Annotated in this window: 407 protein-coding genes, 2 tRNA genes, 5 other RNA genes, 5 pseudogenes and 1 other annotated feature (2 of these 420 cut by a window edge); of the genes and pseudogenes, 193 read left to right on the top strand and 226 right to left on the bottom strand. The window is 53.0% G+C overall.

Annotation, left to right across the window (positions count from 1 at the left end; all coding sequences use genetic code 11):
- The 3 genes from nifB to nifL form a co-directional block, all read right to left on the bottom strand.
- A protein-coding gene (gene nifB, locus IP582_RS13165) for a nitrogenase cofactor biosynthesis protein NifB (protein ID WP_193793432.1) crosses the window boundary here: on the bottom strand, positions 1 to 225 show its 5' portion. The gene continues 1176 nt to the left of window position 1, outside the view; the window shows 225 of its 1401 coding nt (coding positions 1-225); it begins with the start codon at positions 223 to 225; its stop codon lies off the left edge, out of view.
- A 167-nt stretch (positions 226 to 392) separates the two neighbouring features.
- The gene (nifA, locus tag IP582_RS13160; protein WP_039078955.1) at positions 393 to 1964 is read right to left on the bottom strand and encodes a nif-specific transcriptional activator NifA; all 1572 of its coding nucleotides are present in this window, start codon (positions 1962 to 1964) and stop codon (positions 393 to 395) included.
- Entirely contained in the window at positions 1961 to 3448 is a 1488-nt protein-coding gene (nifL, locus tag IP582_RS13155) for a nitrogen fixation negative regulator NifL (protein WP_193793430.1), read from the bottom strand. Before nifL ends, nifA begins: the two co-directional genes overlap by 4 nt.
- 358 nt (positions 3449 to 3806) lie before the next feature.
- Between nifL and IP582_RS13150 the strand changes: the two genes are divergently transcribed.
- Entirely contained in the window at positions 3807 to 4337 is a 531-nt protein-coding gene (locus IP582_RS13150) for a flavodoxin (RefSeq protein WP_193793428.1), read from the top strand.
- Positions 4338 to 4594: 257 nt separating this feature from the next.
- On the opposite strand, the gene nifM is transcribed toward IP582_RS13150, so the two are convergent.
- The 14 genes from nifM to nifH form a co-directional block, all read right to left on the bottom strand.
- On the bottom strand, positions 4595 to 5389 hold the full coding sequence (gene nifM / locus IP582_RS13145) for a nitrogen fixation protein NifM (protein WP_193793427.1): 795 nt from the start codon (positions 5387 to 5389) through the stop codon (positions 4595 to 4597).
- Entirely contained in the window at positions 5386 to 5829 is a 444-nt protein-coding gene (locus IP582_RS13140; RefSeq protein ID WP_193793426.1) for a nitrogen fixation protein NifZ, read from the bottom strand. Before IP582_RS13140 ends, nifM begins: the two co-directional genes overlap by 4 nt.
- On the bottom strand, positions 5826 to 6083 hold the full coding sequence (locus IP582_RS13135) for a nitrogenase-stabilizing/protective protein NifW (protein WP_071194320.1): 258 nt from the start codon (positions 6081 to 6083) through the stop codon (positions 5826 to 5828). The genes IP582_RS13140 and IP582_RS13135 overlap by 4 nt, the downstream gene beginning before the upstream one ends.
- A 2-nt stretch (positions 6084 to 6085) precedes the next feature.
- Entirely contained in the window at positions 6086 to 7228 is a 1143-nt protein-coding gene (nifV, locus tag IP582_RS13130; RefSeq protein WP_125124633.1) for a homocitrate synthase, read from the bottom strand.
- Positions 7229 to 7240: 12 nt separating this feature from the next.
- Complete coding sequence (gene nifS, locus IP582_RS13125; protein ID WP_193793425.1) at positions 7241 to 8443, bottom strand: cysteine desulfurase NifS; 1203 nt, start codon at positions 8441 to 8443, stop codon at positions 7241 to 7243.
- Between the two features lie 34 nt (positions 8444 to 8477).
- Positions 8478 to 9305, bottom strand: a complete 828-nt coding sequence (nifU, locus tag IP582_RS13120; RefSeq protein ID WP_039078962.1) for a Fe-S cluster assembly protein NifU — start codon at positions 9303 to 9305, stop codon at positions 8478 to 8480.
- 198 nt (positions 9306 to 9503) lie between these two features.
- Entirely contained in the window at positions 9504 to 9968 is a 465-nt protein-coding gene (locus IP582_RS13115; RefSeq protein WP_193793424.1) for a NifB/NifX family molybdenum-iron cluster-binding protein, read from the bottom strand.
- Positions 9955 to 11337, bottom strand: coding sequence for a nitrogenase iron-molybdenum cofactor biosynthesis protein NifN (gene nifN / locus IP582_RS13110; protein ID WP_193793423.1), 1383 nt, complete (start codon positions 11335 to 11337; stop codon positions 9955 to 9957). Before nifN ends, IP582_RS13115 begins: the two co-directional genes overlap by 14 nt.
- Positions 11338 to 11347: 10 nt before the next feature.
- On the bottom strand, positions 11348 to 12721 hold the full coding sequence (gene nifE / locus IP582_RS13105; RefSeq protein ID WP_125124636.1) for a nitrogenase iron-molybdenum cofactor biosynthesis protein NifE: 1374 nt from the start codon (positions 12719 to 12721) through the stop codon (positions 11348 to 11350).
- A 177-nt stretch (positions 12722 to 12898) separates the two neighbouring features.
- The gene (locus IP582_RS13100; protein WP_193793422.1) at positions 12899 to 13558 is read right to left on the bottom strand and encodes a NifB/NifX family molybdenum-iron cluster-binding protein; all 660 of its coding nucleotides are present in this window, start codon (positions 13556 to 13558) and stop codon (positions 12899 to 12901) included.
- A 10-nt stretch (positions 13559 to 13568) separates the two neighbouring features.
- Positions 13569 to 13787, bottom strand: a complete 219-nt coding sequence (nifT, locus tag IP582_RS13095) for a putative nitrogen fixation protein NifT (RefSeq protein WP_039078967.1) — start codon at positions 13785 to 13787, stop codon at positions 13569 to 13571.
- 43 nt (positions 13788 to 13830) lie between these two features.
- On the bottom strand, positions 13831 to 15393 hold the full coding sequence (nifK, locus tag IP582_RS13090) for a nitrogenase molybdenum-iron protein subunit beta (RefSeq protein WP_039078968.1): 1563 nt from the start codon (positions 15391 to 15393) through the stop codon (positions 13831 to 13833).
- 55 nt (positions 15394 to 15448) lie between these two features.
- Positions 15449 to 16897, bottom strand: a complete 1449-nt coding sequence (gene nifD, locus IP582_RS13085) for a nitrogenase molybdenum-iron protein alpha chain (RefSeq protein WP_193793421.1) — start codon at positions 16895 to 16897, stop codon at positions 15449 to 15451.
- 25 nt (positions 16898 to 16922) lie between these two features.
- Positions 16923 to 17804, bottom strand: coding sequence for a nitrogenase iron protein (gene nifH, locus IP582_RS13080; RefSeq protein ID WP_039078970.1), 882 nt, complete (start codon positions 17802 to 17804; stop codon positions 16923 to 16925).
- Between the two features lie 414 nt (positions 17805 to 18218).
- Here nifH and nifJ (IP582_RS13075) point away from each other — a divergent pair, with 414 nt between their 5' ends.
- Positions 18219 to 21731, top strand: a complete 3513-nt coding sequence (gene nifJ / locus IP582_RS13075) for a pyruvate:ferredoxin (flavodoxin) oxidoreductase (protein ID WP_193793420.1) — start codon at positions 18219 to 18221, stop codon at positions 21729 to 21731.
- An 87-nt stretch (positions 21732 to 21818) separates the two neighbouring features.
- Here the strand turns inward: nifJ (IP582_RS13075) and IP582_RS13070 are convergent, their stop codons facing one another.
- Together IP582_RS13070 and IP582_RS13065 are read right to left on the bottom strand one after the other, a co-directional pair.
- Positions 21819 to 23291: an amidase gene (locus IP582_RS13070; RefSeq protein WP_193793419.1), complete on the bottom strand. Its 1473-nt coding sequence runs from the start codon at positions 23289 to 23291 to the stop codon at positions 21819 to 21821.
- A complete protein-coding gene (locus IP582_RS13065; RefSeq protein ID WP_370551769.1) occupies positions 23288 to 24634 on the bottom strand; it encodes an MFS transporter in 1347 nt (448 codons plus the stop codon). The genes IP582_RS13070 and IP582_RS13065 overlap by 4 nt, the downstream gene beginning before the upstream one ends.
- A gap of 486 nt (positions 24635 to 25120) precedes the next feature.
- Between IP582_RS13065 and IP582_RS13060 the strand changes: the two genes are divergently transcribed.
- From IP582_RS13060 to IP582_RS12970, 19 genes are all read left to right on the top strand, one after another.
- The gene (locus tag IP582_RS13060; protein WP_039078973.1) at positions 25121 to 26038 is read left to right on the top strand and encodes a LysR family transcriptional regulator; all 918 of its coding nucleotides are present in this window, start codon (positions 25121 to 25123) and stop codon (positions 26036 to 26038) included.
- Between the two features lie 40 nt (positions 26039 to 26078).
- Positions 26079 to 27461 carry a Xaa-Pro peptidase family protein gene (locus IP582_RS13055; RefSeq protein WP_193793418.1) on the top strand — a complete coding sequence of 461 codons (1383 nt, stop codon included), beginning with the start codon at positions 26079 to 26081 and terminating at the stop codon, positions 27459 to 27461.
- 1031 nt (positions 27462 to 28492) lie between these two features.
- Positions 28493 to 29074, top strand: coding sequence for a DUF4255 domain-containing protein (locus IP582_RS13050; protein ID WP_193793417.1), 582 nt, complete (start codon positions 28493 to 28495; stop codon positions 29072 to 29074).
- Positions 29074 to 29880 carry a hypothetical protein gene (locus tag IP582_RS13045; RefSeq protein WP_193793416.1) on the top strand — a complete coding sequence of 269 codons (807 nt, stop codon included), beginning with the start codon at positions 29074 to 29076 and terminating at the stop codon, positions 29878 to 29880. Before IP582_RS13050 ends, IP582_RS13045 begins: the two co-directional genes overlap by 1 nt.
- A 131-nt stretch (positions 29881 to 30011) precedes the next feature.
- A complete protein-coding gene (locus IP582_RS13040; RefSeq protein WP_193793415.1) occupies positions 30012 to 31595 on the top strand; it encodes a phage tail sheath C-terminal domain-containing protein in 1584 nt (527 codons plus the stop codon).
- Positions 31596 to 31666: 71 nt separating this feature from the next.
- Positions 31667 to 32131: a phage tail protein gene (locus IP582_RS13035; protein ID WP_079497380.1), complete on the top strand. Its 465-nt coding sequence runs from the start codon at positions 31667 to 31669 to the stop codon at positions 32129 to 32131.
- Positions 32121 to 32579 carry a phage tail protein gene (locus tag IP582_RS13030; protein WP_079497381.1) on the top strand — a complete coding sequence of 153 codons (459 nt, stop codon included), beginning with the start codon at positions 32121 to 32123 and terminating at the stop codon, positions 32577 to 32579. The genes IP582_RS13035 and IP582_RS13030 overlap by 11 nt, the downstream gene beginning before the upstream one ends.
- A 17-nt stretch (positions 32580 to 32596) precedes the next feature.
- Positions 32597 to 32767, top strand: coding sequence for a DUF5908 family protein (locus IP582_RS13025; RefSeq protein ID WP_169039394.1), 171 nt, complete (start codon positions 32597 to 32599; stop codon positions 32765 to 32767).
- Between the two features lie 55 nt (positions 32768 to 32822).
- Positions 32823 to 33503, top strand: a complete 681-nt coding sequence (locus IP582_RS13020; RefSeq protein ID WP_193793414.1) for a hypothetical protein — start codon at positions 32823 to 32825, stop codon at positions 33501 to 33503.
- Positions 33500 to 35287 carry a type VI secretion system tip protein VgrG gene (gene vgrG, locus IP582_RS13015; protein ID WP_193793413.1) on the top strand — a complete coding sequence of 596 codons (1788 nt, stop codon included), beginning with the start codon at positions 33500 to 33502 and terminating at the stop codon, positions 35285 to 35287. The genes IP582_RS13020 and vgrG overlap by 4 nt, the downstream gene beginning before the upstream one ends.
- A 14-nt stretch (positions 35288 to 35301) precedes the next feature.
- Positions 35302 to 35601, top strand: a complete 300-nt coding sequence (locus IP582_RS13010; RefSeq protein WP_079497383.1) for a PAAR domain-containing protein — start codon at positions 35302 to 35304, stop codon at positions 35599 to 35601.
- Positions 35602 to 35604: 3 nt separating this feature from the next.
- Positions 35605 to 36039, top strand: coding sequence for a GPW/gp25 family protein (locus IP582_RS13005; RefSeq protein ID WP_079497384.1), 435 nt, complete (start codon positions 35605 to 35607; stop codon positions 36037 to 36039).
- Positions 36023 to 39706: a hypothetical protein gene (locus IP582_RS13000; protein ID WP_193793412.1), complete on the top strand. Its 3684-nt coding sequence runs from the start codon at positions 36023 to 36025 to the stop codon at positions 39704 to 39706. The genes IP582_RS13005 and IP582_RS13000 overlap by 17 nt, the downstream gene beginning before the upstream one ends.
- A complete protein-coding gene (locus tag IP582_RS12995; protein ID WP_193793411.1) occupies positions 39706 to 42558 on the top strand; it encodes a hypothetical protein in 2853 nt (950 codons plus the stop codon). The genes IP582_RS13000 and IP582_RS12995 overlap by 1 nt, the downstream gene beginning before the upstream one ends.
- The gene (locus IP582_RS12990; RefSeq protein WP_193793410.1) at positions 42545 to 45856 is read left to right on the top strand and encodes a contractile injection system tape measure protein; all 3312 of its coding nucleotides are present in this window, start codon (positions 42545 to 42547) and stop codon (positions 45854 to 45856) included. Before IP582_RS12995 ends, IP582_RS12990 begins: the two co-directional genes overlap by 14 nt.
- 62 nt (positions 45857 to 45918) lie before the next feature.
- Positions 45919 to 47661 carry a hypothetical protein gene (locus IP582_RS12985; protein WP_193793409.1) on the top strand — a complete coding sequence of 581 codons (1743 nt, stop codon included), beginning with the start codon at positions 45919 to 45921 and terminating at the stop codon, positions 47659 to 47661.
- A gap of 19 nt (positions 47662 to 47680) precedes the next feature.
- Positions 47681 to 48904: a hypothetical protein gene (locus IP582_RS12980; protein ID WP_193793408.1), complete on the top strand. Its 1224-nt coding sequence runs from the start codon at positions 47681 to 47683 to the stop codon at positions 48902 to 48904.
- A gap of 107 nt (positions 48905 to 49011) precedes the next feature.
- On the top strand, positions 49012 to 50427 hold the full coding sequence (locus tag IP582_RS12975; protein ID WP_193793407.1) for an ATP-binding protein: 1416 nt from the start codon (positions 49012 to 49014) through the stop codon (positions 50425 to 50427).
- Between the two features lie 3 nt (positions 50428 to 50430).
- Positions 50431 to 54453 (top strand): DUF4157 domain-containing protein, encoded by a 4023-nt coding sequence (locus IP582_RS12970; protein WP_193793406.1) that lies wholly within the window; start codon positions 50431 to 50433, stop codon positions 54451 to 54453.
- A gap of 46 nt (positions 54454 to 54499) precedes the next feature.
- Here the strand turns inward: IP582_RS12970 and IP582_RS12965 are convergent, their stop codons facing one another.
- Together IP582_RS12965 and IP582_RS12960 are read right to left on the bottom strand one after the other, a co-directional pair.
- Positions 54500 to 55390, bottom strand: coding sequence for a dihydrodipicolinate synthase family protein (locus tag IP582_RS12965; protein ID WP_193793405.1), 891 nt, complete (start codon positions 55388 to 55390; stop codon positions 54500 to 54502).
- A gap of 61 nt (positions 55391 to 55451) precedes the next feature.
- Positions 55452 to 56273 carry a DMT family transporter gene (locus tag IP582_RS12960; protein ID WP_255520050.1) on the bottom strand — a complete coding sequence of 274 codons (822 nt, stop codon included), beginning with the start codon at positions 56271 to 56273 and terminating at the stop codon, positions 55452 to 55454.
- Positions 56274 to 56432: 159 nt separating this feature from the next.
- Between IP582_RS12960 and IP582_RS12955 the strand changes: the two genes are divergently transcribed.
- Positions 56433 to 57767 carry a PLP-dependent aminotransferase family protein gene (locus IP582_RS12955; RefSeq protein ID WP_193793403.1) on the top strand — a complete coding sequence of 445 codons (1335 nt, stop codon included), beginning with the start codon at positions 56433 to 56435 and terminating at the stop codon, positions 57765 to 57767.
- A gap of 14 nt (positions 57768 to 57781) precedes the next feature.
- Here the strand turns inward: IP582_RS12955 and IP582_RS12950 are convergent, their stop codons facing one another.
- The 7 genes from IP582_RS12950 to IP582_RS12920 all read right to left on the bottom strand — a co-directional run bounded on the left by IP582_RS12950 (position 57782) and on the right by IP582_RS12920 (position 67451).
- Positions 57782 to 58738 carry a zinc-dependent alcohol dehydrogenase family protein gene (locus IP582_RS12950; protein WP_193793402.1) on the bottom strand — a complete coding sequence of 319 codons (957 nt, stop codon included), beginning with the start codon at positions 58736 to 58738 and terminating at the stop codon, positions 57782 to 57784.
- A complete protein-coding gene (tehA, locus tag IP582_RS12945; protein WP_193793401.1) occupies positions 58735 to 59697 on the bottom strand; it encodes a dicarboxylate transporter/tellurite-resistance protein TehA in 963 nt (320 codons plus the stop codon). The genes IP582_RS12950 and tehA overlap by 4 nt, the downstream gene beginning before the upstream one ends.
- Positions 59698 to 59872: 175 nt before the next feature.
- On the bottom strand, positions 59873 to 61948 hold the full coding sequence (gene glgX, locus IP582_RS12940; protein ID WP_193793400.1) for a glycogen debranching protein GlgX: 2076 nt from the start codon (positions 61946 to 61948) through the stop codon (positions 59873 to 59875).
- Between the two features lie 46 nt (positions 61949 to 61994).
- Entirely contained in the window at positions 61995 to 64532 is a 2538-nt protein-coding gene (treY, locus tag IP582_RS12935; RefSeq protein WP_193793399.1) for a malto-oligosyltrehalose synthase, read from the bottom strand.
- Positions 64529 to 66316, bottom strand: a complete 1788-nt coding sequence (gene treZ, locus IP582_RS12930; RefSeq protein ID WP_193793398.1) for a malto-oligosyltrehalose trehalohydrolase — start codon at positions 66314 to 66316, stop codon at positions 64529 to 64531. Before treZ ends, treY begins: the two co-directional genes overlap by 4 nt.
- Positions 66317 to 66496: 180 nt before the next feature.
- The gene (locus IP582_RS12925) at positions 66497 to 66859 is read right to left on the bottom strand and encodes an NUDIX hydrolase (protein WP_193793397.1); all 363 of its coding nucleotides are present in this window, start codon (positions 66857 to 66859) and stop codon (positions 66497 to 66499) included.
- 7 nt (positions 66860 to 66866) lie between these two features.
- Entirely contained in the window at positions 66867 to 67451 is a 585-nt protein-coding gene (locus tag IP582_RS12920) for an NUDIX domain-containing protein (RefSeq protein ID WP_178107404.1), read from the bottom strand.
- Positions 67452 to 67538: 87 nt separating this feature from the next.
- Here IP582_RS12920 and IP582_RS12915 point away from each other — a divergent pair, with 87 nt between their 5' ends.
- Positions 67539 to 68297: a DeoR/GlpR family DNA-binding transcription regulator gene (locus IP582_RS12915; protein ID WP_193793396.1), complete on the top strand. Its 759-nt coding sequence runs from the start codon at positions 67539 to 67541 to the stop codon at positions 68295 to 68297.
- Between the two features lie 54 nt (positions 68298 to 68351).
- Here the strand turns inward: IP582_RS12915 and IP582_RS12910 are convergent, their stop codons facing one another.
- Complete coding sequence (locus IP582_RS12910) at positions 68352 to 68903, bottom strand: cytochrome b (protein WP_228007886.1); 552 nt, start codon at positions 68901 to 68903, stop codon at positions 68352 to 68354.
- Between the two features lie 332 nt (positions 68904 to 69235).
- Here IP582_RS12910 and IP582_RS12905 point away from each other — a divergent pair, with 332 nt between their 5' ends.
- From IP582_RS12905 to IP582_RS12895, 3 genes are read left to right on the top strand one after another with little or no spacing between them, the layout of a single operon-like run.
- Entirely contained in the window at positions 69236 to 69538 is a 303-nt protein-coding gene (locus IP582_RS12905; protein ID WP_039078988.1) for a metalloregulator ArsR/SmtB family transcription factor, read from the top strand.
- On the top strand, positions 69535 to 69966 hold the full coding sequence (locus tag IP582_RS12900) for a YeeE/YedE family protein (protein WP_193793394.1): 432 nt from the start codon (positions 69535 to 69537) through the stop codon (positions 69964 to 69966). The genes IP582_RS12905 and IP582_RS12900 overlap by 4 nt, the downstream gene beginning before the upstream one ends.
- Positions 69967 to 69985: 19 nt before the next feature.
- On the top strand, positions 69986 to 70405 hold the full coding sequence (locus IP582_RS12895) for a YeeE/YedE family protein (RefSeq protein ID WP_193793393.1): 420 nt from the start codon (positions 69986 to 69988) through the stop codon (positions 70403 to 70405).
- 40 nt (positions 70406 to 70445) lie between these two features.
- On the opposite strand, the gene IP582_RS12890 is transcribed toward IP582_RS12895, so the two are convergent.
- The 6 genes from IP582_RS12890 to IP582_RS12865 are packed head-to-tail and all read right to left on the bottom strand — an operon-like array spanning position 70446 to position 76148.
- On the bottom strand, positions 70446 to 71216 hold the full coding sequence (locus IP582_RS12890) for a 3-hydroxybutyrate dehydrogenase (RefSeq protein WP_193793392.1): 771 nt from the start codon (positions 71214 to 71216) through the stop codon (positions 70446 to 70448).
- 10 nt (positions 71217 to 71226) lie between these two features.
- Positions 71227 to 72621 (bottom strand): GntP family permease, encoded by a 1395-nt coding sequence (locus IP582_RS12885; RefSeq protein WP_228007885.1) that lies wholly within the window; start codon positions 72619 to 72621, stop codon positions 71227 to 71229.
- A 40-nt stretch (positions 72622 to 72661) separates the two neighbouring features.
- A complete protein-coding gene (locus IP582_RS12880) occupies positions 72662 to 73579 on the bottom strand; it encodes a 3-hydroxyacyl-CoA dehydrogenase family protein (protein WP_193793391.1) in 918 nt (305 codons plus the stop codon).
- A gap of 11 nt (positions 73580 to 73590) precedes the next feature.
- Positions 73591 to 74772, bottom strand: coding sequence for an acetyl-CoA C-acetyltransferase (locus tag IP582_RS12875; RefSeq protein WP_193793390.1), 1182 nt, complete (start codon positions 74770 to 74772; stop codon positions 73591 to 73593).
- An 11-nt stretch (positions 74773 to 74783) separates the two neighbouring features.
- On the bottom strand, positions 74784 to 75440 hold the full coding sequence (locus IP582_RS12870) for a CoA transferase subunit B (protein WP_193793389.1): 657 nt from the start codon (positions 75438 to 75440) through the stop codon (positions 74784 to 74786).
- Between the two features lie 9 nt (positions 75441 to 75449).
- Positions 75450 to 76148, bottom strand: a complete 699-nt coding sequence (locus IP582_RS12865) for a CoA transferase subunit A (RefSeq protein WP_039078996.1) — start codon at positions 76146 to 76148, stop codon at positions 75450 to 75452.
- A 142-nt stretch (positions 76149 to 76290) separates the two neighbouring features.
- Between IP582_RS12865 and IP582_RS12860 the strand changes: the two genes are divergently transcribed.
- The gene (locus tag IP582_RS12860) at positions 76291 to 77184 is read left to right on the top strand and encodes a LysR family transcriptional regulator (RefSeq protein ID WP_039078997.1); all 894 of its coding nucleotides are present in this window, start codon (positions 76291 to 76293) and stop codon (positions 77182 to 77184) included.
- On the opposite strand, the gene IP582_RS12855 is transcribed toward IP582_RS12860, so the two are convergent.
- Positions 77177 to 77788, bottom strand: a complete 612-nt coding sequence (locus tag IP582_RS12855; RefSeq protein WP_193793388.1) for a GNAT family N-acetyltransferase — start codon at positions 77786 to 77788, stop codon at positions 77177 to 77179. The genes IP582_RS12860 and IP582_RS12855 overlap by 8 nt on opposite strands.
- 118 nt (positions 77789 to 77906) lie before the next feature.
- Between IP582_RS12855 and IP582_RS12850 the strand changes: the two genes are divergently transcribed.
- From IP582_RS12850 to IP582_RS12830, 5 genes are all read left to right on the top strand, one after another.
- Complete coding sequence (locus IP582_RS12850) at positions 77907 to 78272, top strand: hypothetical protein (RefSeq protein WP_193793387.1); 366 nt, start codon at positions 77907 to 77909, stop codon at positions 78270 to 78272.
- Positions 78273 to 78616: 344 nt separating this feature from the next.
- Complete coding sequence (locus IP582_RS12845) at positions 78617 to 79777, top strand: hypothetical protein (protein WP_193793386.1); 1161 nt, start codon at positions 78617 to 78619, stop codon at positions 79775 to 79777.
- Positions 79774 to 80328, top strand: coding sequence for a hypothetical protein (locus IP582_RS12840; protein WP_193793385.1), 555 nt, complete (start codon positions 79774 to 79776; stop codon positions 80326 to 80328). The genes IP582_RS12845 and IP582_RS12840 overlap by 4 nt, the downstream gene beginning before the upstream one ends.
- Positions 80329 to 80408: 80 nt before the next feature.
- On the top strand, positions 80409 to 80801 hold the full coding sequence (locus IP582_RS12835) for a hypothetical protein (protein WP_193793384.1): 393 nt from the start codon (positions 80409 to 80411) through the stop codon (positions 80799 to 80801).
- Entirely contained in the window at positions 80798 to 84247 is a 3450-nt protein-coding gene (locus IP582_RS12830) for a DEAD/DEAH box helicase (protein WP_193793383.1), read from the top strand. Before IP582_RS12835 ends, IP582_RS12830 begins: the two co-directional genes overlap by 4 nt.
- A 76-nt stretch (positions 84248 to 84323) precedes the next feature.
- Here the strand turns inward: IP582_RS12830 and IP582_RS12825 are convergent, their stop codons facing one another.
- Positions 84324 to 85601, bottom strand: coding sequence for a glycoside hydrolase family 10 protein (locus tag IP582_RS12825; protein ID WP_228007884.1), 1278 nt, complete (start codon positions 85599 to 85601; stop codon positions 84324 to 84326).
- Between the two features lie 346 nt (positions 85602 to 85947).
- Here IP582_RS12825 and IP582_RS12820 point away from each other — a divergent pair, with 346 nt between their 5' ends.
- Positions 85948 to 88875, top strand: coding sequence for an HD domain-containing phosphohydrolase (locus IP582_RS12820; protein ID WP_193793381.1), 2928 nt, complete (start codon positions 85948 to 85950; stop codon positions 88873 to 88875).
- A 60-nt stretch (positions 88876 to 88935) separates the two neighbouring features.
- Here the strand turns inward: IP582_RS12820 and lysC are convergent, their stop codons facing one another.
- Positions 88936 to 90297 carry a lysine-sensitive aspartokinase 3 gene (lysC, locus tag IP582_RS12815; RefSeq protein ID WP_193793380.1) on the bottom strand — a complete coding sequence of 454 codons (1362 nt, stop codon included), beginning with the start codon at positions 90295 to 90297 and terminating at the stop codon, positions 88936 to 88938.
- Between the two features lie 779 nt (positions 90298 to 91076).
- On the opposite strand from lysC, the gene IP582_RS12810 reads away from it, so the two are divergent.
- Entirely contained in the window at positions 91077 to 92462 is a 1386-nt protein-coding gene (locus tag IP582_RS12810; protein WP_193793379.1) for a diaminobutyrate--2-oxoglutarate transaminase, read from the top strand.
- 17 nt (positions 92463 to 92479) lie between these two features.
- Positions 92480 to 93943, top strand: coding sequence for an aspartate aminotransferase family protein (locus IP582_RS12805; protein ID WP_108701291.1), 1464 nt, complete (start codon positions 92480 to 92482; stop codon positions 93941 to 93943).
- A gap of 59 nt (positions 93944 to 94002) precedes the next feature.
- Here IP582_RS12805 and IP582_RS12800 read toward each other — a convergent pair whose 3' ends face one another.
- A complete protein-coding gene (locus tag IP582_RS12800; RefSeq protein ID WP_228007883.1) occupies positions 94003 to 95193 on the bottom strand; it encodes a citrate synthase family protein in 1191 nt (396 codons plus the stop codon).
- Positions 95194 to 95686: 493 nt separating this feature from the next.
- On the opposite strand from IP582_RS12800, the gene IP582_RS12795 reads away from it, so the two are divergent.
- From IP582_RS12795 to IP582_RS12780, 4 genes are all read left to right on the top strand, one after another.
- Positions 95687 to 97015 (top strand): MFS transporter, encoded by a 1329-nt coding sequence (locus IP582_RS12795; RefSeq protein WP_169039366.1) that lies wholly within the window; start codon positions 95687 to 95689, stop codon positions 97013 to 97015.
- A 120-nt stretch (positions 97016 to 97135) separates the two neighbouring features.
- Positions 97136 to 97513 (top strand): VOC family protein, encoded by a 378-nt coding sequence (locus IP582_RS12790; RefSeq protein WP_193793378.1) that lies wholly within the window; start codon positions 97136 to 97138, stop codon positions 97511 to 97513.
- Between the two features lie 70 nt (positions 97514 to 97583).
- Positions 97584 to 98537 carry a 2-hydroxyacid dehydrogenase gene (locus IP582_RS12785; protein ID WP_193793377.1) on the top strand — a complete coding sequence of 318 codons (954 nt, stop codon included), beginning with the start codon at positions 97584 to 97586 and terminating at the stop codon, positions 98535 to 98537.
- Positions 98538 to 98588: 51 nt separating this feature from the next.
- Positions 98589 to 99353, top strand: coding sequence for an SDR family oxidoreductase (locus IP582_RS12780; RefSeq protein ID WP_039079009.1), 765 nt, complete (start codon positions 98589 to 98591; stop codon positions 99351 to 99353).
- Positions 99354 to 99429: 76 nt separating this feature from the next.
- Here the strand turns inward: IP582_RS12780 and IP582_RS12775 are convergent, their stop codons facing one another.
- A complete protein-coding gene (locus tag IP582_RS12775) occupies positions 99430 to 100716 on the bottom strand; it encodes an MFS transporter (RefSeq protein WP_193793376.1) in 1287 nt (428 codons plus the stop codon).
- A gap of 192 nt (positions 100717 to 100908) precedes the next feature.
- Positions 100909 to 101823 carry an AraC family transcriptional regulator gene (locus tag IP582_RS12770; RefSeq protein ID WP_193793375.1) on the bottom strand — a complete coding sequence of 305 codons (915 nt, stop codon included), beginning with the start codon at positions 101821 to 101823 and terminating at the stop codon, positions 100909 to 100911.
- A 314-nt stretch (positions 101824 to 102137) separates the two neighbouring features.
- Here IP582_RS12770 and IP582_RS12765 point away from each other — a divergent pair, with 314 nt between their 5' ends.
- The 3 genes from IP582_RS12765 to IP582_RS12755 all read left to right on the top strand — a co-directional run bounded on the left by IP582_RS12765 (position 102138) and on the right by IP582_RS12755 (position 104949).
- Complete coding sequence (locus IP582_RS12765; RefSeq protein WP_193793374.1) at positions 102138 to 103235, top strand: alpha/beta hydrolase; 1098 nt, start codon at positions 102138 to 102140, stop codon at positions 103233 to 103235.
- Positions 103236 to 103351: 116 nt separating this feature from the next.
- Positions 103352 to 104509: an iron-containing alcohol dehydrogenase gene (locus IP582_RS12760; protein ID WP_193793373.1), complete on the top strand. Its 1158-nt coding sequence runs from the start codon at positions 103352 to 103354 to the stop codon at positions 104507 to 104509.
- A 68-nt stretch (positions 104510 to 104577) separates the two neighbouring features.
- A complete protein-coding gene (locus IP582_RS12755; RefSeq protein WP_193793372.1) occupies positions 104578 to 104949 on the top strand; it encodes a DUF2255 family protein in 372 nt (123 codons plus the stop codon).
- 352 nt (positions 104950 to 105301) lie between these two features.
- Here the strand turns inward: IP582_RS12755 and IP582_RS12750 are convergent, their stop codons facing one another.
- Positions 105302 to 105709 carry a DUF4440 domain-containing protein gene (locus IP582_RS12750; RefSeq protein WP_193796265.1) on the bottom strand — a complete coding sequence of 136 codons (408 nt, stop codon included), beginning with the start codon at positions 105707 to 105709 and terminating at the stop codon, positions 105302 to 105304.
- 284 nt (positions 105710 to 105993) lie between these two features.
- Between IP582_RS12750 and IP582_RS12745 the strand changes: the two genes are divergently transcribed.
- The 4 genes from IP582_RS12745 to IP582_RS12730 are packed head-to-tail and all read left to right on the top strand — an operon-like array spanning position 105994 to position 110040.
- Complete coding sequence (locus tag IP582_RS12745; RefSeq protein WP_193793371.1) at positions 105994 to 106992, top strand: ABC transporter substrate-binding protein; 999 nt, start codon at positions 105994 to 105996, stop codon at positions 106990 to 106992.
- Positions 106992 to 108029, top strand: a complete 1038-nt coding sequence (locus IP582_RS12740) for an iron ABC transporter permease (RefSeq protein ID WP_071194205.1) — start codon at positions 106992 to 106994, stop codon at positions 108027 to 108029. Before IP582_RS12745 ends, IP582_RS12740 begins: the two co-directional genes overlap by 1 nt.
- Complete coding sequence (locus tag IP582_RS12735; protein ID WP_071194204.1) at positions 108029 to 108790, top strand: ABC transporter ATP-binding protein; 762 nt, start codon at positions 108029 to 108031, stop codon at positions 108788 to 108790. Before IP582_RS12740 ends, IP582_RS12735 begins: the two co-directional genes overlap by 1 nt.
- Positions 108791 to 108804: 14 nt before the next feature.
- Entirely contained in the window at positions 108805 to 110040 is a 1236-nt protein-coding gene (locus tag IP582_RS12730) for an MDR family MFS transporter (protein ID WP_370551768.1), read from the top strand.
- Here the strand turns inward: IP582_RS12730 and IP582_RS12725 are convergent.
- Positions 110037 to 111059: a GlxA family transcriptional regulator gene (locus IP582_RS12725; protein WP_370551767.1), complete on the bottom strand. Its 1023-nt coding sequence runs from the start codon at positions 111057 to 111059 to the stop codon at positions 110037 to 110039. The genes IP582_RS12730 and IP582_RS12725 overlap by 4 nt on opposite strands.
- A 147-nt stretch (positions 111060 to 111206) precedes the next feature.
- Here IP582_RS12725 and IP582_RS12720 point away from each other — a divergent pair, with 147 nt between their 5' ends.
- The 5 genes from IP582_RS12720 to gap (IP582_RS12700) all read left to right on the top strand — a co-directional run bounded on the left by IP582_RS12720 (position 111207) and on the right by gap (IP582_RS12700) (position 115106).
- The gene (locus IP582_RS12720; protein ID WP_228007992.1) at positions 111207 to 111953 is read left to right on the top strand and encodes an alpha/beta hydrolase; all 747 of its coding nucleotides are present in this window, start codon (positions 111207 to 111209) and stop codon (positions 111951 to 111953) included.
- Positions 111954 to 111974: 21 nt separating this feature from the next.
- On the top strand, positions 111975 to 112598 hold the full coding sequence (locus IP582_RS12715; RefSeq protein WP_193793369.1) for an FMN-dependent NADH-azoreductase: 624 nt from the start codon (positions 111975 to 111977) through the stop codon (positions 112596 to 112598).
- Positions 112599 to 112610: 12 nt separating this feature from the next.
- Entirely contained in the window at positions 112611 to 112919 is a 309-nt protein-coding gene (locus IP582_RS12710; RefSeq protein WP_193793368.1) for a YciI family protein, read from the top strand.
- A gap of 116 nt (positions 112920 to 113035) precedes the next feature.
- The gene (locus tag IP582_RS12705) at positions 113036 to 114016 is read left to right on the top strand and encodes a GlxA family transcriptional regulator (protein WP_193793367.1); all 981 of its coding nucleotides are present in this window, start codon (positions 113036 to 113038) and stop codon (positions 114014 to 114016) included.
- Positions 114017 to 114095: 79 nt separating this feature from the next.
- Positions 114096 to 115106 carry a type I glyceraldehyde-3-phosphate dehydrogenase gene (gene gap / locus IP582_RS12700; protein WP_110295332.1) on the top strand — a complete coding sequence of 337 codons (1011 nt, stop codon included), beginning with the start codon at positions 114096 to 114098 and terminating at the stop codon, positions 115104 to 115106.
- Between the two features lie 55 nt (positions 115107 to 115161).
- Here the strand turns inward: gap (IP582_RS12700) and IP582_RS12695 are convergent, their stop codons facing one another.
- The 9 genes from IP582_RS12695 to gcvA form a co-directional block, all read right to left on the bottom strand.
- Positions 115162 to 115749, bottom strand: coding sequence for a cupin domain-containing protein (locus tag IP582_RS12695; protein WP_039079025.1), 588 nt, complete (start codon positions 115747 to 115749; stop codon positions 115162 to 115164).
- Positions 115750 to 115807: 58 nt separating this feature from the next.
- Positions 115808 to 116509 carry a DUF1989 domain-containing protein gene (locus IP582_RS12690; RefSeq protein ID WP_079497428.1) on the bottom strand — a complete coding sequence of 234 codons (702 nt, stop codon included), beginning with the start codon at positions 116507 to 116509 and terminating at the stop codon, positions 115808 to 115810.
- Positions 116506 to 117759 carry a M20 family metallo-hydrolase gene (locus IP582_RS12685; RefSeq protein ID WP_193793366.1) on the bottom strand — a complete coding sequence of 418 codons (1254 nt, stop codon included), beginning with the start codon at positions 117757 to 117759 and terminating at the stop codon, positions 116506 to 116508. Before IP582_RS12685 ends, IP582_RS12690 begins: the two co-directional genes overlap by 4 nt.
- Positions 117756 to 118541 (bottom strand): amino acid ABC transporter ATP-binding protein, encoded by a 786-nt coding sequence (locus IP582_RS12680; protein WP_304490033.1) that lies wholly within the window; start codon positions 118539 to 118541, stop codon positions 117756 to 117758. The genes IP582_RS12685 and IP582_RS12680 overlap by 4 nt, the downstream gene beginning before the upstream one ends.
- Positions 118542 to 118572: 31 nt before the next feature.
- Positions 118573 to 119214: an amino acid ABC transporter permease gene (locus tag IP582_RS12675; protein ID WP_039079028.1), complete on the bottom strand. Its 642-nt coding sequence runs from the start codon at positions 119212 to 119214 to the stop codon at positions 118573 to 118575.
- Entirely contained in the window at positions 119211 to 119870 is a 660-nt protein-coding gene (locus IP582_RS12670) for an amino acid ABC transporter permease (protein WP_193793365.1), read from the bottom strand. The genes IP582_RS12675 and IP582_RS12670 overlap by 4 nt, the downstream gene beginning before the upstream one ends.
- A gap of 10 nt (positions 119871 to 119880) precedes the next feature.
- Positions 119881 to 120735, bottom strand: coding sequence for a transporter substrate-binding domain-containing protein (locus tag IP582_RS12665; protein ID WP_125124679.1), 855 nt, complete (start codon positions 120733 to 120735; stop codon positions 119881 to 119883).
- Positions 120736 to 120992: 257 nt separating this feature from the next.
- Positions 120993 to 121523, bottom strand: a complete 531-nt coding sequence (locus tag IP582_RS12660) for a GrpB family protein (protein WP_193793364.1) — start codon at positions 121521 to 121523, stop codon at positions 120993 to 120995.
- 62 nt (positions 121524 to 121585) lie between these two features.
- The gene (gene gcvA / locus IP582_RS12655; RefSeq protein WP_193793363.1) at positions 121586 to 122485 is read right to left on the bottom strand and encodes a transcriptional regulator GcvA; all 900 of its coding nucleotides are present in this window, start codon (positions 122483 to 122485) and stop codon (positions 121586 to 121588) included.
- A gap of 118 nt (positions 122486 to 122603) precedes the next feature.
- On the opposite strand from gcvA, the gene IP582_RS12650 reads away from it, so the two are divergent.
- Entirely contained in the window at positions 122604 to 123482 is an 879-nt protein-coding gene (locus IP582_RS12650) for a DMT family transporter (protein ID WP_193793362.1), read from the top strand.
- 7 nt (positions 123483 to 123489) lie between these two features.
- Here IP582_RS12650 and IP582_RS12645 read toward each other — a convergent pair whose 3' ends face one another.
- Positions 123490 to 124197 (bottom strand): alpha/beta fold hydrolase, encoded by a 708-nt coding sequence (locus tag IP582_RS12645; protein ID WP_193793361.1) that lies wholly within the window; start codon positions 124195 to 124197, stop codon positions 123490 to 123492.
- A 27-nt stretch (positions 124198 to 124224) separates the two neighbouring features.
- Positions 124225 to 125061, bottom strand: a complete 837-nt coding sequence (locus tag IP582_RS12640; protein WP_039079034.1) for an AraC family transcriptional regulator — start codon at positions 125059 to 125061, stop codon at positions 124225 to 124227.
- A 117-nt stretch (positions 125062 to 125178) separates the two neighbouring features.
- Between IP582_RS12640 and IP582_RS12635 the strand changes: the two genes are divergently transcribed.
- Both IP582_RS12635 and IP582_RS12630 read left to right on the top strand, forming a co-directional pair.
- The gene (locus tag IP582_RS12635; protein WP_193793360.1) at positions 125179 to 125919 is read left to right on the top strand and encodes an AzlC family ABC transporter permease; all 741 of its coding nucleotides are present in this window, start codon (positions 125179 to 125181) and stop codon (positions 125917 to 125919) included.
- A gap of 1 nt (position 125920) precedes the next feature.
- Positions 125921 to 126244, top strand: a complete 324-nt coding sequence (locus IP582_RS12630; RefSeq protein ID WP_193793359.1) for an AzlD domain-containing protein — start codon at positions 125921 to 125923, stop codon at positions 126242 to 126244.
- Here IP582_RS12630 and IP582_RS12625 read toward each other — a convergent pair whose 3' ends face one another.
- Positions 126245 to 126685 (bottom strand): GNAT family N-acetyltransferase, encoded by a 441-nt coding sequence (locus tag IP582_RS12625; RefSeq protein ID WP_193793358.1) that lies wholly within the window; start codon positions 126683 to 126685, stop codon positions 126245 to 126247.
- A 64-nt stretch (positions 126686 to 126749) separates the two neighbouring features.
- Positions 126750 to 127664, bottom strand: a complete 915-nt coding sequence (locus tag IP582_RS12620) for a LysR family transcriptional regulator (protein WP_193796261.1) — start codon at positions 127662 to 127664, stop codon at positions 126750 to 126752.
- A gap of 120 nt (positions 127665 to 127784) precedes the next feature.
- Here IP582_RS12620 and IP582_RS12615 point away from each other — a divergent pair, with 120 nt between their 5' ends.
- Complete coding sequence (locus IP582_RS12615) at positions 127785 to 129200, top strand: MFS transporter (RefSeq protein WP_193793357.1); 1416 nt, start codon at positions 127785 to 127787, stop codon at positions 129198 to 129200.
- 49 nt (positions 129201 to 129249) lie between these two features.
- Here IP582_RS12615 and IP582_RS12610 read toward each other — a convergent pair whose 3' ends face one another.
- Positions 129250 to 129642, bottom strand: coding sequence for a cell envelope integrity TolA C-terminal domain-containing protein (locus tag IP582_RS12610; RefSeq protein WP_193793356.1), 393 nt, complete (start codon positions 129640 to 129642; stop codon positions 129250 to 129252).
- Between the two features lie 106 nt (positions 129643 to 129748).
- Positions 129749 to 130453 carry a GNAT family N-acetyltransferase gene (locus tag IP582_RS12605; protein ID WP_193793355.1) on the bottom strand — a complete coding sequence of 235 codons (705 nt, stop codon included), beginning with the start codon at positions 130451 to 130453 and terminating at the stop codon, positions 129749 to 129751.
- Between the two features lie 152 nt (positions 130454 to 130605).
- Here IP582_RS12605 and IP582_RS12600 point away from each other — a divergent pair, with 152 nt between their 5' ends.
- Both IP582_RS12600 and IP582_RS12595 read left to right on the top strand, forming a co-directional pair.
- On the top strand, positions 130606 to 131865 hold the full coding sequence (locus IP582_RS12600; RefSeq protein ID WP_228007882.1) for a lipase family protein: 1260 nt from the start codon (positions 130606 to 130608) through the stop codon (positions 131863 to 131865).
- Positions 131866 to 131948: 83 nt separating this feature from the next.
- Entirely contained in the window at positions 131949 to 132374 is a 426-nt protein-coding gene (locus tag IP582_RS12595) for a GNAT family N-acetyltransferase (RefSeq protein ID WP_193793354.1), read from the top strand.
- A gap of 3 nt (positions 132375 to 132377) precedes the next feature.
- Here the strand turns inward: IP582_RS12595 and IP582_RS12590 are convergent, their stop codons facing one another.
- Both IP582_RS12590 and IP582_RS12585 read right to left on the bottom strand, forming a co-directional pair.
- Positions 132378 to 133937, bottom strand: coding sequence for a sensor domain-containing diguanylate cyclase (locus IP582_RS12590; RefSeq protein WP_193793353.1), 1560 nt, complete (start codon positions 133935 to 133937; stop codon positions 132378 to 132380).
- A gap of 280 nt (positions 133938 to 134217) precedes the next feature.
- Entirely contained in the window at positions 134218 to 135435 is a 1218-nt protein-coding gene (locus tag IP582_RS12585) for a diguanylate phosphodiesterase (RefSeq protein ID WP_193793352.1), read from the bottom strand.
- 604 nt (positions 135436 to 136039) lie between these two features.
- On the opposite strand from IP582_RS12585, the gene IP582_RS12580 reads away from it, so the two are divergent.
- The 4 genes from IP582_RS12580 (at position 136040) to IP582_RS12565 (ending at position 140894) form a co-directional block, all read left to right on the top strand.
- Positions 136040 to 137584, top strand: a complete 1545-nt coding sequence (locus IP582_RS12580) for a PAS domain-containing methyl-accepting chemotaxis protein (RefSeq protein ID WP_193793351.1) — start codon at positions 136040 to 136042, stop codon at positions 137582 to 137584.
- 84 nt (positions 137585 to 137668) lie between these two features.
- Positions 137669 to 138718, top strand: coding sequence for a mannuronate-specific alginate lyase (locus IP582_RS12575; RefSeq protein ID WP_228007881.1), 1050 nt, complete (start codon positions 137669 to 137671; stop codon positions 138716 to 138718).
- A gap of 167 nt (positions 138719 to 138885) precedes the next feature.
- Entirely contained in the window at positions 138886 to 139020 is a 135-nt protein-coding gene (gene sra / locus IP582_RS12570; protein WP_193793349.1) for a stationary-phase-induced ribosome-associated protein, read from the top strand.
- Between the two features lie 176 nt (positions 139021 to 139196).
- Positions 139197 to 140894, top strand: a complete 1698-nt coding sequence (locus IP582_RS12565) for an NAD-dependent malic enzyme (protein ID WP_193793348.1) — start codon at positions 139197 to 139199, stop codon at positions 140892 to 140894.
- Positions 140895 to 141006: 112 nt separating this feature from the next.
- Here the strand turns inward: IP582_RS12565 and IP582_RS12560 are convergent, their stop codons facing one another.
- Positions 141007 to 142329, bottom strand: coding sequence for a glutamine synthetase family protein (locus IP582_RS12560; RefSeq protein WP_228007880.1), 1323 nt, complete (start codon positions 142327 to 142329; stop codon positions 141007 to 141009).
- Positions 142330 to 142792: 463 nt separating this feature from the next.
- On the opposite strand from IP582_RS12560, the gene IP582_RS12555 reads away from it, so the two are divergent.
- Both IP582_RS12555 and IP582_RS12550 read left to right on the top strand, forming a co-directional pair.
- On the top strand, positions 142793 to 144508 hold the full coding sequence (locus tag IP582_RS12555; protein ID WP_193793346.1) for an ABC-F family ATP-binding cassette domain-containing protein: 1716 nt from the start codon (positions 142793 to 142795) through the stop codon (positions 144506 to 144508).
- 184 nt (positions 144509 to 144692) lie between these two features.
- Entirely contained in the window at positions 144693 to 145130 is a 438-nt protein-coding gene (locus tag IP582_RS12550) for a VOC family protein (RefSeq protein ID WP_193793345.1), read from the top strand.
- 39 nt (positions 145131 to 145169) lie between these two features.
- On the opposite strand, the gene araJ is transcribed toward IP582_RS12550, so the two are convergent.
- Complete coding sequence (gene araJ / locus IP582_RS12545; protein ID WP_193796156.1) at positions 145170 to 146345, bottom strand: MFS transporter AraJ; 1176 nt, start codon at positions 146343 to 146345, stop codon at positions 145170 to 145172.
- A gap of 246 nt (positions 146346 to 146591) precedes the next feature.
- Between araJ and ppk2 the strand changes: the two genes are divergently transcribed.
- Positions 146592 to 147410, top strand: a complete 819-nt coding sequence (ppk2, locus tag IP582_RS12540; RefSeq protein WP_193796155.1) for a polyphosphate kinase 2 — start codon at positions 146592 to 146594, stop codon at positions 147408 to 147410.
- Positions 147411 to 147544: 134 nt separating this feature from the next.
- Here ppk2 and fdnI read toward each other — a convergent pair whose 3' ends face one another.
- Genes fdnI through fdnG form a run of 3 tightly spaced genes read right to left on the bottom strand, consistent with a single transcriptional unit; the run spans position 147545 to position 152134 of the window.
- Positions 147545 to 148201: a formate dehydrogenase-N subunit gamma gene (gene fdnI / locus IP582_RS12535; RefSeq protein ID WP_107223105.1), complete on the bottom strand. Its 657-nt coding sequence runs from the start codon at positions 148199 to 148201 to the stop codon at positions 147545 to 147547.
- Positions 148194 to 149075 carry a formate dehydrogenase subunit beta gene (gene fdxH / locus IP582_RS12530; protein WP_193796154.1) on the bottom strand — a complete coding sequence of 294 codons (882 nt, stop codon included), beginning with the start codon at positions 149073 to 149075 and terminating at the stop codon, positions 148194 to 148196. Before fdxH ends, fdnI begins: the two co-directional genes overlap by 8 nt.
- A gap of 11 nt (positions 149076 to 149086) precedes the next feature.
- Positions 149087 to 152134, bottom strand: a complete 3048-nt coding sequence (fdnG, locus tag IP582_RS12525) for a formate dehydrogenase-N subunit alpha (protein WP_193796153.1) — start codon at positions 152132 to 152134, stop codon at positions 149087 to 149089.
- Between the two features lie 332 nt (positions 152135 to 152466).
- Here fdnG and yddG point away from each other — a divergent pair, with 332 nt between their 5' ends.
- The 3 genes from yddG (at position 152467) to IP582_RS12510 (ending at position 154336) form a co-directional block, all read left to right on the top strand.
- Complete coding sequence (yddG, locus tag IP582_RS12520) at positions 152467 to 153348, top strand: aromatic amino acid DMT transporter YddG (protein WP_193796152.1); 882 nt, start codon at positions 152467 to 152469, stop codon at positions 153346 to 153348.
- Positions 153349 to 153413: 65 nt separating this feature from the next.
- Positions 153414 to 153860, top strand: coding sequence for an antitoxin Xre/MbcA/ParS toxin-binding domain-containing protein (locus IP582_RS12515; RefSeq protein ID WP_193796151.1), 447 nt, complete (start codon positions 153414 to 153416; stop codon positions 153858 to 153860).
- Positions 153860 to 154336, top strand: a complete 477-nt coding sequence (locus IP582_RS12510) for an RES family NAD+ phosphorylase (protein WP_193796150.1) — start codon at positions 153860 to 153862, stop codon at positions 154334 to 154336. Before IP582_RS12515 ends, IP582_RS12510 begins: the two co-directional genes overlap by 1 nt.
- Here IP582_RS12510 and IP582_RS12505 read toward each other — a convergent pair.
- The gene (locus IP582_RS12505; protein ID WP_193796149.1) at positions 154320 to 155822 is read right to left on the bottom strand and encodes an MFS transporter; all 1503 of its coding nucleotides are present in this window, start codon (positions 155820 to 155822) and stop codon (positions 154320 to 154322) included. The two genes, IP582_RS12510 and IP582_RS12505, sit on opposite strands and share 17 nt — an antisense overlap.
- A gap of 112 nt (positions 155823 to 155934) precedes the next feature.
- On the opposite strand from IP582_RS12505, the gene IP582_RS12500 reads away from it, so the two are divergent.
- Positions 155935 to 156525 (top strand): TetR family transcriptional regulator, encoded by a 591-nt coding sequence (locus IP582_RS12500; protein WP_193796148.1) that lies wholly within the window; start codon positions 155935 to 155937, stop codon positions 156523 to 156525.
- Here the strand turns inward: IP582_RS12500 and nhoA are convergent.
- The 4 genes from nhoA to IP582_RS12480 form a co-directional block, all read right to left on the bottom strand.
- On the bottom strand, positions 156507 to 157349 hold the full coding sequence (gene nhoA / locus IP582_RS12495) for an N-hydroxyarylamine O-acetyltransferase (RefSeq protein ID WP_132439285.1): 843 nt from the start codon (positions 157347 to 157349) through the stop codon (positions 156507 to 156509). The two genes, IP582_RS12500 and nhoA, sit on opposite strands and share 19 nt — an antisense overlap.
- 75 nt (positions 157350 to 157424) lie before the next feature.
- A complete protein-coding gene (locus IP582_RS12490; protein ID WP_193796147.1) occupies positions 157425 to 159080 on the bottom strand; it encodes an iron ABC transporter permease in 1656 nt (551 codons plus the stop codon).
- 42 nt (positions 159081 to 159122) lie between these two features.
- Complete coding sequence (locus IP582_RS12485; RefSeq protein WP_079497456.1) at positions 159123 to 160085, bottom strand: ABC transporter substrate-binding protein; 963 nt, start codon at positions 160083 to 160085, stop codon at positions 159123 to 159125.
- Positions 160082 to 160783, bottom strand: a complete 702-nt coding sequence (locus IP582_RS12480; RefSeq protein WP_193796146.1) for an ABC transporter ATP-binding protein — start codon at positions 160781 to 160783, stop codon at positions 160082 to 160084. Before IP582_RS12480 ends, IP582_RS12485 begins: the two co-directional genes overlap by 4 nt.
- Positions 160784 to 161026: 243 nt before the next feature.
- Between IP582_RS12480 and IP582_RS12475 the strand changes: the two genes are divergently transcribed.
- Positions 161027 to 162826: a sensor domain-containing diguanylate cyclase gene (locus tag IP582_RS12475; protein WP_193796145.1), complete on the top strand. Its 1800-nt coding sequence runs from the start codon at positions 161027 to 161029 to the stop codon at positions 162824 to 162826.
- Between the two features lie 36 nt (positions 162827 to 162862).
- On the opposite strand, the gene IP582_RS12470 is transcribed toward IP582_RS12475, so the two are convergent.
- Positions 162863 to 163957 (bottom strand): malate/lactate/ureidoglycolate dehydrogenase, encoded by a 1095-nt coding sequence (locus IP582_RS12470; protein WP_193796144.1) that lies wholly within the window; start codon positions 163955 to 163957, stop codon positions 162863 to 162865.
- 194 nt (positions 163958 to 164151) lie between these two features.
- On the opposite strand from IP582_RS12470, the gene IP582_RS12465 reads away from it, so the two are divergent.
- Positions 164152 to 164724 (top strand): flavin reductase family protein, encoded by a 573-nt coding sequence (locus IP582_RS12465; protein WP_039079068.1) that lies wholly within the window; start codon positions 164152 to 164154, stop codon positions 164722 to 164724.
- Between the two features lie 85 nt (positions 164725 to 164809).
- Here the strand turns inward: IP582_RS12465 and IP582_RS12460 are convergent, their stop codons facing one another.
- A complete protein-coding gene (locus tag IP582_RS12460) occupies positions 164810 to 165637 on the bottom strand; it encodes a helix-turn-helix domain-containing protein (RefSeq protein ID WP_193796143.1) in 828 nt (275 codons plus the stop codon).
- A gap of 204 nt (positions 165638 to 165841) precedes the next feature.
- Here IP582_RS12460 and IP582_RS12455 point away from each other — a divergent pair, with 204 nt between their 5' ends.
- Genes IP582_RS12455 through IP582_RS12445 form a run of 3 tightly spaced genes read left to right on the top strand, consistent with a single transcriptional unit; the run spans position 165842 to position 170481 of the window.
- Positions 165842 to 167413, top strand: a complete 1572-nt coding sequence (locus IP582_RS12455; RefSeq protein ID WP_193796142.1) for a sugar hydrolase — start codon at positions 165842 to 165844, stop codon at positions 167411 to 167413.
- A gap of 23 nt (positions 167414 to 167436) precedes the next feature.
- On the top strand, positions 167437 to 168819 hold the full coding sequence (locus tag IP582_RS12450) for a glycoside-pentoside-hexuronide (GPH):cation symporter (RefSeq protein WP_193796141.1): 1383 nt from the start codon (positions 167437 to 167439) through the stop codon (positions 168817 to 168819).
- A 42-nt stretch (positions 168820 to 168861) separates the two neighbouring features.
- Positions 168862 to 170481 (top strand): carbohydrate porin, encoded by a 1620-nt coding sequence (locus IP582_RS12445; RefSeq protein ID WP_071194159.1) that lies wholly within the window; start codon positions 168862 to 168864, stop codon positions 170479 to 170481.
- A gap of 100 nt (positions 170482 to 170581) precedes the next feature.
- Here IP582_RS12445 and pptA read toward each other — a convergent pair whose 3' ends face one another.
- From pptA to IP582_RS12425, 4 genes are read right to left on the bottom strand one after another with little or no spacing between them, the layout of a single operon-like run.
- A complete protein-coding gene (pptA, locus tag IP582_RS12440) occupies positions 170582 to 170812 on the bottom strand; it encodes a tautomerase PptA (RefSeq protein WP_039079069.1) in 231 nt (76 codons plus the stop codon).
- Positions 170813 to 170867: 55 nt separating this feature from the next.
- On the bottom strand, positions 170868 to 171485 hold the full coding sequence (locus tag IP582_RS12435; protein WP_193796140.1) for a glutathione S-transferase family protein: 618 nt from the start codon (positions 171483 to 171485) through the stop codon (positions 170868 to 170870).
- A gap of 32 nt (positions 171486 to 171517) precedes the next feature.
- A complete protein-coding gene (locus IP582_RS12430) occupies positions 171518 to 172048 on the bottom strand; it encodes an AAA family ATPase (protein WP_193796139.1) in 531 nt (176 codons plus the stop codon).
- A 4-nt stretch (positions 172049 to 172052) separates the two neighbouring features.
- Positions 172053 to 173066: a LacI family DNA-binding transcriptional regulator gene (locus IP582_RS12425; RefSeq protein WP_193796138.1), complete on the bottom strand. Its 1014-nt coding sequence runs from the start codon at positions 173064 to 173066 to the stop codon at positions 172053 to 172055.
- Between the two features lie 316 nt (positions 173067 to 173382).
- On the opposite strand from IP582_RS12425, the gene IP582_RS12420 reads away from it, so the two are divergent.
- The 3 genes from IP582_RS12420 to IP582_RS12415 all read left to right on the top strand — a co-directional run bounded on the left by IP582_RS12420 (position 173383) and on the right by IP582_RS12415 (position 176469).
- Complete coding sequence (locus IP582_RS12420; protein WP_039079073.1) at positions 173383 to 174579, top strand: L-talarate/galactarate dehydratase; 1197 nt, start codon at positions 173383 to 173385, stop codon at positions 174577 to 174579.
- 392 nt (positions 174580 to 174971) lie between these two features.
- Entirely contained in the window at positions 174972 to 175094 is a 123-nt protein-coding gene (locus IP582_RS25465) for a hypothetical protein (protein ID WP_255520043.1), read from the top strand.
- Between the two features lie 64 nt (positions 175095 to 175158).
- A complete protein-coding gene (locus IP582_RS12415; protein ID WP_071194157.1) occupies positions 175159 to 176469 on the top strand; it encodes an MFS transporter in 1311 nt (436 codons plus the stop codon).
- 48 nt (positions 176470 to 176517) lie between these two features.
- Here IP582_RS12415 and IP582_RS12410 read toward each other — a convergent pair whose 3' ends face one another.
- The 6 genes and pseudogenes from IP582_RS12410 to IP582_RS12380 all read right to left on the bottom strand — a co-directional run bounded on the left by IP582_RS12410 (position 176518) and on the right by IP582_RS12380 (position 183187).
- Positions 176518 to 177291: an amino acid ABC transporter ATP-binding protein gene (locus IP582_RS12410; protein WP_039079075.1), complete on the bottom strand. Its 774-nt coding sequence runs from the start codon at positions 177289 to 177291 to the stop codon at positions 176518 to 176520.
- On the bottom strand, positions 177275 to 178198 hold the full coding sequence (locus IP582_RS12405; RefSeq protein WP_193796137.1) for an amino acid ABC transporter permease: 924 nt from the start codon (positions 178196 to 178198) through the stop codon (positions 177275 to 177277). The genes IP582_RS12410 and IP582_RS12405 overlap by 17 nt, the downstream gene beginning before the upstream one ends.
- A 9-nt stretch (positions 178199 to 178207) precedes the next feature.
- Positions 178208 to 178717, bottom strand: a complete 510-nt coding sequence (locus IP582_RS12400) for a GNAT family N-acetyltransferase (protein ID WP_193796136.1) — start codon at positions 178715 to 178717, stop codon at positions 178208 to 178210.
- A 10-nt stretch (positions 178718 to 178727) separates the two neighbouring features.
- A pseudogene (locus IP582_RS25355) lies at positions 178728 to 180989 on the bottom strand (NtaA/DmoA family FMN-dependent monooxygenase).
- Between the two features lie 63 nt (positions 180990 to 181052).
- Positions 181053 to 182174, bottom strand: a complete 1122-nt coding sequence (locus IP582_RS12385; RefSeq protein WP_193796134.1) for an amidohydrolase — start codon at positions 182172 to 182174, stop codon at positions 181053 to 181055.
- A complete protein-coding gene (locus IP582_RS12380; protein WP_193796133.1) occupies positions 182171 to 183187 on the bottom strand; it encodes an LLM class flavin-dependent oxidoreductase in 1017 nt (338 codons plus the stop codon). Before IP582_RS12380 ends, IP582_RS12385 begins: the two co-directional genes overlap by 4 nt.
- A gap of 477 nt (positions 183188 to 183664) precedes the next feature.
- On the opposite strand from IP582_RS12380, the gene ansP reads away from it, so the two are divergent.
- On the top strand, positions 183665 to 185161 hold the full coding sequence (gene ansP / locus IP582_RS12375; protein WP_039079082.1) for an L-asparagine permease: 1497 nt from the start codon (positions 183665 to 183667) through the stop codon (positions 185159 to 185161).
- A 61-nt stretch (positions 185162 to 185222) separates the two neighbouring features.
- On the opposite strand, the gene IP582_RS12370 is transcribed toward ansP, so the two are convergent.
- Positions 185223 to 186284, bottom strand: coding sequence for a YncE family protein (locus tag IP582_RS12370; protein ID WP_193796132.1), 1062 nt, complete (start codon positions 186282 to 186284; stop codon positions 185223 to 185225).
- Positions 186285 to 186542: 258 nt separating this feature from the next.
- Here IP582_RS12370 and pqqU point away from each other — a divergent pair, with 258 nt between their 5' ends.
- Complete coding sequence (gene pqqU, locus IP582_RS12365) at positions 186543 to 188657, top strand: TonB-dependent receptor PqqU (protein ID WP_193796131.1); 2115 nt, start codon at positions 186543 to 186545, stop codon at positions 188655 to 188657.
- A 52-nt stretch (positions 188658 to 188709) separates the two neighbouring features.
- Here the strand turns inward: pqqU and IP582_RS12360 are convergent, their stop codons facing one another.
- From IP582_RS12360 to IP582_RS12345, 4 genes are all read right to left on the bottom strand, one after another.
- Positions 188710 to 190641 (bottom strand): methyl-accepting chemotaxis protein, encoded by a 1932-nt coding sequence (locus IP582_RS12360; RefSeq protein ID WP_193796130.1) that lies wholly within the window; start codon positions 190639 to 190641, stop codon positions 188710 to 188712.
- A gap of 198 nt (positions 190642 to 190839) precedes the next feature.
- The gene (locus IP582_RS12355) at positions 190840 to 191496 is read right to left on the bottom strand and encodes a GntR family transcriptional regulator (protein ID WP_193796129.1); all 657 of its coding nucleotides are present in this window, start codon (positions 191494 to 191496) and stop codon (positions 190840 to 190842) included.
- A gap of 259 nt (positions 191497 to 191755) precedes the next feature.
- A complete protein-coding gene (locus IP582_RS12350; RefSeq protein WP_193796128.1) occupies positions 191756 to 192793 on the bottom strand; it encodes an NADP-dependent oxidoreductase in 1038 nt (345 codons plus the stop codon).
- A gap of 70 nt (positions 192794 to 192863) precedes the next feature.
- Positions 192864 to 193436 (bottom strand): XRE family transcriptional regulator, encoded by a 573-nt coding sequence (locus IP582_RS12345; protein WP_193796127.1) that lies wholly within the window; start codon positions 193434 to 193436, stop codon positions 192864 to 192866.
- Between the two features lie 38 nt (positions 193437 to 193474).
- On the opposite strand from IP582_RS12345, the gene mddA reads away from it, so the two are divergent.
- Together mddA and IP582_RS12335 are read left to right on the top strand one after the other, a co-directional pair.
- On the top strand, positions 193475 to 193990 hold the full coding sequence (mddA, locus tag IP582_RS12340) for an L-methionine sulfoximine/L-methionine sulfone acetyltransferase (protein WP_039079089.1): 516 nt from the start codon (positions 193475 to 193477) through the stop codon (positions 193988 to 193990).
- Positions 193990 to 194439, top strand: coding sequence for a DMT family transporter (locus IP582_RS12335; protein ID WP_193796126.1), 450 nt, complete (start codon positions 193990 to 193992; stop codon positions 194437 to 194439). Before mddA ends, IP582_RS12335 begins: the two co-directional genes overlap by 1 nt.
- A 1-nt stretch (position 194440) precedes the next feature.
- Here IP582_RS12335 and IP582_RS12330 read toward each other — a convergent pair whose 3' ends face one another.
- Both IP582_RS12330 and IP582_RS12325 read right to left on the bottom strand, forming a co-directional pair.
- Positions 194441 to 194674, bottom strand: a complete 234-nt coding sequence (locus tag IP582_RS12330; protein ID WP_039079091.1) for a DUF2526 family protein — start codon at positions 194672 to 194674, stop codon at positions 194441 to 194443.
- Positions 194675 to 194685: 11 nt separating this feature from the next.
- A complete protein-coding gene (locus IP582_RS12325) occupies positions 194686 to 196284 on the bottom strand; it encodes an ABC transporter substrate-binding protein (RefSeq protein WP_079497473.1) in 1599 nt (532 codons plus the stop codon).
- A 280-nt stretch (positions 196285 to 196564) separates the two neighbouring features.
- On the opposite strand from IP582_RS12325, the gene IP582_RS12320 reads away from it, so the two are divergent.
- Genes IP582_RS12320 through IP582_RS12310 form a run of 3 tightly spaced genes read left to right on the top strand, consistent with a single transcriptional unit; the run spans position 196565 to position 203095 of the window.
- Complete coding sequence (locus tag IP582_RS12320) at positions 196565 to 197941, top strand: SrfA family protein (protein ID WP_193796125.1); 1377 nt, start codon at positions 196565 to 196567, stop codon at positions 197939 to 197941.
- Positions 197942 to 197945: 4 nt separating this feature from the next.
- Positions 197946 to 200927 (top strand): virulence factor SrfB, encoded by a 2982-nt coding sequence (locus IP582_RS12315; protein WP_193796124.1) that lies wholly within the window; start codon positions 197946 to 197948, stop codon positions 200925 to 200927.
- Positions 200924 to 203095, top strand: a complete 2172-nt coding sequence (locus IP582_RS12310) for a virulence factor SrfC family protein (protein ID WP_193796123.1) — start codon at positions 200924 to 200926, stop codon at positions 203093 to 203095. The genes IP582_RS12315 and IP582_RS12310 overlap by 4 nt, the downstream gene beginning before the upstream one ends.
- 61 nt (positions 203096 to 203156) lie before the next feature.
- Here IP582_RS12310 and IP582_RS12305 read toward each other — a convergent pair whose 3' ends face one another.
- From IP582_RS12305 to IP582_RS12285, 5 genes are all read right to left on the bottom strand, one after another.
- Complete coding sequence (locus tag IP582_RS12305; protein ID WP_064572402.1) at positions 203157 to 203330, bottom strand: GhoT/OrtT family toxin; 174 nt, start codon at positions 203328 to 203330, stop codon at positions 203157 to 203159.
- A gap of 104 nt (positions 203331 to 203434) precedes the next feature.
- Complete coding sequence (locus IP582_RS12300; protein WP_064572403.1) at positions 203435 to 203608, bottom strand: GhoT/OrtT family toxin; 174 nt, start codon at positions 203606 to 203608, stop codon at positions 203435 to 203437.
- A gap of 250 nt (positions 203609 to 203858) precedes the next feature.
- Positions 203859 to 204092 (bottom strand): hypothetical protein, encoded by a 234-nt coding sequence (locus IP582_RS12295; RefSeq protein ID WP_193796122.1) that lies wholly within the window; start codon positions 204090 to 204092, stop codon positions 203859 to 203861.
- A 115-nt stretch (positions 204093 to 204207) separates the two neighbouring features.
- Positions 204208 to 204465 carry a hypothetical protein gene (locus tag IP582_RS12290; RefSeq protein WP_193796121.1) on the bottom strand — a complete coding sequence of 86 codons (258 nt, stop codon included), beginning with the start codon at positions 204463 to 204465 and terminating at the stop codon, positions 204208 to 204210.
- A gap of 130 nt (positions 204466 to 204595) precedes the next feature.
- Positions 204596 to 204892 carry a hypothetical protein gene (locus IP582_RS12285; protein WP_193796120.1) on the bottom strand — a complete coding sequence of 99 codons (297 nt, stop codon included), beginning with the start codon at positions 204890 to 204892 and terminating at the stop codon, positions 204596 to 204598.
- 307 nt (positions 204893 to 205199) lie between these two features.
- On the opposite strand from IP582_RS12285, the gene IP582_RS12280 reads away from it, so the two are divergent.
- Positions 205200 to 205640 (top strand): hypothetical protein, encoded by a 441-nt coding sequence (locus tag IP582_RS12280; RefSeq protein ID WP_039079099.1) that lies wholly within the window; start codon positions 205200 to 205202, stop codon positions 205638 to 205640.
- A 196-nt stretch (positions 205641 to 205836) separates the two neighbouring features.
- On the opposite strand, the gene IP582_RS12275 is transcribed toward IP582_RS12280, so the two are convergent.
- The 7 genes from IP582_RS12275 to IP582_RS12245 form a co-directional block, all read right to left on the bottom strand.
- On the bottom strand, positions 205837 to 206064 hold the full coding sequence (locus IP582_RS12275; RefSeq protein ID WP_193796119.1) for a hypothetical protein: 228 nt from the start codon (positions 206062 to 206064) through the stop codon (positions 205837 to 205839).
- Between the two features lie 309 nt (positions 206065 to 206373).
- Complete coding sequence (gene patD, locus IP582_RS12270; RefSeq protein ID WP_071194138.1) at positions 206374 to 207798, bottom strand: aminobutyraldehyde dehydrogenase; 1425 nt, start codon at positions 207796 to 207798, stop codon at positions 206374 to 206376.
- 25 nt (positions 207799 to 207823) lie between these two features.
- Complete coding sequence (locus IP582_RS12265) at positions 207824 to 208630, bottom strand: ABC transporter permease (protein ID WP_039079101.1); 807 nt, start codon at positions 208628 to 208630, stop codon at positions 207824 to 207826.
- Positions 208620 to 209561, bottom strand: a complete 942-nt coding sequence (locus tag IP582_RS12260) for an ABC transporter permease (protein ID WP_039079102.1) — start codon at positions 209559 to 209561, stop codon at positions 208620 to 208622. Before IP582_RS12260 ends, IP582_RS12265 begins: the two co-directional genes overlap by 11 nt.
- Entirely contained in the window at positions 209561 to 210574 is a 1014-nt protein-coding gene (locus tag IP582_RS12255; RefSeq protein WP_193796118.1) for an ABC transporter ATP-binding protein, read from the bottom strand. Before IP582_RS12255 ends, IP582_RS12260 begins: the two co-directional genes overlap by 1 nt.
- Positions 210575 to 210591: 17 nt before the next feature.
- On the bottom strand, positions 210592 to 211734 hold the full coding sequence (gene ydcS, locus IP582_RS12250; protein ID WP_110296429.1) for a putative ABC transporter substrate-binding protein YdcS: 1143 nt from the start codon (positions 211732 to 211734) through the stop codon (positions 210592 to 210594).
- Positions 211735 to 212081: 347 nt separating this feature from the next.
- Positions 212082 to 213491 (bottom strand): PLP-dependent aminotransferase family protein, encoded by a 1410-nt coding sequence (locus IP582_RS12245; protein ID WP_193796117.1) that lies wholly within the window; start codon positions 213489 to 213491, stop codon positions 212082 to 212084.
- 152 nt (positions 213492 to 213643) lie between these two features.
- Here IP582_RS12245 and IP582_RS12240 point away from each other — a divergent pair, with 152 nt between their 5' ends.
- The 3 genes from IP582_RS12240 to IP582_RS12230 are packed head-to-tail and all read left to right on the top strand — an operon-like array spanning position 213644 to position 216188.
- The gene (locus tag IP582_RS12240; protein ID WP_039079106.1) at positions 213644 to 215050 is read left to right on the top strand and encodes a cytochrome ubiquinol oxidase subunit I; all 1407 of its coding nucleotides are present in this window, start codon (positions 213644 to 213646) and stop codon (positions 215048 to 215050) included.
- Positions 215050 to 216060, top strand: a complete 1011-nt coding sequence (gene cydB, locus IP582_RS12235; protein ID WP_193796116.1) for a cytochrome d ubiquinol oxidase subunit II — start codon at positions 215050 to 215052, stop codon at positions 216058 to 216060. The genes IP582_RS12240 and cydB overlap by 1 nt, the downstream gene beginning before the upstream one ends.
- A complete protein-coding gene (locus tag IP582_RS12230; RefSeq protein ID WP_193796115.1) occupies positions 216060 to 216188 on the top strand; it encodes a DUF2474 domain-containing protein in 129 nt (42 codons plus the stop codon). Before cydB ends, IP582_RS12230 begins: the two co-directional genes overlap by 1 nt.
- Positions 216189 to 216258: 70 nt before the next feature.
- Here IP582_RS12230 and IP582_RS12225 read toward each other — a convergent pair whose 3' ends face one another.
- A complete protein-coding gene (locus IP582_RS12225; protein WP_193796114.1) occupies positions 216259 to 218226 on the bottom strand; it encodes a methyl-accepting chemotaxis protein in 1968 nt (655 codons plus the stop codon).
- A 457-nt stretch (positions 218227 to 218683) separates the two neighbouring features.
- Between IP582_RS12225 and IP582_RS12220 the strand changes: the two genes are divergently transcribed.
- Positions 218684 to 218977 carry a hypothetical protein gene (locus IP582_RS12220; protein ID WP_193796113.1) on the top strand — a complete coding sequence of 98 codons (294 nt, stop codon included), beginning with the start codon at positions 218684 to 218686 and terminating at the stop codon, positions 218975 to 218977.
- Between the two features lie 55 nt (positions 218978 to 219032).
- Here IP582_RS12220 and IP582_RS12215 read toward each other — a convergent pair whose 3' ends face one another.
- Both IP582_RS12215 and IP582_RS12210 read right to left on the bottom strand, forming a co-directional pair.
- Positions 219033 to 220997 (bottom strand): U32 family peptidase, encoded by a 1965-nt coding sequence (locus IP582_RS12215; protein ID WP_193796112.1) that lies wholly within the window; start codon positions 220995 to 220997, stop codon positions 219033 to 219035.
- Between the two features lie 309 nt (positions 220998 to 221306).
- Positions 221307 to 221879 carry a helix-turn-helix domain-containing protein gene (locus tag IP582_RS12210; protein ID WP_193796111.1) on the bottom strand — a complete coding sequence of 191 codons (573 nt, stop codon included), beginning with the start codon at positions 221877 to 221879 and terminating at the stop codon, positions 221307 to 221309.
- Positions 221880 to 221969: 90 nt separating this feature from the next.
- Here IP582_RS12210 and IP582_RS12205 point away from each other — a divergent pair, with 90 nt between their 5' ends.
- Positions 221970 to 223136, top strand: coding sequence for a benzoate/H(+) symporter BenE family transporter (locus IP582_RS12205; protein ID WP_193796110.1), 1167 nt, complete (start codon positions 221970 to 221972; stop codon positions 223134 to 223136).
- On the opposite strand, the gene IP582_RS12200 is transcribed toward IP582_RS12205, so the two are convergent.
- Entirely contained in the window at positions 223116 to 223985 is an 870-nt protein-coding gene (locus IP582_RS12200) for a helix-turn-helix domain-containing protein (protein ID WP_193796109.1), read from the bottom strand. The two genes, IP582_RS12205 and IP582_RS12200, sit on opposite strands and share 21 nt — an antisense overlap.
- Between IP582_RS12200 and IP582_RS12195 the strand changes: the two genes are divergently transcribed.
- Both IP582_RS12195 and IP582_RS12190 read left to right on the top strand, forming a co-directional pair.
- Positions 223984 to 224145: a hypothetical protein gene (locus IP582_RS12195; RefSeq protein ID WP_172600658.1), complete on the top strand. Its 162-nt coding sequence runs from the start codon at positions 223984 to 223986 to the stop codon at positions 224143 to 224145. The two genes, IP582_RS12200 and IP582_RS12195, sit on opposite strands and share 2 nt — an antisense overlap.
- 11 nt (positions 224146 to 224156) lie before the next feature.
- The gene (locus IP582_RS12190) at positions 224157 to 225053 is read left to right on the top strand and encodes a DMT family transporter (protein ID WP_193796108.1); all 897 of its coding nucleotides are present in this window, start codon (positions 224157 to 224159) and stop codon (positions 225051 to 225053) included.
- Between the two features lie 36 nt (positions 225054 to 225089).
- On the opposite strand, the gene IP582_RS12185 is transcribed toward IP582_RS12190, so the two are convergent.
- Positions 225090 to 225752 carry a DUF3313 domain-containing protein gene (locus IP582_RS12185; RefSeq protein ID WP_110296420.1) on the bottom strand — a complete coding sequence of 221 codons (663 nt, stop codon included), beginning with the start codon at positions 225750 to 225752 and terminating at the stop codon, positions 225090 to 225092.
- A 160-nt stretch (positions 225753 to 225912) separates the two neighbouring features.
- Positions 225913 to 227508, bottom strand: a complete 1596-nt coding sequence (locus tag IP582_RS12180) for an ABC transporter substrate-binding protein (RefSeq protein ID WP_107223071.1) — start codon at positions 227506 to 227508, stop codon at positions 225913 to 225915.
- 117 nt (positions 227509 to 227625) lie between these two features.
- Between IP582_RS12180 and pepT the strand changes: the two genes are divergently transcribed.
- The gene (pepT, locus tag IP582_RS12175) at positions 227626 to 228855 is read left to right on the top strand and encodes a peptidase T (protein ID WP_193796107.1); all 1230 of its coding nucleotides are present in this window, start codon (positions 227626 to 227628) and stop codon (positions 228853 to 228855) included.
- On the opposite strand, the gene tehB is transcribed toward pepT, so the two are convergent.
- Complete coding sequence (gene tehB, locus IP582_RS12170; protein WP_193796106.1) at positions 228852 to 229445, bottom strand: tellurite resistance methyltransferase TehB; 594 nt, start codon at positions 229443 to 229445, stop codon at positions 228852 to 228854. The genes pepT and tehB overlap by 4 nt on opposite strands.
- Before the next feature lie 136 nt (positions 229446 to 229581).
- Here tehB and ydcK point away from each other — a divergent pair, with 136 nt between their 5' ends.
- Positions 229582 to 230562: a YdcK family protein gene (ydcK, locus tag IP582_RS12165; RefSeq protein ID WP_193796105.1), complete on the top strand. Its 981-nt coding sequence runs from the start codon at positions 229582 to 229584 to the stop codon at positions 230560 to 230562.
- Here ydcK and rimL read toward each other — a convergent pair.
- The 4 genes from rimL to IP582_RS12145 all read right to left on the bottom strand — a co-directional run bounded on the left by rimL (position 230557) and on the right by IP582_RS12145 (position 235174).
- A complete protein-coding gene (gene rimL / locus IP582_RS12160) occupies positions 230557 to 231108 on the bottom strand; it encodes a 50S ribosomal protein L7/L12-serine acetyltransferase (protein ID WP_193796104.1) in 552 nt (183 codons plus the stop codon). The genes ydcK and rimL overlap by 6 nt on opposite strands.
- Positions 231109 to 231155: 47 nt before the next feature.
- On the bottom strand, positions 231156 to 232811 hold the full coding sequence (locus IP582_RS12155) for a glucan biosynthesis protein D (RefSeq protein WP_193796103.1): 1656 nt from the start codon (positions 232809 to 232811) through the stop codon (positions 231156 to 231158).
- 401 nt (positions 232812 to 233212) lie between these two features.
- Complete coding sequence (locus IP582_RS12150) at positions 233213 to 233992, bottom strand: transporter substrate-binding domain-containing protein (RefSeq protein WP_193796102.1); 780 nt, start codon at positions 233990 to 233992, stop codon at positions 233213 to 233215.
- A gap of 12 nt (positions 233993 to 234004) precedes the next feature.
- Entirely contained in the window at positions 234005 to 235174 is a 1170-nt protein-coding gene (locus tag IP582_RS12145; protein ID WP_193796101.1) for a pyridoxal phosphate-dependent aminotransferase, read from the bottom strand.
- 111 nt (positions 235175 to 235285) lie between these two features.
- Here IP582_RS12145 and IP582_RS12140 point away from each other — a divergent pair, with 111 nt between their 5' ends.
- On the top strand, positions 235286 to 236128 hold the full coding sequence (locus IP582_RS12140; RefSeq protein ID WP_193796100.1) for a LysR family transcriptional regulator: 843 nt from the start codon (positions 235286 to 235288) through the stop codon (positions 236126 to 236128).
- Here IP582_RS12140 and IP582_RS12135 read toward each other — a convergent pair.
- Entirely contained in the window at positions 236125 to 237633 is a 1509-nt protein-coding gene (locus IP582_RS12135) for a carboxylesterase/lipase family protein (RefSeq protein ID WP_193796099.1), read from the bottom strand. The genes IP582_RS12140 and IP582_RS12135 overlap by 4 nt on opposite strands.
- A gap of 42 nt (positions 237634 to 237675) precedes the next feature.
- Entirely contained in the window at positions 237676 to 239019 is a 1344-nt protein-coding gene (locus IP582_RS12130) for a VOC family protein (RefSeq protein WP_071194124.1), read from the bottom strand.
- A gap of 292 nt (positions 239020 to 239311) precedes the next feature.
- Here IP582_RS12130 and IP582_RS12125 point away from each other — a divergent pair, with 292 nt between their 5' ends.
- The 3 genes from IP582_RS12125 to IP582_RS12115 all read left to right on the top strand — a co-directional run bounded on the left by IP582_RS12125 (position 239312) and on the right by IP582_RS12115 (position 245313).
- Entirely contained in the window at positions 239312 to 240235 is a 924-nt protein-coding gene (locus IP582_RS12125) for a LysR substrate-binding domain-containing protein (protein ID WP_039079126.1), read from the top strand.
- Positions 240236 to 240376: 141 nt separating this feature from the next.
- Complete coding sequence (locus tag IP582_RS12120; RefSeq protein WP_193796098.1) at positions 240377 to 242674, top strand: FdhF/YdeP family oxidoreductase; 2298 nt, start codon at positions 240377 to 240379, stop codon at positions 242672 to 242674.
- Between the two features lie 257 nt (positions 242675 to 242931).
- Complete coding sequence (locus tag IP582_RS12115; protein WP_193796097.1) at positions 242932 to 245313, top strand: glucose/quinate/shikimate family membrane-bound PQQ-dependent dehydrogenase; 2382 nt, start codon at positions 242932 to 242934, stop codon at positions 245311 to 245313.
- A 41-nt stretch (positions 245314 to 245354) separates the two neighbouring features.
- Here the strand turns inward: IP582_RS12115 and IP582_RS12110 are convergent, their stop codons facing one another.
- The 5 genes from IP582_RS12110 to IP582_RS12090 all read right to left on the bottom strand — a co-directional run bounded on the left by IP582_RS12110 (position 245355) and on the right by IP582_RS12090 (position 249410).
- Positions 245355 to 245783, bottom strand: coding sequence for a hypothetical protein (locus IP582_RS12110; RefSeq protein ID WP_039079129.1), 429 nt, complete (start codon positions 245781 to 245783; stop codon positions 245355 to 245357).
- Between the two features lie 11 nt (positions 245784 to 245794).
- Positions 245795 to 245977 carry a type II toxin-antitoxin system HicA family toxin gene (locus IP582_RS12105; RefSeq protein WP_039079130.1) on the bottom strand — a complete coding sequence of 61 codons (183 nt, stop codon included), beginning with the start codon at positions 245975 to 245977 and terminating at the stop codon, positions 245795 to 245797.
- Positions 245978 to 246131: 154 nt separating this feature from the next.
- Complete coding sequence (locus IP582_RS12100; RefSeq protein WP_193796096.1) at positions 246132 to 247829, bottom strand: methyl-accepting chemotaxis protein; 1698 nt, start codon at positions 247827 to 247829, stop codon at positions 246132 to 246134.
- Between the two features lie 154 nt (positions 247830 to 247983).
- Complete coding sequence (locus IP582_RS12095; protein ID WP_193796095.1) at positions 247984 to 249102, bottom strand: S-(hydroxymethyl)glutathione dehydrogenase/class III alcohol dehydrogenase; 1119 nt, start codon at positions 249100 to 249102, stop codon at positions 247984 to 247986.
- A gap of 32 nt (positions 249103 to 249134) precedes the next feature.
- Positions 249135 to 249410, bottom strand: a complete 276-nt coding sequence (locus tag IP582_RS12090) for a metal/formaldehyde-sensitive transcriptional repressor (protein ID WP_039079133.1) — start codon at positions 249408 to 249410, stop codon at positions 249135 to 249137.
- A 530-nt stretch (positions 249411 to 249940) separates the two neighbouring features.
- Between IP582_RS12090 and IP582_RS25505 the strand changes: the two genes are divergently transcribed.
- The gene (locus IP582_RS25505) at positions 249941 to 251587 is read left to right on the top strand and encodes a methyl-accepting chemotaxis protein (RefSeq protein ID WP_304489930.1); all 1647 of its coding nucleotides are present in this window, start codon (positions 249941 to 249943) and stop codon (positions 251585 to 251587) included.
- A gap of 61 nt (positions 251588 to 251648) precedes the next feature.
- Here IP582_RS25505 and IP582_RS12080 read toward each other — a convergent pair whose 3' ends face one another.
- Complete coding sequence (locus IP582_RS12080) at positions 251649 to 252305, bottom strand: MgtC/SapB family protein (protein ID WP_193796094.1); 657 nt, start codon at positions 252303 to 252305, stop codon at positions 251649 to 251651.
- A gap of 180 nt (positions 252306 to 252485) precedes the next feature.
- Here IP582_RS12080 and IP582_RS12075 point away from each other — a divergent pair, with 180 nt between their 5' ends.
- The gene (locus IP582_RS12075; protein ID WP_193796093.1) at positions 252486 to 252965 is read left to right on the top strand and encodes a tetratricopeptide repeat protein; all 480 of its coding nucleotides are present in this window, start codon (positions 252486 to 252488) and stop codon (positions 252963 to 252965) included.
- A 4-nt stretch (positions 252966 to 252969) separates the two neighbouring features.
- On the opposite strand, the gene IP582_RS12070 is transcribed toward IP582_RS12075, so the two are convergent.
- The 3 genes from IP582_RS12070 to cybB form a co-directional block, all read right to left on the bottom strand.
- Positions 252970 to 253206 carry a DUF1272 domain-containing protein gene (locus IP582_RS12070; RefSeq protein WP_193796092.1) on the bottom strand — a complete coding sequence of 79 codons (237 nt, stop codon included), beginning with the start codon at positions 253204 to 253206 and terminating at the stop codon, positions 252970 to 252972.
- A gap of 365 nt (positions 253207 to 253571) precedes the next feature.
- Positions 253572 to 254897: an MFS transporter gene (locus IP582_RS12065; protein ID WP_039079138.1), complete on the bottom strand. Its 1326-nt coding sequence runs from the start codon at positions 254895 to 254897 to the stop codon at positions 253572 to 253574.
- 216 nt (positions 254898 to 255113) lie between these two features.
- Positions 255114 to 255644, bottom strand: coding sequence for a cytochrome b561 (gene cybB, locus IP582_RS12060; protein ID WP_193796091.1), 531 nt, complete (start codon positions 255642 to 255644; stop codon positions 255114 to 255116).
- A 182-nt stretch (positions 255645 to 255826) separates the two neighbouring features.
- Here cybB and gap (IP582_RS12055) point away from each other — a divergent pair, with 182 nt between their 5' ends.
- Positions 255827 to 256828, top strand: coding sequence for a type I glyceraldehyde-3-phosphate dehydrogenase (gene gap / locus IP582_RS12055; protein WP_039079140.1), 1002 nt, complete (start codon positions 255827 to 255829; stop codon positions 256826 to 256828).
- Positions 256829 to 256967: 139 nt separating this feature from the next.
- The gene (locus tag IP582_RS12050; protein ID WP_370551811.1) at positions 256968 to 257858 is read left to right on the top strand and encodes an alpha/beta hydrolase; all 891 of its coding nucleotides are present in this window, start codon (positions 256968 to 256970) and stop codon (positions 257856 to 257858) included.
- A 343-nt stretch (positions 257859 to 258201) separates the two neighbouring features.
- Here the strand turns inward: IP582_RS12050 and aldA are convergent, their stop codons facing one another.
- Positions 258202 to 259641 (bottom strand): aldehyde dehydrogenase, encoded by a 1440-nt coding sequence (gene aldA, locus IP582_RS12045; RefSeq protein WP_039076983.1) that lies wholly within the window; start codon positions 259639 to 259641, stop codon positions 258202 to 258204.
- 198 nt (positions 259642 to 259839) lie between these two features.
- Positions 259840 to 260637, bottom strand: coding sequence for a YdcF family protein (locus IP582_RS12040; protein WP_193796089.1), 798 nt, complete (start codon positions 260635 to 260637; stop codon positions 259840 to 259842).
- Between the two features lie 215 nt (positions 260638 to 260852).
- Here IP582_RS12040 and IP582_RS12035 point away from each other — a divergent pair, with 215 nt between their 5' ends.
- From IP582_RS12035 to IP582_RS12015, 5 genes are read left to right on the top strand one after another with little or no spacing between them, the layout of a single operon-like run.
- Positions 260853 to 261284 carry a MarR family winged helix-turn-helix transcriptional regulator gene (locus IP582_RS12035; RefSeq protein WP_071194114.1) on the top strand — a complete coding sequence of 144 codons (432 nt, stop codon included), beginning with the start codon at positions 260853 to 260855 and terminating at the stop codon, positions 261282 to 261284.
- Positions 261284 to 262939 (top strand): MFS transporter, encoded by a 1656-nt coding sequence (locus tag IP582_RS12030; protein ID WP_039076980.1) that lies wholly within the window; start codon positions 261284 to 261286, stop codon positions 262937 to 262939. The genes IP582_RS12035 and IP582_RS12030 overlap by 1 nt, the downstream gene beginning before the upstream one ends.
- A 25-nt stretch (positions 262940 to 262964) precedes the next feature.
- Positions 262965 to 264047 carry an HlyD family secretion protein gene (locus tag IP582_RS12025; RefSeq protein ID WP_039076979.1) on the top strand — a complete coding sequence of 361 codons (1083 nt, stop codon included), beginning with the start codon at positions 262965 to 262967 and terminating at the stop codon, positions 264045 to 264047.
- Positions 264044 to 265432 (top strand): efflux transporter outer membrane subunit, encoded by a 1389-nt coding sequence (locus tag IP582_RS12020; RefSeq protein ID WP_193796088.1) that lies wholly within the window; start codon positions 264044 to 264046, stop codon positions 265430 to 265432. Before IP582_RS12025 ends, IP582_RS12020 begins: the two co-directional genes overlap by 4 nt.
- A gap of 15 nt (positions 265433 to 265447) precedes the next feature.
- On the top strand, positions 265448 to 266107 hold the full coding sequence (locus tag IP582_RS12015) for an O-methyltransferase (protein ID WP_193796087.1): 660 nt from the start codon (positions 265448 to 265450) through the stop codon (positions 266105 to 266107).
- Between the two features lie 155 nt (positions 266108 to 266262).
- Here the strand turns inward: IP582_RS12015 and hrpA are convergent, their stop codons facing one another.
- On the bottom strand, positions 266263 to 270165 hold the full coding sequence (gene hrpA / locus IP582_RS12010; RefSeq protein WP_193796086.1) for an ATP-dependent RNA helicase HrpA: 3903 nt from the start codon (positions 270163 to 270165) through the stop codon (positions 266263 to 266265).
- Between the two features lie 202 nt (positions 270166 to 270367).
- On the opposite strand from hrpA, the gene azoR reads away from it, so the two are divergent.
- Positions 270368 to 270973, top strand: coding sequence for an FMN-dependent NADH-azoreductase (gene azoR / locus IP582_RS12005; protein WP_039076975.1), 606 nt, complete (start codon positions 270368 to 270370; stop codon positions 270971 to 270973).
- Positions 270974 to 270979: 6 nt separating this feature from the next.
- Here azoR and IP582_RS12000 read toward each other — a convergent pair whose 3' ends face one another.
- Together IP582_RS12000 and IP582_RS11995 are read right to left on the bottom strand one after the other, a co-directional pair.
- On the bottom strand, positions 270980 to 271174 hold the full coding sequence (locus IP582_RS12000) for a YnbE family lipoprotein (RefSeq protein WP_039076974.1): 195 nt from the start codon (positions 271172 to 271174) through the stop codon (positions 270980 to 270982).
- A complete protein-coding gene (locus IP582_RS11995; RefSeq protein ID WP_193796085.1) occupies positions 271171 to 273813 on the bottom strand; it encodes a YdbH family protein in 2643 nt (880 codons plus the stop codon). Before IP582_RS11995 ends, IP582_RS12000 begins: the two co-directional genes overlap by 4 nt.
- Positions 273814 to 274021: 208 nt before the next feature.
- On the opposite strand from IP582_RS11995, the gene IP582_RS11990 reads away from it, so the two are divergent.
- Positions 274022 to 275011 carry a 2-hydroxyacid dehydrogenase gene (locus IP582_RS11990; protein ID WP_193796084.1) on the top strand — a complete coding sequence of 330 codons (990 nt, stop codon included), beginning with the start codon at positions 274022 to 274024 and terminating at the stop codon, positions 275009 to 275011.
- Between the two features lie 112 nt (positions 275012 to 275123).
- A complete protein-coding gene (hslJ, locus tag IP582_RS11985; RefSeq protein ID WP_193796083.1) occupies positions 275124 to 275552 on the top strand; it encodes a heat shock protein HslJ in 429 nt (142 codons plus the stop codon).
- On the opposite strand, the gene IP582_RS11980 is transcribed toward hslJ, so the two are convergent.
- From IP582_RS11980 to IP582_RS11970, 3 genes are all read right to left on the bottom strand, one after another.
- Positions 275546 to 275812: a DUF333 domain-containing protein gene (locus IP582_RS11980; protein ID WP_072039689.1), complete on the bottom strand. Its 267-nt coding sequence runs from the start codon at positions 275810 to 275812 to the stop codon at positions 275546 to 275548. The two genes, hslJ and IP582_RS11980, sit on opposite strands and share 7 nt — an antisense overlap.
- Before the next feature lie 293 nt (positions 275813 to 276105).
- Entirely contained in the window at positions 276106 to 276312 is a 207-nt protein-coding gene (locus IP582_RS11975) for a hypothetical protein (protein WP_193796082.1), read from the bottom strand.
- A 224-nt stretch (positions 276313 to 276536) separates the two neighbouring features.
- Entirely contained in the window at positions 276537 to 277007 is a 471-nt protein-coding gene (locus IP582_RS11970; protein ID WP_039076969.1) for an Hsp20 family protein, read from the bottom strand.
- Between the two features lie 558 nt (positions 277008 to 277565).
- Between IP582_RS11970 and nifJ (IP582_RS11965) the strand changes: the two genes are divergently transcribed.
- The 4 genes from nifJ (IP582_RS11965) to ttcA all read left to right on the top strand — a co-directional run bounded on the left by nifJ (IP582_RS11965) (position 277566) and on the right by ttcA (position 283085).
- Complete coding sequence (gene nifJ / locus IP582_RS11965; RefSeq protein WP_193796081.1) at positions 277566 to 281090, top strand: pyruvate:ferredoxin (flavodoxin) oxidoreductase; 3525 nt, start codon at positions 277566 to 277568, stop codon at positions 281088 to 281090.
- Positions 281091 to 281213: 123 nt separating this feature from the next.
- A complete protein-coding gene (locus tag IP582_RS11960; protein ID WP_193796080.1) occupies positions 281214 to 281426 on the top strand; it encodes a KTSC domain-containing protein in 213 nt (70 codons plus the stop codon).
- Between the two features lie 483 nt (positions 281427 to 281909).
- Positions 281910 to 282005 (top strand): YoaK family small membrane protein, encoded by a 96-nt coding sequence (locus IP582_RS11955; protein WP_139153700.1) that lies wholly within the window; start codon positions 281910 to 281912, stop codon positions 282003 to 282005.
- Positions 282006 to 282149: 144 nt separating this feature from the next.
- Positions 282150 to 283085 carry a tRNA 2-thiocytidine(32) synthetase TtcA gene (gene ttcA, locus IP582_RS11950; protein WP_193796079.1) on the top strand — a complete coding sequence of 312 codons (936 nt, stop codon included), beginning with the start codon at positions 282150 to 282152 and terminating at the stop codon, positions 283083 to 283085.
- Positions 283086 to 283542: 457 nt separating this feature from the next.
- Here the strand turns inward: ttcA and zntB are convergent, their stop codons facing one another.
- Positions 283543 to 284526, bottom strand: a complete 984-nt coding sequence (gene zntB / locus IP582_RS11945; RefSeq protein WP_039076965.1) for a zinc transporter ZntB — start codon at positions 284524 to 284526, stop codon at positions 283543 to 283545.
- A 159-nt stretch (positions 284527 to 284685) separates the two neighbouring features.
- Positions 284686 to 285858, bottom strand: coding sequence for a methyl-accepting chemotaxis protein (locus tag IP582_RS11940; RefSeq protein ID WP_193796258.1), 1173 nt, complete (start codon positions 285856 to 285858; stop codon positions 284686 to 284688).
- Between the two features lie 456 nt (positions 285859 to 286314).
- Between IP582_RS11940 and IP582_RS11935 the strand changes: the two genes are divergently transcribed.
- Positions 286315 to 287682, top strand: a complete 1368-nt coding sequence (locus IP582_RS11935) for a diguanylate cyclase domain-containing protein (protein ID WP_228007979.1) — start codon at positions 286315 to 286317, stop codon at positions 287680 to 287682.
- Positions 287683 to 287825: 143 nt separating this feature from the next.
- Entirely contained in the window at positions 287826 to 289046 is a 1221-nt protein-coding gene (locus IP582_RS11930) for a sensor domain-containing diguanylate cyclase (RefSeq protein ID WP_193796078.1), read from the top strand.
- Between the two features lie 55 nt (positions 289047 to 289101).
- On the opposite strand, the gene IP582_RS11925 is transcribed toward IP582_RS11930, so the two are convergent.
- Complete coding sequence (locus IP582_RS11925; protein WP_039076991.1) at positions 289102 to 289290, bottom strand: YdiH family protein; 189 nt, start codon at positions 289288 to 289290, stop codon at positions 289102 to 289104.
- 204 nt (positions 289291 to 289494) lie between these two features.
- Positions 289495 to 291111, bottom strand: a complete 1617-nt coding sequence (locus IP582_RS11920) for an ABC transporter substrate-binding protein (protein WP_193796077.1) — start codon at positions 291109 to 291111, stop codon at positions 289495 to 289497.
- A gap of 187 nt (positions 291112 to 291298) precedes the next feature.
- Here IP582_RS11920 and mpaA point away from each other — a divergent pair, with 187 nt between their 5' ends.
- Positions 291299 to 292012: a murein tripeptide amidase MpaA gene (mpaA, locus tag IP582_RS11915; protein ID WP_193796076.1), complete on the top strand. Its 714-nt coding sequence runs from the start codon at positions 291299 to 291301 to the stop codon at positions 292010 to 292012.
- On the opposite strand, the gene ycjG is transcribed toward mpaA, so the two are convergent.
- On the bottom strand, positions 291994 to 292968 hold the full coding sequence (gene ycjG / locus IP582_RS11910; protein WP_193796075.1) for an L-Ala-D/L-Glu epimerase: 975 nt from the start codon (positions 292966 to 292968) through the stop codon (positions 291994 to 291996). The genes mpaA and ycjG overlap by 19 nt on opposite strands.
- A 117-nt stretch (positions 292969 to 293085) precedes the next feature.
- Between ycjG and tpx the strand changes: the two genes are divergently transcribed.
- Positions 293086 to 293592 (top strand): thiol peroxidase, encoded by a 507-nt coding sequence (gene tpx / locus IP582_RS11905; RefSeq protein ID WP_039076959.1) that lies wholly within the window; start codon positions 293086 to 293088, stop codon positions 293590 to 293592.
- 42 nt (positions 293593 to 293634) lie between these two features.
- Here tpx and tyrR read toward each other — a convergent pair whose 3' ends face one another.
- The 8 genes from tyrR to pspA form a co-directional block, all read right to left on the bottom strand.
- A complete protein-coding gene (gene tyrR, locus IP582_RS11900; RefSeq protein WP_039076990.1) occupies positions 293635 to 295176 on the bottom strand; it encodes a transcriptional regulator TyrR in 1542 nt (513 codons plus the stop codon).
- Positions 295177 to 295326: 150 nt separating this feature from the next.
- Positions 295327 to 296373, bottom strand: a complete 1047-nt coding sequence (locus tag IP582_RS11895; protein ID WP_193796074.1) for a YcjF family protein — start codon at positions 296371 to 296373, stop codon at positions 295327 to 295329.
- Positions 296370 to 297767, bottom strand: a complete 1398-nt coding sequence (locus IP582_RS11890; protein WP_079497544.1) for a YcjX family protein — start codon at positions 297765 to 297767, stop codon at positions 296370 to 296372. The genes IP582_RS11895 and IP582_RS11890 overlap by 4 nt, the downstream gene beginning before the upstream one ends.
- A gap of 112 nt (positions 297768 to 297879) precedes the next feature.
- Positions 297880 to 298194 carry a thiosulfate sulfurtransferase PspE gene (gene pspE / locus IP582_RS11885; protein ID WP_193796073.1) on the bottom strand — a complete coding sequence of 105 codons (315 nt, stop codon included), beginning with the start codon at positions 298192 to 298194 and terminating at the stop codon, positions 297880 to 297882.
- Positions 298195 to 298285: 91 nt separating this feature from the next.
- Positions 298286 to 298504, bottom strand: coding sequence for a phage shock protein PspD (pspD, locus tag IP582_RS11880; RefSeq protein ID WP_039076956.1), 219 nt, complete (start codon positions 298502 to 298504; stop codon positions 298286 to 298288).
- 17 nt (positions 298505 to 298521) lie between these two features.
- Positions 298522 to 298881 carry an envelope stress response membrane protein PspC gene (gene pspC, locus IP582_RS11875; protein WP_071194094.1) on the bottom strand — a complete coding sequence of 120 codons (360 nt, stop codon included), beginning with the start codon at positions 298879 to 298881 and terminating at the stop codon, positions 298522 to 298524.
- Entirely contained in the window at positions 298881 to 299105 is a 225-nt protein-coding gene (pspB, locus tag IP582_RS11870; protein ID WP_039076954.1) for an envelope stress response membrane protein PspB, read from the bottom strand. Before pspB ends, pspC begins: the two co-directional genes overlap by 1 nt.
- Positions 299106 to 299172: 67 nt before the next feature.
- On the bottom strand, positions 299173 to 299841 hold the full coding sequence (gene pspA / locus IP582_RS11865) for a phage shock protein PspA (protein ID WP_039076953.1): 669 nt from the start codon (positions 299839 to 299841) through the stop codon (positions 299173 to 299175).
- 166 nt (positions 299842 to 300007) lie between these two features.
- Between pspA and pspF the strand changes: the two genes are divergently transcribed.
- The 10 genes from pspF to pdeR all read left to right on the top strand — a co-directional run bounded on the left by pspF (position 300008) and on the right by pdeR (position 313770).
- Positions 300008 to 300988 carry a phage shock protein operon transcriptional activator gene (pspF, locus tag IP582_RS11860; RefSeq protein ID WP_193796072.1) on the top strand — a complete coding sequence of 327 codons (981 nt, stop codon included), beginning with the start codon at positions 300008 to 300010 and terminating at the stop codon, positions 300986 to 300988.
- A 98-nt stretch (positions 300989 to 301086) separates the two neighbouring features.
- Positions 301087 to 302730, top strand: coding sequence for an ABC transporter substrate-binding protein SapA (gene sapA / locus IP582_RS11855; RefSeq protein WP_193796071.1), 1644 nt, complete (start codon positions 301087 to 301089; stop codon positions 302728 to 302730).
- Complete coding sequence (gene sapB / locus IP582_RS11850; protein WP_193796070.1) at positions 302727 to 303692, top strand: putrescine export ABC transporter permease SapB; 966 nt, start codon at positions 302727 to 302729, stop codon at positions 303690 to 303692. The genes sapA and sapB overlap by 4 nt, the downstream gene beginning before the upstream one ends.
- Positions 303679 to 304569 (top strand): putrescine export ABC transporter permease SapC, encoded by an 891-nt coding sequence (gene sapC / locus IP582_RS11845; RefSeq protein WP_193796069.1) that lies wholly within the window; start codon positions 303679 to 303681, stop codon positions 304567 to 304569. Before sapB ends, sapC begins: the two co-directional genes overlap by 14 nt.
- The gene (gene sapD / locus IP582_RS11840; RefSeq protein WP_039076948.1) at positions 304569 to 305561 is read left to right on the top strand and encodes a putrescine export ABC transporter ATP-binding protein SapD; all 993 of its coding nucleotides are present in this window, start codon (positions 304569 to 304571) and stop codon (positions 305559 to 305561) included. The genes sapC and sapD overlap by 1 nt, the downstream gene beginning before the upstream one ends.
- Before the next feature lies 1 nt (position 305562).
- Positions 305563 to 306369: a putrescine export ABC transporter ATP-binding protein SapF gene (gene sapF / locus IP582_RS11835; RefSeq protein ID WP_193796068.1), complete on the top strand. Its 807-nt coding sequence runs from the start codon at positions 305563 to 305565 to the stop codon at positions 306367 to 306369.
- Between the two features lie 838 nt (positions 306370 to 307207).
- Complete coding sequence (fabI, locus tag IP582_RS11830; RefSeq protein WP_039076945.1) at positions 307208 to 307996, top strand: enoyl-ACP reductase FabI; 789 nt, start codon at positions 307208 to 307210, stop codon at positions 307994 to 307996.
- 241 nt (positions 307997 to 308237) lie between these two features.
- Positions 308238 to 309395 (top strand): CMD domain-containing protein, encoded by a 1158-nt coding sequence (locus IP582_RS11825; protein WP_193796067.1) that lies wholly within the window; start codon positions 308238 to 308240, stop codon positions 309393 to 309395.
- 138 nt (positions 309396 to 309533) lie between these two features.
- Positions 309534 to 311468 carry an exoribonuclease II gene (locus tag IP582_RS11820; protein ID WP_193796066.1) on the top strand — a complete coding sequence of 645 codons (1935 nt, stop codon included), beginning with the start codon at positions 309534 to 309536 and terminating at the stop codon, positions 311466 to 311468.
- A gap of 310 nt (positions 311469 to 311778) precedes the next feature.
- Positions 311779 to 313770 (top strand): cyclic di-GMP phosphodiesterase, encoded by a 1992-nt coding sequence (gene pdeR / locus IP582_RS11815; RefSeq protein ID WP_039076942.1) that lies wholly within the window; start codon positions 311779 to 311781, stop codon positions 313768 to 313770.
- Here the strand turns inward: pdeR and IP582_RS11810 are convergent.
- Entirely contained in the window at positions 313767 to 314636 is an 870-nt protein-coding gene (locus tag IP582_RS11810) for a crotonase/enoyl-CoA hydratase family protein (RefSeq protein ID WP_039076941.1), read from the bottom strand. The genes pdeR and IP582_RS11810 overlap by 4 nt on opposite strands.
- A 194-nt stretch (positions 314637 to 314830) precedes the next feature.
- On the opposite strand from IP582_RS11810, the gene IP582_RS11805 reads away from it, so the two are divergent.
- From IP582_RS11805 to osmB, 3 genes are all read left to right on the top strand, one after another.
- Positions 314831 to 315013, top strand: coding sequence for a hypothetical protein (locus tag IP582_RS11805; protein ID WP_193796065.1), 183 nt, complete (start codon positions 314831 to 314833; stop codon positions 315011 to 315013).
- An 89-nt stretch (positions 315014 to 315102) separates the two neighbouring features.
- Positions 315103 to 315861, top strand: a complete 759-nt coding sequence (locus tag IP582_RS11800) for a DNA-binding transcriptional regulator YciT (protein ID WP_193796064.1) — start codon at positions 315103 to 315105, stop codon at positions 315859 to 315861.
- Between the two features lie 258 nt (positions 315862 to 316119).
- On the top strand, positions 316120 to 316338 hold the full coding sequence (gene osmB, locus IP582_RS11795; protein ID WP_039076988.1) for an osmotically-inducible lipoprotein OsmB: 219 nt from the start codon (positions 316120 to 316122) through the stop codon (positions 316336 to 316338).
- Between the two features lie 112 nt (positions 316339 to 316450).
- Here osmB and yciH read toward each other — a convergent pair whose 3' ends face one another.
- The 5 genes from yciH to pgpB form a co-directional block, all read right to left on the bottom strand.
- Complete coding sequence (gene yciH / locus IP582_RS11790) at positions 316451 to 316777, bottom strand: stress response translation initiation inhibitor YciH (protein WP_193796063.1); 327 nt, start codon at positions 316775 to 316777, stop codon at positions 316451 to 316453.
- On the bottom strand, positions 316777 to 317514 hold the full coding sequence (gene pyrF, locus IP582_RS11785; RefSeq protein ID WP_193796062.1) for an orotidine-5'-phosphate decarboxylase: 738 nt from the start codon (positions 317512 to 317514) through the stop codon (positions 316777 to 316779). Before pyrF ends, yciH begins: the two co-directional genes overlap by 1 nt.
- 187 nt (positions 317515 to 317701) lie before the next feature.
- Entirely contained in the window at positions 317702 to 318871 is a 1170-nt protein-coding gene (lapB, locus tag IP582_RS11780; RefSeq protein WP_193796061.1) for a lipopolysaccharide assembly protein LapB, read from the bottom strand.
- A gap of 6 nt (positions 318872 to 318877) precedes the next feature.
- Positions 318878 to 319186, bottom strand: coding sequence for a LapA family protein (locus IP582_RS11775; RefSeq protein WP_039076935.1), 309 nt, complete (start codon positions 319184 to 319186; stop codon positions 318878 to 318880).
- A 141-nt stretch (positions 319187 to 319327) separates the two neighbouring features.
- Positions 319328 to 320092 (bottom strand): phosphatidylglycerophosphatase B, encoded by a 765-nt coding sequence (gene pgpB, locus IP582_RS11770; protein WP_193796060.1) that lies wholly within the window; start codon positions 320090 to 320092, stop codon positions 319328 to 319330.
- Positions 320093 to 320279: 187 nt separating this feature from the next.
- Here pgpB and ribA point away from each other — a divergent pair, with 187 nt between their 5' ends.
- Positions 320280 to 320870 carry a GTP cyclohydrolase II gene (gene ribA / locus IP582_RS11765; RefSeq protein ID WP_039076933.1) on the top strand — a complete coding sequence of 197 codons (591 nt, stop codon included), beginning with the start codon at positions 320280 to 320282 and terminating at the stop codon, positions 320868 to 320870.
- A gap of 50 nt (positions 320871 to 320920) precedes the next feature.
- On the opposite strand, the gene acnA is transcribed toward ribA, so the two are convergent.
- From acnA to topA, 6 genes are all read right to left on the bottom strand, one after another.
- Positions 320921 to 323596: an aconitate hydratase AcnA gene (gene acnA / locus IP582_RS11760; protein ID WP_193796059.1), complete on the bottom strand. Its 2676-nt coding sequence runs from the start codon at positions 323594 to 323596 to the stop codon at positions 320921 to 320923.
- Positions 323597 to 323776: 180 nt separating this feature from the next.
- A complete protein-coding gene (gene ymiC, locus IP582_RS25340; RefSeq protein ID WP_334312449.1) occupies positions 323777 to 323875 on the bottom strand; it encodes a small membrane protein YmiC in 99 nt (32 codons plus the stop codon).
- Positions 323876 to 324013: 138 nt separating this feature from the next.
- Positions 324014 to 324184, bottom strand: coding sequence for a hypothetical protein (locus IP582_RS11755; RefSeq protein WP_193796058.1), 171 nt, complete (start codon positions 324182 to 324184; stop codon positions 324014 to 324016).
- A gap of 1 nt (position 324185) precedes the next feature.
- Complete coding sequence (locus tag IP582_RS11750; RefSeq protein WP_193796057.1) at positions 324186 to 324347, bottom strand: YmiA family putative membrane protein; 162 nt, start codon at positions 324345 to 324347, stop codon at positions 324186 to 324188.
- Between the two features lie 316 nt (positions 324348 to 324663).
- Positions 324664 to 325638, bottom strand: a complete 975-nt coding sequence (gene cysB, locus IP582_RS11745) for an HTH-type transcriptional regulator CysB (protein WP_039076931.1) — start codon at positions 325636 to 325638, stop codon at positions 324664 to 324666.
- 187 nt (positions 325639 to 325825) lie between these two features.
- Entirely contained in the window at positions 325826 to 328423 is a 2598-nt protein-coding gene (gene topA / locus IP582_RS11740; RefSeq protein WP_193796056.1) for a type I DNA topoisomerase, read from the bottom strand.
- A 398-nt stretch (positions 328424 to 328821) separates the two neighbouring features.
- Here topA and IP582_RS11735 point away from each other — a divergent pair, with 398 nt between their 5' ends.
- Positions 328822 to 329073, top strand: a complete 252-nt coding sequence (locus tag IP582_RS11735; protein ID WP_039076929.1) for a YciN family protein — start codon at positions 328822 to 328824, stop codon at positions 329071 to 329073.
- Between the two features lie 45 nt (positions 329074 to 329118).
- Here the strand turns inward: IP582_RS11735 and sohB are convergent, their stop codons facing one another.
- Positions 329119 to 330165: a protease SohB gene (sohB, locus tag IP582_RS11730; RefSeq protein WP_193796055.1), complete on the bottom strand. Its 1047-nt coding sequence runs from the start codon at positions 330163 to 330165 to the stop codon at positions 329119 to 329121.
- A 229-nt stretch (positions 330166 to 330394) separates the two neighbouring features.
- Between sohB and IP582_RS11725 the strand changes: the two genes are divergently transcribed.
- Positions 330395 to 331153, top strand: a complete 759-nt coding sequence (locus IP582_RS11725; protein WP_193796054.1) for a YciK family oxidoreductase — start codon at positions 330395 to 330397, stop codon at positions 331151 to 331153.
- Positions 331150 to 331740 (top strand): cob(I)yrinic acid a,c-diamide adenosyltransferase, encoded by a 591-nt coding sequence (gene cobO, locus IP582_RS11720; RefSeq protein WP_193796053.1) that lies wholly within the window; start codon positions 331150 to 331152, stop codon positions 331738 to 331740. Before IP582_RS11725 ends, cobO begins: the two co-directional genes overlap by 4 nt.
- 177 nt (positions 331741 to 331917) lie before the next feature.
- On the opposite strand, the gene rluB is transcribed toward cobO, so the two are convergent.
- The 3 genes from rluB to rnm all read right to left on the bottom strand — a co-directional run bounded on the left by rluB (position 331918) and on the right by rnm (position 334407).
- Positions 331918 to 332811, bottom strand: a complete 894-nt coding sequence (gene rluB, locus IP582_RS11715; protein WP_193796052.1) for a 23S rRNA pseudouridine(2605) synthase RluB — start codon at positions 332809 to 332811, stop codon at positions 331918 to 331920.
- A 97-nt stretch (positions 332812 to 332908) separates the two neighbouring features.
- Entirely contained in the window at positions 332909 to 333529 is a 621-nt protein-coding gene (locus tag IP582_RS11710; protein WP_039076924.1) for an L-threonylcarbamoyladenylate synthase, read from the bottom strand.
- Positions 333526 to 334407: an RNase AM gene (rnm, locus tag IP582_RS11705; protein WP_039076923.1), complete on the bottom strand. Its 882-nt coding sequence runs from the start codon at positions 334405 to 334407 to the stop codon at positions 333526 to 333528. The genes IP582_RS11710 and rnm overlap by 4 nt, the downstream gene beginning before the upstream one ends.
- 158 nt (positions 334408 to 334565) lie before the next feature.
- Positions 334566 to 334660: a sequence feature (Trp leader region), on the top strand.
- Between the two features lie 22 nt (positions 334661 to 334682).
- Here rnm and IP582_RS11700 point away from each other — a divergent pair.
- The 6 genes from IP582_RS11700 to IP582_RS11675 all read left to right on the top strand — a co-directional run bounded on the left by IP582_RS11700 (position 334683) and on the right by IP582_RS11675 (position 341761).
- Positions 334683 to 336245, top strand: coding sequence for an anthranilate synthase component 1 (locus IP582_RS11700; RefSeq protein ID WP_193796051.1), 1563 nt, complete (start codon positions 334683 to 334685; stop codon positions 336243 to 336245).
- Complete coding sequence (trpD, locus tag IP582_RS11695; protein ID WP_039076921.1) at positions 336245 to 337840, top strand: bifunctional anthranilate synthase glutamate amidotransferase component TrpG/anthranilate phosphoribosyltransferase TrpD; 1596 nt, start codon at positions 336245 to 336247, stop codon at positions 337838 to 337840. Before IP582_RS11700 ends, trpD begins: the two co-directional genes overlap by 1 nt.
- 3 nt (positions 337841 to 337843) lie before the next feature.
- On the top strand, positions 337844 to 339202 hold the full coding sequence (gene trpCF, locus IP582_RS11690) for a bifunctional indole-3-glycerol-phosphate synthase TrpC/phosphoribosylanthranilate isomerase TrpF (RefSeq protein ID WP_071194078.1): 1359 nt from the start codon (positions 337844 to 337846) through the stop codon (positions 339200 to 339202).
- An 11-nt stretch (positions 339203 to 339213) separates the two neighbouring features.
- A complete protein-coding gene (gene trpB / locus IP582_RS11685; RefSeq protein WP_193796050.1) occupies positions 339214 to 340407 on the top strand; it encodes a tryptophan synthase subunit beta in 1194 nt (397 codons plus the stop codon).
- On the top strand, positions 340407 to 341213 hold the full coding sequence (trpA, locus tag IP582_RS11680) for a tryptophan synthase subunit alpha (protein WP_039076918.1): 807 nt from the start codon (positions 340407 to 340409) through the stop codon (positions 341211 to 341213). Before trpB ends, trpA begins: the two co-directional genes overlap by 1 nt.
- A 362-nt stretch (positions 341214 to 341575) precedes the next feature.
- A complete protein-coding gene (locus IP582_RS11675; protein ID WP_071194076.1) occupies positions 341576 to 341761 on the top strand; it encodes a hypothetical protein in 186 nt (61 codons plus the stop codon).
- A gap of 56 nt (positions 341762 to 341817) precedes the next feature.
- On the opposite strand, the gene ompW is transcribed toward IP582_RS11675, so the two are convergent.
- A complete protein-coding gene (gene ompW / locus IP582_RS11670) occupies positions 341818 to 342453 on the bottom strand; it encodes an outer membrane protein OmpW (RefSeq protein WP_039076916.1) in 636 nt (211 codons plus the stop codon).
- A gap of 281 nt (positions 342454 to 342734) precedes the next feature.
- On the opposite strand from ompW, the gene IP582_RS11665 reads away from it, so the two are divergent.
- The 4 genes from IP582_RS11665 (at position 342735) to yciA (ending at position 345013) form a co-directional block, all read left to right on the top strand.
- On the top strand, positions 342735 to 343130 hold the full coding sequence (locus IP582_RS11665) for a YkgJ family cysteine cluster protein (RefSeq protein ID WP_039076915.1): 396 nt from the start codon (positions 342735 to 342737) through the stop codon (positions 343128 to 343130).
- Between the two features lie 33 nt (positions 343131 to 343163).
- On the top strand, positions 343164 to 343907 hold the full coding sequence (locus IP582_RS11660) for a YciC family protein (RefSeq protein WP_193796049.1): 744 nt from the start codon (positions 343164 to 343166) through the stop codon (positions 343905 to 343907).
- A gap of 41 nt (positions 343908 to 343948) precedes the next feature.
- Positions 343949 to 344488, top strand: a complete 540-nt coding sequence (locus IP582_RS11655) for a septation protein A (protein WP_193796048.1) — start codon at positions 343949 to 343951, stop codon at positions 344486 to 344488.
- Between the two features lie 123 nt (positions 344489 to 344611).
- Positions 344612 to 345013 carry an acyl-CoA thioester hydrolase YciA gene (gene yciA / locus IP582_RS11650; RefSeq protein WP_193796047.1) on the top strand — a complete coding sequence of 134 codons (402 nt, stop codon included), beginning with the start codon at positions 344612 to 344614 and terminating at the stop codon, positions 345011 to 345013.
- Between the two features lie 29 nt (positions 345014 to 345042).
- On the opposite strand, the gene tonB is transcribed toward yciA, so the two are convergent.
- Positions 345043 to 345765 (bottom strand): TonB system transport protein TonB, encoded by a 723-nt coding sequence (gene tonB, locus IP582_RS11645; RefSeq protein WP_193796256.1) that lies wholly within the window; start codon positions 345763 to 345765, stop codon positions 345043 to 345045.
- A 219-nt stretch (positions 345766 to 345984) separates the two neighbouring features.
- On the opposite strand from tonB, the gene IP582_RS11640 reads away from it, so the two are divergent.
- Entirely contained in the window at positions 345985 to 346281 is a 297-nt protein-coding gene (locus IP582_RS11640; protein WP_193796046.1) for a YciI family protein, read from the top strand.
- A gap of 55 nt (positions 346282 to 346336) precedes the next feature.
- On the opposite strand, the gene IP582_RS11635 is transcribed toward IP582_RS11640, so the two are convergent.
- The 3 genes from IP582_RS11635 to IP582_RS11625 all read right to left on the bottom strand — a co-directional run bounded on the left by IP582_RS11635 (position 346337) and on the right by IP582_RS11625 (position 347550).
- On the bottom strand, positions 346337 to 346675 hold the full coding sequence (locus IP582_RS11635) for an SMR family transporter (protein ID WP_193796045.1): 339 nt from the start codon (positions 346673 to 346675) through the stop codon (positions 346337 to 346339).
- A gap of 17 nt (positions 346676 to 346692) precedes the next feature.
- Positions 346693 to 347310, bottom strand: a complete 618-nt coding sequence (locus tag IP582_RS11630; RefSeq protein ID WP_193796044.1) for a LysE family translocator — start codon at positions 347308 to 347310, stop codon at positions 346693 to 346695.
- A gap of 66 nt (positions 347311 to 347376) precedes the next feature.
- The gene (locus tag IP582_RS11625) at positions 347377 to 347550 is read right to left on the bottom strand and encodes a YciY family protein (protein WP_125124753.1); all 174 of its coding nucleotides are present in this window, start codon (positions 347548 to 347550) and stop codon (positions 347377 to 347379) included.
- 144 nt (positions 347551 to 347694) lie between these two features.
- Here IP582_RS11625 and cls point away from each other — a divergent pair, with 144 nt between their 5' ends.
- Both cls and IP582_RS11615 read left to right on the top strand, forming a co-directional pair.
- Positions 347695 to 349155: a cardiolipin synthase gene (cls, locus tag IP582_RS11620; protein WP_039076985.1), complete on the top strand. Its 1461-nt coding sequence runs from the start codon at positions 347695 to 347697 to the stop codon at positions 349153 to 349155.
- A gap of 34 nt (positions 349156 to 349189) precedes the next feature.
- A complete protein-coding gene (locus IP582_RS11615) occupies positions 349190 to 349519 on the top strand; it encodes an HI1450 family dsDNA-mimic protein (protein ID WP_039076909.1) in 330 nt (109 codons plus the stop codon).
- Positions 349520 to 349556: 37 nt separating this feature from the next.
- Here IP582_RS11615 and oppF read toward each other — a convergent pair whose 3' ends face one another.
- The 6 genes from oppF to IP582_RS11585 all read right to left on the bottom strand — a co-directional run bounded on the left by oppF (position 349557) and on the right by IP582_RS11585 (position 356572).
- A complete protein-coding gene (gene oppF / locus IP582_RS11610; RefSeq protein ID WP_039079158.1) occupies positions 349557 to 350561 on the bottom strand; it encodes a murein tripeptide/oligopeptide ABC transporter ATP-binding protein OppF in 1005 nt (334 codons plus the stop codon).
- The gene (locus tag IP582_RS11605) at positions 350558 to 351571 is read right to left on the bottom strand and encodes an ABC transporter ATP-binding protein (protein ID WP_193796043.1); all 1014 of its coding nucleotides are present in this window, start codon (positions 351569 to 351571) and stop codon (positions 350558 to 350560) included. Before IP582_RS11605 ends, oppF begins: the two co-directional genes overlap by 4 nt.
- 11 nt (positions 351572 to 351582) lie before the next feature.
- On the bottom strand, positions 351583 to 352491 hold the full coding sequence (gene oppC / locus IP582_RS11600; protein ID WP_193796042.1) for an oligopeptide ABC transporter permease OppC: 909 nt from the start codon (positions 352489 to 352491) through the stop codon (positions 351583 to 351585).
- A 14-nt stretch (positions 352492 to 352505) separates the two neighbouring features.
- A complete protein-coding gene (gene oppB, locus IP582_RS11595) occupies positions 352506 to 353426 on the bottom strand; it encodes an oligopeptide ABC transporter permease OppB (protein ID WP_193796041.1) in 921 nt (306 codons plus the stop codon).
- 84 nt (positions 353427 to 353510) lie between these two features.
- Positions 353511 to 355142, bottom strand: coding sequence for an oligopeptide ABC transporter substrate-binding protein OppA (oppA, locus tag IP582_RS11590; RefSeq protein WP_193796040.1), 1632 nt, complete (start codon positions 355140 to 355142; stop codon positions 353511 to 353513).
- A 782-nt stretch (positions 355143 to 355924) separates the two neighbouring features.
- Entirely contained in the window at positions 355925 to 356572 is a 648-nt protein-coding gene (locus IP582_RS11585; RefSeq protein ID WP_039079163.1) for a YchE family NAAT transporter, read from the bottom strand.
- Between the two features lie 473 nt (positions 356573 to 357045).
- Here IP582_RS11585 and adhE point away from each other — a divergent pair, with 473 nt between their 5' ends.
- On the top strand, positions 357046 to 359727 hold the full coding sequence (gene adhE / locus IP582_RS11580; protein ID WP_039079164.1) for a bifunctional acetaldehyde-CoA/alcohol dehydrogenase: 2682 nt from the start codon (positions 357046 to 357048) through the stop codon (positions 359725 to 359727).
- A 524-nt stretch (positions 359728 to 360251) separates the two neighbouring features.
- On the opposite strand, the gene tdk is transcribed toward adhE, so the two are convergent.
- Entirely contained in the window at positions 360252 to 360866 is a 615-nt protein-coding gene (tdk, locus tag IP582_RS11575) for a thymidine kinase (RefSeq protein WP_193796039.1), read from the bottom strand.
- Between the two features lie 551 nt (positions 360867 to 361417).
- On the opposite strand from tdk, the gene hns reads away from it, so the two are divergent.
- Positions 361418 to 361831: a histone-like nucleoid-structuring protein H-NS gene (gene hns / locus IP582_RS11570; protein WP_039079166.1), complete on the top strand. Its 414-nt coding sequence runs from the start codon at positions 361418 to 361420 to the stop codon at positions 361829 to 361831.
- Between the two features lie 267 nt (positions 361832 to 362098).
- Here the strand turns inward: hns and galU are convergent, their stop codons facing one another.
- The 3 genes from galU to rssA form a co-directional block, all read right to left on the bottom strand.
- On the bottom strand, positions 362099 to 363010 hold the full coding sequence (gene galU, locus IP582_RS11565) for a UTP--glucose-1-phosphate uridylyltransferase GalU (protein ID WP_039079167.1): 912 nt from the start codon (positions 363008 to 363010) through the stop codon (positions 362099 to 362101).
- A gap of 197 nt (positions 363011 to 363207) precedes the next feature.
- A complete protein-coding gene (gene rssB / locus IP582_RS11560) occupies positions 363208 to 364221 on the bottom strand; it encodes a two-component system response regulator RssB (RefSeq protein ID WP_193796038.1) in 1014 nt (337 codons plus the stop codon).
- A 93-nt stretch (positions 364222 to 364314) separates the two neighbouring features.
- Positions 364315 to 365226: a patatin-like phospholipase RssA gene (gene rssA, locus IP582_RS11555; RefSeq protein ID WP_193796037.1), complete on the bottom strand. Its 912-nt coding sequence runs from the start codon at positions 365224 to 365226 to the stop codon at positions 364315 to 364317.
- A 111-nt stretch (positions 365227 to 365337) separates the two neighbouring features.
- On the opposite strand from rssA, the gene IP582_RS11550 reads away from it, so the two are divergent.
- The 9 genes from IP582_RS11550 (at position 365338) to IP582_RS11510 (ending at position 367929) form a co-directional block, all read left to right on the top strand.
- Positions 365338 to 365808, top strand: a complete 471-nt coding sequence (locus IP582_RS11550) for a YchJ family protein (RefSeq protein WP_072039740.1) — start codon at positions 365338 to 365340, stop codon at positions 365806 to 365808.
- A 36-nt stretch (positions 365809 to 365844) separates the two neighbouring features.
- Positions 365845 to 366687, top strand: a complete 843-nt coding sequence (purU, locus tag IP582_RS11545) for a formyltetrahydrofolate deformylase (protein ID WP_193796036.1) — start codon at positions 365845 to 365847, stop codon at positions 366685 to 366687.
- Between the two features lie 158 nt (positions 366688 to 366845).
- Positions 366846 to 366930, top strand: a tRNA-Tyr gene (locus tag IP582_RS11540).
- 43 nt (positions 366931 to 366973) lie between these two features.
- Positions 366974 to 367105, top strand: a non-coding RNA gene (locus IP582_RS11535) — RtT sRNA.
- A 43-nt stretch (positions 367106 to 367148) separates the two neighbouring features.
- Positions 367149 to 367280: non-coding RNA, RtT sRNA (locus IP582_RS11530), on the top strand.
- A 36-nt stretch (positions 367281 to 367316) separates the two neighbouring features.
- Positions 367317 to 367401 (top strand) — tRNA-Tyr (locus IP582_RS11525).
- A gap of 45 nt (positions 367402 to 367446) precedes the next feature.
- A non-coding RNA gene (locus IP582_RS11520) (RtT sRNA) lies at positions 367447 to 367578 on the top strand.
- 45 nt (positions 367579 to 367623) lie between these two features.
- A non-coding RNA gene (locus IP582_RS11515) (RtT sRNA) lies at positions 367624 to 367755 on the top strand.
- A 45-nt stretch (positions 367756 to 367800) separates the two neighbouring features.
- A non-coding RNA gene (locus tag IP582_RS11510) (RtT sRNA) lies at positions 367801 to 367929 on the top strand.
- A 64-nt stretch (positions 367930 to 367993) separates the two neighbouring features.
- Here IP582_RS11510 and IP582_RS11505 read toward each other — a convergent pair.
- The gene (locus tag IP582_RS11505) at positions 367994 to 368437 is read right to left on the bottom strand and encodes an Lrp/AsnC family transcriptional regulator (protein ID WP_193796035.1); all 444 of its coding nucleotides are present in this window, start codon (positions 368435 to 368437) and stop codon (positions 367994 to 367996) included.
- A 108-nt stretch (positions 368438 to 368545) separates the two neighbouring features.
- Here IP582_RS11505 and IP582_RS11500 point away from each other — a divergent pair, with 108 nt between their 5' ends.
- A complete protein-coding gene (locus tag IP582_RS11500; protein ID WP_193796034.1) occupies positions 368546 to 369445 on the top strand; it encodes a DMT family transporter in 900 nt (299 codons plus the stop codon).
- On the opposite strand, the gene narI is transcribed toward IP582_RS11500, so the two are convergent.
- From narI to IP582_RS11475, 5 genes are all read right to left on the bottom strand, one after another.
- Positions 369442 to 370119, bottom strand: coding sequence for a respiratory nitrate reductase subunit gamma (gene narI, locus IP582_RS11495; protein ID WP_039079174.1), 678 nt, complete (start codon positions 370117 to 370119; stop codon positions 369442 to 369444). The genes IP582_RS11500 and narI overlap by 4 nt on opposite strands.
- A complete protein-coding gene (gene narJ / locus IP582_RS11490; RefSeq protein WP_193796033.1) occupies positions 370119 to 370829 on the bottom strand; it encodes a nitrate reductase molybdenum cofactor assembly chaperone in 711 nt (236 codons plus the stop codon). The genes narI and narJ overlap by 1 nt, the downstream gene beginning before the upstream one ends.
- Positions 370826 to 372364, bottom strand: a complete 1539-nt coding sequence (gene narH, locus IP582_RS11485; protein WP_193796032.1) for a nitrate reductase subunit beta — start codon at positions 372362 to 372364, stop codon at positions 370826 to 370828. Before narH ends, narJ begins: the two co-directional genes overlap by 4 nt.
- Positions 372361 to 376104, bottom strand: coding sequence for a nitrate reductase subunit alpha (locus IP582_RS11480; protein WP_193796031.1), 3744 nt, complete (start codon positions 376102 to 376104; stop codon positions 372361 to 372363). The genes narH and IP582_RS11480 overlap by 4 nt, the downstream gene beginning before the upstream one ends.
- Positions 376105 to 376496: 392 nt before the next feature.
- Positions 376497 to 377891, bottom strand: a complete 1395-nt coding sequence (locus IP582_RS11475; protein WP_193796030.1) for a NarK family nitrate/nitrite MFS transporter — start codon at positions 377889 to 377891, stop codon at positions 376497 to 376499.
- 306 nt (positions 377892 to 378197) lie between these two features.
- Between IP582_RS11475 and narX the strand changes: the two genes are divergently transcribed.
- On the top strand, positions 378198 to 379997 hold the full coding sequence (narX, locus tag IP582_RS11470; RefSeq protein ID WP_193796029.1) for a nitrate/nitrite two-component system sensor histidine kinase NarX: 1800 nt from the start codon (positions 378198 to 378200) through the stop codon (positions 379995 to 379997).
- Complete coding sequence (narL, locus tag IP582_RS11465; protein WP_039079179.1) at positions 379990 to 380640, top strand: two-component system response regulator NarL; 651 nt, start codon at positions 379990 to 379992, stop codon at positions 380638 to 380640. Before narX ends, narL begins: the two co-directional genes overlap by 8 nt.
- On the opposite strand, the gene IP582_RS11460 is transcribed toward narL, so the two are convergent.
- Positions 380637 to 382058, bottom strand: a complete 1422-nt coding sequence (locus IP582_RS11460; RefSeq protein ID WP_193796255.1) for a YchO/YchP family invasin — start codon at positions 382056 to 382058, stop codon at positions 380637 to 380639. The two genes, narL and IP582_RS11460, sit on opposite strands and share 4 nt — an antisense overlap.
- A gap of 164 nt (positions 382059 to 382222) precedes the next feature.
- Here IP582_RS11460 and IP582_RS11455 point away from each other — a divergent pair.
- Positions 382223 to 382773: pseudogene (locus tag IP582_RS11455) on the top strand (YbhB/YbcL family Raf kinase inhibitor-like protein).
- Here IP582_RS11455 and IP582_RS11450 read toward each other — a convergent pair.
- The 6 genes from IP582_RS11450 to nasR form a co-directional block, all read right to left on the bottom strand.
- Positions 382750 to 385326 carry a molybdopterin-dependent oxidoreductase gene (locus IP582_RS11450; protein ID WP_370551807.1) on the bottom strand — a complete coding sequence of 859 codons (2577 nt, stop codon included), beginning with the start codon at positions 385324 to 385326 and terminating at the stop codon, positions 382750 to 382752. The pseudogene IP582_RS11455 and the gene IP582_RS11450 overlap by 24 nt on opposite strands.
- Positions 385323 to 389390 (bottom strand): nitrite reductase large subunit NirB, encoded by a 4068-nt coding sequence (gene nirB, locus IP582_RS11445; RefSeq protein ID WP_193796028.1) that lies wholly within the window; start codon positions 389388 to 389390, stop codon positions 385323 to 385325. Before nirB ends, IP582_RS11450 begins: the two co-directional genes overlap by 4 nt.
- Positions 389391 to 389400: 10 nt before the next feature.
- Entirely contained in the window at positions 389401 to 390195 is a 795-nt protein-coding gene (locus IP582_RS11440) for an ABC transporter ATP-binding protein (RefSeq protein WP_193796027.1), read from the bottom strand.
- A 1-nt stretch (position 390196) separates the two neighbouring features.
- A complete protein-coding gene (gene ntrB, locus IP582_RS11435) occupies positions 390197 to 391078 on the bottom strand; it encodes a nitrate ABC transporter permease (protein ID WP_193796026.1) in 882 nt (293 codons plus the stop codon).
- Position 391079: 1 nt separating this feature from the next.
- Positions 391080 to 392339 (bottom strand): CmpA/NrtA family ABC transporter substrate-binding protein, encoded by a 1260-nt coding sequence (locus tag IP582_RS11430; RefSeq protein WP_193796025.1) that lies wholly within the window; start codon positions 392337 to 392339, stop codon positions 391080 to 391082.
- 234 nt (positions 392340 to 392573) lie between these two features.
- Positions 392574 to 393767 (bottom strand): nitrate regulatory protein NasR, encoded by a 1194-nt coding sequence (gene nasR, locus IP582_RS11425; RefSeq protein WP_193796024.1) that lies wholly within the window; start codon positions 393765 to 393767, stop codon positions 392574 to 392576.
- Between the two features lie 67 nt (positions 393768 to 393834).
- Here nasR and IP582_RS11420 point away from each other — a divergent pair, with 67 nt between their 5' ends.
- From IP582_RS11420 to IP582_RS11410, 3 genes are all read left to right on the top strand, one after another.
- A complete protein-coding gene (locus IP582_RS11420) occupies positions 393835 to 394188 on the top strand; it encodes a DsrE/DsrF/TusD sulfur relay family protein (protein WP_039079186.1) in 354 nt (117 codons plus the stop codon).
- Positions 394189 to 394295: 107 nt separating this feature from the next.
- Entirely contained in the window at positions 394296 to 396080 is a 1785-nt protein-coding gene (locus tag IP582_RS11415) for a methyl-accepting chemotaxis protein (RefSeq protein WP_193796023.1), read from the top strand.
- 215 nt (positions 396081 to 396295) lie between these two features.
- Positions 396296 to 396538, top strand: coding sequence for a DUF1883 domain-containing protein (locus IP582_RS11410; protein WP_039079188.1), 243 nt, complete (start codon positions 396296 to 396298; stop codon positions 396536 to 396538).
- Positions 396539 to 396551: 13 nt separating this feature from the next.
- On the opposite strand, the gene IP582_RS11405 is transcribed toward IP582_RS11410, so the two are convergent.
- Positions 396552 to 397247 carry a gamma-glutamylcyclotransferase gene (locus IP582_RS11405; protein WP_193796022.1) on the bottom strand — a complete coding sequence of 232 codons (696 nt, stop codon included), beginning with the start codon at positions 397245 to 397247 and terminating at the stop codon, positions 396552 to 396554.
- Between the two features lie 178 nt (positions 397248 to 397425).
- Positions 397426 to 397656, bottom strand: a complete 231-nt coding sequence (gene chaB / locus IP582_RS11400; RefSeq protein WP_193796021.1) for a putative cation transport regulator ChaB — start codon at positions 397654 to 397656, stop codon at positions 397426 to 397428.
- A gap of 269 nt (positions 397657 to 397925) precedes the next feature.
- Between chaB and chaA the strand changes: the two genes are divergently transcribed.
- Positions 397926 to 399026 carry a sodium-potassium/proton antiporter ChaA gene (chaA, locus tag IP582_RS11395; RefSeq protein ID WP_193796020.1) on the top strand — a complete coding sequence of 367 codons (1101 nt, stop codon included), beginning with the start codon at positions 397926 to 397928 and terminating at the stop codon, positions 399024 to 399026.
- Between the two features lie 100 nt (positions 399027 to 399126).
- Here the strand turns inward: chaA and IP582_RS25555 are convergent, their stop codons facing one another.
- The 10 genes from IP582_RS25555 to hemA form a co-directional block, all read right to left on the bottom strand.
- Positions 399127 to 399495, bottom strand: a complete 369-nt coding sequence (locus IP582_RS25555) for a hypothetical protein (RefSeq protein ID WP_193796019.1) — start codon at positions 399493 to 399495, stop codon at positions 399127 to 399129.
- 816 nt (positions 399496 to 400311) lie between these two features.
- On the bottom strand, positions 400312 to 400929 hold the full coding sequence (locus IP582_RS11385; protein WP_193796018.1) for a hypothetical protein: 618 nt from the start codon (positions 400927 to 400929) through the stop codon (positions 400312 to 400314).
- The gene (locus IP582_RS11380) at positions 400926 to 401882 is read right to left on the bottom strand and encodes a CHAP domain-containing protein (RefSeq protein ID WP_193796017.1); all 957 of its coding nucleotides are present in this window, start codon (positions 401880 to 401882) and stop codon (positions 400926 to 400928) included. The genes IP582_RS11385 and IP582_RS11380 overlap by 4 nt, the downstream gene beginning before the upstream one ends.
- Positions 401879 to 404428, bottom strand: coding sequence for a type VI secretion system Vgr family protein (locus tag IP582_RS11375; RefSeq protein ID WP_193796016.1), 2550 nt, complete (start codon positions 404426 to 404428; stop codon positions 401879 to 401881). The genes IP582_RS11380 and IP582_RS11375 overlap by 4 nt, the downstream gene beginning before the upstream one ends.
- A 471-nt stretch (positions 404429 to 404899) precedes the next feature.
- Entirely contained in the window at positions 404900 to 405754 is an 855-nt protein-coding gene (gene kdsA, locus IP582_RS11370) for a 3-deoxy-8-phosphooctulonate synthase (RefSeq protein ID WP_193796015.1), read from the bottom strand.
- Positions 405755 to 405791: 37 nt separating this feature from the next.
- The gene (sirB1, locus tag IP582_RS11365; protein WP_039079196.1) at positions 405792 to 406601 is read right to left on the bottom strand and encodes an invasion regulator SirB1; all 810 of its coding nucleotides are present in this window, start codon (positions 406599 to 406601) and stop codon (positions 405792 to 405794) included.
- Between the two features lie 3 nt (positions 406602 to 406604).
- Positions 406605 to 406997: an invasion regulator SirB2 gene (sirB2, locus tag IP582_RS11360; protein WP_193796014.1), complete on the bottom strand. Its 393-nt coding sequence runs from the start codon at positions 406995 to 406997 to the stop codon at positions 406605 to 406607.
- Positions 406998 to 407003: 6 nt separating this feature from the next.
- On the bottom strand, positions 407004 to 407843 hold the full coding sequence (gene prmC / locus IP582_RS11355; RefSeq protein WP_193796013.1) for a peptide chain release factor N(5)-glutamine methyltransferase: 840 nt from the start codon (positions 407841 to 407843) through the stop codon (positions 407004 to 407006).
- Positions 407843 to 408925, bottom strand: coding sequence for a peptide chain release factor 1 (prfA, locus tag IP582_RS11350; RefSeq protein ID WP_193796012.1), 1083 nt, complete (start codon positions 408923 to 408925; stop codon positions 407843 to 407845). Before prfA ends, prmC begins: the two co-directional genes overlap by 1 nt.
- Positions 408926 to 408961: 36 nt before the next feature.
- Entirely contained in the window at positions 408962 to 410218 is a 1257-nt protein-coding gene (gene hemA / locus IP582_RS11345; RefSeq protein WP_039079200.1) for a glutamyl-tRNA reductase, read from the bottom strand.
- Positions 410219 to 410419: 201 nt separating this feature from the next.
- Between hemA and lolB the strand changes: the two genes are divergently transcribed.
- The 4 genes from lolB to dauA all read left to right on the top strand — a co-directional run bounded on the left by lolB (position 410420) and on the right by dauA (position 414783).
- Positions 410420 to 411043 (top strand): lipoprotein insertase outer membrane protein LolB, encoded by a 624-nt coding sequence (gene lolB, locus IP582_RS11340; RefSeq protein WP_193796011.1) that lies wholly within the window; start codon positions 410420 to 410422, stop codon positions 411041 to 411043.
- On the top strand, positions 411043 to 411909 hold the full coding sequence (ispE, locus tag IP582_RS11335) for a 4-(cytidine 5'-diphospho)-2-C-methyl-D-erythritol kinase (protein ID WP_193796253.1): 867 nt from the start codon (positions 411043 to 411045) through the stop codon (positions 411907 to 411909). Before lolB ends, ispE begins: the two co-directional genes overlap by 1 nt.
- Positions 411910 to 412033: 124 nt before the next feature.
- Positions 412034 to 412981, top strand: coding sequence for a ribose-phosphate diphosphokinase (gene prs, locus IP582_RS11330; RefSeq protein WP_090085106.1), 948 nt, complete (start codon positions 412034 to 412036; stop codon positions 412979 to 412981).
- 122 nt (positions 412982 to 413103) lie between these two features.
- Complete coding sequence (dauA, locus tag IP582_RS11325; RefSeq protein WP_193796010.1) at positions 413104 to 414783, top strand: C4-dicarboxylic acid transporter DauA; 1680 nt, start codon at positions 413104 to 413106, stop codon at positions 414781 to 414783.
- On the opposite strand, the gene IP582_RS11320 is transcribed toward dauA, so the two are convergent.
- Positions 414778 to 415827 (bottom strand): MerR family transcriptional regulator, encoded by a 1050-nt coding sequence (locus tag IP582_RS11320; RefSeq protein WP_193796009.1) that lies wholly within the window; start codon positions 415825 to 415827, stop codon positions 414778 to 414780. The genes dauA and IP582_RS11320 overlap by 6 nt on opposite strands.
- Before the next feature lie 117 nt (positions 415828 to 415944).
- Positions 415945 to 416220, bottom strand: coding sequence for a stress-induced protein YchH (ychH, locus tag IP582_RS11315; protein WP_039079205.1), 276 nt, complete (start codon positions 416218 to 416220; stop codon positions 415945 to 415947).
- Positions 416221 to 416493: 273 nt separating this feature from the next.
- Between ychH and pth the strand changes: the two genes are divergently transcribed.
- From pth to IP582_RS11300, 3 genes are all read left to right on the top strand, one after another.
- Positions 416494 to 417078, top strand: coding sequence for an aminoacyl-tRNA hydrolase (gene pth / locus IP582_RS11310; protein WP_193796008.1), 585 nt, complete (start codon positions 416494 to 416496; stop codon positions 417076 to 417078).
- Positions 417079 to 417204: 126 nt separating this feature from the next.
- Positions 417205 to 418299 carry a redox-regulated ATPase YchF gene (gene ychF, locus IP582_RS11305; protein WP_039079207.1) on the top strand — a complete coding sequence of 365 codons (1095 nt, stop codon included), beginning with the start codon at positions 417205 to 417207 and terminating at the stop codon, positions 418297 to 418299.
- Positions 418300 to 418513: 214 nt separating this feature from the next.
- Entirely contained in the window at positions 418514 to 419707 is a 1194-nt protein-coding gene (locus IP582_RS11300; RefSeq protein WP_193796007.1) for an integrase arm-type DNA-binding domain-containing protein, read from the top strand.
- A 552-nt stretch (positions 419708 to 420259) separates the two neighbouring features.
- Here IP582_RS11300 and IP582_RS11295 read toward each other — a convergent pair.
- Together IP582_RS11295 and IP582_RS11290 are read right to left on the bottom strand one after the other, a co-directional pair.
- Positions 420260 to 420967, bottom strand: coding sequence for an isochorismatase family protein (locus tag IP582_RS11295; protein ID WP_228007978.1), 708 nt, complete (start codon positions 420965 to 420967; stop codon positions 420260 to 420262).
- A 186-nt stretch (positions 420968 to 421153) separates the two neighbouring features.
- Positions 421154 to 422005 (bottom strand): aldo/keto reductase, encoded by an 852-nt coding sequence (locus tag IP582_RS11290; RefSeq protein WP_193796006.1) that lies wholly within the window; start codon positions 422003 to 422005, stop codon positions 421154 to 421156.
- A gap of 144 nt (positions 422006 to 422149) precedes the next feature.
- On the opposite strand from IP582_RS11290, the gene IP582_RS11285 reads away from it, so the two are divergent.
- Positions 422150 to 423076: an AraC family transcriptional regulator gene (locus IP582_RS11285; protein WP_193796005.1), complete on the top strand. Its 927-nt coding sequence runs from the start codon at positions 422150 to 422152 to the stop codon at positions 423074 to 423076.
- 344 nt (positions 423077 to 423420) lie between these two features.
- Positions 423421 to 423831: pseudogene (locus IP582_RS11280) on the top strand (transposase); the annotation flags it as partial.
- A gap of 39 nt (positions 423832 to 423870) precedes the next feature.
- Here IP582_RS11280 and IP582_RS11275 read toward each other — a convergent pair.
- Complete coding sequence (locus tag IP582_RS11275; RefSeq protein WP_193796004.1) at positions 423871 to 424770, bottom strand: LysR family transcriptional regulator; 900 nt, start codon at positions 424768 to 424770, stop codon at positions 423871 to 423873.
- Positions 424771 to 424909: 139 nt separating this feature from the next.
- Between IP582_RS11275 and IP582_RS11270 the strand changes: the two genes are divergently transcribed.
- From IP582_RS11270 to IP582_RS11235, 8 genes are all read left to right on the top strand, one after another.
- The gene (locus tag IP582_RS11270; RefSeq protein ID WP_193796251.1) at positions 424910 to 425212 is read left to right on the top strand and encodes a superoxide dismutase; all 303 of its coding nucleotides are present in this window, start codon (positions 424910 to 424912) and stop codon (positions 425210 to 425212) included.
- A gap of 14 nt (positions 425213 to 425226) precedes the next feature.
- The gene (locus tag IP582_RS11265; protein ID WP_193796003.1) at positions 425227 to 425916 is read left to right on the top strand and encodes a type 1 glutamine amidotransferase domain-containing protein; all 690 of its coding nucleotides are present in this window, start codon (positions 425227 to 425229) and stop codon (positions 425914 to 425916) included.
- 84 nt (positions 425917 to 426000) lie between these two features.
- On the top strand, positions 426001 to 426948 hold the full coding sequence (locus IP582_RS11260; RefSeq protein ID WP_193796002.1) for an aldo/keto reductase: 948 nt from the start codon (positions 426001 to 426003) through the stop codon (positions 426946 to 426948).
- Between the two features lie 102 nt (positions 426949 to 427050).
- A complete protein-coding gene (locus tag IP582_RS11255; RefSeq protein ID WP_193796001.1) occupies positions 427051 to 428085 on the top strand; it encodes an amidohydrolase family protein in 1035 nt (344 codons plus the stop codon).
- A 152-nt stretch (positions 428086 to 428237) separates the two neighbouring features.
- Positions 428238 to 428810 (top strand): NAD(P)H-dependent oxidoreductase, encoded by a 573-nt coding sequence (locus tag IP582_RS11250; RefSeq protein ID WP_193796000.1) that lies wholly within the window; start codon positions 428238 to 428240, stop codon positions 428808 to 428810.
- Between the two features lie 2 nt (positions 428811 to 428812).
- On the top strand, positions 428813 to 429832 hold the full coding sequence (locus IP582_RS11245) for an aldo/keto reductase (protein WP_193795999.1): 1020 nt from the start codon (positions 428813 to 428815) through the stop codon (positions 429830 to 429832).
- A 59-nt stretch (positions 429833 to 429891) separates the two neighbouring features.
- Positions 429892 to 430587 carry a putative quinol monooxygenase gene (locus IP582_RS11240; protein ID WP_193796250.1) on the top strand — a complete coding sequence of 232 codons (696 nt, stop codon included), beginning with the start codon at positions 429892 to 429894 and terminating at the stop codon, positions 430585 to 430587.
- A 15-nt stretch (positions 430588 to 430602) separates the two neighbouring features.
- Positions 430603 to 431403: a carboxymuconolactone decarboxylase family protein gene (locus IP582_RS11235; protein ID WP_193795998.1), complete on the top strand. Its 801-nt coding sequence runs from the start codon at positions 430603 to 430605 to the stop codon at positions 431401 to 431403.
- A 132-nt stretch (positions 431404 to 431535) separates the two neighbouring features.
- On the opposite strand, the pseudogene IP582_RS11230 reads toward IP582_RS11235, so the two are convergent.
- Positions 431536 to 431856 (bottom strand): annotated as a pseudogene (locus IP582_RS11230) (DUF4158 domain-containing protein); the annotation flags it as partial.
- Between IP582_RS11230 and IP582_RS11225 the strand changes: the two are divergent.
- Positions 431831 to 432302, top strand: a pseudogene (locus IP582_RS11225) (recombinase family protein); the annotation flags it as partial. The pseudogenes IP582_RS11230 and IP582_RS11225 overlap by 26 nt on opposite strands.
- Positions 432303 to 432446: 144 nt before the next feature.
- On the opposite strand, the gene IP582_RS11220 reads toward IP582_RS11225, so the two are convergent.
- The 3 genes from IP582_RS11220 to IP582_RS11210 all read right to left on the bottom strand — a co-directional run bounded on the left by IP582_RS11220 (position 432447) and on the right by IP582_RS11210 (position 435295).
- On the bottom strand, positions 432447 to 433457 hold the full coding sequence (locus IP582_RS11220; RefSeq protein ID WP_193795997.1) for a zinc-binding dehydrogenase: 1011 nt from the start codon (positions 433455 to 433457) through the stop codon (positions 432447 to 432449).
- Between the two features lie 140 nt (positions 433458 to 433597).
- The gene (locus IP582_RS11215; protein ID WP_228007977.1) at positions 433598 to 434341 is read right to left on the bottom strand and encodes an MBL fold metallo-hydrolase; all 744 of its coding nucleotides are present in this window, start codon (positions 434339 to 434341) and stop codon (positions 433598 to 433600) included.
- A gap of 66 nt (positions 434342 to 434407) precedes the next feature.
- The gene (locus tag IP582_RS11210) at positions 434408 to 435295 is read right to left on the bottom strand and encodes an oxidoreductase (protein WP_193795996.1); all 888 of its coding nucleotides are present in this window, start codon (positions 435293 to 435295) and stop codon (positions 434408 to 434410) included.
- 117 nt (positions 435296 to 435412) lie between these two features.
- Between IP582_RS11210 and IP582_RS11205 the strand changes: the two genes are divergently transcribed.
- Entirely contained in the window at positions 435413 to 436315 is a 903-nt protein-coding gene (locus IP582_RS11205; protein WP_193795995.1) for a LysR family transcriptional regulator, read from the top strand.
- A 354-nt stretch (positions 436316 to 436669) separates the two neighbouring features.
- On the opposite strand, the gene IP582_RS25330 is transcribed toward IP582_RS11205, so the two are convergent.
- The 3 genes from IP582_RS25330 to IP582_RS11190 all read right to left on the bottom strand — a co-directional run bounded on the left by IP582_RS25330 (position 436670) and on the right by IP582_RS11190 (position 440244).
- The gene (locus tag IP582_RS25330; RefSeq protein ID WP_228007976.1) at positions 436670 to 438100 is read right to left on the bottom strand and encodes a hypothetical protein; all 1431 of its coding nucleotides are present in this window, start codon (positions 438098 to 438100) and stop codon (positions 436670 to 436672) included.
- 546 nt (positions 438101 to 438646) lie between these two features.
- Positions 438647 to 439879: a hypothetical protein gene (locus IP582_RS11195; protein ID WP_193795994.1), complete on the bottom strand. Its 1233-nt coding sequence runs from the start codon at positions 439877 to 439879 to the stop codon at positions 438647 to 438649.
- A 179-nt stretch (positions 439880 to 440058) separates the two neighbouring features.
- Entirely contained in the window at positions 440059 to 440244 is a 186-nt protein-coding gene (locus tag IP582_RS11190; RefSeq protein WP_193795993.1) for an AlpA family transcriptional regulator, read from the bottom strand.
- Positions 440245 to 440506: 262 nt separating this feature from the next.
- On the opposite strand from IP582_RS11190, the gene IP582_RS11185 reads away from it, so the two are divergent.
- Positions 440507 to 441007, top strand: a complete 501-nt coding sequence (locus IP582_RS11185; RefSeq protein WP_193795992.1) for a hypothetical protein — start codon at positions 440507 to 440509, stop codon at positions 441005 to 441007.
- Position 441008: 1 nt separating this feature from the next.
- On the opposite strand, the gene IP582_RS11180 is transcribed toward IP582_RS11185, so the two are convergent.
- The 5 genes from IP582_RS11180 to IP582_RS11160 all read right to left on the bottom strand — a co-directional run bounded on the left by IP582_RS11180 (position 441009) and on the right by IP582_RS11160 (position 444060).
- Positions 441009 to 441941 (bottom strand): site-specific integrase, encoded by a 933-nt coding sequence (locus IP582_RS11180; RefSeq protein WP_193795991.1) that lies wholly within the window; start codon positions 441939 to 441941, stop codon positions 441009 to 441011.
- Positions 441942 to 441987: 46 nt separating this feature from the next.
- On the bottom strand, positions 441988 to 442440 hold the full coding sequence (gene radC, locus IP582_RS11175; protein ID WP_193795990.1) for a DNA repair protein RadC: 453 nt from the start codon (positions 442438 to 442440) through the stop codon (positions 441988 to 441990).
- Positions 442441 to 442442: 2 nt separating this feature from the next.
- On the bottom strand, positions 442443 to 442859 hold the full coding sequence (locus IP582_RS11170; RefSeq protein ID WP_228007975.1) for a hypothetical protein: 417 nt from the start codon (positions 442857 to 442859) through the stop codon (positions 442443 to 442445).
- Positions 442860 to 443024: 165 nt separating this feature from the next.
- Positions 443025 to 443444, bottom strand: coding sequence for a DUF2787 family protein (locus IP582_RS11165; protein ID WP_228007974.1), 420 nt, complete (start codon positions 443442 to 443444; stop codon positions 443025 to 443027).
- A gap of 238 nt (positions 443445 to 443682) precedes the next feature.
- Positions 443683 to 444060 carry a helix-turn-helix domain-containing protein gene (locus tag IP582_RS11160; protein WP_370551806.1) on the bottom strand — a complete coding sequence of 126 codons (378 nt, stop codon included), beginning with the start codon at positions 444058 to 444060 and terminating at the stop codon, positions 443683 to 443685.
- Between the two features lie 177 nt (positions 444061 to 444237).
- Here IP582_RS11160 and IP582_RS11155 point away from each other — a divergent pair, with 177 nt between their 5' ends.
- The 4 genes from IP582_RS11155 (at position 444238) to IP582_RS11140 (ending at position 446912) form a co-directional block, all read left to right on the top strand.
- Positions 444238 to 444765, top strand: coding sequence for a hypothetical protein (locus IP582_RS11155; RefSeq protein WP_079497751.1), 528 nt, complete (start codon positions 444238 to 444240; stop codon positions 444763 to 444765).
- Between the two features lie 14 nt (positions 444766 to 444779).
- Complete coding sequence (locus tag IP582_RS11150) at positions 444780 to 445139, top strand: acyl-CoA dehydrogenase (protein WP_193796244.1); 360 nt, start codon at positions 444780 to 444782, stop codon at positions 445137 to 445139.
- Between the two features lie 35 nt (positions 445140 to 445174).
- A complete protein-coding gene (locus IP582_RS11145) occupies positions 445175 to 445510 on the top strand; it encodes a hypothetical protein (protein ID WP_193795989.1) in 336 nt (111 codons plus the stop codon).
- 196 nt (positions 445511 to 445706) lie between these two features.
- Entirely contained in the window at positions 445707 to 446912 is a 1206-nt protein-coding gene (locus tag IP582_RS11140; protein WP_193795988.1) for a DUF3800 domain-containing protein, read from the top strand.
- Positions 446913 to 446973: 61 nt separating this feature from the next.
- Here IP582_RS11140 and IP582_RS11135 read toward each other — a convergent pair whose 3' ends face one another.
- Both IP582_RS11135 and IP582_RS11130 read right to left on the bottom strand, forming a co-directional pair.
- A complete protein-coding gene (locus tag IP582_RS11135) occupies positions 446974 to 447612 on the bottom strand; it encodes a hypothetical protein (RefSeq protein WP_193795987.1) in 639 nt (212 codons plus the stop codon).
- A gap of 11 nt (positions 447613 to 447623) precedes the next feature.
- Positions 447624 to 448661 carry an ImmA/IrrE family metallo-endopeptidase gene (locus IP582_RS11130; RefSeq protein WP_193795986.1) on the bottom strand — a complete coding sequence of 346 codons (1038 nt, stop codon included), beginning with the start codon at positions 448659 to 448661 and terminating at the stop codon, positions 447624 to 447626.
- Between the two features lie 122 nt (positions 448662 to 448783).
- Between IP582_RS11130 and IP582_RS11125 the strand changes: the two genes are divergently transcribed.
- On the top strand, positions 448784 to 449344 hold the full coding sequence (locus tag IP582_RS11125) for a sce7726 family protein (RefSeq protein ID WP_193795985.1): 561 nt from the start codon (positions 448784 to 448786) through the stop codon (positions 449342 to 449344).
- A 2-nt stretch (positions 449345 to 449346) separates the two neighbouring features.
- On the opposite strand, the gene IP582_RS11120 is transcribed toward IP582_RS11125, so the two are convergent.
- The 4 genes from IP582_RS11120 to IP582_RS11105 all read right to left on the bottom strand — a co-directional run bounded on the left by IP582_RS11120 (position 449347) and on the right by IP582_RS11105 (position 454168).
- A complete protein-coding gene (locus IP582_RS11120; RefSeq protein ID WP_193795984.1) occupies positions 449347 to 450372 on the bottom strand; it encodes a hypothetical protein in 1026 nt (341 codons plus the stop codon).
- 231 nt (positions 450373 to 450603) lie between these two features.
- Positions 450604 to 451920, bottom strand: coding sequence for a site-specific integrase (locus IP582_RS11115; protein ID WP_193795983.1), 1317 nt, complete (start codon positions 451918 to 451920; stop codon positions 450604 to 450606).
- A gap of 447 nt (positions 451921 to 452367) precedes the next feature.
- On the bottom strand, positions 452368 to 453285 hold the full coding sequence (locus IP582_RS11110) for a M14 family metallocarboxypeptidase (RefSeq protein ID WP_193795982.1): 918 nt from the start codon (positions 453283 to 453285) through the stop codon (positions 452368 to 452370).
- A 25-nt stretch (positions 453286 to 453310) separates the two neighbouring features.
- The gene (locus IP582_RS11105; protein WP_193795981.1) at positions 453311 to 454168 is read right to left on the bottom strand and encodes a DMT family transporter; all 858 of its coding nucleotides are present in this window, start codon (positions 454166 to 454168) and stop codon (positions 453311 to 453313) included.
- A gap of 100 nt (positions 454169 to 454268) precedes the next feature.
- Between IP582_RS11105 and IP582_RS11100 the strand changes: the two genes are divergently transcribed.
- Positions 454269 to 455123: a LysR family transcriptional regulator gene (locus IP582_RS11100; RefSeq protein ID WP_193795980.1), complete on the top strand. Its 855-nt coding sequence runs from the start codon at positions 454269 to 454271 to the stop codon at positions 455121 to 455123.
- 146 nt (positions 455124 to 455269) lie between these two features.
- Here the strand turns inward: IP582_RS11100 and IP582_RS11095 are convergent, their stop codons facing one another.
- Both IP582_RS11095 and IP582_RS11090 read right to left on the bottom strand, forming a co-directional pair.
- The gene (locus IP582_RS11095; RefSeq protein ID WP_193795979.1) at positions 455270 to 455743 is read right to left on the bottom strand and encodes a DMT family transporter; all 474 of its coding nucleotides are present in this window, start codon (positions 455741 to 455743) and stop codon (positions 455270 to 455272) included.
- A 14-nt stretch (positions 455744 to 455757) separates the two neighbouring features.
- Complete coding sequence (locus IP582_RS11090) at positions 455758 to 457155, bottom strand: amidohydrolase family protein (protein WP_193795978.1); 1398 nt, start codon at positions 457153 to 457155, stop codon at positions 455758 to 455760.
- Between the two features lie 130 nt (positions 457156 to 457285).
- On the opposite strand from IP582_RS11090, the gene IP582_RS11085 reads away from it, so the two are divergent.
- Positions 457286 to 458170: a LysR family transcriptional regulator gene (locus IP582_RS11085; RefSeq protein ID WP_193795977.1), complete on the top strand. Its 885-nt coding sequence runs from the start codon at positions 457286 to 457288 to the stop codon at positions 458168 to 458170.
- 300 nt (positions 458171 to 458470) lie between these two features.
- Here IP582_RS11085 and IP582_RS11080 read toward each other — a convergent pair whose 3' ends face one another.
- On the bottom strand, positions 458471 to 461373 hold the 3' portion of the coding sequence (locus tag IP582_RS11080; RefSeq protein ID WP_193795976.1) for a hypothetical protein. It continues 919 nt past the right edge of the window; the window shows 2903 of its 3822 coding nt (coding positions 920-3822); its start codon lies off the right edge, out of view; it ends in the stop codon at positions 458471 to 458473.

The following is a 461373-nucleotide window of genomic DNA, read 5'->3' as shown; positions in this document are numbered from 1 at the left end:
CGAGGAGACGCCGGGGCGGGATTCATTACTGCAATCGAATTTTCGGTTGCAGTAGTTACACTGCAAATTGCAGGCAGGGGCGACCGGCAGGTGCATGCGGGCGAAACGGTGGTGACCGCTACGGGAGTAGCAGGGGTGTGATGCCACTTTGTTGGCGATAAAATCAGTTAAGGGTTCACCAGGCGCCTGGCAACCCATGCCAGTAGCGGAAGAGCAGGAAGTCATGATCGCTCCTTAATTTGCGTAGTCATGTCTTCCTGCTGCAAAACCCGTACCGCCCACATAAAATGTAATTAATTGAAAAATATGACGTTATAAAAACGCTGTTCGTCGTTGTTTGTCGTAAATGTGGCGTTTGGCTGACAATGTGCTGAATGTCACAAAGTGAGCCGTCACATCCTGGGCATGCTGATATCCATAATTTGTATCCGATAGGCGACCTGACGGGGCGTCATACCCAGCAGACGCGCCGCTTTGGCCTGCACCCACCCGGCTTTTTCCAGCGCGGCAATCAGCCGTTGACGTTCATCCAGCGTTTGATCAAGCCAGCTATCCTCTTTTGGCGCGGCGGCGATAGCGAGTTTTGGCGTGTTCTCACGGTGGTTAAAGAGCACCACATCGCGGTCGATCAGGCCGTTTTCTGACATCACTGCCGAACGTTCCAGGCAATTTTCCAGCTCACGCACGTTACCGGGCCAGTTGTAGCCCATCAGCAGACGGATGGCGCCATCACTGATGCGCAGCGTACGCCCCTGGTTATGGGCGATTTTGCGCACCAGAAAGTGCGCCAGCTCGGCAATGTCCTCCTGACGTTCACGCAGCGGGGGCAGGGAGATGGGCATTACGTTGAGGCGATAATAGAGATCCTCGCGGAAATTGCCCATCCGCACCTCTTCTTCCAGATTCCGGTTGGTGGCGGCGATGATACGCACATTGACGCGCAGGGTTTCGTCGCCGCCAACGCGCTCCATTTCACCCTCCTGCAAAATACGCAGCAGTTTGGCCTGGAACGAGGCGCTGCTTTCGCCAATTTCATCAAGAAACAGTGTGCCGCCATCGGCCAGTTCAAAACGTCCTTTACGCTGGCGAACCGCGCCGGTGAACGCCCCTTTTTCATGGCCGAACAATTCGCTCTCCAGTAGCGTATCCGGTAGCGCCGCGCAGTTAAATTTCACAAAGGGCGCGGCGGCGCGAGGGGAGTTGTGATGAATAGCATTGGCGATAAGTTCTTTACCGGTGCCACTTTCGCCGCGCACCAGTACCGTGGTATCCCAGCGCGAAACCTGGCGGATAATGTCCATTGTCTGCTGCATGGCCGGGCTTTTGCCCACCATATTCTCAAAGCCGAAGGGACGAGGAGTGCCACAGTTGCGCTGGCGTTCGGTCTGGGCAATCGCGGCGCGCGGTGTGGGGGCGGCAGGCGGGGTCATCAGCCGGACTGTCTGTGCGACCAGATTGGCGACGGTTTCCAGAAAGCGCGTACAGGAAGGAAGCCGCTCCTCCAGACGCGCCATCGGCTGCGCGGCCAGCACGCCAATCGTCTGAGCGCCCGGTCCCATTAAGGGGACGGCGATAAACGGCAGGTTGTAATCATAGATGCCAAGCCTGTCGAGAAAGCGTTGATCGTCGGCGACACGCGGCAGCACAAGAGATTGCCCCTGGGATAGCACAGCTCCTACCAGCCCTTCGCCAGGGCGATAGCGAATTTGCGAGCTGCCGGGGATCAGATGTTGGTCTGCCTCCTGCAAGGCTTCAATACTCAGAATTTCCTGCTGGTTGTCATACAGACACAGCATGCCGTGTTGCATAAATGCGTCATTATGCAGAACACACAGCACCTCCTGCAGCGTCTGGCTTATCTCGGTTGCGCGACTCAACACCACGCTGATGCGTTGCATGGCGGTAAATTGCTGTGAGAGATCAAAACGCCAGACGGTGGTGCCCGACTCGGGTCGCTGGGTCATCGTGGGCCTCCGGTCAGTGAATGAAATAACGGGAATCGCAGGGTCAGGCAGGTACCGCCTTCAGGACGGGTAGTCAGTTCTATTGCGCCTCGATGATGGGCAACCAGGGTTTGAATCAACCGCAGCTCCATGCCTTTGCCGGGGGCGTTCAGAGCATCGGGGGAGTGGGCGTATCGCACATGGATGAGCGGCACATTATCTGTCAGCCAAATGGACAGCCAGCCATCCTCTTCACGGGCGTAAAGCTGGGTATGCAGCGTTCTGTCCGGTAGCGCGGCGGCGAGGGCCAGCGTACGGTCCAGCCACAAACTGAGACAGGCAAGGATCTGCGTGCGCTGACCAAATCCCGCCAGATTCGGAGAGGCCATTTCAACGTGCAGATTTTCGCCATTGTTATAGCGGGTATGGTAAAGGGCGCGCAGGTCGTCAAACAGCGGTTGCAGAGGCCACAGCGCGCTCTCTTCCAGATCGAGAGAAGGGCGGCAGCGTTGCAGGCGGGCCAGCGCCTCTTCCCCCTCGCGCCACGCGGCATCCAGCGCCACGTTATGGTTATCTTCACCGTTGAGACGTCGCGCCGCCGCCAGCATATTGATGGGGCAGTTTAGCTGAACCAGCGCGGCATCCAGCGATTCACGGATCGCGGCCAGCAGCTTCCCGGTGGTCATCTCCTGTTTGAGACGATCGAGACGGCCCTGTTCGGCCTGTTGCTGTTGCTGGGTGCAGTCGGTGATCACCACCAGGGTGCGGGGCAGCGCGGTATCAATAAAGTAGCGGCTGGCTTCTTCGCTCACCCCCGGCAAGGTCCAGCAGGTGACAGAGAGCCAGCGCACGGCGCCGCGCAGCACCACAGGCAGTATTTGCCCGGCATAGAGATCGCTTTTGCGCCGGGAGAAATCCAGTTCGGTGAGCAGCTCCTTGCCACCGCAGTCGGCACAGAAGGTTTTGTAGGCGAGGTTGTCCATGACCACCTGGTCCTGCTCGTTGACCACCACCACGGCGGCAGGAATGTTGTTCAGCACCGCCTCGCTCATGGTGGTGTGATTGCGCAATCGCTGTTCGAGCGCATAGCTGGCGCTGATATCACGTTGCATGGCCAGGTAGTGTTCCAGTTCGCCCTGTTTGTTGACGACCGGGGTGATATCGACCTCAGCCAGATAAAGGCTGCCATCCCGACGGCGATTGATGAGCTGACCGCGCCAGGGCATCTGTTGCAGCAGCGTTTGCCACAGTTCCTGATAAATGCTGCGCGGCGTCTGTTGGCTTGCCAGTATGCGATGGTTCTGGTTGAGCAACGCTTCCAGGCTATAACCGGTCTGGCGACAAAAGGCCGGATTAGCGTACAGAATCCTCGCGTCCGGGTCGGTCAGCGAAATCGCGATCGGAGCCTGTTCAACCATCGTGGAAAACAGTCCGGGATGTTGAAGTGAGAGGTTGCCCGCAATGTGCTGCGGTGCGCTGGTCTCCAGCATCATATTAAAGGTCATCACACGCTCCTGGTTTCAGGCCCGGCTGTGTCGCATTTACAACATTTTGTGTTGTGAAACGCCCGACATCCGCAGCCCTGATTGGGTGTGATTAACCATGCAAAGAGTGCACCTTTCGAACAGGTAACGCGCCGAAACATTGATCCTGATTCGTGTTTTGGCCCTGATTTGGCCCTCAGAGGCCTTCAAAGCAGGTCTGGATAGCGGAGAGAGGACGGCGTTTGCACAAAAAAGAGTCATTTTTTCATCCATTTCAGTGCACAGAAGGCCTTAAAAAAACCTGGCACAGCCTTCGCAACAGGAGAAGGGATATCCGCCGTTTGCAGGCGGCCTTATTCTTTCTCAACAGGAGCGCGACATGGCTAACATTGGTATTTTTTTTGGCAGTGACACGGGAAAAACCCGCAAAATCGCCAAACTGATCCAGCAAAAACTGGGGGATGTGGCGGATGCGCCGGTCAATATTAACCGCACGTCGCTGGAGACGTTTTTGTCGTACCCGGTGCTGGTTCTCGGTACGCCAACGCTGGGGGACGGGCAGTTGCCGGGGCTTGCCGCCGGGTGTGAAAATGAATCCTGGGGGGAGTTTATCGATCAACTGGCTGATGCCAATCTGAGCGGTAAAATTGTTGCCTTATTTGGGCTTGGCGATCAGCAGGGATATCCGGATAACTTTGCCAGCGCGTTGCGCCCCCTCTATGACGCGGTGGTGGGCAGTGGCGCGCAGGTTGTCGGTGAGTGGCCAGGCGAAGGGTATGATTTTTCCTTTTCCGCCGCACTTGAGGCCGGGAAGTTTGTCGGGCTGGTGTTGGATCAGGATAATCAGTTTGATTTAACAGAAGAGCGGGTAGCGTCGTGGCTGGAGCAGATTAAGCCGCAGATCCTGTAGGGAGGGGCCCCGGATGCGGCGCGTGGCGCGCCTTATCCGGGCTACGTGGGCTGAGGAATCCCCACAAAAATGCGAGCACGAACGGTCCCCTCTCCTCTTTGGGGAGAGGGCCAGGGTGAGGGGGAAAATGCAGCTCAGGTGGCCATCTCGTTCACCTTATGTTCCTTGCTACGGGTTCGGTGCCAGGTAGCCCGGCTAAGCGCAGCGCCAGCCGGGTCAGGGTTCTTAAAAACGCGCAAACTCAGAAACCAGCGCACTCAATCCGTCATCCCGGCCATCAACTGCTTTAACCAGGTCTGTTGCCGCTGCTGCTGATGCTGGCGCCATAAAAACGCCCGTGCTTTTTCCAGCGCCTCTGTTTGTGGCAACGCCTGAGGCGCGCGAATACGTTCACACCAGACAAGATGCCAGCCCAGCTCCGTTTCCACCGGCGCGGCGATACCGTTTTCCGGCAAGGCAAACAGGGCGGATTCAAGCGCGGGATACAGCAAACCGCGACTGATCCAGCCTAACCGCCCACCTTCTAAGGCACTCGGACAGTGGGAATAGCGTTTTGCCAGGCGGGGGAAAACCTCACGTGCGGGCTCAATTTCCCGGTAAAACTGCATAGCCTGGCGGCGCACACTCTCGCTATCGTCATCAACGGTGAGCAGCAGATGGTGGGTTAACCGCTGCTCCGGGCGCCTGAATTTTTCCTGATTACGCTGATACCAGGCGAGCACCGTCAGGTCATCAGGTATAGGTGCCTGCCCGGTGATCCGCGCAAATTGCAGCTCCATCAGCGCATGATGACGCACCACCGCCAGGCGCTCTTCACCGCTAAGCGCACTCTCAGCGAGTAACTCGGCCAGCGACGATCCAATGCGCTGTAACAGGTCATCGGTGACCGGTAAATCACGGGCCTGCTGAACGACAGTTTGTTCCAGAAAACGCTGCCGACGCCACGCCTGTTCAAAGGCCGCCTTTTCACCGGCGGGAATTTCCTGCGGCTCGCACTTCCAGCGGCTCTTCGCCAGACGCCGCCGACCGAATTGCTCCCAGGCTGTACTCATGCGATCTCCTCCGCTAAGCGCAGGGCGCTGGCGGGTACCTGAAACCAGCGTCCGAAAAAGGTGACGGTGTAACTATTGCCGTCATGCCCCTGATCGGTAGCTTCGATTTGACCTATTGCGCCGGCGCTGACCACCACCGCGCCATTGATCGAAAGGGGCTGTAAGGCGGTGACAGGATCGCCGAATTGCAGCATCCCGGCATCCCAGGGCTGGCTTGCCGGGATCAGCTCCTGCGCGCGGCAGCCAACCATGATGTCGCCGTCGAGAAAGTGGATCCGGTAGATAATCTGATCCTGCAAAAACACGCCCCATTCCCGAACAAACCCGGTACTGCCACGCCGAACCAGCAACTGGCCGCGTGTATAGCCGGGCATGGTGCCGTCATTACGAATGGCCCGCGTCACACGCACCTCATCGCCAAAGGTAAAGATCGGAGTCATTGCCCACCTCCGCTAATCTGTTGCTGGTAGCTCTCTGCCAGCAGCCGCCGGGCCAGCAGCCACGGCGCGCGCGTGTCCTCCTCCAGCAGATTACGCAGCGGGACGTTGTCGCGCAGTTTATGGTGAAAGGCTTTCAGCACGAGCAGGCAGCGGCTTCGCAACACGGCGGGCTCATACGGGACGGAAAAAAAATCAAAGAAGGATTCAGCGCTCTCCAGCTCATCGACACCGGGAATCTGATAAAACCACTGCATATTCATCCTCCCACCTGGCGTATCGGCTCACCGCACAACTCATCGTAAATGGCGATCAGTTCATAATCTTTCGGGGTACGCTTCCAGCTCTCCGCAAAGCGGCGAATGGCCGGAAGCAGTACGTCGATTTGCAGCGCATTAAGGGGGTACCCCATGCGCGCAAAGACGCCATCCACCGCCTGGCGGCCAGAGTGTTTTCCCAGTACCAGACGATATTCCCGGCCCATCAGTGCCGGATCAATCGCCTGATAACTCTCTCTGTCCTGCAACAATGCGGCGACATGCACCCCGGATTCATGGGTAAAGACCTGTTCGCCAACCAGCGGTTGTTGCGCGTCGATAGGGCGCTGGGCGGCCTCGGCGACCTTCTGGCAGAGGGTGGGCAACTGGCTAAAATCGACGCCGCTCTCAAGCGCCAGGCAACGGTGCACACCGAGGGCGACCGTCTCCAGTGCGGCATTCCCCGCGCGCTCGCCCAGCCCCAGTACGGTGGTATTCACGCTGGTTGCCCCGGCGCGGATGGCCGCCAGCGTATTGGCGGTGGCCAGCCCCAGGTCGTTATGGGCGTGCATCTCAATGTCACCGTTCCAGTAACTCCGTAGCGAACGGATAGACGCGTCCGTCGCGAATGGGTCCAGCAGCCCCAGCGTATCGGCAAAACGTAAACGCAGCGCGCCTGCCCGCTGTGCGACACTTGCTATCTGGCGAAGCGTGTCGTCATCCGCGCGCGACGCATCTTCACAGCCGACGCAGACCGCCAGCCCCAGCGTGCGCGCCATACCGATAAAACTCTCCAGCCGGTCAAGCAGCACCGCCAGCGGTTCACGCAATTTGTACTGACGCAGTTTGTCGGATGCCGGAATCGAAATATCCACCCAGTCCATGCCCAGATCGGCGCTCTGGCGGATATCCCCGGCGTTCATGCGACACCAGGACATCAGTGTCGCATCCGGTAAATGGCGACGGACAAGCTGGATACGGGTGCGCTCTTCGTCACCCATTGCCGGTGTTCCCACCTCAAGCGCCGTAACGCCTGCGGCAAACAGCGCCTCGGCGATGGCGACTTTCTCACTGGCGCGAAACGCCACCCCAGGACTTTGTTCGCCGTCGCGCAGCGTTGTGTCGTTAATCAGCACACTGGCCATAGCCGCCTCCGTTTAGCCGTAAACCGGCGCAAATGAGGACGTCACCGGGAGCGGTTTACCGTCCTGCCAGTAAGGGGAGAGCATCCGCAGCCGGGCGATAATCGGCGGCAACGTGGCGATGACGTAATCAATCTCTTTTTCCCGCGTGTAGCGTGACAGGGAGAAGCGAATGCTGCCATGAGCGGCGGTATAGGGAATGTTCATCGCACGCATCACATGCGACGGTTCAAGAGAGCCTGACGTGCAGGCACTGCCGCTGGACGCGGCGATCCCCGCCTGGTTGAGCAGTAACAAAATGGCTTCGCCTTCAATAAACTCGAACGCCAGATTTGCGGTCCCCGGCACCCGAGGTTGTTCGCCGCCCATGACCATCACCGACGGCACGCTATTGACCAGCTCGTCCTGCAAATAGTCGCGGAGCCGGGCAATTTCGCCCATACCGGGCAGATGAACCTGTGCCAGTTCACACGCGCTGCCCATGCCGACAATCCCGGCAATATTTTCCGTACCGGCGCGCCGTCCACGCTCCTGATGGCCGCCACGCAGCAGCGGACGAAAGCGCGTGCCGCGGCGCAAATAGAGGCAGCCGACACCTTTCGGGCCGTGCAGTTTATGCGCGGAACAGGAGAGCATGTCGATAGCGGTTTTACCGACCGCCAGCGGAATTTTCCCTACCGCCTGAACCGCGTCACAGTGGAACAGCGCGCCGTATTCATGGGCCAGCTCCGCCATCTCGGCCACCGGGAAAATCACCCCGGTTTCGTTGTTGGCCCACATCACGCTGACCACCGCCACCCGATGGCTGAGCGCCTGGCGGTACTGCGCCATATCGAGCGCACCCTCGGCATTGACCGCAATACGGTGGATCAGATAACCCTGGCGCTCCAGGTGTTCGCAGACCGCCAGTGTCGCCGGGTGTTCCACCGTGGTGGTGATGATTTCACGGCGTTCCGGCAGCAGTTCAATGCAGGCATGCAGCGCCGTCGAGGTCGCTTCCGTGGCGCAGGAGGTAAAAATGATTTCACTGGCGTGATCGGCGCCAAGCAGGGCGGCGACCTGTTGATGCGCACGCTCCAGCGCCCCGCGCGAGGGCAGACCAAAGTCATGAATCGAAGAAGGGTTGCCGTAGTGTTCGGTCAAAAACGGCATCATCGCCTCCAGCACCATCGGGTCGATACGGGTGGTGGCGTTATTATCCAGATAAACCTGTTTCATCTTTATTCCCCCATAACGGATAGTGAGGTGTGGCTTACGCCGCCACGACTTCCATAAAACAGCCGGTACGTTCCATTAATTTCTGCTGCAGCCAGGCCAGCGTCATATCGGTCATCATGCAGCCGCTACAGCTACCGGAAAGGCTGACGGTCACTTTGTGATTCGCGACATTAATCAGCGACATATCCCCGCCGTCGGCCTGGATATGCGGGCGCAGTTCGGTAATGGCGTCGATCACCTCTTGCCAGTGCGGATCTTTTGTCGCCTCCACCGCGACAGCCGGAGCCGCCTGCTGCTCGGCCAGAATATCTGCCAGCGCCAGTTCGATACTTTCATGGCAGGATGTGCAGCCGCCGCCCGCTTTGGTGTAGTTGATCACCTCTTCAAGGGTGGTCAGCCCGTTGGTCAATACCGCGCGGCGAATCTGGCCTTCGTCTACGCCAAAGCATTTGCAGATAAGTTTGCCTTCTTCATGATCGTCATCGAGGGTTTCGCCCCGGTAGTTGGCGATCGCCGCTCGCAGCGCTTCCTGGCCCATCACCGAGCAGTGCATTTTTTGCGGCGGCAGCCCGTCGAGATAGTCGGCGATTTGCTGGTTGGTGACCTGTTCCGCTTCTTGCAGCGTGCGGCCAATGATCAGTTCCGTTAATGCCGACGAAGAGGCGATGGCGCTACCGCAGCCAAAGGTCTGAAAACCGGCCTCCAGAATGGTTTCGCTTTGCGGATCGACCCGCAGCATCAGGCGCAGGGCGTCGCCACAGCTTATCGAACCTACATCGCCAATCGCATTGGCCTCTGCCACCACCCTGGCATTACGGGGATTAAAAAAATGATCTTTCACTTTCTCGGAATAGTTCCACATGCTCTCAGCTCCCAGGATTATGACGGACAGCGCAGGGCGCAATTCACCGCGTTAATCAACAGCGGGTATGAAGATTAAGCAAAAGCAGTACCAGAGCGTAAAAATGATATTTTTCAGAGGGTTAATGATTCCCCCTCACATAAGCCCACGCGCAATGTCGTGGTTTATGTGAGGTTTGTCGCAGAAACGACACAATCTTTAGCGTTCATCGTCGTCCTGCCACTGACTTTCCAGCAGCAGTTGCGAAAAGCGATTGGGATCGCGAAGCCGCGTGCTTTTGCGCTGTTCTTTGTCATACCAGTAGTGCTGGATTTCCTGTAGCAGGCCGACAATCGGCGTGTCTTCGGGCACGCGAACGGCGCGCACGCCTATTTGCAGCAGTTGCCGAAATACCGTTTCGCCAATCGCCACACAATAAAGGGTGACGCAATCTTCCAGCGCGCTGATGCGGCTGGTTATCTTCTCTGCTTGATGGCCAGCCAGTACGGTAAAGTCCACGACCCGCAGCAAGGTGACGTCATCTTCTTTGACGCCATACACCACCAGGCGTGGCGTAGCACCAAAGTGCTGATCCACGTGATGGTAATCGGAACTGGCGAAGGCGACTTTCATCGACCATTCACCGGAACAGATAGTGCTGAACTGGCGATTAACATGTTGCATAGCGACCTCCGTCGGCGTCCTGGGCAAATTGCTGGCGCAGGGGGGAGCGGTAGACGGGCAGGTGGTGATGACGTTCGCGCATCAGGTTCGCCAGCTCGAACAGTGTGTCGCGAATGCCGGGGTATCCCTGACGCACGCGACGAAATTCGCCAAGCCTGTCGAAGACAGGAAACCCGGCGCGGATAAGCGGGATGGAGAATTGTTCGGCCAGGTCTGCGGCATGAGAGTTGGCGACCAGCAGGTCAGCAGGCATATCGCAGAGTAAATCCTGCATGTCTTCCAGATCGCCAATGACCACTTTCTCCACGGGAAGCTGTTGCAGGCCCGGCTGGCTGACCGGCGCCACAACGGGGCCGGGGAGCATGCCCTGGCTACGGGCGAAATCACACCAGCCCGCCAGCAGATCGCCCTCGGCGGCCAGCGCGAGCCGGGCATCCTGCAACCACATATGACAATCGATCATCGCATCCTGCAATTGTCCGCGCTGGCGCTCAATCCAGGCGGGAACCTCGCGCCCGGAAATGATCTTCAGTTGATGAACAAAACGGTCGCAATGTTCCATGGTCATCAGATGGGGAAGCACGATCACCTCGCCACGGCTACGCTGTGCCAGCAGTGATGCCGCACGGGACAGCGACACGCCAATAGCAAACGTGCACAGGCTCTGTCCCATCTGTTCGATAATGCGCAGGGGCGTCCCCCCCTGAGTGACCGGCGAAAAATCGCCGCTTGCCAGGTGACCATCCAGCGACTGCGAAAGATCCGGCACGATCACCGGTTGCAGGCCAAAAGCCTCCACGTAGCTGCGCAGCAACTCAACATCACCGGGCGTCAGCAGGTGACTTAACAACAAGTTGACCCGCCGGTTACGCAGGCCGTGCTGAGGCTTTTCCGGCACCCACTGTTCGATGACGCTTTCCACCACCGCACTAAAGCCGTTCTCCAGCGTGCCGTAAAAATCCGGGGTGTTGACCGTCAGGAGAGCGATATTTTTGTGGCGGGGAAAATCCTCACGGAACTGACGTACCACGCGGCTGATATCGCTGCCCTGCGCCTCAGACAGACCAGTACTCAACAGGACGATGGCTTTCGGGGTGTTGCGCTGGCACAGCGTATTGAGCGCTCTAAGGATATTGCCGTCCGCCCCCATGACCGTTGAGGTGGGGTCCATCGCCGTGGATTGCAGCGGAATAGGGTCATGAAAATGTTGGATAAAAAACACTTTGGCGAACGCGCTGCATCCCTGCGCACCGTGCACCAGCGGAATACTGTGCTCAAAGCCGAGGCTCGCCAGAATGGCGCCTAACGGCTGGCCGCTTTTTACCGGGCTCACCGCCAGCGGTTTCTGATTACGGATGATATCTGCCATCTTTCACTCCTTATTGCCACGGCGCGCGGGCGTGTGTTTGCGGCCAGACGGGGCTTTCAATAGTCTGACAAAGCTGTTGGGCGAGGGTGACGATGCCGCGATAACCCGCAAAAGCGTGTTCGCGCTCCTGGTTGATATCCAGAAACGGCAGCCGCGCTTTGTACGCGGTATACATGTTACGCCCCCCGGCGATCATCAAATCCGCCTGGTAGCGGTACACCACATCCAGCAGGGTGCGGGCGTTGCCTTCTTCCAGCATCAGCGCGTCATCGCCCATTAATTCGCGAATACGCTGCTTATCTTCTTCGGTAGATTTGCGGGTGCCGGTCGCCACGACAGTCATCCCTAAATCCTGCAATGCGGAGACCACCGACCAGGATTTCACCCCGCCGGTATAGAGCAGCACTTTGCGCCCCTGTAGCCGTTCGCGCCACGGGGCCAGCGCCTGATTTGCCGTGGCTTCTTCGCGGGCAATAACGGCTTCGGTGCGGGCAATCAGATCGCTGTCGCCAAGCAGGGATGCCAGTTGACGCAGGGCATCGGAGGTGGCGCGCACGCCGTAAAAACTGCCCTCAAACCAGGGGGTGCCATAGCGCTGTTCCAGGGTGCGGGCAACATTGATCAGCGCTCTTGAGCAGACCAGCATATTGACCTGCGCGTGGTGCAGGGTCTGGATTTCGCTAAAACGGCCATCCCCGGAAAGGCTGCCCAGCACGCGAATACCCAGCTCATCAAGCAGCGGCTGAACGTGCCAGAATTCTCCGGCGATATTAAATTCGCCAATCAGGCCGATATCGTGGCGGTGTTCCGGCGCGAAGGGGGTGTCATCCGGCCAGGGAGCAGGCGCGCGCCGTCCAATGACCTTGTTAACCATCACTTCACCCGCGAGACGGTTGCCAAGGTTTTTGCTGCCATAGAACCCGGCGGCATCAACGGCAATCACGGGCACGCCGGTGGCGGTTTCCGCCGCCTGACAGACGGCGTCAATATCATCACCCTCCATCGCCGGAACGCAGGTGTTATAGATAAACACGGCGGCAGGATGATAACGGTTGACGATGTGGCGCACCGCGTGGAAAAGCCGTCGTTCGCCGCGCCCCATGATCACATCCTGTTCGTTCAGGTCGGTGGTAAAGCCGAGCCGGTTGAGACTGGGGCCGGAACTCATACTGCCCCGGTTATCCCAGGAGCTTCCCGTGCAGCCAATCGGTCCGTGGACCAGGTGCGCCACATCCGACAGCGGCAGCAGGGTGATTTGCGCGCCGTCGAACGCGCAACCGCCCGCCGTTGCACCGGGTTTAGGGGCGCTACAGCCGGATTTCTGTTTGTGATTGTGTTCGCAGGCGGGTTCATCCAGCAGCGCGAGAATGTCATTTCCCTTCATAGTGACCTCATTGACTTGGTGGGCTGTGCCCAATGTTGCAATTCGCAAGCCAGGAATGAGTTATTGATTTTTAAAGGGATTAATCTGTCAGGTTTACGACAAAGCAGACAATTGGCGTATTGAGGACAACGGGGAAAGGCCCCCTGCATCCGCAGGTCAGACGCAGGGGATCGCCGATTAAAATACCCGCTCTTCCAGCGGGTTGGCTTTCTCAAGACGTTTTGCCAGCCACGGTGGCAGACGTCCGCTCAGCAGTGCGGTAATGGCATCACACTGGGCGGCAATGGACATCCCAGGCGACACTTTCATCGGGTGGATATTGTGACGAATCAGCCGGGCCGCCGCAGGGCCGCCAATGGCTTCACAAAACAGCAGGTGGCAATCACTCAGGAGCTGAGCGCGAACTTCATTCGGCTCCCGGGTTTGCGGGGCTGAGGGAAGACGGCGTAACGCGTGCAGCCATCCACCCTGTTCATCGAAGGCGTAGATAAAAAACAGCCGCCCCTGACCAAAATGACCATTGATCAGCAATCCATCCTGTGAACAAAAGGCTACCCGTAATTGCCCCTGACGAGCGGTGCTTTTTACCTGCAGGTGCGCGGGCAGCGTACCGTGAAGGCACGCGTTGACGCGGCCCCAGCGTGCGGGCGACATCATCGCCGTTTCAGACGGGAAGGTCGCTTCCAGTTCGCGGACGTTAAGCTTATCAAGGTACGCCGGGGTTAAGGCGTCGTCGCGTTCTCCTGTCAGCCAGGCCAGGATCTGCGCGGGTTGCAGTTCCGGCAGACACTGAAATAGCGCCAGCATGCGCCAGAAAAGGACATCGTTATCGTTCATCTGACCTCCTTCACAAAAGTGCGCCGCGCGTGGCGCGCAGGCTGATGGGGAAGGTGGGGCGTCCAGGTTGCAGGCTGACGATATACTGGCGTCCCCCCTCCAGAGAAATAGCGCCACCCCAGTTATCCGGGGTGTCATGTTCAATCGCGATGACTTTTGCCTCAAGATCCTGTTTGGCGATGTAACACCACAGATCCGGCCCGCGCTCACGAAATATCACTATTGGCATCGTTTCCCCCTTGCTGCCCCGCACAAGGCGGGGCGCATTATGGTTAGCGGACAAGGTCGAAGCTGTAGTCCGTTTTGCCCAGTTTGATGGTGTCGCGGTCGACTTTTTCCAGCACGGCGTTGACCAGGGTGGTGACGATATTCATCGCCCCTTCATAACCCCAGGTGGTCTGGCGATGCAGGTGGTGGCGGTCGAACAACGGGAAGCCAAGACGGATCAGCGGAACTTCAAACTGTTCGCCTTTCGCCAGGGTGTCACGCTGGATGAATTTGGCGTACGAGTTGCCGATCATAAAGTCCGGTTTGCGGGTAAACATCAGCGAGCGGAAATGCCACAGATCGCAGTTGATGAACACTTCGCTCTCCTGACCGTAGGGCGATGCCTCAAGCATTTTCTTCATCGCTTTCTGCCAGCGCTTGCTGCCGTTATGACAGAGGATAACCGTCGGTTCGCAGCCCAGTTCCAGCAGGAAACGTGTCAGTCCCATCACAAAATCCGGGTCGCCGTAGAGACCGAATTTCTTACCGTGCAGCCAGGTGTGTGAATCGAGAATCATATCCACCAGGCGCCCACGCTCCAGCGTCAGTTCATCGGCCACCGGTTTGCCGGTTAACTGACTGACTGCCATCAGCAGTTCGTCGGTCCCGGTCAGTCCCATTGGGATGGACACTTCTGTGGCGGGCTGGCCCCAGGACTCCTGCACCACTTTTTTGCTCTTCACCAGATGCCAGGGTTGCAGCAGCAGGGTGTCGATAGCATCGGGGGCGTCGCGCATCTCTTGTTGCGTTGTGCCGCCCGCATACATGCGATAGTGGCCGTCGGCTGGCGTATCTAACACCTCAGACGGGTCAGACAGCAGGCTACAGGGCACCTCCATCTGGGCCATCATGCGTTTGAGCACGCGGTAATTGCCAAGATAGGTTTCGAAACCGGTCACCAGGTTTAGCTTCGCCAGTTTGCCCGGTTGCGCCACGTGATCGGCGGTAAATGCCCGGGCGAAACCTTCAAACATGTTGTCCCAGCCGGTGATGTGGCTACCGATAAAACTTGGCGTATGGGCGTAGGGCACCGGAATGGCGGCATCGATAAACCCGTCCTTTTTGGCGTTGGCGATAAAGGCCTGCAGGTCATCGCCGATGACCTCCGCCATACAGGTAGTGGAGACGGCCACAATTTCCGGTTTGTACAGGGCGCTGGCATTTTGCAACCCGGTGTTAAGGTTGTTGTTGCCGCCGAAGACCGCCGCATCCTCTGTCATCGAGTCGGAAACGCAAGCGATCGGCTCTTTGAAATGACGGTTAAAATAGGTGCGGAAATAGGCGACGCAGCCCTGGGAACCATGTACATAAGGCAGCGTATTGGCAAAACCCAGCGAGCAGAGTACCGATCCTAAAGGCTGGCAGGCCTTTGCCGGATCGACAGTTAACGCTTCACGCTTAAAGTTCAGCGCTTCGTACTCCGCCGTGGTGGTCCATTCAAAAACCTCTTGCACGCGCTGCGGGTCGTGCGCCTCTTCCAGACCGCGCTTATTGCGAAACAGCGTCTGGTATTCGTCCTGTTCAAACAGCGGATGACAGGTGACAATTTTCTCAGCAGTTTGGCTCATGATGTTCTCCTCCCGCGCCACAAATCGGTGAACAAACGGGATGTCAGGATAGTATTCAGGCTGATTTCAGCCAGGGTGCGGTCAACTCGCCCCAGGCGGGATTGTTGAGCGTCATGTCCATATCGCGGGCAAAGATGGCAAAGCCGTCATAGCCGTGATACGGGCCGGAGTAATCCCAGGAGTGCATCTGGCGAAACGGTACCCCCATTTTCTGGAAAATGTATTTTTCCTTGATGCCTGAGCCAATGAGGTCCGGCTTAATCGCCTTCACGAAGGCTTCCAGTTCATAACTGCTGGCATCGTCGAACAACAGCGTGCCCTCTTTGAGGTCCGGCAGGGTGCGGTCGTAATCGTCGTTATGGGCAAATTCATACCCGGCGGCGACAATCTCCATGCCCAAATCCTCATACGCGCCAATCACATGGCGAGGACGCAGGCCACCCATATAGAGCAGCACCTTGCGGCCTTCGAGACGCGGGCGGTATTTGGCGATAATCGCGTCGTTTTGCGCCTGATATTTTGCGATCACCGCTTCCGCATTGGCGCGGATGGTGTCGTCAAATTGATCGGCGATCTTACGCAGCGATTCGGCGATTTTGGTCGGGCCAAAGAAGTTGTACTCCATCCACGGGATACCGTGTTTCTCTTCCATATGGCGAGAGATGTAGTTCATAGAGCGGTAGCAGTGCACCAGGTTCAGCTTGACGAACGGGGTGTTTTCCATCTCTACCAGCGTGCCGTCACCGGACCACTGCGCCACCACGCGTAACCCCATCTCTTCAAGCAGAATGCGCGACGCCCAGGCATCCCCCCCAATGTTGTAATCGCCGATGATGGCCACGTCATAGGGGGTAGATTCGAAGGGCTTCCCTTCGCGGTTATCCAGCACCCAGTCGCGGATCACGTCGTTGGCGATATGGTGACCGAGCGACTGCGACACGCCGCGAAAGCCTTCGCAACGCACCGGGATTACCGGCTTGTTGAGCGTTTTTTTACTGGCATTCGCCACCGCTTCGATATCGTCACCGATTAAGCCAACCGGACATTCCGACTGAATGGAGATGCCTTTGGTCAGCGGGAACAGTTCCTCCATCTCCTCAATCAGTTTGGTGAGCTTTTTATCGCCGCCGAAGACGATATCGCGCTCCTGAAAATCAGAGGTAAAGTTCAGCGTCCCGAAGGAATCAACGCCGCTGACCCCGGTGTAGTAGTTGCGCCGCCCGGCACGGGAGTACTGCCCACAGCCGATCGGGCCGTGGGAGATGTGGGCCATATCTTTAATCGGCCCAAAAACCACGCCTTTCGACCCGGCGTAGGAGCAGCCGCGGACGGTCATCACACCCGGCTGCGATTTGCGGTTAGAGATGATGCATTTCCCGACGCTTTCCATCTCCGGGTCGGTCACCATCATGTGCTTTCTGCGTTCTTTGCGCGTTTTTTCGGGAAAGATCTCCAGCACTTCCTGGATAATTTCCAGATTACGTTCGCCTGTTGCATTGCTCATAACTGTGTTCCTGTTACAAGGCGGCTCAGGCCGCGTTTTCTTCGGCGGCGGTTTTACCGATGATGCTGGCGTCTTCCACATCCATAATGCCGAATTCCATCAGCAGCTCTTCCAGTTCATCCATGGTGCAAGGGGTCGGGACGACCATCAGGGTGTTGTTGACGATCTTGTTCGCCAGCGCGCGGTATTCGTCGGCCTGGTTGCATTTCGGGTCATATTCGATAACCGTCATACGGCGAATTTCCGCGCGCTGGACGATGTTGTCGCGTGGCACAAAGTGAATCATCTGGGTGCCCAGTTTTTCTGCCAGCGCGATGATCAGTTCATCTTCGCGGTCGGTCTGACGGGAGTTACAAATCAGCCCGCCCAGGCGTACTTTGCCGGATTTAGCGTATTTCACGATGCCTTTGGAGATGTTATTAGCGGCATACATCGCCATCATTTCTCCGGAGCAGACGATATAGATCTCTTGCGCTTTGTTTTCACGAATCGGCATGGCGAACCCGCCGCAAACCACGTCACCGAGGACGTCATAGAAGACAAAGTCGAGGTCGCTGACATAGGCGCCTTCTTCTTCAAGGAAGTTAATGGCGGTAATAACGCCGCGGCCTGCACAACCCACGCCTGGCTCCGGGCCGCCGGATTCTGCGCAACGCACGCCGCCGTAACCGATTTGCAGCACATCTTCCAGTTCAAGGTCTTCCACTGAACCCACTTCGGCGGCCATCTCCATAATGGTGTTCTGCGCTTTCGCATGCAGGATCAGACGGGTGGAGTCCGCTTTCGGGTCGCAGCCGACGATCATCACTTTTTTACCCATTTCCGCGAGAGCGGCGACGAGGTTTTGCGTGGTGGTGGATTTGCCGATCCCACCTTTGCCATAAATGGCGCATTGACGCATGGTCATGGTGTGTTCTCCTGTTTGTGTGTTTGCCCATTAACCAGTGCAGGGAACATACCAGCCGTGCCATAACCTATAATTGATTGTATTTATTGATTTTTATATTTATCGCCTCTGTGGGTGGCAAAACAAACACTGAACAATATGCAGACCAATTGTTGGAAACAGGACAATTCGCCGCCGCACCTGCCGCTGCTGTGGCGGCGCTGACACTTTGTTAGCTGTTCAACAGGATGTCGGACTGCCTGTCTTATTCCGCGCAATGTCGGAAGACTCACAAGTCAGGACTTTTAGTTAATACCTTGAATTTGAACGCAGATATTGCGTTTTCCCGATATGGCACAGGCTGTGCAATGCAGGGGTACTACGGTTTGCCGTCAGCGGGCGGCGACTTTGCCTCTCACATTCGAGGAACGAGAAATGTCCGGAAAGATGAAAACGATGGATGGCAACGCTGCGGCGGCCTGGATCTCCTATGCCTTTACTGATGTTGCGGCGATTTATCCCATCACCCCCTCAACACCGATGGCGGAAAACGTCGACGAATGGACGGCACAGGGTAAGAAAAACCTGTTTGGTCAACCGGTGCGTCTGATGGAGATGCAGTCAGAAGCCGGTGCGGCAGGGGCCGTACACGGCGCATTGCAGGCGGGAGCGCTGACCACAACCTATACCGCGTCACAGGGGTTGCTGTTGATGATCCCCAATCTGTACAAGATTGCGGGCGAGCTGTTGCCGGGGGTGTTTCATGTCAGCGCCAGGGCGCTGGCGACCAACTCGCTGAATATCTTTGGCGATCATCAGGATGTCATGGCCGTGCGCCAGACGGGGTGCGCGATGCTGGCGGAAAACAATGTCCAGCAGGTGATGGATCTCTCGGCGGTGGCGCACCTCGCCGCGATTAAAGGCCGCGTGCCCTTTATCAACTTCTTTGACGGCTTTCGTACCTCCCATGAAATCCAGAAAATTGAGGTGCTGGAACATGAAGAGCTGGCGCCGTTATTGGATCAGGAGGCGCTCAATCAGTTTCGCCGTAATGCCTTAAACCCGGATCACCCGGTCATTCGCGGCACGGCGCAGAACCCGGATATCTACTTTCAGGAACGCGAGGCCTCCAACCGCTTTTATCAGGCGCTGCCGGAGATTGTCGAAGGGTATATGGCGGAGATTTACCGTATCACCGGGCGCGAATACCACCTGTTCGATTACTACGGTTCGCCGGATGCTGAGCAAATCATTATTGCGATGGGGTCAGTGTGTGACACCATCCAGGAGGTGGTGGATGCGATGATCGACAGCGGTGAAAAAGTCGGCCTGGTTTCCGTGCATCTGTTCCGGCCTTTCTCGCTGGCCCATTTTATGGCGAAGATCCCCGCCAGCGTGAAGCGCATTGCCGTGCTCGACCGCACCAAAGAGCCGGGCGCCCAGGCGGAACCGCTGTGTCTGGACGTCAAAAATGCCTTTTATCATCACGAAAACCCACCGCTGATTGTTGGTGGCCGCTATGCGCTGGGCGGTAAAGATGTTCTGCCAGGCCACATTGTTTCTGTGTTCGAAAACCTGAAAAAACCGCTGCCGATGGATGGCTTTACGGTGGGGATTTTTGACGATGTTACCCACACCTCGCTGCCGGTACCGGTTTATGACATTCACGTCTCCCGTGAAGGTATCACCGCCTGTAAATTCTGGGGGCTGGGTTCCGATGGCACGGTCAGCGCCAATAAGAACGCCATCAAAATTATCGGTGATAACACGCCGATGTTCGCGCAGGCCTATTTTGCCTACGATTCGAAAAAATCCGGTGGGATAACCCTGTCGCATCTGCGCTTTGGTAAGCGCCCGATCACTTCGCCGTATCTGATTCATAACGCCGATTTTATTGCCTGTTCACAGCAATCTTATGTCGATAAATATGATCTTCTCGATGGCATCAATCCGGGCGGGATTTTCCTGCTCAACTGCACCTGGTTTGGCGAAGAGGTGGAGCGCCATCTGCCCAATAAAATGAAGCGCATTATTGCCCGCCAGGGGGTGCGGTTTTACACCCTGAACGCGGTCGATATCGCACGTAAACTCGGCCTCGGCGGGCGTTTTAATATGCTGATGCAGGCGGCCTTTTTTAAACTGACCGACATTATTGATGCCAAAACCGCCTCGGCGCACCTTAAGAAAGCGGTGGCAAAATCCTATGGCAGCAAAGGGCAGAACGTGGTGGATATGAACAATGCCGCTATCGATCTGGGGATGGATGCGCTGCAGGAGATTATCGTTCCCGACCACTGGGCGTATGCAGAAGAGGAGGAGAAAGAGGACGGCAAACTGATGCCGGACTTTATTCGCAATATCCTTGAGCCGATGAACCGCCAGAACGGCGACAGACTGCCCGTCAGCGCTTTTCTGGGTATGGAAGACGGGACATTCCCGCCCGGCACCGCCGCCTGGGAGAAGCGCGGTATCGCCATGCAGGTGCCGGTCTGGCAGCCAGAAGGCTGTACCCAGTGTAACCAGTGCGCCTTTATCTGCCCGCACGCGGCCATTCGCCCGGCGCTGTTGAGCAGCGAAGAGCGAGAAGTGGCCCCTGCTGCGTTACTGAGCAAGCCCGCGCAGGGGGCCAAACACTATGAGTATCATCTGGCTATCTCCCCGCTCGACTGCTCTGGTTGCGGCAACTGCGTGGATATTTGCCCGTCGAAAGGCAAAGCCCTGGCGATGCAACCCCTCGAAAGCCAGCGCCCGATGATCCCGGTGTGGGATCACGCGCTGGCTTTGACGCCCAAAGAGAACCCGTTCAGCAAAGCCACGGTCAAAGGCTGTCAGTTTGAAACCCCGTTACTGGAGTTCTCCGGCGCCTGCGCAGGGTGCGGCGAAACCCCGTACGCGCGCCTGATTACTCAGCTTTTCGGCGACCGGATGATGATTGCCAACGCCACGGGCTGTTCGTCTATCTGGGGGGCCAGCGCACCGTCCATCCCATGGACCACAAACCACAAAGGCCAGGGGCCGGCCTGGGCAAATTCACTGTTTGAAGATAACGCCGAGTTTGGTCTGGGGATGATGTTGGGGGGGCGCGCTATTCGTGAACAACTGGCCAGTGATGCGGCCAGCGTGCTGGAAAAACCGCTGCATCCTGATTTACAGCAGGCGCTGCGCGACTGGCTGGAGAACAAAGATCTCGGTGAAGGTACCCGTGCGCGGGCGGAAAAACTGAGCGCGCTGCTGGCGGCTGAAAAGGGCGACGATGACCTGCTTAATCGCCTGTATCAAAATCAGGACTACTTCACCAAGCGCTCGCAGTGGATTTTTGGTGGGGACGGCTGGGCCTATGACATTGGCTTTGGCGGCCTCGACCATGTGCTGGCCTCCGGTGAGGATGTGAATATTCTGGTGTTTGATACCGAGGTCTATTCCAATACCGGCGGCCAGTCATCCAAATCCACACCGGTGGCTGCCATTGCCAAGTTCGCCGCCGAGGGCAAACGGACGCGCAAAAAAGATCTGGGGATGATGGCCGTCAGCTATGGCAATGTGTATGTCGCCCAGGTGGCGATGGGGGCCGATAAAGCCCAGACGCTCCGCGCCATTGCCGAAGCCGAAGCCTGGCCGGGACCGTCGCTGGTGATTGCCTACGCGGCCTGTATTAACCACGGTCTGAAAGCGGGGATGGGGCGCAGTATCAGCGAGGCGAAGCGCGCAGTAGAGGCCGGATACTGGCACCTCTGGCGCTATAACCCGCAACTGCTGGCGAAAGGGAAAAACCCGTTTATTCTCGATTCGGAAGAGCCGGAAGAGAGTTTCCGTGACTTCCTGATGGGTGAAGTGCGTTATGCCTCGCTGGGCCGTACCTCGCCGGAGATCGCCGACAGTCTGTTTGCCCAGACCGAGCAGGATGCCAAAGACCGCTACGCCCAGTACAAGCGGCTGGCCGGAGAGTAAGAGAAGAGGCCCGGCATTTGCCGGGCAGAAACAAAAAAGGCCGGAGTGGCAGTGATGCGCTCCGGCCTTTTCATTACCTGTCTGGCGTTAATGCGTAACATGCACCTGCGGCGTGGTGTTGCTGATAAATCGCCCGCCGGAGGCGCGCTCAAGCTGGGCCGCCAGTTGCAGCAGCAGCCCGTCGTTACCCTGGCGCGTCTGGAAATGCATGCCGAGCGGCAAGCCGGATTGTTGCCAGGCCAGCGGCAACGAAATACCGGGCGTGCCGGTTAAACTGGCAAGCGGGGTATAGGAGAAGATATCCCACAGGGAATAGAACCAGTCCATCACGTCCGGGTTATCGCTGAGCGTCAGGTACTTTTTCTCACCGAGCAGCGGCGTCGGTTTGGAAAATGTCGGCGTCAGGATCAGATCCCATGTCTGGAAAAATGCCCCCAGCTTGCGGGAGATCTGGTTAAACGCATCCTGCATTTTCCAGCGCTCGCTGTAGGACATACCAATCCCTTTTTGCCAGATGCGGATATTCATCGGCTCGATTTTATCCTCCGGCGGGACGCTAAGATCGTTTTTCTCCAGCAGTCGCTGAATAAACTGCGCAAAATTGCTGATATAGCAGGTGGTCTGTGCGGCAAAGGCCTCTTCGAAGGGGATATCTGGCGTCACCCATTCCACCTGATGGCCCAGCTCCTCAAGCAGGCGCGTCGTTTTCTCCAGCTCTTCGACAAAGTGCGGCGTTGCGCGGTAATTACCCCATTCGTGGGACACGGCAATACGCAGCGGCGCAGGATCGCGGGTGATCATCTCGCTATAGGGCTGCGGGGGCTGCCAGTAAGGCATAAACTCGCCCGGTGCGCCGCCCCGGCAGCTATCGACAAAGCGGGCCGTGTCACGCACGCTGCGACTCACGCAGCCTTGCGTTGAGACATACCCGGTGATATCCGACAGTGCCGGGCCAATTGAAAAGACGCCCCGACTACTTTTCAGGCCAACAAGCCCATTGGCCCCCGCCGGTATGCGAATGGAGCCACCGCCATCGGTGGCATGGGCGAGGGGAATAATCCCGGCGGCCACCGACGCGCATGCTCCGGCAGAGGAGCCAAAGGTGGTGTATTGCGGGTTCCACGGGCTGCGCGTTACGTAAATCGCCGGGTTTTCCGCCGATCCGCAGACGCCAAACTCCGGCGTGGCGCTGCGGCCAATAATATTAAGCCCGGCATGGCGAATTTGCGTGGTCAAAAAGGCGTCTTCATCCGGACGATTGCCACGCATAAACGCGGAGCCTTGCTCCTGCAAACGCCCCTTTATCCCCGGCCCTAAGTCTTTCATCAGGAAGGGAACTCCTTTAAACGCGCCCTCCAGACAAGTGCCGTCGGTTTCCGGTTGGTGGATGGCATCATCAAACAGTTCCACGACAGCACTGATTTGCGGGTTAACCCGCAGCGTCGCGGCCTGCGCCTGTAGCGCCAGCTCACGGGCGCTGACGTCGCCGCGCTCGACCAGTTCAGCCAGCGCGGTGGCATCGCAGGCGGCCCACTCATCCCAGCTCAGTACGGTGTTCATTGTGATTTCTCCTTCGCAAACTGGATCTTGCCCTGCGGCGCTTTCAGGCGGCGGGTGGCCTTATGAGGGGCTCGTTCTTTGAGCATCAGTGTCGCCACCAGGCAGAGGATATTGGCGGCGATGAGGTAGTAGCCTGGGGAAACCGGGTCGCCGGTCCATTTAATCAGCCACGAGAAGACAATTTGCGCCGTCCCGCCAAACAGGGTGATGCCAAAGGCAAAGGCGATGGAAAAACCGGTTGAGCGGATATAGCGCGGGAAGTTTTCGCACAGCACCACCAGCACGCCGGCGCCGCTGATACATTGCAGTGCGGCAAAGAGGGTGATGATGGCAAAGAAAACGCCTTCACTGCGCCAGGCATTGATCATCTCAAGGCCCGGTAGCAGCAAGAGCAGCAGAATCAGGCGCGGCGCGATAATGGTCATCTTGCGCCCGAAGCGATCCGCCATCCAGCCACCCACCAGGGAAAACACCACCACGCACACGCCGATAAGAATGGTCGACGCCATGGCCGTGCCTGGCGCAAAAGCCAACTCTTTCAGGGCATAGGTGGTCATGTAATTGAGGAAATATTGCGTGATGGTACTGCCTGAAAGAATAAAAATACCCACCAGAATCAGGCCACGGTAGTTACGCATCACGTCACCGAGCAGACTGCCGGTGGACTTGCTGGCGGCGCTGTTCTCAGTAGTGAAGGTCTCGTTAAGGTTACGGCGCAGGTAGATGGCAATGGGCAGGATGATCAGTCCAAAAGCAAAAGGCACGCGCCAGCCCCAGGCCGACAGTTGCTCCGGCGTCAGGATGACCGTCAGCGTATAACCAATCACCCCGGCGCTGATACCTGCAAGCCCCTGGGCGACAATTTGCCAACTGGTGTAGAAGGCCCGTTTGCCTTCTGGCGCCGCCTCCATAATAAAGGTCGTCGCGGGGCCAGCTTCGCCACCCCAGGCCAGTCCTTGTAGCATGCGGACAATCACCAGCAGGATAGGGGCCGCCATGCCAATCGTTTCATAACCGGGCAGAAAGACCAGCCCGCCAGTGCCGATGGTCATAAAAACCATGGTGAGCAGCATCGCCGGTTTACGTCCTACACGGTCGGCATAGCTGCCAATAAATATGGCGCCAAGCGGGCGGACAATAAAGCCGATACCAAACACAGAGACCGACAATAAAAGACTGGTGAAGGGGTTATCAGAGGGGAAGAAAATATTGCCGATCATCACGGCAAAGGTGGCATAAGCACTGAAATCGAAAAATTCAACCGCAGCGCCAAGCACAACAGCCACCACTTCTTTGCGTGATGCTTTGGGTTTTATCGCGCTATGACTTATTTCGTTTGTCATCGTATGGTCTTCCTCAATGTGTTCAGGCGAAGTGAAACGTGAAAAGACATAGCAGACATATAACAGGGCGCAGATCCGCTCACTATCACAATTAGGCGAAGACAGTGTGTAAAAAATGTATGCACTCACGGCAGGCTAAGTGAATAAGAAAATAATATGATTAAATTTAATTGTCTGTTTTTATTATGAAATTTATTTTTCGCTTGAGATGGGATTTTCCTGGGGTAAATATTCGCTTCGTCGAGTGCACTTAAAATGTGCCTGGTTCGTAAACCCGATTACCGAATGGGGCAGCGATAAATAAGCGGTCATGCCGCATATTCAGGCCATTGTGGCGTGATGACGATTTGAATAGCTCAGTGAATGCACAAAAATGGCGCTCCGTGCTTACTAAAAGTGCAATGTGGCGCTAATTATGTCGATGTTTGCCAATATTTCGCCAGCGTAATAAGGTCGCTTCAATGGATTCATCCAACGGGAGAGACAATGCAATTACGGGCGCTGAAATATTTTAGTCAGGTCGCAAAGTCTGCTTCTTTTCGGGAGGCTGCAGATAAATTGTTTGTTGCGCCAGGGGCAGTGACGCGACAAATCGATATTCTGGAACACTATTATGGCGCGGCATTGATTGAACGAGGCCCGAGGGGGATTAAACTGACCCGTGAAGGGGAGCTTCTGGCGCAGGCGGTGGACGCCACATTGCGTGAGCTGGAGTCGGTGAAGGCGCGCATTACCTCAAGGCGCAGCGTGGTGTCCGGTACGGTAAAAATCTGCGCCGCCGAGAGCCTGGTCGCGCTGTTTATTGCGCCCGTCATTGAGGCATTTGGTCAGCACAACCCGGAGGTGTCGTTCGAGATTGACACCGGCAGCGCCCCGTACATTGCCGAACAGCTTATTCGCGGACATGCGGATGTGGCGCTGGCCTTTTATACCCCGGTCAGCGCGGAGATTCAGGTGACGCATTGCTGTCATCTGGAACACAAGGTTCTGATGGCCGCCCACCATCCGCTGGCGACGAAGCCGCGTCTGACCCTCAAAGAGATTGCCGCCCATCCGATTGCCATTCCTCCCGCCAACTATGCGGTGCGCCAGCTACTGGAATCCGCCGCCCGGCGCGAAGCTGTCCACTTCGATATGCGCTTTATTACCAGTTCGATGGAGGTGCAAAAGACCCTGGCGCTGCAGGGCAGGACGCTACTTATCTTGCCCCAGCTACATCATCAGGAGCCGGACGCGCAGGCAATGTTTGTGGCGGTACCGCTGGCCGATCCCCTGATGGGAAAAGTGAAGGTCGATCTCTGTTTACCCCGTCAACGGACGTTATCCATGGCGACCCGTCTGTTCCATGATATGTTGTCGCAACGTATTGATGGTCAGAATGCTCTGGTCAACACAACGGCGTAGAGCAATCAGGATTTTTTCCCGCCGCATAAGGAATGACGCCATGACAACGGTTCCGCGCTATCACATACAGACGATACCCGCGCCGCAAACCTACCCGGATATTGCTTACCCCGTCCTTTCTGACGACACCATGAAACAGCGCTTGCGTAATGTCCTGCTGGCGATGCAGGCCAGTGGTTTTACCCATCTGGTTATCTATGCCGACAAAGAGCACGGCGCCAATTTTGAGTATCTTGCCGGGTTTATTCCCCGTTTCGAGGAAGCATTGCTGGTCGTTAATGCCGATGGCGAGCTCAGCTACATCATGGGCAATGAAAACCTCAAACTGGTGCCCTTTGCGCGTAACGGCGGCAAATGCCTGCACACGCCGCTGTTCTCATTACCCAACCAGCCGATGGACGGGGATGTGCCGTTGGCCGGGTTGCTCTCCTCGTGCGGCATCATGGCTGCGGCCAGGGTGGGTGTCGTGGGCTGGAAATTATTCACCGGTGACTCAGCGCTGTTTGATGTTCCGGCGTTTATTCTCGATGCGGTGTTCAGCGCGGCAGGCGGGCGGGACAATGTGCGCAATGCCACCGGGCTGTTTATCTCCCCGGAGCGGGGCGTACGGCGGCTGAACAGCGCGTGCGAAATTGCGTTTTATGAGTTCGGCGCAAACCTCGCCTCCACGCAGGTGCTGACGGCGCTCAATGCCGTTGAGCCAGGGCGGCGTGAAAAAGAGATAGGGCACCTTCTGGCCGGTTGGGGACAGCCCAACAATGTGGTGATGATTGCCGCCACCGGCGACCGTTTTACCCATGCCTGTCTCTACCCAACGGACAAGATTATCGCTCGCGGCGATAAATTTTCTCTGACCGTCGGTTACAAAGGCGGGTTAACCAGCCGTGCAGCCTGGGTAGTCGCCAGTGAAAATGAGCTGGCGGAGCCGGTTGCAGATTACCTGACCCGAGTAGCCATTCCCTATTATCACACCGTGGTCCAGTGGCTTGAGTTTATCCGGCCCGGCGTGACGGGCGCAGAAGTCTACCGCCTGGTGGAATCGGTGTTACCTAAAGATCGCTGGCACTGGCATCTCAATCCTGGTCACCTGGTTGGCGATGAAGAGTGGTTAAGTTCGCCGATTTACCCCGGTTCAACGGCCCGCCTGGAAAGCGGCATGCTGCTGCAAATTGATATTATTCCCTCGGTGCCGGGTTATGGCGGCTGTAGCATTGAAGATACCGTTGGCCTGGCCGATGAGGCGCTGCGCGATGAACTGGCGCAGGATTACCCGCAGGTCTGGGCGCGTATGCAGGCGCGTCGCAACTATGTCACTGATGTACTGAAAATAGACCTGCCTGAAGAGGTTATTTTGTTATCCAACACGGTAGGGTATTTGCGTCCTTTTTTACTGGATAAAAATAAAGCGGTGGTGAAGATATAATATCGGCAACGTCATGCCTGCGTTCTGGCTGTAATGCATGACGTTGTAAAGAATAACACTGCAAATAATCTCCAGGTGACAAGTTGCGGGCAATTAGCCTGGGTTTTTATGTAAAGATACGGCACTATATTACAAAGAAAACGACAACGGAAGCATATTATTTTGCGTGATAGAATATCCTTTACACTCAGAATGACACCTGTCGCTTTCTCTCTGCGTTTGATTAGCGCGCATATCCTTCGCTATTTCCAGCCTCGCTGCCGCTTGTAAAGCTGAATATATTCTTAACAGTTATTCTGAGCATTTGTACCGTATCAGAGTAATATCTGGTCTGACATGCAATGAAAAGATAATGCCTGGCAAGGTTATTAATCTTATAGTTTCAGAATGGTTTTACTACGACTAAACTCTTCGTAAGCAAAAAAGAAATGGCGAGTTAAAATCACTTATCTGAAATTCTTAATGCCCGTTTTTTGTAAATTTTACTGATGCTTTTCATAACATCATTTTTGACATATTTTCTGCCCTGTATGGCGCGCTGCGCCTGTATTTCCGTTGCTGACGTGGTGCCCGGCGCGTGAAGTGGGAGAGGATATCTGAAAACACTATCTGTTTGAAAATTATCAAATTTAAAAATGATGGTGTTTTTTTAATAATTTTATAGAATTTTCTGATTTCCCGCTTATACTGAAAAAACATCGTTGCATGTGAACCATGCCGATATGCCACTTGCTTTAGCTTTTCACTATAAATAAAAAACGATAAGAGCGTATTTCTTATTGTATGGGAGGTATTGCTCATTGAATATGCATACAGCACATCACGGTTAGCGATAAAATAATTTTCTCTGTCTCTTTTTTGACAGGGCACCACTCTTGTCTTTAAAAATTAAAGGCGCTGGATCCTGTTGTCTCTATTTTTTTTATGAGCTTTGTGTTGCCTGAGTTTAATGTTTGCTCGCAAACATTGAATAGTGTCAGATTAGCGCTTTGGTGTGTGGTGACTTGCAATTCTCTCATTAAGGACGTTATATGATTGATGAAGCATTGAGTTATCTTAAAGACATTCTTGATCAGCAATTACGCAACCAATTCGATATTGCAGGGAATATGGTTGTCTTAAATAATCTGGTCGATTCGAGCGGCGGCTTGCCTTTAAAAAATCAAAATAAATTAGTGCTGACGCTTATCAATCTGGAGCATGAAACCAGCAAGCCCTTTTATGGTACTCGTACCACACCCGATACGAAAAATAATATCGTCAGGCAGATGATGCCGACGGTGAGATTTAATCTGGATGTCTTGCTTACCGCCAGCTTTGATGACTATAGCGAATCGTTGCGCTTTCTCTCTGCGGTTATCGCGTTTTTTCAGGCGAATCCCATCATCAAGCGGCAGAATTTTCCTGATATCCCGGCCGGTATTGAGCAGTTACAGTTTGAAATTGAAAATTCACCTTACGAAAACACCCACAACCTCTGGAGTGCGCTGGGGGCGCGGTATCAGCCTTCGATTATCTACAAAATTCGTCATATCGCGATTCAGGCGAATCAGGTAAGCGGGGAATCGCCCATTCTCGAACAGGTCGGCAGCCAGGCTCAGGCCAGACGCTGATGTTTGTGGTAGCGGAAATTACCTTACAGCATCAGTTTTTTCCAGACAGCGTCTGGCGTGACGCCACACTCGTGCCGGATCAAAACACCCATGCGCTCATGCGTCGCCTGGGGTTGAGCCTGGTGGCAGCAGGTAATATATGGCGCATTTATGGCTATGCCCCGACGGGCAGAACGGCATTTTTGAACTATTGCGTGTCCCAGGATGCGCGCAACCCATTTCGTTTCTGGCTGGTGCAGCCGAATGCCTGGCTGCTGGCGGTCACTGCGCTCCCCGGAGAGTGGAAAGGGGTACTGGGATTCAGTAGTGAGCGTATTGCTGCTGATGGGCAGAGGCCGGGCGCCATGATCATGGACGCTGCGCAAGCGCAAAGCGCGCCCGCTATTGCGACAGGTGAAATCTGTCTCTATCCGGCGGATTTGCTCCCCCGGCAGGCTTTTACGGTGACGCTACAGGCGCGCGCCACCGTCTGGGAATATCGCTTGATCCCGCGCGGACAGCGGCGCTTGCAAAACCCAGAGATAGTGGACGCATCAGGGCAGGTTACGTTCAACCCTGCCAGCGTTCGCAGTGGGAATGTCGATGGACAAAATGGCTGGGTAACCCGCAGCACCTCAACCATTGCCCTGCAACAGGCGCCACCACAGCGCTTTGCGTTGATGGATATTCCGCGTACCCAGACGCAGAGCGGGCGTACCCGACAGCAGACGGTGATGTCTGTGCTGCCAACGCCTGCGGCAGATCGTTTATTTACCGCGTATTCCGCGGATCAGCAGCCCGTGTCGGTTATGTATGTGTATGTCTGATGAAAGGGGCGCAACACGCATCACCCGCAGGCGAACAGGGGTCGGATTCTGATGTTTTGGGCTAATGCCTTTTCAGGCTAACGACTCGCAGTACAGGAATTTCACTCAGTGAACCAAAGGAAAACCACGACATGCTAGCATCCAATATCAAAACTCCGGGTGTGTATATCAACGAGTTGAATGCCTTTCCGAACTCGGTGGTCCCTGTCGCCACCGCGGTTCCGGCCTTTATCGGCTATACACCCAACGCGCAGTATCAGGGCAAGTCCTACTACAACAAGGCACAGAAGATCACCTCTTTTGCCGAATTTCAGGCCATCTACATGAATGCGAATCCGCAGCCACCGGCGGATCCCGCGTTTCAGTACAACCCTGAGTACTATCTGGTGGCGCAAAAAACGCAGCCGGAAAAGGGGGAGTATCTGTTATTGAACGGCACCTATTATTCGATAGTGCCTGACCCGAATACCATCTATTACCTCTATAACAGCATTCGCCTGTTCTATCTCAACGGCGGCGGCGATGCTTACATTGTTTCGGTCGGCAGCTATGGGGAGTCCAGCGGTAAACCCGGCGATGTAGGGGCGCAAATCGTTAACCCGAACGTGAAACTCGCCGATCTGCAAGGTGGTCTGGCGCTGCTGGAAAACGAACAGGAACCCACCATGTACATCTGCCCGGAAGCCACGCTACTTTCCCCGGCGGATAACGGCACCCTGATGCAGAGTATGTTGCTGCAGGCGGCGGAATTGCAGACCGCAGTCTGCCTGTTCGATATTATCGGCGGCGATACGCCTGACCCGATCATGTACACCAATGATATTGAGGCGTTTCGCAATAGTACCGGCTCAAACGGGCTAAATTACGGCGTCGCTTATTATCCCTTTATCGGTACGACCATCATGCAGGGCAGTGATATCAATTTCACGAACCTGTTTGGTGGCGACATTAAACAGTTGGGGGCGGTGATTAACCCGCCGTCGGCGCAGGACCCGGTGGTCGCGAAGATCCTCGCAATGATTGAAACACCGCCGCAAACTAACCCGATGAGCAATTCGCAACTCAATGCCGCGCTGCTCAACGCCTCAAAAACCTATTCGCAAATCATCAATAACGTTCTGACCTGCTCCAACCTGCTTCCGCCAAGCGGCGCGATGGCCGGGGTGTATACCGTGAATGACAACCTGAACGGCGTCTGGAATGCCCCCGCCAATACCAGCATTGTCGGCGCGGCGCGGTTACCTATCCGCTTAACCGATGCCCAACAGGCGGATCTCAATGTTGACGCGGTATCGGGTAAGTCCATCAATGCTATCCGTTTTTTCAATGGTCAGGGCATCCTGATTTGGGGGGCGAGAACCCTGGATGGCAACAGCCAGGACTGGCGCTATATCTCGGTTCGCCGCACCATGACCTTCCTCGAACAGTCCGTGAAACTGGCGGCGCGCGCGTATGTGTTCGAACCGAACACGGCGAATACCTGGGCGGCGGTGCGCAGTGAAATCTCCAGCTTCCTGACCGATATCTGGAAAGAAGGTGGGTTACAGGGGGCCACGGCAAATGATGCGTTTCAGGTCTTTTGCGGCCTGGGTTCCACCATGACGGGCGACGATATCCTGAACGGTTTTCTTAATGTCACCGTGAAGGTCGCCATCGTGCGTCCGGCTGAATTCCTCGTCATCACCTTTGAGCAGGAAATGGCGAAATCAGGCTGAGTGATGCGGTAAGGCCTGTTCACACATCAATGAGTCAATTTACTGATTAGCGACTGTTAAGGAGCATGCTCATGGCAGATGACGGCAGCAAAGAAGGCACTACATGGCCTATGCCCAAGTTCCGGTTTGAGGTTGATCTGGGCTCGGAACTCAAAGGGGTAGCGTTTCAGGAAGTTTCGGGGATGGACAAAGAGGTGCAGGTGATTGAGTACCGGCACAGTAATAGCACGCTGTTCTCGACCATCAAAATGCCCGGAATTGCGAAGTACGGCAACATCACAATGAAGCGTGGCGTGTTCGTCAACGACAACAACTTCTGGGCGTGGATGGATGAAATCAAGATGAACACCGTTAAACGCAGAACGGTACTCATTAAGCTGCTTGATGAAAATGGCGCGGTCACCATGCAGTGGCAACTGAACAATGCGTGGCCGACCAAAATCACCGGCACAGATTTGAAATCCGATGCCAATGAAGTGGCCGTGGATACGCTGGAAATCGCTCACGAACAGCTTGTTGTGACCAATGGATCATAACCTGCAAACCAGCTTTTATTTCAGCGTCTCAATCACCGGGATGGGCGGCAGTGATGCCGCCTTCCAGGAGGTAAGCGGCCTGAGCAAGGAGTTGGGTATCGAAGAGGTGGTGTGCGGCGGGGAAAATCGGTTCAAGTACCGCCTTCCAGCCCAGACATCGTTTCAGAACCTGGTGCTGCGACGCGGGGTAGTCAATGCGGAGTCCGCGCTGATCGGCTGGGTGAAAGATACGCTGGATAATGGGCTGTCCGCCCCTATCAAAACCCGCGATATCAAGGTCTGGCTCCTTGATGAAAATGGTCACATCAGCATGGACTGGAATTTTATTGCCGCCTGGCCGGTGAAGTGGTCAGCCAGCAACTTACGTTCGCAGGAGAGTGAAATTTTCATCGAAACACTGGAGTTTGCTTATCAGTACTTCGACATGCCCAACTTTGATACTTACTAACGTCGCAAGAGGTCGCTATGCCCGTTGAGATACGTGAACTGGTCATCAAAACCGCGATTCAGAGTCAACCCGAACCAACGCAGACGCAGTTAGACCCACAACAGCTACAGACGCTCAGGCAGCAGGTGATTCAGGCTTGTCTGCGCCAACTCAAAAAGAGCGACAGAAAAAATCCGCTGGAGCGTTAAGTCATACGGTCTTCCGGCACATCCCATCGAAACGTTACTGATTCAGGAAGGGCCAATGGGTGGAATAAAGAAAATGCGGATGGTGGCCTACAGTGATGAAAAATTCACCAGCAAGGTCAGAGGCGGCGAATATGTCGTGATCCTCAATCCCGAGCAAATGCGCATTAATCGCAGCGTCAGTTACAACGAAGAACAGGCTCCCGGCAGCGGCAAACTGTCGTCCAAATATCGGGCGACGCCGGGGGAACAACTGAGTTTTGACCTGGTGATTGACTGTACCGGCGTGGTTGACAGCACCCGTACCGATCTGACGCAGGAGATAAACCAGCTCAAAAAGACCGTCTACGACTATAACGGCAATATTCACCGCCCAAACTATGTGATCCTCTACTGGGGACAAGGCCTCTCGTTTAAGGGAGTGTTGCAGACCTTTGATACCACCTATACCTTTTTTCGCCCCGATGGCACCGCACTACGCGCCAAAGTCGCGTTGCAATTTACCTCGTACCTTGACCCGTCAACGGCGGCCAAAGAAGAGGATCGTAAATCACCGGATTTGACCCATCGCATCACCATCGTGGATGGCGACAGCCTGCCGCAGATAAGCCAGGCGATTTATCGCGACCCGACGTTCTATGTTCAACTGGCGGCCTTTAACCGGCTCGATAAATTTCGCCATTTGACGTCGGGTACCACGCTACAGGTTCCCCCGTTAACCCAGGGAGGTGACGCATGAGCGGCAACCCTCCGTCTGGCGGCCTGGCAAGCTATACCATTACGGCTAATGGCCGTGCTATCCCCGGTGATTATCAGATTTTGCGTATTCAGGTTGATCAGCGGATTAACCGTATTGGCCGCGCCACGCTTGAGATTCTCGATGGCTCCGCCGATGCGGAAAACTTTACAGTTAGCGCCTCGTCAACCTTTGTTCCCGGTGCGGAAATCGTTATCTCGCTGGGCTATAACACAGAGAATAAAAGCGTTTTTTCCGGCATCGTTACGCGCCAGTCGGTACAGGTGGAGGGCAATATTGGCCCCATTTTGTCGATAGAGTGCCGCGATAAAGCCATCAAAATGAGCGTTGGCCGCCGCAGCACGGTTTATCAGAACCAAACCGACAGCGGTGTGATAAGCGCGCTGATCAGTCAGTCCGGGCTTAGTAGCGACGTCGCCAGCACGTCGCTGACCCTGGCGGAACTGGTGCAGTATTACTGCAGCGACTGGGATTTTATGCTCAGCCGCGCCGATATCAATGGCCTGGTGGTCAGCACGCTGAACGGCAAAGTGTCCGTGTTTTCGCCCACGCAAAACACCACGTCGGTACTGACGGTGACCTACGGCGAGAATCTTTATCAATTCAGCGCGGATATGGACGCCGTCACCCAACTCAGCGAGGTAAAAGCCAGCGCCTGGGACTACGCTACCCAGAAGTGTATCTCCGCCACGGCCAAAAATACGCTCAGTGGACCGGGTAACATCAGCAGCAAAAAACTTTCGGCAGTAGTGGGGCTACCCACCTTTACTCTCCAGTCTACCGCCACGCTCAACAATGGCGCGCTGACCCAATGGTCACAGGCGCAAATGCAGAAAAGCGAACTGGCAAAAATCACCGGTGAGGTGCGTGTGGCGGGTAACGCGGCGGTGTTGCCGGGCGTCTGGCTGACGCTGGCAGGCGTTGGCGATCGTTTTGATGGCGACTATTTTGTCTCTGGCGTTGAGCATGAATTCGCCGATGGTAACTGGTTTACCAGAGCCTCGCTGGGTCTCTCTTCCCTGTGGTTTGTTCAGCAACATGAGGTGATGGCGCCTGCGGCAGCCGGAGTGCTGCCCGGCGTGGAGGGATTATTTAACGCCACGGTGCAGAAAATCGATCAGGACCCGGACAATGCGTACCGGATTCTGGTCACGCTGCCGCTCTTTGATACCGAAGGGCACGGCGTCTGGGCGAGGATGGCCAACTTTTATTCCAGCAGCGGCGTGGGCGCTTTTTTCCTGCCGGAAGTGGGAGATGAAGTGATCGTCGGCTTCCTCAATCTTGACCCCTGTTTTCCGGTGATCCTCGGTAGCGTTTACAGCGGTAAGCGAGCCCCTTTCAGCGATCTGAAACCCGATGCGGATAACAGCAAGAAGGCCATCGTCACGCACAGTGAAATGCGTATCGTCTTTGACGATAAGGACAGCATTATGACCATCACCACCAAAGCAAAAAATGTCATCGTGCTGGACGATAAAAAGCAGCAAATCACTATCACCGATCAACACAACAATGCCATCACGATGTCGTCGTCCGGCATTGAACTCAAAAGTCCCGCATCTATCACCATTCAGGCCGATCAGAAGGTCAATATCACCGGAAAAATGGGAGTCAGTCTCCAGGCGTCATCCGGCGACGTCGCCATTTCCGGCATGAATGTGAATGCCAAAGCCGACATTGCCCTGAGTGCGAAGGGCAATGCCAGCGCGCAGGTGCAGGGCGGTGCGGAACTGACCCTCAAGGGTGCAATTGTGATGATCAATTAAGAGGAGGGGCAACGATGCCGCCAGCCGCAAGACTGACCGATTTTCATCAGTGTCCGATGGTGACGCCAGGGCTTCCGCCGATCCCCCATGTGGGCGGCCCCATTATTCAGGTGGGGTGTCCGACAGTGCTGATTGGCAAACTTCCGGCTGCCCGACTCGGCGACATGCTGGTCTGCGTCGGGCCGCCGGACACCATTATCAAAGGGTCTGCAACGGTTTTTATTGGCGGTTTACCGGCGGCCAGAGTCGGGGATCAGACCGCGCACGGGGGCTCAATTGTGATGGGTGAATTTACGGTCATTATCGGAGGCTAGGGGATGAGTGAGAGTGATTTTCTTGGTCGCGGCTGGCAATTTCCCCCTGCATTTTCCGGGGCTATCCGGCAAGTGTCGATGAACAGCGCGCAGGATAATATCAATCAGTCGATCGATTTGGTGCTGCGCACCGCGCGCGGCGAACGCTGCCTGCTGCCCTATTTCGGCAGTGAATTGCGTAGCTTTCTGTTCCGTCAGCCGGATGCGACCCTTAAAGACGAAATCATCCAGTCCGTGCGCCTCACGCTGCTTAATGACGAGCCGCGCATCACCGTTGAATCCATTGATGTCTCTTTTACGCCAGAGCCTGCCATGGTGGTGATCCATATCGGTTATCTGATAAGGCAAACCAACTCGCGGCATAACCATGTCTTCCCGTTCTCTCTGCTGGAAGGGACTAATCTGACCGTGGAGCAGCAGGGTGCGCATCAACGTTGACATCGACGCCCTGGCGGGCGACATCAACCGGCGACTGGATCCCGAGAGCATTGCCATTGATGGCCGTGATATGCGCGATCGTCTGGCATTTGTCGCCGCTATCGCGGATCTGATTGTCTTTTACGATGAGCACAACCAGGCGGCGGGAAACTGGCGCGCGCTGGTGTTAAAAGAGCCCGCGATTCTGCTGGCAGTGATCGGTAAAACGCCGTATCAACCCCTGCATTTTCGTTTTAACCAATTGCAGGAACGGCTAAAACAGTTTCAGGCGCTGCCTGCCGCCGCCACCCCGAATACCGAAGATAAACAGGCGGTTGCGCACCTGTTTTCTCTTCTGGACAGCATGTTCGGGCAGATCAATACCTGGCATCACTATTTGCCGCAGAGCGCCGTGACCTTTCCATTGCAGAAATTCGTTAGCGAGGAGGTCAACGCGACCCTCTCGCCGTGCCTGTGGCGGCGGGTGGATATGCAGATTTGGCTGGCGCAAGCCTGGCCTGATTGCACCTTGCCGGGCCTGGATCTCAGTGCGTTTGGCGATGCGTGGCAATTTCGCGGCGCGCAGTTTTCCTACCCACGTTCGCCGCAAGAGGTCATGAGTACGCTTGAAAGACTCTATCAGCAGGTCTTTTCGTTCTTCGTTCAGGTGATAACCCATGCCAACAAGGCTTTCGATGCATTAAGCGAAGAGCAGAACGGTTTCCCCGATACGGCGTTGATCATTGCCTTTAACCGGCTGCTGGAATTTTCCCGGACGGGCCTGAACACCTTTAGCGGCCGTCATCTCGACTTTTACTATCAGCAGCTTTTGCACCAGCAACAACGCACGGCGCAGCCGGATCATACGGTGATCTGTCTGACGCCGGTTGAGGGGATATCCCCGGTGATACTGCCTGCCGGTACGCCATTTCTGGCAGGCCAGGACCCGCAAAAACAGCCGATTATCTTTGCAAGTCAACAGCCGATAGAGATCAACACCGCCCGCCCCGGACCGGTAATCAGTTGCCGCTACGCAGAGGATGACAATGGCGACTGGCAGCAGTATGTGAACACGCTGGCTCCGTCGAATCAGGTCCGTCGGGACGCTGATAATACGGTCCTTGCCAGCGACTGGTTTGGGAACCGCGCGCCACAGACACAAACCCAGGGGTTCGCTTTTGCCAGCCCGATGTTATGGCTGGCGGGCGGGGCACGCGAAGTGACGCTGACCTTTACCTTTGCGCAGACGGTCGATCCCAAAGCCTGGCAGGGTGCGGCAATCGCCTTAAGCGGCGCACAACAGTGGCTGGATGCCACAGCCTGTGGCGTGTGGCAGCGGGGCGATAAACCGCAACAACTGGTGCTGACACTGAACCTGAACAGCGCCTTTCCACCGGTTTCGGCCTTCACTGCCGTGCCCCCCGTGGCGTTTGATATGACCGCCCCCTGGTGCCGGATTACCATGCCTGCGAAGGTCGATTTGCGCCAGCCGCCAAGGCTGCTCAGTCTGACCATAGCGGTCAACGTGACACAGAGCGAGGCGTTAAGCCTCAGTAACGACAACGGGCCGCTGGTGGCTGACAAAGTCATGCCTGTGTTTGGCCCTATCCCGGAGGTAGGGCATCACTGCTACCTCAACGCGCCGGAGTTGTTCGGCAAGCCCCTCACCACGCTGAGTCTGCAACTGTTCTGGGATAACCCGCCGCCCGACTTTGCCCGCTATTACGCCACCTGGAACCACTGGGCGGATGAAGACGACGAAGAGGCGAAAACCTGGAGTAACAGCGCGTTTCGCGTGACCTGGCAGGCGAACAGCGCCATGGGCTGGCAGATATTACCGGCGATGCTAACGATTGTGCCGCCTTCTGATGACGCGCCGCCACCGCCAGAATCGGCTGCTCGCCGTTCGTGGTGGCAGCGGATCTGGCAGCGGCTACACAGCACGCCACACACTTTTTCCCCGACAGAACCGCAGCTTCCGGGCGGACTGTTTGCCCAACAGGAGACGGGTAAAACCTGCCTCAATGCGCCTTCCAGTACCTGGACATTCCGCTTCCCGACGGCCCTGGCCTGGAGTATGGAGAGCGCATCAACCGGGCCGGGTATGCGGATGACCCTGATTGCGCCAGGGCCGGGGTTTGGTTTTAACCTCTACCCGCAACTGGTGGCGGATATCAGCCTTGAGAATGCCAAAGCGCTGATGTCGCTGTTTGGCAAAAGCGACACCACGCCGATGCCAAACCTGCCCTGGGTGCCAAAAGCCAATCGGGCGCTGGTCAGTTATCAGGCGAGCCAATATCTCGATTTCACCCGGCCGCTGGCTGCAAACAACGCATTCACGCTTATTCATCAGGGGACGCTAACGGACTACTGCTATTTTCGTAAGGCTGCCGGGGAAGAGGCTGAACAGATCTCGCTGGCGACGATGGCATTACAGCCTGGTGCGACTAACGCTGCCGGGCTGGCGCTTTTCCAGGGCGTTAATCAGGCAGCAGGTTCACTCTTTTTCTCTCTCGCACAGGTGGTGGTGCCGTGCCGTCTGAGTCTGTTTATTGAACTGACGCAAGAGGCCGACCCGGAGGGTGCGACGGCTGAGATCCAACTCTTTTACTGGAGTATTCACGGCTGGCAACCTCTCAGCGTAGTGAGTGATGAGACGGGTGGGCTACGCCGTTCCGGCATTATGGTGCTTGACCTGCCACAGGATATGGAGCTGGACTCTGCGGTGTTAAGCGCGACCGTGACGCCAGGGCAGCCGTGTGGCTGGCTGTTAATGACGCAAAATGTCGCGCAGCGGGTGCAGGTGGTGTACTGCAATACGCTGGCGGTGCGGGTACAACGCCAGCTTGACGTGACGTTGTCACCGGGAGAGCAACCAAAATTACCGGCAGGCAGTATTGTCGCGCCGCTTATCACTCAGCCCGCCATTGCCGGGGTCATTCAGCCGTTTGATGCTATCGGCGGCAGCCCGGCGGAAGACCCTGTTATGTTTCGCCAACGGGTTAGCCAGCGGCTCAGGACAAAAGATCGGCTGAGCAGTCAGTGGGATAGCCTGACCCTGACGCGTGAGGTGTATCCCAACGCGTTTTATACCCGGATGTTGCCGACGACCCGGCCTGGCGATCTGTGCGTCGGTGTGATCCCACGGTATGACAACGCTGGCGCTATCGGTGCGCTCCGCCCGGCGGTATCGCCGGATGGTTTGCAACTGATCCAGCAATACCTCTCCCGACGCTTATCGGCGATGGCGCAGGCGTCGGTCTGTAATTTGCAGTACGAACCCGTACAGGTGATAGCCACCCTGGTGATTGGTGCATGGGTCAATGCCAACGATTTGCTGCATGCCCTGAACCAGGGGATCACGCTGTTTCTTTCGCCGTGGATAGATGCGGCGCAGGTGCAATACTCCCTGTCGCTTGGGGTCAGCTATGCCACGGTGTTGAGCTTTTTAGCCAGCTTCGACGGGGTGGCCGCCGTACAGCGCCTGCAACTGTGCAAGCCAGATGCCGACAACGGCGAGGAAAACCCTGCCACAGACGGCCTGCTGGTCCCGTCCGACGCGCGGCGGGTTCTGGTGTCGGCCTTGACGCATCAACTGACGTTTATCCGCGCGAATAACGACGGGCCTGCGCGCGCCGCCAGCGCAACGTTGTCGATGCCGCAAAATACCTTATCGGAGGCCTGGTGATGAGCGAGATGATACCGGCTATCCCGCTGGCGCAGCAGGTGACGCAAAACAGCATTCAATCCGGCCCGCTGCCTGCGGATCAAAACATCACCTTTCTCAAACAGGAAGGCATTCGCTACCTCAAAGCGATGGCGGGTCAGACGTGGAGTAATTACAACGACAGCGATCCGGGTGTGACGATCCTTGAGCAGCTTTGCTATGCCCTGACCGAACTGGGCTATGTGAACAGCTTCCCCATTGAAGATGTGCTTACCGGCCCCGATCAACGTATTGCCTGGGCGCAGCAATTCTTTGCTGCCGAAGAGATTCTGACCACTGGCCCCATAACCGTTGAGGATTATCAGAGGCTGGTGCTGGATAACGTGTCGGAGGTCGATAACGTCTACCTGACGCCGCTGCTGCGCGGGCAGGCGCCGACCGGCTGGTATCAGGTGGCGGTAGATGTCGCGGACAAAGCGCTCCCGGCGCAAGACGACGCCGTAAACCGCCTGCTGGCGCGTATCGACAGGTTGCTTAACGGCCAGCGTAATCTCGGTGAAGGGTTCCTGGCGCCGACGCTACTGAAAGCGCAGGTCATTAATGTTACCGCCACGTTGTTTATGGCGCCGGATGCCGATGCGCAGCAGGTATATGCGCAAATCAACCAGGCGCTGGCGGGCTATGTGGCGCCATTGGCCCCGCGCTGCGGCTATGGGGAGCTGCGGGCGCAGGGGCTGGATGCCTCCGCTATTTTCAACGGGCCGGCAATGCATAACGGCTGGATCCAGGATGGCACTGTTGCGGCACAAAAACGCAGCGTTATCCGCCTGATGGATATTGTGGTCTGTATCAGCGGCGTTGAGGGTGTGCAGGGAGTGGCGGGGTGCCGGTTTAGCGATACGGAAAACGACGATCCCGACAGCATTCCGCTACAGGAAGGCTGTGTCGCGCGACTGCGTTTTACGCCGTCATCCACGCAAACAGAGGGGGCCACTGCGGGGGCGTCGGCGCAGCATGCGGCACTGAACGCGCTGGCACAACTGCAGGCCCGGCACCAGAACAGCAGCATTGATGCGAAAATTGATGTCGCGCCCCCGTTGCCGGGTGGGCGTTATCGCAACATCGCGGCCTATTACTCGGTTCAGAACACCTTTCCTAATATTTATGCCATTGGGCCGAACTCATTGCAGGCCGATACGCCGGACTACCGGGTAGCGCAGGCGCGGCAGCTCAAAGGGTACCTGATGCTTTTCGACCAGGTGATGGCCAACCAGTTCGCACAACTGGCCAATCTGGGCAATCTGTTTTCGTTTGGCTTCACCCGAACGCCCGTCACCGGGCCAGAGGATGTCGGGAGTTTACTGACCCGGCCAGATCCGCTACGCGGTATTCCCGACCAGCCTGCTATTCAAACCCTGTTTTGCCAGCCGTTGTATAACGTGCCCGATGTCCAGGCGCTGCTGCTGGGCGGCGAGCGTTTTCAGTATATCGCGCCGGATGACCCCTCCGATGCCCGCCTGCAAACACAACTGGCATGGCAACGTTTTCAGCGCGATCCCTTTAATGCGTATCACTATGGCCTGGTACAGGCGATGGAGAGTACAGAAAACGCGGAGCAGCGCCGTGATGAGATGCTCAGCCATCTTCTGGCGCGCCACGGTGAACCGGCTGATGTGTACAACGCCATTATCGATGCTCTGCAGTGGTCTGGCGGTAAGCTGAAAACCCGGATCGTGGTGAAAAGCACCTGGCTGCTGAATTTACAGGCGCTCTCTTCCCGCCGGGCGCAGGCGGGCGATAGCTGGCGCGCCACGCCCGTAACACCGCCTGGGCGCTATCACCTTTCACAGGAGGCGTATCGCCAGTGGAAGATGGCCTGTCCGCCGCCGATGGTGCCGTTAATTGATGCCTTATATCTGAAAAGTTTCGACAGCCCGCAAGCCATCACCGCCGCGTGCGCCAGAACCACCCTCCCGGCCAGAGGCAACGATGAAGTCCCTCTTACCCTGCAGGCGATACTCCAGTGGCGGCTACGGCTGAAAGAGGCGATTGTGCGCGAAGACGGCAATGTTCGCATTATCGAACGGGTGCTCAATGAAGACGGGGTGTGTCAACGTGACGGACAATGGGATCTGGCCAGGCTGGAGCGTCAGAGCCATTTACCGGAGCAGGCCTTTGCCGATTTCAGCACATTCGAACTGAAATGCGCCATTTTGTTGGGCCTGCCTGCACATTTGCGTCTGCTGGCCGCCACTCTGGTGCGCTTATTACAACAGCCGCTGTTTGTTGAGTGGCTGTCGGCAGGCCGCGCGTCACCGTTCCGGCAACCCGAACGAGATGACCCGATCACCGGTGATGTGTCGCTGGAAAAAAACGCCGCGGGTTTAGCGGTATCCATCGGCAGCCGGTGCGTATTGCAACTGCCGGATACACCGTCACTGACGGTCAGTGACCTGCAGCAGTATGTTGATCAACTGGCCTGGCTGGGGGGCGTACGCCAGGGCATGGTGCTGGTTGAACAGGGTTTACTGCAAACACACCCGTCTGCAATTCCGCCGGATGACAAGGCGCCGATGAGTGGACTATCCGCCACGTTGGTGCTGCCGGATTATGTGACGCTAACCCGTGATCCTGCCTTTTTGCAGAGTCTGGATATGCTGCGGCAGTTGCACTGGCCGGGGCATATCGCTCTGGACATTCGGCAGTGCAATCTTGGGCAAATGACGATGCTTATCAACGCCTGGTGTCAGTGGTACAACCTGCGTCTACCGGACGTGACACAATCCCCTCCAGCTTTTGCGCCACAGGCGACGACGGCGCTTCTCAATGCCCTGCATACCGGGGACAACGGGGGGGCAGATGACGGTGCCTGAGCATATGATCGCCCGCTGTGAATGGCAGACGCGCTTCGATCACCCCGCAAGCGGCGTCGCGTTGCAAAACGCAATCAGCCAGTGGAGCCAGCAGGTGATGCCCGCGATCCTGACGCGCTTTTTCGACCGCCACTGCCCGACCACCGAGCGCTGGCGCATTGCGTCGCTTGAGCTGGATTTGGGGACCATCGATCTTGATACCCTGGACGAGACGTTAGCGCAGCGGTTTGAAGCCGCGCTGGAGGAGGCGCTAAGTCGGGCGTTTCACCGCCAGGAGGTGCGTTTTCTTCCGTCATCGGTATTGCCGGGTCACATGGTGGCGGGCGAGATGACCGATTTGGACGCGTTGCGCTGGTTTTTACTGCACGGCACGTCGCCCTGGTGGCGCAGTGAGCGTCTCTCGTTGCTGCCACTGGTGGCGCAACTGTTACAAGGGGATGCGCAGCCTTTCACCCGGCTTATCCGCGACGTGGGACAGAGGGAGGTTGCGCGGCGGCGCATGGCCTGGCAATGGAGCGACAAACAGATCCGTCAGACCATCAGGCGGCTTGAGCCGTGGCATGCGGGGTTTATCTGCCACTATGCCGACAGGGTCATTGCCTGCCAGCAACAACAACGCATCGTACTACGCCAGGACAGCGGGTTTAGCGGACAGCTATGGTACTGGATCCTGACCCATCTGCTGGTTGAGCGTGGAAGCTTATTCAATACCCGCCAGTTTGTCCGCGCCACACTCTGGCAAATGGCGCAGCACTATCAACTGGATTTCCGCCAGCTTGTGGCAGGCCTGGCCCAGGCGGTTGAACGCTTGCAGATAAGCGGGCGTGTCGCACCGCTCTTTTTGCAGGTGCTGGCCGATTTACAACATGAAGAGACCCGCGAGCCCGCGCCTGCGATGACGCAGCCGAATGACGATGACCTGTGGTCTCAGTTCCAGCGGCTGTTGCACCATCGCGCGGATAACTGGCGGCATAATGGTGATGTGGTCCATCTGGCGGAACTGCTGGCGCAACTTGCTGCGAAAGACCGGGCGCGTACGGCGGGCATCCTGCGTGAGGAAGGGCGAGCGTCGCAGGTGCGTGATTACCTGTTACAGCGGTTAAGTACGCCGCAACTGGCGCAACTGGTCGCCGTGCTGGAGCCGCGCGATCACCGCTTTATTATGACGCACATTACGCGCACCCAGGCGCTGTTGCGCCAGCGCCATCAGCCGCGACGGCTTATCTGGGAGGTGTTGCTGGCGTGGTTACTGGTCAATTCCGGTAGCCATTTCAGTCGCCGTCAGTTCGTGCAGGAAACCCTGATGGCTATCAGCGCCCGTACTGGCATGGACTATGTTCTGTTGCTGACGATGCTAATGCAGGCCGCCGTGCCTCAACCGCATCCTGGCCATTTTGAACTGCTGGTCATTTTGCACGAGCTGGTCCAGCAGCAGCGTAAGCGACACCATGCGGGCAGTCATCGCTGGCAACCGCTACGTGATTATCTGCGTTACGGGCGTTTTACCTTGAGTGGACACCCCAGCCAGGATGCGACTTCCCGGACAGCGTTGATTGCGCTACGCGCATTGCTGCTGATGCCTTCACCGCCCGGTGCGCTGCTGGCGGTGATACGCCAGTCGCGTACCGGCAGCGTTGATGAACAGGTTCTGGCCCGTCGTCTGCTGGCCATTTTGACCGTGCAGGGTGAAGCCACGCTCTCTACGCTGCATCGGCTGATGCGGCTGCTGTCACCAGACTTAAGCGCTCCGGCGCTGGCACTGCTGGATACGCTGCGCCGCTGGAACCGACAGGGACGGTTGACGCAGTCCGGGGTAACGGTGGCGGATAACATCCTCGTCATCACGCTATTCCAGGCGCTGTTCGGGCATGCGGGTGGCACCCTGACGCCCGGACAGTGGCTGTCGCGAGTGTGGACGCTCCTCGCTCGCCAGACGGCGACCACGAGCACTGAGATGGTCCGCCGCTGGCAGCAAAACGCCCGGACCGATCGGAGCGAGGGGAAATTAGACGCTGCACTCTATCCGCTGGCGCCGTCAGAGGTTCAACCTCCGGCAATGGACGAGCGCCGGCGTGGCGCAACACAAGTTCACCTGCCGCGCCGCCAGGTGGCGGATATGCTGGCGGTGCCGGATGTCGCGCCTTCTCCTGAACGGGAACGGGCAGATCAACCCGACGAGCCAGACGAATACCAGGATGCGCTAACGCGCTGGTTGCTTTCCGGCGTGCTGCCCGCACAGGTGATGACGGCGTCAATGCCTGTCGACGCATGGTTGCATGGCTTAATACGGCATGACCTCAAAGGGTTTCGGCGGGTGGTTGCACCATGCTTTGACCAGCCAGCGGTACGCTACCGGTTGCTAAACCACCTCTCGCTGGCGCAGTTGTGTGAGATTTTTACTTCTGCGGGTCAACATGCGCCTGTCAGTGCCAGTGTGCTGCGCGAACTTTGTCTGCTTCTTCCGGCGCTGCCGTTGCCCTTTATCAGCCAGGCTGTCCGTCAGGCGTTGTTGCTGGCCGGTTTACTGGAAGGGTGGTTGACCCGCGCCGGGGAGGTAGATGCCTCCTGGCTTATTAACCAATTCTGCTGGCGGCTATTACGCCACGGGGATTGTACAGTGGCGCAGTTGCGCGGTGCGCTCAGCGCGCCCGGTCTGCCTGCCAGCCGCAGTCTGCGATATCACCTTGAATGTGCAAGCCGGACGCTACCTTTTGCGGCAGAAGAACAGACCGCGATCGCCAGCGAAACATTGGATGTGCCGGGCGTTTCATCACCGCAACCCAGGCCAGGTCCTGGGCCGATGATTATCAATAACGCGGGCATCGTGCTGCTGCAAAGCTATATCAAGCCGCTTTTTGAGCGCCTGAAACTCATTCATCACGATCAGTTTGTCAACGCCAGCTCACAACGGGCGGCTACGCACTACCTGCAATACCTCATTTGCGGGCAATCCGACAGCGAAGAGCATCACCTGATGCTGAACAAAGTGTTGTGTGGACTGCCACTCGCCCAGCCGCTGGAAAGCGGTATCGAGATCAACAGCAACGAGACAGAGATCGTCCACAGCCTGATTCAGGCGGTGGCGCAGTACTGGCCCGCTATTGGCACAACATCCGTGGCGGGATTTCAGGGTAACTGGCTGGTCAGGGGCGGCACCCTGACAGAAAAAAGTGAGCACTGGGATCTGGTGGTAGAGCGACGCGCTTACGACATTCTCATCCGTCGTTCGTCGTTGTCATACACCATTGTGCGATTGCCGTGGATGGGCAAACCGATTTATGTCACCTGGCCGATTTGAGCGGCGCTGTGACGGGGTAAGCCGTGGAACGTTAATCAACGAACGAAGGGGAAGGTGAAACGATGAACTCGTACCGGGAAAACGTGCAGAGCGCCGCTGGAAATACCCTTGCGGGCCTGTACGCGCAGCAGCAGCAACTGCAATCGCAGAACTGCAGCGCGCAATACAGTTTGTACTATGCACAGGGCGCACAGCTCAACGCCTATGAGGGTCTGACGGAGGTAAAACAACAACTGCTGGCCAGCCGTTTGATAAGCGAGCAGGGGGTGGCGTGCGATAACCTGGCGACCAATCTGGACGCGTCGGCAAAGCTGGTGCAACAGGCCACCGCGACCACCGTCACCAATAGCGCCTCCACGGCGGCGGGCATTCAGGCAGCGGCGAAGGCGATTTCGACGCTGGCGGCGGAACTGGGCAGTGCGTTAAACATTGCCGCAGCCGCCTGTTACGGCACGGATATCTACCGAAAGACGCTCGAAGCCAATAGCTTTATCCGCACGACCGCCAATCATGCGGAGTACATCACCCGGCTGGCGATGGACGCCGCCGCGGCAAGCTCCGAAGTGATTGCCACCGATCTGGTGAATCAATCCGCGCTGGCCCGTGCGGCACTGAAAACGGTGCAGGGGGCGGCCAACGCTCAGTTTAGCGCACTTTCCCAGCAGGTCGTTGCCGGGCAAACCACGCTTGCATCGGCCAGCAATGCTGAGAAGCTGGCTGAAGGGGTACTGGAGGATACCGGGCGCGAAATGCGCGCTATTAACAGCGCGGTAGAGGACTGCAATCGGGCGCTTAACTTCAATCTCATCGCCAGCGTCACCGGCACATTTGACGGCATTGCCGTGAGTCTGGATCCGTATCAGCAACCTTTTACCACCTGGCCGGAAGGCGCGGGGATCCATCTGGCAAGCGACATCACTATTCCTGCCGCGAATCCTGAACATTATGTCTTTATCGCGAAAGCGGAAAATGCCGGGAGCGTGAAACTCGAACAGATAGAGGCGCTGTTTAATACCGAGCAGACGAAATATTTCCATGCGGTGACCGCAGATGACGGCTGGCAGGTAGTGCTGCCGGTGAGCGCATCAGGGTCAGCGGTCGCGGATATTGACGGTGATTTATTGGCCGCAGGCGTCAGTTACGTGGCTGGCGTATATGTCGTGCTGAGCCTGCCTTATCAGAAATATATCAATTCATTCAATAATATCCTCTCCTGTGTTTCGCTCCCCGTCACCCTGCAGGCCCCGCTTGGCCAGGCAAAAGGCATTGCCTTTAGCCCGGACAAAAAATCGGTGCTGTTTACGCTACCGCCGCTGAGTGAAGACATCACCCAACAGGAGTTTCGCGTCATGTTATTGCACTCAGGACAGCCGTTGACCGGAGGTTTTATGACGAGTGAGGACACCGATGCACAAAGTGGCGATGCGGCGATCGGTTTTTACTTCAATAAAGCGATTGCCGAACAGGTGCCGGGCGCCAATTACCGTGTGGCGCATTGCAGCAGTACGCAACTGGTTGCGGGAGGACTCGAGCGCAGTATGAAAGCGGTTATCCCGGACGACATGACCGACAACTTTGGCGCGCTGTTGGCACCCGGTATCGAATACCTGCCGGTGGTGCTGGCGGTGCCGTCAGCCATCAACATCAACGCGAATGCATGGAGTAGCACATTGGCGTTCGGCGCGAAGGCGGAAACGCTGATTCCGCTGGCGGGCAGTCGTGAGGATGCGCCCGTTGTCGCGAAAGCGGCCGCCGCGGCCCCCAGCGCCAGTGGCGATAACAACGAACACCCCACCGAAAGTTAACCCGTAAGGAGCGCAGAGGATGAAAAGCATGAAAAATGGCATTGCCGAACAGAAGAATGCCGAGATTGACGCGCTGACAAGTCAGGTGAATAAAGCGCAATTTCGGGTTAATCAACTGACGACTGTGGTGACGTCTCTGACGGCGAAACAGGCCAATTTCGCTGCACTGTTGACCGATGCCGACAGTAAAAAAGACGCGGCGCTGGCGAACCTGAATCAGGCTAAAACCCTGGTGGCTAACGTCGAGACGCTGCAGCGTTACTCCATTCTGGTCAGCCAGCAGACGGACAAGAGTCTGAGAAACGTCAGGGAGACGAGCAACCACATGGCGGAACTGATCGAACAGTTGATCTTTTCCGCAGACGTGGTGGAGAAACTCTCGGGATTTGTTAATCGCCAGAAAGCGGCGAACAACGTGATTCCCGATGCGCTGGTCGCCGTATTAAACCAGGCCACAAGCGATGCCAATAACGCCGTCGCATTAACCCTGACGGCGCTACAAAGCAGCTATGCCAGCGCAGCCTCGGTGGATCAGGCAGGCAGCGTGTCGGCACTGGAAGCCAGACAGGCGCAGCAGTGGCTGACCCTGTTGACGGGAACCTCTTCGGATGTTCAGGAGAGCCTCGCGCACAAACGGGTGAATGCGGTCATAAAAAGTGTTGAGAAGGTGCTCAAAGCGCTGGGTAAAGCACAGCGGGAGAACCAAAACCTGATGTCCCTGCAAAATGAGAAGACCCAGAAATATGAAGCGCAACTGGGGCAGCTCAACAGGCCTGTCACCTTTGAAGCGTCCGCCAGCGCTGTGTCTGCGGATAATGCGTCAGGTGACAGTGTCACCTCAAATGACACGGAGAGTGTTTCAGCGCAGAGCAGGAACGAAGAACTGTCCGAGCGTGTACTGAGTCTGCAACAGGAGGCTATCCAGGCCCGGCTGGCGATGGATACCGCACGTCAGGAGTATCGCGACTCCAGCGAAACGCTGAACAATCTGACCCGCCAGGCGGATTTCTATATCGCCCAACTCAATATTGTCATTCGCAGCCAGCAGGACAACGCGCTCTATACCCTGATTCAACGCGGTTATCAGCGCGCCGTTGAACGTTATCAGTCGGCCCTGGCGGCCAGCAATATGGCAAATACCCAACTGGAGTCTGCAAAATCCGAGCTGGCCCGTGCCACGGCGTCACTCAATTCGTTAAATGCCGGGCTGGGGGCGGCAAAAGCGGCAGCCTTTGCCGCGTAACGATTCGGCAGGGGTCGCGTTTATCTGCCGGGCCGGTCTTAGGATCGCGCCCCGGCCGTGACGCGGCGTCAACGGGCCAGACGACAGATTAACGAGGTACAGAGAACATGACGTCAACCAGGCATCGCGTGATTGCCCCGGAGCACAATATTGCCGCGCTTTATCGTGAAACGGGCTGGCTAGCACAAGTCATTGAACAGGTCATTCGCTGTTATCTGCGCCAGCCGGGGCATGAAAACCACTGGCTGGAAATAGCCCCTCCGGCGCTTGAACGGCACAGCAGCGTCTACGCTGATTTAGTGCTGCACTGGGAGCTTAATGTTTTCGAGCGGCTGGCGCTGGCGCTGACACTGGCACCCGCTATTCGCCCCGACGCGCTGGACCGGCTGTTTGGGCTTAATCAGCATACCGATCGCGGGTTCAGTGAATTTGGCGGGGTGACGGATAAAGCGTTCAGCGGGTTTGTGCCTACCGGGCAGACGCTCAACTTTTTGTTAGCGGGAAACGACCCGGCCTGGCGGCTTGAGACCATGCATATTCTCTCGCCCCGACACCGTTTTATGGCTGAGCAGGTCACGACACTGATGCCTGCCGACCCGGCGTTACCCGCGTGGGCCGGGGTCTATCGCCTGAATGAACCGTGGCTGACATTTCTTATCACCGGCCAGCATCCGCGCCCGGAGATGAGTATGGACTTTCCCGCTCACCCTCTGGAGACGCCGCTACAGTGGAATGAGCTGGTGTTAGATGATCGTGTGATGGCGAAAGTCGACGAGATCCGCGCCTGGCTTACCTACGGCGATACCCTGATGCAAGACTGGCAACTGGATCGGAAAGTGAAACCGGGCTATCGCGCGCTCTTTTATGGCCCACCAGGGACCGGGAAAACGCTCACTGCCGCATTGCTGGCAAAGGTGAGTGAACGCGAGGTCTACCGGGTGGATTTGGCGATGGTGGTCTCAAAGTACATTGGCGAAACGGAGAAAAACCTCTCCCGTGTCTTTGACGCCGCGAGCCATAAAAACTGGATCCTCTTTTTTGATGAGGCAGACGCTCTGTTCGGCAAGCGTACCGCCACGCAATCCTCAAACGACCGCCATGCCAACCAGCTAACAGGTTATCTGTTGCAGCGCATCGAAGATTTCCCCGGCACGGTGATTCTGGCCACCAACCTTAAAGCCAATATGGATGAGGCCTTTACCCGTCGCTTCCAGAACATGGTCGAGTTTACCTTACCCGGCCCTGATGAACGTTTACTGCTCTGGCAGCAGGCGTTTGAGGATGTGTGTGAATTAGGCGACGACATTGATTTGGTGCAAATTGCCGATGATTTTGAACTCTCCGGGGGGCAAATCATCAACGTTTTACGCCAGTGCGCGCTACAGGCCATCAGCCATGACCAGCGTGTGGTGTACCGCGATGAATTGATCGGCGGTATTCGTCAGGAGTTTCACAAAGAGAACAAAACGATGCGTTTTTCGTCTTCTGGCGCATCGCCGTTTTCGCCGCCGCAAGAGCCCTAAACCATGGCAAAGTACACGCAACGTCGCGCAGAAGCCTCGGGAAAGCCGCACCAGCAGGCGGCGCAACATCCGGTGCGCCCCGCGTTACAGGATAATCGTTCATCGGCAAAAACGGGCATCCCCGGCAAATTGAAAACCGGCATGGAGGGGGTATCCGGCATGTCGCTGGACCATGTAAGGGTGCATTACAACTCGGACAAACCCGAGCAGTATGGCGCCCACGCCTATGCGCAGGGGAGCGATGTTCACCTGGCGCCTGGTCAGGAACACCATCTACCCCATGAACTGGGGCATGTTGTGCAGCAGGCGCAAGGAAGGGTGAGTGCGACACGCCAGATGAAGGGCGCGGCGCTAAATGACGATCCAGGGCTGGAGGCCGAGGCAACACAACTGGGTAAACAGGCACAGGCCTCCGGCAGCGTCCGTCATCTCGCTGACAACCGGACGCCTGCGGGCTCCGGCACGATACAGCGTTATGCGTGGCAGGGCGAGAACGCAGTGATGCAGCGCAGTGTGGTGTCCGATTTTACGTGGTCGCTTCTGAATTCACAGTTCAAAACGCTTGGGCTGAATGGTCTGTTGACGCTTGCCGATACGGGAACACTCTATCTATTGACCCGTCTTGAAACCTTTACCCAAATTGTGGGTAAAGTGACGACGTTCGCCAATGCGTTGACTATCGCTATTAATATCTGGGATGCCATTCCCGCGCCCGTCAAAACCGGGATTTTGTTTCTCACCGGGAAAGTGGCGACCTATTTACCGAACGAGACAATAGTGAATTACAGCCACACGCTACTGGTCGCCGCCGATGGCGACGGAGCCGTGGGGCGGTTGCGTACGGTACTGGACTATCTGCAAATGATTATTCAGGCAGTTAAAAACCCGGTCACCAGCGTTTTTAACTTAGGGAAACATATTTATTCCACGTGGTGGGGAGGCGAAAAGACAGAATCCACCCACGAAGACAAAAAAGCCACCACCCCAGAGGAGCGCAAGAAAGATCTCGCCAGTATCGATTTGCATATCATCTGGCTGAAAGTAGGCTCGATTGGCCTGAAAAACACCCAGAAAAAAGATGAGGATAAAGACGAACAAAAAGGCGGTTTGCATGCCACCTTCGCGCTGGGATATCGCCTGTTTGATTACCAGGGCAGCTATGGTGAGGACGGTAAGCTGACATTAATTCTGCCCTGGGAAGGCGGCGCGATTTTACAAGCCAGAGAACCGATTTCACTGGTTAATAAAATTGTATTTGGCGGTGATTTTTTTGTTGTACGTCAATTGCATATGACGTCGCTGAGCGTCAGTAATGAGGGTCTGGATGAACTGGCCTTTTCGTTGCAGGAATTTTCTCTTGGTAACGGTACCGTTTCCGCAACGAACGTTACGGCGGAATATAAAAAAGCACAGGGGGCGATTTTCGAGGCGCAAAAAGCCGGGCTTAAGATTTATGACTGGGAAGCGGATGCGCATCTTACACTGAATCTGGCCGCCGATGGGACGTTTGAACAGGGGAGTATGACAAATTTTAAAGAGAGCGCAGGCCTGGTCACAATAGAAAAGGCGCAGTTGAGTAACAACGATGGTTTTATGCTGGAGAAAGCCCAGCTCAATCTCGAAAAACTGACCCAACTGGATATTAAAGCAACAATCGCGCAGTTGCAGATCAAGGAAGGATTGGTAAAAGGCAGCGGAGATATTACGGGGCAAAATATTCGTCTGCTGGGTGAAAAGATCATACTTGAACACATAAAAGGCGAAGCCACAGCAGAGCCCGGTCATTGGTCTGCTAGTGTTGATGCGACGTTAAAAATGCTCTTCTCTGAGGTTAATGCACAGGGAAGCGCGAAAATAAGTTATGACAGCAAAGAGAAAATAACGCATATCGAAATTTATGATGGGCAGATTACGGCCAATTATGACGCGTTTAGCTTTGCCGCGACTGATTTAGGTTATAACCATGATCAGAAACGTTTTTCAATGAAATCAGCAAAACTGCTTATTAAATCCATTGGTGTTGAAGGCAGCGTCAGCAATGTCACCATTGACGAAAATGGAATTAGCTTTGCCACCGCTATTGTGAAAGGACCGGATAAGATCACTTTATTCGACGGGTTTACGCTGGATCAATTGCAACTGTTGATTAAGCAAAACGGTGAATCCATGACGCTTTCCAGTAATGCAACGCTCGAGCGGGCAAAAGTCAAAGGGAAGGCGAAACAGTTAGAAATTGGTTTTGATGCTGACGGATTTAAAGGATCGCTCGCATCGGCTGATGTCACAACGTCGCTATTTGGTCTGGATATTCAGAATGGGCAGGTCGATAAAGACGGGTTTTCCGTGGAGAGCGCAACACTTAAGCTACTACCCGCCAGCGAGAACAGTAATGGCAAGGAAATGACCGATTTTGTTCCCGATTTTAATAGTGGATTGATGGATTTTCTTCCCTTCGGCTCCGTGGCTTTCAAAGTGGAAGGGGTTAACCTGAATAAAACAGGCTTAACCATCAGATCATTCAAACCGAAGCTGGATGAGATAAGGTTTTCCGCATTTGGGGCTAGCGCCCGGCTAAATCTTGAACAGATGTTTGGTGAGATTGGCTATAAAAAATCACTTTCGCTACAGGAGCTCGCGGTCGGTTTGCCGCTGCATGTTTCCATGATATTCCCCGTATTCCCTGGCCTTGAGGTTTATGGCTCCCTGGGCGCAGATGCGAATCTGGACATTGATATTCTGCTTAATGCCAAAGGTCAAGAGGGGGTCTGGTCGGTAGGCGATCATGCGAAATTTAGCGGCGCTATTTTGCTGCGCGCCGAGCTGGGGGCGAATATCGGCTCACAGGTTATCGCCGCGCTGAGTGCCGGTTTCTTTGCACAAGGGAAGGCCATGTTACACAGTAATGCGGGTCTGCAGGGAGCCGCGAAATTTAATCGCAAAAAACGGACATTCGATGCCATTAAACCGTTAATTATTGACTACAGTTTTAAGCCGGAAGCCGTTGCCTCTATCGGCGTGGTTATTAAAGCCAAAGCACTTTATTTCATTAACAAAACCCTGTTTGAATATACGGCTGCCGAGTGGCGGATGGGGAATTACGAGTTGACAGGTAAAATTGGCGACAATAACGATAAGATGGTCCCCGAGACGCCGGAACATCTGGGTATAGAAGGCAATAAACTCAATTCGCCAGACTATCGTGAAATCAAAGGCGAAGAGGAGCAATCCTTATTAAAAAGCAACCGCACAATAGGCGGTAGCGGCGATATCCGCAAAGCAATGCTCAATCGTGAAAGAGAAGAGGTGGAGCTGCTATTAAAAGCATTAAAGCAGGAGAGTGTTGTTGCCGCCAAAAAGCGCGAAGCCATCAAAGAAAAATATATCAAGTTAATGAGCCGGAAAGTTATCTATTTCAATACCATTCACGAAGGTATGAACAGTACAGATGTCAATCAGCGGCTGTTGGAATTTAATGAAAAATTTGGTCTTGAATTATTAAAAGAGCAATATGAAGCCCTGGTATATAAAGAAGAACAATTAACAAAAGATATTCAAATTAATATCGGTAAAATGGAAAAACTGGCAAAGATAAATCCCGCTATCCTGGAAGAGAATGGACTGGCATTGCCACTGGCCAAAGTGGATGAAAGTAAAAATCAGGCCCAAAGACTGCATTTTCCTGATACACAGGCTCTTGAACAATCACTTGAGATGGCCAGTGAGACGCTGGAGAAGGCAATTGCGCAAGACAATATCGTGATGGCGGGTCTTGCAGGGGTAATGAGCCCTGCTGACTTTATATCCTATTCAACCACCAGTGGATTATTTGGTAAGACCGTCCGTAAAAATATCCAAAGTGTCGATAACGCGCTTGCAGCCTTCCATAACGATAAATCCGAAGCGAACCTGAAATTACTGGCGCAGGCTATCAAAATCTATCTGACAATCAGCCCGGAAAGTGGCAGGGGGCCGGTGGTGAAAGTATTACAAGAACAGGTACGAGCGGCGCTTAAGACGTTCCATTGACATCATAAACGGGCAGACCGACGCGCAGGCCTGCCCGTAGAAAACGCTACACCAGGCCGGTGGACTTGAGGACCGCGTGCAGGTGCTCTTTGTCTTCGCCTGCCAGTGGGCGCAGAGGAAAAGGCAGACAGGAAGGGCCGACCACGCCCATGATTTCCGCCGCCGCCGCCATCACTCGCAGGCTGCGGTGAATACGAAACAGTTGCCACAGCGGTTCTAGCTGGTCGGACAGTTCGCCTGCAAGCCGATGATTCCCCGCCCGCGCGGCGCGGGTGAGGGCCAGGCTTACCTGTGGGAAAAGCCCGCCAATCACCGAATACCAGACATCGCACCCAGCCGCAAAGCCGGTTGCTGCCTGCCAGTCGCCGCTGATCCCAATGGTGACGGACGCAGGAATGCGTGCGCGTAAATCGTCAAGGCGCTCTTTGCCTTTCGTGGGATCGGTTGAGACCGCAGAAAGCTTGATTGAAGAGACGGCGGAAAGCGAGGCAATCTCAACGAGTAAGTCATCCGTAAAGGCAAAACCGGTGGTCGCCGGGTTATCGTAGAGACACAGCGGCACGGAAAGGTGGCGGGTGACGGTTTCGTAGAGTGTATAAACCTCTTCCGCATTAAGCTGTTGATAGGAGACCGGGGCCATCATAACGGCTTTCACCCCGGCGCGCTGTGCGTCTTCGGCAATGGCCAGCACATCGTCCAGGCGGATCGCGCCGATGCTCACCAGCACCGGAATCCCTTCGGCGTGCTGGACGGCCAGCTCTGCTACGCGGCGACGCTCATCGCGCGTGAGGTAGGCATAGCTGCCTGTCGAGCCCACTGCGCCGATGGAGTCCACGCCCGCTGCGACAAGGTTAGTAATCAGATGAACAAACGCGGCTTCATCCACGTTGTTGTTGGTAATAGGGGTGAGTGGAAAGGCACTCAGACCTCTTAGCATACTGCTCCTCCTGCCGTGAAAAAGGCACTTATATCGGGGCATAAGTGCTCAGATAAACCGGTTAACGTGCAAACCTGCGTGATCCTGCCACGCAAACAATGACCCCCATAGTGACCAGGATCATCATGACGCTGACGGACTCTTGTAAAAACGTCGCTGCCAGCGCCAGTGCAAAAAAGGGTTGCAGGAGCTGTAGCTGCCCGACAGCGGCGATGCCCCCTTGCGCCAGCCCTTTATACCAGAACACGAAACCAATCAGCATGCTGAACAATGAGACATAACCCAATGAAAACCATGCGGGTTCGCTGATCCCTGAAAAGCTGGCCGGGCGGGTTAACACGGCAACGGTTAACATTAACGGTAGCGCAATGATGAGCGCCCAACTGATCACCTGCCAGCCGCCGAGTACTCGCGTTAAGCGGGCACCTTCAGCATAGCCCAGGCCGCAGACAACGACCGCCGCCAGCATCAGTAAATCGCCCACCGCCGAAACGGTAATGTCCTGACTTAAGGCAAACCCGGTCACCAGTAAACTGCCCAGACCTGAAAAAATCCAGAAGGCCGGACGTGGCCTTTCACCGCCGCGCAGGACGCCGAAAATGGCGGTAGCGAGCGGCAGCAGTCCGAGAAATACGATGGAGTGCGCCGAGGTTACATGTTGCAGGGCAAAGGCGGTAAGCAGAGGAAAGCCAACCACCACACCAAGTGCGACCACCATCAGCGAGAGAACCTGGGCGCCGTTCGGGCGTTTTCCCCGCAGGGTGATGACCAGAAATAAGGCCAGCAGACCGGCGATAGAGGCGCGGGCGACGGTGAGAAACAGGGGATCGAAATCCAGCACCGCGGCGCGGGTGGCCGGAAGCGAACCGCTAAAAATGATCATACCGATAAAGCCATTTATCCAGCCGCTCAGGGGCGGGTTGTCTTGCTTCTCTTGCACAGTGCACCTCAATGTAGCGTTATTGTTATCTGAACTTGTTTGACAGCACTGAGCATACGGCCGAGAATTCATGACAATCAAATTATTGTCATGGATACAATCGTGAAAGCACGCTACAAAAGCCTCGTTGACGAGTTTGCCAGGGCCATCAAATCCGGTGAACTGATAGCCGGAACACGGTTACCGACCCACCGCGTTTTGTCGGCGCAGCACCATATTTCGCTGGTCACGGCGACCCGTGTCTATGCGGAACTGGAGGCCATGGGGCTGGTCAGCGGTGAGACGGGGCGCGGGACGTTTGTCAGAGAGATTATGTTGCCGCGCGGGCAGGGTATCGATCGTCATGCGATCGCCTCCGATGTGATTGATCTGAGCTTTAACTACCCGGCGCTGCCCGAACAGGCGGAGTTACTGAGAACCGCGCTGCGCCAGCTTTCGGTCAGCGGTGATATTGAATCGCTGCTGCGCTATCAGCCGCACGGGGGGAAAACCAGCGAACGTAGCGTGTTTGCTGATTACCTGGCGCAGTTCGGGGTAAAGACGGCCCCTGAGAATCTGATGATTGTCAACGGGACGCAGCACGGGCTGGCGGTCGCGGTGATGGGGTTGCTCAAACCCGGTGATGTGGTCGCGGTTGACGCGCTGACCTACCCCGGCTTTAAGGTGCTGGCCGAACAGTTTCATCTGGAACTGGTGGCGGTACCGGCCTGCGGGGAGGCGATGGATCCGGAGGCATTGCGTAAGCTGTGCAAAAAGCGTCGGGTGAAAGCCATTTACACTATGCCCACGCTGCATAATCCTCTGGGGTGGGTAGCAAATGATGCGTTTCGCCGCGAAATGGCCGCTATCGCCTGCGAACACGACCTGCTGATTATCGAAGATGCTACCTATGTCTGGCTGGTGGATAACCCGCCGCTGCCCATCCACCACTACGCGCCTGAAAGAACCCTCTATCTGGCCGGTTTTTCGAAAAATGTGGCCTCCGGGCTGCGCGTGGGGATGGTGGTCGCGCCCGCGGATAAAAAGCAGGGTATTGAACGTGCCATAAGGGCAACCACATGGAATACGCCCGCCCTGATGACGGCGATTGTCTGCGGTTGGGTGCTCGATGGCACAGTGGCGCGGCTGGAGCAGTTAAAAAGGGAGGATGCCCGCTACCGGCAGGCCGTGGCGCGCGAGTATCTGGCGCCGCTGCACTGCGTAAGCCATCCATCTTCTTATTTTGTCTGGCTGCCGTTACAGGAAGAGGTGCGCGCGGATCGTGTGGTCAGCGCGTTACTTAAAGAGAACATTTCACTGACCACCGCCGAACCGTTCAGTACTTCCATTCACACACCGCACGCGCTGCGCATGGCTATTGGCTCGGTGGATATCGATACCCTGAAAAGTGCTGCCCGCAAAGTCAGTGAAACCATTGAGTATTTCAACGCCCAATAGCCTCTTACGTCACGCTACGCCTTAGCGGAAAAAGCGAGCAGGGGTTTTCGCGTCCTGCCCGGCGTTTTATACAACGCGATGGCCTCTTGCCAGTGAGCCAGCGGAAAGAGGCTGGCGTCATTGAGCTGGCTTTGGCGCAGTAACGTCCAGAGTTCAGCAAACAGCGCCTGCCACTGCGCTGCTGAGACAGCATCCAGAACGTTGCGAATATGGAACCACTGGGTCGGTGGATGGTGGGGAAGAACGCGATAAGGCTGGCCGGAAAGCAGGCCATAGCTGACAAATAGCGCTGTTTTGCGCATGGATGAGAGCAATAAGTCGGCAAGTTTGCCGCCGGTGGCGTCATACACAATATCTGTCGTTTGCGCCAGGGTCTCGATTTCCGCGGCGCGCGTCTCCTCAAGCGGGCGAATGCCGCATTCAGCCAGCTTTTGCCGATGAACGGGCGAGCGATGAACGCCCGTGACGCTCAGCGCACCACGCCTGAGCGCCCACTGGCCGAGCAGAGCGGCGCAATCCGACCCGGCGGCGGTAATCAGCACATGTTTTCCAACTGGCGGGTAGAGATTAAGCATTAACAGCGAGGCAAGCGGGTTGATGTACGCCCTGGCCGCCAGCGTATCGCTGATATCGTCCGGTACCGGCACGGTAAAGGCCGCCGGGCAGTCAACCAGGCGTTGCCAGGTGCCCTGTCCGCGCAGCGGCAACACCCGTTTTCCCAGCAGATGGGCGGACTGCGGTGGTGCCTGAATAACGGTGCCCACACCTTCATAACCGGCAATGGCGGGCAGGGCGATCCGGTGGCGATACGCGCCGGTGATGGGGATAAGATCAGAGGCATTGACCGGGGAAAGCGCCATTGCGACCCGCACCCTGTCAGCCGTCAGTTCCTCTGCCTCTACCCTTTGCAGTGACAGCACTGATTCTGGCGCCCCAAAGGTGCGATAGATAAGGGCGGTGTTATCACTCATGGGTGTGGTTCGCGGATGATCAATTTGCCGCGTACCAGCAGCATAAAGGTTTTCACCATCAGTAGCCCAATCACCAGATTACAGGCGAAAAACAGCGGGAAGGCGATCCAGTGCAGTGCGCCGTCGGGAGAGCCGTGCCCCAGTTTCAGGGCCGTAGTCGCCAGCGATACCACGCCGAACGAGAAGCTCCAGAAAGAGGGATTAAACGGCTGCGCGCTGTACCAGGGGATGAGGCGAATCATATACAGCGTTTGCAGCAGACCATAACCAAAGAGCAGTTTGGCAAAGACATCCGCCTGACCGCCGTTCAGCATCAGCCAGGCACTACAGGCAACGAACGCCGGGGCCATCTGAATGCCAAGCGAGGTGCGAACCGCAGGCGACATCTCTTCCAGATTACGCATGCGACTCAGAATGGCCGGTTCGAGACTCAGCCAGGAGAAAACACCGGCGCCTAAAAAGAGCAGGCCGACATCGGTAAAGCCCAGCGCGCCACAGGCCATGGCGCTGATAAAATTGTTCGCCACGCCAGGCAGGTACAGCCCCGGCGTGGTGGCCTCTTTCGGGTGCGTGCCGCGCCATAATCCGGCGGTTTGCCAGGCGGAATAGTTTAGCTGGGCGGTAACGGCAACCAGAAACAGGATCAGGGCAAGCGTATAACACCAGGGTGTCAGGCCAATGGCAACCAGCATACTGGTGGCAGGCGCAAGGCTGACAAAACTGCTTTTCAGCGGATGGTCGATCTCCTCACGCAGGGTGCCTGTATGGCGTATCAGACGGGTGATGAACGCAAACATCAACAGCGCCCAGATAAGAATAGCGAGAATGACCAGCACATCGGCAGGCAGGGTGGTGACAGGCCAGATGGTGGCGGCAAATCGCCAGGAGAAACCCAGGCCGATAATGCCCAGTACCATGCCAAAATAACCGGCGGGAAGGTTAATATGCGTTTTGTTCATCTGTTTTTTGCTTGTATGGTCGTGCGAAGCTGGAAGTGTATAGAGTTGCAGGCAGGGCGTAAACGGCAGCAGGAAGCAGGCGGGCTAAAAGTGAGCAGGCGCGTGGCCTGCTCAGGGGAACGGCTTTTAACGTGACGGTGTCACGTGTTTTTACCCTAAACGACGGTGCGTATCGCTATGGACGCCTGAACAGGACGATAGAGCGGCCCTCCAGTTCAAAATCCATCTCTTTGGTGATAACCAGCCCACGTTTGGCGTTTTCTGCGGTGGAAATCTCCAGCACCCAGCCACCTTCGCCAAACTGCGGAATACGAAACGGCACATTGCCTTCAAACGGGTTAATGAGCATCAGAACATCATGCCAGATACCTTTTTCCGTTTGCAGGTCCGGACGACTGATATAGACACCGAGCGTCGAACCCTCATCCCACTGTTCCGGTTGCTGGAAACCGCCCCCGGCGTTAAACCACTCGATCACCATGCCATCGCGCCAGTTTTCACGGCGCAGCAGCGGCTGGTCGGCGCGAAGTTTAATGACGTGGCGGGTAAACTCATGCAGTGTTCTGGCCGTTTCCGGCAGGTTATCCCAGTGCACCCATGAGATTTCACTGTCCTGACAGTAGCCGTTATTGTTCCCCAACTGGCTGCGACCAAACTCGTCGCCCGCAAGCAGCATGGGCGTGCCGTGAGAGAAGAACAGTGTGGCAAGGAAGTTACGTTTCTGCCGCTCGCGCACGGCGTTAATGCCTTCATCCTCTGTTGGACCTTCCGCGCCATAGTTGCAGGAGCGGTTATCGTTATGGCCGTCTTTGTTGTCTTCGCCGTTGGCTTCGTTGTGCTTGTCGTTGTATGACACCAGATCGTTAAGCGTGAAGCCGTCATGGGCGGTAATAAAGTTAACGCTGGCCCACGGGCGACGTCCGCGCAGATCGTACAGGTCGCCGGAGCCCAGCAGGCGGGCGGCGAAATCGCTGGAGACATTATCGCCATGCCAGTATTCACGCACCGTGTCGCGATATTTATCATTCCACTCGGCCCAGCCTGGCGGGAACCCACCTACCTGATAGCCGCCCGGACCGATATCCCAGGGTTCGCCAATCAATTTCAGTCGTGACAGCAAAGGGTCCTGCATCATGGCGTCAAAAAAGCCGCCGCGCTGGTCGAAGCCTTCCGGTTCACGTCCCAGAATGGTCCCCAGGTCAAAGCGAAAGCCGTCGATATGCATCGACTCTGCCCAGTAACGCAGCGAATCCATCACCATTTGTAGCACCCGTGGATGCGAGGTGTTCACCGTATTACCCGTACCGGTATCGTTAATGTAATAGCGATGTTGCTCAGGCAAGGTACGATAGTAGGAGAAATTATCGATCCCCTTAAACGAGAGCGTTGGGCCCAGTTCGTTGCCTTCCGCCGTGTGGTTATAGACCACATCGAGGATCACTTCGATCCCGGCATCATGAAAGGCGCGGACCATATCGCGCACGCCCTGAATGCCTTTCGGACCGTAATAACGCGAAGCTGGGGCAAAGAAGCCCAGGGTGTTATAGCCCCAGAAATTTTTCAGCCCCTTGTCCAGAAGGTGCTGATCATCCGGAAACCAGTGGATAGGCAGCAGTTCAACCGAGGTGATGCCGAGATTTTTGATGTAATCCACCGTCGCCTTGTGGCCCATGCCTTCAAAGGTGCCGCGCAGTTCCTGCGGCAAGGCGGAGTTGAGCTGGGTAAAGCCCTTCACATGCGTTTCATAGATAACCGCACTGGACCAGGGAATGGCCGGGCGGTGTTGGTCCTGCCAGTCAAATTCATTCGGATCGATCACCCGGCATTTGGGCATATAGGGGCCGCTGTCGCGGGTATCAAACGTCAGATCTTTATCTTCATGTAACAGGTCGTAGGCAAAGTGCGATTCATTCCACTCCACATTGCCAACCAGTTCGCGGGCGTACGGGTCAACCAGCAGTTTATGCGGGTTAAAACGGTGACCATTTTCCGGGTCGTAAGGCCCGTGGACGCGAAACCCATACAGTGCGCCGGGTTTCAGTCCGGGAACGTAGCCGTGCCAGATTTCATGGGTGTACTCCGGCAGATCGAGCCTTGCAATCTCCTGTTTGCCGTCGGGAGCATAGAGACACAGCTCAACGCGCTGCGCGTGGGCGGAAAAGAGCGCGAAGTTGACGCCCTCACCATCGTAATTAGCGCCGAGCTGGTGATAATTTCCTGCCGTAATGGTAAATGACTTTCCGTCTGACATTTTTTCCTTCTCCCGCGAATTAAGATTTTGCCATAAATACAAAAGGTTAAAATGAACTATACAAAACGCGTACGGGCAGACTGCCATCACCTGACGCCAGGTTAACGCCGTCGTTCAGGTCTTCTTCTTTTCCGGTAAACAGATCCCGATAGCGCCGCCCGGCAAGCGCATCCGGCAGCGTGACCGTTGTCTCCAACCCTGGCGGGTAGAGCCGGTCGGGGTGAGCCGCCAGCGAATCGAAGACCAGACGCGGGACAATAACAACCAGCGCCTCCTTGCCAGTGGTACGGGCAAAGGCGATAACATTCTTCGCCTGCGACCCTGACGCTGAAAGCGGCAGATAGTCACCCGTGCGAAACAGCAACGGTTTTTGCTGGCGGAAACGGGCAAGGAGTGCGATGGCCTGCTGTTTCGTCCTGCCGCTAAACCAGGTGTCTTTGTCGGTAGTGAGTGGCTTTTCCTCATCGTCAAGCGCGCTGGCCAGCGCAAAGAAATCCGGTTCGCGGCGATTATCGGGATCCACAAGGCTAAAGTTAAACGCCTCGCTCCCCTGATAAATATCCGGCACACCGGGCGCAGTAAGCTTAATTATTGCCTGGGTCAGGCTGTTCACCAGTCCGGCGCGAATAAAAGGTTGCAGGGAGCGGTGGAAATCGACCAGAAACGACTGGTTTTCCGCCGAGAGCAGATGAGTGACATAGCCGAGCACCGCCTGTTCGTAGGCATCGTTGGTGTCCCCCCAGCTTGTACGTAGTTTCTCCTCGCGCAGCGCTTTTTCCACATAGGGCAAAAAACGGGCTTCCAGGGCTTTCAGGCCTTTACGATCGTCCGGGCGTAATGTAACGGGCCAGGCGCCGGCCAGCGCCTGATAGATCATCCATTTGCTGCCAGAGCGCGGGGCGGCGCCGTCATCAATGAGCACCACTTTGGACTTGTTCATTTCGCGCCAGCGAACAACGCACTGCGCCCAGCGTTCGGGCGCTTCGGTGAGGGTATAGAGCCGGGCGCGGCTATCCTCACCCCGTTTGGTGTCATGGGTGGAGGTGGTCGACAGGGCATCCGGCTGTCGCTCGCGGCGGGTTTGCATTGCCTCATGGAACGCGGCCAGCGCGTACGGTCGCGGTAGCGGTTCAGAGCCCACTTCATTGAGCGCCAGCGCCATGTGCTGACGGAAAAAGAGGGTATCTTCCACCGATTTCGCCATCAGCGGCCCGGTCAGTTGCTGAAAGCGGGTGCGGAAGGTGAGCACATTATGAGCGGTGCTCTCCTTCACCTCGCCAACAAGAATCCGTTGCAGGAAATCCAACGCTTCAGGATCCGGCAGGGTACCGGGCGCTCTCACCGAATCGGCCACCTTTTGCAGCAGAGCACGGTCCGCCGGGGGCAGCCCACTGTCGGTGCCGTAGGTACGGTAGACGGGGAAGGCGACCAGCAATTCGCGCAGCGCCGTACTGAGGGCGGTTTCATCGAGCGCGACACCTTCCGCTGTGGCAATCTCCAGGCTGAGCCTGAGCAGGGTGTTGAATTCCCCTTCAAAATTGCGCCCTGACATCAGCAGCTTCGCGGCCCGCAGCTCGTTTGCCATATCAACCGTTCTACCCAGCACCTCTTCGTAGGTCTGGCTCACGGTCTCCATATTGTCGCCATCGACCAGTGCGTCGGATAACGCGGCGATAAATTCATAACCGGTGGTCCCGGAGATGGGCCAGTCTTGGGGTAGCTGTTCGCCTTCACCCAGGATCTTCTCCACGGTGATATAGCAGTCCGGCCCGGCCTGTTGGCGCAAATGGTCAAGGTAGCCTTTCGGGTCTGCCAGCCCGTCAATATGGTCGACCCGCAGCCCGTCAACAACGCCGCTATGCACCAGTTCGAGGATTAGCCGGTGGGTGTCATCAAAGACGGTTTTATCTTCAACGCGTACCCCCACCAGACCGGTTATCTCGAAAAAGCGGCGGTAGGAGAGCGAATGGGGCGCGTCACGCCAGCAGGTGAGTCGCCAGGGTTGCCGCTCATGCAACGCGCTGATGGCTGATTTATCCGTCAGGTTCAATATCGCGTCGGGGTCGTCCTGCCAGCTTTCCGGCGTCAATGGGTAAAAACTATCGTAATAGGCAAAGGCGGGATGTCCGGTTTCCGGGTCCGGCTGCACGCGGATCTCATCACGCGCCAGCACATTTTCAAAGGTATCGCCCAGGAAAGGCAGTGTCAGCGGGCGCGTCCAGTCGATATCAAAATGGTGGGCGTAACGGCTTTGCGGACCGTGTTCGATAACATCGCGCCACCAGCGGTTTTCCAGCGATGCCGCCATATGGTTTGGCACAATGTCGAGGATCAGACCCAGCCCGGCCTCTTTAAGCGCATTGACCATGCGATCAAACCCCTTGCGACCGCCAATGGCCGGGTCGATTTCATTGGCGTCTGTTACGTCATAACCGTGGGTGGACCCTGTGGTGGCGGTAAAAACCGGCGAGGCATACAGGTGGCTCATGCCGAGGCGTTTAAGATAGGGCACCAGCGCCGCGGCGCGATCAAAGGTCATGCCGTTACGAAACTGAATACGGTAAGTTGCCGTTGGAATGGTCATTGCGCATCTCCTGACGCGAGGTGAACCACAATCGAGTGTGGCGGCAGTTCGGTTGTCATAGCGGGGCGGGCAAACAGCGTTTTGCCAGGAAGCTCGGGAGCGGGCCGGGCCTGTTCGCCGAGATTGAGCGCCATCGATAACGTGCCGCCAGGGAACGTCCAGCGTACGGCGAGATAGCCGGGCGCGGTATCCACGACCGTACCGTTATGGCCCGTCGCGTGGGCGAGTAACGGCACAATGTACTGCTGACGCAGCAACAGCAGTTCACGGGTTAAAGATAGCCATGCTTTACCTTCCGCGCTTTGCTGCGCCTGCCAGTTGAGTTTCGACATCGTGAAGGTGCGTTCGTCATTGGGATCGGGGACATCGACACCGTCATAGCCGGAGTGGCCGGCAAATTCGTTTGCGCGGCCTTCGCGTACAGCGCGGGCGAGATCGCCATGGAAATCGGTAAAGAACAGGAAAGGCCGCGTCTCGCCATACTCTTCACCCATAAAGATCAGCGGAATGTGCGGGGAGAGCAGCAGGGCAGCAAGCAGACACTGGCTGCGTTCCGGCCCGGCGAGGCTAATCAGTCGTTCACCTAAGGCGCGGTTACCCACCTGATCGTGGTTCTGGATAAAATCGACAAAGGCGGTGGGGGGCTGGCTTCGACTGTCCACACCGCGCGGTTCGCCGCTGTGCGGGGAGACTTCACCCTGATAGGCAAACCCTTCGGCGAGCGCTCTGGCAACCCATTGTTCAGGGGCGTTTGCGAAATCCTGGTAATACGCGTGGGTTTCGCCCGTCGCCAGCACATGCACCGCATTGTGGAGGTCGTCGTTCCATTCACCGGTAAAAAGCGGGACGGAACCGTCTTCATCGCGCGGGTGCAGGTCGGTGATGTTACGGCTGTCTTCTGTTGTGAGGTGAACGGGACGGTCGGTTACCTGTTGACGAATGCGCTGCGCGATCTCAATGAGAATGTGTTTTTCGGATTTATCCTTAATCTGATCGATGGCATCGAAGCGCAATCCATCAAGGCGAAACTCGGTCAACCAGTAGAGCGGCGCTTCCGCGATATAGCGACGGGCCGCATCCATATCATAAGCAATCCCCGCCCCCCAGGGGGTGGAACGGGAGGTATCGAAGAAGTCGGGTGACAGCAAGGCGAGATAATTGCCTTCCGGGCCAAAGTGGTTGAGCACAATATCAAGCACCACAGAAAGCCCAAGACCGTGGGCGGCGTCGACAAAAGCGCGGAAATCATCCGGCGTGCCGTAAGCGGAATGCGGTGCGTAGAGCAGTACGCCATCGTAGCCCCATCCCCGGTTGCCGCCAAATTGCGACAGGGGCATTACTTCAATCTGGGTAATTCCCAGTTCGGCAAGATAAGGCAGTTTCCTGATGGCTGCCTGGAGGGTGCCTTCCGGGGTAAATGTGCCGATATGTAGTTCGTATACAACGGTTTCTTCCCACGGACGCCCCTGCCACTGCGGGTGCTGCCAGCGGTACTGCGTGGGGTCAATGACCAGCGACGGACCATTGACATCCGCTTTCTGTGCGCGAGAGGCCGGGTCGGGAATCGTCATACCATCGTTAAGAACATACTGATATTCCGTGCCGGGCGTGACGTTTTCAACGGTAAGTTCAAACCAGCCCTCGTCGCACGGACGCATGTCCAGGTCTTTACCTGCAAGCCGTAGGGTGATGCCGGGTTGACCGGATGCCCAGAGACGAAACTGGACGGTACCGTTCCCAAGCCATTCGGCACCCCAGCTTTTATGAAATGATGTTGACTCCATTCAGTTACCTCGTTTAATGCAAAAGCGATCAATGGCCAAAAAGTGCCTTAAGAACGCGACACCTCAATGCATACGAAGGTGATCATAGACGATAATGGGAAAAATGATGTGACAGTGTCACGCCCAGGCGGGGCGGCAAAACAGCAGATATCGGCATACGGACCGATACCTGCGATCATCTTAAATGGCAGGAATGCTCTCCAGCGACGGGTAAATTGTCAGGCCGTGTTGTCTGGCGACCTCGATATCCATATCCGCCCCGCGCGATTCTCCGGCAATGCGATAGAGTGCGTCACAGCGGGTTATCAACCGATGCGCGACCGGGTAGAGCATCGCCTCACAGATTTCATCACCGTGCGATGTGGAACCCGCGGCTTTTGCCAGTGGCAAGGCCAACCATTCACCAATCACCGGAATATGGCCGCGTTGCCAGACCGCCAGCGCGGCCTCTTCAAGCCTGGCAAGGTTCTGCGCGATTAAGTCAGCCTTGCCCTGTGTCCCACTGCGATAAGGGCCAGCGATAAGAATGATTTGTCGGTTCATGATGCCCTCACAGTATTTTTTTTAGCGCGACATGGTAGAGCAGCATGATGGTCTTACCGTCGCAGATAAGGCCGCTGTCAATGGCCGCAAGGGCGTCATCCAGTGTCAGTTCCATGACTTCAATGTCTTCGCCTTCGGCTTCAATACCCCCGCCCTGGCTTATTTTGTCGCCCGATTGGTATTCCGCGGTGTAAAAGAACAGTTTTTCAGTGACAGAACCGGGGCTCATAAAGGCTTCGAAGACCTTTTGTACATTCGCCACGCGATAGCCGGTCTCTTCTTCGGCCTCTGCTTTAATGCGGTTTTCCGGATCCATGTTATCGAGCAGGCCAGCGGCGGCTTCAATCAGATAACCGTCATGTCCGTTGATAAAGACCGGAAAACGAAACTGACGTGTCAGGATAACCGTCCGTTTCTGGCGGTTATACAGCAGGATCGTTGCGCCGTTGCCGCGGTCATACACTTCACGATTTTGTCGTTGCCACTCTCCGTCGCGGCGGCGCAGGTCAAAGGTATATTTGGTGAGCGTATACCAGTCGTCGGACAGGATTTTGCTGTCCTCAATGCGTACTTCTGCACGTTTTGATTGCACAATACCACCTCCATACGTAGAGTAGGCATCATAAACAGCAATTTCGTGCATTATCAAGATCAATCGTGCAAAAACAGGAATAGCCTCATGCTTACCAGCCAACGCAAGCGTCTTATCCTCGAACAACTCGCCCGTGAAGGACAGGTGCTGTCGAAAGCACTCAGCACGCAATTTGCGGTATCGGAAGACACCATTCGCCGTGACCTGCGTGAACTGGCGGCAGAGGGGGAATTACAGCGCGTCCACGGCGGGGCACTTCCCGCGTCGGGAGCGACAGCCACCTTCGCCGAGCGCAAATCTCTGCGCCTGGATTCGAAAAAGCGGGTGGCGCAGAAGGGGGCTGAACTTATCCTGCCAGGCCAGGTAGTGATTATTGATGGCGGGACGACGACGGCGGAGCTGATCACCTTCTTGCCGCCGGATTTGCACATTACCGTCGTAACCCATAGCCCGAGCATTGCCCTCGCGCTGGTGGAACATCCGTGCATCGATGTCATTCTGATTGGTGGAAAGCTCTTTAAACACTCGGTTGTCACTACCGGAACTGCCGCTATCGAAGGGATTTCCGCTGTCCATGCGGATCTGTTTTTTATGGGGGTAACGGGAATACATGCCGAGGCGGGGCTGACCACCGGCGATTACGAAGAAGCCAGCGTCAAACGGGCATTCTCCCGCCGTGCGGCAGAGACCATCGTGCTGGCATCCGCAGAAAAAATAAATGCGGCCTCTTCTTATGTCATCGGTGAGTTAGCGATGGTGAATACGATGGTGGTGGAAGAAGAGGCCGATGCCGGGCTAATCGCCGCGCTTGAAAAGGCCGGTGTTGTGGTGGTGAAGGCAGACTGAAACAGGGCTCATCACCCTTCTGCGACAGAAAGTGATGAGCCCTGTTAGCCGATACTATTTCCGGTTAGCGCGTGGGTGCATAAAAGGCAGCATCCTCTCAAGGGTATTATCGCGAACAATGTAGTGATGGAACAGCGCGGCGGCGGCATGCAGGCCCACCAGGAAATAACCGGCGTTGGCGATCAATTCATGGACCGATTTCAGGCTGTGCTGAAGCTCCGGGTTTTTCGCCGCGGCGATGGGCATTTGCAGGCCCAAAAATGACCACTCCACCTGCCCGACATAGAGTGAAAGCACACCGAGCAGCGGCAAACTTAAAAACATCAGATAAAGCAAACCGTGTACCGCTTTGGCGGAGATGGTCTGCCAGCGCGGCGGCTGCGGAATAATCTCCGGATCATGATGGGTGAGTTTCAGACCAACACGCACCACCATTAATACCAGCACGCTTACCCCCGCTGTGTAATGGGTGAGAACCAGCAACGCGCGCGGCGCACTGCCCTTAGTGGTAAAGCCTTTTAATTCCATTGCCGCGTAGGCGATAACAATCATCAATAACACCAGCCAGTGCATGATGCGCTGACTGCGAGCAAATGTATTTTTCACCGGAATGTCCCTCATAGATAACGGTGAACCAGATATAAATAAACAACCTTAAGCCGACATTAATGGCACCGTCTCATAACAGTCTGAATGCTTATTATCCTGCTGTTTTTAATCTATTTTAGTAAATCCTCGACCTGCTTTTTTTATCTGTAACAAAGCCCGACAATGGGGAGAATTGTGTATTTCATGGGTTGTTGAGGCAGCAGTGAGGGTGTTTCTGCTGGCCCAAAATGCCATTGAACAATATATAATTTAATAATATATTAAAAAGTATATTGTGTGCGGTTGTAGATAAAGGTAAGTCACCCGTGAAGACACCCGATAAACAACATATGTACGCTGCTGCCGCCAAAGCGGCAGGGGTGCTGAAATCGATGGCCAATGAAGACCGCCTGCTGTTGCTGTGCCATCTGAGCCAGGGCGAAGCGTCCGTGGGTGAGATAGAACAGGCGCTGGGCATTACGCAGCCGACACTCTCACAACAACTGGGGGTGCTGCGTCGCCAGCAACTGGTGGAAACCCGGCGCGAAGGAAAGCAGATCTTCTACCGGGTCGCGGCACCGGATGTGCTGACATTGCTCAACACCCTTTACACACTCTATTGCCCGACACCGGAAAATGAGGAGGGAGAATGATGATTGACTGGACACACTTCACGCCGCTGGAATGCGCCATTGGTGGGGCGGTGATTGGGGCGGCAGCATCAATGCTGATTCTGTTTTGCGGACGGGTCGCCGGGATCAGCGGCATTCTCGGCGGCGTGCTATCGCGGGCAAATAACGATAAGGGCTGGCGAATAGCGTTTCTGCTCGGCATGGTGCTTTCCCCGGTGCTCTGGCGTCTGGCGGCGCCGCTGCCAGCGGTGAGCATCACGGCGTCCTGGCCGATGCTGGTCGTGGCCGGTCTTCTTGTCGGGGTAGGAACACGTTACGGTTCCGGCTGTACCAGCGGCCACGGTGTGTGCGGCCTGTCGCGTCTGTCGGTGCGTTCACTGATCGCCACGCTGATCTTTATGGCGGCCGCGTTTATTACCGTGTGGCTGGTCGGTTTCTGGCGTGGCTGAGCGTAAAAGGAGTGCTCTGATGAATAAAGTTTTTGCCTTATTGTCGGGTCTGCTGTTTGGTATCGGGCTGATTGTCGGCGGTATGGCCAATCCGGCAAAAGTCATTGGTTTTCTGGATATCACCCGCGTGTGGGATCCCTCGCTGGCCTTTGTGATGGGTGGGGCCATTAGCGTTGGCTTCTTTGCCTTTCGCGCGGCGGCCAGACGCAAACGGCCATTGTGTGGCGATAAGATGCATCTGCCCACCTCCAGTCACATTGATAAACGTCTGGTGGGTGGGTCGCTGTTATTTGGCACTGGCTGGGGGCTGGCGGGTATCTGCCCCGGCCCCGGGCTGGTGCTGCTGGGGGCCGGTTTCACTCAGGGGCTAATCTTCGTGCTGGCCATGCTTGCCGGGATGCTGCTTTTTCAGGGGATTGAAGTGTACAGGCATCGTTAGTCACAGGCTCGTCCCGCGCATGGGGACGAGCCTTTTGCGATCACTGAGCGACCCAACCGCCGTCCATATTCCATGCCGCGCCGCGAACCTGGGACGCGGCGTCACTGCATAAAAAGAGAGCCAGCGCGCCCAGTTGTTCCGGGGTGACAAACTCACCGGAGGGCTGCTTCTCGCCAAGCAGTGAGTCGCGAGCCACGTCGGGGGCGATCCCGGAGGCAATGCGCTGATCAATCTGCTGTTGTACGAGCGGTGTCAGCACCCAGCCGGGGCACAGGGCATTACAGGTGATGTTGGTCTGGGCGTTTTCCAGGGCGATCACTTTCGTCAGGCCGACCACCGCGTGCTTGGCGGCGACATAGGCGGATTTCTCTTTCGAGGCCACCAGACCGTGCACCGAGGCAATATTGATAATGCGCCCCCAGTTGCGCTCTTTCATTCCAGGTAGCGCCAGGCGGCTGGTGTGAAAGACCGACGACAGATTGATCGCCAGGATAGCGTTCCACTTTTCGACCGGGAACTGTTCGACAGGAGCGACATGCTGGATCCCGGCGTTATTGACCAGAATATCCACGCCGCCATACTCCCTTTCCGCATACTGCATCATAGTTTCAATTTGCGCCGGGTCGCTAAGATCCGCGTCGTGATAACCGGGCCTGGCCCCATAGCGAGCGACTTTCTCTTTGGCGCGATCTACCTCGCCAAAACCGTTGAGAATAAGCTCTGCGCCCGCTTCTGCCAGCGCGCAGGCAATCCCCAGACCAATGCCGCTGGTGGAGCCCGTTACCAGCGCGACTTTACCGTTCAGATGCATCTTGTTCTCCTTAAACAATACCGGTCATGTAGAACACGCCGATCACAAACAGGACCGCCAGACTTTTAATCAGGGTGATGGCGAAAATGCCGCCATACGCCTGTCGGTGCGATAAACCCGTAATGGCGAGCAGGGTGATAACCGCGCCATTATGCGGAAGGGTATCCATACCGCCGCTGGCCATTGATGCCACGCGGTGCAACACCTCCAGTGGAATGTGGGCCGCATGAGCGGCGGCAACGAACGTATCGGCCATGGCCGCCAGCGCAATACTCATCCCCCCGGACGCGGAGCCGGTGATCCCGGCCAGCACCGTGACGCTGATGGCTTCGTTCAACAGCGGATTGGGGATCGCCGCCAGTCCTTTGGATAACACCAGAAAGCCTGGCAGAGCGGCGATGACTGCGCCAAATCCATATTCAGATGCAGTGTTCATTGCCGCCAGAATGGCGCCACCCACGGCCGTTTTGCTGCCTTCTGCCAGCCGTCCGCGAATATTGCGAAAGCCGCAGATCACCACCATCAAAATACCTGCGCACAGGGCCGCTTCCACCGCCCAGATGGCGTTAATTTTACCCACCTCGGTGACAATAGGTTTCGCCAGTCCGGGGAGCGTCAGTTCATGCGTGGCGCCATACCAGACCGGGATCCAGCGGGTAAACAGCAAATTGAAAACGCCCACCAGAATCAACGGCGCAATCGCGATAATCGGGTTAGGCAGGTTGATGTTATCCGGCGTTTCCGGCTCATTTTGTAAGTCGGTGCCGTAACCTTCATTATTAGCCTGCGCTTTGCGCCGCTGACGTTCGAGATAAAAAAGGCCGACCACAATAATAAATAGCGAGCCGATCATACCAAGCCAGGGAGCGGCCCATGCGTTGGTGCCGAAGAAACTGGTTGGGATGATGTTCTGAATCTGCGGCGTACCGGGCAGGGCATCCATTGTGAAGCTGAATGCGCCGAGTGCGATGGTGGCGGGGATAAGCCGTTTCGGAATACCACTCTGACGGAACAGTTCTGCCGCAAATGGATAAACCGCAAACGCCACCACAAACAGGGAGACCCCGCCATAGGTCAGGAGCGCACATACCAGCACAATCACCGGGATGGCATGGCGACGGCCTAATAACTGGATTGCTGCGGCGACAATCGAACGGGAAAAACCCGAAAGCTCGATCAGCTTGCCAAATACCGCGCCGAGTAAAAAGACCGGGAAGTAGAGTTTAACGAACCCGACCATCTTCTCCATAAACAGGCCGGTAAAGGCCGGGCCAACCGCGCCGGGATCGGTCAGAAGCACGGCGCCTAACGCGGCAATCGGGGCGAACAAAATCACGCTGTAGCCGCGATAAGCCGCGACCATCAGCAAGGCCAGTGCAGCCAGGGCAATTATTACGCTCATCATGACTCCTGAATCTTGTTTTTGTAGGGGACAGAACCGGTCATTAAGGCTTTAGGGCATGACGCAGTTGCCAGGCGCGTCGTTGTTGGATGCGTACGCGTCGCGCCTCATCCCAGTGATAAAATCCGTCTCCGCTACGCTCGCCGGTATCGCCGCGTTGCGTTTTTTCCTTGATCAGATCGAGCATCGCATCGCCCTGGGCAAGCTCTGGTAGCAGGTGGCGATAGATGTCCAGTACGGTGTTAAGGCCGGTCATATCCGCCGCTTCCAGTGGGCCCACCATGGCATAGCGCCGACCAAGCGACGCACGCATCACCTGATCCACCACCCCGGCGCTGGCAATGCCGCTGTGGACGATGTGTAAGGCTTCCCGTAGCAGGGCAAACTGCAGGCGGTTGCCGATAAAACCGGGAGCGGCGCGGTCAAGCTTTACCGCCTCCAGTTCAAGGCGGCGTAAAAGCTGATACACCGTCTCAACGTACTGCGGATCGGTCTGGCTGCCGGGAACCACTTCGACCAGAGGAATAAAGTGGGGCGGGTTCCAGAAATGGGCGATCAGCAGACGCGAGGGATGCGCCAGTTTTGCCGCCAGCGCATCCGGTGGCAGGCCGCTGGTATTACTGGCAATGATCGCCTCTGGGGCAATGCGTTTTTCCAGCTCGGCATAAAGCGCGTGTTTAAGCTCCAGACGTTCAGGAATTGCCTCGATAAGCAGGCGGGCATCCGCAAGATCGTCAAGTGACGTTGTCACGTGAAGCCGCGCCAGCGTCGCCGGTTTGTCTGTGTCGCTGAATTGCCCGGCGTCCCGCAGTTCGCTGAGGATGGCGCTCGCGGCACCTGCCACTTCTGCCAGACGAGCCGGGTCGGTATCGTAGATCAGAACGTCCTGATGAAAGCGGGCGAAGTGGGTGGCAATGCCGATCCCCATCAGGCCTGCGCCGATGACCACGGTCTGCTGCATGCTGTTCTCCTTCATCGGGCCACCGCCAGCGCGACGCCCTGACCGCCGCCGACGCAAAGCGTCGCCAGCCCTTTATGTGCATCACGGCGCTGCATTTCATGCAGGAGCGTGACCAGAATGCGACAGCCCGACGCGCCAATCGGATGACCGAGGGCGATCGCGCCGCCATTCACATTGACGCGCTCGCTGTTCCAGCCCAGTTCGTCGCCGACGGCCAGCGCCTGGACGGCAAAAGCTTCGTTAGCTTCAATCAGATCAAGGTCGTTGATATCCCAGCCTGCGCGTTTCAGGGCCGCACGCGTTGCCGGAACCGGGCCAAGCCCCATTACCGCCGGATCAACACCCGCCACCGCATAGCCGGCAATGTGGGCCATTGGGGTAAGGTTAAGCTCGCGGGCTTTCTCCGCACTCATCACCAGCACAGCCGCGGCACCGTCGTTGAGTGATGACGCGTTGCCCGCCGTCACCGTTCCGCCATCCGGACGAAACGCCGGGCGCAGACGGTTTAATAATTCCAGCGAGGTTTCCGGGCGCGGCGGCTCATCCTGGCTGACCACAAGCGGCTCTTTTTTGCCGCGCGGAACGCTAACAGGGGTGATTTCTGCGCTGAATCGTCCGGCTTCACGGGCAGCGACCGCTTTTTGCTGTGAGGTAAGAGCAAAGGCATCCTGACGCGCACGGTCAATCGCGTATTTTTCTGCGAGGTTTTCCGCTGTAATGCCCATGTGGTAGTCGTTGAACGCATCCCACAAACCGTCGTGAATCACGCTATCAAGCATATTGCTGTGACCAAGGCGTAACCCGGCGCGCGCGCCGTCCAGCAGATAGGGCGCGTTACTCATACTTTCCTGACCGCCGGCGACCACAATGTGCGCATCGCCGCTGCGGATCGCCTGCACCGCCTGCAACACCGCTTTGAGCCCGGAGCCACAAACCTGGTTGATGGTCACCGCGGGTGTGGTCACCGGGATCCCCGCCTGCAACGCCGTCTGCCGCGCCGGGTTTTGCCCGCAGCCCGCACTTAACACCTGGCCAAAAATGACCTCGTCGACCTGGTCGGGACGAATTCCGCTCTTTTCCAGCAACGCTTTCACCACGACGACGCCAAGCTCAACCGCCGGGAGTGGGGCCAGCGCGCCATGAAAATTACCGGTGGGCGTGCGGGTTGCTGCGACAATTACCACGTCCTGCATCTGTTCGCTCCTCATTGAAAACGCATCTCGGGGACCACATCAGGCACGATGAGGCGCCCGGCAGTTTTGCTGACGATCTCGTCCACGCTGACGCCCGGCGCGCGCTCTTTAAGCACGAACGCCCCATTTTCAATTTCCAGATAGGCCAGGTCAGTGAGAACTCGGCGAATGCAGTTCGCCCCGGTCAGCGGAAGGGTGCAGTGATCCAATAGTTTGGACTCACCGCTTTTTGAGGCATGGGTCATCACCACGATAATGTTTTCCGCGCCCGCCACCAGATCCATCGCGCCGCCCATGCCTTTCACCATTTTTCCGGGGATCATCCACGAGGCGATATTACCGTCGACATCCACTTCAAAAGCGCCAAGAACGGTTAAATCCACGTGGCCGCCACGGATCATGGCGAAGGACTGCGCCGAGTCGAAAATGGCCGCGCCGGGTCTGGCGGTCACCGTCTGTTTTCCGGCATTGATCATGTCGGCATCTAACTCAGCTTCGGCGGGAAACGCCCCCATACCGAGCAAGCCGTTTTCGGATTGCAGCATCACATCAACGCCAGGCGGGACGAAGTTCGCTACCAGTGTTGGGATACCAATACCCAGATTGACGTAGTAGCCATCACGCAGTTCGCGCGCTACGCGCTGCGCCATCTGTTCACGTGTCAACATATCGGCTCCTTATGCGCGCAGCGTGCGCTGTTCAATACGTTTTTCGAATCGGCCCTGAATCAGTCGATCCACATAGATTCCGGGGGTGTGAATGGCGGCGGGGTCGAGTTCTCCTGGCGGCACAATCTCTTCCACCTCCACCACGGTTATTTTTCCGGCGGTGGCCATCAGCGGGTTGAAATTTTGCGCCGTGTGGCGATAGATGACATTGCCATACCAGTCGGCCTTCCAGCCTTTAACGATGGCGAAATCGCCGGTAATCGCGCCTTCCAGAATGTACGGGCGACCGGCGAATTCACGCACCTCTTTGCCCTCGGCGACAGGGGTGCCATAACCGGTGGCGGTGAAAAAGGCCGGAATACCGGCACCGCCAGCGCGGATCTTCTCGGCCAGGCTGCCCTGCGGCGTCAGCTCCACTTCAAGCTCCCCTTTGATCACCAGCTCTTCAAAAAGGGCATTTTCGCCAACGTAAGAGGCGATGACTTTACGGACCTGGCGGCTTTCCAGCAGGACGCCAAGGCCGAAGCCATCGACACCGCAGTTATTGGAAACCACCGTCAGGCCGTGTACATCGCGGCGGCGGATTTCAGCGATCAGATTTTCCGGAATACCGCACAGGCCAAAGCCGCCTGCCAGTACCGTCATGTTGTTGCTAAGCCCCTCGAGCGCCTCTTGATAACTTGCGACGCGTTTATCCAGTCCAGCCATTCGCTTGCCCCTGTGTTGTCCTTTTGCGGCATCATCCGGGGCGAAAAATGATTTGTTAATTTTGATTTTGTGACGGATTGATTTGCTTTTCTTATTAATATTTTGTTAATTAATCTTTTTCAATAAGTTAATGAAATGATAAATGAGAATGACCATCAAACAGTTACGCGCGTTTTTAGCGGTAGCTCACACTCTTAACTTCGCCCATGCGAGCGAAAAGCTGAATATGTCGCAACCGGCCCTGAGTCTGGCGATTCGCGGGCTGGAAGAGGTTCTGGGGGGCGCATTGCTGACGCGGACCACGCGGCGGGTCACCCTTACGCCGGAAGGCGAGGCGCTTTTCCCGATGGCGCGCCAGCTTATTGCCGATTGCGATAACGCCGAAGAGGCGCTGCGTCAGCGTTTTACGTTACAGAGAGGCAAGGTGTCGGTTGCCGCGATGCCATCTTTCGCTGCCAATGCGCTCCCCCCTGTGCTTAAGGCGTTTCGCGATCGCTATGCGGGCATTAACGTGACGGTGCACGATGTCATTAACGAACAGGTTATCGAAATGATAAGCGACGGGCGGGTGGAGATGGGGATCGCCTTTGAACCGGAGCCCGCGTCCAGCCTCCACTTTACGCCGCTGGCCATGGATCGCTTTCTGGCCGTGGTGCCGCGCGACTGTCCGCTGGCACAAAAGGAGCAGGTAAGCTGGCGTGAACTGCTCAAGCTCGATTTTATTACGCTGCAACGGCCTTCAGCGGTACGCATCATGCTCGAAGAGAGACTGGCCCGCAGTGGGCATAAGCTGGAAGTGGCCTTTGAAAGTCATCAACTGGTGACGGTCGGTCGTATGGTGGCAAGTGGTCTTGGCGCAAGCGCGGTGCCTGCGTTGTGCGAAAAACAGATGATCGAACTGGGGGCGGTGTGCGTACCCTTGATAAACCCGGTGATCGAACGGCGCGTGGGAATTCTTCGCCTCGACCATGCGCAGCTTTCCACGGCGGCGCAGGCGCTGCTCAATACGCTTCGCGCCGCTTACAACGTCATCTGATCAGCGGAATGTGCGGTGCGGCGTCGGCAGGTAGATGGCCTGTCAGGCGCGGGTCGGCCTGTACTTCAACCTGAAAAGCGTAGGGGACAAAGCCTGAGCGGATATAAAAACTGAGCGCCGACGGGTGGTCAAAGGTACAGGTGTGTACCCAGAAACGTTCGATGGGTTTCGCAAAGGCGCGTTCTGTCGCTCTGCTCATAATGGCGCGGCCCAGCCCTTTGCCGGTTGTGCCCTCTACCAGCCCCAAAAACACCAGTTCACACTGGCCGGGTTCACTAAAATCCAGCTCAAGCATACCGATATCCTCTGCGCCATCGCGAATAACCCAGGCTTCAACGTTCGGGTCGTTCAGGATAGCGGTCAGTTTGTCATCGGCCATATAGAGACGGGAAAACCACAGCCATTTAGCGCCAATCTTGCGAAACAGCGCGCGGTAGGCGACCAAATCCACGTTAACCAGCGGCGCCAGGGTGATGCCCTCGGGCAGGGGTAAGGTTTCCTGCTGCGGTTTGGAACGCATTTCGAGACAGGTGACGACCGATGCCACATGTCCCGGTGGGACATCAGAATAGCCTAACGCGATAGAGGTGGTTGCAGTGCTCATTTATTTTCCTTAATTGCAGGTGCGTGCTCTCAGTTATTTCAAGACAGACTACATCTTTCAAACGGATTTTAATATAATTGCATGAAATCGCGGCTTTTTATTTTAGTTAAGGTCAGGAATGAAACTCACAAGAGCAGTAATAATTGCTTTTAGTCTTCTCCTTTTGCAAGGTTGTGACACCCAGGAAACGAAAGTTAAAAAATTATTAAAGTGTGGTTTAGCCGTTGATGAATTAGGGAATGAGCATGCGCAGGATAACTATAAAAAGAACAGCATGCTGTTTTTCGGCACAACCCCGCCTGCACTAAGCCACAACGAGATGGTTAAAATTGGCGATAAGGCGCGAGAAGAGCTGTGGATGGACAGCAGAAACAGTCGCGGCACAGTACAAAAATTACTCGAAGTGTATGGCGAAAAATATTGTGTCGAATTACATCAGGAACCGAATGATAAAAACATAAAAATGCTGAGACAGTTGATGTGATCCAGGTTGAGCTAGCGTATCGGACGTAATGACTAAAAACATTCACAGCATGTTATGCATTAACTGGATAAATTTGCGTTAAGTGTAATAAAAATTGCCTTATAAGCTATTTCAGGGAGTTGCTTATAAGGCAGAAACTATTTCTGCTGGTAAATGTTTTTAAAATTTGCAGACAACCATAACATATTGTCTCTCTCACATTTTGAACACATACTACCAATATTCAATAGGTTGCGTGTCCTGCCTGTTTCTGGTTATTCTTTTATTAAGAGCGAACAGGGCACATATTGACTAGAGCGTCATAGTGGATTATCACGGCAACCGTGAAGGGCATGTGAGGAAATATGTTTGGCAATCTCTTTAGCAGTCTGTCTTTTGGCGAAATACGCGCTGGGAACCCCGGACAAAAAACAGCCACACCTGATGATGCGCTCTCTGACTCTGAAACTGTCACAACCGAAGCCGCGCCAATCGTATGCCCTGGCAACAACACACTACCCGCGGATCTAACCGTCTATCTTCCCCTTCGAAAATACACTTTCACCTTAAAGCATCAGTTGCTTTCGGGGCTGGGTAAAGTGTCGCAATTCGTTCTTAAGGCACTCTCAACAGAGGGGTACGGACTGGAGGATATTGAACGTATCACGGGTCTGACGGAAGAACATCTGTCACCCATACTGACCCGGCTGGCCGGTTTGGGTTGGTACGAACCGGCGAGCAGGGCGTTAACCACGCAGGGGCATCAAATGGCGAAGGCGGCAGGGTTAACGGGCCGTCGTTTTTCCCTGTGGATAGATGGGCTGGATAACAGAAATTCCCCGTTAATTCTCCTTTCCGCTGACCAGATCGTACAGCACGGGGATGATATCAACGGGATTCGATTACCTGAATTTGAACGTGACTGGAATATCCTGGAAGTTTTGCAGCAGCAGAGGTTGTCGCGAAGGCTCAGTGACTATAAGGACGACAAAGGGGATCTCATGCCACTGTTGTTGTTACTCTGCGATGAAGCAGAACATGACGCGCTGCTTGAGCAGAAGCTTGCCTGGGATTTCGAGCTGGAGCTTGATCGCGAATTATCTCAGCCGGGCTATATTGAACTTATGCTTGCTCAGGGTCTTGATACCGGTAATGACAGCGGTAAGCAGCTGATCCTTTACGCGCCGGTTTTGCATTACAGTGCGACCTATCGTGTGCCGCCAATACTGAGCGACGAGATCCCAGAGCCTGCCCCCCATCGTTTTGATGTTTGCCTGCTATCAGGCGCCCCTCTGCAGACAGAACCTCTTTATGAGCAGGTAAGTTCATGGCAGGAAAGCGTCAACCTTCCCCTTTCTGCGGTGATGGAAAAATTGACGATAGATATGCCCGCTGATAGCGCATTTCTGAGTAAAGAAGTTGTTGTTACAACGGCAACCAGAAAAATAGCATTGAGTTATTCGGTTCTTTCACAGTTAATTGCTAAAAATATAAAGACGCCGCTGCCACAGGGAATGCCGCAATGAAAACCGTTCCGTTATTTGATTCGGTGTTTGAGTCATTACCTTTTTCCGATCGGCAGGCGCGAACGTTTCGTTCAGGACGGGTGCTCTATCAACTGGTTCGGGCTGCCGGCAAGGGTGTGAATCCCGCTGCTGTGTGGCTGGACGCAGGTGTTGCGGTGATTGATTGTATTAACGCATTCCTTCGATACCGGCAGACAAGGGAGATTACCGAACAATTGTTAGCGCAAAAGCAGGCGCTGGAAGTACAAATTCAAAACCTTGATAAGAGGCTTGATATTGAGCAGGAGTTGATGAAAGTCGATCAACAGCACCGTATACAGTTGCTCGATAATCTTCTTAAAAATGATCAGCAGGCATCGCAACGCTTAGTCAAAGCGATACGCGCCAATCGGCGAAATCTGGATGCGCTGCTGGCGCAACTCAACACGCTACGCAAACAACAAACATACCGGACACCAGAGTTTAGCGCGCTGGTAAAGGCTACGGATACGTTCATGCAAGCCCAGCTTGCCTGTCTGGTCGCCGCCTTTGATGGGCCGAATGACCGATAATCGTGAGAGTAGATAAAATGAAAACACCCTCTAAAGTTTCGAAAAGCCCGTCAACCAGCAAAGGTCCCAGGAATGCGGGATTGACCGGCGCACAATATGTTGCGGTTGTGAACTCTGCCGCACAGGTAGGTTTATCTATCGCAGATTATGCGGCTGAGGCTGAGCGCACCAGGCAGATTAAAGCACAGAGCTTGCGTGATATGCATGTGTCAAATAATGACGTGCAAATCGCCCACTATAAATTGACGGAACGTAAAGACGAGCTGAACGTGGAGCGGATAAAACTGGAAAATGCGCGCCAGGCTGCGGATGACAGCCATAAAAGATGGGTGATGAACCATGAATCGCGAGAGGAGACGGCAAAGATTCTGCGAGAAAAACTCAGGCAAGGCACCATTACGGAACAAGAACTGTTGATATTGCAGAGTCTTTGTATACCAGCCAGTGAAAGTAACGGTGGACAGACTGAGTGAATCCATTATTTATCGTTGCTGGCATTGCCATTGCCGCAGGCACGGCGGCATGGCTATTCGATAGTGCCACGGAAGACGAAGAGCGTAGACATGAGCAGCTTCGGGAGCAAATTAACGAACTTAATGCGCAGTTAGGTGAGTTCGATATAAAGCTTGAGACTCTGCAACAAGAGCACCTGAAAAAAGCGCTTAGCGAACTGTTGGCGAAACTTTCCCGGCATCATCGTACGCTTTACAAAAAAATTGATCCGATCGAAAAAGAGCTCAAAACATTACCGGAAAATATTCGTACGGAATTAGAAAACGAAACGCTTAGCCCTTACAGAAGACGCGCGTTGCAACAAAATTTCTGCAAAGTAGAAGATGCGCAAGCGCGGCTTGAAGCCTACAAAGCGTATTTGTCATGGTACGAACAACGATTATCTGATTATGGACAGAAAGTAACTGGTCACCTTTCTGCCGAACAACTCAGTGCCATTATCGGTGAATTACAGCCGCCTTCACCAACTCTTCCCGCTGAATGGCTTTACCCAGGAAAGGTTGTTTTGGTTGAGCGCCATGAAATCGACAGGGATCTGACGTTTAATAGCCGCCTTCATTTGACCAGTAATTTTGGTTTACAAGGCCGCAGTAATGATTTCCAAAAAAGTCTATTTTTCAATTACCACAATCAAGAAGCGATACCACTGCAGATTGTTCATGAGAGAGTGGGCAAACACGGTCATCGCATATATTACGGCTGCGTGGCTCGTGGCATCGCATATGTCGACGGTATTCTGTCCTCGGCACCGCTTGAGTTTGAAATTGAGCGGGGTAATCGGTTGGGATATTTTGCCCATTCGATGGGGAAAACAATAAAGGCATTTCTGCCTCGTCAGTTGACGACAAATCCACTTATTGACCTGGTGCCGGGGCAAAAGATCGAGGCCTGGGCGGATTTATATAACCTGACACTGGATGCGACTCCGGGCACTCAGACGCAAAAGAAAGCGATTCAAATTAGCATGCTCGGCAATACAGCGCCGGGAACAGTTGAAGAACGTCAGCTTTATTTGTATCTCCAGCCGAACCAACTTGAAGCGGAGTGGGGAGAATCACTTTACGCCAATGATCCCACTCCATGGCATCTGGTGGAGACGGGCGATTTAAACCTGTCCGTTGCGCGTCATAATATTTGCTGCACCTGTGATATCGATATTGAAAATGCGTGCCTGCGCGTCACACAAATCCGCGAGTACACCGATCTTGCAGAAGGTTATGTCCTTCCTTTTACATTGATACCCGCTGATGCGCGCCTTGAGGCGCAATCATTACGTAGCCCCGATGCCCTGGACGCACTGATTAACTTTGTCAATCATATTGCCAACAGCGCCGCAAACCGATCTGCACGGCTCGCGCAAAGCCAACTGCTTCACCAGTGGGGAGATGTCCTGCGCTACCAGCAACAGCAAAATGAATTCCATATTCAGGGTACGCCTGGCGAATTCGCGACTGAAGGCTATGAAGTGGTTATGACTTACAACGTGGCGGCGAAAGAGTCAGGGTTTGCAGACTTTGTAAAGCAGTTCAAAGAGATACAACGTTCAGGGTTTATTCCTCATTGTCGGCTGACTTACTGGGGGGATAAAGGTGAGGGGGAATTTGGCTGGCTTGAACCTGTCCCGTTTAATCAGCGAAAACGTCTCAATGTTCAGGAGGAGAACCAGCAGCTAACCCTTCGCTTACCGACATTGAATGCGAAGGCGATGCTTGCTGCCTGTGAGGAAGCGCCTGAGCATACGCCGCTACGTTTGAGTCTCTATGTCTACGATGATGCGCTCAAGCGGCAAAGCGATGCACTTGAGGCTTTTCGTTACGACGCGCTGGTTGAACCCCGTATTAAAGATATTTTACTGGCCCCGTCTTTATATCGGGCGGAACAGGATCCCTGGTGGGTCGCCCGTTTCAGCTCAGGAATTGAGTGGCAAAACCCGCTTCTCACATCAGCGCAGCAAGATGTGATTAAAAAAGTGCTTTGTGAGAAGTATCTCTCGTTGGTTCAGGGGCCTCCCGGCACGGCCAAAACCACCTGTATTGTTGAGTTGCTCCATCAAATCTTCTCTTACCGTGCGGATACGCGCGTGCTTTTAGTTTCGCAACAGCATGTCGCGGTGGACAATGCGCTTGAGCGATTTGTTGCTTCACATGCAAGGGAGCTGGCAGATCGCGATGTGCGCTTGTTGCGTATTGGCCCGGAAAACAAAGTTGACGGCAAACTGCGTGAATTTACGCTGCAACAGCAGCAACTTGAGTTTGTACAAAAAAGCCGTGTTGTCGCGACGCAGGCCGCCTGTAGTGGTGATGAGGACGAGGCGGCGCTGGCCAGCCAGTGGCTTTATGACGTGCTCGGCCCTGAGCAGAGCGAAGGGAATACAAAATACGATCAAGAGCTGGTCTGGATGCTACTTTCCAGTAACAACCTGGTTGGCGCAACGTGCGTAGGCCTGGCCTCGCGCAAACAGAGTATTGACCAATTACGTTTTGATGTGGTGATCATTGATGAAGCGGGGCGGTCAACTGTACCCGAGCTGCTTATCCCTATATTAAGGGCTAAAAAAGTGGTGCTCATTGGCGATCATTTTCAGTTGCCGCCAGGCATTGCGCCTTTACTCCAGACCGATGAGGCGAATGAAGAATTACCTTTCCTGGAAGCCTGTTTTCTGGAAACGAGCTTTTTTGAAACCCTTTACAATGAACTTCCGCCGGAATCAAAATGCTTTTTAAGCGAGCAGTTCCGGATGCCAGCGCCAATAGGCGATCTTGTCGCGACGCTGTTCTACAGTCCTGACGGCAAAAGAATGCTATATAACGGGCGCGATATTGAACCGACCCATTTTATCCATCCGGTTTCTTTGATGTGGAAAGATATACTGGGGCATGAAGCACAAGAAGGCACGAGTAAAAAAAACCTCCAGGAAGCAAAAGCCATCGTCACTTTTCTGGTCAATCTTGCCGGGAAGATGCGCGAGGGCAGGAAAGACGTTGCGGTCATCACGCCTTACGGCGCACAAAAGCGTTTGTTAAGGAGTTTAATTGCAGAACATTGCCCGCAGTCGAATGGAGATTATCAACTCGGCAATCTCAGTATCCGAATTAATACGGTAGACAGCTTCCAGGGTAGCGAAGCGGACATTGTTCTTTATTCAGTGGTGCGAACTCGCGGTAATTTACGTTTCATTCTTGACTGGAAACGTTTGAATGTCGCCTGTTCAAGGGCAAGGGAGAATCTGATCTTTTTCGGTGATTTCAATTTCTTAAAGTCGAAAAAAAGAAACACCAACGAGCGAAACCTTTTTGCCGAAGTGATAGAGCAGATTCCACCTGGGGGAATCATGTTGACTCCACGTGGTGCTAAGCCAGTCAGAAAAGAGAACGCTGTCAGGTCTAGTCCGCGTAAGCCTGCATGAAGAAGGTTTTGCCTGAAAGGCATGAACGCTAAACTAAACAGCCCGGGGGAGTGTATTCCCTGGGCTGCATTGATGATTAATTACCCCAGCGGCTTTTCAGGTAATTGACCGCCTGCTGTGTTTGCGGCTGATTCAGGTAATCCTCACGAAACAGAATTGTGCCTTTTATTTGCGGCGTCGACTCATTCAAATCGAGCTGTTTTTTCAGTTCCGGCACACCGCCATTGACCGTCCAGTCCGGCTCATTCTTTGAGGGTTCGCCCACTTTATACAGCGCAACGCCAATATACAGACGGGTTTTCGTCGGTTTTACAACGTCCGCCCACCATTTCGCCAGCACATCATAACGCGCCGCGTCACGGGCAAACGGCCAGTACAACTGCGGGGCGATGTAGTCCAGCAATCCTTGCTGTACCCAGCGGCGGGTATCAGCAAAAGACTCATCATAGGCAGCGGCGCCTCGCGTATCGGAACCTGCCGGGTCGAAAGAGCGGTTACGCCATACCCCAGCAGGGCTGACGCCGAACTCAACATCCGGGTTAATCTGTTTGATGGTACGCGAAACCTGCTCGATCAACTGCTGCGTATTATAACGCCGCCAGTCAGCCTTCGACGCAAATCCCTGGCCATATTTTCTGAACGTCTCGCTGTCATTAAGCGCAGAACCCGGCGTCTCGGTATAAAAATAGTCATCGAACTGCACACCATCGACCGGATAACGGCTGACAACCTCTGCCACAATGCTGGTTATCCAGTCCCGCGCATCCGGAATACCGGGATCAAGGACATACCGATCGCCCGCCGTACGCACCCAGTCGCGATGCAGGACAAAGACGCTGGAGGGATGCAGCGGCAGGGTTGAATTCAGCGCGGCCACCGTAGAGGGTTTAATATTGGTGGATACACGGTAAGGGTTAAACCAGGCGTGTACCCGCATGCCGCGCTTATGTGCTTCATCGAGCATAAATTGCAGCGGATCGTAGCCCGGATCCTGACCAATTTTCCCCGTAAGGGTATCGGACCAGGGCAGAATTTTTGACGGCCACAGCGCCGTGCCATCCGGTTTTACCTGGAAAAAGACGGTATTGATGCCAAGGCTTTTGAGCTTATCCAGCTTTACCCGCATGGCGTGCTGCTGCTGATCAATCCGGCTTTGCGCACTGCCTGCGCCATTCACCGAGGCAAGCGGCGGCCAGTCAAGACGGGAAACCGTTGCCAGCCAGATCCCACGCACCGGCTCGTTGTTTTGCGACGCTTTATCCGCGATGGGATGTTTAGCGACCGGCGGAAGCGGGGTAACGAGCGAGACGGGTGGCTTAGAGTTACAACTGGCGAGTAACAGCACCGTTGCCATAAACACACTGGTTTTTTTGATTTTCGTTAATGTAAACAAACGACGTGAGCGGTTAATGGGATACTCCAGTATTTCAGGTTGTCGCCTGGAGGCACATTTTCGGCTTATTACGGGGTAAGTCAATGCGTTAAAGCGTATTGCGCGTACGCGCAGAACGGCCGACCGATGTTGCTCTGCCAGTGGTAACGACAACATGCAGGACTTAATGCATGACAGGATCGGGCAAATTCTGACTTAATACGCAGAAAAATAGTCTTTTTTTGGAGCGCCTGTCGCTTTTAACGGCTTCGGTTATGCTTAGAAATGTATTCGTATCTTTCCTGGAAAAGCCCAAGGAAAAGCGCCAATGAAAACGCGAATAAGAAAACTAAAAAACCGATATCCGTTGCACATCCAGATAACCGTTCTTTTTACACTACTCATTGTTTCAATTGGCAGCATTATCATTCTTTTCAACCATAGTCGGCTGACAAAGCTTGCGGAAGTCAGCACACATCAACGCTACCAACAAACGGGTAAAGCGATGGCGGCGGAACTGAATTCGCTGACACGCACAATGGCGAGTTCGGTCAATATGCTGGCGAAGATGCCTGTCGCTGATGCCGTGACAGAACCACAGCGCATGGCGCAGTTGAGTAGCTTCATCACGATCCTGCAACAGAATGATTACGCCAGCTCCGTCTACTGCGCCTGGGACAACGGAGACTTTTTTATTCTTCGTCGCTTGACGAACCAAAATCGGGCGTTATTTAAAAGCCCGGTTAATGCCCAATGGCTGGTACAAAATTACCGATTTGAGGCAAATCCTCCCGAGAAAAAAGCGTTTTATTTAGACAGTGCGCAAAACATTATTTCATCGGCCACTGTGCCCTATGATAATTACGATCCCCGCACCCGGAAATGGTATACGCTCGCCCTCGATGAAAAAGGACTGATTACCTCACCCAACTATATCTTTAAAGCCACAGGCGAAACCGGTTTTACCTACAGTCAGCGGGCTGATAATCAGCATGCGGTGATTGGGCTCGATGTATCTCTCGCTTTACTATCCGCCTTTTTGCAACAACAAGGGTTACCGCCTGGCAGCCAGGCCGCCATCTTGTCAGAGTCCGGTGAGATTATTGCCAGCCTGCCAACAGGTGAGGTTGGTAATAACGGCGGTTTGAAAATGGATAACTTGCCGGTATTACAATCATTACTGGCACATGAAGATGCCAGGCACAGTCGTATTTTCACTGTTGGAAACGAAGACTGGTATGGCTCAGTGGTTAACATTCACAGTTCGGGAAATGACTACCGACTGGTGATTGCCACCCCGGCGGCTTTTTTGACGGCCGATGCCAGTGCAATCAGCGATCGTTCTACGTTGATCGCTTTCCTGTTACTCCTCCTCAGCCTGCCGGTTATCTGGTATTTCTCGCGCAAAATCTCTCATCCGTTACTCAGACTGCGTGAAGATGCGGAGGAGATAAGCCAGTTAAATTTTGAGGCCGAAGAGCGTCCTGGTGGCCGTTCGATCATCGAAGAGATAGATGACTTGCATACTGCGATGGCAAAAATGAAACAGACGCTAATCAAATTTATTTCGATGGGCAGTATGTTGACCGTTAAGGATAATTTTACCCAGCAGATGCAGGGACTCCTGACCGAAACGACGGAAATCGCTGACATGACCGGCGGAATGGTTTTTCTTTCCAATCAGGATGCGAATGAGTTCACGCCCGCCGCATTTCGTTGGCGTGAGGAAAACATCGATTTCTCGGACATTCAACCGCTCGCCGTTGACCATGAACACTACGCCAGGTTCTGGCAACTCTTACAGGGGCAGACGGTAAGCGGCATGTTGACCCGTGAAAATATCCCCCCGTCACTGCTGGCGTTTCTTTTACCGCATCTCCCGGTGCGTTATGTCGCCGTACCGATGCAAACCCACGATAATCACCCCATGGGTTTCCTGCTGCTTTTTAATACCGATGTGCTGAGCGATAAACAGGAAAATGCAAAAATTCAGTTGATTAATTCGCTGGTCGGCATGCTTTCGGTGGCGATCGAAGCGCAACATCTTTTGGCAGAACAGAAGAAACTGCTCAATGCCTTTATTAAACTGATCGCCGGGGCGATTGATGAGAAAAGCCCCTATACCGGAGGTCATTGCCAGCGCGTGCCGGTTATCACAAAAATGCTGGCAAAAGCCGCCGTAGAAGCACAAGACGGGCCTTTCGCCAGCTTTACGCTTTCCGCAAATGAGTGGGACGAATTACATACCGCCTGCTGGCTGCATGATTGCGGGAAGATCACCACCCCGGAAGTTGTCGTGGATAAAGCCACCAAGCTTGAGCAGATCTACAACCGGATCCATGAAATCCGCATGCGCTTTGAACTGCTTAAACGGGAAAAAGAAATTGAGTTCTTGCGCCATCATCGGGAGAACGCGGATGCGCAGGCGCTGGACGCGACACTGCGCCAGCTTGATGACGATTTCTACTTTATTGCCCGCTGTAATATTGGCAGCGAGTTTCTCTCTGATGATGCACTGGCACGTATTAATAAGATTGCCAACTACCGCTGGACGCGCACACTCGACGATACTGTGGGCATTTCACAAGAGGAGTTGATGCGTAAACAACGTCAGCCCGCCGCGCCGTTACCCGCACAGGAGCCGATGCTCGCAGATAAAGAAGAGCACATCGTCTACCGCACCGATGTCAGTAAAGAGGCTGACAGATATCACTTCAAACTAAAAAAACCGCTGTACCAGTATAACTATGGTGAAATTTATAATTTGCGTATCCGGCGCGGCACGTTGAATGAGGAAGAGCGCTACAAAATCAATGAACACATTATGCAGACCATTATCATGCTGGATAATCTGCCATTCCCACGCACAATGGCCAATGTGCCGATGATTGCTGGTGGACATCATGAACGGGTAGACGGCAAAGGCTATCCATATCAGCTTAATGATTCGCAGATGAGTATGCAGGTCAAAATGCTGGCGATAGCCGATGTTTTCGAAGCATTAACGGCCATCGACCGACCGTATAAACCGGGGAAATTGCTCTCTGAAGCGCTGGGTATCATGGTCAGTATGGTCAATGAGCATCACCTGGACCGGGAGCTGTTTATCCTCTTCCTGCAATCGGGCGTCTGGCTTGATTATGCACAAACCTATCTGGATCCCGAGAAAACGGACAACGTGAATGTTTCGGCGCTGGTGGCAAAAATTAAGCCGCAGCACGTTGAGGGGGTAACGCCAGAAACCAGCCCGGCTTAAATACCGTAGGTCGCTGACCCGAAGCGAACAGGACATCCGCTCGCTTCGGGTTGCGCAGTCTTATTCAAATAAACTGCGATGAAGCGCTTTTACCGCGCTGTCTGAGGAGGCGGCTGGCAGCAGGAAACAGAGCGTATGGTCGGACGCACCGTGGCAAATCATCCGCACGTGATGTTTTTCCAGCTCAGTGAACACATCTTTGCAGACACCTGACGCCTGAGTCAGGTCGTTACCGATGAGCGTCACCAGGTCCAGACCGGTTTCCAGCTCAACGCGACAGCGGGAAGAGAGTTCGGTCAACAGCGAGGTGGTCAATGAGTCCGCATCACCGGAGGTCGCGCCCGATGCGTTGAGGATCAGCGCAATGCTGGTTTCTGAGGTGGTGACCAAATCAATCACCGTATTATGTCGCGACAGCACCGCGAACATCTCAGCCAGAAAAACGCAGGCCGGTTGGGTATTCAGACTGTGCAATTTCAGCAGCGTCTGTTTACGACGCACAGCCAGCGCACGGTAGCGGGGGGGGTTATCCGCATGACAACACACCAACGTGCCGCCCGCCGAAGGGTTTTTACTGGAGCCCACAAAGACCGGTATATTTTTGCGCATCGCAGGCAGCATAGTGGCCGGATGCAGCACTTTGGCGCCATAGGCCGCCATTTCGCTGGCCTCAGAAAATGAGACGTTATCCATGCGCTGCGCCTGGGGAACAATGCGGGGATCGGTGGTGTAAATCCCGGCAACATCGGTCCAGATATCCACACGTGCGGCGTGTAATGCCTCGCCAAACAGTGACGCGCTGTAATCGCTACCGCCGCGACCCAGCGTTGTCGTATGCCCCTTCGCATCACTGCCAATAAAGCCCTGAGTGATCACCAGCGCCTGCTCAAGACGCGGGCGAAGCTGTTTTTCCGCCAGTTCTGCGATTGCCTCTGGCGCCGGTTCTGCACAGCCGAAACAGTCATTTGTGCGAATCACTTTGCGAGCATCGAACCACTGTGTTTCAACGCCACGTTCGCGCAACACTTCAACAAACAGCAGGCTGGACATCAGCTCACCGTGGCTGACTAACGCGTCGTTCAACGCCGTTGAACTGACGCTGGCCGCTTCTTCGGCAAGACGGCTGATGTTTTCGAGCAGATGGTCGATTTCCTGACTGATAGCGGTTGGCTGGCTCAGGCGGGAAATAATGTTGTACTGAATGGCGCGTAGCGTTTCGATTTTGTCCGTGCGTTCACCACTCTCCAGGCCAGCGGAAAGCTCCACTAACAGATTGGTGACGCCAGCAGAGGCGGACAATACAACCAGACGAACATCTTGATCGGCAAGGACGATGGAGGCACTACGGTTCATCGCGTCAAAATCAGCAACACTGGTGCCGCCAAATTTCGCAACAACGATTTGTGGATAAATGCGAGTCATAACAATCTCATATCAGGGCGCCATATAAGGAATGGCATGAAAATTTTCATTCTCGGCATAAGGGAAGCGGGCTGCGTGAAGGGGAGATACCCGTTACGTCAGCGGCTTACGCCTTACGAAATGTCCGCCCGCGAACATTTCTGGTTACAACCCAGGATGTTGCTCCCGTTGTCGATAACATGTTTGCCTGTAACGCGTTACCGGGGTGTTACTTATTTATGACTTAAATTATTAATTCCTTTTGCAATATGCGTTTCTTCTTTGTCGCGCAGGGTAAGCTTGCGAGAAAACGTCACGTTTTCCCGTTAGTTTTAACAAACGAAATCGTCGCTTTTACCCGCTATCGCGACCTGCGGGATTTTTATCGCGGGCATAGTAAGTGATTTAACCCGCCGGATCGATAATTTCCTTACGCTTTATGGCAAAGAAGTAAAAAAAATAATAATGCACTCAACTGCTTCCATCATCATTAACTTTAAATGACAGCAAATCCAGAATAAATAACCATAATATAGGTTAGGGCGACGTTGTTATCATGATGTTGTACATAAAACAGGCATTACCCACTAAGTAACAGAATTAGTTACAAAATATGATGCCTGCATTAAAGCCAGTTGCGTTGTTTCTCATTGATTTCAAATAAAAAAGCCTTAAACGGGTGTGGAAAATAAAATATTGAGTCCGTTGCTAAAAAAACATATATTAGCCGCGTTTTTTACACCCCCCCTTAAACATTAATTCAACCCGGCGTTAAACATACCCGCGGTTGTAGGAGTGATATGATGACGGATAAAGTCCGTATTGATACTTTGAGTGCTAATTCATTACCGCAAAGCAATGAAACCTTTTTAGCAAGACAAGCTGAGTTTGAATCCAATGTCCGCAGCTATCCGCGCAAATTGCCTTTAGCGATTGCCAAAGCACAGGGCGTTTGGATCACTGATGTGGAGGGCAATCAATACCTTGACTGCCTCGCAGGTGCCGGGACGATGGCGCTTGGTCATAACCATCCTGAAGTGCTTCAGAGCATCCAAAGTGTCATTACCAGTGGCTTACCGTTACATACGCTCGACCTGACCACGCCGTTGAAAGATGAGTTTTCATCTTATCTTCTGTCGCTGTTGCCGGGTCAGGGTAAAGAGTACTGCCTGCAATTTACCGGTCCTTCCGGCGCTGACGCCGTTGAAGCCGCACTGAAACTGGCGAAAAAGGTCACTGGCCGTTCTGGCGTGCTCAGCTTCTCCGGTGGTTACCATGGCATGACCCATGGCGCGCTCTCCGTGACGGGTAACCTGTCACCGAAAGAGGCTGTCAACGGTATGATGCCAGAAGTCCAGTTTATGCCGTATCCGAACCAGTACCGCTGCCCGCTGGGTATCGGCGGTGAAGCCGGTGTCAAAGCGCTGACCTACTACTTCGATAACCTGATTAACGACGTCGAAAGCGGTGTGCGTAAGCCTGCTGCTGTGATCCTGGAAGCCGTACAAGGCGAGGGCGGTGTTAACCCGGCCCCGGCTGAGTGGCTGCAGCGGATCCGTAAAGTGACCCAGGAACACGGCATTATGCTGATTATCGACGAAGTGCAGGCTGGTTTTGCCCGTACCGGTAAGTTGTTCGCCTTTGAACACGCGGGCATTGAGCCTGACATCATTGTCATGTCCAAAGCCGTGGGTGGCGGTCTGCCGCTGGCTGTACTGGGTATCAAAAAACAGTTTGACGCCTGGGCTCCGGGTCACCACACCGGGACGTTCCGTGGCAACCAGTTGGCAATGGCTACCGGCCTGACCACGCTGAAAATCCTCAAAGACGATCGCATTGCCGATAAAGTCGCTGTGCAGGGCGAGTGGCTGAAAGGCAAACTGGCCGAGCTGCAGCAACGTTACCCGGTTATCGGTCACATTCGCGGTCTGGGTCTGATGATCGGTATCGAGATCGTGAAACCGAACGAAGCGCAGGATCACATGGGTTGCTACCCGGCTGATGGCGAACTGTCTGCACTGCTGCAGAAAGAGTGCTTCAAAGCGGGTCTGATTCTGGAGCGCGGTGGCCGTAACGGTTGTGTACTGCGTCTGCTGCCTTCGCTGCTGATCAGCAATGCAGAACTGGAAATCTTCCTGGATAAATTTGAAACCGCGTTGCTGAACGCTGGCGTTAAGCCTGTTTAATCGGAGTTGTCGATCGCATGTCTGATATTAATCCGATTCTGTCAGGTTCTGAGCAGAGCATTGCTGCCTATCAGGACGCCATTGAGCAAAGCACGAAAGCCGTTGTGCAATGGTTACAGCAACCTGAGATGTATCAGGGCAAGACCGTCGAGCAGCTCCGCGAGCGCATCAAGTTAGAGTTCAACTCTCAGGGCCTGGGTAACCAGGCCGCTATTGAGCGCGCCGTGGAGTACTTCCTCAAAGACAGTCTGTCCGTGCACCACCCGCAGTGCGTGGCGCATCTGCACTGCCCGAGTCTGGTGATTAGCCAGGCGGCGGAAGTGCTGATTAACGCCACCAACCAGAGTATGGACTCCTGGGATCAAAGCCCGTCTGCCACCATCATGGAAGTGAAGCTGATTGAATGGCTGCGTGAGCAGGTCGGTTTCGGGGCGGGTGACGCGGGTGTGTTCACCAGCGGCGGGACGCAGAGTAACCTGATGGGCCTGATGCTGGCGCGTGATGCATTCTTCGCGCGTCAGGGCCACTCTGTTCAGCAGAACGGCTTAACGGGCGATCTCAGCAAGCTCAAAGTGTTCTGTTCTGAAAATGCGCACTTCTCTGTGCAGAAGAATATGGCGCTGATGGGGCTGGGCTACCGTTCTGTCACGCTGGTGAAAACGGACGAATTCTCACGCATGGACGTGAGCGATCTGTCTGAGAAACTGGCGCAGGCGAAAGCCAACGGTGAGCAGGTGATGGCGATTGTCGCAACCGCTGGCACCACCGATGCGGGCGCTATCGATCCGCTGGCCGATATCGCAGCACTGGCGGCAAAAGAAGGGATCTGGGTTCACGTCGATGCAGCCTGGGGCGGCGCACTGCTGCTGTCCGAGAAGTATCGTCATTACCTGAACGGTCTTGAGTTAGTGGATTCCGTGACACTGGATTTCCATAAACAGTTCTTCCAGACCATCAGTTGCGGCGCATTCTTGCTCAAAGATGCCCGTCACTATCAACTGATGCGTTACCAGGCGGCTTACCTGAACTCCGACTTTGACGAAGAGCACGGTGTTCCGAACCTGGTATCGAAGTCTTTACAGACCACCCGTCGTTTTGACGCCCTGAAATTGTGGATGGGCCTTGAAGCACTGGGTCAGAAGAAATATGCCGAAATCATCGATAACGGTGTAACGCTGGCGCAGGATGTGGCCGCCTGGGTTCTTGAACAGCCGCAACTGGAACTGGTCATGAAACCGCAACTGGCGAGCGTGCTGTTCCGCTTCCGTCCGGCACAGGGTGATATGGCATTTGTTGCCCTGTTGAACCAGCGTATCGGCGATGCGCTGCTGGCTTCTGGCGCGGCGAACGTGGGGGTAACCGAAGCAGATGGCATCACCTGCCTGAAACTGACGTTGCTGAACCCGACCGTCAACCTGCAGGACGTTAAAGTGCTGCTGGAAAGCGTGAAAGCGTGCGGTCAGCAACTGCTGAACGCCTGATTTAGCCCTGAGCCTGTAAAAACCGACAGCAGAAATGCTGTCGGTTTTTTTATGCCTGCTCAGTTGCGCCCGTTCACCGGTACATTCAGATCTGGCCCGATGTAGCGACCGCGCGGACGAATCACCTTACAGGTATTGATTTGCTCCATCGCATGCGCCAGCAACCCGACGCTGCGGGCGATGGAGAAAAGCGCAAAGGCCGCATCGCCCTGTAGCCGGTAACGTGTTACCAGAGCGGCCAGCACCGCATCAATGTTGGGATAAAGCCCGGTCAGGGTCGTGACCTTTTCGATAAATTTGGCGATCTCTTCCGGCGGTTCGAACTCTTCCAGCAGGGCAACCGCACGCGGGTCGCCATCGGGATACAGATGGTGGCCGAAGCCCGGAATCGGCAGCGCCGAGGAGAGATAACGGTTAACCACCTGTTCGGCACTGGAACGCTCGACCTCATCTAACAGCGCTTTCACACGCGGGGTGGCATCGCCATGCAGCGGGCCGGTAAAGGTCGCCAGCCCGGTCAGCAGACAGGCGGATAACGATGCGCCGTTAGAGGCGGCAATACGCGTGGCGAACGCGGAACTGGTCAGCTCATGATCGGCAAGCAGCACCATCGCTTTGCGCAGGAGATCCGCCACATCCTTTTCTTTTCCCCAGCCCTTTGCGAGACGCTGATGAATCAGCAAAGAGGGGGTATTTTCGGCACCAAATGTCGAGGCCAGATGGCCCACCAGGTTTGCCGCTTCTGCATGCAGTACGCGTGGCGTACGCGCATGGGTGGAATGGCCCGTGGCGGTTGCCGTTGCCAGCGCGACAAACGCATGCGTACGATCCGGGGGATAGGGCGGGTAATCACGCGCCTGAACGGAAAACGCGTCCAGGCTTTCTGCGTCCCATAGCAGGCGGGCGGTCTCTTCCAGCGTCGCCTCTTTAGCAAAGTTGATCACATCTTTTCCCCGGTAAAACAGACGACCACGGGCAAACGTCGAGATAGCTGTCGGAATACTGGGTTCGGTGCCAAAAAGGGTATTTGCGGCGAGCGTTTCCCGCTTCCGGCCTTGCTGCTTCTTCTGTTTCAGCTTCTGAATATTCTCGGCGCTGTACAGGCTGCGGCGTATGTTGTGTGGATCCGGGTGGGAGGCAATCAATCCACGGCTAACGTATGCATAGATGGTTTGCGCACGCACGCCGAGAAAGTCCTGAACCTCCTCCAGCGTAAGCCATGGTGCTATTTTAATCTTGGGTTCCATCATTGAGCCTGATCACCACTGAACCGAATCAATAAACTTTATATCCCAGTCGTTGTTCAATCAATGTTGATTAATATAATCAACTGATAGATAGATCGCAGAATGGTGAGATATTGGTGATAACGTGACATAAAGCGAGGAAATAAATACCCTGCCGTTTCGTTTTCTCATTGTATGGCATTTTGAGATACCTGAATAAGGATGTTGTCAACGAAGAGATGCAATCTATCGCTCACTCGTCACACTCCTGAGTTCTGATGACAGATATTTATATTGATTAATTTAATCAAGATTGATCCTGACAAGACCTTATTCTACCGTCAAATAAGTACTCAATGATAAAAACAACAAAATGAATGACGGTAAATATAAAGCATTAATTATAACGACTACCGCACCTTTTCGTCGGCAAGAACACTTACCCATAATTATTACCTCTCTGAAATTGCAGGGCGGTAAATAAAAGAACACCTACAAATCCATGAAGGACAAAAATATGAACCATGTACAACAACAAGAGCTTGCCGAGGCAGCAAGAGAGGCCGGCATAGCAACACCGCGAAAGGCAACACGCATTCGATATTACATGCTGGGCCTTATTTTGTTTGCGACAATCCTTAATTTTGTCGACAGATCGTGTATTGGTATTCTGGCCCCGTTTATCAGTAAAGATCTGACTCTCGATAAAGTTCAGATGGGACAGATATTCGCGGCATTTGGCCTGACATATGCGTTTGCGCTTATCCCCGGTGGTATTATTGCCGACGTGCTAGGCTCCCGTATTGCTTACGCTTTTTCGTTGATTACCTGGTCGCTGGCGACCATGACGCAAGGGCTGGCAAGCGGATTTAATATGCTGTTCGGTTCACGACTGGCGATTGGTGCCCTTGAAGCACCGGCTTTTCCCTCTAACGCACGCGCGGTCACCATGTGGTTTCCGACCAGCGAAAGGGGATTTGCGACCAGCGTATATGTTATGGGGCAATACATTGGCACCCCCTTATTCACCGGTCTGATTTTATGGATGGCGAATGGTTTTGGCTGGCGTTCAGCCTTTTATCTGACCGGTGGCGCTGGCGTGCTTTTCGGTATTCTGTGGTACTTCTGGTACCGCGATCCGCTCAATCATCGTTCGGCAAATGCGGCGGAACTGAAACATATTCGTGAGGGTGGCGGCCTTGTCGGTAAAAAAGAGCGTGACCGTTTTGACTGGAAAAATGCGCTGCGCTTGTTGAAACACCGTCAAATTCTGGCGATTTGCCTGGGTAAATTCTGCAATAATGCCATCCTGGTATTTTTCACCACCTGGTTTATGACTTATCTTGTCGAAGAGCGTCAGATGACGATGATTAAGGTGGGGATTTTCCAGGCGTTGCCATTTCTCGGCGCAACCGCAGGGATTCTGTTAGCGGGTTTCTTCTCTGATTATTTTATTCGCCGTGGTTATTCTATGTCAGCAGCGCGCAAGGCGCCGTTGATCATCGGTACGCTGCTGGGGTCTTCTATATTACTGGTTAATTTTGTCACCTCGAATGAGTTGATTATCGCTATTTTAACCGTCTCTTTCTTTGCGCAGGGGGTAGGATCGTCGTCCTGGGCTGCCGTGTCGGAAATTGCACCACGGCAATATATTGGGTTAACCAGCAGCATCACCAGCCTTGCCGCTAATATTGCCGGCGTCACCACGCCGATCATGATTGGTTATATTCTGCATGCGACGGGCCAGTTCTTTTGGGCGCTCAATATGATGGGGATTATGTGTTTGATTGGCGCATTCGCCTATTCATTCCTTCTCGGACCATTATCCCGAATTGAAATGGATTAATGCGATTAACGAAATAGCACGTTAAATGCCACAGTGATTGTGTACTGATTTATCCAGCCTGTGCCGTTAAAGATTCACAATGTCATGTGGTCAGGCTGGAATTATTACGAGGGAGAGGAAGTGATTAAGTTTAAATGGGACCATTTACAACTGCGCAGCCCGGACCCGGAATTGACCGCGTCATGGTTTGAGCGTTGCCTGGATGCCGAAATTATTCGTAAGCCAGGCAAAGTGGATATTCGCCTTGCCGGAATCGATATCTTTATCGCGCCAGTGACTGAAGGCGATGGCGTTGCACCAGCGCCACTGCCGCCATACCAGGGGCTGGACCATTTTGGCCTGACGGTCGACAACCTCAATGATGTCGCCGCCGAATTAAAAAAACGCGGTGTGGTATTTACTCAGGAGCCAAAAACGCTTCGTCCCGGTGTGCGCGGGTGCTTTATTCGCGGACCGCAAAATATCTCCATTGAAATACTTGAAAGAGACCTGCCATAAATTCGGCAGTGCGCAGGCAATAACGACTAACACGCCAGCCATTGATTGGCGCAACTATGGATCTGATGTTATGAAACCCAGTATTTTGCAGTTAAACCCTATTTTAATTCCCGCGATTAGCGAGAAACTGAACGCCCTCTATACCGTTTATCGTTACTTTGAGATCGACGATAAAGAGGCCTTTATTAAAGAACACGGTAATAGCATTCGCGGCGTTGTCTCCGGTGGTCATACGGGTATTAGCAATGCGCTTATGGAAAAACTGCCCGCGCTTGAAGTGGTCGCTATTAATGGCGTTGGTGTGGATGCGGTCGATCTGGACTACGCCCGCAAACGTGGAATTCATGTTACCGCCACGCTTGGCGCGCTGACAGAAGATGTGGCTGACCTTGCCATTGGCCTGCTGATCGCGACCTGTCGCGGTATCTGTTCCGGCGACCGTGTGGTGCGTAACGGACTGTGGGCAAAAAATCCGCATCCGGGTTCCATACCGCTTTCCCGCCGTTTCAGCGGCATGCGGGTCGGTATCGTCGGAATGGGCCGGGTAGGGCGCGCCATTGCCGCCCGCGCATCGGCATTCGGATGCCCGATCAGCTATACCGACCTGCATGCCATGCAAGACCTTGATTACCCGTTTATAGCTGACCTTCAGGAACTGGCCCGCCAGAGCGACGCGCTAATCCTTTCCGCTTCTGCGGACAAAGCGGAAGGCATTATTAATGCCGCCGTCCTTGATGCGCTGGGGCAGGATGGTTTCCTCGTGAACATCGCTCGCGGAAAACTGGTCAATGAACCTGATCTGGTCGCGGCGTTAACCGAAGGACGCATCAGCGGTGCGGGGCTGGATGTTTTCGTTGATGAACCGAATGTTCCTGAGGTGCTTTTTGGCCTGGACAGCGTTGTGTTGCAGGCGCATCGCGCCAGTGCCACGGTGGAGACGCGTACCGCGATGGGGGAAATGGTGCTGGCGAGTCTTGCCCAGGCGCTTTCCGGACAGCGTCCCGAGAACAGTCTGACCCGTTGAGCAGGACTGCTATTATTCTGTTTATCAAACTATTAAATGAAGGAAGCAGTGATGATCACCTCAAGAAAGATTGCCCTGGTCACCGGCGCGGGCACCGGGATTGGCAGGGCAACGGCGCTGGCGCTGTTCCGTGCCGGCTATTTTGTTGTTCTTGCTGGCCGTCGTCTGGATCCTCTACTGGAGACAGTTGCCGCGATGGAAGATAGTAGTGAGGGCGGCCAGACCATGGTCGTACCGACTGATGTAACCGACCCCGAATCGGTCAATGCGTTGTTTGCGCGGATCAAGGATAAGCTCGGGCGCCTTGATGTGTTGTTTAATAATGCCGGAACCAATTTTCCCGGTATCCCCTTTGAAGAGCTGAGCTACGAGAAGTGGTCCGCCGTGGTGAATGTCAATCTGACCGGAATGTTCCTTTGTGCTCAGGGCGCATTCCGCCTGATGAAGGAACAAACCCCGCAGGGGGGCCGTATCATTAACAATGGATCTGTTTCGGCGCACGCGCCACGTCCTGATTCGGCCGCCTATACGGCAACCAAGCATGGCGTGACCGGGCTGACGAAGAGCATTTCGCTCGATGGCAGAAAGTACGATATCGCCTGTGGGCAGATTGATATTGGTAATGCGTATACGGAATTATCGCAGCGGATGTCTAAAGGTGTGAAGCAGGCCAATGGCGAACTGGCGGTGGAAGCGATGATGGATGTGTCGCAGGTCGCTAACAGCGTGGTCTACATGGCCAGTGTTCCGCTTGATACCAATGTGCAGTTTATCACCGTGATGGCGACCAAAATGCCGTTTGTCGGGCGCGGTTAAACGCTCAGAAAGTCCATTTACATCCAGACTCAGTCCGGTTGCGCCTGACGCGTAAACGGATTGAGGACTGTGTTTCTTATCCCTCTTTGGTGAAGGCCTTCGGGTAGGTTTTTTCGTAGTAGCCTTTCATCTCACTCTCTTCAAGGGACAGCGCCCTCTTCAGATGCCATGAACAGAGAAGCAGTGGGGCTATCATTAACACGGCAAGCCCTGAAAAGAGCGTGAACACACTCACACCCAGCCAGTGAATAAACCCGCCTGCTATCAGGACGCCGAAAGGGTTGACCAGACTCGAGAGAAACGCCGACATGGCCGCCATCCGAGTCCGATAATGTCCGGGGGTGGCGGTTGCTCTCAGGGTGCTGAGATTCACATTGATTAAGTTGAACGCCAGGCCACAGAAGAAGGCTAGCGCAATCGAGATGTTGATATTCGGGACCAGCACAATAGCCGGAACGCTCCCACCCAACAAAATAAACCCGATAACGACATTCCAGAAACGTCCAATGTTTCGGGTTATTGCCGCATTAAGGTAGAGACTGCCGGCCAGTAATCCGATGGCGAAGGAAAATTCAAATGCGCCAAGGTACGAGGCGGGCAGGTGCAACTCCGTGCTCATCCAAAACGGAATCGTCACAGAAAAGAAGGGGAACATCGTAAAATTGATGAGCGCGGAAATTAAGGCGATGTGAAACTCTGATTTGACACGGTAAATGGCGACAAATCCGCCTTTCGTTTTGCTGAACCAGCTTTCACCTGCGCCTGGCGGATGCACGCACACAGACCGTTTCGCAAGCAGAACGCAGGCCAGGCCCGATAATCCTTGCAGTAATGCGGCGACATAAAGCGCCAGGCCAATAGAAAACAAAGCGATTAGCGAGGCGGCCAGCACCGGCCCGGTGAGCATAATCACGGAATTGATGGCCGAGCGACTTGATATGGCGCGTGAAACATGACCGTCATCGACCAGATCGGGGATCAGACCCATGATGGTGGGCTCTCTGACTGATGCCACCGCGCTCATCGCGATGAGGCCTGCGGTCAGTAAAACGAGGTTGAATTGTCCCGCCGAACAGGCAAGAGAAAACAGCATCATGATGACGAAAACCGCGAGCTGACAGCCGTTAATAAACTTTACGCGGTGAAACCGATCGCCGAATGAGGCGAGAAAAGGCTTCAGGTAAATCTCGGCGGCAACGGAAAACGCGATCAATGATGAGAAGGCGACCGCTGAATGGGTTTCCTTTAAGCACCACCATGCCAGAGCCAGACGGAATACATGCCCAGCCAACAGGCTGAGGGTCGTTGCGGTTTGTAAAAGGAAGAATGCGGGACCGAGGCGCATGAAGGCGTTAAATTTCATCGTGCGTATCAAACATTATGAGGACGGATGAAGGAAACATTCCGTCAACATAACGTAAATTTGTTGCGGATGAAAAAAAGAGAAGAGGATCCAGTAAATAAACGACTTAGCCGTCACAGTCTGTGTCCGTGGTGAAGCTGGCGGAAAGGGCGCTCCAAACACAGAAATCAATGGCTGTAGTTCGGTGGAATATTAAAGTTTACTGGCAGACTGCCTCAGAACAGTGATATCTCTTTTTGGCGATACCCCAAACATCCTCGCATATTCACGGCTGAAATGAGAAAGGCTCTCATAGCCGACAGCAAACGCCGCCGTGGTGACATCAAAATGCTCATTCAGCATAAGCCGTCTTGCTTCATTCAGGCGCAGCCATTTCTGGTAGCGAAGCGGACTCATCCCGGCAAGTTGCCTGAAATGGTGGTGAAAAGAGGGCGTGCTCATCTGCACCCGACTCGCAAGCTCTTCAATACGTAAAGGCGATGCAATGTTGGTTTTCAACCAGTCAATGGCTTTGCCGATACGGTAGCCATGCCCGTCTACGGCGGCAATCTGTCTGAGATGATCGGACTGGTCGCTCATCAAAAGCCGGTAATGTATTTCACGCTGAATAAGGGGGCCAAGAACCGGGATTGCTTCTGGCTCGTCAAGCAATGAAAGCAGACGGCAGAAAGGCTTCAGCAGAACATCAGTAAGCGTACCGATTCCGACACCGGCCCCGGCGTCTCTTTTTTTGACCGGAGCCAGGCCGCCCTGGGCAATTAATTCCATCAAAACGCGCTGGTCGAGTTTATAAGCTATACCAACGCATGGGCGGGATGCCGACGCTTTCAGCACTTCTGAGCTGGCGGGTAAATCGAGAGACGTAATCAGAAATTTTTCCGCATCATATTGATAAGGTTCACCCCCAATCCACATGATCTTGGCACCCTCGGTTACCAGTACGACACTGGGAGGGACCAGGCAGCTTACCGGCGAAGCTGGCTCATTTCGCCGGAATAATTCCAGTCCGTCGACGGCTGTCGGGAAATCACCGGTACCAGGTGTGCGCGCCGTGATATCCCGGGTAAGCGTCCCGAGTAAGTCCTTAATCGAATTGCCTGTGATCATTTTGAATGCCTCAAATGCGTTACTTCTCTACGGCGTTAACTTACCAGCTCAAAAAAATGAAATATATGCTTTCACTGCAAGTTCATAGGATCAGGCAAAAAATACAGAGTTATTTAATAACACATTTCCCCAGGGATAACCAAAATAGCAATACTCAAACAGGACCCTGACACGGTAAATCTGCTCATGACGATGAATATATTAAAACCGTTTATGCAAAAAGTACTCTTTAAATTTCCCGACAAGTCATCTGGAGAGAGTTATGACTGAAATGCGCATACATGCTGTTTAAAAACTGAACTTCATATAAATCAATGAAAGGTTTTAATACCATGACCATAAAATTCTCAAAGCATTTTTTCAACGGCGCACTCCTTGCCGGTGCGCTGTCCATGATTTCAACAGAATCTGCGCTCGCCCAGCCGACGTCAGGTGTATCGGATTCTGCTGTACGTCTGGTTCAGACGTGGGATAAAACCTTCCGAAGGAGTGATAAAGTGGATCATCAAAAAGTTACTTTTAAAAACCGTTATGGCATTACGCTGGCCGCAGATGTGTATCTTCCAAAAGATCGCGGAAATAAAAAACTTGCTGCTATTGTTGTATCGGGTCCTTTCGGCGCCGTAAAAGAGCAGGCGTCAGGTCTTTATGCACAAACGTTAGCAGAGCGTGGATTTGTAACGCTGGCTTTTGATCCTTCCTATACCGGGGAAAGCAGTGGAGAACCGCGCAATATTGCCTCTCCTGATATCAATACCGAAGACTTTATGGCTGCGGTCGATTTCATTGGATTGCAGCCTTATGTGGATCGTCAACGTATCGGTGTCATTGGGATCTGCGGCATGGGTGGTATTGCATTGAATGCCGTTGCCGTTGATAAACGTGTAAAAGCTGTCGTTGCGAGCACCATGTATGATATGAGCCGTGTTATGTCGAAAGGGTACAATGACAGTGTAACCCCTGAACAACGCGAGCAGACGCTTGAAAAACTGAGCCTTCAGCGCTGGGAAGATGCAGCAAACGGTAAACCTGCATATCAGCCCCCTTACAACAAACTGAAAGGTGGCGAAGCGCAGTTCCTCGTAGACTATGCGGACTACTATATGACAAAACGTGGATACCATCCGCGTGCGGTCAACTCCGGGAACTCATGGTCAGTAACAACACCGATGTCCTTCATGAATTTTCCGCTGATGACCTATATTAAAGAAATATCTCCGCGTCCTGTCCTGTTTGTACATGGTGAAAAAGCGCACTCGCTTTATTTCTCCCAAACGGCATACGAGGCGGCAAATCAACCCAAAGAACTTTTGATTGTTAAAGATGCCACGCATGTTGATTTGTATGATCGCATGGATAAAATTCCGTTCGACAACATCACGGCATTTTTCAATAAATACCTTAACAACTAATAAATATTGCTCCGTGGCGTTCTCAGGTGCAGTGGCTAAAACGCCATTGCACTGTTGTTTTGCGTATTAAGAGTTACAAGCATTAAAAAACATAAATATCAAAGCAAGGTATAATCATGAAAAACTTTACGTTTCATAACACGACGAAAATACTTTTCGGGCGTGATCAAATTCCAGAAATTGTCAATGAAATCCCAAAAGATAATAAAGTCATGATTATCTACGGAGGCGGGAGTGTTAAACGTAATGGCTCGCTGGAAAAGGTTCGGGGTTCGCTGAAAGATCATACGATTTATGAGTTCGGGGGCGTCGAAGCTAATCCTCATTACGAAACGCTGATGCAAGCTGTTGCACTCGTTAAGGATAATGGCGTCGATTTTCTGCTGGCATTAGGTGGGGGATCGGTTATTGACGGCACTAAATTTGTCGCAGCGGCTGCGTGCTACGACGGTGATGCCTGGGATATTGTCAAAAGTTACGGGAGCGTTGTTAAAAAGGCTCTACCGGTCGGCTGTGTTCTGACCATTGCCGCGACAGGTTCAGAAATGAATAATGTCGCAGTTGTTACAAGAGCAGAAACAAAAGATAAGCTGTTTTTTGCATCCCCATATGTTATGCCGCAGTTCTCAGTTCTGGAACCTGAACTGACATTTACGTTGCCCCAACATCAGACGGCGAATGGAGTGGTCGATGCGTTTGTGCATGTCCTTGAGCAATATGTGACTTTTCCAGTAAATGCCAAAGTACAAGATCGTCTGGCAGAAGGGCTACTGAACACATTGAAAGAAGAGGGGCCTGAGGTGTTGGTAAATCCGACGGATTTCGATGCCAGGGCGAACATTATGTGGGCTGCAACAATGGCATTGAACGGCGTGCTCAGTACGGGGACGCCTGCGGACTGGGCATCGCATCTGATCGGGCAAGAAATTACAGGCCTGTATGGTCTGGATCATGCCTGCACGCTGGCGGTAATGATCCCAGCCATCTGGAAATTCAACCTGGCCGACAAAAAACAGAAACTCGCACAGTATGGCGAACGCGTCTGGAATATCCCCGCATCTGATACCCAAACGATGGCCATTCAGGCTATCGATGCAACGGTGGCGTTTTTCGAAACAATGGGCATTAAAACCCGCTTATCTGATTATGGTCTGGGAGAGGATAGTATTCCGGCAGTAATCGATAAACTTAAAGAACACGGGCATGTTGCCCTGGGCGAGCATGGGAATATTACGCCGGAGAAAGTCGAGGCTGTTCTAAAAATAGCGTTGTAACCTTCGAAATAACAACGATTTTTTTCATAGAGAGAGAAATGATTTTTATCTTAAAGGAGGAAAGGCTCATGTCCTGGAACCTTGACCTGTTAGCAAAAATCGATAAGGCTGACGACCTTAAAATTGCGCCATTCCATCCTGATATGACGACCACCGGTACGCCAACCTGGATTTGGGAAGTGACGGTAGATAACCGACTTTTCGTGCGCGCCTATAATGGCAAGGAGTCAACGTGGTATCAGGCGGCTCTGGCTCAACAGGCCGGTAAGATATTGGCTGTTGGACAGGAGTTTTATGTTGTGTTCGCAATGACAACAGATCCTGAACTGGAAAGAAAAATAGACCAGGCCTACCTGAAAAAATACGCCAGAAGTAACTATGTTGCCGCAATGACAGGGGCACGCGCCAGAGCGGCTACGGTCGAGATATTACCTGGCTGATTTGGCTTATAAAAGTATTACGTTTTCGCCAGGGCAGGTTTCTTCCTGGAAGACGTAATGCTGTCCCGAAACGTTTCTTTGTGGACGATGATCTGGACATGCCAGACACAGAGTCTGGCATGCACTCATTACCTGATGCCTGACAGGGCAGAGCCAGAAATGACCGAGACACTGATTCTACGGCAGGCGGTAGCGACTTATGCGGTTGCTTATGTGCATATCTAATTTAACATAATATACATTATGCGCACTAAAGTAAGATGCCGAAGAATTCGGCTTTGTTTGGTCATCCTTGTTCTGGTCATTTGTCGCCTTGAATGCGTGTTCGACGGCGCCATCGTGCAGACCTTTATCATTCTTCACTGCCGACTCCGCCACTGTTTTCATCTGTTGGCGTTCCCTGATGAAATCGCATCTGCCAGTCCGTTTTTTCGCTTGTGCGCTTCACCCACAGCGATGTTCGCAATGTCTGTCGACCAATGCGGCCTTGCTCATCAACCGTAAAACTTCGGTACGTCAATAACACGCACGCGTCATCCACCACCGATAACGCAAAATCATCGGACTGGATTTGTTGATCACCGGTTTCCATGACTAACGCACGGATGACATGTTCTCTGTCGTACCGCTGACCTGAACGACCAATTTCAAAAAAATCTCGGTGCAGTAATTTCTCCAGCAACGTTTTCTGACTTCGCGTTTTCGCATGATGAAGTTTCTGCTCATTCTGTATGAGTAATGCCAGCACATCTTGTGTCATCACAATGTTCCTGTTTGTGCGCTAACGTTTCGCCGACCCTGTTTCACGCCAGGCCAACACTCACGACCACTATTTCTGCTCTTGCGGTCTTACCGTTACGTTTCAATTCATTTGCGCTTTAATTCAAATTCTTAACGCATAAAAATGCCTTAATAACAAATGATTACCATTACCGTTGACACCCTTTCCCTGGCATTGTATAAAACCGCGCCTTGTTATTAATTCTCATTTACGATTTTACCCGTTTCCTGCCCTGGAAACTCGCTAACGAAGGATAGCGTTACATGAAAAAGGTCATCAGTGCTTTAGGATTGGTTTTCGCTTCGGTCAGTTCCGCGTTTGCTACTACCTACCCTGTTACCATCGAAAATTGCGGATATAAAGAAACATTCACCAAAGCCCCTGAGCGCGTCGTCGCGCTGGGCCAAAACACTGTTGAGATCCTTCTGTTACTTGGCCTCGAGGACAACGTGGTTGCCAGCGCATTCTGGCCGACAAAAGTGTTGCCATCACTTGCAGAAAAAAACAGTAAAATCAAAAACCTGACCGTTGAAATCCCGACACTCGAATCTATTCTTGCCCAAAACCCGGACTTCGTTCCTGCCCAGATCCCTCTGTTACTGGGGCCGGAAAGCAAAGTCGCTAAACGTGAAGATCTCAGTACCGTTGGCGTCAACAGCTATATGTCGCCGGGGATGTGCGCCACGAAGAAAGGCGTTGGCGATATGTACGGTAGCCGCCAGAAGCTATGGGATATGAGCTTCCTTTACCAGGAAATTATGGATTTCGCGACCATTTTCAACGTAGAAGATCGCGGTAAGGCGCTGATTGCCGATTTCAAAAAACGTGAAAATGATCTGCGTGCCGAGTTCAGCAAGAACAAAAAAGACCTCTCGTTTGTCTTCTGGTTCTCCAGCTCATCGCCGTCTGCTGACGCCTATGTTGGCGGCAAGAATAGCGCGTCAGGGTTTATCGCGAATGTCCTGGGCGGCCACAACGCCATTACCTCTGAAACTGAATGGCCAACGGTTGGCTGGGAAAGCATTATCGCCGCTAACCCGGATGTCATCGTCGTCTCCAGTCTTGACCGCAACCGCTGGGCACTGGATAACGCCGAAGAAAAAATTAAATTCCTGAAAAGCGATCCGGCCGTCAGCCAGCTCGATGCTGTTAAAAAAGGTCACATCGTCGTGATGGACGGCCAGGCGATGAACCCGACAATTCGTACTATCTATGGTGCTGAACAGGTTGCCGAACAGCTCAGAAAAATGGGACTGAATTGATGAGTTCCGCAGTACAACAGGCCCGCCAGGGCCTGATACTCACCACATCAACAGTGCTGGCGCTTATTCTTCTTTTTGTGGTGATTGCCACAGGCGTCAGCGTCGGCGAATTGTCCATTCCGCTCAGCAGCGTCTTTTATGCGCTGACCAACAAAGCCGGATTCACCGACATGCCACTCAGCCGCATCCATGAAAGTGTGATCTGGGATTTCCGTCTTAGCCGTGCGTTGGTCGCAGCCTGTTGTGGTGCGGGGCTGGCGATGTGTGGCGCCGTTTTGCAAAGTCTGCTGAAAAATGCCCTGGCGGAACCCTATGTACTCGGCGTATCCGCTGGCGCGTCAACGGGTGCCGTCTCGGTTGTGGTGCTCGGTATCGGTACTGGCGCAGTTTCCCTGTCCGCAGGTGCATTTGCCGGGGCCTTTGCCGCTTTTGCGTTTGTCGCCTTTCTCACCAACGGTGCACGTGGCGGTAATGAGCGTACGATTCTGGCGGGCGTCGCGGCATCCCAACTCTTCAACGCCATCACGGCGTATACCATCAGTACTTCCGCCAGCGCACAACAGGCGCGTGACGTGATGTTCTGGCTCCTTGGCAGCTTTAGCGGCGTTCGCTGGCCGGAGTTTCAACTGATACTGGTCGTTCTGCTGGCTGGTCTTGCGGTATGCCTTTTTTACTCTCGCGCACTGGATGCCTTTACCTTTGGCGATGATGCCGCAGCGTCACTTGGTATCAATGTTCCCGTGGTTCGCCTGATCCTCTTTACTGCCACAGCGCTGATGACCGCCACCATTGTCAGTATGGCGGGATCGATCGGCTTTGTCGGTCTGGTCGTGCCGCATATGATGCGCTTTTTCTTCGGCCCGCTTCACCGTACGCTACTGATTGCCAGTGCGCTGGCAGGCGCAATCCTGATGGTGCTGGCTGATATCGCCTCCAGAATGCTGATCGCACCGCAGAGCCTGCCAGTCGGCGTAGTCACCGCGCTGGTTGGCGTGCCTTTCTTTGCTGTCATTATCTATCGTTCAAGGAACAAGTGATGAGCATCACTGCTGAAAACATTACCTGGAAGATAGCTAAGAAAACCATCGTCAATAATGTCTCACTGGCTGTCTCCCAGGGACAAACGGTGGGATTACTTGGCCCCAACGGTTCCGGAAAATCCTCGTTGCTGCGTATACTTGCCGGATTACGTCGCCCGCATGCAGGCACGGTTTCGCTCGATGGTCACGACATCGCCCGGATGCCTAAAAAGCAGCTTGCCCGTCGCATTGCCTTCGTTGAACAGCACGGGATGACCGAATCCAATATGCGGGTTCGCGACGTGGTAAAACTGGGGCGCATTCCGCACCATTCCGCTTTTTCTGGCTGGACATCTCACGATGATGAGACGGTAAATGCGGCGCTTGAACGGGTAGATATGCTCGGAAAAAGCGATCAGGGATGGCTGAGTTTATCGGGCGGTGAACGCCAGCGCGTGCACATCGCCAGGGCACTGGCACAGGTACCGAGCGAAATCTTGTTGGATGAGCCAACCAATCACCTGGATATTCATCACCAGATGCAACTGATGCAACTCATCAGTGAGCTGCCGGTGACCAGTATTGTCGCTATTCACGATCTTAACCATGCCTCGATGTTTTGTGACGCATTGATTGTCATGCAACAAGGCCAGGTGATTGCCACGGGCACCCCGCAGGAGATTCTGACCGAAGAGTTACTCTGGGAGGTCTTTCGGGTGAAAACGCATATTGAAATATCGGCGTTTCATGGCAAGAAGCATATTCACTACCTTATCTGAATAAGACTATCTGGATGCATTTACTTCGCCCCGCCACACACCTCTGGCCGCCCGTTTTACTGGGCAGCCAGTTTGTATTCAATATCGGTTTTTACGCTGTCGTTCCCTTTCTGGCGATCTTTCTTCGCGATGACATGCTGCTTTCCGGTGGAATGATCGGCCTGATTCTCGGGTTAAGAACCTTTTCACAACAGGGCATGTTTATTGTTGGCGGTGCCCTGTCCGACCGCTTCGGCGCCCGCAGCATCATACTTTGCGGCTGTGTTATCCGCGTGGTGGGGTATCTTCTGCTGGCACTGGGTGACAGTATCTCGCCGATTATTCTCGGCGCTTGTCTGACAGGCATTGGCGGCGCCCTTTTCTCTCCGTCCATAGAAGCCTTGCTGGCAAAGGCGGGTACGGACAGTGAAGCGAGCGGCAAGCGCAACCGCGCGGAATGGTTCGCGCTCTTTGCCGTCTGCGGCGAACTTGGCGCGGTGCTCGGCCCTGTTCTGGGTTCCATGCTGGCCGGTCTGGGATTTCGCCAGGTCGCTCTGGCGGGGGCTGCGGTATTTATCGTTGCGCTTGGCGTGCTGCATTTTTGCCTGCCGCGCAATCCGTCACGCAAGACGACGCTGCATATTACGCCGTGGTGGACCACCTTTCGCCAGCCGCGGTTTGTGGCCTTTATTATCGCCTACAGTTCATGGCTATTGAGCTACAACCAATTATACCTGGCATTGCCGGTGGAGATTGCCCGCGCCGGCGGCAGCGAGAAGGATTTAGGGCCGTTGTTTATGTTGGCTTCGGGGCTGATCATTCTGTTTCAGCTTCCCCTCGCCCGCTTTGCCCGGCGCGTTGGCGCGGTGCGGATATTGCCCTGCGGCTTTCTGCTATTGTCCGCGTCATTTCTGAGTGTCGCCCTGTTCGCCTCATCAACGCCTCCGGACTCCTGGCTTCGCCTGCTGCCCGCCGCCTGTTTTGTTACGCTGCTGACGATGGGACAGATGTTACTGGTGCCCTCAGCAAAAGATTTGATCCCGCAATTTGCCGCGCCGTCCATGTTAGGTGCACACTACGGTGCACTGGCAACCGCCGGCGGTATTGCGGTGCTGGCGGGTAATTTCCTGCTGGGCAGCCAGCTCGACCGGGCGTTAACACCCTCAACCGATGCCATCTATCCCTGGTTGCAACTGGCGGTATTTCCGTTTTTAAGCGCTATTGCCCTGTTTTTTATTTGCCGGACCGGGCGGAAAAAAGAGAGCCGTTAACGCGTCATTTCTCCGCGCATGTCTCTGGAGCGGTTTTTCACCCACTCTTTGTACATCCCCGGAGACATGCCCATCACGGCATTAAATGCGCGTCGGAATGCCGTTTCATCGTTGTATCCACACTCTGTTGCGACTTGTGAAACCGTCTTGCCGCGATTTTCCAGCAACATAGCCGCCGTCTCCATGCGCACACGAGTAATAAAGCTTTTGGGACTTTCCTGCGTGAGTTCTGTCATTTTGCGATTGAGCGTTCTGGTGGTCATATTAAGCGATGCGGCAAGCTGCTCGACCGTTATCGATGGATCCTGAAAACGCACCAGGTGTTCGGCTTTAATGAGTAACGGATGGCGCGAATTCAAAAATCCCGCCGGAGCATAGAGATGTTGTGAGAGTGGCTGACTATCAGCAACGGCCATATCAGCAGTCAGTTTTGCCATCTCATCGCCCGCGTACAACCTGACAACGTGTATCGCCAGATCCACCCATGAAAGCGGCCCGCCGGTGGTGATGATATTCCGGTCTTCCACCAGCGCTTTCCCCCAGACGGGTTTTGTCAGCGGATAGCGTTCCCGGAACGTGTGATATAACCACCATGTTGTCGCGCACATCCGTCCGTTTAACAGCCCGGCTTCTGCCAGAATAAAGCCCCCCGCGCAGGCACCGGCAACGGCACATCCTTGCTGATATTGTGCTTTTACCCACCGCGCTGCATCGGTGATTGCCGCTTTGGAAAGCGGATATTTTTCTTCATCAAGACGCATACCGCTGGCAATAATCAGCGAATATTTATCGCTCTCAAAGGATCCTTCACTTTCAATCTGCCTGCCCTGCGCATCGATGACGGGATGACCATCCGCCGTGACGATCTGCGCGCTAAAGCCCGGTTCATTACCGGTATCGCGATGACACAGCGCCGGGTTTTGCTCAGCCACCTGATTTGCCAGCCAGAACATATCAGACAACCCCGAGAGGGCCGATTTCATACTTCCCGGCACCGCGAGTAAGGCAATTTTCATCATCAAGTCCTGAAAAACACAATGTCCGATTTTGCATGATACCTGTCATTAATGACACTTAATATCGCTTTCGGCATGGCGTTACACTCTGGAAACGTTATTTATGCGTATCGGGAATACCCTGCTATGTCCTTTTTCATCAATAAAATCATGCGACGCGCGTCGTTTCTGCTCTGCCTCATTGTCGCAACAAGCGCTGGCGCACAGGAGTCAATCATCAAAAACATCGTTCTTGTTCATGGCGCGTTTACCGATGGATCGAGTTGGTCCGCTGTCACTGCGCTCCTGCAGGCCAAAGGGTATAACGTTACCGCCGTACAAAATCCGCTGACCTCTCTTAACGATGATGTGGCGGCAACGGAGCGCGTCCTGCAACGGCAACACGGCGACGTACTGCTTGTCGGCCACTCCTGGGGTGGCGCGGTGATTACCCAGGCCGGAAATGCTGAAAACGTGAAAGGGCTTGTCTATCTGTCGGCACTGGTGCCCGACAGCGGTGAATCCGTTACCGATACCCTTACGCGGCTGAATGCCCCCATGAGTGGCATGCAGCCAGATAATAACGGCTTGATTTGGCTGGATAACCCGGAGATGTTCCGCAACGTCATGGCAAATGATCTGCCTGAGCCTCAGGCGCGTTTACTTACCGCAGCACAACAACCGATAGCCGCGAAAGCCTTCAATGAAAAAGTGAACCATGCCGCCTGGCGCAATAAGCCGTCGTGGTATTTAGTCACTGAAAATGACAACGCGCTTAACCCTGCCGTACAAAACTTATTGGCGCGAGAAGCTGGCGCTAATATCACCCACCTCCCGTCAAGTCATATGTCAATGGTATCGCACCCGAAGGACGTTGCGGCGCTTATTGATAAAGCAGCACACAACATTAAACAGTGACATTACACAGGTGTATTTATCATGCAAATCCTACATATCGATTCCAGTATTACATTGGAAAATTCTGTTTCCCGTCAGTTATCTTATGAAGTTGTAAAAACGCTAACGGCAAACGGACAGTGTGAAAATATTATTTATCGTGATCTGGTTAAAGACGAAATACCTCACTTAACGGGCGACATTGCTGCCGGGTTCAGAGCAGTATCTGGCGCAGTGACCACACCTGAACTGGCCACTGAATATGCCCTTTCAGAAAAGATCGTCAACGAGTTTCTGACCAGCGATATGATTGTCATTGGTGCTCCGATGTACAATTTTATGGTCGCCAGCCAGTTGAAAGCGTGGTTAGACAGGCTCGCGCAACCTGGTAAGACGTTTCACTACACGGCAAATGGCCCGGTGGGGCTTGCGACCGGTAAGACAGTGGTTGTGGCTTCTGCGAGAGGCGGTTTCTATCACAACACGCCCCTGTCAGAAATGGATTTTCAGGAACATTATTTGCGCCATTTCTTTGCTTTTCTGGGCATCACCCAGGTGAAATTTATTCGGGTCGAGGGGGCATCAAAAGGCGAAAATATTAAGCAGCAGGAAATATTGCGGGCGCTGAACGCTATTCCCCAACTTATTGACAGCATTACACACTAATAGGAACTCGCTATGTTATACGCCGTAACGCTGTATTATTTATGCTCTGAATCAGAGCTGGGTGCCCATATTGATGCGCATAAAAAGTGGCTGGTTGAGGGTATCAGTAAAGCTGGTGTCATCCTGGCCGGACCTCTCACAAGCGGTACCGGAGGTTATATTCTGTTTCACGGTGATAATGAAAAAGATATTTACACGTATCTGGAAAAAGACCCGTTTGTCATACACAACAAGGTCAGCGTGAATGTACTTAATATCGCGCCCATGTTGTGCTCAAATGCATTTCCTGCGCAATGGGCAGCAAATGCAAAGCTAATATAATGGAACAATAAGGGGGGATTCCCCCTTTTATTGATGTCAGTCGCTGTTTGCGCCGTTACCCCCTTGCCCACCCGCTTCCTGTTGACTTAAATTGTAATAAGCGTACATTTCAGGACATGAAGACATTCCTGATAATCGTTCCTGATGGCGGCATGTTGTTTGAAGCCGCCGGTATCGCCGACATCCTGATGCAGGCTAATCGTCTGCATGCACAAGACGGCCCGCAGCCGCGCTACCGCTTCTCTCTCGCTACGACCCAACCTCACCAGGTCATCCATGGTCAATCCGGGTTAAATCTGCTCGCCGATAGCCGTTTGCATGAAATCGACCCGCGTGAGCCCTGGGATACCATCATGATTACCGGACGCGGCGAGGATGAAGACGAAGGCACCGCGGTAGTCGACTGGCTACGCCTTGCTGCCCCCCATGCGCGGCGGGTGGTCTCTATTTGCGGTGGCGCGATGTTGCTGGCCGAAGCCGGATTACTCAGTGGACGAAGAGCAACCACCCACTGGCGACTGCTGGAAACCATGCAAACACGCTTTCCTGACATCACCCTCGAAGCCGGCCCCTTGTATGTTCAGGATGGCCCTGTCTGGACCTCCGGCGGCGTCAGTTCGGGCTTTGACCTGACGCTCGCGCTGGTTGAAGACGACTACGGGTTTAGCCTCGCGTTGGAAGTGGCCCAGAATATGGTGATGTATCTGCGTCGTCCTGGCGGTCAGCTCCAGTTCAGCCGTTACAATTTGCAGCAGGCCAGTAGCGTAGGTCCCATCAGTGACCTGCAAAGCTGGATCCTTACCCATCTGAACGAAGACTTGTCGGTGGACAAGCTGGCGGAACGTGCGGCGATGAGCCCGCGTAATTTTACCCGTGTGTTCACGCGCGAAACGGGTGCGCCACCGGCGCGTTACGTTGCCGAAGCACGCCTGGCCGCGGCGCGTAACCGGCTGGAACAAACCAACGAAACGCTGGACAGGATTGCCGCTGAGACCGGCTTTGGCAGCAGTATCAATTTACGGCGAATTTTCGAACGCCAGTTACACCTTACCCCTGGCGAGTATCGTCAGCGCTTCCATTGTCGCAAAATGGCGTAAAGTGATCCTTATTTGTCGTTTACGCCAAACCACCGCCGACCTACAGTGATGACAGACATCGGATAAGAAGGAGTTCATCATGGTTAAGGTCGGCATTAACGGTTTTGGCAGGATTGGTCGTAACGTACTGCGCGCTGCGCTGGGCGATAAAGAAATTCAGATTGTGGCGATTAACGATCTGACGGACAGCAAAACGCTGGCGCATCTGTTAAAACACGATTCACTACTGGGCACCCTTCCCGTTCCCGTCGAAGCAGGCGAAGGCCAGTTAATTGTCGATGGTCAGGCCGTACGGGTGTTTAGCGAACGCGACCCGGCAAATATTCCCTGGCGTGACGTTGGCGTCGATATTGTGATTGAAGCCACCGGCTTCTTTACCGATCGCGAAAAAGCGGCGGTACACATCAGCAGCGGCGGCGCGAAACGCGTGATTATCTCCGCTCCGGGTAAAAACGATGACCTGACCATTGTGCTGGGGGTTAATGACCAGCAATACGATCCCGCACGCCATTTTGTTGTGAGCAACGGCAGTTGTACGACGAATGGTCTGGCCCCGGCCGCGCAGGTGCTGCATCAGAATTTTGGTATCGAACACGGTTTGATGAATACCACTCACGCCTACACCAACAGCCAGGCCTTGCACGACCAGCCAGAAAAAGATCTGCGTGGCGCGCGGGCGGCGGCACTCTCTATCGTGCCATATTCCAGCGGCGCGGCGAAGGCGCTGGGGAAAGTTATCCCGGAACTGGACGGCCGCCTCACCGGTTATTCCTTACGTGTGCCGGTACCTGTGGTGTCGATTGTCGACCTGACCGTGACCTTAAAACGCGATGTGACGGTAGACGAAGTGAACGCGGCTTTCCGCAACGCTGCCGAAGCCGGTCCACTGAAAGGCATTCTGGGGTACAGTGACGAACCGCTGGTCTCCAGCGATTACCAGGGCGATCCGCGCTCGTCCATTATCGATGGGCTTTCGACACTGGTGATTGGCGGTAATCTGGTGAAAATCCTCGCCTGGTATGACAACGAGTGGGGCTTCTCTAACCGCCTGGTTGACCTTGCGAAAAAGATGGCACAGCGCGGGTTGTAATAACATCCGCATAAACGAAACCACGCTGCGGCGTGGTTTTTTCGTCTTATTACTATCAGAACGTCACGGGCGTGTTCACCCATAGCACTCTGGCGACCACGGTACCGATATTGCGGTAACCATGCGGGATCTGGCTCGGGAAATAGAACGAATCCCCCTGCTCCAGGGTCCAGACATCGTCTCCCAGACGCAGTTCCAGTTCACCTTCCAGCACATAGCCCATCTCTTCGCCGTGGTGCTCAATCAGACCGTCACTGGCAACACCCGGCTCGATAATATGAATATTGCCCTGCAGCAAACCGCCCTTGTGATGCCAGGTCAGGTTCTCAAGCTCAATCCCCCCTTTTTTGCTGCGTTGCAAAAACCGTTTACGGTTACGCTGGGCAGGTTTCAGAACGGGTTGATCGGCGGTCCAGTCATCGGCCATCAGGTCGGCAATACTGGTCTCCAGCGCCTTTGCCAGACGGTGCAGCATCGCCAGTGACGGCGAAGCTGCGTCATTTTCCAGTTTGGATAACAGACTTTCCGAGCATTCCACCTTTTGCGCAAGCTGCTTGAGGGTCATTTCCTGCACCAGGCGTGCGTGGCGCAGCCGCATTCCCAGCGGGGTTCCGGTAGATTTGATGTCAGCGTTTTTTTTCATCTGTCTGCTTCATTAAAGTCTGCCTGTGGCCTGCGTCGCGCAGGCCTGGCAAGAAAAATCATCCCACAACGACGAACTGAATTTCTTTCGGTGAGCAGCCGTTAATCGGCACGATGTCCTGTGGACAGGCGGACATCACGACCACGCAATCCAGCTCGGCACGAATCTCTACATAATCACCTGCTTTACTGACGGTGGGCAACCAGGAAATAGAATAATCAGGATTTACCGGCGTGTTCATCCATAAATTGAGCGGTTGTGGCACTTCGCGGGCGCGCAGACCAATCGCATTGAGCGCCATACGCATATTATCGGCGCAGCTATCATGGTACTCCGTAATGCCCATGTTGGTGTAACGGTAGAGATCGCAGGCGGCAATCAGCGTGTCATGCACACCCGGCGAGGTATCGGTCAGCAGCGTCGCGATGGCGCGACGTTGGTTAGTCACCAGCACATCACCCGGCTGCGGGATGATTTTGTCAATAAAAGCACGGGTGTGCTCCATAGAGGCAAATTCGCTGAGATCGCTGCTGTTAAAAAACCATGTATCGCACACCTGGCTGCCAGGGGTGTTGATGATCTTAATCACCTGCCCTTTTTTCAGTAAAACGGCGCGTCCGCAGCGGGGTGGAATGGTATAAAGCTCATTGAATACCGGCGCGCCATCGGCTGAAATCGGCGAGGTTGCCGTCGGGTTGATCCCCAGCGCGTCGCCATTGTCTTTCTCGCAGCAGGTTGGGTAATGTGCAGTTGCAGTCATGATTTAACTCCTTCAAATGATTGGGATAGCTCAGTCAGCGCGCAAGCCAGCGTGCGGGCGCCTGCCGCCAGTGAGCGAGGATCGGTATATTCAGCCGGGTTATGGCTAATGCCTTGATGGCTGGGGACAAAAAGCATACTGGTCGGACAGTGTTCGGCCAGATACATGGCGTCATGAAACGCACCAGACAGCAGCTCCATATGAGCGATATCCAGCGCATTTCCGGCCGCTTGCAGAGTGTGATTGATACCGGCGTCAAAGGTGACCGGCGCTTTGTTCAATAAAGGCTCGACGGTGACGTGTTCACTCGAAAGCGAGTTCATCAACGCATCGAGCTGTGCCAGTTTTTCCGTCGATGGATGACGAAAATCGAGGGTAAAACGCACGCATGACGGGATGGTGTTGATGGCATTCGGCGTGACCTGCCAGCGGCCAAACGTCAGACGCAACGCGTCATCTGTTGCATCGCCCATCGCCTGCTCAATGTAAACAAGCTGCTCGCGGGCCAGAGTCATCGCATCCTGGCGCAGTGTCATCGGCGTGGTACCGGCATGGGCCGATACCCCATGGCAGGTAACCTGATACCAGCGCACGCCCTGAATGCCTTTAACAATAGCCAGCGGCAAATTCCGGTTTTCCAGCACCGGGCCTTGCTCGATATGTAACTCGACGAAGCAGGCCATTTCGCGGTCAGGACGCAAAGGGATCGACGCAAAGCGCGTTTGATGCTGTGCCAGCGCGTCGCGAAACGACACGCCATCCACGCCCATCACGCCAAGATGATCGGACAATCTCGCCGGGTCGACGAAGGCGCTGGATCCCATAGCTCCCGGCGCGAAGCGGCTGCCCTCTTCGTTGGTCCAGATAACCACTTCGATCGGACGCCCGGTGGTAACCTGCGCGTCATTGAGCGCTTTCAGGCACACCAGCCCGGCTATCACACCGTAACAACCGTCGTAGTTGCCACCGGATGGTTGCGTATCGATATGGCTGCCGGTGACAACGGGCGAAACGGCTAATCGCCCCGGACGGCGGAAGAATAAATTGGCGGCGGCGTCGCGGTAGACTTCGCAACCGAGTTCGCAGGCGAGATCAATAATCCACGCCCGAGCATCCAGTTCCACCTCGCTCAGCGCCTGGCGATCCACGCCGCCATTGGCTAACTTGCCAAATTCCGCCAGTTGCGCCAGCAACTGATTCAGCCACGCCTCGTCAACCTGGCGGGCGACCCGTAAGCTCGTTTCCATCATGGTAATTTCTCCAGCTCTTCGGGTTGTAGCGGCCTGCGAAACAGCGGTGCGAGGAAGCTTTTCAGATGCTCGCTTTTCGGCTGTGTGAACATCCGGCGCGGCGTACCGCTTTCAATAATGTGACCATCGGCCATGAACACAAGCCTCGACGAGATATGGGCCGCAAACGCCATCTCATGGGTGACCATCACCATGGTCATGCCCTGTCCGGCAAGGCTTCGGATAACGTCCAGCACCTCTTCTACACGTTCCGGGTCGAGCGCCGAGGTGGGCTCATCAAGCAGCAAGAGTTCCGGGTTCAGGGCCAGTGCGCGGGCAATGCCTACCCGCTGTTGCTGACCACCGGACAGCCTCACCGGCCAGTCATCGGCTTTTTGCGCCATCCCGACGCGCCCCAGCGCGGCCATTGCCGCCGCTTTTGCCGCCTGGCGTGACATCTTTTTGCCCAGCACCAGCGGTGCGGCGACATTCTCCAGCACCGTCATATGCGGCCAGAGATTGAACTGCTGGAACACCATCGACAGTGGCCTGCGCACGTCGGCAATCAGGCTGGCGCTGTCGACATGGGCGGGGCCACGCTGTGTGCCGGAATAACCGAGCAACTGCCCTTTAATCAGCACGTCGCCTTTGTCATAGGCTTCGAGAAAATTCATGCAACGCAGCGCGGTCGTTTTCCCGGAACCGGACGGGCCAATCAGGGTGACTATCTCACCGTGATCGACGCGTAAATTGATGTCATTCAGCACTACATGGTTTGCGAATGATTTACCTACATGGCGCATTTCGAGCACCGGCGCAGAGGTATTGCTCACGTTATTCTCCGGTTCGTAGTACATGACTCAGTGTTCTTACGCTCAGGCTGACACCCTGGGCCAGCAGCCAGTAGCTGATGATCAGCAGGGTGTAAGGCAGGATATAGCTGTAGGTATTGGCCACAATCTGACTCGTCGTCATGGTCAATTCCGGGACGGTAATAATTGACGCGATGGCGCTCTCTTTAATGGTCAGAATGAACTGATTACCCAACAGCGGTAGCGCAAAACGAACGGCCTGCGGCATCTGGATATGCCAGAAGCAGCGACGCGTAGAGATAGTGTTGGCGAGTGCCGCCTCGCGCTGTCCCGGCGGGATGCTGTTCCACGCGGTGCGAAAAATTTCACTGAAATAGGCGGCGCTATACAGCGTCAGCGACAGCAGAGTGGCCTCAGTCGCGCTCAGCATGATGCCGACAGACGGCAGGCCAAAGTAAATGACGGCAAGCTGCGCCAGAAACGGTGTGCCACGGATAGCCCAGACGTAAACGCGCCACAGGCGAAACATCAGGCCGCGTCGGCCACAGAGCCCGTTGATGGCAAACCCCAACAACATGCCGCCGAACGCGGCACACAGGCTTAGCCACAGCGTTACCCCCAGCGCCTGAACGTAGGCAGGCAGGTATTGTGCGAGTTCCGTCATCGTTGTTCCCTCTGCCAGTAGCGTTCCGCCTGGCGGCCCAACAGCGCCAGCAGGCTGGTCAGCAGTAAGTAGACCAGGGCGACGGCCAGATAGACCTGCAACGGCTGGTAGGTGGACGACGCCAGTTGCTGCCCCACACGCATCAGGTCGGTCAGCGCAATTACCGACACCACCGCCGAGGCTTTGATCACATCAATCAGTTCGGAAATTAGCGACGGTAGCGTTGTCCGGATAACCTGCGGCACCTGAATACGCCATAAAATCTGTCGGGGACTCACCCCGCAAATGGCTGCAGCTTCCAGTTGGCCGGGGTGAATACTGGCGAAACCACTTTTAAGAATTTGCGATTGCCAGGCGGCTGTGTTCAGCGTTAAGGCCAGCGCGGCGGCCACAAAGCCGGGAATGTTGAGACCCAACTGTGACGGCAAATAAAAGCAGAGCAGCAACTGCACCAGCACCGGCGTTCCCCGGAACAGACTGACCCATCCATGGGCCGTCATACGGTAAATCCGTAACGGGCTTGTCGACATCTGCCATACCCCAATACCCACCAGAAAACCGGCGACCATCGCCGTCAGGCACAGCGCCGCTGTAGTGAGCGCCCCTTGCGCCAGCATGGGAAGCCAGTGGATAAAGCGCGTTATGAAATCCGTCATCGTTGACTGCTCACAGCGCCGGTTCAGGCATTTCTGTCGCCGGAACGGTCATCGTGAAGCCGAACCATTTCTGTTGCAGTTCCTTCATGGTGCCATCGCGGTTGGCTTCGATAATCCCGTCGCTGATAAGCTTGACCAGGGAGGCGCTGTCGGCATCTTTACGCCCTACCCAACCAAAGAAGGTTTGTGGCCCGATCATCTCCGGGAGCGTGGCAAACACGCCGGGACGGGTTTTGATTAACGGCCCCAGGTTTGAGAGCGACTGGGCAACGCCATCAAGTCGTCGAGACGCCAGGTCAGCATAAGCTTCATCAAACGCCACATACTGTTTGATCTCTTTAATGCCTGGTTTGCCGCTCGCGCGCAGCGCCTGGTCGAAGGATTGCAGCACCTGCAACTGACCGGAACCGGCCTGTGAACCCACGACTTTGCCGCTCAGGTCATCCGGGGTTTTGATGGCGTCGTCTCCCGCCCTTTTGAGCAGTGCAACGGTGGATTCCGCTACCGGTGCGGTAAAGCCGAAGTGTTCAATACGCTGTTTATTGACGGTAACGGCAGTGACCACAAAATCGAATTTCTTCGCATCCAGCCCTGGCAAGATGCCCTGGAAAGGCAGGTCCAGTTGTTTCACTTTCACGCCTGGCAATGCTTTCGCAAGAATATGGTTCATCAGGTCAACGTCGTAGCCGACGATCTTTCCGTTATCGACATACTCAAAGGGGGCGTATCGCGCTTCCGTGGCAACGGAGATCTCTTTGGCCTCTTTAATTCTTTCAAGCAGATCGGCGCTAAACGCCTGGGCGCAAAAAAGGCTGGCGGATACCAGTGTCAGACAGGCAGGTAAAGTCAAACGGGTCAGTGTCATGGCGTGCTCTCTGAAAGTAATTTGAACATCAGTAAAGTTACTTGAACGATATTAGAGAGGCATGAAACATGCCAACTGAGTCAGTGGCAACGATAAATTTCATAGGCTTTTGAAAAATAAGCGATATCTTACAGAGGTGTTACGCAGGCGCGATCCCTGTCGGCTGTCAGGGATCGGCATGTGCACATTTGGTGTGCACGGACATGGTGCTTTTACTGCTTAAAAAGAGTGCAATGCGCGTTATCGAAAACGTGAAATCAGCCCGGCTGACGGTGTGATTTTTCCCGTAACGCCAGCGCTTCATGGCGCTTTATGAAATCATTTTTGAGCTGGCTGTAGCGCTCAGACAGATTTCCACTGTGTTCTGCCGCCTCGCGTTTTACCCTCTCGTATTCCTGAGCGATATCGCTGTGCTGGCGCAAATAATCACGAAATGCCAGATGTCGTACCGTGTGCTGGCTGCCCAGCTCAAAGGCATGAAGATGATGAGTTCGTTGATTCTCGCCTTTTACAAAATAGCGCCTGCCCGCAATACCATACTCACCTCGCGGCGTATAACCCGCCTGGCGCAGGGTGTCGTTATGTTTATCCAGCAGATGTAGCGAGGTCACCTCCAGCAGGATGTCGATGATGGGTTTTGCCGCAAGGCCGGGAACGGACGTACTGCCAATATGGTGGATAGCGACAGGTATGTCTGATAACACGCGTTGTAATAATAACGCTTCTTTCTGATAGCGCTCGGGCCATGTGGCATCACTTGGCTCGATAGAAATACGGCGTCCGGCCATCTTGTTCCCCTTAAGAGATTCGACGTTTACTGCCTGATGGTGAAGACCGGGTTGCTGGTCTTTCAGACTGAATATTCATTGCTCTCCGCGCTGGCGGTAGAGACAATCCAGTCGCGGAATTTACGACTCATTTTTTGGAGCAGCGCCGATTCGTCATAGACCAGATAATAGGCCAGCAGCGAATCAATGGCGACGCGCAACGGATTGATCAACAGCCCTTTTTTCAATTCATCACGAATAAGGGTGCTTCGAATAAGCGCAATGCCTTTCCCGGCAATCGCCGCTTCCAGTACGCCATTGGAATCAACAAATACCGGCCCTTTTTCCTCAATGGCATGCGCGATACCGGCCGCCTTAAACCAGACGGCCCAGTCCATGCGATGCTCATCATGCAGCAATGTGAATTGGGTCAGGTCCAGCAGCGAGGTAAGTGTTTGTCCATCGGGAATAAGCCCTGGACTGCATACCGGAAGAAGACGATCGTTAATCAGGCACTCCGCCTCCAGGCCCGGATAGTGCCCGGAGCCGTGTCTGATAGCAAAATTAATCCCTTCGGTTAACAAATCCACCTGACGATTCGTGGTACTGATTTGCACCTCAACACCTGGATTCTGCTTCTCAAACGCTGGCAGGCGCGGCAGCAGCCACTGAATAGCAAAGCCACTGGTACAACTGACGGTAATGCTGTTTTGCTTCTCGTCATCCATAAGACGTTGCGTCGCTTCGGATATCTGATCAAAGGCCGGACGGATAGCGCGTAAATAAATGCGCCCTTCTGTTGTCAATTCCAGCGCCCGCGCGCCACGGATGAACAAGCGTGAATGTAGCATCTCTTCGAGTTTGGACACTTGTTGGCTCACGGCGCTGGGGGTAACACATAATTCTTCGGCGGCCCGCTTAACACTCATGTGTCTTGCCGCAGATTCAAAGCACATAAGCGCATGTAAAGGTGGCAATTTCATCGTCGCGTCAATTCCATGATTTAGGAAAACTTAATTATAGAAGAAATCCTTGCTTGTCATGGCTCTGGCTAACGTTTTAGTTTTTCTGCCACCTTCTGATGAAACAAACAGGTATCACATGCGCCCTTCTGATTACGCAAGACTCTTCCTGCTGGCTGCCATTTGGGGGGCCAGTTTCCTGTTTATGCGCATTGCCGCACCCGAATTCGGCGCCGTCACGACCGCCTTTCTTCGCGTATTGTTGGGCGTTATCGGTCTTGCCGCCATCCTGGTCATGATGAAATCCCCCTTTCATTTTGAGCAAAAATTTGGCGTGGCACTGCTGCTCGGGGTGATGAATTCTGGCCTGCCTTTTCTGATGTATTGCCTGGCGGCAACGCGCTTACCGGCGGGCTATTCTGCGATCCTCAATGCCACCACCCCCTTGATGGGTGCGTTGATCGGCTGCTTCTTTTTTGGCGAGACGCTGACGCTACGTAAATGGGGAGGCGTGGTTTCAGGCATTGTCGGCATTATGATCATCACGACAACAGGTAAAACAGACGTGACCGCCAGCGTTGTCACAGGCGTTATCGCCACAGCCTGTTACGGACTGGCCGGTTTTCTGACGCGCCGCTGGATAAGCCAGGGCGGCGGGCTGGATCCGAAAATGGTCGCCTTCGGCAGCCAGCTCGGCGCCACGCTGTTTCTCTTGCCTTTCTTTGCCTGGTCAGTCGGTCGCGGCCCTGCCATTGGCTGGCTACAGGGCAATGTCTGGGCAAGCGTTATCGCGCTTGGACTCATTTGCACCGCGGTGGCCTACATTCTCTATTTCCGGCTGATTGCCGATATTGGCCCGCTGCGCTCATTAACTGTCACTTTTTTAATCCCCCCTTTTGCCGTGTTGTGGGGCTACCTCGTACTGGGGGAAACCCTGAGTGAAGGTTTTGGCATCGGGGCACTGATCGTCTGTCTTGCGGTCTGGATGATTGTCAGCCCTGGCAAAAGCGCCACGTAGTAACGTTTCAGGCTTTATCGACAGGCGCTAAGCAGGTACGGAAAAATGCATGTGCTTTTTCCGTCAATGCCGCCGATTGGGTAATATTTTTCCATACGCTGTTATGCCCGGCATTCGGGACAATAAAGAGCGTTTTCCAGAGCGCCTCCCTTGCGGCATTATGCAATTTCGCAGGGATTTCTTGTGGTATGACTTCATCGCGCTCTGCGGCGACAATCAGTATCTTCCCTCTGAAACCGGCAAGCAGCGGCCAGGCATCCGAGTCCTGCCAGCTCCTCTCCTGGCGGATTATCTGTGAAAAGGCCGGGCCGAAGTTTACCGTTGCGGCCACGGGGGTATAGACACCGGGCACGAGAAGAATAAGCGAGCGTAAATCCACCCGCGCACTGAGCTGTATAGCGTTATACGCACCCATACTGGCGCCAAGACAGCCGGTGAGCGGCACATTGAGATGCGCGATGACCGCCAGCGCCTGCCGGGTGCGGCTTTCCAGCGAGGACTGACTCATCGAACCTGTCGATGCGCCATGTCCGAGGCAGTCAAAGGCGGTGGTCCCGTAGCCCATTTCATCGAGTAGCTGGCGGTAATGGGCGAAGACCTCCCGGTCTTTCGAACCGCCGTGGATCATTAATATGTGACCATTGCTGCCATAAGAGGAGTCGCCACGCAGGGTGTGCCCGGCAAAGGGAACGTCAAAATACTCTCTGTTTATCATCTGCTTGTGCCTGGATAGATGAGCACGTCAGGCCGAGGCCGCAGCGAATAAGCCCGGCGTGGTGCCAAAGTGTGCGCGGAAGTGTTTTATCAGATGGCTTTGATCGAAGAAACCGACATCGCTGGCGACCTGCGATGCGCTTATCCCACGGGAAAGCAGCCCTTTTGCTCTGACCAGGCGAATCTGCGTCAGATACTGGTGCACTGACAGACCGGTCATGGCCTGGAAGGTACGCATAAAATAGAACTCGCTTAAGCCCGCGACGGTCGCAATCTCTTTCACGGTCAGCGTCTGCGCGTAACTGCTATGCAGAAATTCAATGGCTTTGCGGATGTCGGCGCGCATCACATCCTGACGTGCACCTTTGACTGTCCGTTCACCATAATTGCCAATGAGAATATTGAGTATCTGGTACATCACGCACGCTTTTTCCAGCGGGTCATCACTGGCATTGAGCACCTGGGCGGCATGTAGCATTCGTCGGGCAATCCGCGGGTCGTGTCGCATGCCCTCGGTACCAAAATTGACGTCTCCTCGCCCTTTCAGCACGGTTTCTGCGACGTCATTGATCAGGCTTTGCGACGGATAGAACGCGCAATAATCCCAGCCTTCATCGCGCTGCACCGCCTCGCCGGTGTGCACTTCGCCTGGCATAATCACCATTACCGTTCCCGCCGCCGCGATCCCTTTTTGTCGGCATATTCGGGTGCGCTGGGCGCCACGGGCAAACGCCGCAATCACAAACTCGTCATGGAAATGCGGCGGATAACTGTGCTCATAACATGAGGCCCGCAGGATCTCCATTCCCCCGTGCAGTTCATTATCACGCCACAGCTTGATGTCATCCCGTCTGTTTTGCGTCACGTTTTCGTTCTCCAGCCCGCTCTACCGCCATTTTTTATAAATGCGCAGGATTTTACTATCGCGATTTTTCAGGATCCTTAAGATTGCACATTCGGACAAGAAAGAAAGGGAAAAGTGATGTTGATGAAGAGTGACGCCATGCGCAAGGATGACCCTACAGCCCTGTTTCGTGGCGGTGTTGCCGCTTGCCTGCCAACCATCCCCGGCTACTGGAGTATCGGTTTCGCCGCCGGTGCTATCGGCACGTTGTCCGGGTTTACCGTCTGGCAAACGGCGTTTCTGGCGACCGCGCTCTATACCGGCTCGGCCCAGTTTTTGTTTTACTCGCTCTGGGCTGCGGGGGCAGAAATGGCTTCGGTGGTGCTGAGCGTGTTCCTGGTGAATTTACGCTACCTGCTGATGAGTTCGGCAATGAGCGTGTTCTTTCGCGAGCAGACAACGCTGCAGAAAATCGTGAGTGGCTTACTGTTGACCGATGAAACCTTCGGCGTGGCGGTTCAGCGCGGCGGCCATCAGGGAACGGTACCCTTTGCCTGGATGTTTGGGCTTAACCTGGCCGCGTGGCTGAACTGGATCCTCGCCTGTATGGTGGGTGGATGCCTGGCCTCTGCGCTGCCACCTGCATTAATGGAAGGATTAAGTTTCAGTCTGGTATCGATGTTTATCGGTCTGGTGCTGATGATTTGGTTTGCCAGTCGGCAGAAAAAACTCGAAACGTTCAGCGTGGCAATAGCGGTACTCATTACGCTCTTTGCCGCCGGTCATATGGAGTTAAGTGTCATAGTGATTGTCGCCGCTTCTCTGTCGGCAACACTGGCTACGGTATTGTTACGCGCGACGCAGAAAGGAGCGAAATAAGATGGAGCGGAATATTTTACTGACAATTGCGATCGCGGCCCTGGTGACGGCGCTGATGCGCACGGTGCCGATTTTACTACTTTCCCGCTTTCGTCTGGCTCCGGTCGTTCAGCAGTGGCTGGGGTTTATTCCCGCCGCCATTATGGCTGCCATTATCACGGCGGAACTTATCGAAAAACCGGCCCTGACCAGCAACGGAATAAGCATATCGTTACTGGCGGCTGCCATCGCCGCCCTTACCGGGATTATCACGCGTGGGCTTTTTGCCACCGTTATTGCCGGGATGGTAGCTTATTCAGGCCTGCGCTATTTTTTCGGCCTGTAGTCACAGACTGATGCTGTAACGGACGACATCGCCCAGTTCCGCAAGCTGATCATACAGTTTTCGGGCTGGGTTGTTCGTCCGGGTCACCCAGTAGAGTTTTGCCCAGCCGCTTTTTTCACCCTCCTGACGAATTGCCTCAATCAGCGCTCGCCCCGCACCGCGACCGCGCAGTTGTGCATCCACATAAAGGTCTTCCAGATAACAGATGGGCTTCGTGACCCAGGTACCTTCATGCATGACGCACAGGGCAAAACCCACCAGTTGACCATCCATAACGGCGACACGGCATAATAGTGTGGATTCGGGGGAATGAATGCGCGCCCAGGTGGCGCGCGTAACGGCATCACTTAGCGTGCTGCCCGCAAAATCAAGATAGCCCTGCCACAGCACTGACCACACAGCATAATCGTCAGGTCTGGCCTCGCGTACTTCCACGTCCATTTTTTATCCTTTTGAAATATCACGCGAGGAGCGATAGTACGCCTGTTTTTCCCTGCAAGACAGTTCAGTTTTCCGGTAGCAGGCGTTGGCATACGTCACGTACAAACGTCCGTAACCAACGGTGCGCCGGGTCGCCTTCTGTTCGGGGGTGCCACAGTAGCGATACGGTGATCCCGCGTGTTTTCACCGGCAGCTCGAATATCGACAGATCGGCGACCGCCGACCGATGAATGAGAAACGAAGCCGGAACCAGCGCCACCAAATCCGTCGCCCGGGCAACAGCCAGCGCAGCGGGAAAACCGGGAACGAGGGCTGCCACTTTGCGCGTAAGGCCGACCTCTGCCAGTGCATCATCCACCGGGCCGGAAAGTGTTCCCCGGCGCGAGGCCACGACATGCTTCCATTCACTGTAATGTGACGTTGTCACTTCTTTAAGCTGGGCCAACGGATGCCCTTTTCGCACCACGCCGACGAACCTGTCGCGAAACAGCGCCTGGACGCGGATCTCCGGCCCCATCTCACCGAGCACGCCAATCTCAAGATCCACCAGCCCTTCACGTAAAGGGTGCGGCGTTTTCTCCGGCTTTGCGGCAAAACGCAGAGTGATACCCGGTGCAATAGCCGCGGCTTCGGCAACCAGTGCCGGACCGAACACCTCCACAAAGCCGTCGTTGGCACGCAGGGTAAAAAGCTGTTCATGGGTGCTGATGTTGAGCTCGGTCTGTGCCGGGCGCAGTAACGCGCGGGTTTCGAAAACCGCGTTTTGCGTACGCGCGCGGATCCCTTCGGCATAGGGCGTTAACACCATGTTGCGCCCCGCCCGCACCAGTAAGGGATCGCCGGTGGTCTCCCGCAGGCGACCAAGCGTGCGGCTCATCGCCGAGGCACTTAGCCCCAAATGGCGTGCCGCACCCGCAACACTTTTTTCAGCAAGCAGAACGTCCAGTGCAAACAGAAGGTTCAGATCGGGTTCGGTCATCATATGTCCTGTATTGAGATAAGGCGTTTGGTGCAGGTTATAAGTGCAAATGCTGCGTCTTCCGCCCTGTATATCCAGTCATTATAGTGACCTCTCGCATCTATTTCGCAGAGGTTTTTTATGCATTTGTTCTCTGACCAGCCGGGTGATGAAGGACTGCCGGGACACGAACGCCGTCTGGCGATGGTGGCGGTAATGACCAGCACCACGATGGCTGTTTTTGACGGCTCGATGGTCAATATCGCCCTGCCACAAATTGCCCGTGTGCTTGAAGTTTCCTCCGGCGATGCGGTGTGGGTTGCCAATGGCTATCTGTTATCCGCCGCCATGACGCTGGCCATTTTCGCCGCACTGGCTCCCCGGACGGGCTTTCGTGCCCTCTTTGCCGCCGGGATAAGCCTCTTTACGCTGGCGTCTCTGGGCTGTGCGCTGTCGACCTCACTGGAGATGCTGGTGCCGATGCGACTGTTGCAGGGAATTGGCGGTGCCGCGACATTAAGTATTGCGCCTGCCATTTTGCGCTCCATTTTCCCTGGCCGTTTACTGGGGCGGATCCTGGGGATCCACGCCCTGCTCATCGCCGCCAATACGGCCATCGCCCCGGTGATCGGCGGTGCCTTACTCTCCTCCCTCGGCTGGCAATGGTTGTTCGCGATAAATCTCCCTTTTGGTGTCATCGCCCTGCTACTGACGCTGCGCGTGGTGCCTGTCCATCGCGGTATCATTCGCGGGCGCTTTGATGTTGCCGGCGCCTTCTTTTCAGCCATCATGCTGGGTGCTGTGATCATGGCCTCAAACGCCTTCTCGCGGCCCGGTGAAGCCGGGGGCTCGCTATTAACCCCGGCGATCTACGGGCTTGTTGCCGTTGTCTCGGGTATCGCTTTTGTTTACCGTCAGCGCCGGGCGGCACAACCTTTACTGCCACTTACGCTTTTTGCCTCTGCCCGCTTCTCTCTGGCCGCCTTAACCTCGCTCGCGTCGTTCGTCAGCCAGGGGATGACCTTCGTTGCGCTGCCGTTTCTGTTTCAGAGCGTTTATGGCTACAGTGCGTTTACCTCAGCACTGCTTTTTACCGCCTGGCCCGTCGGGATTGTGCTGGTTGCTCCCCACGCCGGACGGCTGGCCGATCGCTATGCCCCGGCCGTTATTTCCACTGTCGGATTATGCCTCTTTGGCGTCGGGCTCCTGTTGTTAGCGCTGTTGCCGGAAAACGCGCCGGTGTGGGATATCAGCCTGCGTGGTCTGGTGTGTGGGATAGGGTTTGGTTGTTTTCAAAGCCCCAATAACCGGGAGATGCTGGCCAGCGCCTCACGGGAACACAGCAGCTATGCGTCGGGTATTCTCGCTATCATGCGCACGTTTGGTCAGTGTCTGGGGGCGGCTTTTATTGGCGTGATTTTGTCAGTTTACGCGCCGTCAGGCACGCTGGCCCAGGAGGCGTTCGCAGTACGTCTGGGGTTGTGGCTGGCGGCGGGCGCGACGCTACTGGCGATCATGGTGAGCATCAGTCGTTTAAAAACCCGGCCCGCAATGTAAGTCAGACCTGAAATGCCGTTCGCAGAAGAGGTTGAACGGCATTTTTACCCTACTCACCCAGAATAACAAACCGCGAGCTGGCAAAAGCCTCATAGACATGCTGATTAGGGAATGGCGGGAAAGTGGTTTTTTTTGCCGCACTGACCAGCGCCTCACAGTAGGCTTTATTCCCATCACGCGACTCGACATTCTGAAGCTTGCCATCGTAAGCAAAATCCATGTGCAGTCGGCATTTTTTATTCTTCCAGGCGTGGCGGTCGGCTAACTGGGATTCAATAGCCTCTTTTATGGCAAGTGCCTGTCTTCCGTATTCATCCGGGTCGGTATAACGTCCGGAATCGCAGTCGCTCAGCGCGATCGTTTTATGGCAGTTATCCGGATGAAACGGTGTACACCCGGCAACCGCACCCGCCAGGACGACGAGCATCAAAATGTTTTTCATTTCCTTCCCGCTAAAATCATTAATTAAATTTAATTATCAGTAAGTTATTTTAGTTGACTGGCGAAAACATAGCATGATTTATGGCAGCCCTGCACGGGGCTTCCGTCTATTTAAAACTCTCAAGCGCACGCTTTTGCTTCCCTTTGCTATCGAAATTCTCCCGGTTAAGCCAGGCTTCGAGCGCTGCACGCAGCGGAGGCCATTCACTGTCGATAATGGATAGCCAGTCGGTATCGCGATTGCGCTGCTTGCGGGTCATCACCTGGCGAAAACGGCCTTCAAACGTGAACCCGATGCGCTCAGCGGCGCGCCGTGAGGCGATATTCGTTGAGTCGCAGCGCCATGCCACCCGGCGATAACCCAGCGCGAAGGCCTGGCTCAGCAATAAATAGAGCGCTTCTGTACCCATCACGTTGCGTTGCATCAGCGGGGACCAGGTCACATGACCGATTTCAATGGCCCCGTTAACGGTATCAATTGCACTCCAGCACACCACGCCGCAGGCACGATTATTGGTACAGTTGATGACGGCATACGGCACCAGGCTGTCATCCGCGATTTTGTGAACGATCCAGGCAGCCATCTCTTCGCGCGTCTGTGGTTTATTTGCTCCCAGCCATGTCCAGTCACGGTCATCATCTGCCAGCGAAAAAGCCTGGAGAAGCGCGTCGCAATGGTTTGAGTCGAGGGGCGCTAACTGGCAGTACTGGCCGGGAAGCGCGACGCGTGCAGGTTTGGCAACGGGTTGCCAGTCTGGCAGCGCAAAACCGACCTGCTGACCGTACTGGTTGATTTGAGTGGTGTTCGTCATCAGTGACATCCTTAATTAAGCGACAGATGTTTACCTTATCTTTCATCTTTTTATCGCGGCGTGCATTAACGATTACGGCATACTGTTAATAATGGCGCAATATTGTTTGATGATTATGTCGCCCTTCTGATGCCGGGTCTGGAGAACATCACGTGAGATATCACCCCCTTTTGCGACTTGCGCTTGTGCTAAGCATGCTGGTGCCAGTGGTTAGCCTTGCCGCTTTACCCGTCGGGCCGCAGGTCGGCGACCAGGATTTATCCCCGTTTTACCGCTGGAATAGTGCGCTACCCGATAAACCCGGCGTTATGCTGCGTGAAGAGCCCATGAAACACCAGCCGGAGATCGCTGCGGCACAATCGCGGCGCATCCTCTACACCTCCCGCGACGTGCGCTGGAATGCCGGTATTGTCCCCGTGAGCGGGACGCTCTATTTTCCGCAAGGCAAACCGCCGTCAGGCGGCTGGCCGCTGATTGCCTGGGCACACGGCACGTTGGGTGTCGCTGACTCCTGCGCCCCCTCATGGACAGGACATGCGCCGCGCGACGCGAGTTACATCAATAAATGGTTGCAACAAGGGTTTGCCGTCGTCGCAACGGATTATCAGGGGCTTGGCGGGCCGGGGCCGCACCCTTATCTGATTTGGCAAGCCGAAGGACGCTCCGTGCTTGATAGCGTCCGCGCGGCGTTGCAGGCCCACCCGCAGCAGCTCGCTAATCGCCTTGTGATAACCGGGCAATCACAAGGCTCGGGGGCCTCACTGGGTGCAAGCTATATTGCCCCGGGCTACGCGCCGGAACTCAAACTACTGGCGACCATTGCCACCGGTCTGGTGGCGACATTCCCTGACGGCCCCGTTGCGGCGGGTGACGGACGAATTCATGGCACACCACCCCGCCTGGAAATGTTACGCCTGATCGGAGGTTCGCTGGCGGATGATGCGCCAGCACCTGAATCGCTGGTGACAGACAACGGGACAAAGCTGCTGGCACGGGCCAGGGTTTCCTGCATGCCTGAACTCGGGCATGTTCAACGCCGCCTGCATCTGAATGCCAACAATGCGTTTATTGGCGGCAGCGAGCGTATCACCTCTGTGTTAAAACCCGTCACGGATATGCCATCAGCGCGCTTTACCGCGCCGCTGTTTCTGGCGACCGGTCTGGCGGATCGCACGCTGTCCCCCTATCACCAGTATGCCGCCGTGGCGGCACTGTGTGCGGCAGGTAACCCGCTTGAATGGAAAACCTATCAGGGCATCACCCATAACGGTATTGTGAATACCGCGTTTGCAGATGAGCTCACCTTTGTTCAGGCGGTGCTGGCGGGTAAACCGCGACCAGACAGTTGTGGGACGTTGGTTGTACCGGGCAAGGCCCAGCCCGCACTAAAGGATATCTTGTATAACAACTGATTTTTTAAGCGCAGCCGTTTCTGAGAGAATGGCGGCGCTCTACAATACGGCCCCAACTGGTAACACCCTAAAAAGGATGCCTTATGTTTTTACGCGTAACGACGGAAGTCACTGAGCAAGAACAAAACGAGTTACTGGACGGTTTACGGGAGTTTAATCGTCCCTTTCTCCGCAATCGTGAATGGGGACCTGTTGGCGTCTTTTGTCGTGATGTAAACGGTAAAATGACCGGCGGATTGATTGGCACGTGTAAAAGCGAATGGCTGTGTATCAGCTACTTATGGGTTAGCGAAGCCCTGCGTGGTAGCGGGCTGGGTACAGAACTGATAAAGGCCGCAGAGAAAGAAGCGGTAAAACAGGGTTGCCAGCAATCACTGGTGGATACCTTCAGCTTTCAGGCATTAGCGTTTTACCAAAAACTGGGTTATGTACTGCAGATGACGCTGGATGACTTTCCGGAAAAAGGCATCCAGCGCCATTATCTTACTAAGACGCTGGTCAGCCTGTAACGCTTAGAGGGCCTCCGGGTTGGCAAGCGCCCGGTCCCTGCCCTGAATTTTTGCCATATACAGCGCCTTATCTGCCCCCTCTTTCAGGCGATTCGCGTCATCTTCATTCCCGCTACCGATCAGGGAAAAACAGCCCGCACTGATGGTGACGACTTTGTTTGTCGCCCCCGATTCGACGTGGGGAATTCTTGCGCTGCGCACCGCCGTCACCGCCTGACGAGCAACAAACAGCGCGGCTTCCGGCCCGGTATCCGGCAGAATGATCGCAAACTCTTCGCCCCCGTATCGGGCAATCAAATCGGAATTACGCAGTTTGAGCTTCTGGATGACTTCGCCCACCGCGCGCAGGCAGTTATCGCCCGCCACATGGCCATAGAAGTCGTTATAGCGTTTAAAAAAGTCGATATCGAGCATCACCAGTGAAACCGGCTTTTTACTCAATGAAGAGGCTTTCAGGCTTTGGCTCAAAAACAGATCGAACTGACGGCGGTTGGCAAGTCCGGTTAAACCGTCGGCCAGCGCCATCAGTTGCAACGTGTGGTTGATGCTGGTCAGCTCATCACGCAGTTCCGCCAGTTCGGTCTGATTACGCACATTCATTCGCACCTGGCGAAAAACGATAATTCCCATGAGTAAGGTGCCGAGCAGTAACATGGCGTTGAGCACCAGGTCCGGCAAACTGTCCTTCAGCCAGCGTGACCAGAGTGCCGGTTTGTCATAACCGGCGGCCACGACCAGCGGATAACGTTCAAGGCGCGCGAAGCCATAGATGCGCTCGACGTGATCCAGCGCCGAAACCCAGGTTGCATTACCGCGATCTTTTTTCGCCAGTTCACGGGTAAAGAGCGGGCTCGCTGAAAGGTTGCGGTTAATGACATCATCCGGGAAAGGACGGACATACAACGCCGTACCGTCAGTGATCATTAAGGCCAGCAGATCCCGATTTTCCAGTTCGAAATAGCTGTAAAAGTGACGGAAGTAATCTACCCGGATGGTGGCGAGCACTACGCCAGCAAAACCGCCTGCGGAATCGCTGATGCGCATGGATACGGGAATCACCAGATCGCCTGTTGAACGGCTCGTAATTACCCGTCCGATATGAATGTTGTTATGCCCGTTACGCTGATGATAGGTAAAGTATTCGCGGTCGCTGCTGTTGCTGACCATCGGGAACCGGCCAAGCGCCGTGGCTTTCATGTTTCCCTGCGCATCATAGATGAACAATCCGTGCAGTTGCGGCAGGCGCTCTTTCAGGTCTGCTAACAGCACATCGAAGCGACCCGCATTCAATGTCGAGATACTGTCTGACGGTATGGTTCGGCGAATATCGCGCAGCGCCAGTTCTGTCTGTAAAATAGTATCTTCCGCCTGACGCGCCTGAGAAACGGATAAGTTGATGGCATTACGCTCCATATCCTCGACGGCACGATCCCAGGAACGGGTCAGCGTCCAGCTACTGGTCATCACCCCCGCCAGCAATAATGCGGTCATGAAAAAAGTGATGCTACGTCCCAGGGAGGAATCCAGAGCAAGCGCGCCTGAAATATGTTTGTTGATGTTCATTTTTTCCCCGTGCTTCACATCCCGTTCTTTAAGTTAAGCATGAAAATACGATGATTTATAAGCAAAATCATGTTCTGCTAAGGATGAACTGAGATGTCTCGCGCTATCATCAGCGAGTGAAGTGTCTTCTTATAATGGAATAAAACCTGTTAGATGACGTTATTAAAAGGATATATCCGGCGCTGCTTCGCGTTGGCTATTCAGCCATTAAGATGACACTGGCGACATAAAAACGAGAATGACCTGATCGTATTCTCCCGTCTCTTTATGTCGCCCCCGCTTAACGTTTTATGCGCTGCGGCCAGTTAATAGATGAGACACCATTGAGTATCGGGCGGGCAAACAGGAAACCCTGAAAACGCTCAATCCCGGCGGCTTCCAGCCAGCACCACTCTTCCACTTTCTCCACGCCTTCGGCCACTACGGTAATTTGCATCTCAGCACAGCAATCGATAATCGCTTTGACGATAGCCTGCTTCGGGCCGTGCATATGGATATCGGTGACGATGCTGCGGTCAATCTTGAGTTTGTCCGGCTGAAACTTGGCAAGCAGAGACAACCCCGCAAACCCGGAACCAAAATCGTCGATCGCCAGACCAATTCCCGCCGCACGTAACTGACGAATAGCTGAGGTAAATTCGTCATAGCTGGAAATCATTTCATCTTCTGTCACTTCAACGATGACCTGCTCAGGATCGAGTTGATTGCGTTTAATGTGATCCAACAAAATGTTCACGGCGCCGGGTATCTTTACCAGTGACATCGGCAACAAGTTGATGGCTACCTTGTGATTTCCAATCCCCAGACGGCGCGCCATCGCCAGTGCCCAGCCTTTTGACGCCAGGTCCGCCTCGTGCAATTTATGTTCGGGAATGGTTGAAAAATAGTCCTGCGGGCTCCCACCATCCGGCCCACGGATTAACGCTTCGAGTGAGGATATATTGCCGCGCGCGGGGTCAACAATGGGCTGAAACGCAAACTGACAGGGTTGATTATGTAATATGGGAACGTTCGCCAGCTCAAACGGCGGAAGTTTGGTATTCAATCGCCAGCGTTCAGCGGGGTAATTTAAAACGTGTTTTGACGGAAGCGGTGACGAGACAAAATTGCGAATAAATTTATAGACGCGGTCATTGCGGGCAAGATGGTACTTTAATCTGCCAAATTTAATCACCATGCGCAGTACTGCGCTCGGTCTGGTATTTCTCAGGTCAAACAGTACCAGCCCCTGGTCAAGGAAGCGGCGATGTGGCGAAAAATCACGCATCAGCTCTACGACGTGTGCATGACGAACATCTTTGTTAATACGTTCAAAAACCGCGTTGACTGCAGAGATGGGGCCTTCCAGTACCTGTAAAAACTGTCTGCCATCAAACAGCAACACACCCGTCACCTGCAGTGCCGTATTCCGTAGGCTTGCCTGCTGTACAAGCCCAGCCAGTTGCGAAGGATCCAACGCATAATTAAGCCGGCTACGATAGATCAAAGTCGCTAACACTGAGTACTTCCCTCAAAAAAATATCCACACAAAAATTGCATGAATAGACGCAATGGTAATAGTGTAACAAGGAAGCTCAAATTCCGTTCACTGATTAAAGCCTTTTCTGTGCCTGTTATCGTGGACTAGCCCACCCACCTTGAGAAACTGCCTAACCTACAGATAAACATTTTAACCGCTCACCAGCAGACTTTTAGCTACACTTTAGTATGTACTATATATCCACCAGAAGATTTTGATCTGATAATGACAAAAATATTACAGTTTTGCGAATATATTAGTCTGCTATGTTAATGTTTCTATTTTTGATCGCTTATTTTCTATGCTTTCTTGTATTTTCCGCCTTTAATTTGCATTAAGTCTTGTTTTTCATCCCGGTGAAAAACATCATGACATTTTTCTTTTGCAAAATCATAACAATATTTAAATAAATTACCGTAAGCATGGCTTAAAAAATATTTACCGCAGCTACTTTCAGTTGTATGGCTGTTCGTGGAAAATGTGCAGGTAATAACAAAAAACTCTCTGTCGGGTTAATAAAAAAAACACCTTCACCGACAGAAAAAATCCTGTTTATTGTACGCAGTTTATTGTGGGGTTATTTATGAAGCGTAACACTCCTGTTACACAGAGAGAGTATTTGCTTAACGAAGGTACGACACTGCTTTCGACAACGAATACGCATAGCCATATAACTTATGCAAACACAGCATTTATAGACGCCAGCGGATTTACTGAGGACCAGCTTGTCGGTGAACCTCACAATCTTATTCGTCACCCGGATATGCCCTCCGCCGCGTTTGGCGATCTGTGGTTTACCATTCAGCAGGGCGATAGCTGGACCGGCATGGTGAAAAACCGCCGTCAGAATGGCGACCATTATTGGGTTCGTGCAAACGTCACTCCTGTTTATCAACAAGGGCAACTTACTGGTTATATTTCAGTGCGTAATATTCCAGCGCGCGAGGAAATTACCGCCAGTGAAAAACTTTACCAGTTAGTCAATGATAATAAATTAGGCGGGCATCGTTTTTATAAAGGCCTGGTGGTACGACGTGGCCTGCTCTCTTTTTTATCCATTTTCCAGCGCATGAGTGTAACGCGGCGAGCTAACTTTGGCCTTTTTATCGCCGCCGCATTATTCGTGGCGATGCAATTTGCCCCCTTTAATCTGGTAGAAAAAATCGGTGCGACAATCGGAATAATGGCCCTGCTGTCTGTTTATTTACAGGCGCAAATTTGTCGTCCGTTGAAAGTTATCCTCTCCCAGATGCAAAAAGTAGTCTCCGGGCGTAAAGCCGATTATCGCCATTTTAATCGCGTGGATGAAATTGGTTTACTGATGCGCCTGGTCAATCAGTCAGGTCTTAACCTCAATTCACTGGTCGGTGATGTCTCCGCGCAGATCAATGGCATTCGTGACATTAGTCTGCGCATTACCGAAGAAGGCGAGTCCCTGCAAAAACGCACAGAAGAAACCTCTGCGGACCTGCACCAGACTGCCGCCGCCGTTGAGGAGATTGCCAGCGCGGTAAGGCAGACCGCTGAAACCGCCGCTGAGGCGATGACCCGCGCAGATGAAACCAGCGTCAGTGCGACAAACAGCGGTGCCATCATGAAGAAAACAATCTCGATGATGCAGGCCGTATCCCAGGATAACAGCAAAATCGTCGATATCATCGGCGTGATTGACAGCATCGCCTTCCAGACGAATATTCTGGCGCTGAACGCCGCGGTAGAAGCGGCGCGCGCAGGCGAATCAGGGCGTGGTTTTGCGGTTGTTGCGGCGGAAGTTCGCAACCTGGCACAGCACTCAGCCTCGGCAGCGCGCGAGATTCAGGCACTTATCGAACAGAACGTGGCGAATGTCAAAAACGGCGTTGAGATGGTGGAAAACACCGAAACCCACCTGACGGCGATGATTGATAACGTTATGACGATGTCGACGATGATCAAAGAGATTGGCACCGCAACGCATGAACAGACGCAGGCCCTGGAGCTGATCAATAAATCCGTTTCCCGCGTCGGGGTGATGACGCACAACAACACCAGCATGGTGGAAAATGTGACCAGTGCGGCAGAAAATCTCTCTGAGCGCGCAGCGCGTCTGCATCGCGCCGTGCATGTGTTCGGGAGTAGCGAAGGCTAATTATTTCATGACCATGCTATAGTCAGTCTCTCACTATGCTGACGCGCAAGGTTACCCATGTTCGCTTTGGTCAGAAGGTTGTGTTTGGTTATTGCCGCCGTCACGGCGACATCTGCCGGGGCCAGTTTGCAACCCCCGGCAGGTTACCAGCAACCACCGCAACACCATGCTGCTTCCCGTTTTACCTGCCCTTCCTTTCCGGCCCCCTTTACCGGGGCATTAGATTTCACCAGTAAATATGAGGGGTCGGACAGCGCTCGCGCCACGCTGAATCCACAAGCCGACCAGGCATTCCATGAGCAGACAAAGGCGATCACTGAACTTGAAAAAGTGGTCAGCCAGGTCGTGACGGGATTCGCCCGCGATGGCAACCCGGCGCGGGCAGATTGCGTGGTCAATGGCCTGGATGCCTGGGCACGTGCCGGCGCATTAACCGCTGTTGCCAAAAACCACACCGGGAAATCGATGCGAAAGTGGGCACTGGCAACGCTCTCTTCGTTCTGGCTGCAGTTGAAATTCTCCCCTGCGCATCCGCTAGACCGACAGCAGCAAAAAGCAGCCGACGTTGAACACTGGCTCAGTCATCTGGCCGATTTGACAGTGGCGGACTGGCGTGACCTGCCATTAAAACGGGTTAACAACCACAGCTACTGGGCGGCCTGGGCGATTATGGCGACGGCGGTTGTCACCGACCGACGCGATCTCTTTGATCAGTCACTGGCGATGTACCGCACCGCCGCAAACCAGGTGGATAGCGAGGGTTTCTTACTCAATGAACTGCGCCGCAAGCAGCGCGCTTTTTCCTATCACAACTATGCCATTCAGCCGCTGGTGATGATTGCCCTGTTCGCGCGCAGTAATGGTGTTGAGGTGACGGCGGAAAATGATAACGCGTTGCAGCGACTGGCCCGGCGCATTTTGTCCGGGTTCGACAATCCGGATGTGTTCACCCGTAAGACCGGTATCACCCAGGACAGTGCTTTTACTCAGCAGGCCTCCAGCATTGCCTGGCTTGAGGGCTGGTGTGCGCTGCAAACCTGCGATGCCCGGACAAATCAGCGAATTGCCGCCCTGCGACCGCTGCACAGCACCCGGCTGGGCGGGGATCTGAGCTGGTTTTTTGCCGCCCATTAACCGCAGCCGGACTGTTCCGAAAGCGGGCATCGATCATTGCACTCGCTGGCGGATTAGTGGACCATCACTTTTGCGGCTACCGTGTAGTCGCACTGGATCAGGTTATATTTCGCCCGGTCATCGCGCCGGGCTTGTCCTTGAAACATCAACTGGATTAAGGAGTAAGCATGAAATCGAACCGTCAGGCACGTCATATTATGGGGCTGGATTACAAAGTCTCTAATATCAGGAAAGTGGTGAATAAGGACGATCACGAAGTGACCGTGACGCACCGTTCTGGTCGTCATCGTCGCGTTGAATAACGTACATTTCCCCTTTCATGCCGCCCCGCCAGGGGTGGCATTACACCTCGTAAAATTCATCTCCCAAATCGCGTGAACAAGAAGTATTTACCATATGTATGCTTTATACTGGCGCGCGCCGCTGTACCCGCGCGAACAGGCATTCGCGACGGAATCGTCGACTTAGGAGCTGTAAAATGCATACGAAGCATAATAAAAACCGATCGCTGTATATTCCCTATGCCGGGCCTGTATTACTTGAGTTCCCGCTACTCAATAAAGGCAGCGCATTTAGTGTAGAAGAGAGAAGCCACTTCAACCTGCTGGGGCTGTTGCCAGCCGTGGTGGAAACCATTGAAGAACAGGCTGAACGCGCCTGGTTACAGTACCAGGGCTTTAAGACGGATATCGACAAGCACATTTACCTGCGAAATATCCAGGACACCAACGAAACCCTCTTTTATCGTCTGGTCGAGAACCATCTCGATGAGATGATGCCGGTCATTTATACTCCGACCGTAGGCTGGGCCTGTGAACGTTTCTCAGAAATCTACCGTCGCGCGCGCGGTGTGTTTATCTCCTTGCAAGACCGCGGCAGTATGGATGACATACTGCAAAATGTGCCGAACCATAACATCAAAGTGATTGTGGTCACTGACGGTGAACGTATTCTCGGTCTGGGTGACCAGGGTATCGGCGGTATGGGCATTCCTATTGGTAAACTCTCCCTCTATACCTCTTGTGGTGGTATCAGTCCGGCCTACACCCTGCCCGTGGTCCTCGATGTCGGTACCAACAATCAACAGTTGCTTAACGACCCGCTGTATATGGGCTCGCGCCATCCGCGTATTACCGGCGATGAGTACACCGCGTTTGTTGATGAATTTATCCAGGCGGTGAAACATCGCTGGCCGAATGTGCTGCTGCAATTCGAAGATTTTGCCCAGAAAAACGCAATGCCATTGCTTAATCGCTACCGCAATGAAATCTGCTGCTTCAATGATGATATTCAGGGAACCGCCGCCGTGACGGTCGGTACGCTGATCGCTGCCAGCCGCGCGGCGGGTAGCCAGCTCAGCAACCAGAAGATTGTCTTCCTCGGCGCGGGCTCTGCCGGGTGCGGTATTGCCGAGCAGATTATTGCCCAGACCCAGCGTGAAGGGCTAAGCGAAGCCGATGCCCGTCAGAAAGTCTACATGGTGGACCGCTTTGGCCTGCTCACTGACCAGATGCCGAATCTGCTGCCGTTCCAGAACAAGCTGGTACAAAAGCGCGAAAATCTGCAGAACTGGGATGCCCAGACCGATGTGCTGTCGCTGCTCGACGTAGTGCGTAACGTTAAGCCGGATATTCTGATTGGCGTTTCCGGCCAGCCGGGGCTGTTTACGGAAGAGATCATCCGTGAAATGCACAAGCATTGTCCGCGTCCAATCGTCATGCCGTTGTCAAACCCGACCTCGCGCGTTGAGGCGACACCGCAGGACATTATCAGTTGGACGAACGGTATGGCGCTGGTCGCCACAGGTAGCCCATTCACGCCGGTAACCTGGAACGAGAAAACCTGGCCTATTGCACAGTGCAACAACTCCTATATCTTCCCGGGCATTGGTCTGGGTGTGATTGCCTCCGGCGCATCGCGCATTACCGACGATATGCTGATGTCCGCCAGTGAGACACTGGCGAAATACTCTCCGCTGGTCATTAACGGAGAAGGATTGGTCTTACCGGAGTTGAAAGATATCCATATCGTTTCCCGCGCAATCGCCTTCGCGGTGGCAAAAGTCGCCCAACAAGAAGGGGTTGCTGTAAAAACGTCCGAAGAGGCGCTGTTGCAGGCGATTGACGATAACTTCTGGTTGCCGGAATATCGCAACTATCGTCGAACCTCTATCTGATGACTCACCCGGCAGCGCGATGTTGCCGGGTTTCTTTTCTCTTCTCCGCCGCTATTTTTGTTTTTCCCGGTCAGGCCTCTTCACTACGACCTGTTAACAAGAATGCACTGAGTCATGACGGGAAATGCGTTTCTTCGGCCGTCACAATGCCTTCGAAAGCGCTTAATTCCAGCAATCGGCTATGGATCCAGTAACGGGAAAATTCAGCGCCCAGCGCCGCCTTGAGGTAGTCGCATTGGGCGAAGATAGTAAGGGCGTCCTGTTGAAAAAGCGGTAGCACTGGCGCGTTATTAAGAATATCCGGCAGCTCGGTATCGTTAACCTGTTCCAGACCATACAGCATACCGGTCAGCACTGTCGCCATAACCAGATAGGGATTAGCATCGGCGCCGGCCAGTCGATATTCAATACGCCTGGCCGCATAATCTGAACACGGTATCCGCAGTGCGGCGGAGCGCTTGTTAAAGCCCCAGGCATTGAAGATCGGTGTATCAATACCCTTACGTAAGCGCCTGAATCCATTCACACCCGGCGCCATGATGGCCATTGATGCTGGCATAAGCCGGAGCAATCCGGCCAGACACAGACGGGTCATCTCATTGAGTTCCCCCTCATCGGATGCAAAGATATTCTCGCCATGGACATTGTTAAGGCTGATATGAAAATGCAAGCCATTACCCGCGAGCGCAGAGAAGGGTTTTGCCATGAAATTTGCCTGCAAACCCAACTTTTCCGCTACGGCAGAGGTTAATTTGCGTAATGCGAGAACGTTTTCGCACAGCGCGACCACATCGCGGGAGTGGTGCAAATTCAGTTCAAACTGCCCGGGCTCTGCCTCACAAACCACACCCGATAACGGCAAGTTTTGTGCGGCGGCCATCGCTTCCAGTTCTTCAACAAAAGCCGTCTTTACGGCCGACAGTGACAAATGAAAACAGCCGGCTTCCTGCTGATGATGTTGTTGGTGCGGATCGATGAGATAAAATTCAATTTCCGGCGCGATAATGGGAAATAAACCGTGGTAATGAAATTTCGCGAGGACGTTTTCGAGAATAGCTCGCGGGTCGTACTCAAAGCCGCCGCCTTCATGATTGCGCATCATCAGTAATAATTGTGCATGATGACTGGGATCCTGAGCGCAGGGACGCAATGTTCCGGGGACGGGCATACAGAGATTATCGGGTTCATCTTCTGCATTATCATTTTCTCCCCGACTGATGACATGGCCTTTTTTGTCCATGGTATAAACAGACTGCGGGAAATAACATCCTTGTGCCAGTGCGTCTAATGCAGCGATGGCAATGCGTTTTCCACGGAATATACCGTGCGTGTCGGTCAGATAAATATCAACGTGGCGGGTATCCGGGTAACGCGCCAGATAGTGGTGAACTTCTTTCGCAAAATCACTTTCGATCCTCTTCTTTGATACATCCATGAGGGCAACAACTGGAGATGGTGTTGCCGTAAACGGGAAAAGAGAGCGCATATTTTTGAGTGAGGTAAAGTTCATCAGTGAGTTCATGGGTTTCTTTCATTAAGGCCTTGCGGCGATGAAAGCAGCATAAAATAAGCGGCATAAAGAGCCTGTAAAAAGGGAATTTACCGGCGTAAAAAAACTGTAAATGCCCATGACGCCGATGCTGGCATCCTCGGTAAAACCTCGCTACACTGCTGCTACCCATTAACCGGATAAATAAAAGGAGGATAATTATGTCGTACTGTGAACGTTTTCTCGTTTCACATGCCTTTGGTGATCGCACCAGCTCAAGCGTTATCGGTATCGTGCTGCGATAACTTCGGCTTGAGCGAAGCTAACTAAACCCCTTCCTCGGGCTTACCGGGTTATCGTCAGCGATGTTTGACGAGGCATGCCTATGCCTGTAACTCTTGAGTAAGCAATGAGCACATTACTGTCTGCACAATCATTACGTGTTGAAACGGCATTTGGTCCGTTATTTTCTGATATCTCCTTTACCCTGAAACAAGGCGACCGGCTTGGTCTCATTGGCGACAACGGCTGCGGCAAAAGTACGCTATTGAAAGTCCTGGATGGCACCCTTTTGCCCTCTGCGGGCAGCGTTTCAGTGGCGAATCACTGCCTGATGGCGCGCGTTGAGCAACATCTGCCCGACACGCTGCTGGATCTCACCCTGCTTGACGCCGTGCTGGCCCGACTTGCGCCGGGCGAACGTGACATTCAGCGCTGGCGTGCGCAAGCGCTGTTAGCCGGAATGGGACTCAGTGAACATGAAATAGCCCTACCTGCGGCAACCCTCAGTGGCGGGCAACATACCCGGCTATTGTTGGCCCGCGCGTTAATCACCGATCCTGATTTATTGCTATTGGATGAGCCCAGTAACCACCTCGATCTGCCAACCATGCTCTGGCTGGAGCGATTCCTGCAGCGCTGGTCTGGTAGCTTTGTGCTGGTTTCTCACGACCGGGCGCTACTGGATGCCGTGACCAATGGCACCTGGATCCTTCGCGATAACCGGTTGCATTACTTCGCACTTCCCTGCTCTGCCGCGCGTCAGGCGCTGCAGGAGCGGGATGCCAGCGATGCATTGCGCCACAAAGCAGAGCAAAAAGAGATCGACCGGGTTACCAGCAGCGCCAAACGGCTGGCGACCTGGGGGCGTGTTTACGACAATGAAGATCTGTCGCGCAAAGCAAAGCAAATGGAAAAGCAGGTAGAACGCCTGAAAGAGAGCCAGACGCAACTGACGGCAGGAAGTCTGTGGCGTTTAACACTCCAGGGCGAACCGCTGATTGCCGACCGTTTGCTGGAGATGGAACATCTCCCCGTCAGCGCCGCGCCGGGATTACCACCGCTCTTTTCCGTGCCGCTGGCGCGGGTGAAAACCGGCGACCGGATTGCCATTATCGGGCAAAACGGCTGTGGGAAGTCCTCTCTGCTTCGGCTTATCTGGCGTCAACTGACCGGTGATATCGCGGCTCCTGGGATAACGGTTCATCCACGTCTGCATGCCGGGTACTATGATCAGACGCTGGAGCAACTGCCCGATGACGCGACGCTTCTGGATGCGCTGGAGCCGTTCGCGCCGTCGGCGGAATTGCGCAAAATGACGTTAATCAGCGCCGGGTTTGCCTGGGCTCGTCACGGACAAAAAGTGGCAACGCTCAGCGGCGGCGAGCGCTCCCGGCTGCTGTTTGTTGGCCTGTCGCTGGCACGCTACAACCTGCTGATGCTCGATGAACCGACTAACCATCTGGATATGAGCGGTAAAGAGGCACTGATGCAAACGCTGCAACAGTTCTCGGGCGGTGTACTGCTGGTCAGCCACGATCGTGAGTTGATTGGCCAGAGTTGTAACCGCTTCTGGCTGGTTGAACAGGGGCAGTTTAGCGAATGGCACGACGTCGAGGTGGTCTACGACCGTCTGCGCCAGCAACAACAGGGAGATGAGAGGCCGGTGACAGCAAAAGCGACATCAACGGAACTGGTTGATGAAAGCGATGCGTTACTGGAGCAGTTAATTGCGCTGGAAACCCGCCTTGAGCAGGATCTGGCGCGTAAACCGGCGCATCAAAAACCGTTGCTACAGGCGCAGTGGCGAGAGGAGATAGCCAGAATCAACCGGTTACTGATGTAAGACCCCGACCTGAACAGGCGCTTTTGCGCCTGTTTTTTCTCATGGCGAGAGAGGCGTTATCTGTTGTAAAAAACAACGTAAGCGCTAAAAATGGCCCCGCATAACCGCAGATTTCTTTTGCATGATGTTATATATGCGCTGTCTTATTAATATTTTTGTGCATACCGACTGAGGTGAAACAGATATGGATATTTCGACCCGTGGCCTGGATGTGTTGTTTATTGCAGGTTTTGGCCCAGTCCCACGCAACGTGGGCGACAGTAAAGCACTTTACCAGGAGCTGTTAGGTCTTCCCATTAAGCCCATGGAGGGCAATGAAGATTACCTGTTAGCCGAACATGGCGCGCTGGACGGCGCAAAACATTTTGCACTCTGGCCGTTGCATCAGGCGGCACAGTCCTGCTTTGGCACAGAAGTATGGCCTGCCGATATTCCCGCGCCGCAAAGCTGGATTGAGTTCGAAGTCGCCGATCTTGACAGCGCAACCCGTGTGCTGCGCGAAAAAGGCTACGCCCTGCTCGTGGAGAACCGCCTTGAGCCCTGGGGACAAAGCATCACCCGCTTTCTCAGTCCGGAGGGCATTCTGGTGGGCTTAAGCATTACGCCGTGGTTGCGCGATTAATTGTGATGTGACGAAAAACGCTCCCTTGAGAGCGTTTTTTCAGGCCAGTGCGCTAACGTCAGCACGAACCCGCTTCGCCTTTACGCGCCCGTACATTAGCAGCGCTGACATGGCCGAGAACGAAAGAATGGCGGCGGGCAAGGTGACGTAATCCCAACTCAGACCGAGCGTGATCATCAGACCGCCAAAATAAGCGCCGATGGCACTGCCGAGGTTAAAGGCAATTTGCCCTCCTGCCGCCCCCAGTAATTCACCGCCTTTGGCATTCTGTAACAGCAGAATTTGTAGCGGTGCCGCCAGAGCGAACAGACCCGCGCAGCAGATAAAACCCATCGTTAAAGAGGCGACTTTGTTTTCGCCGAAGGCAAACAGCAGCAGCAAAGACAGGACTATCACCAGATCGGTGGTGGCTGCGATACGCAGCGGGCTATATCGTCCGGATAATCTGCCGCTTAACAGATTACCCAACACCATTCCCAGCCCCATCAGCATCATGATGACTGTCATGAACATTTCCGAAAAGCCGGAAACGTTCAGCATAAATGGCTTCACAAAGCTGAACCAGGCGAAGACGCCCGCGTTGCCAAACATGGTGGCGGCGAAGATAAACCACGGCTCTGATTTTTTCAGAAAGCGAAACTGTTCGGTAAAACGGGTTTCGGATTTATCAAAAAGTTGAGGAACCCAGAGGAGAATGGAAACGAGCACCAACAAATTAAACAGCGCAATCAGCATGAAGGTGTAGCGCCAGCTAAAGGCATGACCAAGCCAGGTTCCCAGCGGTACACCCGCAAGGTTAGCCACCGTCATCCCGGCGACCATACCTGCAACGGCCAGTGTCACTTTTCCCGGCGGGGCGATTTTAGACAAAATAATTGCCCCAACGCCGAAGAACGCGCCGTGAGGGAACCCCGACACCAGCCTGCCGATGGCCAGCATGGTATATGACGATGAAAAGGTAAAAATTGTATTCCCCACCGCGCACATGGCGACCAGGAACAACAGAATGGTTTTCAAGGAAAAACGGCTGGAGAACACGGCGATAATCGGCGCGCCGATCACCACGCCAAAAGCATAAAAGGAGATCATATTACCCGCCGACGGAATGGAGATCCCCACATCTTTCGCCAGTTCGGTCAGCACACCCATAATGCCAAATTCCGCCATGCCAAGGCCAAAAGTGCCCAGTGCTAACGAAAAAATCGTCTTTTTCATACCACAACCACATGTTAATAGAATGCAACAAGCATTATCGACCATTCGTTAAGTGTGAACCAGTTCAAACTCTCCTGCTGGCAAATTCATCCATACATTCAGCTCAGGCTGTGAATGTTTTCATACCCTATGCGATATATCGGAAGCCCCTGAAATACAATGACACGAGTAATTTTCGCGCGCACCTGAACCGACCATTACACTTCTTAGGCGTCTCGTTATTTTATTTGAAAGAGGAAGAGAGTCATGGGAAAGAAGAAAAACATCAGCACCATCGCTGACGCACCTCCTGCGGCGCCGCTTAAGAACAAGGAATATGAGAAAGAGTTACGTCGGCTTCACGTTGAACTGGTAAAACTTCAGCGCTGGGTTGTCAGTAAAGGGCTCAAAGTCTGCATCGTCTTCGAGGGGCGTGATGGCGCGGGCAAAGGCGGCACCATCAAAGCCATTACTGAACGCGTCAGTCCACGTATCTTCCGCGTTGTCGCCCTGCCCGCCCCCACTGAGCGCGAAAAAAGCCAGCTTTATCTGCAGCGTTACGTTCCCTATCTGCCGGCGGCAGGTGAAATTGTTATCTTTGACCGTAGCTGGTACAACCGCGCCGGGGTCGAACGCGTGATGGGTTTTTGCACAATGGAACAAGTAGATAAATTTCTGGAAAGCGTCCCGATGATGGAGCGTGCTATGGTTGAGTCCGGCATTATCTTGTTGAAATACTGGCTTGAGGTGACGCCGGAAGAGCAAGAACGCCGTCTGCGCGACCGCGTGAATGATGGCCGCAAGACCTGGAAGCTATCCCCCATGGATATCAAATCCTTCGATCGCTGGGATGATTATACCGTTGCGCGAGACGCGATGTTCGAAGCCTCCGATACCTCATGGGCACCGTGGTTTGTCGCCCGCTCCGAAGACAAAAAACGTGTACGGCTGAATATCATTACCCACCTGCTAACGCAGATCCCTTATGAGGATATTCCGGACGATCCGGTGGAGTTCCCGAAACGCAAAATAGGTAAAGTTAAACCCACCCATTATCCTTTCCGTATTATTCCCGAACCGTTCTGAATAATTGCCTTACTGCATCGGTTACCGCTGCCGATGCAGTTGCCTTTATTTCACGTGTTTGTTTTTTTCTGGAATTGTTGAACGCGCCAGGCCGGGTAAGCGGGTAAATACGCAGTTGGCATACCCGGCGAACGCTATCTGAGCCCGTGCATATTCTCTTCTTTGGCTTCCTGCCTTTCGACCTCACGGTACCAACGCGGATGATGTTTGCGTGCCCAGCGGCGGCTCACTTTCCCTTCGATCATCCCTTTAATTGAGCCTTTCACCCAGAACGCCATATACATATGAATCAGGATGGCGTGAAGAAGGATAATGGCAGAGGTTGCGTGAATCAGCAGGCTATAGCGGATCACCTGAATCGGAAAATATGGGGCAAACCAGGGGCGCCAGATGATGATGCCGGATACAAGTAAGATAAAAATCATACTCATGATGGTCCAGAACATCATCTTTTGCCCGGCGTTATATTTGCCGACTTTCGCAACCTTGTGCTCGTTGCCTTTCAGTACCTCCACAATCCCTTTCAGCCAGGGAATATCCTGCCTGTCCGGGATGTTGTGATGCACAAAGCGCACAAACATCACCATCAGCAGCAGAAAGACCGCAACGCCAAAGAACGGGTGCAGGATGCGCCCCATCTGCGGTGTACCAAAGGTCTCCGTCAGCCATTGTAGCGTCGGAAAGAAAAACGAGATCCCCGACAGCGACACCAGGAAGAAGAGGATAACCATCGTCCAGTGACAGGCGCGATCAATAAACCGGGTGCGCACAATCATTTTCGAATCACTCATGATGCTCCTCGTCGTCATCGACTTCTTTATTCGGCCCAATGCCGATGTAGTGGTAAATCAACCCGGCAAACGAGGCGATAAATCCGGCGGCAGCCAGCGGCTTCAGCGCCCCTTTCCACAGGCTGATGGACGTGTCGATGGCCGGATCCTTCGGCAGGTTGTGGTACAACGCCGGTTGGTCATTATGGTGCAGCACATACATCACATGTGTGCCGCCAACGCCTTGCGGGTTGTAGACCCCCGCATTCGGATAGCCGCGTTTTTTGAGTTTCTCCACACGCGCCTGCGCGACGTCCAGCATCTCCTTTTTGGTACCAAAGCGAATGGCCCCGGTTGGGCAGATTTTTACGCAGGCCGGCTCCTGGCCGACACTCACGCGATCCACACACAAGGTGCATTTATAGACCCGGTTATCCTCTTTATTGAGGCGCGGGACGTTAAAGGGGCACCCGGCGATGCAGTAGCCGCAGCCGATACAATTTTCCTGCTGGAAATCGACAATCCCATTGGCGTACTGGATGATCGCCCCGGCGGATGGGCAAGCTTTCAGACAGCCCGGATCCTCACAGTGCATGCAGCCGTCTTTGCGAATCAGCCACTCCAGCTTGCCGTTCTGTTCGGTTTCGCTAAAACGCATCACTGTCCAGGATTTGGCGCTCAGATCCGCCGGGTTGTCGTACACCCCGACACAGTGCCCGACTTCATCGCGGATATCATTCCACTCAGAGCAGGCCACCTGGCAGGCTTTGCAGCCCACGCAGGAAGAGACATCAATCAGCTTGGCCACTTCATCTTTATAATCCCGCGCACGTGGCGCGGGGGTGATGGGATTTGTCGCGGAGCGCTTGAGAATGTCCTGTGTTTCCATTGCCATATCGTCGCTCCTTACGCTTTCTCGATGTTGACCAGAAACGCCTTATACTCCGGCGTTTGCGAGTTCGCATCGCCGACGTTGGGTGTCAGGGTATTGGCGATGTAGCCTTTCTGCGCCATCCCTTCAAATCCCCAGTGCAGCGGAATGCCAATGGTTTCCACCTGCTGGCCGTTAACGTGCAGCGTGCGCAGACGACGCGTAACCACCGCCACTGCGCGAATAAAGCCACGCTTGCTACTGACCTTCACGCGGTCGCCGTTGGCAATGCCTTTGGCTTTCGCCAGCCCTTCGCTTATCTCGACAAACTGTTCCGGCTGCGCGATAGCGTTCAGGCGCGCATGTTTGGTCCATGTGTGGAAATGCTCCGTCAGGCGGTAAGTGGTGCCGACATAGGGGAACCTGTCTTTCTTGCCAAGACGGGCGGCATCGTCTTCGTACAGACGGACGACCGGACTGGAGATCACGTTTGGGTGCAGCGGGTTCGTGCCGAGCGGCGTTTCCATCGGCTCGTAGTGTTCCGGGAACGGCCCTTCTGCCAGCTTATCAAGCGCAAACAGCCGTCCCAGCCCTTCCGGCTGCATGATGAACGGATTGGTCGCGCTGCCCGGCGGGGCGGTGTTGAAGTCCGGGATATCGTTACCCGCCCATTTACTGCCGTTCCACTGGATCAGCATGCGTTTCGGATCCCAGGGTTGACCGTTGATATCCGCCGAAGCGCGGTTGTAAAGCACGCGGCGGTTCATTGGCCACGCCCAGGACCAGCCCAGCGTATTGCCAAGCCCTGACGGGTCAGCGTTATCGCGGTTAGCCATCTGGTTGCCTTGCCCGGTCCAGCTACCGGTATAAATCCAGCAGGAAGACGCGGTGGTTCCGTCGTCTCGCAACAGCGCAAAACCGCTCAGTAACTCCCCTTTCTTCGCAATCAACGCCCCCGCTGGGTCGTAGAGATCCGCCAGCGCAATGCCGTTGTTCTCTTTTGCTATTTCCTCAGGTTCGGGGCTTTCAGGTTGCTTATACGCCCAGCGCATTTTGAGCAGCGGCTCAATACCTTTGCCGCCTTCGCTTCGATACATCTCGCGCAGGCGATGGTAAATCCCGGCCAGAATTTCACCGTCATTGCGCGCTTCGCCCGGCGCATCTTGCCCCTTCCAATGCCACTGTAGCCAGCGCCCGGAGTTGGCAATTGAACCCTCCTCTTCGGCAAAACAGGTCGATGGCAGACGGAAAACTTCGGTCTGGATGGCCGTCGGATCCACATCATTCATTTCGCCGTGGTTCTGCCAGAAATTAGAGGTTTCCGTGACCAGCGGATCGATAACCACCATGTATTTCAGCTTGCTCAGGCTGCGCACCACTTTGTTTTTGTCCGGGAAAGACGCCACCGGGTTAAAGCCCTGGCAGAGGTAGCCTGTGACATTGCCTTTATCCATCATGTTGAAATACTTGATAACGTCCCAGGACTGATCCCACTTCGGCAGCCAGTCAAAGCCCCAGTTGTTCTCCTTCTGCGCGGCATCGCCATAGAAGGATTTCATCAGACTGACGAAGAACTTCGGATAGTTACCCCAGTAGTTCACCTGATCGGGCAGCATGGCTTTCGGTGTATTTGCCGTGAGATAAGTTTGCAGATCTGCCTGTTTTTCTGACGGCAGCGTCAGATAGCCCGGCAGACTAGTCGACAGCAACCCTAAGTCTGTTAAGCCCTGAATATTGGAGTGACCGCGCAGCGCGTTAACGCCGCCGCCAGCCATGCCCATATTGCCGAGCAGAAGTTGGATCATCGCCATGGTGCGGATGTTCTGCGCACCCACGGTGTGCTGCGTCCAGCCCAGCGCATACAGAAAGGTGGTGGTCCGGTCTGCCGCGCTGGTGGAGGCCAGCACTTCGCAGACTTTCAGGAAGTCTTCTTTTGGCGTACCGCAGATATTTTCCACCACCTCCGGCGTGTAGCGGGAAACGTGCGTTTTTAGCAGGTTCCACACGCAGCGCGGATGGGTCAGCGTTTCATCCCGTCTGGCATAGCCGTTTTCATCGAACTGATAGTGCCAGGAGGATTTATCGTACTGGCGTTTTTGCGCGTCATAGCCGCTGAACAAGCCGTCATCAAAGGCAAAATCGTCCCGCACCAGCAGGCTGGCGTTGGTGTAGTGCTTGACGTATTCGGCATTGATTTTGTTCTTTTCGATCAGGTACAGCAGTACGCCCGACAGGAAAGTGATGTCGGTACCGGAACGGATTGGCGCATAGATATCCGCCACCGACGCCGTACGCGTAAAACGCGGGTCGACGACAATCAGCGTCGCATCGTTACTGTTTTTTGCTTCCAGCGCCCAGCGGAATCCCACCGGATGTGCCTCAGCGGCGTTACCGCCCATCACCATCACGACGTTCGCGTTTTTGATATCAACCCAGTGGTTGGTCATCGCACCGCGACCAAATGTTGGAGCAAGACTTGCTACCGTTGGTCCGTGTCAGACGCGTGCCTGGTTGTCTACCGCCAGCATGCCGAGAGAGCGCACAAATTTTTGCGTCAGCATGCCGGTTTCATTGCTGGCTGCCGAGGCGCACAGCATCCCGGTGGAGAGCCAGCGATTGACCGTTACACCTTGCGCATTCTTCTCTACAAAGTTGGCGTCACGATCATCTTTCATCAGTCTGGCAATACGTTCGAAGGCGTCATGCCAGGAGATGCGCTGCCATTTGTCAGACCCTGGGGCGCGGTATTCCGGGTAGCGCAGACGGTTGTCACTGTGAACATAATCGAGCAGGCCCGCCCCTTTCGGGCACAGCGCGCCACGGCTGACCGGATGATCCGGGTCACCTTCAATGTGATAAATCGATTCACGGGCATTTTTCGCCCCATCACCCAGGCTATACATTAATAGCCCGCAACCTACGGAGCAGTATGTGCAGGTATTTCGAACCTCTTTCGCACGCAGGAGCTTATAATTTCGCGCCTGCGCCAGTGCCGCTTTGGGGGCAAATCCCAACGCAGCAACGGTTGTCCCGGCCATACCACCCGCGCAGATTTTAAAAAACTGCCTGCGGCTGACGTCCATTGTGTTCCTCGTTATATGAAGAGAGCCCCTGAATAATTCGAGTTGCGCAAAGGCGGCAAGAGAACGGATTCCCTGGTGCTTACGAAAAGCGAACGCAGCCAACACATCGGCAACTTGAAATATGACGGGTGTACTGGCGAGGAAAACTAACAGCTATATCCCTGCGTAATTTGCGGCAAATCAATATTGCAACGCACCAACTTCTTAATAGTCTTTTCTGGCGCATTTAATTACCCCTAAAGGGGTGATATTGCATCGTGATTTATTAGTAGGCATGCTAAGTAAAGTGCTATAAATTCCCTCTTTGCTGTTTTTTAAGGGAATAGAGTTACATGAATAAGAAGAGAGCCACGCTGACCGGGCTGTTAGCCATCGTGTTGTGGAGTACGATGGTGGGTCTGATTCGCGCAGTTAGCGAAGGCTTAGGTCCGGTCGGCGGTGCGGCGATGATTTATACCCTGAGCGGCATTTTACTTATTCTCACGGTCGGTTTTCCCGATATTCGCCGTTTCCCTCGCGGCTATTTACTGGTGGGCAGCGTTTTATTTGTCAGCTATGAACTCTGCCTCGCCCTGTCACTGGGGTTTGCCGCAACACGCCAGCAGGCGATAGAGGTCGGCATGGTTAACTATTTATGGCCGAGCTTAACCATTTTATTTGCGATCTTGTTTAATGGACAAAAAGCTACTCTGTGGGTCATTCCGGGACTCATTCTGGCTGTCATAGGGGTGAGCTGGGTATTGGGCGGCGAACAGGGATTGAACCTTCACGATATTACACAAAATATTCTCTCAAGCCCGTTAAGTTATTCTCTTGCTTTTGCCGGTGCATTTATCTGGGCAGCTTACTGTACCGTCACCAGTAAATATGCCAAAGGGTCGAATGGCATTACGCTCTTTATTTTGCTGACGGCGGCAACCTTATGGATAAAATTTGCCCTGACCGATCAACCCGCCATGCATTTTACACTTCCTGTGGTGATCAAACTGGCAATGACCGCCGTCGCGCTGGGCTTCGGCTACGCTGCCTGGAATACCGGCATTTTACACGGCCACGTTGCCGTACTCGCTGCCGCGTCGTACTTCACACCGGTACTCTCCTCGGCGCTGGCAGCCGCCGTGTTGAGCGCCCCGCTCTCGTTTTCCTTCTGGCAGGGCGCGTTTATGGTGTGCGGCGGATCCCTGCTTTGTTGGTGGGCGACACGGCATCAGTAGTGATCATTGCACCCCACGTTCATTTGAACTAAAATTAATATCAAATGAACAGACGGAGCAGAAAAATGCAACTCTATACACCGGGCGTACGCGCGATCCCGCATGACCTGCTCAGCATCCTGGGGCTTCCCGCCACGGCGATTGCCGCTCATGACAGCATCAATGCCGGTCTGAGTGCAGGTGTGTTGCGTGATATCGCTGGCGCCGTCTCTCTTGATGAAATCACGCTGTGCCGAATGGCTGGCATTGATCGTAATACCTATAGCCGCAGGCTTAACAGCGCGGAAAAACGCTTTTCACCAGAACAGAGCGCGCGCGTCTACACGTTAGCGCGAGTGATCAGCGCTGCTCGTGAGTTATTTGAAGGTGACAGCGGGCGTATGGCCACCTGGCTCAATAAACCCGCGAAAGGCCTTGGCGGTAAAAAACCCGCCGAGCTTCTCTCGACACCCGCCGGTGCGGAAGCGGTACTGACATTGATTGGTCGTCTTGAGCACGGTGTGATCGGCTAATGGAAACAGTCACCTTCTGGCGTCTGGTCAAAGAACGCTATGCGCTGACCGCCTTCGACGGCTACGGAGCCCGAACCTTTGGCGGACGCTGGAATTCGCCGGGGCATGAATGCGTCTATCTTGGTGAATCAAAAGCCCTCTGCGTGCTGGAAACACTGGTACATCTTGAGATTGAAGATATCGCCCAGGGCTACTGTTTCTTAACGCTTGATGTACCGCGTAATCTTATCGCGACGCTGGATTTGACCGCCCTGCCCGAAGACTGGAAATCTGACCCGCCGCCTGTTTACACGCAACACATCGGCGATGAGTGGCTGGCATCAAAGCAAAACGGACTGGTACTGCGCGTCCCCAGTACCATCACCGGCGAATGGAACGCGCTGTTTAACCCCGAACACCCACAGGCGGCGAAAGTCCTCAAAAGCGTAAAGTCCGAACCCTTTATGCTGGATCCCCGTCTTAGCCGTCCTTGCTAGCCTGTCTGTCGACACCTTTAAGGCTCAGCCACACGCCGACCGCCAGCACCATCAGCATGATGCCGGCGGTACTTAATGCCACGCTATGCGACGAGACGAACGCGGTTCTGGCCGCATGCATAATCCCCTCCGCCAGGGGGGATGAGACCTCTTGCGCCAACTGGAATGCCTCACCAATTGATGACGATGCCAGCGCTGCCTGCGTGTCATTTAACCCCGCGGGTAGCGTAATCGAAGACGAGAAGCTGCGGGTGAGAATCAGACCAAAGAGCGCGATGCCAAGCCCTGCCCCCAGTTCGTATGCCATGGTTTCAATAGCCCCTGCGGCGGCGGCTTTCTCTTTCGGGGCTGCCGCCATGATGGCCGCTGTCGAAGAAAGTAACGCACTGGCCGCGCTAAACCCCAGCAGCGCCATCAGGATCCAGGCCTGAGTTTGTTGGGTGGAAAAGTTCGTTACCGACAGTCCCAAAAAGCTAAAGGCACTCAGCGCCATCCCGCCGGATGCCACCTGGCGTAAGCCGAGACGGGAGACCAGCATACCGGCTATCGGACCACTGAACCCGCTCGCCAGCATCACCGGCAGCATAAACAGTCCGGCTGCAAATGGCGTAAAGCCGTGAACAAACTGTAACTCCTGCGCCATCAGCAGCTCAAAACCGACCAGGGCAACCATGGCTGTCACGGCCATTAACACCCCGCTCAGAATGATGCGATGCGTGAACAGGCGCAGATCGATCATCGGGACAGGCGCCGCCAGCTGCTGACGCACAAATCCGGCCAGCAGTGTCGCCCCCACTAAGAACACCGCGATCACCCCCCAGGCGGCAACGCTACCTTTGAGCGCCGTTTTGGCGCTCCATACCAGCATGAGAATAGCCGCAATCAGCATCACCGCCTGGCTGAGATTGAGTGGTTGCTGATGCCGCCCCGGCTGGCGAGGCACATAACGCGCGGTCAACGCCATCACCACCATCACGATCGGCACATTGACCAGAAACACGGCGCCCCAGTTGAAATGAGCCAGCAACCAGCCGCCAATCAACGGGCCAAACGCGGCGCCGCCGGAGCCTACCGCGGCCCAGACGCCAAGCGCCATATTGCGATGTTCTGTTTTTGAAAATGTGTTGCGGATACCGGCAAGTGTCGCCGGAACAATCATCGCCGCGCCGATGGCGAGAATGGCGCGCGAGGCAATCAACTGTTCGGCGCTGGCAGACATGGCCGCCAGAAAAGAGGCCAGCCCAAAAAGACCGCTGCCCGTTAGCAACAAGCGTTTAAAACCGATGCGGTCTCCCAGCGCCCCCATGGGTAACACCATGCCCGCCATCACCAGAGAATAGATATCGATGATCCACAATAACTCATTACCGCTGGCTGCCAGCTCTGCACTCAATGTCGGTGATGCCACGTGCAAGACGGTGGCATCAATAGCGACCGGAATATAAACCAGCACGATAATGACCAATGTTAACCACTGACGAACCATAATTTCCTCATAACTTATGTTGGACACGCGTCCAGAATGGCGATCCTACGGAAAGTTGAACAACTGTCCAGCTTTTTGTTAGACTCCGTTTCCTTTACGTTTAGGGGGATGTATGGGCTATTTGAGTCGGGATGAGCGCCGGGAAGTGATCCTGCAGGCGGCGATACGCGTTGCGTTAAGCGACGGATTTGCCGGGATGACCGTGCGCAGGATAGCCAACGAAGCGGGTGTCGCCACGGGCCAGGTGCACCACCATTTCAGCTCGGGCGCAGAGTTAAAAGCGCAGGCGTTTGTGCGGGTGATGGGCGAACTGCTGGATGTGGATCTGTTACCCGAATCCGCAAGCTGGCGCGAACGGTTGCATGCCATGCTTGGCAGCAATGAAGATGGCTTCGATCCCTATATCCGTCTGTGGCGGGAAGCCCAACTGCTGGCAAGCAAAGAGCACGAGTTAAAAGGCGCTTATGTGCTGACGATGGAAATGTGGCATGAAAAGGTGGTCGATATTATTGATGCGGGCGTGAAAGCGGGTGAGTTTATCCGCCATGATTCGACGGAAAACATCGCCTGGCGCTTAATTGCCCTGGTCTGCGGGCTTGACGGCATCTATGTGCTTGGCATGCCAGATGTCGACGATGCGGCGTTTGATCGACACCTGGATGCCATGATTCATCGCGAGTTGTTTTACGCCCCTTCCCCATGAAGATCGAAACGCGACATCACGGTGTCGAGCGCTTCAACGCTGAACCCATAATGCGGATCATCCGTACCCAGGCCGAATCGTTGCTGCATGATGTCATACAACGCCTGGGTATCCGGTAAGGTCTTCTCCTCCACCGCATGCCCGTTGCGCCAGTGGGTGAAGTGATAGTTAGTCAGCGTCAATTTCCCGCCGTCCGGCTGATGCAGGCACATCAGCAAATGGTGGCGAAAGTGCGATTGCGGCCAGTGCGCCGAGTGGAAATTCCCCATCACAAAATCGGCCTGATACTGCTGCCCCATCTCAAATTGGTAAATAGACTGCCAGCGATCGTGGTGGCGAAACTGCAAAATCCAGTCCGGCCCGGCCTGTTGAAGGCGGTACAGACCATGCGGCGTCGCCTGCTCAATATCCGCCTTGAGGCGTACAGGCGCAGTGAGCGTGAGCCCGCCAAAGCCGACATCCGCAATCCACTGCTCATCCCCTAACGTCACCAGCACGACACGGTGCGTGCGCGGCGGCATCTGCGGCGGATTTGCCAGCACCACACGCCCCAACAGGCTGCGCACCTCAAAGCCGATTTCGCGCAATACGCGCTCAAACAGGCCATTTTGTTCAAAGCAGTAGCCGCCACGACGGGCAATCACCAGTTTATTAAAGATGGCCTCATCGCTCAGTTCGATTTCCCGAGGCAGAACGACCTCAATATTTTCAAACGGAATGCTGCTGTTATGCTGCAGATGCAATGTACGCAATGTTTCCAGATTTACAGCCGGGACAGCGGAATAGCCAATACGGGCGAAATAGTCGTCCAAAAACGAGGTCATAAGAAGCTCCTGCAATAGATGTCCTTCTGTTATATCTCATTTTTGTCAGGGCACAGGGGATTTTGTGCCGTGGATTTATCGTTGTGTGCTCCGCTGCATAATCGCCAGCGCGGTCAGCATCAATGCGAGCCCGGTAATGAGCGTCAGCGTCGCCATCGCCATGCCTTGCCCAACCGATCCCTGTTCAAACTGCCGCCAGATAAAGATCGCCACCGTTTGCGTTCCTGCCGGGGCCAGCAGCAGCGATGTCACCAGCTCACGCGACGCGATAGCAAAAACCATCAGCATCGCCGCCAGCATGGCCGGAAAGACCAGTGGCAGAACAATAAAACGCAATGCCTGCAAGGGGCTGGCGCCATGAACACGGGCTGCTGGCTCCAGATTCCCGCCTAACTGACGCAGCGCACTCCCGACATAGCGCACCGGCCAGGGCAGCAACAGGCAACAGTACGAGAGCAGCAAAATAGCCCAGGTGTTGTACGGCGAGACGGGCCAGAACGTGCGGTTCCACAAGAGAATCAGCCCCACCCCCACTACAATACCCGGTAGCGCGGCGGGCATCAGCGACAGCGCGTCTATCACACTGCGCCCTTTGATGCGCTGAACCACCACAAGCCAGGCGGCAAGCAGCCCGACAAAACCAGTGATCAATGCTGACGCAAAAGCCAGTGACAAACTGGTCCCCAGTGCTGTTAAGGCATCGCCCTGCTGAGCAAACAGCGCGGCATAATGGGCAGTCGTGGCGTTTGCCAGCGATAAGCCGCCCGACAGGGTCGACATCACGCCGGTGATCGCCATGGACAGCCCCGGCACCAGCACCGCCAGAAAGCCGACAAATGTCATCGCCCCTACCACCGGCACGGTCGCGATACCCAGTTTCGCCCCCATATTTTCCGTGGGTTTACCCGTCACGCTTGTCACGTCTTTTCCACCGGTCAACTTGCCCTGTAACCACCAGGCGCTGAGCGCAATCACGATCAGAATCAGCGACAGCATCGAGGCGCCCGGCAAGTCGATGGGCCAGTCGGCCAGTTTTTTTTCAATACCAACGGTCAGCATCACCACGCCGGAACGGGTGCCCAACGCGGCAGGTACGCCATACTCTTCAATCGCCAGAGTGAAGGCCAGCAGCATGCCTGCCGCCAGCGAAGGCGATAGCATAGGCAGCGTGACATGCCAAAAGGCACGCCAGGGCGTTGCGCCATGCACGCGGGCAACCAGCGCCAGACGCTGCCCGCTGGCAAGCAGGCTACGGGATACCGCGAAGTAAACGACCGGAAAAATATTGAGTGTCATCACCAGCACGATCCCGCTTTTGCTGAATAGCAATGCATTGAGATCGAACCCCAGTAACTGGGCAAGGTAGCCATTGGTTTGCAAAACCAGCATCCAGGAGAGCGCCGCAATATAGGGCGGCGTCAGAAACGGGATCAGAAACAGCAGATCCCACATCCGTGGACAGGGTAAATCGAACAGCCCACGCGCCACCCCCAATGGCAGGCCAATACAGGCGCTCAGCAGCGCAACGCCTGCGGCAATTTGCAGCGTTCCGGCAAACATTGCCGGGAGTTGTGGTTCAGAAAACAGTGGGCGTAACCCGGAAAACGCGCCCTGCAAGGAGCCAGCGCTAAATTGCGGGAAAACAGCCTGCAGAACAATAAACAGCAACGGCAACGCGACCAGAACCATCAGCACGGCCACGGTCACAAGCGAGATTAATCGTTGGTTCACGGCGAGTATCCAGAAGACGGGGTTGCCCCCGTCAGATGATGATTACTGAGCGAAAAGTGTGTTGAAGCGCTTGAGCACGGCGCCGCGCTCGCTGGTGCCGTCGTTTTTGGTCGGCAGAATTTTCAACTCGTTAAAGAGAGGACGTTTAGCCTGCACATCGGTACGCGCTGGCATCAGCCAGGCATCGGCCACCAGTTTTTGTCCTTCCGGCGACAGCACATAGTCCACAAACGCTTTAGCGTCAGCTTCATGTTGGGTGGATTTGAGGATCATCATGGGACGTGGCGCAATCACGGTACCACTGGCCGGGAAGATGACTTTCAGTGATTCACCCTGCTCAATGTTGCCATAGGTAACATAGTCAACCGCGCCAAACACCGCTGCTTTTGCACCTTGCATCACCGGTGTGACCGCCTGGGCGTTCGGACCGCTAACCACCATGCCGTTTTTCTTGAGTTCATCAAACAGTGTCCAGGCGCCTTCGCCCATGCCGTTTTGCAGACCGATCAGCAGGTCCAGCGATGCGCCAGACAGGGCCGGATCCGGGGTAGTGACTTTGTCTTTAAACGCAGCCGCCGTCAGATCTTTCCACTCTTTCGGCTCTGGCGTACCGCTTTTGGTATTCCAGACGATACCCAGCGCGGAAACGCCCTGGGCGACATAATCCGTACTTTTGAGCATCTCAGGCACCTTTTCGGCGTTGGCGCTTTGGTAAGGCAGCAACCAGCCACGGTTATGCAGATCTTCTGCGGTGTCCCAGGAGGCGGAAATCAGAATGTCCGCCTGTGGGTTGGCCTGCTCAGCTTCAAGGCGCGCCATGACTTTGCCGGTTGTGGCCTGGAAGATATCCACTTTCACCCCGGTTTTTTTCTCAAATCCGCTGGCAAGACCTTTCGCCAGCGAGCCCGGACCGGCGGTATAAACGGTGAGCGCATGAGCGCTGGACATCATAGCGGACGATAACACCATGGCTAAAGCAACTCCTTGTTTCAAAGATATTTTCATGCAATTTCCCCTGAGGTTGTTGTAATAGAACGAATCGTGTCTACACGTCCGGCAGATAAATGAACAATACGATCAGCGAGGATCTCGGCTTCACGGCGATCGTGGGTGACATAAACGGCGGTGATGCCGAGCTGGCGAAGCAGAGAGGCCATCTCACGGCACAAAGATTCGCGCAGCTCACTGTCGAGATTGGAAAGGGGTTCATCAAACAACAACACGCGCGGCTCGGCGACAATGGCCCGTGCCAGCGCCACGCGCTGCTGCTGGCCACCCGAGAGCCCGGAGGGTTTGCGCTTAGCAAACTCGCTAAGGCCAACGCGCGCCAGCGCTTGCAGGACACGGTCTTCACGTTCAGCGCGCGGGACATTACGCATCTTTAACGGGAAAGCGATATTCTCTTCCACCGTCATATGCGGCCACAGCGCATAGTCCTGAAAAACCATGCCAATATCACGGGACTCCGGCGGCAATGCCCATCCGGCCTTCGCCACCAGACGCGAACCGAAGGTAATGGTGCCGTCAGCAGGTTGTGTTAATCCGGCAAGTAAACGCAACAGCGTACTTTTGCCGCAGCCTGAGGGGCCGAGCAAAGCCACGATAGTGCCTGCGGGAATAAGGAGATCGATCTGATCGAGAACGGTGTTGCTGCCAAAGGCATACGACACACCGTCCAGGCGGATTTCTGTGAACGCGTCCATTAGCCCTCTCCCACAATGAGAAAGCGTCTGACACCCGAGGTCTTCATCCAACGGGCCGCGTCCACCTGCACGAACGTCAGGGGAGCATACATATTGTTATCCTCTTTGGGATTTGATGCGGCTGACTATAGGCAGGAAATGTGACGTATAAATTACGCTAATGTTGCGTCTTGATTTATATAGAGGAATAGTAAACCCTTAGAAGATCTCTCCTGATTTTCCCTAATATAAAAAGGTGATTACGTGCGTATCGCAACGATCACAAATTTTGCATACATCGCAACCGTTGTTCTGACACTCTCTTCCGGCTTTGCGCTGTTCAGCGCATCCGGTGCGGACCGGGCCGAACGTGCCGCCGTCGCCCAGAGCCGCCTTTTTGCTACGCTGACCGATGACCTGGAACGAGAAGCGTATGCGTTGAGTGACCTTGCGCGTGAGGCGGTGGTGAAGCGGCAGCCGGAGAATATCAAGGCCTGGCGACAAATGCTGGAGACCGATGTCCAGTTCGAAAACCATCTTCTGGGTTTACACGATAACGGCGCAACGTCAGCAGAAATACTGATCCTCCGGGATGGCCTTAAAGTCTTTGATCAACTTGAAGATGAGCAGCGTGCTGCCATAGCCGCTGTGGAAGCGGGCAATGTTAATGAAGGCATGAATATCATCTTTGGTCAGCAGTATGAAGACCAGCTTGCCCAGGCCGAATACCGCTTTGCCCATTTTCGCAGTTTGTCGGACCAACGCACCGAGAACGTCATTGCCGAAGCAACGGCGCTATCGCAACGGCTACGCACGGTGTCAGAAGTGATGGTGGCGATTACCGCCCTGCTTTTCTTGTTTGTGCTGGGTTTTATTATCAAACACCGCATCTTGCGCCCGGTGGTCACGCTGAGCGACGTGGTGAACCGGCTGGCGACACAGGATTATGCGGTAGAAACACCGGTACTGGCGCAGGTAGATGAAATTGGCGATATGGCACAGGCCATCCATATTTTTCGTGAGAACGGTCTGGCCCGACAGCGTCTGGAGCAAGAACGTGATGCCGAGTGGGCTTCGCGCACACTGCTGGCGAGGATGACACAACGTCTGCAGGGCTGCGATTCCCATGCGGGCATTGTCAGGGTCGTCGGCCGTTTCGCGCCGAAAATCATCCCCGACATGGGGGGGCGACTCTACATTCTGGATTCACGGACAAATCGCATGAAATGTGCGGCCCGCTGGCTCCTGCCGCCGGGCGAGGATGCCCCCTTTACCCCCGATGCCTGTTGGGCATTAAAACGTGGACAACTACACTGCCCGTCGCACGACTCCGTAGATATGCCCTGCGAACATCTTGTGCCGGAGGTGGCCGCACGGGCCATCTGTGTTCCGTTAATCGCGCAAAACAAGATTATCGGCCTGCTCACCTTTGATAATGAGCAGCAGAAAGAGCCGACCTACGCCTATCTGGAACTGATGGCAGAGACCATCGCGCTTGCGCTGGCAAACCAGATATTGCGCGATACCCTGACAGAAAAAGCGACCCATGATTCGCTGACCGGGTTGCGTAATCGCCATAATCTGGATGAGACCCTTCGCAGCCTGGTTGATCAGTCGATGGCAAACGGAACTTCGCTGAGTTGCCTGATGATCGATATCGACTACTTTAAAAAGCTTAATGACAGCCACGGACATGAAGCGGGTGACAAAGTGCTGCGCGACATTGCCCGGTTGTTACAGGACACGGTGGGCGATAACGGGATTGCCTTCCGCTACGGTGGCGAGGAGTTTCTGATTATTTTGCCGGATACCAGCGAGACCGATGCCAAAAAACTGGCAGAACGGTTACTGCAAAGCGTACTGGACCATCGCATATTTTATGAGTCGCATGATATCGGGCAGGTTTCGATCTCTATCGGTCTGGCTACCTGGCCGCAGCATGCGCGGGCGGCAAATCTGATCCGGGCAGCGGACCTTGCGCTTTATATGGCTAAAGAACAGGGGCGCGGCCAGATTGTGGTCGCCCGCAACGCCAACGCACCGCAGACGCACCTTTCCTCCTGATATGACGGCTGCGCGGCAATGCGCGCCGCCATTTCGTTACAGTGTCACTTGTTCACAGTCTGCCTGCAAGCGATCGGCCTCTTCCTGCGGCATCCCGGCGCGCACTGCCGCCGCAAAAATCCCCTGCCAGCTCCCCGGATCCAACGGAATCCCCTGCGCCTTACGCAGACGACGGTTGTTCTCTTCCCACTCGCCTGGCACCAGAATCGGCCCGTCATTACTATGCGGCGACTGTTTCACCCATTCAACGAAAGCCTGCGTTTGTTGCTGCATATCCGGCGCGGCAAACATGTCCGGGTTTAAAATAAGGGTGGTCATACAGTTGAAAATAGCATCGACGCTGGCCTGCAAAGAGCCCTGATGTGTGGTCTGTCCGCCGGATAAGGCTCCCCCCATAATTTCGCACAATGCCGCCAGCGCGTAGCCTTTATGTTGCGCAAACGTCACCAGTGACCCCAGCGGCGAACGATGCATAACCGCCGGGTCGTTAGTGGGAAGCCCCTGCGCGTCAATAAGGCAACCATCGGGCACCGGCTCGCCTTTGTGGTAAGCCACGCGCGTTTTTCCAAATGCAATGGCGCTGGTTGCGTAGTCCAGCAACAGGGGCGATTGCCCTTCCCGGGGGAAAACTACGCAAAAAGGATTTGTTCCGAACCGACTGTCTTTTCCGCCAAACGGGGCCACCATCGGATCGCCGACGACGTTGACAAAATGGATGGAGATAAAACCGGCTGCGGCACACTGTTCGGCCCAGTAACCAATACGTCCGATATGATGGGAATTGTGAAGCGCAACGGCGGCAAGGCCATGTTGTCGGGCCTTTTCAATGCCCAGTGAGATAGCCTCATGCGCAGCGACCTGACCAAAAGCCTGATTGCCGTTCAGGGTGACCACCGCGCCCATATCTTTCACCACGCTGGCATGGCGGTTGAGTTGCAGGTAGCCCTGTTCAAGGGAGCGAATATAGCTCGGGATCATCCCTACGCCATGAGAATCGTGTCCGGCAAGGTTTGCCGCCAGCAAATGGTCCGCAACCAGGCGAGCTTCCTGTGGTTCGCTGCCCGCATGGTGCAGGATTTTCTCGATAAAATAATGTAAGCGCTGGGGATGAAGACGAAGCCCTGTATCCATTGATAATTGTCCATTTATTATGTTGTTGTCTGCATTTCCATGCTGCATGTGAGCTTGCCTGAGGTCAATAACTGTACGGGCACAGAGAATAATGGCCTGAAGATTGTTTCTGTGCGGGATAAACATTCAATGCACGGTGTCAGTACCGGGCATCTGTGCTTTAATTCCTGCACGACAAAACGAAGGAGTGGCTTATGAGTTTTTTCCGTCCGGTGGCGCTGGATCACGCCAGCCGCTTGCTGAATCACGGCCCGACCATACTGATTACCAGTCGTGATGAGAGTATCGACCGTCGCAATGTCATGGCGGCGGCCTGGTCAATGCCCGTTGAGTTTTCCCCCGCCCGCATCGCGATCGTGGTAGACAAAAGCGCCTGGTCGCGTGAACTGATTGAACGCAGCGGTATGTTCGGCATTGTGGTGCCGGGCGTGGCGGCAACCCGCTGGACCTGGGCGGTGGGCAGCATTAGCGGTCGCGAAGAGGATAAATTCAACTGTTACGGTATTCCGGCCATCGCTGGCCCGGTACTGGGGCTGCCGGTCGTAGAGGAAAAATGTCTGGCGTGGATGGAATGCCGCCTGTTGCCGCCTACTGCCGCAATGGAAAAGTATGACACCTTGTTTGGTGAGGTGGTCTCGGCCGCTGCGGATGAACGCGCCTTTAGCAACGGCCACTGGCAGTTTGATGATGACCAGTTGAACACCATCCACCATCTGGGCGGCGGCAATTTCGTCACCAGCGGCAAGTCGATAAAAGTTCCGGGTTAACCTGCAACTCGCCCCGGTAAGCGCAGCGCCACCGGGGACAATTCCCCGTCCTAAGATCTTCTTAAAGGCGAGCAGCCCTTCACCATCAGATGCGAGAAATCCGGCGTCGCTCTTCACTCGGCGTAATACCGAACACTTTTTTATACAGCGTGGTGAAATGGTTGCTGTTAGCAAAGCCGCACAGATAGGCAATATCGGTAATGGTCGCGTCAGTCTCACGCAATTTAACCCGCGCAGAAACCAAACGCAGGCGCTTAATATAGCTGTCGGGCGTTAAGCCGGTAGCCTCTTTGATATGACGAAATGCTGTACGACTGGTCAGGTGAAACTGCTCGGGCAGTAGCGACCAGTCATGTTCCTGAAAACAGTTTTCCTGAAGGTAATGCAACAGCTTATGCAGCTTATATTTGGTGTTGCTGTATTCCGCCTCCGATTGCGCATGCAAAATGGTAGTGAGCAGTTGAAAAAAACAGGATTCGCGCAGCGCGCATTTATCTTCAGACTGCATAGCAGATGCGAATATTTTCTCGATAATGCGCTTACACTGGGCGCGCGTATCGGGGGCTAACCAGCCATAACGGGCCGCCTCGTGACCGGAAAGCGAAAGTAATAATGGGGTTATATCTGTTAAATAACGGAAATTAACCATAGGGTTAATCAGGATATTAATCAACTTAAGCGTACCCAGCTCATCGTAAAAATGAAAATCAGGGCCGCGTACGAAAAATACATCTCCTTGCTGAATATACATAGGCTTGCCATTAATAACGTGCAAACCATGCCCCTCTTCCACAATAACCAACTCATCGAACTCATGACAATGCTCACAGCCATTGTCTTCCGGATCGCTGGAATAACGCGCAAGTTTGGTTGTTACCGTCGGAAAATAATACTCAACTGTCAGTTTATTCATTCAGGATACCGAAAATGAGGAACGCTCTTCCTGCACAATAATGCAAAGCCGGAGGGACAACGAGCCCTGTTTAATAAATTGTGATCGCAGGCGATATCACCACACTGTCATTGCCATTGTCACATCTACTTTGGCATTCCGGGAGTGGCCCGCCGCGCGCTGCATATTCTATCCTGCCTCCACAATGAAAACAGAGGATGCAGCATGTCTCAAGCGCTACAACAAAACCCCAGTATCACTATGGTGCGCCACGCCGATTTTCTGGCGACGGCCGAGGCGTTAAAGCCACAATTTCACCGCGCAATGTTACAGCCGCTCCGACAAGTTATTGCCCTGCCTGATGTGGAGGCAATTCACGGCTGGCGCGCCGAAGACAGCGGTACTCTGGAAGAATTCTATGGACGGGAACTGAATACCGGCGATAGCGTGATCCTTGATTTTGGAACCCATTGCGTGGGGCATTTGTCGTTACGCTGCCATGCGGTGGGTAGCCCACCGGATGCGCCGGCCCACATCCGCCTGACGTTTGGTGAAACCCTCAGCGAAGTCACCGAACCGTTTAGCGAATATGAGGGCTGGCTGTGCCGCAGTTGGTTACAACAGCACGACGAATTTATCGATCTGTTGCCCGCCACGCTGGAGCTGTCACGTCGCTACTGCCTGCGCTACCTGAAAATCGAGGTGATGGCGGTATCGCGTAAATATCGCCTGTGCGTCGACAATGTGACTCTCACCACCGTCAGTTCGGCACCGGCTGAGTGTCTGCCCTGTCACTCAGTGGATCCGCTACTACGGCAAATCGATGCGGTCTCGGTACACACCCTGCGCAACTGTATGCAGGACGTTTTTGAAGATGGTCCTAAACGTGACCGCCGTTTGTGGCTGGGAGATTTACGCCTGCAGGCGTTGGTTAACGACGTGACCTTTGCCCGGCACGATCTGGTACGCCGCTGCCTCTATCTGTTTGCCGGTAACACCCGTGAAGATGGCATGCTGTCTGCCAATATCTTCGTCCAGCCTCAGGTCATTGCCGACGACACCTTTCTTTTCGACTATGCCCTGTTCTTTATCGATGTGCTGTTTAACTACCTTAGCAGCACCGGCGACAAACAGACCGCGCAAGAACTGTGGCCCACCGCCTGGCGTCAGGTTGAGCTGGCGCTTGAGCGTTGTGATTCCAGTGGAATTGTCCGTGACGATGAGACCTGGTGGTCGTTTATCGACTGGCATGACGAGCTGAATAAACAGGCAGCCTCGCAAGGCGTACTGATCTTCTGCCTTGAGCGCGCCCTGTCACTGGCCAAAGACTACGACGTCAGCAAGGTGGCGTTACTGACAAAAACGCTGGAGCGCCTGAAAGCCGCGGCTTACCGCGCATTCTGGGATGAGACGTGTGGCTTCTACGTTAGCGGCGCACATCGGCAGATCTCCTGCGCTTCGCAAGTCTGGCTGGTCCTGGCCGATGTTGGCAGCGCTGAACAGCAACGTCAGGTTATGCAACGCCTGCTGGCACAGCCGCCGGAAATCGGCATGAACACCCCCTATCTGCGTCATCACTTTATTGCTGCCCTGCTCAAAACGGGCCTGCAACAACAGGCGGTGACCGAAATTAAAGCGTACTGGGGTGCGATGGTGAAGCACGGTGCGGACACCTTCTGGGAATTGTATGACCCGCAACGTCCTGAGTATTCTCCGTATGGCAGTAAAATAATTAATAGCTACTGCCACGCGTGGAGTTGTACCCCGGCCTGGTTTATTCGCCAGTACGGACTTTAATCACAACAATAGTGAGTTTTTCTATGGCTGAAATAACATCTACCCTGTGGCGGCAGCGTGTTGGTTATGGCATCGCTGACCTCTCCTGTAACCTTGTGTGGCAATTAATCTCGCTTTATTTGATGTTTTTTTATACCGATGTAATGGAGCTACCTGCTTATTACGTGGGGATTATGTTTTTAGTGACTCGCCTGGTTGATGGCGTTGCTGATGTATTAATGGGGCTGGTCATCGACAATACGACAACGCGCTGGGGGCGTTGCCGTCCGTATTTATTAATCGGCGCGGTTCCTTTTGGTTTACTCTGTGTACTGGCGTTTTATGTGCCGGATTTTGGCACCACCGGTAAATTAATCTATGCCTTTTTAACGTATCTGTGTTTGTCGTTTTTATATACCATCGTCAATATTCCGTTCTGCGCGATGCTGCCCTTTATTACCAATGATTCGCGCGAGCGTACGACGTTGTCGACGGTGCGCATTTTGCTGGGCTCATTAGGTTCAACGATTGTCGCCGTGGCAACCTTGCCGCTGGTCAATACACTGGGCAAAGGCAATCAGACACAAGGTTTTTTCTACACGGCGATCGTGTTTGGCGTGATTGCGACTTTCTTTTTGCTCATCAGCTTTCGCAATGTGGAAGAGAAAATCAGCATTGCCCAGGAGCGGATGACCTTAAAACGCGCGTGGACGGGCCTGAAATCCAATCAACCATGGTTTGTCTTTGCCCTGAATATCTTCCTGATGTGGGGTGCGTTCTTTTTCCAGACCGGCGCACTGGTCTATTTTTTCCATTATTACGTGGGTAATGTCGAACTCACCGCAATTATTGCCGGGATCTCCACCTTCGTTCCCCTGCTCGGAACCTTAACGGTGCCCGCGCTTGCCAGCCGCATGAAAAAACGGCACGTCTATCTGGTGGCCAGTTCCATCAATCTGATTGGTATGGCGGTGATGATTGTCTCTGGTGTACAGACGCTGGGGCTGATGATTGGTGCGGTCATCCTCTCACTCGGCGCAGGCCAGCGTACAGCAATCTACTTTTCGATGCAGGCTGACCCGGTGGATTACGGCGTGTGGAAAACGGGTATCAATACCGCCGGGATTTTAACCTCCATCAACGGTTTCCTGGGCAAAGTTGCGATGGCCGGTGCCGGGGCGATCACCGGTATCCTGCTCTCCTCCGGCGGCTATGTTGCCAACCAGACCCAGAATGAAACGGCGCTGCTCGCCATTAAATCCTGCTATCTCTACATTCCAGCCGCGCTCATCATCGCCTCAATGATCTGGATTGGTCGTTTTTATCGACTGGACGATCATTACGAAGCCATCCGCGCCGACCTTGATGCCGGAAAACACGCGCCTGCGGATAAACTCGCCTTACAGGGTGAACGTACGGCGATATAACCACACTCAAATATAAAAAACCTCTGACTTTTAAGGACTTTTATGCGTATCACACTGATTAGCGCAGCGGTTTGCTGCGCCTTTTTTGGGGTAAATACGGCGCAAGCTGCCGCTCTGACGGTTGAACAGCGGCTGGCATTGCTGGAATCGCGGCTTAATGACGCGGTTAATCAGGCCAGCGAGGCGAATGCCAGAGCCAAAGCGGCAGAACAGCGAACCATCAGCGCCGAGAACCGGGCCAAAAACGCGGAGCAACAATTACACGCTCTTAACGCGCGTACCACCGTCAGTGAGCAAAAAATGCAGGCGACGGAGAACAAAGTAAACGCGCAGGCAAGCAAAAGTACGCTCGGTGACGGCGTAGAATTTAATGCCTATGCCCGCTCCGGCATGCTGGTGAACAACCACGGTAAAGGTGGGCGCGGCGGCCCTGGCGTCTCCCCTGCCAGCTCGTTAAACGGTGATGCGCATGTCGGGCGTCTGGGCAATGAAAAGGATAACTATGTCGAGCTGAGTCTCGGCAAGAAAATGACTTTTGATGATGGCTCATGGGCGCATTTTAAAACCATGATTGCCGACGGTGCGAATAACCCGGATCCCTGGGTTCAGGACAACGACAGCCATCATATCAACGTGCGCCAGCTATATGTAGAGATGGGCAATTTTGCCGATTTCTCCGGTCCCGTTAAAAATGCCTCTATCTGGGCGGGTAAACGCTTTGACCGGGATAACTTCGATATTCACTTTACCGACAGCGATATCATGTTCCTCGGCGGGACCGGCGGTGGGATCAATGACGTTCAATGGGGGGAAAACGTACGCGGCGATTATTCGGTCTATGCGCGTAACTTCGGCGATCTGGGCAGCGATCACTACGACGATAATGACGTCCAGAACGTGATGTTTACCGCTAACCACTTCTTTGGTGACCACCTGCAACTGATGCTCACCGGCATGACCGCCCAGGGCAACGACACGCTGAAAGACCGGACGTCGACTACCGGAAGTTATGCGCTTCGCAGCGACAATACCGCTAAAAACGGCTATTACGCGATGCTGGCCTGGCATGACAAGCAGCAATTCTACGGGCTGGCGCCAGGAGTATCGGAAACGGCGTTACAATACGGTGGCGGCCTTGGCGCAGAAGCACGCCAGCCGGGTAGCGATGGCGACCTGACGGATAACGCCACCTCGGTGCGTTTTGCCTCGTACGGTATTCTACCTGTGGCAAAAAACTGGGAAATCGCCCCATCGGTTATCGCCCAACACAGCGAGGATCGCTATCGTGACGGCGACCGTTATGACTGGGTTTCCTTTAACCTGCGTGCGTCACAGGCCATTACGCGCAACTTCGCCCTGCTCTATGAAGCGTCCTGGCAGTATATGGACCTCGACCCGAACGGACGCACCTACCGCTCCGACGATACGCTGTACCGCTACCAGAAAGTGAAAGGCGACTTCTACAAACTGACCTTCGCGCCGACATTTAAAGTCGGTGATATTTTCGATATCAAAGCACGTCCGGAAATTCGCTTTTTCGCGACATGGATGAACTGGGATAAAGCGCTTGACCGCTATGCAGTCAACGATGACTTTGGTAGCAAAGGCTTTACGGCAGGCGGAACCTGGAACTTTGGGGTGCAAACGGAGATTTGGTTCTAAAACAAAGGCGGGCACGGTGCCCGCCGATACCCCCCGGCCCCTTTTGGGGAGAGGGTTGGGGTGAGGGGAAAAGCGTGTGCAGACATTTCCCCGCAAGCCATTACATCTGATAACCGGGCTTCTTAATGAGCGTGTCCATCTGCGGCCCGATTTCCGTATCCCATACTTCGCTTTTCCACGCATCCGGGTCGATTTCGGTTAACGCGACGCTGATGGAACTGTCTTTGCTGCTTAAATGACGGGTGATCACATCGGCTATATCGGCCGCCAGCGCGGTTTTTTGCTCATCGTTCAGGTCACGGGGAAAACATTTGATATCAACATGTGGCATGGTGTGCTCCTTGTAGTGGGACAACCAACCTACCACACTGAAAAAACGTCAGTTATCAAATAATGTCGTTACGGCGCAAAACGGACTGCAGCCTGGGTTCGGCGCAAACCGCATCGGCAATCGCGCTGATTTTCGGCGTGTTTTCCTTAAACCAGTCATGCCGTGGCCCCCAGGTTCTGATTACACAGATATAGATATCCAACAACGTTAGCTGTTCGCCAAACGCGTAAGGCGTGGCGTGTAACTGCTGTTCCAGCCAGATATAGAGTGATTTGCGATAGGCGATACAGTGGTCGCGCAATTCTTGCGCCGCACCGGGAACGAAGCGTTCGGGATAGTCGGCATAGGTGAATGTCGGGTAAATATTTGCCACCAGCCAGACCAACAGCCGCCAGAACTGATTACGTTCAGGCGTGCCCGTCGGCGGCGCCAGGTGCGGGTGTTCATCGAGGATCATTAACGCAATGGCAGCCGATTCCGTCATGATGCTGCCATCGTCAAGTTGCAGCGTAGGCACCTGGCAAAGCGGGTTGAGTTTCAGCAATTTTTCCTGGTTATGCCCCGGCGAATCGAACCCTTCAACATTCTCAAACTGATAAGGGATATCTGCCAGCGTCAGCATCAGCTCACTGATGGCTGAACCCCAGCCGGGTGCGCCATAAACGGTGATCATATGACCTCCTTTCTTGCGAGTGAACAGTAAGTCTATGTCAAACTGGCAAGAAAGGCGTCGACCTGCTGTGGGCTGGTAAGACGCACAAAGCGGATGTGTTGATATTGCGGGTTCGCCATATCGGCCGCATAACGCACCCGGTTATGGCGCCAGGTTTTTAATGTCCAGATGAGGATTGACTCGCGGCTTAAGAATGCACGGCGGAAACTTTCCGTATTGCCGGTGCCAGGCCACAGCTCTTTTCCCTGCCATACCCGGCGAATCACCCGAAGCACCGCCTGGCGCAGGGTACGCCAGAAACCATAATCCAGCCAGATAACCAGATCGACATCCCGCCATTTGATCGGACGGGATCGGTTATAATTGCCGTCCAGTACCCAGCCTGGCGTGGCATTCAGCGTCTCTTCTAACAATGCGTAGAAGTCCTCATCACTGCGCCCTTGCCACTCCGGCAGCCAGTAAAGCCTGTCCATTTCGATATACGGCACATTAAGCTGCGCGGCCAGCCGCCGCGAAAGCGTGCTTTTACCGCTACCGCTAGTGCCGATCACATTAATTTTCATAGCGTTATGCCGAATCTCTTTCTACAAAATGAAATCCAATATCCACAATGGTTTCTTGCTGAGGCAGCCCTTCGATGCGATCCGCCAGCAGCGTGGCGGCACGTTGACCGATAACCTGCCGGTCGACGCTGACCGTTGTGATGGAGGGATGGGTATCGGCGGCAAAATCCAGATCACCAAAGCCAATCACCGCCAGATCCTGTGGCACCCGTAATCCGCTGGCCTGTGCTTCGACAATCGCCCCCTGAGCAAGGGTATCCGAACTGCAAACAATCACATCGAAGCTACCCTTTTTCAGCAAATCGCGAAGCCCCTGCCGCCCCGAGGCGAAACGCGCCGGGAGCGAGACATCCACAAAAGCGGGCTCGCGAATATCATTACGCGCCAGCGTCTCGCACAGTCCGCTTTTACGCAGCGCCGCACGATTATCCACCGTCCACAGCAAGCCGGGGCGTTTATAGCCTTTACGCAGCAAATAATCCGCCGTCGCCTCCCCCACCTTTTCATGGGAAAAGCCCACCAGCATATCCAACGGCGTAGGGGTGAGATCCCATATTTCTACCACCGGTACGCTGGCATTGAGGATCACACGCTTTAATTCCGTTGAGTGGTGGATCCCTGTGAGAACAATACCGTCCGGACGACGTGATAAGAGCGTAGCCACCAGCTCTGCTTCCGTTTGCTGGGCGTAACCCGCCACACACAGCAGCATATGATAACCGCGTACCGCCAGCTCATCGCTTATCGACTGAATGGTATCGACAAACATGCTGTTATTGATTTGCGGGACCACAACGGCAATCAGTTTGCTGCGCCGGGACGCCAGCCCCCCCGCCAACGCGTTGGGGATGTAGCCGGTGGCCTTGACCGCCGCGAGCACTTTTTCCACGGTTTTAGGACGCACCAGTTGCGGGGTGTTAAGTGCCCGGCTGACGGTCATTGATGACAACCCCGCCGCGCGGGCGACATCTTCTAATGTGGGGGCCCTGGGGGGCACAGGACGAGAGGTTTTCGACATGTAAACTCACAACGGCTTCTTTTTGTGACAGGGATTATAAGCGATTTGTTAGCTTAATTCGCTTCTCTCTCATTATTTTAATCAGCTTTAAAATCAGTAGATTAAAAACAGAATCACACCGTAATGTTAGCGATATCATTTAAAGTTGGGCAATGTCACAAACTGTTTTGAAGTGTGAATTAGCACATATAAAACCCCTGATTGATGTCTCTTATTGTGATCAATTGTACATATTGACGGCAAAATGCTAGCGGTCTATTCTCATCTGAATTAAAAATGTTAGCGCAAACATTATTACCGTTCACAGGAGTCAATCATGACCGTAAGTGCGAATTCCGCTGCTGTAACCTATGCCAAAGCGCAGGGTGTAAAAACTGCCGCCGAAACCGGCGACCGTATCGAGTGGGTAAAACTCTCCCTCGCGTTCCTGCCACTGGCTACCCCCGTAAGTGATGCGAAAGTGCTGACCGGTCGTCAGAAACCGCTGACCGAAGTTGCCATTATCATCGCGGAAATTCGCAGCCGTGACGGTTTCGAAGGTGTCGGTTTCAGCTACTCGAAACGTGCAGGCGGCCAGGGTATTTATGCTCACGCCAAAGAAATTGCCGATAATCTGCTGGGCGAAGACCCGAACGATATCGACAAAATTTACAGCAAGCTGCTGTGGGCTGGCGCATCCGTAGGCCGTAGCGGCATGGCCGTACAGGCCATCTCCCCTATCGACATCGCGCTTTGGGATATGAAAGCAAAACGTGCCGGTCTGCCGCTGGCAAAACTGCTCGGCGCGCACCGTGATTCCGTGCAGTGCTACAACACCTCCGGCGGCTTCCTGCACACACCGTTGGATCAGGTTCTGAAAAACGTGGTGATCTCCCGTGAAAATGGCATCGGGGGTATCAAACTGAAAGTCGGTCAGCCGGACACCAAAGAGGATATCCGTCGTCTGACCGCCGTGCGTGAAGCGCTGGGCGATGATTTCCCGCTGATGGTTGATGCGAACCAGCAATGGGACCGCGAGACCGCCATTCGCATGGGGCGTAAAATGGAGCAGTTCAATCTGATCTGGATTGAAGAGCCGCTGGACGCCTACGACGTGGAAGGCCACGCCCAACTGGCCGCCGCACTGGATACGCCCATAGCGACCGGTGAAATGCTGACCAGTTTCCGCGAACACGAACAGCTTATTCTGGGCAACGCCAGCGACTTCGTTCAGCCGGATGCCCCACGCGTTGGCGGTATCTCTCCGTTCCTGAAAATCATGGATCTGGCCGCGAAGCATGGCCGTAAACTGGCCCCGCACTTTGCCATGGAAGTGCACCTGCACCTCTCTGCCGCCTACCCGCTTGAGCCGTGGCTGGAGCACTTCGAATGGCTGAACCCGCTGTTTAATGAGCAGCTTGAACTGCGCGATGGCCGCATGTACGTCTCCGACCGTCATGGACTGGGCTTCACGCTGAGTGAACAAGCGCGCGCCTGGACTCAGCTAAGCTGTGAATTTGGCAAACGTCCGTAACAGGTCATAAAGACGGGAGATATTCCCGTCTTTATTAATTGCAGCATGAAAACTGGCATATTTATGCCCCGCTGTTTCGCCATATTATTGTACTCCCGACGGAGCAGCGTTTTTATTTCTCGCGCACGCAATATAAATAACCCGCTACAGTCACAGGCTGCGTCAACATCCTGGCATTATCCCTGCCCGTCACTTCTAAATATATTTATTACGCTTATCCATTTACCCTTAAAAAACAGCAGCCGATTAACATCTTTTAATTTCATCCATAAATAATGTAATTGCAGAATATTTGTGATCTTGAGGGCACATTTATACATTTATTATGGATCCGCTCGGGGTATTTTTATATAAATGTTAGCGCAAACATACATAAAGAAAAGGAGTATTCCATGACCTTGATTGCCTGTACTGGCGCCATCTTATGCCGAGAGACAACGTACCCACTCTGCCATAGCAACCGTGTGCTGCCGCTGGCTGGCCTGCTTGTCCGTTCGTTCAACGCTACGGAGTAAATAGCCGACAGGGCCATTCCCGTTTAATACACACGTCGGGGGAAACCTCGTCGAGGAATCGATTATGAGTAATGTTATTAAGCGCACCAGCGTGCGCCACGGTATTCTTATTTTCTTATTTCTGGCTACGGTATTTAACTATGCTGATCGCGCGACCCTTTCAGTGGTCGCTCCCATCATGAGTAAAGAATTAGGCTTTGATCCAGAAGCACTCGGACTGGCCTTTTCGGCATTCGGCATTTCGTATGTCATTATGCAAATCCCCGGCGGATGGCTGCTGGATAAATATGGTTCGCGCCTTGTTTATGGCTGCGCGTTAATTGGCTGGTCAATCGTCACCATGTTTCAGGGAACAATTTATCTTTTTGCCAGTCCGTTAATTGTATTGGTTATTTTGCGCCTGCTGATGGGGGCGATTGAAGCACCGGCCTTTCCGGCGAACAGCCGCCTGAGCGTGCAGTGGTTCCCCAATAAAGAGCGCGGTTTCGTGACGGCAGTTTATCAGGCCGCACAGTACATCTCGCTCGGGATTGTCACGCCGCTGATGACGCTTATCCTGCATAACATGAGCTGGCACTACGTGTTCTATTACATCGGCGCTATCGGTGTGGTGCTGGGAATTGTCTGGCTGGCGAAGATTCGCGACCCGCTACAGCACAAGAAAATCAACCAGCAGGAGCTGGATTATATCCGCGAAGGCGGCGGCGAACCGGAGCTGGGTAATGCGAAGAAATCGGAAAAGATTTCCCTTGCCCAGATCAAAAGCGTCTGTGTGAATCGCATGATGATCGGCGTGTATATCGGTCAGTTCTGCGTAACGTCTATCACCTGGTTCTTCCTGACCTGGTTTCCGACCTATTTATATCAGGCAAAAGGGATGTCGATTCTCAAGGTCGGGTTTATTGCCAGTATTCCGGCGATCGCCGGGTTTATTGGCGGTCTGATGGGCGGTGTGTTTTCTGACTGGCTATTAAAACGCGGTTATAGCCTGACCACTGCGCGCAAATTCCCGGTTATCTGCGGCATGTTGCTCTCCTGTGTGATTGTGGTGGCAAACTACACCCAGTCAGAAGTGGTGGTCATTGCCGCCATGAGCCTGGCCTTCTTCGCCAAAGGCTTCGGTAATTTAGGCTGGTGCGTACTGAGCGATACCTCGCCGAAAGAAGTGCTGGGCATTGCGGGTGGCGTCTTTAATATGTGCGGCAACCTGGCCAGTATTATTACGCCTCTGGTGATTGGGGTGATTCTCTCCAGTACCCAGTCGTTTGATTACGCCATTTTGTATGTGGGATCGATGGGCTTAATTGGCCTGTTCTCTTATCTGTTTATTGTCGGTTCGCTGGAGCGTATTCAACTTACGCCTTCCGCCGCCTGAAAATGAACGTATGCTGCTTCGCATCCGGCGAAGCAGCATTTTCGTCTCTCACAACACCTTCGATAAAAACTGCCTTGTCCTTGGATGCTGAGGATGGTTGAGCACCGTGTCGCTGTCGCCCTGCTCCACAATTTTGCCATCTACCATAAACACCACCTGATCCGCGACTTCGCGGGCAAAACCGATCTCGTGCGTAACCACCACCAGGGTTGTACCGGAACGGGCCAGCTTTTTGATGACATCCAGCACTTCGCCAACCAGTTCCGGATCCAGCGCAGAGGTGGGTTCATCGAACAGCATTACCCGTGGGCGCAGCGCCAGCGCGCGGGCAATGGCAATGCGCTGCTGCTGCCCACCGGAAAGATGGCGTGACCAGGCATCCGCTTTATTGCGCAGCCCTACCACATCGAGCAACTGATACGCCTGCTCAATGGCCTCTTTGCGACTGAGCTGCTGATGAGCTATCGGCGCTTCAATCAGGTTTTCCAGTACCGTGAGGTGCGGGAACAGATTGAAGTTCTGAAACACATAGCCCACGTTTACCCGCTGGCGCAGGATCTCGCGCTCTTTCAGCTCATAGAGCTTATCCCCTTTGCGGCGATAGCCAATATAGTCGCCATCAATCTGAATAAAGCCTTCATCGACACGCTCCAGATGATTAATGGTGCGCAAAAGCGTCGATTTGCCGGAGCCGGAAGGTCCGAGAATCACGGTCACGGTGCCTGGCGGGATCTCAAGCGACACATCATCCAGCGCCTTATGGCGACCGAAATATTTGCTGACGCCGGTAATCGAAATATGACCATTAAGAGAGGCTGGCATGAATCGGCTCCTGTGGTTGCGCGACACGGGCAGGTGTCGTAGCCCGCACCCGGCGGGAATTGACGGCGGAGCGACGTTCGCTGCGCGCCAGCCAGAGTTCAACCAGATGCTGAATCACCGACAGCACGCTGGTAATCACCAGATACCACACGGCACCCACCATCAGTAGCGGGATCACCTCCTGGGTGCGGTTGTAGATCATCTGAATGGTGTAGAACAGCTCCGGCATCGCCAGCACATAGACCATCGCCGTTCCCTTAGCGAGACTGATAATTTCATTAAAACCGGACGGCAAAATGGTCCGCAGCGCCTGCGGCAGAATAATGCGCAAGGTGCGTCGCCAGGCAGGAAGCCCTAATGCGGCGGCGGCCTCATACTGCCCGTGATCGACCCCTAAAAAACCACCACGAATGATTTCCGCCGTATAGGCGCTTTGCACCAGCGTCAGGCCAACCACCGCCGTGGAAAATTGCCCCAGCACATTCACCGTTTCGTAGTGCGCCCAGCTCAGTCGCGTAAACGGAATGCCAATCGTCAGCGTGTCATAGAGATAAGAGAAGTTGTAGAGAATAATCAGTACCACAATCAGCGGCAGTGAACGAAACAGCCAGATATAGCTCCACGCCAGGCTACTCAACAGCCAGGAGCTGGACAACCGCGCCAGCGCCAGCACGCCGCCAAAGATAACGCTTAATGCCGTACCGAGTAGCGTTAATAACAGCGTCTGACCCAGACCTTCCAGGATCACGGGATCAAAGAACCAGCGGGCAAAAACGCGCCACTCCCAGCGTGGGTTAAAGGCGATGGACTGGACTACAATCGCCAGTACGATCAACGCGATAACAGCCCCGACGATCCGCATTGGGTAGCGTGCCGGGACGACTTTGACAGACTCTGTCGTTTTCATGTTTATCCCTCAGGCAGTTTTACTGAGCGTGTCGACCGCTAACGTCTTGGTAAACCGCAGTCGGCCATCGAACGGTGGCTGGCTGTACTCCTCCGGGTCGCGCGTCAGATCGAACTGCGCTTCATACCCCTGGCGAAGATAGAGCTGCACCGCTTCCGGCTGACGAAAGCCGGTGGTCAGAAAGATGCGGCTGTAACCCGCCAGCACCGCGCGCCGTTCCAGTTCGTCCACCACTCTACTGGCCAGCCCCTGCTTGCGCAGGGTGTGTTGTGTCCAGATGCGTTTGATTTCCGCCGTGTGGGCATCTTTCGGTTTGTACGCGCCGGTGGCGATAATCGCCCCGTCACGCTCCAGCACAATAAATAGCCCCTGCGGCGGCAGATACCACTCCGTCAGTTCCACCTCGGCATCTTTAGAAAAATAATCGCCATAACGGGCGGCATATTCGCCAAACAAACCGGCTATCACCGGCTGTAATTCCGGTGCGTCGGGGGAGATATCACGGAAACGTTCGCTCATCTGCGCCTCCTTAGTCGCCCAATCCGGCGGGGTTGATTTCTGAGGTCGGGATCTTCTCAACGCCCTCACCCCAGCGATTGAGCACTTTTTCGTAGTCGCCATTTTTAATGACGCCATTAAGCGCAATCTGTACCGGCTCCACCAGGCCGCTGCCTTTTTTTAGCGTGACCGCGATATGCGCCGCTTTCGGCCAGCCGCCGTCCACGCTGCCTACCAGACGGGTTTTATTGGTCAGTGCGGCTTTCCAGGCGCCAATCACATTCGGGCCAAAGAAGGCATCCGCACGACCGGACTGAAGTGCCAGCGTCTGGGCGGCATCATCTTTGGTGTAGACCGGGGTGAACGGTTTGAGCCCTTTCTTTTCGTTTTCCGCATTCCACGCCAGCAGAATGGCCTCCTGATTGGTGCCGGAGCCGACGATAATACGCAGCCCGGCGATGTCCTCTGCCTTCTCAATGGCTTTGATCGGGCTACTGGATTTCACGTAAAAGCCGAGGGAATCTTTGCGGTAGGTGGCGAAATCAAACTTCTCTTTGCGCGCTTTGGTGACGGTGATATTGCTGATTGCCGCATCATATTTGCCGGAGGTGACCCCGAGCGGCCAGTCCTCCCAGGAGGTCGGCACCACGTTCAGTTCCAGACCGAGGCTGTCGGCAACCAGACGGGCGATATCCACCTCACTGCCGAGCAGGGTTTTGTTGTCATCAGAAAAAACCGTCAGCGGCGGCGAGTTAAGGGCGGCCACCGCCACCGTAAATTTTCCCGGTACCGCCAGATGATAATCTTTCGGCAAGCGGGCCACCGCGTCGGCATTGCGCGGCGTGTTAATGGGCGTTTTGTTGGCTTCAAGGCTAACGCCGGTGCCGTTAATCGTGACGTCATTGGCCCAGACCAGCGGCGTAAACGCCAGTGTCACTGCGAGGAGGAGCGATGATTTCTGCATAGCGTATTCTCTTTATTGTTTTGTGAATTGATTCGCAGGTTGTTGTAAGCCAAGACTTTCACGCAGGGTCGTGCCGGGATAGGCCTTACGGAACAGACCGCGAGCCTGCAAAATCGGCACCACGGTATCGACAAAGCGCGGGAAGGTATCCGGCGTGCCGCCCTGGATGATAAAACCGTCGGCTGCCCGCTCGTCGAACCACTGTTGCAGGCCGTCTGCCACCTGCTCCGGGGTGCCGGAAAAACGCGGGCGCGGTGAGGCCGCCTCCAGCGCCACCTGACGCAGCGTTAAGTGGCGCTCACGGGCATGACGTTTGATTTCATCGGTGGTACTGCGAAAACTGTTTTGCCCCAGAGTGCCAATGTCCGGGAAAGGTTCATCCAGCGGGTACTGACTAAAATCATGGTGTTCGAAATAACGGCCAAGGTAATTGAGCGCATCCTGAATGGAGACCAGCGCTGCGGTGGTCTGATATTGCTGCTCAACGTCCTGCGCATTATCACCGACAATCACGCTGACGCCCTGGAAGATATGTAATTCATCTTCGCGACGGCCATTTTTAATCAGTTGCGCTTTGACATCGCGATAAAAATGTTTGGCCTCGTCGAGCGTCTCGTGGTGGGTGAAAATCGCATCGGCATGTCGTGCCGCTAGTTTCTTGCCATCATCAGATGCGCCCGCCTGAAATATAATGGGTCGTCCCTGCGGCGTGCGGCCAATATTCAGTGGTCCGGCGACCTGGAAAAAATCGCCACGATGATTAAGCGTATGCAGTTTTTGCGGGTCAAAGAATTGCCCTGTCGCTTTATCGCGAATAAAAGCATCCTCTTCCCAGGAGTCCCAAAGTCCTTTCACCACGTCCAGATATTCATCGGCGATGCGATAACGCAGCGCATGTTCCGGGTGCTGCTGGCGAGAAAAGTTTTTTGCCGAGCCCTCCAGCGGCGAGGTGACGACGTTCCAGCCCGCGCGCCCGTTGCTTAAATGGTCGAGGCTGGCAAACTGACGCGCCACAGTAAAAGGTTCGCTGTACGAGGTCGACAACGTGCCAACCAGCCCTAAATGGCGAGTGACGCTTGCCAGTGCCGATAATACGGTGATGGGTTCAAAGCGGTTTAAAAAATGGGGAATGGATTTTTCGTTAATATAGAGACCGTCGGCGACAAATAAAAAATCGAGTTTTCCCTCTTCGGCTTTTAATGCCGTTTCCTGAACAAAAGCAAAATTAATGCTGGCGTCGGCTTTGGCTGCCGGGTGTCGCCATGCGGACATATTTCCGGATGCGCCATGCAATATGGTGCCCAGGCGTAGTTGACGAGCTTGTGACATAATCCATCCTCATTTTCAGGCAACAGGTTCCCCGGAGCTGTCGCCCCAGGTTGTTTTATTCCGTTATGGCTGGAGTAAGGCTTTTTCAGCCAGCAACGCGAAATAGCGTGCGGCGTCTTCAATTAATGCTTCGTCAGGATTAAACGATGGATGGTGCAAGCCATATTCACTGGCGCTGCCGATACTGACAAACGCACCGGGAATATGTTCGAGATAGACAGCAAAATCTTCCCCGCCCATATGCAACTGTGCGACCTGCGTGTCATAGCCGTGCCAGTCCGCAACGTCGCGGGTAAAGGCGGCCCAGCGTTCATCGTTAACCAGCGCCGATGGGCCTTCGAACCAGCGCACGGTGATCTCTGCATCAAAGGCGCGGGCCAGTCCGGCAGCGATATCATTGACGCGCACCTTCACTTTTTCACGCACCTCACTGCGGTGGGTACGCAGCGTGCCTTCCAGTTCGACCTGCTCCGGCAGCACATTCCAGGTATTACCGCCCTGCATCCGGGTAACGCTCAGTACCACCGAATCCAGGGTATCCACATTCCGGCTGGCGATGGTTTGTAGCGCGACCACAAGCTGGCTGGCGAGCAGGATGGCGTCATTACCTTCATGGGGACGCGCGGCGTGCGCCCCTTTACCGCCAACCTGCACGACAAAGCGGTCAACGTTGGCATAAAACGGGCCGCCGCGCGTGGCGAACGTGCCCACGGGCAGGCCAGGCTCATTGTGCATGCCAAAAATAGCGCTGACACCGTTTAGCAAGCCTGCCTGAATGAGCCGCTTTGCGCCGCCGAAATTCTCTTCCGCGGGCTGGAAGATCAGCCGCACGCGTCCCGGTAAAGTGGACTCTTTCTCTTTTAGCAACAGTGCCGCGCCGAGCATGACACTGGTATGGATGTCGTGGCCGCAGGCATGCATCACCCCTTTATTACGCGAGGCATAAGGCACGTTGACCGCCTCTTCAATTGGTAATGCATCAATGTCCGCGCGTAGAGCAATCACCTTGTCGCCACTGCCCACCTCCGCGACCACGCCCGTAGGCAGGGTGGTGGGGACTAAGCGCAACCCGGCATTTTCCAGCCAGTGGCTTACCCGGCGGCTGGTTTCAAACTCCTGTAACGACAGTTCCGGGTACTGATGCAATTCACGCCGCCAGTCAATCAGTTGTTGAGCAAAACTCATTGCGCCACCTCCTGGATAACCGTGTTCTGCCGCCAGGATTCACTCAGCAGACGCAATGAAGCAATTCGCGCATTGGGGTCAACCAGCGGGTTATCAAGAATGAATTCATCCACGCCAAATTCCGCTGCCAGCGCATCCAGCCCGGCCAGCACAGTTTCTGCGGTGCCTTTAATCAGCGACGGTTCCCGGCGGAAAATTCGTACCGCCGGGCTTCCGGCCTGACGCGCGAAGGCCTGAGCCTGGGCTTCGCTGGCAACGCTGACCCGTTGGCCGTTTTCCAGTTCAACCCCCCAAATCTCCACCTGCTGCGCCAGCCGTTCGGCATCGTTTTGCGTGTCGGCAACAATCACCTGCACGGCGACTATCAGGTCGCGCTGACTCAGCGCTCGCCACTGCGTGACAACGTCACGTAGCAATGTTCTGTCACCATTGAGATGGGCCGCAAAAACGAAATTCCAGTCGAGTTTTGCCGCCAGTCGCGCGCTCTCAAGGCTCGCGCCGAGCAGAAAACCCTGCGCACGTTCTGTGGGAAGCGGCGTGGCGGCCAGAGATTCCGCATCGGCAGTAGCCTGCTTCGCATTAAGCCAGTTATCCAGCTCACCGAGTTGATCGGCAAAGCTCCCCTTATCTTCCGGGTGCAATCCTCGCTGTAATGCGCGTGTGGACAGAGGCAGTCCGCCCGGCGCTTTACCGATACCGATATCGATACGGCCAGGAGCCAGCGAAGCCAGCACGTTGAAGTTTTCCGCGACTTTATAGGGGCTGTAGTGTTGCAACATGACGCCGCCGGAGCCGATGCGGATCCGCTGCGTTTGTCCGGCAATCCAGGCGATAAGCAGTTCAGGGGACGGGCTGGCGAGTTGGGACGTATTGTGATGTTCCGCAATCCAGAAGCGGTGAAAACCGCCTCTTTCAGCCTGTTGCGCCAGTTGTAACGTACGGTTCAGCGCATCCTGTGCGGTTTCATTTTCCGCAATCGGGCTTTTATCCAGCAAACTCAGACGATAAGACATGCAGTACGCTCTTATGGGGTAACATGTCTGCATTATTGGAATGGGCTTACGGCCTTGTGAAACAATTAATTTACATTAAATAAGCAAAAAATTTGCAAAGTAGCCCCCGCAGAGGGACGGTAGTCATTATTTGCGCTTATGAATAAGCCCGCATGCCCCTGTGCCGTGCAACCTCGCCGATATCATCTTTCCTTTTGCATGCTTAGTCATTTCTGCCGTCTTTTTCGCCATATTGAATCAGTTAAACTGTCAAGTAACACTTACGTCACAAATTCAACTCATACCCATCGTTTTTTCGTCTCGTATGTTTTGCGTCGCCAAAAAAATGCAGGTAGGATGCTGCGCCATGTTGTGTCTTATTCATACGTAGAATGATTGAAAAGACAGAACGTTTTCCCAACAGAGCAAACGATTGTCTTGCTGCTCTGTGGGGTCGAGGAAGTTCCAAAAGATTCAGACAGGTCAACGGGTAACGCAATGAAAACAACCAACAACAACGCGGCGGAGCATCAGGCCGCGAAACGACGCTGGTTAAACTCTCACGAGGAGGGTTATAACAAAGCGATGGGCAACCGCCACGTACAGATGATCGCTATCGGCGGCGCAATCGGAACGGGGTTATTCTTAGGCGCCGGAGCGCGTCTGCAGATGGCGGGGCCATCACTGGCGATCGTTTATCTGGTTTGTGGTCTTTTCTCTTTCTTCATCTTACGTGCGCTGGGTGAACTGGTATTACACCGCCCTTCCAGCGGCAGTTTTGTCTCGTATGCCCGTGAATTTATGGGTGAAAAAGCGGCCTATGTCGCCGGTTGGATGTATTTCGTAAACTGGGCGATGACCGGTATCGTGGATATCACCGCCGTTGCGTTATATATGCATTATTGGGGTGCGTTTGGCGATGTACCGCAGTGGGTATTTGCCCTTGGTGCGCTCGCCATCGTCGGGACCATGAATATGATCGGCGTGAAGTGGTTCGCTGAAATGGAGTTCTGGTTCGCACTGGTCAAAGTACTGGCCATTGTCGCTTTCCTGGTTGTCGGGACTATCGTCCTGGGATCCGGTAAACCGCTGGACGGCAACGCGACGGGTTTCCATCTGATCACCGATAATGGCGGCTTCTTCCCTCACGGTCTGCTCCCTGCGCTGGTTCTGATCCAGGGTGTGGTCTTCGCCTTTGCCTCTATCGAGTTTGTCGGTACCGCAGCCGGTGAATGTAAAGACCCGGAAAAAACCGTACCGAAAGCGATCAATAGCGTTATCTGGCGTATTGGCCTGTTCTACGTTGGTTCCGTGGTGCTGTTGGTTCTGTTGCTACCGTGGATGGCGTATCAGCCGGGGCAGAGTCCGTTTGTGACGTTCTTCTCCAAACTGGGCGTGCCGTACATGGGCGACGTGATGAATATCGTGGTCCTGACCGCTGCGTTGTCGAGCCTGAACTCCGGCTTGTACTGCACTGGGCGTATCCTGCGTTCTATGTCGATGGGGGGGTCCGCGCCTAAGTTCATGTCCAAAATGAACAAACAGCACGTACCGTACGCGGGGATCCTCGCGACCCTGGCGGTCTACGTTGTGGGCGTGTTCCTGAACTATCTGGTTCCGGCGCAGGTGTTTGAAATCGTTCTTAACCAGGCGTCTGTAGGCATTATCGCATCGTGGGGCTTTATCGTGCTCTGCCAGATGCGTCTGCGCAAAGCCATCAAACAAGGCAAAGCGGCGGAAGTCAGCTTTAAAATGCCTGGGGCACCGTTCACCTCCTGGTTAACGCTGATGTTCCTCTTCTCTGTGCTGGTTCTGATGGCGTTTGACTACCCGAACGGCACCCTGACCATCGGTTGTCTCCCTCTGCTGATTGTGCTGCTGGTGATTGGCTGGTTCGGTGTGCGTAAACGCGTAGCGGAAATTCACAGCACCGCGCCGGTCGTGGCTGACGCTACCGCTGCTCCCACTGAGCTTGTAGAAGAAACCGCGAAATAATCTGACGTGTAAAAATAAAAGCCAGCCAGGTATGCCACCGGCTGGCTTTTTTTATGCGCGCTTAGAGGGCAATACGGATGATGTCGTCCGGCGCTGTGGCCTCTTTCTCTTTGCTGGCCGCCTGTTTCACGCTGACATAGAGCGTCTGACCATCGGCGGAGAGTGCCAGGCTGTTCGGATGCGTTGGCGTATCGAAGGTTTTCACCACGTTATAGGTTTTGCCATCAATCACGCTGACTTTGCCCGCCTGACGATGGGTGACATACGCTTCGTTACGCGTCGGGTTAAACAGCACCGCCAGGGATTCCGGCGCGGCGATTTTTTGCACTACAGCCCCATTACGCAGATCAACGACCAGAACCTCAGGCGCTTTGGAGTCGGTAATAAAGGCGCGATGGCCTGCGGTGTCCAGGCTCAGGTTCAGATAGAAGTGCTCTTTACCGTCATCCTGCAATTTCTTACGCGCCACAATTTTGTGGCTGGCGGTGTCGATAGTCAGCAATTCCCCGTCACTATTGGTGGTATACAGGCGTTTTGCCGCCGCATCGATGGCCAGACCCGTACTGAATTTACCGGTCCCCGTAATGGTGTATTTGAGCGTCATGGTTTCGCCATTTACGGCCCAAATCACACTCTCATTGCCGATACCGCTGATGTAAACGGTATTAGTCGTTTCATCCACCACCAGTTCACGCGGCTGCAGCGGACGCACAGTTTCACTGCGCTTACGGTCATCAAGTACCAGGCGCCCTTTCACATCGCCCGTTTTTGCGTCAATGGCAGTGACGGCGCCATTAGTGGTATTACCCACCCACAGGGTTTGCGTCCGTGAGTTAATGGCGGCACCGAACGGCTTGAGATCGTTATGGACAGCCAGCGTCACGTCCAGTGAAAGTGGGTCCAGACGGTAGACCACGCCGCCTTTATCGGTTTTACGGCTTTGTGAGGTAGCCACCCACAGCGCGTTGTCCTGTTGGCTCCAGGCCATTTCGTAGGCACCTTTACCGACCGGTTTACGCAGCATCTCTTCGCTGGCCTGGGCGTGAAATGCCCCGGCGAGCAGCAGTGAACCTAACAACAGTGAACGACGCAGACGTGGCGCAGATAAATGACGTAAAGACATGACGACTCCCTTTGATAAACAAATATAGTTTTGCTTCACATGCTTCCATGACGCCGGGGTCATAGCCCCGCCTTATTAATTGAGAATAGTAATCATTATTACGTGCAATGTGGAGCATTAAGTCTGTTTTTACTGTCATCGGCGGTAACGTCTACACTTTTTGTTAACGTAATGTGCCCTTAAAGTTTTCATGAATTGTTAAAGATATTAACATTACGCCATGTTCCCATTTGGTTCGTTTCTTATTCTGGTCAATTTATGAATATTTTTGCCCTTTCAAGAACAGCGTTTCCAGCGCTGTTACTTCCGGTCATCTACGCGCCTGCCGTGCTGGCGGCCGACAATGAACAAACGATGATCGTCAGCGCGACACCCCGCACAGTTTCAGAGCTCGACACCCCGGCGGCTATCAGTGTCGTGAACGGCGACGATATTCGTCAGGCCACGCCCCAAATCAACCTCTCGGAGTCGCTGGGCGGCGTGCCTGGCTTACAGGTGCAAAATCGCCAGAACTATGCGCAGGATTTACAGCTCTCCATTCGCGGTTTTGGTTCCCGCTCGACCTATGGCGTGCGCGGAATCCGCATGTATGTCGACGGTATTCCTGCCACCATGCCGGACGGACAGGGGCAAACCTCGAATATCGATCTCACCAGCGTCGAGAGTATCGACGTCCTGCGCGGCCCCTTCTCTGCACTCTACGGCAATGCATCTGGCGGTGTGGTGAATGTGACCACTCAGACGGGCCATCAGCCAACGGAACTTGAAGCCAGTAGTTATTACGGCAGTTACGGAAGCTGGCGCTATGGCACTAAAGCCAGCGGCGCGGTGGGTGATGGCACACAGCCGGGTGATGTGGATTACACGGTCTCATCGACCCGTTTTGTCACCCACGGCTATCGCGATCGCAGCGGTGCGCGTAAAAATCTTGCCAACGCCAAACTGGGTGTACGTATCGACGAGGCCAGTAAGCTGACGCTGATTTTCAATAGCGTTGACATCAAGGCGAACGATCCGGGCGGTCTCACAAAAGAGGAGTGGCACGATAACCCGCGCCAGTCACCGCGTGCCGTACAGTACGACACGCGCAAAACGGTTAAGCAGACACAGGCCGGATTGCGTTATGAGCGCCAGCTCAGCGCGCAGGACGATATGAGTGTCATGATGTACGCCGGGGAGCGTGAAACTACCCAGTACCAGTCAATTCCTCGCGGCCCCCAGTTGAACCCACAGCACGCCGGGGGCGTGATCGACCTGAGCCGCCATTACCAGGGGATCGACACCCGCTGGACCCATCGCGGCGAACTGTTGGTACCGGTGACTATCACCAGCGGGTTGAATTACGAAACCATGAGCGAGCAGCGCAAAGGCTATGAAAACTTTGTGATGGTCAATGGCGCGCCGGATTATGGCCGCGAAGGGAACTTGCGTCGTAACGAACGCAACCTGATGTGGAACGTCGACCCTTATGTGCAAACCCGTTGGCAGTTAACCGATAAGCTGTCGCTGGATGCGGGTCTGCGTTATAGCTCGGTCTGGTTTGATTCAAACGATCACTATATTACGGCGAGCAACGGCGATGACAGCGGTGATGCCAGCTATCATAAATGGCTGCCTGCCGGGTCGCTGAAATATGCGCTGACCGATAGCTGGAATCTCTATGCGGCGGCGGGACGTGGTTTTGAAACGCCTACCATTAACGAGCTCTCTTACCGTTCTGGCGGACAAAGTGGACTCAATTTTGCCCTTAAACCATCGACAAACGATACCGTCGAAATCGGCAGCAAAACTCGCGTGGGTTATGGCTTACTCAGTGCAGCACTCTTTCGCACCGATACCGATAACGAAATTGTCACCGATACCAGTAGCGGCGGACGCACCACTTATAAAAACGCCGGCAAAACGCGCCGTCAGGGTGCGGAGCTGGCGCTCGATCAGCAGTTCGCCGGAAACTGGCGGGCAAAACTGGCGTGGACGTATCTGGATGCGACCTACCGCAGCGACGTCTGTGGCGACAGTAATTGCAACGGCAACCGGATCCCCGGTATCGCGCGCAATATGGGCTTTGCATCACTGGGCTATGTCCCCGAACAAGGCTGGTATGCGGGTGCGGATGTGCACTATATGAGTGATATCGCCGCCAATGACGAAAACACGGCAACCGCACCGTCCTGGACGGTGGTCGGCCTGAATACCGGCTATAAATTTAACTACGGTAACTGGATGATGGATGTCTTCGGGCGCGTGGATAATCTGTTTGATCGTGAATATGTGGGCTCGGTGATTGTTAACGAATCCAATAACCGTTACTACGAACCGGCGCCGGGGCGCAATTATGGCGTAGGTTTGTCGGTTGCCTATCGCTTTGAGTGATGGCGGTTGAATAACCAGAGGCCCTCTTTTTGCAAAGCGGGCCTCTGTCGTATCAGAAGGTCGTCCAGCCGTCGTCGCTGGTCACCTCAGCCGGTTTACGCGGCGTTGAGACTGGCGGCTGCGGCCTGGCAGGCGTCGATGATTTTACCGGCGTCGCGCCCGACTCAAGACGGAATGTCGCAACCAGTTGCTCCAGGCGTAACGCCTGCTCTTCAAGGGATCCTGCTGCACTTGACGACTCGCTCACCAGGGCGGCATTTTGCTGCGTGGTACTGTCCAGTTCACCCACCGCGCGGGCAATTTGTTCAATCCCGCGGCTTTGCTCCTCAGAGGCAGAAGAAATTTCACCCATGATGTCATTAACACGGGTGACCGACTGCACCACTTGCCCCATCGTTTCCCCGGCCTTAGCCACCAGTTCACTGCCGGTATTGATGCGAGACACCGACTCGGTAATCAGTTGCTCGATATCTTTCGCCGCCTGGGAACTGCGCTGAGACAGGCTACGCACTTCGCTGGCGACCACCGCAAAGCCGCGCCCCTGCTCTCCCGCACGGGCTGCTTCTACCGCCGCGTTAAGTGCAAGAATGTTGGTCTGGAAGGCGATACTGTTGATGACTGCGGTAATGTCGGCAATTTTGTTTGAGCTGTTGTGGATCTCACTCATCGTTTTCACCACATCGCGCATCACGTTGCCACCTTCGCTGGCCGTGTTCGAGGCCTGCGCCGCAAGCCTGCTGGCATTACGCGCGTTATCCGCGTTGTTTTTCACCGTCGCGGTTAACTCTTCCATACTGGCCGCCGTTTGCACGACGGCGGCGGCCTGTTGCTCTGTACGAGAAGAGAGATCGGTATTGCCTTCGGCAATCTCCGTTGCCGCATGGGAAACCTGCGCCACGCTATTACGAACGTCAAAAATCATCTCGCGAAGACGGCTATTCATACGCCCCATTGCAGCGGTGAGTTTGCCCAGTTCGTCGTCGCTTTGCGCGGTGATCTGCGAACTGAGATCGCCACTGGCGATACGCTCGGCCAGCGCCAGGTTATGGACAACAGGACGGGTGATCTGGCGAATAATCCACCACGAGACAATTACGCCAATCAGAATGGCAATAATGCCGATAATGGCCGCTGTGGTACTGGAGTTATCCGCCAGCGCATCGTTATAGGTTTTCACCCGTGCAATCAGTTTCTTGATGTCAGCGCTGCTGTCATCGCCAGCGACTTTAACTTTATCCTCAGCCGTTTTGATCGCCTGAACCGCAGTAAAATAGTTGATGCTCAGGTCGCGATAACGGACGGTTTCATCCCACAATGCCTGCATCGGAGAAACCAGCTCAGCCGGAAGCTCGCCTGAAAGCGTTTGTCCTCCAGCCTGCGCTTTGTTGAAGCGATCATCGAGAATATCGCGCGTCTCTTTCGTCGGGCTAAAACGCACCATTAACGCGGCATCGCGCACCCCACCGATGGCAATCAATTGATCAAAAATCCGGGCGCTTAATGCGTTATCAGCCACAGGTGTGGAGATGAGTGAACTAAAGCGTGCGCGCCTATCGTCTGTTCCGAGCTGGTCCAGAGTCTCGCGAACGGATTTCATGGCGTTCGTCACCTGCTGCATTTCCGCAGCCCCTGCTTCAAAGTTTGCCAGATGGCCTGACAGCGTATGCAACAGCGCGCTCTCGTCATCATTCCATGACATTTCACCCGCACTGGCGGTGAGTTGCGACGCATGTTTTACGTAGTCGGACATGATCGGACCGGCTTTCTCATCACCATAAAGATACTTCAGGCGGTTAATCTTGGCCTGAAAGACCTCAATGTTAACGCTATAAATCAGGTTGGTTTTTGCGTAGACGTCGCGGATCTCTTTAAACCGCAATACGCTCAGAACGGTAGCAATGGCAACCAGAAAAAGCACAATGCCAAAGCCAACAGACAGCTTTTTACTGATAGTTATATTTTTCAACCCCTGGCTAAAAGACATCCCAAACTCCTTGCGTCACATCAATGTTAGCGCTCAACTTAGCACTCATCGATTATCGGCAGGCAGCCCAGGGAGTTAAGAGGGAAAATCGCTGAAGACAAAAAACGTGATGATGATGCTCCCCTTTGCCAAATTTTTGGTGGGGAGCATTTAAAAATCATCAAATTGCACTGAATGATTTCAAGACTAAACTATCACTCAGCTATTGAACTGCTTTAACAGTATGCCTGCGCCATCATCAATGGTGCGGTATATTGCTTTTTCGCAACCGTTTTCGTCGCCTTTCTCGAATGCGGATAATAAATCGCTATAATCATATCCACGCGATAACTCAGGTGATGAAGGATAAAGATAATTAAAGCATGGGCCAATCCGAACCCATAATTGTTCAATTATTGCGGCAAGCGTGGGCATTTCCGCATAATGATATACGGCAAAGCGAAATACGCGATTCGACTGCAAAGTCAATTCAGTATTTCCTGTTTTTGCTGCCTCACTAAAAGCCTCGGCAAGAATACGCAATTCATGAACTTTACCTGCCGTCATATTTTTGCAGGCAGCGCGTACAGCCATACCCTCAAGCTTTTTGCGAATATCACTAATTTCTATGAATCGTGCCTTACCCACGTCCGGAACAAGGAATGCTTGCGCAGGAGTAGCATGAAGTGCCCCTGCGGAAACAAGACGCAGTAATGCTTCCCTGACAGGCGTAATACTGGTTCCTAATTGATCTGCAATTTCTTTCGTGATGAGCCGGGCGCCAGGTTTAAGCGCACCAATAATAAGCGCACTCTTTAGACTGGCTTCTACCTGCATAGTAAGGCTCGTCCGCTGCGCTTTTTCCAAATCAAGCATGTGATTGTGTCCCGTCCAAATTCTTATTTATTTTCAGCCTGGTAGCGTGTCGGTGAACATAATTTACGAAGATATATTATGTATAAGCATGCCTGGTATTGGATTGACGCGTAAAGTTAGAACAAAATGTTATTTTTTATGCACAACTACCAGGAACCGTTACCGATAAGGTCGTCGATTCCTTATGCTTGTATAATTAAAGACGTTTTTAAAAATTTTGCACGTATTATGATGACGGTTTTCACCGTCACCACCATTTTTAGTTATCCTCGCCGACGCGAATCACAACTTTACCGAAGTTTTTCCCGGCAAGTAAGCCAATAAAGGTCTCTGGCGCGCTTTCAAGTTCGTCAGTGATTTGCTCGCGATAATGGATTTTCCCCTCTTTAACCCACTGCGACATGTCACGCTGAAATTCGTTGATGCGGTGACCATAATCCTGGCTAATAATAAACCCCTGCAAGCGAATTCTTTTTTTCAGGAGCGTCCCCATTAATAACGGGATACGATCCGGACCATCCGGCAAAGAGGTCGCATTATAACCACTAATCAACCCGCACAACGGAATTCGTGCTGCGGTATTCAATAATGGCAATACAGCATCAAATACCTTGCCGCCGACATTTTCGAAATAAATATCGATGCCTTGTGGACAGGCTTTCGCCAGTTGTTCGGCAAAATCGCTGGCATGGTGATCGATACAGGCATCAAAACCAAGTGTATCGACCGCATGGCGACATTTTTCACTGCCGCCGGCAACGCCCACAACCCGGCACCCTTTGAGTTTACCTATCTGGCCGACCGTCGCCCCTACCGGACCTGTAGCCGCAGCGACGACCAGCGTCTCTCCCGCTTTCGGCTGCCCGATATCCAGTAACCCCATATAGGCAGTGAAACCCGGCATTCCGAGCACGCCGAGCGACCACGATGGATGTTCAGGATTTTCGCCGAGTTTGACGAGCCCTTCACCGCCGGAAATCTCGTAATCCTGCCAGCCGCTGTAGCCCAGCACCCAGTCGCCTTCGTGGAAATCGTTATGCTGTGAGTGTACGACGCGACTGATGGTAGCGCCGCACATGACGCCATCAACCGGCACCGGCGGACTGTAAGATGGCGCATCGCTCATCCTGCCGCGCATATAGGGGTCAAGTGAAAGGTAGACGGTTCGCAGCAGCACCTGGCCTTCGCCTGGGGTGGCAATGGTATCTTCTTCAAGCCGAAAATTGTCGACTGTCGGCGCGCCCTTTGGCCTTGAAGCCAGAACCCAACGGCGGTTGCGGTCATGTTGTTGTTTCATGTTGCTCTCCTGTTCCCATGAAAAGTTCTATTGATACTAGTCGTGGAAAACAGGAGATGCACATCCATTATTAACTGCCTGGATTAAGGCGCACTACCAGGTAGCGACAGGATGTGTCGGTTTCATTAATGAAGCGACAGTCATTCGGCGGGCCGAGCTCCAGGCAATCCCCCGCTTTCATTTCATGGCGCGTATCACCCTCCATAAAGACCAGCTCCCCCTCCTGCAACCAGATCAATTGCCTGGCAAGTGCGTAGGAAGAAGCGGGCATCGGGATATTGCTACCAGCGGGTAAATCGATTTGTACCAGGTCGATGGGCAGATCGCTGCGCGGCGAGATATGACGGCGCAAATAATGCGTCTGTGGGTCGCGCCAGACGGGCTGGTCGGCAAAGCGCAACAGCTTTCCTTCTTGCATCTCAGCGCGTGCAATCAGGGTAGACATGCTAATGCCAAACGCCCCGGATAAGCGGGCAAGCAGTGTCGCCGTAGGGCTACTTTCCCCGCGTTCAATCTTATGGATCATGGCGCGCGAGACGCCAGCGCGCTCGGCCAGTTCGCTAAGCGACCAGCCTCGTGATTCCCGTTCAACACGAATTCGCGCACTGATCCGTTGATTTATGCTGTCTGTAATAGTATTCATATCGTAATACTATAGTGAACAAGCACTGAGGTTCAACCATGAATATTCGTTACGCCAGTAAAGACGATTGCGCGGCAATTGCAGAGATCTACAATCACGCCGTCGTGCACACTGCGGCCATCTGGAATGACAAAACTGTTGACGTGGATAACCGGATTGCCTGGTTCGAAGCACGCGCGCTACTGGGTTATCCCGTACTGGTAAGCGAAGAAGGTGACGTTGTCACTGGCTATGCGTCGTTTGGCGACTGGCGCGCGTTCGACGGTTTCCGTCACACGGTCGAGCATTCTGTCTACGTCCATCCGGATCACCAGGGTAAGAAAATCGGTCAGGCGCTGATGGCGCGACTGATTGACGAGGCTAAACGTGTTGGCAAACATGTGATGGTTGCTGGCATCGAGTCGCAGAACCATGCCTCTATCCATCTGCATGAGAAACTGGGTTTCACCGTCACCGCACAGATGCCGCAGGTGGGCACCAAATTTGGCCGCTGGCTGGATCTGACGTTTATGCAGTTGCAACTGGATCAGCGCCAGGACCCGGACGCCATCTGATGAATCAGACCCTTACCCTCTGCTTTCTGGTTGCCGCTGGCATTGGCCTGGTGGTGCAAAACACCCTGATGGTACGCATCACCCAGTCGTCGTCCACTATATTGATCGCGATGTTGCTGAACTCGCTGGTGGGGATCGTTCTGTTTGTCAGTATTTTGCTGGTGAAATACGGTCTGTCCGGCTTTAGCGAACTGGTGGCAACCGTCCGCTGGTGGACCTTGATTCCCGGCCTGCTCGGTTCGTTTTTTGTCTTCGCCAGTATCAGCGGCTATCAGTACGTGGGGGCCGCCACCACCATTGCCGTGTTGGTAGCCAGTCAGTTGATTGGAGGGCTGGTGATGGATGTGGTCAGAAGTCAGGGGGTGGCACTCAAAGCCCTGATTGGCCCGGTATGCGGTGCGGTTCTGCTGGTGATTGGCGCCTGGCTGGTTGCCAGACGCCAGTTCTGATTTACAGGATACTGCCACCTTTGGTGAGCTGCTCGCGTCGCGCTTCCATATCCTCTTTATGCTGACGACCATGCTGCGAGATGGCGTGGCGCAGGCGCTGTTGCTGGGTATAACGCTCTTCCCGGCTCAGCGCGCTATCGTCGCTCAGTGCAATCAGCAGCTCATTCATATTTGCAATCACGCTTTGTGCAATGGTTTCGTCCACGCGGGCGATTACCTCATCCAGATGTGACATGCCTCCCCCTGTTAATTCAGTTTTGCTTTCGAAAAATCACTGCCCATTAAGCTCACGCTATAACCCGTGACATTACTGCGTGTAGCATAGAAGGTTTTACCGTTCGCCAGCGCAATCCACGGCGCCTGCTGATAGAAGACCTCTTGCGCCTGACCATAAAGCCCGGCGCGTTTTGCTGGATCGCTGGTCAGTTTAGCCTGCAGTACCGGGCCATCATACGCTTTATCGCACCAGCGTGCGGCATTCGAACCGCTTTTCACACTGGCGCAGCTTAACAGGGTGTCGGCAAAGTTATCCGGGTCGCCGTTATCCGACATCCAGCCAAACAGCGCGGTATCATGCTCACCGCGACGCATCCCGGCCAGATATTCGCCCCACTCATAAGAGACAATTTTCGCTTTCACGCCCACTTTTGCCCAGTCGCTCTGGATCATCTCCGCAATGCGACGTGAGTTCGGGTTGTACGGACGCTGTACCGGCATGGACCAGAGGGTCGTTTCAAAGCCCTTCTCCAGCCCGGCCTGTTTCAGCAGTGCTTTGGCTTTCTCCGGATCGTAGCCGTAATCTTTCAGATCTTTTTTGTAGCCCAGCATGTTCGGCGGCAACGGTGATTTCGCCACGGTACCCGACCCCAGGAAGACCGCATCGACAATCGCTTTTTTGTCAGTAGCGTAATTCAACGCCTGACGTACCAGGACATTATCAAACGGTTTTTTCTCGGTGTTAAACGCCAGATAGCCGACGTTCAGCGCATCAATAGTATGCAGGGTCAGATCTTTATTGCCTTTAATCTGCTCAAACTGAACCGGCGCAGGCGCCGGGATAATCTGACACTCGTTGGTTTGCAGTTTCGCCAGACGCGTCTGGACATCCGGGGTGATGGCAAAAATCAGGTGTTTTGTCGGCACCTCGCCGTCCCAGTAGTTGGGGTTTGCGAGATAGCGGATTTGCGCGTCGGTTTTGTATTGCTGTAAGACATACGGGCCCGTACCGATCGGCCAGTTATCGACATTCTCCGGCGTCCCTTTTTTCAGCATGGCGTCGGCGTATTCCGCCGAGAGGATGGAGGCGAAGTCCATACCCCAGTCCGCAAGAAACGCGGCGTTAGGCTCGCTCAAAACAAACTGAACGTGATAGTCATCAACCTTTTTGACATCCTGAATCAGTTTATCCAGCCCAACATCGCTGAAATATTCGTAATTTCCTTTCGAAACATTATGATAAGGATGGTTAGGGTCTTTCTGACGCATGACGGAGAAAATAACGTCATCCGCATTAAAATCGCGGGTCGGTTTAAAGTATTTATTGCTGTTAAATTTGACGCCCTGACGCAGCGTAAAGGTGTATGTTTTCCCGTCCGGCGAGATTGTCCAGGCGGTGGCCAGTGACGGAATCGGGGTGTTTTTCACCGGATCGAAGTTCACCAGGCGGTTATACAGCACCTGTGAACTGGCAACAAACGATGGGCCAGAGCTGGCGATTTGCGGGTTGAACGATTCCGGCGAGGCTTCGGAGCAATAGACAAGGGTGTCATTGTTTGCCGCCCACACGGCGCCTGCAGGTAACAGCGTGCTCAGCGCCAGCGCGAGCAGGGATTTCCTTGCGAACATAGATTCGGGCCTTATTTATTATTTGGAGTATTAATCTCAGCACAGCAAAAGTGAACTGGCAAATAACGAATCACTATCAGGTTATTCTAATCCAGTTGTTTTTGCTGAATTTTCCAGCAAAATTAAATTTATCATTCAACTTAAACGAACTTCTTGCCGTCAAGGTTTATGAGATGGTCTCAATGCGTCGAGAATTCAATGGTTTTGCGCTCTCTTCTGCCGTTTGTTTGTGATGACATTGCGTACAGTAGACGCGTGAAAAAGTCTATGGGATGAAAACGTGGCAAAAACACTCTTGCGCAGCGGCGATCTTGATGATTTTCAAGCCGTGGGCGGCGGCGGTCAGGCCGTATTTGATTCGGCGTTACAAATTCGTGAAGCCCTGCGTCTGCGTAAGCAGCAGGCGCTGGTTGACTGCCTTGCCATACCGCAGGTGAATGATGAAGGCGACCGCGTTGACTGGTACTCCCCTGTCGAAGGCCGCGCCCAGGCCTGGAAAGCCGCCGATGAAGATGCGCGCTTTCGTGCCTTACGTTACCTGGAAAGCACCCTGGACAGCGCCGCGACCCTCAGCCGCAAATGCATGCAGTCGCCAAAAACAGCGCAGCAACTGTTTGGTTCACTGCTGGAAAAAGCGTTGCAGTTTCCCGGTGAAAACCACGTTTTTCTTGTCGACGGTAAGCCGGTCATCACCTTCTGGGGCTTTGTTAATCTCAATGAGAGTGCCAGAGAAGATGTGCTGGAATGCCTGCGCAAAGAAGATATTCCGGAGCCGCTTGCCGTTATCGAACCAGAACCGGAACCTGCCGAAGAGCCTGTTGCCACGGTCACGATAAGCCACGCCGACGAACCGCTGCTCGCGCCTGTGCCGGGAATCAGCACAGCCGTAGCGAAAGACGAACCGGTAATGCAAATGGCCTCGCCGGTTGCTGAACCTGAACCCGCTCCCGAGCCGGAACCGACGCCAGCCCCTGTCGCGGTAAAACGTCGTCGCTACGGCCTGTGGTTTTTGCCGATTGCGGCCGCCGTGGCTGCGGCGGTAGCGGTGCCATTATGGCTAAATCAGCAACATGAAGCCCCCGCACCGAAAACCGTACAGTCTGCGCCTGTGGTGGCCAGCCCCGAACCTGCGCCGGTCGCCGTTGTGCGTCACATCCCAACGCTGAATGCAAATCTGCCGCTCCATCAGGCCGAGGTGATTGCGCCCAAAGTGGAAACACCTGAACCCGTGGTACATGAGAAAAAACCGCTGGTGATCACCGCTATCCCGAAAGATGCGCTGGTCATGGACGCGCTGGAAGTGAAAACGGGCTCAACCCGTTTCCTCAATGGTAACTGGCGCGTCGTGATGGACGTGAAAGACCAGGCCACCGGCAAAGATGTCACCATGCGTTTTCAGATCCAGAACAATAAAGGCACGGCGCGCGTTATTCAGGGCAATAATTTGAGCTGTCGCGCCGACCTGTACTCCGGCCTGCACGAAACCGGGGTTTTAATGATCAAGAGTCGCAGCACGGCACGTTGCACCGACGGTTCCCGCTACCCAATGCCGGAGATTTCCTGCAAAGCCGGAACCAATGATATCGCGGAATGCAGTGCGCGCTTTGAAGCGAATACCACGCCCGTTGCGGTGACCTTCAGAAAAACAGGTGCCTGATTTTATGCTGGTTAATCTTTGTGATTACAAACAGAGCGTCACTCTTATCGCCAACAGTGGCGTCCAGTTTCTCGATTTTGGCCTGACGCCACAGGAGTCGGCACAAAGCGGTCGCTTTGTACGTAAGACGGCGAACGGTCCACTGTTGCGCCTGGATTACGATCTGGTCAATGAACGCTATACCCTACCGGCGCACAATGGCGGCATGCCCGAGGTAGTCAAACCGGAAAGCACCCAGTCGCTGCACGCGTCGCTGGCGGTGCTCGATGGCGTGTGGCTGCCCATACCGTTCTTACGCTTCAACCCGCCGCGTACCTTTGTCGAAGGGCCAGAAAACTGGGCGCGTGTACAGATTCGTAAACTGAGTGAACCGGATGGCGCCGGGAATACCCACCGCGTAACCCTGGCCCTCGACAGCCAGATCAACGGCAACTCCCCGTCAGCGCTGGCACCGCAAGAGAACGATATTCTTAACGGCACACGCTTCGCGCTGGCCTGGCGTGATGACGAAGTGGCGGACTTTCTCGATCAGACCTGGGTAGATGGCTGGTTACGGGAAGCGTTTCTTCAGCACATCAATCAGGATGAACAACGCAGTGAGCGTGAAATTACCCAGGCGTTGCGCAGCTTTGAATATCAGGCGCACTGGCTGAACCTGCTTACCCTTCTGGGAACGCAGCTTCTGGTGCCTGAGGTGAAAATTGTCACCCATACGCTGAGCACCCCGGCTATCCCGGTGGATTTAATTCTCGATGTCGGCAACACCCACACCTGTGGCGTCATTATTGAAGATCATGGCGATGCCAACGATGGTCTGCGCCAGACCGCCGAGCTGCAGGTGCGCTCCTTAAGTGAGCCGCAATTCCTTAATGAACCCCTGTTCACCAGCCGCCTGGAGTTCTCCGAAGCGCGCTTTGGCAAACAGCATTTCTCGGTAGAAAGCGGGCGCGAAGACGCGTTTATCTGGCCTTCTATTGTGCGTGTCGGCGACGAGGCGCGCAAACTGGCGATGCAGCGTCTGGGAACCGAAGGCAACAGCGGAATTTCCAGCCCGCGCCGTTACCTTTGGGATGAAACCCCGGTATTGCAGGACTGGCGTTTTAGCCAGATGAACAGCAAAACACAGCGCGAACCTCTGGCAACCGCGTTTCCGCTGATGAACCTGATGAACGATGAAGGCCAGCCGCTGTATACCCTGCCCGTCGATGAGCGCCTGCCCGTCTTTTCGCCACAATACAGCCGCAGCACGTTGATGACACATATGCTGTGCGAGCTGCTGGCACAGGCGCTCGGGCAGATTAACAGCGTCGCCACCCGTTTGCGTCTGGGCTTTCCCGCCTCGCCGCGTCAGTTGCGTACCATTATTCTGACCCTGCCGTCGGCGATGCCAAAGCAGGAACGTGAAATTTTCCGCCGCCGGATGTTCGAAGCTATTGCGCTGGTCTGGAAAGCCATGGGCTGGCATCCGCAGGATGATGACTTTGCGCATCGCAAGCAGCAGGAAAAAAGCGTGGTGCCGGTTCCGCATATCCAGATGGAGTGGGACGAAGCCAGTTGCGGTCAACTCGTCTGGCTGTATAACGAGGCGATTTCCCGCTACGCCGGGCAAACCGAAACTTTTTTTGCCTCCCTCGCCCGTCCCGATCGGGCCGAAGCCCCAGGCGCGCGGCCGGGACGCTCCCTGCGCGTTGCCTCGGTGGATATTGGCGGCGGCACAACCGATATGGCGATCACCCATTATCAGCTTGATGATGGTACCGGCAGCAACGTTAAAATCACCCCGCAATTGCTGTTCCGTGAAGGGTTTAAAGTGGCGGGTGACGATGTGCTGCTGGATGTGATTCAGCGCTGCGTGCTGCCTGCGATGCAAACCCAATTGCAAAAAGCCGGGATTACGGATGCCGCCTCGTTGCTGGCAACCCTGTTTGGCGACTCCGGGCGGATTGATACGCAGGCGGTGTTGCGCCAACAAACCACCCTGCAACTGTTTATGCCCATTGGCCATGCCATTCTGGCGGCGTGGGAAGAGAGTGACGTCAACGATCCGCTTGCCGGGCTGTATGCCACATTCGGCGAACTGTTGAGCCAGTTGCCAACGCGCAACGTGATGAACTACCTGAAACAGGCGATCGACCACGCGCTCCCTGCCGGCTCGCCGGAATTTGATGTGCTGAGCGTACCGATACAGGTCAACTTCCGCGAATTACAGGACGCGATGCTAGCCGGGCAATTTACTCTTGCCTCGCCGCTGCACGCGGTCTGCGAAGCCATCAGCCACTACTGTTGTGATGTCCTGTTGATTACCGGACGTCCTGGCTGTCTGCCGGGTGTGCAGGCGTTGATTCGCCATTTGCAGCCGGTGCCGGTTAACCGCATGATCTGGCTTGATAAGTACCGCGTACATGAGTGGTATCCGTTTAGCCAGCAAGGCAAAATCGGCAACCCGAAATCGACCGCGGCGGTAGGGGCAATGCTGTGTAGCCTGGCGCTGGATCTGCGCCTGCCGCGCTTTAACTTTAAAGCCGCTGACATCGGCGCCTACTCGACCGTGCGCTATCTCGGCGTGCTGGATAACGTGGTCAACACCCTGCGCGATGAGAATATCTGGTATCACGATATCGATCTGGATAAACCGGGCGCGAAACTGGATGCCCGTCTGCATTTCCCGCTGCGTGGTAATGTCACGCTCGGTTTTCGTCAACTGGCAAACGCCCGCTGGCCTGCCACCCCGCTCTACACGCTGAGCATTAACTCTTCTGAACTGGCGAAGACCATCGCGGGCGACGGGGTGTTGAATGTGCGACTGCAGTTTAGCGGCGGCAACAAACACCAGGGGCCGGAATCGTTTATTCTGAGCGAAGCCTGGCTGCAGGATGGTACGCCGGTTCCCGCCGATGCGTTAACCTTCAAATTGAATACGCTGGCCGATCGCCGCCACAGTGGCAGCCATTACTGGATCGACAGCGGGAGTGTGTATCTGAAATGAGTGCAAGTATGAGCACGACCCAGGCGATCAGGGTATGGATCAATGAAAACCGTCAGATTTCACCATTGCTGGATGATGACGCGGACGCGCTTCTGGCGCGCTTAACGGCGCTAACGGCACAGGAAACCGCGCTGGAAAGCGCCGCGAAAATGCCCTGCACCGTTGGTCTGTACGGGCACGCTCAGGCAGCCAAAGCCCATTTACTTGCCGCGCTGTGCGACAGCGGCAACGGACGTTTACATGTCTTGCTGGGCGAGAAGACGCTGGATTATTTCAGCCATCTCAACCCCGGCCATATGTTGACCAGTATGGCGCTGCGTTTCAGCCGCGAAAATCCGCGTGTTGATGATAATTTTCCCCTGCGCTTACGTCTGATTAGCGAAGCGGAGCTGGTGCAGGTGTTTATCGCGCACGCGCAGGCCATGCCGGAAGTGCGTGTTGTCGACAAGACGGTTATTGAAAGCCGTCTGGCAAAATGGCGCGCACTGCGCCAGCCAAACCCGGTTCCAGGCATGAGCGCGGAAGATGTCGGGGGAATTGCCCGTTTCTGGCGCTCGGTGGTGCCGTCATCACAACAGCATATGGACGACGCGCTGTGGTATCAGTTCGCCTGCCTTCTGCCATCGCTGGACCTGAGCGCTCGCGCCAGTGCCTGGGCACTGCTGTGGGGTGAGCAGCAGGAGTTAACACAACAGTGGCTATCGCTGGCGCATACGCTGCACCAGACCGGAAACGCCCGGGAACTGGCGGCGCCGTTGAGCCTGTTAGTCGATAACTTCGCCCTGCCGACCGAAGGTTTTCTCACCCCAACGGAACAGGACAATGAAGCGATTGCCGGTGAGGTGGTGGTGCATCCATGGTCGGACGATCAATTACAGAATGCGGTCAGTATTCCTGTTTCGACGCTGGCGCTATTAACCAAAGAGCTGGTGCTTCCGGTCGAAAACAGCGAACTGAACGGTGTGGATATTCTGGATATCCCCACCCCGGCGCCGCAGGAGGGACATCCGCTGTGGAACAGTAAATGCCGCTGGCTGCTGGAGAGCTATCGTCAGCAATTACAGCCGGATGTCTTACTGATTTGCAATGCCACAGCGCATCGCTCAACCACGACGGCAACGGCGAAAGCGTTACTGAACTGGGTGAAGGAGACGCAATCGGGTCACGAGACCGCACTCCCTGGCCTGGTCTGGACCATCACCCCGCACGATGCCCGTTTTACCAGCGGGCAGAATCTTGATGAAGTGGTGCAACAACTGGTCGGGAAACCGGGCCAGCACTGGGGTACGCTGCAGGCGCTGGATGCCAGCAGTTTACAACGGGTTCTTGAGTGGCTCGCCCAGGCAACCGCCCCGGCGTTGCGTCAGCATCGCTTCAAATCCCTGCGTGAACGTCATCAACTGGCGCTGCGCGATCTGATGCAGGCCTGGCTTATCGCCCCCGCAAAAGAGAATGCCGCTCAGCGTACCCGCGCAGAAGCGGTCGTGCGTGAGTTGCAGACCCATGCGGCGCGTCATGGCGAATTGCTGGAAGGCCTGCTGCCGGATATGCAGCAATTTGACTCTCTGTGGAAGGTTCAGCAACCGCGCGAAGAACAGGTCAGCGGCTTGTTTAACGATGCCATCGACCTGTTTGGCGAGGCGGCAGAGAGCAGCGAACAGCCTCAAGTGGCGCGTGATGCGGGCCAACAGGCGCACGCGATGTGGATCAACCACTTGCGTCAGTGGAGTCGTAATGATGAGAACGCCGCCCGGCTTGGCCTCTCGTCCACCACGGTGCGGCAGATGGCGGAAATCATCATCATCAGTAGCTACCGACTGAATATGCCGGAGCAGTTGCAGAAGATTATGCAGCGCGATACCGCTTCTGCGGCGCAGTTGTACGCCGCTATTGGTAATTTTGTCGCCTGGCTGGGTTATGCCGATGTACCGGAAGCGCAGCGCCCTGCCAGCCGCGTGCAGAAAGGCAGCGCTGTGTTCGCCTCCGCGAATTCTGGCTCGACGGAACGGTTAACGCGTTTAGGCGAACAACCTGTTCACGCTGCAACGCGCTATGTTTACGACTGGCTGGTCGCTCTCTATACCCGGTCAGTGGAAAACATGGGTTATAGCCATCCGCATGATATTTCTCCCACCGCGCGCAAGAAACTCAAAACGCTGCTGCCATAAAAAAGACCCGGCCACCATAACCGGTGGGTCGGGCCTTATCGCTTTACACGCGCTCAGTATGCTAGAAAAATGAGAACACCAGGGCAACCGGGAAGCTGATCGGCCATGTTGCGCCGACTAAGCACGCGCTGAGCGTTTTGATCCGGCGAGTCTCTTTGGATAAAAACCAGGTCGCTACGCCCGTCAGTAATGCCATCACGGCATAAAACATTAACATCTTAATGAACAAGTCCATCGTCCGCCTCCTTTCCATGGAAAACATACGCAGACTATGTTGCACATTTTTTAAGGTTATTTTTGTCTAACCGGTCACGCCTTGCGTCACTATTTAACAAAAGATCAAAACAGTGAGACCAGTAAGGCCACCGGAAAGCTCATCGGCCACGTCGAGCCCACCAGAAACGCGCTCAGAAAACGGATCCGTTTACGGTCGCTGGATAAAAACCAGGTAATGATTGCGCAAAGCAGCGCCATAATTGCGTAAAAAACCAGCATTTTTTGATAAAGCGACATAGCCACACTAACCCTGTGATAACAAAACGGGCGCAATATGCCGCTTTTATTGACATTTATCAAGTTTTTTCACTAATCGTGCGCTTTATCACGAGGGGGAAATTGACGTGATCCTGATTTATCGGACTGGCAACGCGCGACCGTCGCTTCTTGTTACTGCACTCTACCCGTATGCGTAATGCCCGCGTTGCGAAGCCGGGCCATCACTGAATGCAAATCAGCCCGCTTCAACACTATTGTCTGGCGCTTTTCATTGCATCCTGCTTGCCGGGATTGCATTGCTCTTTTGTACCCGGAAGATAAAATTTTCCCGACCGATCTGGATCTGTGCCACCCGGACAACCCGCGCGGCCCGCAGCGCTGACGCCAGCCGCACCATCCGATCCGTTGCCGCCATCAGAACCGTTTCCCCCGTCCCCCCCATTCCCACCATCAGCAGCGGTTGCGGCAAATGCGCAAAACAGGAAAAAAAAGACGAAAGCACCCCTGACCATGAAAACCTCCCTTGTTTAACCCTAAAACATACACTGTGGCATCTCAGTCTGCCTTCAGAGGACATGACAGGCTGACTCTGGTAATTCAACGAAAGAAAAATGCGTTTAAGAATGCGTTTGAAGTTCTCTGGTGGTGGTGGTCGACCCGGCGCCGGAGGCCTTACGTCTCGCCTGAAGGGAATCGAGAGCGGCGTGAATCATTTCAGTCGCCCTCATTTTTGCATGAGCCACAATTTTTTCGTCTGCAATGCTGGCGTTGCAATGGGGACAATAGGTCACTCCCCTCGCCTTATCTTTGACGATGGCTGCCAAATCTTCGATAATCACGGCTTTTCCGCATTTATCGCATGCAAATTCGAACATTTTAACGTCCTGAATATCTCACTGGCGCCACTATATAACAGCGAGAGTAAACAGCATTAAAACGTGCTGAACATCAGGATGGCGGGCTTAAGCGCTCGGCCACAAAAACTGACACTACTGCATGAGCCATCTATTGTTTATGTTCTTCACGCCAGTCTTTGATCATCTGCGGTGTCACCTCACTGGCATAGCAGACAGGATCATAGCCACCCGGTTTGCTCCATGCGCTACGTTTACCGCAGCTACTGCCATTTCTGGCCTGATTAAACGGGCAGGCACATGGCCCCGGGTAAGCTGCGATGGATTCCTCGATCACCTTTTGTTTAACCTGTGCGTCACTCAATATCTTTGTTTTAGCCAGACTGTTTTCAATGCTCAGCACACTGGTTACAGCCAGCACGATCAACACCCACGGTGTGATTCTCATTGAGGCGTCTCATTAAGGAGGAGATGAGCTTTCAATGTAGGACGCTACCCCCACGACAATATTGATCGCAAGCAACATCCGGTTGTTTTCTCAGACCACTCAGTCTGTGAGGTATCTATTTTTCTTTTTTAATTTACGTTAAGTTTTTTATAAATCATAAGATTAAGCCTGGCGCGAAATTGACATAAAAAAAGAGAACGGGATGCCTTCGTTTTTGTCATAAATTCACCGGATGCTTGCTTTGGCGGATGGCTGATTTCTCTGGTATTGTCTCAATGCCGTAACTAATTCTTACAGGGTAACAGTAATGCAAAAGTTTGACGATCTATGGCAAGCCATCGAGACCAGAGTGTGTGAAAACAATGACATAACGCACGAGGAACTGACGAACGAAACGACGGCCAGGGGATCTGCTGCGAAGCAACGCGTCGCACATATTTTTACTCTGGAAGTCCTGCTGTCTCGTCATCGGGAGAAGTATGCCAGCCCTTATGTGGCACTGGCCGGGGAAGAAGCTCTGTGGCATCTTATTTTCAAGCGTACTGGCTGGAAACCCTTTGAAATTAAACAGCTCTCCTTTAGCGACGCAATGTTTGTGATCGCTGAGCTTTTTCGTGATGAGAATTTGCCAGCGGATGTCCGGGGAATGTTACGCGCCAATGGGTTACGCGATCAGTCTTATTCTATATATGATTTCTCAGAAAAAGACTGGGCTCCACGGGATAATGAAAACATCCTGAAACGCTAGCCTGCGAATCATTAGAATATTAAGGGCCGCTGCGCCCTTTTTTATTTTCATGTGTTTAATATGCAATACGCTTTACGCCGTGCATCCCTGCCGTCGCATCACGAATCATGCTCTATTTCACATAGTCTGCTAAGTTTATTTAAAATGTTTATGAAAGGCGATTACCCGTCAATGGCACAATTAACTGGCATGGTTTTCAGGCGTTTAAAAAATACTGCCCGGTCATTGCACTAGTTAACGCAGGTTCATAGCGGGCAAAATGAAGCTCCTCACCTTCACAGAAATAAGTTTCTATAGGCAACGTCAGATCTGACGCGCCTTCTGCTGTCTGGTTTACAGACCAGGTTACGGTGGTGTCGCTATCATTAACCGTCAAATACTCAGGGATACCACCAGGCAGCAGTACCACAACGACTTTACTCATTTTGTTTCCCCCAGAGACTAAAAAAGCAACATTATCAATGGCGGGATGTGATGATAATTTGTCGCACTAATTAAATTAATGTGACAATCCCAGCCGTGATATGCAGTATTACATTTGTAGGTTTTATTTTAATGTTGGTCACACTACGCGGGTAAGGCGCGTTAAGCATTGTCAGGAATATACCATCTTTACGTTTTTTGACACACAAGAAATTATAAAGCGTGAGAGTTACCTCAATTATTCTGTACCTGTGAATTAACAGCTACAGAAACGGTAACTCCCACGCTCACGCTAAGCCGGGTTAAAAGCTCAGTGCTTGATCATCACGTGGCGAACCACGGTGTAATCTTCCAGCCCATACATCGACATGTCTTTGCCGTACCCCGAAAGTTTTTGTCCACCGTGAGGCATTTCACTGACCAGCATAAAGTGGGTATTGACCCAGGTGCAGCCATATTGCAGACGCGCACTGAGGCGGTGCGCGCGGCCAACATCTTTGGTCCACACGGACGATGCCAGGCCATATTGCGAATCATTGGCCCAGTCCAGCACCTGTTCTTCATCATCAAATACCGTCACGCTGACGACCGGCCCAAAGACTTCGCGTTGCACTATCGCATCGTCTTGCTTTGCCCCGGCCAGCAATGTGGGCTGGAAGTAGAACCCCGCCCCCTCACGCTTGCTGCCGCCGGTCACCACCCGGATATGACTTAATGCTTTGGCCTCGTCCACCGCTTTGCTGACGCGCGCTAAATGGGCTTCGGAACTCAGCGGGCCCAGCTCGGTGGTTTCATCATCCGGCGGCCCCATTTTCAGACTCGCCACCGCGGCACCCAGTTTTTCAACCAGCGCATCGTAAACCCCTTTTTGGGCATAAATGCGACAAGCGGCGGTACAGTCCTGCCCGGCATTGTAGAAACCAAAGGTACGAACGCCTTCGACAACCGCATCCAGATCGGCGTCATCAAACACAATAACCGGCGCTTTGCCGCCCAGCTCCATATGGGTGCGTTTAATCGAAGAGGCGGTATGACCGATAATGTGCTCACCGGTGGCAATCGAGCCAGTCAGCGAGACCATGCGCACTTTTTCGTGCCCGGTCAGCGGATCGCCAACCGTTTTCCCCCGACCGAACAGCACATTCAGTACTCCCGGCGGGAAAATATCCTGCGCCAGCTCGCCAAGTTTGAGCGCCGTCAGCGGCGTGATTTCTGACGGCTTAATGACCACACAGTTACCTGCCGCGAGCGCAGGCCCCAGCTTCCAGGCCGCCATCATCAGCGGGTAGTTCCACGGGGCGATAGAGGCCACAACGCCAACCGGATCGCGGCGAATCATTGAGGTATGCCCTTCCAGATACTCCCCGGCGGCCAGTCCGTTCAGGCAACGCGCGGCGCCTGCGAAGAAACGAAAGACATCCGCGACCGCCGGAATTTCATCGCTGAGCACACAATGCAACGGTTTGCCGCAGTTCAGTGACTCAAGCATTGCAAAGGTTTCGGCATTGTCTTCAATCACCTGCGCCAGTTGCAGCAGGCACTCGGCGCGCGCTTTTGGCGTGGTCTGTCCCCATGTTTTGAAGGCCTCATCGGCCGCCTTCACCGCCGCGTCTACCTGCGCAGGCGAGGCTTCGGCAATCTCCAGCAACACCTCGCCGGTGGCCGGGTTAAACACGGCCTGTTTCTCGCCTTCGCCGTCGACCAGTGCTCCATTGATAAATAATTGATGTTGCATAGCGCTATCCTTTCAGAGTTGTCAGTTATTTGCCGCTTCCGGCTACGGTTTCGCCGTCACGGGTCAGCCACCAGGCGCCCAAAATCGGGATGGTCGTTACCAGCATCACCAGCAGCGCTACCACATTGGTTACCGGGACATCACGCGGGCGCCCCAGTTGATTTAACAACCAGAGCGGCAAGGTACGTTCATGCCCTGCGGTAAAGGTCGTGACGATGATTTCGTCAAACGACAAGGCAAACGCCAGCATTCCCCCGGCCAGCAGCGCCGAACCGAGATTGGGCAACACCACATAACGAAACGTCTGCCATGAGGTGGCGCCTAAATCCATTGAGGCTTCAACCAGACTCCACGACGTGCGACGAAATCGGGCTATCACGTTGTTGAAAACCACCACCACGCAAAACGTGGCATGACCAACAACGATGGTGAAAAAACCGGGTTCCAGATCCACCGTTTTAAATGCCGTTAACAGCGCCAGCCCGGTAATAATGCCGGGCAAGGCGATCGGCAGCAGCAGCAACAGTGAGATGGCGTTCCGGCCAAAAAACTCACTGCGCCAGAGAGCCATTGCAGCAAGCGTGCCAAGGATTAAGGCAATAAGGGTCGCCAGCGCCGCAATTTGCAGTGACAGTGTCACGGCATCCAGGATATCGCCCCGCGCCGCCGCCACGCTAAACCAGCGCAGCGTAAAGCCCTGCGGGGGAAAGCTAAACGCGGCATCCTCGGTATTAAAAGCATAGATGGCGATTATCAATAACGGGAAATGGAGAAAGATAACCCCACCCCAGGCGGCAATTTTGAGAAATAACGGTGCGCGGTCAGAGTGCATCGAACGCTCCCAAACGTTTCACGAACGCCAGATAAAGGGCAATCAATACAATGGGGACCAGCGTAAAGGCTGCCGCCATTGGCATGTTGCCGACTGCCCCTTGTTGCGAATAGACCATGTTGCCGATAAAGAACCCCGGCGGCCCCACCAGTTGCGGCACAATGAAATCACCCAGCGTCAGGGAGAAGGTAAAGATAGAGCCAGCGGCTACACCCGGAATTGCCAGCGGCAAAACCACATGGCGAAAGGTCTGCCGGGGATGGGCGCCAAGATCCGCTGACGCCTGCAATAACGACGGCGGCAACCGTTCGAGCGCCGCCTGAATCGGCAGAATCATAAACGGTAGCCAGATGTAGACGAAGACCAGAAAACGCCCCAGACCGGAGGTCGACAACGTATTGCCGCCGATGCCAGGCAGCGTCAGCAGCGCGCCGAGTACAGGTTCCAGCCCCATATGGCCGAGAAACCATTGGGCAACACCGTCTTTCGCCAGTAGCAGCGTCCAGGCGTAAGCTTTGACGATATAGCTCGCCCACATGGGCAGCATCACCGCAATATAGAAAAAGGCTTTCCATTTTCCGCTGGTGTATTTCGCCATATACCATGCCATCGGGAAGGCCAGAATAGCGCTTGCCAGCGTCACGGCGACCGCCATGGTGAAGGTACGTAAGATGATGTCGTAATTGGCGGGATTGAACAGCGCCTGCAGGTTCGCCAGGGTGAAATCCGGCGTTACCGACATGGTGAAATCATCAAAGGTGTAGAAACCTTGCCATAGCAGCGTCAGCAACGACCCCAGATACACAATGCCGAACCACATCAGTGGCCCCAGCAACAACAGGAACAACCCCAGCGCCGGTTTGCGCCAGAACAGGCCACTCAGGCGGCTTCCCGGTTTACGCTGGGGTGAACGGGAAAGGCTCATCTCCATCACCCCGCTCCCTGTAACGGCACCATCGCCTCTCGCGACCACGACGCCAGCACCGTTTGCCCCGGTGCTAAGGTGTCAGGCAACAGCGCATCGGACATGTTCGCCTGGCTGACCAGCAGTTTTTCGCCGTCGGTAAGTTTCAGTTCGAAACGGGTAGACGCCCCCTGATACTGTACCGCTTGTACCACCCCCCGGACCTGAATTTCCCCCGGCTGATTAAGGCGAATATGCTCGGGTCGCAGAGAGTAAACGCCGTTCATCGCGCACAACGCGCCCGCGCGCCTGTCGTCAAAAACATTAGACGTGCCGACAAAACCCGCCACAAAAGGCGTGCGTGGGCGCAGATAGAGTTCACGCGGCGTATCAATCTGCTCAATCTTGCCATTGTTGAACACCGCCACCCGGTCGGACATCGACAGCGCTTCACCCTGGTCATGGGTGACGAAAATAAACGTGATCCCCAGATCCTGCTGGAGCTTTTTCAGCTCAAATTGCATCTGCTCGCGTAATTTTAAATCCAGTGCCCCCAGCGGTTCATCAAGGAGTAAAACGCGAGGCTGATTAACCAGTGCCCGGGCGATAGCCACACGCTGGCGCTGGCCGCCGGAAAGTTGCGATGGCTTACGGGCGTGAACAAAATCCAGCGCCACCTTTTCCAGCGCCTGGCGCGCGCTGGCATGGCGTGTTTTCTTGTCCACCCCTTTGACCATCAGGCCGTACGCCACGTTATCGAGGATCGACATATGGGGGAATAACGCGTAATCCTGGAAAACGGTATTGACGTCGCGCTCCCAGGGGGGCAGTTCGCTGGCCTCACGGCCAAAAATACGAATAGCGCCGCCGCTAAGTTGCTCAAAACCGGCGATAAGACGCAGGCAGGTGGTTTTGCCGGAGCCAGATGGCCCCAGCATGGAGAAGAACTCCCCGTCATTTACCGCCAGACTGACACCATCGACGGCGCGAACATCACCATACAGCCGCGAGACATCTTCAAATTCAACAGCATAGGTCATACATCACTCCTGACCGATTAACGTCCACCCATAATGGCGATGTAATCCTGCGTCCAGCGGCTATAAGGGACATATTTGCCACCCTCCGCAACAGGCGTTTTCCAGAACGCAATCTTGTCAAAGAAGCTGTAGCCATTGGTCTCACAGCCTTTTTCACCCAGCAAATCACTGGCTTTACAGCCTTGCGGCACCACCGGCAGTGAGCCAAACCAGGCGGCGACGTCACCCTGTACTTTCGGGGTCAGCGACCAGTTCATCCATTTGTAGGCGCAATTAGGATGTTTCGCCTGCGCGTGCAACATGGTGGTATCTGCCCATCCCGTTACCCCCTCTTTCGGGAAAACGGTGGCGATGGGCTGGTTTTCCCCTTTCAGGGCGTTGGCCTGATACGGCCAGGCGCTGGACGCCACGACGCCTTCGTTTTTGAAGTCGCTCATCTGAACAGTGGTGTCATGCCAGTAACGATGGATTAAGGCGTGCTGATCGCGCAGCACTTTCAGCACCGCCTGATACTGCGCTTCTGTCAGTTGGTAGGGGTCTTCAATGCCAAGCTGCGGTTGAGTGGCTTTGACAAACAGCGCGGCGTCGGCGATATAAATCGGCCCGTCATAGGCCTGCACGCGGCCTTTGTTGGTTTTGCCATCCGGCAGATTTTGCTGCACGAAGACGACCGACCAGCTATCTGGCGGCGTCGGGAATGTTTTGGTGTTATACATCAGCAGGTTTGGCCCCCACTGATAGGGCGTGCCGTACACTTTACCGCCGACGTTAAACCATTCACCTTTCTCAATGCGCGGATCGAGGGTTTTCCAGTTCGGGATGAGCGCGGTATTAATGGGCTGTACGCGTTTGCCCATGATCAGACGCAGCGAGGCATCGCCGGATGCGGTCACCAGATCATAACCGCCTTTAGCCATCAGGCTGACCATCTCATCGGAGGTCGCTGCCGTTTTTACGTTGACCTCGCAGCCCGTCTCTTTTTCAAACTGGCTAACCCAGTCATATTGCTTGTCCGTCTGGCCGCGTTCGATGTAACCCGGCCAGGCGATAATATCCAGACGCCCTTCTCCTTTCCCTACTTCCGTTGGCTCGGCGGCATGTGCTGTCATAAGGGTCATGCCCAGCGCACACAGGCAGCTCGGGGCAAATTTCTTGCTCATATGTTTTACTCCTGTCGTAATGAAAATGAGCGGCCGCCTTGCCGTAAAAATATCTCCTGATTTAAAGGTAGACGGAGCGCCGAAAGGCTGAATCCCGTCAATGAGAAATTTCGCCAGGTTGTGACATACAGCGCATTACATTTATTACGAAAATGCTGGCGGTGCATCTTCTGGAGTATAGACAAGGAGTTAGCAGAGAAAGGTTAATTTATGTTGCCATTCACATTTCGTATGAATGCCTGATGGGAAAGTACAGAAAATAATGACCTCTGCGGCTTAAATTTCCGCAGAGATATTTTTAATTTGAGAAAATATTATTCAGAAAATAAGAACAATCGCCTGCGTTTTTATTTCATCATTTCGCGAATAATTTTGCCAAGCAGAATAACGCCGCGTTCTTCCCGCTCGCCCCATTGCCAGGATGCATTAAAGCGAAAGAACGGCGTCGGTTCTCTGGAGGTGGCGAACATTTTGCCCGGCGCGATGCTGACCTGATGGGCCAGGGCACGCTGACTTAACTCTCCGGCATCCAACTCTGGCGGCAACTCCAGCCATAAAAAATAACCGCTGTCGCTGCGGTGAATTTTCACCTCCGCAGGCAGATGACGCACCAGAGCCTGCCATGCCTGATGCTTGCGTTCAGCCAGGGCGCGCCGCAGACGCCGCAGATGCGCGTCATAGCGCTGCGTACCAAGGTAATCGACCAGCGCCATTTGCATGGGCGAACTGGTGGATAAGGTACTCATCAACTGCAACTGCTGGATCCGGCGGGCATGTTTCCCGGCTGCGACCCACCCGATACGAAACCCGGCCACCAGACACTTGGAAAACGATGAGCAGTGTAGCGTCATGTCCTGGGTATCCCAGGCTTTTGCAGGTAGCGGTTTTTCCCGCCCGTAATAGAGCTCGCTGTAGACATCGTCTTCGATCAAGGTCACGTTGTGCTGCATCAGCAACGCCACCAGTCGCGCTTTCTTCTCTGCACTCAGGGTAAAACCGAGCGGGTTCTGGCTATTGGGCATCAGCCAGCAGGCTTTAACGGGGTAGGATTTGAGCGCCTGTTCCAGCGCCTGCAAATCAATGCCTTCATTAATATCCGTCGGCACCGACAGCGCTTTTAAGCGCAGGCGCTCCAGCGCCTGTAGCGCACCATAAAAGCAGGGATTTTCGACAATCACCCAGTCACCTGGCTCTGTTACAGCCTGCAAACTCAGGTTTAACGCTTCCAGCGCCCCGGCGGTAATGACGATTTCATCTGGTGAAATGGTCATCCCCTGCTGGGCGTAGCGACGGGCGATGGCATGACGCAGCCCGGCATTTCCCGGCGGCAGGTTTTCAATGATGCTGACCGCTGTCGCACTTTTACTGACATTGGCTAATGAGCGATTAAGCTGTTGCAGAGGAAACAGCCGCGGATCCGGAAACGCCGAACCGAAGGGCAAGATCGAGGCATCGCGGCTGGCCTGCAAAATATCAAAAATATAGGTATTGATATCCACCGCTTCGTCTTGCTTTAAGGTGGCGGGCGGTAAGGTTTGCGGACGGTGAGAGCGCGGCGCCACATAATAGCCCGATTGAGGCCGGGCGGTAATATAGCCCTGATTTTCGAGCAACTGATAAGCGTGGCCGACGGTCATAAAACTCATCCCGCTGCTGGTCACCTGTTCACGCAGCGAGGGCAGCCTGTCGCCGGGTCGCCAGACGCCCAGTTCAATTTGCGAAATGATTTGCTGCGCCAGACGCTGGTATTTTTTCATCGCTCTCTCCTTCCCTGCATTCATTCTATATCAGCACGCTTAAAAAGCACATTTTTACCAACTGTTATAGATAAATTTGACTTTTCTGCCTCTGATAATCCTCTCCGCCGCTCTTTACCATTTGCGGGAGAGTCATTTTTCAGAGGTTAAGTATGTTGGGTTTAGATGCGTTTCATCTGGCAAGGATCCAGTTTGCCTTTACGGTTTCCTTCCACATTATTTTTCCGGCGATCACCATCGGTCTTGCCAGCTACCTTGCGGTGCTGGAGGGGCTGTGGTTGAAAACCGGCAATCCGGTGTGGCGTTCGCTCTACCATTTCTGGTCGAAAATCTTCGCCGTCAATTTTGGCATGGGCGTGGTCTCCGGTCTGGTGATGGCCTATCAATTTGGCACCAACTGGAGCGGATTTTCCCAGTTTGCCGGTAGCATCACCGGCCCGTTACTGACCTATGAAGTGCTGACCGCGTTCTTCCTCGAAGCCGGGTTCTTAGGGGTGATGCTGTTTGGCTGGAACAAGGTTGGCCCAGGGCTGCACTTCTTCGCCACCTGCATGGTGGCGCTGGGGACGATCATTTCCACCTTCTGGATCCTCGCCTCCAACAGTTGGATGCAAACGCCGCAGGGCTATGAAATTGTGAATGGCCAGGTGGTACCGGTCGACTGGTTTGCGGTGGTGTTTAACCCCTCCTTCCCGTATCGCCTGTTGCATATGTCCGTTGCCGCGTTCCTTAGCAGCGCGCTGTTTGTTGGCGCGTCGGCCGCCTGGCACTTGCTTAAGGGCAATCATTCTCCCGCCATTCGCACCATGTTTTCCATGGCGCTGTGGATGACACTCATTGTGGCCCCTATCCAGGCGCTGATCGGCGATATGCACGGGCTGAACACGCTTGAGCATCAGCCCGCCAAAATTGCGGCGATAGAGGGCCATTGGGAAAACCCACCCGGCGAGCCGACGCCTTTGTTGCTGTTTGGCTGGCCGGATATGGAACAAGAGCGCACCCGCTATGGGCTGGCGATTCCGGCGCTGGGTAGCCTGATCCTCACCCACAGCCTGGACAAACAGGTTCCCGCGCTGAAATCGTTCGCCAAAGAAGACCGGCCTAATTCGACCGTGGTGTTCTGGTCGTTTCGCCTGATGGTGGGGCTTGGTCTGTTGATGATATTGCTGGGTGTTGTCGCAGTATGGCTGCGCCGCAAGCAGCGCCTCTATCACTCGCGCCCGTTTCTGTGGTTCGCATTATTGATGGGGCCATCGGGTTTGCTGGCGATTCTTGCCGGTTGGGTGACCACAGAGGTGGGCCGCCAGCCGTGGGTTGTCTATGGCTTGCAGCGCACCGCCGATGCCGTTTCCGCCCATGGCACGCTGCACATGAGCATCAGCCTGCTGGGTTTTATCCTCGTTTACAGTTCGGTGTTTGGCGTGGGGTACAGCTACATGGTGCGGTTGATTAAAAAAGGGCCTCAGGCTAATGAATCCTTTGCCAGTGAACAGGATGGACGCCCCGCCCGGCCGCTTTCGGCGGTGAATACTCACGACAGTCTGCAGGAGAAACCGTAATGGGTATCGATCTTTCGCTTATCTGGTTTGTGATTATCGTCTTTGCCACCCTGATGTATATCGTGATGGACGGTTTTGATCTGGGGATTGGCATTCTCTTTCCCGCGACGCAAAACGCCGAAGACCGCGATGTGATGGTGAATAGCGTCGCCCCGGTATGGGACGGCAACGAAACCTGGCTGGTACTCGGCGGTGCGGCGCTATTTGGCGCCTTCCCGCTGGCGTATGCGGTGATTATCGACGCGCTGACCATTCCGCTCACGCTGATGCTGGTGGGGTTAATTTTTCGCGGCGTAGCCTTTGAGTTTCGCTTCAAAGCGACACCCGCGCACCGTCCTTTCTGGGATAAAGCGTTCTCAGGCGGCTCGATTCTGGCGACCTTCACACAAGGGGTCGTTGTTGGGGCGGTGATTAACGGTTTTCCGGTTAGCGGGCGCACCTTCGCCGGCGGCCCCTTCGACTGGCTGAGCCCGTTTACTCTGTTTTGTGGCCTCGGGCTGGTGGTCGCCTATGCCTTGCTGGGGGCGACGTGGCTGGTGATGAAGAGCGAAAACAGCTTGCAGGCGCGGATGCGCCAGCTCGCAAAGCGGCTCTTACTGGTCCTGCTGCTGGTGATTGCGGTAATCAGTCTCTGGACACCGCTCGCCCACCCGGCCATCGCCAGCCGCTGGTTTACCTTGCCGAATCTGTTTTTCCTGCTGCCCGTCCCTGTATTAGTCGTACTGCTGAGCCTGTGGCAATGGCGCAGCCTGAATCATGCACAAAGCGAAAAATTACCGTTTGTGCTGACGCTCGGGCTGATCTTCCTCGGATTCAGCGGGCTTGGCATCAGTATCTGGCCGCATATTATTCCGCCGTCCATCACTCTGTGGCAGGCGGCAGCCCCCGCACAAAGCCAGGGCTTTATGTTGGTTGGCGCGCTGCTGATTATCCCGATTATTCTTGTCTATACCTTCTGGAGCTACTACGTATTTCGCGGCAAAGTTCAGCATGGGGAGGGATATCACTGATGCAACAATCCTTATGGAAGCGCCTGATGTGGCTGGTCGTTTTGTGGGGCGGCAGTGTGCTGGCCCTTGCGCTGGTCGGCCTGTTTTTCCGCGTACTGATGACCGCCGCGGGGTTTAAGTCGCACTAGTTTTATGACCCGGCGACGTATACAACCGGCTTGCAAAGCTGCCCTGATGCTGAACATCAGGGCAGCTTTTTTAGTGCTGGCCCTGGCGGGTGGAGAGTTTTTGCAACACCGTCAGTTGCGCCACCGCTTCCTGCATCGCATCCATGCCGGATGTCAGGGCGTGCAGGCTACTGAGATGCTTCACAATATTATCCCGTTCGTTATTGGTTTTACTGCTCATGGCCGCGATGGTGTCAGCCGCGGAAATGGAGTGCTGAGCCATATTGCTGGCGGTCTCCACGGTATTATTGGCAACGGTACGGATGCGGGAAATCGTATTTACCGCCTGGTTGATATTGGCGGCCGTAGCGTCTGCCTGCTCTTTGGACGAGTGCGCCAGCCGCCGGACTTCGCTTGCCACCACGGCAAAGCCGCGCCCTGCTTCACCCGCCCGCGCAGCTTCCACCGCCGCATTGAGCGCAAGGATATTCGTCTGAAAAGCAATGTTACTGATTCCGCTGGTTATCTCATTAATCCCCGCTGAGATTTTCTCCAGGTCGTCCAGCCCTTCCACCAACCGGTTTTGCGCCTGTTGGCTCTTGAGCGCAATATCGCTGATCGAACGGATGCTATTTTCTGCCATTCCTAAGGTGTCGTTTTGTGTCTGCGTCGCGGCTTCCAGCATCGGTAATGCCGTCATCAGGGGACCCAATTTTTGTTGATATGCCACGACACGATTAATCACACCGCTTTGAAAATCATTCAGTGCCTCCCAACGGCGCAGCGCACGCTGGGCGTAATGCCCGGCATATCGTGCATATTCCACCGGGAAATGCGCCATGGCTTTCACGTCATGATTGAAAAAGACCAGCGCGGAGAGCGTCTGATTAATGGGAACGCCGAGGATCTCCCCAAAGCTGGAAAAACCGGCAGCGGGCAAGCCTTTAAAGAAATGGGCATTGTGTAAGTGTGATTCGCTGCCAAGACGGCGCAAAATACAGTCATTCATCAGAATAGCCGCCGGTTTACCTCGTCCGGTAATAAAGTTTTTCCAGTCATGCAGTGTCGCTTGTTTAAAGTCGGTTTCTTCCAGTAAATGCAAGCGATCGCCAAATTCCAGATCACAGAAAAAATGAACGCCTTCAGCATCGATTTTTGCGACAGAGCGAATGAAATATTCATCTCCGACTTTAACCCCGAAAGTGAGCCCTTTTAGTTTTTCTGCCACCTGCTGTTCACCACATTGCAGGAGTTCGGCCAGAACAGCAGTGAAAGGCTTCTGTTCGCCCTGTTCATTAAAGACTGATGTCACCGTCCGGGCGACCGGATCCGCCTGAGCAATCAGCCAGCTTTTATTGCGTGGTTTGAAGTTTTGGCTTTTGAAGGGTGCGAAGGATTTTCCCGGTGCCATTTTGCAAAAGATAATCACCGCTTTGCCCTGCAGCACTTTGCCATTCACGCTTATCCAGGTGCCGTCAAAGGTGAGTTTGCCGCCTGCCGAGCCGCCGATAGCCAGGCAGGGAAAACGCCCACAGTTATACCAGGCTTGCATCAGAAAGCCTTCGGAGGCAGAGAGCCCGTCACAGTACACCATAGCAAAAGTATGATCGGAGGAGAGCGGCATGCGCACCTGTAACCGCTCCAGTTCGTTCTGAATAGCAACGATGCGTTCTGTTGCTGTTCGGGTGTCTTTAACATGTAAATCAATAATATGGGTTTCGTGCCCGGCAATGAGTGTTTTAGGCAGCATTAACCAACTGCCCTGTTGCCCCGCCGCATCACAGTAGGTCGTCTCACGACAGCTACTGCTTAACGCGCCACTGGAAGAAAGCGTAATAACCGTTAAGGCTGGAGAAGAAAACCGTTGCCACGCCTGGCTCACGTTTGAATAGTCGGCACCAGGGGGGACGAATGTCATGAGGATACCGCTGGCTTTATTGCTTAAACCCGCTGCCGATAATGACTGAGGCATATTCTGGCAATCATAGGTACCATTCGCAGGCTGTGAGCGGCTGCGACCTAAGGGTGCGGTTAAAAACCTTTTCGCCATAGATAACATATTTCACCTTTTATGTATTATGAGTTCATTTATAGGGTGGAGCGTCTGGTGAATTTATGGAACTTAGCAGGCTATACATCAAGTCTATGATTTTTACAGTGCCGGGAAATTCCACGAATATATTTTGATCACAGTGTAATTATCGTCAAACCAAGTGAAATCTTTAACGAAACCCAATAAATCCCACACGGGCATGGTGAAATTAAAACTATAAAAATCAAAGGGTAATAAAATGAGATGCGAGTATCATTATTTAACCTGTGAAAATTATGTTAATAGTGTGATGCAACGCATAAATTGCAGCAAATAATAAAATTACTGTCTGTCAGGTAACATATTCGTTTATTTTTTACAGTTACTATGGAAGGAATACTCTTAATTAAAGATGTCTTCATACTCTCTCCATGATTTGTTGTTGAAATCCGTGTCACTCAGATAAATGAGACAAGGAGTGAGTATGAAAAAGATCGTGACACTGTCTGCCATTGTGGCCATGAGTTTGTCGTCTTATGTGTTTGCCGCAGACAACGCGCCTGTCCCACCGCCAAAATATCCGCTAACGCACGACGGTCAGTCGCCGCGTCATGACTACAAAAACCCGCAACATGCGCGGGAGCACAGGAATAATGACGGGAAAGCGTGGAAGCATGATGACAGCGCGCATCACCGCGACGGCCAGCCGCCAAAGCATGATGGCAAACAGCCGCCCAAAGACGGTAAAAAACCGCCGCTGCCGGATGATAAACGCTAAGGTGTAAATACAGTCGCGGCACATACCCTGCCGCGACTGTGCGGGATGTGCTGTCTTAAACACCTTTGCGCTTAGGCAGCGTTTTCAACAGATCTTCAGGGCTGACCGATGCCACAACACTCCCGGCGAGCGGCATCTTCAGAATGTGATTTTTGATTTTCCCAACCACATGCATTTCACATGGCCGGCAATCGAATTTCAGCGTAAGCACTTCATCGCCATGCACCAGTTGCATTGGGGTTGCCTTCCAGCTTTTGATATTCCCTTTGGCCTGTTTCGGGCACAGGTTAAAGGCAAAGCGCAGGCAGTGTTTGGTGATCATCACCGGCACATCGCCCTTCTCTTCATGCATTTCATATGCGCCATCAATCAGTTGCACACCGAAACGCTGGTAGAACTCACGCGCTTTATGGTTGTAAACGTTCGCCAGGAAAGTCAGATGGGTATCAGGATAAACCGGTGCCGGATCGGAGACAGCTTTACGGCTGCCGCGCTGGTAACTCGCCAGACGCGCCTCATCAAGCATTTCAACGGTGTCGCGACGAAACGCATTTAACATGCTGTTCGGTACAAACAACGCACCCGGCAAGTTGATAGCGATATGACGGGCGTAGTAGATGGTTTGCCCCAGTTTTGCCACGCCCTCTTTCAGGCTATTGATCGCTTTTTCCGCGTTGTTCGCCTCATCGAATTGCCCGTCGAGAGTATGGGTCACGCTGACCCCGTCTTCACTGGTCAGGGTCAGCACCAGTTGTTCCTGCCATCCGCTCACTTCAATATCCACGGCAATGCGACGTTCACTGGAGGTTTTGGTCAGTGCCTGTTGCCAGTTATGGTCCAGGTTACGGTTCAACGGATGGTGCGGGCGTACTTTATACATCTCCGCGGGCATTTCATTCGGCCAGACGCGATAACGACCTTCGCCAGTTTTTTCTACCGTGTTGGCGCGAAAACCGACAACGTCACGCTTGATGAGTACGTTCAGACCATCGCCGTTTGCCAACGGTTCGCTGGCTTCTACGTCCAGGTACTCTTTGGTTACTTTCAGCACTTCACCGACCGGCAGACCAATAAATTTCGGCGAATCAAACGCACCGATATCGCCTTTACGCGCATTCACAAAATAATCAGTACTACCGCGATGGAAGGTTTTATCGGTGGACGGAATAAAGAAGTGCTCTGTGCGCCCCGCCGATGCGCGCGCCAGGTCGCCGCGATCTTCAATAATCGCATCCAGCATCTGGCGATAATGCGCGGTAATGTTTTTTACGTAGCTCATGTCTTTGTAGCGCCCTTCAATCTTGAAGGAGCGTACGCCGGCATCAATTAGCGCACCAAGATTGGCTGTCTGGTCATTATCTTTCATCGACAGCAGATGTTTTTCATAGGCCACGACGCGCCCCTGATCGTCTTTCAGGGTGTACGGCAGGCGGCAGGCCTGAGAACAGTCCCCACGGTTGGCGCTGCGCCCCGTCTGTGCGTGGGAAATATAACACTGGCCGGAATAGGCCACGCACAGCGCGCCATGAATAAAGAACTCGATGGTCGCGTCAGTACAGGCGTGAATATCGCGGATCTGCTGCAGGTTCAACTCACGCGCCAATACAATCTGGCTAAAACCGGCATCGGAGAGGAACTTCGCCTTCTCTACACTGCGGATGTCGCACTGGGTACTGGCATGCAGCTCAATCGGCGGGATGTCGAGTTGCATGATCCCCATATCCTGCACAATCAGGGCATCAACCCCGGTTTCGTACAGAGCGGTAATCAGGCGCTGAGCAGGCTCCAGCTCATCATCATGCAGAATGGTGTTCAGTGTGATAAACACTTTCGCGCCATAGCGATGGGCAAACGGCACCAGGCTGGCAATATCCTGCAAGCTGTTGCTGGCATTATGGCGGGCACCGAACCCCGGACCGCCGATATAGACCGCGTCCGCACCGTGCAAAATGGCTTCGCGAGCGATCGCGGTGTCACGGGCAGGGCTTAAGAGTTCAAGATGATGGGGTTGCAGGCGCATACAATCGTCGTTATCCATTATGTGCAAAATGGCGGCTATTGTAGTCACATCCCCGGCTTTTCACCACCTGTGGCGAAGGCCAATTTCCGCCAGGCGGCAAAGCATTGATGAAATTGCTATTTTCCAGCCGTAACGGCGCAGGTTAAGGTAACCACTATTACGCGAAAGCGTTCAAATGGCGTCGCGGCGGCAAGCGGCAACCTCTGGAGCTTACATGAGTAAGTGACTTAGTGGCCGGGGCAGGCCCAAAGAGGCCATTTGGAAGAGGACGCGTAATCGGACATTCCTCGTCACGTTGTACGTTGTTGTTTACTCGTCGTCGTTCTTTGCCGCAAGCTTGCTTGCGGTTTTTTCTTTTGGGTAGTGGATAAGCGAGTGGAAATGAGCGCTCTGTGCTGAGCTATTACGATAGGCATGGGGACGGTCGCCAGCGAAACGAATCCCGCTACCCGCCGTCAGGGTTCGCCACTGCCCTTCAATACACATCTCCAGCACCCCGTCAATCACCACCACATGTTCAATGACCCCCTGCTCATGCGGCGTTGATTCGCTCAGGGCGCCCGGCGCCAGGATTATCGAGAAGAGATCAAAATGCAGCGCTTCATCCCAGGGGAACAGCGGAGTGACCACCATAGCCTGCTGCTGCGGATCGAAGGAATGAGGTGTTTCGCTTTCCGACGGCGCAATAAAGGACGAAAACGGCACATTGAGACCAGTGGCGATTTTCCACAGCGTTGCCACCGTGGGGCTGGACTCATTACGTTCAATTTGCCCGAGCATCGCTTTTGACACGCCCGTCTCGTCAGCCAGACGCGAGAGGCTCCAGCCGCGTGCCTGACGGAGATTTTTTAAGGTGCTCGCCAGATAATGTGTTAGATCCATTTTTCCTCCTGTCAGTCTCGCTGCGCATACTTGTACGCTATAACGCACAATGGTACATTCTTTGGACGCTATAACGCACAAGGAAAGATCATGCGCACTCACGTGTTTCCTTTTACCACGCTTCTGGCGGGTTTTGTGGCCGTACTGGTCGGCTATGCCAGTTCTGCAGCTATTATCTGGCAGGCTGCTGCCGCAGCGGGGGCCAGCGCCACACAAATTGCCGGCTGGATGACGGCGCTTGGTTTAGGCATGGGTGTCAGCACCATCGCGTTGTCGCTGTGGTATCGCATGCCAATACTGACCGCCTGGTCCACGCCCGGTGCCGCATTGCTGGCGACGAGCTTGCAAGGATTGACGCTTGCCGAAGCCATCGGCGTGTTTATTTTTGCTAATGCGCTGATAGTGCTTTGCGGCGTGACCGGACTGTTCGCCCGGCTGATGAAAATTATTCCGCATACCCTCGCGGCAGCCATGCTCGCCGGGATCCTGTTGCGTTTCGGCTTGCAGGCGTTTCACAACGTCGAGGGCCATTTTGTGCTGTGCGGCAGTATGCTACTGGCCTGGCTGGTCTGTAAAGCCCTCGCCCCACGCTATGCTATTGTGGCGACACTGATTATTGGCGCACTGGTCGCCTGGCTTAGCGGCGATATTGTCACTGCGAAACTGGACATTGTCTTTGTGGTGCCGGAATTTACCCGTCCGGTCTTCAACTGGACTTCGTTTATCAGTATCGGCATACCCTTTTTTCTCGCCACGATGGCGTCACAAAATGCGCCAGGCTTCGCAACAATGCAGGCGGCGGGCTACCGTGCGGCTGTGTCGCCACTGATCATTTTTACCGGAGGACTGGCGCTGCTTTTCTCGCCGTTTGGGGTTTTCTCTATCTGCATCGCCGCCATTACGGCGGCAATTTGTCAGAGCCCGGATGCGCACCCCGACGCCGCACAGCGCTGGAAGGCTGCGGTGGCGGCGGGTGTATTCTATCTGTTAGCGGGCGTATTTGGCGGCTCGATCACCGCATTGCTGGCAGCCTTACCGTTGAGCTGGATCCAGACACTGGCAGGGCTTGCCTTACTCGGTACGATCGGCGGCAGCCTGTTCCAGGCGCTGTCCCAGGAAAAAGAGCGTGATGCCGCCATCGTGACGTTTCTGGTTACCGCAAGCGGCGTCACGCTGCTGGGTGTGGGGTCAGCCTTCTGGGGGCTGGTTGCAGGGGGCGTCTGCTATGCCGCACTGTCACTGGCGCGCCGCGCGTAATTGCGACGGCGTCATACCAAAAACAGCGCGGAAGCGGTTACTGAAATGGCTGGCAGAACTGAAACCGCAGGCCATCGCGATTGTCGTCAGCGGCAGCCCGGTATTTAACAGTTGCGCTTTCGCCTGCACCATCCGGCGATGCATCACATACTGATGCGGCGCAACCCCCATCGACTGGCGGAACATTCGCGCGAAATGGTATTCACTTAACGCTGCCTGCGCCGCCAGATCGCTCAGCAACAGCGGCTGGGCGAGATTCGCCTCTATCCAGTCCAGCACCTGACGCAATACCACCGGCGCAAGACCGCCTTTAACGGTGGGCAAACGCCACTGCACATTGCTGTAATGCTGGACAAGATGGGTGAGAAGCAGCGTAGAAGCCGTACTGAGCGTGAGCTGATTCGCCTGCTGATGCCAGTCGCTGCCAAGTAAGAACTGGCGATAGAGCGCGGTAATACGCTCATCCTGGGCGAAGGTTTTCTCATCAAGGGTAAACGACGCCGGACTGCGATCCCACATCTTCTCCCCAATCTCCCGCAGATGTTCGTCAGTGCAATAAAGATGCACAAACGACAAATCATCACGGATATCCCAACTGGATTCGCTCTCTTTTGGCATCAGGCAAAACCTGTCCGGCCCTCCGCCATTTTTCCAGCCCTGCGACGTTTTATGGTAGCTCTCGTAGCCATCGGCAATGTACAGACTCAGGGTGTGATGATCACAATATTGAGTGATGTTATCGCGCTTATTAGACCATGCCGCCAGTTGAATACCAGAATGCAGCGCAACCGAGTCATGCAGAACGGCATTGTGATGTTGCAAATTTTCGAAGGCTTTATAAACAGTCATGGACGCAATTAACAAAAATGTCACCAGAATCTCAGTCTATGAATTGCGCCTGCCCGATACCAGTGTTTCGCCAAAAAAACGCAAGAATTTGCAAGTGACCGGCGGGTTTATGCAAGCCGGAGAGGCATTTTTTGGCAAGACTGGAAACCTGTTGGCGTAACGGGGATCGCAATGAACATTTTTTTATATTGTCTGGTGGTGGTGATATGGGGCACGACATGGATTGCCATTTTTCTGCAGCAGGGGCCGGTCGCGGCGCCGGTCTCTATTTTTTGGCGCTTTGCGCTCGCATCACTCACCATCATGGTGGTGTTGATTGCCCTGAGGCGGCTGCGCAAACTTGTCCTGCGGGATCATCTTTTTTGCATCCTGCAAGGATGTTGTGTGTTTGGCTTCAACTTCCTCTGTTTTTACAACGCCGCCGCGTGGATTAACACCGGGCTGGAGTCGGTCATTTTCTCAATGGCCGTCTTGTTTAATGCGGTTAACAGTTTCCTGTTCTTCGGTCAGAAGCCCCCTTCGCGCTTCTATCCTGCGGCTTTTCTGGGGCTGACGGGCATTGTGACGCTATTCTGGGATGATTTGCTGGCCAGCGGTCTGAACAGCACGCTGTTACTGGGTATTGGACTTTCGATGCTGGGTACATTTGGCTTTTCCCTTGGCAATATGATCAGTATGCGCCATCAACGCAACGGGCTGGAAACCATGACCACCAACGCCTGGGCGATGCTTTACGGGACAATTATTATGGGCGCAATAGCCCTGTTTCGCGGCGATGATTTTACCCCTGAGTGGACCTTCAGCTATCTGGGTGCGCTGGTTTATCTCGCCCTCTTTGGGTCGGTTATTGCCTTTGGCGCCTATTTCACCCTGGTTGGCCGTATCGGTGCCAGTAATGCAGCCTACAGTACTCTGCTGTTTCCGCTGGTCGCGCTGAGTATTTCAACGGTCTATGAAGGTTATGTCTGGCATATGAACGGGATTGTCGGCCTGCTGCTGATTCTGACGGGAAATTTAGTGATGTTTTCGCGACCGGGAACGCTGTCGTTTAAACGGAAGTTAGCCTGAAAAAAAAGCGCCATCCTTTGGGATGGCGCGCCTGTTTTATTTTTTGGAAACATCAAACATGGTGGCATCGGTCGCCATGTTATCAATGACCTGTTTCAGCGTATCTACCGTCATCGGCGCATTGGCATTGCTCAGACTTTTACCCTCGCCCTGACGCACCACTTTAATCACCGGCTTATTGGTTTGTGCATCAATCAATTCACCTTCGAAATAGAGATGCGTGTCCATAGTCCGGTGCCCTGTGGCGGCCTGCGTACCGGCAATTACCATCGCAACCGGGATCACTTCATAGAATTGCAGGCCTTGCTTGCTGCTGTCCACGCCGGTAATAGCACCACGGAAAATCAGGCTATGCGCACCCGGAGAGGTCACCAGCGGTTTGCGCTGCGCGGCGGCGGCTTTCAATTTGGTGTTCGTGTAGGTCAACAGCCCGTCGAGCGTTTGCTGGCTCACCTGGCTGGTCGGTTTTGCCACCGGATAATAGGTTACCGGATGGTAGACAATACTGTCGTATTTACTCAGATCAAATGAAGGATCAACCCAACGCAATACGGGCTTACCGCTTGCGGATGTTGTTTGTTGTAAGTTGGAATAGTCTTTTAAGAAGCCAGAATATTGTTCAGGTTGAGTCACTTTTGATGCACAGCCTGATAACGCAAGCAGGCCAGCAAGCACGGCAACGTTAAATACAGTACGCATGGAAGGTCCCTTTGAGTTTATATATGCACTAAAAGTTATAGCAAACAATCGGCTACAGCGATGGCGGAAAAAAGCTGTCACGCTCAAATTTCAGAAAAATAAAATACTCACTGTTCGAATAAAGGACATTTGCGCCGGCGCAAGGCACCGGCGCGCCTGATTATTTATTGATATCGACCTGGTAGAAAATATGTTTACCGAACGGATCGACTTCATAGCCTTTCACGTTATTTCGTACCGGCTCAAAAATAGTGGAATGGGCAATCATCACCGCAGGCATTTGATCGTGCATCATCTGCTGGGCTTCTTTATACAGCGCCACGCGCTTGTCGTGATCGGTAATGGTTTTCGCTTCGGCGATGATTTTATCAAACGGCTGATAGCACCATTTCGACGAGTTAGAACCGCCATTGGCAGACTGGCAGGTAAATAGCGGGCCGAAGAAGTTATCCGGGTCGCCGGTCGCCGTTGTCCACCCCATCAGCGCCGCCTGATGCTCGCCCCCTTTGACCCGTTTTAAATATTCACCCCACTCATATGTGACAATTTTCGCGTTGACCCCGACTTTCGCCCAGTCGGCCTGAATCATCTCGGCCATCCGTTTGGCATTCGGATTGTAAGGCCGCTGAACCGGCATCGCCCACAAATCAATGGTGGTGCCCTCTGGCAACCCGGCTTCTTTCAATAAAGCTTTGGCTTTTTGCGGATCGTAAGCGTAATCCTGCAATTCGCTGTCCGCACTCCAGACGCCAGGGGGAAGAAGGTTTTTCGCGGCGGTTCCGGTGCCCTGGAAAACCGCATTGATAATGGCCGGTTTATTGATAGCCATCGCCAGCGCCTGGCGCACTTTAACGTTATCAAGCGGCGCTTTTTGCGTGTTAAAGGCAAGGAAACCGGTATTCAACCCCGATTTGCTCATCAGCGTAATGTCTTTGTTCTCTTTCAGACGCGGCAAATCCGCCGGGTTCGGGAACGGCATCACCTGACATTCATTTTTCTCAAGCTTGGCGAGACGTACTGAGGCGTCTGGCGTAATGCTGAACACCAGACGGTCGATCTTTGCTTTGCCCTGCCAGTATTCCGGGAAGGCGGTAAACAGAATGCGGGAATCTTTCTGGTACTGAGCCAGTTTGAACGGGCCGGTACCAATTGGCTCCATATCCACTTTTTCCGGCGTCCCGGCTTTTAGCATCGCATCGGCGTATTCAGCAGATAAGATAGAGGCGAAATACCAGGCCAGGTCAGGCACAAAGGGCGCTTCGGGATGTGCCAGCGTAAAGCGCACGGTGTTGTCGTCCACTTTATCGATAGCGGTAATCAACTTGCCAAATTCCAGACTTTCGAAATTGGAATAGTTGCCGTTAGAGACGTTATGGTAAGGATGCTGCGGGTCTTTTTGCCGCATGAAAGAGAAAATGACGTCGTCGGCATTAAAATCGCGTGTCGGCGTAAAGTATTTATTGCTCTGAAATTTCACCCCTTTACGCAGATGGAAGGTATACACCTTGCCGTCTTCGCTGACCTCCCAACTCTCGGCCAGTCCTGGCTGGAGTTCAGTCGTCCCGGCTTTAAAATCGACGAGCCGGTTATAAACCGGAACCGCGCTGGCGTCGACGCTGGTGCCTGAGGTATAGAGTTGCGGGTTGAAATTCTCTGGCGATCCTTCTGAACAGTAGACCAGGGTTTTTGCCGCCACAGAGGAACTCACTGCCAGGGCCAGCAAGGCCAGCGCAACTGTTGTCTGTTTTCTAGTCATAGATTTTCCTGTCGTTTTCTTTCCATGAGCCAAATAGTGCTTGTTGTTTGCGCTTCCATAAATAACATTAAAGTAATATTGCAAGCACCTGATAAGTCAAATAAAGAAGGAATCACTATGACATCGCCCCTCGCCAGTCAATTAACGCAACGCTTCTTTCGCTATCTTGCTATCACCAGCCAAAGTGACGCTGCCGCCACGACATTACCGACCACGCCCGGGCAATTCGACATGGCGCGCGCACTGGCGCAAGAGCTGCAAACGCTGGGCCTGGATGAGATTATGCTGGATGAACACGCCACGGTCACTGCGGTGAAAAAAGGCACGGTGCCGGGCGCGCCGCGTATTGGTTTTATCACCCATATCGACACCGTAGACGTGGGTTTGTCGCCGGATATTCATCCGCAAATTCTGCGTTTCAAGGGAGAAGATCTCTGTCTGAACGCCAGCAAAGATATCTGGCTGCGTGTAGAGGAACACCCGGAAATTAACGCCTACATCGATGAAGAGATCATCTTTAGCGATGGCACCAGCGTACTGGGGGCAGATAACAAGGCCGCTGTCACGGTAGTGATGACGTTGCTGGAAAACCTGACGGCAGAACAGCAACATGGCGATATTGTCGTGGCGTTTGTTCCGGATGAAGAGGTCGGCCTGCGTGGGGCGAAGGCACTGGATCTAAAACGCTTTGATGTCGATTTCGCCTGGACTATCGACTGCTGCGAAAAAGGCGAGATTGTTTTTGAAAACTTCAATGCCGCCTCGGCGTCTATCCATTTTACCGGCGTCACCGCGCATCCGATGTCGGCAAAAGGTGTGCTGGTTAACCCACTGCTGATGGCCATGGATTACATCAGCCACTTTGACCGCCAGCAAACGCCGGAACATACCGAAGGCCGTGAAGGCTATGTGTGGTTCAACGGGATGGAAGCTGTTCAGGGGCACGCGCATCTTAGTGCCAGCATCCGTGACTTCGATAAGGCGAGCTTTGAGCGCAGGAAACAGCAGATTGCCGATGTCGCAAAAAAAATCGCCGCGCAGTACCCCACCGCAAAAGTGGAGTACAGCATCAGCGATATTTACAGCAATATCAGTAACGCCATCGGCGAAGACAAACGCGCAATTGATTTACTGTTCGAGGCGATGACCACGCTTGGCATCACTCCCAAACCGACCCCCATGCGCGGCGGCACAGACGGCGCAGCGCTGTCTGCAAAAGGGTTATTAACCCCAAATTTCTTTACCGGCGCGCACAATTTTCATTCGCAATTTGAGTTTCTGCCGGTAAAGTCGTTCGAGGCCTCATACCAGGTCGCGTTACAGTTATGCCTGCTGGCGGCGCGTTAAGCTTTACGTGCCAGTAAGGTCGCAAAGCGCAGTTTGATGCGGTTGCCATTGGCGTCGGTGCGGTGCAACTCACCGACGTCTTCATTGTATTTCTCCAGTTCCCACCCTGCGTAGTAATCACGCAATTCATTCTCTTTAAAGGCAAACGGGAAACCAACGGTGCAGGGGAAATCGGCCGTGTCCATCGCCGCCACAATCAGGTTGTAACCTCCCGCTTTGGTGCAACGCTGCATATTGGCGATAAGCCCCGGAATGGTTTGCGGCTCAAGAAACATCATCACCACGGTCGAGAGAATAAAATCGTATTCGCCCTCAAAGCTAAGTGCGTTCAAATCCACAACGGCGGTTTGCAGCGTGTTGAGCCCTTCGGCCTGACGAATGGTCTCGATATTACTGATGCTTGCGGCGTTTTTATCCCATGCCGTCACATCAAACCCATTGGCCGCCAGATAGAGGCTGTTACGCCCGTTGCCGCAGCCCAGGTCCAGTGTTTTGCCCGGTTTCACAAACTGCATGGCATGCAGTACCTCGGAGTGGGTGCGGGTCAGTCCATATTTTTCAGTAAAATAGCTGTCGTCAAACGTGGTCATGGTTGTTCCTTATTTTTCCCTGTATAAGCGCAAACTTATAAAGTGTATTTTAAATGCATTTTATGTTTTTTCATTCTGAATAGCCAGTATCGCAAAGTTTGCTACGTTTATCGTGGGGAATTAATGGAAGCAAACAATGACTAAATACCGACTCAGTGATGAGCGCCGTGCGTTCAGTTATCAGATTAACGGCGAAAAACAGAAGGTCTCGCTGCGCCAGATTATTGCGTTGCGTGATTTTGGTGATGTAACGGCGGGCACCGTTGGTGGCTGGGTGGAGGATGAAACCACCCTGTCACAAGAAGGAGATTGCTGGATTTATGATGTGAACAGCATGGTGTTTGCCAACAGTCATGTGCGTGATGACGCCCGTCTGACGCAACCCTGTCTTGTTTGCCATGACGTTGAAATTGGCGGTAACAGTTGGGTTGATGCTGCGCAGCTAAGTCATGGCGTCGTATTAAGTGACAACGTCACCGTGCAGACCTCCACCGTTCGTGGTGTCTGCCACCTGTTCGGTAACGCACGTATTTTGCACGGCTGTGAAATCATCGCGGCGCAGGGCCTTACACCGGATAACCAACAAATACTGCAAATTTATGACCGCGCAACGGTTACCCATTCGCGCGTTGTCCACCAGGCGCAAATTTATGGCGATGCCATCGTTAAGTTCGCGTTTATTGAACATCGGGCCGAGGTGTTCGATTTCGCCTTGCTGGAAGGCAATGAGCAAAATGATGTCTGGGTGTGCGACTGTGCCAAAGTTTACGGCAAAGCGCGCGTTGTGGCCGGAAGTGATGAGGATGCCATTCCTACCCTGCGCTACAGTGCTCAGGTTGCGGAAAATGCCACCATCGAAGGCAACTGCGTGCTCAAACACCACGTGCTTGTCGGTGGCAATGCGCATTTAATCGGCGGACCGATTTTGCTGGATGAAAAAGTTGTTATCCAGGGAAATGCGCGTATTAAAGGCAATGTGCTGATCGAGAATCATATTGAAATCACCGATGACGCGGTGGTGGAGGCACCGGATGGCGAAAGTATTTTGCTGCGTGGTCAGAAGGTGATTAACGGCGCACAGTTTATCACCCGTACGCCATTGGCCGGCCTGCTATAAAAAGGGATCGATAATCTGCCCGTAGATATTCTGGTCATAAAAGCTGCCGTTCAGGAACTCCGCCTGCCGCAGACATCCTTCGAGAATAAAACCGTTACGCAGCGCGACACGGTTGCTCGCCTCGTTCGCAACCCGGCATTTAATGACGAAACGACGGACATCCCCCCGACGAGCGTAAAATGCCATAAATGCCTGCAGGCAGGTGGAGACAATCCCCTTTCCCTCTTTGTCTTTATCGAGCCAGTAACCGATATAACCGGTTTTGTTGGTCGGCTCGATGGAGTTGAAGGAGAGCACACCCACCAGCACGTTATCTTCGAGGATCAGGAACATTTTGGCGTAGCCGCGCTGATGCAGAATAATATTGCTTTGCGCGGTTTGCCGGGTCTGGTCAACCGAGCGCACATACTGCGGCCAGTCCAGAAAATGCTGTAGCCATTCGCGATTTTTAACGATCAGTTGGTGCAGATCGTGAACAAAACGCTCATCAATGGCATGCAGTGCCAGATGGTCGTTGACGACGATCAGGCTGTCGGTGGAATCCATGACATCTCCTCGTATCAGAACCTCCCTCCCCGAGGGAGGTTACCGATTTAGCGCATGATGCGATCATCCACGTAGTTGCGCTTGTCCGGCGCAGGCGGAAAATATTGATACAACCAGGTCTCGCTGATCGCATCCCCCTGACAGCGCAGGAAGAGGCGCATTTCAACCGGGTCGGTCGAATTGGACGTTGGGTACCAGTCAAACAGGATACGATAGCCGTCGAAAGGCTCAACATACAGGATTTCAACCTGTTTGGCTTCCCCGTTAGACAAGGTGATAACCGGTTCAATCCCCTTCGGCGCAGCGGCTTTCAGGTCACCGCCTACAAAGTCAATGGCGAAACGGCGCGCCCATTTTTCCGGGTAATGCTCGCCAGGTGCCCACCCTTCCGGGAAGCCGCCCATACCGGTGCGGGTGGCATAGACTCGCGCCAGCGGCGAGCGTACCGGCGGCATTGCGCTCCAGTACAGACGATACTGGAATGCCAGCTCATCACCCGCACGAACCGGTTTCTCCGGCTGCCAGAAACAGACCACGTTATCCAGGGTTTCACCCGTGGTCGGGATTTCCATTAATCCAACGCTGCCCTTACCCCATTGGTTACGCGGTTCGACCCACAGGCTTGGGCGTTTGTTATACCAGCCCATTACGTCCTGATAGTGAGAGAAGTCGCGGTCAAGTTGCAGTAAACCAAAGCCTTTCGGGTTGTTGTCCAAAAAGGCGTTGAATTGCAGTTTTTGCGGATTGTTCAGAGGGCGGCAAACCCACTCCCCGTTACCACGCCACATGGCCAGACGGTCGGAGTCATGAATCTGCGGATGAATGGTGTCGCACACGCGACGTTCATTGTTACCGCAACTAAACATACTGGTCATCGGCGCGATACCCAGCTGTTTGATGTCTTTACGCGCATACAGGTGGTTATCCACCTCCATGATCACCTGGTTCTGTTCACAGTGGATCACGAATTTGTAGGCCCCGGTCAGGCTCGGGCTGTCGAGCAACGTATAGACCGTAAAAGAGGTATCGGAGGCTTTCGCCGTTTCAAACCAGAAGGCGGTAAAGTCCGGGAACTCTTCCGGTGTGTCTGTAAAGGTGTCGATTGCCGCACCACGTGCAGAAAGCCCGTACTGGTAAGTACTGTCTACCGCACGGAAATAGCTGGCGCCCAGGAAAGAGACAATATCGCGACGCGCCAGTTCAGGCGCTTTAAAGGCGCGGAAACCGGCAAACCCCAGATCGCTCTGCCCTTCAAGCTGCTTCGTGTCGACGCCCGCATCATGGTAGTTAAACAATTCAGGACGGAAATGAATTTCACGCGCCTGTTGGGTTGCGGGATCAAGCGAGAACATGCGCACGCGGCGACGGAAACCCATCCCCATATGGAAAAACTGCACGTCAAGCTGACGACCCTCAACATTGTTCCACAATGAATGTTGCGCATCGTACTGAATGGCGTTGTAGGCCTGTGGCGTCATGTTTGCGAGCGTATCTGGCAGCGGACGCGGCGCACCGCCCCACGGCTGTTGCGCCAGGTCATGCGCCATGGACTGCAATACGGAAAAATCGAAACGACGACTCTGACCATCGGCGATATCGGAATCAGCAGCAAACGCCGCACGGGAGAACAGAGAAGCAAAGCCGGAAGTCCCGCACGCTGCGGCCAGCGCCATTGATGCCTTAATGAAACGTCTGCGGTTCATGCCTGATAATACGTCCTTATGGTCGTGAGAAGCAGTTTTGTACAAAACAAAACCACGGCAAAAGCTAACGGTTATGACCGCACACTCTAGACAAAATTGATTGAGAATCCAATTGTTGACGGGTGATATTCTGCGCAAAGCTTGAAATATTTTTGTCGATGGGATCGACCTGAAAACGGTGTAAAGAAAGGTATAATTTTCGCGGAGCTGAAAATATCCCATTACGTTGCTAAATGTATCGCGACTCTTTTTCGCGCCTGGTCATAGTGCAAACGTAACGGCGCAGACGCCATTACCGCATGAAGTACCCCATGACGTATCCGGTCGGAACACGAAATGATTTCGGATATAAAAAGACCCCATCCGGACATCGACGGCTGGGGTCAGAAAAGGTGGGCTTGTTATTTAGCGCTGACGCTAACATCAATACCCGGGAAATATTTCTCCGCCAGGGTTTTGATGGTGCCGTCGGCGCGTACTTTATCAATTGCGGCGTCAAGTTGCTTTTTGGTGGCCTCGTCACCTTTACGCAACCCAAAGCCGATGCCACTGCCGAGGATCGTATCGTCTGATACCGGTTTGCCAATAAAGCCAAAACCTTTACCCTGCGGTTTGCTCAGGAAACCTGCCTGCCCGGCCGCCGACATGACCAGCGAGGCGTCAATGCGGCCATTTAGCAAATCACCCCATGCCATATTCTGATCTTTATAAGACACCACGGTGACACCGTGCTTTTCCCAGTGCTCTTTTGCATAAGTTTCCTGAATGGAACCCTGCAATACACCGATGGTTTTGCCTTTCAGACCTTCGGCTGTCGCTTCCATCCCATCACCCGATTTGCCCACTAACTGAGAGGGAATGCGATAGATAGGCTGGGTAAAATCAATGCTCTGACGACGCTGCCCGGTGATATTCATCGCTGAATTGATAGCGTCAAATTTTTTCGCCACAAGGCCTGGGATCAACGCATCAAATGACGTTTCAACCCAGGTACATTTCAGTTCTGCGGCTTTACAGATGGCCTTGCCCAGCTCAATATCAAAGCCTTCCAGTTCGCCGGACGCATTGCGGCTTTCGAATGGCGGATATTCCGCTTCCAGGCCGTAGCGTAACTGGGTGGCGGCGAAAGAAGATAATGAGCAAAGCATGCCCATGCCCAGAAAGAGTGCTTTCAATTTCACGATTAACGCTCCTTAGCGTGGCTTAACACGACACAGGGCCTGCGCGCCTGCTCTGAGTGTGGCCTCATCTTTGGCAAAAGAGAGGCGAATCAATTTGTTATCAGTGCCATCGGTATAAAACGCCGATAACGGAATGGTGGCAACGCCGTAATCGGTAATTAACCTTTTCACCATCTCGCTGTCGCTCTCGTCGCTGAAATGGCTGTAATCCGCCAACAGGAAGAACGAGCCCGCGCTCGGTAATAAGCGAAATGGCGATTCTGCCAGCAGGGTTTGCAACAAGTCGCGTTTGCGCTGGTAGAACGCCGACAGCGACAGCCAGCTCTGGGGATCGGTCATATGCTCGGCAAAAGCGTACTGCATTGGCGTATCGGCGGAAAACATTAAAAACTGATGGACTTTCACAATCTCATCCATCAACTCAGAGGGCGCGACACAATAACCCACGCGCCAGCCCGTCACATGATAGGTCTTACCGAAAGACGAGATAATCACGCTGCGCTCCGCAAGTTGCGGATGGGTCGCCATGCCATGGTGCGGCTGATCATCAAAGACCACGTGCTCGTACACTTCGTCAGACAGAATCACGATATCCGTGTTACGCGTTAAGGCCGCCAGTTGTTGCAGGTCATCAGCGGAAAAGACCTGGCTGCTCGGGTTATGCGGCGTGTTAATGATGATCATGCGCGTGCGCGGTGTGATGGCCGCACGAACTTCATCCCAGTTCACCGCAAAATCGGGGACCGTCAGTTTAATGGCGATGGGTGTCGCCCCTTGCAGACGGACAATCGGCGCATAGCTGTCAAATGACGGCTCGAAATAGATAACTTCATCGCCCGGATGGACCAGACCACTGATGGCTGAATAGAGACCTTCACTGGCGCTGGCGGTAATCAGTATTTCGCTGTCCACGTCATACTGCGTGCCGTACAGGTCGTGAATTTTCTGCGCGATGCGCGCTTTCAGCGGGCGTAAGCCCGTCATCGGAGCATACTGGTTATGATCGGCCTGCATCGCCCTGGTCACGCCGGAGATCAGTTGCGGGTCGCAGGAAAAGTTGGGCGCGCCCTGAGAAAGGTTAATCGCATTATGCTGTGCGGAAAGCTGGCCAATAACGGTAAAAATGGTCGTACCCACGTCGGGTAATTTAGAGCGGGTTTTCACCGGTGTACGCAGAGTCATTCTTAATCCTTTCTCATTAAAAGTGCATAACCATTCAAATAAATGCGCATTGAGTCCACAATCGATTTGTTGTCATAATAGCCATGAGTAAATTGCATAGCTGGAGTTGTCATGCCGAACCGTACGTTGCCACTAAACGCTATTGACGCTTTTCTGGTCACAGCCCGCCATTTGAACCTTACCCATGCGGCAAAAGAGTTATGTCTGACGCAGGGCGCGGTAAGCCGTAAAATTGCTTCGCTGGAAGCATGGTTTGGTTTCCCGCTGTTTGAACGTCATGCGCGTGGTTTGCGGTTATCGCCTCAGGGCAGCGCCCTGCTGCCGGAATTGCGCTCGGCTTTTGAACACCTGCAAACGCTTGCCTCACAGGCGCGCGCGCAGCAAAAGGTCGTTCGTCTGAAAGCGCCAACCTGTGCAATGCGCTGGCTGGTTCCACGACTTATCCAGCTTGAGCAGACCTGCCCGGACGTGGAGGTAGCACTGACTACCACCACTGACCATGGCGTTAACTTCAAAACCGAGCCGTATGATGCGGCAATTGTTTTTGGTACCCATTTCAGCGCGGGCGATCTGCTGTTTGATGAAGCGCTGACGCCGGTAATGAGCACGCAATTAACGACCGATGAAAGGTTCAGTAATGTGACCTTTCTGCATCCGACCAGAGATAAAACGGACTGGTCACTGTGGCTGGCGAAACAGGACAGCGCAGCGTGGGTTATGAAAAAAAATCAACACTTCGATACCATGGATCTGGCGATCACGGCGGCCATCCAGGGGCTGGGGGTGGCGATTGCCGATGAAACCCTGGTCGCGGAGGATATTCGTGCCGGACGGCTGATGCGCCCCTATGCGCAAAGCGTTAAGACGGGTGCGAGCTATCGTCTGGTACTGAGAGATTCTCAGAATAATGCCGCCGGGCTGGCGGCATTTCGTATGAGTTTACTGAATAATTAATCAAGTTTGACGTGATGTCTCATGACCCGTTTAAACAGCGTCAGGCGTGCGCGCATAAAGCGATTTGTCATGCGAAAGCCCGCATGTTTATTCAGTCCCATGCGTAACAATCTGTCGCGCCCTTTGCCGCAGGACTGCCAGCGAACAGGCCCCTGCAGCACATCGCAGATGACGCTGGCGTCGCGGGCAAAACTCACCCAATAATCGGCAACCTTTGCCGCAAACGCCAGGTCTCGCTCATTGACGTAATGGCGCGCCGGTTCCGTCAGCATAAGGTTATCAAACACGTACGGCACTTCGTTTCCATGCCACGCGCCGTTGGCGTAGGTGTCATGCTCGGCCTCTGCAACGTAGTCAAACCAGTAACGCCAGCACGGCTGCCCGATGCGCTGTTGCGCCTGCATCACCACCAGCCCGAGCGAGGTAAACGCCATGTCCCGGCAAACCTGGCGCCCCAGTTCCGCATCCCCTTTTACCCCAGGGTAAAGCAGCTTAATGATCCCGAGGCCAAAACGCTGCTCGCGCCGTAACTTATCAATTTGCCCGGCAAGATCGACGCCAAACTCGGCCATTACGCTGGCTTCGTCGCTGTTCGACCCCACAATCACCGGCATCGGATGCTGCGTTGCGTTGAAAAAAACGTCCAGCGCTGGCACGGGTAAAACGCTGTCTCCGGCAATCGGCGCGGGGGCAATTTTTAACGGTGAAGCGAGCGGCCAGAATGCCTCAGCCGGGATTGCACGCAGTGTCTCTGCCGTGGCGTCAGGCACGCCGAGATGCTCTGCAACGGCAATCCCTTTTTCCAGTGCACGCTCAAGCGGGATATCCGGCAAGGTATAGCTACTCTGGATAATGGCTTTATGGAACAGCCCTTTTGCCTTCGGCGAGGCCATCAGCGACATCACGCTACGCCCCCCGGCGGACTCGCCAAACAGCGTAATATTGCGGGCATCACCGCCAAAAGCGTGGATATTCTCTTTAACCCAATGCAACGCCGCAATTTGATCAAGCAGGCCAAAATTACAGAGGGTTTCCTCCTCTTCTCCTTGCAGGGCCGGATGGGCAAAAAAGCCGAGATGGCCAAGGCGATAATTGAGCGTAACCAGCACCACGCCGCGCCGGGCAAGTGCTTTGCCATCATAGGGCGGCAGATCGCCCGCGCCCATCGTAAAACCGCCGCCGTGCAGCCAGACCATCACCGGGAGCGACCCACTACGCGCGGCAGGCGCGCAGATATTCAGATAAAGGCAATCTTCGGAAAGCCTTCCCGGATCGCCACCGGCGATCCGCGTGCAGGTTTCACTGTTTTGCCAACTGGCGGCAGAAAATGTATCGGCAACGCGGATCCCCTGCCAGGGCGCTGGCGGCTGTGGCGCCCGCCAGCGTAGTGGACCGACGGGCGGCGCCGCGTAAGGGATACCGCGCCAGCTAAGGCAATCATCATCCAGTGTGCCCAAAAGCGTGCCGTGACGGGTTTCTGCTATCGGGGCGGAGGGATTTTCCATGACAACATCCTGATTATTCACGTCCGTAGCAGAGTACCTTTTTTACAACAGACCGCAACGTCGTTTGCTGCGCTCTTCCGCTTGCGCGTAGAGGGTGAACTCATCAAGCACTTCGCAGCCGAGCGCCTCTTCAAAACGCAGCTTGCTGGCGTTACCGTGGCTTCGCTGTTGCGTTTCATTGCCAAGGTTTGACTGAAAGATCCCGGCCGCGCTGACAGGGAGAAAATCTTCATAGATGATAGGTTGCGCAACAACCCAACCGCGCTCAATAAGCGGCTGCGGATCGTCGCCCGGACGAATCGCCTTCCGATGAGCCTCGCCGGAGGGCGTCAGGCGATAACGGAAGTAGGCCAGTTGCTGGCGGCGCAGTAGCATTTCGCTGTCGGGGAAAGCGTGAAACATCTCCTGTAAGTGTAACTGATGGGTCAGATTGTCTTTTCCGGTTCCCGCTTCGTTAAGTAGCCGATCATACAGTGCCCGGCCTTTTGGCGTCAGGGCCACGCCACGTTGTTCGATTTCGCCAAAACGGGCAGTATGTGTCCCCTGCTGCTCACCGGCGAACAATACCGGTTCATCAAGCGCTTTGAAGCTGGTCTGGCGCAATAAAATCGGCACATCACGGCGTGGCGGCCCTTCAATCAGGATTTTGGGCTCGATTCCATATTTCGGCATCAGCGCCTGTACCTGATCAATATCCAGGGTGCGTGGCGTCAGATGGTTGATATGGCAACCAGGGAAGCAGACCACATCGGCGATCAGGCGGTGCTCATTGTGGAGCGCATGGTATGTCAGGGCGTCCACGGTGGCATGACGATGCCAGCGAAAGGTCTCCAGCGCTTCTTTTACAAACTCACTCGCCTGAGAGGCAGTGAACTCACCGGTTTGTTCATGCAGGGCAATGAGTTCATGGCAACGTGGGGTGAAAATATCCCTGCGTTGTAAAATGGCGGCGGCTTTATCGCGAAGCTGCACATCCTCAATCAGCTCAAGACGCAATAACGACGTAAAGATGCGAAAGGGATTACGCGCCAGAGCCGCATCATCAATGGGGCGAAAGGCGGTTGAGTGTACCGGAACGCCCGCCTGCGACAGGTCGTAATAGCTCACCGGAAACATACCCATAATCGCGAACATCCGTCGTAGCGTCGCCAGCTCATCCGGGCGTCCAACACGAATCGCCCCATGACGTTCGACGTTCAGCCGCGCCAGTTCGTCTGCGTTAACCAGTTGTTCATGCAAGCGGGGATTATTTTCAAGGACTGCCAGATTGACGTCCGCAACCAGCTCCAGCAAGGTGCCGTACTGCGGAACTTCCTGCTGGTACATCGCTGACATTGCTTGCGAAAATTGTTCCCGAATTTCATCAGCCGTGATGGTGTTCGCCATGTTGTCATGTCTCCAGTGTGTATTACCTGGAGTGTAGAGAAGCCCTTGCTGGCCTGTGGGAGATAATTTACGAAGTGTGATCGCGGCATAAAACCAAAAATGCCGTATTTCCGGCTGTTTGCATAACCAAAAATTATGCTTAAACCCCCACAGACATGCGGTTGACATCACACTGCCGGGAAAATTTGTTTGTAACTCAACGAGATTAAATGTTAAGAATGTTTTGCTACCAAGTTAACATAATTAAGCAACTTTACTTGCCACGGACATCGCTTCGTTTTTACATCATCTTATGGAAAAAAACGGTTTGTTCAATCAGCGCATACGCTTGCGCCATCTGCATACATTCGTCGCCGTCGCTCAGCAGGGAACCCTGGGGCGTGCGGCAGAGACCCTTAACCTTAGTCAACCAGCACTGTCCAAGACGCTCAATGAACTGGAACAACTCACCGGCACACGTCTGTTTGAACGTGGTCGTCTGGGGGCGCAACTTACCCTGGTGGGCGAGCAGTTTTTAACACATGCGGTTCGGGTACTTGATGCGCTCAATACCGCAGGGCAGTCGCTCAACTACAAACCCGAGCAGAACAATGCGGTGATCCGTGTTGGCGCGTTACCTACTGCGGCGCTGGGCATTCTGCCGTCGGTCATTGGCCAGGTCCATAAGCAGCAGCCAGATATCACCATTCAGGTGGCCACCACTAACAATCCGATGTTATTGGCCGGACTGAAATCAGGAGAACTGGATGTCGGCATTGGCCGTATGTCAGACCCGGAACTGATGAGCGGATTGACCTATGAGATGCTGTTCCTTGAGTCGCTCAAATTGGTGGTACGCCCCAACCATCCGCTGTTGCAAACCACGATAACACTGAGCCGGGTGCTGGAGTGGCCCGTCGTTGTGCTGCCTACCGGTACGGTGCCGCGCCAGAATACGGAGGATCTGCTGCAAAGTCAGGGTTGCAAACTCCCGACCGGCTGTATTGAAACGCTGTCTGCGTCGCTATCGCGACAACTGACTGTCAATTTTGATTATGTCTGGTTTGTCCCTTCCGGCGCAGTGAAGAACGACTTACGCGAAGGTTCACTCACCGCGCTCCCCATTGTTCCGCCGGGTATGGGCGATCCTATTGGCATTCTTACCCGCGTGGATGCTCCTCTCTCCATCGGCGTACAAACGCTGATCGCCGCTATTCGTAAAACCGTGCCGGATTAATCTGCACGCGCGGCAGGCACGGGCAGTTGCGCAAATGGTAAACTTATTGTTAATTGTGTGATAAAAGATAGTTGTTGATTAAGGATTGCTGTTACGCAGCGTAGTATTTGCGTAAGCGCAATCCGCTGTCCGGAAGAACACATGAAATTCAAAACTGCCATAAAACCCTATCGCGCCGCTGCCGGTGGATTAGGTTCTCTTGAAGCAACCACCCGCTTCGTTATCGACAGCAAAAATGCCCTTAAAAACTTGCGCAACCTGCTGCGCATGAATAAAGCCCGTGGTTTCGACTGCCCCGGTTGTGCCTGGGGTGATGACAATAAAAGTACTTTCAGTTTCTGCGAAAACGGCGCGAAAGCGGTGACCTGGGAGGCAACACGCCGCCAGATTGACGCCAGCTTTTTTGCGCAACACAGCGTCAGCGCTCTCAACCGGCAGAGCGACTATTTTCTGGAATATCAGGGTCGACTCACCGAACCGCTGCGCTATAACCCCCAAACCGATCACTACGAACCGGTGAGCTGGGATGATGCCTTTGCCCTGATTGGGCGCCATATCCGTGAGATGGACCACCCGAACCAGATGGAACTCTACACCTCGGGTCGCGCCAGTAATGAAGCGTCGTACCTTTATCAGCTCTTTGGTCGTATGGTTGGCACTAACAATTTCCCCGATTGTTCAAACATGTGTCACGAGGCCAGCGGCGCCGGGCTAAAACGCAGCATTGGTGTTGGTAAAGGCACCATTCATCTCACCGATTTTGAACAGGCCGATGCCATTTTCGTCTTTGGGCAGAATCCCGGCACCAACCATCCGCGTATGCTGCACAGCCTGCGTCATGCTGCCGATCGCGGCGCGCGTATCGTCACCTTTAATACCCTGCGTGAACGTGGTCTGGAACGTTTTGCTGACCCGCAAAAACCGCTGGAAGTGGTCACCCCGATGGCGGGCGCGATCAGTTCTGCCTATTACCAGCCAAATCTGGGTGGCGATATGGCCGCCGTACGCGGGATGGCAAAAGCCTTACTGGAAACCCATCGTCAGCGCCTGGCGAACGGCGAAGCCGGTATCTTTGATGATGCCTTTATCGCGCAACACACTAACGGCATTGAGGCCTGGTTTGCGCAAATCGATGCCACGTCCTGGCAGTCCCTTGAAGCGCAATCCGGTTTGAGTGAGCAGCAATTACGTGACGCCGCCACCGTCTGGCAGAGCGCCAGGCGTGTCATTTGCACCTGGGCGATGGGCATTACCCAGCATAAACACTCGCTGGACACGGTACGTGAAATCGTCAATTTGCAGTTGCTCGGCGGCCATCTGGGCAAACCGGGCGCGGGACTGTGCCCGGTGCGCGGACACAGTAATGTACAGGGCAACCGGACAATGGGGATTGATGAAAAACCGCCTGCCGCCCTGCTCGACAGCCTGGCTCGTCACTTTGGTTTCGAACCCCCACGCGCTCCGGGACATCACACTGTGGCCGCGATTCAGGCTATGTTGCGCGATGAAGTGAAAGTGCTTATCACGCTGGGCGGTAATCTTGCTGCCGCCGCGCCGGATACCACGTTGACCTGCGAGGCGCTAAAACGTTGCGGTTTGACTGTGCACATCAGTACCAAACTCAACCGTACCCATCTGATGCCGGGTGCGCAGTCGCTCATTTTACCGACCCTGGGACGAACCGAAGAAGACATGCAGGCGACAGGCCGTCAGTTCGTGACCGTCGAAGACTCATTTAGCATGGTGCACGCCTCAGAAGGCATCGGTAAGCCACTGGCAGACACGCAAAAATCAGAAACCGCGATTGTGGCCGGTATCGCCCATGCGGTACTGGGCAACAGCAAGCTGGACTGGCTGGCCTTAGCCGATGATTACAACCTGATTCGCGATCATATTGCCGCTACCATCCCCGGCTTCACTCATTTCAACGCCCGCTGCGAAGAACCCGGTGGATTCTGGCTGGGGAACGCGGCGGCATCTCTCACCTTTGCCACGCCATCCGGGAAAGCGGAATTCAGCAGCGCGCCGCTGCCGGATGCCGTCTGCCCGGAGATCAGCTCGCCCTTTGTGTTACAAACACTACGCTCCCACGATCAGTACAACACCACGATTTATGGTCTGGATGACCGCTATCGCGGCGTTTATGGTCAGCGCGACGTTCTGTTTATGCACCCGGATGATATTCTGGCCCTGGGGCTGAGCGATGGCGACCGTGTCGATATCACCACCCTGTCGACCGACGGCATTACGCGTCAGGTTACCGGTTTCCGTCTCGTTGCGTACGCTATCCCTCGCGGTAATCTCGCAGCCTATTACCCGGAAACGAACCCACTGGTTCCCCTGACCCGCTACGGTGACGGTACCGGCACACCGACCTCTAAATCCATCCCTGTCACGATTACCCCGTCGCAAAGCGCCGATACGCTGCGTATCGCCTGAACAGCAAGGCCCGCCCTGTGCGGGCCAATTCTCAAATAATGCGATCTAATTTATTAACAATTGCGCCAAGCAATTTAACAGATTTATCATATTTGCAAATTCACCAAATGGTTCGCTTACCATGCAAACAGTGAGTTTTTCACGCGGATTCCCTCGATAACATCTGCAATAAAACGATAACCCTCTAAAACCGTTATCCATTTGGTACAGACTTTATCATTGCGTATCGGATAATCGGTGTGTTTAAGGAGATGGATATGGCACCTGGCAGCACCCCACGCAGGCTGGTTACCCTTCTGCGCTGGCTCCTCGCCATTCTGATGCTCGTCATCGGTCTGGCCATCGGCATTCCTGGCATCAAACTCATCACATTAGGCGGCAGCGTCTGGTTTACTGCGATGGGGATTGTGATGCTGATTGCCGCAATACTTATCCTGCGAAATCGTCCCGGCGGCCTCATTCTGTATGCGCTGGGCTTTATCGCTTCCATCATCTGGGCAATTTACGATGCCGACTGGGCATTCTGGCCCCTGTTCTCACGCTTATTTACCTTTGCCGTGCTGGCATTTCTGGCGGCACTGCTGTGGCCATTTATGCGCGCCCGGCAGACGGTAAAACCGGTTAACAAATCTGCGTTTAGCGTCGCGGCGATCCTCGCCGTTTTACTTCTGGTCAGTATTGGCGGAATGTTTAAAACGTGGAATGTGATCTCCCCAACCGAGTCGATTACCGTTAAACCGGTTCAGCCTGGCAGTGAACAGCACGACTGGAAGCACTGGGGCAATACCACCCATGGCGATCGATTTGCGGCGCTTGACCAGATCAACAAACAGAATGTCGACAAGCTGCAAGTCGCCTGGATAGCACATACCGGGGATATTCCGCAGAGCAATGGCTCCGGCGCGGAAGATCAGAACACGCCACTGCAAATTGGCGACACGTTATATGTCTGTACCCCATACAGCAAAGTGCTGGCGCTGGATGTGGATTCCGGTAAAGAGAAATGGCGCTACGACGCAAAAGCGACAGCGCCAAACTGGCAGCGCTGTCGTGGCTTAGGGTATTACGAAGAGCCGCACACTGCCGCCTCTCCAACGGTACAGGCTCAGCCTGCTACGTGCGAACGTCGGCTGTTTCTGCCCACCACCGATGCACGTCTGGTGGCACTGAATGCCGATAAGGGGCAACCCTGCGCAGACTTTGGTGATAACGGTACCGTTGATCTGAGCATCGGCATGGGCGACATCAAACCGGGTTATTATCAGCAAACGTCCACGCCGCTGGTGGCCGGCAATATTGTTGTGATCGGTGGCCGCGTGGCGGATAACTTCTCCACCGGCGAACCGCCGGGCGTGGTTCGCGCCTATGATGTCCATACAGGCAAACTGGCATGGGCGTGGGATCCGGGTAACCCGGACCTGAAAGGCTTGCCGCCTGAGGGGAAAACCTGGACACGCGGTACGCCAAACGTCTGGTCGGCGATGTCTTACGACGCCAAATTGAACCTGATCTATCTGCCGACCGGCAACGCCACGCCAGATTTCTGGGCGGGTGAACGTACCGCGCTGGATGATAAATATAGCTCTTCGATTGTGGCGGTTGATGCGACAACCGGCGATGTACGCTGGCATTTTCAGACCACCCACCACGATTTGTGGGATTTTGATTTACCGTCACAGCCTCTGCTCTATGACTTACCGGATGGCAAAGGCGGGACCACGCCGGTATTGGTACAGACCAGTAAACAGGGCATGATCTTTATGCTCAACCGCGAAACCGGTGAGCCGGTGGCGAAGGTTGAGGAACGCCCGGTTCCGGCTGGTAATGTGAAAGGCGAACGTTATTCCCCTACTCAGCCGTACTCGGTGGGCATGCCGATGATCGGTAATGAAACCCTGAAAGAGTCCGACATGTGGGGAGCAACGCCTGTCGATCTGCTGATGTGCCGTATCGCCTTTAAAGGGATGCGTCATCAGGGTGTCTTCACACCGCCGGGGCTGGATCGCGCATTGCAATATCCGGGGTCGCTGGGCGGCATGAACTGGGGCAGCGTCTCGGTCGATCCGACTAACAACCTGATGTTTGTGAACGATATGCGTCTGGGCCTGGCAAACTATATGGTGCCGCGTGAAAACGTAGCGAAAAACGCCAGTGGGATTGAGATGGGTATTGTACCGATGGACGGCACACCGTTTGGCGCAATGCGCGAACGTTTCCTGTCACCGCTGGGTATTCCGTGCCAGAAACCGCCGTTCGGGACAATGTCCGCTATCGACCTGACCTCCGGGAAAATGGTGTGGCAGGTTCCTGTGGGTACCGTTCAGGATACCGGTCCGCTGGGTATCCGCATGCATATGCCGATCCCGGTCGGGATGCCGACGCTGGGCGCATCGCTGTCTACCCAGTCCGGGTTGCTGTTCTTCGCAGGCACCCAGGATTTCTATCTGCGTGCGTTTGATACCGCAACGGGGAAAGAAATCTGGAAAGCGCGTCTGCCGGTCGGTAGCCAGTCTGGCCCGATGACTTATGTTTCGCCAAAAACGGGCAAACAGTACATCATCATCAATGCGGGTGGCGCACGTCAGTCCCCGGATCGCGGTGATTATATTATTGCTTACGCGTTGCCGGATAAGCCGTAAACCTGGCCGCGTTATCAACAAACCCGCCGCAATGGCGGGTTCTATGCTATCTGTATTTCAACCTGAATTTTTCGGCCTAATTGCGCAAGAGCAAATTCAACTTTCTCAACTTTTGACGAATGTTCTACATCTAATAGACGATCAACCTGCGGTGCGTTCACGCCCAATCGACGAGCGAGATCGGCTTTACGGGTTCCCGTTTCAATCATCGCGTTATAAAGCGCAGCCTTCATTGCAACCAGAACCGGAATGATAACAACACGCTCATCCTCTCTGGCGGGAGTCGCCACCGGAATCGGACGGCGCATATCCATTTCAAGTGAAATAGCGGTAACGATCCCATCTTCGGCCTCAAGGAGCGCTTCTTCCGGCGTATCTCCTACCGAGTGCATCAGCGGTAAATCGCGACAGGACACCTCATAAACTCGCGTTTCTGCATCCTGAGTTAACTTCACGGCATAATTGAACATATTTTCACCTTTTAAAGCCCAAGATCTTTGATTATCTTTTTTCTTGTGCCTTCCGGCATCTCCTTTGCGCCATGGTCTGGAAAAATGGACTGTCTGTCGTCTAAATAGACTTTGAAATGGCTGCTGCCGCGGCGATGTTTCTGCAATATAGCTCCCTGCTCTAACAACCACCGTCTGAACTCACTGTATTTCATCCGGTTCCCTCCGTTGAACCCATGGCAATGCTATCAATTATGCATATAAAAGCAACATTAATGATGTGATTTTGCGACGAATTTCGATAAATACAGGGGAGAGTTTTCTTGAAGGGGAGTTGTAAAAAGGGCCGCATTAGCGGCCCTCATACCATTAGAACGTTTCCCAGTTCTCGCTGCCATGTGCCATCGCAGGGCGCTGAGTACTGACGGGTTTCGTCGGGGTTGATGAAGATTTCACCGGACGACTTGTGCCACCGGCATGCACGCGAAACGCGCCAACCGCTTCGGTAAGACGCGCAGCCTGCTCTTCCAGAGACGTAGCCGCCGCCGTTGCTTCTTCTACCAGTGAGGCGTTCTGCTGAGTGACATTATCCATCTCGGTGATAGCCTGGCTTACCTGAGTAATCCCTTTACTCTGCTCATCCGACGCAGCGGCAATTTCCAGCATGATATCGGTAACGCGTTTCACCGCCGTCACGATCTCATCCATCGTTTCACCTGCGGCCACGACCTCACTTGAGCCTTTATCAATCAAACTCACTGACTCGCTGATCAGTGCTTCAATCTCTTTCGCTGCCTGCGCACTGCGGCTTGCCAGTGTACGGACTTCGCTGGCCACCACCGCAAAACCGCGGCCTTGCTCACCGGCACGCGCAGCTTCAACCGCGGCGTTCAAGGCGAGAATATTTGTCTGGAAGGCGATACTGTTAATGACTGCAGTAATTTCAGAGATTTTCTTCGAGCTGGAGGTGATATTGCCCATGGTCTGTACCACGCCATCAACAATCTCACCGCCTTTCGTCGCTTTACCGGAGGCATCACGCGCCAGGCTGCTGGCATGATGCGCATTGTCCGCATTCTGTTTCACGGTCGCAGTAAGCTCTTCCATACTGGCTGCGGTCTGCTCAATCGCTGCAGCCTGCTGTTCAGTACGTGAAGAAAGGTCGGTGTTCCCGGCAGAGATCTCGCTGGTTCCGCGATAAATTTCCTCCGCGCCATCACGCACAGTGGTAACGGTTTTGACCAGGGAGTGCTGCATCAACTGCAAATCGTGGGTCAGACGACCAATCTCACTGCGTCCGGTGACCTCTTCCGCGACAGTAAGGTCTCCGGCTGCAATATGTTCAATACGTTTGGCTGCACGCTGCAACGGATTAATGACCACACGACGTAATACGGTAAAGGTAATGACCGTTAAGAACAGCGCGATAGCAAAAGCCCCTGCCATAAAGATCAGCCCAAGCTGAGTGCGTTGGTGAGCCATTTCACCGAGGCGAGTCGCGCGATCGCTACGAATCTGAATGGCTTTAAGCAGGTATTCATTAAATGCGCTGTCTAAAACGCGCGCCTGCTCATTTTCATGGTTGATGATGGCTTCAAACATGCCGTTTTTGGCATATTTCAGCATCGGCTGCATACCGTTGAAATAGGCGTTAAAGCGCGTGGTCAGCTCGCCATCGAGCGCTAAATCTTCCGGGGTTTTCACCGCTCGGGCCATATAGGCATTAAAGCCATCTTGCGCTTGCTTGATACGTTTCTCCGCATCCGCAATGTTCTTTCTCATATCATCCATTTCCGCAATGCGGCTGGCCGCCCCGGCATGGATCAGGCTGATACGCGCTATACGTAAGTTATTGGAACTGTTAGATAACCCCATACGAACCTGGATTTCTTGCGTAACATCCTGCTGGTCTCGGTCAGCCTGCATCAAGAAATACCCTGCTAACCCGGAACTCAGCGCAAATAACAGCAAAATGCCACTCAGGATAGCGGAAAATAAGGGAACCAATCGAATATTGTGCATAAATCCAATGCTTTGCTGTCTGTGCATCGCTGCTGTGTTATCCATGGCTATCGACTCTCTTTTATATAAGATGCGTAAAACACGCCTGTAAGAAAGGTATCGGCAATTGTGGGATTTATGTTAAGGGGAAAAATGTCAGGCGGGTCACAGATTTAGACATTAAAAATGCCAGCGGCATAACCGCTGGCAGGTCGTTTACTTATTTGTCGCCGAAATGAATGACGGTACGAATAGACTTACCTTTATGCATGAGATCAAAGGCGTCGTTGATCTGATTTAACGGAAGTCGATGGGTAATAAACGGGTCGAGACGAATCTTGCCTGCCATCGCATCCTCCACCATTCCCGGTAACTGGGTACGCCCTTTTACGCCACCAAATGCTGAACCACGCCAGACACGGCCTGTTACCAACTGGAACGGACGGGTTTTGATCTCCTGGCCGGCACCGGCCACACCGATAATGACGCTTTCACCCCAGCCTTTATGGCAGCACTCGAGCGCCGCGCGCATCACATCCACATTGCCGATGCATTCAAAGCTGAAATCAACACCGCCGTCAGTCAGTTCAACAATTACTTCCTGAATAGGTTTTTCGTAATCCTTAGGATTGACGAAATCGGTGGCCCCCATCTCTTTCGCCAGGGTGAATTTATCCGGGTTGGTATCCACGGCAATAATACGACCGGCTTTGGCCTGAACCGCACCCTGAATAACCGCCAGACCAATCCCGCCCAGGCCGAAGACTGCAACGGTGTCACTCTCTTTCACTTTCGCTGTGTTGTGTACCGCACCAATACCGGTGGTCACGCCGCAGCCGAGCAGGCAGACTTTGTCCAGCGGCGCCTGCGGGTTGACTTTCGCGAGAGAAATTTCTGCAACCACCGTATATTCACTAAATGTACTGGTGCCCATGTAGTGGTAAATCGGTTCACCATTGTACGAGAAACGGGTGGTGCCATCTGGCATCAGACCTTTACCCTGCGTGGCGCGAACGGCCTGACAAAGGTTGGTTTTACCGGATTTACAGAACTTACACTCGCCACATTCTGCCGTGTACAGCGGAATAACGTGATCGCCGGGTTTCAGGCTGGTCACCCCTTCACCGACTTCCACAACAATACCGCCGCCTTCGTGGCCCAGGACCGCCGGGAATACGCCTTCCGGATCATCACCTGAAAGGGTAAAGGCATCGGTATGGCAAACACCGGTGTGGGTGATGCGTACCAGAACTTCGCCTTTTTTCGGCGGCGCGACATCAATCTCAACAATTTTGAGCGGTTGACCCGGCCCAAACGCAACAGCAGCACGTGATTTCATCAGACTCTTCCTTTTTATGTGTACGTTAGAATTTATTTTAGATAAGAGCGTAAAAGATGACCGACTTCCGCCATACGGGCGGCGCGCTGATCGGGCGTAGTATCACCACTGACCAGTTCATCTTTCAGGTGTATCTCCACCATTTCCCCCATCAGACCGTTAGCTGCACCGCGTACGGCAGCGATCTGTTGCAGGATGGCAATGCAGGGATCGCCGTTTTCCAGCGCGCGCTCCAGTGCGTCGACCTGCCCACGGATACGACGAACCCGTGTGAGGATACGTTTTTTATCTTCAGGTGAATGCGGCATAGCCACTCCTTTTTATACTATAGGGGGGTATGGTACATGATTCGATGTCTTGCTGTAAAATTAATGTATTGCGCTAACAAATAAAGCAGCCAGCACACAGGCTGGCCTTCGCGTGTCAATGACTCACTGGTTGAATCGTATGGGGGTTGACCTGCGCCGTCAGCACCATCGGAAAAGCCGAAAGTGAGCGTAATCCTCCTGCTCTTTCCCGCTGGCCTGATAATTATCCCGACCCAGGATAAGCGCCATAGTATAGCGTCATCTACAACCGACATATTTTTAAGCAATACATGTGCAATTTTGTTGCGTTCTTCGTACACACAGGAATATATCTTGCGAATCGGCAATATGTGTGAGTGAAGAATAAAAGTAATATATTATCGAAATAAGTTTAGCCATACTTTGGATTAATTTAGGCACACTAAATAATAACAAGCAGCAACGTTAACAACCCTCATTTTTTAAAAGATTACGTCCCCTTCAACTTATTGATATATAGCCACGTGTAACGCCAGACTTATTTATTTTTCATGAAATATAAATTATTAAAACCCCGTGACGATAATATTTTTATTGAACACTTATACAGTCGCATTATTTTTGGTTTCACGCTGGAGCAGGAAGATATGGTTAAGAATATGAACATCCGTCGGAAGTTAACATCGGCTTTTAGCTTGATTATTTTGGTCTTATTGGTGCTAAGTGGCGTATTTTATTATAATTTTTCCACTCTGGTTAATGCAAACAACTGGAATGTGCATACTTATCAAGTCATTGATGAGAACAGAGCACTGACATTAAGCCTGGTAAATATGGAAACCGGCTTACGCGGTTTTGCGCTCACGGGTAAAGAGGAGATGCTGGAACCTTACAGCATCGGCATGAAATCATTTTCCAGCCACTGGGACGCACTTAAAGCATTTACCGCCGACAATCCCGCTCAGCAAGAGCGCCTAAAACACCTTTCTGAACAGTATTCGCTGTGGTTACACGACGTCGCCGAGAAAATTATTAACCAGCGCCGGGAAGTCGTGAACCAAAAGATGAGTATTGATGACTTTAATGCCAGTTTCGAAGCGAATACAGGCAAACGTCAGATGGACGTTATGCGGGGCATAATTGATGAGATGATTAATGCGGAAAGTGCATTACTTCTCGTCAGGCAAGACACCGTGAAGTCTACTGAGACGCAAACCCGCTCTATTCTTCTTTTTGGCGCCCTCCTGAGCGTGATTATTGCTGTGGCACTGTGCATTATTGTTGCGCGTATCATTACTGCACCGTTGCAGATTGCAGTAAAAGCCGCCGAGTCAATTGCGCAAGGCGATTTAACGTCTTCGATTAAAGGGCACTCCCGTGATGAAACCGGGCAACTTCTTAACGCGCTGGATGCCATGCAGATAAAGTTACGTTCCCTTGTCGAAAAAATTCAGGATTCTGCAGCGTCAATTGATGAGGCCGCCAGAGAAGTGGCGATCGGGAATACGAATTTATCGAGCCGGACTGAAGAGCAAGCCGCATCACTCATCGAGACCTCGGCCAGCATGGAACAACTAACGGCAACGGTGCGCCAAAACACATCTAACGCGCAGCATGCCAGTACGCTTGCAGCCACTGCCTCGTCTGTCGCGGAGCGTGGTGGCAAGGTAGTGCAAAATGTCATTAATACAATGAGCTCTATTTCTGACAGTTCGCAACACATCGTTGATATCATTGCGACCATCGAGGGGATCGCTTTCCAGACGAATATTCTGGCATTAAATGCGGCAGTTGAAGCGGCAAGAGCAGGAGAACAAGGCCGTGGTTTTGCTGTCGTCGCCAGTGAAGTCCGGGGACTTGCGCAGCGAAGCGCGACCGCTGCTAAGGAAATAAAAGCGTTGATAGAAGCGTCCAGTGCCAAAGTATCAGAAGGCACGACGCTGGTCGGTCAGGCCGGTTCCACAATGGATGAAATCATGGCCTCTATTCATGAAGTCTCTTCATTGATGACCGAAATCTCATCGGCATCCGGAGAACAATCTTCCGGCATTGAACATATCAGAGTGGCGGTGAACCAGATGGATGACGTGACGCAGCAAAACGCCGCGTTAGTTGCACAAGCCGCAGCGGCTGCAGCCTCTCTGGAGGAACAGGCGTCAACCTTGACACAAACGGTAGGAACGTTCCGCGTGGTTTAAGTCTTATTGTGCGCCAGGATCGTCATCCTGGCGCACAGGCGTTTTCGCCATAAGCCGGTTTTCATTTAACCGCCAACGATTTCACGCCTTCAATGCGGGATAAATCCGCGCCAATATCGCTTATTGGCGTACCGGGGCGTAGCGTTAAAACGAGAAACAATTCGCTTGTTTTATCGCCCGTCTGGCTATTTTTCAGGGAGCGAAAGGCAAATTTAACCTTCCTCTCCTGCAACGCGACCAAAACGATGGGTACACTTTCCGGTTTCAGTTTTATCTGCACGCCATAATGCTTGCTCAAAAAATGATGACTTAACTGCCGGAAGACTTCGAGGACGAAAAGCGTCATAAATGCGCCATAGATCCCAATGGCATACATTCCGCTGCCAATAACCAACCCAATGGCTGATGTGACCCACATTCCTGCCGCTGTGGTCAGCCCCTTGACGATCTGCTTTTGAATAATAATGGTCCCGGCCCCCAGAAACCCCACGCCACTGACCACCTGTGCCGCCACCCTGCTGGGATCCAGGGCCACATGATTCTCCTGCAAAATATCCTCAAAACCATATTTGGAGACAATCATAAACAGCGCGCTACCAATTCCGACAAGAACATGCGTTCTTAATCCGGCGTCTTTAGCGCGCAACTGACGTTCAAGACCAATAAGCCCGCCAAGTAACCCCGCCAGCGCCACGCGTAGCAATAAATCAGTCACCATTTTTCGCTTCCTTATTTATCCTCACGACTGTCACTTTATTCAACCAAAGCACATCTCAGCGCGAACGCAAGGTAAGCATCAATGACGCCGTGTATCGAGGAAAATCCTCTTTCTCTTTCCTGTTATTCCTTTTACTGTCGGGGATGACGTAAATCTGGCTGAGGCTTTGAAACAGAACCTATGGAAAAGAACCTGCACACCGCCATTGCTCTGCGTAAGGGGGGCGAATATGAAAAAAGCCGTGAATTACTTGAAGGCCTTATTAACATTGAGGAATTAAAGGCACGCGCGCTGCTCAATGTTGCCTGGTCCTGGGACAACCAGGGCATTGAGGATAAAGCGGAAATATATTATCAAGCCGCTTTAGAGGCAGGGCTTGAAGGAGAAGACAAATTTGAAGCGCTATTTGGCCTCGCCTGCACTTACCGGTGTCTGGGGAAATACACTTTAGCCAAAGCCCGTTTTGCCGAAGCACTGGCAACCTGGCCAGAGGCAACAGAAATTATCCCGTTTTATGCCCTCTGCCTGCATAACCTTGGCGAACACGATAAAGCGATGTCGATGATGCTGGAACTGCTTGCACAGCATTCACCGACAGAGAATATTAAACGCTATCAAAAAGCGCTGCATTATTACGCCCGGAATCTCACCGGGGCGTAAGTAATTAAGCGCACCCTTGCGGTTTAAAAATGCGGGTTGTTGATGGCGGGTTATTCACCAGTTTTGCCGCCCGCCTGCGGGGTCGCCTGACCAGTTCACCGCCGCAGTTCGGGCAGCGCATTGCCATCTTCTGCGCGCAATCCTCACAAAATGTGCATTCAAACGAGCAAATGCGCGCCTGGGTGGAATCGGGGGGAAGATCGGTATTGCAGCATTCGCAGCCAGGTCTCAATTCCAGCATAACGTGTTCCTTTAAGGTGCGATATCAACGTCGGTTCTGTTCAATCTCATTCAATAACATACCGACATAAATAAAGCACGAGCACGGAAAAATATCATGGCTGGATTTAAGGGTGTCGCCCTGGCATGAACTATTACGCCATCCTTGAGCAATCTTAAAGACCGCGTAGGTCTTGCCAGGGCAACATGTTCTGCCTTTTCTGGTGTTGGCCTAACAGGCAGAACAGAAGTGAGTCTATGCCATTGAAAGGATTAATCAAATAAAAATATATCATTGATCGACAAAACCGATCGAATGATTGCTTTTTGATCGCCTTTAGCACAAGAGATAAACACCCGGTAGCAACATGGCTACCGGGCGCCCCATTACCGCTTCAGGGGCAAGCCAGCCGTTTCGCGGGCGCGCAGGACTGTCAGGAAGGTAATCAACGCAGCGGCCATCACATAATACGCCGGAGAGAATTTGTCCCCCGTCGAGGTTATCAGCCAGATAGAGAACCACGGCGTAATACCACCAAAGAAGGCGACAGCGAAATTGTAGGCGATGGACAAGCCGCCATAACGTACACTGGTGGGAAAGAGCTCCGCCATCGCCGCGCTGCAGGCACCGTCGAAGGCCGCAATAAACGCGCCGAGCATCACCATTGCCAGCACCGCTGAGAACATATCACCGTTGGCCATGAGCATCATCGCCGGGTAACTCAGCAGAATGAAACCGGCACATCCCGTCAGCATCAACGGCTTACGGCCAAATTTATCGGATAAATAGCCCATAAAGGGTACCAGTACCGCGACTGAAAACAGGCCTATCGTGGTGATGGCATACGAATCCAGCTTTGAATAGTGCAGCTCTGTCGAAAGGTAACCGGGCATAAAGGTTTGCAGCGTCCAGTGGCCGACCGCTTTGATGACCACAAATCCCACGCAGAAAAGCAGCGCCGCCCAGGCATGGGTCACCGCCGAACGCAGCGGTGTGGCGTCCGTTTGCCCCTGTTTTTTCGCTTCCAGGAACTCGGGTGAATCTTCCAGATGCGTTCGCAGATAAAGACCAACCCAGCCTAATGGCCCGGCGATAAGGAACGGGATTCGCCAGCCCCAGTCATTCATGGCACTTTCGCCCAGAAATGCCGTCAACAGAAAGACCAGCCCGGAGCCTGCCACAAATGCCATAAAGCCAAAGTTATCTATCCAGCAAGTAAAGTAGCCGCGTTTGTTAACGGGAGCGTATTCTGCCAGGTAGGTTGTTGCACCGGAACTTTCACCACCGGCGGCAAAGCCCTGCACGAGTCGGGTGATCACCAGCAACACAGTGGCCGTAATACCAATCTGCTGATAGGTCGGCAGCAACCCCATCACAAAGGTCGCGCCCGAGGTCAGAAGAATGACGGTAGCAAGGACTTTTTGCCGCCCTTTCCGATCGCCAAGAGAACCAAAAAACAGACCGCCGAGTGGACGCATGACAAAGCCCGCGCCAAAGACGGCGAACGATGACAGCAGCGCCACGCTGGGATTTTCCGCGTGGAAGAATTGTAAACCGATGATGGCTGCGAGTGTTCCGTAGAGACCAAAATCGAACCATTCGACGAAATGGCCGACGCCCGTGGCCAGCAGAACTTTACGTAATTTGCGTGACGTAGTGGCATCCTCCGACAAAACCGTCCGTTCGAGAGATTGCTGTGCAGGCTGTGTCATAGCTCCTCCATTTATGACAGTGTTTCTATAATAGATATACTATCTACACTGACAGTTCGAATTTCGCACAGCAACTAACGCCCAAAATGTGATAGCCGCCCTGCTTTCTCGGTGAAAAACCAAAGACGATCACATTTCTTTTAAGCAAAAAATAAGCCCCGCAACCAGGCGAGGCTTAAAAATAACGGCATGATGACACCGCTATCGCATTTATATTTATACACGTTTCTTCGGCATCATGCGCAATAACGTGTTGTCTTTGAAGAAATAATGGTGTGCAAGCGCGGCCAATGCATGCAGGGCGATGACATAATAACCAAACATCGCCAGCGTCTCATGATATTCCTTAAGCATATCAACCAGATCGAAATTGGCTTCGGCTGCATGTGGCATCGACAAACCAAAAGCAATCCAGTTACCACCGCGGTTATACATCATTAACAGGCCCAGAATCGGCAGAGCGATAAACAGCAGGTAAATGATCAGGTGGCCAAGATGCGCCAGTCCGGTCAGCATCGGTGACGGTTTCGGCACGATGGGCGGTGTCGGGCTTTTCAGGCGAACCAACAGGCGTGCGATCATCAATACCAAAATAGTGATGCCACAGGAGACATGGACAATATTGAAATAGGGACGCCAGTCGCGCGGCGCAAAACCACGAAACTCCATGGCGCAATACGTGACAATGACCAGAAGAAACACCAGCCAGTGTATAGCAATCTGAAGCCCGGAATAGTTGCTGCGCATATGAAAATCCTGAAACGAAACAGAAGAAAAGCCAACATACCGGGCTTTTCTTAAAAATTCATTAACTTTTCTTTATCAATTATCAATCGTTTACGTCTGGATGAGAAGCTGTCATTTGCCGTAGTGTGTAACCCAGGCTATGCCTGGTGAAGTGATTTTTTTGAACCCGAAGGAGAAGAGTGATGAGTAAAATTGGCATTAATGGTTTCGGGCGTATTGGTCGTCTGGTATTGCGCCGTTTGCTCGAAGTGGGCAGCGATGCACAAGTTGTTGCTATCAACGATCTAACCTCCCCGAAAGTGCTGGCTTATCTGTTAAAGCACGACTCAAACTACGGCCCGTTCCGCTGGAGCGTGGACTTCACAGAAGATTCGTTGATCGTCGACGGTAAAAAAATCACCGTTTATGCAGAAAAAGAGGCAAAACACATTCCCTGGCGCAGCGCAGGCGCTGAGATCATCGTGGAGTGTACCGGTTTCTATACCTCCAGCGAAAAATCACAGGCGCATCTGGAAGCAGGGGCGAAAAAAGTGTTGATCTCTGCCCCGGCTGGCGAGATGAAAACCATCGTGTTTAACGTCAATGACGACACGATCACCCCCCAGGACACCATTATTTCGGTCGCCTCCTGTACCACCAACTGCCTTGCCCCAATGGCGAAAGCGCTGCATGACAGCTTTGGCATTAAGGTCGGCACGATGACCACTATCCATGCCTATACTGGCACCCAGGCACTGGTAGATGGACCTCGCGGGAAGGATCTTCGTGCCTCCCGTGCCGCTGCGGAAAACATTATTCCGCATACCACAGGGGCAGCTAAAGCGATTGGTCTGGTCATTCCAGACCTGAGCGGCAAGCTGAAAGGTCATGCTCAACGCGTACCAGTGAAAACCGGTTCCGTCACAGAGCTGGTCTCCGTTCTCGGCAAAAAAGTCACTGCGGACGACGTTAATCAGGCGCTCAAGAAAGCCACCGAGAATAACGAATCCTTCGGTTATACCGACGAAGAGATTGTCTCTTCTGACGTCATTGGTAGCCATTTCGGTTCGGTGTTTGACGCCACGCAGACCGAAATCACCGAGGTGGGCGACCTGCAATTAGTCAAAACGGTCTCCTGGTACGATAACGAATATGGCTTCGTCACCCAACTGGTTCGCGTTCTGGAAAAATACCGTCAACTCTAAGTTATGAAGCGGGTGGTTTTGCCACCCGCTTTTCCCACCTCGCCCACATTTTCTGGCTGATGCCTGTGATATAAACCACCGTTTCAATTTGTGGAGATACGGCGTGAAGCACATCAGTACGCAAGAGTTAGTTGCCCTTATGCAAGACGCGGTAGATCGTTGCTCGACATTTCCGGTCTGGCCGCAGGGCGAAGCGCCCGGCGCCATTGCCAGCCCGACGGTTTTTCAACTGGAAGAAAATCATACTGGCCCGTCAGCGTTTGACCGTTCTGTCACCGGCGTTCGTGCGCCACAAATTACCGTTTACGCGCCGGAAAAACCCAATGGGGTTGGTATCCTCGTGACGCCTGGCGGCTCATACCGCCGCGTGGTACTCGATAAAGAAGGCAGCGCCCTGGCGCCCTTCTTCAACGCACGGGGTTACACACTCTTTGTGATGACCTATCGCCTTCCGGGTGACGGTCATACCGAAGGCGCCAACGCCCCGCTTGCCGATGTTCAACGCGCGATGCGCACCCTGCGGGCGCGGGCGCGTGAATGGCAGCTTGACCCGGATCGTCTGGGCGTGATGGGGTTTTCCGCAGGGGGCCATGCTGCCGCCAGCCTTGGGACACGCTACGCCGAAAAGGTCTATCCGGTACGGGATGACATTGATGGATTTAGCGCCCGTCCGGCATTTATGGCGTTGGTTTATCCGGTTATCACTATGCGGGCGGAGATTGACCATCCCGGTTCGCGCCACGAACTCATTGGCGATACGCCAACGGAGCAGCAGATTAATCATTATTCGTTAGAAGAACGCGCGGACAGTAATACGCCGCCGACCTTTTTACTCCACGCGGTGGATGACCCGGCGGTAAAGGTAGAAAACAGTGTGGTGATGTTTAGCGCGCTGCGTCGTCTTGGCGTGCCGGTTGAGATGCACCTTTTCGAGCTGGGCGCACATGGTTTTGGTATCCGCGATGCGCAGGGGTTACCTGCCGCGGTATGGCCGGATCTGATGATGAACTGGATGGAAACGAAGGTGTGAGTCGTAAATACGCGATCGAGCCGTGCCCTGAGTAGCCCTGGTAAGCTCAGCGCCACCGGGGATAATTCCCGGATGCGGCGGCGAACCACCTTATCCGGGCTACGCGATCGAGCCGTGCCCTGAGTAGTCCTGGTAAACGCAGCGCCACCGGGGAAATTCCCGGATGCGGCGGCAAACCGCCTTATCCGGGCTACGCGATCGAGCCGTGCCATGAGTAGCCCTGGTAAGCGCAGCGCCACCGGGGAAATTCCCGGATGCGGCGGCAAACCGCCTTATCCGGGCTACGCGATCGAGCCGTGCCCTGAGTAGCCCCGGTAAGCAAAGCGCCACCGGGGATATCCCGTTATGCCTGCAGATAGACCATCTGGGTTTGCAGATATTCTTCCAACCCATGACGGCCATCGGCACCGCCAATCCCTGACTTACGCCAGCCGGCATGGAATCCCTGCATTGCTTCGAAGTTCTCGCGGTTAATGTACGTTTCACCGAACTTCAGCCCCTTAATGGCTTTCATCGCGGTATTCAGGTTTTGCGTATAGACAGAGGACGTCAGACCGTAATCGCTGTCATTGGCCATCGCCAGCGCCTCTTCCAGCGTATCGAATGCCACAACTGGCAGCACCGGACCAAATGTCTCTTCATGCATAATGGACATCTCCTGACGCACATCCAGCAGCAGCGTTGGCGGATAGAAATAGCCTTTACCTTCTACCGCTTTACCGCCCAGCACCACGCGCGCCCCTTCCGACACCGCGCGGGCGACTTTGGATTCTACGCGCTCCAGGGCGGCGGCGTTAATTAACGGCCCCATTGCGATATCATTGCGCTGGCCTGGATCACCAAATTGCACCGCTTTCATCGCCTCGCCCAGGCGATTAACAAAACGGTCGTAAATGCCTTTCTGCACATAAACACGTTCGGCGCAGTTACAGACCTGCCCGGTGTTGATCACGCGGGAATCGACAATGGCTTTCACCGCTAATTCCAGATCGGCATCGTCAAGGACGATTGCCGGAGCTTTGCCGCCCAGTTCGAGGCAGACTTTGGTGATATTTTTCGCCGCCGCGGCCATGATTTTTTCGCCCGCGACCACGCTGCCCGTCATGCTGACCATCGCCACTTTCGGGTTGCCCGCCAGCTCCTGGCCCACGGTTTCACCCCGGCCCAGTACCAGGTTAAAGACCCCTTTGGGTAATCCCACTTCATGCACTATCTGCGCAAAAGCGATGGCGTTATTAGGGGTAAATTCACTCGGTTTGATGACAATGGTGTTGCCGGTAATCAGCGCTGGCGCCAGTTTGCGGGCAATCAGGAAGAACGGGAAGTTCCATGGCAGGATCCCGGTGGTGACGCCCAGCGGACGCTTGAAGACGAAGATATTTTCGCCGGGACGGTCGCTTTGGAGAATTTCACCTTCATAGCGACGCGCCCACTCCGACATATAATCGATATAGTCGGCGGTGAAATTGACTTCCACCTCCGCCAGTTGCTGGATTTTGCCGCCTTCGGCAACAATCAGCGCACTGATTTCGCTCGCTCTGGCACGAATACCGGCGGCAATTTTGCGTAACCACCCGGCGCGTTCTATGGCAGGCAATGCTTCCCACGCAGGCTGCGCTTTATCAGCGGCATCAATCGCTTTGCGCGCATCTTCCGCGGTCCCGTCCGGGATACGCGAGAGCAACGCTTCCGTTGCCGGGTTGGTGACATCAATCCAGGCATCGCCCTGCCAGGTAACAAATTGACCATCGATATACATAGGGTGCTGTACGGGTGCTGTCATGACCTGCTCCTGTAATGACATTGTTTTTAACAAGTGAACTCATTGTTAAAAATCTACAAGTGCACGGCCTGTTTCCCATGGTGGAGAGCGAGTTTTGTGAGTCAACTCATAAAAGAAAAGCATAAATGCAACAATGAAATAACATCAAACCAACATTGATTGCCCGTTTGCGCCAGCGTCGACGCAAACGGGCATCGTTTAAACCAGCGAACGCCGGCGCAGCTTTTCGTAAAGCAGCGCATCGGACTGAAGAATCTGCCACGCTTCCTCAACCGCCGGGGGAAAATCAACGTGAACAATAAAATCGCGTCCTGCCGGGCCATAGCCCTGCGCGTCATCTCTTAAGCGCGGCACTTCGCCCAGAATCAGTGATAAATACCGATCAACTGGCCATAGCCCTTCTTTCGGGGATACAAAAGCCAGACCATCGGCGGTATTCATTAGCTCAGGGGTAATCCCTGAGTAACTCAGCCAGTGGGGGGCACTGGCGCAGCCCTGGCTTGCCCGGGCAAATGTCGCCATCGTTCTGCGCTGCAGCGCGGGATCTTGCACAATCAATACGGTTTTGACGTTCATGCCGTTTGACAACATCATATCCATCGAGAACCGGGCATTTTCGCCGCAATTCGTCGACTGTTTTTCGACAAAAATCGTTTTGCGCTTAATCTTCCAGAATTTCTCTGCGATATCCGCAATGATTTCCGCCTCTTTGCGCCCCGTGGTAGGGATTAAATTGTAGGCAGAGTGCCGGGAAACCGCGGCGTAAAGGAATGGCGTGGAGTGCCCAATGCCGCCGCTAATGATCAGCGGAATATGCTGAGCCGAAGCTATAGCACAGGCGGCATCAATCACTGGAATCACCGAATGGCCAGGAATGATGACCGCATCGGCACGCACGGGGGTCGGCTTGCTAACAAAATCATTTTGCGCCAGCCACTGACCCAGCGTATTGGCAGCCGCAAGCGTCTGTTCAGCCAGGCGGGGAAAATTCATCATGGAAAGAGCCCTCCATTTTTAAGCCTCAGTACAGCTTAGTGAAGCGTAACTACAGCGTAAAGCACCCTACGATCCCGTCCATTATGCCGACCCTTCCCTGGGCATTGTTATCTTTAAGCGCTTTCCAACAAAACCTGAGCTTTCTAATACACTTGAAATATTCACGCCGTGAACGATAAACTCGTTAGATATCTAACTAATCATCAGAAAACGATATGGATAACCGCGACCTCACTTTCTCTCACCTGCTCTATCTCACGGCCCATCACTGGCGCCTGGCGGTTGACCGTCGCCTGCGAGGGTTGGGCATGAGTCAGGCCAGTTGGGTTGCGGTCGCCGCTATCGCGCGCAATGAAACCCCGCTGTCGCAGAGTGAACTCGCACAGGAGTTGGGCATTGAGAACGCCACGCTGGTGCCGCTGATTAATCGCCTGGTGGAACAGCAACTGGTAGAGCGCGTACTGACCGATCAGGACAAGCGCAAACGCCTGCTGGTCGCAACAGAGCAAGGCATGGCGCTTTACCATCAGGTAAAGACCGTGGCAGATAGCCTGCGCGAAGAAATTTTATCGGTCATCAGCCCTGAGGAGCAGGCACAAACCCGCCGGGTGCTGGAAAAACTGCTCATTGAGGTTGAGAAGAAGTAATGCGCCTGCCGAAAAGCGATCCGTATGCGCCACGAGAATGGGCGCCCCACGAAAAGCCGATGCTGCTGGGATCACCCTCGACCCCGTTTCACAGCACGCCGAAACGCATCGCCTATGGCATCGTTGGCCTGCTGGTCTGTATGACCGGGGCGCTGGGTAATGCCATGGTCACCGCTAATCTGCAAAACCTGCAAGGTACCTTTGCCGCCTGGTCGACGGAAATTGCCTGGCTGCCCGCCGTCTACGTAATGACGAATGTGTCTATTAACCTGCTGCTGGTCAAGTTCCGCCAGCAGTTTGGGCTGCGCGCCTTTACCGAAGGATTTTTGGTACTGTACGTGCTGGTGACCTTCTTTCACCTCTTCGTTAACGATCTCAGTTCAGCCTTACTGGTGCGCGCGGCCCACGGCATGGTCGCTGCCGCACTCAGTTCGCTTGGGATCTATTATCAAATTCAGGCCTGGCCTGCCCGTCATCGACTGAAAGCCCTGACGATCGGCATCACCGGTTCGTCGCTGGCTATTCCCATCGCGAGGCTGTTTTCCACCGAACTCCTGCAACTTGATGAATGGCGTGGCCTGTACTTTTTCGAACTGGGTCTGGCGCTGATCTCCCTCGCCTGCGTGATGATGCTCAAACTTCCGCCCGGCGATCGCAAGAAAGTCTTTGAAAAGAAGGATTTTATTACCTTCTTTTTGCTTGCGCCCGGTATGGCGCTGATTTGCGCCGTACTGTCGCTGGGTCGTCTCGACTGGTGGTTTGAAGCGCCGTGGATTGGCTGGTCACTGGCGCTGGCGGTGGTGTTGATTGTGAGCGCTATTGTGTTCGAGCATAACCGCAGCAACCCGCTCTTAAATACGCGCTGGCTCTCCAGCGGCAGCATTGTGCGGCTTGGTTTAATCATGCTGTTAATCCGTATCGTGCTGGCAGAGCAAAACACCGGTGTATTTGGCTGGTTGCAGTATGTCGGTTTGCAGAACGAACAGATGACCAACCTTGCGTGGTCTATTCTTGCCGGGATTATCTGCGGCATTATCGCCAGTTGTCTGACGATCAAGCCCCAACGCCTGTCCTGGCCTATCGTTACCTCGCTGGTATTGATGATCATTGCCTCGCTGATGGACAGCCAGTCAACCAGCCTGACGCGCCCGGACCAACTGATGATAAGCCAGTTTTTGCTCGGTTTTGGCAGCGCCTTCTTCCTCGCGCCCGCCATGCTGGCCGGGATCGGCGGCGTGGTAGCCGATCCGCGTAATCTGGTTAGCTTTTCGGTACTGTTTGGGATGAGCCAAAATATTGGCGGCCTACTGGGTTCGGCCATTCTGGGGACATTCCAGACCTGGCGTGAGAAATACCACTCCAGCCTGCTTGCCGACCAGCTCACCACGCTTAACCCACTGGTCAACGAACGGCTGCAACTCTACAGCCAGATGTACCAGAGCATGATCGGTGACAGTACGTTACTGAGCGTACAGGCCGCCACCCAACTGCAAAACGTCTCGACGCTGGAAGCGAATATTCTCGCTTATAACGATACTTATCTGTTAACCGCCTCCGTCGCGGCAGCCACCCTGGTGTGGATATTCTGGCGACTGCTACGCCTGCGTATCACCGCGCGTATCGTATTAAGACAGGCAACCGGAACCAAAAAATAAGAGTGTTAACTTTACTGGAGTATCTATGAGCCAGCAGGATGCCGCCAAAGAGCGGGCAAATACCCGCAGTAACCTGCGTGTTGTATCAATTTTCGCCGCTGCCGCTATTGGCATCGTTGGCGTACTGGTGATTCTTTATGCCTGGCAGTTGCCCCCTTTTACCCGGCAAACCCAGTTTACCGATAACGCCTACGTGCGCGGTCTGACGACTTTCATCAGTCCTCAGGTGAACGGCTATATTACGCAGGTGAATGTTCAGGATTTTGCCAGGGTAAAAAAAGGCGACCTGCTGATGCAGATTGACGATCGTATTTATCGTCAGCGCGTCCATCAGGCACAGGCGCAACTGGCAATGAAAATCGCCGCGCTGAATAACAATATTCAGCAACGGAAAAGTGCCGAGGCGGTGATTCAGCGTAACGAGGCAGCGCTGGCCAGTGCGAAAGCGCAGAATATCCAGTCGCAGGCGAACCTTAAACGCGTAAAAGCCCTGAGTGAAGACGGTTCGCTCTCTGTTCGTGAACGCGACGCGGCTCTCGCCAGCGCGGCGCAGGGCAATGCCAGTATTGCGCAGGCACAGGCCACCCTTGACGTCTCCCGTCAGGATCTGCAAACCACTATCGTTAATCGCGGTTCCCTGGAAGCGGATGTGGAAAATGCCAAAGCGGCGCTAGAACTGGCAGACATCGACCTGCAAAACACCCGCATTGTCGCCCCGCGCGACGGCCAGCTTGGACAAATTAGCGTCAGACTGGGGGCATATGTCACCGCCGGTACGCACCTGACGTCGCTGGTCCCCGCCCAACACTGGGTTATCGCCAATCTTAAAGAGACGCAACTGGCGAATGTTCATCCTGGTCAGCCGGTACGATTCACCGTCGATGCGCTCGACGGTAAAGCGTTTGAAGGCCGTGTGGAGAGTATCTCTCCGGCGACTGGCGTGGAATTTAGCGCCATCTCACCGGACAACGCCACGGGCAACTTTGTGAAAATCGCCCAGCGTATCCCGGTGCGCATTGAAGTGAATGGCAAAGAAGAAGACGTCGCCCGCCTGCGCCCCGGCATGTCGGTACAGGTCCATATTGATACCCGGGAGGCGAAGCAATGACTGTGCGTCCTCTCGTGGCACTCACTTGCCTGTTGCTGACGGCGTGTCAGTCCGTTGACGTAAAACCGGCGAAACCCACGTTACAGATCCCGGCGGCCTGGCGGAGCGCCGTTGGTCCGTCGAGCCCGGTCGAAAAGGTCTGGTGGCGCAATTTTCACGATAATGCGCTCAACGGTTATGTAGACCAGGCGCTGCGCTATAACAGCGACGTGCTGATTGCCCGTGAGCGAGTCAATGAGTACCAGGCACGGGTTTACGGCACAGAGGGCAGTCTTTTTCCTTCGCTCAGTGCCGGTGTGAGCGGCACGCGCGCCCGGAGCCAGTCTGCGGCCACCGGCCTGCCTATCTACAGCACCTTGTATAAAGGCACGCTCACGGCCAGTTACGATGTGGATATCTGGGGCGTTCATCGCACTACCAGCGATGCCGCACAAGCCTCGCTGGCGGCACAAAAAGCCGCAGCCGCAGCGGCTGATTTAACCGTCGCCGCCTCGGTTGCCTCCGGCTATGTCAGTCTGCTTTCGCTTGATAATCAATTACGGGTAACAGAATCGACCTTAAAAGCCCGGGAAGAAGCGTTCAGGCTGGCGCAGCGTCAGTATGAAACGGGATACAGCTCGCGGTTGGAACTGATGCAGTCAGATTCTGAGATGCGCGCGACGCGGGCACAAATTCCCGGTTTACGTCACCAAATCGCCCAGCAGGAAAATGCGCTTAGTCTGCTCATTGGCGCCAACCCTGGCAGCATCGCCCGGCAAAATGAACTCGATCAACTCACGCCGCTGAGCATCCCGTCAAACCTGCCATCGTCACTGCTTAATCGTCGCCCGGATATTGCCCAGGCGGAGCAACAGTTGATCGCCGCCGATGCCACGCTGGCTTCCGCGCGCGCCAGTTTGCTGCCATCCATCAATCTCACCGCCACGGGCAGCATTCAGGACAGAACCCTGCCCGGCTTGTTGGATAACCCGCTCCAGCTATGGAGTGTTGGCGGCAGTATTCTGGCTCCGTTGCTTAATCGTCAGGCGCTGAATGCGCAGGTAGACGTGACAGCGTCACAACGAAACCAGGCGCTGTATAGCTATGAAAAGACGGTAAGAAATGCCTTTAAAGAGGTCAACGACAGTCTGGATGCGATAATGCATTTGCAGGAACAACTGGCGGAATTGCAGGCGCAAACGCTGGTCGCGCAGGAGGCATTACGCATTGCGCAAAACCGCTATCGCAATGGTTACTCGTCCTATCTTGATGAGCTTGATGCCCAACGCACGCTCTTCTCCGCGCAGCTCAGCGTCGTTCAGGCCAAAAGTAACCTGTTACTGGCACAAATCGATTTATATCGCGCACTCGGCGGTGGATGGTCCACGCCCGCAGTGCGCGATTAACCAGGGAGTTATGTTATGCAGAAACAGTGGTTCAATGTTGATAACTATCTGATTGAAAAACTCATCCCAAAAGATGACGTCCTTGAGCAGGTGTTGGTGAATAACCAGCAGGCAGGGCTTCCCGCCTTTGATGTGGCGGCCAACCAGGGTCAGTTACTGGCCCTTTTTGTGCGCATGACGGGGGCTAAACGTATCCTTGAGATAGGGACTCTCGGTGGCTACAGCACCATCTGGATGGCGCGCGAGTTACCGACCGACGGGGAATTGTTGACGCTGGAAGCCGACGCGCATCACGCCAGTATTGCCCGGCAGAATCTGCAATTGGCAGGAGTGGCTGAGCGAGTAAAGCTTATTGAAGGCCCTGCACTCAATTCCCTTGAACAACTGGGCGAACATCCGCCGTTTGATCTGATTTTCATTGATGCCGACAAACCGAGCAACCCGGATTACCTGCGCTGGGCACTGCGCTATTCCCGCCCCGGTACGTTAATCATTGGTGATAATGTGGTTCGCGACGGTGAAGTGACCAACCCACAGAGTGATGACGCAAGGGTTCAGGGCGTCAGAACCTTTATTGAGATGCTGGGCGAAGACCCACGGCTGACCGCGACCGCGATTCAGACCGTAGGCGTTAAAGGGTGGGATGGATTTACCCTGGCGTGGGTGAATGCGTAAGCGTTAGTTCCCGGAAGGCATCGTGCGGCCTGATGCCCTCACCCAGGCCCTCTCCCTCAGGGAGAGGGGAGCGTTCGTGCTCGCATTTTTTGTGGGGATCCCTCTCCCACAGGAGAGGGAGAAAATCTGCACCGCATTCGGGATGCAAGAAAAAACTACGCGCTCACCTGCTCCATCGCCTGCAACACGCGCTTATCGGAAACCGGATACGGTGTGCCGAGTTGCTGCGCAAAATAACTGACGCGAAGCTCTTCAATCATCCAGCGAACCGCTTTGACCTCTTCATCTTCACGACGCGCTGGCGGTAGCTTGTTCAGCCACTGCTGCCACGCCTGCTGAACTTGCTCGACTTTCAGCATTTGTGCCCGGTCGCGGTGCGGATCAACCGCCAGCTTCTCCAGACGCTTCTCAATGGCGTGCAGATAGCGCAGCGTATCACCCAGACGGCGGAAACCATTGCCAGTGACAAAACCACGGTAGACCAGCCCGCTCATTTGCGCCTTAATATCTGACAACCCCAGCGCCATGGTCATATCCACACGCCCTTTCAGACGCTTGTTAATATTGAACACCGCCGTGAGGATCTGCTCGACCTGTTTGGCTATCTCAACGACCGTTTCATTCAAGTCAGCACGGACTTTCTCATGCAGCGCCGTAAAGCCCTCTTCCGTCCAGACTGGTCCCCCCGCCTCGTCAATCAACTTATCGACGCCGCACGAGATACAATCATCAATCAGATCCAGTACTTTGCCATACGGGTTAAAGTACAGCCCGAGCTTGGCTTTGTTCGGCAACTTCTCATGTAAGTATTTGATGGGCGATGGAATATTCAACAACAGCAGACGGCGTAAGCCGTTCCACATAGCCTGTTGCTGATCAAGCGGATTATCAAACAGCTTAATGGCTACGCTGTCGCGCTCATCCACCAGCGCAGGCCAGGCCTTCACCTTATAGTTGCCGCGTTTCTGCTCGTAACTTTCCGGAAGCTGTCCGAAGCTCCAGATATGCAGCCCACTTTGTTCGATACCGTCGTCTGCCACCGCAGACAGAGTCTCCTGCACTTTTCCTTTCAGCGACGCTTTCAGTGCACTTAATGACGGCCCTTCTGACAGTTTCTTGTTCTTCTCATCCACCACCCTGAAGGTGATTTTCAGATGATCGGGAACCTGATCCCAGTGCCAGTCATCGCGATCAATCGTGTGCCCCGTCATACGCCGAAGCTCACGCTCCAGCGCATCTAATAGCGGCAGTTCAAGCGGCGTTACGCGGCCTAAAAACGCTTCCGCATAGTTTGGCGCTGGCACAAAGTTGCGTCGTACCGGTTTGGGTAACGACTTAATCAGGGCAATGACCAGCTCACGACGCAGCCCCGGTATTTGCCATTCAAAGCCGCTTTCTTCAACCTGATTGAGCAACGGCAGCGGAATATGCACCGTCACGCCGTCGGCATCCGCACCCGGTTCAAACTGATAGGTAAGACGCAGTTTCAGGTTGCCCTGATGCCAGAAGTTCGGGTAGTCCAGCTTGCTGACCTTCTCCGCCCCTTCTTTGATCAGCATACTCTTTTCAAAATTGAGCAGATCCGGGGTTTCACGGCTCGCCTTCTTCCACCAGCTATCAAAGTGGCGGGCAGAAATCACATCGTGGCTGATGCGCTGGTCATAGAACTCAAACAGCGTATCGTCATCGACCAGAATGTCGCGGCGACGGGATTTATGTTCAAGCTCTTCGATTTCGGCACGCAATTTGAGGTTGTCGCGGAAAAACGCATGGCGCGTCTGCCAGTCGCCTTCCACCAGCGCGTGGCGAATGAACAACTCACGGCACAGGGCCGGATCAATCTGGCTGTAGTTCACGCTACGGGCAGCCACGATCGGCAAACCGTAAACCGTCACTTTCTCCGTTGCCATCACTGCGCCCTGCGAACGTTCCCAGTGCGGTTCACTGTAAGAACGTTTGATCAGATGCTGAGCGACAGGCTCTACCCATTCCGGATCGATGCGCGCCGCGATGCGCCCCCACAGGCGGCTGGTTTCGACCAGTTCAGCCACAATGACCCATTTCGGCGGCTTTTTGAATAAACCGGAACCAGGGAAAATAGAGAAACGCGCATTGCGCGCACCTGTGAACTCCTGCTTGTCAGCATCTTTCATCCCGATATGCGACAGTAGCCCGGTCAGCAATGCGATATGGATTTCGCGGTACTCTGCCGGTTCACTGTTCACCGGGATCCCCAACTCTTTCACCACCTGGCGCAGTTGGGTATAGATATCCTGCCACTCGCGCACGCGCAGGTAGTTGAGGTAATCCAGCTTGCACTGGCGGCGGAACTGATTCGACGAGAGGGCTTTCTGCTGCTCGCCAAGGTAGTTCCACAGATTCACGAACGCAAGGAAATCAGACTCTTTATCGTGGAAACGACGGTGCTTTTCATCGGACGCCTGCTGCTTGTCCATTGGACGTTCACGCGGATCCTGAATAGACAACGCTGAGGTGATGATCATCGCCTCGCGTACACAGCCGTGTTTTTGCGCTTCCAACACCATGCGAGCCAGACGCGGGTCTACCGGCAACTGGCTGAGCTGACGCCCAAGTGGGGTTAATTTATAAGCAGTGGCCTGCTCATCAGTGGTGATAGCACCGAGTTCTTCCAGCAGACGCACACCGTCCTGAATATTGCGTTTATCCGGCGCTTCAACAAAAGGAAACGCGGCAATATCGCCCAGTCCCAGCGCGGTCATTTGCAGAATAACGGACGCCAGGTTGGTACGCAGGATTTCCGGGTCGGTAAATTCCGGACGGGAGAGGAAATCGTCTTCTGAATAGAGACGAATACAGATCCCTTCGGAAACACGCCCGCAGCGCCCTTTACGCTGGTTAGCAGAAGCCTGGGAAACCGGCTCAATCGGCAGGCGTTGTACTTTGGTACGGTAACTGTAGCGGCTGATACGCGCAGTACCGGGGTCGATCACATATTTAATACCCGGCACCGTCAGCGACGTTTCCGCAACGTTGGTCGCCAGTACAATGCGTCGCCCGCTGTGTGACTGGAAAACGCGGTTCTGCTCACTGTTAGACAGCCGCGCATAGAGTGGCAACACTTCCGTATGACGCAGATCGCGCTTGTTCAGCGCATCGGCGGTATCGCGGATTTCACGCTCACCGCTCATAAAAATCAGGATATCGCCCGGCGCTTCCTGGCTTAGTTCATCCACCGCATCGAAAATGGCCTGTAGCTGATCGCGCTCGGTATCGTCCGCCTCTTCGACAATGGGTCGGTAGCGTACTTCCACCGGATAAGTACGACCGGATACTTCAATGATCGGCGCATTATTAAAGTGGCGCGAGAAACGCTCCGGATCGATGGTCGCCGACGTAATGATAATTTTCAGATCCGGACGCCGGGGTAGCAGCTCTTTCAGGTAGCCGAGCAGGAAATCAATGTTCAGACTGCGCTCGTGCGCTTCATCGATAATAATGGTGTCGTACTGCATCAACAGGCGATCCTGCTGGATTTCTGCCAGCAGGATGCCGTCAGTCATCAACTTCACCAGGGTGTTGTCGCTGACATGATCGCTAAAACGGACTTTATAGCCGATACAAGCGCCCGGCTCGGTTTGTAGCTCTTCGGCAATGCGGTTTGCGACGGTGCGTGCCGCCAGGCGGCGCGGCTGGGTATGGCCAATCAGCCCTTTCACCCCACGACCCAGTTCCATACAAATTTTTGGCAACTGGGTGGTTTTCCCGGAGCCGGTTTCACCCGCAACGATCACGACCTGATTGTCACGTACAGCCTCAAGGATCGCCTGTTTCTTCTGACTTACCGGCAGGTTATCGGGATAGGTAATGGCGGGACGTGAGGCTTCACGCAGCATCACCTTCCCTGCGGCTTCGTTCATCTCCTGAGCCATCGCCTGAATAATGCCCTGCTGTGCTTCAGGATTTTTAACTTTCTTTGCTCCCTGCAGGCGGCGGGCAAAACGCAACCGATCGCGTAGCATCAGCGAGTCTAACTGCTGATGAAGATCGGATAAGGTCAATTTCTTTTGTTCTGTCATAGTGTTATCGGTCAGCGCACTGACGGGAAAAATCTCTTTGGCTTAATACTTGTAGGATACCACATCGTAATAAATCATTTCTTGTTCAAGAAATTTGAATAGAGGATTCGATATATTGCGCTATTCATGCAGCAATTTTGTGAATAGAGTGTCATTCAGTAACGGGGCACGCGCCCCCATATCAAATAACAAGGATACACCCATGAGCAAAGTATTAGTTCTTAAATCCAGTATTCTGGCAGGGTACTCTCAGTCTGGTCAGTTGGCTGACTATTTCGTTGATCAGTGGAAAGCAAAACACGCCGCTGATGAGATCACCGTTCGCGATCTGGCGGCAAACCCTATTCCGGTGCTGGATGGCGAACTGGTTGGCGCGCTGCGTCCTTCCGACGCCCCGCTGACACCGCGTCAGCAGGAAGCGCTGGCCCTTTCTGACGAACTGATTGCAGAACTGCAAGCGCATGATGTGATCGTCATTAATGCCCCGATGTACAACTTCAACATCCCGACACAGCTGAAAAACTATTTTGACCTGGTGGCTCGTGCTGGCGTCACCTTCCGTTATACCGAGAAAGGCCCGGAAGGTCTGGTAACCGGTAAACGCGTTGTTGTTGTTTCCAGCCGCGGCGGTATTCACAAAGATACCCCAAGCGATCTGGTTGCACCGTACCTGAAACTGTTCCTGGGCTTTATCGGTATTACCGACGTGAACTTCGTGTTTGCAGAAGGTATTGCTTACGGTCCGGAAGTTGCCACCAAAGCGCAGACCGACGCAAAAGCGGCGATCGACAGCCTGGTCGCAGCCTAAGTGTTATTACCCTCCTGCGCTCGCAGGAGGGTTCTGTTTCTCCAGCAATGTCTCCACTTCCTTATCTGCTTTAATATTGATGTCGTGCTCGATCTTCACATTCATATTGATGGTAATCGGCTCTTTCGGCGCAGCCACTTCAATCCTCGGCGTACAGGCAGCCAGCATCATCGTCATCATTATCACTGGCAGGGTTTTCATTGTTTATCCTCACACTCTATTCCGTTCGCACAGGGAACCGCAGGCAGCTTTGCCTTTTGTTTTAGTAGCGACTGAAGATTGTCGCCGAAGCGCAAACTGCGCCACAACGCAAAGACATTCTCTTCGTGGGTATAGTTCAGGTTCACCGTATTACTTTTTCCTTCTACAAAACTGGTGCCTTTAATGGCCGCCTTCATTTTTAGCACGCCCTGACGGTCCAAATTGAGCGTCGTCCATGAGCGTGAAATCTCCATATAGCGCAGCCAGTTGATAGCCGCACCGGCTGCTATGTTGTCTTTCACCAGCGCATCTGCCGTGTCTTTATCCACGCGCAAAGTCATGGGGCCGGGGTTATGCAGCCAGCCGTCTTTGATAATCCATGTGCCGTTGTTATCGAGCCATAACGGTAGCGCGCCGTCAAAAGGACCAGACATCGCAAACTGTTTAGGGTTAATGGCGCTGATTAACTCGCTTGATGAGATATTGCGCAAGCGGAGCAGAGCCGGATCGCGTTGCGGTAAACGTAACTGACTCATCGTGACCTTGCCGCCCAACACATCAATACTGACGTTACTCAACTGTAAGGGATTTTCTTCACTCCAGGGATAACTGCCCTGTAAATCGGCGGCAATATTGCGTGCCGTCACCTGGTTAACCACTTCGCCAATACGCAACGAAACCGGCCTGCGTGTACCCAGTTGCCAGTGACCTTCGCGGTAACGGAAAGGAAGAACAAAATCGACACCGGAGAGTTGGTTATCCGGCATCCAGGCGCTGCCGCCACGCAACACCCCGTGCCCACCCGCCTCAAAACCCTGCCCGGCGGCGGCAGAAAAGGCCACCTGGGCATACAAAGAACCGTCCAATAAATTCATCTTCCAGTCTGGCGGCACCAACGGCTGGAACACTGTCAGCGACTGGCGCGGCCACCAGGCCTGGCCGCGCAGGCGCTCACCGTCCCAGCGTCCGTTTACCCGTACCGGGCCAATTTTTTCAGCGCGTAAATCGCCTTTGAACTGGAAGATGGTGGGTTCGCTCCCTTCTACGCTAAACGTTAACGTTGAAGGTGGCAGCACGCTCCCGCCAGTGAAGGTGGTCTTCCCGGCATCCAGGGTTAACGCGCCACTAAAAAAGGGGTGATCCTCATCGCGCAACCAACGCACCGGCTCATTCAACACCAGACGAGGCGAGCTTACATGCATCGTGCCGTACTGCAACTGGTCGAAACCGGTAGATAGATCGCTGAGCAAAATGGTTTTGTCACGCCATTCGCCGCGTCCGTTGACATCCCAGCGGGCGCTCATTGGGGTAAAGTTACCCGTCCCCCAGTAACGCCATTGCCACAAACCATCGTCTGGCAGAAAATCACGCGCCTGGCCGTCAAGGTGTAAAACAAAATCCCCCATCGCATTTTCATGGGCACGCAAAATGGCCTGTAAGCGCCCGTCCACGCCTTTCGGAGTAACTTTAACGCCCGCCAGTGGCCAGCGAATATCATCAATATTGAGCGCGTCGATCACGCGTCCGCTTGAGCGCAACAGCGCGCCGGGCGTAAATGCCAGTGTCGGGTCGCTGAGCCCGCCCGTCAGATGCGCAGGCAGCACGGCGTAGAAGATCATCTCTCCCTGTTTAGCTTCACCCGTCAGTTGCAGTGGCATATCGCTGTTCACCATATTCAGACGCCCCGGTCCTATGGTGAGTACCGCATTCCCTTTTCCGGCATCGCCCTGCGTCAGAACGTTCAGACGCCCGCTGATTTCTGCTTTCTGCAAACCCTCCTGCCAGCCATCAATACGTAATCCGACGCGCCCGCTTAGTGGGAAACCCTGATAAGGCCAGTTCCAGCGCCCATCGCTGATGGTTAACCGTTCACGTGTCGCCTGCCAGGGCAGATCCAAAATAGGTTCCGGATTGTCGCGTGCGGTAATAATGAGTTGCCCTTCATTATTGCGCCACTCCAGATCGGCATCGACCAGCGACGGTTCCGTTGGCAGCGTGAGCGTGGTCTGGGCATGGCCATTAACCGGTATGCCGTTAGGTACATTTGGCAGGACAAACTCGCCGCTCAGCGTGACAGGCTGTTCGCCCTCGATCAGACGTAACTGCATTTGTGTCAGGGTGAGCATCTGTCCGCGCAGACGGGCCTTAAAGGAGACCTGGTCGCCGTTATAGTGAAGATCCTGATTCTCTTTGGATAACGCCAGCGAGATTTTTCCTTGCCACTCTTGCCAGGGCGAGACGGTGAAACGGTCAATGTTAACCCACGTTTTCGGCAACATGGATTGCCATTCGGCCAGCGTTGTCGGCGCACCTGGCGACGGTTCTGTCTCAGGAAGTTTCGCTAAACAGGTGGTGTTGATGTCCAGCGACCCTATATCCAGTTTCCAGCGGCTCGGGTGCGTCAGTTGCGCATTTTTGACCAGCGCCACAGGACAATCTTCAATCAGGTAATGCAGGTCCGGGATTTGCAGCGAGTGACGGGTAAAACGTGGGCTTTCTTCGAAGACTATACGTGTGCCTGCGGGCAGCCAGATGCCTGCAAGCGTCGGCACCCAATACGCGAGCGTCAGCAGCAGCGTCAACGGCAGCAGAATAAACAGCAGTAGCAATGCGATTGCGGCTTTGTATTTACCCTTCATGGGCAGTTAATATCCTGATTTTGCGTATAATTAAGCCGATTCTGGCCATTATTGTGGCATGTTTAGCCTGACAGGTGAAGTCGCTGCCCCTTTTAAGCGTAGATGTTTTAAACTGTTTTATATGTCTCTGTTTATCAATTATTTTTTAGTATTTACACAATTATTTTAACCATGTTAATGTGGTGACAAACCTAATGGAGAAAGTCTTATGAAACTCGCGGTATACAGCACAAAGCAATACGATAAAAAGTATTTGCAGCACGTAAACGAGAAGTTCGGCTACGAGATTGAATTTTTTGACTTTCTACTCACAGAGAAAACGGCAAAAACGGCTAATGGCTGCGAAGGCGTCTGTATTTTTGTTAACGATGATGGCAGTCGCCCGGTTCTGGAAGAGCTGAAAAAGCATGGCGTTAAATTCATCGCACTGCGTTGCGCTGGCTTCAATAACGTCGATCTGGATGCGGCAAAAGAGCTGGGACTCCACGTGGTTCGAGTGCCGGCATATTCCCCGGAAGCCGTGGCAGAACACGCTATCGGTATGATGATGGCACTGAACCGTCGTATTCACCGCGCGTATCAGCGCACCCGTGATGCCAACTTCTCACTCGAAGGGCTGACGGGTTTTACCATGTACGGTAAAACGGCGGGGGTTATCGGTACCGGGAAAATTGGCGTTGCCGCGCTGCGGATCCTGAAAGGTTTTGGTATGCGCCTGCTGGCGTTTGATCCGTACCCGAGCGCTGCCGCACTCGAGTTAGGCGTAGAATATGTCGACCTTACGACGCTCTTTTCCGAGTCTGATGTTATCTCCCTGCACTGCCCACTGACGCCAGAAAACTATCACCTGCTTAACCAGGCGGCCTTCGATCAAATGAAAGATGGCGTCATGATCGTTAACACCAGCCGTGGCGGTCTGATTGATTCGCAGGCAGCGATTGAAGCGCTGAAAAACCAGAAAATCGGTTCGCTTGGGATGGATGTGTACGAGAACGAACGCGATCTCTTCTTTGAAGACAAATCTAATGACGTCATTCAGGACGACATTTTCCGTCGCCTGTCGGCCTGCCATAACGTGCTCTTTACCGGGCATCAGGCATTTTTGACGGCAGAAGCGCTGATCAGCATTTCAGAAACCACACTGAATAATCTGCGCCAGCTTGAGAACGGCGAAACCTGCCCGAACGCACTGGTGTAAACACTGAGGTTCCCTTCATCCGAAGGGAACCCTTTAAGACAATTCCTGCCAACACTCAATTACCGCAGTCTGTTACTATCCTGCCGTTACGTTGATTTTCTTTGAGGACCCAATGAAAAGGATCATTACCCTGTTAACCTTTGGCGTGCTGCTATCCGGCTGTGTAAGCCATGGTGTGAGCAAGAATTCAGTAAACGAGACGCAGCTTGCACAGCATCGCTTCGTGCTCGATACGGTCAACGGACAAGCTGTCGAGAAAGGCGAGCATCCGGCAGACATCCATTTTGACAATAAAATGGTTGTCTCTGGCAGTATGTGCAATCGCTTTACGGGCCAGGGGAAATTGTCCGAAGGCACGCTGACGGTGAAAAAGATGGCCATGACGCGCATGATGTGTGCTGATGCCGAGCGCAACGCACTGGACAACATCATCGGTAAAATGCTCAGTGAAGGTGCCCAGGTCGATCTGACCGATGGTCAGCTTACGCTGACAACTGCCGATCAAACGTTAATTTATACCCAGGCCGATCAGGCTCAGTAAGCGCCACAACTTCCGGCGGCAAGCGACTGTTCGCTACAACGTTTGCCGTTAGGAAGTGCACACATCCCGATTGCAGATCCATCCAGTTGGCGTGCGACAGACAATGACCCACCGACCATTGCACAATTCGCCTCACCGCTGCTGGACATTGACGCACGTAACCCCGGCGCCACATGTGCGGCCGTTGCCTGCTGAACGGGTTCACTGCTGCATGCAGAGAGTAATAAAACAGCACACCCTACCCAAAACGCTGAACGCATTTTTCATCCCCCAATGATTTAGCAAAACCTAAGCATCATAGGCAGCACAGTCCGTTACGTCGAGACCGAAACTGCACCTTTATGCGCTCTGGAAACATTTTGATGCTATTTTTTGCGCAAACGCAAAATAGCACATCGCAAGACAGTAATTGACGTTATGCCTGAAACGGATTTTGAGATAAGACGCAGTCAAAATTGATGTATAACGAGACAATCGTGCGCCATTGTGCAGGCTGGAAATAAAAAAACCTGTCAGATGGACAGGCTTCGAAGATGTTTACTCACACACCTTTTTAGCGTTGTGCCTTACGGAAGAACTGCTCCATCGATTCCCGTACATGTTCATCCGGATTTTCGGCAAGATCACCCTCTCCCGAGGAATGCCGGACAATATTATTATGCCCTTGCAGAAGAACCGGTGGCTGATCTGTGTAAGCTGCCGCCGAGCCCAATGATAAAATCAGTAAAAACCACGCCGTTCTTAACGTCTTACCCATCATCAATGACCCTGTAAGTTGATAACTTGCAGCGGCTATATTGCGGGAGCAAAAGTAAAAAGCTGTATGCGATGTTTAAACGTATCCAGGAAGCTGTGAGCAACTGCATTGGCAGAAAAGACATTGCGCGCCAACAGGCCCCTGCGGATCCCCGGATAAAAGGCAGATTGCGTGTACAAAAAAGGCCCGCCAGAGCGGGCCTAAGACAGGCAAACTATTAACGGAAATTATCCGGCGTGATGCTCAATCACTTTTTGACTGTTCTCAATGGCAATTTTCCTGGGTTTTTCATGCTCAGGAATATCCTGGTAGATATTCACCTCTAAAAGGCCGCTTTCCAGTTTCGCATTGCTGACCTTAGCATGCTCTGGCAGCGAGAAACTTAACCGAAAATCAGAACGTCGTATGCCTCTGTAAATCCAACCTTGTTCATCCTGAGAGTCATTAACCGCACGTTTACCAGAGATATGCAGCGTGCCGCCTACGGTTTCGATTTCCAGCTCGTCTTCTTTCCAGCCTGGAACGCTTACGTTTAGAAGGTAGTTATTTTCGTCGACTTTTTTCAGGTCATAGGCCGGTAACGCCGAGACAGGCGAATCCCCGGTTAACTGACTAAAAAGTTTGTCGATACGGTTGAATCGGTCAGCAAAGACAGAATCAGAAAAGCCCGGAAGTGCTGACAAGGTTCTGAGTGCCATAAATTAACCTCCTGAATATTGGATTCAAAAGTTCAAGTTAAAGGCAAGCGTGGCTTGTCCGCTGATAAAAATAAGCGCCGAAAACGGTTTTTCAAGCCCTGAAGGAAAATTTTTTTCCTGCGACCCGCTACAGACATTCGCATACCGTCCTCGCAAAACGAATTAGTGCTACTCAAGGGAAAATGGCGATCACAAAATTGCGCTATTTTCCGGGAGTGGACATAACGCGACGTACTCAACAGGTTACGACCAGCGCCGAACGACGGAATACAATACATTTCTCAGGCTTATAACTTTCGCTAAAGCCCATGAGATCAAAAACCTTTGGTTCCTTGCTGTCTATACTGACTGAAAGCATGATGAAGGGCGGCGGCAGGTATGGAAAGAAAACGGACTGCGAGTCATAACCCTGAAAGCGAAACGAACATACGCCAGAACGAACGTGATAAATCTATTTAATAAAAAAATGCTTGTAACTGCTCTGCTGGTGCACCACAGAGTCGCGATGCAAGCATAAAGCCGCTTTAAAACTGACATTTAAGCAATGAGAGTTTCCATATGATCACTATTGACGGTAATGGCGCGGTCGCTTCGGTGGCGTTCCGCACCAGTGAAGTTATCGCCATCTATCCTATTACCCCCAGTTCAACCATGGCTGAGCAGGCTGATGCCTGGGCCGGGAATGGACTAAATAACGTTTGGGGTGATACGCCACGCGTTGTGGAGATGCAATCAGAAGCCGGGGCCATTGCTGCGGTACACGGTGCATTGCAAACGGGCGCGCTTTCTACCTCCTTTACCTCGTCGCAGGGTCTGTTACTGATGATCCCGACGCTGTATAAACTCGCCGGTCAGCTCACGCCGTTCGTTTTGCACGTGGCGGCCCGTACGGTTGCTACCCATGCGCTCTCTATATTCGGCGATCATTCCGATGTGATGGCTGTCCGTCAGACTGGCTGCGCGATGCTCTGTGCGGGGAGTGTGCAGGAGGCGCAGGACTTTGCGCTGATCTCACATATCGCGACGCTCAAAAGCCGTGTGCCGTTTATTCATTTCTTTGATGGCTTTCGTACCTCGCACGAAATTAACAAGATTGTACCGCTCTCTGACGATACGATCCGCGCCCTGATGCCACAGGACGAGATTGATGCCCACCGTTCCCGTGCGCTCAATCCTGAACACCCCGTCATTCGCGGTACCTCCGCCAACCCGGATACCTATTTCCAGTCACGTGAAGCGACTAACCCCTGGTACAACGCCGTCTATGATCACGTTGAGCAGGCAATGGAAGCGTTTGCCGCCGCCACTGGACGCCAGTACAAGCCGTTTGAGTATTACGGTCATCCTCAGGCTGAGCGCGTCATTATCCTGATGGGTTCGGCAATTGGTACCTGTGAAGAAGTCGTCGACGAACTGCTTACTTGCGGTGAGAAAGTCGGTGTACTGAAAGTGCGCCTGTTCCGTCCGTTCAGCGCGCAGCATCTGCTTGCCGTCTTACCGGAATCGGCAAAAACTATAGCCGTACTCGATCGCACAAAAGAGCCAGGTGCGCTGGCTGAACCTCTCTATCTGGATGTGATGACCGCGCTCGCAGAAGCCTTTAATAGCGGTGAACGTGAAACCCTGCCCCGCGTTATCGGTGGACGCTACGGATTATCATCCAAAGAATTCGGTCCTGATTGCGTACTGGCCGTCTTCAATGAACTGCGCGCCAGCAAACCTAAACCGCGTTTTACCGTCGGCATTTATGATGACGTGACAAACCTGTCGCTGCCATTGCCGGAAAACACGTTGCCATCAAAATCCCGACTGGAAGCCCTGTTTTATGGACTTGGCAGTGACGGGAGTGTTTCGGCCACCAAGAACAACATCAAGATTATTGGTAATTCAACGCCGTGGTATGCACAGGGGTATTTTGTTTACGACTCCAAAAAAGCGGGCGGCCTGACAGTTTCGCACCTGCGCGTCAGTGAGCACCCGATTCGCTCAGCCTATCTGGTCTCGCAGGCGGATTTCGTTGGCTGCCATCAATTGCAGTTTATTGATAAATATCAGATGGCAGAGCGCCTGAAACCTGGCGGCATTTTCCTGCTCAACACCCCGTACAGTGCCGACGAAGTGTGGGATCGACTGCCGCAGGAAGTTCAGGCCGTGCTGAACCAGAAGCAAGCCCATTTCTACGTCATTAACGCTGCGAAAATTGCCCGCGAATGTGGCCTGGCCGCACGTATCAACACGGTAATGCAGATGGCCTTCTTCCATCTGACCCGCATCCTGCCAGGCGACAGCGCGCTGGCGGAGTTGCAAGGGGCCATTGCCAAAAGTTACAGCAGCAAAGGTCAGGAACTGGTTGAGCGCAACTGGCAGGCGCTGGCAATGGCGCGCGAATCGCTGTTCGAGGTTCCGCTACAACAGGTGAATCCAGCCAGCGCGCCCCGCCCGCCCGTAGTCTCCGATGCCGCCCCCGATTTCGTTAAAACCGTTACGGCCGCCATGCTGGCAGGCCTGGGTGACGCCCTGCCCGTCTCTGCGCTGCCGCCAGACGGTACATGGCCGATGGGCACCACTCGCTGGGAGAAACGCAACATCGCCGAAGAGATCCCTGTCTGGAAAGAGGAGCTCTGTACGCAATGTAACCACTGCGTTGCGGCCTGCCCACATTCAGCCATTCGCGCCAAAGTGGTTTCACCCGAAGCGATGGAACAGGCTCCGACAAGTCTGCATTCACTGGATGTGAAATCCCGTGATATGCGTGGACAGAAGTACGTGTTGCAGGTGGCGCCAGAGGATTGCACCGGGTGTAACCTGTGCGTGGAAGTCTGCCCGGCCAAAGATCGTCAAAACCCGGAAATCAAAGCCATCAATATGATGTCGCGTCTGGAGCACGTTGAAGAAGAGAAAGTGAATTTCGACTACTTCCTCAATCTGCCGGAAATTGACCGCAGCAAACTGGAACGTATCGATATTCGTACCTCGCAGCTTATCAGCCCGCTGTTTGAATACTCCGGCGCCTGTTCCGGCTGCGGCGAAACGCCGTATATCAAGCTGTTAACCCAACTGTATGGCGATCGCATGCTGATAGCTAACGCCACCGGGTGTTCGTCGATTTATGGCGGTAACTTACCTTCCACGCCGTATACCACCGATGCGGCAGGACGTGGCCCGGCATGGGCGAACTCCCTGTTTGAGGATAACGCCGAGTTTGGTCTGGGCTTCCGCCTGACAGTCGATCAGCACCGCAAACGCGTGATGCGCCTGCTGGAACAGTTCGCCGCGCATATTCCAGGCGAACTTAACGATGCGCTGCATGCCGATGCGACACCGGAAGAGCGTCGTGAACAGGTTGCCTCGCTGCGTCAGGCACTGGCCGGTGTCGAGGAAGCCAAAGAGCTGTTAACCGATGCTGATGCGCTGGTCGAGAAATCGATCTGGCTGATTGGCGGCGACGGCTGGGCCTATGACATTGGCTTTGGTGGTCTGGACCATGTGCTCAGCCTCACCGAGAACGTCAATATCCTGGTGCTCGATACGCAATGTTATTCCAACACCGGCGGTCAGGCATCCAAAGCCACGCCGCTTGGTGCGGTCACCAAGTTTGGTGAACATGGCAAGCGTAAGGCTCGCAAGGATCTTGGCGTCAGCATGATGATGTACGGCCATGTTTATGTGGCGCAGATTTCACTTGGCGCGCAGCTCAACCAGACGGTAAAAGCGATTCAGGAGGCGGAAGCCTACCCTGGACCGTCGTTGATCATTGCCTATAGTCCCTGTGAGGAACATGGCTATGATCTGGCATTAAGCCATGATCAGATGCGTCAACTTACGGCAACCGGCTTCTGGCCACTGTATCGCTTCGACCCACGCCGTGCGGATGAAGGCAAATTGCCGCTGGCGCTCGATTCCCGTCCACCGTCTGATGCGCTGGCCGAAACGCTGCTCAATGAGCAACGCTTCAGGCGGCTTAACGCCCAGCAACCAGAGGTGGCAGAACAGCTCTGGAAAGATGCCGCCGCCGATCTGCAAAAACGCTATGACTTCCTCGCCCAAATGGCAGGAAAATCGGAAAAAAGCTCGACGGAATAACAAGATAAGTAGAGCAAAAAGCCTGCATATTTGCAGGCTTTTTATTTCTGCGCGTCTTGCAACAGACGGCGCATCTGGTGGATGATAAACCTTCCCCGCGCCGAGTTGTAAAGGACACCCAGCATGCGACACCATCCCGTAAAATCCTCCCGTATTGCGTCCATTGGCTATGACGAACGCACAAACACGCTGGAAGTCCGTTTTCACGATAAAAGCACCTGGCAGTACCACGGCGTGCCCGAAAGAATTTTCACAGTATTTCTGACGGTTGTATCGAAAGGCCGCTATTACGATGGCGTAGTGAAAGGCAAATTTCCGGAAAAGAAAGTGGCCTGAAAGACAGGTAAAACCTCACAGTACGCGCAAAAAAGTGGCGCATTGTCTGAAAATCCTGCCATAACAGACGCCGCTGATATAAAACTGTCAAATAAATGAGCCATACTCATGTTCAGACCTGAACATTGGTCTGACGACTCCTTAGCCATTGAGAACGATTGAATGAAATTAAGCAGAACTCGCCGCACGATGCAGATTCACTGGAGCCTGCAGCGTCAACGCGAAAACCAATGGAAGAAGTTCAGCCTTGTGCTGACTAACCGCAGATCCTGAATACTTGTCTTTGTCCGCCATTATGTTCCCTCAACGTAACGGCAATGCCCTTTTCTCTTACCGCTAAACGCCTCAATAAGTGCTAACAATGATCATTCTGGTGAGAGCCGTTAAGCAATAGTCATTTTTCGCGTTATAACATTTGCAGAGCCGATCCGGTTTGGGTAATGTGCTCTTCTGCTTTTTCACCTCTGGCATTAGAGAACAGTTATGAGACTGGGTATTGCTTTCCCCATCATCGTATTTATCGTCGCTGTCGCATTTCTCAGTTGGTTTATTATCGGTGGCTACGCTACGCCGGGCTAATAGCGGCATTCATTCCTGCCATCGTCTCCGCGATAAAAATCCTGTATTCGCCGTCAAGCATTGCTACAATCTCGCTTTAGCGCCCATATCTGTTGGTCAGGCATGCCTGATTGACGTTGAACACCTGAATTGAGCCTTTTTTTCATGTCGCAAAATCAAGAAATTACCAAAAAAGAACAATACAATCTGAACAAGCTGCAAAAACGTCTGCGCCGTAATGTGGGCGAGGCGATTGCCGACTTTAATATGATTGAAGAAGGCGACCGCATCATGGTCTGTCTCTCCGGCGGTAAAGACAGCTATACCATGCTGGAAATTCTGCGCAATCTGCAACAAAGCGCGCCGATCAATTTCAGCCTTGTGGCGGTCAACCTCGATCAGAAACAGCCGGGCTTTCCGGAGCACATTCTGCCAGCTTACCTGGACCAGCAGGGTGTCGAATATAAGATCGTCGAAGAGAACACCTACGGGATCGTAAAAGAGAAAATTCCGGAAGGGAAAACCACCTGTTCGCTCTGCTCACGCCTGCGTCGCGGCATTTTGTACCGTACGGCCACTGAGCTGGGTGCCACTAAGATCGCGCTGGGTCATCACCGTGACGACATTTTGCAAACGCTGTTCCTGAACATGTTCTATGGCGGCAAAATGAAAGGCATGCCGCCAAAGCTGATGAGCGATGATGGCAAACATATCGTGATTCGCCCGCTCGCTTACTGCCGCGAAAAAGATATCGAGCGTTTTGCCGCAGCAAAAGCATTCCCTATCATTCCCTGCAACCTGTGCGGTTCACAACCGAACCTGCAACGTCAGGTTATTGCCGATATGCTGCGCGACTGGGATAAACGTTATCCTGGGCGTATTGAGACGATGTTCAGTGCGATGCAAAACGTAGTGCCTTCGCATCTGAGCGATACCACCCTGTTTGATTTCAAATCTATTCATCACGGTTCTGCGGTAGTGGACGGTGGCGACCTCGCCTTTGACCGCGAAGAAATCCCTTTACGGCCAGCGGGCTGGCAGCCTGATGAAGACGACGGCGATTTCGCTGCCAGTCGCCTCGATATACTTGAAATCAAGTAAGCCATCAGCCCTCTACCACAGAGGGCTTTTTTCTATCTGTGCGGCGGTGGATCGACAATGGGCCGAGGGTCCGGGTCGAACGGCGGGTCGGGAATGGGCTGCGGCTTTGGTATAGGGTCAGGCACTGGAACCGGATCTGTTGGAAGTGGGTCGCTCATCTGCAGTGGGGTTAATGTATGCATTTTTGCCTCCTTCTTCGCATTGCCATCCTTTAAGGGTAGACCGGACAAACTGAGAGGCAAAAAAAAGCCGACTCTTTTAAGTCGGCGTCGTACGAATCAATTGTGCTATGCAGTAATTCAAAAAAGGAAGTAAGACAATATGGAGCGCAACGCCCATCGCTTGACGTTGCATTCACCTGCGAGTGCAATATTGCACTGGTTGCGTAGAGCATTTATTGATATCGCTCAAAGTAAACGGCGTTTTTATGTTCAATTTTTGTTAAAAAAGTGAAATTTTACAGCCATTTACTACGATGCAACCACCAGGTAACACCCCCTATCAGGATGACCAACATAATGCAGAAAAGTGCGAAGCCAAATCGCCAACCGCCGCCGGGTATTCCGCCTAAATTGACACCGAACAACCCGGTCAAAAAGGTGCTGGGCAGGAAGACCATTGCCATCAACGACATGGTGTAAGTTCTGCGCGCTAACGACTCCTGCATCACCTGCGTGATTTCATCCGTCATCACCGCCGTGCGCGCGATACAGGCATCAATCTCATCAAGTCCCCGCCCCAGTCGGTCTGCAATATCTTGCATACGACGACGCTGATCGTCGGTCATCCACGGCAGCCGCTCGCTGGCCAGACGGGCAAAAACATCTCGCTGTGGCGCCATATAGCGACGCATCACAATCAACTGTTTACGCAGTAATGCAAGGAAACCTCTGGGGGGAATCTCCTGATCAAGTAAATTGTCTTCAAGGTCGATAATCTTATCGTGTAGCTCTTCAATAAACTCGCTGGCATGGTCGGTCAATGCATCACAAACATCCACCAGCCAGCCGCCGCAGTCCGTCGGCCCGGTCCCTTCCTCCAGGTCGCTCACGACATCATCCAGCGCCAGCACCTTACGCTGACGCGTTGAGATAATCATCCGTTCATCCATATAAACGCGCACGGCAACCAACTGGTCCGGGCGCTCGTCTGTGCTGCCGTTAATGCAGCGCAGCGTGATAAGCGTACCTTCCCCTACGCGACTGACACGTGGACGCAGGCTTTCACCGGCCAGCGCGTTACGCACGCTATTAGGTAACTGCGGCGTTGATGCGAGCCATTGCGCGCTCTCCTGATTGGTATAATTCAGATGCAGCCAGCAAGGATGCTGTGCATCAATCACATCATCAGGTTCCAGCGGTTTGACTCCGCCCTTTCCATCCAGACGCCAGGCGAAAACCGCATCCGGAATATCAACATCCGTTCCTTTGATCGCTTCCACAGCGCCTCCCCTTCAACATAAGTGCTGTTGTCAGTCTAGCTCTCTGCGCCCGTTAAGCAACCATCATGCTGAATTCGTTACAAATATTAAAAAAAAAGCCCGCATGAGCGGGCCAGAGGCGGGATGACCTGAAAATTAGAACGAATGCCAGTAATTTTCCTAGTTACCAATAGCAGGGCTTACCTGACGATTTCTACGATTTTCGAAAGGAACGCTTGAGGGTGTCGTAACGGGGCCGATGTCTTTTACCTGGTTGTCCGCCAGACGGAACTTAGAGGTACGAGCCTGCAGTTCGATAACCCGGTTTTTCAGAATGTCAGAAGAACCTGCCAGTTCTTCAACCATGGTGACATTACTCTGTGTCACTTTTTCCAGCTCAGACAACGCCAGTGTAATCTGCGAAATGCCTTTTTCTTGCTCCAGGGTCGATACAGCAATTTCACCCATTAACTTGCTGACCACACTCGCACCGGCGACAATTTCATGCATATTTTGTTCGGCCTGGTTGACGACTGCCGCCCCTTGCGTGACGTTTTCCGTGGTGACGGCAATCAGCGACTTAATATTTTTGGCCGCTTCGGCGCTGCGGTGCGCCAGGCCTCTGACTTCTCCTGCTACAACAGAGAAGCCTTTACCGTGATCCCCCGCTCTTGCGGCTTCCACAGCAGCGTTCAGCGCGAGAATATTTGTCTGAAAAGCAATGCCATCAATAAGAGAGATGATATCTGCCATTTGGCCCGCGCAGTCAGTAATGGACTGCATATTTTTCGCCACCTGCCCCATCAAGTCGCCACCTTTACGCGCACTCGCACTGGCATCGTTCGCCCGGGTACTGGCAAGCCGCGTGTTTTCGGCATTATTTTGGGTACTACTGGCTATCTGCTCCATACTGGCCGCTGTCTGCACCAGTGCCGCAGATTGCTCCTCAGTTTTAACCGACAGCTCGCCGCTTCGCGATGCCAGTTGATCGGAGAGATCCATTGCGTTCTGTGAAGAGAGACGAATTTCATTAACCAGCGTTGCGATACTTGCAGAAAGGCTATTAATGCCTGGAATTAACCGTCCGGCGCAATTGTTACCAAATTCGGGGATCGTAATCGACAGGTTGCCGGCGGTCACTTCTTCGATACTTTTCTTCACCGTATTAATTGGCGAGACTAAATAATACGTCATATACAGCCAAAGCAAACCCAATGTTGCTACCGAAACCACGCTAATTGCTGTAAATAAGGCCATATTTTTTGAGATGGCGATCACTAAAATATCGATAATGAAAAAAGAGGTAATCAGGAATGATAATATAAAGCTTCTTACACTAATATTTTTAAGCATGCGGCACCAACAATACTTCACGAGGGATAATATTCTTATAGCATTCGAAAATAACTTTTTCATCCCGAATTTGATCGTAAGACATGTTTAGCTTACCTTCGCTGAAATTTAACTTAAGAGTGGCATTAAAATCCAAAAACACAGAGATGCTGCAAATTTTAAAGTTAAGACATCTAAATAACTTGTCATGTCAGGAGGCAACCCGCCATGCAAAAAGCGGCTCTACATCTCAATAATTTAATCCATTACGCCGCTTAAATTATATTTAAGCCATGCTAAAATGATTCATAACCCTAAAGTTACTCATATGAATGCCGATAATAATAATTTACTTTTAATTCAGCTTAAATAGCAGTATAAATAATAAATATTTCCAACAACATAAATTCACCAGGTTAGCTGCTAGAATAAAAATTAGAATTAACTCTTTCCTTTTCAGCGGGCGTGAAATGCATAATGCTTTATGTATCGTGGGACCCCATACTTATCGGTATTTCTTTTGTTGTGGCGTTCATTGCCTCATTTGTGGCATTGGATAGCGCCAGCAAAATTTTTTCATCCACCGTTCGCGGCGCGCTGTTCTGGCGACTCTGTGGCGGTGCGACACTAGGCATGGGAATCTGGTCAATGCATTTTGTTGGTATGCTGGCAATGCGCATGCCGATCGTGATGCATTACGACTTAGTGTTAACCATTGCTTCCTTCGTTGTTGCCTTAATTGCCGCAACACTGGCTATCAACGTTGTTGTCAGCGAAGAGATACTGCCCTTTAAACGTCTTATACTGGCGACCTGTTTATTGTGTCTGGGCATAGTGGGAATGCATGCTCTCGGTATGGCCGCCCTCACCGATTACGTCACTCTCTACTGGAACACGCCGCGTCTCATCCTCTCTGTAACCATTGCTTTCTTTGCCTCCGGTTTTTCGCTATGGCTTGCCTTTGTTCGCCAGGTCAACCATCACGGCGCATTTATCTATCGGGTTTTCGCTGGTCTCGTTCTCGGTATCACGATATGCGCCATGCATTATGTGGCGATGAGCGCCGTTGAGTTTAGCAATGGTAAAGACAGCGCTGGAATTATTGTTCGCAGTACTGCCTATTACTCTACACATACCAGCGTGAGCGAAGCCGGTCTTTCAATTTGGGTCTCGACTTCCACGCTGATTGTACTGGGAATAATGCTGTTTATTTCACTCATTGACTCCCAGATCCGCACCTCGCGACTCACAGAGAGCCTGCGTCAGTTAAACCATCAACTGGAGATGCAGGCCCATTTCGACCCACTGACCAACCTGGCAAATCGAATCCAATTCGATATTTTACTGGATGCTTGCCTTGCCAGCGCAGCAGCCCAGCGGCAGCGATTTGCCGTATTGTTTATGGATCTTGACCGTTTTAAGCAGGTCAATGATGCCTTTGGACACCACGTTGGCGATTTATTATTGAAGTCCGTCGCCGTAAGACTTTCGACCTGCGTCAATGCAAAAATGACGCTGGCGCGCCTTGGGGGCGATGAGTTTATTTTGCTGGTACCTGATTGTATAGATGAGGAAATCACCATACTGGCAAAAAGACTGGTAGACACTATTCATTTTCCATTTTATGAACAAGGGCATGTGATAAACGTGTCATTAAGTGTTGGCATCAGTTTTTATCCCCTGCACGGTGACACCGTTCAGGATCTGAAATTTAAAGCGGACGCCGCGATGTATCGCGTCAAACAAAATGGGCGTAATGGCTGGGAAGTCTGGCATCCGGCAATAACTCACAATGCGGCAAACACTCCTTTTTTCCTCTCTGATATATCAATCAACCAAAAGTAAAGTTTGCTTATTGCAACGATACATATCAATTCACATTTTTTTGCGTTAGATTTTCCTCAAGTCTGATAATAAAACTGCCGAAAACGCTATTATTCGATAAGTTACAAAGACTAAAGCGACGCGCACGATAAGGGGATAAATCCATGCTTACAGATCGCCTGGATGCGCTAAACCTGTTGACAACACCCGTTTGGGTGATTTCACCTGAGACAGAAGAATTGCTCTTCACCAACGCAGTGGCGAAGAAATTGACCGCTGAGCGTTCAGTACGGGAATTGCGAACCGGTACATATTCGGCATATGCACATCACAGCCTGGCCATGTACCTGCCGGGTCTCAGGAATCAACACAATATTATTGAAGTCTGGACTGTTCACATTGATGGCGAAGAGGTGAGTTTAAGTTGTAAAGCCTCCCTGCGCGAAATCAGTGGGATAGGTGAAGTGATATTTTTTGAAGGATTATCCTCGGGAACATCCGCCAGAGTTAAAGCCAGCCGCTCAACAACATACCGCCATCGCAAACAAGGCTTTTATGCCCGTTTTTTCTATACCAACTCCGCACCTATCCTGCTTATCGATCCCGCCAGAGATGGCCTGATCGTTGATGCCAATCTCGCTGCACTGCGTTTTTACGGGTACTCGTACGATGAGATGTGCCAAAAGCACACCTGGGAGATCAACACCCTCGGACGTGGTATTTTGCCAGTGATGGCTGAAATCGCCCATCTGCCTGGCGGCCATAAGCCGCTCAATTTTGTACACAAGCTGGCTGATGGCTCAACCCGCCATGTTCAGACCTATGCTGGCCCGGTTGAAATCTATAATGACCGACTGATGCTATGCATTATTCACGATATCACTGAGCAGAAACGCCTTGAGCAGGAACTGGAATATGCCGCGCACCGCGATTTACTCACCGGTTTGCTCAATCGCCGACAGTTCTACCATCTGACTGAACAGATTATGCCGACCGCGTTCGATTTCAGCCTGTTGCTGGTCGATACCGACCACTTTAAACGCATCAATGATCAATACGGGCATCAGAAAGGCGATGAAGTCCTGATACAACTATCCCGCACGCTTGAGCAACATTGCCGACGCGGGGATTATGTTTTCCGCTGGGGCGGCGAAGAGTTTCTGTTGCTGTTGCCCCATACGACAGAGGAAATCGCTGTTAGCATCGCTGAACAGTTACGTCAGGCCGTCGCCAGTATCAATATTCCCCAACTTCCGGGATGTACTGTAAGTATTGGCGTGGCTCGTCATCTGGCGGGAGAATCGCTGGATGATCTGTTTAAGCGTGTGGATGAAGCGCTGTACCGTGCAAAAAACAGTGGGCGTAATAAGGTGCTGGCAGCCTGAATTCGTGACAAAAAAATGCGCCCTTGCGAGGGCGCTTTTCAACGATGGGCGTTATTTAGTGGATGCCCATCCGCCAGGCAAAATCGATCTCTTCTTTGAGCTCGCTATGCGAGAGCGTCAGCAAATCCGCGAATTCCAGCCTGAGTTGTTTTAATTTCTTAAGGTATTCCGCAGGCGTCAATCCGCTTTTATCGCGACGGAGATATTCAATTGCCAACTGAGTGGGGTCTAATTCGGTGTGCATATAATCCTCATGTGTGGTTAAAACATAATCACTATAACACATTATTTCGACCATTTTTTGACCAAAGTCGTATGCGCGTTCGTCTCCACGCTTCACATTCTTTCGATGGCAGGCACCAGCCTATGGGTAAACGGGGAAAATGCGGCGCTGGCGCTGCATAAGCGCCAGCGGAGATGTCGAAAAACGTTATACCCGTCAGAAAACTCAGTGCTTAATCAAATACATTGTGCGTGTATACGCCACATCTTCCGGGTTAGTGATGGGATAGCCTTTAAGCCATGGCTTAATCAGGCGACCATTGGTGTATTGATAGATAGGAATGATGGGTGCTTTTTCCGCGATGATCTTCTCAGCCGTGTTGTAATCCGCATTGCGGGCTTCGGCCTGTGTCTCCTGCGCAGCCTGATTCATGACCTTGTCATATGCCGGATCGTTAAAACGCGCGATGTTGCCACTATGGGGAGATGTCAACAGCGACAGAAAAGTAGACGGTTCATTGTAATCCCCCACCCATGAGGCGCGGATAACATCAAAGTTGCCGGTATTACGGCTATCGATATACGTTTTCCACTCCTGGTTTTGCAGTTTGACATCAATGCCCAGATTCTTTTTCCACATCGATGCCACCGCAATCGCGATTTTCTGATGCGTTTCGGAGGTGTTATACAATAACGTCAATTCCAGCGGACGTTGTGGGCCATAACCCGCGGCCTGGAGTAGGGTTTTCGCCTGGGCATTGAGCTCCGCCTGGCTCATCTTTTCCAGCGCCGAAGGCTGTGGTTTAAAGCCTGCGGTAACATCCGGTGTGAATCGCCAGGCCGGCTTTTCCCCGGTTCCCAGCACCTTCTCAGCCATCACGCGGCGGTCTACGGTCATACTCAGCGCCAGACGTACGCGCGGATCGGCTGTCGGCCCTTTTTGCGTATTAAGGGCATAGTAATAGGTACCGAGCTGCGGTGGGGTGTAAACCTGGCCGGGAATCTCCTTGAGCAATTTCTGGTACTGATTTTTCGGGAAGGACTCTGTGATATCAATTCCCCCGGCAAGATAGCGATTTGTCGCCGCCGTTTCCTGATTGATCGGCACAAATGTCACTTTCTGAATGACGGTTTTACGGTTATCCCAGTAATGGGTATTCGGTTTGAGTTCAATTTTCTCATTCACCACCCGGTTTTCCAGCACGTAAGCGCCATTGCCGACCAGGTTGCCTGGACGCGTCCAGTCAGGGCCGCTTTCAACATTGGCTTTCTGCACCGGGTAAAACGCGAAATTCGCAGCCAGGTTCGCAAACCATGGCAACGGCTTATCGAGTTGCACCCGCAACGTATGGGCATCGACCGCCGTCACGCCAAGTTTATCCGGCGTCGCCTTGCCATCAACGATATCCTGCGCGTGGGTGATTCCTGCAAGCGCCGCAAACCAGGCAAAAGGTGACGTTGTTTTCGGATCGACCAGGCGCTGCCAGCTATAAACAAAATCTTGTGCGGTGACCGGCGTGCCGTCGGACCATTTCGCATCATTACGCAGGGAGAATGTCCAGACGCGGTTATCGCTGGTCTGCCATTTGGTGGCCACGCCAGGGATGATGTCGCCTTTCTCATTCTGATTGACCAGGCCTTCGTACAGATCGCGAATGACCTGAATCTCCGGCAGCCCTACCGCCTTCGCCGGGTCAAGCGATGCGGGTTCGTCTTTAATATGGCGAACCAACTCCTGTTTCTGAGCCAGCACCGTGCCCTGCGGAACATCCGCAGCCCAGGGCGATGAGGAAAAACCACAGAGTAAAAGCGCACAACTGAGCAACGAGACAGGATGCTTCATGAGATCCCCTTTTATGTTTTGAAGCAAAACGAAAGATGAGGTAATTATTTGTTTTAGAAAGAGCGAATGCAAATTTTCGTCGATGGAAAGTTGACGGCTATTCCTTTTTGCCTGAATACAGCAATAATTTGCCCAGGCGAGAAATATGCCCAACACTTGCAATAAGCCAACCAGAATAAGGATGACTATGCCTGCTTCACGCCCACGCCCGGAACGGGGTGCCTTTCCTTCCGGTAGCGAATATTACGGACACTCTCTGTTAGGTGCCCCGCTCATTTGGTTTCCGGCAACCGAAGCTTCACATGCCAGCGGGCTTATCATTGCGGGAACCCATGGTGATGAAAATTCCTCTATTGTGACGCTTTCCTGCGCCTTGCGGACATTGAAACCAGAACTTCGTCGACACCATGTTGTGCTGGCCGTCAATCCGGATGGTTGCCAGCTTGGCCTGCGTGCGAATGCCAGCGGCGTGGATTTGAATCGTAATTTTCCGGCCGCAAACTGGAAACCCGGCGAGACGGTTTACCGCTGGAACAGCGCCGCCGAAGCGCGTGATGTGGTGTTATCGACAGGTGATGCACCCGGCTCCGAACCCGAAACTAAAGCATTGTGCCAGTTGATTCACCAGGTCCGCCCCGCCTGGGTGGTGTCGTTTCACGATCCGCTAGCCTGTGTGGAAGATCCACGCGACAGCGCCTTTGGTCAGTGGCTGGCGCAGGCATTTAATTTACCGCTGGTCACCAGTGTCGGCTATGAAACACCCGGCTCTTTCGGTAGTTGGTGCGCGGATATGAATTTGCACTGCATCACACTGGAATTCCCGCCAGTTTCAGCCGATGAGGCCAGCGAGAAATACCTCAGCGCGATGACAGCGCTACTGCGTCATGATGTGGAGAGATGAAGCTGGCCAGGGGTGAATTGCAGCGATGGTTCGACATCTACCGCAAGCCAGGTAGGACCGTCGAGATCGGCAAAACGAACCTCACCCACCAAAGGTAGTGCCGCGGCAATGGCGCGTGAAGTACAGATCATGCAGCCCAGCATCAGGCCAAAACCCTGCTCGTGCGCCGCACGGGCCAACGCCAGCGCTTCTGTTAACCCGCCGGTTTTATCGAGCTTGATATTAACCATCTCATAGCGCCCCGCCAACGCGGCGAGATCCCGTTGCGTGTGGCAACTTTCATCAGCACAGATGGGCAAAGGATGGATAAAGTTATCCAGCGCGGCATCATCGCCTGCCGGAAGAGGCTGTTCGAGCATTGCCACGCCAAGATCTGCCAGAAGCTGGCAACGGGCAGCAAGACCTTCACTTTGCCAGGCCTCATTGGCATCAACGATCAACGTGGCTTCCGGTGCAGCGGCACGTATTGCCACCAGCCTTTCGCTGATCAAATGATCGTCAAGCTTCACCTTAAGCAACCTTGCCCCCGTCTCCCACAGCGCCGAGGCACTGGCGGCCATTTGCTCAGGCGTACCGATGACCACGGTTTGCGCAGTAGTGACTGTGGCGGGCAATGTCACGCCCACATACTGCCCGAGCGTCATTCCCTGTCGCCGGGCTTCCAGATCCCAAAGCGCACAGTCAACGGCATTACGCGCCGCACCGGCAGGAAGCAGTGTCTGGAGTTCTTCACGGGTCAAACGATTTTCCAGTTGCGGCAGGATCGTCATAATCTGCGCAATCACCGAAGCTTCGCTCTCGCCATAACGGGGATATGGTGTGCATTCACCTACGGCTTTCACGCCGTCTTCTTCCAGTTCAACAACCACTACCCGAGCCTCGCTGCGCGCACCTCGAGCAATGATAAATGGCGTGTGTAACGGCCAGGTTTCATCATAAACCTTAACGCTTCTCATCCCTTTCTCCTCTGCCGCCTTTTCCACGATTATAGATGTGAAATTAGGTTTGCCGTGGTCCTTGCTTTCAGAATACACTAGCGACGAAGTTAACTATATGTAAACAGGAAGATATATATGTCACAGCTTGTCCATTTCCAGGGTAATCCAGTTTCCGTTGCCGGTAAGATTCCGCAGGTCGGTTCCAAAGCTGCACCGTTCTCTCTCGTGGCGAAAGACCTGTCTGACGTTGCATTAAGCCAGTTTGCAGGAAAACGTAAAGTTCTGAACATTTTCCCGAGCATTGATACCGGCGTATGCGCCGCATCTGTGCGTAAATTTAACGAATTGGCAACAGGCGTAAACGACACTGTCGTTCTGTGCATTTCCGCTGACCTGCCATTCGCCCAGTCTCGCTTCTGCGGTGCGGAAGGTCTGAGCAATGTGATCACCCTCTCCACGCTGCGTAACGCTGAGTTTCTGGAAAACTACGGTGTGGGCATTTCCGAAGGCGCGCTGAAAGGTCTGGCGGCACGTGCTGTGGTGGTCATTGACGAAAACGACAATGTCATTTTCAGCCAACTGGTGAATGAAATCACCAACGAGCCTGACTATGCTGCCGCACTTGAAGTGCTGAAAGGCTAATAAAGTCTGCCCGGTAACGCGCTGTTTACCGGGCAATTCGTATTACTCGTCACCCTTCTTCTGGCTCAAACCATATTCCCGTAGTTTATTCGCGATCGCCGTATGCGAGACGCCAAGGCGCTTTGCCAGCTTACGCGTACTGGGGAAACTGCGATAAAGCTGTGTCAGTACCGAGCGCTCAAAGCGGCTGGTGATCTCATCAAGCGACCCTTCCATCGCATCTTCGCCGACAGGCAGGGTAGCGGCATCAAAATCCGGCAGCAGAATATCCTGTGAGCGTAGCTCGTAGCCTTCCAGTTGGGTAAGCGCACGGTAGATCGCGTTTTTCAACTGACGAACGTTACCCGGCCAGCCATAACGGGTCAGAACGTTACCCAGATCGGCCGACAATTTAGGCCGGGGAACGCCCTGCTCATCGGCAAAACGGGCAACAAAGAGTTCGGTCAGCGGCATGATATCCTGCGGACGCTCCCGCAACGGCGGTAGATTCAGCGTCAGAACATTCAGGCGATAATAGAGATCTTCGCGGAACATCCCCTTTTGCACGAGCTCCACCAGGTTGCGCTGGGTGGCGCAGATCACCCGCACATCGACGTGTACCTCATGGTCTTCCCCAACCCGGCGGAAAGTCCCGTCATTGAGAAAACGCAGCAGTTTAACCTGCATTCGCGCCGACATTTCGCCGATTTCATCCAACAACACAGAACCGCCATTCGCCTGTTCAAAAAAGCCCTTTTTCCCTTCCGGGGCATGACCAAACAGTTCACTTTCGACGGCATCTTCCGGAATCGACGCGCAGTTCAGCGCCAGGTAGGGTTTCGCCGCACGCGGACTGGCCATATGACAGGCTCGTGCCAGCAAATCTTTACCCGTCCCCGTGTCACCGGTAATCAGTAGCGGTGCCGTAAGTGTAGCCAGCTTCCGGGCCTGCTCCATCACCTGGCGCATCTTCGGACTGACGGCGACAATCTGGCTGAAAGCGCCCAGATCCTGTTGCGAAAGGTTTTGTAACTGACGTCCCATTCGGACGGTGGAACGCAGCATCACTACCGCACCGGTCAGAACCGGTTCGCCGGATTCGCCTTCCAGATGGACCGGGGTGATTTCCATCAGGAAATTTTGCCCATTAATGGCAACATGTTCGCTATGAGAGTTGTGCGGGTTGCTTTCCAGCCAGCGCGTGAAATTGAAACCGGAAATGAGCTGTACCGCGTTGTGATTGCGCAGTTTGCTCTGGTCCAGCGCAAATAGCTGGCAACTCGCCGGGTTCGCCAGTTCAATCTTCCCTTTCATATCCAGCGATAAAACGGGTTCCGGCAGCGCCTCGAGCACCGCACTCAGCGCACGATGCTCACGCTCGGAAGGCATCCACAGCACGGTGCGCACGTCGGTTACGCCAGGGATACGGCGAATCTCTGCCATCAGGCTGCTGAATGTATTGAACTCCAGGGCAGCAAAATTCAGGTAGATGCGCCCGACAGGGTCTATCTCTATTCCGCGTAAATCAATGCCGCGTAACACCAGTAAATCCAGCAGTTCGCGTGTCAGACCGAGTCGGTCTTCACAAAAGACTTCAAGACGCATGGAAATATCACCCCAGATAATCAACGAATGCCGGGATGATATGTCAGTTCCTCTCTGGCAGGAAGATGTCTGTCAAGAAATATTGACAGCATGGCGGAAAAGTGGGCGCTGTGCCGTAAAGTTAAACGCGCAGCGCACAATTTATAGTCATTACGCTTTGCCTTTTTGCACCGTCTCTTTGAGCTGTACCACCAACTGGCGACGAAAATCGCCAAGACGCGGTTTGTCATCGCCAAGCCACGGTAACGGGCGGCACAGTTCCATGGCTTTGATGCCTAACCGGGCTGTCAACAGGCCAGCGCCGATCCCCTGCGCCGCACGGGCGGAAAGCCGTGCGGCAAGATCTTGCGACATCCAGTCCATGCCCACTTCACGCACCATTTCACTGGCGCCGGCAAAGGCAATATTGAGCAGCACCAGGCGAAACAGGCGCAGTCGACTGTAATACCCCAGCTCAATACCATAAAGCGTGGCAATGCGGTTAATCAGACGCAGATTACGCCAGGCGATAAACGCCATATCCACCACCGCAAGCGGACTGACGGCAATCATTAATGTTGACTCAGCCGCGGAGCGACTGATTTCACGCCGCGCCTGGTTATCCAATACAGGCTGGACGATATGGGCATACAGCGAGACCACTTCCCTGTCATTTTGTGTCTCATGAATCGCAGCATACCAGCGCTGGAGTGCAGGATGCGCATGGTCTAGCCCGGCCTGGCGCGCCAGATTTTCACAAAATGCGCGCCCTTTCCCCGTACCGTGGCTGTGAAGCAGTTCCCGCGCCTCGTCTCGTGCCTGGGCTCGCTGCCGCAATCGCCATAGCCGACGCCACTCCGTCGCCACAGACCCAACGCCCGCACCGACAATCAATGCACCAGCGGCACACCCGCCCATGGCGACCCAGTCCTGAGTTTGCCAGGCATTCATCGCCCATTGCACGCCCTGACCGACAACGCTTGCGCCAAACAGCGCCATCCCGGTGAGCACCATTTTGCGCCACAGGCTGCGTTTCGGGTGCAGCGCCGCTTCTACTGCGGCTTCTGCCGGGCCTTCTTCGCGGATCTCGTCGGGATTGACTGGCGCGAAGTTATCAGCCAGATCGTCGCTGAATGTTTGCGCGGCCTTGACCTGCATGACGGTCTCCGCCTCCAGCGGTCCGGCAAAATCGATACGCGGTTTGAGGGGTTCACTCATCGCAATTTATCTCCCAATAAAAATTCCAGCGCAGCGTCCAGACGGATATGCGGTAATGGCTTATCCACATCCAGCGCCTGAGGGCGGAAGGACTCAAACTGAAACCCTTGTTTTTCCCAGAATGCCTGGCCTGGCAGACGCGCCGGCACCTCACCGGGGTAAAATGTCAGAGGTGAACCATCGCTCAGCCGGTGGCCACGTAAAGCAGGAATTTTCTCGCCATTGACATCAATCAGGCCACTCTGTGTCGCCTGGACAGAGGCCAGACCAACGCAGTCCATGCTGATCCCTTCAAACGCGGCGTTTTGCCACGCATCCTGAATCAGTTGCTGGAGCAACGACACCATATTGGCATGCTGGTCGAGCGTGACATGATCCGCCTTTGTGGCGGCAAACAGCAGCTTATCAATAACCGGCGAGAACAGACGGCGAAACAGCGTCCGCTGACCGTAGTGAAAACTTTGCATTAGTTGCGTCAGCGCCAGACGCATATCATTAAAGGCTTGTGGCCCGCTGTTGAGCGGCTGCAGACAATCCACCAGCACAATCTGGCGGTCAAAACGCAGGAAGTAATTTTTATAAAAATCCTTCACCACATGTTCGCAATAGTAGTTAAACCTTTCGCGCAGCATGCCCGCGTTAGTGTGTTTGCCCGCCTGCGCCAGTCTGGCTTCCCCCGTTTCGTCCACATTAGGCCATGGGAAAAACTGCAATGCAGGTGCGCCGGCCATATCACCGGGCAGAACAAAACGCCCCGGCTGAATAAAATGCAGCCCTTCGCGTTTGCACTGATGCAAATAATCTGTCCAGGCAGCGGCAATGTCTGCCAGACGGTTTTCATCGGCAGGCGCTAAAGGATCGAGCCCTTCACACAAGGCCTGCCACTTCTGCGACCATTCGCCACGTTGCCCCTGTAACAGGCCGCGCATCTGTCGTGACCAGCTTAGATAATCCTGAGCAAGCATCGGCAAATCCAGCAGCCATTCCCCTGGGTAATCGACAATTTCCAGATACAGCGTGGAGGTCTCTTTAAAATGGCGCAGCAGCGACTCCTGCGACCGGAAGCGCAGCGCGAGTCGAATCTCGCTGACACCGCGTGTCGGGGTTGGCCAGACGGGTGGCGTACCATAGAGCTGCGCAAGCCCTTCGTCATAGGTAAAACGCGGGATACCAAAATCACGTTGAGGAACGCGTTTGACACCAAGCAGCCGCTCTTCACGTACCGCGCTAAACAAGGGAAGCCGCGCGCCTGCGTGAACGTTAAGTAATTGATTCACCATTGCGGTGATAAACGCCGTCTTTCCGCTGCGGCTAAGCCCCGTAACGGCTAACCGCAGATGGCGATCCATTCCCCGGTTTACCAGGGCATTAAGTTCATTTTTCCAGCGTTCAATCGTCATTCCGTGCCGCCATGAAATCAGAAAATTTATTCATAGGATATATGAGATGAGGTGCACTTCGGCAGATATCAACGGTAGCGAGGCGAATGCCCCGCCGCCAGAAAGTTTATTTGGAGGTAATGACTGGCTTATTCAGACCGGCTATGCCGCCCATATTGATGACATGCTGGTAACCCATTTGCTGTAATGCCTCCTGGGCCAGCGTCGCCTGACGCCCGGAATTGCAGTACAGGTACAGGGTGTCCTCTTTTGCCAGTGGCGAAAAGGTTCCGGCCTGAATATCACTGAGCGGTATGTTCAGTGCGCCCTGAATATGTTCATGCTGATACTGCTCCGGGATCCGTACGTCGATCCAGTGCTCCGCGGCAAAAGTGGGTGTGCTGGCAGCGAGCGCAGCGGCGATAACCGTTTGTTTTAACATCTTTCCTTCCTTTGGTTTTGTTAATTCCTTCGCCAACTATACGCCCGGCTACAACCCGGTTGTAGCGCTGTAATCGCATTTTGCGCACGGGTTACTTCATAAAGCGTTTCGAGAATCGGCTCGCCGCGCGATTGAGCAACGGTTCAAGCGCAAAAGCCAACAACATTTTTACCGGGCGTCGCGCCACCGATTTCACCGCCCAGCCTGCAACTCCTGCCGGGCCATAGCGCAACGCGGCCAGCAGGACAACTTTCCCGGCGATTTTCATCCCCGGTTTAACTTTCTGTGTAGCCTGTCGCCAGGTTGCCATTGCCTGATACCTCTTCATTAAAGCTGTCGGAAACGACTGCGCAAAGAGAACGTGTCGGAGGTGACATAACGCTCCATCTGGCGCAGACGACGCTCACCGGCTTCCAGTTCTGCGTCCACGGCATCCAGAAGCTGGCTGCTGGTTGGTGTGTTTTCGGCATCCACTGCGCTCTCCGGCATCGGGTCCAGAACGAAGGTCATAACGATATAGACCACCACAACCGGGAAAAACAGCCCGAACAGCATGGCCAGCACTGTTATCAAACGGATCAACTTCACCGGTACATCCAGGTAATGCGCGACACCGGCGCACACCCCTTTCACCATGCCTTCCTGCGGGATACGCCATAACTTTTTATTGCTGTTTAAACCTGCCATCAGCGATCTCTCCAGTTCGGATGCTCTGCATCAAGAATGTCTTCCAGCGCCTGAATACGTTCACGCATTCGCCGTGCATCGTCGGTCAGTTGCACCAGCCGTTGCTGCTCACTTTGCGGTAGTTCACCGCGTGAGGTACGGTTGTTGTAATGGAGCCATAACCAGACCGGCAAAATAAACAGAACGAATAACGTCAGGGGAATGGCCAGAAAAAGCGCGCTCATGTGTACTCCTTACAGGTGATAATGGGGCGACACCTCCCGATGCCGCCTGCAATGTCTTGCAAAAATGTTATTGATTATCTTGTTTCATTTTTGCTTTTAGCTGCGCCAGTTGTTCGCTGATTTCGTCATCCGCTTTCAGTTCAGAGAACTGCTGATCCAGCGTTTTGTGTTTACCAAAACCATGACTTTCCGCTTCGGCTTCCATCTGGTCAATACGACGTTCGAAAGACTCAAAACGGGCCATGGCTTCGTCAATCTTGCCGCTATCAAGCTGGCGACGCACATCGCGGGACGAGCTCGCCGCCTGGTGGCGTAAAGAGAGCGCCTGCTGGCGTGCGCGCGTTTCGCTGAGTTTGCTCTCCAGCTCGCCAATCTCTTTTTTCATCCGGGCGAGAGTTTCATCAACCTGCACCACTTCCTGCTCCAGCGTATCGATAAGCGCCGTCACTTTCTGCTTCTCGATCAGCGCCGCACGCGCCAGATCGTCTTTATCTTTGCGCAGAGCCAGCTCGGCTTTTTCCTGCCATTCAACCTGTTGCGCGGTCGCCTGTTCAACGCGGCGTACGAGCTGTTTTTTCTCTGCCAGCGCACGGGCTGAGGTTGAACGTACTTCGACCAGCGTGTCTTCCATTTCCTGAATCATCAGACGCACCAGCTTTTGCGGATCCTCAGCGCGCTCCAACAGCGAGTTGATGTTGGCGTTTACGATGTCGGCAAAACGAGAAAAAATACCCATAATCTGTTCCTCTTAATTTCTGTAATCGGGCCTTGCCCTGCTCTCAAGTATTACAATCTTCGTGCCAATTTTTTAATTGATTGATTTTAAAAGAAACACTCTATTTTACCGTTGCGTATTTTTAGTTTAGAGTGGTGAATAACACTAACAAGTGGCGAAATTCATCATGGCTGAACAACGAGACAATCTGCTGGGCGAGTCCAACAGCTTTATTGAGGTACTGGAACAGGTTTCGCGTCTGGCGCCGCTCGATAAACCGGTGCTTATCATCGGTGAGCGAGGTACAGGGAAAGAGTTAATCGCCAACCGTCTGCACTATCTGTCGAGCCGCTGGCAAGGGCCGTTTATCTCCCTCAACTGCGCCGCCCTCAATGAAAATCTGCTTGATACCGAGCTGTTTGGTCATGAAGCGGGCGCCTTCACCGGTGCGCAAAAACGTCATCCAGGTCGATTTGAGCGCGCCGACGGCGGCACCCTGTTTCTTGATGAGCTGGCCACCGCCCCGATGCTGGTTCAGGAAAAACTGCTGCGAGTGATTGAATACGGTGAGCTGGAGCGCGTCGGCGGCAGCCAGCCTCTGCAGGTGAATGTACGCCTGGTGTGCGCCACCAACGCCAACCTGCCGGAGATGGTTTATAAAGGCACTTTCCGCGCCGACTTACTGGACCGTCTGGCCTTTGATGTGGTGCAACTTCCCCCGTTACGCCAGCGCCAGAGCGATATCATGCTGATGGCCGATCACTTTGCCATCCAAATGTGCCGCGAACTTAAATTGCCGCTGTTTGCCGGATTTACAGAGCGCGCGCGCGAAACGTTGATGCGTTATAACTGGCCGGGGAATATTCGCGAGCTTAAAAACGTCGTTGAACGCTCGGTTTACCGGCACGGGACAAGCGAAACGCCACTTGATGAGATCATCATTGACCCCTTTAACAACGAGACGCCGATCGTTGAAGCGGTTTTACCCGCATCGGACGGTTTACCGATGCTGCCTGTCGACCTCCGCCAGTTCCAGCATCAGCAGGAACGCGAGTTACTGTTAAACAGCTTGCAGCAGGCAAAATTTAACCAGAAACGGGCGGCGGAGCTGTTGGGATTGACCTATCACCAGTTGCGGGCGCTACTGAAAAAGCACCAGATAAGCTGAAATCGCTGACAATAACAGCAGTCGTTATCAGACATTTGTACGAAGCTATGGCAAGTGCGATACACTTTGCACATGAACCTAAAATCGTTGAATAAAACATGCGTCTGCTTTCCCCTTTCCTGTTAATCACCGCGAGCCTGTGGGCCGGTATTGCGCACTCTGCTTCACCGCAGGCGGCGACTGCCGATATTCGCGACAGTGGCTTCGTTTATTGCGTTAACGGCCAGGTAAGCACGTTTAATCCACAGAAAGCGGGCAGCGGTCTGATAGTCGATACGCTGGCAGCGCAACTTTATGACCGCCTGCTGGACGTTGACCCCTATACCTACCGCCTGGTGCCCGAACTGGCGGAAAGCTGGGAAGTTATGGACAACGGTGCGACCTACCGCTTCCACCTGCGTGATGGCGTTGCCTTCCAGACGACGCAGTGGTTCAAGCCCAAACGTAATTTCAACGCAGACGATGTCGTTTTTACCTTTCAGCGCATTTTTGATCGTGCCAACCCCTGGCATAACGTTAACGGCACCAGCTTCCCATATTTCGACAGTCTGCAATTCGCAGATTCCGTACAAAGCGTGCGCAAGCTCGATAGCTATACCGTCGAGTTTCGTCTGCGCCAGCCAGACGCCTCCTTCTTATGGCATCTGGCGACCCATTACGCTTCGGTGATGTCTGCAGAGTATGCGGCGACGCTGGCAAAATCCGACCGTCAGGAACTTCTTGATCGCCAGCCTGTCGGTACCGGACCGTTCCAGTTAGCAGAGTACCGCGCCGGGCAGTATGTCAGGTTACAACGTCACGCCCATTTTTGGCGTGGCACACCGCTGATGCCACAAGTGGTGGTGGATCTGGGTTCCGGTGGTACAGGACGACTCTCGAAATTATTGACCGGTGAGTGCGATGTGCTGGCCTGGCCTGCCGCGAGCCAGTTAACGATTTTGCGTGACGATCCCCGCCTGCGCCTGACCCTGCGTCCGGGTATGAATATCGCCTATCTGGCGTTTAATACTGACAAAGCGCCACTCAATAACCCGGAGGTTCGCCATGCGCTGGCCTTATCGATTAACAACCAGCGTCTGATGCAGTCCATCTATTACGGCACGGCCGAAACGGCGGCATCGATTTTACCTCGCGCGTCCTGGGCTTATGACGGTGAAGCCAGGGTAACCGAATACGATCCGGAGAAAGCGCGAAAACGCCTGAAAGAACTCGGGCTGGAAAACCTGACGCTGCATTTATGGGTGCCGACCACCTCGCAGGCCTGGAACCCCAGTCCGCTCAAAACAGCAGAACTGATTCAGGCCGATATGGCGCAGGTTGGCGTGAAGGTGGTGATTGTTCCCGTTGAAGGCCGTTTCCAGGAGGCGCGTCTGATGGACATGAACCATGACCTCACCCTCTCTGGCTGGGCAACCGACAGTAATGATCCGGACAGTTTCTTTCGTCCGTTATTGAGCTGCGCGGCTATCGATTCCCAAACCAATTTCGCCCACTGGTGTAACCGCGATTTTGACAGCGTCCTGCAAAAAGCGCTGGCGTCGCAGCAGCTTGCCTCGCGTATTGATGCCTACGATGAGGCGCAAAACATTCTGGCGCAGGAACTGCCGGTACTGCCGCTCGCCTCATCGCTTCGTCTGCAGGCCTATCGCTACGATATTAAAGGGCTGGTGCTGAGCCCATTTGGCAGCGCCTCGTTTGCCGGGGTGACGCGGGAAAAAGAAGAAGAGGTGAAAAAACCATGATCATTTTTACCTTACGCCGCCTGTTGCTCCTGCTAGTGACGCTCTTTCTGCTGACTTTTATCGGCTTTAGTTTGAGCTATTTCACCCCCCATGCGCCATTGCAGGGCGCCTCGCTGTGGAACGCCTGGGTTTTTTGGTTTAACGGGCTACTGCACTGGGATTTTGGCGTGTCGAGCATCAATGGTCAGTTGATTTCTGAACAACTGAAAGAGGTTTTCCCGGCAACCATGGAACTGTGTATCCTCGCCTTTGGCTTTGCCTTGCTGGTGGGTATTCCCATAGGCATGATGGCAGGCATTATGCGCAATAAGTGGCAGGATAAATTGACAAGCGCCATCGCCCTGCTCGGCTTCTCCATTCCTGTATTCTGGCTGGCGCTGCTCTTAACCCTTTTCTTCTCCCTGACTCTGGGCTGGCTGCCGGTTTCTGGCCGCTTCGATCTACTCTACGAAGTGAAGCCGGTTACCGGGTTCGCTATCCTTGATGCATGGCTTTCTGATTCGCCGTGGCGTGACGAGATGATTATCAGCGCCATCCGTCATATGGTGTTGCCGGTTCTGACACTCGCGGTTGCTCCAACCACCGAAGTCATTCGTTTAATGCGTATCAGCACCATTGACGTTTTCGACAAAAATTATATTAAGGCCGCCGCCACGCGTGGTATGTCACGCCTGACTATTTTGCGCCGCCACGTTCTGCATAATGCCCTGCCGCCGGTCATCCCACGCCTGGGATTGCAGTTTTCGACCATGCTGACGCTGGCGATGATTACCGAAATGGTGTTCAGTTGGCCAGGCCTGGGGCGCTGGGTCATCAACGCAATCCGCCAGCAAGATTATGCGGCAATTTCTGCCGGGGTAATGGTGATAGGCTCACTGGTTATCATCGTGAACGTGCTTTCTGACATTCTGGGCGCACTGACGAACCCGTTGAAACATAAGGAATGGTATGCCTTACGATAGCGTCTATAGCGAAAAGCGCCCGCCAGGCACCCTGCTCACCGCGTGGCGAAAATTCTATGGTGACACGCCGGCAATGATCGGTCTTTACGGCTGTGCGGCGCTGGCGGTGTTATGCGTGTTCGGTGGCTGGTTCGCGCCCTACGGCATTGATCAGCAATTTTTAGGCTATCAGTTGTTGCCGCCGTCCTGGTCGCGCTATGGCGAGGTCTCTTTCTTTCTCGGCACCGATGACCTGGGGCGCGATGTGTTAAGCCGTTTACTGAGCGGCGCGGCCCCCACCGTCGGCGGCGCATTTGTGGTGACGCTCGCCGCCACGCTTGTTGGTCTGGCGTTGGGCGTCTTCGCCGGAGCGACCCATGGTCTGCGATCAGCGGTACTGAACCATATTCTCGACACTCTGCTCTCTATTCCGTCGCTGCTGTTGGCCATTATTGTGGTGGCCTTCGCCGGGCCGCACCTTTCTCATGCCATGTTTGCCGTCTGGCTGGCGCTTCTGCCGCGCATGGTGAGGTCGGTTTACAGCCTGGTGCATGATGAACTGGAAAAAGAGTACGTTATTGCCGCCCGTCTTGATGGCGCATCCACGCTGAATATTTTGTGGTTTGCCGTGCTGCCAAACATGACCTCCGGACTGGTCACCGAAATTACCCGTTCGCTGTCGATGGCCATTCTGGATATCGCGGCGCTGGGCTTCCTTGATCTGGGCGCACAACTTCCTTCTCCGGAATGGGGTGCCATGCTCGGTGATGCACTGGAACTCATTTATGTTGCCCCCTGGACAGTAATGCTACCGGGTGCTGCAATTATGTTGAGCGTTTTGTTAGTCAATCTGCTGGGCGATGGTATTCGCCGCGCGATTAATGCGGGGGTGGAATAATGCCGCTGCTGGATATTCGCAATCTGACCATTGAAGTGAAAACCGGTGACGACTGGGTTAAAGCTGTTGACCGGGTTAGCCTGACGCTGGCCGAAGGGGAAATCCGCGGCCTGGTGGGTGAATCCGGTTCCGGTAAAAGTCTTATCGCTAAAGCCATTTGCGGTGTGACGAAAGAGAACTGGCGGGTGACCGCCGACCGTATGCGTTTTGATGATATCGATCTGATGCGGCTTTCCGCGCGCGAGCGCCGCAAGCTGCTGGGCCATAACGTCTCCATGATTTTTCAGGAGCCGCAGTCGTGTCTCGACCCGTCTGAACGAATTGGCAAACAGTTGATGCAAAACATTCCCGGCTGGACGTGGAAAGGCGGCTTCTTCCGTCGTTTTGGCTGGCGCAAACAGCGCGCTATTGAGCTGTTGCACCGTGTAGGCATCAAAGATCATAAAGACGCGATGCGCAGTTTCCCCTATGAGCTGACCGAAGGGGAATGCCAGAAAGTGATGATCGCTATCGCACTGGCTAACCAACCGCGTCTGCTGATTGCCGATGAACCGACAAATGCCATGGAGCCGACAACACAGGCGCAAATCTTCCGTCTGTTAACTCGACTAAACCAGAACAATAACACCACCATTTTGTTGATCAGTCATGATTTGCAGATGCTGAGCAAATGGGCCGACCGCATTAACGTCATGTACTGTGGGCAAACCGTGGAGACCGCGCCAAGCGAAGAACTGGTGACGACACCGCATCACCCCTATACCCAGGCGTTAATCCGCGCCATTCCTGATTTTGGCAGTGCAATGCCGCATAAAAGCCGCCTGAACACCATGCCTGGCGCCATTCCGCTGCTCGAACACCTGCCGATTGGCTGTCGCCTTGGGCCTCGCTGCCCCTATGCCCAACGCAAATGTGTAGAAAGACCGCGTCTGAGTGGTGCGAAAAACCATCTGTATGCCTGTCATTTCCCGTTGAATATGGAGAGAGAGTGAGATGGTCGAAACGCTGCTCGAAGTGCGCAATTTAAGTAAGACATTCCGCTATCGTACCGGGTGGTTTCGTCCACAAACCGTTGAGGCGGTTAAGTCTCTCAGTTTTACCCTGCGTGAGAAGCAAACATTGGCGATCATCGGCGAGAACGGCTCCGGCAAATCGACCCTGGCCAAGATGCTCGCAGGCATGGTGGAACCGTCCACCGGTGAGTTATTGATTGACGATCATCCTCTGCATTACGGCGACTATTCATTTCGTAGTCAACGTATCCGCATGATTTTCCAGGATCCGTCGACCTCGCTAAACCCGCGTCAACGCATCTCGCAGATTCTTGATTTCCCGCTACGTCTGAATACTGATCTGGAGCCGGAGGAACGGCAAAAGCGCATCTATGAAACGTTGCGCATGGTTGGCCTGCTGCCCGATCACGCCAGTTACTATCCGTACATGTTCGCGCCGGGGCAAAAACAGCGTCTGGGGCTGGCTCGCGCCTTAATCTTGCGCCCGAAGGTGATCATTGCCGACGAAGCGCTGGCGTCTCTGGATATGTCGATGCGCTCGCAACTGATTAACCTGATGCTGGAATTACAGGAAAAACAGGGTATTTCGTATATTTATGTGACCCAGCATATCGGTATGATGAAACATATCAGCGATCAGGTTCTGGTGATGCATCAGGGTGAAGTGGTTGAACGCGGGAGTACCGCGAGCGTGCTGGCTTCGCCGCTTCACGATCTGACTAAGCGATTGATTGCCGGACATTTTGGCGAGGCGTTGACCGCCGATGCCTGGCGGCAGGATCGCTGAGTAAAAAAAGCCGCAGAATTCTGCGGCTTTTTTGTGTTTATTTATAACTGGCGAGGATTTCGATAGCCGAATCTGCGCGGCCGGGCTGGACAGAACCAGACGTGCGAATGTAGCGCGCGGCCATTTTGATTTCCCGCGTACAGGTATTGCCGCTGTGCCAAAGTTCTTATTTGAAACCACCTGCGACTGCTCAAAGAGCACGGGTTTCGCCGGGTCACTTGCGGAAAGAGAAGTAGAATCTCCCCACGCCAGCTGTATGCCGTAACCCTCTGCCCCGTCCGGTTTGAACTTATCTGTTGAAATAGTAGGTAGCGTAAAATTATATTTATTATTAGTGTTTATCGTTATAGCACAACTTACAGTGGACGCTATCGCTTGCACTGAGTTAAATATAATGATTAAAAATAAAAACCGCCAAATAACGCTCTCCTTAGCTAATCCTTGTAGCGATTAACATACGACAATAATTCATCAAGAAAAGATATTAGCTCTTCTCAATCAACAGTACTTATTCCTGAGTGCAATTATGATCCTTTCCTTAAGTTTAGGTCATGCTAAGACTGGTAATGCATCGTTTGATTAACTGTACGCCATATCCCACTTCCCGCTGGTTGGATGACCCGGAATGGTACTCTGGTGATATACTTTTGCGGTATCGAACTGTTAATGAGTCAGTCTTATACATATCCTCAGGCGTGTCCTGCCATCACGGAAAAAACGTGACACCGACGGCGGCTGCTGGGATAATTCGATTTCGTTTTGATTTATGTTGAAATGGCAATCGTAACTTATTGATTGTTAAAGTAAATAAAAGCAATGACTATAAGGATTAAAAGCTATGGGTTTTCTTACCGGTAAGCGCATTCTGGTAACGGGCGTTGCCAGCAAACTTTCCATCGCCTACGGTATCGCGCAAGCTATGCATCGCGAAGGCGCTGAACTGGCGTTCACTTATCAGAACGACAAACTGAAAGGCCGTGTGGAAGAGTTTGCCGCTCAACTGGGTTCCAGCATCGTATTGCCTTGTGACGTTGCGGAAGATGCCAGCATTGAAGCCCTGTTCAGCGAACTGGTTAAAGTATGGCCGAAATTTGACGGTTTCGTTCACTCCATCGGTTTTGCGCCGGGCGACCAGTTAGACGGTGACTACGTTAATGCCGTAACCCGCGATGGCTTCAAAATCGCACATGACATCAGCTCCTACAGCTTTGTAGCACTGGCTAAATCCTGCCGTGAAATGCTGAACCCAGGCTCCGCACTGCTGACCCTGTCCTATCTGGGCGCAGAACGTGCTATTCCTAACTACAATGTTATGGGTCTGGCAAAAGCCTCTCTGGAAGCGAACGTCCGTTACATGGCGAACGCGATGGGTCCGGAAGGTGTTCGTGTTAACGGTATCTCTGCCGGCCCGATCCGCACCCTCGCGGCATCTGGTATCAAAGATTTCCGTAAAATGCTCTCCCACTGCGAAGCGGTTACCCCGATTCGCCGCACCGTTACCATTGAAGATGTGGGTAACACCGCTGCGTTCCTGTGTTCTGACCTGTCCGCAGGTATTTCCGGTGAAGTTGTTCACGTTGATGGCGGTTTCAACATCGCTGCAATGAATGAGCTGGAACTGAAATAATCTCCCTCGCCCCCTGCCACAGGGGGCGCATTTCATTACCCCTTCCCCCTTTGTATTCCCGCTTGTCCCCCACATCCTGCAGTCTGTGCGCTTTAGCGTTATATATATCTTTCTGATATTTATTATCACGTAACATTCTTTCATCCCTTCCACCGCTTACGCCAGGATAAAACAGCGAAAAAGATCCGCGTACCAGCATAACGACGAGTCCGGATCGCCACTTTTAGACCAAGGAACGACCATGGAACAACGCCGTGTTTCCGGCAAAAGCCACTGGTATCATGAAACCCAGTCGAGCGCCCGTCAGGCTCAGGCGCTACCCTTAGTCCCCGAAGCAGCCACTGTTGACGACCCGTTTCTGTTAAACCTCACCCTGCCCGATGGATTAATTCAGGCGTGCAACAGTTGGCTGACGCCAGCACGAACACTGTACAAATTCCTGTTTCCCCAGCGCGTAACGGTCAATCGCCTGCATACATTCAGCGCCTACGACCGCCTGAGTACTGCACTGACTGTCGCTCAGGTATATGGCGTGCAGCGCCTGTGTAATCACTATGCCGCACGTCTGGCCCCCCTTCCCGGCCCGGACTCTTCGCGGGAGAGCAATCGACGTCTGGCGCAAATCACGCAATATGCCCGCCAGCTCGCGCTGTCACCTGGCGTTATTGACGCCCGCGCCCGACAGCAGCTTGATGAAGTGGGATTAACAGAACACGACATTATTCTGATGGGTCAGGTTATCGGTTTTATTGGTTTTCAGGCGCGCGCCATCGCCACTTTTCAGGCGCTACAGGGACAGCCTGTGCGCTGGATCCCCGGCATGGAAATGCAGCAAGAGGCCGAACATGCCTTGTTTGACGCAACGCAAGTACAGTGGACGCCAGGCATTGCGCCGGTGGATTTACGCACCGCCAGCGCACGTCAGATGGAGTCACTTGCTAACTGGCAACCGTTGCCTGCTTTTCAGCTTCTCGCGCCCGTACTGGCGCATGAGTACCCCTCACTGGATGCGCTGGGTGAAATTTATAGCGGCGCACTCCCGGCGCTGGTGGACGGCAACATTACACAACTGGTCACTCTCTACACTGCGCGAATTAATGGCAGCGTAAATTGCTTTAGCGAAGCCTGGCAACGCTGGCACGGTGATGATGACCTTGCCGAAGCGGTGCGGAATGGTGACCGGGTACTGAAATGCCTCGGACAAACTCGCGAGAAAGAAGGTGCCATTGTGCAAGCTGTTCAGATGTTGACCTGCGCGCCCGACCGTTTTAGCCCGGCGCATTTTACTCAGCTGAAAGAAAATGGCATTAATGAAGCATCAGCCATTGGATTGCTTATCTGGTGCGCGTTATGCGGCTGGTTAAACCGTCTGAAAATTGCCTTCGGTGATATCGCCTGATTCTGGCACCAGCGCCCTTATCCGGCATGTGGCTTTATGCTAAGTCAGGGAGGGCATTTTGCTGAAACAGCGCTTGCTGCAACAGGCAGATTCGCGTAAAACTGTCAGCCGCTCTTTCAGCCACGAAAATACAAAATTATGTTTCAGGACAACCCGCTGCTCGCGCAGCTAAAACAGCAACTTCATTCTCAAACACCCCGTGCGGAAGGTGTCGTTAAAGCCACGGAAAAAGGCTTTGGTTTCCTCGAAGTCGATGCGCAAAAAAGCTACTTTATTCCGCCGCCGCAGATGAAAAAAGTGATGCACGGCGATCGAATTATCGCTGTGATCCACACTGAAAAGGAACGTGAATCCGCTGAACCTGAAGAGCTGGTTGAGCCGTTCCTGAGTCGTTTTGTTGGTCGGGTGCAGAAGAAAGATGACCGTCTTTCTATCGTTCCTGACCATCCGTTAATTAAAGATGTTATCCCCTGCCGCGCTGAACGTGGCGTGACGCACGATTTCAAAGATGGTGACTGGGCGGTTGCTGAAATGCGCCGTCATCCACTCAAAGGCGATCGCAGCTTTTATGCTGAGCTGACGCAATTCATCACCTTCGGTGACGACCATTTTGTACCATGGTGGGTCACCCTGGCACGTCATAATCTTGAAAAAGAAGCGCCAAATGGCGTAGCAACCGCCATGCTGGATGAAGATCTTGAGCGTATCGATCTGACCTCGCTGGATTTTGTTACCATCGACAGTGCCAGCACCGAAGATATGGACGATGCGCTGTATGTCGAAGAGACCGCTGAAGGCAAACTGCAACTGACCGTTGCGATTGCCGACCCAACCGCGTGGATCGCAGAAGGCAGCAAGCTGGATAACATCGCCAAAGTGCGTGCCTTTACCAACTACCTGCCAGGCTTCAACATTCCGATGCTGCCGCGTGAACTGTCTGATGACTTGTGTTCACTGCGCGCTAATGAAGTTCGCCCGGTACTGGCCTGCCGCATGACGCTGGATGTGCAAGGCGCTATCGAAGACAATATCGAATTCTTCGCCGCGACGATTACGTCAAAAGCCAAACTGGTTTATGACGAGGTCTCTGACTGGCTGGAAAACAGCGGTAGCTGGCAGCCACAGAACGACGCCATAGCCGCACAAATTCGTCTGCTGCAACGCGTATGTCAGGCTCGTTCCCAGTGGCGCCAGACACATGCGCTGGTGTTCAAAGATCGTCCTGACTATCGCTTCATTCTTGGCGAAAAAGGCGAAGTACTGGATATCGTTGCCGAGCCTCGTCGAATCGCAAACCGTATCGTTGAAGAGTCAATGATTGCCGCCAATATCTGTGCGGCCCGCGTGCTGCGAGACACGCTCGGTTTTGGCATTTATAACGTGCATTTAGGCTTTGACCCGGCGAATAGTGAACAGCTTGCCACGCTGCTGAAAGGCCACGGAATGCACGTGGATGCGGAAGAAGTGCTGACGCTCGATGGCTTCTGTAAGCTGCGTCGCGAGCTGGACGCACAGCCGTCTGGTTTCCTCGACAGTCGCATTCGCCGTTTCCAGTCCTTTGCGGAAATCAGCATCGATCCAGGTCCACATTTTGGTCTGGGCCTCGAAGCTTATGCCACCTGGACGTCCCCTATTCGTAAGTATGGTGATATGATCAACCATCGCCTGCTGAAAGCGGTGATCAAAGGTGAAACTGCAGAACGCCCACAGGCCGAAGCCACTGTGCAGATGGCTGAGCGTCGTCGCCTTAATCGCATGGCGGAACGCGATGTTGGTGACTGGCTGTATGCCCGTTTCTTGCAGAATAAAGCCGGTACCGAAACCCGATTTAGTGCCGAGATTATCGATATCAGCCGTGGCGGCATGCGTGTTCGTCTGGTGGATAACGGCGCCATTGCGTTTATCCCGGCACCGTTCCTGCATGCAGTACGCGATGAATTAGTATGCAGCCAGGAAAACGGGACCGTGCAAATTAAAGGCGAAACCGTTTATAAAGTGACTGACGTTATTGATGTCACCATTGCGGAAGTTCGTATGGAAACCCGTAGTATTATCGCGCGCCCAGCCGCCTGATAAACCACGTTGTTTTGCTCCCTCTTTCATTCAGAGGGAGCAAAAATTTCTTTGTGAAAGCGATACCACCCTCATTTTTTTTCAAATCCTCACAAAAAGCATTAAAAGCGACCACAATAAAATAACTTTGCACATTTTTGCGGCGTTTTATCCATTTTTTCGCATCTGCTGTTCTTTTGTACGGAACTCGTTTTATTATAAGATTGTAAATAAAAACAATACCTTCATCCCTGATTACCCCTTAATAAAAGGGGGTTAATCCGTCATTAGATGAGTAACCGTTGCGCTTTTTGGTGGGTTGGGAGACAGCATGAGAGACGATCAGGAACAGAATCTACTGTTTCGTTACCTGGGTTCCAGCAGCCCATTCTGGCGATTGACCGCTGACAGCAACGCATTACATTTCGCCCCTGATGAAGACTCTGAGTCAAGTCAGGTTGTGACACTTAATGATGAGCAGGCAACACAGCTACGACAAATGACCGTTATTACTTCCAGCCTGACTATGCATATATCTTTATTTGGCGATAATGTTCCCGTTCATTTAGTTGGCCGCAAAATCAATAAAACCGAGTGGGCCGGAACCGCGTCGGCGTGGAATGACACGTCATCTGTGGCACGTGATCTGGTTCAAGGTCTCTCCTTTGCCGAACAGGTTGTTTCCGAAGCCAATTCCGTAATCGTCATCCTCGATCGCCATGGCAATATCCAGCGCTTTAATCGACTTTGTGAAGAATATACGGGTTTAAAAGAGCAAGAGGTTATAGGGCAAAACGTTTTTAAACTCTTTATGAGCCATAACGAAGCCGAAGCCTCTAAACGCAATATCTCTGAATTTTTCCGTAACGGCGCTTCTTACGAAGTCGAACGCTGGATTAAGACGCGAAAGGGGCAACGTCTGTTCTTATTTCGCAATAAATTCGTACACAGCGGCAGCGGAAAAAACGAAATTTTCCTTATTTGTTCCGGCACCGATATTACCGAAGAACGTCGGGCACAAGAGCGTTTACGGGTTTTAGCGAATACCGACACCATTACCGGGTTGCCCAATCGTAATGCTATTCATGAGTTAATCAGCAACGCGATTGATAATCGTGGCGACACACAAATTGGTATCGTTTACCTGGATCTGGATAATTTCAAAAAAGTAAACGATGCCTATGGCCATATGTTCGGCGACCAACTTTTACAGGCCGTGGCCCTGGCGATTTTAAGCTGTCTGGACGAAGGCCAGACTCTGGCGCGCCTGGGAGGTGATGAGTTTATTGTCCTCGCGACAGATTCGTCGCAAAGCGCGCTGGAGGCGATGGCTTCGCGTATTATCACCCGTCTGCGCCAGCCCTTCCGGATTGGCCTAATCGAGATTTACACCGGTTGTTCGTTGGGGATATCCCTCGCACCACAGCATGGTAACGATCGCGAAAGTATTATTCGCAACGCCGATACCGCGATGTATATCGCAAAAGAAAACGGACGTGGGAAATTCTGTGTTTTCACTCCCGAGATGAACCAGCGGGTTTTCGAGTATTTATGGCTGGATACCAACCTGCGTAAAGCACTCGATAATGACCAACTGGTGATTCACTATCAGCCCAAAGTCACCTGGCGTGGTGAAGTGCGCAGTCTGGAAGCCCTGGTGCGCTGGCAGTCGCCGGAGCGTGGGTTAATACCGCCGCAGGATTTTATTGCCTATGCAGAGGAATCAGGGCTGATTGTGCCCCTGGGACGCTGGGTTATGCTCGATGTCGTGCGTCAGGTTGCGAAGTGGCGCGATAAGGGCATCAATTTGCGTGTGGCGGTAAACGTCTCAGCACGGCAGTTAGCAGACCAGTCGATATTCAGCGATTTAAAACAGGCTTTGCATGACCTGAATTTTGAATATTGCCCGATAGACGTTGAACTGACAGAAAGCTGTCTGATTGAAAATGCGGATCTTGCGCTGTCGGTGATTCAGCAGTTCAGTGATTTGGGCTCTCAGGTACATCTCGACGACTTTGGTACCGGTTACTCTTCCCTTTCACAACTGGCGCGTTTTCCTATAGATGCGATAAAACTCGATCAATCCTTCGTTAAGGATATCCATAAGCAGTCTGTTTCACAGTCGCTGGTACGGGCAATTGTTGCAGTCGCACAGGCGCTGAATTTACAGGTGATTGCCGAAGGGGTTGAAAATGCGAAAGAAGACGCCTTCCTTACCAAGAACGGCGTCAACGAACGGCAGGGATTTTTATTTGCTAAACCCATGCCCGCTGCCGTATTCGAGCGATGGTATAAGCGCTATCAGGCGCGGAAAAAGGGCTAGCTCGCTTTACTTAAACTGGTGGATGAATGCCGGTTCTGCAACTGCACCAGACGTTCCATATAGGCCACGTCTTTCGGTTGCAAGCAGAAGGCGGCATCAACCCAGTCTTCAGTAATGTCCATGAGCTCACTGCGAGGAAGCTGCATTACGCGTTGACGCGCGCGCAACATCGCGCGGACACCATTGAGCCGGGGTTGAAGCGTATCAATGAACGTACGTACGGCCAGATAGCTTTGTCCGGGCTCAAAAAGCTCATCCACCAGACCCTGTTGCGCATACCACTCCGCAGTATGAGACTCCCCTTTGTAGATTAACTCCTCCGCCAGTTTCATTCCTGAGCGACGGGCCACCAGCGAATAACCTCCCATGCCCGGGAACAAGTTAAAGGCAATTTCCGGAAATCCGAGGCGAGCATCGCGTTGCGCAAGGACAAAATGGTGCGCCAGCGCCGCTTCAAAGCCGCCGCCTAATGCACTACCTTCGACCATGGCCAGCGAAATCGCGCCGGTATCGAACCCGCGAGACGCCGCATGTACGCAATCGACGCAAGCACGGGCATAGGCACGCAGTGCTTCCCGGCGGCCATTTTGAATGCACTCAACAAAGAAGTTCAGATCGCCCCCCACGTTGTACATGCCGGGTACCAGCGAGCCCGTTACCCAAAAATCGACGGCAAATCCCGCTTGCCGGACAAGCCAGGAGATGTTCATGATCTCTTCGATTAATACATGGTTAAAACAGGGCCGAGGCTGAGCGCGCAACATCATCCATACAGTGCGGCGTTCTTCTTCGTAGTAGCCCGAAAGTTGCGTAAAACGTTCATTATCCGTAAAAAGTTTACACGTAGCCTGGTTGATAACTGTCATAGACTTACTCCTCCGGAAATAAAAGCGCAGTGTGCGCAGAGCAAGACTAATCCAGCAGCAACCTTAGCTGTATGTAACTTAATGAATATATAATTGGTACTTATAATATTTTGAGATTTCGCTTTTCCCCTTCTCTTTTTACACTGTTTTCTGCATCATTCATTTTGTTAATTTTCAAACATAAAGGTGAAGACATGGCCGACATTGATGTAAAGCAACTGACCGGACGGCTCGATACCGTGCTGGACATTCTGGTTGCGGGCGATTACCAATCCGCCATTCGTAACCTGGAAATTCTGAAGGCTGAATTACAGCACCTTGATAACGCGGATAAATCCGCACCTTCAGGCACCCCTAAAACACCCTGGGAAGTCTGATTGATAGCCTCTCGCGTTAGCGGACCACAGGAAGGTGGCACCGTTATAGCTTTTTATTAATAGACGTAACGACTCTGAAAGTAGTGGACATGAATTCCCGACAACAATTAATACTGCAGACGGTAATCGATAAGGGACGGATGAGCGTTTCGGATCTGTCAAAAATGACAGGGGTTTCCGAAGTAACCATCCGACAGGACCTCAATACCCTTGAAAAACAGAGCTACCTGCGTCGTACGCATGGTTTTGCCGTTCCGCTGGATAGCGATGACGTCGAAACGCGCATGATGAATAACTACACCGTAAAGCGTGAGCTTGCTGACTACGCCGCGTCACTGGTGGGTGACGGCGAAACGGTATTTATCGAAAACGGTAGCTGCAACGCGCTGCTGGCCCGTCGCCTGGGTGAGCAACGTGGCATTACTATCATTACCGTCAGCAGCTATATTGCACATCTCCTTAAAGATGCCCTGTGTGACGTTATTCTGCTGGGCGGCATTTATCAGAAGAAGAGTGAAAGCGTCGTTGGCCCCCTAACCCGGCAATACGTTCAGCAAGTGCATTTCAGCAAGGCATTTATTGGCATTGATGGCTGGCTGCCTGATACCGGTTTTACCGGCAGAGATATGATGCGCTCTGACGTGGTTAACGCGGTGCTGGAAAAAGGCAATGAAGCCATTGTCCTGACCGACAGCTCAAAATTTGGCGCGGTGCATCCGTATACGTTGGGCGTGGGCAATTGCTTTAATCGTGTAATCACTGATGCGGCTATCCCCGCAGATGCTCAGCGCCAGTTGCAGGAATCAGGTCTTCTGGTCGATATCGTCAACACAGCCGCTTCGCTTTAATAGAAACAGCCCGCTCAGTCGGGCTATCTCCTTCATATCTGAGACTATTCTGACCCGCCAATTAAGACTATTTACCCTGCCGGTAAAAATGTTCAGACGTAAAATTATATTCAGCGATATAACAGGACGTAACTATCACACGCGTGAACTTAGTAACACCTGCGCCATAAGGTTTTACGGAAAGTCTTTAGTACAGGCTAAAGGCACTATACTTAAAGAGAACACTTTCCGTGAATCAACTATTCAGGAGAAAGTATGATGATGTTAACAAGCAAAAAAATGGCAGCCGCTCTGCTGGCTGTAACCCTGGCAATGTCTCTGAGTGCTTGCGGTCACTGGTCTAAACGCGATCGTAATACCGCAATCGGTGCCGGCGCGGGTGCTTTAGGTGGTGCTGTCTTAACCGATGGTAGCACGCTGGGTACACTGGGTGGCGCGGCGGTTGGTGGTATTATCGGTCACCAGGTTGGTAAATAATTCGCTTCATCACGGCACCTAAAACAGAATAAAGATACTTTCTTTCAGGTCTGAATAAGCAGTATTAAAAAGGCCGCGATGAAAATCGCGGCCTTTCTCTTAGGCAGAAATCTTACCCGCCTGCCAGTTTAACTTTCATCCCTTTCGCTTCCAGTAACGATTTAAGCAAATCACGTTTATCGCCCTGAATTTCAATGACACCCTCTTTCACTGAGCCGCCGCAGCCACATTTCTTTTTGAGCTCAGCGGCTAAGGTTGCAAGCGCGGCGTCATCACCTTCAACACCGGTGATCAGGCATACTCCCTTCCCTTTACGGCCACTGGTCTGACGCTGTATACGCACTACGCCATCGCCTTTCGGGCGCTCAACGGGCGCTTTTTCTTCATCAATTCGCCCGGTTTCGGTGGAATAGACCAGACGACTATTGTTATCGCTCATTACGCCTCCAGGCCAAGAGATGCGTTAATATCGCGCAGGGTCTGCGCGGGATCAGCAGACTGCGTGACCGGGCGACCAATCACCATATAGTCTACACCGGCCGCCAGCGCCTGTTCCGGGGTCATAATGCGACGCTGATCGCCCACCTCACTGCCCTGCGGACGAATGCCCGGCGTCACCAGTTTGAATTGTTGACCAAAAGCCTCTTTAAAGCGTACTGCTTCTTGCGCTGAGCAGACGACACCATCAAGACCGCATTGCTGAGTCAGGCCCGCCAGACGTTCTGCATATTCAGCAGGGGTAGCGTTGATACCTAATCCTTGCAGATCGCTGGCTTCCATACTGGTGAGTACCGTTACTGCAATAAGAAGTGGCGCATCATTACCGAAAGGGAGCAGCGCCTCTTTGGCGGCTGTCATCATTCGTGCACCGCCAGAAGCATGTACGTTCACCATCCACACACCTAAATCTGCCGCTGCTTTTACCGCGTGCGCCGCCGTGTTTGGGATGTCATGAAATTTTAAGTCCAGAAACACGTCAAAACCGCGTTGTTGCAGATCGCGAACCAATTGCGGGCCAAACAGCGTGAACATCTCTTTGCCGACTTTCAGCCTGCAGTCACGGGGATCGATGCGGTCGACAAAGGCCAGGGCCTTATCACGGTTATCGTAGTCAAGCGCGACCACGACCGGAGAAGACGTTAACGCGCGGGAAATAGATGAAGCAGTAGACGTCATGATGAGACCTTCTTTGATGAGGGCACCCGCTCAGGCGCGAATAATAAACGGCGAGCATTCTACCTGTGCTAAAGCGGAATTGACAGGTTCCATTCACCTACTGCCAGGCTACCAGTCTGCGGTGCTAAACCAGACGAGTGGAAATCATCATTAGTATGTTGTAACTAAAGTGCGCTTTTTTTTAATACTACTGCCCGTCGAGACCACGAATAGGCTTAACGGTCGACCAGGCGCGGCAGGACGGGCAATGCCAGTACATCGTAAAGGCGGTAAAACCACATTTATGGCAGCGATAGCGCGGTTTGCTGCGAATTTGCTCGCCTACCATGTCGCGCAGTACCATCAGACTCTCTTTTGCGCGCCCTTCTTCCGCTTCGTTCAGATGGTAATCCATCAATTTATGGAAAATACGCATCGTTGGGTGGCGCTGCAATTGACGCGTGACATACATCTGCGCAGGATCCTGCCCTTCGCGGTTTTCCATAATTTCCGCCAGCATCAATTCTGCTGTTGCGCCGGTGTTCTCTTCGACACAGCGCTGGAGGAACGCGGCCCACTCGTCCTGTTTGCCCAGATGCTGATAACACACCTGCAGCATTTCCAGCGTTTCGCTGACCAGTTCTTTATCCTGGTCGATGACACGCAGAAGGCTCTCTACCGCTTTGGCGTATTCCCCTTTTGCCATAAACACGCGTCCCATCATGATCGACACGCGCGGGCTATCGCGGTCGGCGGCCGCCCCTTTTTTCAACAGGGCCATCGCCTTGTCCATATCGTCATTCCCCATTTGCTGTAACGCCAGTTCACAGTAAAAATGGGCAATTTCGCCTCGCTGCTTATCTTTACCAAGCTTCACCAGCCGCTCCGCGACATCAATGGCTTTCTGCCAGTCGCTGGTCGCCTGATAAATTTGCAAGAGCTGCTGGAGCGCGCTGATACGAAAATCTGTCTCATCAACAAGTTGATTGAACATATCTTCCGCACGGTCATACATCCCTGCGGCCATGTAGTCACGGCCCAGTTGCTGAACGGCAAGCAATCGCTGGTCATAAGAGAGCGACGCGCTTTCCATCAGGGTCTGGTGAATTCGGATAGCGCGATCAACTTCGCCGCGCGAGCGGAACAGGTTTCCGAGAGTAAGATGGGCTTCGACAGTGCCGGTATCCTCTTTGAGCATGTCGAGGAACAGGTCCACCGCCTTGTCTTGTTGGTTGCTCAGAAGCAGGTTCATCCCGGCTACGTAATCACGCGATAGCCGGTTTGCTTCGTCCTGCTTAGTTTGTTGAGCATTTCTGCGCCCCATGTACCAGCCGTATGCAGCCGCAACAGGTAACAGCAGAAACAACAACTCCAACATATACGATTATTCCTTTACTACCGGCGTACCGGGATTCACAGCAGCCGTGGTAGCAGGCGCGAGTTGATGCTCAAGTCGTTTAATTTTCCGCTCCGCACGCGCCAGAGAAACGCGTACGCGCAGCCAGAACAGACCACAAATCAGCCAACCAATGACAAAACCAGCAGCAAAAAGAACAGCCAGTAATGTTGAAATGCGATATTCGCCCTGGGCGAGCAGATAATTGAAGGTCACCTGCTGATCGTTTTGTGCGCCAAGCGTGACCGAAACGACAAAAATCGCCAGCACCAATAAGAAAATGAGTAAATATTTCACATTACTTCCCGTTATGTGGTTATGAGCGAATAAGTTATGTTCAACTGACTGCATCCAGCCTTATAAACTACCATTTTAGCGTCTGGCGGGAAACGGAAATGCGTAACACCTCATACTGATTTAGGGTCTAAATGAAGAATTTCAACTTTCCTGCTCCCTTTCAGCGATTTCCTGCTTCTCTTCGACGGGTGGCGTCAGCGGTCCACACAGGCGTTGCGCAAGCCAGGTAGCTATCGTCACCAGCATCCAGGAGATGAGTGTCGCGACAACCAGATCGCGAGGCCAGTGCATGCCCAGCAGTAATCGGCTTCCCATGACACTTGCGGCCCACAGCAGCAATACGGCAATGGTCCAGGTCCGACGACGAGGCCAAAGCAAACCGACGCCAAGGAGCGCCCAACTGGCAGCAAACATGGTATGGCCTGAGGGGAATGCAAACCCCGTTTCGTTTTGCCAGTGTTTGCGTAAAAACTCAGGAATAGCCGCCTGGCTGATCAACTGTGTTTCCACGAGTTGGCTTCGCGCTTTACGTTTCAGGCTGTAAAATTCATCCGATTGAATATTATGTGTTTTTTCAAGCCAGACTACAAATGGCCTGGGTTCCTGCACCCGCTCTTTCACCCAGGATTTCACCCCCTGGCCCGCAAGGATCGCACAGCCCAGGATAACAAACAGCATGAGTGCCGCTTTTAATCGAAAACGCAGGCACCACAAAAACCAGCCGCAGAGAATCACATGGGTGATAATGCCCCAGGGTTGGGTCACGGTCTCCGTCATCCAGTACATTGCGCGCAGCCATCCACTGCTTTCCCCAGGCTGCCAGCGCCAGCCTGATATCCATACAACAACCGGCATAATTAACAGTATTCCCGCACCGACTGTCGTGCGCTTTGCAATAGAAAACATCTCTTCTCCTTTGATCTGTAGCTTCACAATCATAACTGATAAATAACATTTTCGGGAAAAGTGCCAGATTTGTGCGTTTTAACAGCAATGCGTCAGGAGGTGGTTAGTGATGTAAAGCGCATTGTGGCAAAATGACGTTATACAAAAGGCCAATCGTCTGACGGCCAGCATAAATCTGGAGAATCACATGCAGCTTAAACGCGTGGCAGAAGCCAAACTGCCAACCCCATGGGGCGATTTCCTGATGGTGGGTTTTGAAGAACTGGCAACCGGGCAGGATCATGTTGCACTTGTCTTTGGGGATATTTCCGGGCAGTTACCGGTTCTGGCACGAGTCCATTCGGAATGCCTGACGGGGGACGCCCTGTTCAGCTTACGCTGCGATTGCGGTTTCCAGCTCGAAGCGGCATTAACGCACATTGCCGAGGAAGGCCGGGGCGTGTTGCTGTACCACCGCCAGGAAGGTCGTAATATTGGCCTGCTCAACAAGATTCGCGCCTATGCGCTGCAGGATCAGGGTTACGACACCGTGGAAGCAAACCATCAGTTAGGATTTGCCGCCGACGAACGCGACTTCACCCTGTGCGCCGATATGTTCAAACTGCTGGGTGTGGATGAAGTACGTCTGCTGACCAATAACCCGCTCAAAGTCGAGATCCTCACCGAGGCCGGAATCAATATCGTTGAACGTGTGCCGCTGATTGTCGGGCGTAACCCGAAAAATGCGCACTATCTCGATACCAAAGCCGCGAAGATGGGTCATCTGCTGAGCGAATAACACTGAATATGCCGGGTAACTGTCACGCAGCCACCCGGCATAGCGGACGTTTAATGCAGCATATTGCGGATCACATAATGCAGAATGCCGTCATTCTGGTAGTAGGTCAGTTCTGTGGAGGTATCGATACGGCAGCGACAATTCACCACCTCTTGCGTACCGTCAGGGCGGGTTAACGTCACCGGAATGGTCGCACCGGGTGTAAGCTGATTCAGCCCGGCGATATCCAGTTTCTCTTCCCCGGTGAGCCCCAGCGTTTTACGCGTTGCGCCCTGCGGGAACTCCAGCGGTAAGATGCCCATCCCAATCAGGTTTGAGCGGTGGATACGTTCGAAAGACTCCGCAATGACCACCCGCACGCCCAACAGGCGCGGCCCTTTCGCCGCCCAGTCACGGCTGGAGCCGGAACCGTACTCTTTACCGGCAATGACCGCAAGCGGCGTACCCTGCTGCTGGTAGCGCATCGCGGCATCATAGATAGCGACCACTTCTTCACCCGGTAAATAACGGGTCATTCCCCCTTCCACACCGGGGACCATTTCGTTACGAATGCGAATGTTAGCAAATGTGCCGCGCATCATGACTTCATGGTTACCGCGACGCGAGCCATACGAGTTGAAATCCCGCCGCTCGACGCCGTGGCTTTGTAGATAACGACCTGCGGGGCTATCGGCTTTGATGCTACCCGCTGGTGAGATATGGTCGGTGGTGACGGAGTCGCCGAGCATCGCCAGGATGCGCGCACCGTGAATATCCTCAACCGGTTTCGGAATCGCTTCCATATCCTCAAAGAACGGAGACAGCCGAATATACGTTGAATCACCTTGCCAGTCGTAGGTGTCCGAGCTTTCCACCTGGATCGCCTTCCATTCCGCTGTCCCTTCGAAAACTTCTGCGTATTCTTTACGGAACATATCGGTGGAGACTTGCTCGACAGCGCGGGCGATATCCTGGCTGGATGGCCAGATATCTTTCAGATAGACTGGATCGCCTTTACGATCGTGACCCAGCGGATCCGTGGCCAGATTGATGTTCATATTACCCGCCAGCGCATAAGCGACCACCAGCGGCGGTGATGCCAGCCAGTTGGTTTTCACCAGAGGATGGATGCGCCCTTCGAAGTTGCGGTTGCCCGAGAGCACCGCGCCAACCGTGAGATCCCCCTGCTTGATGGCCTGCTCGATAGGTTCTGGCAGCGGCCCTGAGTTACCGATACAGGTAGTACAGCCGTACCCGACGAGGTTGAATCCCAACTCATCGAGATACGGCGTTAGTTTCGCCTGAGCGAGGTAATCGGAAACCACTTTCGAGCCTGGCGCCAGTGAGGCTTTCACCCATGGCTGACGTTTTAACCCGGCCTTGACCGCGTTTTTTGCCAGCAACCCCGCAGCCATCAGGACACTTGGATTCGACGTGTTAGTGCAAGAGGTAATCGCAGAGATCACTACCGCGCCATCAGGAAGCTCATGTTTTTCACCTTTGAACACGTACTCTACTGGCTTACGATCCTTCTGGGCGGTATTGAGTTCCAGTTCAGTACTGGCAGCAAAGGCTTTAGGCACATCTCCCAGGGCCACACGGTCCTGGGGACGTTTCGGCCCGGCCAGGCTGGCTTCAACATCATTCATGTTCAGTTCAAGCGTGCTGGTAAAGATGGGCTCGTCGCCTGGGTTACGCCACATCCCCTGCGCTTTGGCGTAAGCCTCAACGAGGCTAACCTGCTCTTCGCTACGCCCGCTAAGACGCATGTACTCAAGCGTTACGCCATCAATCGGGAAAAAGCCGCAGGTCGCGCCATACTCCGGCGCCATATTGGCGATAGTCGCCCGGTCAGCCAGAGGAAGCGAGTCCAGGCCATCACCGTAAAACTCAACGAATTTGCCCACGACACCGTGCTTGCGCAGCATCTGGGTTACGGTCAAAACGAGGTCTGTGGCGGTGATCCCTTCGCGTAATTTGCCGCTCAGTTTGAATCCCACCACATCAGGAATCAGCATGGAGACGGGCTGGCCCAGCATAGCCGCTTCCGCTTCAATCCCCCCGACACCCCATCCCAGCACGCCGAGACCGTTAATCATCGTGGTATGCGAGTCGGTTCCCACCAGGGTGTCCGGATACGCCACCCACTCTTTATCCTGTAATTCGCTCCATACCGCTTTGCCCAGATATTCCAGATTGACCTGGTGGCAAATCCCGGTTCCAGGCGGCACGACGCTAAAACGGCTGAACGCCTGCTGTCCCCAGCGCAGGAAAACATAGCGCTCGTGATTACGTTCCATTTCAAGGCGAACGTTCTCTTCAAAAGCGTCGTCATCACCAAAATGATCGACAGTGACGGAGTGGTCGATAACGAGATCAACGGGGGAAAGCGGATTCACTTTAGCGGTATCGCCACCGAGGCGTTTAACCGCCTCACGCATGGCGGCAAGGTCGACCACCGCCGGGACGCCGGTAAAGTCTTGCATCAAAACGCGGGCGGGACGGTAAGCAATTTCACGGTCGGCATGGGCTGTTTTCAGCCATCCCGCAAGGGCACGGATATCTTCTTCTGTGACAGAATCGTCATCCTGCCAGCGCAGGAGATTTTCGAGTAATACTTTTAGCGACTTGGGTAGACGCGCAATATCCCCAAGTTCCTTTGCGGCCAGCGGCAAGCTGTAGTAGTGATACGTTTTATTCTCTGCCTGCAACGTGTCCTTACTGGCTTCGCGTAGGGTAGACGACATAAGCTCCTCCTTAATAACAGGGATAGCGAAACCCTGATGCTTATCAGGGTCTGTATTAAAGATAACACAAACATGTCGTAACGTTTTTATAACAACTCAAAAGGCTAAATCTTGAGGTCAGGCGGGCAAGTGCTGGAGAGTAAAGCAAAAAACCTCGCCTGAGCGAGGTTTTTCAATTGATTAGGATAACCATATCCTGATGAGCTCTCCCCAAAACAACAGGGAAAAAGAAAACGCGCTCATCCATGACCAGTATTTTACAGAACGGCGATTATTCATCATATACACACCAAAGAATGTATTCATTGAAGCTGCGTTGAGACGCAATTTATTATTGCTGTGGTGTATTTATTTAACAGTACACAAGTACACATCAGAATCACGAGTTAATTACCTCGCTAATTCTAATGATAACAATTATTGTTTTGGCACTTCGTCTTCCGCGAAGATGTCAATAAACGCTTGCTGCTGTGGCGTCAATTTCCAGGACGCCGGAACAGTGGTTGAAGCTTGCGGTTTCACTGCTTTCGGTTTGTCATGCGGATGACACACTTGCTTCACTGGCTCAGAGCGACCTGTCACAGCCATTTTAACCCCAGAATTTCCAGATAATTAACGCTACCACTACCCAAAAGGCGGCTGAACCCAGAAATACCGCCAGCCACGCTTTACGCTTGAGCTGCGGGTCCCTTTGCGGTTCTTCGCTTCCTGATGGCATTGCTAACCTCGTACAATCGACATCACTTATCATTTTAGGCACCAACAATCGGTACAATTAATCATGGATGAGATAAATCCTAAAGAAACTTTAGTCGAAAAGCTAGTGAATTTACGCATCCTGTTCAAAGAATATTTAATCTTTTGACCGCAAATAAATTATTGAAGTGAAAAATTTGCGAAGGGGCAATTTAGTTTCTATGTTTGTCGCAAATTTATGACAGATTATGTAACAGGAGGGAAAATCAATCAGGCAAAAGTAGCAGATTGAAATAAGAGGATGATAACAATAATTCGACTTAGGGAAGGTTAAGGGGCTCCTTTTGCTATAAAAGGCTACCCCGCTATCATTATTTTTCCGGAAGTTTAATGTCCTTAAACATCGCCTCAATATCTTCGTTCGAACGTAACGCCACGGCGGCATCAACCACATCACGCGTCAGGTGTGGCGCAAAGCGCTGAATGAAATCATACATGTAGCTGCGCAAGAACGTGCTGCGACGAAAACCGATCTTGGTCGTACTGTGGCTGAAAATTTCCTGCGCATCCAGTTTAACCAGGTCCGGGTCGGAAATCGGGTCGACGGCCATACTGGCAATGACCCCTACCCCAAGCCCCAGACGCACATAGGTTTTGATAACGTCCGCATCGGTCGCCGTAAAGACAATACGTGGCGACAGCCCTGCACGGTTGAAGGCGGTATCCAGCTCAGAACGCCCGGTGAAACCAAAGGTGTATGTCACCAGAGGATATTGCGCCAGCTCCTCAATCGACACCGACGGCTTACCTGCCAGAGGATGATCCGGGGTAACCACGATCGAGCGATTCCAGTGGTAGCACGGAAGCATCACCAGGTCGTCATAGAGATGCAGTGCTTCGGTAGCGATAGCAAAATCCGCATTACCTTTGGAGACAGCTTCCGCAATTTGCGTTGGCGATCCCTGATGCATGTGTAACGAGACCCGGGGATAACGTTCGATAAATCCCTTAATCACGTTGGGTAATGCATAACGCGCCTGCGTATGGGTGGTCGCAACATAGAGCGAGCCTTTATCCGGCCAGGTATGTTCCCCCGCCACCGATTTAATGGCGTCAACTTTAGAGAGAACTTCGCGGGCAATACGGATGATTTCCTGTCCGGCTGGCGTTACCTGCGTGAGGTGTTTACCGCTGCGGGCAAAGATCTGTATCCCCAGTTCATCTTCAAGCATGCGAACTTGCTTACTGATGCCTGGCTGAGAGGTATAAAGACCTTCTGCCGTTGAGGAGACGTTGAGATTATGGTTCACCACTTCAACGATATAGCGAAGCTGCTGTAATTTCATGAAAGACCATCCAAATTCGCGCAAACGGGCAATCGCTTAAGACGATTTCATAATAAAAAAGAATTTAACTATAACCACTATATCATTTATATCTTCTATGTATAGATTCGAACAAAAAATAATAACCATGTTATAAAAAAAAGGGCCGGATAACCGGCCCTCAATTTAACCTATTAATCTTACAGCGTTATTTTTTGGCTTCCGCCCATTTCCCATCAACGTAAAACGCCGACCAGTTTGTCGCTTTGCCGTCTTTTTCCGACGCAACATATTGCTGTTTCGTTTTACGACTAAAACGGACAATGGTCTTATTCCCTTCCGGATCCTGTTGCGGCGCATCCGCCAGATAACGCAGTTTTTCCGGCAAACGGTCGCGGAAGCGATATAACTCTTCCACTAACGGTGCACGCGTTTCGCGCGATTTCGGGAAGGTGTTAGCCGCAAGGAAAACCCCGGCTGCGCCGTCACGCAGAACGAAATACGCGTCCGATTTTTCGCACGGCAGTTCCGGCAACGGAACCGGATCTTCTTTCGGTGGCGCGACTTCGCCATTACGCAGGATCTTACGCGTGTTTTTGCAGTCGTCGTTGGTACAGGCCATGTACTTACCGAAACGCCCCATTTTCAGGTGCATTTCAGAGCCACATTTTTCACACTCAACCACCGGACCGTCATAACCTTTGATGCGGAACTCGCCCTCTTCGATTTCATAACCGTCACAGGTCGGGTTATTACCGCAAACATGTAGTTTACGTTTCGGATCGATCAGGTAGCTGTCCATCGCCGTACCGCACTTAGTACAACGGCGTTTGGCGCGCAACGCATTGGTTTCCGCGTCGTCGCCTTCCAGCACGTTCAATACTTCGTTTTCCGGCACCAGGTTAATGGTGGTTTTGCAGCGCTCTTTTGGTGAAAGTGCATAACCGGAGCAACCGAGGAACACCCCGGTACTGGCGGTACGGATCCCCATCTTACGACCGCAAGTCGGGCAATCAATGCTGGTAAGCACCATCTGATTCGGGCGCATGCCGCCTTCATCCGGATCTCTTTCCGCCTGGTAAAGTTGACGGGAGAAATCGCCGAAGAAACTGTCAAGAACCTTCTTCCATTCTGCTTCGTGGTTTGCCACCTGGTCGAGACGGTCTTCCATCTGCGCGGTGAAATCATAATTCATCAACTCACGGAAGTTCTCTTCCAGACGGTCGGTAACAATTTCACCCATTTTTTCCGCATAGAAGCGACGGTTTTCCACGCGCACATAGCCACGGTCCTGAATGGTCGAAATGATCGACGCATACGTTGACGGACGGCCAATACCACGTTTTTCCAGCTCTTTAACCAGTGACGCTTCACTAAAGCGCGCAGGCGGTTTGGTGAAGTGCTGAGCAGGTGTCAGATCAATAAGCGACAGGACATCACCCGTGTTTACCGCTGGCAGCGTACGGTCTTCATCACCTTTACGCAGCGCTGGCATCACCTTCGTCCAGCCATCGAAACGCAAAATGCGGCCGCGTGCTTTCAGGCGATAATCACCCGCGCCCACGGTAATAGTGGTGGAGTCGTATTGCGCTGGCGTCATCTGACAGGCGACAAACTGGCGCCAGATCAGTTGATACAGTTTCTGCGCATCAGTTTCCATATCTTTAAGAGCGTCAGCCTCAACCCCAACATCGGAGGGACGAATCGCTTCGTGCGCTTCCTGGGAGTTCTCTTTGCTGGCGTACTGGTTGGCATTTTCCGGCAGGTATTTTTTGCCGTACTTATCACCAATAAAGGTACGCACCATGCTAACCGCATCCTGACTCAGGTTGGTGGAGTCAGTACGCATATAAGTGATGTAACCCGCTTCGTACAGACGCTGGGCCATCATCATGGTTTTCTTCACGCCGAAGCCAAGACGGGTACTTGCCGCCTGCTGCAGTGTGGAAGTAATAAACGGTGCGCCCGGCTTGCTGCTGGTCGGCTTGTCTTCGCGCTCAAGCACCGTATAACGGGCTTTTTCGAGCAGGCTAACTGCCGCCATCGTTTGTTCGCGGTTAACCGGACGGAAAGGTTTATCCCCTTCGTGCGTCACCTGAAGTGGCAGAGAATCGCCACCCGGCGTTGCGGCATTAGCGTCAACTTCCCAGTACTCTTCCGGAACGAAGGCTTTAATTTCACGTTCACGCTCAACTACCAGACGCACAGCAACCGACTGTACTCGGCCAGCGGACAGGCCACGGGCGATCTTCTTCCACAACAGTGGAGAAACCATGTAACCCACCACGCGGTCCATAAAGCGCCGCGCCTGCTGGGCATTCACACGATCAATGTTCAACTCGCCCGGCTTTTCGAACGCCTGGCGAATCGCATTTTTGGTGATTTCGTTAAACACCACGCGGCTATAGCGCGTTTCATCGCCACCGATCACTTCCCGCAGGTGCCAGGCAATGGCTTCCCCTTCGCGGTCAAGGTCGGTTGCGAGATAGATATGGTCGGCTTTTTCAGCGAGCGATTTCAGCTCAGAAACCACCTTCTCTTTTCCGGGCAGCACTTCATAGTGCGCATCCCAGTTGTGCCATGGGTCAATGCCCATGCGATTGACGAGAGCGCCGCGTTCATCCTTTTTAGGCTTCTTAGCCGTTTTGGTGGAGGCAGAGTCAGCGCTCTTTTTAGGTGCTGAGCCACTGGTCGGCAAATCGCGGATATGACCTACGCTGGATTTCACCACGTAGTCATTACCCAGATACTTATTGATCGTTTTGGCTTTTGCCGGGGACTCAACGATGACGAGAGCTTTACCCATATTCACCTTTACCTAATAAAATTCTTCCAGGAATACGTCGCACATTGATTCACCTTCCGCTGGCGACGAGCCAATGATATTGCGGTGGCGACAATGGATATCAACCCTTTTCTTGACCATAAGCGAAAGTAATCGCTAGCAGATGATTGAGTTAACAGGCTTTTTCGCTAGTTTATGATACAGCACGACGATTTTATGGTCGAATGTCAAGCAAATCTGTTGCCAGATTGACGAAAGGGTCACACTGTACCTGATAAAATTTGTTACGCAACTTTATTAGCATGCAAATTCGAATCACGCCAGCACTACCGTAACGGGAAACCCCTTGCCTGCGCAGGGAAAATTTGCCCCTGGGCCGCGTGGGGCGTAAACTTGTTAAATTTTTAAGGAGGGGCGAAATGGAGCCGACTAAGCAACCTATCGATCGTCAGTCTCTGCTTGAGCTGGCAAACCAACTTATCCGCGATCATGAAGATACACTGTCCGGTATTGAAGCAACCGGCGTAAGCCAGCGCAACGGGGTGCTGGTGTTCAGCGGCGAGTATTTTCTGGATGAACAGGGGCTACCGACCGGGAAAAGCACTGCGGTGTTCAATATGTTCAAATATCTGGCGCATGAACTGTCTGAAAAATACCATCTGATCGATTAAACAAAAACGCGAGGCCATGGCCTCGCGTTTTTGTTTGTACTCGCCTTACATCAGCGGTTTCTGTCCGCGCTGCCACCAGCGCATCAGCAACCGGTCTGCGCTTTCTGCAGCACTTCCGGTAAAGCGGTCGATAAACTTTTTGCGCTGCTGATAGCGCAAGCCAATGACCTCATGGCTCTCAAACAGCCCCAGCAGCAATTCATCGCTGGTACCAACTGCATCGACCAGTCCTTTTTCCAGTGCCTGTGAACCATACCAGTGCTCGCCGGTCGCTACCTGTTCTATATCCAGTTGCGGGCGCATCTGATGCACAAAGCCTTTGAACAGATCATGCGTTTCATTGAGGCTCTCGCGGAATTTCTGCCTTCCCTCTTCGGTGTTTTCACCCAACAGAGTCAGCGTGCGTTTGAACTGCCCGGCGGTATGCAGTTCGATATCAATCTCTTTACCTTTCAGGAAGCGGTTGAAGTTGGGGATCTGCGCCACAACGCCAATCGATCCAATAATAGAAAACGGCGCCGCAACAATTTTATCCGCCACGCAGGCCATCATATAACCGCCGCTGGCGGCGACTTTATCAACCGCGACGGTGAGCGGAACCTGCTTATCGCGCAGACGCTGCAACTGCGACGCAGCCAGCCCGTAACCATGAACAACGCCGCCGGGACTTTCCAGACGGAGAACCACCTGATCTTCTGGCTTCACCAGCGTCAACACCGCGGTTACCTCTTCGCGCAGCGCGCCCACTTCATGGGCATCCATGCTGCCTTTAAAGTCCAGCACCCAGGCGCGAGGTTTGCCCGCTGAGGCCATGTCGCCAGATTTTGCTTTGGTCTTTGCCGCTTTTGCATCCTGTTTGGCTTTTTTCTTTTGGGCTTTATGCCACAGCTTTTGCTGCTGGCTGTCCAGCAACGCCACAGCCATCTCTTCCTGCATTTCCTTATAGTCTTCGCTCATGCGGGTAATACGTAATTCTCCCCGCTGACGTTTGCGCTGTGTCAGATTAACAATAAGAATTGCGACCACCGCAATCGCGACCACAACAGTCGCAATTTTGGCTAAAAACAAACCATATTCAGACAGTAATTCCACGCATTCCACCTTGGTTCAGCCACTTAACAATCGCATTCAGTGTACATGAGCCTTTCTGACGAGTCTCGCATTGCCACCCTTTCGGATATTCAGTCGACCAGTTTCAGCACATTCCGCTATACATTATCCCAACGCACGGGAGACTCTCTGCCAGACTGATTGAAATCGCTTTCTGTTTCAGGCATAAAGCCAACACGATTTAAAAACGGGTTGAGACCAAGGAGTTAGCGTGCATTACCAGCCACAACGCGACCTGTTGCGAAACTACATTATTCTGGTCACCGGCGCCAGTGACGGCATCGGCAAAGAAGCGGCGCTGACTTATGCCCGCTACGGCGCGCGCGTCATCTTACTGGGGCGTAACGAAGACAAACTCCAGGCCGTTGCCGGACAGATAGCGTCCGAAGGCGGCCAGGCCGCCAGCCTCTACACGCTGGACATGGCCACCTGTACACCCGATGATTGCCAGCGTCTCGCTAACGAGATAACGCAACACTACCCGCGACTGGACGGTGTGCTGCATAACGCCGGCGTGCTGGGTGATGTTTGCCCAATGAGCGAACAACAGCCAGCCGTCTGGGATAACGTAATGCAGGTTAACGTCAACGCCACTTTCTATTTGACCCAGGCACTCCTTCCTTTATTACTCAAAGCGGAAAGCGGTTCGCTGGTCTTCACATCGTCAAGCGTTGGCCGCCAGGGCCGTGCAAATTGGGGGGCCTATGCCGCCTCTAAATTTGCCACCGAAGGCATGATGCAAGTGCTGGCAGAGGAGTACCAAAACCGTTTACGGGTCAATTGCATAAATCCGGGCGGTACCCGGACGCAGATGCGCGCCAGCGCCTTCCCGAGCGAAGATCCGCAGAAATTAAAAACGCCAGCCGATATTATGCCGCTCTATCTATGGCTGATGGGCGATGACAGCCGTCGCAAAACAGGCATGAGCTTTGATGCTCAGCCAGGACGAAAACCGGGGATATCACAATGAGTGAAGAACGTTACCAGCAACGCCAGCAGCGGGTGAAAGATAAGGTCGAAGCCCGCGTCGCGGCAGCGCAGGAAGAGCGTGGCATCATTATCGTTTTTACCGGCAATGGTAAAGGCAAAACCACCGCTGCATTCGGCACGGCCGCACGTGCCGTCGGCCACGGAAAGAAGGTCGGCGCCATTCAGTTTATTAAAGGCACCTGGCCTAATGGTGAACGTAATTTACTGGAACCGCATGGGGTCGAATTTCAGGTGATGGCAACCGGGTTCACCTGGGACACGCAAAACCGCGAGAGCGACACCGCCGCCTGCCTTGAGGTATGGACACATGCGCAGCGTATGCTGGCGGACGAAACGCTGGATATGGTGGTGCTCGATGAGTTGACCTATATGGTGGCCTACGATTACCTGCCCCTGGAAACCGTTCTTAACGCGCTGGAAAAGCGCCCGGCAAACCAGACGGTGATCATCACCGGTCGCGGCTGTCACCGCGATATCCTGGAGATTGCCGATACAGTCAGTGAACTGCGCCCGGTAAAACATGCTTTCGAAGCGGGCGTCAAGGCACAGATCGGTATCGACTATTAAGAGACCGCTGGCAGCAGCGTAGCAATGCGGCACTGCTGCCATGCCAATGATTGATTCAACCATCACACTCACCCACACATGTGACAGTGTCACGCTTTTCCGGCGCAGCATGGCGGAAATTATAATATGCGGGAACGAGAGGACGTTTCCGGCAAGGTAACCGGAAACGTCAGGAAATTAGCCGTTGCTGTTACGCCCACCGGAACGACGGCTACCCGGTGCCTGACGATTGCCTGACACCTGGCTGTGGCGTTTCACCGCACGACGAATCTGATTGGCTTTCATGCGGCGACGATCTTTTTCGACCGCCACTTTTGATGCGGTTTCCGGCGGCAACCCTACCAGCTCGCGCAGGTAGTTGGTTTGGGCCAGATCCAGTTCGGTATAACCACCGCGCGGCAATCCTTTCGGCAGTGGAATGTCGCCGTAGCGCACACGAATAAGGCGGCTAACCTGCACGCCAACTGCTTCCCACAATCGACGCACCTCGCGGTTACGCCCTTCGGTCAGGGTCACGTTATACCACTGGTTGATCCCTTCTCCACCGCTGAATTTAATGGTTTTGAATGCTGCCGGACCATCTTCCAGTTGAACGCCACGTGACAGTTCACGCACCCTGGCCTCTTCAATCTGGCCGAATACACGCACCGCGTATTCGCGTTCCACTTCACGGCTTGGGTGCATCAGGCGATTCGCCAGTTCACCGTCGGTGGTGAACAGCAGCAGACCACAGGTGTTGACGTCAAGACGTCCAACCGCAATCCAACGGGCGCCGCGCAGTTTTGGCAGACGGTCAAAAACGGTCGGACGGCCTTCCGGATCGTTACGCGTGCACAGCTCACCTTCAGGTTTGTAATACGCCAGCACACGGCAGATTTGTTCAGCGGACTCTTTTATCGAGATAAGATGACCGTCGATGCGAATTTTCAGTGCCTGGGTCACTTCAACGCGATCGCCCAGCGTGGCAATCTTGCCGTCTACGCTGACGCGGCCTGCTTCGATGATGGTTTCGATTTCACGGCGGGAGCCGTGGCCAGCTCGCGCCAGCACTTTCTGTAACTTTTCGCTCATAGAGCTTCCTCGGGTGTCGCCTTCACAGGCGTCGAATAAGGTCATCAGGCCACTGCGGCGCCTGTGAAATGGCCGCGTAGTATAGCGGCTTGCTTCATTATAGGAAAGGTTTAACGTCGCCGACGCCTTCACGAATAACAACCGGGGCATCGTCGGTAAGATCGACCACCGTTGTCGGTTGTTGTCCCAGATAGCCGCCATGGATAATCAAATCCACCAGCTTTTCCAGACGGTCTTTAATTTCATCCGGATCGGACTCGGTAAACTCGCTGCCAGGTAGCATTAGCGAAGTAGAGAGCATCGGCTCGCCAAGGGTATCGAGTAACGCCAGCGCAATCGGATTCGCCGGGACACGCAGACCGATGGTTTTACGTTTTTCCTGTAACAGGCGACGCGGCACCTCTTTCGTTCCTTTCAGGATAAAGGTGTAGTTACCTGGGGTGTTATTTTTGATCAGACGAAAAGCCACATTATCGACGAACGCATAGGTCGATAGCTCAGACAAATCGCGGCACATCAGGGTAAAGTTATGGCCATCCGGCAATTGACGGATACGGCAAATACGCTCCATCGCCCCTTTGTCTTCAATTTTACAGCCTAACGCATACCCGGAATCGGTAGGGTAAACAATCACCCCGCCTTTACGGACAATCTCAACGGCCTGGGTAATCAGGCGCGGTTGAGGATTTTCCGGATGAATATAAAAAAACTGACTCATACTTCCCTCTCTTCACTGTTTTGCGGCTGCTCCCATTTGCACCAGACGCCCTCAACATCAGCCGGTAGCCAAAGCTTGCGCCCCAGCTCAATCCATGGACATGGCTGATGGAAATCCGATCCCTGCGAGGCCAGTAAACCAAACTGGCGGGCATACTCGGCGAGTTGTTTACGCTCATTGGGAGCCTGCTGGCATTGGGCAACTTCCATCGCCTCTCCGCCGCTTTGGGCAAAATGCGCCAGCAGTCTTTTCAACCATTTAGCGGAGAGATCATATCGACCCGGATGGGCCAGGACCGCCGTTCCGCCAGAATGATGAATCACTTCAATAGCTTGTTCTATTGTACACCACTGCGGTGGAACATATCCGGTTTTCCCGCGCGCAAGATACCTTTTGAATACATCTGCCATATTTGTTGCTTTGCCGCACTCCACCAGGAAACGGGCAAAATGGCCACGCGTAACGGCAGCCCCCTGCGCCAGTCGCTGCGCCCCCTCCCATGCGCCCGGAATATGCGCCTTTTCCAGTCGCTCGGCAATCAGTCTGCCGCGCTGCTGGCGTCGTTCATGCTGATCCTGTAAAAATGTACACAGCGTCGGGTTTTCGATATCCATATTCAGCCCCACGATGTGGATCTCGTGGTTTTCCCAGACGGTGGAAATTTCCACACCGCTAATGAGTTTGAGTGCCAGCCCGGCACGTTCAATTTCTTCACGCGCAGCGGGAATGGCGGCGGTAGTGTCGTGATCGGTAATCGCCAGGGTCCCTACGCGCATTGCAACCGCACGGTGGACCAGTTCTTGTGGTGTCAGGACGCCATCGGAGGCAATGGTGTGGCTGTGCAGGTCATAAATCACTGCGTAATTCGTGTCGCTCAAAAGCGGCTCCCGTGGCCGATAAAACAATAACTGTGCCCTATCATAACGTTCTGCGGCGATTTTCTGAAATCGAGGGTTGACTTTCCTCGCGCGAACCAGTTAACTAGTACGCAAGTTCACTCCACGAGGTATCACTGATGAATATGCATATTTCCGTAAACCGCTGGTGGCGCACTCCCTGACATTGGGCAGTGTTTCACGTGCGTATTCAGCACACCGATACCCGGCCCGCCAACTGAGCGGGCTTTTTTTTGAACACATTTATGAGAGCAACTATGCAAACGCAAAAACCGACACTCGAATTGCTCACCAGCAACGCGCTGTACCGGGAGAACCCGACCGCGTTATTCCATCAACTGTGTGGTGCACGCCCGGCAACCTTGTTGCTGGAATCCGCCGATATCGACAGCAAAAACGATTTAAAAAGCCTGCTGCTGGTGGATAGCGCGCTGCGCATTACCGCGCTGGGTGACACTGTCACTATTGAGGCGTTAACGCAAAACGGCGCGTCTCTGTTACCGCTGCTGGATGCCGCGCTTCCGGCTGGTGTAGAAAACACCGTCCGGGCAGATGCTCGCGTCTTACGTTTTCCGCCCGTCAGCACCCTGCTCGACGAAGACGCACGCCTGTGTTCACTCTCTGTTTTCGATGCCTTCCGTCTGTTACAGGGGCTGGTCGATGTCCCTGCCGATGAGCGCGAAACCATGTTCTTCGGCGGCCTGTTTGCCTACGACCTGGTGGCAGGATTCGAAGATTTACCCGCGCTGAGCCATGACCGTCGCTGCCCGGACTACTGCTTTTATCTGGCAGAAACCTTACTGGTGATCGACCATCAGAAGCGCCACACCCGCATTCAGGTGAGCCTGTTTTCCGCCGATGCTGACGAAAAAGCGCGACTGACTCAACGAATTGAAACCCTGCATGAACAATTAAATGTGCCGCCAGGGCCATTGCCGGTTGAATCCGTCAGCGATATGCGCTGCGAATGCAACCAGAGCGATGAAGAGTACGGCGCGGTTGTGCGCCAGATGCAAAAAGCGATTCGTGCCGGTGAGATTTTTCAGGTCGTGCCGTCTCGTCGTTTCACCCTGCCGTGCCCGTCACCGCTGGCCGCCTATGAAGTACTGAAAAAGAGTAACCCAAGCCCATACATGTTCTTTATGCAGGACAATGACTTCGCCCTGTTTGGCGCCTCGCCGGAAAGCTCTCTCAAATATGACGCCACCTCACGCCAGATTGAAATCTACCCGATCGCCGGGACTCGCCCACGCGGACGTCGCGCCGACGGTTCCCTGGATCGTGACCTGGACAGCCGTATTGAACTCGAAATGCGTACCGACCATAAAGAGCTTTCCGAACATCTGATGCTGGTTGACCTCGCGCGTAACGATCTGGCGCGCATTTGTACTCCAGGCAGTCGCTATGTGGCAGATCTGACCAAAGTCGACCGCTACTCCTTCGTAATGCATCTGGTTTCACGTGTGGTTGGTGAACTGCGACAGGACCTGGACGTGCTCCACGCTTATCGCGCTTGTATGAACATGGGCACGCTCAGTGGGGCCCCAAAAGTACGCGCCATGCAGCTTATTGCTGATGCAGAAGGCTCCCGCCGTGGCAGTTACGGCGGCGCGGTGGGCTATTTCACCGCCCACGGTGACCTGGATACCTGCATCGTGATTCGTTCTGCCTGGGTTGAAGACGGTGTCGCCACCGTTCAGGCAGGCGCTGGCGTGGTACTGGATTCAGTACCGCAATCAGAAGCCGATGAAACACGTAATAAAGCCCGCGCGGTTCTGCGCGCCATTGCTAAAGCGCATAACGCTCAGGAGACATTCTGATGGCTGACATTCTGCTGCTCGATAATATCGATTCATTTACCTATAACCTGGCGGATCAGTTGCGCGCCAGCGGGCATAACGTGGTGATTTACCGTAACCATGTTCCGGCACAAACCCTGATTGACCGCCTGGCGACCATGAAAAACCCGGTGCTGATGCTCTCGCCAGGGCCAGGGGCGCCGTCAGAAGCAGGCTGCATGCCTGAGTTGCTGACCCGCATGCGCGGCAAACTGCCGATTATCGGCATCTGTCTGGGACATCAGGCAATTGTAGAAGCCTATGGAGGCTATGTCGGTCAGGCAGGCGAAATCCTGCACGGTAAAGCCTCAAGCATAGAACATGACGGTCAGGCCATGTTTGCCGGGCTGGCGAACCCGCTGCCGGTGGCGCGCTACCATTCACTGGTGGGCAGCAACATTCCGGCAGGGTTAACCATCAACGCGCATTTTAATGGCATGGTGATGGCTGTGCGTCATGATGCGGATCGCGTATGTGGCTTCCAGTTCCATCCGGAATCCATTCTGACTTCGCAAGGCGCCCGCTTGCTGGAACAAACCCTGGCCTGGGCGCTGCAGAAACTGGAGCAGACCAATACCCTGCAACCAGTACTGGAAAAACTGTATCAGGCGCAAACCCTGAGCCAACAGGAAAGCCACCAGCTTTTCTCTGCCGTGGTGCGCGGCGAGCTGAAGCCTGAACAACTGGCCGCAGCGCTGGTCAGTATGAAAGTGCGTGGTGAGCACCCCAATGAAATCGCCGGGGCGGCCACCGCGTTACTGGAAAATGCCGCGCCGTTCCCACGCCCGGACTATCCGTTTGCCGATATCGTGGGCACCGGTGGCGACGGCAGCAACAGTATCAATATTTCCACCGCCAGCGCTTTTGTGGCGGCGGCCTGCGGGCTTAAGGTTGCCAAACACGGTAACCGCAGCGTTTCCAGCCGTTCCGGCTCATCCGATTTACTGGCAGCTTTCGGCATTAATCTGGATATGAATGCGGATAAATCCCGCACTGCGCTGGATGAACTGGGGGTCTGTTTCTTATTTGCACCGAAGTATCACACCGGGTTCCGCCACGCGATGCCGGTGCGCCAGCAGCTTAAAACGCGCACCTTGTTTAACGTCCTGGGGCCATTGATTAACCCGGCGCACCCGCCGCTGGCGTTGATCGGTGTTTACAGCCCGGAACTGGTGTTACCCATTGCCGAAACCCTGCGTGTTCTGGGCTATCAACGTGCGGCCGTTGTGCACAGCGGTGGGATGGATGAGGTGTCACTGCATGCCCCGACGGTAGTGGCTGAATTGCGTGACGGCGAGATCAAAAGCTACCAGCTTACCGCTGCTGATTTCGGTCTGACGCCCTATCACCAGGAGCAACTGGCAGGCGGCACACCGGAAGAAAACCGTGACATTCTGACACGCTTACTACAAGGTAAAGGTGAAGCCGCCCATGAGGCCGCCGTTGCTGCAAATGTCGCCATGTTGATGCGTTTACATGGTGAAGAGGATTTGCAAGCTAACGCGCAAAAAGTTATGCAGGTGCTGCACAGCGGCGCCGCCTATGACAAAGTCACCGCACTTGCGGCAAGAGGGTAAAGAATGCAAACCGTATTAGCAAAAATCGTCGCGGATAAGGCGATTTGGGTAGCCGCCCGCAAGGAGCAGCAGCCGCTGGCCAGTTTTCAGAATGACGTGGTGCCGAGCACTCGTCGCTTCTACGACGCCCTGCAGGGTACGCGCACCGCGTTTATCCTGGAATGCAAAAAAGCATCCCCGTCAAAAGGGGTGATTCGCGATGATTTCGACCCGGCGCGTATCGCCGGGGTTTACAAACACCATGCGTCGGCCATCTCCGTACTGACCGACGAGAAATATTTCCAGGGCAGTTTTGATTTCCTGCCTGTTGTCAGCCAGATCGCGCATCAGCCGATTCTGTGTAAAGACTTCATTATCGACCCTTACCAGATTTATCTGGCGCGTTTTTACCAGGCCGATGCCTGTCTGCTGATGCTCTCGGTACTGGATGATGAGCAATACCGCCAGCTCTCTGCCGTCGCCCACAGCCTGAGCATGGGTGTACTGACCGAAGTCAGCAATGAAGAAGAGCTGGAACGCGCTATCGCGCTTGGGGCAAAAGTGGTCGGCATCAATAACCGCGACCTGCGCGATCTGTCCATCGATCTGAATCGTACACGTCAGTTGGCTCCGCGCCTGGGCGCAGGGGTAACGGTTATCAGCGAATCAGGGATTAACACTTATGCGCAGGTGCGTGAACTGAGTCATTTCGCCAATGGTTTCCTGATTGGTTCCGCGCTGATGTCTCATGACGATCTGGACGCCGCAGTTAAACGCGTTTTGCTTGGCGAAAATAAAGTCTGCGGCCTGACGCGCCCGCAAGATGCGCTGGTCGCTTATGAAGCGGGAGCGATTTATGGCGGTCTGATTTTCGTCGCCTCGTCCCCCCGTGCCGTCAACGTCGCCCAGGCCCGCACGGTTATGGCGGGCGCACCACTCCAGTACGTTGGTGTGTTCCGTAATGCGCCGGTCGAAACCGTGTCGGCCAACGTGGAGCAACTGGGGTTAGTCGCCGTACAGTTACACGGCAGTGAAGACCAGCACTATATCGACACGCTGCGTAAGCAGTTGCCGGATAGCGTACAAATCTGGAAGGCGCTGAGCGTGGGCGATACCCTGCCGGCCCGCGACCTGAACCATGTCGATAAGTATGTGTTTGATAACGGCCAGGGCGGTAGCGGTAAGCGTTTTGACTGGAGCCTGCTGTCAGGGCAAACGCTGGACAACGTACTGCTGGCAGGCGGACTTGGCGCAGATAACTGCGTGGAAGCGGCCAAAACCGGCTGTGCCGGACTCGATTTCAATTCAGGCGTAGAGTCTGAACCCGGGAAAAAAGACGCCGATAAAGTGGCCTCGGTATTCCGAACTTTACGCGCTTATTAAGGAAGAAAACCATGACGACATTATTAAATCCGTATTTTGGTGAGTTTGGTGGCATGTATGTGCCGCAAATCCTGATGCCTGCACTGCGTCAGCTGGAAGAAGCCTTTGTCAGCGCGCAAAAAGATCCTGAGTTTCAGGCGCAATTCACCGATTTACTGAAAAACTACGCCGGTCGCCCGACCGCGCTGACTAAATGCCAGAACATTACCGCAGGGACTAATACCACCCTGTACCTGAAGCGTGAGGATTTACTGCACGGCGGCGCACACAAAACCAACCAGGTATTAGGACAGGCGCTGCTGGCAAAACGGATGGGTAAAACAGAAATCATCGCCGAAACCGGTGCCGGGCAGCACGGTGTGGCATCGGCGCTCGCCAGCGCCCTGCTCGGTCTGAAATGCCGCATCTACATGGGGGCGAAAGATGTGGAGCGTCAGTCGCCAAACGTCTTCCGTATGCGCTTAATGGGCGCAGAGGTGATCCCAGTACACAGCGGCTCCGCCACCCTGAAAGATGCCTGTAATGAAGCGCTGCGCGACTGGTCTGGCAGCTACGATACCGCGCACTACATGCTCGGTACCGCCGCAGGCCCGCACCCCTTCCCGACCATTGTGCGCGAATTCCAGCGGATGATCGGTGAAGAGACCAAAGGGCAGATCCTCGAAAAAGAAGGCCGCCTGCCGGATGCCGTCATCGCCTGCGTGGGCGGAGGCTCCAATGCGATCGGCATGTTTGCCGATTTCATTGAAGAGACCAGTGTTGGCCTTATCGGGGTCGAACCTGCCGGACATGGTATCGAAACTGGTGAACACGGCGCGCCGCTTAAGCATGGCCGCGTGGGGATCTATTTCGGAATGAAATCCCCAATGATGCAGACCGATGAAGGCCAGATCGAGGAGTCGTACTCTATCTCTGCGGGGCTGGATTTCCCGTCCGTGGGGCCACAACACGCTTATCTGAACAGCACCGGTCGTGCGGATTATGTCTCTATTACCGATGACGAAGCACTCGAAGCCTTTAAGACGCTGTGCCGCCACGAAGGGATTATTCCGGCACTCGAATCCTCCCACGCCCTGGCCCATGCGCTGAAAATGATGCGTGAGAACCCGGAAAAAGAGCAACTGCTGGTGGTTAACCTGTCTGGCCGTGGAGATAAAGATATCTTCACCGTACACGATATTTTGAAAGCGCGAGGGGAAATCTGATGGAACGCTACGAGACACTTTTTAAACAATTGAAGGAACGCAAGGAAGGTGCATTTGTTCCCTTTGTCACGCTGGGCGATCCCTCACCTGAGCAATCACTGAAAATCATCGATACGCTGATTGAAGCCGGCGCCGATGCTCTGGAATTAGGGATCCCGTTTTCAGACCCCCTGGCAGACGGCCCGACCATTCAAAATGCCACGCTGCGCGCCTTTGCCGCAGGCGTCACGCCGAGCCAGTGTTTTGAAATGCTGGCCGCGATTCGCCAGAAACATCCGACGATCCCGATTGGCCTGCTGATGTACGCCAACCTCGTCTTTAGCCGCGGTATAGATGAGTTCTATGCCCAGTGCGAGAAAGCGGGTGTCGACTCAGTGCTGGTCGCCGATGTGCCAGTGGAGGAGTCTGCGCCGTTCCGTCAGGCCGCGCTGCGGCATAATGTCGCGCCGATCTTCATCTGCCCGCCAAACGCCGATGACGAGTTGCTGCGTCAAATCGCCTCGCACGGTCGCGGTTATACCTATCTGCTCTCCCGTGCCGGGGTTACCGGGGCGGAAAACCGTGCCGCGTTGCCGCTCCACCACCTGGTCGAAAAACTGACCGAGTATCATGCTGCGCCGCCATTGCAAGGGTTTGGCATCTCTGCGCCTGACCAGGTGACCGCAGCCATTGATGCGGGCGCTGCCGGGGCAATATCAGGTTCCGCTATCGTCAAAATTATCGAGAAAAACCTTGATAAACCTGCCGTGATGCTCGAAGAACTTGGCGCATTTGTCCGGGCGATGAAAGCCGGCACTCGTCAGTAATGCCTCCTGACGCCCGGCCCACCGCCGGGCGTTTTATCTGCAACGTATTTTCCGCCCACTGAAACAGCGTCTGCACCCCCTGCAAAGCCCCATTTCACCAATAGCACTCATTCTTTGCTGATGTGTCTGTCTTATTATTCGTTTTTCAGCGGCCTGTCGTTTCCCGTTTCTTCACCTGGTGGCTGACTGTTAACTACCACACAATCCTGACTCGCGACGGCTATAGCGGGTCAATTCTGCATTGCCTGCATAACGCTAAGGCTTAATAATGTCGCGGATATGTGGGACACGGATGACAGTAAACAACGTAGCGTATTCATCATCCGTCAGAGGCTGATGTCTTTAATGGGAAGGATGTCCATATGTTTAATAAAGCCGCATTGATAAGAGGCTGGTTTACAATTGCGACGATTTTCACCTGTTTCACCCTTGGCAGTTATATAGGCCATTACTATTTTGCCGGGTCACGTATTCCATGGCTTATAGGGGTTATTGCCGCAATAGTCATCAATTGGGGATCGTACGGTGTGCTGAAAAAACTCACCTGAATTTCTTTTTGATAAAAACTGGCCACCCTTATGCGGCCAGTTTTTTATAGTGCCTGTCAGAAGCGATAGCCAGCAGCAAACATAAATACCCACGGATCGAGCCGCGTACTCACGCTTTGCTGCGCGCCTCCCGCTTTAAAACGAACGTCCGTATCAATATCCATGTACCAGACCGAAGCATTAATCAGCCAGTTACGGTTAATTAAATAATCCACCCCTACCTGTCCTGCCGCGCCCCAGGAATTTTTCAGGCTTAAATCAGAAAGTCCAGCCGATTTACCCGTATCGTTGAATTTTTCATCAAAGAACATGGTGTAGTTGATACCCGCACCAATATACGGGCGGACTTTACTTGCGGCATCACCAAAATACCACTGTGCCATCAGCGTTGGGGGCAAGTGGTGAACGGTTGCGATATTACCGGTTGGGCCGGTCCCTACTTTATGACGAAACGGGGTCGCTGCCAGCAATTCCACGCCAACGTTGTCCGTTGCCATATACGTCATGGTCAGTCCGAGCTGGGTATTATTATCGACGTTAAAACTTCCCAGACTCCCTAACACATTATCCGATCCCTCCGTCGGCCTCACAGTCGCGGAACCGGCACGCATGAAAAATTCCCCCGCTTCATGCGCATACGCACCTGCGGAAAGACTGCTGAGGATCAATGCTGCCACGGCTAATTTATTCATATCCACTCCATGTATGTGGTTTTTCATAGGCGCCGTGAATATACCTATAAATAAGTACATCGTGATCCAATCTGGATCACATTACATTCGTTAATTTAACATTTATTGATCTGAGTTAATTTTGGCTGCCAGTTCAGACTTTTAGTTTTTGTATTCACATCAATTTTGCCGTTTAAACTTGCTAAAAAAATCGTCATCGTTCCCTCTTGCCGACGCGTGCTCGTGGGTCTACTTTAATGAACTCACAATTTGAATTGATGCGTCGTTATTGCAGGTGTGCCATGAGTGATCTCAACCCGTGCATGTCGTGCGGAGCCTGTTGTGCTTATTTTCGTGTCTCTTTCTACTGGGCCGAGGCGGATGACGCTGGCGGTTCCGTACCGGCTCAACTGACTGAGCCTGTCACCCCCTTTTTACGCTGTATGCGCGGAACCAATCAGAAGCGAAGCCATTGTGTCGCGCTGGAAGGCATTCCGGGTGAGTCAGCGCGTTGCCGTATTTATGAGCAACGACCATCTCCTTGCCGCGAATTTATGATGTCGGGCGAGAATGACGAGGCCAATGAGGCCTGCGATCGCGCCCGTGCGTATTACGGGTTACCACCGCTTTACAAAGATATGCTTTTCCATACATCCACGGAGGCTGCCACCGATGACGCTTTCAGGGTACAATTGTGATGAATTTAACATTGCAGAACTCAAGGAGAGTGCATGTCTATCACGGCAGAATCCGTTTACCGTGACACGGGGAATTTTTTTCGTAATCAGTTTGTTACTATTTTACTGATTGCACTTCTATGTGCATTTATTACAGTGCTGTTAGGGCGCGTCTTTTCGCCCAGTGACGCCCAGCTTTCGATCCTGGGTGAAGGTGATTATCGGGCGGAAAGCACCGGGTTGTTCGACCTGGTGCGCAATATGACGCAGGAACAGCAGCAGGTATTGCTACGCTTATCAGCGGCAGCCACCTTCTCCGGTTTGATCGGGAATGCCATCCTGGCGGGCAGCACGTTGATGATGATCCGGATGATCTCGGCAGGGCAACGCGTTAGCGCGCTTCGTGCTATCGGTGCCAGTGCGCCAGTTTTGCCCGCGCTGTTTATCCTGTTCATGTTGACAACCTTTATGGTGCAAATCGGCATGATGTTCATCTTCGTACCCGGCGTATTACTGGCTATTTTGCTGGCGTTCGCACCGGTGATGATGGTTCAGGATCGCGCGGGCGTCTTCTCGGCGATGCGCGGCAGTATGCGTCTGGGCTGGAACAATATGCGTCTGGTCGCGCCTGCGGTCATCGGCTGGTTGCTGGCAAAAATCGCACTGCTGATGTTTGCACATAATTTAGCGTTTCTTACGCCGGAAGTCGGTGCGGTGGTCGCAAACACGGTGAGCAACATGATATCTGTCGCTTTGCTCATTTATCTGTTTCGCCTGTATATGCTGATACGTCAGTGATTTTTCGCCTGCGATAGCAGGCAATTTAACGGAACCGTAGAATGAAGCAGTTTCTTGATTTTCTCCCACTGGTGGTGTTTTTCGCTTTTTACAAGCTGTATGACATTTATGCAGCAACGACAGCTTTGATCATCGCTACGGCTGTTGTCCTGATTTATAGCTGGGTGCGTTACCGTAAAGTCGAAAAAATGGCGCTGATTACTTTTGTACTGGTGGCCGTTTTCGGTGGACTGACGATTTTCTTCCACAATGACGAATTCATTAAATGGAAAGTCACGGTTATCTACGCCCTGTTTGCCGGTGCCTTGCTGTTTAGCCAGTGGGTAATGAAAAAACCACTTATCCAACGCATGCTGGGTAAAGAGCTCACCCTGCCGCCGGTAGTATGGGAGCGCCTCAACCTTGCCTGGGCGCTATTTTTCATCCTTTGTGGTCTGGCCAATATTTATATCGCCTTCTGGCTGCCACAAAATATCTGGGTGAATTTCAAAGTGTTTGGCTTAACGGCGCTGACTCTTATCTTTACCGTATTAAGCGGTGTTTATATCTATCGTCACATTCCGCAGGACGATAAACCCTGAGTGGCACGTAAAAAACCGGGCACTGCCCGGTTTTTTTCTACATACCACCTTATCTAATTGTTTTCAGCCATAAATCCATAGTAGCATCCGCCAGAATCCCCCTTATTTATTGATGAGATAACCATGTCTAACACTCAGGATGCACCGCAGGGCGAACTTGTTCTGCGCACACTGGCAATGCCGGCAGACACCAATGCTAACGGTGATATTTTTGGCGGCTGGCTGATGTCGCAGATGGATATGGGCGGAGCAATTCTTGCTAAAGAGATCGCTCACGGACGCGTCGTCACTGTCCGCGTCGATGGTATGACTTTCCTGCGCCCCGTCGCCGTGGGCGATGTAGTGTGCTGTTATGCACGCTGTGTGAAACGCGGTAATACGTCGGTTACCATCAACGTCGAAGTCTGGATTAAAAAGGTCGCCTCAGAACCTATTGGTCAACGTTATAAAGCAACGGACGCACTGTTTATTTATGTCGCCGTGGATAATGATGGTAAACCGCGACCGCTGCCCGTGCAGGCATAAAAAAAGCCTCCATCTGGAGGCTTTTTTGCTTAATCCATTGTCGTGCCACCGTCCATGCGGAAGATAATGTTAACCGTGATGCCGGTGCCCGGTTTACCCGGTTCATAACGCCATTTACGCATGGCGGTCTTCACATCACGCTCGAACATATTCGCCGGCTGCGCTGAAAGAATCTCCACGTTGTCGATACGGCCATCCTGTAATACATCAAATTTCACGCGAACACGTCCTTCAATACGCAAGGCTTTTGCGCGCGGTGGATATTGAGGCTGGGTGCGGCTTAATGCGCGCGGACCTGCCGGGACCGACGGCACAGGTTTGGTGGCGATGGCTGGCGCGTTATTCATCGCCGGACGCGGCGGTGCGTTACTTTCTACCGGTGCCGCCTGACGGGGTTCTACCGGTTTTGCTTCACGCTTAGGCTGCTCGACTTTTTTCTCCGGTTTCGGCTTCGGTTTAGGTTTTGGCTTCGGTTCAGGTTTGTGGATCACCACCGGCGCTTCTTTTGGCGGCTCGGGAACGGGCTCCGGCTCGGGTTCCGGCTCCGCAACGGGTTCTGGTGGTGGCTGCACCGCCTGCGGTGGCTCCAGCTCTGCTGGTGTCACCATGGTCACCGTAATCGGCGCTGCGGGTGCCGGTAATTCAATAACCTGATGTACCGAGGCATACAAGATGGCCGCCACGACAGCGCCATGCATACCGACGGACAACAGTGTCGGCCAGGGAAAGCGACGGGGTAAATCAAGGGCCATTGAAGTCATAATCGTTTCAGTTGAAAAAGCAAAGTTAGATTCTAAATGCAAATAGCAATCATATTCAACCAGCCATCGCGTCTGCCCCGGTTTTTGTGCGCATACGGTTAAAAAAAGCGCACACTGAAAAAGGATAATCACGCGCCATCATCTTTGCGTTGCAGGCATTTATGGATTCACATAACGTAGTTGTTTTCTCATGATGAAGGAGCTCTACCCGTGCTATATGTAATTTTCTCACAGGACGTTGCTGATTCCCTCGAAAAACGCCTTTCCGTGCGCCCGGCTCATCTGGCACGTCTGCAATTGCTGCAAGACGAAGGTCGTTTATTAACGGCAGGCCCTATGCCAGCCGTAGACAGTAACGATCCGGGTGCGGCGGGTTTTACCGGCTCAACCGTTATCGCTGAATTTGAATCTCTGGAAGCGGCGCAGTCCTGGGCCGACGCGGACCCGTACGTCGCGGCTGGCGTTTACCAGCACGTCATCGTTAAGCCGTTTAAGAAAGTGTTCTGACTATCAGAAATAACAAAGGGGTAAAAATCATAATACCCCTTTCTTTTACCCGTGTTTAATGGGCGATCGTTTTTGAAAACAAATTAATAATAACCACGCCGGCAATAATTAACCCCATCCCCAGCATCGCCGGAAAATCCAGTTTCTGTCCGTGAATAATCCAGCCCACTGTACCAATCAATACAATCCCTACCCCGGACCAGACGGCGTAAATCACCCCGGTGGGTATAGTGCGCATTGGGATGGTCAGACACCAGAATGCAATACAATAGCCAACAATACTGATGATGCTGGGCGCCAGGCGGGTAAAACTATCGGAACTTTTAAGCGCAGTGGTCGCAATGACTTCACTGACGATCGCCAGGGCGAGAAAAATAATGGCTTCTTTATTCATGGTTATCCAAAGGCGAATTAACGTTTACTTAGCGCAAGGCGGGTTGCGAAAAGCAAAAACACAACGCCAGTTGCGCGATCCATCCAGCGTATAACGGCTTCTTTACGTAAAAATGATGACAGTGGGCGCGTCGCCGCAATTAACGTTGTTGACCATATGGTTCCCAGCACCACATGAATCATCACAAGGCCAAATGTCCAAATAATGAGCGGTTGCCCATGCGGAATAAACTGTGGCAAAAAAGAGACGTAGAAAATACCCATTTTGGGATTCAGTACATTGCCTAACATGCCACGAATAAACCAGTTCTGCTTTTTATCTTCACCCGCAACAGAGAAAACAGCGGTACGCGGGCGAATGAGCATATCTACGCCCAGCAAGCATAAATAGGCAGCGCCACAATATTTGAGAATAGAGTATCCCAGTTCCGACACCGCAACTAATGCCCCAAGGCCGAAGGCAACGGCCGCTCCCCAGATGAGACAACCGGTGTTAATGCCAAAGGCTGCTTTAAATGCCTGACTCCGTCCCTCCACCGCGGCAGTACGTAAAATCAGCGCGGTATCGAGACCCGGTGTGAGCGTGAGCAGCGTCGCCGCAAAGGTAAAAGCAATCAAACTATCAATAACAGGCATGCAGCATTCACCCTTTTTGAGAAAGAGATAAAAAAACAATGGGCACCATAAAGGTGCCCAGGACCATCAGAACCCGTAAAAATCAAAAACTAACGCGTTGCGATGCCGATTAAGAATACACTTTCTTATCGCGTGGATACGCATATTGCGACGGGACTGCCCTTCCAACCAACGCGCCTTGCGACGACTGGCCTGCCGGGACATACGCCAGCGCCCCACTTCCGTTCTACTACGCTTCATTTCTACGACTCTTTCCTAACAAAGAACTCCCATTATAAACCCTGGACGTCACCAGACCAGTCCTTTTCAGCGCCGTTTTTGTTTGCCAGATGAGTCCTTATGCGTAAACTCCTTATATCAGATTTTCAAAAGGATTTTTTTGTTATGACAACCTTCTACACGGTTGTGAGTTGGCTGATCTTTTTGGGCTACTGGCTGCTCATCGCTGGCGTGACGCTGCGCATTCTGATGAAGCGCCGTGCGGTCCCTTCTGCCATGGCATGGCTGCTGATTATTTATATTCTCCCTCTGGTGGGGATTATTGCGTATCTGTCCGTTGGGGAACTACATCTTGGTAAGCGCCGCGCTGAGCGGGCTCGTGCGATGTGGCCATCCACTGCCAAGTGGTTAAAAGACCTTAAGACGTATCACCATATTTTCGCGACTGAAAACAGCAGTGTCGCCACTTCTCTGTTCAAACTCTGCGAACGGCGTCAGGGCATTGCGGGGGTGAAAGGTAATCAGCTCCAGTTGCTCACTTCCTCAGATGACGTGATGCAGGCATTGATCCGCGACATTCAGCTAGCCCGCCATAATATCGAGATGGTGTTTTATATCTGGCAGCCAGGAGGAATGGCCGATCAGGTCGCCGAATCCTTGATGGCGGCGGCCCGCCGCGGTGTGCATTGCCGTTTAATGCTTGATTCAGCAGGCAGCGTCGCGTTTTTCCGCAGTCCGTGGGCTGGCATGCTGCGCAATTCAGGTATAGAAGTGGTCGAATCGTTAAAAGTTAATCTGATGCGTGTGTTTCTGCGTCGGATGGACCTGCGCCAGCACCGCAAAATGATCCTTATTGATAATTACATCGCCTATACCGGCAGTATGAACATGGTGGACCCCCGCTTCTTCAAACAGGATGCGGGCGTCGGTCAATGGGTCGATTTAATGGCACGGATGGAAGGCCCCGTGTCTACCGCGATGGGGATCGTCTACTCCTGCGACTGGGAGATAGAAACCGGAAAACGCATCCTCCCACCGCCACCGGATGCCAATATCATGCCGTTTGAGCAGGCCAGCGGGCACACAATCCACACCATCGCCTCTGGTCCGGGGTTCCCGGAAGATCTTATTCACCAGGCATTATTAACCGCAGTTTATGCCTCGCGCGAATACCTGATTATGACGACTCCCTATTTCGTCCCCAGCGATGACCTTCTACATGCCATTTGTACCGCCGCGCAACGAGGCGTTGACGTTAGCATTATCCTGCCGCGTAAGAATGACTCGGTGCTGGTTGGCTGGGCAAGCCGGGCCTTTTTCACCGAACTACTGGCTGCGGGGGTAAAAATCTATCAGTTTGAAGGCGGACTTCTGCATACGAAAAGCGTGCTGGTCGATGGCGAGTTAAGCCTGGTGGGAACAGTGAACCTTGATATGCGTAGTCTGTGGCTTAATTTTGAGATTACACTGGTTATCGACGATACCGGCTTTGGCAGCGATCTGGCCGCCGTGCAGGATGATTATATTTCGCGGTCTCGCTTGCTGGACGCGCGTCTGTGGGTTAAACGACCGTTCTGGCACCGGATTGCAGAACGACTGTTTTACTTCTTTAGCCCATTGCTGTAAAACGTGCCCAAATGATATTAAACAGGTAGTCATTATGGAAATGGATCTGAACAACCGCCTGAGCGAAGACGAAACGCTGGAGCAGGCTTACGATATTTTTCTCGAACTTGCGGCGGATAATCTCGACCCGGCAGATATCATTCTGTTCAATCTTCAGTTTGAAGAGCGTGGCGGTGCGGAATTGTTTGATCCCAGCGAAGACTGGCAAGAGCATGTTGATTACGATCTGAACCCGGACTTTTTCGCCGAGGTGGTGATTGGCCTCGCGGATAGTGACGGTGGCGAAATCAACGATGTCTTTGCCCGCGTACTGCTCTGTCGCGAGAAAGATCATAAGTTGTGCCACATTCTCTGGCGCGAGTAGTAAAAAGAAAAGGCTGACTTTCGTCAGCCTTTTTCATTTAGAGCGGGTCAACCTTAAGGCACGAGACCGCATGGCGGAAACTACCTTCCAGCACCGGGCGGGTCTGCGCGCACTCGGGTCCGGCAATCGGGCAACGCGTACGGAACACGCAGCCCGACGGCGGGTTGATTGGTGAAGGCAAATCCCCTTCCAGCAATTGAATCTGCTTGTTCTTTTCCAGATCCGGGTCCGGGATTGGCACAGCAGACATCAGCGCTTTGGTGTAAGGGTGCTGCGGATTGTGGTACACCTCGTCATAGGTACCCAACTCCACCGCGTGGCCCAAATACATGACCAGCACGCGATCCGAGATGTGTTTCACCACCGCGAGATCGTGGGCGATAAAGATCAGCGACAACCCCATTTCCCGCTGCAGTTTTTGCAGCAAGTTAACCACCTGAGCCTGGATTGACACGTCCAGTGCAGAAACCGGTTCGTCACAGATAATCAGCTTCGGTTCGAGGATTAGCGCACGGGCAATGCCAATACGCTGACACTGGCCGCCGGAGAACTCATGCGGGTAGCGGTTAATCAGGTTTGGCAGCAGGCCCACTTTCATCATCATGGCTTTGACGCGGTCACGCACTTCCTGACGCGGCATTTTCGGATGATAAGTACGCAGCGGTTCCGCGATGATTTCACCAATGGTCATACGCGGATTCAGCGATGCCAGCGGGTCCTGGAAAATCATCTGAATGTCACTGCGCACATCGCGCCATTCATCAGGCTTCATCCCGAGCAAATCTTTGCCCAGCCACGCCACTTTGCCGTCAGTTGCTTTGACAAGCCCAATAATCGCACGGGCAAAGGTCGATTTCCCGCATCCGGATTCGCCCACTACGCCGAGTGTTTCCCCTTCATACAGACGCAACGTAACGCCGTCTACCGCTTTCAGTGTTTTGGATGGTTGCCAGAACCATTGCTTACCGTCTTTTATGTCGAAATGCACTTTCAGGTCAGCAATTTCCAGGAGTACTTTTCTTTCTTCTGTTACGGCATTCATACCAGTTCCTCCACCGGCTTAAAGCAGGCGCGCAAACGTCCCGGGGCAAACTCCTCCAGCGGCGGAGCACTGCTACAGATTTCCATCGCATGCGGGCAACGCGGCTGGAACGGACACCCTTTGGGCAACCGCAGCAGGTTCGGCGGGTTACCAGGGATGGTCAGCAACTCTTCACCTTCGGCGTCGAGGCGCGGTACCGCATTGAGCAGACCGATCGAATAGGGATGTGCCGGATGGTAGAACACATCGCGCGCCACACCGTATTCCATAGTACGCCCGGCGTACATCACCAGCACTTTGTCACAGATACCCGCTACCACGCCGAGATCGTGGGTGATCATGATAATGGCAGTGTTGAATTCACGTTTAAGCTCATTGAGCAACGTCATGATCTGCGCCTGTACAGTCACGTCCAGCGCGGTAGTCGGTTCGTCGGCAATGAGCAGTTTTGGCCGGCACATTAATGCCATAGCAATCATTACGCGCTGGCGCATCCCGCCGGAAAACTCATGCGGGTACATGCGCATACGCTTGCGCGCTTCCGGCATTTTCACGGCGTCGAGCATTTTGACCGACTCTTCAAATGCTTCGGCCTTACCCATGCCTTTATGCAGCATCAGCACTTCCATTAACTGCTCACCGACCCGCATATACGGATTCAGTGAGGTCATCGGGTCCTGGAAGATCATGGAAATCTGCTCGGCACGCAGTTTGTTCAGCGCGTGCTCAGGCAAGTTCAGAATCTCTTTGCCATTGAATTTCGCCGAACCACCAATACGCCCGTTCGATGCCAGCAGGCCCATCAGTGCAAATGCTGTCTGAGATTTACCCGAACCCGATTCACCCACAATGCCGAGAGTCTCGCCGGCACGCAGGCTAAAGTTCAGGTCGTTTACCGCCGTAACGTCACCGTCCGGGGTTTTAAACGTCACACGCAGATCGTTAACATCCAGAAGAATGCCCGAATGCTGCTGCGCCTGTGGCGCCAATGAGGTTTCATGCTTGCTCATAACAGCACTCCTTAACGATCTTTCGGGTCGAGAGCATCACGCAGCCCATCGCCGATAAAGTTAAAACAGAATAACGTCACCACCAGGAAGCCTGCCGGAAACAGCAGCAGCCATGGGGAAACTTCCATCGAGTTTGCGCCATCGCTAAGCAATGCGCCCCAACTGCTTAACGGCTCTTGCGTTCCCAAGCCAAGGAAACTCAGAAATGATTCGAACAGAATCATGCTCGGCACCAATAGTGAGGCATACACCACCACGACGCCCAGCACGTTGGGAACGATATGACGAATGACAATATTTCCTGTCGATACACCGCCTACCTGAGCCGCTTCGATAAACTCTTTGCGTTTCAGACTCAGCGTTTGACCACGGACGATACGCGCCATATCCAGCCAGGAAACCATACCGATAGCCACAAAAATGAGCAGGATGTTTTGCCCGAAGAAGGTCACCAGCAGGATAACGAAGAACATAAACGGGAATGAGTTGAGGATCTCAAGCAGACGCATCATCACAGAGTCCACTTTACCGCCGAGGTAACCGGACAGTGATCCGTAAAGAGTTCCCAGGATAACCGCAACCAGCGCGGCAGCAATACCAACCATAAGCGAAATACGCCCACCAATGGCAACGCGCACCAGGAGATCACGGCCGGATGAATCCGTCCCGAAATAGTGCCCGGAGGTTGTATCAGGCGCACTGGACATCATGCCCCAGTCCGTATCGAAATAGCTAAACTGCGATAGCATCGGCGCGAGGGTCACGAAAAGCGCGATAAAGAACAAGACGACAAGGCTGGCGACCGCTGCACGGTTGTGCATAAAGCGACGTCGTGCATCCTGCCACAGACTGCGACCTTCTACTTCCAGTTTTTCACTGAAGTTTTCCAGCGCCTCGCTGTTTTTTTTACTTAACATCATGGCGTACTCCAGTGTTAATAACGAATTTTCGGATCGATAACGGCATACAGCACATCGACAATCGCGTTAAATACAATAGTCAACGTCCCTACCAGTATGGTCAAACTTAATACCAGCGAGTAATCACGGTTCAATGCGCCATTCACAAACAACTGGCCAATACCGGGTAAACCGTAAATCGTTTCGATAACCATTGAGCCGGTGATAATACCGACGAAGGCAGGCCCCATATAGGAGAGCACAGGCAACAATGCGGGTTTCAGCGCATGGCGGAAAATAATGCGGCGCATCGGCAAGCCTTTCGCTCGTGCGGTACGAATAAAGTTTGAATGTAGCACTTCAATCATCGAGCCACGCGTGATACGCGCAATACTGGCGATATAGGCCAGAGATAATGCGACCATCGGCAGGATCATGAATTTTGGCGCGCCGCCATTCCATCCCCCGGCGGGTAACCATTTAAGCGTGATGGCGAAAATCATCACCAGCAGCGGAGCGACAACGAAGCTCGGTATCACAACCCCGGTCATCGCCAGTCCCATCACGGAATAGTCCCATCTGGTATTTTGTTTCAACGCGGCAATGACGCCCGCACTCACGCCAAAAATCACCGCCAGTAAAAACGCCGCAGCGCCTAATTTCGCAGAAACGGGGAAGCTGGCCGCGACCAGATCATTCACCGTGTAATCTTTGTATTTAAATGACGGCCCAAAATCACCGTGCGCGAGCTGTTTCAGATAGCTGGCGTACTGGGTCAGAATCGGATCGTTCAGATGATATTTCGCTTCGATATTCGCCATGACTTCTGGCGGCAGCGTACGCTCACCGGTAAAAGGACTACCCGGCGCAAGACGCATCATAAAGAATGAGATAGTAATAAGAATAAGTAGCGTCGGAATCGCTTCCAGACAGCGACGTAGGATAAATTTCAACATTGCCCGTACCTTCTGGCCTGTGCCTTTGTAGTGCGATGAAATAAGACACTGTGGGGCAGGATTATCCTGCCCCACTCATTGCCATTAATGCTTGATAATATACAAGTTTTTAACGTAGATATTATCCATCGGGTCTTTACCGGTATAACCACCCACCCACGGTTTCACCAGACGGGCGTTTACGTAGTAATACACCGGGACAATCGCAGAGTCTTTATCGAGCTGCTGTTCAGCCTTGGTGTAAAGCTCCGTACGTTGCGCTTCGTCGGTGACTTGCAGCGTGTCGGTAATCAGCTTATCAAAGGCCGGGCTCTTATAGTGCGCGGTGTTGTTGGAGCTGTCAGACAGCATGGTATTCAGGAAGGATGTCGGTTCGTTATAATCCGCACACCAGCCTGCACGCGCCACGTCAAAGGTGCCCTGATGGCGGCTGTCGAGGAAGGTTTTCCACTCCTGGTTCTCCAGCTTGACGTCTACGCCCAGATTTTTCTTCCAGATAGAAGCAACCGCGATAGCCAGTTTTTTATGCAGGTCAGAGGTGTTGTACAGCAGGTTGAACGTCAGCGGCTTGTCAGCCGTGTAGCCTGCTTCAGCCAGCAGTTTTTTCGCTTCTGCGTTACGTTTGTCTTGTGACCACTTGAACCATTCCGGCTCAACCAGTTTTGCACCGTCAGTGTATGGCGGGGTGTAGCTGTAAGCTGGCAAATCGCCCTGGTTCTTCACTTTATTGACGATGATGTCACGATCCAGAGCCAGTTTCAGCGCGGTACGAACACGAACGTCAGTAAACGGCGCTTTCTGGTTATTGATTTCGTAATAATAAGTACACAGGTACGGGTCGACGTGGACTTCTTTTGGAATTTCTTGTTTCAGTTTCTGGAACAGTTCAATCGGCATGTTGTTATAGGTCATGTCGATTTCACCGCTGCGGTAGCGGTTAACGTCAGTCACTTCTGAGGAAATCGGCAGGTAAGTTACCTGGTTAATTACCGTTTTCGCGTTATCCCAGTAATTGGTATTACGCTCAAGCACGATACGTTCGTTGACAACCCAATCTTTCAGTTTGTACGCACCGTTAGTCACGATATTCGCGGGCTGGGTCCATTTATCACCGAATTTCTCGACAACGGCTTTAGGAACTGGCGACACGGAGGCGTGTACCAGCAGTTTGTAGAAATAAGGAACCGGTTCGCTCAGCGTGACTTCAAAGGTATTGTCATCAAGCGCTTTTACGCCCAGCTCGGAGGTCGGTTTTTTACCGGCAATGATGTCATCGATATTCGCAATGTGACCATATTGCAGGTAGCTGGCGTAAGGGGATGCAGTTTTTGGATCTGCCAGACGCTGCCAGCTATAAACGAAGTCGTGTGCCGTAACCGGCGAGCCGTCGGACCATTTCGCGTCTTTACGCAGATGGAAGGTCCAGACTTTGAAATCTTTGTTTTCCCACTTTTCAGCGACACCGGCACTCGGATGGCCTTCAACATCTGTGACTAACAGGCCTTCAAACAAATCGCGGCTGACGTTTGATTCCGGCACGCCTTCAATTTTATGCGGATCAAGAGACTGTACTTCCGAACCATTATTACGAACCAGCGTTTGCTTCTCTGCCAGTTGAACGCCTGCAGGAACATCCGCCGCCATGGCTACGTTACCTGCAATTAGCGCGGAGAGAACGCCCGCCGCTACGAGACTTTTTTTTGTGATGATGGACATTGTGTTGATACTCCACTCATTATAATTACTGACATTAATGCCAGCCTGTTTTGTCCCCTAAAGGGGGCCTGTACAGCGCAGGAGCTTTTGGCTGCTGTCAGGCATCGTTTTACTGCTTGCTATCACCGACTTTATTTCTTACAAGCCGCTCGGATGGCGCCCTTACGTCGATTTTGTTACACGTCTCCCCTGTCGAGACGCCTGTTACTCTTGCATTTGCAGGATGAGATTTGTATTTGAAAACAATTCTCATTTGCGTAGATTCTTAAGACAAATACAGGGCCGGAAAGTACCAAATGGCCCATTACGCCGCCAATACAATTTGCAAATTTGTTAACTAATTCTCTTTTATTCGCTCTTTCAACCGTGCTGTAAGAACGCGCAGTCATGCTTAAACAAAAAATTAGTATTTTAAATCATGCAGATAGACAGTAATTCATCGGTATTGTTACATTCGCAATACCATTGCACGTTTTTTGCACAAAAAATCAACATTCGATTATTATCTAGCACATTTGTCTGTCTGAGCGACGAAATTACTAATATCATTTCAATTATCTGACAGCAAGCCCCAGAGTATCGTGTGAGGGAAATAACAGTGTTGTTGGATTAATTTCTCGCCATTTAGCAATGTAACGAAACGTAAATAACTGAAATAAAAGAAATTATTTAAATCATGTTGATTTATTATATTTATGGTTTTTTCTGACTTTAGTTATATGATTTGCTGATAATGCTGCGTTTCCAACGCCCTGCGCAGCATTATTTCGCCAGCAAGCAAGTCAGTGTAGTAACCCCGGGAATATCCCTTTAACGCCTGCAACGATAAATTCAATACCGAGTGCCATCAGCAATAAACCCATGATACGGGTAATCACGTTAATCCCGGTCTGCCCAAGCAGACGTACCAGCCAGGGTGCGATGCGGAACACGCCCCAGGAACAAAAAGCAAAAAGAGCTATTGCCACTGAAAATCCCGCGAGGTACTCCACGCTGTGGTAGCGCGTGCCCCAGACAATAGTCGAGCTGATGGCCCCCGGCCCTGCCATTAAAGGTAAAGCCAGCGGCACAACGCCGATACTCTCTCTGATCGCCGTTTCTGATTTCTCTTGCTTGTTTTGTTTGTCCTCACCCAGTTTGCCGCTGATCATCGACATCGCTATGGTTACCACCAGGATCCCCCCGGCTATACGAAACGAGTCAATCGAAATACCAAATAACTGAAGAATCCCGTCCCCCAGAAAAAGCGACGTCCAGAGAATGATGGCAACGGAAAGGTTCGCGGTGAGATTAGTTTTGTTCCTCGCCCCAGCCGTTTGATAGCTGGTCATACTAATAAATACAGGAATAATTCCGATAGGATTGACCAGCGCGAACAGGCCGATAAAAAACTTAGACCAGGTAGGAAAGTCAAACAGTGTTTGAGTCACAGAGTGCTCCGCAGCATTGCAAGGCAAAGAAGAAAGTATAGAAACAATAAGACCCTGCTAAATATACGATTATTTGCAGCACAACTCACCATAAATCCTGTCATCTTCCTTACATCCCGGCATGTTATGCATTTGTACTAATTATGATAATGTTAGTCGGCGCCGCCCTTTTATCATTAACATTTGATACAAATGCCCAAAAACAGTCTGCTGAAAGGTGTCAGCTTTGCTGTAACTTGATTTAGATCACGTAATCGGTACTCAGAAGTGAGTACTCTTGGAGACGTCGTCAGGGAGTAGAACCATCAGTTTGAATGATGTTTCGTTGAGGCTCTTTCAGTAAATCAGTTAGGTTGGGCAAGGCGCTAACTACTTGTTTTTCTGTAATTTACGCAACCTGCACCCGGTCTGTCTATACTGTCGTTTCGGACAGCTGGTTTACTAAAAGAGTTTAACATTATCAGGAGAGCATTATGGCTGTTACTAATGTCGCTGAACTTAACGCACTCGTTGAACGCGTGAAGAAAGCCCAGCGTGAATATGCCAACTTTACTCAAGAGCAAGTTGACAAGATCTTCCGCGCCGCCGCCCTGGCTGCCGCTGATGCCCGTATCCCTCTCGCTAAAATGGCCGTTGCCGAATCCGGCATGGGTATCGTCGAAGATAAAGTGATCAAAAACCACTTTGCTTCTGAATATATCTACAACGCTTATAAAGATGAGAAGACCTGCGGTGTCCTTGAGGAAGATGACACTTTTGGTACCATCACCATCGCTGAACCTATCGGTATCATCTGCGGTATCGTTCCAACAACTAACCCAACTTCTACGGCAATCTTCAAGTCGCTGATCAGCCTGAAGACTCGTAACGCAATCATTTTCTCTCCACATCCGCGCGCTAAAGATGCAACAAACAAAGCGGCTGATATCGTTCTGCAGGCGGCTATCGCTGCGGGCGCACCAAAAGATCTGATTGGCTGGATTGACCAACCTTCTGTTGAACTGTCTAACGCATTAATGCATCACCCTGACATCAACCTGATCCTCGCAACTGGCGGCCCGGGCATGGTGAAAGCAGCATATAGCTCCGGTAAACCGGCTATCGGCGTAGGCGCAGGCAACACACCTGTTGTTATCGACGAAACCGCTGATATCAAACGTGCTGTCGCTTCTGTTCTGATGTCTAAAACCTTCGACAACGGTGTTATCTGTGCTTCCGAACAGTCAGTAGTGGTTGTTGATTCTGTTTACGACGCTGTTCGCGAACGTTTTGCTACCCACGGCGGCTACCTGCTGCAGGGTAAAGAGTTGAAAGCCGTTCAGGACATTATCCTGAAAAATGGGGCGCTGAATGCCGCCATCGTTGGCCAACCGGCATACAAAATTGCTGAACTGGCAGGCTTCACGGTTCCTGCAACGACCAAAATTTTGATCGGTGAAGTGACTGTTGTTGACGAAAGCGAGCCGTTCGCTCACGAAAAACTGTCTCCGACGCTGGCAATGTACCGTGCGAAAGATTTCGACGATGCGGTAGTAAAAGCAGAGAAACTGGTTGCCATGGGCGGTATCGGTCACACCTCTTGCCTGTACACTGACCAGGATAACCAGCCGGCTCGCGTGCAGAAATTCGGCGCGGAAATGAAAACCGCACGTATCCTGATCAACACCCCGGCTTCTCAGGGTGGTATCGGTGACCTTTATAACTTCAAGCTCGCACCTTCCCTGACTCTGGGTTGTGGTTCCTGGGGTGGTAACTCCATCTCTGAAAACGTTGGTCCGAAACACCTGATCAACAAGAAAACCGTTGCTAAGCGAGCTGAAAACATGTTGTGGCATAAACTTCCGAAATCTATCTACTTCCGCCGTGGCTCTCTGCCAATCGCGCTGGATGAAGTGATTACTGATGGTCACAAACGCGCGCTGATCGTGACTGACCGCTTCCTGTTCAACAACGGTTATGCAGACCAGATCACCTCTGTGCTGAAAGCGGCTGGCGTAGAAACAGAAGTCTTCTTCGAAGTTGAAGCTGACCCGACACTGACTATCGTACGTAAAGGCGCAGAGCTGGCGAACTCCTTCAAACCTGACGTGATCATCGCGCTGGGTGGTGGTTCCCCGATGGATGCGGCGAAAATCATGTGGGTCATGTACGAACATCCGGAAACTCACTTCGAAGAACTGGCGCTGCGCTTTATGGATATCCGTAAACGTATCTACAAGTTCCCGAAAATGGGTGTGAAAGCGAAAATGGTTGCTATCACCACCACTTCCGGTACCGGTTCAGAAGTGACGCCGTTCGCAGTTGTAACTGACGATGCCACTGGTCAGAAATATCCGCTGGCAGACTATGCTCTGACCCCGGATATGGCAGTTGTTGACGCAAACCTGGTCATGGACATGCCGAAATCACTGTGTGCATTCGGTGGTCTGGATGCAGTAACCCACGCGCTGGAAGCTTACGTTTCTGTACTGGCGTCTGAGTTCTCCGATGGTCAGGCTCTGCAGGCTCTGAAACTGCTGAAAGAAAACCTGCCAGCGTCTTACCATGAAGGTTCTAAAAACCCGATTGCACGTGAACGTGTACACAGTGCTGCTACCATCGCGGGTATCGCGTTTGCGAACGCCTTCCTGGGTGTGTGTCACTCCATGGCGCATAAACTGGGTTCACAGTTCCATATTCCGCACGGTCTGGCGAACGCCCTGTTGATCTCCAACGTTATCCGCTATAACGCGAATGACAACCCGACTAAACAGACTGCATTCAGCCAGTACGACCGTCCGCAGGCTCGTCGTCGTTACGCAGAAATCGCTGACCATCTTGGTCTGACTTCTGTTGGTGACCGTACTGCTGCGAAAATTGAGAAACTGCTGGCCTGGCTGGAAACCATCAAAGCTGAACTGGGCATTCCTAAGTCAATCCGTGAAGCAGGCGTTCAGGAAGCTGATTTCCTGGCTCACGTTGACAAACTGTCCGAAGATGCGTTCGATGATCAGTGTACCGGTGCTAACCCGCGTTACCCGCTGATCTCCGAGCTGAAACAAATCCTGCTGGATACCTACTACGGACGTGAGTTCAAAGAAGGCGCGCCAGCAGAAGTGAAAGCCGAAGCAGTAAAAGCGGATAAAGCAGACAAAAAAGCGAAGAAAACCGCTTAATTGTTCTGGCTACGATAACCAGCCTGATGGCTAACATCTGTCAGTTAAGCAAGATGATCGGTTGAACTTTCCGGCAGGTAAACGACAAAAGCCCCATCAATTCTTTGATGGGGCTTTTTTATATTTTCAACATGCCTTGATGTGATCTCTAACCGTGCTCTACCCGCCTCATTCTCCTGCTACCAGCAGACTATTTCTGTCGAATCGACTGAAGTCCACAACCGTAAGCGTAAACATCCCACAGACGTCACTGGCTGGCTGATACTGGCTATGAGTACACTTTTGCACGCACAGACACGTATGAGCAGGCAGGCGGCGGAGATAAACGAAGGGAATGCGGAGAGGCACACTGAGAATCCAACCACCAGACCGTGTGCCCTGATATCGCTGTAGAAGCGGTTAGCACCGCATAAAGGTGATATGCACTACACGACGCTCTTATTGTCCCGGGCGCAAATCCTGAGGCTTTTCAGCGTTGTTTTTGAGCCCGTAATCAATCAGCAGCGCACGTAGCTACAGTTGAACTATCCTCTTAAACGCGCCTGAATAGCGGACAGAGAGCCTTCTGTGAGGGCCTCTTTATAATGTTTACGGCAAACGGATACATAGCGCTCATTACCGCCAATAACGACTTGCTCACCCTCATTATATGGCCGACCCGCCTGATCAAGGCGTAGCACCATGCTGGCTTTACGTCCGCAGAAACAGATCGTTTTTAGTTCAACCAGTTTATCTGACCACGCCAGAAGATATTGGCTACCGATAAACAACTCACCGCGGAAATCCGTTCTTAATCCATAACAGAGCACGGGAATATCAAGTTCATCGACAACGTCAGACAACTGATATACCTGCTGGCGGGTTAGAAATTGACTTTCATCAACTAAAACGCAGTGGATAGGTTCGCGCTGGTGCTCAGCATTAATTTCATCTTTAAGGGATGTATTTTGGTTAAAAAGACGCGCTGGCGACGATAAGCCAATACGTGAACTTACCTTCCCTGCCCCAAAGCGGTCATCAATTTCCGCGGTATAGACCAGCGTGCGCATGCCACGTTCCTGATAATTGTAGGAAGACTGCAGTAAAGCCGTGGATTTTCCGGCATTCATCGCTGAGTAGTAGAAATAAAGTTGCGCCATTGCCCGCAAGACCCCAATCAAAGTGTGATATTCCTCGGCAGGATTGTATCATATTTTAACATGCCACCTGGAATGCCGGGCGTACACTTTACTTACATTGCGGACATGATTTCAGCGATATACTTCACGCTATTTTTCTCTCGTAAGCTGTTGCTGACAAAGAAACAGACAATAAGCGCACCGCGCCTTTTCTGGGTATAAAAAACAAGAAATTTCAGCGCCAGGCTCAAGAAATTATTAATGTTTTATGCAAAACGACGCTGTTGTGAACCCTAATAAAAAAGGTTGATATTTATCCATCGAAACTATAATTCGTATGAGATTAATCAGTTAAAAGCGCTGATTAAACACCTGAGCCGTTCGGGTGATAATGCTTTCTATATGGCTTTTCTGTGCGGTTCTTCAAGAAAAATTTAAGTTAGCGTTTTTTAAAAATGTGGTAAATAAAGAGGAAATTTGAATTCCTTACATTCTCACCTATTGCACTACTCAAATTAACGCTCTATTATTAGCTCAACAAACCACCCCAATATAAGTTTGAGATTACTACAATGAGCGAAGCACTTAAAATTCTGAACAACATCCGTACTCTTCGTGCGCAGGCAAGAGAATGCACTCTGGAAACGCTCGAAGAAATGCTGGAAAAATTAGAAGTGGTTGTTAACGAGCGTCGTGAAGAAGAAAGCGCTGCAGCTGCTGAAATCGAAGAACGTACTCGTAAACTGCAACAATATCGTGAAATGCTGATTGCTGATGGTATTGATCCGAATGAACTGCTGAACAGCATGGTCGCAGCTAAAACCGGAACTAAAGCTAAACGCGCTGCACGTCCGGCTAAATATAGCTACGTTGACGAAAACGGTGAAACTAAAACCTGGACTGGCCAGGGCCGTACCCCAGCAGTAATCAAAAAAGCGATGGACGAACAAGGTAAGCAACTGGAAGATTTCCTGATCCAGGAATAATCCTAAGCCTTTATGAAGAATCCCGCCGATGGCGGGATTTTTTTTGACCATTTTTTTAGCCATTGTTGCTGAGCAATATTCTGTAACGATGAAGATAAACGTGCATTGCTGATACTATTTGCTCACCAACGTCCCGCTATCGATATTCCCATTTTGTACAAAGATTTCTCCTGGCGCCTGGTCTGACACGCCAAAGGTATCTACAGGCAATAAAAAAGCCGGAGTGATAATCATCAATCCGGCTTTATTCCCTGGGACTAAATCAGGTTACGCTTTAGCGACACCGACAACGTCTTCCAGCCAGGCTTTAAATTCTTCGCCAAGTACGTTATGGCGAATACCATATTCTACGAAAGCCTGCATATAACCCAGCTTATTACCACAGTCATGGCTTTTTCCTTTCATGTGATAAGCTTCGACGGTCTCTTTCTCGATAAGCATATCGATGGCGTCGGTTAGCTGAATCTCATCGCCTGCTCCCGGAGGCGTTTTCGCCAGCAGCGGCCAAATCTCTTCGCTGAGAACGTAACGGCCTACAACAGCAAGATTAGACGGCGCGACATTCGCTTTCGGTTTCTCAACCACACCGACCATCGGTACGCTGTCACCCGGTTTGAGTTCAGCGCCTTTACAGTCAACAACACCGTATGCAGTCACATCAGCAACAGGCTCAACCATAATCTGGCTGGCTCCGGTTTCGTCGAAACGCTTGATCATTTCCGCCAGGTTATCCTGGGAAAGATCGGATTCGAATTCGTCCAGAATAACGTCCGGAAGAATAACCGCCACCGGTTCATTTCCTACAACCGGATGCGCGCACAGCACCGCGTGTCCAAGCCCCTTAGCCAGCCCCTGGCGGACCTGCATAATGGTAACGTGCGGCGGGCAAATAGCCTGAACTTCTTCCAGCAACTGACGTTTCACGCGTTTTTCCAGCATGGCCTCAAGCTCAAAGCTGGTATCGAAATGGTTTTCGATAGAATTTTTCGACGAATGCGTAACCAGAACAATTTCGGTAATACCCGCAGCGATACACTCATTCACGACATACTGAATTAATGGCTTATCAACCAACGGTAACATTTCTTTAGGAATCGCCTTTGTCGCAGGCAGCATCCTGGTTCCCAATCCCGCAACCGGGATAACTGCTTTAGTCACTCTCGAATTTATGGCAGCCATTGAAAATCTCCTGGTCTGTTCACGCTTTGAGCATGTTCATGAATTAATTCGCATCTGAGTATATCAGTACCATCGTAATGACCTGGTCTGAAAAGGACGCTATAACGTTTAATTAGGATTAATACGCAAAACTGTGGCGATAGTACCACTCGCTTTAAAAAGGAGGTAAAGCTATCTGCGTAATACGTTGCGATTGCTCATTCCGCAGACAACATTAAACGCAGACGGCCACCGGCCCCCCATACCTGACATTGCCAGGCATCGCACCGTTGACTCAATTGGTTCAGATACGTATTTCCTAAAGTACCCAACGGTACGCCGTTACTGATTTGAATTTGGTGTTCGCCAGTATTTAATGTCGCATTAAGGCCTGCCGACACTAAAATAAGGTTCTTTAATTCGCAGTGATAATACCCAACCAGCAGAGGAAACTGACCGGGCAAATTTGCCTGGCGCAGTAACTGGTTTACCTGCTTAAGCAAGCTGCCCATTTCGGGGAGTTTTTGATGCTGGTGTGACAACTGTTCCTGAAGTAAGCCGTTGAACAATGCACGCAGTAATAATGCTGCCAGAACACCATTATTGCCCGCGCGTGTCACATCAAGGCAATAAAAAGCCAGATCGTGTGACGATATTGGCGCAATATCAAGCACCAGGCCCGGTTGATCGGCAGATACGAGCTGGCGGTAATTAACCCGGCAACCCGACATCTTCTGCTGAACCGGAGGTTGTAATTCCTGTAAAAGTTTGGCGGCAGCCTGGGGATTTTCAACCAGAGCATCCCAATCCTGGAACAAACGTTCTTCTTCTTCGACACGCGAATTAAACATATTGGGATAGAGACAGGCGAACACGGTCTCTTTTAGACGATTAAGATCTTTAACCGGCTTAAGTAAAACGTCTTGCACCCCTAAACGCAGCGCCTTCGCAATATCCGCCATGTTATCGGTTGCAGAAATGACGAGCACCGGCATTTGGTCGCCTTTATTGCGCAAATGCTCGACAAGCTTAAGGCCATTCATTCTCGGCATGGCAATGTCGCAAATCATGAGGTCAGGGGAAGCCCTGTCCAGTTGTTCGAGCGCTGAGACACCGTCATCCGCGACCAGTGTTTCCGCTCCCAGAGATGAGAGCCAGGAATCCAGCAGCGAGCGGAAGACGGGTTCGTCTTCAACGATCAGTATCTGTTTTCCTGCTAACGGCTGCGTCATCTTATCTCCCCTGCCCGACGATAAATAAATAGTGGCATGATCTATCAATAATCGCCTGTCAGAATTTGCTGAACCCGAATAAAAAAAACATACTTAGTCTATTGTCCTTACCAACGGTAGTAGTTCATCGATTTTCTTTTCAACAGCAAGTTGCCCCGCAGCGATTGCCGCCTCTGCCCGATGAAAATCAAGTGTCGAAATTTGCGGGCAAAGTGGCTGTATTAAAATATCGGGGGGATCGCCAGCCATTCGGTTGCGCTTAAGTCGATTCTCAAGCACCTGAATGGAGGTGGTCATGATTTCCATTGCCGTAGGTGCAACAACAGTGCGCCGGGCCTTCATTTTACTTAGCCTGTCCCGAAGACGTTCATGCCAGCGCAAGTCGTCACTCTCATCGCCTTCTTGCGCCTCTTCCATCAACGTCGTCGACACTAAATTCTGCTGCATCAAATGCGCGTCATGCTGCAAGTCGACGGCAATAACGATATCCGCCCCCAGCGCGCGCGTCAGGGAGACAGGAACGGGATTCACCACCGCGCCATCAACCAGCCAATAGCCATTATGGGCAACCGGTGACATAAGACCTGGCATACTGCACGATGCGCGCACCGCCAGATGAAGATCGCCTTCGGTAAACCACAGCTCTCGCCCGGTGCTGAGGTTGGTTGCTACAGCACCGAATTTCAACTGACAATCAGTGAACAGCGTTTCGGGCAGGACTTGCCGATAATGGTTGAAAACGCGTTCGCCGCGTAATAATCCACCACGTCGCCACGATGGATCCATAAGTTTGAGGACGTCCCAGTAACTGAAAGAGCGTACCCACGCTTCCAGCCTGGGGAGTTTATTGCAGGCGTAAGCGGCGCCCACAAGGGAACCAATAGAGCACCCCGCCACGACATCAATCTTGATCCCTGCGTGTTGCAATGCGTTTATCACACCAATGTGTGACCAGCCTCTGGCGGCCCCTGATCCCAGCGCCAACCCAATTTTAACCGTTCTCATTACCTGGATTTTTGTCCCCCGGAACGACTGGCGTAGCCACGAAGCTACAGCTCAGTTAACATAACGCTACTCTGGCTTATAGTGCCGTTATTTTTGTACAGGAAGCCGATTTTGTCTCAACTCTGTCCCTGCGGTAGCGCAGTCGAGTATAGCCTATGTTGCCAGCCTTATCTGTCTGGCTCACAGGTTGCGCCAGATCCATCACATCTTATGCGCTCCCGTTATAGCGCATTTGTGATGAAAGACGCCGACTATTTGGTCAGCACCTGGCACCCGACTTGCCATGCCGCCACGTTTCGTCCGGACATTGAAGCCGGTTTCAACCGTACCCAGTGGCTGGGTTTGACGGTGTTCGAACATGCCAGCGGGAAAAACGACACAGAAGGTTACGTCAGTTTTATTGCCCGTTTCAATGAGGATGGCAAAGCGGGAGCAATTATTGAACGTTCCAGATTCTTAAAGGAGAACGGCCGGTGGTATTATATTGACGGCACACGACCGCAATTTGGCCGTAACGATCCGTGTCCATGCGGGTCCGGTAAGAAATTCAAAAAGTGCTGCGGGCAATACGCCCAGCGATAACTCATAGCAAACACCATCAACAGGATTTACCCGGCAATGCATTCATTACAACGTAAAGTATTACGCACCATTTGCCCTGACCAAAAAGGTCTCATCGCGCGGATTACAAACATTTGTTACAAACACGAACTCAATATCGTGCAAAACAATGAGTTTGTTGACCACCGCACCGGTCGCTTTTTCATGCGTACCGAGCTGGAAGGTATTTTTAACGACTCTACCCTGCTGGCCGACCTGGACAGCGCGCTGCCGGAAGGTTCTGTCCGCGAACTGAACCCCGCGGGACAGCGTCGTGTGGTTATTCTGGTGACCAAAGAAGCACATTGTCTTGGCGACTTATTAATGAAAGCCAACTACGGTGGGCTGGATATTGATATTGCAGCAGTCATCGGCAACCATGAAACGCTGCGTTCGCTGGTTGAGCGCTTTGATATTCCGTTTGAACTGGTCAGCCATGAAGGGTTAACCCGCGAAGAGCACGATGAGCAGATGGCGCAAGCCATTGAAGCACATCAACCGGATTATGTGATATTGGCGAAGTACATGCGTGTACTGACGCCGGGCTTTGTCTCTCGTTTTCCGAATAAAATTATCAATATTCACCATTCGTTCCTGCCAGCATTTATCGGCGCGCGTCCTTACCACCAGGCTTATGAGCGCGGGGTAAAGATCATCGGCGCGACGGCACATTACGTAAACGATAATCTGGACGAAGGTCCAATCATTATGCAGGACGTCATTCACGTCGATCACACTTACACTGCCGAAGATATGATGCGTGCGGGCCGCGATGTTGAAAAGAATGTCCTGAGCCGTGCGCTGTATCAGGTGCTGGCGCAACGTGTCTTCGTTTACGGTAACAGAACGATTATTCTTTAATCGCTAACGGAATGAATTGATTAGCTTTAATCCGTTACGGATGAAAAGTACGCAAACGGTTCAGTTTCGTTGAAGGAAAGCTTTACAGCGGCGCGTCATTTGGTATGATGCGCCCCGCTTCCTGAAACGGAGGAAGGTCAGTATAAGCATTACCCCGTGGTGGGGTTCCCGAGCGGCCAAAGGGAGCAGACTGTAAATCTGCCGTCATCGACTTCGAAGGTTCGAATCCTTCCCCCACCACCATTATTGACCACAGCAATGTGGTAACACCGGTGAGAGTTTGCGAAGTTTACACTTATCGGGAAGGGTGAGAACCTTCGATTAAGGTTCGAGTCGAGCGAAAGCGAGACAACGTTGCCGAAGGCAACGGCCCGAAGGGTGAGGAGCGAAGCGACGAATAATCCTTCCCCCACCACCATTATTGACCACAGCAATGTGGTAACACCGATGAGAGTTTGCGAAGTTTGCTCTTATCGGGAAGGGTGAGAACCTTCGATTAAGGTTCGAGTCGAGCGAAAGCGAGACAACGTTGCCGCAGGCAACGGCCCGAAGGGTGAGGAGCGAAGCGACGAATAATCCTTCCCCCATCACCATCTTCAAAGCAGTTCCAGACAATATGAATTACCCCTGGTGGGGTTCCCGAGCGGCCAAAGGGAGCAGACTGTAAATCTGCCGTCATCGACTTCGAAGGTTCGAATCCTTCCCCCACCACCATCACTTCATGTAGCACACCGTCAAACCACACCCTTAATGCCACATATCCTCCCCATGCAGGGAAGGATGAGAAGCTTCGACCAAGGTTCGAGTCGAGCGAAAGCGAGACAACGTTGCCGCAGGCAACGGCCCGAAGGGCGAGGAGCGAAGCGACGAGTAATCCTTCCCCCACCACCATCACTTCATGTAGCCCAGTACCAAATCAAATCCTTAATGCCATATATCCTCCCCATGCCGGGAAGGGTGAGAACCTTCGATTAAGGTTCGAGTCGAGCGAAAGCGAGACAACGTTGCCGCAGGCAACGGCCCGAAGGGTGAGGAGCAGCGCGACGAGTAATCCTTCCCCCACCACCATCACTTCATGTAGCGCACCGTCAAATCAAATCCTTAATGCCACATATCCTCCCCATGCCGGGAAGGATGAGAAGCTTCGACTAAGGTTCGAGTCGAGCGAAAGCGAGAAAGCGTTGCCGCAGGCAATGACCCGAAGGGCGAGAGCAGCACCAACTAACATTTCCCCTGATGCGCTGCGCTTATCAGGGCTACCCGATCGTACGTCGAATAAACGCAGCGCATCGGGGTTTCAAAATCGTTACACGGGTGGCAAACGGCGTTTGACCGGCGAGCTTTTCACAATCGAGGTGCTGCACTGTGCGTATTCCGCTAAACCATCCAGCAATGTATCCAGTTGTTCGATGGAGCGCACCACCAGCCGGATAACAAAACAATCCTCCCCGGTGACCTTATCGCTTTCGATACATTCGGGCATCGTCTGAATGTATTTATCCACCTTCTGTAATAATCCCGGCAATGGCCTAACACGTACCAGCGCCTGCAAGGTATACCCTAACGCCGTCAGATTCACCCGCGCCGCGTACCCCTCAATTACCCCCTTTTCTTCCAGGCGTTTGAGCCTTTCTGCCGTGCTGGGTGACGACAGCCCGACGCGACCACTTAATACTTTTAGCGACATCCGCGCATCTTCCACCAGACACGCCAGAATTTGTCGGTCGATCTCATCGATAAGGATTTCCATTGGTTTTACCTAATTAATAAACGTCATACGCAAATTTTACCTTACAGCATCTCTGTAAAAGTGGCCTGCCATTTTCGACAATAAGGGCCATCATTCAGGAGGTGGTTTATGAATAACAGGCAAAAAGGCGTCTGGCAGATGAGCCTGGCGATGTTGATTTCCGGTTCCATTGGCGCATTCGTTTTGCTGTCGGGATTACCGGTCACGGAAGTGGTTTTCTGGCGATGCCTGATCGGCGCACTCACATTGTTTATCTTTATCCGCGCCAGTAAACAGCCCTTTAGCCCGCTGACTAAAGTCACGCTGGCATTAGCCATTGCGGGCGGTATTGCCCTGGTCGTCAACTGGTTATTGCTGTTCGCCGCCTATAGCCGTATCTCAATTGGCCTGTCGACAGTGGTCTACAATACGCAGCCGTTCATGCTGGTCTTAATGGGGATGGCGCTGGGCGAGCGGGTCAGCCTGGTCAAATGGGGATGGCTTTTTCTCGCCTTCGCAGGGGTGGTGATACTGCTCTCCGGCGAGCTCACGTCCGGCCACTCCGCGCAGTGGTTTTCTGGTATTGTGTTGGCCCTGAGCGCCGCTTTTTTTTATGCGCTAACTGCAATCATCACCCGCAAACTCAGCGGGATAGCGCCGCAGCATATTGCCTTTATCCAGGTGTTAACCGGGGTCCTTCTCCTGTTGCCACTGACCGGCAGGCCTGCGTTTTCCGCCGACTATCCGTGGCTGATCTTACTTACTCTTGGGATCGTACACACCGGCGTGATGTACCAGTTGCTCTACAGCGCGATCCAGAAGCTGCCAACCCCCATCACAGGATCGCTCTCCTTTATTTATCCCGTGATTGCGATTGTGGTCGATAAACTGGTCTTTGGTCATTCGCTCAACGCCACACAACTGATGGGCGGCGTATTGATTCTGTTTGCTGCCGCTGGTAATAACCTGGGTTGGGGTGAAAAAAAACCCCGCGAATGCGGGGTTGGAATCAAAACACGGTCCAGTTAGCGGCGGGCGCGGACAATCTGATATTTGCGCGTCAGATATTCAACGGGCGCGCTCCAGATATGCACCAGCCGCGAGAACGGGAACAGCACAAATAGCGTCATCCCCAGCACCAGATGCATACGATAGATAAACGCCACCCCGTCAAGATGCGCGGAAGCCCCGCCGTGGAACGTCACCACGGCCTGCGCCCAGCCCACCAGCTTCATCATTTCGCTGCCATCCATATGCTGTGCGGAGAAAGGAATCGTTAACAGCCCCAACGCACACTGCACCATCAGCAATGTCATGATCAGAATATCGGCCGCCGTGGATGTCGCGCGGATCCGCGGATTGAACAGTCGGCGTTTCAGCAGCATGATACCGCCCACCAGGCACATCACACCGCTGGCCCCACCGCCAATCATCGCCATTTTTTGTTTCACTTCGATGGGCAGGAAAGATTCGTACATCCAGTGCGGCGTCAGCATCCCCAGGAAGTGCCCGGCGAAGATGCCGAGGATCCCCAGATGGAACAAGTTTGACCAAATCACCATTCCTTTACGGTCCAGCATCTGGCTGGAACCGGCACGCCAGCTGTACTGGCCGTAATCATAACGCAGCCAGCTCCCCACCAGAAACACCGTCCCGGCAATGTACGGGTACATATCAAAGAAGAACATATTCAGGAAGTGCATTATTGCTGTCCTCCGGTTGTGATATTCAGGTACTGCGGTGCGACAGCGCCAGCGAAGCGACGTTGATGCGCAGTAATGTCAGATTCGCCACACCCCTGTTCGGCAAAGAATTTCACCTGCTCTTCTTCCCAGACGGCATCCAGCGCCTGCGGGGTATCATCACGCGCTTCATCAGCGATTTTTTCAGCCACTTTTTGTTGATCGATAGTGGTATTCGCCAGTTCGATCAGCGGCGTAAACAGCATCGCGTAGTGACTGTCGCGCTGTTGCAGACGAGCGTTCAGCAGCGCCAGGATCGGCGCAATGTCCTGCAATCCGCCCAGCGCTTCCGCCGGCGGCAGTTGTGCCAGATACTCCAGATAGAGCGGCAGGTGGTCCGGCAGCTCGCGGCTGTCCAGCTCCAGACCTTGCCTGGCGTATTGCGCCAGCAGATCGACCATCGCCTGTCCACGGTCGCGGGACTCGCCGTGAACATGCTCGAACAGGAGCAATGAGGTGGCGCGCCCCCTATCAAACAGTTCGCTGTAGTTTGCCTGGGCGTCCAGCAGATCCTGCGAGGTCAGCTGCTGCAGAAAATCGATAACACCTTGTGACTGAGACGCAGTGAAGTGCGTTGACGATTGCAGCGCCTCGATCAAATCCTGCTGATGCTGCCACAGAGCAGCATCCGGGTATTCCAGCAGACGGGAAATAACGACCAGCTCAATCATGGGTGCGGCTCCGTTTTCACTGAAACATCAATGGCATCGATGCGACGGCTGTTGAACAGATTGAATTTACTGTCCGAACCGTGGCAGCCATCACCAAAGGTAAAGCCACAACCGCTCTTCTCAGGAAACGCTTCGCGCGCCAGCTCGCGATGGCTGCTCGGGACCACAAAACGATCTTCGTAATTGGCGATGGCCAGGTAACGGTACATCTCCTGCGCCTGTGCTTCGGTCAGACCCACTTCTTCCAGCGCACGGGTATCGATTTTGCCGTCCACGGTTTCCGCACGTTTGTAGTGACGCATTGCCAGCATACGTTTCAGCGCCAGCAGTACCGGCCCGGTATCCCCTGCGGTCAGCAGGTTTGCCAGGTACTGTACCGGGATACGCAAACTGTCCACATCCGGCAGAATACCGTTGCTGCCGAGCTCACCTGCATCCGCTGCAGACTGAATCGGTGACAAAGGCGGCACGTACCAGACCATTGGCAACGTGCGATATTCCGGGTGCAGAGGGAGCGCCAGTTTCCAGTCCATCGCCATTTTGTACACCGGCGACTGCTGGGCGGCGTCGATCACGCTCAGCGGAATGCCGTCTTTAATTGCCTGCTCGATAACCTTCGGGTCGTTCGGGTCGAGGAACACGTCCAGTTGGCGCTGATAGAGATCTTTCTCGTTTTCTGTACTTGCCGCCTGCTCAATGGCATCCGCGTCATACAGCAGCACGCCGAGGTAGCGGATACGGCCCACGCAGGTTTCGGAACAGACCGTTGGCTGACCGGCTTCGATACGCGGATAACAGAAGATGCACTTCTCGGATTTACCGCTCTTCCAGTTGAAGTAGATTTTCTTATACGGGCAACCGGTGATGCACATACGCCAGCCGCGGCATTTATCCTGATCGATCAGCACAATACCGTCTTCTTCACGTTTGTAGATCGCGCCGCTCGGGCAGGTCGCCACGCACGCCGGGTTAAGACAGTGCTCGCACAGACGCGGCAAATACATCATGAAGGTGTTTTCAAACTGGCCGTACATCGCCTTCTGCATGTTCTCGAAGTTTTTGTCTTTCGACAGCTTCTCAAACTCGCCGCCCAGGTCATCTTCCCAGTTTGGCCCACGGGTGATTTTATCCATCCGCTGGCCGGTGATCAGCGAACGCGGACGGGCGATTGGCTGGTGTTTGCTGTCAGCCGGCGCGGTGTGCAGTGTCTGGTAGTCATAATCAAACGGCTCGTAGTAATCGTCGATGCCCGGCAGATGCGGGTTGGCGAAGATTTTCCCCAGCAACATCGGACGGTTACCCATCCGCGGCTGCAATTTACCATTCACTTTACGGATCCAGCCGCCCTTCCATTTTTCCTGGTCTTCCCAGTTATTAGGGAAACCGACGCCGGGCTTACTTTCCACGTTGTTAAACCACGCGTACTCCATCCCTTCACGGCTGGTCCAGACGTTTTTACAGGTGACGGAACAGGTATGACAGCCGATGCACTTATCGAGGTTCAGCACCATGCCAACTTGTGAACGAATTTTCATTTTACGCTCTCCTGTACCTGGTCATTGCCTTCGCCATCCAGCCAGTTAATATTCTTCATCTTACGTACCACCACAAACTCATCGCGGTTGGAGCCAACCGTTCCGTAGTAGTTAAAGCCCCAGGACAATTGGGCATAGCCGCCGATCATATGGGTCGGTTTTGGCGTAATTCGGGTTACCGAGTTATGGATACCCCCGCGCTGACCGGTGATTTCGGACCCCGGAATGTTCACGATACGTTCCTGGGCGTGGTACATCATGGTCATCCCGGCTGGCACGCGCTGGCTGACAACCGCACGGGCAGTCAGGGCACCGTTGCTGTTAAAGACTTCAATCCAGTCGTTATCTTCGATACCCAACTCTTTAGCATCCGTCTCACTCATCCAGACAATCGGACCACCGCGGCCTAAGGTCAGCATCAACAGGTTGTCGCTGTAGGTGGAGTGAATCCCCCATTTCTGGTGCGGCGTCAGGAAGTTGAGTGCTTTTTCCGGGTTACCGTTGGACTTCTCGCCCATCACCTCTTTCACTGAACGGGTGTCAATGGGCGGACGATAGACCAGAAGGCTTTCACCGAAGTCACGCATCCACTGATGGTCCTGATACAACTGCTGACGACCGGAGAGGGTACGCCATGGAATGAGCTCATGAACGTTGGTATAGCCTGCGTTATAAGAGACATGCTCATCTTCAAGGCCGGACCAGGTCGGGCTGGAGATAATTTTGCGCGGCTGCGCCTGGATATCGCGGAAGCGGATTTTTTCCTCTTCTTTGTTGGTTGCCAGATGCGTGTGGTCGCGACCGGTAAATTCGCTGAGCGCTGCCCACGCTTTGACCGCCACGTGGCCGTTGGTTTCCGGCGCCAGCGTCAGGATCATCTCTGCGGCATCAATTGCTGTATTAAGCATCGGCTGGCCTTTCGCCGGGCCGTCCGCTTTGGTGTAATTGAGCTTACGCAGCAGATCCATTTCGCTCTGAGTGTTCCAGGCAATGCCTTTACCGCCATTACCGATTTTCTCCATCAACGGGCCGATGGAGGTAAAGCGTTCGTAAGTCGCCGGATAATCACGCTCAACCACAATCAGATGCGGTGCGGTTTTACCTGGGATCAGGTCGCATTCGCCTTTTTTCCAGTCTTTCACATCCAGCGGCTGCGCCAGTTCAGCGGCAGAGTCATGCTGAATCGGCAGGGTCACCAGATCGGTCTCTTTACCGAGGTGGCCCACGCAGACTTCGGAGAATTTTTTGGCAATCGCTTTATAAATCTCCCAATCGCTTTTAGACTCCCAGGCCGGATCAACGGCAGCAGACAGCGGATGAATAAACGGATGCATATCCGACGTATTCATATCGTCTTTCTCATACCAGGTTGCCGTCGGTAGTACGATGTCGGAGTACAGGCAGGTGCTCGACAGACGGAAGTCCAGCGTCACTACCAGATCCAGCTTGCCGTCAAGCCCGTTATCTTTCCACTCCACCTCTTCCGGCTTCACGCCGCCCTGCTTGCCGAGATCTTTGCCCTGAATACCGTTTTCCGTACCCAACAGATACTTCAGCATGTACTCGTGGCCTTTACCGGAGGAGCCCAGCAGATTTGAACGCCAGATAAAGAGGTTACGCGGGTGGTTTTTGCCGTTTTCTGGCTGCTCCGCCGCAAAATGCATGGTGCCCTCTTTCAGGGATTTCACGGTGTAATCCAACGCCGACATACCTGCTTTTTTCGCCGCTTCGGCAATACGCAGCGGGTTCGTGCCCAGTTGTGGTGCCGATGGCAACCACCCCATACGCTCGGCACGAACGTTGAAATCGATAAGGCTGCCTGTGTAGCGTGATTTATCCGCCAGCGGCGACAAGAGCTCCTGCGCGGTGACGGTTTCATAGCGCCACTGGCTGGAGTGGTTATAGAAGTAGGAGGTGCTGTTCATATGGCGCGCCGGACGGTTCCAGTCCAGGGCAAACGCCAGCGGTTGCCAGCCCGTTTGCGGGCGCAATTTTTCCTGACCAACATAGTGTGCCCAGCCGCCGCCGCTTTGACCGATACAGCCGCAGAAGATCAGCATATTGATGATCCCACGGTAGTTCATATCGAGGTGATACCAGTGGTTCATCCCGGCCCCGATGATGATCATCGAGCGACCATGCGTTTTGTTGGCGTTATCCGCAAATTCACGGGCGGTGCGGATGATATTGGCGCGGGAAACACCGGTGATTTTTTCAGCCCAGGCCGGCGTATTGGCTTTGATATCGTCGTAACTTGTGGCGCAGTTTTCATCATTAAGACCGCGCTCCAGGCCATAGTTTGCCAGGGTCAGGTCGTAAACGGTGGTCACCAGCACGCTGCGGCCATCGGCCAGTTGCAGGCGTTTAACCGGCAGTTTATGCAGCAGAACGTTTTCCAGCTCAACCTTACTAAAGTGCGCGGTGCTGTCGCCGCCAAAGTACGGGAAGCCAACGTCCGCGATCTCGTCCTGGCTGCCCAGCATGCTCAGGCGCAGCTCGGTCTCTTCGCCGGTGGCGCCGTTACGTTGCTCCAGGTTCCATTTCCCCTTCTCGCCCCAGCGGAAACCAATAGAGCCGTTAGGCGCCACCAGCTCGCCGTTGCTGTTGCAGGCGACCGTTTTCCACTCCGGGTTGTTCTCCTGGCCCAGCGCGTCCACCAGGTCGGCGGCGCGCAGCATACGGCCTGCGGCGTAGTAACCATCACGTTCTTCCAGCATCACCAGCATCGGCATGTCGGTATAGCGACGCACATAATCGGTAAAATACTGGCTCGGGTTATCGAGGTGGAATTCACGCAACATGACGTGGCCCATCGCCAGCGCCATTGCCGCATCGGTGCCCTGCTTCGGTGCCAGCCACAGGTCGCACAGCTTGGCGATTTCGGCATAGTCCGGGGTTACGGCAACGGTTTTGGTGCCTTTGTAGCGGACCTCGGTAAAGAAGTGGGCATCCGGGGTACGGGTCTGCGGTACGTTGGAACCCCAGGCAATGATATAACTGGAGTTATACCAGTCGGCGGACTCCGGAACGTCGGTCTGCTCACCCCAGGTCTGCGGCGAGGCTGGCGGCAGGTCGCAATACCAGTCGTAGAAGCTCAGGCAGGTACCGCCTAACAGCGACAAATAGCGTGCTCCCGAAGCATAGGAGACCATCGACATCGCCGGGATTGGCGAGAAGCCTGCCACGCGGTCAGGACCGTAAGTTTTCACGGTGTAGACGTTGGAGGCCGCAATCAGCTCATTCACTTCCTGCCAGGAGGAGCGCACAAAGCCACCGCGTCCGCGTGCCTGTTTAAAGCTTTTCGCTTTATCAGCGTCTTCAATGATCGAGGCCCAGGCGTTCACCGGATCAGGGTGTGCCATTTTCGCTTCACGCCACATTTTCATCAGGCGTTTGCGCATCAGCGGGTATTTCAGGCGGTTCGCACTGTAAAGATACCAGGAGTAGCTGGCGCCGCGAGGGCAGCCGCGTGGCTCATGGTTTGGCATATCAGGGCGGGTACGTGGGTAGTCGGTCTGCTGGGTTTCCCAGGTAACGAGACCGTTTTTGACGTAAATCTTCCAGCTGCAAGACCCGGTGCAGTTTACACCGTGAGTAGAACGCACGACTTTATCGTGTTGCCAGCGTTGGCGGTATCCATCCTCCCAGTCCCGGTTTGTTTCGAGAAGCTGGCCGTGCCCATCGGCAAACGTTTCGCCCTTCTGCTTGAAGTAGCGAAATCGGTCCAGGAATTTACTCATCGGGTTTCTCCTGTATGGAGCCTGACGGCTCTCTGATAAATCGACATTGCACAAATTAGGGGTTACAGCATTTGCGGGGAAAGTAACGCTCTGAAAGGCGAGAAGAATTGATGGCGATCAAGCTGTAAGGGCTTCATAAAGCCAGGGAAATCGCTATCTACCCCCAAAAGGGTAGAATGGCTTTAAATTTAAATTATTGATATATAATGAAAATAAATAACCAAAATGACAGCAAGCGAGAAAAAATACGCTAAGCAGGTATTAAGGGGTATAGCCCCCTGAAGACGAGGGTTTTTCGCTGTCGTGGAAAACGCCTTCTTAAAGTATGTTGTAACTAATTCAGATCAAAAAAAAGCGCGAGCCAGGCCCGCGCAAGGATAATCAACATTTACTTACTTTTTATTAGAATTCCGTCCGTAGATAGCCCAGGTGATCACCACACAGGCGATATAAAACATCAGGAAGACTTTCATTGCGCCCGCCGGGGAACCGGTGAGTGCCAGCGAGGTGCCGAAGGCTTTCGGGATAAAAAAGCCGCCAATCGCCCCAATAGCAGAAATAAAGCCCAGTGCAGCAGCGGTTTCGGTTGCCGCCTCACGCAGCGCCGTGGCTTCACTGCCGCCAGCGTTTTTCACCCGTTCCAGCGTCATCTTGCGGAAATTGACTGAAATCATCTGGAAGGTAGAGCCACTGCCCAGCCCGGCCGTCAGGAACAGCATCAGGAAGACGCCAAAGAAGGCGGTAAAATTCCCGCCCACGCCATTGGTTGGCAGCGTCAGGAACAGTAAAGCGCTAAAAATAGCCATCAGGATGAAGTTCACCAGGGTGACACGTGTCCCCCCCAGCCGGTCCGAGAGCGCCCCACCCGCAGAACGGGCGAGCGCGCCGATGAGTGGGCCAAAAAAGGCGTAATGCATGATGACTACGTCCGGAAACTGGGTCTTCGACAGCATGGCGAAACCGGCAGAAAAGCCGATAAACGAACCAAAGGTTGCCAGATAGAGAAAGCTCATGATCCACATATGCTTACGCTTTAACACCGGCAACTGTGCTTTCAGTGACGCTTTCGAGGCGGTCAGTTCGTTCATGCCAAACCAGGCGGCGAGGGTAAAGACGGCCAGCAACGGCACCCATACCCATGCGGCATTCGCCAGGAAGATCATACTGCCATCAGGCTGCGCCACACCCGTTGCGCCAAACACAGCAAACATCGAAAACGAAATAGCCAGCGGTGCCAGAAGCTGCATCACGCTCACACCCAGGTTACCGAAACCGCCGTTAATCCCCAGCGCGCTCCCCTGCTTCTCTTTTGGAAAGAAAAAGCTGATGTTCGCCATACTGGAGGCAAAGTTCGCTCCGGCAAAACCACACAACAGCGCAATGATGATGAACGTGCTAAATGGGGTGGAGGTATCTTCAACCGCCAGGCCCAGCCAGACGCAAGGAATGATCAGAATGCCGGTACTGAACGCGGTCCAGCGGCGGCCACCGAATACCGGGACCATAAAAGAGTACGGTACGCGCAGCAGTGCGCCCGACACGGACGGTAAAGCAGTCAGCATAAAGAGTTGGTCAGTCGAAAATTGAAAGCCAACTTTATTCAGGTTTACGGCAACGGCGCTAAACAACATCCACACACAGAACGCCAGCAACAGACACGGAACCGAAATCCACAGGTTACGACTGGCGATGCCGTGTCCCTGTCGTTGCCAGAAAAGCGGATCGTCCGGACGCCAGTCGCTAATAACTCGGCCTGACGCCCTTTGGGGGGTAGAAGAGTGACTCATAGACACCTCTGGTTATTGATTTGACGAGGCCACATTAGTTTTTACAGCGCAAGGTAAGTTGATATAAATCAAAGGAAAAGTGTGCGTAACAACGAGCAAAAAATAACCATGCTCATTAGTGAGTAGATCGTTTTTCTTAAAAAAGTGTGGTTTTTCACAACCCTGTCGCCCGATGAAAAAGACCCACTCCTTTTATGGATACCGGCAACGATAAAGGAGTACTTCTTTATAGGTATGGGTATACCTCAGGGTATGGCGGACAATATCGGCCACTCTTTATTTCCGTGCGCCGGAGCCTTGCCCTCTATGCTTAAACGCCTCTTTACACCGCTCTCCCTGGTTAACCAGGTCGCACTGACAATGCTGCTGTCGACGGTTATCGGTGTGGCGGGCATGGCGGTTTCCGGCTGGCTGGTGCTTGGTGTTCAGGGCAGTGCCCACGCCATCAACAAAGCGGGCTCGCTGCGTATGCAAAGTTATCGGTTGCTGGCAAGCGTGCCACTGCGCCCGGCAGACGACATATTACTCAAAGAGATGGAGCAAACGGCGTTCAGTTCTGAACTGGCCGATGTCGCCGAACGTGACGGGCAGCAAGAGCAGTTAGAGGCGCTGCAACATTTCTGGCGCAACGAGGTCGCGCCAGCCCTTAAGCAGGCCCAGGAGCCTCAGGCTGTCACTGATAAAATAGCCACCTACGTAAATCGAATCGACACGCTGGTTACCGCCTTCGATCACAGCACCGAACAGCGTATGGCGCGCGTCGTGATCCTGCATCGGGTGATGGCTATCTTGCTGGGCTTACTGCTGCTCTTTACCGTTGTCTGGCTTCGCGCCCGCCTGCTCCAGCCGTGGGAACAGTTACTGAAAATGGCACAGGCGGTCAGCCAGCGTAACTTTACCCGGCGGGCACAAATCAGCGGACGCAATGAGATGGCGACCCTCGGTACCGCCCTGAATAATATGTCGGAAGAGCTGGCGGAAAGTTACGCCGTCCTTGAACAGCGCGTTCAGGAAAAAACCGCCGGACTTGAACAAAAAAACCAGATTCTCTCTTTCCTGTGGCAGGCCAACCATCGTCTGCATTCGCGTATTCCGTTGTGCGAACGTTTGTCACCGGTGCTTCATGGGCTGCAAAACCTGACGCTGCTGCATGATATTGAGCTGCGCGTTTACGACATGGACGATGAGAAAAACCACCAGGAATTCACCTGCCATTCGGATATTACCTGTGATGATCGGGGGTGCCATTTATGTCCGCGCGGCATCCTGCCTGCTCCCGCTGGCGGCAGTTCCACCCTGAAATGGCGCCTGGCGGACAACCATACACAATATGGCTTGCTACTCGCGCAGCTCCCCCACGGCAGGCATCTTAGCCACGATCAGCAACAACTGGTGGATACGCTTGTCGAGCAGTTAACCGCGACGCTGGCGCTGGACCGTCATCAGGAACATCTGCAGCAGATGATGGTGATGGAAGAGCGTGCCACCATCGCCCGGGAACTGCATGACTCCATCGCCCAGTCTCTCTCCTGTATGAAGATGCAGGTCAGTTGCTTGCAGATGCAGGGCGGCGACCTGCCTGAGAGTAGCCAGCAGTTGCTGGGGCAAATACGAAACGAGCTCAATACCTCATGGGCGCAGTTGCGTGAGCTGTTGACGACATTCCGCTTACAATTAACAGAGCCTGGGCTGCGCCCGGCCCTGGAGTCCAGTTGTCAGGAATACAGCGCGCGCTTCGGTTTTCAGGTCAGGCTGGATTACCAGCTCCCCGCGCGTCTCGTGCCCTCACATCAGGCAATCCATTTATTGCAGATTGCCCGCGAAGCCTTAAGCAATTCGCTGAAACATTCCGGCGCGACTGAGGTTATCGTCTCGGTCGTCCAGCAGGAAAAACGGGTAATATTGCAAGTTCGCGACAACGGCTGTGGCGTGCCGGAAAACGCAGCGCGAACAGACCATTATGGCTTGATTATCATGCGCGACCGTGCGCAAAGTTTACGTGGCGATTGCCAGGTTCGACGGCGTGAGTCCGGCGGCACCGATGTAACCGTGACGTTTATTCCCGAAAATCTTCTCTCATCTGTGCAAGGAGATAACTATGACTAACCAGGAACCGGCTACCATTTTGCTCATCGATGATCACCCGATGTTGCGTACCGGCGTCAAGCAACTTATCAGCATGTCGCCTGAAATCACCGTCGTCGGCGAGGCCAGCAATGGCGAACAAGGCATCGAACTGGCAGAGGATCTGGACCCGGACCTGATTCTGTTAGATCTGAATATGCCGGGGATGAACGGCCTTGAAACGCTCGATAAACTGCGTGAAAAAACGCTGTCGGGTCGCGTGGTGGTCTTTAGCGTATCGAATCACGAAGAGGATGTTGTCACTGCCCTTAAACGCGGCGCCGATGGCTATCTGCTTAAAGATATGGAGCCAGAAGATTTACTCAAAGCCCTCCAGCAGGCCGCAGCAGGTGAGATGGTTCTGAGCGATGCGCTAACCCCCGTGCTGGCTGCCAGCCTGCGCGCCAACCGTGCAACCTCGGATCGCGATATCAGTCAGTTAACGCCGCGCGAACGCGACATTCTTAAGCTTATCGCGCAGGGTCTGCCGAATAAGATGATTGCCCGTCGCCTCGACATCACCGAGAGTACGGTAAAAGTGCACGTGAAACATATGCTGAAAAAAATGCGCCTGAAATCCCGCGTGGAAGCAGCGGTCTGGGTTCATCAGGAACGCATTTTCTAATTGTCAGGCGCCATCAGCTCCCAGCGCGGCGTCGCGTCAGAGGTGTCAACCAGCGGTGGCGTCAGCGTCAGCACAATCTCATTGGAAGAGACGCGCTGACCTTTTTCATCTTCGGCAATCACCGACAGATGCCACTCGTTGGTCGCCCCTTCACTGTTATCCCACTTCGGCATAATGATCGACCAGCCTTCCGTACTGCTGGGATGAGCAGGCGGCGTCAGACTAAGCTGTTGAGTATCACCCTGCCAGCGTAACTCGCGTATCCCGTGCGTGCTACGGATATCCAGTTTGAGTGCCACCGTTTCGCCAGGCTGTAAATCCCAGGGCGGTGTGGCGAGAAATACTGAGAGTGTCTTGCGCTGGCGATATTCGTATACCGGCACCGTATCACGCACCGGATTATCGTAACGGCTGCCGCGCAAAGAGGCCTCCTCTCCCAATTGGCTGGCGGAAAGCTGTTTCCAGAGAGGAACACCAAACCGATAATTCAGTTTCAGGCCTAAATCGTTCTGACTTTCGCCGTTCTCTCCCTGTTTATGGTGCGCCGAGAGCGTTACCAGCGGTACGGGGGTGTAATCCAGCCCCACTTTTACCGCCAGCGGATTACGATACCCCGTCCCGGAGTCGAATAAATCCACGCTATCACCAAAGTATTGTTCCAGACTGACACTGGTATCGAGTTGCTGCCAGAAAGGTAAACGCGCCTGAGCGGTAATGTCATAGCCGCGCGCCATACGCTGCTGGAGCGTTGCCGAACGATACGTCCAGTCGGTAAGCGGTTGATAGTAATTGGCGGAAAAACGCAGCGACTGTCCCCACACCTCAGCCCCCAGTCCGGTACGGGCCAGGTTTTCATCGAGCAGGTTGTCATAGAAGGTGTTATACCCCAGCAGCCAGTCACCGGAAATCCAGCGCTGCCCGATCCCCACGTTACCGACCAGCCCCTCATCCTGTTGGGTCAGACCAAGCTGGCTCCAACTGAGATAGCGGGACGTATCCTGCAAAGGTACAAACCAGTCGCCGTGGCTGCCGTTAAAGCCCCCTTTGTCATCAACTTTGACATCGACGGTCGCTTTGCCCCAGGGCGACAGCCAGGACTCTACCTGCTGGTTTACCTCATCGCTCACCACATCGCGCAACTGACCAAAGGCGAACTGGCGCGCCTGTGCCCCGGCATCCAGCCCGTTGTCTGTCATGCTGGCTTCGCCAAAGGCTTTCGCCATTTCGGCCAGATGTTTTTCACTGCTGCCTTTGTCGGGCGTCATTCCGAGATCGGGCAGAGAATCACCATCATTATCAAACGGATGTTGAGCTTGCTGAACATACCAGGATTGCGGGGCGGTCTGTACGCCACTGACCGCGCTTCCCGCCAGCGGCAAGAATAAAAGCAGTATTGGGGAAGAGGAAAACCAGTGCATCACGTTTGTAGGGGGTCGCTCCGGGCTGGAAATGATCGCCAGTCGTTCAGGTTAGCGGCTTTGCCCGACAATTTCAGCTTTTGCGCAAATTTCAGGAAAATCCTTAATCCTTCCCGTTTCGCCAGACTACAGTTAACTGAATGCTGATAACTGAGAAAAACCGAATGACTCAGACACTACGATGGGCCATGTGCAGTTCCATTTTGTTGTATGCCGTGTCGGCCAGCGCCACCGACATTTTCCAACTGCAATCCCCTGCTTTTGGCGATAACGCGCTGATGGAGAAAAGATTCGCGGGCAACGCCACCAGCAATCCTAACTGCACGGGAGAGAATATTTCCCCGGCACTGGTGTGGAACAATCCGCCGGCCAAAACGCAAAGTTTCGCCCTGGTCGTACATGACCCTGAAGGGGCGATGGGCCTTGGCGTTACCCATCTGGTGGCCTACAACATTCCCCCTTCCGGCACCGGTTTTGCCGAAAATGATCTACGTGACGGCAAAGGCTATACCGGCGGTAAAAATACCCCCGGCACAGTGCAGTGGTATGGTCCTTGCCCCCACCGGGTAGCGGCGCACATCACTACACCTTTACCCTGATTGCCACCAGCCTCGCCCCGGATCTCCCCAAAGGATTAACCCGGGACGAGCTGTTCGCCAAACTCAAAGGCCACACCCTGGGGGCGGCAGGTTTAATTGGCCGCTTCGGACAGTAGCGCTTTTAATTCCGGCAGACAGGAGCCACAGTTTGTGCCGCAGCGCAGGACATTCCCCAGCGCTGCGGTGCTGTCGCACCCTGTGGCAATCGCAGCGCGAATCGCGTTTTCCCCCACACTGTAACAGCTACAGACCGTGCGCCCCGGCACAGGTAAGCTTGACGGTGACTGCCCGGCTAACAGGCTATGCCGCGCCTGCGCCGTTGCTGGCGCGGTGATAAATGCCTGCACAATGACATCATGCGCAATGACCGGAAGCCGCGTATCACTCCACCACCCCAGCATCAATTGCCCGTGATGCCAGGCCAGCAAATTTTTCACCGTACCGGCACGAAGAGTCTGTATCTGCCAACCTTGCGTCTGACACCATGCCGTCAGCCATGCCGACGCATCGCCATTGCCCGCCAGGGTGAAATGCAAAACGCTATCCGTCGCTTTGCGCACCCAGTAGAGATCAGCGGGGAGCGGTGGCATTTTACGCGCATAGAATTCGCCCTGCCAGTCTGGCTGCCAGGCGGCGATGCGCACCGCCGTTTGTTTGCTCTCCGGCTGCCCGGAATGCGGGTCGCACACCGGAGCCACCAGTGCGTTAACCTTCCCCTGACGCGCAAAGGCGTGGTTCCAGTGCATCGGCGTAAACAGTTCACCTTCCCGCTGGCCGTGCTGAATACGCGCTCGTGCCACCATAACGCCGCGGGGAGAGCTTATATGTGCGAGGTCTCCCTCACTGAGTGCAAAACGGGCAGCATCCGCCGGGGAAATATCCACCACGGGTTCGGCAATGTGCTGCATCAACCGCGCAACGGTGCCAGTGCGGGTCATCGTATGCCACTGATCGCGGATCCGCCCGGTGTTAAGTAAAAGTGGATAGCACGCCGTCGGTTGCGCCACTGCGCGTGCGGGCGATACAGGTACGATGCGTAAACGCCCGGAAGGCCGCCAGCCGCGTTGTAATGCCGCCGGGGTCACGCTCCACTGGTAGGGTTCCAGTCTGTCCCACTGTTCGCGCGTTAACCCGGCCAGTTCACTGATATCAAACGCTCGCGTACCGTTGTTTTCAAAACCCGAGAGCGCCGCATGTTCAGAAAACACCTCATGAGGGTGCTGCCAGGCAAACGCGGAGCCAAAGCCGAGGCGCTGCGCGACCTGTGAGATTATCCACCAGTCAGCTTTTGCCTCGCCCGGCGGGGGTAAAAAGGGCCGCTGGCGTGAGATGCGTCGCTCGGAATTGGTCAGTGTGCCATTTTTCTCCCCCCAGGCCAGCGCCGGAAAACGGATATGCGCGTAGCGACTGGTGTCAGTCTGCGCCACCACCTCAGAGACAATCACCAGCGGACAGGCCGCCAGTGCGCGGCACACCGCATGGCTGTCCGGCAGCGAAACCGCCGGATTGGTGCCCATTATCCACACCGCTTTCACCTCGCCACGCCCGATGGCCTCAAACAGATCGACCGCCATCAGTCCCGGCGTTTGCGCCAGCCGCTCCGTCCCCCAGAAACGTGCCAGCCGGGCAAGGTCCGCCGCTTCAAAATTCATGTGTGCCGCCAGTTGTGTCGACAGACCGCCCACTTCGCGCCCGCCCATAGCATTCGGTTGTCCGGTCAGCGAAAACGGGCCGCATCCCGGACGGGCAAATTTGCCGCTGGCCAGATGCACATTCATGATGGCATTACACTTATCGCTGCCGCTCGATGACTGGTTAATTCCCATGGTGAACAGCGTCATCGCCCGTGGCGCGGTAATAAACCAGTCATAAAAAGTTGTGACAACGTCACGCGACAAATTACAGAATGACGCGACCACCTCTGGTGTCCACGTGCGCGCGGCAGCCAGTGCGGCCTCGCTGTCATCAAAATCGACAAGCGTTTGATTTTCCTTCGCAATCATATTCAGCAGGCCGACAAACAGCCCGGCGTCGCTCCCCGGCGCTAGCGGCAGATGGAGATCGGCAATATCACAGGTGGCAGTGACGCGCGGGTCGATGACCACCACTTTTAGCGCCGGGTTATCATGCTTTGCCTGCACAATGCGCTGGTAGAGCACCGGATGGGTCCAGGCGGCATTCGACCCCACCAGCACCAGCAGATCGCTCTTTTCGATGTCTTCATAGCTGCACGGCACAACGTCTGCACCAAAGGCCCGCTTGTAGCCTGTGACGGCAGATGACATGCACAACCGTGAATTGGTGTCGATATTTGCCGCGCCGATAAAGCCTTTCATCAGCTTGTTGGCGGCATAGTAATCTTCGGTGAGCAACTGCCCGGAGGCATAAAACGCCACCGCCTGCGGACCAAATTCACTGATGATGGCGTTCAGGCGTTCCCCGGCGGCATCCAGCGCCGCCTGCCAGCTTACCGTCTGCTCATCCACCTGCGGATCCAGAAGCCGCCCCGCTAACCCGGTGGTTTCCCCCAGCGCCGCCCCTTTCACGCACAGCCGACCGGCGTTTGCCGGGTGCGCGCGGTCACCCGCCACGCTCACCCCATCGTCAGTGACGGTCGCAACCACGCCGCAGCCCACACCGCAATACGGGCAGGTGGTGCGGGTACTCATGATGCCTCCGCGCGCATCAACAGGACCTGGTTGCCGACCCACACTTTGCCACCTTCAATTTTAACCGGCCAGGCGCGGACCGCCGGTTCACCGCTTTCCGCATAGCAGCCGTCACGCAGACGAATACGCTGCTTGTAGAGCGGCGAAATCACCAGCGGTTCACCGTTCGTGTCGCCTAAGATCCCGCGCGACAGGACCTGGGCGTGGCTGCCCGGTTCGTGGTTATCGAGCGCATAGATGGTTTCGCCAAAGCGGAACAGTGCGATTTGCCGCTCACCCAGCCGTGCGCCAATCCCCGCCTGTTCAGGTATCGCGGCAATGTCGCAGATAACCTGCCATGGCCGCCACGGCAGTTGTCCTTCTGACTGCTCCGGTGCCGCCGCCAGTTGCGGCTGATGACGGACAACCTCGCGGTGAACGGTTTCGTCCGGCACGTCGCTGTTAACAAACGAGCGGAACAGCGCCAGACGGTCAGGATCGTTAAGCGTGGTCTGCCACTCGCACTGATAGCTGTCCACCACTCGCGCCATCTCTTCTTCCAGCTCAGTGGCAATCTCAAGGCTGTCGTTCAGGATAACATCGCGCAAATAGTCGATGCCGCCCTCCAGGTTATCCAGCCAGGTGCTGGTGCGTTGCAGGCGGTCAGCCGTGCGGATGTAGAACATCAGAAAACGGTCAACGGTGCGGATCAGCGTGGCCTCATCCAAATCGCTGGCAAACAGATCCGCATGACGTGGTTTCATGCCGCCGTTACCGCACACATAGAGATTCCAGCCTTTCTCCGTGGCGATCACCCCCACATCTTTCCCCTGCGCTTCCGCACACTCGCGGGTACAGCCGGACACCGCCATTTTTATCTTATGCGGCGCACGCAGCCCTTTGTATCGATGTTCCAGGGTAACCGCCAGCCCGGTGGAGTCCTGCACACCATAGCGGCACCAGGTCGAACCAACGCAGGATTTCACCGTGCGCAATGATTTGCCGTAGGCGTGCCCGGTTTCAAACCCGGCATCGACCAGTTCCTGCCAGATGGCCGGAAGCTGCTCCAGACGGGCGCCAAAGAGATCGATACGCTGGCCGCCGGTGACTTTGCTATAAAGCTGATAGCGTTTGGCGATCTGCCCGATGGCAATCAGACCATCCGGCGTGACCTCCCCGGCGGGCATCCGCGGCACGATGGAATAGGTCCCGTCTTTCTGGATGTTGGCAAAATAACGGTCATTGGTATCCTGCAGCGGCAGGTGCGCCGGTTTGAGCAAATACTCATTCCAGCAGGAGGCCAGAATCGACCCGACCAGCGGCTTACACACCTCGCAGCCCTGCCCGTGACCATAACGGCTGATTAACTGTGCGAAAGTACGGATATGGTTGACGCGCACCAGATGGTGGATCTCCTGGCGCGAGTACGGGAAGTGTTCGCAGATGTCTTTTTTCACTTCCACGCCCTGCGACGCCAGTTGGTGTTCCATGACCTGTTTGACCAGCGCGCTGCAACCGCCGCAACCGGTGGCCGCTTTGGTACAACTTTTGATGGCTCCCATGTCGCTGGCGCCCGCGCTGACCGCCTGGCAAATATCGCCTTTGCTGACGTTATGACAGGAACAAATCTGCGCGCTGTCAGGCAAGGCCGCCACGCCGAGCGCTTTTGGCGCACTGCCAGCAAGCGCAGGCAGGATCAGGCTTTCCGGTTGTGCTGGCAGCGCCAGCCCGTTGAGCATGGTTTGCAGCAGCGTCGCATAGTCGCTGGCTTCCCCCACCAGTACGCCGCCGAGCAGTTGTTTGCCATCTTCACTGACCACGATTTTTTTATAGATTTGCGCCGGGCCGTCTGTCCACTGATAACTCAGGCAGCCGGGTGTGCGCCCGTGGGCATCGCCGAACGACGCCACATCAACGCCAAGCAATTTCAGCTTTGTGCTCATATCCGCACCGGTAAACGCCGCCGCTTCGCCGCTGAGATGAGCCGCCACTACACGCGCCATCTGATATCCTGGCGCCACCAGACCATAGACTTTGCCCTCCCACACCGCACATTCGCCGATGGCGAAGATGTTTTCATCCGAGGTCTGGCACTGTTCATTAATGGTGATCCCGCCGCGTTCCCCCAGGTCCAACGCCCCGCTGCGGGCGAGCGCATCCTGCGGGCGAATCCCGGCGGAGAACACCACCATGTCGGTCGTCAGGCTCTCACCATCGGCAAAGTTGAGGGTGAGCGTGTCGCCATTCGTCACGATTTCCCGGGTCGCCTTGCTGGTATGAACCTGCACCCCCAGCGCGGTGATTTTCTTGCGCAGCATAGCGCCGCCCTGTTCATCCAACTGAACGGCCATCAGCGCCGGGGCGAACTCCACCACGTGGGTTTCCAGCCCCAGTTGTTTTAACGCATTCGCCGCTTCCAGCCCCAGCAGCCCGCCGCCAATCACGACGCCACGCGTGGCGTTTTTCGCACGCGCGGCAATCTCATCCAGGTCATCCAGGGTGCGATAGACAAAACAGCCACGGGCATCGTGCCCCGGAACCGGCGGCACAAACGGATATGAACCGGTCGCCAACACCAGTTTATCCCAGCGCGTTTCATGCCCCAGGGCATCCCGCACCACCTGTAACGCGCGGTCGATATCGGTAATGGTCTGGTTGAGACGCAGCTCAATGCCGTGCTGGTCGAAAAAATCCCCCTCGACCATGGAGAGCGACTGCGCGCTGCGTCCGGCAAAGTACTCGGATAAATGCACACGATCGTAGGCGGCATAACGCTCCGCGCCGAATACCACGATGTGATAGGCCTGATGCAGGTTGCGGCTCACGCACTGTTCTAAAAAATAGTGGCCGACCATACCGTGTCCAACCACAACCAGAGTAGGTTTTGTCATCTTTGGGATCCCGGCAGCCGCTGGCTGCGCTGTAAAGCTGTCAAAAAGCCAGCCCGCCTGCGGCGGTTCCGGCGTATTTAATCGTTCGGTGAGTACAGCCGCACTGGCACAATCGCCCAGCAGCAGTACGCCGCACAGTCTGTTTTCCCGCACCAACAGGCGACGGTAATGGCCGCTGAGGGGATCGAGGCTGGTCCAGATGTCATCGCCATCACGCGCCTGCACATCCCCGGCACTGAACAGGTCGATGCCGCTCACTTTCAGTCGCAGCCCGTCCGCCTGCCAGTGAAAGTCTGCCTCAGGCGTGCCGAGCAGACGCGCAGCGAGAATCTCCGCCTGCTGCAAACAAGGGGCCATTAGCCCCCAGGTTTGTCCGGCGATTTCACAGCATTCACCGAGGGCGCTCACCCCGGCGATCGCACTGCGCAACTGCCCGTCCACCACGATGCCACGGGCGCAGGGGATACCACTGGCCTGGGCAAGGGTTATCGCGGGGCGCACGCCGGTGGTCATTACCACGCGGCCTGCCGACAAAACGCGGCCGTTGGTCAGCGTGACGCTATCGGGTGTAATACAGCGGATGCTGGCAGAGAGTTCGCAGTCAATGCCGCGCTCACGCAGATGCGCTGCCAGCAGCCCTCCGGCCTGTGCGTCAAGCTGCTGCTCCATAAGCCATTCGCTGCGGTTCACCAACGTGACGTTGTCACCGTGACGACGCAGCGCCGCAGCCGCTTCAACCCCCAGTACGCCGCCGCCGAGGACAACCACCGGCCCACTGCCTGCCAGGATGGCCTGCACATCGCTGATACGGCGAAAGCCATGGACATGCGGTAAGTCGTGGCCTGGTACGGGCGGGATAAAGGGCGTCGATCCGGTGGCAAACACCAGTTCATCCCAGGTCAACTCGCGTTGGGTGGTAATGACCCGACGCGCCAACACATCAACCCGGGTGACCGTCTCCCCCGTCAGTACCCTGATGCCGCGCGCTTTGTACCACTGCGCATCGTGCAGGACGGTGTCGCTGAACGCTTTCTCTGCACCCAGCACCGGTGATAACTGGATGCGGTTATAGGCGTGGCCCGGCTCGTCGCCAATCATCGTGATGGCATAGCGGTCGGCAGCCGATTCGCTGAGTTTTTCGACAAGGCGGGTGGCCGCCATGCCGTTGCCAATGATTAACAATCGCAGGGTCATCTCACTCACCTCAGGCCGCTTTCGGCTGTTTTTCATAGAGGAAATGGAGGATCTGCTGGCGCAGGTGGTGATAACGGCTGTCATCAGCCAGTTGCACCCGGTTACGCGGACGCGGCAGATTGACGTCAAGGATTTCACCGACGGTTGCCGCCGGGCCGTTGGTCATCATCAGTACCCGGTCAGAAAGCAGCACCGCCTCGTCCACATCATGGGTGATCAGCACAATGGTGGTGTTCAGCGACTGCTGGATCTGCATGACCGCATCCTGCAGGTGGGCGCGGGTTAACGCATCGAGCGCGCCAAAAGGTTCATCCATCAGCAGCACTTTGGGTTTCATGGCAAGGGCACGGGCAATGCCGACACGTTGTTTCATCCCGCCGGAGATCTCCCCTGGACGTTTGTGCAGCGCGTGGCCCATTTGTACCCGCTCCAGATTGTGCTCAATCCACTCGCGGCGCTCCGCTTTGTGCATGGTGCGACGGAACACCTGATCCACCGCCAGCGCCACGTTGTCAAAACAGGTCAGCCACGGCAATAAAGAGTGGTTCTGGAACACGACCGCGCGCTCGGGGCCAGGCCCCGCTATCTCCCGGTTATCGCACAGCAAACCGCCTTCGGTTGGGAGCGTGATACCGGCAATCAAATTCAGTAAGGTCGATTTCCCACAGCCCGAATGACCAATCAGGCTGACCGTTTCCCCTTCATGAATATCGAATGAGACATTTTGCAACGCCACAAACTCACCGCCCGCGGTCGAAAAGCGCTGGCTCACCGCCTGTACCTGGATAATCGGTTTTGTGCTCATCTTATTTCTCCTGCCAGCTAAAGCGACGTGCCACCAGCATCAGCCCCTGCTCCAGCAGCAGACCGACCACACCGATAATGACAATGGCGATTAAAATGTTTTCCACATTGAGGTTGTTCCATTCGTTCCAGATCCAAAAACCGATCCCCAGGCCGCCGGTGAGCATTTCCGCGGCGACAATCACCAGCCAGGCGATGCCGATCGACAAGCGGACGCCGGTGAGCACGGCGGGCAACACCGCCGGGAACAAAATGCGGCGCATGACCGTCCATTCGGACAACTGCAGAACGCGGGCCACGTTGAGGTAATCTTGCGGAATGCGGCGCACCCCTTCGGCGGTATTAATCACCATCGGCCAGATAGAACAGATGAAAATGGTCCAGCTTGATGCCGGTTCCGCTTTCTGGAAAAGCAGCAGGCCAATCGGTAACCATGCCAGTGGGCTGACCGGGCGCAGCAGTGCAATCAGCGGGTTGAACATCCGCGCCAGAAAGATAAAGCGGCCAATCATAAAACCCAGCGGGATCCCCACCAGCGCTGCCAGACCAAAACCGATGGCGACGCGCTGCAATGAAGCCAGTACGTTCCAGCCGATCCCCATGTCATTCGGCCCATCCCGATAGAACGGGTCGGCAAACAGCGTCATTGCCGAATCCAGCGTGCTGAGCGGTGTGGGAAAGCCTTTGCTATTGATTGCCGCCAGTTCCCAGGCGATCAGCAGCAGCCCAAGCCCCAGCAGCGCGGGAACGACACGTTCGGCTACCGCGCGAGTTTTACGCGACAAGGCCGACTTACGGGTGCGGACTTTGACCGGAGGCAGCGTAATCACTTCGCCAGGTATGGACGGCGGCGTAACGCGCTGTGTGTTCTGTTGATGTTTCATATCAGGCCCCTGTTCGTTGAATGTCGAAGCGTCTGGCGTATTGCTCCGGGTCGGTACCGTTCCAGCGCGTACCATCCATCAGTGTGCTGGTTCGCATGGTCTGCGCAGGCGGCGTAATGCCCCCGATAGCCGTGGCGGCATCTTTCCAGATATCGATACGGTTAATGCGCCCGGCGATAGCGGCATAATCCGGTGCGCTTTTCAGCAACCCCCAGCGGCGGAACTGGGTTAAAAACCACATGCCGTCGGAGTGCCATGGGTAGCTCACCTGGCCGTCATTGAAAAAGCGGATAGCGTGCGCATCCTGCCAGCTCTTGCCCGCACCGTTGTCGTATTCACCGAGCATGCGCCCGGTCAGATACTGCTCTTTGGTGTTAAGCCACGCCCGACGCGCAAGGATGCGGGCGGTTTCACGGCGGTTATCATCGGAAGCATCAATCCAGCGGGATGCCTCCATCACCGCACAGACCAGCGCACGGGCGGTGTGTGGGTTTTGTTCGACCCAGGCGCTGCGCGTGCCGAGAATTTTTTCCGGATGATCCGGCCACACGGACTGGCTGGTCGCAGCGGTAAATCCGATGCGGTCATTAATGGCGCGGGCGTTCCACGGTTCACCCACGCAAAAACCAACCATGTTGCCGATCCGCATGTTCATCACCATTTGCGGCGGCGGCACGACCACCGTGCGAATGTCGGTAAAGGGGTTGATGCCCGCGCTCGCCAGCCAGTAATAGAGCCACATGGCGTGAGTGCCGGTCGGGAAGGTATGGGCAAAGGTGTATGTTCCGGGGGCGCTCTGCCCAATCATTTTTTTCAGGCTCTCGCCATCGGTGATGCCTTTATCCAGCAGGTCGCTGGAAAGGGTGATCCCCTGACCGTTCTGGTTAAGGGTCATCAGGTTGGCCATCGACTGGGTTTTCCCGGCGATCCCGAGTTCCAGCCCGTACAGCAAGCCATAAAGCACGTGCGCGGCGTCCAGTTCGCCGGAGACCAGTTTGTCGCGCACCGCCGCCCAACTGGCCTCTTTGGTTGGCACCAGGGTGATGCCGTACTTTTTATCGAACCCTTTCAGGGCAGCAATGACCAGCGGCGCGCAATCGGTCAGCGGAATAAACCCGACACGAACAGTAGTCAGTTCCGGTTTGTCGGAACCTGCCGCCCACGCGGCCTGCATCAGGCCGGGCATCAGCATCGCACCGCTCAGTGCTGCTCCTGCCTGTAGAAAACGCCTGCGCGTTAGTGAAACCGATGAATCGCCCATACCCACTCCCGAAGCAAAAAAAAAAAGCGCCCGTCGATGCTTTCGCACCAATGGACGCCTTTATCCGTATGGTCAGTGAACCGCCGTTGGTTCCCCGCCACAAATGTATTCATTTACACACTTAACAATGCAACCACTATGCCAGGTTACAAGCCACTGTTTTTCGTGCTTTTCACCTGTTTTCAGGATGTTTTCGCACTGCACATGTGCAGGGAATGCCCGCGGAATGTGCAACTACTCCTTAGGTGTTAGAGGCCATAACGCCCGTACAGTGAGCAGAGCGCGGGCGATTTCAACCATGCGCTGATTCTTGTCCATAGCCATTTTGCGCAGACATTGCCAGGCCTGCTCTTCGCTCATGTTCTGGTGATTCATCAGGATATTTTTCGCTTTATCAATCAGCGTGCGTTCCTCCATGGAATCCTGTAGCGACGCCAGTTGCGCACTAAGCTGCTCCAGTTCACGGGCTTGCTGGCGCACCAGGGGTAAGAGCTGTTTGTCGAGCCGCGCGGAAAGGTGGTCGCTCGTCGTTTCCTCAATCCAGCTACTGACATTAACGTCGTCGTCTTCCTCCAGCATGGTCGCTGTCGTGTGCATCAATTCATTGATCAGCAACTCTTCCAGCGCACGCAGATGTTCCAGCCTCTGGGTTTGCAGTGCGAACCAGCGTAGCGCCCCTTCGCCGCCATCTGCAGGGGGCACGCGGGTGCAGGCCTGGCGACGGAGCTGTTCAATCTCCAGCCCGGCGGTACATTCGCGGGCAAATATCGCACTGACATCAGGCGCCACAAGCGACAGGAAGGCCTCAAAACAGGGTTGCTGACCATCAATGCGGTCCACCAGCGACTGGCGCAATGCATCGCTAAACGCCGCCTGGGTAAACCCAATCGCCCCCAGCGCGCGCTCTTGCCCTACCAGCTCTTTTCCCTGCATAAAACTGTAGAGGGCCACCAGATGTTTAACAATTCTGGGATCATCCACGCTGTCGTTAAGCTGCGGAATAATGCTCAGCAGATGGCTAATGGTACGGCTGAACTGCGCCATCGCCTGCTCTGCCGTAATACGCTGGGTTTTTATTTGTTCGCGTAGCTGTGGAAGTTGTTCCAGACACCCAACAGCGGCGGCAATACGGTGGCATAATGCGCTACTGGCAAGTGGCCTGAGCGTGGCGAGTAACGGTAAAAACGGGGTGATGTTCTCATCGGCAAGGGCGCTGCTGGCACGACATTCCAGCGCGTAAAGCTGCCCTTTTGAACACAGCCAGATATTCGATGCGCCGCGTTCGCACTGCAACATATGGGTCAGATGGCTGATTTTTCCCGCCAGCACGCCAAGCTGTGTGAGCTGGTAAAGCTGTTGTTTCTGGACCTGACGCGCATAGCGAAACCAGTCGGTGGCGTCGGGTGTCGCATCAGTATAATTATTCATGCTTACTCTCCGTGGCTGTCTGCTGGTGAGTAATAAGCAATAACCATGCCCTATCGAAGGAGTGAAGATGCAAAAGATCGTGATTGTCGCCAACGGCGCGGCGTACGGCAGTGAATCCTTATTTAACAGTCTGCGTCTGGCCATCGCCCTGCGCGAGCAAGAAGCCGACCTCGATTTACGCCTGTTTTTAATGTCCGATGCGGTGACCGCCGGGCTGCGTGGGCAAAAACCCGCAGAGGGGTACAATATTCAGCAAATGCTGGAAATCCTTACCGCGCAAAATGTACCGGTGAAATTGTGTAAGACCTGCACCGACGGGCGCGGTATCACGACGTTGCCCTTAGTGGATGGCGTGGCGATTGGCACCCTGGTCGAACTGGCGCAGTGGACACTGGCGGCAGACAAAGTGCTGACCTTCTAATATTCACCATTCTTTAATACTTTTTTCTTATGGGTGCCTCTCGGGCATCAAGTTTGCCTGCTGTGCTGCCGATAGGCATTAAAGACAACACAGCAGGTACTCATAATATGTTCAGGTCAATTCGCGCTCGTATCATTACGGCGACGGCGGGCTGTCTCGCTATTGCTCTTCTTCTTAACACCGTTATTAACTACCAGGTAACCAGCCAGCATAATCAGGACGCTCAGCAAGATATCCTCACCAGCACCAGCTCCAGCCATAGCCTCGCTATCAGCGACTGGGTCAGCAGTAAAACGACCGCCATCTCCTCTCTCCAGAAAGTCGCCCTAACCGACGACCCCGTTCCGGTGTTCACCCAGATTGCTCAGGCCGCCGGCTTTATCAACGTCTATGTGGGGTACGCCAGTAAAACGGCTAAATTCTCAAACCCGGACGGAGTGCCTGCGGATTATGATCCGACCATTCGTCCCTGGTATCAGCAGGCCGCCAAAGCGGATGCTCCGATAGTCACCGCACCTTATGTCGATGCAGGCAGCGGGAAACTGGTGGTCACCTTCGCGGTACCAGTTAAAGAAAACGGTACGCTTAAAGCTGTGGTCGCAGGTGATGTGTCAATGGACAGCGTGGTGGCTAACGTCCAGGGTATTAAACCGACCCCAAACAGCAGCGGACTGTTACTGAACAGTGATGGCAGCGTAATAGCCGCCAATGATGGCAAACTGACGCTGAAACCGTTTGGCGAGGCCATCAGGGAGGTGCAATTTGCCGATCTGCAAGCGGGTAAACCGCTCACGGGCCTCTTTGCCGGTGCGGAAAAAGCGTTTATTGCCACTAAAGTGAACGGCACCAACTGGCTGCTGGTTGTCGCTCTGGACAGCGCAGACGCCACTGCGGGCCTGCGCGCGCAATTAAAAGCCTCGGCCGTTTCGCTGATTGTACTGGTCGTACTGGCGGGTGCCCTCATGCACTGGATTGTCGCCACTATGCTCAAGCGCCTGATCACCATTCGTGACGCGATGAACGCGATTAGCAGCGGCACAGATGACCTGTCGCAGCGCTTGCCGGAACAGGGTAACGATGAAGTGGCGCAAATCGCCCATGCATTTAACGCCTTTAGCGACAAACTCGCCGTGGTGATGGTTAAACTGCGCGATTCCAGCCACTCAGTTCAGCAGGCGGCACAAGAGATCGCGACAGGCAACCAGGATCTGTCAGGGCGTACCGAACAGGCCGCCTCCAGCCTGCGCGAGACCGCCAGTGCCGTCGAGCAGATTACCGCCTCCGTCGCCCAGTCCACCGATTCCGCCGCTCAGGCCAACGAACAGGCGCACAGCGCCTCTGAGGCTGCGTCACGCGGCGGTAAAGTGGTATCGCAGGCCATTTCAACCATGCAGACAATCGAAGTGGCGTCGGCCAAAATCGGGGATATTACCAGCGTGATTGACGGGATAGCTTTCCAGACCAATATCCTGGCGCTGAACGCCTCGGTCGAAGCAGCACGTGCCGGCGAGCAGGGTCGTGGTTTCGCGGTTGTTGCCGGCGAGGTGCGCAACCTTGCCAGTCGCAGCGCGCAGGCGGCGAAAGAGATTAAGTCGTTGATTGATTCGACAACAGACAGCGTGGCAACGGGTTCCCGCTACGTGCGCCTGGCCGGGGAAAGTATGGGGGAAATTGTCTCCAGCATTGACAGCGTCTCGGTCATTATGCGTGAAATCACCGTCGCCACGAACGAGCAGATGAAAGGTATCCAGGAAATTAACCATGCGGTCATCGATCTTGACCGAATGGTGCAGCAAAACGCCGAACTGGTGATCCAGTCAGCCGCCGCCGCAGGCGCGTTGCAGGAACAAGCGGGCGAGCTTGCTGAAACTGCGGGGCATTTCCGCATTTAATCTTCTGTCGGCGCGTTTTTCCCCGAATTTAACGCGCCGACATAATCCCCCGCCGAATTTTGTCATTATTGTTTAATCGTTACGCCATTTTTTGATCAAAGTCAGCATCTGACCCCCTTCCCTTTGGTGTTATGCAATGAGTGAATTGTGAACAAAATCACGCACGGGATTTTCCCGCAGGGAGTGCGTTGTCGATATATACGGGGTTTAAAACAATGGCGTTGGTAAAGACAAGTTTGAAGTTATTTGGTGGGGATACAGTGGTAGTACGTTGTTCTGAGAGCTGCCATATCCATCTGATGAGCGAAAAGAGTCAGGCCGCAAGTCAGACTGATGTGTTAAGCGTTCAGGATCGTGCCAGTGCGTATCTGGCGGTTCCTTACAGCGGCATCTGGAATGTGCTGATCGATAGCCACAGCCAGTCGCTGGAACATTCCATCAGTTACGTTCCAGCATAAGTTAGCATCACACTCAGGCGAAACCAGGTTGCATCTCCGGACCTGGTTTTTCTCCCTCCAGCAGCAGACGCACCCTTCCCACCAGCTCGTTGAGGCAATCATCCTGCATACCCAGTTTGATCAACTCTTGTTCCAGCGAGAACAGATATTGCGCGTTGGTACCCAGCGGGCCACTCGCTGTGGCAATAAGCGGCGCAATGGTCTGCGCGCGGGTATCGGACTCATAAAGCGGATGACGCGGGTCCATGATGAATACCAGCGCATTTACCGTACGCCCGTCGTCAAGCTCCAGCTTGCGCCAGCTCGGCAAATAGCAGCCGGTGATCATCTCGCGTTTCCACAACAGGGAAAGCTCTTCGTGTAGGGTCGATTCTGCCAGGCGATAGGCCACACCGGTGGTGCGCCCGCCCTCTTTTAGTGCAAGCATACGTCCGGGCTGGCAGGCGCTGCCGCGTCCCGCCGTCAGACGTAAACAAAATGCGCGGTGCCAGCCGGGAAGAGTACCGGTACAGGACTCGTCATATTCCAGAGCCGGGTTCCACATCAGCGAACCGTAACCAAAAATCCATACCGGGCCGTCATCCAAGCGGCAAGCCAGCGTCGCTGCAAGCGATGCTGCTCGTTGCTCCGCCGACCATAACAGCGATTCCTCAATGTCTCCAAACGCCGTTTTACAATCTGCCTTCATCAAGAAATCACGCGTCAACATCTCTTTCTACCTCCGCCACTGCCTGCTTCCTTGCGACGACTTTACTGCTGCCTTCCTGGCGCTTTTCAATGACGATATGCAATTCACAGGCCGTTTTCAAGTGAACTCTATAGGGCATAAGGCGAAGGGCGATTCATCATGTTGGCAATATAAAAATGTGGCTCACTATTTCAGAGGGTTATCGCTTTTTATGCCACTTATCATCGTCACCTTTTTCATAATCATTTTTTACCGCCGCCCAGGCTACGCGATGCGCGGTCTCTTCCCGGCTGGCATCACCGCGGCGTTCGTCTTTATCTTTATATTGCTCCCAGGCACTATTAAAGGCTTCTTTATAGATTTCCTGGGCGTGGGCAGGCAGGACATGTTGCACGCTGTCGGGTAAGTCTGATTTCGTTTTATAGGGCATCGTATATACCTCCTTAAGCAAAAACTTAAGTCTGGTTTATTCTTCCCGTCTTATCCAACCGATTTTGATTTTCGACAAAACCACGATGGCATTGCATTGTTAATTAACTATATTTTCCATTAAAGCCTTATAAATACTCGTCTCAAAACAGAAAATTCGCATGACGTAAAAAAGCGTAAAAAATGGATAATGAAAGGCGAATGTTTGTTATTTTATGCGCCCTGAATTTCTTTCTATAATTACAAATACCTGCTGGTTGGAGATCAACAATGACAACAACGCACGAGGCGGTTAAAACCCGCCACAAGGAGACTTCGCTCATTTTCCCGGTTCTGGCACTGGCAGCCCTGCTTTATTGGGGAAACAGTCAGTCGCTGCCAGTGATAATCGGAATGAATGCTCTGGCCCTGGTGGGGATTCTTGCCAGCGCATTTAGCGTCGTACGCCACGCCGATGTTCTTGCTCACCGTCTCGGTGAACCCTATGGCTCATTAATTTTAAGCCTTTCTGTCGTTATTCTTGAAGTGAGTCTGATTTCTGCGTTAATGGCGACTGGCGATGCTGCGCCAACGCTCATGCGCGACACACTTTATTCCATCATTATGATCGTGAGCGGTGGTCTGGTTGGCTTCTCGTTATTGCTCGGTGGGCGGAAATTTGCCACGCAATATGTGAACCTGTTCGGCATCAAGCAATATATGATTGCCCTCTTCCCGCTGGCCATTATTGTGCTGGTCTTCCCGGTAGCCTTAGAAGGCGGCAATTTCACGACCGGACAATCATTACTGGTGGCCCTTATTTCTGCCGCTATGTATGGCGTATTCCTGCTGATTCAAACGAAAACGCATCAGAGTCTGTTCGTTTATGAGCACGAAGATGACGGCGACGATGATGACCCGCACCACGGCAAACCGTCTGCGCACAGCAGCGGCTGGCACACCGTCTGGCTGCTGGTCCATCTGGTTGCCGTTATTGCGGTCACCAAGATGAATGCCAATCCGCTGGAAAATCTGCTGACGGAAATGAATGCACCAGTTGCCTTTACCGGCTTCCTGGTTGCGTTGTTGATTCTCTCTCCCGAAGGATTGGGCGCCCTGAAAGCGGTATTAAATAATCAGGTGCAGCGCGCAATGAACCTGTTCTTCGGCTCGGTTCTGGCGACCATTTCGTTGACCGTACCGGTTGTCACGCTGATTGCCTGGGTGACCGGGAATGATTTGATGTTTGGCCTGGGCAAACCGGAGCTGGTGGTGATGCTGGCGTCATTGATGCTGTGCCATATTTCGTTTTCAACGGGTCGCACCAATGTTCTTAACGGCGCCGCACATCTGGCACTGTTTGCGGCCTATTTGATGACGATTTTTGCCTGATTTGAACGAGGGAGTCTGTAGTCTGTAATAAGCCGTTCTTGTTAGCACGCTATGCTGGCCTGGTTTTCCAGGTCAGCGATAGCAAGTTACTTATATTCTTTTATTGTGGTTTTGGACATTCAGCCATACGGCGCAGAAAGAAACTTTCGTTGATAGAACCCCCTGTATCTACCGTATGCAAATCATGAGCAAAATAAGCATGAAGTGTATTTATTCCTGGCCATGTGATGTCGGGGAGTTTTTTGCCATTCCATGCCTTATGATAAAAATCGAGGAACAGCCCGGCCCGTCTCGATGCAGGAAAATAAATCTCTTTATGGTTGTCCATGCGAGTATCCATTTGTCGCCCGTAATTTAAATCATTTGATAATCTGGTGGTGACACGCTTGACATCATCCAGCCATCCCCAGAGTGATTTAAGTTCAGCAATCTGCACCTTTATCTCTTCAGCTTTTCGATTCGGGTTCACCCCTGTTCCTGCAAGCAGACCATACTCGCTTATCTGTTCACGACGCGCTCACGACAGTTTCTCACCCAGATGATTAAGCTCGGTGCAGTAGAATTAATATTGCTTTGCCAGCCAGATAAAATAGATATCAAGGTAGAAATCAAAGGCGACATCTCTGACGGCATCAGTGCCATAGATATTGGCGTAAGTCGTCCCCGCCAGTACTGGTTTACCTCAGATTTATAGTCAGCCATCCAGTCAGTAACAGAACGTCCTACGACGGTATCGTTGATTGCGCCCGTACTGCGCCCCCGGTATCTAATGATGGCATCATCATTTGGCCTCCTGCTGAACATAATTTTTAAAGGTGCCCATCAGTTTTGATTCCATCGCCGTAAAGCTTGCCTTTGACATCCTGCCGTACGCGGCCCGCCCCGGATAGCCTGCCCAATATTCCACAGCACTCAGTACGGGTACCATTCCAGACGGCGGCCCCAATTGAGGAGCACTCAAATCTGTTTATCAGTTGCCAGTGCAGTACAGGAAAATTTTCATTCAGTATTTTCGCTACCTCCAGTTTCATATACCTCAACTGTTCACAGCCATATCATTAGCATATTTTGAACAAATCAGCCATCTGCGCAAAATTCTATATATCCTGTTATACAATTTCTTACCGATATAAAATGATTTGTTATTTACATGCGGAACAACCATATATCTTTATTTCACTTTCAATTTATTAATTTATATAGCAGTTTTATAAAAATATTTAACCAGAACAAACCACCGCACTGTAGTTCACAACAGTCAAAATTAACATATTGATATTCTCTCTTACTGCATCATGAGATTAAATGACCAACTTCCATTTAAAACAGCGTCAACAGATTCTTTATCTGCCACCTTATATGCATTTTTGATAAATTGTCTCCTCCAGGCGGGTAGCCACCAATAATAAACAGACGTCCCATTCTTTATATTTTGGTCAGGGAAAAGAGCAAACCGCATGACTTCCTTATCAATATATCCACTTTCAAAGGACTCATTAGCAACACTCATCAAACAAATATAATCACCAATCGAAAGATGTTGCATCAAAAGAATGGAGTATAGCTTTTGACTTTGATCATAATTAGCACCAGACAAAACCTTCAAGACATCATAAAGGTAATACTCTGGACGCTCATTAATTTCCCGAGCGATACCATCATAGTATATATCATAAACATTCGTTGCATCTTTCCATGATACAACATGAAGAACACGCCCCCCATACTTGTCTACTATAGTTCTTCTTTCCGCGTACCGGCCGATTAGATCATAATACTCTTTGTTTTCTGGAATCCTATACATACTCTCAGAGCACACCTCTCCATTTAAATAAAAAAAACACCCATACACAAACAAAAAAAGAACAACTCCGAGTATAAATTTAGTGTTTTTTTTCATCACCTTAACATGCCTTTATAACGTCTAAAAATCGTAAAATCATGCTCTTGAGATGGTTCACTGGCAGTATTATACTTAACTCTAAACCCACAATCATTTAATTCGATCTTATTCCAGCCTGCTGAAATAGTCACACCATCCGCAATAATAATCCCAACATGTCCTGACGCATCACTATAATTATAAGAGTAGGCACCAACATCTCCCGGCTCTGGCGTATTTTCCACGCTCCAGCTATTAAGTAACTTTGAACTATCAGCCCATTCCCCTGCTGTTGGAGGGCTTAATCGTTTATAAAATGGAATATTTTTTGACTTACCATGCTCAATCCAGGCGACTTTAACACCAGATTCTGTCAAAACATCATTAACGAAGATATTACACTTATTTGTACCTGATCCAAATGTTACCTCATCGCCCAGCTCCGGATGCCTTGATGTAACACTGGTTGTACCAGCCCATTTAATATCCCCTCGGTATTTAAGGGCAGTTGTTATAATTTTCCTGGGAATATCTTTTATTGCTATTTTTAGCTCCCTGATCTCACCCGTTGTATTTATTTTATATTCAACATTATAAAAACCTCCAGAAAAATCATCCCTCCCAATGTTCTGAATTGATATTTTTGTCCATGGCGACACAATAACCATTGTTAGCTGCTTACCTGTATTCAAGGTTTCAACCCCAACTTCTTTTTCAATATTGCTATTTATATCAATTACACCAATTTTAATCTGATATGAATTCCCTCTGTTTATCTCGACATTTACACCTTCGCTATTGAATATTACAACACGACCATTACTAATTTCTTCAAACTCATATACCAATGGAGAATTCGTATCTTTCACAGTAGATTGATCAATACTAACATTGTTAACAGTCACCCTATAATTCAAACCCGAAGATGGCCCCATTAATGAATTTTTAAATGAAATAACAAGTCTGGATTTCATAAGCACTCTTCATCCCCCTGCAAATCCTCTTCAAAAGAATAAGACACCCACTCATCACTCTCCTTACCAATTAATAAACTATCCATTTTTTCAAATTTCTCTTCAGAAAAAACGCAACTCTTACCATCAATATTAGAAGTTTTCGCTCTGAATAATGTCAAATCATTATCACTCTTAATTTTAAAATCTAAGCCAACAGGTGACGAATCACCATTCCGCTGCCGCGTTGTAATTATCCGTATACCATCCCATGTTTCTTTTATCATCGGAAATGCCATCACCTCAGGCGTAATTTTCGCTCCTGGCTTACGCCCGTAATATCCTGCCTTGACGTTATATTCACCTTGCGTACCGGCTTCTATTCCGCAGGGATCCAGACGGATATAACTTCCGCCACCGTTGATCGTGATTTTCTCCTTCGCGGTAATAGTGATCTCATCTTCCGTACTGGTGATCTCTATCGATTTTTTCGCCAGTAATTCCATCAGATCGTTCTGCGCCTGTAGTGAGATCGCACCTTTATTGGCAAACAGCTTAATCCCCGCTTTGCGTACAAATACACTCAGAGCCTGCCCCACACCGATAAACAGGTTTTTCATCACCCCAATATCGGCATTATTGCCAGCGTTCATTTCGAGACTCCTGGCCGCCGCCAGTTGCATATGTTCACCGCTGGCCAGGGTCACACCTTTCGGACCGCTTAACAGCACCACCGCCTGCGTCAGTTCTTTTACACGCTCCTCCAGCAACGTCACCTGCGACGCAAGGTCTGCCGGGTCAGCATTCGCCGTTTCCGCATCCGCCGACAGTGACGCCATCTGCGACTGCGCACCGCTCAGTATCCCCATCGCCGCCGCCATCTCCCGCACCGGCCCCTGCGCCCTGTCCTGGCCGTCGGCGCTGATGAATATCCCCTTTTTCGCCCGGATGGCACCCCACATGTCCGTGCGCAACTCAAAACCTTCCCCGCGCTGCTGTTTTCCCGCATCCACCAGATGGCCGAGATTGAGCTGGCTCTTGCCGCCGTACTCCGTACTGATTTTGATATGCTCTTTGCCGCGCTCGTCATCGAGGCGCAGCTTGTTGTTTGCCGGGGTGCGCAGCACGTTGCGCCTGTAGTTCTGAATCGTCACATGGTCTGTGTGGGCGGAATCATGCTTCACCCCGGCGATATAGGGCCGGTCCGGGTTGCCTCCCTCAAACGCGATGCTGACCTCCGTGCCCACCAGCAGCGGCAGATGCAGGCCGTACGTATCACCTGCATAAGGGCGGGACTGCCGTACCCACAGGCTCTCGTAACCCGGCTTCCAGGCCTCGCGGTCAAAATCGAGGTTCACCCGGTAGCGCCCGTCTTTATCGATATGGGCGTAGATGTCGTTTGCCGTTGTGCTGGTCACCCGCGCGGGCAGCGTTCCGGCCATCACCGGTTTCGCAATGCGCGCCGGGCGAAAGCTGTAACGTTCCGAATACGGGATGGCGGTAAACGTCAGTTCATAACTGCGGTCGCGGGCCGCGCTGGCGGTCAGCCCGGTTATCAATGCGCCCCTGCGGAACACCGCCGGAGCGTCCTCATCCGGTACCTTTATCTCCAGCCCCGGCATCAGCAGGGCGCTGGTGCTCAGCCCCTGCAGAATGGCCCGGCCATTAAGGTAACGTTCGTGGCGGATACGCGCGTAAAACGCCCCGCTTTCCGGTGTGTCCGGGTCGCCTGCCGTCAGGAAGTTGTCCGCGTAATGACAGGCTTCGCCACAGGTGGTGCTGTCCCCGCCCGTCGCATCAAACGCCGACGTCATATCGGCGGTCGCGTCACGGTAGTTGTAGTCCCGCGTGGTGACGCTTTTTTCCACCACATGATATGCCGTGTTCAGCCCCCAGACAGATTCCGTGCCGCTGTCGCTCAGCCCAGAAGGATGGCGCAGTGGCAGCATCAGGCCGCGTTCATAGCCGCTCTGGTCGTCATAAAACTCAATGACTTCAATTTTCAGCCGCACGTCGGTACTGAACCGGAACCAGATCCCCACCTCCGACAGCAGCCGGGAGATAAACGTCAGGTCGTCCTCGCCGAACTGCATCACCTGTTCGCGCGACGGATATTCCCCCGTCAGGGTGAATACGAAGTCCTGGCCGAGCATCCCGTGGCGCTCACGCAGGATTTTCTCGACAATCTGCGGCACGCTCTGGTTCTGGTAGATGGCGTTCTGATGGCTGCGGGCGAGCAGCGCCAGTCGGGGCTCAAGGCGCACTTCATAACGTGTTTCATCGCGCGAGGTGGAAAGCTGTTTAAAGCCGGTGATGACGCCATACAAGGTGCGCAGCGGCACCTGTACCGGCATCCCCTGAACCGGCGGGGCGCAGAGGCTGAGCGCGCCGTCCTGCATCAGCACCGCTTCCGGCTCCAGGGTTTTATCACGGCTGGTGAACTGAATGTCGTAACAGAACGGCTGGCTCAGATGCTCGCGGCCTTCAAAGGAGAGCACATCAGGCGGGCTGCTCAGGCCACGGATTTTTAATTTGTGGTGGGAGTGGTCAAAACTGAGCGCATTCATGCGGTGCCTCCTGCATCCTTGCAATATGCAATGTATTCTTGCCTTTATTGCTGGCGGGCAAGCATAACAATCTGTGAATTCCCATTTTCCAGGCTGGTTTATTTATGCCATCCCAATAGCGTCAGGCAAAAAAGCATAGCTACCGCCAGAGAAAACCCACGCTCCTGGATACGACATAATTAACAATGCGATTCCATATAGACAAAAAATACCCCATTAATAAAGTTACTTAGCGCAAAAGCGACTGAATATGGAACCCTACTCACTTAATTATATTTTTAGGAGAAACACCACGATTTTCAGATATTCACACTAAAAATGCATACGTTAATAAACGTTGAAAATTATTATTTAAAACAGCGGAGAGTTATTTTGTAAAAAGAAAGGAAACAGAAGAGGCATTGGAAAGGCGTCAGAAAGTGATAACACCGTTCACACAACGGTGAACGGTGTTTTGCAAGGCTCGATTAATTACTTGCTGGTATCAAGCTCATCGAAGCTTTTCACCAGATCATCAATCGCTTTGATCTGTTTCAGGAACGGCTCCAGTTTATCCAGCGGCAGTGCGGACGGGCCATCGCATTTCGCGTTGGCTGGATCCGGGTGCGCCTCAATAAACAGACCGGCCAGGCCTGTCGCCATACCCGCACGCGCCAGCTCAGCAACCTGGGCACGACGGCCACCAGAGGCGGCGCCAAACGGATCACGGCACTGCAATGCGTGCGTCACATCGAAAATGACCGGCGAGTTGCCAGAGACCTTTTTCATCACGCTAAAGCCGAGCATATCGACAACCAGGTTGTCGTAACCGAAGTTGCTGCCACGGTCGCACAGGATAACTTTGTCGTTACCGCCTTCATGGAATTTATCCACGATATTACCCATCTGGCCAGGGCTTACGAACTGCGGTTTTTTCACGTTAATGACGGCGCCGGTTTTCGCCATCGCTTCGACCAGGTCGGTCTGACGCGCCAGAAATGCCGGTAACTGAATCACGTCAACCACGTCAGCAACGGGCTGAGCCTGGCTGGCTTCGTGAACATCGGTGATCACTTTCACACCGAACGTCTGTTTCAGCTCCTGAAAAATTTTCATCCCTTCTTCCAGGCCCGGCCCACGGTAAGACTTGATGGAGGAACGGTTGGCTTTGTCAAAAGAGGCTTTGAACACATACGGAATATCCAGTTTCTGGGTAACTGTCACGTAGTGCTCACAAATACGCATCGCGAGGTCGCGGGACTCCAGCACGTTCATACCGCCAAACAGAACAAACGGCAGATCGTTCGCGACATTGATATCGCCAATGCTAACCACTTTTTGTGTCATATAATTCCCTTATCAAGATTCAGTCTATTAATTCAGTTTAGTGCAGCGTAATTTGCTTGTGCGAAATGGTGTTAATTTGCGCACGGATCATCTCACTGATGGGATCCTCAGGACACTGCTCTACGAAGTAATTCAGATCGTGCAGCGCAACATGATCGCACTCGAGTTGCGCATAAATTAAGCCACGATCGCGGATCTCGTACGGGTCTTCCGGGTTAAACTGCAACAAGGCTTCACTGGCACGCAAAGCCAGTTCCATTTGCTGCTCTTCCATCAACGCCGATTTCAAAGTATCGAGCAGCTTACGGATGACTTCCGCGTTATCTGCCTCATCGAGATCCTCATTAAACAGCTCAGCCACAGGGCTAATGTTACCCTTAAGCCAGACGTCCAGCGTATGCTCGTCCAGCGTGTCGCCATTAAAGGGGTTGATCAGCCACATTTCCCCATCCAGCCACTCAGCGCGCAGAATGAGCTGCGTCGGGAAAATCACCGGCATCAGAGGAATGTCCAGATGCCCGGCAACCCATAACAGAATGGCGCCCAGTGACACCGCGCTACCCTGACGGTTTTGCAGGACTTTATCCAGCCATAACGCATCCGACAGACGGTACACACCGCGGGTGTCTTTAAAACCCCATTCGCCGTAAAACAGCTCAAGGAGTTTCTCCAGTTGCAAGTCCTGCGGTTGAGCCTCACTTATTTCTTCACGCGCCAGACGGATCAGACGCTCAAGTTCGTCGTGCACGAACTGCGAGGGAAAATCATCACGAATCAATTCAGATATCAGGATCATTCCATCGCACAATGGTGCTTTGTTAAATTCGAAATCGGCTAACGACCGCATGTCTTACCCCAGTATCGGTATCTTTGTGGCGGCGAGTTTAATGATGATGTACAGCACCACCAGCCCCAGCAAAAACGCAATAAACCTCGTTTGCTGGCTGCGCGGACGATGTCGTCCCAGCGCAATGAAACCCAAAACGATGTAGATGATAACGCCAAACAGCTTTTCCGTCAGCCATGCGCCATTAGCAGTAAATGGGATATAGCGCGTTACAACGATAAGCCCGAGGCCGCTGAGCAATAACAGCGTGTCCACTGCATGGGGCACAACCCGCACCCAGCGCGCCTGTGCGCGAGGATCGCCCGTAAAGCGCCACCAGTATCGCAGCACAAACAGGCTAATGGTCAGAACCACCGTGGTCAAATGCAGGCTTATCAGAAACGTGAACGCACTCATTCCCCGTTACTCCTGTAGCGGCAGGCGCCCGAGCGTCAGACGCTCGTTATCACCATAATCCCGGCAGGTTTCCACCTGCACATATCCTTGTTCGCCAAACAGCGCACGTACCGCTTCACCCTGCTGCCAGCCGTGTTCCAGTAGCAGCCAGCCACCAGGGCGCAAAAAACGCCTTGATTGTGCGATTATCCACGCGAGATCCGCAAGTCCTTCTTGTGCCGCAACCAGTGCAGAACGCGGTTCGAAACGCACATCCCCCATGGCAAGATGAGGGTCCTGCTCATCAATATAAGGCGGATTGCTGACAATCAGGTCGAACTGCTGCCCTTCCAGGGCGCTAAACCAGTGACTGGTCAGCACCGAAACGTTCGTTATTCCTAAATGTTCCGCGTTACGCAGAGCCAGGGCGACGGCATCGGGCATGACGTCGACCGCCGTAATCTGGCAATCCGGACGTTCACTGGCCAGCGCCAGCGCGATAGCGCCGGTGCCAGTGCCCAGATCGAGGATCCGGCACGGTTGTTCCGGCAGACGGTTCAGCGCCTGTTCAACCAGACATTCGGTATCCGGGCGCGGAATCAACGTCGCAGGCGAGACAAACAGCGGCAACGACCAGAACTCGCGTACCCCCACAAGATGCGCGACCGGCTCCCCCTGTTCACGACGGGCCAGCAGATCATCAAGCCGCGCAAGCTCGGTGTCCGAAAGCGAAGTTTCCCCGAAAGCAAGAATAAAGGTGCGCGCTTTTCCGGTCACAAAGCCCAGCAAAATCTCCGCATCCCGGCGCGGGCTTTCGCTGTGCGAAAGTCGATTTATCGCGTGACGTAACCAGTGTTGATAGTCCATCAATCCTGTCCGGCGAGCGCTGCCAGTTGGTCGGTCTGGTATTCCTGCACAATCGGCTCAATCAGCATATCCAGCTTGCCTTCCATCACCTCGTCCAGACGGTAGACTGTCAGGTTGATACGGTGGTCGGTCACACGCCCCTGCGGGAAGTTATAGGTGCGGTTACGATCGCTGCGATCGCCGCTACCCAGCAGGTTTCGACGCGTTGAGGCTTCCGCCTGCTGGCGTTTGGCAATTTCCGCCGCGCGAATACGCGAACCCAGAACGGCCAGTGCTTTGGCTTTGTTTTTATGCTGAGAACGTTCGTCCTGGCACTCCACCACGATGCCTGTCGGCAAGTGGGTAATACGAATCGCGGAGTCGGTGGTGTTAACGTGCTGCCCACCCGCGCCGGATGAACGGAAGGTATCGATGCGCAGATCGCCCGGGTTGATGTCCGGCAGTTCGGCTTCCGGCAATTCTGGCATTACCGCAACGGTACAGGCAGAGGTATGGATACGTCCCTGAGATTCGGTTGCCGGAACACGCTGTACGCGATGGCCGCCGGACTCAAATTTCAGCCGTCCGTAAACGCCTTCGCCGCTCACTTTCGCGATGATCTCTTTATAGCCACCATGCTCGCCCTCATTGGCGCTCATGATCTCTACACGCCAGCGACGAGACTCGGCATAGCGGGTATACATACGGAACAGATCGCCTGCGAATAACGCCGCTTCATCGCCGCCGGTCCCGGCACGCACTTCCAGGAAGGCGCTGCGCTCATCATCAGGATCTTTAGGTAGCAAAAGAATTTGCAGATGCTGTTCCAGTTGTTCGCTTTTTTCTTTTGCATCGCGTAACTCTTCCTGCGCCATATCGCGCATTTCCGGGTCATCGAGCATCATTTGTGCGGTTTCGATATCTTCCTGAATCTGTTGCCAGTCAGTAAAACAGCGCGATACGTCGCTTAGTTGCGCATACTCCCTGGATAAGGCGCGGAATCGCTCCTGATCGGCGATGGTTTGCGCGTCACCCAACAGCGCCTGAACTTCTTCATGACGCTCGTGTAGGGCTTCCAGTTTGGCAACGATAGAAGGCTTCATAGGCGTAAATGCACCCTGTTATTAGAGATTGTTGTGCTACTCCAGCCCGAGGCTGTTGCGCAGAATGTGCAGGCGCTCATCATCCCCGTCACGGGCGGCCTGCTGAAGAGATTTGGTTGGTGCGTGGATCAGGCGATTGGTCAGTTTCCAGGCCAGATCCTGCATAATGGCTTGTGCGTCGCCACCCTGTTCAAGGGCGGCCAGCGCTTTGGCAGTCAATTCATCACGAATCTGCTCAGATTGGCTGCGGTAATCACGAATTGTCTCGCTGGCGCTTTGCGCGCGCAGCCAGGCCATAAATTCGCTCGTTTCCTGCTCAACGATAGTTTCAGCCTGCACCGCCGCCGCTTTACGCTGCGCGAGGTTGTGCTGAATAATGCTTTGTAGATCGTCAACGCTGTAGAGATAGGCGTTCGCCAGTTTACCCACTTCCGGCTCGACATCGCGCGGAACAGCAATATCCACCAGCAGCATTGGCTGGTTGCGACGCGCCTTCATTGCCCGCTCGACCATGCCTTTACCAATGATCGGCAATGGGCTGGCGGTAGAACTGATAACAATATCGGCATCTTTCAGACGCGAGTCGATATCGCTGAGGGAAATCACTTCCGCCCCTACTTCATCTGCCAGAACCTGCGCACGTTCACGGGTACGGTTGGCGATGATCATCTTCTGCACTTTATGCTCGCGCAAATGACGAGCCACCAGTTCGATAGTTTCCCCCGCACCGACAAGCATGACGCTGACCGACGAGAGTGATTCAAAGATTTGGCGCGCCAGGGTACAGGCAGCAAAGGCGACAGAAACCGCGCTCGCGCCGATATCGGTTTCCGTGCGCACGCGTTTGGCGACGGAGAACGATTTCTGGAACATGCGTTCGAGTTCACTGGCTTTCAGATGACCGCGGTTAGAATCGGCAAACGCTTTTTTCACCTGGCCGAGGATCTGCGGTTCGCCCAGTACCAATGAATCCAGCCCGCTCGCCACGCGCATTAAATGGCTGACGGCGTCGTTATCGTGGTGCCAGTAGAGGCTGTTACGCAACTCTTCTTCGCTGATCTGATGGTAATCACACAGCCAGCGAACCAGCGATTCATGGAGGTTTTCCTGCTCTTCAACGCTTAAATAAAGCTCGGTACGGTTACACGTCGACAACACCACACCACCCTGCACCATCGGCTGCGCCAGCAGGCTGTCCAACGCCTGGTCAAGCGTATCCGGCGAAAACGTAATACGTTCTCGCAACGAAACGGGGGCCGTTTTGTGGTTGATGCCGAGCGCCAGAAGAGTCATGTGAGTGGGAATAGTACCAACGTTGATAAGGTTAGACTGTGCGCATCATACAGGATGCGCGAGGTCAATAAAAGAGAGCGCCCCCTTTTGGAGTAATCGGTAATTTAATGATTTAAGACAACTTGAACGTAGACGCTATCACTGCCCGGCGCTAGCATTAAGAATATTTACTGCAACGCACCTCAAGGATTCGTCATCATTATGACTTTGCCGGACTTTCGTCTTATTCGTTTGCTGCCGCTGGCTAGCCTCGTACTGACTGCTTGTACCCTCAATGCGCCTAAAGGGCCGGGCCAGAGTCCGGATGCCCCTCAGTGGCGTCAACATCAGCAAGACGTCAGCAAATTGAACCAGTTTCAGACACGTGGCGCTTTCGCCTTTATCTCCGATGAGCAGAAAGTCTATGCCCGCTTTTTCTGGCAACAGACCGGACAGGATCGCTATCGCCTGCTGCTGACAAACCCGTTGGGCAGCACAGAGCTGGAACTCAACGCCCAGCCTGGCGCAGTAGAGCTGGTGGACAACAAAGGCAAGCGCTATACCTCCACCGATGCGGAAGAGATGATTGGCAAACTGACCGGTATGCCGATTCCACTGAACAGCCTGCGTCAGTGGATTCTGGGCCTGCCCGGCGACGCGACCGACTACAAGCTTGACGACCAGTATCGCCTCAGTGAGCTTAGCTACAGCCAGGGGGGCAAAAACTGGAAAGTGGTGTACGGCGGTTATGACAGCAATACGAAGCCGTCCCTGCCCTCCAGTCTTGAGCTGAGCAATGGCGGACAGCGTATCAAGCTCAAAATGGATAACTGGATTGCGAAATGATGACGCGCTTTCCCGCACCGGCGAAACTCAATCTGTTTTTGTACATCACCGGGCAACGGGCTGATGGTTATCACACGCTGCAAACCCTGTTTCAGTTTCTTGATTACGGTGACACTTTAAGCTTTGAACCGCGAACAGATGGCGTTATTCGGTTGCTAACGCCTGTCGAGGGGGTGCCGGATGAAGAAAACCTGATCGTGCGCGCAGCCCGTCTGTTGATGCAACAAGCGCAAAAGACGGGGCGCCTGCCTGCTGGCAGCGGCGCGGATATCCAGATAGACAAACGCCTGCCGATGGGCGGCGGTCTGGGCGGGGGTTCCTCAAACGCGGCCACGGTGCTGGTGGCGCTCAATCATCTGTGGCATTGCGGTTTATCGGTTGATGAACTGGCAGAACTGGGATTAGCACTGGGGGCGGATGTACCAGTCTTTGTCCGGGGCCACGCGGCGTTTGCCGAAGGTATCGGCGAGATACTTACCCCCGTGGAGCCCGAAGAGAAATGGTATCTGGTCGCCCATCCTGGCGTCAGTATCCCCACCCCGACCATTTTCCGCGATCCGGAATTGCCGAGAAATACACCAAAGCGGTCAATAGAAACGTTACTAAAATGTGAATTCAGCAACGATTGCGAGGTTATCGCAAGAAAACGTTTTCGTAAGGTTGATGAGGCGCTTACCTGGCTGCTAGAATACGCGCCGTCGCGCCTGACTGGCACAGGGGCCTGTGTTTTTGCTGAATTTGACACAGAGTCTGCTGCTCTTCAGGCGTTAGAGCAAGCCCCGGCATGGCTGCGCGGTTTTGTCGCACGAGGTGTAAACCTCTCGCCTCTCGCCAGCGCCCTCGCCGGGCAAGCTGAGTCCCGGTGACAACGTCACTTGTTCCAGACGTTGCATCGCGCTCTTTAATACACCGCATGGATAGAATTATGTCTGAACCGCACATTTATGGCTTATTCTATCCACCAATGGACGCATGCCTGAGGTTCTTCTCGTGCCTGATATGAAGCTTTTTGCTGGTAACGCCACCCCGGAACTAGCACAACGTATTGCCAACCGCCTGTACACTTCTCTCGGCGACGCCGCCGTAGGTCGCTTTAGCGACGGCGAAGTCAGCGTACAAATTAATGAAAATGTACGCGGTGGTGATATTTTCATCATCCAGTCCACTTGTGCTCCAACGAACGACAACCTGATGGAATTGGTTGTTATGGTTGATGCCCTGCGCCGTGCTTCTGCAGGCCGTATCACCGCCGTTATTCCTTATTTTGGTTATGCCCGTCAGGACCGCCGCGTGCGCTCCGCACGTGTACCTATCACCGCAAAAGTTGTCGCAGATTTTCTCTCCAGCGTAGGCGTTGACCGCGTCCTCACCGTCGACCTGCACGCTGAGCAGATCCAGGGCTTCTTTGATGTACCGGTTGATAACGTATTCGGTAGCCCTATTCTGCTGGAAGACATGCTGCAACTTAATCTGGATAACCCGATTGTGGTTTCTCCGGATATCGGCGGCGTTGTTCGCGCTCGCGCTATCGCAAAACTGCTTAACGATACCGATATGGCTATCATTGATAAACGTCGTCCGCGTGCTAACGTTTCTCAGGTTATGCATATCATCGGTGACGTCGCAGGCCGTGACTGCGTGCTGGTTGACGACATGATCGACACCGGCGGTACGCTGTGTAAAGCAGCAGAAGCGCTGAAAGAGCGCGGTGCTAAACGCGTGTTTGCTTACGCGACTCACCCCATCTTCTCTGGCAATGCGGCAAACAACCTGCGCAACTCTGTTATCGATGAAGTGGTCGTTTGTGACACCATCCCGCTGACGGATGAAATCAAATCGCTGCCAAACGTGCGTACCTTGACTCTGTCTGGCATGCTGGCCGAAGCGATTCGTCGCATCAGCAACGAAGAATCCATTTCCGCAATGTTCGAACATTGATTGGAATCGGCACAAAGACCCGCTACGGCGGGTTTTTTTATTCCTGTGTTTTATTTGTATGACTAATAAACATCGCGCATACAAATTTGTATTGGTGATATTTGACCAGGGATTACTCTTCTGTGAAAAGACTCTTTTCTCCACACGTCATGCCATTCAGCGCCATTATTGAGGCCTGCTGGAAGGAAAAATATAGCCTGGCGCGTTTCACGCGCGACCTGATTGCCGGGGTGACTGTTGGCATCATCGCCATTCCGCTGGCCATGGCCCTGGCCATTGGTAGCGGCGTTGCGCCGCAGTACGGGCTTTATACCGCCGCTGTCGCCGGTATCGTCATCGCACTGACCGGGGGCTCTCGCTATAGCGTTTCCGGCCCTACCGCTGCTTTCGTCGTCATTCTCTATCCCGTATCGCAGCAATTTGGTCTCGGTGGGCTGCTGGTAGCGACGCTGATGTCAGGGGGCTTTTTGATTCTGTTTGGCCTCGCCCGCTTTGGTCGCCTGATCGAATATATTCCCGTTTCCGTCACGCTGGGCTTTACGTCAGGTATCGGGATTACCATCGGTACCATGCAGATAAAAGATTTCCTCGGTTTGCAGGTTGCCCATATGCCGGAACATTATCTGCAAAAAGTCGGCGCGCTGGCAATGGCACTGCCGAGTATTAACCTCGGTGATGCGGCCATCGGTGTCGTTACCCTCGGCACCCTGATTTTGTGGCCTCGTCTGCGCATTCGCCTGCCGGGGCATTTACCGGCACTGCTTGCCGGTTGTGCCGTGATGGCGGTGGTTAATCTGGTGGGTGGTCATGTCGCCACCATTGGCTCTCAATTTCATTACGTACTGGCAGACGGTTCACAGGGCAACGGTATTCCACAATTGCTGCCACAGCTTGTGCTGCCCTGGGATTTGCCGGGTTCGAGCTTTACCCTGAGCTGGGCCTCTCTGCAGGCGCTGCTGCCCGCCGCGTTCTCGATGGCGTTACTGGGGGCCATTGAGTCTCTGCTCTGCGCGGTTGTGCTTGATGGCATGACCGGAACACGCCATAAAGCCAATAGCGAGTTGATAGGTCAGGGGCTGGGGAATATTGTCGCGCCTTTCTTTGGCGGCATCACCGCTACGGCGGCGATTGCCCGTTCAGCGGCCAACGTCCGCGCCGGGGCATCTTCCCCGGTCTCCGCCATTATTCACGCTGTTCTGGTGATTCTTGCCCTGCTGGTGCTCGCGCCCCTGCTCTCCTGGCTGCCGCTTTCCGCCATGGCCGCGCTGCTGCTGATGGTGGCCTGGAACATGAGTGAAGCGCATAAGGTGGTCAACCTGCTGCGTCGCGCGCCGACAGACGACATTATCGTCATGCTGATTTGTATGTCGCTGACCGTGTTGTTCGATATGGTTATCGCCATTAGCGTGGGTATCGTTCTGGCATCACTACTGTTTATGCGCCGTATCGCGCGCATGACCCGTCTGTCGCCTGTCAATGTAGACGTGGCGGACGATATTCTGGTGTTGCGTGTGATTGGTCCGCTGTTTTTCGCCGCCGCCGACGGTCTGTTCACCGAACTGGAATCGCGGATTTCAGGCAAACGGGTCGTGATACTCAAGTGGGATGCGGTGCCGCTGCTTGATGCGGGTGGGCTCGATGCCTTCCAGCGTTTTGTCAATCGCCTGCCGGAAGGCACCGAGTTACGCGTCAGCAATCTGGAGTTTCAGCCGCTGCGCACCATGGCGCGAGCGGGTATCAAACCCATTGCGGGCCGGTTGTCGTTCTGGCCAAACCGTGACGCCGCGTTAGCGGATTTATGATGAACCCGATGCCCCGTAGCGCTTGCGCATCAGGGCATCTACCGCCTGCTGCAGCCATTGCAGCAGGTCTGGCGTCACCCAGGTTCCTTTCATGAGATGCGGCTCCTGCTGCATCGACAGGCGAAACTTCTGTTGGGTTTGCGGATCGGTTCCGGCATAGGACTGGAACAGCTCCAGCCAGGCGTTTGCCAGCGCCTGCGCCTCTTCTGACTGCGGGTCAAGCCCCTCTAGTGACGCCTGACGAACGCGACTGACTAACGGCGGCCACTCCATCATCCGGTCAAAATAATGCGCGCGGGTAAATGCCATCTCTTCTGGCGTCAGATAGCGCTGCCAGATAGCCAGTTTGCTTTCGCCGAAACTGCGGGTGATGAAATTAATTGTCGCATCATCAATTCCGGTCTGTTCACGCATTTGCGGCTCAACCAGGTGCATCTCATTGAGCCGGGTCAAAAACTCCGGCCTGCGGGCAGTATCCTCCTCCAGGCGCGTCATCCAGCGCGTTGCCAGATCCATCGCCTTTTCATCATCAACCGGGCACCCCTGCGCCATCAGCGCTTTGGCTTCCGCCACCATGTTCGCCCATACAAGGCTGCGCTCTTCGTCATGCGCGGCAAACGGTAGCTCGCGCAATTCCTCAGCACTAAACCAACGGTTATACATATTCGTTAACTCCAGCGTCAGTAACCAGGACTCCAGGTCAGGTTCAGCCCCGCTTTCCATTCCATGCTTTAACATCAGCAGTTGCTGGCGCAACGTCTGGATCGTGCGCATTTGCGCATCAAGCAAGCTGATTTGTTCATCGAGCAGAACGTGAAGCGGACGCGTCTCCCGCGCCAGGTAATCCTTGATAGCTGCCAGCGCCATACCCGCCTTCGCCAGTACCTGAATCATATGCAGGCGTTTGACGTCAGCGAGATTGTATAAACGGTAACCGGCAGCGCTTCGGGATGAAGGCGTAAGTAGACCGATATGTTCGTAGTGGTGCAGTGTACGGACAGTGATCCCGGCACGACGTGCCAGTTCACCAGCTTGAATTAACATAACGGCTCCTTTTCTTCCCCTTGACTGCCACTCTCGGGCCTAACGTTACGTAAGGGTCAAGAAAAAAGCCAAAAAAAACGGCTTCCTGAGGAAACCGCTTATTTGTGTTGCTACACGTTAGCTATGACCGTGTCCGTCACGGCGGCAGCGTTTGTCGTAATGGCGTACCCACCAGTACTTATCACAGACCTGCTCATGGCCACCAATACGCGCGCCTGCAAGCCAGAGTACTGCGCCGACAAAAATGCTGAGAATGGCGCCGTGGGCGAAGAACTGCGGCAGATTAAGCTGCGGCAACTGATTCAGAACAGAGTAACCCACGCCGACTACCATCACGACTAACCCCAGGCCCATAAGCACATTACCGAGTAACGAAGCGTTTTTGCGTTTCATGGTGTCACCTCCGGAACGATGGGTTGAAAGGGAATAACCCCAATGCTTGTGGGTAAAGTATAGACAGGGGGGGTTATGGCGATTGCGCCCAGGATCACAATTACACATATTAAGACCACATATATATACAAATAACCCTCTGAACTAGTTGTATTTCTAATGGTTCAAATGGGTAATCATTGCCCTTTTCCCCGTTTCGTCCTGAGAACTTTGTCATCACGCGCCGCACGACGTAAACTACGCGCCAGATATTGACCTGGTCAGGAAGAAAAAGTGACGATTAAACTGATTGTCGGGCTGGCAAATCCCGGCGCGGAATATGCCGCGACACGCCATAATGCAGGCGCCTGGTACGTCGATCTGTTGGCTGAACGTTGCCGCGCCCCGCTACGTGAAGAACCGAAGTTTTTTGGCTATTCCTCACGGATTAATCTGGCGGGCGAAGATGTGCGTCTGCTGGTCCCCACGACTTTTATGAATCTCAGCGGCAAGGCCGTTGCCGCGATGGCAACCTTTTATCGCATCAACCCGGACGAAATCCTGGTTGCTCACGATGAACTGGACTTACCGCCGGGCGTGGCGAAGTTTAAACTGGGCGGCGGTCATGGCGGCCACAACGGGCTGAAAGACATTATCAGTAAATTGGGCAATAACCCCAATTTCCACCGTTTGCGCGTGGGAATTGGTCATCCGGGCGATAAAAACAAAGTTGTCGGTTTTGTGCTGGGTAAACCGCCTGTTTCTGAACAGAAATTGATTGACGAAGCGATAGATGAAGCGGCACGTTGCACGGAAATCTGGCTGAAAGACGGCCTGACTAAAGCGACCAACCGTCTGCACGCCTTTAAGGCCCAGTAACACGTGCCCTCTGGCATTTTTGCCGCACGATACAACGGTTACGTGTATAATAGGCAAAGTTATTAACTTTTATGCAATCTGTTTTATATAACGGATTGATTATTCAGAAATTAAGGTAATCACATCATGGGATTCAAATGCGGTATCGTTGGCCTGCCCAACGTAGGTAAATCCACCCTGTTCAACGCGCTCACTAAAGCTGGTATTGAAGCGGCAAACTTCCCCTTCTGTACTATTGAGCCGAACACCGGTGTCGTACCGATGCCCGATCCGCGTCTGGACAAGCTGGCGGAGATCGTCAAGCCGCAGCGTATTCTGCCAACCACGATGGAGTTTGTGGATATCGCCGGCCTGGTTAAAGGCGCATCCAAAGGTGAAGGGCTGGGTAACCAGTTCCTGACCAACATTCGCGAAACCGAAGCCATTGGCCATGTGGTACGCTGCTTTGAGAACGACAATATCATTCACGTGAATAATAAAGTGGATCCGGCGGATGATATCGAGGTTATTAATACCGAGCTGGCGCTGTCTGATCTGGACACCTGTGAGCGCGCTATTCATCGTGTACAGAAGAAAGCCAAAGGCGGCGATAAAGACGCGAAAGCAGAGCTGGCTGCGCTGGAAAAATGTCTGCCTCAACTGGAAAACGCAGGCATGCTACGTGCCCTGAAAAACCTGACCGAAGAAGACAAAGCCGCGATCAAATACCTGAGCTTCCTGACGCTCAAGCCAACCATGTACATCGCGAACGTTAACGAAGACGGTTTTGAAAATAACCCCTACCTCGATAAAGTGCGCGAAATCGCCGATGCCGAAGGTTCTGTTGTCGTTGCCGTGTGTGCGGCGGTTGAGTCCGATATCGCTGAACTTGACGATGCAGACCGCGAAGAATTTATGGCCGAACTGGGCATTGAAGAGCCGGGCCTGAATCGCGTTATTCGCGCCGGTTATCAGTTGCTGAACCTGCAGACCTACTTCACTGCGGGCGTGAAAGAAGTGCGCGCATGGACAATCCCGGTTGGCGCAACTGCCCCACAGGCGGCAGGTAAAATTCATACAGACTTCGAAAAAGGCTTTATCCGTGCGCAGACCATCGCGTATGAAGACTTTATCACCTACAAAGGTGAGCAAGGCGCGAAGGAAGCGGGCAAAATGCGCGCAGAAGGTAAAGATTACATCGTGAAAGATGGCGATGTGATGAACTTCCTGTTCAACGTCTAAATAAGCTTTGTTGTCTCATGAGGTTTCATACCATCTCATGAAGCTCACAAAACTCTTTAAAATCCACGCACTTGCGTGGATTTTTTATTCCATATTGTCTCATATGATCTCATAGAAGCGCAGTCTAAAATGAGTACATAGATGAGTACAATCCGTTTCCATTATCATTTTAGGTGAGTACAATAACGGTATAAGAAATAGTCAAGGACCCGCTATGCTCACTGATACGCAATGCCGCACTGCCAGGCCGAAAGAAAAACTCTATCGACTCAATGACTTTAATGGTCTCTACCTCGAAGTGAAACCCAATGGCAAAAAGGCATGGCGCTATCGATTTAAACTCAACGGAAAATCAAGCATGTTTGCGTTGGGTGAGTATCCAGCGATAAAGCTCGCCGAAGCTCGCGAGAAATGCGAGCAAGCGCGTAGGCAAGTCGCAGATGGAGTTAGCCCGACACAGGCTCGTCAGTTAGATAAGATCCGCAAGGTCAATGATGCTTCTAACACCTTTGAGCTGATCGCCAAAGAGTGGTTGCAGATGAAAGACTGGGCCGAAATTACCAAAACACGCCGACTGGATATGCTTGAACGTGTGGTTTTCCCCGCAATCGGTAAGCTCCCTGTCAGAGAAATCACCCCACACCACATTCTTAAAATTCTTCAGGAAACCGCTAAACGCGGCGCTCCGACTGTTGCTGCTGAATCCCGACGTACCATTTCATCGGTTTTCGAGTTGGCAGTGGCAACGCTTAGAGCTGACAGCGATCCTGTCTGGCCTGTACGCAAGGCGCTTCCGGCGAATAAGACACAGCATAAACAGGCATTGAATCCACAGCAAATCGGGAAGCTATTAAGCTGTTTTGATAACAGTCGCGGCTCATATCAGGTTAACTATTGCATGTGGCTAATGTGGTGGACGCTGGCGCGGCCAGCCGAAGTCACCGAAGCTGAATGGGCAGAATTCGATCTCGATAATGCGCTATGGACCATACCGGCGACGCGCATGAAAGCTCGTAGGGAACATGTTATTCCCCTCCCCTCTCAAGCCGTCAACATGCTCAAAACGCTACAGGGATTAACCGGGCATCGACAGCACCTTTTTCCGGGACGAGATAACCCACGTGGCCCGATGACATCACACTCGCTGCGTCAGCTACTTAAAAGCCTCGGCTGGAGCGGAACTTATAGTCCACATGCAACCAGAACTACAGGAAGTACCCGTTTAAACGAGATGGGCTATCGGCCTGATGCTATCGAGGCTCAGCTTGCGCACGCTGATACCAACAATGTTCGCCGCACCTACAACCATGCGACGTATCTTGATGAGCGTAAAGTGATGATGCAGGAATGGGCTGATAAGCTTGATGGATGGGTAAGCAGCACTGACATCAATGTTGATGTTTCATAAACGCTGATGCATTGGTGTTTCATCATTGATTAATATAATAAATTTTTGATTATTTAAAATAACCTATAATTCTACCTACATTACATGTAAAGCATGAATAACAGATGTTGATTAACCTCAATTAAGCGTCACTATCAAGCCACCGAAATTTTCACATGCCCTGGCTTGATATTGCTGACAGGAGATACCCAGGCGCTGCGTGGCCATCTGCATTGTCAGGTGCTGGTCGTCCCCCTGAATGATTTTAAGTCGGTTAACTTCATTCAAAGTAAAAAACTCCGCTGCATGAGCCGTCATCAGAATCCCTTGAGGGTAAATCTACGTGACGGGCATCTTAACTTAGCCCAGAACAAACATTACTGACCTGCTCCCGGTTGATTATTGCACGCCAATGTTAGTCCTACATGGGGGTCCGCTTTGGAAACGGAAAATATCCTACGCTAAGCCTGTTTTTTGACCTGCCATGACAGGCAGCGATGAGCGGATATTGCTAAGCTCGCAGTCTAATTTCCTGCGAAGCAGCATAAAGGCTGCTCTGCTATAAAACAGGCATCAGGCTTTAATTGATGCAATTACAGACAGAATTGTCTTACCGGGCTCCTGAGAAAAATCTGGAGCAAGCTGTGCTGCAAGAGTGCTTAAAGAGGTAATAACACCTCCAGCCTGCTCAGCCTGTCTGAGTGCTGCGTCTTCTGTTCTCGAAGACCGGCTGCCGATGCAATCAACTGGAATGAATACCTTGTAACCCGACTGAATTCCACCCAGGGTTGTAAGTAAGACAGCCACTTCAGCAGTGTAGCCAGCCACTACAAGGGTTTTTCGGCCAGAACGTTCAATGGCGTCAGTAATCTCGGAAACCTGGAATGGATCGGCCATTTTACGAAAAATGGTGTTGTTCATATTGGCATATTCCCTGAGCGAAGGAACCAGCTCTCCCGGTTTACCATTTTGAGTAACCGTCAGAAAGTATGCAGGAGCGGAAACAGCTTTTGCACATTTTGCAAGTCCCCCAACATTTGCAGTCAATGAATCAGGAGACAGCGTATTACATGTATTTACAAGGCTGGGGTGTAAATCAGCAAAGATAAAAAGTGCATCATTTTTTTCAACGCTGAATCTGTTAGTCATTTGGCGGCTTCCTGATAATCCGTGATTATTAACTTCTTTCTTTTTGTTGTCTGCGTTTGCAGTTGCGGACATACCTAAAATTGTTGCGCCCAACAATGCACTACCTGCATTAATAAAATCTCTGCGCTGCATTTTAACTTTCTCTTTTAGACTTTTTGAGAAGGAGTGGATAGGTCTGATGTTCTCACTGTACAATCGGAACGGGAGAACTCTGCTGCGTTGAAGATCGTTGGCAGCAGCAGAGCTGCGGCCACCAATGGGAAAATTGACGAATCAAATTTTTTCATGATAAGGACGCGTTTTTAAGAGAATTAAAAATCAGGTATTAAAGATTTTTGTGCCAACGGTTATAATCCGCTCAGGATTGGTATGCGCGGTAAACAACGTTTCACCGGTATCAAGCTGGCTGATTTTTTTCATATCAGCATCGCTGAGTGAGAAATCGAATACGTTAAAGTTTTCACGGATGCGCGGTAGATTAACTGACTTAGGTATAACGATAACATTACGCTGAATTAGCCAGCGCAGTACAACCTGAGCAACACTTTTATTATAAACCTGTGCAATCGAGGCAAGCAGTGGATTGCTGAACAGGTTGTTTTTTCCTTCGGCAAATGATGCCCAGGATTGTGCCTGCACATGCATACTCTGCATGAACTCAACGTTTCGCTCCTGCTGCAGGAAAGGATGCATTTCAATCTGATTGACAGCTGGCGTAATACGATTAAAGGTCGCCAGATCGGTCAACCGGTCCGGAGCGAAATTACTCACGCCGATAGCCCTGATCAGGCCTTCGTCATATAACTCCTCCATGGCGCGCCATGCACCGTGTACATCAGAATAAGGCTGATGGATTAGGTATAGATCCAGATATTCCAGCTTAAGGCGATCAAGTGCTCGCAGGAACGCGCTGCGGGCTTTTTCATACCCCGCGTCCTGTACCCATAATTTGGTTGTGATAAACAATTCACTACGCGCTATTTCACTTCGCTGAATGGCCGCGCCAACGGCGGTTTCATTCTCATAAGCAGCAGCAGTATCAATAAGACGATACCCCGTCTGAAGGGCACTAAGGACGGCCTCCTGACATTCTTTCAGGTCCCGCATCTGATAGACGCCAAACCCAAGTAAAGGCATCTGAACGCCATTGTTGAGGGTGGTAAATTTCATGAGCATTTTCCTGTCAGTGCAGAAAGAGGATATAAATTTCCAGTCAATATTGATTCCTTCTATCAACCAGAAGTATTGATATTTTACAATGGTACGATTAGCATTTTAATAACGTATAGTCTAAAAAACTTTTTCTGGAGTCTAATGGACCCCTTTACTGATATTTTGAATTTGCTGTCAGCCCGCAGCTATGCCACCGCAGGTCTTTCGGCCGATAATCACTGGGCTATGACTTTTCCCGGATATAATGGACTCAAGTTCCTTTTTATAAAAAAAGGAATGTTCTGGTTCAGGCTGGAAGAGGAACCTGAGTGGACGCAGCTGAGTGCGGGGCAAGGCCTCGTTCTGACCCGCTTTACCCGCTTTTTAATGGCAACGGACGTTAACATTCCGCCTGCTGAGTCCTTTGAGAAAAAAAGGCCTCGCGTCAGAGAAATCGTCAACTATGGTGGTGACGAAAACCTACTGCTTGCTGGAAAGATGGAAATTGATCTTACATCTTCAGATATTCTGCTAAACGGCCTTCCGCTTGTTCTTCATTTCAATACGCAGACCGATAACAGTTCTCCGCTGAACACGTTTATGTCGCTGTTCTTCCAAGAAAAGGTAGCTAATAAGCCAGGCTCTGTTCAGGCCTGTGACTACCTTATGCATCTTATCATGATTGAAGTGCTGAGAAGTGGATACGAAAAGTCATCTAACGGCAGCAGACTCATCGACAAATTCAGCGATGCTCGTCTAAATAAGGTGCTCAGCGCAATTCATCAGGAACCAGAAAAGAACTGGAGCTTGCCTGAGCTGGCTGCAATATCTGGTATGTCACGAGCAGGCTTTTCAAGAAAATTCAAAGAAGCAACGGGCATAACACCTCTTCTGTATCTGACAAACTGGCGCATGCGGCTTGCGAGTAAATCCCTGAGATTTACCCGTGAGTCTGTAAAGCTGATTTGTTTTAAGCTGGGCTACAGTTCTGAAAGTACCTTCAGTAGTACTTTCAAACGAGTTTATGGCGTTGCCCCCAGAATTTATCGAAATCAACACTTTCAGCAAGGATTAAAAAGTGACGATTAACGCCTGTCTCTTTCGAACACAAGCGATTCATAAATTAATTAAAGCTAATCATTTTTTAGAATTTATCCTGGTAAGGGACAGGGAAAATTCTTGATTGTATCCCGGTGTCCTTAAGTGCATCTCACCTGGAGGGCATGACTGGAATTATTGAAGCGGTTTTTATGCCGTAAAATGGTGCAAATGTTTATGGCTGGTACCTGCTCAACCAGTATACATTGATAATCCATGTCAGCTTTTGGTACGAAGTTGTTCGCCAAAAAATCAGGTAGGGCAGCTATGAGCGAGGTATAGTCATTCGCACCCTGAGAATTACACTTTGAAGTGATTCAGGGTATGCGCTTATGGGGCCATGTATGGGCCCGCGTATGCTTGCTGCACTTGGCGATAACCGAGACCGTTTTAATAGCGCAGAAGAAATTCAAAACTACGCAGGTATAGCACCGGTAACAGAACGAAGTGGCCAGAAATCCTGGGTCCACTGGCGGTGCCAATGCGCTAAGTTCGTCAGGCAGACCTTTGTTGAATGGGCTGCCAAGACGGTTAACTCATCATACTGGTCCAAACTGTATTATCAGAGCCTCAGAGAGAAGGGTAAATATCACCAGTCTGCGCTCCGGGCACTGGCGTTCAAATGGATCCGGATAATTTATAGCTGCTGGAAGAACAGAACCTGCTACGACGAAGCAAAGTATTTGCTGGCTCTGGAAGCGCGAAACTCGCCCTTGCTGAAGCTTGTCGAATGTCTCAGGGCGTGAAGCGGACGTCAGGTTAAGTCAGCGTATCACATTTATTTCTTACCCCACCGACTGGATTATCAAAAAATCAATCAGAGCTTTCACTCTTTTCGTTTTACCCGCGTTTTTGGGGTAATAGAGATACACTGGCGGATAAGTTTTCCAGTAGCGCTCCATCACGGGGATAAATTGCTCCCTGTCTGGCTGTAACTGCCAGATGGGTTCAAACAAACGTCCAATTCCCAGCCCGTTACGGATCCCGTCAGCCATAACGTCAATATCGTTACTGATTAACTGCCCGGGCATCTCAACCGTCAACTGCTCACCACGATCGTCCAGGATCAACGGAAGGATGCGGTTGTTAGTGATAAATCGGTAGCCAATTAGCTTGTGATGACTGAGGTCTGACGGTACCTGAGGCATTCCATGCTCGCTGATATAAGCCGAGGATGCATATAACCCTTCACGAAAGGATTTCATTAACGGCCGAGCCACCACCCCTCCCTCAAGAATATCGCCAAAACGGATCCCCAAGTCAAAACGCTCTTCGATGATATTCACCGTACCATCGTAGACCGAAATTTCCAGCTGTATGCCCGGATATTGCTGACAGAATTTCGCCATTGCAGGCTTAAGAATTAACAGGTAGGCAAAACGCGAGAGCGTAATTCGTACCATACCAGAGGGCTCCTGATTCTGGTCGCGAATGCTTTCAAGCGAATTCTCCAGCGACTCCACCGCCGTAGCAGTCTGTTCCAGCAGCCGTTGCCCGGTTTCCGTCAGCTCAATGCGGCGGGTCGTACGCACAAAAAGCGGATGGCCAATATGCTCTTCGAGTAGCTTAAGCGCATTGCTGACGGAGGGAGGCGTAATTTCCAGTTTTCTTGCGGCTGCCGAAATATTGCCCTCACGTGCAATGCTCTGAAAGATGCGTATCTGGTTATACAGTGCGTTATTCATAATGCGTTCCTTTAGCAATCTCCGCCTGATTATTAAGTACTGTCTAAAGATGCTTAAGTCAATGCCCCTCTAATCTTCCTGAAATGCGCCTCTTATACTTCCGACTCTTTCTACACCGACCTGAGATCAGGAGACAATGATGCGAATTTTATGTCTGGATATCCCCGCACCTGGAGCATCGCTGGAAAAGTATGCTCCGCACCTTAACGCTGAAGCGCTGCACGCCTGGGGATTGTATAAATCCGGCTTCATCCGCGACATCTACTTCCGTCAGGACAGACCTGGTGTCGCTATTTTCCTTGAATGTGACTCTGTTGATGAGGCGATGAGCGTCATGGCCGAATTCCCGCTGGCAAAAGCGGGCTTATTAAGCTTCGAGTGCATTCCGCTTGGCTCCTTTACTAACTGGGAAAATCTCTTCGCCGCTGAATTTAAAAATTAACAATGAGGCCCGATATGAAATCTGCAGATAAGCCTGTTCTCTGTGTCGTTTCCAGCCATCCAATCAAAGGTGCATCCGGTGTACCGACCGGTTTCTTCATGGCCGAGCTGACGCATCCGCTCAAAGTGCTGGAAGACGCCGGACTGAAAACGACGATAGCCAGCATTCGCGGGGGACAGCCGCCGGTGGATGGGTTCGACCTCAGTGACCCAGTCAACGCATGGTTCTGGAACGAAACCGATTTTCAGCAGCGCCTGGCATCAACGTCAGCGTTATCTGATCTGAACGGTGCCGATTACAGCGCCGTTTTCTTTGCAGGCGGGCATGGCACCATGTGGGATTTCCGCGACAGCCAGGACGCCCAGCGTATTATCCGCGAAGTGTATGAAAGTGATGGGATTGTCTCAGCCGTCTGCCACGGGCCTGCGGCACTGGTTGACGCCAGGCTCAGTAGCGGCGAATACCTGGTGAAAGGCAAAAACGTGGCGGCCTTTACCAACAAGGAAGAGGAAGAAGTTCACACCACAGATGTGGTTCCCTTCCTTCTTGAAACTGCACTCCGCGAGCATGGCGCGATTCATCATGAAGCCCCAAACTGGTCTGAAAACGTGGTTACCGACGGACGCCTTATCACGGGGCAAAATCCCGCTTCAGCGCACGGTGTAGGTGTGGCGCTGTTAAATGCCCTGCGCCAGACAGCGTAAGCCATTCATCTGTCTTTCACCGTTACTCACCCTCTTTGGCCGGTTTAAATCAGCAATGTTCCGGCCTTTTTTCAGGAGCTGAATATGAAAACTCTTCCTCCCGTCGCGCTGGGCACCTGGTCCTGGGGCACAGGCTTTGCCGGTGGCGACACTGTATTCGGTAATAATCTTTCTGATACTCAGATGGCAGAGGTGTTCACCACGGCCATGAGTAAGGGCCTCAATCTCTGGGATACCGCAGCAGTGTATGGCATGGGAAGTTCCGAGGCTGCGCTGGGAGCATTAGTCCGTCAGTTTGTCCGCGAGGACATGATTTTATCCACCAAATTCACGCCGCAGATTGCGGACGAACAGTCAGCGCAGCCTGTCAGCGATATGCTTGAGGCCAGCCTCGGCCGCCTGGGCGTGGACGCGATTGATATCTACTGGATCCATAATCCCCTCGACGTTGAGAAATGGACGCCAGGACTGATCCCACTCTTACAAAGCGGAAAGGTAAAACGCGTCGGTGTTTCCAACCACAATCTGGCACAAATCAGACGCGCCAACGAGATCCTTAACGCCGCCGGTTATTTCATCAGTGCAGTACAGAATCATTACAGCCTGCTCTATCGCGCGTCTGAAGAGGCCGGGATCCTTGATTATTGCCGACAAAATAACATCACGTTCTTTGCTTATATGGTCCTTGAGCAAGGCGCACTCAGTGGTCGTTATGATTCACATCATCCCATGCCTGCCGGGAGTGGTCGGGCCGAAAGTTACAACGCCGTGCTGCCGCAGATAGAGAGATTAACCGCAGCCATGAAAAAAATGGGAGCCGAGAGAAATGCCAGCGTTGCACAGATAGCCATCGCATGGGCTATTGCGAAAGGGACCCTTCCGCTCATCGGTGCGACTAAAGTCCATCACGTTCTGGACGCCGCCAGTGCTTCAGATATCCGGTTACGGGATGAGGAAATCAACCTCCTGGAACAACTCGCCGCAGAGACCAGAGTGGATACACGTGGCGCCTGGGAAAAACCGATGGTGTGAACCCCGTCCGGGACAGACTGTCATGAATGGCCCTCACGTATGGGCTGTTCAGGGCGATCCTGATTTACATCACTTTTACTGCTTTGTATGAAGGGTGAGAATATGAAAATCATTTGCCTCGAAGAACATTATCTCGACAGCGAGTTAGGACAAGCGTTTATGCCTGTTGCGCTTGAGCAGGCGCCTTTCCTTGGCGACTGGGGGAAAACCGTCCCTGATGGTCATAATCCGGATCGAAGCCGCCCGCAGATAGAAAAGAATGCGCTGATAAACCAGAAAGGCGCTGATTTGGAAAGCCGTCGCCTCAGAGATATGGATGAGGCTGGAATTACGATGCAGATCCTCTCTGTGGGCGGATTCCCCCAGCTGGCACCCGGGGATGAAGCGGTAACATTAAACGCGGCGGCAAACAACCGCCTTGCCGGGGCGGTAAGAAAACACCCGGAACGCTTCGCGGCATTTGCCACACTTCCCTGGGCACAGCCGGAAGAGGCTGAAAAAGAGCTTGTCCGCGCAGTTGAAGAACTGGGGTTTAAAGGGGCACTTCTGAATGGCAGACCCTCTTCATGCTTTCTCGATCATCCTGACTATGATCCCCTGCTTTCCCGCTTTAATAAACTGGATGTACCCCTCTATCTTCATCCAGGATTACCGTTCAAAAGCGTGCAACAGGCCTACTTCAAGGGTTTCAGCGCAGAGGTCAACGCCAGGCTCTCTATGTTTGGCTGGGGCTGGCATCACGAAGCGGGGATCCATTTGTTGCGGCTGATGTTATCGGGCGCATTTGATAAATATCCTCACCTGCAGGTGATCAGTGGTCACTGGGGGGAGATGCTACCCTTCTGGCTACAGCGTCTTGATGACAGCCTTCCACTGGCTGCAACGGGTCTGTCACGTACGCTAACGAGAACCTTCCAGGAACACGTTTACGTTACCCCGTCAGGTATGCTGACACTGCCGCACTTCCAGTTTATCTATAAGTTAATGGGTGCAGACAGGATCCTGTTCTCCGTTGATTATCCCTATCAGACCCTGGACGGTGTAAAAACATTTATCGAAAGTCTGCCCGTCAACAAGGCTGAAAAAGAGGCCATCGCGTTTCGCAATGCCGCGCGTTTACTCGGCGTCACGGCTTAGTTCGCTGATTCATGCTGGCTGAGCACAATAAGATTCAGGCGAACATTATTAGTTTTTGTCTAAAAGTGAATGAGCCTTTACTGCTCTAAAAAAAATAATGTTGTCACTCTATACTGGGTTAAACATTGACCAGATATGTTTAACTAATTGAAATGAAAAATATCCTTGTTGTGTCAGGTCATCCTGAGCTTATCCATTCCGTCGCCAACGCCACTATTCTTGATGAAGTGGCGACCGCCTTTCCCGATGCTGAAATTCGTCGTCTGGACTGGCTCTATCCGGATGGCAAATTCAACATCACCGCAGAGCAGGAAAGCCTGCTCAGGGCCGATGTGATTGTCTGGCAGTTCCCTTTTTCCTGGTATGGGCTGCCCGGCTTAATGAAACAATGGCTGGACGAGGTCTTTGTTCACGGCTTCGCGCATGGCTCAACGGCGAAACTGGGCGGTAAAACGCTGATCCTCTCCTTCACCACGGGAGCGCCACAGGCGCTCTATACCGCTGACGGTTTCTTTGGCCATGCCATTGAAGAGTATCTTATTCCGTTCGAGACCACGGCAAGGCTGTGCAATCTTGAGCTGCTGGCACCGGTTTATACCTGCGGTATCAGCTATGCCGACCGGGATGCCGACAAAATCGCACAGCAAAAAACGCTTGCCCGGGAACACGCTTCAAGGCTTGTCGATCTGCTCAATACCTTCTTGAATAATCCAGAGGGAGAATAAAGATGCAGTATACCCGGCTCGGTAAAAGTGACTTACTGGTCTCTCGCATCTGCATGGGATGTATGGGTTTTGGCGATCCGTTGACGGGCCAGCATCGCTGGACGCTGGGCGAAACAGCAAGCCGGGACATCATCCGCTACGGTCTCGAAAAGGGTATCACTTTTTACGATACCGCCATCGCCTATCAGAACGGCTCCAGCGAGCGGTACGTTGGCCAGGCGCTGCGGGAGATGGCGAAACGCGAGGATGTGGTGCTGGCCACCAAGTTTCTCCCACGAACCGCCGCGCAAATTGCCGGGGGCGTCAGCGGAAAAGAGGCAATAGCCCGATCGCTCGACCAGAGCCTGCAGAATCTGGGGATGGACTACATAGACCTCTACATCTACCACATCTGGGATTACAACACGCCTGTTATCGACGTGCTTGAAGCGCTGCATACCGCTGTTACTGCGGGCAAAGTGCGCGCTATTGGTATTTCAAATTGCTATGCCTGGCAGCTGGCGAAGGCGAACGCCCTTGCCGAACGCGAAGGGCTGACGTCCTTCGTTTCCGTACAGAGCCACTACAACCTGATCATGCGTGAAGATGAACGCGAGCTCTTCGGTCTGTGCGCGGAAGATGATATCGCCATGACCCCCTATAGCGCGCTGGCCAGCGGTCGTCTCTCCCGTAAAGAAGGCCACACGCGGCGAGCTGCGGAGGATGACTATGCGCGGGGGAAATATGACAGCACGGCTGAACAGGATCGGATCATTATTGAGCGCGTCGCCGAACTTGCCGAGCGGCATCAGGTGTCCATGACGGAAATCTCTCTCGCCTGGCTGCTGACAAAAGTCACGTCACCTGTCGTAGGGGCCACAAAAAAAGAGCACGTCGATGGCGCGGTAAACGCAGTAAATCTTCAGCTGAGCCCGGAGGAAATCCGGTTTCTGGAAGAAACCTACCAGCCGCATGTTCTGACGGGGATCATGGCGCAAAACACGCCGCAAACGAAAGATGTTAAGCAGGTCTGGACGCGGTAGCAAACAGTAATTTCAGTAAAAGGATCATCGTGAAAAAGACCCTTATGCTTTTAATTTGCATGCTCATAAGCAGCCCTGGCTTTGCAACCAAACCGGACACGCAGGATAAACGAGTGATGAATATCTTCGAGCTCGGCGTCCGGCCCGATCGGGACAACGATTTTGCAGACGTGGCCAGACAGACGATTTCCGCTTCGGTTGATCATGAAGAAGGTACGCTGGCGATGTACGCCCTGCAACGCAGCGACAATCCACGTCAGGCATTCATGGTCGAACTCTATGAAAATGAGAGTGATTACCGCAAACATCTGAATGCCGCCCCATACAGAGCATTCGCTGCTCGTGCTCCTGACATTATCGATCGAAAAAAGAAAATCACCCTGGCGCCACAGTTTCTGGGGGACAAACACATCATACCGAATGAGCGAACCATTAATAATCTGGTGATCGTCGAGGTAAAGCCTGAATTTCAGAGCGAATTTAAAAAAATCGTCCTTCCTGAAATGGCCGAGTCGCTCAAAGTAGAGAAAGGCGTGTTAGCCATGTATGCCGGTACAGATTCACAGGCTCCAAACCGCTGGTATTTCTATGAGATTTACGCCAGTGAGGAGGATTATCAACTGCACCGACAAACACCACACTTCCGGGATTATCTCAGGAAAACGGCGCATATGAGCGCCGGGAAGGACGCTATCCCGGTAAAGCCGGTATTTCTTCGTAATAAAGGCGGAATCAAACAGGATCCGCACCGTTGACCAGTGAGGATTAACATGAAAAGCGTAATTGCGGCGGCGATGTCGCTTGTTATTTCTGATTTTGCTCATGCTGAGGAAACACGAGGTAAAGCTATGATGAACATTGAACCTTCAGCGATTTCGGAAGCTGATATTCGTTCCGTCTCACCGGCTCTCGCACGCTTTGGTCGCGAAGCTATTACCGAAGATCTGTGGACACGCGACGCCCTCTCGCCCAGGGATCGTAGTGTGGTGACCGTCGCCATGCTGATTGCCCGCAACCAGCCTGCCGAGCTTAAGCACTATATTGAAGTCGCTCTCGATAGCGGCGTGACGCCAGCGGAATTATCAGAAATCATTACCCATCTGGCGTTCTACTCAGGTTGGCCAAATGCAATGTCAGCCATCAGCGTGACGAAAGCGGTTTTTGAATCTCGTGGCGTTACGGCAGATGCACTTCCTGGAGCGTCTCCGGAGCTGCTCCCCCTCAATCAGGAAGCAGAGAAGCAGCGTTCAGAAACAGTGGAAAAAAATGTGGGCCCAATATCTCCAGGCCTGGTCAAATTCACGGCTGACCCACTGTTCCTCAATCTCTGGCAAAGACCCGCGCTGAAACCCCGCGACAGAAGCCTGATTACGGTCAGCGCATTAATCGCATCCGGACAAAGTGCACAGATTGGCTATCACCTCAACAGAGCGATAGATAATGGACTTTCAGCTGAGGAGGCTGGTGAGATAGTTACCCAGGCCGCGTTCTACGCTGGCTGGCCAAATGCATTTACCGCTGCCCCGGTTGTGGGTGAGGTATTACGTAATCGGTCGTCCAGTAAAGGATAAAATCTTCAGGAAGGCCCCCGCTTTTAGTGGGAGCCTTCCGTATCTTTTTCTCTGCCTCTTCATACAGAAAATTGTCGCTATATTCACCGTATTAACCTGCCCGAGAGATGATTATCTTTCATTGATGTTAGCGATAACCCTATGCTGCATCAGCCACCCTGTCGCCAGATTGAAAAGCAGACCGGGACGTTCGTTGCTTATCCAGCTCAGGGTATATAAAAGACGGGTAAGACGAAAAATCCAGGGCCAGGCAAATTCGCGATAATCATTATGCTGATGTATCAGCGCGGCATGCTCACGACGAGTATTTTCTCTCTGGCCGTATTCTGCCAGCATGGTGATATCATGGTTCCCGAGCTGGCTGGCGATAAAATGCCGGACGCCGGAAGGAATATGATTCATAGCGATGAGAAAGGTACCCAGAAAACGGACGCATCCAATTTTTACCGATAAAGCATCCGGCAGCTCAGCCGATCGTGAAGGGCTGGATCTGCTGCGCATGAAGGTGGAAGAAGGCGACTTCATACTGGTGAAGAAGCTGGACCGACTGGGTCGCGATACTGCTGATATGGTCCAGCTGATAAAGGAGTTCGACAACCAGGGCGTGGCTGTACGGTTTATTGACGACAGAATCAGCACCGGCGGAGAATGGGGAAAAGGGTGGTTACTATTCCGTCAGCTGTGGCACAGGCTGAACGTGGAATGATTCTGGAGCGCACAAACGAGGGCAGACAGGAAGCAAAGCTTAAAGGTATCAAATTTGTCGCAAACGTTATGTGGACAGAATCATTATGCTGGCACTTCACCAGAAAGGCACCGGCGCAACAGAAATTGCTCGTCAGTTTAATATTGCTCGCTCTACGGTTTATAAAATCATTGAAGATGGGACGGTTATATAAGCGCTTAACGCACTATTCTTGTCCGTTAATCCATTATTATGTTTCTGTTTTGCTCGAGGCGAGTATGGCAGAATGGCAATAATTGGCTCCCCTGTCGCAGACGCAGGGGAGCCAGCCGAAGCTCCGAGCCCCGGCATCATGCCGTCAATTGGATGTCAGGATAGCAGCTCCAATGCGCGGCGTTGCTTGGGAAGCGGCCAGCGCTTCTGCTACATCGGGCAGTGCGAACGCCTTATAGTCCGCGAAATTCTGGGGGGCCTGGCGCGCCATCTCAAACAGATCGGCGATGTCGGATACCCGTTGCTCGGCCGAGGTACTGGACAACCATGCCGGGGCTGTTACCCCTTTCAGCGTGTACTGGTGAACAGCCATTTCGATGGTGGAGATCGGCGAGAGGCGAGGGTCCAGGCCACCATACACCAGCAGCGTACCGCCATCAGCCAGGAGCCCCAACAGCTTGGGTGCCGTCTCTCCACCGATGGGGTCGACGACAACCATCGGGGCATTCCCGCAAGCTTGCGCTACGGCCTCTGGCCAGTTTTCATGCTGGGTACTGACGATAGCCAGGCCCTTCGTCACACCCTTCAGGATTTCCGCGCCGGAATCGCTCCGCACCGTGGCGACGACCTTCAATCCGCGCATCTGGGCAAGCGCAATAACGTTGCGACCAACGCTGGAACCCGCTGCGGTCACAAGGATCGGCGAGTGGATTCCTGCCTTGCTGTCGGCAGCCAGCGCAGCACGCATGAGCATGATCGCGGTAATGCCGTTGATGCTGATCTGGCAGGCGGTCGTATCGTCCACATCATCCGGGATCGGAATAAGCGTCTGAGCCGGTGCCAGCACATGTTCAGCCCATGTTCCATGCGCATGGAAAATAATGACGCGCTTGCCCGGAACGAGACCGGTCGAGGGATCAACTCCAGTACCGACTTGCTCCACAACACCTACACCGTCACTACCGGGGACAGACCCGCCAGGCGCGATCGGCATGGGGATAATTCCGCGAACCATCAAGCCGTCGATCGGATGGACCATGCGCTTGACGACACGCACTATGACCTCGTTGGGGCCGGGCGCTACGGGTGCAGGAACTTCGTCATAGCTCAACACATCGCTTGGCTCGCCATACTGGCTGTAAACTATCGCTTTCATTTAACATCCTTTAAAAATATGGATATGGGAGGCTGCTGGAGAGCCGCCTCGCTGTGGTATACGCGAAGCGACCCAAATGGGCTCGCTTCGCTATAGGAGGCTGCAGCCCCAAGCCACAAGCCTCATGGGCAGGAAACCGGTCATCGCAAATCGCCAAGAACATCATCAATGATGGACGCCCATTCCTCGCCGGATACTTCTTTGTAGGCCGATGATCCCTGCGACGCGCTCGATATAATGACCGCAGGTCCCAGGTCGCGCAAAATCAACAGACTCTTCCGGATATCCGATCTGGTACATTCGTCCGAATGACTGATCCGAACCTCCCATTTACCGTGATTCATGTAGATGGTGTCACCCGTAAACAGGTAGTTCTTGCCGTGTGGCGACCGCACAAAGAAGCACACACTTCCATCGGTATGCCCAGGCGTCGGAATGATTTCGACATTGCCGAACCGTGTCTCACGCGTGTCGAAAAGTTCATCGACGGATGCGTATCGCTTGATGGCCGCTTCTTCGAGCCGATGGCAGACCAGCCTGGACCCAAACTTTTGCTTTATTTCGGCCAGGGCAGTGCCCGCTTCATCACGGTGGCTGAGAAATTGAAAAGCGATGCCGCCCAGTGCTTCGATTCTGGCGTAATCCTGGCTTTTGCCGGAGCTGTAGAACAGAATATTGCCGCCGTCCCGGAGCAGAAGATAGGCGTGCGATGTCACTCCGAAAAACGGATATTCAGCTTCTGTTTGCCAAAGATCGGGATAGATCTGTTGCATGTATTCATCCTTACTTATGCCGACCTTTCGGGCACCGACCGATAACAAGGTCGTGAAACTTTGCACGACCAGCTTGAAAATGTTGGTTTCCACATCGAAGGTCCCATTCAACAATCGCTCCTCGCGATAACTGCGTAAGCCTGGATCTGCCTGGCTCCTGACCCGAAATCTCGGGACTCAGGCCTCCTTCGATCCAATCTTGTCGAGTTCTGCCACGGCCTCTTCCGGAAGGGTCAAGTCGGCCACGGCCAGGTTTTCTTTCAGGTGGGCGACCGAAGAGGTGCCGGGGATCAGCAGGATGTTCGGCGACCGTTGCAACAACCATGCGAGCGCAACCTGTAACGGGGTCACTCCAAGGCGATCAGCAACCGCCGATAGGCTTGCCGATTGCAGAGGATTGAAACCACCGAGCGGGAAGAACGGAACATAGGCAATCCCATCGGCTGCGAGACTGTCGATTAACGCGTCATCGTCGCGGCGCGCCAGATTATATTCGTTCTGTACGCAGACCACTGGCGCAATGCCCCGAGCTTCCTTGACCTGAGCGGCATTCGCACCGCTGATACCGAGATGGCGGATCATCCCTTCGCGCTGCATGGCTGCCAGAGCACCAAAACTCCGGGAGACCGAAAAACCTTCGATCGCTTCATGATCTGGGTGGATGCGCAGATTGACCACCTCCATCCGGTCGAGACCGAGATTTCTCAGATTGCTTTCAACTGCTGCACGGAGCTGGTGAGGTTCAAGCGCCGGGTTCCATGACCCATCCTCACCGCGCAGTGCACCGACTTTAGTGACGATGGTGAGTTCCTGCGGGTACGGCGCCAGAGCCTCATGGATAAGCTTGTTGACGACATGGGGACCATAGAAATCGCTGGTGTCGATATGGTTAACACCGGCCGCGACCGCCTCGCGAAGGACTGCGAGGGCAGCATCATGATCGCGAGGAGGCCCAAAGACGCCGGGGCCGGCAAGTTGCATCGCGCCATAACCGACCCTGTTGACCAACCGATCTCCGAGCAGGAATTGTCCAGCGTTTCCGATCCCGTTTTCATTTTTCTTCATAAGGATAACTCCAAGTTAATATTGAGAATTCTGCCCTCTTGATACCCATCAATATAGCGATTATGATTGATAAGTTTAATGGCTATTATCCGAACGGCTTGTACGGAAATCCGAACAATGAATGCTGACTTAGGCGATCTTCACGCATTCGTGGTTGTTGCCCGCGCAGGCGGCTTCCGCGATGCAGCACGAAAAACCGATATTAGCGCATCCACCCTCAGCGAAGCCGTCAGGCGACTTGAGGCACGCCTGGGTATGAGATTACTTCATCGCACGACACGCAGCGTCACGCCGACCGAGGCAGGTGAACTTCTGATGGCGCGATTGTCGCCAGCGCTTAACGAGGTCGAGGCCGCCCTCGAGGTCGTTGACCAGTTGCGCGGCTTCCCATCGGGCACGCTGCGCCTGAATGTACCAGTGAGCGCAGCCCGGCTGACGCTTCCTTCAATCCTTCCCGGCTTCATGGAGGCCTACCCTAGTATCCGCGTGGAAATCGATGCGGAAGACCATCTGATCGATGTGCTTGCGTCGGGCAGCGACGCTGGTATCCGTTATGAGGACAAGCTGGAACAGGATATGATCGCAGTGCCGATCGGTCCTCGCATCCAACGCTTCGCCACAGCCGCAGCGCCGGCCTACCTCGATCGTCACGGCCGGCCCGAGCATCCGAGGGATTTGCTTGATCACGCCTGCATTGTTGGTCGGTATGTAACTGGCACGCTGGCTAGCCCGTGGGAGTTTGCACGCGATGGTGAATTGCTCCGCGTGGAACCGAAAGGCCGTCTGATTGTCCGGGTCGGAGGGGCGTCGGATCTCGGTGTCGATGCCGCTCTCAACGGTATCGGGATCGTTCATCTGTTCGAAGACTGGCTCAAGCCATTCATTGAAAGCGGACGCCTGGAACCAGTACTGAGCGACTGGTGGCAGTCCTTTCCCGGTCCATATCTGTATTATTCAGGCGCACGTCTCGTACCACCAACTCTTCGGGCCTTCATCGACTATATTAAAACGACACGCTAACTCCGACTTCGAAAAATAAAAGCCGAAATAATAATCATATGTATTGATTTAATTTTATGAATGAGCTCGTTTTTTAGCAGTATTTTTGGTAACAAGTGGTTGACTTGACCTTGACTGACGATGAGCTAGTCGCCCTCACCCCATTAATAAAGTCTCGACGCGTTTGCAAAACTCCCAATTGATGCCTGACAGGGCTTTGCAATCTGTTTCTCGTCAGGATCTCTAAAAAAAGCGATTCAGATTCCTAACAATGAGCGGGTGGCCAGAAGGCATCTGCAGCGATTAAAAGAGGCGTCAGAGGAAGAAAATATTTATTAACGTGCGTTTTCGTTCCACTGAGCGTCAGACCCAAGTCTAATGTTTCTTGTTCAACTTAAGATAAGGATGATTCCAATGTATATCACAGCTAGTAACTAGCCCATCATGCTCGATAGACCCACACACTCCGGGGTTAGCCAGAACTGCCTCGTATACCGCCTTACTCTCAATGCCCTGAAGTATATGCGACAAAAGACGCCGACGAACACTTGCCGTGATCTTTTCGGGGTCGACCATAAAAGACTGGCGAACTGCATTCCGTATTGCCCAGCCACGACCAGGGCAATTAACATGCTCATCAAGATAATGCTCAATCAACTTATTAAGCGCCCTTTTGACTGGCAGAACAAATTCAATCCATTCATCAGCCTTTTTCACCGCCTCACTGTAGCCATATTGTTCACAAAGCTTACGAAATGCAGCGCTATCCTTGTGTTTACGAAACTCGCCCAGTGAATAAATCAGAGTATAGATAAGCAACTTAGCGACCTTTTCGTCAACATTAAATCGGCGCATTATCTTTTTCTTGGTGATTTTTGCCAGTCGCTTACATTTGATGCCAAATCTTTTCAGTTCGTGCTTCAGGATGGTCAGTTGGCTACTTTTGATATCATAATTAATGCCCTCAAACACTGCCCATTTTATAGCCGATTTTAGGGCCTGAAAACCGCCATTTTTCTCAAATGAACGAGTTCCCCTCTCAGCCAGTTTGTACTCAGGATAGTATTCAACCACCAGGGGTACACTTGACACCATCCTGCAACCACGTTCAGCTAAATGCTGAAGGAAGTGAGTTTTCAGAAGGCCTTCCCGTTCATGCTCAGGAATGTAAGCCTGAAGTTTATCAAGGTTGATACGCAATGCGCCCATAGATTGATATACTTTCCGCATATACAGCTGAGTTTCACGGGATACGTGTCGCGTTGCATGACGGGGTTTGTCAAAGTGCGACAAAGCCTTATGAATCAGCTGTTCTTCCGTCATGACCTTGCGGTCACGCTGCCGCTTACCTACACAGAGATAAATGTAACGATCTTTACGCTGTTTATAATCAGATGGGGAGATTTCAAACCAGCGCTTAAGATATGCCTTCGACAACGCAAAAGTGCGACTTTTCCCGTTTCCAAAGGAATGTTTTTTGATATCTATCATTCCTGCTTTTTTTAGCAATTCTAATGCTCTGTCGCAACACAGATATTTATCCTGTTTGAAAACAAAAGGTAATTCTTTTTTACCCAGCTCATGAAATACTGGCGAATACTGTGTCCATGGGTTTTCTTCCGGAGTATCTTTAGCATAAAGAAAGTTATTACAAATCAGATGCTGCAAAAATCTTTGAATATCCAGATAATATGAAGGCGACTGACGACCATCTTTACCCACGAAAGGAATATTATGTACATCCTCAATAAATTTATTATAAGTATTGAGTGTTACCAGAATACCACGCTTAATAATATAACCCATAAAGCACCTCGTAAATGATGGTTACATAACAAAAAAAACACAGTTGTTTTTTTACAACATCAATTACGGAGGCCAATTTTTTTCATATCAATTCATATTAATCATACTCACGCTCTTCACGCTCAGTTCCGCTGCTGCTGAATATCACTATTAATATGGCACTGACATATACATACTATATAGTGAATATTATAGAGTTATACCTGACAACAACCTCAGGGAATGGATTAACCGGTACAGTTAATAAAAACAAACAATCGGAAATACAAGTAAAGATTCTGTGTTATGAGTGGAATCGTTTATTCCTGCTATTAATACGGGAACACAAAGTTTGGACGGATAAACACGATGTAACCGTTAATCTTCCCCACCATTATACGAGGTGCAGGCCTGATGCCACGCAATACCTCCAGTCAGTCGGTCTGCCACTCCAAAATATGGCAACATTCGGCGGTCTTGAGGGGTGTCCAGAAGCGGAATCGGCAATTTTTAATGCGCTCTTCGAGCAATAAAATATGGCGGCCAAAAGACCGCCAAAAATACGGCTTAGTCGCGTGACCGACGTTTCGGACGCTGTTGGTCAAGTCGGGCCTGACGCCCTGTTTTACGTTTCCGCTTGCGGGGAGCGTCGAAACGCTGACTGACAGCCATTTCTTTCATGGTGGCCAGTTCTGGCTTTAACCCACCAATAATCTGCCCTAGTTTAGCCAGACTATCAGGCCAAAATGACCAGACTTCCCGCTTGTTAAACAACTCTACCTCATTAAGCTCCAGAAGGTTGCTGAACTTACGAGCCAGACGTTGCCCTGAGTCTACTTTGCTCAACATATTTATCCATGCTTTGATCCCATTTGTTTTGGGGCGGTTAATAGTAAAAGCAGCATTCATTAACTCTCCCTCCAGTTTGCGGTTATACACGTACAGGCGCTCAAAAGGATTCTCAAGCTTTGCGAGGTCCGAAAGCATCAGTGCTTTTTGCCTGAATCCACGTTTCCCTGGACCTGTAGACTCAGGCTGCACACGCATCTCAACACGTAAAAACTGGGGATAGTCTTCCCTGTCAATTTCAAGAAAAAACTCCCGTTTACGCCTCCCTTTTTCAAACACATATCCTGCCCGCTCAGGGAATGCGATCCGCTTAAATAGCGTAGCGTCGATCTTGCCATAGATTAACGCTGACAGTTTCGAGTCAGACGCACCAAGAGATAAACCCGGTAATCCATTTTCATTATCGTAGTCTGCATGGATGGAGGACTTTTTTAAGCCCCAAAGATAGTCGTTCAACTTGCATCCATAGATATCCAAAGCGATATCAAGCCGGGTCACCCAGGCCCTCGCCAGCAGGTGAGGAAAGACCTCACCGAGACGATCCCCGAACCATTTGAGTAGCCGATCCATTCGTTTCCCCGTCATGTGCTGCGGATGAAACTGAATACTGAACCCACCAGTTCCTTCCGCTTTCGGTCCCCACATGATGTAAGCCAGCATTGGCGCATCAGGTTTATTACGTGAAATGCACAGACCATACTTGTAAGGGTGGCGTGTGCCCGCTGCGTTCCGGGGCGATTTCTCCTGCACAACATAGTTTTTCCATTCCCGCCTTGATAAAGACATCAGCTTCTGAACACAGTCAGCTTTTTCCTCCTCACTGTGGAAGCGGGATACTATTGAAAACCTGTCGATGCGCATTTTCATCTCATGCCCCGCATTGCTATAACAAATCCTTTCTGATGGACTAAATTCAACATTCTTCTTATTAAGTAACTTATTCTTTTTCATTGGTGTTCCTTATCAGGCATTAACCCGATTGAGGAACAGAGAGCAATAGCAACCCATGAGCTATCATCGATAACTGTCCTGAATTGATTCTTTAATTAACCAAGTGTCAGCGTTGGCTGATATGTTCTCTGTTCATGGTTATACGTGCGTGATAAACATGCTGTTAGATGTTCATGCACTTACTGAACACGCTGACGGGCAGCCAGCCACTGGTTAACTTCGTGCTCGTAGAAACCTACCGAACGGATACCCAACCGGACCTGCCGTGGAAATTCGTTACGCTGGAGCATTCTGTAGAGCGACGCCCGACTAATGGCACAACGCTCAAGAACTTCCGGGACTTTGATGATACGAATGGTAGCCATAACACACCTATTTTCAGTCGACATCACCTGATGCCGAAGGTGCTTTTACAACCACGCATTTCATTGATTTTAATACAAAAAAATCACAAAAAACTGACAGTCAGCATTCTTTAATTGACAACCCTGACTGTCAGTAACTAACATGCAAATCAAATGAAAATACTGACTGTCAGCTTCCCCAAAAAAAAACTGACAGTCATGTCAAAAATCAGATTATCCTAATCCAAAACTGACTGTCAGTAATAATGAGAAGGATGTTTTCATGCCCAAAATTGACAGAAGTACGCTAACCCCAAAAGAACTTACTGCCCTGAGAAAGAAGGAACGCAAGTACAAAAAAAACAGCAGGAAAAAGAATGGTTCGCTTGAGATTCCTGTTAGCGAAGAAATGTTGTCGATGATAGAAAAAATAAGTAAAACGCTTACCCTCCCCCCACCCGCATCTTCAACATTTGGCCGGATGGCGACAATATCCCAGGTGTTCGAGTATTTGCTTAAAAAGGAAACCGGGTCTGAGTTCTACCAAATTAAAAAAATCGCTCCTAAAAGGCTTCTTCGCCTGCACAATACAGTGTGGTATCTGAAAAACATTAAGGGCATGAACGAAGAGGAAATTGCCGAACTCATGACTGAAAAAGAGGAATTAACGCCAAAAGCAGTTCTTGAGGGGAGCAAGGAGCGGACATGGTCTGAGAAGACTGTAAAGCCTCTACTGGATAAACAGAAAGTTTACGACAAAATCCATAAGCTGAATGAAGAGTGATTCACCAGCACCGGATGTGCCTGCTGGCGTTCATTTTCATGCTCTCACCACGGCAGTCATAACGGGTAGTCGTGGATATGTCGCTATGGCCTGCCAGCTGGCGTACGGTGTTAATATCCACACCCTGCTCTAACAAGCGTGTAATGAAAGTCCTGCGCATATCGTGAGGAGTAAAACGCGCTATGGCTGCGCCCTGCTGTAACTGCGCCAGGATGCCGGTTAAACCGGTCGTTGTCAGCGGCTGGCTGGCAACCTTGCCGTTGCGCTGAATGCGGTTAAACAATGCATCCCCGGCCTCTTTCGTGCCACTGGCTTTAATCCATGCGCGGATGGCTTTATCTACCGCTGCCGCAACATGTATCTCCCGGTATTTACGCCCCTTCCCCTGCCTCACTGTAAGAATGCCATTGTCATAGTCCCGGCGCTCAAGGCTGACCAGTTCCCCGGCCCGCAAACCCGCGCCGCAAAGTGTCATAACAATGGCGGTATCACGACAGCAACGGATACGTTGTGGATGCCGTTTAGCAGCCTGAACGAGTGCACGAACCTCCTCCCGGCTGAGTGCCCTTCCCTTGCGCTGGTTATCGCCATTGACACGCTTAACTGCCCGGATACGGGCAAGCGTGTCCGCCTCCAGGCAATTGAGGTTAAAGGCCGTCTGCGCTATGCCCCGCAGTGCTGACAGTGCCATGTTGACCGACGACACGGCGTAACCGCCATCCAGCAGTGCCGCACGTACTTTAGCGACAGCGGCGAAGCTAAGTTGCTCCCAGGGGTAGCTGGCTGCATCCGCACCGCGTTTGATTATACTGGCGCTGCGGTTTAACAGGCTGGTGATACCCCTCCGTCCCGACGGGGCAAGACCGCTGATATAGGCGTCCAGCACGGTGGTTTCGACCACCGGCGCGACCTGGTGCAGCGCAGCCCTGCTCATGCATTTAACCTGTTATAACATGTATTAAACCAGGTAACTGTCTGCATCACACCAGCCCTCGTTCAGCCAGTGACACCGTCTCCGTCCCGGCCACAATAAAGTGGTCAAGCAACCGTACATCCAGCATTTGCAGTAGCTCCTGCAGCCGCTTCGTTATCCGGATATCACACTTGCTGGGTTCAGGCTCACCGCTGGGGTGGTTGTGCACAAGGATGACAGCGGCAGCGTTATGCCTGAGTACCTGCTTGATTATCTCCCGGGGATGAACGCTGACCGTATTTAACGAGCCCCGGAACAGCATTTCCCGATGCAGAAACTGGTGCTGGTTATCGAGCAGGATGATGCCAAACTCCTCATGCTCCAGCAGGGCCATTTCATACATCACGCACCGCCGTACATCATCAGGGGAGCAAAGCTGAACGCCACGCTGGTAGCACCGGCTGATAATGTCGCGGGCCTGGTCCAGGATGCGGGTTTCACGCAGGGTAAACGTCGTCATGTTCAGAACTCCCGTTCGATGAAGTAAATGGCTTCGGGAAACAACTGGCGTCGGGTTGCGCCAGCACGAAAGGAGAAAGCTTTGCGGGGCATGGAGGTTCGCCCGTTGCTGTCGAAGAACCAGAGCGTTTCTTCGTCCATTCTGGTGACAAGGGACCAGTGAAACTGGTCGCTGAGCATAATCAGCCGGGAGTGGTCTGTTACCGCCAGGAACCGCCTCATTTCACTGAAAACCCGCCCTTCCACAAGACCGCGACTTCCTTCGAAAGGTTTGCTGATTTGGACCGGAAACTGGCGGTGGTAGTGACCTTTCCGGAGTACCTGTGCAATCAGCCAGTCGAGCCGGTTTTCATCTATCCCTTCGCTCAGCCACTCATGCAAAGGCCAGCGTTGCTGATAGGCCTGAAGAAGTCGGTTCATGAGTGGTTTTCGCTTCACCCGACCGTCATACAGCCAGCTCAGCATATTCACCACACAGTACGCGCCACAAAGACAGTCAAGCTCTCCCTGTACAGACGCGTGTATCCCTCTGTTAGCAGTCACAGATAATGTCTCCATCAATAATTAGCTGTCAGTGTGGCGGGATTAGCTTTCCCACATAACGGTGAGGGTGTAGATATTCAGGAAGTGGTAATGAATGAAGTTTCTCTGCCAGAGTGCAAAAATGTCGCGTCCTTCCCCTGGGGGTAAATCACCGGCATAGGACAGGAAGACATAGCGCTGACTCCAGCTGATATCGATTTCCTTTTCGAGCTCCGGGTCTGTCCCCATATATTTGAAGTCCGTGATGTAATCGAAATACCATTCATCGTTGCGGGAGATAAGCCTTATTTCAACCGGATGAAACCCACCATTTTCAGCGCTGTAATTGATATCTTTGAACAGCAACGTAACAGCACGAATATTCGGTTTAACTGGCGGCTTTTTACTGAGCTCAGCCAGTATAATATTAATGAGTTCCTGACTTACGGGCATGGATAGCCCTTCCTGACGGATAATATTCATTGTATTTACTCCGGTAAAAATGCGCTTGGGTTGATGACACAAATACTAATTAGACCTAACCCGTACTGACTTTTCAGACGATGGACGTCCTCCCGCCAGAAGGGATATAAAATGAAACGCTAAGTTGGCTATTAGTTTATGTATCAGCCACTGAATAATATGACACTATCCAGTAATGACATTTTACCAGGAATATACTTTCAAAGCAAATAATTTCACAAAGAAACTAATTTTAAATTTATTTTATGAATTCATCTAAAAAAAGGAGAAGGCTTTTCCTTTTGCCGTAATCCAATTTGTTCCAGACTTGATCGAGGCGTTGTTTTAATTCTTTATCAAGCCCAGATAGATAGTCAGACGGGATATTAGAAACATTCAGATCATCCATGCAATCAATAAAGAACCAACTTATTGGTGTCTTTAGAGACACTGCAATTTTAACTAAATGCGCAATATTTATCTTATTCGTTCCTCGTTCATAGCGGGAAAGTTGTTGCTGAGATATATCGATAATTTCTGCAAGTTCAGCTGCGGTTAACCCGGCTTCTTTACGTCTGCTCTGAATACGCTGTCCTACCAGCTTATCAGCTGAATCTGCCACCAGTTTAACCATCATTTATTCTCCCGTCCGTCCATAAGCGGAAGTTTGGGTCTTTTTTACTCTTGCATGAACATCACTAATGACCTTAAAATCCAATAAATACTCACTTATAGAACAAACAAGACTAGGACTGACGAGCTGAGTGACCAGCAGGTGAGCCTTAGAACAAAGGTGGATAGAAAGGGGAACATTGTGGCAACCACCATTACTGAGATAACGGATTGCTTTGAGTACTTTTTCAGCTCCCTTTATCGGCGTGAATTTGTCAAAACACTACGTCTGAATGAATGTAGCGAGCGGGAATTACTGCCATTAGTACGTTGCTATTTACTGGGTTGGTTTGCGGATAACGTCTCGCCAGAAGTTAAAAGCAGGCTACCTGGAACGGTATCCGGGCATGGTTTCATTGACTTTGTGATTGACGATGTGGCCGTTGAGTTTGCAGTCCGTAAGCCAACAGCAGCTCGTTCCAATGTCTCCGCAACCGTAAACAGCACGGAAGTGAAGAAGTTGATGAAGCACGACGGCAAAGCCCTGCTTGTACTGTTTGACTTCTCTGACACACCCTATTCAGAAGAGCAGATCGAATCTTTCCGTAACTGGCCCTCCCTGGGTCGGGGGAATCACCGTAAATCAGCTTTCAACGTTGTGTATTTCTTTGTGGAAAAACGCAGGCCGCTGGCACTGGGGAAAATCACCAAAAACATTCGTATCAGCTAACAGGATATTTAATGATGAAGAGAATTGTTACTGCATTAGTACTGACAGCTTTAGCCTTTCCGACAATGGCAGCTCAATACGCTAAGCCTGGTGCAGTTTTAACGCTAAAGCCAGGGAGCGGTAATGCGGAGTTCAGCATCAACGCAACAACCAAAGATGGCTCAGGGACCTGCAACATGGAAGGTACAGCACAACAAATAGCTGCTGGTGAGAATCAGAAACGCCGTTGGGTCTGGAATGATAGTTCCAGCCAATGTGTTGCTGTGCTGAGTGAAATGAATAATGGAAAAACCAGCGTAATGAGTCGTGGTTGCGAAGGATACTGCGGGGCTTCTGCGGCGGGCTTAATGGATGGCCAATACAACAAAAAATAACAAGACAACCACTTTGAATTGAAGGGAAACAATAAATGAAATTGAACATACTTCTGGTGCTGGCAGCAGCGGGTTTAATGATGGGTTGCGGTGATAAGACGCCCAAATGCAATAGCGATGACGCTAAGAATCTGGTCGTTGATATAGCACGGAAAACGATAGAGAAAGGAATGACGCTGGATAAGGATGTACGTATTTCTGTCGAGAACGTCAGGACTGTTAGTCATGAGTCGGGTATTGATGTTTACCAGTGTGCTGCTGATCTAACTTTCGCCAAACCAAACATGAAAGACTCATTGCCTATCACTTACCGGATACAGAAAACGGATGATGGAAAAGGTAAATTTTATATTAACATATCGGGCTTATAGCATTAAAACCTCTGTAAGTATCCATAAAGGCGTTTAAAAACGCCTTTATATCAAGCAATGAAACAAGATAATTTAAGTACGAACTTATCGCGTTAACGTTGTTGCCATATTTTGATCCCACTGAATCTGCCAAGAAAATTTTACATTTGTCCTTTACTCAGTAAAAATAGAAAAAAATTAAACTGAGTTTTAATAAATGAGTTATACATTCTTTATTGATGAATCAGGAAATACGGGGGGAATGATAAATGAGAAAGGCTATGATTTCTCTACACAGCCTATATTTATCCTCGCATCCATAGGTTACCCTGAATCACAAGAGTATCTACTTGGCAAACAAGTCAAAGAATTAGTTGCAAAGTATAAAGGGGATAAACTTGTTGAATTAAAGAATTGTGGCTTGAAAAATAAAAAACCATTCATTTTTGATTTATTAAAGTTATTACAACATAACAAAGTAAGATTATATGTAAGAGTTGTTGATAAAAAATACTTTTATATACAAAAAATAATCAACTCCATTATTCCTCCACTAATTTATTTTCGAGACAACACCCCTGGTTGCTATTGTGTTTTCAGGGCCATGTTATGCACTATCCTATATACAAACAAAAACGACTTTCTTTACGATTCATTTTTTGAATTCACCCAAAAAGAAAATATACAATCTTATAATAAATTATTGTTTGAATTTAAGAATTCATTAGAATTATTTGTTAACGAAAACCGTAAAATTAAAGAATTGAACGGTGCATTATATATTTCGAATATTGTCCTAAGTGAACTAGATAGATTTATTGAGCTAGATAATTCTCATAAAACTAATGCTTCCATGTTGGGTCAACCTTTCAGAGACTTGAATCAATACGGAAAAGAAATAATTATGCTCATTGAAAATGATGCCTTAGCTGGTTTATTATCACAAATAAATCATGATTTGAAAGGAAACTGCAAAGGTCTAAGATTTATTCATGATATTCAACCCCAGTTTTCTGATATTATCGCTAAAAATATGGAATATATGTCTCAACTAAACTTAGGGAATTATTTAACACTAGGTTCCAATTTTAACTTTACCGATAAAATCAAAATAGAATTTGACAAATCAGATGAATTATTGGGGATTCAGATAGCAGATATTATCTCCAGATTTTATTATCAATACTATTGCTCTTATATTAAGGACCAGGTAAAACCAGACAGTGAATCATTTAAGATAAACACATTAGCGGAAAAAATGATGATGCTCTTTGGAGGAAACGGAATAAATGTATTTACTTCACACCATCTTGTCATGCATGAAAAAAATCTTGCAGCTTCTAGCCTGTCAAGACAAGCCTATGAACTTTACGATTCATTAATATCAAGCTTTGAATATTTTCGCCTGAATGATAAGGACTAACTATAAAAAAACAACAATACATAATTAATTTTATTTTAATAAGACCAGAAAAGATTGCTGCTTAGTTCCAAGACTTCGGATAACAATAACTATCTTTTGTTTTAAATATCAAGTCATTAATATTGCTAATCAGTCCTTCAAAAACACTATTAAAATCACTTGAGACTGTACGACCAAATATTAAACTTAACGAAATATCCACGTTTGATTTCAGTCTTACCTTTTGAGATATAGATGAAAAATCACCTTTGCTTAAAATCATCAAAAAAGCCTCCTCTATGCATAATATTCTTGGCCATAATCGATAGCTCGATAATTCATTTATAAAGCATAGCGCTGTTAATGCCCTTTTATCACCAGTAGTCAAACGACTACCTTCATGGCATACCATTGCAGCGAACAAAGTCGCTTCTCCGGAGTCTATGTTTGGTTTATCTAGAACATTAAAAATTTCAGTGGTAAAATTAGAGTTTGGAATAACCACTTCCTTACACTCAGAAATAATTCTGTGTGCTAACAGAACTGATTTTTCACTTCCCAATAACTTTAAAGCCTTCTCATGATTATTTAGTTTAAGTTGAAAACGCAATTGAGGCAATATATAAAAACAATCAAGTGATTGCGATAACGAATAAATAAACTCTTCAAGGAGTTCATACTGGCATAATTTTCTAATTACATCACTATCGAGCATATGCACAATGTTTAGCCTCACATAAAACCTTGAGCAGAAATTAAGTACTTTTCATTATCCTCACTTAAATGTGTGAGGATGGCGTTGTTTAGAAATTGTTGTTTTAGGACGTCTAAAGCGCCGGATTGATTAGGTATGAAATTCATAGCCAGGTTAGCTTTTGACCAATCATCATATAACTTTGCATACGAAAGAATTAAATGTCCAGCATCTATCTTTAATTTATCCGATTCTAAAATTGCATATGCAGCCAAACTTGTAGCATTGAATTTAGGATCAAGATTAGCTACTGGATCAATTACATTTCCCCTGATAAGCTTGAGAGCGAACTCATCCGCTTCCTTTTCTTCTTTATCTTTTTTTGAAAGAGAACGATCAGATATTGAATCAATAACATCATGAATGCTTTCATCAACCATTATATGACCGGGTACAACGTGCCCACAGGCAATATGTCCTAATTCATGAGCTAGTACAAAAAGCTGGCGGGATGCTTGATTATTTTTAAAGCCTAAAATGATGGTCGGCCTGCCATGACAAAACGCAGCCATCCCCATCATTTTTTTAACCTTTTTTGGAAGATCATTTAAAAATAAAACAGGAATACCAATACTCCAACAATATTTTAATAAAGATTCGAAATCGACATTTTTTTTATTAAAATCTCTCATTATTGTTTTTCTGAGAGTAATGGGATCACGTATTAAAGAATTTGCATATTTTTTTATACATAAGCTTGCTAATAAACCTAACGCATAGCCTAGATTAGCTGCTATTACCAATTGCTCAGGTAAGGTATTCTTTGTATGTTTAAATAATACTCCATCTATTTGATTATGAATTAATAATTCGCCACTGTCTGAAAACGAAACGCCAATCCCAAGCTTTTGGCGTAAAACCATTGCAAACTGAAACGAACCAGCACTTGTTTTCAAAAGGTTATTATCCCACCATTCAGGAAGGAGCTTCTGAATAAAGCCTTGAGAATATCCCATTTTTTTCAAGGTATTAAACGCATTTCCAGCCGAAATGGAGGTGTTTTTTTGCTCAGTCATATCCGCCCTCCTTATTACAGAATCTCTTAATCGACACTTGACAGTAACAGTTATTGACCATTTTCACAATATTAGCTATTGTATAGGGTCTTTTTATAAAGTACTAGTAATGGCGTTAAAATATGATGAAAGTGCGTGAAGCTGAAATAAAAAAAGCATTAACCAATAGAATTATGGCCCAGCGTAATGGCTCCCCTAATTATTTTCTTGAAGAATTGCGAATTAATGGTGGAGAAATCAGAGCTGATTTAGTAGATGCTTCTGAAATGCATTGTTATGAAATAAAAAGCGATGGAGATACTTTAATAAGATTAATACGACAAGGAGCACAATATAGTAAGATTTTTGATAAAGTGACGATTGTCACAGCAGATTGCCACTTGGAAAAAGTTATCGAAACAGTCCCGTCATGGTGGGGAATTCTTCTGGTTAAGAAGAACAGAGATGATCTACTGAAACAAATTAGAGTTGCAAAATCAAACAAGCGAAATTTATCTGCAGAGGATCTAGCTACACTATTTAATAAAGATGAAGCGCTTGATCTGCTGGACAAAATAAGTACTTCGAAAGGATGGAAGAGTAAAAGCCTCTATAAAATTCAAGAGCATATAGCAAAAACTCTCCCTCTGGAGGATCTTAAGACATATGCTAAAGATAACCTCATCAAACGAGTACATTTATAATTTTAGTACTGTTCTTTTACCACGAATGCCATATGATGACTCCACGCTTCCGTAAACTGATAATGACCACACTTCTTCTTATTGGCGGGAACTGAAGCATTAGCCTTGTCATCAATGAGTTTATCACCAAAGGAGTAATTCTTTCCTTTAAAATCAGCTTTAAAGGAAGACGTCATGATCATACTTAAAGCAATTGAATCCGATGATTTATTTCCGGCAGCTCTTAAAACCAACCAATCATTATCTCTAGTGTACCGAATTGCGACTCTAGAACCACGCCTTGTGAGTGTTTTCTCCGTCCACTCAGGGGACAGCACACCGTAATCTGCGTATCCAACATTTAACCCAACGGTATTATTTTTTATTTTTTCCCATAACTTCCAGTCATCTCTTGGAAAATTACCAGTCCCTGTTCCCACCGTTGCTATACTATCAGGAAATGATCCCGATAAAACTTTGATAGATGTAAACCCTATTTTAGAAACCACAATCAAACTGGTACAAAATGAAGAAAGACTAGTTTGCGTTATATTTTTTGGAGTGGTTCTTAAATCGATAATCAATTCCACAGAAAGAGACAACAATTTAGCTTCCGTCAGTTGTCTAGTTAGCAAGGTAATATTTTGAGATGTAATGGCAAAATCACTTAGCCTTAATCTAAACGCAATATTCTTACACTTTGATATCAGCTGTTTTGACGCGCTATTTAATGTAGAAAAATCATTGGGGCTCAAAGTTGGAACTGCCAATCCTAAACTATAGAAGGCATTTATAAATTGAAAAAACTCTGATAACCGCGAAGGAGTTAATACTCCATCTGGATTTGAATAATCAATATAAAACCTCGTTTTCCATACGCTAGTTAAGGAACTTAATATATCATGGTGCTGTTTTGTACTCCTTATCTCGATACAAGGATTAATTCTATGGATTATGTTACTGGCAACGTTTTCTAAAGCAATCTTTTCATATTGCTGCCATTTTATCACTGGCATATACGGAAGTGGATTGGCTGGTTCATTTCTCATACGAACTCTATCCTTACCAAAAGCAAATAAAAATTCTAATAACTATATGATACCATTATGGTTCATAGCTCCCAAAACGGCTGGCTCATTAAAAATCACCAATTCAATTGATGTTCTATACCTTATTTTATTCCGGATAACAATATTAACATATTAAAATTTTAATCAAAATCAAGATATATAATATTTCACCACTCGAGCCTAAACATCGAAGAATAGAACATTTATATATTATTCATGCAAAATATCACCCAGTTTGTCCGCCCAAATCTGCAACCACTTCTTACACTCTGCATCATACTTGTAGAGGTTATAAATCCCTTCAACACCACCTTTCGTATGCCCCAAAATCGCCTCTGCCACTTCGTTAGGACATTGCAGCCGTGATAGTCCAGTACGCACTGTCCGCCGTAAATCATGTGGCGTCCAGCTCGGTATATCTAACATCTGGCCGGATTCACGTAAGCGCCACGCATTCTCCGTCAGATACTTTTGCTGGATTGGTCGTCTCGTTCGTGTAGACGGAAAAAGGTAGGTGTCCGAGTTGAGGCGGAGCACTTTTAGGAAATCTATAGCCTGTGTCGATAGCTGAACGTAACGTTCCACGCCTGTTTTCGTCTCTCTCAGGTGTATCGTACCTTTATCCAGATCAACATCTTTCCACGCCATGTTGCAAACTTCACCGGTACGGCAACCTGTCCATAAGGTCAGACGAAGCACGTTTTTGATTGTCGGTGAAAAAGCAGAGCCCGGCAGCCACTGGAGAAACTTTTTCAGCTCAGCTTCACTCAGCACACGCGTACCACGATTATTGGTAAGTTTGATTCGAGTCTGACGGAGGCTGGACTTTGCCAACAGCGCGGGATTAGCAAAGCTGGCATCAAAACGTCCCAAACCGATAGCGAACTCATAGGCCAATGAGAGCTCCCGTAGAACGTTACCGGCTTGTACTTTTGCTCCTCTGGCAACAATGCCATTGATAAGCGTAATCACGTCATTGCGTGTTATTTCAGCGGCATTTCGATCGCCCAGCTTATCTACCGCATCGGCATACAGTGTTCTGCGCACTTCATCCTGCCCTTTCTTCTTCCGGGCCCCCGGAATGATTTTGCCATCCTTAGTTTTGCGGTCCTCAATGCGCTCAGTCAGGTAGAGCTCAACTAATCCCTGCACAGTTAATTCAGGTACTTTGGCCTGTTCAGCATCGATTGCACGAAGTTGTTTTTCCTGCTTGAGTTCTGATGCAGGGCACCGACCTTCCTGACGGAGGAGCTTTAATTCGTTGAGTTTAAGACGTGCAGCGGCGAGAGAAGTCTGCGGAAAGTTGCCAATTTTGACCCGAGCAAGTTTTCCTGTCACAGGACTCGTGTAGCGGTAGAAATAAGACTTAATACCTGCCGCACCACAGAAGAAACGTAAACCACGAATTTCGCTAATATCAGCCTTATCTTTGTCACCAGACCTCACCATTTCTCTCGTTTTAAACAACAGCGGCCTTCCCTCTGGTTTTCCTCCCTCACAGACTCCGTTATCATGCAATCTGCGCATTTATGAAATGCCCCAGCATTCATGAAAATCAATGAGACGTGAAACTCAATGAGAACAACAAACATCACTAACTCATTAAAATTTAAGAAAATGGACATCATAAACTGATGAGTACACTAGAGAATTTCGACGCCCACACCCCAATGATGCATTGGTGTTTTATTATTGATTAACATAGATATTTATTGAAATTTAATTAAAACCTACAATTCAACCTATAGTATATGCAAACAGTGCATACGAGATATCCATAGTTTTCGGGATCTTTATTCATGGCGCATCGCCAGATACTTACAAGCCCTATAAGAACCCCCTTCCCACTTAATGCCCTACAAAAAATCTTTCTGTGTACAGCATGTAAGCTCTACGAACGTCTGCTGGGTGCCAGAAGCGGACGTTGATGTTGGATGAAAATTAGGCCAGAAGTTTTTTCTCTGGCCTTGGCGATCAGTTTGACAAGGCGAAATCGATAGCCTTACGGATAGTCACTACCTGTGCCCTGACACATTCTTCCAGAGAGGTTTCTGCACTGTCGGGGTAAACTTCAGTGGTTGTGGTGAAGGGGGCTCCGGTGATCGTGGCACATAAATGATATGCACCGTTGTCGTACTCAATCACGCCCGGGCTCACTACTGGAAAACCAAGCATGTTCCCCTCATGGTCAGCTGGGGCGATATGTGTAACCTTCTCCACAGCGTCAATAATTGCACGCTGGAAGTCGAGCCTTGAATTCTGTCTGTCGCTGACGAGGTAAAATCCATCCGGGATAGATTCTGGTTCGTAAAGTTGACCATCTCTTGCCGCGAGCGCCGGGCTGAACTCACTTTCATCTGTATCTGTCGTTTCATGTAAATCGACATGAACCAGAAATCGCCCTTTTATCCCGGAAACGAGCTGCATTAAGCTTGTCGATTCTTCTGCGCTGCCTTGGGCGAAAAATTGCCTGTTAGGATCGACGGCATTGTAATTCCAGCGGGCCACACGTTCATACGCCCACGGGCTGACGCAGGGTACAACAAGCAAGTTTAATTTCCCCGCATACTCTTCCTGACAATCGCACAAAAATTCCAGAGCGCCAAGAACACCACTTGTTTCATACCCATGAACACCGCCGGTAATAAGGGCAACAGGGAGCGTCTGATCCCAGTCCTGTGACTTTGCCGCCATCAGAGGATAGAAATCATCACCATATTGCAACTCGCCATACTGAACGATGTCATAGCGCTTAATAAGCGCCTGAAGCACGTCGAGGACATCATTTTTATAGCTTTTGACACGCGTCTGTCTTTGTTGCCATATCTGCTTTTCTGTCCCGGTCCAGGGCTTGCCTGGGGTACCGATCGGGTAAAATTGTTGAATTGTCATACTTCCCTCTGAAGAATTAAAAATTTCAGCGGCCGCGGGCTGGCAACAGGACCGATAACAGGGAAGCGCTGATGATTAGCATTGCTCCCGCGATGGTCTGACCGTCGGGCCTCTGATTTAAGAACAGCCAGGCGAGTATCAGCGCATAAACAGGTTCAAGAACAATCATCATTGACACCGTGCGCGCCTGTAACCTCTGTAGCCCCCAGGTGAGCATCCAGTATGCGAGTCCAGTACATAAAAAGCCCAGAATGCCAATGCTGACAATATCATGACCGTTACTGTAATACAGGTCCGTCGTACCACCGGGCAGGGTTGTAATTAAACATCCGGCGCACTGCCACCAGGAAGACTGAGTTGCCGAGGCCCGAACAGGTATATACCGGTTAAAGATAATAATAAGTGCATTGCTGAAACCAGCAGCGAGAGACCACAGCAACCCATTCATGGCATCTGCATATCTGGTGTTCACCGGCGCTAATATATACACGCCGGCCACAATCATTGTCATCAGCACCATATCCAAATATGCCAGCTTTTTATTTGCCAGAGCAGACTCAATGATAATGACAAAGGCCGGGAACGTTGCAAACCCGAGCGTACCGATCGCGACTCCTCCTTCCCTGACGCCCATAAAAAAACAGAACCAGTGTCCGGCTAACAGCGCACCATTCAGCATCAGTTTGCTTTTGTCACGCCAGGGGACCGTAGGACGAACGTTGTCTGACAGGCAGAGCAGGCCACTCAGGAGGACAAGAGCAAACAGACTTCTTCCAAATACAACCGCAGTAATCTCACTCTGGACATGCTCACCAATAAGGGCGGACAACCCAAACAAAAGGGTACATAGCTGGATGGCAAGATATGCCCTGATATTATGCATCTGTCACCTCACAAAACGCTGAGGCGAATTTACCCATACAGGTGTTATCCGTAAAATGAATAATATACGGCAACAGGATTCGAATATCGGATAGGTAAAAATGAGCAACTCGCAACTCGAAATCAGCTGGTTAAAAACCTTTATCGTGGTGGCCCGGACGGGATCAATGACAGAAGCCATGTCGTCGCTCTGCCGCTCGCAATCCGCGATCAGCATGCACATCAAAAAAATCGAAGAGGCGCTTGAGCGTAAGGTTTTCAACCGCGAGGTGAGAAAACTCACCCTAACCCTGGCGGGCCAGGAGCTGTTAGTGCATGCCCAACGAATTCTGGGGGTGTATACAGAGGCCATGCAAAGCCTGGCAGGTTCGAATGTAAACGGCAAAATCAGCCTGGGGATCCCTGATGATTACGCCGTCCGGTATCTTCCGGATGTACTCAAAGCATTCGGGGAAAAATATCCGGCAATAGAAATCTCACTGTTCTGCGAACCCTCCCTGACTCTCATTCCCAAAATTGAATCTGGGATGCTTGATGTCGCCATTGTCACCCGGGATAAACCCGGACGCGGAGACTTTCTTTTCAGTGAACAACTGGTATGGACTGGAGCGGAAAACAGCATAATCAGAGAGGACCGGTGTCTGTCTGTAGCCGTTTACGAATATGGCAGTGAAGCCCGCAAAAAAGTGATGACCGCCCTTGAACAGCTACCTTACGGCTACAGGATCGCTTACAGCAGCCCCTATGTGGCAGGCCAGATTGCAGCTGTTGAAAGTGGCATGGCCGTTGCTGTGCTGACACGGTGTAGCGTCCCGGAATCTTTAAAGATCATAAATTCAGAGCAATTACCGGCATTACCGTCACTGGAGGTTGTAGTTATTTCCCGCAATAACACAGCTAACTCCACGTTAAATGAGCTCCTGGTGAATGAGATCAAGCTTCAACTCAGTAGATAAGCGATGGACAAAAATATCCGCTTTTCGCTCAGTGCAGACCTTTAGCTCAGTTACTTGGCCCGCTGCGTGTCAGGAGCGGTCTTTGTTATAATTGTGCTCAAAATTTCGTTTAGCTTCCCTGATGATATCCAGGTAAGGTAAAGGCTTTACTGTAGAAAACGTGCAGAGAGCCGATCGCCGAAAAGCATGATGGCGAGACCGCCCAGCATGACCAGCATTCCTCCCAGCCTCAGCAACGAGACTGGCCGCCTTACCGCGGCCAGCAGGCCAAAATGGTCGATCACCTGTGATGAGAGTAGCTGTCCGACAATCGCCAGCCCGAGCAGGGCTGAAAAACCGATTTTTGGTGCGAGCACGACATAGCTGAATAATGCGCAGGCACCGATCAGTCCGCCCATCAGGCTCCATGCAGGCTGCGAAGGAATAGCTGCAAGGGATATGAATAGCCCTCCACGTAGCAGAGAGTAAATTCCGAGGCTGAACGCCCCGGCAGCAAAGGAAAACAACGCGGCGGTGACCGGATCCCCTCCGAGCCCTTTAGCAAGCTGACTGTTCAGTGTCGTCTGAAGGGTAATACCCAGACCTGCTGCAAAAGCTATCAAATAATAAATCGTGCTCATGTTGTTCACCTCTGTCAGTTTGCCTGGACCAGCGGCAGGAATTTTTCCACAAAGATGTCTGGCTTATACCCTGCTGCCGCAAAAAGGTGCTCGCGAGATTCATCAATGGCGGCGCGAAGGCGGTCGCTGTCGACACCCAGCACTTTGCCGTTCTGCTTAACGATGCGCCCGCCGATCATGACGGTATCAATGTTGCTGCGTTCCGTGGCATGTACCACCGTGCCGAAGGCGTTTCCGTTCGGATAGAGGTTTATGTCGCCGGCATTAATAAGGATCATGTCAGCCTGTTTGCCTGGCGTCAGGCTACCTACTTTGTTCTGCAGCCCTGCACAGTAGGCGCCGTCGACGGTCGCTGCCTTGAGAAGCTGCGCTGCCGGGAGCGTTGTTAGCGAATGGTCTGAGCCACAGCAGTGCTGCTTATGCATGCCCATAACACGCTGCAGGTAAAATGCCACGCGCATTTCCATAAACATGTCGGTGCTGTATGAGGTTTCATTGTCAACGCTTAAGCCAGGTTTGATGCCATGACGCAGCGCGGCCTCAATAGCGAACATCCCGCTTTCGATGCCATAGTGCGAATCAGAGCGCGGACAGACATTCACCCGGACACCGGCTTCCCTGAGAATTTTCCATCCCTCGTCCGGCAGCGCAGTGCAGTGATTGAAAATATTGTCCGGTCCCAGTAAGCCCTGCTGATGCAACGATTCAAGCTCGGCGCTCATTTCAGCCCCAAAGAATTCAGTGACAATGGGTAGCCCCAGTCGGCGGGCTTCAGTCCATAATTCCGGCTCCAGCTGTGCCATGACTGCGAGAGACACTAGGCTTTCAGGGTTATTCCGGAAATACTTCTCCTGCAGTCTTCGCCAATTACCCGGCCAGTGTGCTCTGTCCCATTCTCCTGATACCGGGGCACCGGAGGCATGAATGGCACGAATGCCTGAATCAAGCAGGGCCTCCACGGCAGCGTCCGAGTGTTCAGCTGTGCGGCTGTTGTGCGAATTATCAATGATGGTGGTGATACCTGCATCAATGGCACCGAGAGCAGTCAGCAGGTTACCGACATAAATATCAGACGGGCGATAGTATTTCGCAAACGAAAAGTGCGTGGCGTTGCTGTAGTCTTCCAGGCAGGTTGCATTCGGGTTGATGCGGCGCAGCTGTCCTTCCCATGAGTGGCGATGAGAATCGACCATGCCCGGCATAGCAATCATGTTCGTGGCATCAATGATATGGGCACCCTGTACGTCAAGATTCTTTCCCACCGCGGTAATGGTTGATCCGGTGATAAGAATATCACCGCGTTCAATGTTACCGATGCTCTCATCCATGCTCAGCACCGTTGCGCCACGAATCAAGGTCGCTGGCGGTGTTACAGTCTGGTTTTTAACAATATTTCTGATGTAATCGATCATTAACGTTGCCTCATTCCTGAATTATGGGGAAACGATACGTCATGACATTTAACCCAAAAAGATGCTTAAACTGTTTTCATAATTCATAATTTACGAATAATAAGATTCACGCTTTGCACGGAGCAGGACAATGGATCGGATACAGGCGATGCAGGTTTTTTTACGTGTAGCTGAGGCCGGAAGCTTTGTACGCGCAGCAGAAACACTGTCGCTACCTTCTTCCACCGTCACCAGCACGATTAAAAATCTGGAGAAATATCTGCAGGTGCGTCTGCTTAATCGGACGACAAGACGAGTGAGCCTCACCCCTGAAGGCCTGCAGTATCTTGCCCGGTGCCGGGAGATCTTGTCGTTAATTGAACACACTGAATCCAGCCTGACCGATTCTGTCAGGCGACCTCAGGGTCGGCTACGGGTGGATATGCCTGGTGGGATCGCCCAGTTCATCGTGATGCCAAATCTTAAAGACTTCTACCGGCTCTATCCGGATATCTATCTGATGATTGGCATAAGCGACCGGCAAGTTGACCTTGTACAAGAAGGCGTGGATTGTGTCATCAGAACCGGAGAATTAACTGACTCCACGCTGGTTGCCCGCCCGCTTGGACGGTTTCGCTGGGTAACCTGCGCCTCTCCGTGCTATCTCAGGGAATATGGTATCCCTGAGACGCCAGAAGCATTATCGGAGCATCGAGCGATCCATTACTTTTCCGCTTCGGGAAGACGAAAGAATGAACTGCGTTTTACGCGTGGTACTGAATCATTTTCCGTCCCCGTTAAAGGTGATGCGGCCGTTAACGAAACAGGGATTTATATCAAAATGTGTCTTGAAGGTTTCGGGCTTGCGCAGCTTGCTGAGAATATTGTGTCTGAACATCTGCAGAAGGGAACGCTGGTCGAGGTTCTGGTTGAATGGCAGCCGCCTTCAGTCCCGGTTACCTTGTTGTACCCACATCAACGCTTCCTTTCTCCCACGGTACGTGCATTTGCGGACTGGATAGCCGGAATCATTTAAATTTGCCGCTACGATGTGCGAACGTCTGCTTTTCGCTCAAAACGGACAGTCTTGCCAGCGCCAGAAGTATGCCATTCAAACCAGGAATCGGATCTCAGCTTACCTTCTTAATCTTTCTGATAAGTAGCCAGCTTAGATCCGGCTTTAACAGAAACCGGATCTGCGGTGGGGAAGTTAATGATTACTGCAATTATTATGACAATCCGACTGAATTGTTCACTGAGACGCAATAATGCATTTATAGCAATAATTCAAACTCAATCCTGCATTTAAAGGAGCAAAAAGGGTTGCAGCGCAAAGTCATTCTTCAGACTCACCATCGGAGTAATGGCGAGGCGGAGTGATGACAATTTTTTGAGCATCCCGTCCTGAACCCAGTTTAGGGGGGTGAATGAACCCTGCCTCACTGAGTAACTCAGCCAGTTCCCATAATTCCGGACTATGAGGTATTTTTCTGAACCGTTCCTGTGGTAGCAAACCATGATAATTCACATTGGCAAAACTGTTCAGCACCACTGTAACCATATTTTTATCTGCATCTCCGGAAGTCAGGCAAGCCCTAAGCAGCGGTAACCTCAGGGCATCCTCTAACGTCCAGCGGTTGAATTTAGCGAGGGTGTGCAAAGACATAATACGACTTTGCCCAAGAAGCGCCGGATCTTTATCTTTTAACCATCGCAACGCTCTCACCTTAGAATTATCGTTAATTCGATGATGATCGAATATCATACGAGCCAGCTCCACATCAAAATCGTTTTCGATATAAAAAATTTCGTCAGGATCTGAGGATAGCAGTGGAGGCCAATCGGCAATTAAATTGCTCAGCAGTGTATTCATCTTCATTGTGTTTTGCTTGTCACCACACAGAGCGGTATATAATCCAGTAAAAACGTCCAGTATTGGTGCAAGTTTATTTTCTGAATACAACACCTCAGCAGTACGCAGAGAAATTGTTTTGGGGACGTCAATGAAGCAAATTTTAAAGCAAGGAATTAGGAGTAACAGTGTTTTTTCATGGAGGTGCGGTGAGCAAATAAACTTCACAAGGAAGTTATTTATTCCATGAGAAGATGAAAAAATCATTTCTGATGGTTTTAAATTGGTATCGTTATCGTTTGCCCACTGAACAACTTCGCTACGATGGTCAATTTCATCGTCATGCAGTAATTGGACAAGGTTCGATATTGAAGGCAATACCCTGTCCTTATTAATTAGCATGCTGTATATATTTCTTTTTTTAATTTGATTATCTATATTTTGATTGTCAGTCCGGTTAGTGATTGTTTTTAGCGCATCGACCTGAAATTCCATCTCGTTGATCAACAGTTCAGTAGTGTCAAGAGAAATATTTTTTAAGCCAAGCAGTTCATGAACACGATTGGTCTCTTTAGATTTAATAAAAATCGAAGAAATAAACGCATTAATATTTTCATAAATTACCGTTTCCAGATGCGGAATATGTAGCGATTCAATCAGCATCAGGGGGCGACGTAAGAATTCCCCCTGACTTATGTTCGTATCCCGCGTTAAAGAGCGACAGATATTTTCTATATTTACATCACTGAAAGAAAAAAGTCCAAGACTGACTATGTTATGAAGACACTCTTTTTGCTCCTCATTATCGGCCAGAGGTATGTGCGGTAACTTAATATTCATTTGACGGATATTTTCAATAAAAAAATTGCTATATCCGTCAGGTAGACTATTGAGGATATTCACCTGAGTATTAATGAGTCTTTTTATATAATGAATATTACTCACTCTTATTAGTTGCCTGCCAGAATTTTGTACGCAGAATAAACAGGCCGTTATTTCGTGCACTATTGAAAGGTGGATATGCTCACAAAGCAGCGTGACCAGTTTCATCAGAATGTCTTCATGAGAAACAAAAAAGTTCAGATATCTTAGCCGTTGCTCTATTGACCAATCTTTCAGTGTCATTTCCAGCAGAAACAGACTTTTCCCTCCCTCGTCAAGGCCGAGTAAAAGCATAAGGTTTTGCCTTAGCGTAAGGGCATCGTTGTCAAGCAACCACGTTATCACAGCAGGATGCTGGGCATTATAGCGCTGTAAAACGCCCAGTTTTCTGAGGCGGTCAATAACGTTGTAAGTATTATCCAGATGGAAATGAAATGTTTTTTCCGGTTCACTACCAGCCATAACAGCCTTGAGAAAAGCATTATCATTTTCACTTAATCCTCCCGCCATAAAGATAGAACGATAGAACATATAATCTGTGGATAAATATCCATTTGAAAGCAGAAAGAAAATGAAACCATGTTGTTCATTATCACCGTGATCAAGAATTACCCCTGCTTCAGACTGGATTTTAATCCATTCAATAAATCGTGCATTCGTTAACCTGATGGAAATTTCAGACACTGTCTCAAAATAAATTTTCTCTTTAAGCGAATCCAGTGAGGAAAGCTTAGATTTAATTTTTTTTAAATCATCGTTGTTTTTAGCATCAACTATAGGACATCTTTCGTTATATTCACTTCTCAGGCGTTTTGTTTCATTGCCACTTGTCTTAAAGAAATACTGATTTTGATTTATAAGAACAGTATTGATCTCTCGTTCATTCAAAATGTTAAAAAAAACCTCCTCTTCTTCGATTGCCTCTTCCAGCGTTATTCGCCTGTCAGTCTGAAAGATCAGTAAATGCTTGTGGTTTTCGTTTATGTAAGGTTCAAGTAACTCTTTGCGGAGCGCCTTCCTTCCTTCATTTTTTTCTTTCTCAATTTTTTCAAGTAACTTTCTGGACTCTTCAATATCATTATCAGTCGATGCCAGTATGTCATTTTGAATATCACGATCTATATATTCTTTGATAAAATTATATAGAATTCCCTTTTTACTATCTATGCTATGATAATCCTCTGCGCAAAGATTTTTGTATGCTATCATGGCTAGAAGTTTTGTCAGATTTTCGCGATTATTAACAATATTCTGATAAAGGCGAAATTCATTCGTGATGTTATGCATCACCCGCATATTAGGAATGAATGTCGCGATACGGGCAATACATTCGCTTAACCCTTGTTCTTTGAGTTCTTCTTTTTTGAATTTTTTACTGAAATGATCGGAAGCATTCTGATTATCCATGACAGGAATCACTGGCATGACAAAATCGAAAAATTTCGTTCTGGATTCAACGGAGTTGAAAACTCCATCCCTGACAGCATAAATAAACTTTACGGGCT

This window comes from Citrobacter sp. BDA59-3 (assembly GCF_015167655.1).
Classification (GTDB): domain Bacteria; phylum Pseudomonadota; class Gammaproteobacteria; order Enterobacterales; family Enterobacteriaceae; genus Phytobacter; species Phytobacter diazotrophicus.
The sequence above is the reverse complement of the archived record's forward strand: the minus strand, read 5'-3'. Positions and strand labels throughout refer to the sequence as shown.

Coding starts and splice junctions, on each gene's coding strand:
- IP582_RS12975 (WP_193793407.1), top strand. CDS start 49,012: ATGACGTCAACCAGGCATCGCGTGATTGCCCCGGAGCACAATATTGCC.
- narH (WP_193796032.1), bottom strand. CDS start 372,364: ATGAAAATTCGTTCACAAGTTGGCATGGTGCTGAACCTCGATAAGTGC.
- tpx (WP_039076959.1), top strand. CDS start 293,086: ATGTCACAGCTTGTCCATTTCCAGGGTAATCCAGTTTCCGTTGCCGGT.
- IP582_RS12420 (WP_039079073.1), top strand. CDS start 173,383: ATGACCGTAAGTGCGAATTCCGCTGCTGTAACCTATGCCAAAGCGCAG.
- IP582_RS12780 (WP_039079009.1), top strand. CDS start 98,589: ATGATCACCTCAAGAAAGATTGCCCTGGTCACCGGCGCGGGCACCGGG.
- IP582_RS13040 (WP_193793415.1), top strand. CDS start 30,012: ATGCTAGCATCCAATATCAAAACTCCGGGTGTGTATATCAACGAGTTG.
- IP582_RS11820 (WP_193796066.1), top strand. CDS start 309,534: ATGTTTCAGGACAACCCGCTGCTCGCGCAGCTAAAACAGCAACTTCAT.
- IP582_RS11500 (WP_193796034.1), top strand. CDS start 368,546: ATGAATAACAGGCAAAAAGGCGTCTGGCAGATGAGCCTGGCGATGTTG.
- glgX (WP_193793400.1), bottom strand. CDS start 61,948: ATGTCAGACGGAAAGTCATTTACCATTACGGCAGGAAATTATCACCAG.
- IP582_RS12280 (WP_039079099.1), top strand. CDS start 205,200: ATGCAAAAGTTTGACGATCTATGGCAAGCCATCGAGACCAGAGTGTGT.
- IP582_RS13005 (WP_079497384.1), top strand. CDS start 35,605: ATGAGTGAGAGTGATTTTCTTGGTCGCGGCTGGCAATTTCCCCCTGCA.
- IP582_RS12890 (WP_193793392.1), bottom strand. CDS start 71,216: ATGCATCTGAACGGTAAAGTCGCGCTGGTAACGGGCTCCACCAGCGGC.
- IP582_RS11265 (WP_193796003.1), top strand. CDS start 425,227: ATGAAATCTGCAGATAAGCCTGTTCTCTGTGTCGTTTCCAGCCATCCA.
- oppA (WP_193796040.1), bottom strand. CDS start 355,142: ATGTCCATCATCACAAAAAAAAGTCTCGTAGCGGCGGGCGTTCTCTCC.
- IP582_RS12190 (WP_193796108.1), top strand. CDS start 224,157: ATGAACATTTTTTTATATTGTCTGGTGGTGGTGATATGGGGCACGACA.
- treY (WP_193793399.1), bottom strand. CDS start 64,532: ATGACCATTCCAACGGCAACTTACCGTATTCAGTTTCGTAACGGCATG.
- IP582_RS11105 (WP_193795981.1), bottom strand. CDS start 454,168: ATGCATAATATCAGGGCATATCTTGCCATCCAGCTATGTACCCTTTTG.
- IP582_RS12960 (WP_255520050.1), bottom strand. CDS start 56,273: ATGATCATTTTTAGCGGTTCGCTTCCGGCCACCCGCGCCGCGGTGCTG.
- IP582_RS13115 (WP_193793424.1), bottom strand. CDS start 9,968: ATGCAACATGTTAATCGCCAGTTCAGCACTATCTGTTCCGGTGAATGG.
- IP582_RS12325 (WP_079497473.1), bottom strand. CDS start 196,284: ATGTTCGCAAGGAAATCCCTGCTCGCGCTGGCGCTGAGCACGCTGTTA.
- IP582_RS12870 (WP_193793389.1), bottom strand. CDS start 75,440: ATGTTGACACGTGAACAGATGGCGCAGCGCGTAGCGCGCGAACTGCGT.
- IP582_RS11140 (WP_193795988.1), top strand. CDS start 445,707: ATGAGTTATACATTCTTTATTGATGAATCAGGAAATACGGGGGGAATG.
- fdxH (WP_193796154.1), bottom strand. CDS start 149,075: ATGGCAATGGAAACACAGGACATTCTCAAGCGCTCCGCGACAAATCCC.
- radC (WP_193795990.1), bottom strand. CDS start 442,440: ATGACGACGTTTACCCTGCGTGAAACCCGCATCCTGGACCAGGCCCGC.
- IP582_RS12860 (WP_039078997.1), top strand. CDS start 76,291: ATGAGAATGACCATCAAACAGTTACGCGCGTTTTTAGCGGTAGCTCAC.
- treZ (WP_193793398.1), bottom strand. CDS start 66,316: ATGGAGTCAACATCATTTCATAAAAGCTGGGGTGCCGAATGGCTTGGG.
- pyrF (WP_193796062.1), bottom strand. CDS start 317,514: ATGACGTCTACTGCTTCATCTATTTCCCGCGCGTTAACGTCTTCTCCG.
- IP582_RS12735 (WP_071194204.1), top strand. CDS start 108,029: ATGAGCATCACTGCTGAAAACATTACCTGGAAGATAGCTAAGAAAACC.
- lapB (WP_193796061.1), bottom strand. CDS start 318,871: ATGTTGGAGTTGTTGTTTCTGCTGTTACCTGTTGCGGCTGCATACGGC.
- IP582_RS11320 (WP_193796009.1), bottom strand. CDS start 415,827: ATGTTAATTCAAGCTGGTGAACTGGCACGTCGTGCCGGGATCACTGTC.
- nifT (WP_039078967.1), bottom strand. CDS start 13,787: ATGCCAATAGTGATATTTCGTGAGCGCGGGCCGGATCTGTGGTGTTAC.
- IP582_RS12305 (WP_064572402.1), bottom strand. CDS start 203,330: ATGGACTTGTTCATTAAGATGTTAATGTTTTATGCCGTGATGGCATTA.
- pspD (WP_039076956.1), bottom strand. CDS start 298,504: ATGGCAACCTGGCGACAGGCTACACAGAAAGTTAAACCGGGGATGAAA.
- IP582_RS11210 (WP_193795996.1), bottom strand. CDS start 435,295: ATGAAGAAAAATGAAAACGGGATCGGAAACGCTGGACAATTCCTGCTC.
- IP582_RS11290 (WP_193796006.1), bottom strand. CDS start 422,005: ATGAAATTTACCACCCTCAACAATGGCGTTCAGATGCCTTTACTTGGG.
- IP582_RS11375 (WP_193796016.1), bottom strand. CDS start 404,428: ATGAATGCGCTCAGTTTTGACCACTCCCACCACAAATTAAAAATCCGT.
- IP582_RS12430 (WP_193796139.1), bottom strand. CDS start 172,048: ATGAAAATTAATGTGATCGGCACTAGCGGTAGCGGTAAAAGCACGCTT.
- IP582_RS11170 (WP_228007975.1), bottom strand. CDS start 442,859: ATGAACCGACTTCTTCAGGCCTATCAGCAACGCTGGCCTTTGCATGAG.
- IP582_RS12090 (WP_039079133.1), bottom strand. CDS start 249,410: ATGCCGCATTCACCTGAAGATAAAAAACGTATCCTCACACGGGTTCGT.
- vgrG (WP_193793413.1), top strand. CDS start 33,500: ATGAGCGGCAACCCTCCGTCTGGCGGCCTGGCAAGCTATACCATTACG.
- IP582_RS12435 (WP_193796140.1), bottom strand. CDS start 171,485: ATGATCACCGTTTATGGCGCACCCGGCTGGGGTTCAGCCATCAGTGAG.
- IP582_RS11710 (WP_039076924.1), bottom strand. CDS start 333,529: ATGAGTCAGTTTTTTTATATTCATCCGGAAAATCCTCAACCGCGCCTG.
- nifM (WP_193793427.1), bottom strand. CDS start 5,389: ATGAGTACAGCCTGGGAGCAATTCGGTCGGCGGCGTCTGGCGAAGAGC.
- IP582_RS12555 (WP_193793346.1), top strand. CDS start 142,793: ATGAGCACATTACTGTCTGCACAATCATTACGTGTTGAAACGGCATTT.
- IP582_RS25505 (WP_304489930.1), top strand. CDS start 249,941: ATGAAATATAAATTATTAAAACCCCGTGACGATAATATTTTTATTGAA.
- IP582_RS13035 (WP_079497380.1), top strand. CDS start 31,667: ATGGCAGATGACGGCAGCAAAGAAGGCACTACATGGCCTATGCCCAAG.
- IP582_RS13050 (WP_193793417.1), top strand. CDS start 28,493: ATGATTGATGAAGCATTGAGTTATCTTAAAGACATTCTTGATCAGCAA.
- tehB (WP_193796106.1), bottom strand. CDS start 229,445: ATGACCACGTTTGACGACAGCTATTTTACTGAAAAATATGGACTGACC.
- IP582_RS12020 (WP_193796088.1), top strand. CDS start 264,044: ATGACTGTGCGTCCTCTCGTGGCACTCACTTGCCTGTTGCTGACGGCG.
- gcvA (WP_193793363.1), bottom strand. CDS start 122,485: ATGAAATTGCCACCTTTACATGCGCTTATGTGCTTTGAATCTGCGGCA.
- IP582_RS11440 (WP_193796027.1), bottom strand. CDS start 390,195: ATGAGCACAAAACCGATTATCCAGGTACAGGCGGTGAGCCAGCGCTTT.
- IP582_RS12450 (WP_193796141.1), top strand. CDS start 167,437: ATGGCTGAAATAACATCTACCCTGTGGCGGCAGCGTGTTGGTTATGGC.
- IP582_RS12155 (WP_193796103.1), bottom strand. CDS start 232,811: ATGAACCGCAGACGTTTCATTAAGGCATCAATGGCGCTGGCCGCAGCG.
- IP582_RS12470 (WP_193796144.1), bottom strand. CDS start 163,957: ATGGATACAGGGCTTCGTCTTCATCCCCAGCGCTTACATTATTTTATC.
- IP582_RS12125 (WP_039079126.1), top strand. CDS start 239,312: ATGGAAAAAAACGGTTTGTTCAATCAGCGCATACGCTTGCGCCATCTG.
- IP582_RS13100 (WP_193793422.1), bottom strand. CDS start 13,558: ATGAACGATAACGATGTCCTTTTCTGGCGCATGCTGGCGCTATTTCAG.
- IP582_RS12660 (WP_193793364.1), bottom strand. CDS start 121,523: ATGGCCGGACGCCGTATTTCTATCGAGCCAAGTGATGCCACATGGCCC.
- IP582_RS11930 (WP_193796078.1), top strand. CDS start 287,826: ATGCTTACAGATCGCCTGGATGCGCTAAACCTGTTGACAACACCCGTT.
- IP582_RS12220 (WP_193796113.1), top strand. CDS start 218,684: ATGAAAAAGATCGTGACACTGTCTGCCATTGTGGCCATGAGTTTGTCG.
- mpaA (WP_193796076.1), top strand. CDS start 291,299: ATGCCTGCTTCACGCCCACGCCCGGAACGGGGTGCCTTTCCTTCCGGT.
- nifL (WP_193793430.1), bottom strand. CDS start 3,448: ATGACCTTTAATATGATGCTGGAGACCAGCGCACCGCAGCACATTGCG.
- fdnI (WP_107223105.1), bottom strand. CDS start 148,201: ATGAGTGATTCGAAAATGATTGTGCGCACCCGGTTTATTGATCGCGCC.
- IP582_RS12990 (WP_193793410.1), top strand. CDS start 42,545: ATGACGGTGCCTGAGCATATGATCGCCCGCTGTGAATGGCAGACGCGC.
- IP582_RS12415 (WP_071194157.1), top strand. CDS start 175,159: ATGAGTAATGTTATTAAGCGCACCAGCGTGCGCCACGGTATTCTTATT.
- IP582_RS12480 (WP_193796146.1), bottom strand. CDS start 160,783: ATGGACGCGTTCACAGAAATCCGCCTGGACGGTGTGTCGTATGCCTTT.
- yciA (WP_193796047.1), top strand. CDS start 344,612: ATGTCTAACACTCAGGATGCACCGCAGGGCGAACTTGTTCTGCGCACA.
- pepT (WP_193796107.1), top strand. CDS start 227,626: ATGACATCGCCCCTCGCCAGTCAATTAACGCAACGCTTCTTTCGCTAT.
- IP582_RS11755 (WP_193796058.1), bottom strand. CDS start 324,184: ATGGCTGTGACAGGTCGCTCTGAGCCAGTGAAGCAAGTGTGTCATCCG.
- fabI (WP_039076945.1), top strand. CDS start 307,208: ATGGGTTTTCTTACCGGTAAGCGCATTCTGGTAACGGGCGTTGCCAGC.
- ychF (WP_039079207.1), top strand. CDS start 417,205: ATGGGATTCAAATGCGGTATCGTTGGCCTGCCCAACGTAGGTAAATCC.
- IP582_RS11975 (WP_193796082.1), bottom strand. CDS start 276,312: ATGATGGGTAAGACGTTAAGAACGGCGTGGTTTTTACTGATTTTATCA.
- IP582_RS12400 (WP_193796136.1), bottom strand. CDS start 178,717: ATGAGCGAACGTTTCCGTGATATCTCCCCCGACGCACCGGAATTACAG.
- IP582_RS12070 (WP_193796092.1), bottom strand. CDS start 253,206: ATGCTGGAATTGAGACCTGGCTGCGAATGCTGCAATACCGATCTTCCC.
- sirB1 (WP_039079196.1), bottom strand. CDS start 406,601: ATGCGGTCGTTAGCCGATTTCGAATTTAACAAAGCACCATTGTGCGAT.
- hrpA (WP_193796086.1), bottom strand. CDS start 270,165: ATGACAGAACAAAAGAAATTGACCTTATCCGATCTTCATCAGCAGTTA.
- IP582_RS12730 (WP_370551768.1), top strand. CDS start 108,805: ATGCATTTACTTCGCCCCGCCACACACCTCTGGCCGCCCGTTTTACTG.
- narX (WP_193796029.1), top strand. CDS start 378,198: ATGCTTAAACGCCTCTTTACACCGCTCTCCCTGGTTAACCAGGTCGCA.
- IP582_RS13060 (WP_039078973.1), top strand. CDS start 25,121: ATGCAATTACGGGCGCTGAAATATTTTAGTCAGGTCGCAAAGTCTGCT.
- IP582_RS12980 (WP_193793408.1), top strand. CDS start 47,681: ATGAAAAGCATGAAAAATGGCATTGCCGAACAGAAGAATGCCGAGATT.
- sapF (WP_193796068.1), top strand. CDS start 305,563: ATGGTCGAAACGCTGCTCGAAGTGCGCAATTTAAGTAAGACATTCCGC.
- IP582_RS12775 (WP_193793376.1), bottom strand. CDS start 100,716: ATGAAATTTAACGCCTTCATGCGCCTCGGTCCCGCATTCTTCCTTTTA.
- IP582_RS12620 (WP_193796261.1), bottom strand. CDS start 127,664: ATGACCGAACCCGATCTGAACCTTCTGTTTGCACTGGACGTTCTGCTT.
- IP582_RS12410 (WP_039079075.1), bottom strand. CDS start 177,291: ATGCCAGCCTCTCTTAATGGTCATATTTCGATTACCGGCGTCAGCAAA.
- IP582_RS11460 (WP_193796255.1), bottom strand. CDS start 382,058: ATGCACTGGTTTTCCTCTTCCCCAATACTGCTTTTATTCTTGCCGCTG.
- IP582_RS11190 (WP_193795993.1), bottom strand. CDS start 440,244: ATGGCTACCATTCGTATCATCAAAGTCCCGGAAGTTCTTGAGCGTTGT.
- IP582_RS11805 (WP_193796065.1), top strand. CDS start 314,831: ATGGCCGACATTGATGTAAAGCAACTGACCGGACGGCTCGATACCGTG.
- ppk2 (WP_193796155.1), top strand. CDS start 146,592: ATGGGAAAGAAGAAAAACATCAGCACCATCGCTGACGCACCTCCTGCG.
- IP582_RS11145 (WP_193795989.1), top strand. CDS start 445,175: ATGAAATTGAACATACTTCTGGTGCTGGCAGCAGCGGGTTTAATGATG.
- IP582_RS12445 (WP_071194159.1), top strand. CDS start 168,862: ATGCGTATCACACTGATTAGCGCAGCGGTTTGCTGCGCCTTTTTTGGG.
- IP582_RS11090 (WP_193795978.1), bottom strand. CDS start 457,155: ATGATCGATTACATCAGAAATATTGTTAAAAACCAGACTGTAACACCG.
- IP582_RS11125 (WP_193795985.1), top strand. CDS start 448,784: ATGATGAAAGTGCGTGAAGCTGAAATAAAAAAAGCATTAACCAATAGA.
- IP582_RS12650 (WP_193793362.1), top strand. CDS start 122,604: ATGCGCCCTTCTGATTACGCAAGACTCTTCCTGCTGGCTGCCATTTGG.
- ansP (WP_039079082.1), top strand. CDS start 183,665: ATGAAAACAACCAACAACAACGCGGCGGAGCATCAGGCCGCGAAACGA.
- IP582_RS25330 (WP_228007976.1), bottom strand. CDS start 438,100: ATGGGTTATATTATTAAGCGTGGTATTCTGGTAACACTCAATACTTAT.
- IP582_RS11085 (WP_193795977.1), top strand. CDS start 457,286: ATGGATCGGATACAGGCGATGCAGGTTTTTTTACGTGTAGCTGAGGCC.
- IP582_RS12465 (WP_039079068.1), top strand. CDS start 164,152: ATGAGTTTTTTCCGTCCGGTGGCGCTGGATCACGCCAGCCGCTTGCTG.
- IP582_RS12760 (WP_193793373.1), top strand. CDS start 103,352: ATGAAAAACTTTACGTTTCATAACACGACGAAAATACTTTTCGGGCGT.
- IP582_RS11115 (WP_193795983.1), bottom strand. CDS start 451,920: ATGCGCAGATTGCATGATAACGGAGTCTGTGAGGGAGGAAAACCAGAG.
- ribA (WP_039076933.1), top strand. CDS start 320,280: ATGCAGCTTAAACGCGTGGCAGAAGCCAAACTGCCAACCCCATGGGGC.
- IP582_RS11750 (WP_193796057.1), bottom strand. CDS start 324,347: ATGATAAGTGATGTCGATTGTACGAGGTTAGCAATGCCATCAGGAAGC.
- tonB (WP_193796256.1), bottom strand. CDS start 345,765: ATGGCCCTTGATTTACCCCGTCGCTTTCCCTGGCCGACACTGTTGTCC.
- IP582_RS12500 (WP_193796148.1), top strand. CDS start 155,935: ATGGGCTATTTGAGTCGGGATGAGCGCCGGGAAGTGATCCTGCAGGCG.
- kdsA (WP_193796015.1), bottom strand. CDS start 405,754: ATGACACAAAAAGTGGTTAGCATTGGCGATATCAATGTCGCGAACGAT.
- IP582_RS11660 (WP_193796049.1), top strand. CDS start 343,164: ATGTCTATCACGGCAGAATCCGTTTACCGTGACACGGGGAATTTTTTT.
- IP582_RS12800 (WP_228007883.1), bottom strand. CDS start 95,193: ATGATGGAACCCAAGATTAAAATAGCACCATGGCTTACGCTGGAGGAG.
- IP582_RS11130 (WP_193795986.1), bottom strand. CDS start 448,661: ATGACTGAGCAAAAAAACACCTCCATTTCGGCTGGAAATGCGTTTAAT.
- IP582_RS12210 (WP_193796111.1), bottom strand. CDS start 221,879: ATGGATCTAACACATTATCTGGCGAGCACCTTAAAAAATCTCCGTCAG.
- IP582_RS13055 (WP_193793418.1), top strand. CDS start 26,079: ATGACAACGGTTCCGCGCTATCACATACAGACGATACCCGCGCCGCAA.
- IP582_RS12240 (WP_039079106.1), top strand. CDS start 213,644: ATGTTGGGTTTAGATGCGTTTCATCTGGCAAGGATCCAGTTTGCCTTT.
- chaB (WP_193796021.1), bottom strand. CDS start 397,656: ATGCCCTATAAAACGAAATCAGACTTACCCGACAGCGTGCAACATGTC.
- IP582_RS12300 (WP_064572403.1), bottom strand. CDS start 203,608: ATGTCGCTTTATCAAAAAATGCTGGTTTTTTACGCAATTATGGCGCTG.
- cysB (WP_039076931.1), bottom strand. CDS start 325,638: ATGAAATTACAGCAGCTTCGCTATATCGTTGAAGTGGTGAACCATAAT.
- gap (WP_110295332.1), top strand. CDS start 114,096: ATGGTTAAGGTCGGCATTAACGGTTTTGGCAGGATTGGTCGTAACGTA.
- IP582_RS11955 (WP_139153700.1), top strand. CDS start 281,910: ATGAGACTGGGTATTGCTTTCCCCATCATCGTATTTATCGTCGCTGTC.
- IP582_RS12635 (WP_193793360.1), top strand. CDS start 125,179: ATGTTGATGAAGAGTGACGCCATGCGCAAGGATGACCCTACAGCCCTG.
- cybB (WP_193796091.1), bottom strand. CDS start 255,644: ATGCGCAGCAACTATTCCGGGCTTCAGATTGCTATACACTGGCTGGTG.
- IP582_RS13045 (WP_193793416.1), top strand. CDS start 29,074: ATGTTTGTGGTAGCGGAAATTACCTTACAGCATCAGTTTTTTCCAGAC.
- IP582_RS11505 (WP_193796035.1), bottom strand. CDS start 368,437: ATGGAAATCCTTATCGATGAGATCGACCGACAAATTCTGGCGTGTCTG.
- nifU (WP_039078962.1), bottom strand. CDS start 9,305: ATGTGGAACTATTCCGAGAAAGTGAAAGATCATTTTTTTAATCCCCGT.
- IP582_RS12330 (WP_039079091.1), bottom strand. CDS start 194,674: ATGTCACATCTGGATGAGGTAATCGCCCGCGTGGACGAAACCATTGCA.
- IP582_RS12710 (WP_193793368.1), top strand. CDS start 112,611: ATGTTATACGCCGTAACGCTGTATTATTTATGCTCTGAATCAGAGCTG.
- pdeR (WP_039076942.1), top strand. CDS start 311,779: ATGAGAGACGATCAGGAACAGAATCTACTGTTTCGTTACCTGGGTTCC.
- yciH (WP_193796063.1), bottom strand. CDS start 316,777: ATGAGCGATAACAATAGTCGTCTGGTCTATTCCACCGAAACCGGGCGA.
- prmC (WP_193796013.1), bottom strand. CDS start 407,843: ATGGACTATCAACACTGGTTACGTCACGCGATAAATCGACTTTCGCAC.
- oppF (WP_039079158.1), bottom strand. CDS start 350,561: ATGAATGCCGTAACAGAAGAAAGAAAAGTACTCCTGGAAATTGCTGAC.
- nasR (WP_193796024.1), bottom strand. CDS start 393,767: ATGAATAATTATACTGATGCGACACCCGACGCCACCGACTGGTTTCGC.
- IP582_RS12880 (WP_193793391.1), bottom strand. CDS start 73,579: ATGCAGCAGACCGTGGTCATCGGCGCAGGCCTGATGGGGATCGGCATT.
- IP582_RS12785 (WP_193793377.1), top strand. CDS start 97,584: ATGAAACCCAGTATTTTGCAGTTAAACCCTATTTTAATTCCCGCGATT.
- IP582_RS12900 (WP_193793394.1), top strand. CDS start 69,535: ATGATGATTGACTGGACACACTTCACGCCGCTGGAATGCGCCATTGGT.
- IP582_RS12645 (WP_193793361.1), bottom strand. CDS start 124,197: ATGATAAACAGAGAGTATTTTGACGTTCCCTTTGCCGGGCACACCCTG.
- IP582_RS12805 (WP_108701291.1), top strand. CDS start 92,480: ATGTCTGATATTAATCCGATTCTGTCAGGTTCTGAGCAGAGCATTGCT.
- purU (WP_193796036.1), top strand. CDS start 365,845: ATGCATTCATTACAACGTAAAGTATTACGCACCATTTGCCCTGACCAA.
- IP582_RS12605 (WP_193793355.1), bottom strand. CDS start 130,453: ATGACGAACACCACTCAAATCAACCAGTACGGTCAGCAGGTCGGTTTT.
- IP582_RS12505 (WP_193796149.1), bottom strand. CDS start 155,822: ATGGTTCGTCAGTGGTTAACATTGGTCATTATCGTGCTGGTTTATATT.
- IP582_RS12460 (WP_193796143.1), bottom strand. CDS start 165,637: ATGAATAAACTGACAGTTGAGTATTATTTTCCGACGGTAACAACCAAA.
- IP582_RS11625 (WP_125124753.1), bottom strand. CDS start 347,550: ATGAAGCGTAGTAGAACGGAAGTGGGGCGCTGGCGTATGTCCCGGCAG.
- IP582_RS12405 (WP_193796137.1), bottom strand. CDS start 178,198: ATGAAAACGACAGAGTCTGTCAAAGTCGTCCCGGCACGCTACCCAATG.
- IP582_RS11480 (WP_193796031.1), bottom strand. CDS start 376,104: ATGAGTAAATTCCTGGACCGATTTCGCTACTTCAAGCAGAAGGGCGAA.
- nifJ (WP_193793420.1), top strand. CDS start 18,219: ATGTCCGGAAAGATGAAAACGATGGATGGCAACGCTGCGGCGGCCTGG.
- nifA (WP_039078955.1), bottom strand. CDS start 1,964: ATGACCCAGCGACCCGAGTCGGGCACCACCGTCTGGCGTTTTGATCTC.
- narL (WP_039079179.1), top strand. CDS start 379,990: ATGACTAACCAGGAACCGGCTACCATTTTGCTCATCGATGATCACCCG.
- hslJ (WP_193796083.1), top strand. CDS start 275,124: ATGAAAAGGATCATTACCCTGTTAACCTTTGGCGTGCTGCTATCCGGC.
- IP582_RS13025 (WP_169039394.1), top strand. CDS start 32,597: ATGCCCGTTGAGATACGTGAACTGGTCATCAAAACCGCGATTCAGAGT.
- sra (WP_193793349.1), top strand. CDS start 138,886: ATGAAATCGAACCGTCAGGCACGTCATATTATGGGGCTGGATTACAAA.
- IP582_RS11450 (WP_370551807.1), bottom strand. CDS start 385,326: ATGAGTACCCGCACCACCTGCCCGTATTGCGGTGTGGGCTGCGGCGTG.
- IP582_RS11895 (WP_193796074.1), bottom strand. CDS start 296,373: ATGAGTGAACCCCTCAAACCGCGTATCGATTTTGCCGGACCGCTGGAG.
- IP582_RS12595 (WP_193793354.1), top strand. CDS start 131,949: ATGTTTTTACGCGTAACGACGGAAGTCACTGAGCAAGAACAAAACGAG.
- IP582_RS11970 (WP_039076969.1), bottom strand. CDS start 277,007: ATGGCACTCAGAACCTTGTCAGCACTTCCGGGCTTTTCTGATTCTGTC.
- IP582_RS12195 (WP_172600658.1), top strand. CDS start 223,984: ATGGACGCAATTAACAAAAATGTCACCAGAATCTCAGTCTATGAATTG.
- IP582_RS11635 (WP_193796045.1), bottom strand. CDS start 346,675: ATGAATAAAGAAGCCATTATTTTTCTCGCCCTGGCGATCGTCAGTGAA.
- acnA (WP_193796059.1), bottom strand. CDS start 323,596: ATGTCGTCTACCCTACGCGAAGCCAGTAAGGACACGTTGCAGGCAGAG.
- IP582_RS12290 (WP_193796121.1), bottom strand. CDS start 204,465: ATGTTCGAATTTGCATGCGATAAATGCGGAAAAGCCGTGATTATCGAA.
- sapA (WP_193796071.1), top strand. CDS start 301,087: ATGCGTCTGCTTTCCCCTTTCCTGTTAATCACCGCGAGCCTGTGGGCC.
- aldA (WP_039076983.1), bottom strand. CDS start 259,641: ATGACAGCACCCGTACAGCACCCTATGTATATCGATGGTCAATTTGTT.
- IP582_RS12925 (WP_193793397.1), bottom strand. CDS start 66,859: ATGAACCGACAAATCATTCTTATCGCTGGCCCTTATCGCAGTGGGACA.
- IP582_RS12080 (WP_193796094.1), bottom strand. CDS start 252,305: ATGGTGACTGATTTATTGCTACGCGTGGCGCTGGCGGGGTTACTTGGC.
- IP582_RS11810 (WP_039076941.1), bottom strand. CDS start 314,636: ATGACAGTTATCAACCAGGCTACGTGTAAACTTTTTACGGATAATGAA.
- sapC (WP_193796069.1), top strand. CDS start 303,679: ATGCCTTACGATAGCGTCTATAGCGAAAAGCGCCCGCCAGGCACCCTG.
- oppC (WP_193796042.1), bottom strand. CDS start 352,491: ATGATGTTAAGTAAAAAAAACAGCGAGGCGCTGGAAAACTTCAGTGAA.
- ychH (WP_039079205.1), bottom strand. CDS start 416,220: ATGAAACGCAAAAACGCTTCGTTACTCGGTAATGTGCTTATGGGCCTG.
- hemA (WP_039079200.1), bottom strand. CDS start 410,218: ATGACTCTTCTGGCGCTCGGCATCAACCACAAAACGGCCCCCGTTTCG.
- IP582_RS11180 (WP_193795991.1), bottom strand. CDS start 441,941: ATGAGCAGGGCTGCGCTGCACCAGGTCGCGCCGGTGGTCGAAACCACC.
- IP582_RS11235 (WP_193795998.1), top strand. CDS start 430,603: ATGAAAAGCGTAATTGCGGCGGCGATGTCGCTTGTTATTTCTGATTTT.
- ycjG (WP_193796075.1), bottom strand. CDS start 292,968: ATGAGAAGCGTTAAGGTTTATGATGAAACCTGGCCGTTACACACGCCA.
- IP582_RS12550 (WP_193793345.1), top strand. CDS start 144,693: ATGGATATTTCGACCCGTGGCCTGGATGTGTTGTTTATTGCAGGTTTT.
- trpA (WP_039076918.1), top strand. CDS start 340,407: ATGGAACGCTACGAGACACTTTTTAAACAATTGAAGGAACGCAAGGAA.
- IP582_RS12840 (WP_193793385.1), top strand. CDS start 79,774: ATGAAAACCGTTCCGTTATTTGATTCGGTGTTTGAGTCATTACCTTTT.
- IP582_RS12180 (WP_107223071.1), bottom strand. CDS start 227,508: ATGACTAGAAAACAGACAACAGTTGCGCTGGCCTTGCTGGCCCTGGCA.
- IP582_RS12185 (WP_110296420.1), bottom strand. CDS start 225,752: ATGCGTACTGTATTTAACGTTGCCGTGCTTGCTGGCCTGCTTGCGTTA.
- IP582_RS12035 (WP_071194114.1), top strand. CDS start 260,853: ATGGATAACCGCGACCTCACTTTCTCTCACCTGCTCTATCTCACGGCC.
- chaA (WP_193796020.1), top strand. CDS start 397,926: ATGACAACAACGCACGAGGCGGTTAAAACCCGCCACAAGGAGACTTCG.
- IP582_RS12040 (WP_193796089.1), bottom strand. CDS start 260,637: ATGATGAATTTTCCCCGCCTGGCTGAACAGACGCTTGCGGCTGCCAAT.
- nifS (WP_193793425.1), bottom strand. CDS start 8,443: ATGAAACAGGTTTATCTGGATAATAACGCCACCACCCGTATCGACCCG.
- IP582_RS12855 (WP_193793388.1), bottom strand. CDS start 77,788: ATGAGCACTGCAACCACCTCTATCGCGTTAGGCTATTCTGATGTCCCA.
- IP582_RS13010 (WP_079497383.1), top strand. CDS start 35,302: ATGCCGCCAGCCGCAAGACTGACCGATTTTCATCAGTGTCCGATGGTG.
- topA (WP_193796056.1), bottom strand. CDS start 328,423: ATGGGTAAAGCTCTCGTCATCGTTGAGTCCCCGGCAAAAGCCAAAACG.
- IP582_RS11800 (WP_193796064.1), top strand. CDS start 315,103: ATGAATTCCCGACAACAATTAATACTGCAGACGGTAATCGATAAGGGA.
- IP582_RS11150 (WP_193796244.1), top strand. CDS start 444,780: ATGAAGAGAATTGTTACTGCATTAGTACTGACAGCTTTAGCCTTTCCG.
- IP582_RS12885 (WP_228007885.1), bottom strand. CDS start 72,621: ATGATGAGCGTAATAATTGCCCTGGCTGCACTGGCCTTGCTGATGGTC.
- IP582_RS12580 (WP_193793351.1), top strand. CDS start 136,040: ATGAAGCGTAACACTCCTGTTACACAGAGAGAGTATTTGCTTAACGAA.
- IP582_RS11995 (WP_193796085.1), bottom strand. CDS start 273,813: ATGAAGGGTAAATACAAAGCCGCAATCGCATTGCTACTGCTGTTTATT.
- hns (WP_039079166.1), top strand. CDS start 361,418: ATGAGCGAAGCACTTAAAATTCTGAACAACATCCGTACTCTTCGTGCG.
- IP582_RS12970 (WP_193793406.1), top strand. CDS start 50,431: ATGGCAAAGTACACGCAACGTCGCGCAGAAGCCTCGGGAAAGCCGCAC.
- ydcS (WP_110296429.1), bottom strand. CDS start 211,734: ATGAGCAAGAAATTTGCCCCGAGCTGCCTGTGTGCGCTGGGCATGACC.
- rssB (WP_193796038.1), bottom strand. CDS start 364,221: ATGACGCAGCCGTTAGCAGGAAAACAGATACTGATCGTTGAAGACGAA.
- IP582_RS12610 (WP_193793356.1), bottom strand. CDS start 129,642: ATGAAAAACATTTTGATGCTCGTCGTCCTGGCGGGTGCGGTTGCCGGG.
- IP582_RS11420 (WP_039079186.1), top strand. CDS start 393,835: ATGCAAAAGATCGTGATTGTCGCCAACGGCGCGGCGTACGGCAGTGAA.
- IP582_RS12810 (WP_193793379.1), top strand. CDS start 91,077: ATGATGACGGATAAAGTCCGTATTGATACTTTGAGTGCTAATTCATTA.
- IP582_RS12590 (WP_193793353.1), bottom strand. CDS start 133,937: ATGAACATCAACAAACATATTTCAGGCGCGCTTGCTCTGGATTCCTCC.
- IP582_RS11980 (WP_072039689.1), bottom strand. CDS start 275,812: ATGCGTTCAGCGTTTTGGGTAGGGTGTGCTGTTTTATTACTCTCTGCA.
- IP582_RS12215 (WP_193796112.1), bottom strand. CDS start 220,997: ATGCGCCTGCAACCCCATCATCTTGAACTCTTAAGCCCTGCCCGTGAC.
- tyrR (WP_039076990.1), bottom strand. CDS start 295,176: ATGCGTCTTGAAGTCTTTTGTGAAGACCGACTCGGTCTGACACGCGAA.
- IP582_RS12015 (WP_193796087.1), top strand. CDS start 265,448: ATGCAGAAACAGTGGTTCAATGTTGATAACTATCTGATTGAAAAACTC.
- IP582_RS12515 (WP_193796151.1), top strand. CDS start 153,414: ATGCAACTCTATACACCGGGCGTACGCGCGATCCCGCATGACCTGCTC.
- ymiC (WP_334312449.1), bottom strand. CDS start 323,875: ATGAATAATCGCCGTTCTGTAAAATACTGGTCATGGATGAGCGCGTTT.
- trpCF (WP_071194078.1), top strand. CDS start 337,844: ATGCAAACCGTATTAGCAAAAATCGTCGCGGATAAGGCGATTTGGGTA.
- cls (WP_039076985.1), top strand. CDS start 347,695: ATGACAACCTTCTACACGGTTGTGAGTTGGCTGATCTTTTTGGGCTAC.
- IP582_RS12675 (WP_039079028.1), bottom strand. CDS start 119,214: ATGACGGAACTCGCACAATACCTGCCTGCCTACGTTCAGGCGCTGGGG.
- IP582_RS11165 (WP_228007974.1), bottom strand. CDS start 443,444: ATGAATATTATCCGTCAGGAAGGGCTATCCATGCCCGTAAGTCAGGAA.
- IP582_RS12120 (WP_193796098.1), top strand. CDS start 240,377: ATGAAATTCAAAACTGCCATAAAACCCTATCGCGCCGCTGCCGGTGGA.
- IP582_RS11255 (WP_193796001.1), top strand. CDS start 427,051: ATGAAAATCATTTGCCTCGAAGAACATTATCTCGACAGCGAGTTAGGA.
- IP582_RS12350 (WP_193796128.1), bottom strand. CDS start 192,793: ATGAAACAACAACATGACCGCAACCGCCGTTGGGTTCTGGCTTCAAGG.
- IP582_RS11100 (WP_193795980.1), top strand. CDS start 454,269: ATGAGCAACTCGCAACTCGAAATCAGCTGGTTAAAAACCTTTATCGTG.
- IP582_RS12335 (WP_193796126.1), top strand. CDS start 193,990: ATGAATCAGACCCTTACCCTCTGCTTTCTGGTTGCCGCTGGCATTGGC.
- IP582_RS12095 (WP_193796095.1), bottom strand. CDS start 249,102: ATGAAATCACGTGCTGCTGTTGCGTTTGGGCCGGGTCAACCGCTCAAA.
- nifE (WP_125124636.1), bottom strand. CDS start 12,721: ATGAAGGGAAATGACATTCTCGCGCTGCTGGATGAACCCGCCTGCGAA.
- IP582_RS11185 (WP_193795992.1), top strand. CDS start 440,507: ATGCCCAAAATTGACAGAAGTACGCTAACCCCAAAAGAACTTACTGCC.
- IP582_RS12100 (WP_193796096.1), bottom strand. CDS start 247,829: ATGGATAACACAGCAGCGATGCACAGACAGCAAAGCATTGGATTTATG.
- rluB (WP_193796052.1), bottom strand. CDS start 332,811: ATGAGCGAAAAGTTACAGAAAGTGCTGGCGCGAGCTGGCCACGGCTCC.
- IP582_RS12685 (WP_193793366.1), bottom strand. CDS start 117,759: ATGATGGAAACGAGCTTACGGGTCGCCCGCCAGGTTGACGAGGCGTGG.
- IP582_RS12560 (WP_228007880.1), bottom strand. CDS start 142,329: ATGGATGTATCAAAGAAGAGGATCGAAAGTGATTTTGCGAAAGAAGTT.
- nifN (WP_193793423.1), bottom strand. CDS start 11,337: ATGGCAGATATCATCCGTAATCAGAAACCGCTGGCGGTGAGCCCGGTA.
- nifV (WP_125124633.1), bottom strand. CDS start 7,228: ATGGCCAGTGTGCTGATTAACGACACAACGCTGCGCGACGGCGAACAA.
- IP582_RS12965 (WP_193793405.1), bottom strand. CDS start 55,390: ATGCTAAGAGGTCTGAGTGCCTTTCCACTCACCCCTATTACCAACAAC.
- IP582_RS12850 (WP_193793387.1), top strand. CDS start 77,907: ATGAAACTCACAAGAGCAGTAATAATTGCTTTTAGTCTTCTCCTTTTG.
- araJ (WP_193796156.1), bottom strand. CDS start 146,345: ATGAAAAAGACGATTTTTTCGTTAGCACTGGGCACTTTTGGCCTTGGC.
- IP582_RS11920 (WP_193796077.1), bottom strand. CDS start 291,111: ATGAAGCATCCTGTCTCGTTGCTCAGTTGTGCGCTTTTACTCTGTGGT.
- IP582_RS12985 (WP_193793409.1), top strand. CDS start 45,919: ATGAACTCGTACCGGGAAAACGTGCAGAGCGCCGCTGGAAATACCCTT.
- IP582_RS12720 (WP_228007992.1), top strand. CDS start 111,207: ATGCGACGCGCGTCGTTTCTGCTCTGCCTCATTGTCGCAACAAGCGCT.
- ompW (WP_039076916.1), bottom strand. CDS start 342,453: ATGAATAAATTAGCCGTGGCAGCATTGATCCTCAGCAGTCTTTCCGCA.
- IP582_RS12200 (WP_193796109.1), bottom strand. CDS start 223,985: ATGACTGTTTATAAAGCCTTCGAAAATTTGCAACATCACAATGCCGTT.
- prfA (WP_193796012.1), bottom strand. CDS start 408,925: ATGAAGCCTTCTATCGTTGCCAAACTGGAAGCCCTACACGAGCGTCAT.
- IP582_RS12715 (WP_193793369.1), top strand. CDS start 111,975: ATGCAAATCCTACATATCGATTCCAGTATTACATTGGAAAATTCTGTT.
- IP582_RS12825 (WP_228007884.1), bottom strand. CDS start 85,601: ATGGCAACGGTGCTGTTACTCGCCAGTTGTAACTCTAAGCCACCCGTC.
- IP582_RS12795 (WP_169039366.1), top strand. CDS start 95,687: ATGAACCATGTACAACAACAAGAGCTTGCCGAGGCAGCAAGAGAGGCC.
- nhoA (WP_132439285.1), bottom strand. CDS start 157,349: ATGACCTCGTTTTTGGACGACTATTTCGCCCGTATTGGCTATTCCGCT.
- IP582_RS12615 (WP_193793357.1), top strand. CDS start 127,785: ATGCATTTGTTCTCTGACCAGCCGGGTGATGAAGGACTGCCGGGACAC.
- pspF (WP_193796072.1), top strand. CDS start 300,008: ATGGCTGAACAACGAGACAATCTGCTGGGCGAGTCCAACAGCTTTATT.
- nifJ (WP_193796081.1), top strand. CDS start 277,566: ATGATCACTATTGACGGTAATGGCGCGGTCGCTTCGGTGGCGTTCCGC.
- IP582_RS11475 (WP_193796030.1), bottom strand. CDS start 377,891: ATGAGTCACTCTTCTACCCCCCAAAGGGCGTCAGGCCGAGTTATTAGC.
- pspE (WP_193796073.1), bottom strand. CDS start 298,194: ATGTTAAAACAAACGGTTATCGCCGCTGCGCTCGCTGCCAGCACACCC.
- IP582_RS12740 (WP_071194205.1), top strand. CDS start 106,992: ATGAGTTCCGCAGTACAACAGGCCCGCCAGGGCCTGATACTCACCACA.
- IP582_RS12000 (WP_039076974.1), bottom strand. CDS start 271,174: ATGAAAACCCTGCCAGTGATAATGATGACGATGATGCTGGCTGCCTGT.
- IP582_RS12745 (WP_193793371.1), top strand. CDS start 105,994: ATGAAAAAGGTCATCAGTGCTTTAGGATTGGTTTTCGCTTCGGTCAGT.
- IP582_RS12865 (WP_039078996.1), bottom strand. CDS start 76,148: ATGGCTGGACTGGATAAACGCGTCGCAAGTTATCAAGAGGCGCTCGAG.
- IP582_RS11095 (WP_193795979.1), bottom strand. CDS start 455,743: ATGAGCACGATTTATTATTTGATAGCTTTTGCAGCAGGTCTGGGTATT.
- IP582_RS11260 (WP_193796002.1), top strand. CDS start 426,001: ATGAAAACTCTTCCTCCCGTCGCGCTGGGCACCTGGTCCTGGGGCACA.
- IP582_RS12485 (WP_079497456.1), bottom strand. CDS start 160,085: ATGAAAATATCTTTGAAACAAGGAGTTGCTTTAGCCATGGTGTTATCG.
- IP582_RS12265 (WP_039079101.1), bottom strand. CDS start 208,630: ATGCACTCTGACCGCGCACCGTTATTTCTCAAAATTGCCGCCTGGGGT.
- ydcK (WP_193796105.1), top strand. CDS start 229,582: ATGACTAAATACCGACTCAGTGATGAGCGCCGTGCGTTCAGTTATCAG.
- IP582_RS25465 (WP_255520043.1), top strand. CDS start 174,972: ATGACCTTGATTGCCTGTACTGGCGCCATCTTATGCCGAGAGACAACG.
- IP582_RS11300 (WP_193796007.1), top strand. CDS start 418,514: ATGCTCACTGATACGCAATGCCGCACTGCCAGGCCGAAAGAAAAACTC.
- IP582_RS12065 (WP_039079138.1), bottom strand. CDS start 254,897: ATGACACAGCCTGCACAGCAATCTCTCGAACGGACGGTTTTGTCGGAG.
- IP582_RS12680 (WP_304490033.1), bottom strand. CDS start 118,541: ATGCGCCATGTAGGTAAATCATTCGCAAACCATGTAGTGCTGAATGAC.
- narJ (WP_193796033.1), bottom strand. CDS start 370,829: ATGATTGAGCTGGTCGTTATTTCCCGTCTGCTGGAATACCCGGATGCT.
- IP582_RS12205 (WP_193796110.1), top strand. CDS start 221,970: ATGCGCACTCACGTGTTTCCTTTTACCACGCTTCTGGCGGGTTTTGTG.
- IP582_RS12755 (WP_193793372.1), top strand. CDS start 104,578: ATGTCCTGGAACCTTGACCTGTTAGCAAAAATCGATAAGGCTGACGAC.
- narI (WP_039079174.1), bottom strand. CDS start 370,119: ATGCACTTCCTGAATATGTTCTTCTTTGATATGTACCCGTACATTGCC.
- IP582_RS11220 (WP_193795997.1), bottom strand. CDS start 433,457: ATGAAAGCGATAGTTTACAGCCAGTATGGCGAGCCAAGCGATGTGTTG.
- IP582_RS11430 (WP_193796025.1), bottom strand. CDS start 392,339: ATGGGCGATTCATCGGTTTCACTAACGCGCAGGCGTTTTCTACAGGCA.
- IP582_RS12670 (WP_193793365.1), bottom strand. CDS start 119,870: ATGACGGATTTCATAACGCGCTTTATCCACTGGCTTCCCATGCTGGCG.
- IP582_RS11615 (WP_039076909.1), top strand. CDS start 349,190: ATGGAAATGGATCTGAACAACCGCCTGAGCGAAGACGAAACGCTGGAG.
- mddA (WP_039079089.1), top strand. CDS start 193,475: ATGAATATTCGTTACGCCAGTAAAGACGATTGCGCGGCAATTGCAGAG.
- IP582_RS11110 (WP_193795982.1), bottom strand. CDS start 453,285: ATGACAATTCAACAATTTTACCCGATCGGTACCCCAGGCAAGCCCTGG.
- IP582_RS11665 (WP_039076915.1), top strand. CDS start 342,735: ATGAGTGATCTCAACCCGTGCATGTCGTGCGGAGCCTGTTGTGCTTAT.
- IP582_RS12705 (WP_193793367.1), top strand. CDS start 113,036: ATGAAGACATTCCTGATAATCGTTCCTGATGGCGGCATGTTGTTTGAA.
- IP582_RS12115 (WP_193796097.1), top strand. CDS start 242,932: ATGGCACCTGGCAGCACCCCACGCAGGCTGGTTACCCTTCTGCGCTGG.
- azoR (WP_039076975.1), top strand. CDS start 270,368: ATGAGCAAAGTATTAGTTCTTAAATCCAGTATTCTGGCAGGGTACTCT.
- pgpB (WP_193796060.1), bottom strand. CDS start 320,092: ATGTTTTCTATTGCAAAGCGCACGACAGTCGGTGCGGGAATACTGTTA.
- IP582_RS11630 (WP_193796044.1), bottom strand. CDS start 347,310: ATGCCTGTTATTGATAGTTTGATTGCTTTTACCTTTGCGGCGACGCTG.
- rimL (WP_193796104.1), bottom strand. CDS start 231,108: ATGGATTCCACCGACAGCCTGATCGTCGTCAACGACCATCTGGCACTG.
- IP582_RS13135 (WP_071194320.1), bottom strand. CDS start 6,083: ATGCAGTGGTTTTATCAGATTCCCGGTGTCGATGAGCTGGAGAGCGCT.
- IP582_RS11205 (WP_193795995.1), top strand. CDS start 435,413: ATGAATGCTGACTTAGGCGATCTTCACGCATTCGTGGTTGTTGCCCGC.
- IP582_RS12245 (WP_193796117.1), bottom strand. CDS start 213,491: ATGAAAAAATACCAGCGTCTGGCGCAGCAAATCATTTCGCAAATTGAA.
- IP582_RS11410 (WP_039079188.1), top strand. CDS start 396,296: ATGGCGTTGGTAAAGACAAGTTTGAAGTTATTTGGTGGGGATACAGTG.
- sirB2 (WP_193796014.1), bottom strand. CDS start 406,997: ATGAGTGCGTTCACGTTTCTGATAAGCCTGCATTTGACCACGGTGGTT.
- IP582_RS12105 (WP_039079130.1), bottom strand. CDS start 245,977: ATGAAATACAGTGAGTTCAGACGGTGGTTGTTAGAGCAGGGAGCTATA.
- IP582_RS12950 (WP_193793402.1), bottom strand. CDS start 58,738: ATGAGTGATAACACCGCCCTTATCTATCGCACCTTTGGGGCGCCAGAA.
- pspC (WP_071194094.1), bottom strand. CDS start 298,881: ATGGCAGGTTTAAACAGCAATAAAAAGTTATGGCGTATCCCGCAGGAA.
- trpB (WP_193796050.1), top strand. CDS start 339,214: ATGACGACATTATTAAATCCGTATTTTGGTGAGTTTGGTGGCATGTAT.
- nifD (WP_193793421.1), bottom strand. CDS start 16,897: ATGAGCAATGCAACAGGCGAACGTAATCTGGAAATTATCCAGGAAGTG.
- ntrB (WP_193796026.1), bottom strand. CDS start 391,078: ATGAAACATCAACAGAACACACAGCGCGTTACGCCGCCGTCCATACCT.
- yddG (WP_193796152.1), top strand. CDS start 152,467: ATGAATAAGAAGAGAGCCACGCTGACCGGGCTGTTAGCCATCGTGTTG.
- IP582_RS12050 (WP_370551811.1), top strand. CDS start 256,968: ATGCAAGACGCGGTAGATCGTTGCTCGACATTTCCGGTCTGGCCGCAG.
- IP582_RS12915 (WP_193793396.1), top strand. CDS start 67,539: ATGCTTACCAGCCAACGCAAGCGTCTTATCCTCGAACAACTCGCCCGT.
- IP582_RS11240 (WP_193796250.1), top strand. CDS start 429,892: ATGCTCATAAGCAGCCCTGGCTTTGCAACCAAACCGGACACGCAGGAT.
- IP582_RS11940 (WP_193796258.1), bottom strand. CDS start 285,858: ATGCTTAAAAATATTAGTGTAAGAAGCTTTATATTATCATTCCTGATT.
- IP582_RS11405 (WP_193796022.1), bottom strand. CDS start 397,247: ATGTTGACGCGTGATTTCTTGATGAAGGCAGATTGTAAAACGGCGTTT.
- IP582_RS11825 (WP_193796067.1), top strand. CDS start 308,238: ATGGAACAACGCCGTGTTTCCGGCAAAAGCCACTGGTATCATGAAACC.
- IP582_RS11960 (WP_193796080.1), top strand. CDS start 281,214: ATGCGACACCATCCCGTAAAATCCTCCCGTATTGCGTCCATTGGCTAT.
- IP582_RS11935 (WP_228007979.1), top strand. CDS start 286,315: ATGCTTTATGTATCGTGGGACCCCATACTTATCGGTATTTCTTTTGTT.
- osmB (WP_039076988.1), top strand. CDS start 316,120: ATGATGTTAACAAGCAAAAAAATGGCAGCCGCTCTGCTGGCTGTAACC.
- IP582_RS12255 (WP_193796118.1), bottom strand. CDS start 210,574: ATGACCTATGCTGTTGAATTTGAAGATGTCTCGCGGCTGTATGGTGAT.
- adhE (WP_039079164.1), top strand. CDS start 357,046: ATGGCTGTTACTAATGTCGCTGAACTTAACGCACTCGTTGAACGCGTG.
- lolB (WP_193796011.1), top strand. CDS start 410,420: ATGACTTTGCCGGACTTTCGTCTTATTCGTTTGCTGCCGCTGGCTAGC.
- IP582_RS12075 (WP_193796093.1), top strand. CDS start 252,486: ATGGAAAAGAACCTGCACACCGCCATTGCTCTGCGTAAGGGGGGCGAA.
- IP582_RS12510 (WP_193796150.1), top strand. CDS start 153,860: ATGGAAACAGTCACCTTCTGGCGTCTGGTCAAAGAACGCTATGCGCTG.
- IP582_RS12110 (WP_039079129.1), bottom strand. CDS start 245,783: ATGTTCAATTATGCCGTGAAGTTAACTCAGGATGCAGAAACGCGAGTT.
- IP582_RS13065 (WP_370551769.1), bottom strand. CDS start 24,634: ATGACAAACGAAATAAGTCATAGCGCGATAAAACCCAAAGCATCACGC.
- IP582_RS12225 (WP_193796114.1), bottom strand. CDS start 218,226: ATGTTATCTATGGCGAAAAGGTTTTTAACCGCACCCTTAGGTCGCAGC.
- IP582_RS13140 (WP_193793426.1), bottom strand. CDS start 5,829: ATGACTCCGATCTTTACCTTTGGCGATGAGGTGCGTGTGACGCGGGCC.
- IP582_RS11295 (WP_228007978.1), bottom strand. CDS start 420,967: ATGCAGCGCAGAGATTTTATTAATGCAGGTAGTGCATTGTTGGGCGCA.
- IP582_RS12135 (WP_193796099.1), bottom strand. CDS start 237,633: ATGGAAAATCCCTCCGCCCCGATAGCAGAAACCCGTCACGGCACGCTT.
- IP582_RS12425 (WP_193796138.1), bottom strand. CDS start 173,066: ATGTCGAAAACCTCTCGTCCTGTGCCCCCCAGGGCCCCCACATTAGAA.
- IP582_RS11245 (WP_193795999.1), top strand. CDS start 428,813: ATGCAGTATACCCGGCTCGGTAAAAGTGACTTACTGGTCTCTCGCATC.
- IP582_RS12260 (WP_039079102.1), bottom strand. CDS start 209,561: ATGGAGATGAGCCTTTCCCGTTCACCCCAGCGTAAACCGGGAAGCCGC.
- tehA (WP_193793401.1), bottom strand. CDS start 59,697: ATGAACAAAACGCATATTAACCTTCCCGCCGGTTATTTTGGCATGGTA.
- IP582_RS12275 (WP_193796119.1), bottom strand. CDS start 206,064: ATGAGTAAAGTCGTTGTGGTACTGCTGCCTGGTGGTATCCCTGAGTAT.
- IP582_RS11120 (WP_193795984.1), bottom strand. CDS start 450,372: ATGAGAAATGAACCAGCCAATCCACTTCCGTATATGCCAGTGATAAAA.
- IP582_RS11415 (WP_193796023.1), top strand. CDS start 394,296: ATGTTCAGGTCAATTCGCGCTCGTATCATTACGGCGACGGCGGGCTGT.
- IP582_RS12030 (WP_039076980.1), top strand. CDS start 261,284: ATGCGCCTGCCGAAAAGCGATCCGTATGCGCCACGAGAATGGGCGCCC.
- sapD (WP_039076948.1), top strand. CDS start 304,569: ATGCCGCTGCTGGATATTCGCAATCTGACCATTGAAGTGAAAACCGGT.
- IP582_RS12145 (WP_193796101.1), bottom strand. CDS start 235,174: ATGACTCTGCGTACACCGGTGAAAACCCGCTCTAAATTACCCGACGTG.
- IP582_RS11675 (WP_071194076.1), top strand. CDS start 341,576: ATGTTTAATAAAGCCGCATTGATAAGAGGCTGGTTTACAATTGCGACG.
- IP582_RS12845 (WP_193793386.1), top strand. CDS start 78,617: ATGTTTGGCAATCTCTTTAGCAGTCTGTCTTTTGGCGAAATACGCGCT.
- IP582_RS12695 (WP_039079025.1), bottom strand. CDS start 115,749: ATGAAAAAAAACGCTGACATCAAATCTACCGGAACCCCGCTGGGAATG.
- IP582_RS11990 (WP_193796084.1), top strand. CDS start 274,022: ATGAAACTCGCGGTATACAGCACAAAGCAATACGATAAAAAGTATTTG.
- IP582_RS13070 (WP_193793419.1), bottom strand. CDS start 23,291: ATGAACACCGTACTGAGCTGGGATGAGTGGGCCGCCTGCGATGCCACC.
- cydB (WP_193796116.1), top strand. CDS start 215,050: ATGGGTATCGATCTTTCGCTTATCTGGTTTGTGATTATCGTCTTTGCC.
- sapB (WP_193796070.1), top strand. CDS start 302,727: ATGATCATTTTTACCTTACGCCGCCTGTTGCTCCTGCTAGTGACGCTC.
- IP582_RS12625 (WP_193793358.1), bottom strand. CDS start 126,685: ATGGACGTGGAAGTACGCGAGGCCAGACCTGACGATTATGCTGTGTGG.
- IP582_RS12315 (WP_193796124.1), top strand. CDS start 197,946: ATGCTGGTTAATCTTTGTGATTACAAACAGAGCGTCACTCTTATCGCC.
- IP582_RS11655 (WP_193796048.1), top strand. CDS start 343,949: ATGAAGCAGTTTCTTGATTTTCTCCCACTGGTGGTGTTTTTCGCTTTT.
- ispE (WP_193796253.1), top strand. CDS start 411,043: ATGACGCGCTTTCCCGCACCGGCGAAACTCAATCTGTTTTTGTACATC.
- oppB (WP_193796041.1), bottom strand. CDS start 353,426: ATGTTGAAATTTATCCTACGTCGCTGTCTGGAAGCGATTCCGACGCTA.
- IP582_RS12370 (WP_193796132.1), bottom strand. CDS start 186,284: ATGTCTTTACGTCATTTATCTGCGCCACGTCTGCGTCGTTCACTGTTG.
- IP582_RS11160 (WP_370551806.1), bottom strand. CDS start 444,060: ATGATGGTTAAACTGGTGGCAGATTCAGCTGATAAGCTGGTAGGACAG.
- pqqU (WP_193796131.1), top strand. CDS start 186,543: ATGAATATTTTTGCCCTTTCAAGAACAGCGTTTCCAGCGCTGTTACTT.
- IP582_RS11925 (WP_039076991.1), bottom strand. CDS start 289,290: ATGCACACCGAATTAGACCCCACTCAGTTGGCAATTGAATATCTCCGT.
- nifH (WP_039078970.1), bottom strand. CDS start 17,804: ATGACCATGCGTCAATGCGCCATTTATGGCAAAGGTGGGATCGGCAAA.
- IP582_RS12895 (WP_193793393.1), top strand. CDS start 69,986: ATGAATAAAGTTTTTGCCTTATTGTCGGGTCTGCTGTTTGGTATCGGG.
- lysC (WP_193793380.1), bottom strand. CDS start 90,297: ATGACTCGCATTTATCCACAAATCGTTGTTGCGAAATTTGGCGGCACC.
- pptA (WP_039079069.1), bottom strand. CDS start 170,812: ATGCCACATGTTGATATCAAATGTTTTCCCCGTGACCTGAACGATGAG.
- IP582_RS12230 (WP_193796115.1), top strand. CDS start 216,060: ATGCAACAATCCTTATGGAAGCGCCTGATGTGGCTGGTCGTTTTGTGG.
- galU (WP_039079167.1), bottom strand. CDS start 363,010: ATGGCTGCCATAAATTCGAGAGTGACTAAAGCAGTTATCCCGGTTGCG.
- IP582_RS12140 (WP_193796100.1), top strand. CDS start 235,286: ATGCCGAACCGTACGTTGCCACTAAACGCTATTGACGCTTTTCTGGTC.
- trpD (WP_039076921.1), top strand. CDS start 336,245: ATGGCTGACATTCTGCTGCTCGATAATATCGATTCATTTACCTATAAC.
- IP582_RS13020 (WP_193793414.1), top strand. CDS start 32,823: ATGGGTGGAATAAAGAAAATGCGGATGGTGGCCTACAGTGATGAAAAA.
- IP582_RS11735 (WP_039076929.1), top strand. CDS start 328,822: ATGGAGCCGACTAAGCAACCTATCGATCGTCAGTCTCTGCTTGAGCTG.
- IP582_RS11250 (WP_193796000.1), top strand. CDS start 428,238: ATGAAAAATATCCTTGTTGTGTCAGGTCATCCTGAGCTTATCCATTCC.
- IP582_RS11195 (WP_193795994.1), bottom strand. CDS start 439,879: ATGAAAAAGAATAAGTTACTTAATAAGAAGAATGTTGAATTTAGTCCA.
- IP582_RS12360 (WP_193796130.1), bottom strand. CDS start 190,641: ATGTCTTTTAGCCAGGGGTTGAAAAATATAACTATCAGTAAAAAGCTG.
- IP582_RS12765 (WP_193793374.1), top strand. CDS start 102,138: ATGAAAGGTTTTAATACCATGACCATAAAATTCTCAAAGCATTTTTTC.
- pspA (WP_039076953.1), bottom strand. CDS start 299,841: ATGGGTATTTTTTCTCGTTTTGCCGACATCGTAAACGCCAACATCAAC.
- nifK (WP_039078968.1), bottom strand. CDS start 15,393: ATGAGCCAAACTGCTGAGAAAATTGTCACCTGTCATCCGCTGTTTGAA.
- IP582_RS11700 (WP_193796051.1), top strand. CDS start 334,683: ATGCAAACGCAAAAACCGACACTCGAATTGCTCACCAGCAACGCGCTG.
- IP582_RS11380 (WP_193796017.1), bottom strand. CDS start 401,882: ATGAAATCCAGACTTGTTATTTCATTTAAAAATTCATTAATGGGGCCA.
- IP582_RS12380 (WP_193796133.1), bottom strand. CDS start 183,187: ATGTCTTATCGTCTGAGTTTGCTGGATAAAAGCCCGATTGCGGAAAAT.
- IP582_RS12750 (WP_193796265.1), bottom strand. CDS start 105,709: ATGACACAAGATGTGCTGGCATTACTCATACAGAATGAGCAGAAACTT.
- rssA (WP_193796037.1), bottom strand. CDS start 365,226: ATGAGAACGGTTAAAATTGGGTTGGCGCTGGGATCAGGGGCCGCCAGA.
- IP582_RS12025 (WP_039076979.1), top strand. CDS start 262,965: ATGAGCCAGCAGGATGCCGCCAAAGAGCGGGCAAATACCCGCAGTAAC.
- nirB (WP_193796028.1), bottom strand. CDS start 389,390: ATGACCCTGCGATTGTTAATCATTGGCAACGGCATGGCGGCCACCCGC.
- IP582_RS11270 (WP_193796251.1), top strand. CDS start 424,910: ATGCGAATTTTATGTCTGGATATCCCCGCACCTGGAGCATCGCTGGAA.
- patD (WP_071194138.1), bottom strand. CDS start 207,798: ATGCAACATCAATTATTTATCAATGGAGCACTGGTCGACGGCGAAGGC.
- IP582_RS12130 (WP_071194124.1), bottom strand. CDS start 239,019: ATGGCGAACACCATCACGGCTGATGAAATTCGGGAACAATTTTCGCAA.
- tdk (WP_193796039.1), bottom strand. CDS start 360,866: ATGGCGCAACTTTATTTCTACTACTCAGCGATGAATGCCGGAAAATCC.
- IP582_RS11605 (WP_193796043.1), bottom strand. CDS start 351,571: ATGAGCAAGCATGAAACCTCATTGGCGCCACAGGCGCAGCAGCATTCG.
- IP582_RS12345 (WP_193796127.1), bottom strand. CDS start 193,436: ATGAATACTATTACAGACAGCATAAATCAACGGATCAGTGCGCGAATT.
- cobO (WP_193796053.1), top strand. CDS start 331,150: ATGAGTGAAGAACGTTACCAGCAACGCCAGCAGCGGGTGAAAGATAAG.
- IP582_RS12355 (WP_193796129.1), bottom strand. CDS start 191,496: ATGCTTGATTTGGAAAAAGCGCAGCGGACGAGCCTTACTATGCAGGTA.
- IP582_RS12385 (WP_193796134.1), bottom strand. CDS start 182,174: ATGAGTTTTGCTCAACAACTGATTGACTGGCGGCGTGAATTGCATCAG.
- IP582_RS12285 (WP_193796120.1), bottom strand. CDS start 204,892: ATGAGAATCACACCGTGGGTGTTGATCGTGCTGGCTGTAACCAGTGTG.
- IP582_RS12455 (WP_193796142.1), top strand. CDS start 165,842: ATGTCTCAAGCGCTACAACAAAACCCCAGTATCACTATGGTGCGCCAC.
- IP582_RS12905 (WP_039078988.1), top strand. CDS start 69,236: ATGTACGCTGCTGCCGCCAAAGCGGCAGGGGTGCTGAAATCGATGGCC.
- IP582_RS11275 (WP_193796004.1), bottom strand. CDS start 424,770: ATGAATAACGCACTGTATAACCAGATACGCATCTTTCAGAGCATTGCA.
- IP582_RS13030 (WP_079497381.1), top strand. CDS start 32,121: ATGGATCATAACCTGCAAACCAGCTTTTATTTCAGCGTCTCAATCACC.
- IP582_RS12630 (WP_193793359.1), top strand. CDS start 125,921: ATGGAGCGGAATATTTTACTGACAATTGCGATCGCGGCCCTGGTGACG.
- IP582_RS12690 (WP_079497428.1), bottom strand. CDS start 116,509: ATGACTGCAACTGCACATTACCCAACCTGCTGCGAGAAAGACAATGGC.
- IP582_RS12995 (WP_193793411.1), top strand. CDS start 39,706: ATGAGCGAGATGATACCGGCTATCCCGCTGGCGCAGCAGGTGACGCAA.
- IP582_RS12310 (WP_193796123.1), top strand. CDS start 200,924: ATGAGTGCAAGTATGAGCACGACCCAGGCGATCAGGGTATGGATCAAT.
- IP582_RS12565 (WP_193793348.1), top strand. CDS start 139,197: ATGCATACGAAGCATAATAAAAACCGATCGCTGTATATTCCCTATGCC.
- ttcA (WP_193796079.1), top strand. CDS start 282,150: ATGTCGCAAAATCAAGAAATTACCAAAAAAGAACAATACAATCTGAAC.
- IP582_RS12665 (WP_125124679.1), bottom strand. CDS start 120,735: ATGACACTGACCCGTTTGACTTTACCTGCCTGTCTGACACTGGTATCC.
- IP582_RS12820 (WP_193793381.1), top strand. CDS start 85,948: ATGAAAACGCGAATAAGAAAACTAAAAAACCGATATCCGTTGCACATC.
- IP582_RS13150 (WP_193793428.1), top strand. CDS start 3,807: ATGGCTAACATTGGTATTTTTTTTGGCAGTGACACGGGAAAAACCCGC.
- IP582_RS12875 (WP_193793390.1), bottom strand. CDS start 74,772: ATGCAGGACGTGGTAATTGTCGCAGCAACCCGCACGCCCACCGGTAAT.
- pspB (WP_039076954.1), bottom strand. CDS start 299,105: ATGAGCGCGCTTTTTCTGGCCATTCCCCTGACGTTATTCGTTCTGTTT.
- IP582_RS11285 (WP_193796005.1), top strand. CDS start 422,150: ATGGACCCCTTTACTGATATTTTGAATTTGCTGTCAGCCCGCAGCTAT.
- gap (WP_039079140.1), top strand. CDS start 255,827: ATGAGTAAAATTGGCATTAATGGTTTCGGGCGTATTGGTCGTCTGGTA.
- IP582_RS12725 (WP_370551767.1), bottom strand. CDS start 111,059: ATGATGAAAATTGCCTTACTCGCGGTGCCGGGAAGTATGAAATCGGCC.
- IP582_RS12770 (WP_193793375.1), bottom strand. CDS start 101,823: ATGATCACAGGCAATTCGATTAAGGACTTACTCGGGACGCTTACCCGG.